Here is a 449432-nt window from a genome sequence, read left to right on the forward strand (position 1 = left end):
GATTGGCTTCAACAATGCGGCGGTTTTCGCTGTCTAGGATCAGCACTGGTTCGCCGGACATTTCGAACAATAGACGGTAACGGGTTTCGAGCTGGCGGAGCCGCAAATAATCACGTTCCAGCGACTGTTGGGCTTGTAACAATCGGAGCTGCAATGCGGCAGCATCCCGCATGTCGCGCCCTAGCGCCAGTCGCAGTGCCCCCCCGCTCAGCCTGAGTAAGCGGTAACTTACTGGAATATCGCCGCTTGAACCCTTGTGATTGACTTGTCGTGCCGCAGGTGCTTCGCCATTGGTCTTCTTGACTGCGAGTAAGGCTTCGATCTTGGGCCAGCTCTCGGAAGTGGTGGTGTCCTGCCATTTCTCGCCGATCCATTGCGGCAGATCGGGAAAGCCAGTCAAATCAGCAGAACCGTCAACAATGGTTCCAGCCTCATCGATCACGAGCACAATATCGCCTGCGCTCATAGCCAGATGAACCGCGTCTTCCGGCGCGATCTCATCTTTCAATAAGGCAGTATCATCGAAACTTCGATGGTCTGCGATGCTGCGCTTTGGAGGCATGCGCTGCTCCGGTTACAGTTACGGCACGGGTGAAGTGACAGGCAATGATCCTGCTACAATTCTCTCCGCCAGTGCCAAGGCTGAACGTGCATCTTCAGCAGTCCCATCTGCTCCTGCCCTCAGCGCTAGGGAAGGATCAGCATTAATCAGTGGTCCACCAATGATGACACGCACGTTGGAATTTTTGGACACGCTTCGAATTGCAGTAATCAGATCTGAGATCGAAGCGGTAAGGCAATCGCAGCTGACGGTCAATCCGACCAAGTCGAATGGACGTTCAGCTAAAATATGAATGAGCTCGTGCCGTTGCGGCTCAAGCAAAACTTCTGTTTGCCAACCTGCATTGGCAAAAATCTCTTCGACAACCAGTGAACCGAAATTGTGTCGTTCGTCCGGGAACGGAGAGAATAGCGCGCTATGATGCGCATCCAGCGAATCAAACTGTTTGCTGATGGTCATTGCACATTCGCGCAAGACCCCTCGGAGTGTCCAAAGTCCAAGGGTGACATCTACAAAGTCGCATTGATCTTCTTCCCAGAGCTTGCCGAGCAGTCGTGCAGATTCTGGCAAGACATCCACAAGGATCGACTCGGTGCTGACCCCGGCTTGGCGCAGCTTGTCTACTTCGCTGTGCAGATCGTCTGCTTCGCGTTCAAGAGCAAGTGGAGCGAATCGCTTGATCTCCGCTTGCTTCGCCCGCCGGCCTTCGAAGAATTCCGAGCGCTTGCTTCCAGCAGAATGAACGACCAGTAGACGGGGGATAATTTCACTTTGAATCAATCCGTTAATGGATCTTATCTGATCCGGATCAGAATTGCTTCCGTTGGCCGGGCGAGGGTCATTCGCCGGGCTGTTATCGCTTAAGTCGTTTTCCATGCGTGAGGCCGAAGAGCCAGAGCGATTCACCAACTCCATCAAAGGCCCTCCCTAAATTATAGCGGCGCGGATTGCGACAGCTCGGTCAGGTCGATTGATGTAATTCGACTCGACACTTGCCCGCTTTTCTTACGCTTAAATGTCAAGCCCTGCAATGCAGATGTGTCAATTTCGCTTGGCGTCAAGATATCTTGACACTTGGGGGTGTCCAAGCTTAGTTTCACTTTAGTTCAGCAGAGGCAGAAAACTTTGCAATCTAGAGGGGATAGTTTCGGGTCCCATACCGCGCGAGATAGCGGCGGAATTGGGCAAACGGCATTGGCGCTCTACACACCAGAAGAGCGCCGGCGGCGGGACGAATCTGGCTGGACTCTGGTTCAGGGAATACTCGCACCGATCCAGTTCCTTGTTTTTCTTCTCAGTCTTGTATTGGTCGCGCGCACGCTTTTGACAGGCGACGGCGCATATGCGGCAGACATGTCAATCGTTGCTAAAACCCTGATTCTCTACACCATCATGGTGACAGGCTCGATCTGGGAGAAAGTCGTGTTTGGCAAATGGCTGTTTGCCGAGCCGTTCTTCTGGGAGGATGTGTTCTCAATGCTCGTGCTCGCGCTGCACACGGCTTATCTCGTGATGCTGTTCGGAGGGATCGGGGGCTTGCAGGAGCGGATGCTGGTCGCGCTTGTAGCTTATGCAGCCTACGTCATCAATGCCGGTCAATTCCTGCTGAAGCTGCGCGCGGCCCGCTTACAAGCGAGTGAGACTTTGGCGGTGACCGGGTGAGCGGCCTCGCGCCTGCGGGGCTTGATCGTGCGGATTACGCGCCGATCCTACGTGAACGCGGCCAGCGCGAGGTTTTTTGCGGGCTCACAGGAATTATCTGGCTTCACCGCAAAATGCAGGATGCGTTCTTCCTTGTCGTGGGCTCACGCACCTGTGCGCATTTGCTACAATCGGCTGCGGGCGTGATGATCTTTGCTGAGCCGCGCTTTGCGACAGCGATTATCGAAGAACGCGATCTGGCGGGCATGGCGGATTGCCATGAAGAGCTGGAGCGCGTGGTAGAACGGCTGCTCGCGCGTCGCCCTGAGATCAAGACGCTGTTCCTAGTCGGCTCGTGCCCGTCCGAAGTGATCAAGCTTGACCTAGCTAAGGCAGCCGAGAAGCTTGGTGCACGCCATGCGGGGGAGGTTCGCATCCTCAATTATTCCGGCAGCGGTATCGAAACGACATTCACGCAAGGCGAAGACGCGTGCCTCGCTTCGCTGGTGCCGGAAATGCCTGCCTCGGTTCCTGATGCGGCCCTCGAACTGCTGCTGGTTGGATCGCTGCCAGATATCGTCGAGGACCAGTTCCTACGTCTTTTTGCAGAGCTCGGCATCGCGCGGGTCGGTGTGCTGCCAGCGCGCAGGTCTGGTGAGCTACCGCCGGTTGGTATAAACACACGCTTTCTGCTGGCGCAGCCTTTCCTGGGAGAAACCGGTTTGGCCTTGGAGCGCCGCGGTGCGGTGCATCTGCCGGCGCTATTCCCTTTTGGCGCCGAAGGCACGACCGCCTGGCTCAAGGCAGCGGCCGAAGTGTTCGGCGTGGACGAAATGCATTTTAACCGTGTGATCGCGCCGGGCCGTGAACGCTCCAAGCGGGCGCTCGCGCCGATGCGCGAAAGGCTCGACGGAAAGCGCATCTTCTTCATGCCCGATTCTCAGCTAGAAGTGCCACTGGCACGTTTCCTTGCAAATGAATGCGGGATGGAGCCGCTTGAAGTTGGCACACCGTACCTCCACCGGGCACATCTGGCAGATGAGCTGATCGCATTGCCTGAAACCGCCCGGCTGAGCGAGGGCCAAGACGTCGATAAGCAGCTCGACCGTGTACGTGCCGAGAAGCCTGATCTTACTGTATGCGGGTTAGGCCTTGCCAACCCGCTTGAGAGCGAAGGCCTGACCACTAAATGGGCGATCGAACTCGTTTTCTCGCCGATTCACGGTTTTGAACAGGCCGGCGATCTTGCTGAACTCTTTGCGCGCCCGCTCCGGCGGCGCGATGTGCTGGAGGTTTAGCGATGCAGCTGGCTGTCTGGACATATGAAGGTCCGCCGCATGTCGGCGCAATGCGCGTGGCGACAGCGATGACTGGCATGCATTACCTGTTGCATGCGCCGCAGGGTGACACCTATGCCGATCTTCTGTTTACGATGATCGAACGGCGCGGCAAGCGCCCACCGGTCACTTATACAACCTTCCAGGCGCGCGACTTGGGCAAGGATACAGCCGAACTGTTCCAGCAGGCTGCGCGCGATGCATTGGAACGGTACAAGCCGCAAGCGCTGATGGTCGGTGCCTCATGCACGGCAGAACTAATTCAGGACGATCCGGCAGGTCTTGCCGATGCCATGCGGCTTGATTGCCCGGTGATCCCGCTCGAGCTTCCAAGTTATCAGCGCAAGGAAAACTGGGGGGCGGCAGAAAGCTTCTACCAGATTGTCCGCAAGTTGGCTGATCCGGAGGTATCCGCAGGGCCAACCGAAGGGCGCTGTGCCAAAGTAAACCTGCTCGGTCCGACCGCGCTAGGCTTCCGTCATCGCGACGACGTGGCGGAGGTTCGCAAGCTGCTTGATCAACTGGGATGCGAAGTAAACCTTGTCGCTCCGCTCGGCGCGTCGCCGCAAGACATTACCCGCATTGGTGCGGCAGACTTCAACATCGTGCTGTACCCTGAGATTGGGGATGAAGCCGCGCGCTGGCTGGAGCGGGAGTTCGGCCAGAAGGCCGTGCGAACTGTTCCAATCGGTGTCGGCGCAACGCGCGATTTTATCCGCGAAGTGGCAGAGCTTGCCGGGGTTGATCCGGAGCCTGCGCTGGCAGACACAAACTCGCGTATGCCGTGGTGGAGCCGCTCTGTCGACTCGACCTATCTCACTGGCAAGCGCGTCTTCATTTTTGGCGATGCGACGCACGTTGTGGCGGCTGCTCGCGTTGCAAGCGAGGAACTGGGCTTCGAAATCTGCGGACTTGGCTGCTATAATCGCGAATTCGCGCGCGATGTGCGCGCAGCTGCCGCAAAATACGGCATCGAACCGCTAATCTCGGACGATCACTTGGAGGTCGAGGAGGCCATTTCTGCCGCTTCCCCCGAGCTGGTGCTTGGCACGCAGATGGAGCGCCATATTGCCAAGCGGCTGGGGCTCGCTTGTGCTGTGATCAGCGCGCCGGTGCATGTGCAGGATTTCCCCGCACGTCATAGCCCACAAATGGGTTTCGAGGGTGCAAATGTGATCTTTGACACGTGGGTTCATCCGTTGGTGATGGGCCTGGAAGAGCATTTGCTGACCATGTTCCGCGAAGACTTCGAATTTTCCGATGAAGCTGGTCCATCGCATCATGCCGCGCACGCATCAAAAGCGCACGTTGAGACCTCAGCGCCCGAGGAAACGCCGATCGCCGCCAATGAAGCGCAATGGACGGAAGAAGCCGAGCGCGAACTCAAGAAGATTCCATTTTTCGTGCGTGGAAAGGCCCGCCGGAACACAGAAGCATTCGCCGTTGAACAGGGGCGCGCGGCGATCGACCTCGAAACGCTCTATGACGCGAAGGCGCATTATGCACGGTAGAGGCCACCCTCCTGTGCGCGTCGCGATTGTGACGCTGGACAACCACTTGAAAGGGGCGGTAGATCGCGCCGGTGCTGAGCTGGCGGCAGACAATGTCTTGCTAAGCTTGCATGCAGCATCCGATTGGGAGCGCGAGGACGGCGCTTACAAACGTACGCTCGATGCGATCGAGCACGCGGACATCATCATTGCGACCATGTTGTTTCTGGATGATCATATCCGCATGGTTCTGCCTGCGCTGGAGGCGCGGCGCGACAATTGCGATGCGATGCTGGGCCTGATGTCAGCCGGCGAAGTGGTCAAACTCACTCGCATGGGCGGCTATGACATGAACAAGCCCGCCAAGGGCATGCTTGCCATGCTGAAAAAGCTGCGCGGTTCGAAAAAGGCGGGTGCAAGCTCTGGCGCGGGGCAAATGAAGATGCTGCGCCGACTCCCTATGATCCTGCGCTTCATCCCAGGCACCGCGCAAGACGTGCGTGCCTATTTCCTGACGTTGCAGTATTGGCTTGCCGGGTCAGATGAGAACGTCGTTGCGATGGTGCGCTGCCTGATCGACCGCTACGCTTCAGGCGACCGGCTGACGCGGCGCGGCATGACGCCAGCGGATGCGCCGGTCGAATACCCTGAAGTCGGGGTTTACCACCCGCACACACGACAGCGCATTTCGGAAAGCCTGCGCTTGCTACCGCGCAAACAGGGCAAACATGGTACAGTCGGGCTGCTGCTGCTGCGTTCGTACCTTCTTGGCCGCGACACCGGGCATTACGACGCAGCTATTGAAGCTCTCCAAAATGCCGGAATGAAAGTTGTTCCGGTCTTCGCGAGCGGGCTCGACGCACGAGCAGCGATCGAGAAATTTTTTGTCGACCGTGACGGATGCCCATCTGTCGATGCCATCGTGAATCTGACCGGGTTTTCGCTCGTCGGAGGGCCGGCTTACAATGATGCTGATGCCGCGGTCGAAACACTTTCCGAGCTCGATATCCCTTACATAGCCGCCCATGCGCTCGAGTTTCAGAGTGTCGAAGAATGGCGCGGCCGGCACCAAGGCTTGTTGCCGCTCGAAGCGACGATGATGGTCGCGATTCCAGAACTGGACGGAGCGATCTTGCCGAGCATCTACGGCGGCCGCTCGGGCAAGGGGACAGACGTCTGCGAAGGTTGCGAGCGCAAGTGCCAACTGCCGGACAATAACGGCCTTCGCGCCATGCAGGGCTGCCCCGAGCGCGCAGAAGCTTTGGCGGCCAAAGTTGTCAAATTGATAGCGTTGCGCAAGTCAAAGCGCGCACAGCGCAAACTTGCCATGGTGCTGTTCAACTTCCCGCCAAATGCAGGCGCAACCGGCACTGCCGCGTTCCTAGCGGTGTTTGAATCGCTGCATGCAACGTTGAAACGGCTCGGTGATGAGGGGTACTCGGTAGAGGTGCCTGAGACTGTCGAGGCCTTGCGCGAAGCGATCCTCAAGGGAAATTCGGAACGGTTTGGCAGCGATGCCAATGTTGCAGCGCGCATCGCGACTGACGATTATGTGCGCAGCGAACCGCATTTGGCAGAGATCGAAGCGCAATGGGGACCCGCGCCTGGTCGCCAGCAATCGGACGGGACCGGCATCCATGTGCTTGGCGCACATTTCGGCAATGTGTTTGTTGGAGTGCAACCCGCGTTTGGTTATGAAGGCGATCCTGTACGGTTGCTGTTCGACGGAACATTCACGCCGACTCACGCCTTCAATGCTTTTTATCGCTGGCTGCGCGAAGATTATGGCGCGCATGCAGTGCTTCATTTCGGTACACACGGAGCGCTGGAATTCATGCCGGGTAAGCAATCAGGCATGTCTGGCGAATGCTGGCCTGAGCGGTTGATAGGCGATCTGCCGAATTTTTATCTCTATGCTGCCAACAATCCTTCCGAAGGTATTCTGGCCAAGCGACGCTCTGGCGCGACTTTGGTTAGCTATCTCACCCCTCCACTTGCGCAGGCGGGGCTGTACAAAGGGCTGAGCGAGCTCAAAGCGAGCCATGACCGCTGGCGCACGATGGAAGAAGGTGAAGAGCGGAAGCAGCTCACAGCCTTGCTGACAGAGCAAGCGACGGATCTTGGATTTGAGAATATTGCGCTAGAAGACCTCGCCCAACAGCTCTATGAGCTTGAAAATGCACTTATTCCCAATGGCTTGCATGTGCTGGGCAAGAAACCAATCGATGCCGAGCGAGCCGACTGGCAAGCCGCGTTCGTCGAATTTGATCCTGAAGCTGACACAGAACAACTAAGCGCGCGTATTGACGCTTGTGACGAATTGGGCGGACTCATCCACGCTCTCGACGCAGGTTACGTTGCGCCTGCGCCCGGCGGCGATATCCTCGTCAACCCCGAGGTATTGCCGACCGGGCGCAACATACACGGATTTGACCCTTTCCGCATCCCCAGCCGCTTTGCGTGCGAGCAGGGTGCAGCGCAGGCAGAAGAATTGCTCTCACGGCACAGCGAAGCGGGCGAAGCTTTCCCGGAGAGCTTGGCAATGGTTCTTTGGGGCACGGACAATTTGAAGAGCGAGGGCGTGCAAGTCGCGCAAGCGCTGCGACTGATCGGTGCCCGGCCGCGGCTGGATGGCTATGGCAAGCTGGCCGGAGCTGAGCTGATCCCGCTGGAAGAACTTGGTCGCCCGCGCATCGATGTGGTGATGACGTTGTCGGGCATCTTCCGCGATCTGCTGCCGCTGCAAACGCGTATGCTGGCTGAAGGTGCGTTGTTGGCCTCGCAGGCGGATGAGCCGCTGGAAATGAACTTTGTGCGTAAGCACAGCCTAGCCCACCAAAGCACCCATCAATGCGATTTCGAGACAGCTAGCTTGCGGGTCTTCTCCAATGCCGAAGGTGCATATGGTGCGAATGTAAATCAGTTGGTCGATGGCGGCGTCTGGACCGATCCGGACGAGTTGGCGAATGCTTTCGAGACGCAAAAGGGCTTTGCCTACGGGGTAAAGGGCACGCCGGTGCAGCAGCGCGAACTCTTGCGCAGCGCTCTTGCGGAAGTGGAATTTTCGTATCAAAATCTAGAAAGCGTCGAAGTCGGCATCACTGACCTGGATCAGTATTTCGATGGGCTTGGCGGGATCAACCGATCGATCGCCCGCGCGCGCGGCAAGGAAGCGCCGATTTATATCGTCGATTCGACGCAAGGCCGCACCAAGGTGCGCACACTCGCCGAACAGATCGGCCATGAAACACAGACTCGTACGCTTAACCCCAAATGGTTCGAAGGTATGCTCAAGCATGGCTACGAAGGCGTGCGTAGTATCGAAGGCCATGTGACCAACACGATGGGTTGGTCTGCCACCACGGGCCAGGTCGAACCTTGGGTCTACCAGAAGATCAGTGAGACTTTCGTGCTCGACAGGGAGATGCGCGAGCGTCTCTCGAAGCTGAACCCCAAAAGCTCTGCAAGAGTTGCGAACCGGCTGATCGAAGCCTGCGAGCGACATCTGTGGGAGCCTGACGAAGCAACGCTCGAGGCGTTGCGCGAAGCCAATAACGACCTCGAGGATCGTCTCGAAGGCGTGATTGCGGAATGAGGATGAGACTATGAACCTGCTAGACCCCAAATCACGCTTTACCCCGCCGGATGGCGAAGGATCAATGCAGGTCCAACTCGACCCGCGAGACGAAATCAAGGGCGCGAAGGTATTTGCGGTCTATGGCAAGGGGGGGATCGGCAAATCGACTACTTCGTCCAACCTTTCAGCCGCTTTTTCAAAGCTCGGTCACCGTGTGCTGCAGATCGGCTGTGATCCCAAGCATGACAGCACATTCACGCTCACGAAGAAGCTCATGCCGACTGTGATCGATGTTCTGGAAACGGTCGAATTCCATGCAGAGGAGTTGAGGCCGGAAGACTATATGTTCGAAGGTTACAACGGTGTGATGTGTGTTGAAGCGGGCGGGCCGCCAGCTGGTACGGGCTGCGGCGGCTACGTTGTGGGGCAGACCGTGAAATTGCTGAAGCAGCACCACTTGCTTGAAGATACCGATGTGGTGATCTTCGATGTACTGGGCGACGTGGTCTGCGGCGGTTTTGCAGCGCCATTGCAACACGCCGAGCGGGCGCTGGTTGTCGCTGCCAACGATTTCGACAGCATTTTCGCGATGAACCGCATCGCCGCTGCCATCAAAGCGAAGTCCAAGAATTACGAAGTGCGGCTGGCAGGCGTTATTGCCAATCGCTCGCGTGAGACTGATGAGATTGACCGGTTCGCGGCAGCCACAGGGCTCGAGCGTCTAGCGCACTTTCGCGATGTTGATGCGATCCGTCGTTCCCGTCTCAAAAAATGCACGCTGTTCGAAATGGATGAGGCGGAGGAAGGCGTTCTGGAAGCGCAGGCCGAATACTTGCGGCTCGCGAGGATGCTGTGGGACGGCGTTGAACCGCTGGAAGCCAATCCGATGAAGGATCGCGAAATCTTTGACTTTCTGGGGTTTGAGTGATGGCAACGCATGCTCCCACTAACTACGACGCGCAGCGCGAGAAGCTGGCTGAGTATTTCGATCGTACTGCGCGCAAGGCGTGGATCGATCTGACCAGTGATGCAAAGGTTAGCGGTATCCGCGCGACTGTGCGCGCTGGGCGCGAGCGGATGCGTGATACTCTCCTTGGCTGGCTGCCTCAAGATCTGCGCAGGACGCGAATTCTTGACGCCGGCTGCGGGACAGGTGCTCTGAGCGTCGCTGCCGCATGTCGCGGCGCTGAAGTCACCGGAGTCGATGTTGCTTCAGGCCTTGTCGACATTGCCCGCGAACGTACGCCCAGCTTTATAGGGCACGGCCGAATTGATTGGCATGCGGGCGATATGCTGAATCCAGCTTTTGGCGAATTCGATCATATCGTCTTGATGGACTCGCTGATCCACTACCTAGCGGGAGATATTGTTTCGACACTTGCGCAGCTTTCCAAGCGGTGTCACGGGTCTATTGTTTTCACCTTTGCGCCGCATACAGCTGCGCTTGGCGCGATGCACAAGATCGGCAAGATTTTCCCGCGCTCGGACCGTTCGCCAGCTATCATTCCAGTTGCCGAAAGTGATCTGCGCCAGCGGCTCGCTAGCCTTTCTGGTTGGCAGATTGGACGGACGCAGCGGATTTCGAGCGGCTTTTACACTTCGCAAGCGATGGAACTGGTGAAGCTCTGATGGCGGCAAGCGATCCTCTTTTTCTGAGATGGAGCCGGGTAGCGATGACCTGGCTGCCCTTTGCGGATGCTGCGAGTATTGACTTGCCATTGTCACGTCTATTGCGGCTGTCACTGTTCCAGGTCAGTGTCGGTATGGCGACAGTGCTGCTCAACGGCACACTCAACCGCGTCATGATCGTCGAGCTGAGCGTTCCGACATGGCTGGTCGCGTTGCTTATCGCGCTGCCGCTGCTGATTGCACCACTGCGTGTGCTGATGGGTCACAAGTCAGATACTCACCGTTCGGCGATCGGATGGAAACGTGTGCCCTATATCTGGATTGGGACCACACTGCAGTTTGGCGGGCTGTCGATCATGCCCTTCGCGCTTCTGCTCTTGAGCCGTCCAGAGAATTTTACGCTCGGCATTACCGCGAGCATCGCAGCTTTCCTGCTGACAGGGGCAGGTATTCATATGACGCAAACGGCGGGCCTGGCGCTGGCAACCGATATGGCAGAGCCGGACAAGCGGCCCCGCGCAGTCGCGCTGCTTTATGTGATGCTGCTAATCGGCATGATGTTCGCAGCGCTTGTGATGGGTGCCATGCTGCGTGACTTTACTCCCACGCGATTGGTTCAGGTCATCCAAAGCGCGGCCATGTTGACGGCGATACTCAATCTGATTGCGCTGTGGAAGCAAGAGGGACGCAGCCCAGCGGTTATCTCCAAGGAAACTCCGCGACCACCGTTCAAGCAGATGTGGCGCGAGTATCTTGATCGTCCGGATACGGGCCGTCTTCTGCTTGCGATCGGGCTGGGTACCGCTGGCTTCTCGATGCAGGATGCACTGCTTGAACCCTTTGGCGGCGAGATTCTCGGCATGTCAGTGGGTGCAACCACCAGCCTGACCGGCGCGTGGGCATTTGGAGCATTGGTTGGCTTCGCGCTGGCGGCCCGTGCCCTTGGTAAGGGCCGCAACCCGCTTCGTATGGCCGGTTTCGGTGCAGTCGCCGGAATTTCCGCCTTTGCGATGGTCTTGTTTGCAGCGCCTCTGGATGCGCCTGCGCTCATTTACACCGGTGCATTGACCATAGGATTGGGTGTTGGCCTGTTTTCGGTCGGCACTCTGGTTGCCTCGATGGCGCTTGCAAAAGATGGCGGCGCTGGCTTGGCATTGGGGGCCTGGGGCGCTGTCCAGGCCAGTTGTGCGGGCTTGGGCATCGCTGCGGGCGGCCTGATCCGTGATTTTACCACAGCGTATGTGATGGCAGACGGACTGGGCGAAACACTTGCGGTTCGCTCGACCGGCTACGGCACCGTCTACGTTCTCGAAATTCTCCTCCTGCTGGGCACACTAATCGTGCTTGGTCCTTTGGTCGGGCGCGGCCGTTCGGAGGAGCTTCTGGGCCAATCGGGCCCGTTCGGACTGCAAGAGTTTCCGACATGACAGCGCGCGAAAGGATGTTGTGATGACTGACGGCAATATTGTGGGCACGATAGATGTCGCTGAATTGGCGCTTTATCTGTTTTTCCTATTTTTCCTGGCTCTGGTTTTCTGGCTAAGGCGCGAGGATCGGCGCGAAGGCTATCCGCTGGAGGATGAGATGACCGGCCTGGTCCACGGCGAAGGTGGCCCCCTGCACACGGCAAGCACGAAGACCTTCAAGCTACCGTTCGGCAAAGGCAGCGTGACTGCGCCGACCAAGGGCCGCGAGCCTGTCGATATTGCGGCGAAGCGGTTTGAAAACCATGCTGGTTCGCCAATCATCCCGACCGGGAATCCACTGAAAGACGGCATTGGCCCGGCTGCCTATGCCCAGCGCTCAGACTTCCCGGACCAATATGCCGATGGGGCATTACGGATCGTACCGATGCGAAGCGACGATCATTTCTCAGTCGCAAGCTTCATGTTCAGCCGTAATCCCGTTGGGATGAAAGTAAATGGGGCTGACGGCAAGGAAGCTGGCACCGTGACTGACCTGTGGGTTGACCGTGCAGAGAGTGTGGTGCGCTATCTGGAAATCCAGACGGGCGGTGGCAGCGTACTCGCGCCGATCACCATGGCGATGGTGCACAAGGACTCGGTTGAGATTGATGCGATCAACGCAGCCGATTTTGCAGATGCGCCTAAGCTTGCAACGCCAGGTCAGGTCACCCGGCTCGAGGAGGACAAGATCTGCGGCTACTTTGGTGGCGGCTATCTTTACGCCAATGAGGCAAGGCAGGAGCCGATCATATGATGGAATACGACGCAGAGCCGATCCGTGGACTGCCAGGCAATTTGCCTGAAGGCGAGCGGATCCTGTGGCAAGGCACGCCGGACTGGCGTGTCTTCACGCGCAGCGCGCTCTTCGGGCGATGGATCGCAGGCTACTTCGCGCTGTTGGCGTTGTGGTCCATCGCCAGCGGCGGATTTGGAGGAGCATTGGCAAGCGTGGTTGCAGGGTTCGCAACCTGCGGTCTCCTCATAGGCTTTGCGATGCTGGTCGAGAAAACGACTGTCTACACCATAACCAATCGCCGGGTTGTGCTGCGAATTGGGGTTGCGCTGAACAAATGCATCAATCTGCCATTGAAGCTGATTGGCTCTGCCGATTTGCGGCCGCTGGGCGGTGATCACGGCGATATCGCTTTGACAACGACAGAGCGGCACGGACTTGGCTATCTCATGCTGTGGCCGCATGCGCGTCCGCTGCGTTTCAGCAAACCTCAACCGATGCTTCGCGCTTTACCCAATGCTCAGGAAGTAGCGCAAATCCTCGCAGATGCTTGCGCAATGGTTACCCGCACCCAGCCAAACGAAGAATTGGCCGTACCGGGCGGCATTGAGGGGGCCGTCGCATAATGAATCAAACACTCACACCTTCGCCGCACCACTCGCATAGTCATGAAAACACTGTGCCGCGCCCAGCGCTGATCATGGCAGGCGCGCTGGTTGCGCTGTCGATTGTGCTGACCGCTACCGTATCGTTTGGCTATGTCGATCGCGAAGCGGTGCCGCAGGTCGAGCGTGCGAAAGCTGCAGTGGCTCCGGCGCAAATGCGTCAACTGCGGTTTGAAGATGTGGCAAATGGCAATGTGCGTGTCTCTGATGCGGAAACTGGTAAACTGGTCTTGCTCGTCGAGCAGGATACTCAAAGCGGAGGCTTTATTCGCGGTGTCATGCGCGGATTGGCGCGCGAGCGACGCATGTACGGGATCGGATCAGTGCCGCCTTTCGAACTGACGTTATGGCAGGATGGATCGCTGTCGCTGCACGACACGGCAACCGGACGCGATGTTGAACTGGGTGGATTTGGCAATGACAACCGTGTGGTCTTCATGGAGCTGCTCGACGGGGCAGGCGCATAATGGCGCGCAGGAGATTCAATGTCCCGTGTGAGATCGCGGTGGAGCAGAGTGAAGATCATTTTCATGCACATGTGGAACTTGCCCATGGCATCGAAATGCAGCCAGGTGACCAAGTGCTGGTCCACGGCGATCCTATCTCCATCCCTTTTGGCCGGCGCGAGGTATTTCACCGCACTGCGACCGTTACCAGAGCCGGGCCGGTTGAACGCGCGCTGACGCGCTTCGCGGCCTATTTCGATCTCAAGGAACTTTACGAAGTCAGCTTCAACCCAGGGAGGATCAAATGAACGCGCCCGCAAAGATCGACACTGCCCAGAACAATGGCATGATGACGAGCGAGGAAGCGATGGCCCTTGCGACGCAGGACACAGTGCTGACGCCGCGTTTCTATACCACCGATTTCGATGCACTTGATGCGATAGACGTTTCGTTGGTGAGAGATGAATGGGACCAGCTGATCGCGGAAATGGTCGGCGATCCCAACAAGACACACTTTCGCCACAAGAACGATTTTGCCGGGATCATTGAAGGCCTTGAGCCAAAACTACGAGCGGAATTTACCGATTTCCTCGTCAGCTCGATGACGTCTGAATTTTCCGGTTGTGTGCTCTATGCCGAGATTGCCCGGCGGACGAAGAACCCGGACGTAAAGCAGCTTTTCAAACTGCTCGCGCGCGATGAAAGTCGCCATGCCGGTTTTATCAATGAGAGCCTCAAGGATGCGGGGATCGGGGTCGATCTGAGCTTTCTGACCAAGACCAAGAAGTACACCTATTTCAAGCCCAAGTTCATCTGGTACGCGGTCTATCTGTCAGAGAAAATCGGCTATGCGCGCTATATTGCGATCTACCGGCACTTGGCAGCAAACCCTCAAAACAAGTTTCACCCGATCTTCGACTGGTTCGAGGAATGGTGCAATGACGAGTTTCGCCATGGTGAAGCCTTTGCGATGCTGATGCGAGCGGATCCCAAGCTGCTGAAAGGCCACAACAAGCTTTGGATCCGGTTCTTCCTGCTGTCGGTCTACGCCACCATGTATGTGCGTGATCACAACCGCCCGGTGTTCCACAAGGCATTGGGTATCGATCCAACCGAGTATGATTACAAGGTCTTCTCGATCTGCAATCAGATATGCCGCCAGGTCTATCCGGTCGAACTCGACATCGACAGCCCGAAATTCCGAGCTTGCATGGAAGCGCTGCGTCAGGCTGCGTTGCGGATCGAAGAAGGTAAGGCACAAGGTGGTATGGGCGGCTTTGCCAAACGCATCAGCGGTATGGCTGGTGCGGGCTTCAACTTTGCGCGCATGTATTTCCATCGAGCCAAGCGCAACACGCTGCCAGCAACAATCCGGCTGCAACCAGCATGGTAAGTTGGCAAGGCCATATCCTGCCGGTGATTGTCACTGTAGCGGTCTGGTTTCTGGCAACAGGAATGATCGCGTGGCTCGATAATCGCCAACGCGCGACTTTTCCGCGCAGCCTGCTGCTGTCAGGCGGGGTCGGTTTGGCTGGCTTGGTCGCGATCCTGTTCGCCATGCAATATGCGCAAGTCTGGGCTGTCTATCTGGCGTTCATGGGAGCGTTGATGGTCTGGTCCTGGCAAGAAATCGCTTTTCTGACAGGCGCTGCCACCGGTCCGCGGCGCGAAGAGATTTCGCCTGGCAGTACCGGCTGGCAGCGTTTTTCCGAAGCGAGTGCAACGGTGATCCATCATGAGATTGCTTTGGTCTTGTCCGCCTTGATGCTCATCACGCTGACGTGGACTGCACCAAATCAGATCGGGGCGATGACTTTTGTGTTGCTCTATACACTCCGGCTGTCAGCCAAGCTCAATATCTTTGCCGGAGTACCAAATTCGGCGACGGATATTCTGCCTGCGCATTTGTCTTATCTCAAATCATATTACGGGCCCAAGCGGTTAAGGTTAGAGTTGGTGATTTCGATCGCGGCGGTCTGCGCCTTTGCCTATTGGACCGGTTTGCGCGCGATGGAAGCGGCAGCTGGCAGTGCCGAAGCAGTGGGGGCAAGCCTGCTGTTCGCGCTCGCTGCACTTGGTGCACTCGAACATCTGTTTTTGGCGTTGCCATTTCGCGATGGCGCGCTGTGGGGCTGGGCACTGCCCAAGAGGATCACGCTGGAAGAGGAAAGTTAAGCCATGGATTTCGATGCCTTTTTCAAGGAGCAGCTTGACGAAATTCGCGAAGACGGGCGTTACCGCGTCTTCACCGATATCAAGCGGCACCGTGGGTCTTTCCCGCATGCCACACGGTTTGTCGACGATGAAACTCAGGCAGTGACTGTATGGTGTTCGAACGACTATCTCGGCATGGGGCAGCACCCGGTGGTACTGGAGGCAATGCACAATGTGCTCGACGAATGCGGTGCAGGCGCTGGCGGCACGCGCAACATTTCTGGCACCAATCATTATCACGTCGAGCTGGAACGCGAGTTGGCCGATCTGCACGGCAAGGAAGCCGCGCTGTTGTTCACCTCAGGTTACGTCTCTAACTGGGCCGGCCTGGGCACGCTCGCCTCCAAGATTCCCGGCTGCGTGGTCTTTTCAGATGCGCTTAATCATGCGTCCATGATTGAGGGCATTCGCCATAGCCGCGCACCCTATAAGATCTGGAACCACAGCGATGTTGATGATCTGGATTGTAAGCTGTCAGACTTTGGCCCGGATGTGCCAAAGCTGGTCGCGTTCGAAAGCGTCTATTCGATGGACGGCGATATCGCGCCCATCGCCGAAATTCTCGATGTGTGTGAGAAGCATGGCGCGATGACTTACATCGACGAAGTTCATGCAGTTGGCCTATACGGTCCGCGCGGTGGCGGCGTGGCCGAGCGTGAAGGTTTGATGGACCGCATCACCGTTATCGAAGGCACACTGGGTAAGGCGTTCGGCGTCATGGGCGGCTACATCGCCGGATCAGCAGATCTGGTTGATTTCGTTCGCAGCTTCGCCAGCGGATTTATCTTCAGCACTGCTTTGCCGCCGGCAGTTGCTGCAGGTGCTGCTGCCAGCATTCGGCACTTGAAGAACAGCGATGCCGAGCGCGAGCAACAGCGCGAGCGGGTGGCTGAAGTGCGCCGCAAGCTTGATATGCTCGGTATTCCGCATTTGCCGAACCCCAGTCACATCATTCCGGTAATGGTGGGGGATGCCAAGAAGTGCAAGATGATCAGTGATTGGCTGATGGATAACCACGGTATCTATGTACAGCCGATAAACTATCCGACAGTTCCGGTTGGAACCGAACGTCTACGGCTTACCCCTTCGCCTGTACACGATGACGGGGACACGGACCGCTTGATCCACGCTCTCAGTGACATCTGGTCGCAATGCGAGTTGGCGCGGGGCTCGATCGCCGCCTGAGCCTCAATCCGGTCCCCACAAAGAAAAAGAGCGCGAAGCCTATGGGCCTTGCGCTCTTTCTAATTTGTTTGAGTGGTATGGTTTAACTGCCGGTCGTCTGCAGATATGCGATCACATTGGCGCGGTCCTGGCCATCTTTCAGGCCAGCGAATGCCATTTTGGTGCCCGGAATTACGCGGCGCGGATCTTCCAGATATTGGAACATCTTCTCAGGTGTCCAAGTAATGCCGCTGTTCGCGTTGGCTTCGGTATAGTTGTAGCCATCGATGCTGCCTGCTGCACGCCCAACAATCCCCGCCAGCGATGGACCGACACGGTTCACGCCCGGCTCGACCACATGGCAAGAGGCGCACTGCATGAAGGTCTTTTCGCCCGCCGCTGCCTCGCCGGTGAAATCAGCCAGTGTGGTGCCATCGAGTGTTGCGACATCGTCAGCCGCAGGCGCTGAAGGCTCTTCAACCGCGGCTTCTTCTGCGGGAGCCACTTCTTCAGTTGTCGTTTCTTCGGTCGCGGCCGGCTCGCTCTCGCCGCCACCGCAGGCCGCAAGCAACAATGCCGATGCGCTAGCCATTAGACCAAGTTGGAGCTTCTTCATCATCTACCCTTTCCATCGTTCCAATTTCAGCCGGAACACTTTTAAATAACGCACAGCCCAGCATTTGGTGCCAAGCCTGCACAAGAATTTCTATTCGAGACAAAGTGATCCAACCATCACTCATCGACGATCATAACGCAAGCAAGCGAGCAGCGCAATTAGCTGACTTTGCTCATGCATGCATGATTGCATATCGAGATAAACGTGCGGACGAACCGATGATCTGGTTTGAACTAAGCGCGCCTTCCCACTGGGCGAGTAACATGGTCAATTCTTTTGCATTAGTGCGAACCTGCCAGACGGAAGCGTCTTTTACCGTTCTTGTAAGCCAAAGTTCTTCCTCTGCTTGAGCGGCGCGGATGGGGCCTTCATCAACTTTGGTGGATACCGCATACGCCTCACAGCAACGCTTCCATTGTGTCAGAGCGTTACTCAGAGTAGTGTTCCTACCTACCCAAGCTTTCTATCAAGCCTTGGACCCCAAACATCCCAGTTCACAGCAGGAACGTCCATGACCGAGAAAGCCAAATTTGATCTTGTCGTCTATGGTGCCACCAGTTTTGTGGGGGCAATCACAGCGGAATACATCCTCTCGAAATACGGTATCGGTGGTGATGTGAGCTGGGCCATCGCTGCTCGCTCGCCAGCCAAGCTCGCCGCTCTGAAAGAGAAATTAGGCGAAGGCGCGGCAGATTTGCCAACGCTTATAGCTAATTCGGACGAGGAGGCATCGCTTGCCGATGTGTGCGCGCAAACGCGCCTCGTTATCTCCACCGTCGGTCCATACGCGCTTTATGGAGAAAAGCTGGTCAAGGTTTGCGCGACCAGTGGCACCCACTATTGCGACCTTACAGGCGAGGTTCAGTGGATTTCCGCGATGCTGGATAAGTATGGCGAGACTGCGCGCGAAAGCGGGGCGCTGATCGTCAATTGCTGCGGCTTTGACTCAATACCAAGCGACCTTGGTACGCATTTTCTGCAGAACTATGCGACGGAGACTACCGGTGGCCCCTGCGAGACAGTCGAATTCGGGGTCGAAGCGGCCAAAGGGGAGTTCAGCGGAGGCACCGTCGCCAGCCTGCTTAATGTACTGAAGGAAGCGGGAGCCGATCCGTCCTTGCGCAAGAAGCTCGCGGACCCTTACCTTATGTGTCCTGATGACTATCACAACACAGCCAAACAACGCACAGAGGCACGTTACTACAGCGATGCGCTAAAATCATGGTGTGCGCCCTTTGTCATGGCGGGGATCAACACGCGGATCGTGCAACGCACCAACGCGCTGCAAGGCAATCGCTATGGTGAGAATTTTCGTTATTCCGAATACACGATGACCGGTGATGGCTTTCGGGGCCGCTTGGGGTCAATCGCGATGACACTGGGCATGGGTGGTTTCATGGGCGTTCTGGCTCTGCCACCTACACGCTGGCTGGCTGAAAAGTTTCTGCCAAAGCCAGGCGAAGGACCTTCGAAAGAGGTTCAGGAGGCCGGCTTTTTCAAGATCAAGCTGGCCGGCACCACCTCAAGCGGTGAGGTCGTGAGAGTGCGGGTTACCGGCGACCGAGACCCCGGATACGGCTCCACTGCCAAGATGCTTGCAGAGGCGGGGCTGTGCATTCTCGACACTGCTGAAACTGGCAAGAATGCGGGAGGGTTTTGGACCCCCGCTTCCCTCATGGGAGATGCTTTGGTAGAGCGGCTTGAGGCAAATGCAGGACTGACTTTCGAAACATTGTAACTCGCGGACACGTTTTTCGACATATCCGGATAGCGCGGCTTGGCATAGCCGCTCGTTCGGTAAAGGCTGGGCAGTTCGGTAATTGAACCTAAAGGCGGGTTCACTTTTGACTGAGCGTACCACTTAAACGGTTGCATTTAGTGTTCATGCAACCGCAATCGGTAACCGAAGGATCTCGGTGACACCTCGGGACCTGGCGAAGATATTATCACCTATGTGAGAGGTAATTGGTGCGGTCGAGAAGACTCGAACTTCCACGGGCGTTAGCCCACAACGACCTCAACGTTGCGCGTCTACCAGTTCCGCCACGACCGCACCGAGTCGAACAAAGGTTGGTAAATCCCTTTGCGAACAGGAGCGCGCCACTAGCAACCACTGTGTCGCTTCGCAAGCGTTTTGGACTTATTAAATGGGCAGCGCTGCCCGGGGCGTTATTCTAGCGTGGCTTCCAGCCGATTTCGATCTCAGCGGCAGAGCGCGGCACGTCCAGCATCGCCTCGGTGATCGACATGGTTTCGCCGGGCAATAGCTCGCTCTTCGGTGGCACAACTTCCCAGGTGTAGACGATCCGCCGCTGCCCATCGCGCAGCACGATCAAGATCGTCGGCACATTCAGGCTTTCACGCGCGTCATTAGTCACAGTGCCTTGAACTTCGAGATATTTGGTCCCGTTGGGCAACGTCCGAACGCCTTGCTGCTCTGGCGGGAAGTCGAGCTGCAGCCCGTCTTGCTGCATTCCGAATACCGGCCGTTCGATCGGCACCCAGGCGGGGAGGCCCCAAATGTTCACCGCGACGATCGCAGCGCCGGCGCTCACAGCAAACAAAAGAGCTGCCGCAGTCCAGATCTTGATCGGATTGCGCCGTGGGCGAAAGGGCGGCTCGTGATCGAATTGCGAATAGTCGTCGTCGGAAGAGTACGTCTCAAACACTGTCTCGACTGCCGGCTTGACAAAACTTGGTTCTGGTTCGGGTCGAGATTCAGGCTCCGGTTCGGCGGAAACCTGTCCACTCTGCTCAGCTTTGGTTTCCGCTTCGGGCGTCTTCCAGAAATTCACCGACGGTTGCGATGGATCCTCGCTATCCCCGGGCCCGGCAACCGCGGTGTCTTCTTCCGGTTCGGGCGAAGCGCGGGTCTCTGCCTGATCAGACGGTTTCTCGCTGGGCGTCGGCTGCTCCGGTTCAGTGTCCGGGACATTTCCGTCCTGAAACCAGCTGCGTTTGCATTTGGCGCAGCGCACTGTGCGCCCTTCAATACCGATCGCCGCATCAGGCACCAAATATCGTGTGTGACACTCGGGACAGGCAATGATCATGGGGTAATCCTCTAGGCGGGCGGTGCAGGCGCAACAAGCCTGACACAAGGACTGGCATCCATTCTGACGTGTTTTTCCACATCGGAACTCCCCTGGGACCCCATTTGGCCATGATTATGCTTGCACGCTGATATGCTTGGGATAGACCCGCCGGATGAGCGAACGCGCGCACGAACTTGTCACTTTCGACAATGTTGGGCTGAGATACGGCACTGAGCCAGAGGTCTTGCGCGATCTCTCTTTCACGCTTTTCCCGGGCAGTTTTTACTTTTTGACTGGTGCCAGCGGAGCCGGGAAGACGAGCCTGCTCAAGATGCTTTACCTTGCGCAGCGCCCTTCGCGTGGAGCAATCCGGATGTTTGGCAAGGATCTGATCACACTGCCGCGCGAACAGATGCCGCAATTGCGCCGCAAGCTGGGGGTGGTGTTTCAGGACTTCCGGCTGATCTCGCATCTGACCGCTTTCGACAATGTGGCGCTGCCATTGCGCGTGGCGGGGGTGCGTGAAGCCGAACTGACCGATCCCGTCACAGAGATGCTGGAATGGGTCGGTCTGGGCCATCGGATTGAAGCTGTGCCGACCACTATGTCAGGCGGTGAACAACAGCGTGTCGCGATTGCGCGCGCTGTAATCGGCCGCCCGCAATTGCTGATCGCCGATGAACCAACGGGCAATGTCGATCCGGAAATGGCGCAGCGATTGCTGCAATTGTTCGAACGGATGAACAGCCTGGGCACGACGGTTATAGTAGCGACGCATGATATGAATTTGCTGCGAAGCATGCCGGATTCGCTCATCATGCGCTTGCAAAAGGGCAATCTGCTCGATCCAACCGGTGCGCTGCGGTATCCGCCACAGATTGGGCGCAGGGCATTGGACGAAGGGATCGGTAAATGAAGCGTCCGCCGCTCATCGGCCGCTCGCTCGCGCGTGATCTGGTACCGTTTGGCGGCAAGCGGGTTGATCGATTGGCGCCACGTTCGCGCAGCCGCGGGCCTATCCCCTGGGTCATTGCCATCATGATCGCGCTGACGGTCATGGCCGCCGCCGCAGGAATAGCGCTGGGTAATTTGATTGATCGGGCAGAATCCGATTTGTCAGGCGCGCTGACGGTACAGATAATCGAAGCCAATGCAGAAGTGCGCGATGCGCAAGCGCAGCGTGCAGCGGAGCTTTTGATTGCAGACAGCGCTGTGACTAGCGTTCGGGTCGTGCCTCAGGAGGAGCTGGCTCAATTGCTCGATCCATGGATTGGCGACACCGCGGCTTCGCAAGGCGGGATCCCGATCCCCGCGCTGGTTGATGCAGAATTGGCCGGTGTTGCCAGCACGGAAGAGACTGCGCGCTTGAATGCCATGTTGCTTGAAGAGATACCGACAGCCCGCGTCGATGCGCAGTCTGCATGGCTGCGCCCGGTTTATGACGCGCTTTCGTCGCTGCGTTACATGGCGCTCGGGCTGATCGTCTTGCTTGCACTGGGCAGCGCTGCGGCAGTCTGGCTCGCTGCCAGAAGTGCCTTCAGTACGCATAAGCAAACAATCGAAATCGTACACCTGCTTGGCGGGACAGACCGGCAGATCGCGCAGATTTTTCAACGGACAGTGGCCTTTGATGCGCTTCTTGGCGGGGCGGCGGGTCTTGCATTGGGTTCTGTGGCGATTTGGCTTGTAGGCGGACGGTTCGCTGCGATAGATTCGGGAATCGTAACGGGGGGCAATCTGCGCTTGACCGATTGGGCGCTATTGTTCGCTATTCCACTTGGCGGGATTGCTTTGGCGATGCTAACGGCCCGCGCAACTGTGCTTTCAGCCTTGAGGCGGATGCTGTGATTTTGCGATTTGTAGCAGGACTATTCCTGATCTGGATTTTCGGATTTGTCTGGTTTGCCGCCAGCACCCCCGGCCCCGCCGGTGACATCGAGACCGACGCAATCGTGGTCGCAACGGGCGAAGCAGGGCGGATTCAACGCGGCATCGAAGTGCTGGACAGGGGGCTAGCGAAAGAAATGCTGGTAAGCGGCGTGAATAATGATGTGACCCCTGCGGAATTTGCCGCCGAGTTTGGCGTGTCCCAGCGCCATATGAACTGCTGTGTCGATTTGGGATTTGATGCGACAGATACCCGCAGTAACGCGACGGAGATCACGCAATGGGCGATGGCTAGCAAGCATAAGACCCTGCGGCTGGTGACCAGCGATTGGCATATGCGCCGGGTAGAATCAGAGCTCAACCGGCTTCTGCCAGGCAGTATTGTAGTGGTGAGCGATGCTTTGCCGACGCGTTTTCGCATGAGCACGGTAGTTATTGAATATCACAAGCTTCTAGCGAGCGAGTTTACCGCGCTGACGGGGCTTTAGGCACTCGCCCATGTCGATACTTCGAAGTCTAGTCTATTACCCGGTCTTTTATGGCTGGAGCGCGATGCTGGTTATCGGGTCTGTCATCGCGCTGTTCCTGGGCAAGGCGCAATTGCGCGCCGTTGTAACCAGCTGGAGCCGGTGGCATCGCTGGTGCCTCAAAGCCATCGTCGGGATAGACGTGGTAGTCGAAGGAAAACTTGCCGATGGGCCGGCTCTCTATGCGATCAAACACGAAAGCTATTTCGAAGCGATCGACGCCCCGACCCTTCTCGATACGCCATCAGTATTTGCCAAGCGCGAGCTGTTCATGATTCCCGGCTGGGGGCGCTCAGCGGTAGTATACGGCCTGATCCCGGTCGCGCGTGACCAAGGCGCACGGACGCTTCGCCAGATGATCGTCAACGCGAAAGAGAAACTGAACGAAGGGCGGCCCTTGGTGATCTTTCCCGAGGGGACGCGGGTGGCGCCGGGCCAGTCGCCGCCCTTGCAATCGGGTTTTGCCGGTCTTTATAAATTACTCGGCCTGCAAGTGATCCCGGTCGCGGTAAACAGCGGGCGTCTCTATCACAGGCTCTGGAAACGTTCCGGTACGATCACCTACAAAATTGGCGAGCCTGTTCCGGCCAGCTTACCGCGTGCTGAGGCCGAAGCACGCGTGCATGCAGCGATGAATGCGCTGAACAAAGCAGCTTAGTGACCTCGCCCGAAATCGGGTGAAGGGTCATCCTGGCCTTCCTCGATAATTCCGCGGCGAATGGCGCGGGTGCGGCTAAACAGTTCGTGCAAGGTCTCGCCGTCGCCTGAACGGATTGCGCGCTGCAGCGCAGTCAGGTCTTCAGTGAAGCGGCCCAGCATTTCCAGCACAGCGGATCTGTTTTGCAGAAACACGTCGCGCCACATGGTCGGATCGGAGGCCGCAATGCGAGTGAAATCGCGGAAGCCGCCAGCCGAATATTTGATCACCTCGCTGCGGGTTACGTCTTCCAGATCGCTGGCCGTACCCACAATCGTATAGGCGATAAGGTGCGGAATATGGCTTGTGACGGCCAGAACCAGGTCGTGGTGTTCGGCATCCATGATCTCGATTTTCGAGCCGAGCGTGCGCCAGAAATCGGCCAGCGCTTCAACCGATGCCTCATCTGCACCATCAGGCGGGGTCAGAATGCACCAGCGGTTCTCGAACAGCGTGGCAAAGCCTGCCTCCGGGCCACTTTGCTCTGTACCGGCAACAGGGTGCGCGGGAATGACCGTCAGTCCCGGAAGCGCCGCGGACAGATCTTCGAGCACGCTCTGCTTTGATGAACCGACGTCGCTGATGATTGCGCCGGGCTTCAAATGGCCTGCAATTTCAGCCGCTGCCGACCCCATGGCGCCGACCGGAACGCACAGGATCACCAGATCCGCTTCGGCCACTGCATCGGAGACGCTGGTACAAACGGTTCCGACAAGACCGCGCTCGGCGGCCTTGCCGCGCACATCCGCGTCCGCGTCATAGCCGGTGGTTGTAATGTCACTTGCGCGATCTTGCACCGCAAGACCGATTGAGCCACCTAGGAGGCCTAGCCCGATAATCGCGACAGACTGAATACTCACGCTCTCTCTCCGCAAAGCGCGCGCAGTGTCGCCGCGATCTGGTCCATATCGGCACGATGTCCGATGGTGATACGCAAAGCGTTGGGCAGTCCCTGGCCGGGCAGATGACGAACGGCATAGCCGGCATCGCTGATCGCATTGAGCGCCTGCTCGGCAGTGACTGCGCCTTCAAACAGCACCAGCAGGAAATTTGCCTTGCTGGGGATGGGGCGCAGTCCGTGATTGCCCAATGCTTCGACTGCGGCGGTAAAGCGGGCCAGTTCCTGCGCATTGTGATCGCGGCTGCGGGAAACAAATTCCTGATCATCAAGCGCTGCTGCTGCGGCCGCTTGTCCGCTGCTGGTGACATTGAAAGGTCCTCGAATACGGTTGAGGACATCAATCAGATGCGGTGCGCCTGTGGCCCAGCCAATCCGTTCGCCGGCCAGCCCGTAAATCTTTGAAAAGGTACGGGTGACCAGCACGTTATCATGCGCCATGGCGAGTTCCATTCCGCCGTCATCTTCGTCTGCTTCCAGATACTCGGCATAGGCCTGATCCACCACCAACAGCACATCTGACGGCAATCCAGCATGCAAACGTTTGACCTCGCTGCGCGGCAGATAGGTGCCGGTGGGATTGTTGGGGTTGGCCAGGAAAACGACGCTTGTCTTGTCGCTTACAGCCGCCAGCAGAGCATCGACATTCGTGGCATAATCATTGTCGGGCGCTTCAACCGGCGTCGCGCCGCAACGCCGTGCGGCAATGTAATAGACCGAGAAGCTGAACTTGCTAAACAGAACTTCATCGCCTGGTCCGGCAAAACCTTGCGCGGCCAGATTGAGCAATTCGTCGGAACCAGTGCCGCAGACAATCCGCGCCGGATCGAGGCCGTGAACTTCACCGATCTTCAAGCGCAATTCGCGCGCGTCGGGATCGGGATACTCCGCGCTGTCGGCCACGGCTTTGCGCGCCGCATGTGCAGCTTCGCTTGTGCCCAAGGGGTTTTCGTTCGCGGACAGTTTGATCAGTTGCGTGCCATCGGCGCTAACGGCCTTGCCCGGTACATAGGCGTGAATGCCCATGATCCAGGGTTTGCCTTCGGGGCGACTTTGATCGGCGTCAGTCATAGGGCGAGGCGAATAACCGCTTTGTGCGCGGAAAGAAAATGGAAATGCGCCAATGCCCTTGAGCAATTGACTTGGAAGCCGCTCTCGCCCAATCGACACGCCCAATGGCACAAGAGATCGTCTCGAAGAGCATCAAGCTCAGCGCTGACTTGCCGCTTGACTGCGGGCAGGTGCTGTCAGGTGTCGAAATCGCCTATGAAACCTACGGCGAATTGGCTGCAGACAAGAGCAACGCAATCCTGATCTGTCACGCGCTGACAGGCGATCAATATGTCGCGTCGGATCATCCCATTACAGGAAAGCCCGGTTGGTGGCAGCGTATTGTTGGCCCTGGTAAAGTCATTGATACAGACCGCTACCACGTCATCTGCGCCAACGTGATCGGCAGCTGCATGGGTTCGACCGGCCCCGCCTCGCTGGCAGCGGACGGCCAGCCATACGGTATGCGTTTTCCGGTCATCACCATCCGTGACATGGTGCGCGGGCTGGTCGGCTTGCTCGACGAGCTCGGTATCGAGAAGCTACACACGGTTATCGGTGGATCGATGGGCGGGATGCAGGCGCTCAGCCTGGCTGCGAACTGGCCAGAGCGAGCCGAACGCATGCTGGTCATTGCGTCATCGGCGCGACATTCGGCGCAGAATATCGCATTTCACGAGGTTGGCAGGCAAGCCATCATGGCTGATCGCTATTGGAATGGAGGCGATTACTATGCATCAGATGCTTCGCCCGACAACGGCTTGGCGGTGGCACGCATGGCCGCGCATATCACATACCTTTCGGAAGAAGGCCTGACGGAGAAGTTCGGCCGCAATCTGCAGGACCGTGAGACCAAAAGCTTTGGTTTTGACGCGGATTTTCAGGTCGAGAGCTACCTTCGCTATCAAGGCAGCGGCTTTACGCAGCGCTTTGATGCCAATTCCTATCTCTACATCACCCGTGCGATGGATTATTTCGATCTGGCAGAGGAGCACGGCGGAACTCTTGCCAATGCCTTTGCAGGCGCATCTGCACGGTTTTGCCTGATCAGTTTTGACAGTGATTGGCTTTATCCCACTGCGGAAAGCCGCCATATCGTGCACGCGCTTAATGCGGCCGGTGCCAAGGTGAGCTTTGTTGAGCTTAGCGCGCCGCATGGACATGACAGCTTCTTGCTGGAGCACGAGCAGCTAGATCGAGTGATGAGGGGGTTCCTTGATGGGTAGCGCCTTGCGGCCGGACCTTTCTGCGATTGCCAGTCACGTGCGCCCGAATTCGCGCGTGCTGGATATCGGCTGTGGCAATGGCGATCTGATGTACGTGCTAGAGCATGAAGCATCATGCGATGCGCGCGGTATCGAGATCGACGCCACTTGCGTAGAGCGCTGTGTAGCGCGGGGACTATCAGTGGTTCAGGGCGATGCCGACAGCGATCTGGCTAACTACCCTGACAAGGCGTTTGACTACGCAATCCTTTCGCAGACCCTGCAAACCGCCGAACGGCCGGACAAGATGCTCGATGAGCTATTGCGGGTCGGCAATCAGGTTTTCGTCAGCTTTCCCAACTTCGCCCATTGGCGCACGCGCGCTTCACTGATGTTTGGCGGGCGTATGCCTGTAACCCGCGCTTTGCCGGTGAGTTGGTACGAGACGCAGAATATCCACCATGTGACGATTGACGATTTCCGCGAACTAGCCCGCGCAAAGGATGCCAGAATCGAGAACGCATGGTTCTTCGCCGGCGAAAAGAAAATCGGCGCGACAGCAGCTAACTGGCGCGCCGAATTCGCAGTGTTCCAGCTAAGTCGTTAGCCTGCGCGGTGCAGACCGCAAATCTTGTTGCCTGACGGATCGCGGAAATAGCACAGGTTCAATGTGCCGATATTGCTGGTCCGTGGCCCAGGTGGATCTTCGATGGTTGTCCCGCCGTTAGCCACCGCGGCATCATGCAAGGCTTGTATCTGCTCCAGACTGTCGCAAGCGAAGCCGACAGTCGACCCGTTACCGGCGGTTGCGGGCTGCCCGTCGATCGGGGTCGAAACCGAAAAAATACTGTCATTGTGAAAATAGAACAGGCGAACTGTGCCGTCTTCCTTTTCGTCGCGCATCGGCTCGCCCGCACCAAGTACGCCGAGCACAGCATCATAGAATTTCTTTGAAGCTTCGATGTCGTTCGATCCGACCATCACATGGCTGAACATTTGGTAACCTCTCCTTCTCTGGTTGGATTTGCCTAGGTTACTCTGGGCGTCACAACAAGCATATTGGAAGAGCTGCGTTCAGATTGAGTGATATAGGCACCGGCAATGATGACTTTTTTCAATGCGGCGGCCCTTTTGGCTGCAAGTTTACAGCCCGCTCCGGTGGATGGCGGGCGAGCCCAATTGCCGCAGGAGCACGCGGCCATGCTGCGGTGCTCGGCTGCTTTTGCATTGGTTTCCTATGGGCAGGCGAATGGTGACGAAGCCGTGCGGGCATGGCCCAGAATCGATCCGCGCGGGCGCGAATTCTTCGTGCGATCGCTGGCCAAAATCATCGATGATACCGGCATGACGCGCGAACAGGTCTCGCAAATGGCGAAGGCCGAGGCTCAACGCCTGATCGACAACAATTTGCTCGATAATGTAATGCCGGGCTGCCTGTTGATGTTGGACGCATCCGGGGTCTGATAACGCGTCGAATCGAGCAATGTGTCAGTAGATTTAGCCAGCAAATTGCTGCATGAGTTCGCCCAGCATGTGGCGCCTCTATCAATTCCCCCTTTGTCCTTTTTCGCGCAAGATCCGGCTATTGCTGGCGGAAAAGAACGTTGCCTATGAAATGCTGCGCGAGGATCCTTGGTCTGCGAGCGACTATTTCTGGAATTTGAACCCGGCTGGGCGCACCCCGGTTCTGGCGCACCAGGAACGCGACATTGTCTTGTGTGACAGTCGGGCGATCGCAGAATATTTCGAGGAGACGGTCGACAAGTCGCCAATGATTAACGGGACTTCGACCAATCGCGCAGAAATCCGGCGTCTGGTCGCGCTGTTCGACGAGAATTTCTATAACGATGTGACGGCGCCGTTGCTCAATGAGCGGATGAAAAAGCGGATCGTGCTCAATCAGCCACCGGACTCGCGCGTCTTGCGCGAAGCGATGAAGTTGGCACACGGGCATCTGGATTACATGGATTGGCTGATCGACAATCGCCCCTGGTTGGCAGGATCGACCATGAGCCTTGCCGATCTGGCGGCGGCTGCCCAGATATCTGTTGCCGATTACCTGGGGGGGATAGACTGGGCAGGTCATGAACAGACCCGCGGCTGGTATGCGGTGTTCAAGAGCCGCCCCAGTTTCCGCCCGTTATTGACCGAACGTATGGGCGTGATCCAGCCGCCTTTGCATTATGCGAAGGTTGATGATTGAGGAGCCGACGATGAGCGACAAGACCGAACTGACTGACGCGGAATGGCGGGCGAAACTTACGCCGGAGCAATACCACATCCTTCGTGAAGCAGGCACGGAACGCGCGTTTACAGGCAAGTATGACAAGCACTACGACGCCGGTGAATATATGTGCGCTGGATGCGGCACCCGGCTGTTCGATAGCGATGCCAAATACAATTCGGGCTGCGGTTGGCCGGCCTTCACCAGGCCGTCCGAAAGCGACATGGTCGAAGAGCGGCGCGACATCTCGCATGGTATGATCCGTACAGAAGTTCTTTGCGCCAAATGCGGCGGACACCTGGGCCATGTATTCCCCGATGGTCCGCCTGAAGAGGGCGGAATGCGTTATTGCATCAATTCGGCCTCGCTCGACTTTGACCCCGAAGGCTGATTGCGGCGGAGGAAATCCCCCGGATACCCGTTCACGCAAGGTTACAACTCGCCTATGCAACGACTTTGTCTACCAGCAATCAGGGCAATAGAGCGATAAAGTGACGTCCAAACGAGGCGCCAAGATGCGGATGAAGCGCGGCAGTAGACGCGCAGCAGCAGAACGCAGCGAGCCGGGTTCGCGCCGCAAGCTCACGCGCAAATCTCGCGGCGGAGGCGGATCTGACAGCCGTCTTAGGTTGTGGGCCAAGCGGATTGCCCTTTGGGGTGGGGGACTGGCCGTTCTGGGCGCGGTGTTCCTGGCGGTGGCCGTTAGTTTCGCGGTCCAAACAATGCCAAGCTATTATCAGCTGAAAGCGACGCAGAACGATCAGACCATTCTGGTGCGCGCGCGCGACGGCACTCCGATTGTGGAACTGGGCCCCAGTTTCGGCAACTGGATGGACTACGACGAGATTCCGCAAGTCATGAAGGATGCGATGGTCGCCGTGGAAGACCGCCGTTTCTATTCGCACTTCGGCGTCGATCCGATCCGCCTGACAGGTGCGGTTGTGGAAGGAACCATCGGTGATCGCAGCCGGATTGGCGGCACGTCCACCATTTCCCAACAGTTGGCCCGCAACCTGTTCCTCAACAACAACCGTTCGGTCGACCGCAAAGCGCGTGAAGCCGTGCTGGCAGCGGCGCTCGAATGGAAATTTTCCAAAGAGCAAATCCTCGAGCTTTATCTCAACAAGGTCTATTTTGGCGGCGGGGCGTATGGCATCGACAGCGCCAGCCGAAACTTCTTCAGCCACCCGGCGACCGAGCTTTCAGTCGCGGAAGCCGCTATCATCGCCGGGCTGGTTAAGGCGCCTTCGCGTTATTCACCAACTGCTGATGTCGACGCAGCTGTAGCGCGTGCGCAAACCGTGCTGCGATTGATGCGAGAGCAGGGCTACATTACGCCTCAGCAGGCCTCGGTAGATGTGGATGCCGTCAACCTGAAAACGCGCTTGGGCGGAAATTCGGTCCGCTATTTTACGGACTATGTTCTGCCGCAGCTTGATCTGTTGCTGCCAGAAACGTTCGAGGCGATCGAAGTATGGACAACACTCGACACCGAATTGCAGGAACAGGCGACTGCTTCCATCAGGGCGAATGCCCCTGATGGCGCACAAGGCGCCTTGGTCAGTCTCGACCGTGATGGTGCTATTCTCGCGCTGGTTGGCGGTACAGACTACGTTGAAAGCAGCTACAACCGCGCGACCGCGGCGCAGCGCCAGCCAGGTTCCGCTTGGAAGCTATTCGTCTATCTGGCCGCGCTGGAAGCGGGCTGGACCCCCGATGATGGCGTGCAGGATGCACCGGTAGAGATAGATGGCTGGCGTCCACGCAATTCAAACGGCCGCTTCAGCGGCGAGATAGATGTGCGAACCGCCTTTGCCTATTCCGTCAACACCGTGGCGGCCAATCTGGGGCAGGATGTTGGTTCCGGCACGATTGCGTCGATGGCGCGGCGTTTTGGCATATCGTCACCCATTTCAACCTATCCCTCCATGGTGCTGGGCACCAGCGATGTGCGGCTGATCGAGATGACCCGCGCGTTTGCTTCAATCTCGGCAAAAGGCCAATCGGTTGAGCCATACGGCGTGCTCCGCGTAACTGCGGCCAGCGGTGAAGAGATTTACAAACATCAACGCGGCCGCTCACGCCAGTTGGTGGCTGATTATGTCGCCGCCGGGATCACCGATTTGCTGCAGACAGCGGTTAGCACAGGCACCGGTCGCGCGGCACAGATCGGACGGCCGGTGGCAGGCAAAACCGGCACTACCAGCTCCAACAAGGACGGCTGGTTTGTCGGCTTTTCATCCGGGATCACTACCGGCGTGTGGATGGGGCGCGACGATGCCAAGGCAGTGCGCGGGCTTCAGGGCGGGCGTGCGCCGGCCCTCGCGTTTTCATCCTTCATGCGCGAAGCTGTAAAGGGGCGTCCGGTCGAAGAATTCGATACAGAAGTGCAGCTTCCTGGTTGGATGTTGGAGCCTGACGAAGAATATCTCTACGGCGATCCAGACGACTATTACTTCATCGATGAGGACGGCAATCTCGTCGACCCGCAAAGACGCGAAGTTGATCGCTATGGCTACCCCTTGCCGGTAGAGGGCGAGCAAGTCCCGGGATCTGGCGAACGCCCGCAACTCACCTTGCCACCTAACGAAGCCGGGCAGGCCGCAAGCGATGACTTTCTGGATCGGGCAACCGGAGAGAATCTGCCACCACCGGCTCCGCCGCGAATGCCTCGCACTATTCGATCAAGCGAGACAAGTCGCGAAAGCGTGAACTGATCAAATTAAAAGGGCGCGGGAAGCAATGCTCCCAACGCCCTTCGATCTTGGTCTACGTGAATTCTAGCGCAGTCGAACCGCGATGTAGCTGGGTGAGCCGCCACGGCGCTGGATGCGCAGAAGCACAGCCTCCCGTCCGGTGCTTTCAGCTTCAGCCACAACCGCTTCCAAGTCGGTTACGTTCGCTGTCTCTTGGTAGTTTGCAGAGAGAATGATGTCGCCGCGGCGCAGCCCCTTTCGCGCAGCGTCTGCGTTTTGATCAACCGCACCAATGACTAGGCCGGTCACATCTTCGCCTGCACCCAACTGCCGCGCGATTTGCGGGGTCAGGGTTATAACCTGCAGGCCAAGCTTTTCCTCGATTGTGCCGTCTGATTCGTCAGGGGTTTCGTCTGGCTCTGCATCGGGATCGAACATTTGTTGGCGACGAAGCTCGTCTTCGCTCGGACGTTTCGCAACCGTTGCCGTCACGCGCAACTCTTCGCCATCGCGGATGAGATCGATTGGAATACGCGTGCCCGGCTTGATGTTGGCAACGAGGAATGACAGCGTCTGTTCGGTTGTTACCGGCTGATTGTTAATCGCGGTCACGACATCACCCGGTTTGATACCAGCGCGCTCAGCCGCGCCATCGGGCTGAACAACTTGCACAAATTCGCCGCGGTTCTTCGGCAGGCCGAGAGAGTCGGCCAAATCGTCGTTCACCGGCACGATATTTACGCCCAGGAAGCCGCGCTCGATCTCTTCACCATCGCGCAACTGCGCGACAATCGGTGCTGCAATCTCTGCAGGGATGGCAAAACCGATCCCTACGCTGCCGCCATTTGGCGAGATGATCGCATTATTGACGCCGATCACATTGCCACGCATGTCGAACAGAGGACCACCCGAATTGCCTCGGTTGATGCTGGCATCGGTCTGGATATAGCGGTCATACGCGCCGCCGCCAGTATTACGCAGCACCGACGACACGATACCGCTCGTCACTGTTCCACCCAGTCCGAAAGGGTTACCGATAGCGATCACCCAGTCACCGACGCGCGCGCCTTGAGAATCGCCGAATTGCACGAACGGGAAGTCGCGGCCGCTGGAAATCTTGAGCACTGCCAGGTCTGACGCGGGATCTGCGCCCACCAGTTCGGCTTCGTACTCCGTGCCATCCGGCATTGTGACTGTGATTTCTTCCAGCGTAGCGCGATTGTCCGGCGCAACAACATGGTTGTTGGTCACGACATAGCCATCGGCCGAGATAATGAAGCCCGAACCCAGCGATTGTCCTTCGCGGAACTGCGGCTGTTGCTGTTGGTTGTTTCCGTCACCGCGGCGGTTGAAGAAATTCTCGAAAGGTGTGCCCGCGAAAGGGTTGCCTTGTTGGCGCACTTCAATGCGCTGACGTGTCGAGATATTCACCACCGCTGGCTGTAGCTGCGCGGTCAGATCGGCAAAGCTGGCCGGTGCGCCCTGACGCGGCACAATCTGCTGCATCGCGGCATCATCATTCTGGGCAACTTGCGCACCAGCGGGATAGCCGGTCGCGAGGGAAAGGCTTGCTCCGCCAATCAGAAGGGCAGTGGTCAGTCCATATACGTAACGCACAGGCTTATTGTCCTTTCAATCTCACTTCGTTCCCATTGCAGCTTAGTTAGGATTCGCTGCTGGGCAGGTTTCAATTACGATGCATTTATGCGCTTGGATGCACTTAACCGTATTTGAACGACAGATGTAATCGGTAGGTGTGCATCAACCGTTCGTCGGTCGGGGCAGCACGGGCTGCCCCGTCCACATTCATCGACGACCGCGGAACTGGCGGAAATACTCGCTATCCTGATCCAGAACCATGGAGCTTTCGCCTGTGCCTTGTTCAAAGGTACGGCGATAGCTTTCCATGGCGCGGTAGAAGTCATAAAATTCCGGGTCCTTGCCATAGGCATCCGCATAGGTCGAAGCGGCTGCCGCTTCGGCTTCTGCGCGAATGATCTGCGCGTTCTTGCGACCTTGAGCCCGGATGGTTTCTGCCTCTTCCTGACGGTCAGACTGCATCCGTGTGAAGGCTGCGGTCAATGGCGTGCCTTCGGGCAAGTCAGCACGTTTGATCTGCACATCGATCACCTGCGCACCGTACTGACGCGCTTGGGTGTCGAGCGTGTCACGAATGCGCTGCATTGCCGTGCCGCGCTCTGCGGTTAGCAACGATGCAAAGGTCCGGCGGCCCAATTCCTGACGAAGAACCGAGGTCAGGATCGGCGCAAGCTGCAGTGCGACGTTCTCTTCCGTGCCTGCGTTCTCGATCATCTGGACCGGATCGATAATGCGGAAACGCGCATAAGCGTCGACTTGGAGACGCTGTTGGTCGCTGGTCAGAACTTCCTGCTGTTCCATGTCGAGATCGAGCACTCGGCGATCGACCATCTGTACATTATCCACGATCGGAATCCGCCACCAGATGCCAGCTTTAGTCTCGCCAAACGGAACATCCGGACGATAAATATTGACGACGCTGTGAGGCTCACCCGTCCGGATGATCACAGCCTGCTCGTCTTCGGAGACAACGAACAATGAGGAGAACGCCAATGCGATTAGCATGAAGATGCTGATCACTGAGGCCTTATAGTTTTCCCAGATATGTTCCATGGCTTACTGACCTCCTGCAGGTGGAGTTACCACTTGCGGTTGTGCTTCGCGCGAACGGCGCTGAACTTCCGGCAGCGGCAGATAAGGCGTCACGCCATCGGCCTCGATAATGGTCTTGTCGGTCTTCGCCAGAACGCTTTCCATGGTTTCATAGTACAGGCGTCTCCGCGTGACTTCCGGTGCCAAACGGTACTCACCGTAGATCTGGTTAAACGCTTCTGCATCACCTTCAGCGCGTGCAAGCAACTGTTGCGCATAACGCTGCGCCTGGTTGATATCACGTTCTGCATCCTGCTGCGCGGCAAGCACGTCATTGAAAGCTTCAATCACTTGCTGGGGCGGGTCGGTCTTGTCGATTTCGATACCCTGTACCGCGATGCCTGCACGATAACCGTCAAGCATCGCCTGCATTCTGGTCATCACGGCCAACTCGATATCAGCTCGCCCTGCACCGGACAGAACACGGTCAAGCGGCTGCTCGGCAACCGACGCTCGCATGGCGGCTTCGGCGGCTTCCAAAATGGTTTCTTCCGGTCCTTCCAACTGGAATTGGTAATCTGACAGATTCTTGATGTTCCAACGCACCAGATAACTCAGATCAACCAAGTTCTGGTCGCCTGTCAGGATCAGTTTTTCCTGATTGCCTTCCGGAATTTTTGCTGAACGGATCTGGCTCACATTCTCGACCGTCACTTGCTGGACTGGCCACGGTAGCGTCCAGTTGGTGCCAGGATTGAGTGTGGCGGCATATTTACCGCCCAGCCAGGTTACTACGCCTTGCTGGCGCGGCTGGACAAAATGAACAGACGAAAGGCCGAGCCACAGCACAGCTGCGCCGCCCAAAATCAACGGCAGCCAGCTCTTGCCGCCTGACCTTTGGGGCATCCGGAAGTTCGGACCGCGTGGTCCGCCGCCACCTCTGCGCGGACCTTCAGGGCCGCGATTCTTGAAGATATCTTCGATATTGGCAGAGCGGCGCTTGCCGCTTCCTCCGCCCGGAAGCCAGGGATTGCGCGGGCCGCCGCCCTTGTCATCGCCGTTGTCGCCGCCACCAGAAGGGCCGTCATCCCCTCCATCGCCGCCGTCATTGTTGCCCCCACTGCCCCACGGGCTTTTTCCAGCCATTGCGAGCACGATCGAATTTCGAAAGTCGATAAACTTGGTCATAGTTCTTTTATAGGAGCGCTTCCGGCGAAAAACAGGGGTTGTCTTACGGAAATTGGTGCTAGGGGCTTGGCCCATGAATTCGAAGGATCTGATTTCCCACCTTCCTGAAGCAATTGCCGCACGGGTAAAGAGCGCCACCAGGGTTGGCGAACGGGCAATTGTCGTGCTCGATGCAAGCGGCCTGCCGCCTCAAGATCGGACGCATGTCGAACAGCAGATCATTGATGCGTTGAGTTCGGTAGAAGGTTTGAGTGACGTGCGCGTGGCGATGATGGCTGACAAGGTCAAGCGCCGCATCATTGCGATTGGATCGGGCAAGGGCGGTGTGGGCAAGTCAACGCTGACCACGAATCTCGCGGTTGCTTTGCGAAGACTGGGTGTGAAAGTTGGGGTGGTTGATGCCGATATCTACGGCCCCTCTCAGCCCAAATTGCTCAAGACCGAAGGGATGAAGCCGGAAGCGGCGGGCGAAAAGCTGATCCCGGTTGAAAGCGAATATGGTGTGCCCGTCCTGTCGATGGGATTTTTGGTAAAGCCTGCGCAAGCGCTTGCATGGCGTGGGCCGATGGCGGGCAATGCGTTAAATCAGCTGATCGATGCTGAATGGGGCGAGACCGAATTGTTGTTGATCGATCTACCGCCCGGCACAGGCGATGTGCAGCTCTCTATGCTGCAAAAGCAAAAACCCGACGGCGCCGTGTTGGTATCCACTCCACAGGATCTTGCGCTGATCGATGCCGCACGTGCAGGCCAGTTGTTTGAACAAGCCCATGTCCCGATCATCGGACTGGTCGAAAATATGGCGGGTTATACCTGCCCGCATTGCGGCGAAGTGTCTCACCCTTTTGGCAGGGGGGGATTCGAAGAGATGGCAGGCAAGGTCGATATTCCCTTCCTTGGCCGCATTCCGCTTGCGTTGCCGATCCGCGAAGCCGGCGATAGCGGCAACCCTCCGGCAGCGCGCGATTTGCCGGAAGGCGAGGCATTTATTCAAGTTGCGCAGAAAGTCGCTGATTGGCTGGCAAGGGAGAGCGCCTGACTATGGCGATTACGCGGCGCGGATTGCTGGTAGGAGCGGCAGCGGGCGGCGGTCTGCTGATCGCGTGGACGCTGTATCCGCGCAGCTTCCCAAATCCGCTGCAAGCGCGCGATGGCGAGCAGATCTTCGATGCCTGGCTCAAGATTGCCAGCGACGGTGTTATTACGGTTGCTGTGCCGCAGTTGGAAATGGGGCAAGGCATTACCACGCTGATCCCGCAGCTGGTTGCAGCCGAACTGGGCGCTGACTGGCGCCAGATTGCGGTCGAACCTGCGCCAGTAAGCGGCGAATATGCCAATGTCCCGCTGGCTGCGAAATGGGCACCCATGTGGGCAAACTTTCCGGCCCTGGCCGACGACCCAGATGGAACGTTGGCGACGCGTTTTGCGCAAACCGAGCGGCTCAACATCACCGGTGATGGGACATCGCTCGATGCGTTCGAGGAGCCATGCCGTTTAGCTGCGGCTTCGGCGCGGGCCATGCTGGCACAGGCTGCTGCTGCGCGCTGGAATGTCGAGTGGGAGGAATGCCGCGCGAGTGCGGGCTTTATCGTCTATGAGGATCGCAGCTTGAGCTTTGGCGAGCTGGCGATGGAGGCGGCTGAATTCGATCCGCCAGACCCGCCTCCATTAATGCCGGAGCCCTATAGCGAGGATGCCTTGCCCGGCGAAGCGGGGGGCGAAGGCGCCTTTCCGCGCTTGGACTTGCCATCAAAAGTCGATGGTTCGTTCCTGTTCGCAGGTGATGTGCGTCTGCCCGGCATGGTCTACGCAGCGATCCGCCACGGTCCGCTCGACAAGGCTGAGTTGACAGAGTTCAACCCGTTCAACGCGCGCAATATCAGCGGTATTGTCGGAGCGGTAAAAGGCAAACGCTGGCTGTCCGTTGTGGCGACAAGCTGGTGGGCGGCTGAGCAGGCGCTCGACACGATGGGGGCACGCTTCAGGGTGGAGCATCTCGTTGATAGCGACATGATCGAGGAGCAGCTTGACCGCGCAGTCACCACTGGCGAAGCTGAGCGAATTGCGGAGCGCGGTGATCCCGATGCCCGCCTGGAAACGCCCGATTTGGAGCTGCGCTACGATATCGAGCCTGGACTGCATGCCACGAACGAGACCAGCACGGCGACCGCGCGATTTGTTGATGGCAAGCTGGAGCTTTGGATCGCTTCCCAAGCGCCCGAGCGCGCCCGGATCGCAGCCGCGCGCGCAATCGGTATCGACGTCGAAGATGTCGTTCTGTTCCCGATGCCCGCCGGTGGTAGCTTTGACCGGCGCTATGAGCATGATCACGCCATCGAAGTTGCGCTGATCGCGCGAGAGATCGCGCGGCCGGTGCAACTGGTCTGGTCTCGTTGGCAGGAAATTTTGGCTTCGCGTCCACGTTCGCCCGCTGCGATCTCGATAGCCGCAAAGATTGATCGAGGTGCGGATGCGCGGATCGAAGCCATGCGCACGCGGATCGCCATGCCGCCAGCCAACCTGGAGTTCGGGCAACGTCTGTTTGAAAACTCCGCCACGTGGTCTGCCATTCGTGACACAGAGGGAAAAGCGGATAGCTTGGCGGGCGAAGGCGCGATGCCGCCTTACGCAATTCCAGACGCGGCGGTGGATCATGTGCCGGTGGAGATCGGCTTGCCCGTATCTCGTCTGCGCGGCAACGCCAATACATACACGGCTTTTGCGATTGAAAGCTTCATCGATGAAGTGGCGAGCGAGAGAGGGCGCGAACCGCTGTCATTCCGTATGGCCATGCTAGGCAGCGACACACGGCTCGCCGCATGTTTGCAGCGCGCAGCCAGCCTGGCTGAGTGGGGCGGCGGCGTTGATCAAAGTGGTCAGGGTATTGCATGCCACCGGATCGGCGATGCGGAGAGTGGTGGACGCATTGCCTGCGTCGCAACGGCGCGGGCTGGCGAGGGCGGCGTTCGCGTGGATCAGATAGTGGCGGCAGTCGATATTGGGCGGATCGTCAATCTAGACATTGCGCGTCAACAGATCGAAGGAGGTCTTGTGTTCGGCCTCGCAACTGCGATGGGCGCGAGCACGCGATATTCTGGCGGACTGCTGCAATCCCAACAATTGAGCGCGCTCAACTTACCGGCTCTGGCCGATTGTCCGGAGATTATCGTCGATTTCATCGCGAGCGATGCGCGGGCGTTTGATCCGGGCGAATTGGGCGCTGTGGTGGCCGCGCCAGCCATTGCAAACGCACTTTATTCAGCCACCGGCTTGAGAATGCGCCGCTTGCCCCTACTTTCAGACGGCTTATGACGTATCTGCTTTCAGTCCCGAGGACCCTAGAGAACCCTGCGCTCTGTCGCTCCTCCGCTAGCGGCAGCTTCCGGGTTGGGATGCTCCCCGCGTGACCTGGCAGCAGCAACAACTCCCGTCAGATCACCCGCCAGTCAATAGCGGCCGTGTTGGCTTGCTCGTGGTCAATCTGGGCACGCCCGACTCACCTGAGCCGCGTGATGTGAAGCGTTATCTGAAGGAGTTCCTGTCCGACCCGCGTGTGATCGAGATACCGGCTGTGATCTGGCAGGTGATCCTGCGCGGGATCATTCTCAACACGCGCCCGAAAAAGAGCGCCAAGGCATATGCAAAAGTGTGGACCGATGAAGGTTCGCCCTTGCTGGTCATCACACGCGATCAAGCACGCGGTCTTCAGAATCGTTTGGGCGATAAAGTGATTGTGCGCCACGCCATGCGTTATGGACAGCCATCGATCCCGCAGGAACTGAAAGCGCTGCAAGAGGCCGGGTGCGATCGCATTTTGCTTGCACCGCTTTACCCGCAATATTCGGGTGCGACCACTGCCACCGTGGTCGACAAGGCAGCCGAATATCTTGGCGATACGCGATGGCAAGCGGCGTTGCGAACACTCCCCGCCTATCATGACGATCCAGCTTATATCGAGGCATTGGAAGCGGACATCACCTGTCAGCTTTCCGCACTCGATTTCAAGCCTGAAGTTCTGCTGCTCAGCTTCCACGGAATGCCGCTGCGCACGTTGGAACTGGGCGATCCCTATCATTGCCATTGTCGTAAGACCGCGCGATTGCTCGCTGAACGGCTGGTAAAAGTCGAAGGCCTGGAAGACTTGCGCATTGAAACAAGTTTCCAGTCACGGTTTGGCAAGGCGAAATGGCTGGAGCCGGCAACCGATCACACGCTTGTGGCGGAAGCGGAAAAGGGAACCAGGCGCATCGCGGTCGTTGCACCCGGATTTTCCGCTGATTGCGTCGAAACTCTGGAAGAGCTCGCGCTAGAAGGTCGCGACGAGTTTTTGGAAGCTGGCGGTAAGGATTGCGCCGTCTTGTCATGCCTCAATACGTCCGAAGCAGGCATGCAAATGCTCGAAACTATCATGCGCCGCGAACTTTCAGGCTGGATTTAGGCGCCTTTTCTATTAACATTGGGGTAAATAGCGAAACCGCTCGAAACTAGGACCACCCCCATGGCAAGCATCGCTCAACCAACACCGAAATCATCCGAGCCTGTGGACACCGCTCCTCGGCATTGGACCGAAGGCAATCCTGATCCATCCGATCTAGATCACATTCCCGGCGAAGGCGGCTGGCCGATTGTCGGCAACACTTTCAAAATGCTGGCTGATCCGCATGCCTTTACCAAGCGCATGGTTGAAACATATGGCCGCGTCTACAAGACACGTGCATTCGGCGGCTGGAATGTCGCCCTGGTCGGACCCGAAGCGAATGAGCTGGTGTTGTTCAACAAGGACAAGATGTTCTCCAGCGAGCAAGGTTGGGGGCCGGTGCTGGATCAGCTGTTCCCGCGCGGCTTGATGTTGATGGATTTTGACCATCACCGGATTGACCGGCGCGCGCTGTCGATTGCCTTCAAGCCTGAACCAATGCGGCATTATTCGGGCGCGCTCAATCGCGGGATCGCAAAGGAGATTGCCGGCTGGGAAGGTGATATGGCCTTCTATACGGCGATCAAGAAGCTTACGCTTGATCTGGCGGCAGACAGTTTCATCGGTATCCCCTGGGGGCCAGAGGCCGATAGGATCAACGCGGCCTTTGTCGACATGGTGCAGGCTTCGGTTGCGCCGGTGCGCCGCCCCTTGCCTTTCACCAAAATGCGCAAGGGTGTGAAGGGCCGTGAGTTCCTGGTCGATTACTTCACCAAGGAAACGCATCGCCGCCGCGAAGAAGGCGGCGGGCAGGATATGTTCAGCCAGTTTGCCACGGCAACCCGCGAGGATGGCACATTGCTGCCGGTCGACGAAGTGGTCGATCACATGAACTTCCTGATGATGGCTGCGCATGATACGATCACATCTTCAGCGACATCGCTAATCTTTCTGCTCGCCAAATATCCGCAGTGGCAGGACAATATCCGCGACGAGATCATCGCTGTCACCGGCGGCCCGGATGCAGAAGGCAATCCGCGCCCGTTGAGTTATGACGATCTGGGCAAGCTTGAATTGACCGAGATGGCGTTCAAGGAGGCGTTGCGGCTTATTCCGCCGGTCCCATCCATGCCGCGCCGGGCGCTCAAGGCGTTTGAATTCGGGGGGTGTTCCATTCCCGCTGGAACTCCGGTTGGAATCAATATTCACCACACGCACCATGATGAAACGCTGTGGCCAGATCCCTCCACATTCGATCCGATGCGGTTTACGCCGGAGAAAGTGAAGGCGCGGCACAAATATGCGTGGGTGCCGTTTGGTGGCGGCGCGCATATGTGTCTGGGCCTGCACTTTGCATATATGCAAGTGAAGATCCTACTCGCGCAATTGCTACAACAATATTCGATTGAAGTGGCGCCGGGATATGAACCGGAGTGGCAGGCGTGGCCGATCCCTCAGCCGAAAGATGGGCTGAAGGTGAGTTTCAGGAAGTTGTGATCTAGCCATCTGCCTCTGAGTTCCTGCGGAGGCAGAAACCTGAAACGGCTGGCAAGTCAACCGTGGCCCTTGGCTCCTGCTTTCGCGGGAGCGCGCGATCTAGAAATCAATCGCGATCCCATCTTTCTCCCAGTCACCGTAGCGCGTGGGAGAGAGCTTCTCGTCGATCTTGCCCGCTTTGGGCTTGGGCGGCGGATCATTGCTCCAATGGGCAGGCTTTTCGAAGTCCCTGGCAGCCCTGGATTTCTTGGCGGATTTCTTGATTGTCATACAAACTAAATGCGCAGACTGGCGCTTGGTTTCAAGCGCGAGTAGGAGCCGCGCATGGTTCAACCTTCCGGAATTCATTCGCGCCGCGCCGCATTAAAGATGCTTGATGCAGTGCTTCGCCGTGGCGAAACGCTGGAACAGGCAGAACATTCAGCGCTTCGTTCGGTCCGCAAGCCAGCCGATAGGGGCCTGGCGCTGGCGATCGCGAATGAGAGTTTGCGTTGGCAGACTGACTTCGATGCAATGATCGACAGCGCGACGAAGCAGCGCCTGCCGGATGATGCAAGGCAGCGGATGGTTTTGCGGATGATGTTGGCGCAGACGCTGCGACTGGAAACTCCGTCACACGCAGTGATTGCCACTGCCTTGCCATTGCTTGCTGGCGGCCCGCGCCGTCTTGCGCATGGCGTCTTCTCGACACTGATCAAGCGCGAGGCAGCATTGCCAGAGGCGCCGAGCCTGCCCGGGCCGGTCATGGAACGCTGGGGAGCGCGCGCTGAGGCCATTGCACCGGGACTGGTCGATCCGCCGCCTTTGGACCTCACTCTGCGCGATGCCAGCGAGACGCAAGCAATGGCTGTGCAATTGGCGGCTGATAGTCTTGCACCCGGCCATTTGCGACTGGCCCGGGGTGAAGCAATTGAAAAAATTGCCGGTTTTTCCGAAGGGAAATGGTGGGTGCAGGATCTGGCAGCATCTCTGCCGGCGCGCCTCTTGGGCAAAGGCACCCATGAATCAGGGTCAAAGCATGTGCTGGATCTGTGCGCCGCGCCGGGCGGCAAAACTCTGCAGCTTGCGGCCAATGGCTGGAATGTAACGGCGCTCGATCTTAGCAAGCGGCGGCTGGGGCTGCTAAAGGAAAACCTAGAGCGCACCGGCCTGAAAGCATCACCATTGCGTGCTAATGCGCTGATTTGGGAGCCGAAGCACCTGTATGACGCGATATTGCTTGATGCGCCATGCACAGCAACGGGCACATGTCGCCGCCACCCCGATGTGCTCCACCGGATCGGTCCAGATCAGATAGAGGAGATGGTGAAGCTTCAGCGCGGTTTGGTGGAACGAGCTGCCACATGGCTCAAACCCGGCGGAGTGCTGATTTACGCGGTCTGCTCGCTCGAACATGAAGAAGGCGAGAACCAAGCCGAGTGGATCAATGCGAATTGCGATCTTGCTCCGCTTGCCATCACAGCCGGAGAGCTGCCTGCGGGGCTGCAGCCAACTGCGGAAGGCTGGTTGCGTACCCATCCTGGTCTGCTGGCGGACGAAGGCGGACTGGATAGCTTCTTCGTCGCGCGTTGGCAGAAGGCTTGACCGCTACGGTCGCTCGCGCAAAGGCTGGCATCATGCACTTGGGCGTTTGCTATTACCCGGAACATTGGCCGCAAGAGCGCTGGAAAACCGATGCGCGCATGATGCGCGAGGCAGGGCTAGCCCGCGTTAGGATTGGCGAATTTGCATGGAGCCGTATAGAGTCGGAGCCGGGTCGTTATGACTGGCAATGGCTCGATGATGCGGTAGATGTTCTCCATGAGGCAGGCTTGGGCATCATCATGGGTACGCCCACGGCCACCCCGCCCAAATGGCTGGTCGACTCCATGCCAGATATGGTCGCGCTCGACCGGCAAGGGCGCCTGCGGGGGTTCGGCTCGCGGCGGCATTATTGCTTCAGCCATGCGGGATATCGCGAGCAAGCGGCGCGGATCACGCGCGCGGTCGCGGAGCGTTACGGCGAGCATCCGGGCATCGTCAGCTGGCAGACCGACAATGAGTATGGCTGCCACGATACGGTTCAGAGCTTCTCGCCTGCTGCGCGCGATGCGTTCCGGCTCTGGTTGAACGAGCGCTACGGCGACATAACGGCACTCAACGAGGCCTGGGGCAATGTTTTCTGGAGTATGGAGTATCGCGGCTTCGATGAAGTCGAGCTGCCCAATTTGACCGCCACGGAAGCGAACCCAGCACATTGGCTTGCGTTCCGGCGATTTTCTTCAGATCAGGTAATCGCCTTCAACCAAATGCAGGTTGAAATCTTGCGGGAGTTTTCGCCGGGCCGCGACATTACCCACAACGCGATGGGCTTTTACACCGGCTATGACCATCATGATCTGGCGAGTGACCTCGATGTGCTGGGGTGGGATAGTTATCCGCTCGGTTTCCTCGAGATGTTCCGCTTTTCGGATCAGGAGAAGTTGCATTTCGCGCGGCAGGGCCAGCCCGACATCGCCGCGTTCCATCACGATCTGTATCGTGGCTGCGCCAAAGATGAGCGCTGGTCGGTGTTGGAGCAGCAACCGGGGCCAGTAAACTGGGCGCGGCACAATCCCGCACCGCTTGATGGCATGGTTGCGCTCTGGACGCTTGAAGCCATGGCGCATGGCGCGGAATTGGTCAGCTATTTCCGTTGGCGGCAGGCACCTTTCGCGCAGGAGCAAATGCATGCCGGATTGCTACGGCCTGATGGAGAGCCAGCGCCTGCTCTTGGAGAAGCGCAGCACGCGGCTGACATTGTCGCGCAGCTGGGCAATGTGGGCCAGCCTGTTCGGCAAGCCGCAGTCGTGTTTTCTTATGATTCGGAATGGATCACGCAGATCCAGCCGCAAGGGGAGGGATTGTCTGCACTTTGGGCGGTATTCGACAGCTACCGCGCGCTGCGCAAGCTGGGTTTGAATGTCGATATCGTTCCACCCCATGCGGACATATCGCCGTACGCGCTCGTAGTGATCCCCTGCCTGCCGATCGTGCCGGAAACGCTGGCGGCATCGCTCGAGAGCTTCGAAGGGCAGGTGATTGTCGGCCCTCGAACGGGTAGCCGGACAATCGATTTCCGCATTCCGGACGAATTGCCGCCTGGACCGTTGCAATCCACCATGCCGGTGAAGGTGACACGCAGCGAAAGCTTGCGCCCCGGGCTGGAGCACGCTGGCGACGGATGGGCGATTGCGCGCTGGCTGGACCATGTCGAAGGCACAATGGAGGCAGAGCTGGTGGCCAAAGACGGTGCTGTGGCTTCTTGGCGCGCTGGCAGCCGGCGCTATCTCGCGACCTGGCCGCTAGGTGCCGTGCTTGACGAAGTGACATCGCGCGCGGTCAGTGAAGCGGAACTTCGAGCGATTGAATTGCCCGATGGTTTGCGCGTTCGGCGGACTGCGAAATACACTTTCGTCTTCAATTATTCGTCGCACAAGGTTGCGATACCTGAAGCGATTGCGGGCGCTCCGATCACCGGTTTACGCGAACTCGCGCCTGCTCGATATGCAGTATTCGCCGCTGACTAATCCTTGCTGTCGAGCCACTTCGCCAGCGCGACACCGCCGGTTATCAGGAACGGCACCAGCACAAAGCTGAGCGTGACCTTTGCGATAACCTGTCCGATCATCAGATCGGTAATGTCGAACTCACCATAAAAAGCGAGCGTGATGAAAATCACCGAATCAATCGCTTGGCTTAGCGCTGAGGCAATCGCGCCGCGCACCATCAGGCTGATCGCGCCGCCTTCGCCATTTCCGCGCAGTTTAGAAAAGATCCATACGTTAAGCAGCAGCGAAGTGATGTAGGCCGCAGGGCCAGCCATCAAGATGCGAGGTGTTTGTCCAAGTACGCGCTCGAAAGCGGCAAGGTCTTCGCGGCGATATTCGATCATCTCCAAAGACGGTGGCAAGCTTAAGGCCAGGAAGATCAGCGCCGCCGAAGCAGCCAAGGGGATGAAGCCGATCCACACCATCTTATTGGCCATTTTTTGCCCGTAGAGCTGCGCAATAGTGCTGGTGATCACAACCAGCATCAGGAACGGGAAGATTCCAGCCTCGACTGCCAATTGGCTGGGCCAAAGCTGCACTTGCTTGAAGGCGACCACACCCGCCAGCACAGTCATCCCGCCATAGAGGATGGCGTAAATGAAGAAGGCGCGCGGTATGCGCAGGTCGGTCGATGAAGCTGCGGTATCTGTCATGCGCGGTTTCTAAGCGGCGCAGGGCGTAAAAGGAAAGCCTTTCCACGCAAATCCTTGTGGGAGTCTTCAGGCGAGCCAACGCGCAGGGTTTGACTAAGCGAAGAGAAACGGCAACACCCAGCGCCAATCTCGATCTTCACGGCAACATAGGGGTCTTATGCCGCAATTCGTCATCAGCCTGTTCGGCATACTCACTATTCTTGGCATCGCATTCCTGCTGTCGAATGGAAAAAAGCGTATCAGATTGCGTGTGGTGGGTGCGGCCTTTGCTCTGCAAATCGTCATGGCCCTGCTCGTGCTACGGACACCCTTCGGAGTGGCAGCCATCGGCGGCCTTTCTAACGGAGTGATCGCGCTTCTGGACTATTCGAAAGTCGGTATCGAAGCTGTGTTCGGCCCTATGGACGCAAACCCTTTCACCAACACATTCCTGATCGCAGCATTGCCGGTGATCGTCTTCTTCGCGGCGCTTGTCGCAATCCTATATCACTTGGGTATCATGCAGCGTCTGGTGCGCTGGGTCGGCGGCGCGCTTGGCTGGATCACAGGGATCAGCCGGGTCGAGGCCCTTGGCAGCGCGGCAAACATCTTCGTTGGCCAATCGGAAAGCCCGCTGGTCGTGCGCCCCTATTTGGCGGCATTGCCTCCCGCGCGGCTTTTCACTTTGATGAGCGTGGGCATGGCAGGCGTCGCGGGCACAATCCTTGCAGCCTATGCGAGCTTCATCGGCTCTGACGCCGTGCCATTCCTGCTTGCAGCGGCATTCATGTCTGCGCCGGGCGGTATCTTGATGGCGAAGATCATCTACCCCGATGAGGAGGGCGATGACGCGCATGACAATGATCCGGTCGAAGTGTCGGAAACTTTTGAAGAAGGGCACCATCCCGCCAACATCATCGAAGCCGCTGCGCAAGGCACGCAGACGGGCGTAAAGCTCGCAGTCGCTGTGGGAGCCATGGTGCTGGTGTTTGTCGCGCTGGTTGCGCTCGCCAATGGCATCTTGGGCGGGGTTGGCGGTCTATTCGGCTATCCTGAGCTGAGCTTCCAGCAAATCATCGGCTACATCTTTGCACCGGTCATGTTCCTGATCGGTATTCCTTGGGAAGAGGCCGGGCTTGCCGGCGGATTGTTCGGGACGAAAGTGGTGATCAATGAATTCGTCGCTTTCATCCAACTGGGTGCGATGGACGCAAGCATGCTGTCCGACCGAAGCCGTGCGATTGTTACCTTTGCACTGTGCGGTTTTGCCAATTTCAGCTCGATCGCGATCCAGATGGCAGTAACGGGCGGACTTGCGCCAAATCAAAGACCTGTGATCGCGCGTCTGGGATTAAAAGCGCTCGCCGCCGGTAGCTTAGCGAACTTGATGAGCGCAGCACTGGCAAGTGTGTTCCTTCCATATTAAGTTAGAGCCATGACAGATATCGCAATCGTTTCGCTCGAGCAGCCGCTCGAAACCATCGCCGACGAGCTGGGCCGCAGTTTTGCCGAATATGGCTTTGCGGTGATCCGTGATCACGGAATTCCGCAAGATCTCATCGATCGCGCCGAGCAAAAGTCGAAGGAATTCTTCGCCCTGCCGGAAGATGTGAAGCGCGATTATCAGCTGCCGGGTGGCGGCGGTGCGCGCGGCTACACGCCGTTTGGCACGGAGAAAGCCAAGGATGCGGAGGTGCAGGACTTGAAAGAGTTTTGGCACGTCGGGCGCAGCTTGCCTGAAGGGCACGCACTGGCCGAATTCATGGCGCCCAATATCTGGCCGTCAGAGATTGAGAGTTTCAAGGATACTTTCAGTCAGCTCTATTCTGCGTTTGAGACAGCTGGCGGCCGAGTGCTGGAAGCGATCGCTATGCATCTGGGGCTTGATCGCGGCTATTTTGCGCCGACCGTCGAAGATGGCAACTCGGTTATGCGTTTGCTGCACTACCCTCCATTGGGCGACGAGGCCCCCGAAGGCGCGATCCGTGCAGCAGCACACGGTGATATCAATACGATCACACTTTTACTTGGCGCAGAAGAGGCAGGGCTCGAACTGCTCACCAAGCAAGGTGAGTGGAAAGCTGTCGATACTCCTGACGGCGCGTTGGTGATCAATGTTGGCGATATGTTGGACCGGCTGACAAACAGCAAGCTTCGCTCGACCACGCACCGGGTTGTGAACCCGCGCGGTGAAGCGGCGAAACGTTCGCGTTTTTCGATGCCGTTTTTCCTACATTTTCGCCCGGACTATGAAATCAGAACGCTGGAAAGCTGCATTGAACCGGGCAAAGAATCGGAAGCGCCCGAGCCGATCTCAAGCCATGAATTCCTGCAACAGCGCTTGCGAGAGATAAATCTCGCCTGACCCGCGCCGGCTCCGTGTGGAAAAAACTGAAATAAACCAATTCTGTTGCGGAGTCGCAACACGGGCGGGAATCCTAGGGATTCTGCGGGTTTGCAAGTTTTTTGCAGTTGCGAAAGGATGAAGCGCGGGTGCGAACGCGCCCCGTTTCATAAATCTGTCACAAAACTGACTTTTGGGCTTCGCTATTCGTCTTTATCGAACGGCATCGAGAATCACTCACCCAACCTCATATTCTCACCAGGGGCTTAATTGTCATGAAACTAAAGTATCTTTTGGCAGCGAGCGTTGTCAGCCTTTCGGCTGCTGCGACGATTGCGACACCAGCTGCCGCGCAAACCATTACATCAGGTGTTGAGGGTCAGGTTGCTGACGAAACCGGTGCAGCCATTCCCGGCGCGACTATTACTGTAACTGACACACGCACCGGCCAGACCCGCACATTGACTGCTGGTTCAGACGGCAACTTCCGTGTCGGTTCGCTTGTACCGGGCGGTCCTTACACAGTGACTGCAACCGCACCTGGTTATGAAGGCCAGACTGTTGAGAACCAGTTCATCAACCTTTCGGGTAACACGTCTTACTCATTCAACCTGACATCGACCGCTGCTGGTGCATCGGACAATGTGATCATCGTGACCGGTGCACGTGCAGGCGCGGTACAGCTGGCGGTTGGCCCGGGCGTAGCGTTCGACACTGCCACTCTGGAAGCTTTCCCGTCGCTTACACGCGACGTTCGTGACATCATCCGCATCGACCCGCGCGTCAGCCTTGAGCAGAACAACGATGTTGATCGTATCTCTTGCTTGGGTGGCAATGACCGCACCAACACCTTTACCGTTGACGGCATCGTCCAGTCGGACGTCTTCGGTCTGAATGGCACACCTTTCGCAGCGCGTAACTCGCTGCCGCTTCCCTACGATGTGATCGACCAGATTTCGGTCGAATTCGCACCGTTCGATGTTGAATATTCTGACTTCACAGGCTGCCTTATCAACGTTGTCACTGAAAGCGGTGGCAATGAATTCAGCGGTTCGGCGTTCTTTACCTACTTTGACGGTGGGCTGTTTGCGAACAGCATCGATGGTCGTCCGCTGACCGCCAACGAAGAGAAGCGCTGGGGTGCAACCATCAACGGTCCGATCATCAAGGATCGCGTCTTCTTTGCATTCGGTTACGAAGAAGCTGATCTTGCTGGCGGTAACAACTTTGGCCCGGCAGGTGGCGGCTTCACTAACGAAGCTGACTTCGTAAGCCAGGCTCAGTTTGACGAGTTCGCGCGTATCGCGCGCGACGTTTATGGCCAGGATGTAGGCGGCTACCCGCGTTCGCTGGCTGAAGGCAACGTACGTTACTTCGGTCGTCTTGACGCGATCATCACCGACGATCACCGCCTTGAGGCGACCTATCAGCGTCTGGAAGAAACCAACATCGAAAGCGACTTCGGTGGCTCGAACCTGACTGGTTTAAACAGCTTCGAAGACGAAGGCACGATCTCGGACTATTACTCGGTTCGTTTGTACTCGGACTGGAGCGATTCAATCTCGACCGAACTGCGCGTTAGCCGTGCAGAAGTTGGCGACGTTCAGGGCCCGGTTGGCTTTGGAGAAGCGCAGTCAGACAATCCAACACCGCGTCTTGTCGTTGGCGTAATGCCCGATGGCACCGCAGTGTCAGGCGGCGGTGTTACCGACAACAACGGTATCCTTTCAACCGGCCCTGGCATCTTCCGTTCGGCCAACCAGCTCGACACGAAGATCGATCAGGCCCGCTTCCAGCTCAACTACGATGCTGACAACGGTCACTTCCTGAAGTTCGGTGCTGAACTTAGTGATCTGGAAGTGTTCAACCTGTTCGCTATTAACGCAACCGGTTCGCTTTACTTCCAGAACTTCGCTGACTTTGAAGCTGGCCTCCTGTCACCAGGGACCGAGCTGTTCCCCAACGCAGACGAAGTTGCCAATGGCGAAGCACTGGGTGGTGACATCAACGCCGGTATCGATGGAGACATCAACAACGCAGCGGCAAGATTCAGCCGACAGATCTATTCGTTCTATGCTCAGGACGAATGGCAAGCGACCGATCAGCTGACTGTTAATGCAGGCATGCGGGTTCAGATCTATGATGGCGATGCGCCAGCGGCGAACCCGAACTTCTTGGACCGATTCGGCTTCACCAATGCCAATTCGTTCGCGAAGATCGATCCGGTATGGTTGCCGCGCCTTTCAGCCACCTATGAGTTCGACAATGAGGGCTTCTTCTCCAACAGTCGCGTGACAGGTGGTGTAGGTGTCTTCTCGGGCGGTGACCCGGTCGTGTATTTCTCGAACGCATTCTCGAACAACGGATTCTCGAGCGCGCTCGGAACGACACGTTTCGATTGCGGTGCGGGCGATATCGCTGTTGATCCGGTAACCGGCCAGTATGACGTTGTGACTGGTGGCGGATTCACCGGCTTCCCTCAGTGTGCGATTGATGGCGGTGCTGCTGATGCGGCGGCTGGACGAGCTGATGTTCAGTCGACCAACCCGAACTTCAAGGTGCCGACCGTTACGCGTGCAAGCCTGGCGTTCCAGACAGACATCGGTGCGGAAACCGGCTTCTTCAGCAACTGGAACCTGCAGCTCGACTACATCTATTCGCGTTACAACAATGCGTTGAACTTCGTCGACCTGTCGCAGACCCCTGATATCCGTCAGGGCCTCAATGGTTTCACCGTAGACGGCCGCCCGATTTATGCAGCGATCGATACCACCGTTGCTGGCTGTGACGCTGTGCTTCAGGGCGATGGCGGAACTCCGCCGGTCTACACCAACGTATCGGCGGCTTGCTTTAACACCGGTCGTGACGACGAGATCCAGCTGACCAATGACGGTAGCTCTGAGTCGCACTCGATCTCGGCAGTTCTGCGCAAGCGGTTCGAAAGCGGCCTGTTCACCGATGGTGGCAGCACCAATGTAACGTTCGGTTACGCGTTCACAGACTCGAACAACGCACGTAACAACCAGTCTTCGACGGCAACCTCGTCGTTTGACGTTACCGCGGCGTTCGACCGTCAGGATCCGGCTGTCTCGACTGCGACCACGGAAACCCGCCACAACTTCACTGCGGCGGTTAACTTCAAGGAGCAGTTCATTGATGGTTACGACACCAGCATTGGCTTCTTCTTCCGCGCACGCGAAGGCCGTCCGTACAGCTTGACCTTCGATGGTGGCGGTGTGTTTGCTGACAGCTCGTCGGGTAACGACAACGCGCTGCTCTATGTCCCGTCAGGCGTGAGCGATCCGAACGTATCGCCTCTGTCTGATCCGGATGCAGTTCAGGCCGTGGTCGATTATGTGAATGCGTCGGGTTGTAAGTTCACCCCAGGCGCCACAATCAAGCGCAACACCTGCCGCAACGATTGGCATGTTGATATGGACCTGCGCTTCAGCCAGGAACTGCCGTTCCTCGGAAGCCTGACCGGCATCAAGGAAGATCGCATTGAGCTCTTCGCGGATGTCGCCAACTTCCTCAACCTGCTTGATAGTGGATGGAACATCCTGAAGTCGCGTGGTGGCTTTGACGGTCTCGTCTCTGTCGCTGATGCGGATGTAGACGATGAAGGTCGTTACATCATCGATGACTTCAATCCAGACGATCAGAACTTCATCGCGATCAACCCGTCAGCATGGCGTATCCAGGTTGGCGTTCGCTACGAGTTCTAATCCTCGCGAACAATTGCTAATCTAACGAGCGGCGGGGCCTTCGGGCTCCGCCGTTTGCTTTTGTGCGCCCACTTGGCCTAGCATTTGCCATCTCACGCCAGGCAAAAGGCAAATCGCGATGCCACAAACAGGATTTCTGAAGCGCGAGCGGAAACTGCGTCTGGGCATTGTCATCGCGTTGGTGCTGTTCCACCTGCTTGGCCTTTACGGATTGACGCGCGCGCTCGCCCCCGATTTCACACAGGCGATAGAGCGCAACGTGGTCGAGGCTTTTACCGTTACGATTACCGCGCCGCCCGAAAAGCCGGAACAGCCGGACGAAGGGATGCAAGGTGATCCCGGCAAAGAAGCTGTGCCGCAACCTGGCAGCGCGCCAAGCCCGCGTATCCCGCCAGAGCGGCGGCGTGAATTGCCTCAGGCCGCGTCTACGGGGCAGGCCAACACTTCGGGCGCAACTGCAAACGGTGATGGCACCGGTGCGAGTGGTGTGGGTGATGGCACAGGCAGTGGAGATGAGGGTAGCGGTCAGGGCTCTACGCTGGCGAGCAAGCCGGTGCTGATCCGCTCGATCACCGATGCCAGCGCGTTTCCGATACCGCCCGGTGGCCGCAAAGCGCGCATCGGCAAGTCTGTGATTGTACGGCTGAGGGTGTCACCACAGGGGCGGGTGACCAACTGTAGCGTCTACCGCGCCAGCCCATTTCCCGAAACCGACGCGGCGGTCTGCGAGTTGGCCTACGAACAAATCCGGTTTGAACCCGCGCGAGACAGCAATGGCAATCCGGTTGCCACGGTGTTTTATTACCAGCAGCGTTTTTTCAACTAAGTGATCAGATTTGGGCTTACTTGGGTGCTGCGAGCATCTTCTGCCCATTGTTACGGATCGCCTTCTCGATTGCAGGCTCGACAAATGAAAGCATGCCGGGAAGCTGCACTTCGAAAACGACCTGCTCTTCGTAAACATCGATATGACCGGTAACTGTCTGATTCATGGCGGTTATGTGCAGCGCCATGCGATCTTCCTCGACCCAATCCATTTCGACATCTGCCATGCCGCCGGGAATGTAGTCCACGATCTCGTGGCTGCGATCATTCAAGCGGCGGCGCACTTCCTCGCGGCCCAGATCGTGGGGAAGGGCTACTCTCACTTGCTATTGTCCTCCAACACTTCGGGCCCGCCATAGCGGTATTCGAGATATCGATCCTTGATCGCCAGATCGTCAAGTGCGCCCTCCGCCAACCGACGGGTCACCCGGTCAACTTCGCCTGAAAGCTTGGTCAGGCTGTCAACCAACCGCTCGTCCGCGGTCTTGCCTGCATGCGTTTCCTGTCGCAGATGCGCGGGTATCTTGCAGTAGTTGTCGATCGTTTCGGGGATGTAATCGCCAACCAGTTCGCGGACTTCGTTGATGTTCGGATCGTTCTGATCGACGGTGGCAAGCTGCATGCCCAGCGCATCAAGCTGTACACCCATGGTGTCGATCAATTGCACTGCTGGTGCCGGCAGCGCAGGGCGTTGTGCCTCCAGCCAAAGCTCGGTGCTGGCAACCATTCGCTTGGCGTCGCCTTTCTTGAGGTCCTGGCGCTGCGGAACCTTGATCTTGCGACCGCGTGTGATGACGCCCACCGCAACCACAGCCGCCAACAATGTCAGCATGATGCCTGTAAAACCGATCCCGTCGATGATCAGGCCGATCGCAACGGCCGCTGCCCAGATGCCGGCAAAGGCGATCAGGATGCGCTTGAGCATTTTCCTCCAATGCTTCGACTTCGCTTCAGCGGAGAAACGCCCGATCGATTCCGCCGACCGGTGCGTGCCGCCGTAATCGCGATTGGTGACCAAGCTTTGGCCTGCCGCGCTCAAGATCTGGTCGGATTCGCGAGTTGTATCTGGCATCAATAGCCGCCCTTAGCTTTCAAGCGTCAGCAGAGAAGGCTCGGATGATGCGACCTTTTGCTGTGCCTGAGCCTGGCCTTCGGCGCGCGCGATATAGCCCTTGGACTTCTCGACTTCGGCTGACAGCGTATCCACAGTCTGCTTCATGCTGGACAAGGCGCGAACCTTGAAGTCGTCGACCTCGTCCATCGTGTCATAGATATTCTGGAATGCGCGTTGCAGCGTCTCCATCGGGATGGTGGATGATGCGGCTTGCTCGTGAATTTGCCCGGTCTGTTCGCGCAGCAGCGTGCTGGTCGAATCAATAATTCCCGCCGTCGTGTTATTAAGGGCAGTGATCTGGCCCAGTACAAGACGCTGGTTGGTCATCGCCTGCGCAACAGTCACCGCAGTGCGTAGCGCGCCCACCGTCGTGGTACTGGCGCGATCAACGCCTTTCACCAGCTCGATATTGTTCTTCTTGACCAGGTCGAGCGAGAGATAACCCTGCACGCTGACGGCCATTTGGGTAAGCAAGTCCTGTGTGCGTTGACGAACGTAAAACAGCGCACTTTCACGCAAGGCCTTTGCTTTCGCCGGATCGGTAGCATCAAGCTCGTTGGCTTTTGCTTCCAACCGTTCATCGAGTGTCTTGGCGATATGGATCATCTGTTCCAGCTCGCCCATGGCTTCCCACAGCTTCTGCCGCTCTACATCGATCGCAGCATTGTCTTCGTGCAGCTCTTTCTTGCCCGACGCGAGCCGTTCCAGGATTGCCTGAATGTGCCCTTGTGCAGAGGTATAGCTGTCAAAATACCGGTTCAGCTTATTCCCGAACGGAATGATGCCGAACAGCTTGCGCCCGCGCAGTTTGCCCTTGCGGCCCGGATCAAGGTCTTCAACTGTTTTGCGCAGATCCATCAGATCGTTGCCTACGCCGGTCTCCTGATCCATCGCGCGGACGGGACGATCAAGGAAACGGTTGGACATGGCCGCTGCAGCGCGGATTTGTTCCTGACCCATGCGGGTGATCTGATCGACTTTCTCACCAAAGGCTGGCGAGTTGGCATCTTCTGCCACCAGATCATCGACAAAACTGTCAACCTTCTCGTCCAGCTTGGACTTTTTCTCTTCCGCAACAGGGACGAGACCAGCGGCTTTCTCCGGTGCAACGGTCGGCACAGGATCAGGCGGCGTCAGATCAAAATCGGTGGCCGTCTTTGTGGCCGTTTCCTGCGTGCTCATGATCGGTATTCAGCTCCTTCAAGCGAAAAAACGCCGCCTCTTTGATACTGTATTAGTACCCTAAGACACAAACTTCAAGGATTCTGCCTGAAACCAATCAGTTCGTCTATGCTTTCGTTTGGTTTCGCAAACGGGTAAGTGGAGGCGGGATTTTCCATGGGGGACGGATTAGTAACTTGAACGGTACACCTGAGCCAAAGCCGGTTTCGCCTGAAATCAAGGCCAGCGAAGCAACTTCCAGTGTCTCGAATTTTGGCCGCGTCATATTCAGCTGGCGCCGGTGGTGGCTGCAAGATGTGGTCGGGACCGTCGATCAGGCATCAGTGATCGAAAAGCGCCGCGACGATTGCGGACTGACAGAGCGTTACCTGTTCATGACAGCGATGTCGGGGGGGATCGCGATCCTAGGCCTGCTGCTTTCATCGCCAGCGGTTGTGATCGGCGCAATGCTTCTCTCTCCGCTGATGGGGCCGATCATGGGGTTGGGGTTTGCGTTGGCGATCTGGGACTATGACTGGATCAAGCAATCCGCACGCTCGCTGGCTTGGGGCACAGTAATGGCCGTATTGCTGTGCGCGCTGCTTGTTTTTGCCTCGCCGATCCAGACGATTACGACAGAAATCGCGGCGCGAACCAAGCCCAATATCTTCGATCTCTTCGTGGCATTCTTCTCCGCTCTGGCGGGTGCATATGCGATGATTCGCGGCCGCGAAGGCACGATTGTAGGCGTGGCGATTGCTACCGCCTTGATGCCGCCGCTTGCAGTGGTTGGCTTCGGCCTGGCTACCTGGAACGGAACGGTCTTTTGGGGCGCTTTGCTGCTGTACATCACCAACCTGATTACGATAGCGCTCACAGCCTTGGTGATGGCAAGGCTTTACGGCTTTCGTACCGCTTTGAGCGGCAAACAGACTGTCTTCCAGAACTTCGCCGTCGTCGGTGTCTTTGTGGTTCTCGCAATCCCGCTTATTCTTTCGCTTCAATCGATCGCATTTGAAACCAATGCGCAAAGGCAAGTGCGCGCTGAACTGCTTGATAATTTCGATCCGCGGTCGCGGCTGGGGCAAGTGGATATCAATTTCGACACCGAACCCGTTCAGGTTGATGCGACTGTCTTTACGCCGCAGCTAGAGGCGGATGCCGAGGTTGATTCTGAGCGTGCGTTGACGCGAATCCTTGGTCGCCCGGTCGACCTGTCCCTCAACCAAGTCCAGTCGGGCCGGAGTGCCGCCGCTGCGCAGCAGGCTGAACTGTCCGCGACCCGTGCGCGCGAAGAGGAAGCGGCCCAGCTGCGAGCCGAGCAATTGGCCGAGCGCTTGTCCTTGGTCGCTGGCGTTTCCGAAGAAGAATTGACCATTGACCGTCAGCGGCGCCGGGCGATTGTACGCGCCCGCCCGCTAGATGGTGCAACCCTTGCAACCTATCGCGAGCTCGAGTTGCGTATCGCTGCGACCGAGCCCAATTGGACAATCGAATTGACCCCGCCACGGCTGCCATTGCCTGCGGTCACATTTGTTGATGGAGCTCCCGATCAGGCGGGCGTTCAGTCTGTCCAATTGATTGTATGGGCGGCGCGCCGGCTGAATATGCCGGTTTCGATTACAGGTCAGGCAGACGAAGTCGAAGCGATCGAAGCGATGCTGACCGCCGCCGGATTGACCGTGGAAAGCAATGTTCGGCGACGCGCCGGGACGCTGCAAGCCAGTTGGGGTGGGATTGCCGAATAGCGGGCCAAAGGCGCTTAGGCAGCAATCTCCAGCGGCACAATCTCGCCCGCCAGATACAACTTCTTAGCCTTCGCGCGACTCAATTTGCCTGAGCTGGTGCGAGGAAGCGTGCGTGGCGGCACCAGTTCCACAACGCAGCTCATGCCGGTTACGCCGCGAACCTTGTCTGCGATCTCATTGCGCAGTTTGACCCGTTCTTCAGGGTCAGACACGCGGCAATGGACCAGCACCGCCGGTGCTTCTTCGCCATTCTCTTTCTCGACGGAAAAGGCCGCGATATCGCCATGGTTGAATCCGGGCAATTGCTCGACCGCCCATTCGATATCCTGCGGCCAATGGTTTTTACCATTGATGATGATCATGTCCTTGGCGCGCCCGACAATGAACAGATAACCCTTGTCGGTATAACCCATGTCACCTGTGTCGAGCCAACAATCGACCAGGCATTCCTCAGTCGCTTCCGGATTCCGGAAATAGGAATGCATGACGCTGGGGCCTTCGCACCAGACCTTGCCGATCTGGTGATCTCCTTTAACCGCACCATTCTCGCCGCGGATCTCGACTTTCATGTCAGGCACCGGTTTGCCGCAATTGACGATGGCACGGTATCGGGCCGGGCGTGACAGATCGCGCGGAGTGCCGGACAGGCGTTCTTCCTCGACCAGTTCGACGCGTATTCCTTCACCTGGGGGCATGACAGTGACCGCGAGCACGCTTTCAGCCAAACCATAGCTGGGCGTAAAGGCGCTGGCCTTGAAGCCTGCGTCGCTGAACGCATTCACGAAGCTTTGCATGACATCCGGGCGGATCATGTCCGCGCCATTGCCGGCCACGCGCCAGCGCGACAGATCAAACCGGTCGGCGACATGGCTCTGGCTGGAGATGCGGCGCGCGCAGATATCGTATCCGAATGTTGGCGAGTAAGAGAGCGTTGTGCCCTTATTGCGGCTGATCAGATCGAGCCATGCCAGTGGACGCCGCGCGAAGGCATCAGGTTTCAGATAGTCGCAGCTGACCTGGTTGGCGATCAGCGAGAGGAAACAGCCGACCAGACCCATGTCATGATACCACGGCAACCAGCTGACGCAGCGGTCACCTTCCCCAACATGCATGCTGGTGGAGTGGCCGTACAGATTGTGCAGCAGTGCGCGGTGCGTCACTGCTACGCCGGTCGGGAAACGGGTCGAGCCGGATGAATATTGCAGATAGCAAATGTCCTCCGGATCAGCCTTCGGCAGTTCGCATTCGGGCGCTTCGCGTGTCTTGAATTGCTCGTAGGCTTCGCCTGCACAACCCTGACGCTCAGCCGCGGCGGCTGCCATCTCGCCGATCTCTTCCGGGTAAAGCAGAAGCTTTGGGTCCGAGCTGTTCAGTTGGACGGTCAGCTGATCGATATAGCTTTCCTTGCCACCAAATGATGTAGGCAAGGGTAGCGGCACAGGCCACGCGCCAACATAAACGCAGGCGCAGAACATGGCTGCGAAATCCGGGCCGGTTTCCGCGATCAGGGCAACGCGGTCTTCCTTGCCAATTCCGTAGGCGATCAGCTGGCGCGCCATGACCAATGCGTCGTCGCGCATTTCGGAAAAAGGATAGGGGCGCTCCAAAGTGCCCCGCATATCGTGGAAATTGAGCCCCTTTTGGCTCCGTGCGGCGTAATCGATCGCTTCATTAAAGGTCGAAAAGTCCGATTTGCGCCGTGGCAAAGGACAATCATTCGGCGTCGGCTGCAATGCGGCGTCGGTCATAATTATCTAGCGGAACCCGTTACTTGTGGCATCTGAAACAATACCATTTTTGTCACCAATGCGGAAAAAACCCTCATTCCGCAACCAATCCATCTTTCCCATTTGATAAGGAGTGTGGCACGAATAAGGCGAAATGGCCGTAAAGCAAACCCGCTCATCGCGCAAAACGCGCGCCGCAACGCCGTTGGATCAGGCCAAACTGCGCGATTTGGCGCTTACATATGTCGCGCGATTTTCCACCACTCGAGCCAAACTGGTAACGTATCTGCATCGCAAGATTCGCGAACGCGGAGTGGAAGAGGGGGCTGACACTCTTGATGTCGACGCGGTTGCAGATCGGATCGTCGAGTTGGGCTATATTGACGATGCAGCTTACGCGCAGGCCAAGTCTGCCGGTTTGCTGCGCAAAGGTTATGGGAGCAGGCGCGTGGAACAGGCCCTGCGCTCAGCGGGTGTGGATGAAACTATCCGAAGCGATGTTGCCCCCGATGAAAGCCATCGCCGTCATGCTGCAATGGCCTTGGCCAGCAAACGCGGGTTCGGGCCGTTTGGGCGTGATTTCGATGCGTCTCGTGGAATTGACCTCGCCAAGCGTGAGAAACAGATTGCAGCGATGGTGCGCGCAGGCCATGATTTCGCTGCGGCCAAAGCCATAGTGGATGCATCCAGTATGGACGAAGCAGAGCAATGGGTTTCTGAAGCAGAGGACGATTGGACATGACTTTCAAATGGGCAATGCTGGCGTTGAGTGCGTGCATGCTGATCGGGTGCTCGCCAGCGTCCGAAGTCAATGTTGTGGCCAGCCCCAGCGAAGCCGCTGTTGCAGAAGGCGAGGTCGAGCGTCACCCCTTGTCGGGGCTGCAAGTCATGGATCTGACCGTGCAGTCGGGTGAGACAGTCCATACATTTCGGGTTGAACTGGCCGATACCGATGAAGCGCAAAGCCGGGGTCTGATGTTTCGTACCGAGCTGGGCGATTTTGAAGGGATGCTGTTCCCGTCTGACGGGCCGGAGCCGCGCAGCTTCTGGATGAAGAACACTCCGCTTTCGCTCGACATCATCTTCGTGGGCACCGACGGTCGGATCTTGAATATCGCCGCCAATACGGAGCCCTATTCGCTCCTGTCGGTGTCGTCAGGCGGATTGACGAGCGCGGTATTTGAGCTGCGCGCAGGGCGCTCGGCCGCGCTTGGCATCAAGCCGGGCGATAAAGTGGAATATTCGCTGCCGGAATGACGTTCCTGCTTGGCCATAAACGCGCATTGGGCTAAGCGCAGCCTCGCTATGGGAATCTTCGACAAAATATTCACCTGGTGGGATGGCGCGACCATTGGCACCATGCTCTACACCGCTCGCAAGGGCGAGCATGTCGGCACGGATGCGCAAGGTAACAAATATTACCGCTCCAAATCCCAGCAGGGTCAGCAAGAGCGCCGCTGGGTGATCTATGATGGCAATAATGATGCAAGCCGCGTGCCGGCTGAATGGCACGGCTGGCTTCACGGTGCGTTTGGCGATGTCCCTGAAAGCTATTTGCCGCCGCCCAAGATTTGGGAAGCTGATTACACGCCCAATGCGACGGGAACGGCCGCTGCCTATCGCCCGCAAGGGGCGCTGGAGCGCGGCGGAAAACGCGCCAAGGCTACAGGCGATTATGAGGCATGGAGCCCGGAAGGCTGATCATGCGCGTTATGCGCCTTGGATCGGTTGCGCTTGCGGCTTTGTTGATCGCGGCCTGTTCGCAAGGCGACGTCGCTCCTGAAGATTCGGTCACCACTCAGATGCCGGCGCGAAGTGTTCAGGAATTTGCGGCTGGGGACGCGATGGACGTGGCCGACGGGGCGGAAATCGGCACGCCGATGCAAGAACGCGTCGCCACGCTGGGCTTGCTCAATAAACGCAACAATTCGAGCCAGGATATCCAGATCGCGCCAGGCGAAACCCAGACATTTGGCGCTATCCGCATCACTCTGAGCGCGTGCGAGCGTACCGCGCCATGGGAAATGCAGCGCGAAACCGGTGCTTTCGTTCAAGTGGCAGTGCAACCACGCGGTTCGGACAATTTCGAGCGGATTTTCTCAGGCTGGCTATTCAAGGAATCGCCCAGCCTCAACGTCGTCGAACACCCGGTCTATGACGTTTGGGTCAAAGATTGTGCAATGAGCTTTCCAGGCGAAGAGTGACCGCGCTCAGCATCGCTGAGCAGCGTTTCGTGCGCTTTCGGCAATGTTGTAAAGGGTGAACCGCCGCAATGCGCCAGCGCTTCCAGATATTGCTTCTGCGTGATCTCAACCGCGCCCATCGAACGCAAATGATCGGTCATAAACTGGCAGTCGAGTAGCCTGTATCCCGCTGCATTCATCAGCGATACGAGCCAACCGAGCGCGACCTTGCTGGCATTGCTGCGCTGGCTGAACATGCTTTCGCCGCAGAATACCTGATCGAAGCTGACGCCGTACAGCCCACCGACCAGCTTCTCTGTTCCATCTTCCATTGCCCAGCACTCAACCGAATGCGCATGCCCCGCGCGGTGAAGCTGACGATAGCTGGCGATGATCCGCTCGCTGATCCAGCTTTCAGGATGATCCTCGCGCGGCTGCGCGCATGCGTTCATAACTTCGTCAAATGCTTCATCGACTGAGACGCGGAACACATCTTTCGAGATCAGTTTACGCAGGCTTTTCGACGCACGAAACCTGTCCAATGGTATGATCGCGCGCTCTTTGGGCTCGACCCAGAAGACTTCAGGGTCATCGCGCCTGTCGGCCATGGGGAAAATGCCGCTGCGATAGGCAAGCAGCAACATCTCGGCTGGTATGGGTGGAGGAAACGGTGAATGCATGGGGATAGCAGCATAGCAGGCTTTGGAGCGAGGAATCCAAGCGCAAATGCATCCGGTGCGGATTTGGCGCGCTATTGATGTTGCCATGTGCCTTGCTTGGCGATAGAGGGCTTTCCCTCGTGCAGGGGCGTAGCTCAGTTGGTAGAGCATCGGTCTCCAAAACCGAGGGCCACGGGTTCGAATCCTGTCGCCCCTGCCATTTTTTCTCTTTTGTGGACCTGCACGCCTTCCGGCGTACGAAATTCTAGCTCACGCGATCTGAAGATCGCGTCGCTGCGGGCGGGTAGTCGCCCTTTGGGTCGCTTCGCGAAAAACTCTAATCAAAGCAAAAGGCCGGCCCATCGCTGGGCCGGCCTTTATGGTTTCCGGTTTGGAGAGCCTAATATTCTTCAGGCTCTTCCGGCGTTTAGGCATGGAAATCTGTGCCGGCGGTCTTATCACCCTGTGCCAGCTTGAAGACCACGCCTGATAGCAGCGCGAGAGCGAGCAAGTTCGGCAGAGCCATCGCCGCGTTGGAGATGTCGCCCAAGCGCCAGACAAGCGTCAGATCCTGCGTCGAACCCACATAGATCACCACGCACCACAGCACCCGCCAGATGATGTGCAGGATCTTCTCACCACCGCGGGTCGATCCCGGGACACGGTCATAAATGAAGGTGATCGCACGCTCGCCGTAGTAACTCCAGGTCAGCAAAGTCGTGAACACGAACAGGATCAGTGCGGTTGATGCGATCAGCGTTCCGATCGGAATGCTGAAAATCTCGACCGGGAATGCCGCTGCAAACGCGCCGCTCGTCATCGCAAAACCTTGTAAGTCCGAATTCCACGCATGGGCAACCGCTTCGCCATTGCCGGTGAAGTCACCCTGCACAGTCAGGATCACCAGAGCCGTCATGGTGCAGATCACGATCGTATCGATAAACGTGCCCAGCATAGCCATGCGGCCCTGTTGCTGCGGATCATTGGTTTGCGCGACTGCGTGCGCGATTGGTGTCGAACCTTGACCTGCCTCGTTCGAGAACAGTCCGCGTGCCACACCGGCCCGGATTGCCAGCGCAATCGCTGCACCGACAAAGCCGCCGGTCGCTGCTTGCGGATTGAACGCCCCGTGGAAGATCAGGCCGAAAGTGGCCGGAATATCTGACGCGTTCAGGATCAGCGCGATCACCGCCATCACAATATACGCACCAGCCATGAACGGGATCACTTTCTCCGCCACATTGCCGATCGACTTGATGCCGCCGATAATCACGACAAAGACGGCAATCGCGACGATCAGACCGCCTAGCCATTCTTCGATGCCGAACAGCTCGTTGAGACCGTCAGCGACCGCGTTTGCCTGAATCGAATTGCCCGTCACCATCGCACTGAACAGCGTGCCGAGGCAGAACAGGATCGCGAGCCACGTCCATTTCGGCCCCAAGCCCATCATGATATAGCTCATCGGGCCGCCGCGTTTCACACCATCCGACGTGGTTTCACGATAGCGAATGGCCAGCGAACCCTCTGCAAAGGCGAGCGCCATGCCAACCAGTGCCGTCACCCACATCCAGAAGATCGCGCCGGGTCCGCCCAGAGCAATCGCAGTGGCAACACCGGCCAGGTTGCCTGTGCCCACTTGGCCGGAAAGCGCGGTCGAAAGCGCTGCGAACGGTGAAATTTCACCATCACCTTCGCCTTTACGGCCAGCAAACAAGCCCTTGAAAGCGCTGCCTAACTGGCGGATCGGATAGAATTTCAGTCCGATCATGATGTACAGGCCAATGCCCAGCAAGATGATTGTCATCGGCGGGATTGGTTGTCCGCCAACGGATAGCCATGGAACCAGCTCTCCGTTCCATGTCCCGCCCCAGATGAAATCGGAAACGTTGGTCACGCGGTCGATCATGCTGACCCCCGCTGTATCTGCTACTGCCATTTGTGGCTTCCCCAAAAGCAACCCGTAAAGAAGCGCTGCACGCTAGAGTGCTGTCCAGCACTTCACAAGTCGCAATGCTGCCTTTCTTGTGCTTGCAATTGCTCCGTCCCCCGCCTATCTGCATCCCCGTCTTCCGACATTGGAATCAGTTCTTAGCCCCTCCCGGACCTTGTTCGGGGCGGCGAGAAACCCTACCTGAAACCCGCTAGCGGAAGTGCAACGATTTGTTTCGAGGATGAAGGCTGACATCATGGCCGAAGAGAAAAAGAGCAAGACATCACCGGCTGAATTTGTGAACCAGGTTCGCAGCGAAACTAGCAAGGTAGTGTGGCCGACCCGTGAGGAGACGATCCGCACGGCGATTTTCGTGTTCATTATGATGGTGATTTTGTCGCTGTTTTTCCTCGGTGTCGACACGGTTTTCAACGCAGTCGTGCAATGGCTGCTCTCGCTCGCTTAAGTTTGAAGGACTGACTCACCGATGGCCCGCTGGTATATCATTCACGCCTATTCCGGTTTCGAGAACAAGGTTCGCGACGCGATTCTGCATGAAGCAGAGCGTCTCGGCTTGGCCGAAGCGGTTGAGGACGTCCAGGTTCCGACTGAAACGGTGACAGAGGTCAAGCGGGGCAAGAAAGTACAGGTCGAACGCAAGTTCATGCCTGGATACGTTCTTGCGAAGCTGAAGATGACCGATGATGTCTATCACCTGGTCAAGAACACGCCCAAGGTAACCGGCTTCCTGGGTTCGGGTGCAAAGCCGCAGCCGATCAGCGAGAAAGAGGCTGCGCGTTACTTCGGCGGCGTCGAAGAAGCGAAAGCTGCTCCGAAACAACAGATCAGCGTCGATTATGAGATTGGCGATCAGGTCAAAGTGCTCGACGGTCCGTTTGCAAGCTTCAACGGCACAGTCGAGGAACTCGATTTCGACAAGCAGAAGGTCAAGGTTTCGGTTTCGATCTTTGGTCGCGCAACCCCGGTTGAGCTGGAGTTCGAACAGGTCGAACTGGTCAAGTAACCTCGACAGTTATCGATAATCTAGAAGGGCGCCCGCTGCGGCGCCCTTTTTCATGTCAGCGTTTCGTGTGATCCGCGTCGGTTAGATTGTGTCCGCAATCGACCCAATTGCGGACGATCCGCCCCGCTTTCCTACTCGCTGAAAAACTGTGTTAAGATCGGCCATGAAAATCGCAGAATCCCAGTTGCAAATCGTTCTTGACAAGGCGCCTTTCCCCACGCGGAATTTCTGCCCCAGTACAGTGTTCCATGTGTTCCATCCTGTAGGGATTGAAGGTGCGATATTGCTTGCAAATCGCCGCGAAATCGCTAACTGCGCGCCTTCCCGAAGGGGATTCGTGTGGGAGGCGAGGAAACTCGCTGTTTGACCACTTAACATGAAGATGCGTTCGCGGGATCTCCGCTGCTTGCATCTGACAGTGTGAAAGGAGGCCACAAGTGGCCAAGAAGATTGAAGGCTATATCAAGCTGCAAGTGCCCGCGGGCATTGCAAACCCGTCACCCCCGATCGGCCCGGCACTGGGTCAGCGCGGCGTGAACATCATGGAATTCTGCAAGGCGTTCAACGCCGCGACGGACAGCCTCGAAAAAGGCGCGCCGATCCCAACGACGATCACCGTTTATGCAGACCGTTCGTTCAGCTTCGTTACCAAGACACCGCCGGCATCTTTCCTGCTCAAGAAAGCAGCGAAGATCAAATCGGGTTCGGGCGAGCCAAACAAGAACAAGGTTGGCAAGATCACCCGTTCGCAACTGAAGGAAATCGCTGAAGTCAAAATGGCCGACCTCAACGCGAATGACATCGACCAGGCAATCAAGATCATCGAAGGCTCTGCTCATTCGATGGGCCTCGACGTGGTGGAGGGCTAAGAACATGGCAAAGCTGACAAAGAAGCAAAAGACGTTCGCTACGCTCGATAGCGAGAAGCTGTACACCTTTGACGAAGCAATCAAGACGCTGCGTGAGCACAAGGCGAAGTTCGACGAAACCGTTGAAGTTGCGATGAACCTGGGCGTTGACCCGCGTCACGCTGACCAGATGGTTCGCGGCATGGTGTCACTGCCATCGGGCACAGGCAAGGACGTGAAGGTCGCTGTTTTCGCCAAGGGTGAGAATGCGGACAAGGCAATGGCTGCTGGCGCTGACAAGGTTGGCGCAGAAGACCTGATGGAAGACATGCAGGCCGGCAACCTTGATTATGACCGCGTGATTGCGTCACCTGACATGATGGGCGTTGTGGGCCGCTTGGGCAAGGTTCTGGGTCCAAAGGGCCTGATGCCAAACCCGAAGCTGGGCACGGTTACACCGAACGTCGAGCAGGCCGTTAAGGACGCCAAGGGCGGCCAGGTCGAGTTTCGTGTTGAGAAGATGGGTATCATTCATTCGGGCATCGGCAAGCTGTCTTTCAAGGATGAAGACCTCAAAGCCAACTTCGAAGCTCTGACACAGGCTGTGGTCAAGGCAAAGCCGTCGGGCTCGAAGGGCAAATACGTCCGGAAGATCTCGCTGACCTCGACTATGGGCCCAGGCCTGAAGATCGACGCAGCAGAGGTTGAGGGCGCCTGATCTGGCTGGCCATTGGCTAATGTGATCAGGAATGGTCCGTATCAAGTCTTTCTTACAGCGATGTGGGTTATGTAGGGGCCGGAGGAGTAATCCTTCGGCCCCTTCTCGTTCTTTCCTTGTTTCTCGCAGCAACCCCTAATCCAGCACCAATAATCCAGATGCGCCTGGTCGCTTCGGCGCGAACCGCCAATGATCGGTTCCTGACCCCCGCCATCGCGCGCGTCACCAATAACTCTGATTAACGCTCATGCACCCATTTGGCGCACAGGCACTTTCAGGGCTGAAAGCCATGCTAACCGAGACAGCGGGCTAGGCTCGAGAATCCGTTACTTGTCGCGCGGCCTGCGCGGGGCAAGATGCCAGAATTTCTCGATGTAGAGATATGTCAATGAAGCGGTCCAGCCAACCATGACAAGGCCATTCAAGGCTTCGATCCCGCTGATAATCCTCAGCGCGCCAGTGGGATAAAGATCGCCAATCCCAAGCGTGGTATAGCTGGTTATGGAGAAATAGAACGCGTCATCGAAACCGTGTCCCGGGGGGCGTCAATAGATCCGAACCCGCCAATCTCCTCAAGACCGATGAACGCAAGTGCATAGAGCATAACCTGCGCGATGTGGGACAGAAGGGCTGCAGTCAGCATCAACACCAGCCGCATTTGCGGTGTAATCTTGAGATGGGTCAGCCGCGAGGATGTGAAACGGAGCGTTTCATAATGTATCAGTATCGTTGCTGCGACGAGCACGAATGAAATCAGGGCGGTTTGCAACGTCTGGTCTCCGGCAAGCATGGTGCGACCCAGGCTCCAGTTGTCTAAGCGGCATGTACGAAGCTAGCAAGCAAGGCGTTGCCAAAGCAGCGCATCTTGTTCAGGAACTGACCGGGCATGACAACGAACTCCACTTCAGAGCCGGACCTAAAGTGGCAATTCTGGATCGACAGAGGCGGGACGTTCACTGATGTGATTGCGCGCGCGCCAGATGGCGCATTGCATACGCGCAAACTCCTCTCCGAAAATCCGGAGAATCACGAGGATGCTGCACTGCATGCCGTTCGTGAGTTTCTAGGGCTGGATGCAGATGCCGAGATTCCTCTTGGGCAGGTTCAGGCGATCAAAATGGGGACGACCGTCGCCACCAACGCCCTGCTTGAGCGCAAAGGCGAGCGCACACTGCTCGCGATCACGCGCGGCCTGGGTGACGCGATAGAGATTGGGTACCAAGCGCGACCCGACACTTTTGCGCTCAATATTGTGAAGCCGGCGCCTCTATACTCGGCATCGCTAGAAATAGACGAGCGCATTCTGGCGGACGGAACTGTCGAGATGCCGCTGGATCGGGCGCAGGCAACTGCAGTCTTGCAGACCGCCTTTGACGATGGCTATCGCGCCATCGCTATCGCGCTGATGCATGGGTGCAAATATACGCAGCACGAGCAAGCGCTGGCGCAGATCGCGCATGACATCGGCTTCACTCAAGTGTCTGTCAGCCATCAGGTAAGCCCGCTGACCAAGATCGTGTCGCGCGGCGAGACGACGATCGTCGATGCGTATCTCACGCCGATCCTGAGACGCTACGTTGACCGTGTTTCTGCGGCCTTTGGCGATTCTCCCGCGCCTGGTCAGCTGTCCTTTATGCAGTCCTCAGGCGGCCTCACCGATGCTGCGCAGTTCCGTGGGCGCGATGCAATACTATCCGGGCCTGCCGGCGGCATCGTAGGATGCGTCGAAACTGCGCGACTGGCCGGCTTTGACAAGGTCATCGGGTTTGACATGGGTGGGACCTCGACCGACGTTTCGCATTACGCCGGTGAGTTCGAAAAGGTCTACGAAACCGAAGTCGCTGGTGTGCGGATGCGCGTCCCGATGCTGCATATTCACACGGTGGCAGCAGGCGGCGGCTCGATTGTGTCCTACCAAGACGGTCGGATGCGTGTCGGGCCGGAGTCCGCGGGCGCCAATCCCGGACCGCGCTGTTATCGGCGTGGCGGCCCTCTGACTGTAACGGACATAAATGCCTGCCTCGGCAAGCTGCAGCCGGATTTGTTTCCGGCGATCTTCGGGCCTGTACAGGATGAGCCGCTCGATACGCGGGCTTCGCATGCGGGCTTTGCGGAAATCGCGGAGGAAATTGGCGACGGGCGCAGCGCGGAAGATGTTGCCGAAGGCTTTCTAGGGATCGCGGTTGAGCACATGGCGCAAGCGATCAAGAAGATCTCGATTTCGCGCGGCTATGATGTGTCCAATTACGTGCTTAACTGCTTCGGCGGCGCCGGCGGCCAACACGCTTGCCTTGTCGCCGAGCGGCTGGGCATCAAAACGATAATGCTGCACCCGATGGCGGGTGTCCTATCAGCATTGGGGATGGGTCTGGCGAAGACACAGTGCGAGACGCAGCGCGTGATCGATACGGCGCTTAGTGGAGATGCGATCAATGCACTGCGTTCTCCAACTGCCGAATTAGAGGCGGCGAACGTCGCCAGTTTCGCCTTGCAAGGTGTAGCAGCGAGCGCGGTTAGCCATACTGCATCGGCTCTGCTCCGCTATCGCGGAACTGAGACAGCGATCAGTGTGCCTGTGGTTGACCTGGGGCAAATGGCCCGTGAGTTTGAAAGTGCACATAATCGCCAGTTCGGCTTCGTCGCGCCTGACAAAGAGCTATTGCTCGACACCCTGGTAGTTGTGTCTGAATGTGGCGGGGAAGCCTATACCGAACGGCAGGCACAGCGACCCCTGCCAGAACCGCTCACCCCAATCTCACAACGCGAAATCTTCGCTGGCGGCGAATGGCATTCGGCTTCTGTCTATCAGGCAAGCCAGCTTGATTTTGGTCACGAGCTTTTCGGCCCTGCCATCATCATCAGCGACACCGATACGATCATTGTCGAGCGCGGCTGGCGTGCCTTGGTCAATAGCTTTGGGCATTTAATCCTGACACAGGTCGGTGTCCCACAGGACAAGTTGCCGGACACTACTCAACCGGACCCGGTCATACTTGAGATCTTCAATAGCCAATTCATGTCGATTGCCGAGCAGATGGGGATCGTGCTGCGCAACACCTCCCAGTCGGTGAACGTAAAGGAGCGGCTCGATTTTTCCTGCGCGATCTTTGACCCATCAGGCAATCTGGTCGCCAATGCGCCGCATGTGCCGGTCCATCTGGGATCGATGGATGCGAGTGTCAAAGTGATCATCGAATCCGGTGGGGAGATCAATGCCGGTGATGTCTTTGTCTCCAACAATCCATATAATGGCGGCTCTCACCTCCCTGATATAACTGTGATTTCTCCGGTTTTTGACGAAGCGGGTGAGGAGATTATGTTCTTCGTTGCGAGCCGCGCGCATCACGAGGATATCGGCGGGATTTCACCCGGATCCATGTCCCCCTTTGCAACCACAATCCATGAAGAGGGTGTGTTGCTCAACAATCTCAAGCTGGTCGAGCGCGGCGAGTTCATGACCAAGCGGATTGAACAGGCGCTGACCGAGTGCGAATTTCCCGCTCGTAATCCGTCTCAGAATATCGCTGATCTAATGGCTCAGGTTGCCGCGAATGCTGCCGGCGCTGCCGAGCTTCGCAAACTGGTCGCAAATTATGGCCGCCGCATTGTCCACGCATATATGGGACACATTCAGGACGCCGCCGAAGATGCAGTTCGCAGGGTTATACGCGAGCTGGATGATGGCGGTTTTCGGCTTGAGCTCGATTGCGGCGCGGTGATCGAAGTTACGATTTCAGCCGACAAGGAAGCGGGCAGCGCGCGCATCGATTTCAGCGGTACGAGCGCACAAATGCCAAATGCCTTCAACGCACCGCCAGCGATCACCCGCGCCGCGGTACTCTATGTCTTCCGCTGCCTGGTCGATAGCGAGATCCCCCTCAATGCAGGTTGCATGAAGCCCCTGGAAATCGAGGTGCCGGAAGGGTCATTGCTGAATCCGCATTTTCCGGCAGCAGTAGTGGCAGGAAATGTCGAGACGAGCCAGGCGGTCACCGATGCCCTGTTCGGGGCACTTGGGCGACTTGGGTCCAGCCAGGGTACGATGAACAATCTCACCTTCGGCAATGCGCGTTATCAATATTACGAGACGATTTGTTCGGGCGCGCCTGCCGGGCCGGGTTTCGATGGCGCGTCGGCGGTCCACACGCATATGACCAATACGCGCATGACCGATCCTGAAATCCTGGAGCATCGATATCCGGTGATACTGGATGAATTCCGCATTGATCGCGGCTCAGGTGGCAAGGGAACGTGGAATGCCGGAGACGGGATCACCCGCCGGATCCGCTTTCGTGAAGCCATGCAATGCTCGATCCTATCCGAACATCGGAAAGTCGCGCCTGCTGGCGTGTTGGGCGGCGAGGTGGGTCGCCTGGGCCGGAACTGGATCGAGCGCGGTGATGGACGCAAGGATGACCTCGGTGGGTGCGGACGGGCCGAAGTCGAAGAGGGCGATTGCATTGTTATCCGGTCGCCAACCGGGGGCGGGTTTGGCGACCCGCACGATCGCGAGCCAGAGGGAAGCATATGATTGGTAAGCTGCGAGAAATCGGGCAAAATTTGGGCCCGGGCGCGATAGTCACTGCGGCCTTTATCGGCCCGGGGACCGTTACCACGTCGACGCTTGCGGGTGCGAACTTTGGTTATGTGCTGCTCTGGGCACTGCTGTTTGCGACGTTTGCCACGATCATTCTGCAGGAAATGGCTGCAAGGCTTGGTGTGGTGACGCGCAAAGGGCTTGGCGATGCACTGGCAGAGCTATTCCATGCGTCCGTTTGGCGGTGGCCATTGATCGTACTGGTCGGCGCGGCGCTCTATATGGGCAATGCCGCATATGAAGGTGGCAATCTGGCTGGTGCTGCGCTGGGCCTCTCCGCCATTGTCGGGGAGAGTGCATGGGCATTTCGCGGTTCGATTGGCGCCATTTCGCTGCTGGCGGCAGCGCTGCTTGCATCGGGCAATTATCGCCATATCGAACGTGTGCTGATAGCGCTTGTGATGGTCATGGCGCTTGCTTTCGTGGCGACATTTCTGATCGTGCAACCAGACTTGGGCGCGATGCTTCGCGGCACGTTCTTGCCGACTATTCCAGACGGCGCATTGATGACCGTCGTTGCGCTGATCGGCACAACTGTGGTCCCTTACAACCTGTTTCTCCACGCGAGTGCTGTGCGAAACCGGTTCAGCGGGCCGGAAGATCTACCGGCCGCACGCACGGACACGGTCGTGACTATCGGGATCGGTGGTTTGATAGCCATGCTGGTTGTCGCGACTGCATCTGCCAGCCTGTTTGCAGCCGGAATTGCTGTTACCAGCGCGGCTGACATGGCAGCGCAGTTTGAACCCTTGTTCGGTTCGAACGCGAAATATCTGATGGGGGTGGGGCTGTTCGCAGCCGGGTTGACCAGCGCGATCACAGCGCCGCTGGCGACGGGTTATGCGATGTCCGAAATTCTTGGCGTCAGCGAAGAGACGAAGCCGAATGTCATGCGCTGGGTGGCGCTAAGTGTGATCCTGATCGGAGCGGCACTTTCGCTGACTGGTATTCGTCCAGTGACCATTATTCTCTCCGCGCAATTCGCCAATGGCATCTTGCTGCCGGTCATCGCGGGCTTCCTGCTTTACGCCATGAATCAGGAAAAACTGCTGGGTAAGCACGTAAACAAGATAGCAGCCAATGTAGCGGGCGTGGCTGTTTTGGTGATCGCGGCGGGGCTTGGTGCGCGCTCGGTGCTAGGCGCGCTGGGGGCGATTTAAGCGCCGCGAATGGTATCATTCAGCGTTGCTTGCGGATGTGAAGCCAACAGCTTGGCCAACCAATTGTCCAGCGCATCGTTTTCAACGCAAGCGACGATGCACCCGCCAAATCCGCCGCCTGTTAGCCGTGCTCCAAGCGCGCCAAACTCCTGTGCATCGCTGACCAAGGCGTCAATCTCCGGCAACGACATATCGAAATCGTCGCGCATCGATATGTGGCTCTCGTTCATCGCTTGACCCAGCGCGGCAATGTTATCGGCCTTGAGCGCTTGTATCGCTGCCAGCACGCGGCGATGCTCGGTTGCGCAATGGAGCGCGCGTTTCCGCGGGATTTCAGCGAGCGAGGACTGCGTCACCTTCTCGGGGTCGAGCAGGCAAAGATCCTCGGTCCCGAAAAAGGCCTTGGCCTCGTCGCATTCCTGCTTGCGCTCGGCATAGCGACCTTCGGTCAGCTTGCGGAACACACCGGAATGAATGACCGCGATCTTGTGGGTCTTCGGCAGAGCCAACAGTTCGTATTCAAGAGTCTTCGTATCAAGCGCCATTGCAGTGCCGGGCGTCGCGAGTGCGACCGCCATCTGGTCCATGATACCGCAAGGCACACCCATATATTCGTTCTCGACCCGGCGTGCGGCGATAGCGATCTCAGCGTCCGACTGCGCTCCATCGCCAGCTTCTCGCGCGGCTTTCAGTATCGCGACGATCAGCGCGGCGGAGGAAGATAAGCCTGAGCCTGCCGGTATTGTCGAAGTGATTGAAACATCTGCGCCCTGCGCGATGAGCCCCATGTTACGGGCTTCCCGTAGCGCGCCGACGACTGGATCAGACCATTCTCCGCTCGCGCTATCTGAAAGATCACGCACTGCTTTGTCATAGCTGATAGACCGCGCGATGACCTGATCATCGCTGCTTGCTCTAAGTGTCAGTTCAAGCCCAACCGACAGTGCCGCGGGAAGCACCATTCCGCCATTGTAATCGGTATGCTCGCCAATCAGATTGACGCGACCTGGAACCCGAATATGGACTTCAGACATCGCGCAGCGCCTTCGCTGCATCCTCGGGCATCACATCCACAGTAAACACGCCGGTATGCTGCTCGACCGAAGCGAGATATTTGATCCTGCCTGGCGCGCGCAGTAGCGGATAGAACTGCACGGTGAAGTGATAACCAGCCGAACCGCCTGCCGGCGCGGCGTGGAATGCAATCATCGTCGCTGCAGGTCCTTCGAACAGCGCATCATAGCGGCGGGTAACTTCGCCCAGCATATGCGCCAGCGCATCCAATTCCTCGTCAGAGCAATCCCACGGCCCCTCGCGGCGGACGCGCGGAGCAAGCCAGACTTCATGGGGGAACCGGGCATAGCGCGGCACGAGAGCGGCGATCCCGCCTTGCTCTTCAATTCCGTATTCGGGCATGGCCGTCGAGATCTCGCTCTCCAGATCATAGCCCCCCGCAAAGGCATCCGCCGCGCGTTGCTGCACCATTGGCACTCGTTCAAATCCGTAGATCTGCCCATGCGGGTGATGCAGCGTCACGCCCACCTCGTCGCCGCGATTCTCGAACGGCAAAACATACTTGCACCCGCTCGCAAACAAGCTTTCATATCGATCGAGGAGCGCCGCCAGGAATACGCGCCGTCGGTCCTGACCAATCGTTGAAAGGCTCCCTTCAGCTTCCGGCCCATAAACGACGACTTCGCATTTGCCGCGTGCCGGCTCAGTCGCGATCCCTTCGAGCGAAGCGGCTTCGTTGGCCCGCGGATGGAAGGCGGCAAACTTGTTGTCGAACACCGCCAGCTCGAAATCTGCGAAGGGAATCTCGGTCGCAGGTCCGCCCGGTCTGCTTGGCGCGAGCGGATCGTCAGCTGCGGACGGTTTGAACGTACGGTTCTGCCGATGTGCTGCGTAAACGTTCCATTCGTCGCGCAGTGGATGGTGGCGAATTTCGCCGCCATGCGGCAGGTCCTCGGCAGCTTCAGGTATGGGCTCGAGTCCATGCGGCGCATGCCCATAAAGACGCAGCATCCGCCCGTCCGCCTTGATGTGTTCGCGGCAGTAAACCGGTTCGCCGCCGACGCTTCGCGCAAGCTCAAATGGCCTGCTCATGCTGGCACCACGGCATTTGAGAACCATACTGCAACCCGCTCTTGCGCAGCCTTATCCAGATGCAGGCCCAGCTTGCTGCGCCGCCACAGCGCGTCTTCGGCATCGCGTGCGAATTCATTCTCGACAAGATAGCGTAGCTCTGCCTCATAAAGATCGCCGCCCATATGCATGCCAAGATCTTCGAGCCCCTTGGCCTTCCCGAGTATCGCATCGATGTTGGTGCCATAGGCTCGGCAAAGCCGCCGTACGCCCTCGGGGCCAAACCATGGATACTTGGCCATGCTTTCGGCAAAGAAAGTATCGAAACGTGCGGGATCGATATCTCCGCCGGGCAAAGCGGTGCTGCCGGTCCAGCTTTCACCTTCGGCCAACCCCAGCTTTTGCAACGCATGCTCGGCCAGCTTGCGATAGGTGGTGATCTTGCCCCCGAAGATCGACAGGATCGGCGCGCCGCCACTCTCATCCAGATCGAACACGTAATCGCGCGTTACCGTGGAGTTGTCGGATTGGTGATCATCATAAAGCGGGCGAACACCGGCATAATCCCATACCGCATCGTCAGGGGTCACATCATGCCGCAGATATTCGTTAATCGCATCGCAGATGTAGTTCTTCTCTTCGCCGGAAATAGCAACAGTGTTGGGGTCATCCTTGAACAGCACGTCGGTTGTGCCAACCAAGGTGAACTCGCGCTCATAGGGGATCGCAAACACGATACGATTGTCGCGGTTCTGGAAGATATAGGCGTGCCTGCCTTCGTATAGTTTGGGGAACACCAGATGGCTTCCCTTCACCAGCCGCAGATTGGTGTGATTGCGGCCCGGCTGCGCGGTGTCGAGCACATCGTCGACCCAGGGGCCGGCCGCGTTGATCACGATCTTGGCGGACACGGTTTCTTCGCCTTGCTGGCCGCGCAACTTCGCGTTCCAAACATCGTAGCCGCGCCCCAACTCCACGCATTCGGTACGGGTTCGGATGTCCGCACCGCGCTCTTTTGCGTCCTGGCAATTGAGCGCAACCAACCGCGCGTCTTCCACCCAGCAGTCCGAATATTCCCACCCGCGAGAGAGGCGGTCCTCTAGGATCTCGCCATGCGGATGATCGCGTAGATTGACCGATCTGGTGGGTGGAAGCAGTTTTCGACCGCCAAGATTGTCATACAGGAACAGACCCAGGCGGAGCAGCCACTTGGGCCGTAGCCCCTTGTCATGCGGCAGAACGAAGCGCAGCGGCCAGATTATATGCGGCGCAATCCTGAGCAAACGCTCCCGCTCTATCAAGCTTTCGCGCACCAGCCTGAACTCGAAATGCTCCAGGTAACGCAACCCGCCATGAACCAACTTTGTAGACGCGCTGGACGTGTGCGAACCCAGGTCATCCTTTTCTACCAGCAGTACCTTCAGCCCGCGCCCGGCGGCATCGCGAGCGATCCCCGCGCCATTGATCCCGCCGCCAATGATCAACAAATCATAGGTGTTGTCGTCGCTCAAGTCTCTGCTTCCAAGTGGTAAATCATGCAGGTGTCTGGATGAGTTTGCGGAAGCTGAAGTCCGTAGCCCATCAATGCCGATCCGGCAAAGCTACCTGCGCCCTGCGCCACAAATTCGGGCCACAAGAGTGCAACCTGATATCGCTTCGCTGGATCAAGGCCAACGAAATTGAGCCGCGGCGGATGCGGGGCAGGGTGCTGATCGAGAACGGCCAGCTGGGCGATCGCGCTGTGTCCGTCGGCCGAAACGACAGCAATCCCCGCAATATGATCGCTAGTCTCCAGCCGGTGGTAATTGCCTTCATGGATCAGATCGCGATGCTGTTTATGCAGCGCGATGGCACGCTTCAGAACCTCGCGATCGGCCTCGCTTTCCCTGGCGAGATCGAGCTCCATACCCATGTGCCCGAACATGGCTGTGCCCGCGCGGAAATGCATATCGAACCGCCGCCCGGTAATGTGGCATTTCTTTGGTCCCACATGATTGCCCAGCACGCCAAGTGGCAGAAAGTATGCCGCGCCGCGCATGATCGAATGGCGCGCACGGGCGTCGTTATTGTCGCTCGTCCACACACGCCCTGTTCGCTCAACCATATTGTAATCAGCCCGCGCGCCTCCGCTTGAGCAGGTCTCGATGGCGAGTTCAGGACATGCGCCGCGAATTCGGTTGATCAGTGTCGACACCGCTGCGGTCTGCGCATGCATCACCGGGCGACCATCCGCACCACCGGGGTGCTGGATATCGCGGTTCATGTCCCATTTGATATAGGCAATGTCGAGCTCTTGCACGAGCGTGGTTATCCGCTCGAACAGGTAATCGCTGACCTCTGGCCGGGTCAGGTCAAGCGGCAGCTGATGGCGAGAGACGATGGGCTCGGCATCTTCGACCTGCAGTACCCAATCGGGATGCGCACGGTAGAGATCGCTGTCGGGATTGACCATTTCCGGTTCGAACCATAGGCCGAATTCCATGCCGAGCGAACGGACGTGATCGGCCAGAGGTCTTAACCCATCGGGATGGACATCCCTGGAGACGTACCAGTCACCCAGTCCGGCACGGTCATTGCGCCGCGCGCCGAACCAGCCATCGTCGAGCACGAAGCGCTCTGCGCCCACTTCGGCGGCTTGCTCTGCCAATGAGAACAGCTTCTCCGGCGAATGATCGAAATACACCGCTTCCCATGTGTTGAAATGGACCGGGCGCGACTTTGGGCCTTTGACGAGGTCATCGCGCACGAAGCTGTGCAGCTTGCGGGTGACATCGCCATAACCTGCGTCCGACCAGGCCGCGAAGATTGGCGCGCAGATGTGCTGCTCGCCTGCTTTCAGTGTAATCTCGCCCGGTAGCAGCAGGTCGCCCGCCTGCAGTGACACGGTATCATCGGCCAGTCGGTCAACACGCATACGGTGGTTGCCGCTGGCAGCCAGATGCACAGCGCATGCAAGACCGTGGGTTTCGCTTGTGTGCGCAGTGCCAAGGTAAAATCCCGGATAGCTGTCATGGCTGGTTCGTCCGGCGCGGTTTTCCCGCACAAAAGATCCGCGCACCAGATTGTGTTGTTCGGTTTGGAATTCGCGGGCCCATTTGCCGGTAAAGCTGGTGACGCGAGTGAGACGCGGATCGAGCGGCAGGCATATCGCGCTGAGCCACTCGAGCGAGATCGGCGTATCGCCGTTATTGCTGAGAATTGTTGCAAACTGCGCTCCGCCGCTGTCACCGACCAGATTGATCAAGTGGTGCAGCGCTACTCCGCTCGACCGGTCGATTGCAGTAATGCAGCAATACCCTATTCCGTCGGTTTGAACATCTGTCACTCGCGGATCGGGCGCCCAATGCTTTCCCGCCAAATGCGCGAGCAGGCCCGGAGGCGAAGGATGCCCGGTGCCGATGCAATTAAGCCAGGAGGGTGCAATGGGCTGCTGCGGTCCGCCCGGCGCATGCTGACGCTTTGCCAAGTCTTCCAGCTCTTCCGGAGTGGCATCGGGCAAGTCTGGTCCAGCATACAGGATACGCGGGCGTTCACCTGTTCGCGCATCGACAGCGATCATCGTTCCGCTTGCGCGAAGAACAATGAAACCTGTGCCCGAATCTACTGTCATGCTCTCACTATCCGATACCTTTTCGCTGATGGCTCTATCGGATTTCGATTGAGGCCGCTATCGCGCGAGAAGAGGGAAGGGGAGAAAAATCAATGGCCAATCCGATCCAGGTCGCGGTATTCCTTGGCATCACAGCTCTAATTGCCTTTGCTACATTCGTTCATTGCAGGGGCAAACGCGGCACCGGCACCGGTGATGAACGTGATTACTTCCTCGCGAATGGCGGGTTGGCCTGGTACTTCGTTGCTGGTTCTATCACGCTGACGAACCTGTCTACGGATCAGCTTGTCAGCATGAATGGCAATCAGATGTTGTTGATCGTCTGGTGGGAATTGGCCGCAGTCGTCGGCCTGTTCATTCTCGCCTTCGTATTCCTGCCAGTTTACTACAAAAACAACTGCACGACGACGACCGAGCTGCTGCAGAAGAAATATGGCGACAAGCACATTCGCGCGCTGATCAGTCTGCTGTTCCTTGCCGGCAATCTTTTCATATTCTTGCCTGCCATACTCTATGGCGGCTCGCGATTTTTCCTTTCGCTGTTGGGCTATGATGGCGGAATAGAGAACATCATGCTGGTCTCGGTGGTTCTCGCGATAGTAGGCGCAGCCTATGCGGTCTTCGGCGGATTGCGCGCTGTCGCGGTCTCAGACACTTATTCAGGGGTTCTGATACTTAGCTTGGCGTTGGTTGTGGTCTATCTCGCTCTTCAAGCGATCAATTTCGATTTCAGCGGCATTCCGGCTGATCGTTTGACGCTGATCGGAGATAGCGATTCCGATATACCCTGGACCACGTTGCTGACAGGCATGATCTTCATCCAGACATTTTACTGGTCAACGAACCAGACGATCACTCAGCGCGCGATGGCTTCACCGACCGTGAAGGAAGCCCAGAAGGGCGTGCTCGCGGCGGCTGCTATCCGACTGCTGATCGTTCCATTGATTGTGGTCGTACCAGGTATCGTGGCTTACAAGCTGTTCGGCGATGTGCCGTCCGATGGGGCGTACGGCATGATAGTCGCGGAAGTTCTCCCGACATGGCTGTCTGGCGCGTTTGCTGCGGCTTTGTTTGCAGCCGCACTCACCACATTCAATTCGATCCTGAACGCTTCTGCCGCGCTATATGTCTGCGATATGCATGAAGCCTATATCGACAAGCCGAGGAAAGTCGGCCGTCTGGGTGCGATTGTCTCGATCATCATGAGCCTGCTCGCGCTGACACTGGTGCCGTTCTTCGCCAGCCAGGAGAGCCTGATCAACACTGTACAGCAGCTCTACGGCCTGCTTTCCATGCCGATACTTTCGGCCTTCATTGTGGGGCTGCTTTTTACCAATGTGCAAGCTGCTGCGGCCATGATAGGCGTGGTGTCAGGCGTGGTCTTCTACGGCTTCTGGAGCATGGTCTGGGAACCAGCGCACTACATCCACGGCATGGCGGTGACCCTGCTGTTATCGGTGTTCGTGTCGCTGTTAGTGAACCGGGTACTGTTCGGACAAAGCGCTCAGCCGGTTTGGTCCTCCGCCAAGGCCTGAGTTACTGCGCTTGCAGATAAGCGATCAGGTCAGCCCTTTTTTGCCCGTCTTTCAGTCCGGCATAAGCCATGCGCGTGCCAGGAATGACGCGGCGTGGGTCTTCCAGATATTGAAACATTTTTTCGGGAGTCCATACGATCCCGCTGTTTGCATTGGCTTCGGTATAGCTGAAGCCATCAACGGTGCCTGCTGTGCGACCAATTATACCAGCAAGTGAGGGGCCAACCCGGTTCACACCTTCATCGACTACGTGACAGGCTTTGCATTGGAGAAACGCATTCTCACCATTCGCCGCGTCGCCCGTGAAATCAGCCAAAGTTGTGCCATCGAATGTTGCAACATCATCTGCCGCCGGAACAGACGGCGCGGCTTCTTCTACTGTCGCATCCGTGGTGGTTTGGGTTGGGGCTTCGATTTCAGCTGATTGCGCTGATCCGTCATCACCAGCTTCGCCACCACAAGCGGCAAGAAGAAGCGCGGACGCGCTAACAGCAAGACCCTGGTAAAAATTCTTCATCAAGAATGCCCTTGGACAAATTTGCCGACCATGCTCCCGACGTAGCGCGCGATCTTGGTATAGCTCAATCGAGCCGATGGGAAGGATATTTCCCGAACTCGATATTCGGCGCTTGCCGGCAGGGCGGCACAACCCTTGAAGATAGGCTGAAACCTCGCGGAGGTCGCAAATCGATCCGATTGCTATGCGGTTTCCTTTGGGTAATTCTTTCCAAAGATGACCTTGGGAAAGCCGCATACCGCTCGTGATGCTTCCATGCCAGACATGGTCGCAGCTTCCACGCAGCGGTAATTGAGCCCGGTATAGGTCCAGTCTCCGGCGCAAAAGAGATTGTCATAGCCGGTATCGCTCGCTCTGATCCGGCGATGGCGAGCGCCGATGAACCGAAGGTGCTAGATGCCACCCGGCGTAAAATCGAAGCCTTCTTCGCCCAGCGCTTCGCAAAGCGTGTCGACCGCGCTTCTCAGATTATCTTCGCTCGTCGAACGAACAACGAAATTCGCGCCCACTCGGCCTTCGCGGAAGAACGGGTAGCTGCCGATCTGGCAATTCTGATGGGCTTTCTCGACCTCGCGCAGCACATCGGCCACTTCGCTTTCAGCTGTCCAGCATCCCACTGTTTCAGTCAGAAGCGGTGCGCCACCTTCCAGCGTGCCGGTTAAAGCGTCCAACATGCCCGCCGTGATATGCGGGACGCCCGCCATCAGATGGACTTTGCCATACTTGATGCCGGGGGCGCCGGACATGCGATTCGGGATAAGCTCTGCCCCTTCCGGTACACGCGCCATGCGCAGTCGGGCTTCAGTCAGCTCCATATCCCGGCTGCTATAATAATTCTCAAGCATCTCGCGTGCTTCAGGGTGAACAATGACATTGACGCCCAGCGCTTGCGCCACGGCATCAACTGTAATGTCATCATGCGTGGGCCCGATGCCGCCAGTCGTGAAGAGGTAATCATAGCCTTCACGCAATGCGTTCACGGCTTCGACGATGCGTTCCATAACGTCTGGCACGACGCGAACCTCGGACAGTCGAATGCCTTGCACTTGCAGCCAGCTTGCAACCTGGGCGATGTTCTTGTCATGCGTGCGACCGGACAGGATTTCGTCGCCAATCACGACCAGTCCTGCGGTCCAAATCTTTTCCGATGCGGTCATGGCCTAAGCGTTAGTCAACTGCGCCACACGAGGGAAGAGCGTTTATTCCGCTGCTTCCAATTGTTCATCGGGTGATTGTGCATTCGCGCCTGCTTTTGTGAATGTCAGCACGCCATCCAGGATATCACCCTTACGCATGACCTTGCGATCGTAGAGATATTCCTGATTGAGCCGCCACGGATACGCAGTGGCACTTTTCGGCATGATATGCTTCCCGCGCTGAATATAACCGGAAGAAAAATCGAACAAATCGTCTTCTTCCAGCTGTGCTTCGGCTTCAGGCGTCAACACTGGCGTTGCCAGATCGCTGCCGTTGGCCTCCATCTGGTTCAAAACTCGGCAGACAAATTCGGAATTGATATCTGCCCGCAGAGTCCAGCTGGCATTCAAATATCCGAACACCACGGCAAGGTTAGGCAGGTTGGAGAACATCACGCCTTTATAGTAAAAGCGTTCATCGAACTTGACCGGTTCTCCAGCCATCCGAAGATCAATCTTGCCTGCAATTGCCAAGCTAAGGCCGGTGGCGGTTACAATAATATTCGCTTCGAGCAACTCGCCTGATTTCAAGCGGACACCACCAGCTTCGAACTTGTCGATATGGCCAGTGACGACAGACGCCTTCTTCGCTTTGATCGATTCAAACAGATCGTCATCAGGGACCAGGCAAAGCCGCTGTTCCCACGGATTATAGGGCGGGGTGAAATCCTTCAGATCGAAGTCGTTACCCATTGTCTTCGAGATGCGCTTATGCAGCGCGTCCTTCACCTTTTGCGGCTTGTCGCGCGCAGTCTTGAAGGTGAAATCCTGCATCCGGATATTCTTGAACCGCGTGATCGCATAAGCGACCTTTTCAGGCAGGATTTTGCGCAGGAAGTTAGCGATTGCGTCTCTCGCGGGGCGCGAGAACATCCATGTTGGCGTACGCTGAAGCATCGTCACATGCGCCGCTTTCTCCGCCATAGAAGGAACGATGGTCACTGCCGTCGCACCCGATCCCACAACGACAACTTTCTTACCGGTATAGTCCAGATCTTCGGGCCAGAATTGCGGGTGGATGACTTGTCCTTCGAACTCGCTGAAATCGAAGCCGGCATCATAGGGGTCGTCGTAATCGTAGTAACCAGAGCCGAGATATAGGAAGTTGGCTGTGAGTAATTTGCGCTCACCGTCTTCCAGTTCCACAGTCACATGCCAGCGCGCTTCATCAGGACGGAAATCAGCCAAGACCACCTTGTGCCCGAAGCGGATGTGATCGCGAATGCCGCGCTCGTCTGCAATGCGGTTGAGATAGTCCAGGATCGCAGGGCCATCTGCGATGGATTTCTCATGCTTCCATGGTTCAAAAACAAAGCCCAGCGTGTGCATGTCGCTGTCAGAACGAATGCCGGGATATTTAAACAGATCCCATGTGCCGCCGATATCGGCGCGCCGCTCAACAATGCCGTAGCTTCGGTTCGGACACATCATTTCAAGATGCGCGGCCATCCCGATGCCGGAAATACCGGCGCCGACGATCAGAACGTCAAAATCAGGCGGTGTTGCGAGCATCGATTTCTCTCCCTTGCTTACACAGATGTAAGCACATCCTGAAGCATCATGCGATCGCAAATGGCATTTTGCAACTGACTGCATTGAGAGGATCGTTTAGAGCGCGGCCTCATGCGTATCTTAACTCCCATTGCTTCGATCCTTCTCACCTTTGCACTTGCTGCGCCGTTGGCTGCACAAGAAACTGAAAACGTGGCAGAAGAGGGCGTAATCGTTGTCCTTGGTGAAGGCCTTAAGGACACGCCATCGGTTGTCGCATATTCGTCAAGCGAGATAGAGCTCGAGACGATCATCTCAGCCCCATCCGGGCGAATCGAAGACGTTTTATCCAATGTCGCCGGCTTCCAGCAATTTCGCCGTTCAGACAGCCGGTCTTCGAACCCCAGTGCGCAAGGCGTAACTTTGCGGGCACTGGGCGGGAATGCCACCAGTCGCGCGCTTGTGCTGTTGGATGGAGTGCCGATTACCGATCCGTTCTTCGGCTATGTCCCGTTGAATTCGATCAATCCGGAGCAGCTTAGTAGCATCCGCGTGACCCGCGGCGGCGGCTCGGGCCCGTTCGGTGCGGGCGCCTTAGCCGGTACAATCGAGCTGCAAAGCGCGGACGCAGCAACACTTGGACCCTTCGATGCGAGTCTGCTCGCAAACAATCGCGGCGCGACCGAAGCGACGGCGAGTCTTTCGCAGGAGCTGGGTGCGGGCTTTGGCGTGATCACCGGACGTTGGGATCGCGGCCAGGGATTCTTTACAACACCCGATGATCAGCGTGTGCCTGCCAGTGCGCGCGCGCGCTTCGATAGTTGGTCCGTCGGCATTCGTGGTGCCGCGCCATTGTCCGACACGGTCGAGTTGCAGATGCGCGCCGCCGCTTTTCGCGATGATCGGACCTTGCGCTTTGATGGCGCGGATTCATCAAGCGAAGGACAGGACGCAAGCCTGAGAATTGTCGGCCATGGTGATTGGGAATTCGATGCGCTTGCCTACATGCAAGCGCGCAACTTCTCGAACATTGTCATCAGTTCGACCCGCTTTGTGCGTGTGCTCGATCAACGCAATACGCCTTCAACCGGACTTGGTGGAAAATTCGAATTGCGCCCTCCGGTCGGGAATGACCGTACTTTGCGCCTTGGTGGTGATTATCGCCACGCCGACGGTGAATTGCAGGAAGATGCCTATTCCGCATTCACAGGTGCATTGACCCAGCGCCGCAGAGCAGGCGGTGTAAACACTAATCTGGGCTTGTTTGCGGAGAATGACTGGAACCTGGGCGCGCTGACTCTGACTGGTGGACTGCGGGCAGATCGCACGCGGATCAGCGAAGGTTTCTATCGCGCGCTCGACGCCTCTGGCGCACTGGTAACAGAAACAATTGCTTCAACGCGCAGCGATTGGGCAGTGTCCTGGCGGGCCGGTGCAGCATTCGAAACCAGTGACGCGCTCACGCTGCGTGCGGCTGCCTATACCGGTATGCGCTTGCCGACGCTCAACGAATTGTACCGGCCATTCGTGGTCTTCCCGGTTGTCACTCAGGCGAACGCAGAGCTGAAGAATGAGCGTCTTGAAGGGTTCGAGGTTGGCTTTGATCTTATGCCGACAGAGGCTGTCTCTTTCTCTTTGACCGCATTCGACAATCTCGTGAAGAACGCCATTGCCAATGTTACGCTGCAACCAAATTTGCGGCAGCGGCAGAATCTTCCGGCTATCGACGCGCAAGGTGTTGAAGCTGTAATGCGCGTGCGAACTGGCTCAATTAGCTTGGATGGCTCGCTCGCGTTCACCGATGCCACTATTGACGGTCGAGATGCGTCATTAGCGCTGGATGGCAATCGTCCGCCACAAACGCCCCGTTGGGCGGCTTCAGCTACGTTGGGCTGGTCACCAAAACCGGATTGGTACATCGCTTTGACGCTGCGCCATGTCGGTGCTCAATTTGAAGATGATCAGGAAACTGACCGGCTTGAGCCGGCGACCACTCTGGGTCTGTTTGCCGAAGTTCCGGTCACCGAGAAGCTAAGATTCGTGCTGCGCGGAGAGAACCTTACTGACGAACGCATCGTCACACGCAATTCGCGTGGTGCGATCGACTTGGGCACGCCGCTTACGATCTGGGCAGGATTACGTTACGGCTTCTAGAATGTTCACGTAAAATTCGCGGTGCATCAAATGCGACAAGATGTTGCATTTTTGCATCGTTACGTTTGCAGTATTGCTGGCTGGTGCCGCCTGCTCTTGTTATATTATTCAAGCAATTGGTAATCTCTCCGCACTTAAATACGGTTTTTTGGAGAGGGAACCAATGTCACGTAAACTTACCCAGCTAGCGGCTGGTCTTTTGGCCAGCACATTTATGGTCGCGCCAGCATATGCGCAGGACGCCGATGGCGCTCCGCAAGCTGATGAGGCGCTTAATGACAATGTGATCATCGTTACCGCGACCCGCCGCGCCGAGAATGTTCAAGACATTCCGATCGCGGTCACTGCGGTCAGCCCGGCGCAGTTGGAAAAGCAGGGCGTTGTCAACGTCCAGGAAATCACTCAGGTTTCGCCTAGCTTCTCGACTTCGCAAGCGCAGAACTCGTCCGGTACAGTGGTGCTTCGTATTCGCGGCGTGGGCACGACATCGAACAATATCGGCTTTGAAAGCGCGGTTGGCGTGTTTGTGGATGGTGCCTACCAGTCGCGAGCCGGTATCGCCTTGAGTGAATTCGTTGATGTGGAGCGCGTTGAAGTTCTGCGTGGTCCGCAAGGCACGCTGTTTGGCCGCAACACCTCTGCAGGCGCGCTGAATATCACCAACAAGCGTCCGGAGTTGGGCGAGTTCGGCGGCTTTGTGAATGCCACCTACGGCAATTATGATCACATGAATTTGCAGGGTGCAGTGAACATTCCATTGACCGAAGACACCGTCGCACTTCGCTTGACCGGTGCATGGCGCGAACGTGACGGGTTCATTGATTGGGTCGATGCCGGCGGTAACAAATTTGGCGAAGGAAATACCACTGATCAGTTCCTGGTCCGCGGGCAGATTGGCTGGGAAACCGATAGTGGTCTTAGGGGTCGCATTATTGGCGACTATTCCAAGTCTGAGGGTGTTTGTTGTTCAGCAGTAGAAGTGCTGCAATCTTCAGTTGAGACCGCAGGCAATTTTGCTTTGGTTGGACTTGGTGCAAGAGGGGGGATGGCCGGTCCGGACGTCGCGATCGACCCATTTGATACCAATGCCGCCCAAAGGGCGACCGACAATCAGATCGCGTCAATCAATACGCCGCATCTCAACAATACCGATCAATGGGGCATTACCGCGGAGGTTGAATATCCGCTGAGCGATGCAATCGATATGATCTACATCGGCTCATACAGAAAGTATGAATCTGCTGAGAGCTATGACTCAGACTTCTCTGCCCTGGACATTTTTGATGTTGCACCGGGCGGTGGAACCGAAATCAAGACCATGACGCACGAGCTGCGTTTGCAAGGCGATGCAGGTCGCCTGCAATGGATGATCGGTGGTTACTATTCTGACGAGTCTATCGATCAGGAAGTCAATTTCCGTTTGGGCGATGATTATGACGGGTTGGTTGGTGCGCTATTCGGCGGCGCATTTGGGCCAGCACCGCTGCAATTGCTGACCAATAGCAACGTGTTTCCTGGACCATTGAACGTTCCAGGTGGCTACAGTCCAGCTACTGTGACGGCGACAAATGCGTATTCGCAGGACAGCAAGAGCTGGTCGATCTTTACGCACAACACGTTCGAGATCACCGATGATCTAACCCTTACGCTTGGCGCTCGTTGGTCGGATGAAAGCAAGGACGGCAGCTTTACGCAGCCGGCAATCAACAACCCACTCTGCCCCGCAATTCAAGGTTCGATTGGAGCGGGTAACGTCCCGGCCTCATTGGCCACTACCGTATTTGTCGTTGGGTGTTTCCCGTTTGTGGCACCTGCGGTTGGATCGGATGCCAACCCATTCCCGTTGCCGCGCCTATTTAGTGGCAAATTCAAGGATGACGAACTGATCTACACCGCCAAAGTCGGGTATGATTTCGGCGATCTGAATGCATATGCCAGCTTTACGCATGGCTATAAGGCCGGCGGGTTTAACCTGGACTCGACGGCTGCGGCTGGTGGTGCCGATCCACGCTTCAATTCAGAGGAAGTGGACGCATGGGAAATCGGCATGAAGGGCCGTTTTATGGACGGCGCCGTGACCGCGAACTTGGCATTGTTCCATCAGGAATTCTCGGACTTCCAGGTTCTCGAATTCACCGGTGCACAGTTCCAGACGTTCAACGTTCCTACCGCCGTGTCGCAAGGGTTCGAGCTTGAAACTCAGATCCGACCAACCGATGGCCTCTCGATCAATGCCGGCCTGACCTACGTTGATGCCGAATATCCGAGCGATTGCGCGGACTCGAGCGATGCACTGCGCGTGCAGAACCTGTGTGGGAACTCCTTGACTAACGCACCTAAGATCGTTGCGATCTTGGGGGCGACTTATGAAGGGGAGATCGGCGATAGTTTGGGGTACTTCCTGAACGGTCAAATTCGCACTGAGGGTGACCGTCGCACTACCACGCAAGCGCGTGCGGTTCCAACTACAGCAGCACAGCTTGGCAATACTCCGCTCAGTCCGTTCGATGTTCAGGACAGCAATGTGAAGATCAACCTGCGCGCAGGGATCGGTGACATTGACGAAGCTTGGGGCATTGAGGCGTGGGTGACAAACCTCACCGATGAAGTCACCCGCGGTGTTACCTTCAACACGGTGCTTCGTGGCACCTCGCGCTCTGCCTTTACACAGCAGCCGCGGATGTATGGTGTGACGCTCCGCACGAAGTTCTAAGACTTCTGCGTTCAAGCCAAAAGAAAAGGGCGGTGGGGAAACCCGCCGCCCTTTCGCTTTGTCAGAAAGAAATGGCCGATCACATACTGCGCGCGATCACCATCTTCATGACTTCGTTCGAGCCACCGAAGATCCGTGTGATGCGGCTGTCGCGGTACATCCGCGCAATCGGGTAGTCATTGATGAAGCCCGCCCCGCCATGGAACTGCAGGCATTTGTCGACCACTTCGCCTTGAAGCTCGGTGACCCAGTATTTCGCCATACACGCGGTATCAACGCTCAGCTCTTTCTTGAGGTGTTTCGCGATGCAGTCATTGACGAACACCCGCGCTGCAGTCGCGCGAGCCTTTAGATCCGCCATCACGAACTGCGTGTTCTGGAAATCCCAGATCGTTTGTCCAAAGGCTTTGCGGTTCTTTACAAAGTCCATGGTTGTCTCAAGCGCTTTCTCAATGCCGGTCATCGCGCCCATCGCAATGATCAGGCGTTCCTGCGGCAATTCACCCATCAACTGGTAGAAGCCTTTGCCTTCCACGCCGCCAAGTACGTTTTCGGCCGGAACAAACACATCATCAAAAAACAGCTCTGATGTGTCAGCCGCGTCCAGCCCGATTTTGTCGAGCTTCTTGCCGCGTTGGAAACCCTCGGCCCCTTCGGTTTCAAGCAGCATCAAGGAGATACCCTTGGCACGCTCATCGGGATCGGTCTTCGCGACGACAATGATGAAGTCGGCAGTCTGACCGTTCGAGATATAGGTCTTCGCGCCGTTGATCTTGTACCCGTTACCATCTTTCAGGGCCGTCGTAGTGATGCTCTGAAGGTCCGAACCAACACCAGGTTCAGTCATTGCGATCGCGCTGACCAGCTCGCCAGTGACGAGTTTGGGCAAATACTTCTTCTTCTGCTCTTCAGTGCCGTGGCGCACTAGGTATGGCAGGATGACCGTGTTATGCAGCGACGCAGCAAAGCCTTCAACACCGTGCTTTGCCTGCTGATCGATCACGACCATATCGTGGCGGAAGTCTCCGCCGTGACCGCCATACTCTTCAGGCACAGATACGCCGAGAAGCCCGGCTTCGCCTGCTTCGTTCCAGAAACCGCGTTCGACTTGACCGTTTTCGCGCCATTGCAGCACACGCTTTTCCGGCGCGTGTTGTTGGTAGAACTTGCCCACGGCGTCTGCGAAGATCGAGATTTCCTCGTCCTCCATAAATTCGGGCTGGGGAACGTTTAAGACTGACATATTATTTCCCCTTCCAGTTAGGCTTGCGCTTCTCAGCAAAGGCAGCGGCGCCTTCGCGTGCGTCCTCGCTCATGAATACCGGGCCGAGAGCCTCGCCTTGGCGCTTGTAGCGCTCATCCATTGGCCATCCGCGCGATTCCTTCATGATCTTCTTTGAGATGCGCACTGCCAGTGGGCCATTTTCGGCAATCTTGGCAGCCAGTGCTTTCGCGCCGTCCAGTGCAGAACCATCAACGACCTGATTGATCAGGCCCAGGCTCGCCGCGCGTTCGGTGCCGATAAAGTCGCCTGTCAGAGCCAGTTCCATCGCCACGCGTTGCGGGATCTGATCGGGCAGCATCATCACGCCGCCAGCAGCCGCCACCAGCCCGCGCTTCACTTCAGGAATGCCGAACTTTGCGTCCTTGTTGGCAACGACAAGGTCACAAGCGATCATCAGCTCTAGGCCGCCCGCGAGCGCATAGCCTTCGACAGCGGCTATCAGCGGTTTTTGCGGTGGTGCTTCGACCACGCCGCCAAACCCGCGCCCTTCAACAGTCGGGCGTTCACCGCGCAGGAAACCTTTCAGGTCCATGCCAGAGCAGAACGTACCGCCTGCACCGGTCAGGATGCCGACTCGCAGCGAGTCATCAGAATCGAGCCGGTCCATCGCGGCCGCAATTCCTTCGGCTGCGGCCTTTGTCATGGCATTTTTGGCTTCTGGACGGTTGATCGTGACGATCAGGACACCGTCTTCTTCCTGCGTCAGAACTTCTTCGCTCATCAAGCGCTCTCCTATCACTTTTTGGCATTTCAGAATGCAACTGAAATCTTGTGTGAGTGGTGCAGGGGGTTTACGGAAACGTCAACCGCATTTTCGATAAGCGAGAGGATTCCCCATGGGCGAAGCATATATCATCGACGCAGTCCGCACCCCGCGCGGCATTGGCAAGCAAGGCAAGGGCGCGCTGGCAGCTGAACATCCGCAGCATCTGGCAGCGACCGTTTTGAAAGCAATTGCCGAGCGCAATCACCTCGACACTTCGACCGTAGATGATGTGATCTGGTCTGTTTCGACCCAAGACGGGATGCAAGCTGGAGACATGGGCCGCATGGCGGCGCTTGATGCAGGCTATGACATCACTTCCAGCGGGACCACGCTTGATCGCTTCTGTGGGGGCGGGATTACTTCGGTGAACCTCGCAGCTGCGCAGGTTATGAGCGGTATGGAAGACTGCATCGTTGCCGGCGGTACGGAAATGATGAGCCTGACGGCACAAATGTCCAAGGAGAAGATGCAGGCCGGGATCAAGCCGCCAATGATGGGCAGCTATAACGAACGGCTTCAGCGCGTTCACCCGCAAAGCCATCAGGGCATTTGCGGTGATGCCATCGCCAGCATGGAAGGTTTCACCCGCGAAGAGCTGGACGAAGTTGGTTATCGTAGTCAGCAACGCGCAGCCGCAGCAATTGAAGAGGGGCGTTTCGCGAAGTCAGTGATCCCGGTGGTGGACGATGACGGGAATGTTATTCTCGACCATGACGAATATCCGCGTCCCCAAACAACGCTGGAAGGGCTGGCACAGCTGGAGCCTGCCTTCACCAAGATCGCTGATGTGCCGCTGGATGCCAATGGTACCACTTTTCGCGGACTGGTAAACCAGAAGTATCCCGATCTTGAGATTCAGAATTTCCACCATGCGGGCAATAGCTCAGGCGTGGTTGATGGCGCGGCAGCTGTGCTGGTCACCAGCAAGGAATACGCGCAGAAGAACGGTCTCAAACCGCGCGCACGGATCGTTGCGACCGCGAATATGGGCGATGATCCTACGCTGATGCTCAACGCGCCTGTGCCAGCGGCCAAGAAGGTTCTCGAAAAGGCCGGAATGACGAAGGACGACATTGATCTTTACGAGATCAACGAGGCTTTCGCCGTGGTCGCCGCCAAGTTCGTGCGCGATCTTGATCTCGATTGGGACAAGGTCAACGTCAATGGAGGCTCCATCGCATTGGGTCACCCGATCGGGGCAACCGGCTCGATCTTGATCGGCACGATCGTTGACGAACTGGAGCGTCAGGACAAGCGCTATGGCCTAGTCACCATGTGCGCTGCGGGCGGAATGGCTCCCGCCATCATCGTGGAGCGCGTAGACGACTTCGTCGACTGAGTCTCACGCTATGATCGCTGACAACACGCCTATCATCATCGGGGTAGGACAAGCTTCGGAGCGCGTTGGCGAGCCGAACTATGAGGCTCTGTCCTACATGGATTTGGGCGGCCGAGCACTTGCAGCAGCCATTGGCAATGCGGGCGCAACTGGCGATCTGGCGAGTGAGATTGATACGCTGGCCGCGATCCGGGCGTTTGAAATGTCGCGTCCCGGTAAAGAGCCGCCCTTTGGCGGGCCAGACAATATTCCGGGTGCGTTGGCGAAGCGTGTGAATGCCCAGCCTGCGCGCTTAATCCTGTCCCCGACAGGTGGTCAGACGAACCAGCAGTATGTCGGTGAATTTGCAACCGACATTGCGGCGGGTGACAGCCAGTGCGCAGTCATTGTCGGTTCGGAAGTGATTTCAACGGCGTTGGCGCTCGCTGCCAAGGGCGAGAAGCCCGACTGGTCGGAACAAATCGGCGGCGAGTTCGAAGATCGCGGCTTTGGCTTGGACGGTATGATGGAGATGCAGCTTTTCGCGCATGGCGCGACCGGGGCGATCCCGCTTTATGCCATCGCCGAAAATGCGCGGCGCGCCAAACTGGGCAAGAGCCTGAATGAATATCGTCACGACATTGGCGAACTGTTCGAGCCTTTCACCAAAGTTGCAGCGGCCAACCCGCATTCTGCCGCGCCCGTTGAACGCAGTGCTGAAGAGCTTGCGACAGTTACCGATCGCAACCGCATCGTGGCAGAGCCATACACACGAATGACCGTCGCGCGCGATCAGGTAAACCAGGCCGCGGCGATCATCATCGCAAGTGCCGGCCTCGCTCGAAAGCTTGGTGTGCCGGAAGAGAGGTGGGTACACATTCACTCTGTCACTGCCGCTACTGAACTGATGCTATCTGCGCGGCCCGATCTGTCCGCAAACCCAGCCTCAATTGCTTCGGTCGAAGCTGCACTGGATCGGTCGGGCAAAGGCATAGACGACATGCAATTCCTGGATTTCTATTCCTGCTTTGCAATTCCAGTGTTCAATCAATGCGATCACTTTGGATTGGCCGTGGATGACCCTCGCGGATTGACGTTGACAGGCGGCCTGCCGTTCTTCGGCGGGGCAGGGAACAATTATTCCGCGCATGCAATCTGCGAAGCGGTGGAGCGGGTGCGCGGCAATCGTGGCTCATATGCTCTGGTTGGAGCCAATGGCGGCTGGATGAGCAAATACGCCACGGGCATTTACTCGACTGAACCTGCCGACTGGTCTGCGAACGATCGGTTTGAGAAACTGCCGATGGCGGACAATGGCGTGCCGTGCAGCGACGCGCCATTCGATAGCGCCACGGTTGAGAGCTACACTATAAACTACAGCAAGACCGGCAGCGACGCCGTGTTCATCGGGCGCAATTCTGCGGGTGTGCGCGTATGCGGCAACGCCGACCTTGCCGACGAAGCTACTCGCATAGCATTCGAAGGCGGTGAACCTTTTGGTGCAAAGCTGACCGTCACACAGGACGAACGCGGGCGTAATATGGGCAAGCTTGCCTAATCGTTCTTGCGTTCACCCCCGAGGAAATCGAGCGCGTCAAAGCCTTCAGGCGCAGGAACTTCCGTGACCGGATCTTCCCGATCATCGAATTCGGTGCGTAAGGCCCGGCTCATGATCGCATGCATGTGATACATCGCGGTGGTGTACGTCAGCTCGAGGATTTCCTCGTCTGAGAACTGCTCTTTCAATTCAACGAATAACGCGTCGGGCACGCGGCCTTGATGTGTGACAAGCCTGTCTGCATAGGCCAGTACGAGGCGTTCTTTCGCATCAAAGTACGGCGCCGTTTGCCACACCGGGATCGCTTCAATTTTGGCGTCGGGATAGGCGAGCCCGCGCAGGCTCTTGCAGTGCTGAGAGAATACGAACTGGCTGCCCGTGGCCCATCCGGCCCAAGTCTGGCCCAGCTCGCGCAATACCGGATCCAGCTTGCGCGAAGGATCGCGATAATAGGCAAAGCCTTGCGCGGCGTGCTTCAATGTTGCGGGCGAATTGGCAAAGATAGTCCACCAATCGCCCGGCGTGCCGGTTGGCGTACCTGGCTCTGCGACTGGATCGCGATCTCCGAACAACAGCTTATATAGCGGTAATGCGACCTTTTCGTCAGCTTCCGCCTTGGGAACCTCTCTCAATCGGGGCATGGCTCAGGCCTCCACTCTATCGGCCGCTGTCGCGGGTTCATGTGCGACATCTTCGGGCCCGAAGCTTTTTGTCGTGGCGGCAAACTCCAGCATGATGCTATTGGGGTCAGTAAAATAGACGGAGCGGACGAACACGCCTTCGTGTTTTTCGCGCGCGACGCCCATCGGGCTGTCGTCATGGTTTACGACAGCATGGGTATGAGGGACACCGGCTTGCTCAAGTCGGTCGAGCGCTGTTTCAAGCTCATCTTCGTCCATGTCGAATGCTAAGTGGTTCATGGATCCGACGGCGGTCTTCGCGTCGCCAGGAAAGCTTTTGACTGAGGCGATGCCGGGGGCAGCGGGCGGAGCATCTGCCCACCAGAAGAAAGCGACACTCGCACCGCCGCCGCAGTCGAAGAAGAAGTGCTGTCCACCGCCCGGCAGTTCAACCGTCTTGAACAGCGGCATATTGAGCACTTCGGTGTAGAAACGAACCGTTTCCTTCATGTCGCGGCACACCAGTGCGATATGGTTGATACCTTTGGTCTTGATCATCTCGCCTTCTCCCGCCACCTTCGTGCACGCATCGCTGCACGCTGGCAAATAGGCAGATCAGATAGGTGGGGCGGCGTGCCGCCTGCCAGTCTCACCGCCGCTTTGACAAAATGACGGGCTTCGCGTATTTAGTTACAAAAGAAACTATATTGATTCTCACTGGACTAAGCTCATGAACACGCACGAAACCCTTCACTCTGGCGACCTCTTCGAAAATCCCGCTGGCCTTGATGGATTTGAATTCGTTGAATTCTGCGCGCCCGAGAAGGGGCAGCTTGAAACGGTTTTTGAAGCAATGGGGTTCACTCATGTGGCTTCGCACCGTTCCAAGGACGTGCATCTGTGGCGTCAAGGCGGCATCAATTTGATCGCCAACTACGAGCCGCGCAGCGCGGCATGGTATTTCGCGCGCGAGCATGGACCGTCGGCATGCGGCATGGCGTTTCGTGTGCGCAACGCTGCCGCGGCCTGGGACCATCTGATGGAGCTGGGCGCAGAGCCGGTCGCAGTTGAAACGGGACCAATGGAACTTGCGATCCCTGCAATCCGCGGCATCGGCGGCGCGATCCTATATCTGGTTGATCGTTACGAAGACGAGAATGGAGAGGGTCTGTCGATCTATGACATCGATTTCGAATATTTGCCCGGCGTTGAAAAACACCCTGAAGGCGCAGGCTTCAAGCTGATCGATCACCTGACGCACAACGTCTACACCGGCCGGATGAAGTACTGGGCCGACTATTACGAGAGCCTGTTCAATTTTCGCGAAATCCGCTTCTTCGACATTAAAGGCGAGTATACCGGCCTGACGTCCAAGGCGCTGACCGCGCCTGACGGCAAGATCCGCATCCCGCTCAATGAAGAGGGCGAGGGCGGCAAGGGCCAGATCGAGGAATTCCTGCGCGAATTCAATGGTGAAGGCATCCAGCATATCGCGCTGATCTGCGACGATCTCGTCACCTGCTGGGACCGGCTGCAGAAGCTTGGCGTCCCGTTCATGACCGCCCCGCCCGCAACCTATTACGCCATGCTCGACGAGCGCCTGCCCGGCCATGGCGAGGATGCCGAGGCACTGCAGATGCGCGGCATCCTGCTTGACGGCACCACAGAAGGCGGCCAGCCCCGCCTTCTACTGCAGATTTTCGCGCAGGCGCAGGTCGGGCCGGTGTTCTTCGAATTCATCCAGCGCAAGGGCGACGAAGGCTTCGGAGAAGGCAATTTCAAGGCGCTGTTCGAAAGCATGGAGCGCGACCAGATCGAACGCGGCGCACTCAAGGTCGAGGAGCCCGCAGAATGAGCGTCATCAAGCCCTCAGGCATCCACCACGCCGCCTATCGCTGCAAGGACGCCAAAGAGACCGTTGAATGGTACGGCCGCGTGCTGGGGATGGACTACACCACCGCTTTTGCGGAGGATCATGTACCGTCGACCGGCGAATACGATCCCTACATGCATGTGTTCCTGGATGCGGGGAACGGCAACATCCTCGCGTTCTTCGAACTGCCTAATCAGCCGACCATGGGCCGCGATGAAAACACCCCGGCATGGGTCCAGCATCTCGCCTTTCGGGTCGCATCGGAAGACGAATTGCTCGCTGCCAAGGCGCATATAGAAGCGCAAGGCATCGATGTGCTTGGCCCGACTCATCACGGCATCTTCAAGTCGATCTACTTCTTCGATCCCAACGGCCACCGGGTCGAGCTCGCCGCCGATATCGGCACGGACGAGCAATACGCCGAGCTCAAACGCGTAGCGCCGCCGATGCTCGACGAATGGAGCCAAACCAAGAAGGCCCCGCGCCACGCCGACTGGCTGCATGAGATTGCGCGCGCAGAGCACGGTCTGGAATCGCGCGACTAAACTGAAGTCAAATCGGCTTCGCGATAAGACGAATCTTGTTACGATGCCATTCATATGTTAACGTTCCCAAAAACCGGGTTTTGGGAGCTCATGCACAATGTGGAAACCGATAATCGCTGTGGCGGCATTGGCACTTATTGGCCTAAGCGCTGCCCCGCTATCTGCCGACCAAAATGTTATTGCAGAACTTGATGCGCAACTTCCAGGAACACTGGTCAACGACCCTACAAGGCTTGATTGGGAAAGTTATGGCAGTGATTTAGAGCGTAGTGTCGTCCAAGACGAGGCGATACCTGGCGGCGGCGTTGCTGTCCGCTTCGATATCAAGCGGGCGGACGAGTTTATCTACACTGCGGGGACCAACGTGCCTCTGACCAAACCGGTTCGCCGTGGCGATACCATTACTATCGGGTTCTATGCCCGAGCGATTGGAGCACAGACGGACGATGGTAGAGGCGTTCTGCGGGTTCGTTTCCAGCAAAATGCGCCACCCTATCCCGGTTTTGGAGAAAAGACGCTTTCTATTGGCAACGAATGGGAATGGTACGAAGTAACCGCTGATGCCGAGCAGGGCTTGCGAAGGCAAGATGGAATCGTGGCTCTTCAATTTGGACGCACACGCCAAGTGCTCGAAATTGGACAGACCATCGTGGTATCCGGATCAGGTCGGATAGCTTCGGACGTCCCCGCAGCGCCAACTCAGCCCACAGCTATAGCTGAACCCAAGCCTAAGCCGACGCCTATCCCTGTGGTTCGTGAAGAACCCTTGATCCCTGACGCCTTGCAGGGTGCAGGCGAACTGCTCAATGATCCGCGGGGCAGCGATTGGCGGGTGATAGGCGATATGGCGGCTGCGGAGCAGCGTGAAGAGCCAGCAATATGGCTCAATAGAGCAACGCGTTTCACTGTGGGCACCCCTTCCGATGATCCGGATTCGTTGTCGCTAGCGATCCCTCTCGACGCCTCGATCGAAGCTGGCGATAGTCTGCTAATTGCAGTGGCCGGAAGGACCGAACAGGCCATAACACCTGATCGCCGTGCGCGTGTAGAAGCCAAGATCGACGATCTGGAGCCAGGCCGTGGGAATTTTGCGCAGGCGCTTTTCCCATTGGGCGAAGACTGGCAACTGATCCGCCTGCGGGCCCAGTCGCCGCGTGCTTATGCTCCGAGAGCCGCGGAACTGGTGCTTAGTTTTGCTGGATATGCGCAGATCGTCGATATTGGGCCGGTCTACGTATTTCGAACAGAGCCGACGGAATAGTGCCAAGGTAATAGATAACAAAAGCGCAGGGTGTGTCGGTTGCATTTTGCGCTATGAAAGCGGGATCTAAAGGAGATTCAGCTCTATGACCGGCTTTGTTGCCCGCCCAGTACCTAGCTACCCAACGCATTGTGCGACCGAACAATATGACGCGATGTATGCGCGTTCGCTCCAAGATCCGGACGGTTTCTGGCTAGAGCAGGCTCAGCTGCTGGACTGGGTGCAGGCTCCAGACAAAGGCGGTGAATGGTCGTATGACCCTGTCGTTATCAAGTGGTTCGCGGACGGATCCCTTAACCTTTGCTACAATGCGGTGGACCGTCATGTTGATGCCGGGCGGGGCGATACGACTGCGCTGATTTTCGAGCCAGATGATCCAGCATCGCCGGGCCGCAGTCTGACCTATCGCGAGTTGCATGCCGAAGTGGTTCAGATGGCCAATGCGCTGAAATCGCTGGGTGTGACCAAAGGTGAACGCGTCACGATTTATATGCCGATGGTAATCGAAGGCGTACTGGCCATGCTCGCCTGCGCACGGATCGGTGCGATCCATTCAGTGGTATTCGGCGGGTTTTCTCCTGAAGCGCTTGCGGGGCGCATTGTCGATTGCGGCAGCCGGTTCGTGATTACGGCTGATAGTGGGCTCCGAGGATCAAAACCGATACCGCTGAAAGATAATGTCGATGCCGCGCTGAAGATCGACGGCGTCGATGTATCGGGCGTCTTGGTGGTCAAGCATACCGGCGCAGATGTTGCGATGAGTGAGTGCCGCGATAACTGGTATCATGAATTGAAATCTGACGCGGATTGCCCTTGCGAGGAAATGAATGCCGAGGATCCGCTATTCATTCTCTACACATCAGGATCGACCGGAAAGCCCAAGGGCGTGCTGCACACCACCGGCGGATACGGCGTCTGGACCGCGACCACCTTCAACTACATATTCGATTATCAGCCCGGCGAGGTCTTCTGGTGCTCGGCCGATATTGGCTGGGTCACGGGCCACAGCTATATCGTGTACGGCCCGCTGATGAACGGCGCCACGCAGATCGTGTTTGAAGGCGTACCGAATTATCCGGACCATGGGCGTTTCTGGGACGTTATCGCCAAGCACAAGGTCAATATTTTCTACACTGCACCTACCGCTATTCGCGCACTGATGCGCGAGGGCGATAGCTTCGTGGAGGTGCATGACCGGTCATCGCTGCGGCTGCTCGGCACAGTGGGCGAGCCGATCAATCCAGAGGCTTGGCGCTGGTACCACGAAGTGGTGGGCGAGGGGCGCTGCCCGATCATCGACACTTGGTGGCAGACTGAAACCGGCGGCTGCATGATCACAACACTACCAGCGGCGCATCACATGAAGCCCGGCAGCGCGGGCAGGCCGTTCTTCGGTGTGCGGCCACAACTGGTGGGCAATGAAGGCGAAGTTCTGGACGGGGCAACCAGCGGCAATCTGTGCATCACGCACAGCTGGCCAGGCCAAGCGCGCACCGTTTACGGTGATCACGAGCGGTTCGTGCAGACCTATTTCAGCACCTATCATGGCAAGTATTTCACCGGCGATGGATGTCGCCGCGATGAAGACGGATATTACTGGATCACGGGCCGCGTAGACGATGTGATCAACGTTTCCGGACACCGGATGGGCACTGCAGAGGTGGAAAGTGCGCTGGTATTACATCCGCTTGTTTGCGAGGCGGCGGTCGTGGGATATCCGCACGACATCAAGGGGCAAGGTATCTATTGCTATGTTACACTGAATGCCGATGCTGAAGTTACGGACGATTTGGTCGCTGAGCTGCGCCAGCATGTGCGCAAGGAAATCGGCCCCATCGCCACGCCCGATCACATCCACTTAACGCCCGCGTTGCCAAAGACTCGCAGCGGCAAGATCATGCGGCGTATCCTCCGCAAGATTGCAGAGAATGACTACGGCTCGCTGGGCGACACCTCTACGCTGGCTGATCCGAGCGTGGTCGAAAGCCTGATTGAGGGGCGACAGAATCGGTAGAGACTAATGCACCCGTGCGGCCCCAGAACCGCGCGGTACACGGATATTCTCGACCAAGGCATCGATTTCTGCGGGCGGTTTGGCGGTCATCCGTGCGACCCCGATCGCAACGGCGAAGTTCAATACCATTCCGACCACGCCGATTCCTTCAGGCGAAATGCCGAACAGCCAATTTTCGGCTGTGTTTGCGGCTGGCTCCCACAGCTTAAAGTAAGCGATGTAGAGGAATGTCGAAGTCAGGCCCGCTACCATCCCTGCAATCGCGCCTTCGCGATTCATACGCTTGCTAAAAATACCCATAAAGATCGCCGGGAACAGGCTTGCGGCAGCGAGGCCAAAGGCGAAAGCGACCACTTGCGCCACCCATCCCGGCGGATAGATCCCGAGATATCCCGCAACCACAATAGCTGCAGTTGCAGCGATGCGCGCCGCCAACAGTTCACCCTTCTCGGATATGTCGGGCTTGAGAGTGGACTTTAGCAGATCGTGGCTGACCGAACTTGAAATGACCAGCAGCAGTCCGGCAGCTGTGGACAGCGCGGCGGCTAAGCCGCCAGCGGCCACCAGCGCGATTACCCATCCGGGCAGGTTGCCAATCTCGGGGTTCGCCAGAACCATTATGTCGCGGTCGACATAAACTTCGTTTTCATTGACCGTCGCCATGTTGTCGAGCAGCCGCTCTCCCGAATTGCCAACGCCACTCTCGCTAAATTCGGGGCTGCCTGCGAATGCGTCGCCGGCCCGGTATTGCATGACGCCATCACCATTCTTGTCGCGCCAGGCAATCAGGTCATTGGCTTCCCAATTGGTGAACCACTCGGGCGCTTCGGCATATTGTGTCTCATTGACGGTATCGACAAAGTTGAGCCGTGCGAATGCGCCTACTGGCCCTGCTGTGGTGTAAAGCAGCGCGATAAAGATCAGCGCCCACCCGGCCGAGCGGCGCGCATCCGATGCCTTGGGTACGGTGAAAAAGCGCACGATCACATGGGGTAGGCCTGCAGTGCCAACCATAAGCGCCAGCGTAATGCAGAACACATCAATCATCGACTTGCTGCCTTTAGTATATTGCCCGAACCCTAGGTCCATCAGGACAAGATTGAGCTTTTCCAGCACGTACAGACTGCTGCCATCGCTGACCTGTGAGCCCAGCCCAAACTGCGGGATCGGATTGCCGGTGATCATGAAGCTCAGGAAGAAGGCTGGCACCATATAGGCGAAGATCAGTACGCAATATTGCGCGACCTGAGTGTAGGTGATGCCCTTCATCCCGCCCAGGACCGCATAGACAAACACTATGCCCATGCCGATGATCACGCCCCACAGGATTGGCACATCCAGAAAGCGGCTAAACACGATGCCCACGCCGCGCATCTGGCCTGCGATATAGGTGAAGCTGATAAAGATCAGGCAAATCACCGCGACCACACGTGCAGCCTTGGAATAATACCGCGTGCCAATGAAATCCGGAACTGTGAACTGGCCAAATTTGCGCAGGTACGGCGCAAGCAGTAGCGCGAGCAGCACATAGCCGCCGGTCCAACCCATCAAGTAAACCGAGCCATCATAGCCTGCGAAAGCGATGATGCCCGCCATCGAAATGAAGCTTGCCGCGCTCATCCAGTCGGCTGCGGTTGCCATGCCGTTGACAACCGGATTTACACCTCCGCCGGCGACGTAGAATTCCTTTGTCGAGCTTGCGCGGCTCCAGATGGCAATGCCGATGTAGAGCGCAAAACTCGCACCGACGAAGAGATAGATCAGTGTTTGCGTCTCCATTAACCGGCCCCACCTTCCATAGAGGCAGCGACTTCGTCGTCATCATCAAGGTTAAAACTTTGTTCGATCTTGTGAATTCGCCAATTGTAGAAGAATATCAGAGCGATGAAGGTGTAAATTGACCCTTGCTGCGCAAACCAGAAGCCAAGCGGATAGCCCCCCAGCATGAACTGATCGAGCCAGTCTCGAAACAGGATACCTGCACCGAAAGAGACGGCGAACCAGATCGCCATGAGCGTGAGCAACAGTCGAATATTCGCTGTCCAATAGCGGCTATTTGATTCGCCCGCTGCGGATTCGTGCTCGTGTTCGCTCATACTGTCCCCTCCAAGGCAATGCATGGCAGCTTTCCTTTGAATTTGTCCAGTCACAGTCATTTGGTCGCACCTTGGCGATGGACCTTGATACACAGGCTGGTAAGACCTTCGCCCGACCCCAAGGAGACCCAAGTGACTGATTATCCCCAACTCGAACTTCTTATTGGCGGCGAAGCAATTGGCGCTGCTGGTCGCGAGACGATCGACGTGCTTGATCCGGCCAGTGGCGATGTCATCGCAGCATTGCCTGCAGCGACCGCGGCGGATCTTGATGCGGCGCTGGATTCAGTTTCAAAAGGATTCAAAAGCTGGCGCAAGACATCTGCTGACGAACGCGAAGCAGTGCTGCGCAAAGGTGCTGCACTGATCCGCGAACGCGCCAAGGAAATCGGTGCGGCAATCACCCTAGAGCAGGGCAAGCCGTTCAAGGAAGCTGTAGGCGAGACGATTTACTGCGCCATGCTGCTGGAATTCTATGCGGGTGAATGCAAACGGCTATATGGTCGCACACTGGTTCGTCCCGATGGTCAGCGCGCAGAAGTAAGGTATGAGCCTGTCGGTCCGGTGGCGGGTTTTTCAGCATGGAATTTCCCGGCATTGAACGTGATGCGCAAGGTGGGCGGTCCTCTGGCGGCAGGTTGCTCAGTCATCGTCAAACCGTCCGAGGAAACACCCGCAGGCGGTCTCGGCATCGTCAAGGCGCTGCACGACGCAGGTGTTCCAGGAGAGGTGCTGCAATGCGTTTTCGGCGTTCCATCGGACATCAGCGAACACTTGCTGGCCAGCCCGGTGATCCGCAAAGTGACCTTCACCGGATCAACAGCGGTCGGCAAGCATCTGGCCAAATTGGCTGCCGAGGATTTGAAGCGCACTACGATGGAACTGGGCGGCCACGGCCCAGTCCTGATTTTCAACGATGCCGACATTGACAAGGCGCTCGACACCATGTCCGCCAACAAGTTCCGCAATGCGGGGCAGGTATGTGTCAGCCCAACGCGCTTTCTGGTCGAAGAAGATGTCTTCGAACGCTTCCGTGACGGGTTCGTTGAACGAGCAAAAGCGATCAAGGTTGGCAATGGCATGGATGGGGATACGCAGATGGGCCCGATGGCAAGTCAGCGTGGCCCGGATGGTATTCAGGCGAAGGTTGCGGACGCGCTGGACAAAGGCGCGAAGCTTGAAGCCGGCGGCAACCGGATCGGCAATCAGGGCTTCTTCCATGAGCCGACAGTGCTCTCCGAAGTCCCGCTGGATGCCGAGATCATGAACGAAGAGCCGTTCGGTCCGGTTGCGTTGATCAACCCGATGAAGGGCGAAGCTGCGATGGTCGAGGAGGCGAACCGGCTGCCATACGGCTTGGCGGCATATGCCTGGACACAAGATGCCGGGCGCCGGATGCGCATGGCTAGTGATATCGAAGCGGGTATGGTCGCAATCAACAACGGTTCGGTCAGTGCCGCCGATGCGCCCTTCGGCGGAGTCAAATGGTCCGGTTCCGGCTTGGAAGATGGCGCAGAGGGCGTGACCGCCTGTCTCGTTTCAAAGACCGTGCATGAAAGCGCCTAGGGGAGACAAGGTATGAAAACACGCGCCGCCGTGGCTTTCGAAGCGAAGCAGCCGCTTGAGATTGTCGAGCTGGATCTGGAAGGCCCCAAGGCGGGTGAAGTGCTGGTCGAGATCATGGCGACCGGTATTTGCCACACCGATGCCTATACGCTTGATGGCTTCGACAGCGAAGGCATCTTCCCCAGCGTGCTGGGCCACGAAGGGGCGGGCATCGTGCGCGAAGTCGGCCCCGGTGTCACCAGCGTGAAGCCAGATGATCACGTGATCCCGCTTTACACACCCGAATGCCGCCAGTGTAAATCCTGCCTTTCCGGCAAGACGAACCTGTGCACCGCGATCCGCGCGACACAGGGGCAGGGGTTGATGCCGGACGGTACCAGTCGCTTCAGTTACAAGGGGCAGACGATCTTCTACTACATGGGCTGTTCGACCTTTTCGAACTTCACTGTCCTGCCCGAGATCGCTGTGGCCAAGATTCGCGAGGACGCCCCGTTCCAGACCAGCTGCTACATCGGCTGCGGAGTGACGACAGGTGTCGGCGCCGTGACCAATACCGCCAAAGTGCAGGTGGGCGACAATGTGGTGGTGTTCGGCCTCGGCGGCATCGGCCTCAATGTGATCCAGGGCGCGCGGCTGGCTGGCGCGAACAAGATCATCGGCATCGACATCAATGAGACCCGCGAGGAATGGGGCCGCAAGTTCGGCATGACCGATTTCCTCAACACGCGTGGCATGAGCCGCGACGACATCGTTGCCAAGGTGGTGGCCATGACCGATGGCGGCGCGGATTACACCTTTGACTGCACCGGAAACACCGAAGTGATGCGCACCGCTCTGGAATGCTGTCACCGTGGTTGGGGAACCAGCGTGATCATCGGCGTGGCCGAAGCGGGCAAGGAAATCGCTACCCGCCCGTTTCAGCTGGTGACAGGACGCAACTGGCGCGGTACCGCATTTGGCGGGGCCAAGGGTCGCACCGACGTTCCGAAAATCGTTGACTGGTACATGGACGGGAAGATCCAGATCGACCCCATGATTACTCATGTGCTGAGCCTCGAAGAGATCAACAAGGGCTTCGACCTGATGCATGCAGGCGAGAGCATCCGGAGCGTGGTGGTGTACTGATGGCTACAAAAGTAAATTTTTCCGAGAAATTCGCCTTTTTTTCAGAGCATTGGGTACCCCCTTGCTTCACGGTACAATGGCAACGAGGTGCCCTTGTGCAAAGTCGAGGGCGAATATCACTGGCACCAGCATCCTGACACCGATGAGCTGTTCCTGGTTATCGAAGGCGAGCTCGATATGGAGTTGCGCGACCGGACCGAGAATCTTGTACAAGGGGACCTGATTGTCGTCCCGCGCGGGACTGAACACCGCCCCTGTGCGCGCAAGGGTGAGGTCAAGCTGTTCGTGATGGATGCAGATGGCACACCGAACACCGGCGATGGGGAAACGGCATTCAAACCCATCGAAGTCTAAGCCTGCGCTAGTTCAGGCCTGCACAACCTTCTGTTCGATAGCGCCAAAGATTGAGTGATTGTCACGATCGCGCATTTCCACGCGCACCTGATCACCCGGCTTCATGAATGGCGTCTTGGGTGCGCCATCATAGATCGTTTCGATCATGCGGATTTCCGCGATGCAGCTGTAGCCTAGCCCGCCTTCGCTGACCGGCTTGCCCGGGCCACCATCCGCGCCTTTGTTCGAAATCGTGCCTGAGCCGATGATCGCGCCGGCACCTAGATTGCGCGTTTTTGCCGCGTGAGCGACCAATTGCGCCATGTTGAAGGTGGCATCCACGCCCACTTCGGCACGGCCAAAGGCTTCGCCATTGTAATCGACCATCAGCGGCAAGTGGATCAGCGTATCCTTCCACGCATCGCCCAGCTCATCTGGCGTCACACAGACTGGCGAGAATGCGCTGGAAGGCTTGGACTGGAAGAAGCCGAAACCCTTGGCGAGTTCGCCCGGGATCAGCCCGCGCAAGCTCACGTCATTGACCAGCATCACCAGCTTGATGTGTTTTGCTGCGTCCTCTGCCGATACGCCCATGGGCACATCGTCGGTGATCACCGCCACTTCGCCTTCCATGTCGCATCCCCAGGCAGTGTCGCCCAGCGGAATGTCTTCGCGCGGGGCCAGGAAACTGTCGCTGCCCCCCTGATACATCAGCGGATCGTGATAGAAGCTTTCCGGTACTTTGGCATCGCGCGCTTTGCGCACCAGCTCGACGTGGTTGATGTATGCACTGCCATCGGCCCATTGGTACGCGCGCGGCAGCGGCGAATGGGCTTCGCGTTCGTGGAAGCGTTCGCACGGCACCGCCTCATGCTCGACATCCATGGCCAGCACTTCGAGCTTGGGAGCGATTTCCTCCCAATTATCAAGCGCTGCCTGCAATGTCGGCGCGATATTGTCCGCCGCGCAGTAGCGGGTGAGGTCTTTCGATACGACGACGAGCTTACCGTCGCGGGTTCCGTCATTAAGTGAGGCGAGTTTCATGAGGACATCTCGGGATTATCTGGTTGATTGTCTGGGTGCGCGCGCTGGAACTCAGGCAGGGCGAGGCATGCTTGCGCAATGCGCGCGATATGTGGTTTGTCGCTGCAATCGAATTGGAAGCGTTCCGCATTGTAGAACTGCGGCAACAGCACGACCTCGAAGAAGCCGGGCCTGTCGAACAGGAAATCGCCCGTTCCGAGCTGCGCCAGCCGCGCTTCCAGTGGCGCGAATGTACGCGCCAGCCAGTGGCGATACCAAATGTCGATCTCTTCCTGCGAATGGCCGAGCGGATCCTTGAGATACTTCAGCACCGGCAGGTTGTTCACGGCGTGCGTCTCGGTTGCGATCGCATAGGCAAGCTCGCGCGCGGTGTAGCGGTCTTCCAGATCGGCTGGCAGCAGAGAGTTTTCAGGATAGGCTTCATCCAGCCATTCGATCTGCGCCATGGATTGGGCACGGTCGCACCCGTCAGCCTCTAGCATCGGCACGCTACCAAACGGGTTGCGGCTGGTGAAGGCTTCACCCTTCTGCTCGGACGTCAGCAGGTTCACCGGGATATACTCGTAGTCGATCCCTTTCAGCTCCAGCGCGATGCGCAAGCGATAGGTCGTCGAACTGCGGAAGTAGCCATACAGTTTCATCACGCAGAACTCCTACAGGATGGAACACTTGGAACACTGTTCAGGGGTGGAAAAGTCATCCGTTTTTCAAGGACTTGCAAAATGCGCCTGTTGGAGCATGTAGGGCGCAATGTTGGATTGGCACGTATGCCTGTCCTATGCCAGTTCTTGGCAGCGTAGGACAGCAACTCGCGCGTTTCCTTCATCAAAACGCCGCGATCCCCGTAATCCCGCGACCCAGGATCAGAGCGTGGACATCATGTGTACCTTCATAGGTGTTGACCGTTTCAAGGTTCACCATGTGGCGGATCACCTGATATTCCCCGCTGATGCCATTGCCGCCATGCATGTCGCGCGCCTGACGCGCGATATCGAGCGCTTTACCGACATTGTTGCGCTTGACCACGCTGATCATGTCCGGCGCAAAGCGGCCTTCGTCCATCAGGCGACCGACGCGAAGCGAGCCTTGCAGGCCCAGCGCGATGTCGGTCAGCATATCTGCCAGCTTCTTTTGGTAAAGCTGCGTTCCGGCCAGCGGGCGGCCAAACTGTTTGCGATCCAGCCCGTATTGCCGCGCAGCGTGCATGCAGAATTCGGCTGCGCCCATCGCGCCCCAGCTAATCCCATAGCGTGCGCGGTTGAGACACCCGAAGGGACCTTTCAGGCCTTGCACATTGGGCAGCAGCGCATCCGCACCTACCTTCACATCATCCATCATGATCATGCCAGTGGTGCTGGCGCGCAGTGAAATCTTGCCTTCGATCTTGGGCGCGGAAAGCCCCTTCATGCCCTTTTCCAGCACAAAGCCGCTAATGCCGCCGCCATGCTCTTCGCTTTTTGCCCAGACCACGAACACATCGGCGAAAGGCGCGTTCGAAATCCAGGTCTTGGAACCATTGAGGACATATCCATCGCCGTCCTTCTTCGCGACGGTCTTCATGCCAGCAGGGTCAGAACCTGCGTCGGGCTCGGTCAGGCCAAAGCAGCCGATCAGCTGGCCCGAGGCGAGGCCGGGCAAGTATTTGCGGCGCTGTTCTTCCGATCCGTATTCATAGATCGGGAACATCACGAGCGATGATTGGACCGAAGCCATCGAGCGATACCCGCTGTCGACGCGTTCGATCTCGCGCGCAATCAATCCGTACGCAACATAGCCAGCGCCTGCGCCGCCGTATTCCTCCGGAATGGTTGCGCCCAGCAGGCCCGCCTGGCCAAACATCGGGAAAAGTTCGGGTGCGTCGATTTCGTCAGCGAAAGCTTTTATTACGCGCGGCTGCAACTCGCTTTGTGCAAAGCCATGCGCGGCATCACGGATCATCCGCTCGTCTTCGGTCAGCTGGGTTTCCAGATCAAAGGGATCTTCCCAGTTAAACGGCACCATTCCGGCCATTAGTTACTCCTGAAACTATTTTACGGCTCCATTCGCAGGAATGGCGTGCGGCGACAAGTCTTGTCTAGCGATTTAAGAGTGTGCGTGAAAGGGGCGATGCGGAAGGCGCGAATGAGCACATTCCCTATCGAGGTTTCTCCCTTGAACCGGTGTCGCGACTGGTTCAGCCGTTCTGGCCAAACTTGCTTGTAAAGCCGGCCTCGTCGCCTGCACTCAACAGTTTGGCTTGCTCCACCCATGCATCGCGGCGGATGCGCCCCTGGAAGCGCCCGAGGTGGGCATCGATGCGCTCGATATCCGCATCATTCCATGCGGCAATATCTGCGAAACGCGTCACGCCTTGTTCGCGCAGCAATGTCGCGATCTTGGGTCCAAGGCCTTTAATCCGGGTCAGGTCATCGGCGCCGGCTGGAGTTGGCGCGGTAACCGAAGCTGGTGCGGGGCCAGCGTCAAGAGGCGGCGCAGGTGTGCCTGCATCAATCAGCGCCTGATTACGGCTCGCGCGCTCTGCGCCTTCATCGAGCACGTCCCTGGTCGAGCTCTCTCGCACAACCTTGGCCTTGCGGTTGGCGCGGCCAATCAGCCAGACAATTGCGATCGCGACCACAAATCCGATCGCGATATAGACTCCATAGGCTTCCAGAATTTCAGCAGCAGTCATCAATCAACATCTTCCTCAGCTCGGCGTGTCACCGCCAACATTCTTGCGAAACAGCAGCCGGTCTTCTTCGCCGAATCCCTTGCGCCAGATCACAAAGCCATAAGTTGCCAGAATCGCCGGAATGCCGAAGATCAACTCCATCCATTCGGGCAATTGCGTGAACGCGAAGCCCACAATTACCGCAGGCGCGGTTGCCCATACAAGGCCCCAGCGCCAATTGCTGACCGGCGCTTTAAGCAGATTCTTGAGCAGCAATGCCTTTATCAGGCTGGAGGCGCCGAGCGCCAGGAACAGTGCGCCAGCGGCGCCAGCGGCTTTGAAGCCTTCGTCCAGCTGCAGATACTCTGCCAGCATGATGAGGCCAATAGTCAGCGCGGCTTGAAGCGCGATGATCCCGATTGAAATCGCGAGGTTACGTTTGCGCGCAATATAGACCAGCACGCTTTCGGAAACGACCGCCATCGACGCAACGACTTCGGCGGCAAGCAGGATTGCGAGCGCGCCTGTACCGCCGACAATTGCCGGGCCGCCAAGCCCCATCACCGCTTCGCCTGGTATGGCCAGCGCAAGCGCAATCGCAGCCTGAACCGCAATGATCCAGAACCCGACCTGGCGCACTTGCGCCGCGATCGCGTCCATATTGCCGATCTTCAGGTTCTTGGTCACAACTGGAGACAGAATGGGTTCAAAGCTGGACTTCAGCTTTTGCGGCAGAGTGGCGATTTCTTTCGCGAAGAAGTAGATGCCCACTGCGCGCTCTGACGTGAATTGACCAAGCAAGAACACATCGAGCAATCGCGTACTGCGCTCGATCACGTCGGCGCCGGAAAGCGGTAAGGCCCGCAGGACCATCGAACCAAGATAGCGCGGGCGGGGGCGCCATCCATCAGGCAAGCCGTAAGTGCGGATGAATGACCACAAGGCTGTCAGAAGCGCGGCATAAATCGCAACGACAAAGGCGAGTGCCAGCCCGCTCTCGCGTGCGCCGGGTATGTAAAAGAACGCGAGCACAGCGATTGACTTGACCCATGGCTCGACAAGCGCGCGTGCGCGTACGGTTGTGGTAATATCATATCGATAGGCCTGCGCGGCGAGCAAGATCTCGGTCAGCGCAAAGGCAGGGATCGCTGCCACCATCAGGATGTCAAGCGGGCCGTTGACGCCGTTCGGGAACATGATTGCTGGAAAGATCAGTACAATCACTGCCGCCAAAGCGGACACGATGAGTGCGGCCAGCATCCCGTCGAACACGAGATTAACGGGTTTCTGAGCGTCTTGATCGGCCCCTTCGGTCAATCGTTGTGCAAGCCCGCGCTTCTCGCCCAGAGCGCAGAACAGCGCGAATATCTCGATAATGACGAAGGCCGATGCGAAGCGGCCCATGTCTTCGACGCCATACAAGCGGTAGCCAATGAACAGGAACGGGATGCCGCCGATCAAGCGGATCAGGAAGCCAAGCGTGTTGGTTCGCCCGCCCTTGGCGAGAGTTGCCATGTCGTCTTTGTGTGCAGAATCAGCGCTGCTCACACAGGCTCGCCCTGTTCGGTGGTCAATGGCCGTGCGAGCAGTTGCGCAACAACTTTGGCAGGGGTTGCGCCGCCCAGGATGGCATTGACCGCTTCAACGATAGGCATATCGATTTCGCGTCCTTGCGCCAGTTCATGCAGGACGGGGGCCGTGTGCGCCCCTTCGGCAACTGTCTTGCGATCCGCCATCAATTCGGCCGCGCTTTTGCCTTCGCCCAGCGCTTTGCCCAGCGAGAAGTTACGGCTCGACGTACTGCTGCAAGTCAAAACCAGATCGCCCAGACCGCACAGACCCGACAGCGTGTCACGCTGCCCGCCCAGCGCCTGCCCGAAACGCAGCATTTCGGCATAGCCACGCGCGATCAGCGCCGCACGTGCGTTCTGGCCCAGGCCAAGCCCGTCCACCACGCCGCACGCGATTGCGAGCACATTCTTGATCGACCCGCCGATCTCGGCTCCGGTCACATCCTCTGTGAAATAGGGGCGGAAAGTCGGCCGCGCGATAGCAGTGATCAGCCGATCCCATTGTGCTTCACCGCCAGTGCAGGCGAGTGTGACTGCCGTCGGCAGGCCGGCGGCAACTTCATGTGCAAATGTCGGGCCGGACAGAACGGCAATTTCACTGTCAGGCAGCGCGTCCTTCGCGACATTGTTCATCAAGCGGCCGGTGCCCGCTTCGATACCCTTGCTGCACAGCACAAGATCGCCCGGCGCCTTGGGCATCTGCCTTAGCACGCTGCCGAGATGCTGAGCGGGCGTGACGGCGAGAACAATTTCAAGCTCGGCAAACTCGCTCAGATCGCTTGTCGCGCGGATGGTTTCAGCAAGTTTGGCCGACGCCAGATAGGTTGTGTTGCGGTGCGTGCTGTTGATCTCTTCGACTACGTCAGGCTCCAGCGCCCAAAGCACCACATCACGGCCATCACTGGCCAGCATTTGCGCCAAGGCCGTACCCCATGCGCCTGCGCCAAGGACACCCACCGGTCGGTGAGAGGTCATGCTTTCACTCCTGCGCCGCGTACCGGCTCGGCTTGAGGGTCGAGCGGCCAGCGCGGACGCGCGGCGACATCCAGCGGATCGAAAACGCCAAGCGGCAAGCGTTCGCAGCCAGCCCAAGCGATCATCGCGGCATTATCGGTGCAAAGCGCCATTGGCGGCGCAGTGAAGCGCATGCCGTGCCGTTGAGCAAGCTTTTCCAGTGCAGTGCGGATGGTCTGGTTCGCGGCAACACCGCCTGCGACGACCAGATTGCCCGGCGTCTCGATACGTTCCAAGGCATATTCAAGCCGGTCAATCAGGCAATCGACGGCGGCTTGCTGGAAACTGGCCGCGATGTCTGCGTCGGTATGTTCGCCGCTGTCCTTAGCTCTCAAGACTGCGCTCTTGAGGCCGGCAAAAGAGAAATGCGGTTCTTTCGATCCCTTGAGTGGACGCGGCAATGGCACCGCTTGCGGATCGCCTTGCATGGCAAGCTTTTCCAATGCAGGCCCACCCGGATAGCCAAGGCCGAGCACCTTGGCGCTCTTGTCGAAGGCCTCGCCCAACGCGTCATCGATTGTTGTGGCTAATCGGCGATATTCACCGACGCCTTCGACCAGCAGGATCTGGCAATGTCCGCCGGAAACCAGCAGCAAAAGATAGGGGAATTCGAGGTCCGGATTCGCAAGGCGCGGGCTGAGCGCATGCCCTTCCAGATGATTGATCGCGAGCAGCGGTGTGTCAGACGCCATTGCAAGCGCCTTGGCCGTTACGAGGCCAACCATCACCCCGCCGATCAGACCGGGCCCCGCAGTCGCCGCAATCGCATCACAATCCGCCAGCGAAAGGCCCGCTTCGTCCATCACGGCTTTGAGCATCGGCGCGAGTTTTTCGGCGTGCGCGCGCGCGGCAATTTCGGGCACGACCCCGCCATAGGGTGCATGCTCTTCGATCTGTGAGGCGATTTTTTCGGCAATAATCGTCCGATCACTCGTAACCAGCGCCACGGCGGTTTCGTCGCAACTCGACTCAATGCCCAGAACTATTTTTGGCTTCGCGTTCATCGCGCTTTCCCTTAGAGGTTTGCGAGGTTAGAGCAAGCTCAGCGATGAACGACGAAACACCAATTATCCGCCTGGGAACGCGCAATTCCCCGCTGGCGATGGCGCAGGCCTATGAGACGCGGCGGCGACTATGCGGCGCGCATGGCTGGGATGAATCAAAGGTCGAATTGGTGCCGGTTGTGGCGAGCGGGGATAAAGTACTCGATCGTCCGCTGGCGGAAATCGGCGGCAAGGCGCTGTGGACCAAGGAGCTCGATCATTGGCTGCACGATGGCACAATCGATGCCTCGGTTCATTCGATGAAAGATGTGGAGACGCTACGGCCCGGTACGCTGACAATCGCGGCGGTCATGCCGCGCGCGGACACCGCGGATAGTTTGGTTGGCGCAAAGTCGGTTGCGGACATCCCTGAAGGCGCGACAGTGGGAACCAGCGCGCCGCGCCGCGCGGCGCAGCTGCTGCATGCGCGGCCGGACTGCAAGGTTGTGTCGTTTCGCGGCAATGTCGCAACGCGGCTCGCCAAGCTGGAAAAAGGCGAGGCGGATTGCACTCTGCTGGCCTCTGCTGGACTTGATCGATTGGGAGAGGATTCGGTCGGCGCGCGGCTTGATCCTGAGATATGGTTGCCCGCGCCCGCGCAAGGCGCGATCGGGATCGAATGCCGCACCGATGATGCACAGACGCAAGAATTCTTGGCGGCAATAGACCACGCGCCGAGTCACCGCGCAGTCATGGCCGAACGCACTCTGCTAAAGGCACTGGGCGGAAACTGCCATAGCCCGATCGCGATGCTGACCACAGCGCAGGATGATGTATTGGCGCTGCGCTGCGCCCTGTTCAGCCCGGATGGTCGTGAACGGATCGAAGCGACGCATAGCGGCTCAGCGGAGGACCTCGCATGGGTCGCGGCCATGGGGAGAGAACTGATCGCGCGCCTTACGCCCGGCATGGCACCACATTTCGGGCAACACGAGGTGTGACAAAGGCCTTCGCCATCCGGCCCGAGCCGGGGCTTTCCAAGACCATCGCAGCGGGTGCGGCGCGCGCGCTACCCATCGCTGGGGTAGCGCTTTTCAAAGTGATACCGAGTGGTTGGACTTTGCCGGATCTGGAGGCATTTGATGCACTTCTGGTGGGAAGCGCCAATGCCTTCCGCCATGGCGGGGACAAGCTTTCCGCTCTCACTCATCTACCGGTCCTCGCCGTAGGGCAAACGACCGCGGATGCCGCGCGTGACGCTGGCTTTACGGTCGCACGGGTCGGTTCTGGCGGATTGCAGCAAGTACTCGACGGGATCGGCGGCGATTTTCAGCATCTCTTGCGCCTTTCAGGCGAAGATCATGTGACGCTTTCCTCTCCCGCCGATGTGCAGATCACCGAACGCATCGTCTATCGGATTGGCAAGGTCGACTTGCCAGAAGAGGTCGCGGCGCAACTATCCAAGGGGGCGCTTGTCCTGTTGCACTCAGCCGAGGCGGCGCAGCACTTCGTGAATGAATGCAATCGTTTGGGCGTTGATCGGACGCATGTTTCGCTTTGTGCGCTGGGCCCGCGCATTCTCGAACCGGTCGGAGAGGGTTGGCAAGCGGCGCGCGCGGCTGCTAGTCCCAACGAGAACGATCTCTTGGCCTTGGCAATTGCAATGTGCCAAGAATAAGACCGGGACAGAGTGATGGTGGTTAAAGGCTGGCGAAAGCCTGTGGGTCGTAGAACGGAAAAATATGGAATCTAGGTTTGGTAGCCGACGCACAAAGCCTTCAAAGGGCCCGATTTTCGGGGCGGTTGCGGCTGCGTTTCTACTGGGTGCGTCGATTGTAGGGATTTTCTACTGGCAAGATACGAAAGAAGAAGAGCCGGTCGCGCTGTCCAATGAAGCGGGCCAGGCGCAGGCCAATCTCCCCGCCATCGCCGATAGCGCCGAAGACGCGCCAGCACCCAGTCCCACGCCAGCTGAAGAGGCGGCCGTGGTAGTAGCCGCGGTAGAAGCAACCGAAGCGGTTGAACGCGTTGCTGAGCAACAAGGCGGACTTGATCAGCGATTGGCAGCGGCGGAACAGCGACTTGCGCGTCTGGACCTGCAAGCACAGGCTGCAGCGGGTAATGCCGCGCGTGCCGAAGGTCTGTTGATCGCATTTGCCACGCGCCGTTATATCGAGCGCGGCGAAGAGCTGGGTTATCTGGCAGACCAGCTAAGGCTGCGCTTCGGCGACAGCTGGCCCAATGCGGTGCGAACCGTGATCAGTTTCTCGCGTGATCCGATAACGCTGGATTCCCTCCTGGCGCGGCTGGATGGCCTCGCTCCAGAGCTTCAGAAAAGCGAAGGGATCAACAGTTGGGCTGATTTCCGGCGCGAATTGAGTGAATTGTTCGTTGTGCGGCGTGAAAGCACACCATCGCCTCAGCCCGCGCGGCGTTTGGAACGCGCGCGGCAGTTCCTGGAGAGCGGGCGGATCGATTCCGCTATCGGAGAGATCAAGAATATGCCCGGGGCGGCAACCGCAGAAGACTGGATTGCCGATGCGGAACGCTATGCCGCTGCAATGAGTGCGCTGGAAACCATCGAGATGGCAGCCGTGCTTGATCCGGGCCGCTTGCGCGATGGCACAGGTACGCCTGTTGAACAGCGTAGCCCGGTTGAAGCACCCGGTGGCGAATAAAGCGTTGAGTTAGCCGCGCAGCAAAGCGGGTGCATCGCCAGAAACGCCGCGGGCTTCGTCCATAAACCAATGCTTAAGGCCCGGCATTCGTTGGACGCCAGCCATGCCCAGGCGCCGAACGGCCGATGCTGCCTTGCCGGGCACGCCGAACAACCGGGTCAGCCCGTCTGTCGCGCCCATTACCATCAGCGAGTCGAGCGCACGCCAATTCTCGTATTTCTTGAGCATCTGCTCATTGCCGAGATCGAGGCCCAGCCGCTGCGCTTCTTCCAGTACTTCGACCAGTGCGCCTACATCGCGCAAGCCCAGATTAAGGCCCTGGCCCGCAATCGGGTGCATGCCATGCGCGCTGTCACCCACCAAGACAAGCCGTTCTCCGATAATCTTGGCAGTGTGCTGCAGGCTCAAAGGATATGAAGATCGTTGGCTGTTGAGCGATACTTCGCCCAGCAGATCACCCATGCGTTTTGTAACCTCGGCCAGAAACGCGCGGTCTGACAGCTTCAGAATGCCTGCTGCGTCCTTTTCGTCGACGGTCCAGACCAGCGAGCTGCGATGCGTGCCATCTTCGCCATCAAGCATGGGCAACAGGGCAAATGGGCCAGCCGGATAGAAGATTTCCCACGCCACATTGTCATGCGGTTTTGTATGAGTCAGACCTACGATGATCGCGCGGTGGCCATAGTCCCACTTCGCCATCTTGAGGCCTTCTTCCTCGCGGCTAGGCGAAAAGCGACCTTCCGCGCCGACCATCAGGTCGGCCTCCAGCTTTCGTCCGTCTTCCAGTGTGACCGAGACACCGAATTCGCCGCGCTCACGCGATGCGACATTCACCGGCGCATGCCAGCTGATCAGCGGTTCCTGCGCCGCCGCTTCGAACAGCGCCAAGCGCAACTGGCGGTTGGCAAACATACGGCCCAGCGTGCCGTCATGCGGTTCCGGCGTGAAGTCGAGCCGCCCGGGCTTCATCTGATCGCTCACCGCGATACTGTCGATCGGGCTGCCATATGGCTCCAGCGCGTCCGCAATTCCGATATTGGTGAACAGGTTCCAGCTGGCTGTCGAGATGGCTGATGCCCGCCCGTCGAAGCCTTCGGCTGTCAGACTGTCAGGATCGGCGCGGTCCACCACATGGCTGGAAAATCCCTTGCGCGCCGCCGCAATCGCCAGGGTCATACCAACTAGGCCGCCACCGATGATCAGGAGATCGTGTTTTTGAGGCTGTGGATCGGACATAGGGAACTGTAACTCTCAGTATGGATTTGCGAACTGTATGTGAGACCCCTAGAGGGACAGGTGTGACCCAAGCAAGAATGTTCAAGTCTTTTGGTGCCTTTTGGCTGCTGTTGTCGCTGCTCGGCATGCTGGCGCTGGACACTGCCGCGCGCGCGCAGGATAACAATCTTGTCGGCAGCTTGCATGCAGAGGGACCAGCCGTTGCAGGCGAAACGTTGACGCTGGCGATCCATTTTGAACCGGTATCGGAAGAATGGCACGGCTATTGGTCTAATCCCGGCGATGCCGGGCTGGGCATGGCGCTGGACTGGGAACTGCCCGAAGGCTGGCAAGCGGGCGAGCCGCTGTACCCTGTCCCTCAGAAACTCTCGATCTCCGGTCTGATGAACCACGTCTACAAAGGCGCATATGCAGTCCTGGTGCCGATCAGCGTTTCTGCTGATTACGTTCCAACAGGACCTTTGCCCATTGCGGCAAAAGGCGAATGGCTTGCCTGCACCGATGCGATCTGTGTCCCTGAACAGGGGCGGATGACCACCATCATTCCGGCCGAAGACAGCTCGTTCACGCCCGACCAGCGCTTTGCCATGTGGCGCGCAGCGATTGCACCTCCGCTTGATCGTGAGGGCACATACGAACTTACAGCGGGCACTTTGCGCATAGCGATCCCGATCCCGGCGACGATGAGTCTCAGCGCGCCGCATGTCTTTGTAAGCAACACCCGCGTGGTCGATTATGCTGCGTCGCAGACTTTCCGGCGCAATGGCGATGTGTTGGTCGCTGAAATCCCGCGCAAAGGCCGCGGCGATTTCGAGACACTCGAAGGCATTCTGGCGCTTGGCGATGGCAATGGGATTCGCTTTGCCGCGCAGGCGGGCGAAGTACCGGCAGGCGGCGAATTGATCGCCGGACAGCCAGCCAGCACGCCGCCGATGTGGACGCTGATCCTGGGTGCGTTGGTAGGCGGATTGATCCTCAACATTATGCCATGTGTGTTCCCGATCTTGAGCTTGAAAGCGATCAGCCTGGCGCGCGCCGGTGAAAGCGAAGCACAAGCGCGCAGTGAAGGCATCGCCTACACGGCTGGCGTGGTGCTGGCCTGTGTGGCTCTGGGCGGCGTGATGCTGGCGCTACGCTCGGCGGGCGAGCAGGTAGGCTGGGCATTCCAGTTACAAAGCCCGAGTGTTGTCGTCGTCCTGCTGATACTGGCGGCAGTCATAACAGCAAACTTTGCAGGTGTGTTCGTGCTGCCCTCGCTTTCATTCACGCGTAGCGGCGAGCCGGCAAGCGCCTTTGCAACCGGCTTGCTGGCAGCCTTCGCGGCAACGCCTTGCACCGGACCATTTATGGCGGTGGCATTGGGCGCGGCACTGCTATTGCCCCCCTTGCAGGCCTTGCTGCTGTTTGCGGCCTTGGGGCTGGGGCTTGCCCTGCCATTCCTGCTGATCGGTTTTGTCCCGGCGCTGCGCCGGATGTTGCCCAAACCCGGCGGATGGATGAACACATTTCGCCGCGTGATGGCGATCCCGATGGGGTTGACCGCGCTCGCGCTGGTGTGGCTGACACAGCAGCTGGGCGGACGCGGCTTTGCGATGTTTGCTCTGATCGTCGTGTTCGGCGTGATCATGGCGCTGTGGGTGATCGGCAAGCTTCAGCAGCGAGGCAAGATGGCATGGCCCGCATTTGGGCTTATCTCAGCACCATTTCTTGTGTTTGGAGCCTTTGCGCTTCCGTCTGCCTATGCCGAGCAAAGCTCGAGCACTGCTGAGTCAATCCTCAGCCCGCGGCCGTTCAGTGAAGCCGCATTGGCCGAAGCGCGCGCGAGCGGGAAGCCGGTTTTCGTATGGTTCACCGCCGATTGGTGCGTTACCTGCAAAGTCAATGAAGGCGTCGCTATCGAACGTGAGACCACCAAGGCCGCATTCGAAGAAGCGGGCGTGATCGCGATGGTGGGCGACTGGACCCGGCGCGATGCTGAAATCAGCATGTTCCTCAACAAACAAGGCGCGGCAGGGGTGCCGCTTTACCTATGGTATGAGCCAGGACAGGAAGCCGAACAGCTACCGCAGGTGCTGACGCCGGACATGCTCATACAGAGGGCGATGCGCGACAATCCTCAATGAATTGAGCGGGGCGTTGGCTCGGGTTGAGCACCAGTCGCCCTGCGCCCGGGATCGTCACGGCCACTTGGCGCGTGCCAGTCAACACTTCCAGATCCTCGCTGAAAGCGGACAACTCTGTCCGCCAGAACGATCCATTGTCGATCTCGGTTGCGTCGACGGGGATACGGGCAATGTGCCCATTGCCGATGAACGCCGCCATCGCTTCTGCGCCTTCGTCTGCCAGCGCATAGCGTGTGATCAGAATGCTGGGATGGTCGCCCATATCGCCGCAGCCCAGCGCAAGCAGCGGTGGTTGCCCGGGGATGCCGTAAATGATGCGGCCTGTAGTTATCGGGCTGTCAGACCAGACCGCGCCTTCGGTATCCGGGCTGTCGATAGGCGCGGATGGACCGCTCTGGTTGCTTGTCACATCGCGCGCCGCAATATCCGCATCCGTTGGCGGCGGTTTGCAGGCGGATAGTGCTAAAACGAGCGCTAGGCTGGCACAGCGCCACATCATTTGCCGAACTTCCTTTGCGTTTTGCCATAGCGCATTTTGCGCGTCCCCGGCCTTCCTTCAGTGCTCTTGCCCTTGGGTGCGGCGCGCTTGTCTGTGTCGAGCAAGCCTAGCTCGTCATTCTCCAGCCGCCGGATTTCATCACGCAGGCGCCCGGCTTCTTCAAATTCCAGATCGGCGGCGGCTGCACGCATCCGCTTCTCAAGGTCTTCGATATAGCTGCGCAGATTGTGGCCAACCAGATTGTTGACCTCGTCATCGCCGGTATCGACCACCACGCCATCCCTGCTGGCCGTGTGCGCCACAATATCGGCAATATCGCGCTTGATCGTCTGCGGCGTGATACCGTGCTCTTCATTGTAGGCGCGCTGCTTCTCGCGCCGGCGATCGGTCTCTGCCATTGCGCGTTCCATGCTTTCGGTCACGCGATCAGCATAGAGAATGACGCGGCCATCGACATTGCGCGCCGCCCGACCAATCGTCTGGATCAGCGATGTCTCGCTGCGCAGGAAACCTTCCTTGTCAGCATCAAGGATTGCCACAAGACCGCATTCGGGAATATCCAAGCCTTCGCGCAGCAGGTTGATACCAATCAGCACATCATAGACGCCCAGTCGCAGGTCTCGGATCAGCTCGATCCGCTCCAGAGTCTCGACATCGGAGTGCATGTAGCGCACGCGCACGCCCGCTTCGTGCATGAATTCGGTCAGGTCTTCCGCCATCCGCTTGGTCAGCGTGGTGACCAGCGTTCGGTAGCCCTTTTGGGCGGTTGCAAGGCATTCCTGGATGCAATCCTGCACCTGATCTTCGACCGGGCGGATTTCAACCGGTGGATCGATAAGGCCGGTCGGGCGGATTACCTGTTCAGCGAATACGCCGCCGGTCTGCTCCATCTCCCAGCCACCGGGCGTTGCAGACACGCACACGGTCTGCGGGCGCATCGCGTCCCACTCGTTAAACCGCAGCGGACGGTTGTCGATACAGCTCGGCAAGCGGAATCCATATTCGGCCAGCGTGATCTTGCGGCGGTGGTCCCCCCGCGCCATCGCGCCGATCTGCGGCACTGTCTGGTGGCTTTCGTCAACGAACAGCAGCGCGTTCTCGGGCAAATACTCAAACAGCGTTGGTGGTGGCTCGCCCGGCAAGCGCCCGGTGAGAAAGCGCGAATAGTTTTCAATCCCTGCGCAAGAGCCGGTTGCCGCGATCATCTCCAGATCGAAATTGGTGCGCTGCTCTAGCCGCTGATGCTCCAGTAGCTTACCTTCGGCCTCCAGCTCCTTCAGCCGATGCTCAAGTTCAAATTTGATCGCTTCGGTGGCCTGTTTCATGGTCGGGCCAGGGGTGACATAGTGTGAGTTCGCGAAGACGCGAACCTTATCGAGGCTCGCGCCCTTCCTGCCTGTCAGGGGATCGAATTCGCTGATTTCCTCGATTTCATCGCCGAAGAAGCTGAACCGCCATGCCATATCTTCATAATGGCTGGGATAAAGTTCCAGGCTGTCCCCGCGCACGCGAAAGCAACCGCGCGCGAAAGCGGTATCGTTGCGCTTGTATTGCAGGCTTACGAGCTTGCGGATCAATTCGCGCTGGTCGACCACTTCGTCTTTCTTGATGTCGAACACCATCGCTGAATAAGTCTCGACCGAGCCGATGCCGTAAAGGCATGAAACCGACGCGACGATGATCACGTCATCACGTTCAAGCAGCGCACGCGTGGCTGAATGGCGCATCCGGTCGATCGCTTCGTTTACGCTCGACTCTTTCTCGATATAGGTGTCGCTGCGCGGGACGTAGGCCTCTGGCTGGTAGTAGTCGTAATAACTGACGAAATATTCGACAGCGTTGTTGGGGAAGAAGCTTTTGAATTCGCCATAGAGCTGCGCGGCGAGGATCTTGTTCGGCGCAAGCACCAGTGCGGGGCGCTGCAATTCCTCGATCATCTTTGCCATGGTGAAAGTCTTGCCGCTACCGGTCACGCCGAGCAGGGTTTGCGTCTGCTCGCCATCATTGGCCGCGCCAACCAGCTCTGCAATGGCAGTCGGCTGGTCACCCGCGGGTTGATACTCGCTGACCAGCTCGAACTTCTTGCCAGGCATGGATTTTTCCGGGCGGGCAGGGCGGTGCGGGACAAATTCCTCGCCGGTCTCCGGCTCGTTCAGCCCGCGTCTGATCACCAATTCAGCCATAGCGGAACATATGGGGGACATCGCGCAGATTCGCAACGATGCTTTCTGACCTTAGTCAGAGAATTTCGCACAATTTGATATGACAATTTTCTTACTTGCGCAGAATATCGTTGCTGCGATCAAGGCTGGCGCATTGGACTATCTGGCATTGCCCATAAAGCCTGATCAGTTCCTGCGTACACTCTCGAAACTTGAGCCCGAAGCAGAAGAGTTCCCTTTGGCGCGCAGGCGGGTGATCGAGGCGCGAAACCGGATTGAGAGCCTTTCAGGCCGCGAACGCCAAGTGCTGGAATGGTTGAGCGCGGGTAGCAGCAACAAGGTGATAGCGCGCGAACTCGAGATCGGCCCCCGCACTGTCGAAATCCACCGTGCGAATATGATGGCGAAGTTAGGCGCGCAACACGCGGCCTAGGCAGTGCGGCTCAAGCTGGAAGCAAAGCTTTAAGACGCGTCAAATTGGGCAGTTATCGGCAAAATCCGCCACCGCTGATCTCGACATGCAAATGGTCGCGATGCGCCGCGTTATAGTCTGGCCCCAGCACCGTGCCAAAGCGCCTGCAAGCGCTGTTATGCACCACGCGCAGGAATTCGCGCTCTTCACGGCTTCCACCGGACCAGGCACTTTTTACGTCAATGCGACGGCCATCCTCCAGCACAAATGCGCCCACATCAATCGCTTGCGCCGTGGCGTGGGCGGATCTGCGCGAAGTGCCGGCGACATTGCGGCATGAGTAGCTGCCCATGGTCTCGATCCGATCGATGGGCGAACCCAGGATCTTCCGTGCTGCGCGATCGACTCCAAACCGGGCCCAGGCGATGAAAATCTTCGCCGTCTCGCATTGAACCGGGCCGATATTGCTGATGCCCAGATCGGATGCATCTCCGCGCACAGCGGATAGCTGGACAGCGCGAGTGATGGCGCACCCGTTTCCATTGTACTCATCAGGTAGGGGCGAGTAGCGCGAGCCTGTCTCGGTGATCGCAGCCAGGCACATTTGAGCATCCGGGCTAACAGCAACGGGCCGAGGCGCGGATTGCGGGTTTCGCGTGGATGACGATCCGCCAGGCACGGTGCCGCAAGCTGCCAAGGTCAATGTGGCGAGTAACAGGATTGATGAGCGAGCGAACATGGCCGGGATTTTGAGAATATATGATTAACTAAAAGTAAACGTGGGAACAGCTGTTTTAGCTAGGCAGCTCTTCTGCGACCTGCTCCCAAAGTTCGATTTTCACGCCATTGGGGTCCAGTATCCATGCAAACTTGCCATAGCCTTCGTCCACCGTGTCGAGCACTTTCACGCCCTTCTTCTTGATCTGTTTGACGAAGGCATCAAGGTCATCGATCCGCAGATTGATCATGAAACCGCGCGTGCCGGGCTTCATATAGGTGTCATCCTTGAAATGGCTGATCAGCGAATAGGGGTTGCGCTTGGTTTCCTAGCTCCACGCCAACTGCGGGCCATATTCGCCATCCAGCCCCAGCTTCTCGCGATACCATGCACGTGTCGCTTCGGGGTCTTCCACCATATAAAACACGGCGCCAAGCCCGGTAATCTTAGCCATTTTCGCTCTCCTTGCGGCGAGTCTAAACACACTCGCGAAAAGAAGAAATAGTGCGTTAGAAGCCTTGTGCTTGCCCGTCTTTCCGCTTCTCTGTCGCGCCGGTGAGCACGCCGGTGTCCGGATCGCGTGCAATCGCCTGATAACCGCCGAACATGATGCCGTTGGTCACCACACGGACATTGTGACCCATCGCTTCTAGTGCTGCGATGGTCTCTGCCGGAATACCAGGTTCAACATTCAACGTCCCCAGCGGATCCTTCGCCGGGCCGGTTAACGGTTCGGTCGGTTGGCGACCGCCGTCATGATTGATACGCGCAGCATCGCCCGCTTCTTGCAGGTTCATGCCATAGTCGACGATATTGATCAGCACCTGGACGTGGCCTTGCGGCTGCATACCGCCGCCCATTAGACCCAGTGTCATGAACGGCTTCCCGTTCTTCTTCACGAAGGCCGGAATAATGGTCTGAAACGGGCGTTTGTTCGGCTCATATGCATTGGGGTGCGCGGGATCGAGGCTGAACAACTCTCCGCGATCCTGAAACATGAAGCCGAGGCCGTCGGGCGTCAGCCCGCCGCCCATACCGCGATAGTTTGACTGGATCAGGCTGACCATCAACCCGTCCCCGTCAACCACGGTTAGGTAGGTCGTGTCGCCGGGACCTTCCAGCTTGGGCTCTGGCTTTGGCTCGCCCGGTGCGAACTCCGGCGTGGCGCGTGCCGGATCGATCAAGTCAAAACGAGCTTTGCCATATGCGTCGCTCAATAGATCCATCGGAAAAGCCCCGAAGTCGGGATCGGCATAGAAACGCGCGACATCGGCATAGGCGAGCCGCTTGGTTTCGGTGATATAGTGGATCACCTCAGGGCTGCCGCGTTCCCACTGGGCAAGGTCCACATTCTTCAGGATGTTGACCATTTGCAGCGCTGCGAAGCCTTGCCCGTTGGGTGGCAATTCGCACAGTTCGAACCCGTTGCGGTATCCTACGCAGGCTGGCTCTACCCACTCCGACCGGTGGCTGGCGAAGTCATCCAGCGTGTAGGCGCTGCCTTGCCGCTGAAGGTAATCGACCATCACTCGTGCGCTCTCGCCCTTGTAGAACTCATCGCGGCCATTCTGGGCGATCCGCTCCAGCGTGTTGGCCAGATCAGGGTTCTTGAAGATTTCGCCAGCTTTCGGCGCGCCGTCTGCGAACCAGGTGGCGCGCGCGTTGGCAAAGTCGAACAGGTTTGAGCGAGCTTCAAAGGCGCGCAGATTCCGTTCGAAATAGTGGCCGATGATGGGCGCAACCGGATGGCCTTCGCGGGCGTATTTGATGGTTGGGGCAAGCACGTCTGCCATCGGCAATTGGCCAAAGCGATTGTGCATTTCGAACCAGCCATCAACCGTGCCGGGAATAGTGACAGGCAGTGGTCCAACCGGCGGCAAGCTGTCTCCGCCATCCAGTTTTTCCAGAAGTTGGTCCAATGTTTGTCCAGCCGGGCTGCGGCCGGAGCCATTGATGCCGTAAAGCTGGTCAGACTTGGGGTCATAGATAATCGCAAAGAGATCGCCCCCGATGCCGTTGCCGGTCGGCTCCATCAGGCCAAGCGCCGCATTAGCCGCAATCGCCGCATCAACCGCGTTGCCGCCGTCCTTCAGAATATCGAGTGCGATCTGGGTCGCGAGCGGGTGCGCAGTAGCTGCCATGCCATGCTGTGCATGGACCGGACTGCGTGACCACGGCGCGCCGACCGGACGTCCGCCTGCACCGATCTGTTCGTGCACCGGTCGGGCCTTCTGCTCTTCAGCGGAATGGTCGTCTGCAAGTGTCGGTGCGGTCAGTGCCATCGAGGCCAGTGCAGCAAAGGTGAGTTTGGTCGGTTTCATGTCTCTCTTCGATATCGTGTGCAATCAACCTCGGGCAGGCCGAGCGGTTCCTGTCGCCTTGCTGACAATCACAATTGCCAGCCACGCAGCAATGAATCCCGGCACAATTTCATACAGATATTGGCCGCCCATAAAGCTGGCATTGAGGCCGCCTGCGATCCAGATCGCAACAACTGCAGCGCCTGTGACAAGGCCAGCCACCGCGCCCGCGCCGGTCATCTTGTCCCACGTCAAAGCTAGGATGATCAGCGGGCCGAACGCTGCCCCAAATCCGGCCCAGGCATTTGAGACTAGCCCCAGAACCTGACTGTCAGGATCAGCTGCGATTGCAATTGCAGCCAGCGCGACGATTGCTACACAAATCCGCCCGACATTCACCCGCTCGCGCTCGCTTGCTTGCTGGCGCAGGAAAAGGCGGTAGAAATCTTCTGTCAGAGAACTGGAGGATACGAGCAATTGCGAGCTTATCGTGCTCATGATCGCTGCCAGCAAGGCGGCTAACAGGAAGCCTGTGATCAGCGGGTGAAACAGCAGCTCGGAAAGAACAATGAAGATCGTTTCAGGATCTTCAAAAAGGATACCCTTGCGCTCTGCATAGGCGCGTCCGGTTATACCGATCCCGATTGCTCCGATCAGCGCTACTCCCATCCATGTAAGGCCGATATTGCGTGCGGTTTTGACCTGTTCGATGGTGCTGATCGCCATAAAGCGAACGATGATGTGCGGTTGACCAAAATAGCCCAAGCCCCAGGTAACTGCGCTGATAAAGCCGAGCAGTGTCAACCCTTCGGTCAGGCTCAGAAATCCGGGCTGCGATGCCGCCACATCGGCGATCGAACCGCCTGCCTCGCCGCCGCTGCCGAACATGACCACGAGCGGCATCAGGACAAGCGCGACAACCATGATGCAGCCTTGCACGAAGTCCGTCAGGCTGACTGCAAGGAACCCGCCCACCATTGTGTATGCCAGCACCACCAGAGCTGTGATCCATATGCCGAGCATATAGTCGCTCAATGCGATATTTGGCAGCAATCCGGCAAAAGCCGTCTCGAACAGCTTGCCGCCGCCGACCAGCCCTGCAGCTGTATAGACCGTAAAGAACGCGACGATCACAATCGCTGAGACCACCCGCAGCGCAAAAGCCTTGTCTGGAAAGCGGTTGGCGAGGAATTCCGGGATGGTCAGCGCGTTGCCGAGTTCCTCTGTCTGCTGGCGCAGACGCGGCGCGACGACAATCCAATTGACTACAGCGCCCGCGAACAAGCCGATGCCGATCCAGGCTTCAACCAATCCGCTGGCATAAAGCGCGCCGGGTAGCCCGAGCAGCAGCCAGCCCGACATGTCTGACGCACCCGCGCTAAGCGCGGCAACGGCTGGCGGCAGATTGCGGCCGGCCAGCAGATAGCCTTCGGACGTGTCGGTGGATTTGCGCCAGGCGAATAACCCGACGCCGATCATCAAGACAAAATAGAGCGCGAGTGTTATCAGGGTACCTGTCTGCATGAAGCAGGCGGGTAACAGGCTGCAGCCGTAATGGCTACCGCTCTCGTCTCAGTCTGGGAAGAGCTTACGCTGCGTCCTTCTTGCGCTTGGCTTTCTTGCGCTCGTGCGGGCACAGCAGCGCTTTACGCAAGCGGATTGAATGCGGCGTCACTTCGACCATTTCATCATCATCGATATAAGCGATCGATTGCTCGAGGCTCATCCGGCGCGGCGGTGTCAAGCGGATGGCATCGTCCTTGCCTGACGAACGCACGTTGGAAAGCTGCTTCGCCTTCATCGGATTTACTTCCAGATCGTCCGGCTTGGCGTTCTCTCCGATCACCATGCCTTCGTAGACTTTCATCTGTGCGCCAATGAACATTTCGCCGCGATCTTCGAGCATATTGAGCGCGTAAGCGTTGGATTCGCCATCTCCGTTGGAGATCAGAACGCCATTGTTACGGCCGCCGACAGCGCCTTTGTAAGGGCCGTATTTTTCGAACAGGCGGTTCATAATGCCGGTCCCGCGGGTGTCGGACAAGAATTCACCGTGATAACCGATAAGGCCGCGCGAAGGCGCAGAGAAAGTTATGCGGGTCTTGCCCATGCCCGATGGGCGCATCTCAGTCAGATCAGCTTTGCGCAATTGCATCTTCTCGACAACGGTGCCGGAATGCTCGTCATCAACGTCGATAACCACAGTTTCGTAAGGCTCCATGCGTTTGCCGTCTTCTTCGCGGAACAGGACTCGCGGGCGGGAAATGCCCAACTCAAAGCCTTCGCGGCGCATGGTTTCGATCAGCACGCCAAGCTGCAATTCGCCGCGGCCGGCAACTTCGAATGCATCTTTGTCTTCTGACTCGGTCACGCGGATTGCGACATTGGTCTCCGCCTCACGAAGAAGGCGGTCCCTGATCATGCGGCTGGTCACCTTGGTGCCTTCGCGCCCCGCCAGCGGGCTGTCATTGACGGCAAATCGCATTGCCAGCGTTGGCGGATCGATCGGTTGCGCGGCAATCGGCTCTTTGACAGCCGGATCAGCGATGGTGTTTGCAACGGTAGCTTTCTCAAGCCCGGCCAAGGCGATGATGTCACCTGCCACGGCGCTTTCCACCGGAACCCGCTCAAGCCCGTCAAAACTCATCAGCTTGGTCGCACGGCCCACTTCAACTACATTGCCGTCCATGTCGATGGCGTGGATCGGATCATTCACCTTGAGCGAGCCTGACTGCACGCGGCCGGTCAGAACCCGGCCCATGAAATTGTCGCGGTCCAACAAGGTGGCAAGGAAACTGAACGGCCCGTCTTCATCCAGACCAGGGGATGGGACGTGGCTAACAATCCGTTTGAACAGCGGAGCAAGCGTGCCTTCACGCGCCTCCTGATCTTCGCTGGCATAGCCATCGCGGCCAGAGGCGTATAGCACCGGAAAATCGAGCTGCTCGTCATTTGCATCAAGGCTTACGAACAGGTCAAAAACTTCGTCCAGAACTTCTTGAGGGCGGCCATCAGGGCGGTCGATCTTGTTGACGACCACAATCGGCCTGAGCCCTAGCGCCAGCGCCTTGCCGGTAACGAACTTCGTTTGCGGCATTGCACCTTCAGCCGCATCGACCAGCAGGATCACACCGTCGACCATGCTCAAGATACGCTCAACTTCAGCGCCAAAGTCAGCGTGGCCAGGTGTATCAACGATGTTGATGCGCGTGGTTTCGCCATCGGCACCATGCCATTCAACACTGGTGCATTTAGCCAGAATAGTGATGCCGCGCTCTTTCTCCAGATCGCCTGAATCCATCGCGCGTTCTTCTACGCGCTGGTTTTCACGGAAGGTACCGGACTGGCGGAACAATTGGTCAACCAAAGTGGTCTTGCCATGGTCAACGTGAGCGATGATCGCGATATTGCGAAGCGAGCGAGACATAACGAACTTTCGAATATAAAGAGGGGGACGGCATGTTGCGCCGCACAATTTAGCGCGCCCCTAGCCTAAGCTGCATCACTTAACAAGCAGGTGACGTAACGGAAGGTGTGTCTAGCACGCAACATAGGATGATTGCGTCGTCTATATGCCGCTGATTTACTTGTGCCTTGTTAATCACTCCCGTATTAAACAGTTCGAGGTCGGTATAAAGCGTTCAAAATAAATGTCGCGCACCCCACCGGTCGCTTTTGAGAGGAGAACTCAATGAACTTTGATAAGACCGGCTTTGCCGGATCAACTCGCTTTGCCCTGATGAGCGGTGCAGCGGCCCTTGCGTTTGCCATGCCCGCCGCGGCCCACGCGCAAGACACAGCTGACGACGACACGAGTGTTGAAGATGAATTCAGCGGTGCACCCGTTATCGTAGTTACCGCGACAAAGCGTGAGCAGACACTTCAGGAAACCCCGATTTCGGTTTCTGTGACCACAGGCGAAACGCTTGAAAATGCACAGATTCGTGACGTTCTCGATCTCCAGACGGTTACTCCATCGCTGCGCGTCAGCCAGCTTCAAACTTCGTCTGCATCAACTTTCATAATTCGCGGTTTCGGCAACGGCGATAACAACTTCGGCATTGAGCCATCGGTTGGCGTATTCATCGACGGTGTTTTCCGTTCGCGTTCAGCAGCCGCGCTGTCTGACCTTTCAAACGTTCAACGCATCGAAGTCCTGAACGGCCCGCAATCGACATTGTTCGGCAAAAACGCGTCGGCCGGTGTAATCTCGGTCATCACACGCGAACCGCAGTTTACATTCGGCGGCAGCGTTGAAGCCAGCTACGGCAATTTCAATGCAATCGTTCTGAAGGGCGATGTAACCGGTCCATTGACTGACAACATCGCATTTTCGATTGATGGCAGCTACAACAAGCGCGACGGCTATGCGACGATCGTCAACCTCGACGAAGAGCAGAACAATCGTGATCGCTGGGCGACTCGTGCACAGCTTTTGTTTGAGCCAACTCCTGACCTGCGCATTCGCGCAATCGCTGACTACTCGGAAATCGATGAAATTTGTTGCCAGGTGGCAACGCTCGTTTCGGGCCCTGTGACCGGTGCGATCAACGCGGTTGGTGGACAATTGAGCACGGACTTCTTCGGTTACGAAGCATTCCTGAACTTCGTGCCCACCAACGAAGTGAAGAACTACGGCGGCTCAATCCAGGCAGACTGGAACACTGGCCCCATCAGCGTCACGTCGATCACGTCTTATCGTGAGCTGGAAAATTTCTTCCTGTCAGACATCGACTACACAAGCGCCGACATCGCGACTGAAACGCGCGATCAGGCAGTTGAGACCTTTACGCAAGAACTCCGCATCGCGTCGGATTTCGACGGTCCGATCAACTTCCTGCTTGGCGGTTTCTACTTTGATGAGAAGATTAACCAAGACAGTGCGATCCCGAATGGCAGCCAGATCCGCAACGTATTTGAATTGCTCGCTGGCGGCAATCCAGTCGATGTTTTGACGGGTGCACCCAGCGTGTTTAACGGAGTAGAGGCTGCTCTCGGCCTGCCGCAGGAAAGCATTTTCCTCACGCCGTTGCTGACATCTGAAACGTTCAGCATGGATAACACGTCATGGTCGATTTTTGGTACGGTCGACTTTGAGCCTGTTGATGGCCTCGTGTTCACCGCGGGCTTCAACTACACAGACGATAAGAAAGACTTCGCGCTAAGCCAGACGTCTTTCGATCCGCTTGGTCAGGTTAATCTGGTTGACGCATTTATCGTTGGCGGAATTGCGCAAGCACTTATGGTTGCGCCAGGCAGTGTCGATGCGGCAACTATTGCCGGATTTGCTTCGAATCCGGCGACAGCGCCGATTTTCCAGGCGATTACTGCTGCAGCGATTGATCCAGCTCAGAACCCGCTTCTCGCGCTTCAAGCGTTTCAGTTCCAACCGCCATTCCTTGCCATCCCGAATGCTGTCGAAGACGGCAAGACCCGCGATGACAAGCTGACGTATCTCTTCCGCGCTTCTTACGAGGTTACGCCGGAAGTCAATGTCTACGCCAGCTACGCAACCGGCTTCAAGGCAAGCTCGGTCAACCTGTCGCGTGACAGTCGCCCGCTCAATACAGACTTTACGGCTGGTCCGGGCGGCTCGACAATCCTTGCGCCATCTTCGCCAATCTTGAATGCAGGTCTGGCTGTTCCAAACCTGGTTTCAGGCTCGCGTTTCGCAGGTCCGGAAGAGGCGGAAGTCTACGAAATCGGTCTGAAGGCTTCAATCGAAGGCGTGAACTTCAACCTCGCGCTGTTTGACCAGAGTATCGAAGGGTTCCAAAGCTTTGCCTTCACCGGCACGGGCTTTGCGCTTCGGAACGCTGGTAAGCAGTCGGTTCGCGGTTTCGAGATGGACGTCAATATCCGTCCGACAGATGGCTTGGTCCTGACGTTTGCGGCAACGCACCTTGATCCGCTGTTTGACGATTTCCCCGGCAGCGTTCTGGGTGATCTGACAGGTGTACGTCCGGCCGGTATTCCTGCCTGGGCAATTGCCACTTCGGCAACTTACACGCATGAGTTTGGTCTGTCGGGCAACCGTCTGGTTACCCGCGTGGATTACAACCACGAGAGCGACACACCGATCAACAACGGTCTGCCAACATTCGGCCCGAACAACTTCACGCGTGAAGTCAATCTGGTGAATGCGTCAATGACCTTTGCTATGGAGAACGGTATCGAAGTCGGCATCTGGGGCCGCAACCTGTTTGATGATCAGTACATTCTGACCATCTTCGATGGTGTGGCTCAGGCTGGTACTGTATCTGGCTACCCAAGTGCACCGCGCACCTATGGCGGCGTAGTACGCTTTAAGTTCTGATCACACGGACTTGGTTTGAGTTTAAGGGGGTCGGTGAAAACCGGCCCCTTTTTATTGATTTTGCAAGAATTGCCGGCACACTGGGCAAGATCGCAGTGGGCATCATCGTAACTGATACGAACGGCAACCGTATTACCTGGCTGCGTGCGCTTGGCCGTTACTTTGCCAAGATTCTGTCCGGAATAGTCTTGCTCATCGGCCACATCATGGTTGCCTTCACAGAGCGCAAGCAAGGCCTGCATGACATGATCTGCAGCACATTGGTGGTAAAGGGGCGCCCGGGCGAAGGCTCCGTCGACCCGACAGTATTTGACTGATTGATTGTTAGGAGCGGGCTCTGGCCCGCTCCTAGAGCTCTCTAAGCGCTTGGGCGGGTTTTGCTCTTAACAAGGGGAGCGACCCGCCTATTGCGAATGCCAGCACGAGGACCAATCCGATGCCGAGCACGCTGAGCACTTGCGTCCAGTCCGGCAGCCAGTCGAACTCAAACAGTTGGGTGATGACAAACCACGCGAGTGTTGACCCAAGCGCTAACGCCACTGCAGCCAGCAGTAGCGCCAGCAATCCATACTCCACGAGCTGCAGACCCAAAACTTGACGCCGGCTGGCGCCCATAACGCGCAGAACGACGGTGTCATAGGTACGCGAAGCACGCGCAGCCGCTATGGCGCCCATCAGCACAGCAAGACCAGCCAACACCGCCACAGAAGCCGCCGCAAGCGTCGCTGCGCCGACCTGTTCAAGAATTGTGCGAGCTTCGATCAGCACCTGACCGATTTCGATCACGGAACTTGAAGGGAAAGTTGCAACCATCTGGCGCAGCAGGGCGCCCGATTGACTGTCATCGGTCAGCTCGATTGTGGCTGCCAGATTGTGCGGAGCATCGGCAATGGCATTGCTGCTGAAGACCAGCGCATAGTTGAAGCCCATGCTCTCCCAATCGATTACGCGCAGGTTTGCAATGCGGACATCGCGCTCGATGCCCAACACGCCGATCGTGATGTAATCGCCTATTTCAAGCCCAGCCGCGCGCGCCGCGTCAGCCTCGATAGAGACGAGCGGTTCGCCGTCATAGCTTTCGTCCCACCACTCACCTTCAGCCAGTGAATTTCCTGGTGGTAGCGTGTCTGTATAGGTGAGGCCCCGCTCACCACGCAGGAACCAAGCGCCATCGGGTATTTTCTCGAGGTCTGCAACGCGGACCATGTCATCCTGTGGGCCAAATGCCAGCACAGAGCCGCGCAAGGCAGGTACTGTGCGGATCGTGGCTTCGCTGTCGAGATTGGTCACTAGATTGCGGAAATCGGCTTCGCCATCGCGCGGGATGTCGAGTACGAAATAGTCGGGCGCTTCTTGCGGCACGCGGCTTTCGATATTGCCGTTAATCGCGCTCTGGATGGCTGCAAGCAGGACAAAGGACGCCAGGCCAAAGCCCAGAGCCGTCACAAGCGCCCCTGTCGGCGCGCCCGGACGGTGCAGATTGGCGACTGCTGAACGCAGCAAAGGGTTGCTCGTGCGCGGTGCACGCCTAGCTGCCAATCGGATCGCAAATCCGATCAGGGCCAGCGCGATCAACGCGCCACCAGCACCGATCAGGAAGCCACCTGAAAGCATGGGTTGATTGGTTGTCAGCAAAGCCAGCGCGCAAATGGCGACGATGCCAAGGCCAGTCCAGACGAGAGCACGCAGATCGCGGGCGAGGGGGGAAACGCGTGCCCGCATCAGCGCCATCGCCGGAAACGTTTTTGCGCGCAGCAGCGGCGTTGCAGCAAAGGAGAACGCGACCAATAGGCCGTAAGCGCCGGCGAGCAAGAGAGGAGCGGGCTCGATCACAAACCCGCCTTCAACCGGCAGTAGGCCTTGGAGTGCCGTACCAAGCAGCGGGGTGACCAGAACGCCGGTGGCGATGCCTGCCAAGCTGCCGACAAGCGCCGCCGCGCCGATTTGCAGTGCGTAGATCTTTACAATGCCTCGGCTGGAAGCGCCCAGCACCTTGAATGTCGCGATGGAGTTGCGCCGAGCGTCAAGATAGCTCGAAACGCCGCCACCTATGCCGATTCCGGCGATTACCAGTGCGGCCAATCCGACCAGCGTCAGGAAATCGCTCATATTGCTAACAAACCGGTCTGCGCCGGGAGATGCGCGGTCACGATCACGGAAATCGAAGCCTGAATTGGGGAAACGCTCTTCCAGCTGTTCGCGCACTGCATCGGGTTCTTGCCCGCTGTCGAAGGCGATGCGGTATTTGCTTTCATAAAGCGCGCCGGGCGCGATCAGGCCCGCACGCAGTGGATAATCCGCAGCGACAATGATAGGCGGCCCTAGCTGGAAGCCTTCCGATAAACGGTCCGGCTCGTTCGCGATCACACCGGCAGCGGTCAAAGTACCTGTGCCAACGCGGAATGATTCGCCCAATTTGATGTCGAGCCGGTCCAGCGCGCCTTGGCCAAGCCATGCTTCGCCAGCGGCGGGGGCGCCCGCTTCGCGCCCATCTGCCAAAGTAAGTACACCATACAGCGGCCAGCGTTCATCGACGGCTTTCAGTTGCACTGGCGCTGCTGCGTCATCGGTACTCGCCATGGCTTGCATTCGCGTGCCGCCCGATAGCGTGCCGTACTGACCCAGCCCCGTCTTCTCTTCGTCGGTCAGATCGCGCTGCCAGACTTCGACTTCCAGATCGCCGCCGAGCAGCTCCTGCCCGCGATTGGCCAGTTCCCGCTCGATCGCAGCTGTCAGCGTTCCTATCGCAGCAAGCGCCGCCGTACCCAGAAATATGCACACCAGCAGCAGGCGTAGGCCCTTGAAGCGCGCATTGAGATCGCGCTTGGCTATGCGCCAGGCCATCGCCCAGCTCATCGGAGTGGCAGATGCGGCGGTCATGCTGCTGTGCTGGCAGAGGCGGTGTCAGAAACGATCACGCCGTCTGCCATCGTGACCACGCGCTCACACCGCTCAGCCAGTGCGCGATCATGCGTGATCATTAACAGTGTCGCGCCGGTCTCTGCGCGGCGTGCGAACAGCAATTCGATGATGTCTTGCCCGGTTGTCGCGTCCAGATTGCCGGTCGGCTCGTCGGCAAAGATCAGCTGCGGGCGTGGCGCGATCGCGCGCGCAATCGCTACGCGCTGCTGCTCTCCGCCGGAAAGCTGGGTTGGATAGTGGTGCAGCCGGTGGCCCAGACCGACAGAGGTAAGCTCCGCTTCGGCGCGAGCCGTTGCGCCTTCGGTGCCAGCCAATTCCATCGGCGTGGCAACATTTTCAGCGGCTGTCATGGTTGGCAGCAAGTGAAACGCCTGAAGTACAATGCCGATGCGGCCACGGCGGGCCTGCGCCAGCGCATCTTCATCCATGCTGGTGAAGTCTTCACCTGCCACGATCAGGTTGCCGCCACTGGCGCGCTCCAGTCCGGAAAGCACCGCCATCAGCGAGCTTTTGCCAGAACCGGATGCGCCGAGCAGCGCGACGATCTCTCCTTGCGCAACGTCAAGGTCGATCCCGCGCAGGATTTCAACCGGCGCGGCACTGCTGCCCAGCGTTAGAGTGAGATTTCGGGCGGAAATTGCGAGAGGGGGCTTGGTCACAGGGGTCGCATTCGCATAGGGGTTGCATCCGCACAAGGAGACTCGCAGATGCAAAAAGGCGTTTGGTCGATCATACTGGCCCTTTCACTGGCGGCCTGCAGCAGCGAAGTGCCTGCTGAGGGGGCAGCAAGCACGGGTTCGGACTCCAAACTTGCAGAGGCGCCTCCGGTTCCCGTCATGGGCCCTGAAATGGATATTGTCGCGTTCGGCAACAGCCTGTTCGCTGGCTACAATGTCGACAAGGAAGATAGCTATCCCTCGAAATTGCAGAATGCATTGCGGGCGAGGGGCGTAAATGCGCGCGTGTCCAACGCCGGCATTTCGGGCGATACGAGCGCGGCTGGATTGCAGCGCTTTGCTTTTACACTGGACGCGCAGGACTATGAGCCCGAGCTAGTGATCATTGAGCTGGGCGGCAACGACTTGCTGCGCGGACTTTCGCCGGATCAAACGCGAGCTAACATTGCCGCGATGATCGAGAAAGCTCAGCGACGCGGCATTCAGGTGCTGCTGATGGGAATGCGTGCGCCGCCAAACTATGGCCCTGAATATCAGGCTGAATTCGATGCACTTTATAGCGATCTTGCGCGCGAATATGGCACTGCGCTGATCCCGTTCTGGCTGGAATCGATCTATCAGGACCCGACGTTGTTTCAGTCTGACCGCATTCATCCGACTGAAATCGGGATTGAGCGGCTTGTGGGGGCGACAGTCGAGCAAGTGCAGGGCGCCTTGCCTGACGATGAAGGCTAGACTCGCTCCACTGTTCCGCCGCTAACCAGCCACACAGCGGCTTCTTCGAGAATATCCTCAAACGGGCCGGCCTCCGTCCCGGTCAGCCAGACTTGCGCTTTGCCCATCCGCAGACGCTCGAACAGCGCGGCCCGCCGGACAGGGTCCAGATGTGCGGCGACCTCATCGAGCAACAGGACGCCGGGGCGCCCCTCCGCTGCCAGCACGGCATGCGCCAGTGTCAGCGCGATCAGCATCGCTTTCTGCTCGCCAGTTGAGCAGGACGCGGCGGCTTGACCGCTGCCAGCCATCACCACGTCCAATTCGTCGCGATGCGGACCGGTGAGGGTGCGTCCCGCCGCACGGTCTCGCCCTCGGGTGCGGGCCAGCTCTGCGCGCAGTTCCTCGCGCCCGGCCGGGCCGCCGGGCAGATAGGTCAGGTTTGGTTTGGCAAAAGGAGCGTCGGGCAGGGCGGTAAGTTCGTCCGTCAGCGTTGCCACCAGTTCCGCGCGATTGGCGCTGATGGCTGCACCATGCTCGGCGACCTGCGCTTCGATTGCGTCGAGCCAAGTTGCCTCGCGGTTCTCCTCCAACAGCTTGTTCCGCTCGCGCAGAGCGGTTTCATAGCGTGAGACATGGCGAGCGTGATCAGGCCGCAATGCAAGCGCCAACCGGTCCAGATAACGCCGCCGTGCGCCCGCGCTGTCCATGAACAACCCGTCCATCGCCGGGGTCAGCCATCCGATTGCGAGCCATTCGCTTAAGGACTGCGCGCTTGTCTCTGCGCCGTTGACACGGACCAGGCGGCGTCCGGGACGATCTGCTTCAACATAGGTGCCGAGCCGCGCGCTTTCGTGCCCTTGCTCGATCAGGCTGGAGCCGATCTGGAAACCGCCTTCCCCTTGCTGCCCGGGCAAGTCTGACAGTGGCGCACGCCGCAATCCGCGGCCGGGGGCAAGCAGAGAGATCGCCTCAAGGATATTGGTTTTGCCCGCGCCGTTTTCTCCCCACAACAGGTTGAGTTGCGCTGTCCCGCGCAGCTCGGTCTGGCGGTGGTTGCGAAAATGGGAAAGGGCGATGCGATCAAGCGCCATATTACATTGCATCGCTTAGCATTTCGCCGCGAATTGACCATCGTGCAGCACTAAGAAATCACCAATCCCGAATGTTGGGAAAAAGCACTAACCTTTCGGATTGATGAACGAAGCATTCATGAGCGAATATTCGGAAAACCGCAAAATTCCGCCATTTTTCGAAACTGGCACGGTCCCTGCCGCGTGTTGGGCATTCGGCGAAATGGTTCGCCAGAGCAAATTGAAAAAGGAATAGCCCCCATGTTCTTCAACGCAGAAACCACAAACAAGGTCTTCGCAGCCGCATTTTCGCTGGTTCTTTCAGCTTCAGTAATGGCTGCAACCATCATCCCCGGTAGCCCAAGGATGTTTGCTTGATCGCTGGCCGATCCAACACAAGTTTCACAGGGAGTTTAATCATGTTTTCCGGTTCTGATATTGGCAACCGCCTGATCGCAGCCACCACGTCACTCGCGCTTTGCGCTGTCATGATGCTGACAATCGTTGACTACGCTACTCCGTTCACCGGAGGTGTCGCATGAGCCAGATCGACCATAACACCGCCGGTGGTCCGCCCAGCAACGCTGGCTTCCACCTCGACAAGTACAATGGCAAGCTGATGGGCGTATGTTCGGGCATCGGTAATTACTTCGGGATTGACCCGCTGATCGTTCGCCTTGGCTTCGTGCTCGGCACGTTGGTAGGCTTCGGCAGCTTCATCCTGATCTACCTCGCGATCGGACTGATCGCTGACTAAGAGGCGTGGCAACCATGAGCTGACCCGGTTTTAAGGGCAGCCACGCCTTCACAATCTGAATAAACCTGGAGGGGCCACTTGGCCCCCTCTTTTGATTCCAGAGCGTGGCCAGAAAAAGTGGGAACCGGTTTTTCGGTTCGGACACGCGACCAAGGAAAAATTACATCGCGGAGATACCGCCATCCAGCTTTATCTCAGCGCCTGTCATGAAGCGGCTTTCATCGCTTGCCAGATAGACCACTGCGTTGGCGATATCGTTGGGTTCGCCGACGAACTTCAACGGGATCTGACGCGCCAGTTTTTCCAGCAAAACATCCTTGTCGAGGCTATGTGCCTTTGCTGTCCCGTCCAGGATCGGCGTGTCGACAAAAGTCGGGTGGATGGAATTGCTGCGGATCTGCATATTGTTCTTGGCGCAATGCAGCGCGATCGATTTGGACAGCATCCAAACGGCCGCTTTTGACGCGTTGTAGGCCGGCATCGTGTCGCTGGCGATCAAGCCGGCAATCGAGCTGATGTTGATGATAGAGCCGGGCGCATGTTCGCGCATGAGCGGCAAGGCCTTCTGGCAGCCGTGAAAAATCGAATCGACATTGACGGAAAAGCAGCGCTGCCAGTCTTCGAACTTGCAGGTCTCGATATTGCCGGCAACGCCGATGCCGGCATTGTTGACGAGGACATTCAATCCGCCAAGTTCTGCATCTGCCGTTTCGATCGCGCGCTCCCAATCATCGGGATTGGTTACGTCATGCTGGATGCCATATGCGTGGCCGGCACCCATTTCTTCGACAATTGAAGCAGCGGTCGCCTGCGCACCGTCACCATTGATATCGGTACAAAGAACGCGCGCGCCTTCTTCTGCTAGCCGCCTCGCATGCCCAGCGCCAAGGCCTTGCGCCGCGCCAGTCACCAAAGCGAGCTTGCCCGCACATCTTCCAGCCATTTGTTTCAATCCTCTCTGATAAGTCCGGTCGCAGCCATCAACATGGCGATACGTACATCCACACCGTGGCCCTTTGCGCGCCAATCTGCAACGAATTGCGGCAGGTCACGCAAGTTTACGCGGTGCACCGTGATGTCTTCACTGGCGGTTCCGCCACCCTCGCTCACTTTCGTAAGACCATGCGCGCGCAACAGAGTGAAACTTTCAGAGACCATGCCGGGGCTGGAGTAAAACTCGCCCAGATTCTCCATGCGTTCCGCGCGATAACCGGTTTCCTCTTCCAACTCGCGCTTGGCAGCGTCTTCGGCCAATTCGCCTGCTTTGCCTTCGTCGTCTCCGATCAGGCCAGCTGGGATTTCCAGGCATATCTTGCCTAGCGGTACGCGATACTGCTCGACCAAGATCACGTGGCCGTCATCTATCGCGATGATCGCAGCGGCACGAATGCCTCGGGTGCGGGCAACATATTCCCAGCGGCCGCGGGTCTTGGTGGTGATGAATTTGCCCTGCCACTCGATGTTTTCGGGCTTGCTCGCGTCTGTATCGCTCATGGAGCGGGGTCTTAAACTTCAATCAATCGATCAGGCAACTCGTTCTGGTCATCTTCATCGCGCTTTTTGAGCTGATCACTTCCCATTAAGCTGAATGCGCCTATATAGGGCGCGTCGGTTTCGGCCGACTATGACGATAAATTGCGGCGTGCAATAGGCACAACGGACCCGGGGGCAGTACCCGGCGGCTCCACCATAAAGCCCTGAAATCAGGGTGTTCTGACGGGGCCGAACTAGGATCGACGTGTGTTGAAAAGCGTTGTTTTCGTCCGGGTTGAGAAACCCCGTTAAAGGCTCATTACACACAAGTGCCAATGATAATGAAGCACTCGCAGTTGCAGCGTAATTTTAAGGCCTAACGGTCTGAATTTACAAAGCTAAAGCGCGGTTGGACCCACCGGGCAACAGAAGCGGATTCCGGGGGCCCGGGGGGGCCTAGCAACAGAACCCCCCACCTGTTCCCATTACCATTCCAACTCTCGGCCTCTTCATGGCCTTGCCAAGTTTTGCAAACTGCTCCAGTTTCATTTCGGGATTGATGGCGCTGAGCTGTGTTCAAGCGCCGGGAGAGGATCACAATGAAGAAGCTATTTGCCGTCACGGCGTTGTCATTCGCGCTTGCTGCATGTTCTGCTCAGGAATCTGCCGATGAAATGCCGCTGGGCGACCCGGGCTATGAAGAAGTGCTTATGGCGCAACTGCTTGATGCGCAGCCGGGCGATGTCATCACGATCCCCGAAGGCAAATTTCCGATAACGCGCAGCCTCAGCCTGACGGTCGACGGCGTGACCATTCGCGGTGCCGGCATGGATAAGTCGATCCTGTCATTCAAAGGGCAGGTATCTGGCGCGGAAGGGCTGCTCGTTACCGCGTCCGACTTTAAAATCGAAGGGCTGGCGATCGAAGACACCATCGGAGATGCGCTGAAAATCAGTGAAGGCAACAACATTACGATCCGCGGTGTGCGCACTGAATGGACTGATGGCTACAAGACCGAAAACGGCGCTTACGGCATTTATCCCGTGCAGACGACCAATGTGCTGATGGAAGACAATGTCGCAATCGGCGCGTCAGACGCAGGCATCTATGTCGGACAGTCCGCCAATGTCATCGTGCGCCGCAACCGCGCGGAATGGAACGTCGCCGGGATTGAGATCGAAAATACTGTCGATGCCGATGTCTACGAAAATGTCGCGACTAATAACACCGGCGGTATCCTGGTGTTCAACATGCCCAACCTGCCCCAGCTGGGAGAGCGCACCCGCGTGTTCAACAATCGGGTGGTGGACAACAACACAGAGAACTTCGGCCATGAAGGCACCCCAGTGGCCAGTGTGCCTGCTGGCTCTGGCATCGTCATCACCTCCAACGACAAGGTTGAAGTGTTCGATAACGAAATCAGGAATAACCAGACCGCCAATATCATCATCTCAAGTGTCTTTTCGACCAATTATTCCGGCCTCAGCGCTCAGCCGAACTACGATCCATATCCTGAAGGCATCTACATCTACGGCAACACGCTGGAAGGCGGGGGCGATTCGCCTGACGGGCTCGATCTCAAGGCTCTAAAGACCATGATGTTCGGCATTAACGGCAGCTTCCCTGACGTGCTGTGGGATGGCTTCGTCAATCCGGACAAGGTGGTGAATGGCAAACTGCCGGTGGATCAGCGGATCTGCATTGAGGATAGCAGCGTGGGAATCATCAATGTCGATGGCCCGAATGAATTCGCCAATCCCAATACCGAAGATGCCGATCACCGGTGCACACTGCCCAAGCTTCCTGCTGTCAAGTTAGAGAACGCTGACGCATGATCGAGACAATGCGTGCTGGATTGCTGGCAGCGGCGGCTGGCGCGGCTCTGGCGCTGTCTGCGTGCGGAGAGACCACGCAGGGCGGGCCGGAAGTAATTGCGTCGACTGTGCCGGTTTTCCACGCCGAGGGGCGACCTGAGAAGCTGAGCGAGTGGAACCTGTTGCGGGTTGCGGATGGCGGATTGGTACTGAACGACCGCGTGACCGCTTATGATCTTAATTCCTCACTCTTCACCGACTACACACACAAGTTGCGCACGGTGTGGCTGCCCGCTGGCGAGGCGGCGAAATACGATGGCGAAGAGACATTCGACTTCCCGGTTGGCACGGTCATCTCGAAGACGTTCTATTACCCGCGCGAAGGCGACGCGGTTCTGCTGGCGGATGACACGACTGCCAAGCGTTTGAACAGCGGCTTTGCGCTGGCCGATGTGCGGCTGATCGAAACGCGTTTGCTCGTCCGGCGAGAGGCAGGGTGGGAAGCGCTGCCCTATGTCTGGAATGCGGAGCAAACAGACGCGGTGCTCAAGCGCACCGGCGACGCGCAGACGTTGACGCTAACCAGCGGAGACGGTTCTTCGAGCGAGTTTACATACATCGTGCCCAACGCGAACCAGTGTGCCGGTTGTCATGCGACCAATGCGACGACGCGCGAAGTGATGCCGATTGGCCCCAAGGCTCGGCATCTCAACCGCGATTTTTCTTATGCGGAAGGTGCGGAAAACCAGCTGGCTGAATGGAGCAGGCTAGGCCTGCTGTCCGGCGCGCCGGAACCGGGCGAAGCGCCGCGAAACGCGGTTTGGAGCGATGCGAGTCTGTCATTGGAGAGCCGCGCGCGCGCCTATCTCGATATCAATTGCGCACATTGCCATAATCGCGTGGGTCCGGCGGACACATCAGGCCTGCTGCTGGAGCATGATGCGCCGGTCGGCCCTTCGTTGGGCCTGTGCAAACTGCCGATTGCAGCAGGGAAGGGCACAGGCGGGCGTCTGTTCGGGATTGTGCCGGGCAAGGCCGATCAATCGATCTTCACTTACCGGATGGAATCGACCGACCCTTCGATCATGATGCCCGAACTGGGGCGTTCCCTATCGCATGCAGAGGGCACGCAACTGATTGCAGAGTGGATCGCGGCGATGGATGGCAGCTGCGCTTAGGCGCTATTCGTGTACAGAGGTTTCTGCCGCTTCGGCTGCGCGCTTTTCCTGCTCGTATGTGATCGCATCGAGGATCTTCGCGCCGCCCAGGAACACCGCGCCGGCAGTGGCTGCCCACAACAGATAACCGCCAAAACCGGGATATTCGAGCGTGTAATGCACGCCGCGAGTCATTGCGCCAAGGGCCAACGCATAGATGATCAGATACGCTTCCCAGCGCGTCTTGATCACAAACAGCCGGCCAATCTTGCGCAGCATGCGGTTCCTTTCGCCTTCCAACCGCAGACAGCGACTGGTGAATGAAAGGTTATCCTATGCGAAGCGTCTCTGGTGTAAAGTGCGTTAACCCAGTTCGGTAAGGTTAAGCGCTTCCAGAAGTGCATAACGTGCCGATCTGACACTGTTTTTCAGGGCTTCATTGCCCAGATCGGCGGGATCGATCTGTTCCGGCCAATTCGCCGCGATCACCGACTCGATCAAATCGGCCTTGGCCTCGTTGATCAGAAAGCGCGGGTCGACCGTCGCTGGATCGCATACAACGCGCAGGCGCAAACACGCGGGTCCGCCGCCATTGGCCATTGATTGGCGGACATCGACAGGGATCACTTCACGGATCGGGCCATTGCCGGCCATCATCTGCTCGCACCAGCGCCAGACGCTCGCGCTTTCGCGGCATTCCTCCGGCACGATCAGCGCCATCCCGCCGTCTGGCAGCGTCAGCAATTGCGCGTTGAAGAGGTAAGTCTTGATCGCATCTGCCAGGCTCACCGCGCTATCAGGCACTTCCACCACTTGTAGTGCGGGAAAGGCCGCGCGCATGGCGTCATAGGCGCCTTGACGATCTGCAAAGGCGAGTTCATGTGCGAAAACCACGGTCTCATTGGCGACCGCCACCACATCATTGTGGAATGCACCTGCTTCCATGGCTGCCGGGTTCTGTTCGATGAAAACGGCGCGCGTGGGATCTAGTCCATGCAAGCGCGCAACCGCGCGGCTGGCCTGTTCATGCTGGCGCGCCGGGAATTTGCCGCCTTGCTTGCCATACACGAACACTTCGACACCCGCTTCGCCATGTTTCTCGCACAAGCGCATATGGTTGGCAGCGCCTTCATCACCGAACGTCGGCGGCACGGCATCGTGCACTGTGAAATGGTCTGCATTGCCAAATGCAATGTCTAGCATAGCCTTGGTGTCCGGCCATTCCTGGCCGCGATGGAGCATTGTCACAAGGTTTGCCGGGGTGAGGTGGCATTTGCCATCAGCGGTGTCGGCAGCCGGACTGACGGTGGCCGCATTGGCGGTCCACATGCTGCTTGCGGACCACGCAGCAGCGAGCAGAGCGCGCTCGGCGGTCTCGTCAACAGCCAGCGAATGCAGCAGACTGTCATTGGGGCGGGGCAGGGGCAGCAGGAAACCCTGCACGCCAAGGCGGGCCAGATTGCCGCGCATTTTCTCCACGCCTTGCAGCGCCGCCGCGCGCGGATAGGACGGGTCGCCCTTGTGGCTCGCGCTGGCGATATTGCCTAGACTTAGTCCGGCATAATTGTGTGAAGGGCCAACAATCCCGTCAAAATTGATCTCGGTTACGCTCACCGCGCCACGCTCCAGACCTGATCACCAGCCTTAACGTCCAATACATCTGCGGCTTGCGCGTCGATAGAGATCGTTCCGTCTTGGTTTAGCGCCCGCGCGCCATAACAGGCACGGAAAGTGCTGAGCCTGCCGGTGGCCAGAATCGCGCGTTCGCCTTGCTCGAGGTTGATGCCTGCGATCTGTCGCTGCACGCTTTCCTTGACACTCTTGATGTCGTCAGTGCGGGCAATCATGCTTGGTCCGCCGTCAAAAATGTCGACGTAGTTTTCGTAGCGAAAGCCTTCATTCTCCAGCATCCGCATGGCGGCGCGTCCGGTGGGATGCGGCACGCCGATCACGCTGCGCGCGTCATCGTTCAGCATGGCAATATAGACCGGATGCTTGGGCATCAGATCGGCGATAAACTGATTGCCATTGATCGCATTGAAATAGTCTGCGTCCTGAAAGCTCATGCCGAAGAAGCGGCCTGCCACGCCATCCCAGAAGGGCGAGCCGCCGCGTTCATCAATAATCCCGCGCAGTTCCGCCAGAGTACGGTCGCCAAACCGGCTGCGATGCATTGCAATGAACAGATAGCGGCTGCGCGCGAGCAGCAGGCCCAGCCCACCGGCGCGCTCATTCGGATGCAGGAACAGCCCGCCGACTTCGCTAGAGCCTTCAAGGTCTGTTACCAAGCTCAGCAATTCAGCGCGAACCGTGCGGTCCAACTCCTGCGAATATTGAGTCAGGGTATTCAGGCGATAGGAATAGAACGGCCATTGTTGGCCCACTTGTGTCATCAATTGGCACGTGCCGCGGATTGCACCTGTTTGGGCGTTCTCCAATACCAGCACAAACTGTTCATCAGCGATTTCATCACCATCATTCGCGAAGGCTTCGCTCGCGCGTTCCAGTTTTGCGCCCAGTGCTGCCCGATCAGGCGGCAGGTTGGTGAACCCGCCCCCGGTCAGCTTTGCCATCTCGTAAAGCGGCTCCAGGTCGGCGGCGCGCGCGGCGCGCAGGCGGAAAGTCAATGCAGCTCTCCGTTCGCAATGCGAGTGATGACCAGAGCAGAGAGCGCTGCACGCTCTGCCAAGCTTGGCACTATCAGAAATTCTTCCGGGCTGTGGATTGCCCCTCCGCGCACACCCATAGTATCGACCACTGGCACGCCGCAAGCCGCGATATTGTTGCCATCGCACACCCCGCCGGTGGATTGCCACTTGATGTCTTGGCCCAGCTCTGCGCCGCATGCCTTGACGAGATCGAAAAGAGCTTGCGCGCGGTCATCAACCGGCTTGGGCGGTCTGGTGACGCCACCATGGCGATGGATGCCCACTTCGTGCTCTGCTTCGACCTGCCTCAGGACATCGGCCAGATTGTGGTCAAAGCCCTCCATCGCTTCGGTTGACTTTGGGCGAATATTGAAGCGCAGCACTGCGTGGTCCGGCACCACATTGTTCGCCGCGCCGCCTTCCAGTTTTGCAGGATTGATCGTGATATCATCGCGCTCCATTGCTTTAAGGCGCAGGATCAGGTCAGCTGCGGCGACGACAGCATTGCGGCCTTCATGCGGATTGCGGCCTGCATGCGCGCTTTTGCCGGTGAAAGTGATCGAATAATTGCCTGTGCCGCCACGCGCATGGGCCAGTGTGCCATCGGGCAATGCGGCTGGCTCATAGGTAAGCGCCGCGAGTTTGCCTTGCGCCAATTCTGCGATAAGATCGCGTGACGCAAGCGAGCCGGTTTCCTCGTCTGAATTGATCAACACATCATAACCCAACGATCCGATCGCGCCGCTGGCCTCCGCCGCTATAAGGGCATGCAGCATGACGGCGATCCCGCCCTTCATGTCCGCCACGCCTGGCCCGTTCAAAGTATCATCATCAAGCCAGGTCTGGTTCTGGAATGAATGATCGGCCGGAAAGACTGTGTCCATGTGGCCAGTGAAGAGAATGCGGCGATTGGCCTTAGCGCGCACGCGCAACACCAGATGTTTGCCATGTGGCTTTTCAAACTCGCGTCCAGCAGAATCGATAGCTGTGACCTGTGCAGGCTCAACCAGCTCGACATCACCGGGCAGCGCTGAAAAGGCTTCCGCCAGAACGCTTGCCTGCTGCGCCAGCCCTTCCAGATTGGCAGTGCCGGTGTTGATCGCGCACCAGCTTTGCACCTGTTTCAGCATGGCAGCTGAATCGATCCGCTCCATCACAGCGGCGGCATTGGATGATAGATTTTCTTGCATTGCCCGCTGTTCTAGCCGTGTCGTAACGTCAGACCAAGTCGTGTGTTGATTGCGCGTGAAAGTACGGTTGCAAAGGCACAAGGCTTTGGCCATAGCGGCCCTCGCTCCTCCCCGGGTACAATTCAAATGACTGCCTGCCGCGCAAAGCGGTGGCTCTATCTGTACGAGGGCGTGAAGTGAGCGAATTTGTGAACCGTGCCGGGATTAGGATCGATTCCCGTCTGGCGACTTTCCTTGAAACCGAAGTGCTGACGCCGCTTGAGCGCGATGCTGGCGCGTTTTGGCAGGGATTTGCGGATTTGCTGGGCGTATTTGCCCCGCGCAATGCAGCACTGCTTGCCAAGCGCGAAGATCTGCAAGCCAAGATCGATGCATGGCATTCTGAACGCCGCGGCAAGCCACTTGATCAAGACGAATATCAAGCCTTTCTGCGCGAGATCGGATACCTCGTTCCGGAACCAGACGATTTCACTATTGGCAGCCAGAACGTTGATGCGGAGATCGCAACTATGGCCGGGCCGCAGCTGGTGGTTCCGATCCTCAATGCGCGCTTCTTGCTAAACGCTGCCAATGCGCGCTGGGGCAGCCTGTATGATGCATTCTATGGCACAGACGCGCTGGACGCAACTCCTGCGCAACCTGGGGGGTATGATCAGGCACGCGGTGACGCAGTGATTGCACGCGGTCGCGAATTTCTCGATTCCGCATTGCCGCTCGTGGACCAGAGTTGGGCAGATCTGGCGGACGAAAATGACGGAAAATTGCAGGATGAAAGTCAGTATGTCGGCAAGACAGAACGTGGCTTGCTCTTCCAGAACAATGGTTTGCACATCGAAATTGTGTTCGATCCTATACATCCGGTCGGCCAGACGGATAAAGCTGGCATTGCGGACATCATCATCGAAAGCGCGCTCACAGCAATTGCCGATTGCGAGGATTCTGTCGCGGCGGTCGATGCTGAGGACAAGCTGCTCGCCTACACCAATTGGCTGGGCGTGATCCGCGGCGATCTGCAGGAAAGCTTTGACAAGGGCGGCCGCACGCTGACCCGCCAACTGTCTGATGACAAGTCATACACAGACCGGGGTGGGAAAAGCCAAAGCCTGCACGGGCGCAGCTTGCTGTTTGTGCGCAATGTCGGCCATTTGATGACGAATCCGGCGATCCTGTTGGCCGATGGCGGCGAAGTGCCCGAAGGCATTATGGATGCGGTCTTCACGAGTGCGATCAGCACACTGGATGTTGAAGGTCACGCGAAATACGGCAACTCGAAACACGGCAGCATCTACATTGTGAAGCCCAAGATGCACGGGCCGGAAGAATGCGCCTTCACCAATGACCTGTTCAATGCGGTCGAGGATCTGCTCGGCCTGCCGCGTCACACGGTGAAGGTTGGCGTCATGGACGAAGAGCGCCGCACCAGCGCGAATCTTGGCGCCTGTATCCACGCAGTGAAAGACCGCGTGGTATTCATCAACACCGGCTTCCTTGATCGCACAGGCGATGAAATCCAAACCTCGATGCAAGCGGGCCCGATGATGCGCAAGGGGGAGATCAAGGGCTCCAAATGGCTCGCCGCTTATGAAAAGCGCAATGTTGCGATCGGCCTCAAACATGGCCTTTCCGGGCGCGCGCAGATCGGCAAAGGCATGTGGCCTGCGCCTGATTTGATGAAGCAGATGATGACGGAGAAGATCGGTCATCTGAAAGCAGGCGCGAACACCGCCTGGGTTCCATCGCCCACCGCCGCCACCCTGCATGCGCTGCACTATCACGCCTGTGATGTGTTTGCAGAGCAAGCGCATGTCACAGATGTTCCGCCTCTCGATGATTTGCTCACTATTCCGCTGGCCGAGGGCACCAACTGGTCTGAAGACGAGCTCCGCGAGGAACTGGATAACAATGCCCAAGGGCTATTGGGTTATGTCGTGCGCTGGGTGGATGCAGGCGTTGGCTGCTCGAAAGTGCCGGACATCAATGATGTTGGCCTGATGGAAGATCGCGCAACCTTGCGCATCAGCTCTCAGCATATGGCGAACTGGCTGTTGCACGGTGTGGTGACAAAGGATCAGGTGATGGACAGTCTGCGCCGTATGGCGGCCAAGGTCGACGCGCAGAACGCAGGCGATCCATTCTACGAGCCGATGGTAGGCAATGAAGATGCCCCAGCGTTTCGCGCGGCCTGCGATCTGGTGTTCAAAGGGGTGGAGCAGCCGTCTGGCTATACCGAACCGCTCTTGCATCAGTGGCGGCTGGTCAAGAAGGCTAGCTGAGTTCGCGGGCGAGTTCGACGAATTCGTCGACACTCAATGTCTCCGCGCGGCGAGTTGGATCGATCCCGATTTTTTCCAAGGCTTCTAGCGCGCCCGGCACACCCTTCAAACTCTGACGCAGCATCTTGCGGCGTTGGCCAAAGGCGGCCTCGGTCAAACGTTCCAGCGTGCGGGAACTCACACCCTCTGGTGCGTTGACCGGCGTCACATGAACAATTGCGCTCATCACTTTGGGTGGCGGTGTGAAGGCGCTGCGGTGCACTTTCATCGCCAGTTTGGCCTTACTGCGCCATTGTGCCAGCACAGCAAGTCGCCCGTAAGCACCTCCGCCTTCCTTGGCGACAATCCGCTGCGCGACCTCTTGCTGGAACATCAGTGTGAGCGAAACCCATTGCGGCGGCCAAGTTTCTCCACCGAGCCACCTTACGCATAACGCCGTACCCACATTGTAGGGCAGGTTTGCCACCACGTGGAAAGGCTCTCCGCCCATCAAATGGCCATGGTCGATCTTCATGGCATCGCCTTCAATCACGGAAAGCTGATCGGGAAATGCGTCGCTGAGTTCGGCCAGCGCAGGCAAGCATCGGCTGTCCATCTCGATCGCGGTCACGCGCGCGCCAGCCTTCAGCAAGGCGCGGGTCAGACCGCCAGGGCCGGGACCAATTTCCAGCACAGGCTGGCCGTGCAAATCCCCCGGAATGGCGGCTATCCGGTCCAGCAATTGCGCATCGAACAGAAAATTCTGCCCCAGCGCCTTGGATGCGCTGAGCCCGTGCCGGGCGATAACTTCACGAAGGGGAGGAAGCTCAGCCATGGGCGTAGCGCCGCGCAGCCATTTCGCCGGCCATGCGGATCGCGGCGATCATTGCACCCGGATCAGCGATGCCTTTGCCAGCGATGTCAAAAGCGGTTCCGTGATCGGGCGATGTGCGGATAATCGGCAGGCCCAGCGTGACGTTCACGCCTTCGTCAAATTCCAACGCTTTCAAAGGGATCAGCGCTTGATCGTGATACATACACAGCGCGGCATCATATCCTGACCGGGCGCGCGGTGTGAACATCGCATCGGCGGAATGCGGCCCGGTTACATTGAGCCCTTCGCTCTGCAACGCAGCGATGGCTGGTGCGATCGTCCCAATCTCTTCGCGGCCAAATTTTCCACCTTCACCAGCATGCGGGTTTAGCCCGGTGACGGCGATGCGGGGGTTTTCGATGCCAAAGTCGAGCTTCAATGCGGCGGCGACAATGCGGCCGCGTGTGGCGATTAGGTCGGTCGAGATCAGGCTCGGAACATCAGCCAGCGGGCAGTGGACTGTCAGCGGGACTGTACGCAGGTTTGGCCCGGCCATCATCATAACGGAGGTATTCTCTGGCAATCCGCAAGCTGCCGCGAGAAACTCGGTCTGCCCGGGATGTTGGAAGCCCACTTCTTCGAGCAGCTTCTTGGCGATCGGAGCGGTCACAACAGCGCTTGCCATGCCGCTCACGGCCAGCTGCGTGGCTTGCTCCAGTGAAGTGAGCGCGAGCTTTGCGCCTGCAGTGTTGGGGACGCCGGGGTGATAGGCGACATCCTTGTCACCAAGCACCGGCAGCGCGGTATCAAAGACGTTACTAGCCTGTGAAAGCGAGCTGATTTGAGTGATCGGACAATCGACACCAAGCGTTTCTGCAGCAGCGCGCAATACTCCGCTACCGCCAACAACGGCGAATGGCTTCAAACCCATTTCTGCCCGTTGGCGCCACGCATGCACGATGATTTCAGGCCCAATGCCCGATGGATCACCGAGTGATATCGCTAGAGGAAGATGTTCGCCTGTGCTGCTCAATTGTAGTCGATGTACGCGTCATTGCGCAGATCGCGCAGGTAACGCTGTGCGCGTTTGTTAACCCGTTCATCTTCGAGCTGGTTCATCATGTCGTCAAAGCTTGGCCCGCCAACCACTTCGGGATCGTCACGACCGCACAGCATCAGAACCCGCACGCCTTCCTCGATAGAACCGAATGGAGGTGTGGGCTGACCAACTTGAAGATTGAGCACGATGTTCTGCAGCTGCTCCGGCAGCGAACGCGCCCGGATCTGGTCATTGGTTACAACACTTGCTCCTAGCGAACCTGCAACCGCATCCGCATCACCGCATCCGCGCATGTTCTGAACACCGGTCGAGAATGCCTGGACTTGCTGTGCTGCCAGTTCCTCAGTGATTCCCGGCTCGAAACTGATCGAAATTTGCTTCAGGCTCAGCACCGCATCGCGCGGATCAGCCATCAGCACCTGACGCTTGTCGACCAGATATACAATCCAGAAGCCGCCCGGAATTTCGACGGGGCCGACCAATTGGCCCGGCTGCATTTCGTTTACGATCGCTTCGAGTTGGGTCGAGCGCAACTGCGCAAGGCGAAGCCAGCCGAGATCGCCGCCAGTGGCCGCTGTCGATGCCTGCGAGAACTGACGCGCGTAGCCTTGGAAACTACCGCCCTGGCGGAGTTGCTGCATGATCTGCTGACCATTTTCGAGCACTGCGTTGCGATTTTCAGGCGTTGCAGCAAGGAAGATCTCAGCAAGGCGAAATTCTTCGGTTCCGCGCGATTCTTCCATCCGTTTGAGAAGCTCGTTCACTTCCTCCTCGGACACGTTCACAAACGGTGCAATGTTGCGGCGAAGCAGGTTCGACCAAGCCAATTCGCCTTCGATCTGGCGTTTGAGCGAAGCTGGTGACGAACCAATCGAAATCAGATATTCGTCCATCGCGCCGGCTTCCTGGCCGAAGTTTTGTACCGCCAAGGTATTGTAGCGGTCGGTGACTTCCGCCTGTGTCACTTCGATCTCTTGCGATCGTGCTGCTTGAATCTGCAGCGTTTCATCGATCAGATTACGCAAGACCTGCATGCGCAGACGCGCGAGGTCTTCCTCGGACAACTGGTTGTTGGAAGCGGAAATCACCAAAGCAACACGTTGATCGATGTCCGTACCGGTAATGACATGGCCATTTACAATCGCAGTTGCGGTTCGGACATTGGGGTTAGCTTCGCCGAGCAGCGAAATATCAGCTGGAATGCCCAATGGGTCGTCCAAGGTTTGGGCAGATGCAGAAGCCGGCAAAAATGCCAAGGCTGCAAGTGAAACAAGACAGTTTTTCAATATATTACGTGTCACTTAGTCAATCCATTTGCGGGCGACATCTTCACCCCGTCTATTCACGCCAATTGGCAAAAACTGGCTGAACCCTAGCTGAGCCGGATTGGCCCCGCTCTGTTCATGCGGCAGATAACCGCTTTCAGCGCGCCTGCCAACGGTTGAAGCTGGGCTATCGGGACTTATCGCAAGCCAAAATTGCGCAATGCAAACGTCAGCTGAAATGTGTCGCCGCGTTCCGCGTCGCCCGCAGTCACGTAATCGCGCCGCCATGTGAAGCCGAATTCCAGGCATTCATCGCGGTAGGCGATGCCCAACCTTGAGCGGATCGGTTCGAAACCATCGCTTGAGAAAGTTGGATCTTCATTGCGGTCTGTCAGGTTGACGATGCCCGATCCAAAGATGGACCAATGCCGCGCGAACGCGACCCGGGCCGCGGCACGTAATTCTTCGCGGTCCTGCAAATCCTCAAAGTCCTCGATATCGCGGTTCAATCGCAGATAGCCCACTTCGACATAAGTGCGTGAGTTGCCCACAGTCGCGTCGAATTCATTGCGGCGCACCTGGAAATTGTCTTTGTCGATGCGGAAACGGTGGGTCAGCTTGACTGTGTCTTTGAAGCGTAGCTCTGTACGCCCGACGAAGTCCGAGACGCGTTCCGACAATCCCGTACCATCGGGCAGAATCGCGCGCTGCGTGTCGAAGCGATAGGATTGACCGACTGTGGTTTTGATGCGCCAGCCGGGGCGCTGCAATTCCCAATCGAGACCATAAGTTAAGCGAACGCCATCTTCGACGCGGTCATAACCCGGGAAACGGTTGAGCGCGAAGAGATTGGAATCCTCCAGATCGATCGCGCGCGAGTCCTCATTGGGAATTTCAAGATTACGGATAGCAGGGCTTACGACCAGCTGAAGCCGGGGCTTGAATACTTGCGTTCCGCCAAAGGCTTCGCCGACGAATGGCCATTCAACGTCCACAGCACCGATCGCGATCGCGCGGCCTTCCCAGCCTTCATTGCCGCGATAGATTTCCGTGGTGGTGAAACCGTTCTCATCGCTGTGATAGACATCGCCACGCGCAAGTGCGCTGAATGTCACAACCTGACCAGGTCCTGTGAGTCGCCGCAGATCCCATCTCGCACCGGCGAACGCGCGCTGCGTGTCCTGGCCTTCGTCGCGCACGAGGCTCAGAGTATTGGCTTGAAGCTCAACTGTGCCGCCAAGCACCGGGTCGGCCATGCGATGACGGAAATCGATCGCGGGCAGCGCCATCGGCACCTGACCCTGGCGCGCATCCAAGCGCAATGTCTGAGTGTCCCATCCCGCTATCGAGAAATAGGTCTGATCATTCGTCCGCTCGATATTGAAAGTCGAACGCAATCGGTCATCCCGGCTGATGTCATAGCGGCGCAGGAATGTGCGGTCGCTCGCGAGGCGGATTGATCCGGTCAGGCTCCACTCTGGATCGAACTGGAATCTTCCGTTCGCAAACAGATAACCGCGCAAATCGCGCTCTGTCGTTGGATTGCCGGTAAAGGTTGAGATACGCCGACTATGCGTTCCATATCCGCTGATCTGATAGGCACCCTTCTTAGTCAGATGGCGCCATTCCGCTGACACCAGCGGGGTTGCCTGCGTGAAGAATCGCGTGCCGAGCGTCAGGTCCTTGTTGTCGGCAAGCCGCAGATAATATTCGCCGCTCACCTCCACGCCGTTCGATTCCGATATCCTTAGATCGGGAACCAGAAAACCGGAGATCGCGCTGCCGTCGGTCCGGAACGCCAAGCCCGGCATGGGTAGAATGCGTGCGCCGAACAATTCCAAAACGGCGCTGTCAAAGCTGACCGTGCTGTCTTCAGGATTGTAGATTATCCGTTTGGCCGTGATCCGCCAGCTGGGCGTTTTGTCGCAACCTTCCAGAGTGGTGACTGGACATGCCGTATATGCAGCATCGTTCAAGATGACATCGCCATCAGCTGCACGCTGTCCGCCACGCGCGGCCAATCTTCCGCCCGCCCTTAGAGAAACCAGCAATTCGTTGATCGCGCCAGCTTCGAAACGTTCGGTCAGCTCGAGCGAATCCGTAAACAGCTGATTGCCGCTTTCATCGACCAGGCGCACATTGCCCGAGGCGTAGATTGTGCCGCTCTGACGGTCCCAGCGGATATTGTTGGCACGAACAGATTGGTCTTCGCTCGAAAGCAGCACATTGCCACTGGCAGTTATGACCTCGCCGTCATTCTCGTTGTCGTAATCGAGATTGTCCGCTTCAAATGCGATGATCCGACCGTCTGTAACCGGCGGCAATGCCTCTGGATCAAGCTCGGTGACTTGTTCTTCGAGCGGCTTCAGCGCGTCGGGAGCGATGCCCGCTTCATCCTGCGCGAGCGCCGGCTGTACGCCCATGAACAAAGCCAGCGCGGCGGGCACCGCACTAAGCGAGAATTTGAGACGTGAGTGGGCAGGCAGGTAATGCTGCAAAGGCAGGGACATGGCTTGCCTATCGCACCGCTCGCGCCTAATCGCAATCGCGATTGGCCATACCGTTCCACAACGGTGTTTAACTGGCCGTAGACTAACATGCATTCAATCGTTCCGGAGCCTTCATGCAGATCAAATTCTCAGACACTTCACCCGCTAATCCCGGCCTTATTGCTTACGTCGTCAATCAAGGCAGCATGCCGGCGGCAGTTGAACCTGTGCTGTCTAACGGAGCGAAAGCGGCGCGTTTCAAGGGGCGCGGCGGCCAGTTTTTCGAAGGCTTCGTTGAACGTTGCGATCACACGGTTCGCGTGGCAATCGCGGGGGCAGGGGATACAGGCGCAGACGCGACCAAACGCGAAGAGGCGTTGGAAAAAGCAGGTGCAGCTCTGGCGGCCAAATATCTGACCTCGGGTGAGAGCGAGATTGTGCTGGACCTGAGCGAAGCGGGCCTGAACGCAGCGGAAACCGCATCTGTCTTGCTTGGCTTGCGTCTGCGCAGCTGGCGGCATGATGCGTATCGCACGAAGCTGAAGGATGAGCAGAAAGTCTCCCTGAAGAGCGCGATTGTGGTGGGTGCAAGTGAAGGCACCGAAGCTGCTTGGGATGTAGCAGCGGCCGTGGCCGAGGGTGTCGAATTCACTCGAGACTTGATAGCAGAACCTGCCAACAAGCTATATCCGGTCAGCTTCGTGGAGATGTGCCAGAAGCGTTTTGAAGGCACAGGCGCTGAGCTGACAGTGCTTGACGAAGACCAGATGGCAGAGCTCGGCATGGGTGCACTGCTCGGAGTAGGGCAGGGCAGCACTCAGCCTTCACGTATGCTTGCGATCAAATGGAATGGCGGCAAGGACGGCGATGCGCCGATCGCATTTGTCGGCAAAGGCGTAACATTCGACACCGGCGGCATTTCGTTGAAGCCGCCTGTCGGCATGTGGGATATGAAATGGGACATGGGCGGATCTGGGGCAGTGGCGGGCGCGATGCTCGCTCTGGTAAAGCGCAAAGCCAAAGCCAACATCGTCGGCGTGGTCGGGCTGGTCGAGAATATGCCGGATGGCAATGCGCAGCGCCCCGGGGACATTGTGACCTCGATGAGCGGACAGACGATCGAAGTGCTCAATACCGACGCTGAAGGGCGGCTTGTGTTGTGCGACGCGCTGACTTGGACGCAGCGCACCTTCAAGCCTTCGCGGATTGTCGACCTGGCGACCCTTACTGGCGCGATGATCATCGCACTGGGCAAGGAATATGGGGGTATGTTTGCCAACGATGATGATCTGGCCGGTGAACTGGCTACGGCGGGCAAGCAGGTTGGTGACAAATTGTGGCGCCTCCCGCTGGGCCCAGAATATGACAAGCTGATCAATTCGCCGATCTGCGACATGAAGAATATCGGCCCGCGCGAAGGCGGATCGATCACGGCGGCGCAATTCCTGCAGCGTTTCATCGAAAACGACACGCCTTGGGCGCACTTGGACATCGCCGGCATGGTTTTCTCTGACAAGGCGGGCCGCACGTGGGACAAGGGGGCAACCGGTTATGGCACGCGCTTGCTTGATGCGTTTATTCGCAACACGGCTGAGGGGTAAGCCAGCTTCTGATGGCCCGTATGCGCAAAAAGTCCGAGCTGCCCAGCAAGACTTGTGCGCATTGCGGGCTACCGTTCACCTGGCGCAAGAAGTGGGAACGTGACTGGGACAATGTGCTCTATTGTTCGGAGCGTTGCCGCAGGAGCAAGGGATCGACGGGATGAGCGCGAGAGTTGATTTCTACCAGCTCAGCCGTGACCCGGTAGAACAGGTCGCGGTCATGTTGGCCCGCAAGGTCTTGCAAGCGGGCAAGCGGCTGCTGATTGTCAGTGACAATCCCGGTCAGCGCGCAGCGATCGGCAAGGAATTGTGGCGCGGCGGGGGCGCAGAAGAATTCCTCGCCAATGGTCAGGCCGATGCAGCTCATGCAAACAATCAGCCAATCTTGCTATCGGACAGCATGGATGCGGCGAATGGCGCTAGCATGGTGATGTTCGTTGATGGGAAATGGCGCTCTGAAGCCCTGAAATTTGAGCGCGCGCTGCTGCTTTTTGATTCCGAAGCAACGGAGGCTGCACGCGGGTTGTGGCGAGAACTGGACGACGCCGAAAATGTTGAGCGCGAGATCCACAAGCAGGATGAGAACGGGCGTTGGCAGGCAGGGGCCGGAGCAGGGCGCTAGGCTCGCTAGGGCTTGCAGTTGACGCAACTCGGCGCTAGTGGCGCGCGCAATCAAAATTACCCCCAAATATTCGCAAGGAACACATGCCATGGCGGTTACCCGCACATTCTCGATCATCAAGCCGGACGCGACCAAGCGTAACCTGACCGGTGCGATCACAAAAATGCTCGAAGACGCGGGCCTGCGCGTTGTCGCATCGAAGCGCATTCACATGACCCGCGAGCAGGCCGAAGGCTTTTACGCGGTTCATAGCGAGCGTCCTTTCTTCGGTGAGCTGGTTGATTTCATGATGAGTGAGCCGGTTGTTGTTCAGGTCCTCGAAGGTGAAGACGCTGTGAAACGCAATCGCGACATCATGGGTGCGACTAATCCTGCTGAAGCCGCTGAAGGCACCATCCGCAAGGAACACGCACTGTCGATCGGCGAAAACTCGGTCCACGGTTCGGACAGCGAAGAGAATGCGAAGATCGAAATCGACTTCTTCTTCAAACCCGAAGAAATCGTCGGTTAAGCGCGCTTACAAGGCGTATTTGAAAAGGCCTCGCAGCAGAAATGCTGCGGGGCCTTTTCGATTCAGGGGCTTGAGCGCTGGATTCGCGCTGCAAGACACAATCAGCTATCCTGATTTGGGTCACCTGAATGATTCTGGGGGAGGGAATCATGGGCAGATTGCTGTTGATGTTGGTTTCACTGACATTTTATACCGCCGCCGTTGCGGCTCTACTTTTTCTGATCGGCTGGGTCGGCGCGTTCGATTTCATGCCGCTAACAGTCGACAAGGGACGCGAAGGTCCATTGGCTACTGCTCTGTTGGTCAATGTCGGCCTGATTGCACTTTTTGGCGTTCAACACACCGTAATGGCTCGCCCCACTTTCAAGGAAGCGTGGACAAAGGTAATTCCTGCGCCGGTCGAGCGCAGCTTTTACCTGCTTGCTACTGTTTTGGTATTGGGCGCACTATTTCATTACTGGCACCCGATCGAAGGAACCATCTGGTCGATCCAGAACGAAGCAGCGCGCACGGCAATCTGGGCTGTGTTCTGGCTTGGTTGGGCGATCCTGCTGCTGTCGACTTTCCTGCTCAATCATTTCGAATTGTTCGGATTGCAGCAGGCTTGGCACAATCTCACGGGAAAGAATGCATCGCCGCCGCAGATGCGTACGCCGCTGTTCTACAAGCTGGTGCGTCACCCTCTTTACACCGGCTTCTTCCTGGGGCTTTGGGCGACGCCTGACATGACATACAGTCATGCCTTCATGGCCGCCGGGTTCACGATCTACATCGTGATCGGGATTGCCTATGAGGAGCGAGATTTGCTGGATGTCTTTGGCCAGGAATATGCCGAGTATCGCAAGCGGGTCGGTGCGTTCCTGCCGGGGATCGGCAAAGTCCCCTAAACCGGTTTTCCTGATTTGAACCTTTGCAACTGGGCGGCGTGCGCTCTGTGCGCGCCGCTTTTGCTGCTCGTCATTTCCTTGAGCATTTTAGCGCTCGCCTGCGGCGTCAGCTCGATATCGAGTTCGCGATAGATGCGCGCAATCTCGTTTTCCCAATCGGCACCCAGCTCATCGAAATGGACATGCGCGACTGTGCCATTGAAATCTGCAAGCGCTGCCTGGACGCGCGAATGGCGCAGCTCCAGCTTGCGACGCCATTCGGCTTCGATCCACTCAAGGTCTACTTCGTCCGACTGGATCGCCATCTGATTGGCTACTACTGACATCGAACTGTGCAAGACATCCTCGTCATGACGGTTCGCCACCACCAACCGGGCATTGGGGAATTGTGCAAGCAGAGCCGGCAGTTCTTCGGCGATCTGTGGAACCTTCAACACGCGGGGCTTGTCGGCATTGCCGTGATGCGCGGCGTCGATGCGCAAAATTCTGGCAAATTCGCGATAAAGCGGTGAAGGGTCGCGTTCTTCGCAAAAACGCGTGAAGCTCGGCACATGCCATTGCGTGTCATAGGTACTGTGACCAAATGCGCTTGCAAGCCAGCCGAGTTCCTCTTCAGCGCGCCGTGAACCCATCGGGTGGAGCGCATCAATCCAAGGGTCGAGCTTTCGCGCTATGGCGAGCATCATCGCGCCCGATAGCGGACGCATATCAGGCCTTCGTGGCACCGGGTTCCAGCTGTCGCAAAACCGCGTGGCGCTGTGTGCCGGGTCAGCCGCCAGCAAGCGGTGAATACGCGTTGTCCCGCTGCGCATTTGGCCAATCACTATGATCGGCGGCGCCAGTTCAGTTTTCAGCAATTCAGGCTTGTTCGACCAAAGTTGCCCCAGACCCAGCCGCTGTTTGATTACCCGTACGATCTGACCATGCGCCATGGTTTTGCCAAGCGCATTGAGTTTGGATTCAGCAGATACGGCGCTGCACAAAGCAATCAACCGTTCGCGAAAATCGATCACGTCCTCTTGGCTTCGTCCGCCATGTTCAGCAGCGATTCTGGTGCCCTTGGCGGCGCGGCGCCACAGATCATTGGGATCAATAGAAGGTGGGGCCACACCCTTAGCCCATCCTAATTCCAGCGCGGCGCAGGCTTTGTCGACCAAGGGCGTCCGCGCCAATGGGTGCGGGCGCTCTGGAGGCAGCACACCCACGCTCAGGCGGTGACCCGGGCTGCCCGGGCTACATAGCTTGCCAGTGCGCGGGGGTAGAGCTGATACTCAGCCAGCTTGACCCGCTCGGCGAGCGTGTCAGGCGTGTCTTCGGGCAGAATGGTGACTTTTACCTGCTCAAGGATTGCGCCTGAATCGAGTTCCGGCGTCACCAGATGAACGGTCGCGCCGCCATGCCTGTCGCCAGCCTCAATCGCACGTGCATGCGTGTTTAGCCCTTTGTATTTGGGCAGCAGCGAAGGGTGGATATTGATTATGTTGCCCGTCCAGCGCGAGACAAACTCTTCGGACAGGATGCGCATGTATCCGGCCAGAACGATATAGTCCGCGTCCGCATCCTGCGCCGCGCGCTCCATCACCGCGTCGTGATCGGCGCGCTCCAAGCCTTTGTGCGAATGGGCAAAGGTCGCAATGCCTTCGGCTCTAGCCAACGAAAGCCCGTCTGCGCCTGGCCGGTTACTGGCGACCAGAACGACTTCATAGGGGCAATCTGGCAGCCTGCTGGCGTAAAGCAGCGCGGCCATATTAGTGCCGCTGCCGGAAATAAAAATGGCGACCTTTGCCTTAGGCAAGGTGCTTTGCTTCCCAGTCGGTCGTGGCCGACCATGTCCCTTGGCTGCCCTTGACGGTGCAGCCCCGATCGCCCGCTTCGATTGTGCCGATGGTGAAGGCATTCTCGCCTGCATCTGCCAGCCGGGTAAGGACAGCATCCTGATGATCCGGCGCAACCGCAAGCACCATTCCGGTGCCGCCATTGAAGGTACGCGCCATTTCCGCCGGTTCGATATTCCCCTGCGCTTGCAGGAAGGCCATCAGCCGGGGCTGCTCCCAGCTATCGGCATCGACCATCGCATGCGCGCCTTCGGGCAGAACGCGCGGGATGTTTTCAAGCAATCCGCCGCCGGTGATATGCGCCATTCCGTCGATCAACCCTTCGCGAACCAGCGGCAGCAGCGATGTGACATAGATTCGCGTTGGCTCGATCAGCGTATCAATCAGCAGTCGATCTGAATCGAACAGGGCAGGGCGATCCAGTTTCCATCCCTTGTCGGCAGCAAGGCGCCGCACCAGCGAATACCCGTTCGAATGCACGCCCGAGGAAGCAAGCCCGATCAACATATGGCCCGGCGCAACTTTCTCTCCGGTCAGCTGTTCGCCGCGTTCAACCGCGCCAACACAGAATCCAGCCAGATCATAATCACCTGCGGCATACATGCCGGGCATCTCAGCAGTTTCCCCGCCAATCAACGCGCATCCCGCTTGTTTGCAGCCTTCGGCGATGCCCGCAATCACGCGTTCCGCAACCCCATTTTCCAGCTTGCCGGTGGCAAAATAGTCCAGGAAGAACAGCGGTTCTGCGCCTTGCACGATCAGATCGTTGACGCACATGGCGACCAGATCGATCCCGACTGTGTCATGCCGGTCGTGATCGATCGCCAGCTTCAGCTTGGTGCCGACGCCATCGTTGCCCGCAACCAGTAGAGGGTCTTTATAGCCAGCCGCCTTGGGGTCGAAAAAGCCGCCAAATCCGCCGATTTCGCCATCCGCACCAGGGCGCATTGTCGCTTTCACCAGGGAACCGATCGCCTTGACCAAGCGGTTGCCGGCATCAATCGAGACGCCTGCGTCTTCGTAAGTATAGCTTTCGGGCGGTGTGTTATTGGCCATAATGTCCACCTCTTTAGCCTTTCGAGCTTGGAATTCCACTCGCCTTTGGGCAAAAGGCATCAGCTTTTCCCCTATGACTGTATCATCTGCCTTCATGCGCCTTACGCAACCGCTTCCAAGCCGCACAATTGTGGTTGCGATTCTCGGCGTAATCGCGCTTGTCGCGGGCCTTGCTGCGCTGACAGCACAGATCACCGGGGATCGCGGAATTGCGCCGGTCGCGTCGAGCAGTGACATCGATGTGACAGGAATTGAGGTCGACGTGCGCGGTGACACCGCTGAAGAGGCGCGCGCAGCCGGCTGGCGCAAGGCTCAGCGCGATGCTTGGGCGAAGATTGGTGGGCCGAACCTACCGGATTCGCAGATTGACGGTATGGTCTCGGCCATCGTGATCGAGCGGGAACTCATCGGGCCGCGCCGCTACCGTGCCAGCCTCGGCGTTATTTTTGATCGCAATCGCGCAGGCCAGTACCTTGGCGGTGGTTCACGTGGTCGGTCGTCTGCACCGATGCTCTTGCTGCCGGTGACTGCGAGTGCGGGCACCTACACCATGTATGAAGTTCGCAATCCGTGGCAGCGGGCCTGGGCGGAATTCAATCCGGGCACCAGCCGCATCAACTATGTTCGCCCTGCTGGCGCCGGTGGAGACTTGCTGCTGCTCAACCATGGGCAGAGCATGCGCCGCAGCCGAACCTGGTGGCGCGTGATCCTCGATCAATTTGCAGCCGCCGATGTGCTCGTGCCGGTCGCGCGGCTTGAGTATTCTTACCCGGGCGGGCCCGTAGAGGGGACGTTCACTGCGCGCTACGGCCCGGATAACCGCTATCTCGACAGTTTTACCATGGACGCGGGATCGCCGGCGGAACTGCCCGAAATGCTATCTGAAGCAGTGTCACGTATGGACAGCATTTTCGAAGCGGCTTTGGCCGCAGGTGTATTGCGGCCAGACCCGACTTTGAACATCAGTACGACGGCTGAGATGGATCCCGCTTTGGCACGGCTGATCGAAATCGGGCGAGCGATCCAAAGCCGAGAAGCGGCCATTACAGCCGGAGAGCTGGATCCGACAGCTCCCGCAGTCGCGCCGAACGCGACCGAACCCGCAATCGTCAGTTCCTATGTCGTCCAATTTGCCAGCCCCGATGCGGCCTCGATCGACGCGACATTGGCTGCGGTGCGCAGTGTGCCCGGCGTTCGCGGAGCGGCAACAACCAGCCTCGCGTTTGGAGGCACTTCGGTCATGCGTGTCAGCTTTGGCGGATCGCTTGATGCATTGGCGCAGGGCCTGCGAGAGCGCGGCTATAATGTGACGCAAGGCGCAGACGCGCTCGCAATCAGTCGATAGGTTCGAAAGAGCCCCACCATGCCGTCACAGATTGCGCTTCCATTATCACTTTCCGGTTCAGGCGACCCTTCTCGCATAGTGATTGGGAACGCCAATAAGGCGGCCTATGAAGCGCTATTGAAGCCCGAGCGCTGGCCCTTCAACACGGCGGTCCTCACCGGACCTGAACGTTCCGGAAAAAGCCTGTTCGGCAAATGGGCGCTGGGGCAGGGCATAGCGGTAGTCGATGGTGCTGACGCCTGGGATGAAGCGGAACTTTTCCACCGTTGGAACCGCGCGCAGGAATCGGGTGAGCCGCTTCTATTGATTTCAAATCGCCAGCCGTGGGACATCACATTGCCCGATTTGAAATCCCGCCTGAGTGGTTCGTTGCAGCTTGAGATTGGTGTGCCGGATGACGATATGGCGGCGCATCTGATCGAAGCGATCGCTGTTCAGCGCGGGCTTGCACTGGCTGATGGAGCTGTCGATTATCTGGTTCCACGGGCGGAGCGCAGCTTCGCGGGAATTGAGCGACTCGTGGTTGCAATTGATCGTTTGAGCCTTGAACGCAAAGCCCCTGCCACCATGTCGCTGTGGCGGGACGCATTAGAAGCCACACGGGGCCCAGAGCAGGCACGCTTGCTTTAAAGGCTGTTTGGTGGGAGTATTTGAATATGTTCGACCGGCTCAAAGGCTATCTGGACTCAGTCAAGGCGCGCGATCCGTCACCGCGTTCGCGTTGGGAAATCCTTTTTTATCCAGGTGTTTGGGCGCTGGGGCTCCACCGCGTCGCGCATTGGTTGTACGAAGCCAAGCTTTATTTTCTAGCGCGGTTCGTGAACCATTTTTCGCGATTTCTGACAGCAATCGATATTCACCCCGGGGCGGAAATCGGGAAGAATTTCTTTATCGATCACGGTTTCACGGTGGTTGGAGAAACAGCGCAAATCGGTGACAATGTCACGATCTACCAGAATGTGACATTAGGTGGGACAAACCCGACCAACGGCGTGGGGGGCAAGCGCCATCCCACCATCGGGGACAATGTCATCATCGGTTCGGGCGCGCAAATCATCGGTCCGATCACCTTGGGTGAGCGTGCACGCGTCGGTGCAAATGCAGTTGTTGTGGAAGATGTCCCTGCGGGAGCAACCATGGTGGGGTTCAAGGCACGCTCGACCCTGATCCCGGCCGAGGAATGGATGCGCGAGTTTATTCCTTATGGCATTACGCCGGAATGCGAAGATGCTGAAGGCAATCGCATCGATTGCATCGAAAAGCTGGAAGTTGAATTGAAAGTCCTGAAAGCAGAGATCGAAGCATTGAAGGCCGAACACGAGCTCAATGTGCCCCCACAACGCAGCGGGACTGACGATTGATGAATTCTCGTATGCGTTCGGGGATTCCTGGATCAGTCGTCGCGTTTCCCGGACGTGCTCCAAACCAGATTGCATTTGACCGCGAAGAATTACAGCGCATTCTCGATCTCTATGGCCGAATGGTCGCGGCCGGTGAATGGCGTGACTATGCGATGGATTTCACCAAGGACGTAGCGGTGTTTGCGGCCTTTCGGCGCACAGCCGAGCAACCTCAAACACGGATCGAGAAACGCCCTGCCTTGCGCGGCAAACAAGGCATGTGGGCGCTGTTTGGCGAACAAGGCCAGGTATTAAAGCGCGGGCACGAGCTGGCCGGCGTGCTGGCGCCGATCGAACGGCGGCTGGTGAAGGCAATCGATATCTAAGCCTTAAGGAAAAAGGGCCCGCGCCTAGGCACGAGCCCTTTCCGGTCCAACTCGAAGTTATGGAGTATTACGTTGCCGCTGCTGTTATCGGCAGACGGGCCTGAAGATCCTGCGGCAGAGGCTGGACAACGGCCCAGCGGATCGGAGTCCAGAACGCCGACAGTGTGAGCAGGGCAGAGCCGATTACCAGCGCAGTCAGCGCAACATTCAGCTCTACAGCGAGAATTATCCGCGTGCGCTGGACGGTGCGGCGTCTGCGCCAAGCACTTTCTGCATCGCTTTCAGGATATTACCGCTCTGTTCGCTGCCCGATTGCGGGGCAGTGAGGTTCGAGAATTCGCTGATCTTGTCCCAGTTCGCGGCAAAGCCTTCGACTGTGCGGTCTTCTTCCTTGAGCCAAACCGCATCATTCATAACGGTCCAGCTGCTGTGATAGCCGCCTGCGCCCGCGCCAACGATTGCGTTGGTGGGCGAATCTTCGCTGACCAGGAACAGCGCAGCAGGAACAACGTTGACCGGATCGAACAGCTTGAATGCTTCTTCCGGGAAAAGGTCTTCCGTCATGCGTGTACCCGCAACCGGCGACAGCGTGTTCACGCGAATGTTGTACTTCGCGCCTTCAAGCTGAAGCGTCTTGGTGAGGCCAGCCAGACCCAGTTTCGCTGCGCCATAGTTAGCCTGGCCAAAGTTGCCGAACAGGCCGGTCGACGATGCTGTCATCAAGATACGGCCATAGGCTTGCTCACGGAAGGTTTCCCAGCATGCCTTGGTGACGAACGCTGAGCCGGTCAGGTGTACCTTCAACACAAACTCAAAATCTTCCGGGCTCATCTTTGCGAAGGTCTTATCGCGAAGCACACCGGCATTGTTGATCAAGACATGCACGCCGCCCCATTTCTGTTTGGCGTCGGCGACCATCTTTTCCATCTGTTCGTATTCAGTGACAGAACCGCCGTTCGACATGGCTTCGCCGCCCATGGCCTCGATTTCCTCGACCACTTTCAGCGCCATGTCCGAATGGCCTGTGCCATCCCGCGAACCGCCAAGGTCATTCACCACGACCTTCGCACCGCGACGTGCCAGTTCCAGCGCATACTCACGGCCCAGACCGCCGCCAGCGCCGGTTACAATGGCTACTTTGTCCTTGAAGTTGATGCTCATGGGGGATCCTCTCCTGCTTATCCGGCCGCCTCAGGCCTTCCGTTTACGTAATATGCGGCCTGCGTGGCACTTTCTTTGCTGCGTTGCAACAGGCGGTTGCAGCGAGGCTGTATTCCGTAGCGGCAATCGTGCGTCTCAGAGCGCTTCCAGAGCCGGAATCAGCGCTTTGAGCGAATCAATAACCGCATCCGCGCCCAGATCCTGTGCCGGCAGATCGCAATAGCCGTAGGCTGCAGCGACAACCGGTACACCCGCTCCTTGCGCGGCTTTTACATCATAGGTCGAGTCGCCGACAAATACGAAACGTTGCGCTTCGCATCTTTTCCGGGCTTCAATCACCGGATCAGGTGCAGGTTTGGCGAGAAACTTGCCGTCCTCACCGCGCCCCATCGAATCCCCGCCAATGATCCCTACGAAGTGGTGAGCCAGACCAAGCTCTGTCAGCACCTTGGTCGCAAACTCTTCAAACTTGTTGGTCACCACCGCCATTTTGACACCGCGCATCGTGAGTTCATCAAGCACGCTTTCGGCATGTGGGTATGGAGCTGTATAGACCGCGTTGTGCTCCGCATAATATCGCAGCATCTCCTTATAGAGCGCGCGGAAATCGTCTTCGGGCATACCGCCCTGTCCCTCGACCGCCTTTGCCAGCATGATCTTTGCCCCACCGCCGATCAGGTCTTTCGAACTGTCCACGGGCACGGGTTTCATGCCGCCTAGCTTGAGCGCATGGTTCACCGCTGCGCCCAAATCACGAAACGTGTCGAGCAAGGTCCCGTCGAGATCGAACCCGACACCATCAAAGGGAAAATCAGTCATGCACCGCGCCGTGGAGGATGGTTCTTCAAACCGCAAGCGTTTGGTGCCATATCGCTTATATGAGTGATTTAGCTGCGATCGTTCTTGCTGCGGGCAAGGGCACACGAATGAAGAGCGACCTGCACAAGGTGCTGCACCCGATTGCTGGACGGGCGATGCTTGACCATCTGCTTGCATCGCTGGACGAGCTGGCACCGAAACAGACCGTTGTCGTGGTCGGCGACAAGGCAGATCAGATTGCGCGGGCGGTTGGAGGTCGGGCTGAAACCGTCCCGCAGGAGCCACAACTGGGCACAGGCCATGCTGTGCAGCATGCGCAGGATACGCTCACCGGCTTTAGCGGTGATGTGCTGGTGCTTTACGGAGATGTCCCATTCGTTCGCGCAGAAACAATGCGCTCGATGCTGGAGCGTCTGCATGGCGCAGATGAGCCCGCTTGTGTGGTTTTGGGCTTCGAGCCCGCCGATCCAGGGCATTATGGCCGCGTCATTGCCAACAATGCTGGCAGCATATCCAAAATGATCGAATTCAAGGATGCTAGCGAAGAAGAGCGTGCGTGCAGTCTGTGTAATTCTGGCCTGCTCGCCGCCCGGAGCGAAGATCTGTTCGCGCTGCTCGCGCGGGTCAGCAATGACAATGCGCAGAGTGAATATTACCTGCCCGACATCGTCAATATCGCGATCGGAGACGGCCGGGCTTGCGCGGTGGTGGTATGCGATGATCCGGGCGAAGTAACCGGGATCAACAGCCGCGGCGAATTGGCTGCTGCCGAAGCTGCGTGGCAAGCTGCGCGCCGTGAAGCCGCGCTGGCCGATGGCGCAACGCTGGTCGCGCCTGAAACCGTCTTCTTCAGCCATGACACCCGGCTGGGTCGCGACGTTATGGTTGAGCCTAATGTCGTATTCGGTCCGGGCGTTACAGTTGCCGATGGGGCATGGATCAAGGGCTTCAGCCATATCGAAGGCGCGAGCATCGGTGCGGGCGCGCAAGTCGGCCCCTTTGCCCGGCTGCGCCCGGGGGCAGTGCTGGAAGAGAATGCCTTTGTCGGCAATTTCGTGGAAATGAAGAAAGCGACGCTCGGCCCCGGGGCAAAGGCCAGCCACCTCACCTATCTGGGTGATGCAATAGTGGGCGAAAACGCCAATATCGGTGCGGGTACTATTACCTGCAATTACGACGGCTATTTCAAATACAAAACCGAGATTGGCCCGCGCGCCTTCATTGGATCGAACAGTTCGCTTATCGCGCCGGTAAAGATCGGTGCGGATGCCATTGTGGCTGCGGGCAGCGAGGTCAGCCGTGACGTTGGCGACGGGGACCTGCGCATGGTGCGTGGAGAGCAGATCGTGAAGCCCGGCTGGGCGGACCGGTTTCACGACGCGATGAAGAAGAAAGCGGCGAAGAAAGATTGAGGCGCGTGTGAGCGAAGCCGCTTGCCTCACCTGCTGGTTGTGCGAACGTCCGTTCGAAACGCTTATGCAGTGGCACCACACGGTTCCGAAGGCGAAGAAGGGCCGCGAAACTGTGGCTATCCATCCGATCTGCCACAAGGCGATCCACGCGAACTTTACCAATGCCGAACTTGCAAGAATGGGCGCAGATCAGGGGGCGATCCGCGCCCATCCGGAGATTGCCAAATTCGTGAATTGGGTCAGCTCCAAGTCGCCTGACTTTCACGCACCGACCAGGAAATAGTGCGTTCGATCAGGCGGCTAGCGTGACGATACGGGTTGCGACCCTTGGTAGCTGCGACCCTGTCGGACTAAACCTCAGGCTTCTTCCAACTCTCCGCCTCTGGCCAGCTCGCGATTGCGCAGCTCCAGCGGTTGTTTTGGAGTGACCTTCTGTGCGTGGCGGGCATCCACCTGCTGTTCCCACTGGCGGAACTCGCTGTGACTCAGCAGATAGCGCCACCGCGCTTCGTCGAAGCTTATCAGCTTCTCTCGTACGGCTTGCACAACCTCTTCCTTGCGCGCTTTGGACCAGTGAATGTCGTGATTCCGAGGCAGACCGGCACGCTTGATCGCGTCAGTCACATTCTCATTTGGGGCGTATACCATCGACTTTCTCCAACAAAACCATAACCCCCGCGGAAACAAATCGTGGATTTTCTGAGTTAATTCGGACTTTCGAAAGATAGTTCTTTTTGAGTTAAACACTCGATCGGTGCTGCTTATGCGACGAACCGCGCAAGGTTATCCGGGTTAGCTGACGGGTCAGTGCAAAGATGGAACCAATACGCTTCTCATTCGCTTGAAATCTCAAGACGAAGGGGATTCGTATGGCATTCGGGAAAGTGTTCTTGGCATTGGCTGGAGCTGCAGCCGCGGGGCTCGTCTTTGCGCCCGCCCACGCTCAGGAGGATGATGAGCAGCCAGCGTATCAAGCGCTGGTTGAAGAGGATCGATTTGAGGTTCGTCAGTATGAGCCCATGCTGGTCGCTGAAGTCACCCATCGCGGCGAACGGGGCAGAGCGCTGAATGCGGGTTTCCGCCGTCTTGCCGCTTACATATTCGCTCAAGAACGGCCTCGCCGCGACGAGGGCGATGATCAGAGCGAAGCTATCGCCATGACTTCTCCGGTTATCGTCGATCAAACCGAAGAGATCGCGATGACATCACCTGTGATGCAGGATCCCGGCCAAGAGGGGGCATGGCGCACGCGGTTCGTGATGCCCCGCAAATACACCTTGGAGACACTGCCAGAAGCGGCAGAGGACATCACGTTGTCCGAAGTTCCTGCGCGCAGGATGGCTGTGGTTCGGTTTGCCGGCGCCTCGAGCAGCCGCAATTTGGAACGGGCCGAGGTCATTCTGCGCGAATGGATGAATGAGAAGGATATCGAAGCGATCGGCGCGCCTGAATATGCCTTTTATGACAGCCCGATGGTGCCGCCCCAATATCGCCGTAACGAGGTGCTGATTCCGGTTGCCGAGTAACCCCCAAATGAAAAGGGCGACCCGAACAGGCCGCCCTTATGCATTTTTTTCAGTAACTTACTCGCCGTCACCACTGTCCATCAGCTGTTGCATGAGATAGACATATTGCAGCGCCTGTAGCTTCGCGCGTTGTTCATTATCGACGCCGCCCGAGTGCCCGCCAGTCATGTCTTCGAAGTAGAAGTAAGGCTGGCCCAATTCCTTCAGCTTGGCTGCACCCTTGCGCGCGTGCGCAGGATGGGTGCGGTCATCTGCCGTCGATGCCCATAGGAACGGAGTGGGGTAGTCCACGCCTTCGACGATCTTCTGATAGGGAGAGTACCCCTCGATCCATGCGCGTTGCTCTGGAATGCGTGGATCGCCATATTCGCCGATCCACGAGGCGCCGCGCCCGATCAGGTGATAGCGCAGCATATCGAACAATGGGATCTGCACGATTGCGCCGCCGAACAGGTCAGGGCGCTGTGTGAAGGCGGTTCCGACCAGCAATCCGCCTTGGCTGCCACCCTGAATGCCGAGGTGCTGAGGCGAGGTGAAGCCCTTGTCGACCAGATCCTGACCGACAGCGATAAAGTCATCCCAGGTGCGTTGCTTGTTCTCGCGGATCGCGGTCTGGTGCCAGCCGGGGCCGAATTCACCGCCCCCGCGCAGGTTTGCCAGCACATAGGCCCCGCCATTTTCAAGCCACAGCTTGCCTGTCGTGCCAAGGTAGCCGGGCAGGCGCGGAACCTGGAAGCCTCCATAACCGGTCATCAGCGTTGCTGTGGTGCCGTTCATCTCCATACCTTCTGGCTTGACGATGAAATAAGAAATCTTGGTCCCGTCAGCGCTCGTGGCCTCGTGCTGCTCGACTTCCATACCCGCCTTGTCAAATCGGCTGGGTGACTGCTTGAGCGCCAGTGGAGTGCCGCCGTCCGAATAATACAGCGTGGTAGGATTGAGGAAATCCGTAACCGTGAACATGATCTGGTCGGTTTCAGAAGACGATGCCGCAATGCCTACGGTTGCATTGTCTGGCAGATCAACCTGCTTGCTGACCCACGCGCCATCTTCGAAATCGAATTGGACGACCTTGCCAACGACATTGTCGAGCATGCCCACGAATAGCGAATTGCCCGTGATAGCGCCGCCGCGTTTCGTCTGGCGTTCAGCGGGAGCCCATACCAGCGTTTTCTTCGCGCCGTTTGGATCGGCTTTCCATTCTTCCAGATCGACCGCGATCAAGCTGTCCGCCGGGAAGGTTTGGCCATCAACCTCCCAATCGACATCGGTCGAATAGAGAATGTGGCCGTCCACAATGCCGTAGGGCGATGTTTTGAGTGGAATATCAAGGCGTAGCCACTCGCCATCTTTCTCGACGTAGTATTCGACCTCATGGAAGCTGACTGATCTATACGCGATCCGGGCATGCACCGTCGCGTCATTGTCGCGAAGCAGATAGGCGCCCGAAGATACATCGGTCTTCTCTCCGCGGAAGATTTCCGGCGCATCCTCAATTGATGCGCCACGTGTCCAGATGCGGGTTGTGTAGGGATATTCGCTCTCGGTCTGCAGTTCTTCGCTGAAGTTGCGTGAAACGAGCATGGTGTCTTCATCGACCCATTGGATGCCGCCCTGGCTCTTTTGATCCAGCACAAATCCATCTTCGACAAACTCCTTCGACGAGGTGTCAAATTCGCGCAGTATAGTCGCGTCTTCGCCACCATCCGAAAGTGCAATCATGCATCTGTTGAGTGCCGGGGGCAGGCAGGATGAGCCTTTGTAGACCCATTCCATGCCTTCAGCCGTTGCGAGGGCATCAACGTCAAGGATGATCTCCCATTCGGGATCATCGGTTTGATAGCTTTCCAGAGTTGTCCGGCGAAGTAGACCCTTCGGGTTTTCCTTGTCCTGCCAGAAATTGTACAGGCCATCCGGGCGGAAGGAGACGAAAGGAATGCGGTCCTCGCTATCGAGGATTTCCAAAGCATCGTTCTTAAGCTGTTCGAAGCGCGGATCGGCTTCCATATGCGCCAAGGTGCGTTCGTTCTCTGCCCGTACCCAGGCAAGCGCCTCTTCGCTGCGGGCTTCTTCCAGCCAGATATAGGGATCCTGTTCAGGGCCAGGCACACCGTCTTCGGCGGCTTCAGCCTCATGCTCGTGGTGGCCGTGGCCATCTGCAAATGCCGGGGATGTGGTCATGGCAAGTGCACCTGCCAGGGCAATTGTCGAAACAATTTTCAAATATCCTCTCCTTTGGGGGAATTCCGTCGATAGTTATGTGGCGGTTGCAACGTCGAATGTGAAGGAGATTCCAACGAAAAAGGGCGACCAAATGGCCGCCCTTTCCAATTTCATCTGTGTCGAGGAGGGTTACTCTTCGATCTTTTCTGCCAAGACTGTCAGCCCGTTTTCGCCCACTTCGGCGAAACCGCCGCGCACTTCGATCAACTCAGGTTCTACGCCTTCCTTGGCGTAAACCTGAACCGCACCGTCGCGGATGGTCGACATGAAAGGCGCATGGCCTTCCAGTACACCGAATTCACCTTCGGTGCCGGGGACGACGACCATATGGACGTCTTCCGAGCGGACCAGCTTGGCCGGAGTAACGAGTTCAAAGTGCAGTGCCATTGTCTTTTCCTTGGCCCGGCTTAGGCTTCCTCAGCCATTTTCTTGGCTTTTTCGACCGCCATGTCGATGCCGCCAACCATGTAGAAGGCCGCTTCAGGCAGGTGGTCATATTCGCCATCAACAACAGCCTTGAACGATTTGATCGTATCTTCGAGCTGTACGAACAGACCCGGAATGTTGGTGAAGACTTCCGCCACGTGGAACGGCTGAGACAGGAAGCGCTGGATCTTGCGCGCGCGCGCAACGGTCAGCTTATCTTCTTCCGAAAGCTCGTCCATGCCGAGAATGGCGATGATGTCTTGCAGCGATTTGTACTTCTGCAGCGTTTCCTGAACGCGGCGAGCAGTCTCGTAGTGCTCGGTGCCGACAACGCGCGGCTCAAGAACGCGGCTGGTTGAGTCCAGCGGGTCAACCGCCGGATAAATGCCGAGTTCGGAGATCGCACGCGACAGCGTGGTGGTCGCATCCAAGTGCGCAAACGAAGTTGCTGGCGCAGGGTCGGTCAAGTCATCGGCAGGAACGTAAATTGCCTGAACCGAGGTAATCGAGCCCTTGGTTGTCGAAGTAATACGCTCTTGCAGGTTACCCATGTCAGTCGACAGGGTCGGCTGATAGCCCACAGCCGACGGGATACGGCCGAGAAGTGCGGACACTTCTGAACCAGCCTGCGTAAAGCGGAAGATGTTGTCGACGAAGAACAGAACGTCCTGGCCTTCCTCATCGCGGAAGTATTCCGCCATGGTCAGACCCGAAAGAGCAACACGTGCGCGCGCACCAGGAGGTTCGTTCATCTGGCCGAACACCAGCGCCACTTTAGAGCCTTCGCTGATGGCTTCGCCAGCATCATTCTTGGCAATAACGCCTGCGTCGAGGAACTCGTGATAAAGGTCGTTACCTTCGCGGGTACGCTCACCCACGCCAGCAAACACGGACACGCCGCCGTGACCCTTTGCGATGTTGTTGATCAGCTCTTGAATCAGAACTGTCTTGCCCACGCCGGCACCACCGAACAGGCCGATCTTGCCGCCCTTTGCATAAGGAGCGAGAAGGTCGATAACCTTGATGCCGGTCACGAGGATGGCGGCCTCTGTTGACTGGTCGACGAACAGTGGCGCTTCAGCGTGAATTGGCGAGGTCTTTTCAGCGCCAATCGGGCCGCGCTCGTCAATCGGCTCGCCCACCACATTCATGATGCGGCCGAGTGTTTTCGGGCCAACCGGCACAGAAATCTGCGCGCCAGTACTGGATACATCCTGACCGCGAGTAAGACCTTCGGTCGAGTCCATCGCGATTGTGCGAACGGTGTTCTCACCCAGGTGCTGGGCAACTTCTAGAACCAGCTTCTTGTCGCCGTTCATCGTCTCCAGCGCGGAGAGAATCGCGGGCAGTTCGCCTTCGAAGGTCACGTCGACAACAGCGCCGATGACCTGGGTAATTCTGCCAGTGGTTGTCTTGTTCATTACAGGTGCGGTGGCCATTTTCTATGTCCTGCCTTGGTCAAATACTTACGCGCCGGTGGCGCAAACTGTTTCAGTGTCGGTCAACACCCACTCGCCATCGCCTGCGGTTAAGGTTGCCTTATTGCGGAGGTATTCGTCTTCACCCAAACCGTACTCGCAAATCACGTCGTCACTGCCCATGCCTGCACGACGGCAGGCAGCGGTGTTAACCGGCTTTGCGCTCGGGCATGACGCCGCGAAAACGGTTGAGAAAATTTCCTGATTTGGAGCTGGAAGTGCGGGTTCAACCGGCGCTTCGACAACTGCTTCTGCGGCTTCTGCTTCTGGCGCAGGTGCGGGTTCTTCACCGCAAGCCGCGAGAGCGAACACGGAGAGAAGCGGGAGGATGATCTTCTTCACTGTTTCGTCCTATTGTTAAAGCGCTTCCGCGCCAGCGATAATTTCGATCAGTTCAGTGGTAATCGCGGCCTGACGGCTGCGGTTGTACTGAATGGTCAGCTTGTTGATGAGGTCGCCTGCGTTACGCGTGGCGTTGTCCATAGCAGTCATCGAAGCGCCTTGCTCGGATGCTTCACGTTCCAGCAGTGCGCCGAAGATTTGCGTCTTCACGTATCGTGGCAGCAATTCCTCGAGGATTTCCTCTTCGCCTGGCTCATATTCAACAACTGCATCGCCGCCGCTTGCTTCCTCTGGAGAAGGAACCGGGATCAATTGTGCTGTCGTCGGAGTCTGAACCAGCGCAGACTGGAAGGTAGGGGCGACAAGATGGGCAACATCGAACGCGCCATCTTCGAACATCGCGATGAGTTCGTCTGCGACCGCGTCTGCTTCTTCGAATCCTGGCGTCTTCACGTTCGAGGTGTCGAAATGCTTCGCGATCTTGTTCGCATAATCACGCTTGATCGGTGCGCGGCCTTTCTTGCCAACAAGATAGAACTGAACGTCCTTGCCTTCAGCAATCAGCTTCTTCGCCTGAAGCTTGGCTTCCTTGACGATGTTCGAGTTCAATCCGCCGCACAGGCCCTTGTCCGTGTTGACCACGACCAGCAGGTGTTTCTGGTTCGAACCAGTGCCAGCCAGCAGTTTCGGCGCGCTATCGCCGCTAACCTTGGTCGCGAGCGATGCCATCACCGCCGCCAGACGCTCTGCGTATGGGCGTGCAGCTTCGGCAGCTGACTGCGCACGGCGCAATTTCGCCGCTGCGACCATCTGTTTGGCCTTGGTGATCTTCTGAGTCGATTTTACCGACCCGATCCGATCCTTGAGTTCTTTAAGCGAGGCCATGGTGGCTCCCTAGTCAGTCTCTCTCAGGCTTAAGCGAACTGCTTAGCGAAGGCTTCGAGCGCCTTGACCGTGCGGTCCTTCACATCATCTTCGAACTTCGTGCTTTCGCGAATGTCCTTAAGAATGTCTGCGTGCTCGCTGCGGAAGTAAGCCAACATTTGCTCTTCGTAGTCGGTCACGCGATCAACATCGACAGGATCGATGAATCCGTTGGTACCAGCGAAGATCGACACGGTTTGCTCTTCAAACGGCAGCGGGCTGAACTGCGGCTGCTTCAGCAGTTCGGTCAGGCGTGCACCGCGGTTAAGCAGCTTCTGTGTCGACGCATCAAGGTCAGAACCGAACTGCGCAAAAGCCGCCATTTCGCGGTACTGCGCCAGGTCCAGTTTCATTGAACCGGAAACCTTCTTCATAGCCTTTGTCTGGGCGGCGCCGCCAACACGGCTAACCGACAGACCCACGTTAATCGCCGGGCGGATACCCTGGAAGAACAGGTCGGTTTCAAGGAAGATCTGGCCGTCCGTGATCGAGATCACGTTGGTCGGAATGTAGGCCGACACGTCGCCTGCCTGCGTTTCAATGATTGGCAGCGCTGTCAGTGAACCGCCACCATTATCCTTGTTCATCTTCGCCGCGCGCTCAAGCAGGCGGCTGTGGAGATAGAAAACGTCACCTGGATAGGCTTCACGGCCCGGAGGACGACGAAGCAGAAGCGACATCTGACGATAGGCAACAGCCTGCTTCGAAAGATCGTCATACACGATCACAGCGTGCATGCCGTTGTCGCGGAAGAATTCGCCCATCGCGCAGCCGGTGTACGGTGCGAGATATTGCAGTGGTGCAGGCTCTGAAGCGGTTGCAGCGACCACGATGGAGTATTCCATCGCGCCGTTTTCTTCGAGCTGCTTCACAATCTGCGCAACAGTCGAACGCTTCTGACCGACAGCTACATAGACGCAATAGAGCTTCTTGCTTTCGTCGTCGCTCTGGTTCGGGCCCTTCTGGTTGATGAAGGTGTCGATTGCGACAGCGGTCTTGCCGGTCTGGCGGTCACCAATGATCAGCTCGCGCTGGCCGCGGCCAACTGGAACAAGTGCGTCGATGGCTTTCAGGCCCGACTGCACCGGCTCGGAAACCGATTCGCGCGGGATGATGCCCGGCGCTTTCACTTCGACACGGCTACGCTCGGTTGTTTCGATCGGGCCCTTGCCGTCAATCGGGTTGCCCAGAGCGTCAACAACGCGGCCCAGCAGAGCTTTGCCAACCGGAACGTCCACGATGGTTTCGGTGCGCTTGACGCTGTCACCTTCTTTGATCTCTGCGTCAGAGCCGAAGATAACTACACCGACGTTGTCTGCTTCAAGGTTCAGAGCCATGCCCTGAACGCCATTGGCGAACTCAACCATCTCACCGGCCTGGACATTGTCGAGGCCGTGGATGCGGGCGATACCGTCGCCCACAGAGAGAACGGAGCCAACTTCGCTGACTTCTGCTTCAGTGCCGAAATTGGCGATCTGGTCTTTGATGACCTTGGAGATTTCTGCGGCGCGGATTTCCATGTCTTTAGTCCTTTAGGCCTTCATTGCCTGCGCTAGGGAATTCAAACGGGTACGAATCGAGCCATCAATGCGCTGCGATCCAATGGTGACGACGAGTCCGCCCAGAAGATCCGGATCGACACGCGGGTTGATTTTGACTGTGCGACCCTGGCGGGCCGTCAACTTGTCGTTCAGAGCTGAGAGCTGCCCATCTGTCAGAGCATGCGCAGTGGTGACTTCTGCAGTCACTTCCCCGCGCTGAGCCGCTGCAATCATCTGGAAAGCGCGGATCATGTTGCCCAGCGCCGACAGCCGGCGATTGCTAGCCAGAACACCAAGAAAATTCTTTGTCAGTCCGCTCACGCCAAGGTGATCGGCAACCGCTGCAATCGCGCTGCCTTGCGCGGCGCGGCTCAATTCAGGGTTGGTTGTGACTGCCTGAAGGTCGCTCGATTCGGAAAGCGCAGCAGACAGTTTTTCAAGGTCCGTCTCAACGGCCGTGACTGTCCCGCTTTCAGAAGCGAGGTCGAACAATGCTGAGGCGTAACGCCCTGCAAGGCTAGCCTGAATACCGGCGGAAATATCCACGCGCTGAAGGTCCTCGATTGGATCTGCGAAAATAACGATGCAACGCTTAAACCGTTCCGGATGCGTTGGAGCACCCCGGCAAAGCTGGCGCGCGCCTAGCATCGCATATGCTGCGATGCAACCCGATTGAGCGGGAATCTATGGACTCATTTGGCGTAACGCTGCAGAAGCCGGTGAAACAGCGGAATTCGCAGGGGAGAGAGACGATGAAACTGACGCCGATGGCGCCCAAATGTGGGGTCGAGATTTCAGGTGTTACGCTGGCGACATGCAGCGATTCTGAAATGGATGAGATCAAGCAGGTCATCTATGAGCATGGCGTGGCGGTGTTTCGCGATCAGGAGTTCTCACCCGAAGATCACATTCGCTTTGGCAAGCGTTGGGGCGGGATCGATGTGAACAATTATTTTCCGCTGCAGGAAGAGTATAACGAGATCGCTATCGTCAAGAAGGAAGCCGACGAGCAGACCAATATTGGCGGCGCCTGGCATACCGATCATTCCTATGACCAGATCCCGGCGATGGGTTCCGTATTGGTGGCGCGCGAGCTGCCTCCTCAGGGCGGGGACACGCTGTGGGCGCACATGGGCGCGGCCTATGATGCTCTGCCCGACGATATCAAAGAGGAGATTGACGGGTTGGAAGCGTTCCATACCGCTGATCATGTATATAAGGCCGACGGCATCTATGCGCAGACCGACATGGGCAAAAATTTGCGCGGGCAGGATCTGAAGACCGGCGCAGTGCATCCGGTGGTGATCCGCCATCCGCATACCGGCCGCAAAATGCTTTATGTCAACGGCGGTTTCACGATCAACTTTGTCGGTCAGTCCCGAGAAGAGAGTCTGCCGCTGCTGCAAAAGCTGCTCGATGCAGCGCTAACTGACGACAATCAGTGTCGCCTGCAATGGAAGCCCGGCACGATTGCGATCTGGGACAACCGCACCACGTGGCACAATGCGATGAATGACTATCAGGGCCACCGCCGCGAGATGCACCGCATCACGCTAAGCGGGGAAGCGCTGGCAGCTTAAGCAGTCATTCCTCGCTGGCCGCCAGGTCGCTACCACCCGCTGTAGCACGCGGCTCGCAGGAATATACCAACCGCTCGTTCGGGCGTGCAGGAAGCAACGAGATCACGCTTTGCTGTCGCTCACCAAGGCTCTTCGCCGCCTCGCTGACGCTGCAACTGGGCGCTTCATAGTTGGCGCGTATGTCGCGCACTTGTGCCATATCATTCCGGCCCAGAAGATAGCGCTCGCTGAGGAAGGTGCGTGTTGCCGGATCGTAGCGATTGACCGAGACGACTTCCTCATCGTCCGGAACAAGCACGCGGGTCCATTCGCCCGAGTTGAGCCCATATTGCGTGCGTGTGTTGACGCAGCCATCCGCAGCCCAGTCAAACTCGACATCATCTGTACGCGCGCCGGTAACACGGCTGCGTTCGGGCACCAGAGTGCAGATCATCGTGCCTTCGCTTGCATTTGAGGCGATGGGCGGCGCTTCGCCATTCTCGCCCTTGTTGAGTGCGGCCTCGACGCGGCGGTCAATCTCGTCAATGCCTGGCCGGCTGATCCACAGGATCAATGCGCCAATGAAAGCCACGCCTGCGATACCGGCTGCAATCATAAAGCGCCGTTCAGCGCCTTCCTTTCCGCGCGCATTGGCCGCGACATAGCCCGCGCCAATTGCGATCATCAACAGGATCAGCGCAGCAGCCATCGCATTCTCGCGCTCGCTTTGCACAGACAGCTGAGCTTCCAGTTGGGCGCGGTCGCGGCGTTCGCGCAGTTCGGCTTTGCGCGCTTCGATCCGTTCGCGGGCTTCCTCGCGTTGCTGCTCGATCCGCGTGCGCTCCGACGCTTCAATCTCGTCGATGCTGCGGCAAGGCAATGCATTGACGCTCGGTTCGACGTCGTTCTCGCGCAGGAAAGGCAGCAGTTCGCGGATCGATACAGCGAAGTAGAACTCGGCATCCGACCCATCCGAATCCGCGCCAAAGCTGTTAACGCCTAACACCCGGCCGCAACTGTCGAGCAGCGGCCCGCCCGAGTTGCCGCGCGCGATCGGCGCGGTGTGCAGTATCGTGTCAAATTGGCGGCTGGGCCGCGCGCCAGACAGGAAGCCGCGGCTTTTCACCGGCGGTTGCGCAAGGAAAATGTCACTAATCTCCAGTCCCTGGGCACGATCGACATTCATCGGATAACCAACGGCTGAAACTTCACCCATGTCGCCGACAAGACTGCCGGAGATGGTAAGCGGCGGCAGGCGCATGGCATTGTCGATAATCTCGATCAGTGCCAGATCGTTGCGCGGGCTGACGGATATGGCGCGGGCATAGGCTGCGTCGTCACCCTCGGATGGGACTACGCCAATTCGCAATGTGTCATCCTGCAATACTTCGCGAATGACATGCGCATTGGTGACGATCCGCGTCGGGGAGACCGCAAAGCCAGAGCCATGGCTGACCGGATAGACTTCGCGTCCGTCGCTGCCGACGATGACCACGCGCACCACACCGCGTGCGGCGGCGTCAATATCTGCACCATCGGCCAGCGCGATATGTGGCGTGAGCAGCGCAATCAAAGCGGCAAAGAGAGTGATTATCCGACCCATAGACGCCATATTTGACGCGGGCGGGCTTTGATCGCAAGCTTCGGGATGCAGTGAATGGCGCATTACCCTATTAATCTGAACATGACCGATGAATTGATCCCTAACGAAACCGCATGGTCCGCTGTTATGCGGCGGGACCGCGCATTTGATGGCCGCTTTGTAACCGGCGTGCTGACCACCGGCATCTATTGCCGGCCCAGCTGCGCTGTGCGGCATCCGGACCGCAAGAACGTGCGCTTTTATGCCACTGGTGAAGAAGCACGGGCGGCGGGGCTTCGCGCTTGCAAGCGATGCCTGCCTGACGATGTCGGCCGCGATGAAGCAGCGGTGCTGGCCGCGATTGAAGAGATCAAAGCGTCGGAGGGCGCGCCGACGCTGGACGAGCTTGCGACCATCACCGGCTATTCGCCCACACATTTCCAACGGGTGTTCAAGCGGGCGACCGGACTGTCGCCGGCAGCCTATGCAAGGGCATTGCGCGAAGAACGAGCCAAGGATGCCTTGATCGGCGCAAACCGGGTCAGCGATGCGATTTACGATGCCGGATACGAAGCGCCGAGCCGATTTTATGAAGGAGTGGAAGGCAAGATGGGCATGACCGCCAGCGACTGGAAAAACGGCGGTGCGGGCCGTGTGATCCATTGGACAGTGGTCACAACGTCGATTGCGCCCATGCTTGTCGCTGCAACCGACAAGGGTGTGTGCTGTCTCAGCTTCAACAAAGGTGAAGAGGAGTTGCGCGCCCGCTTCCCAAACGCGGAACTGATCGGCGGTGGTGATGCATTTCGCGAACTTTTTGAGCAGGTTATCGCTGCCGTAGAAGACCCTACGCTCGACAATTCGCACATCCCCCTGGATGTGAAGGGCACCGCGTTCCAGCAGCGCTGCTGGCAGGCTTTGCGGCAGATCCCGGCTGGTGAAACGCGCAGTTATGGCGATCAAGCGGCGATGCTGGGCAATCCCAAGGCGAGCCGTGCCGTCGGTAGCGCGAATGGCGCAAACAACATTGCGGTGCTGATCCCTTGCCACCGCGTTGTGCCGGCGAGCGGAGGCGTGGGCGGCTATGCCTATGGACCCGAGATCAAGGCCGAACTTCTGAAGCGCGAGCGCAATGATTGAAACCTTTTGCTGGTTTTCTCCGTTGGCAATGTAAGAGAGTTTCTCGAACAGCGGAGCCAGAGTTATGTGCGATGAAGAAAAGATCACCCGTTGGGCTCGCGAAGGGCTGACACGGCGCGAATTTGGTATGCTTGGCGCCACTGCGGCGGTCGCGGCCTGCGCTCCTGGCAATGGCATGGCCCAAGATCAGGTAGAGACTGTGTCTTCGCCAGGATTCCCCGCGTGGACCGAGCAGGCGGTCAGTTTCGTCACCGACGATGGTACGATGGATGGCTGGCTTGTCTCCCCCACATCGGGCCCTGCACCTGCCGTAATAATCTGGCCCGATATCGCTGGTTTGAGAGAGAGCAAGAAAGCCATGGCCCGGCGGTTGGCTGACCGCGGATACACAGCGCTCGTGGTGAACCAGTATTACCGCGATACGCCAGCCCCCATTTGGAAGGATTTCGCCGACTTTGCGGGAAATGGCGGCTGGGGACTCGCCCGTGAAATGCGCGGGAAGTTGGATGCGGATGCAATCATGCGCGACGCAAACGCTACCGTTGCCTTCCTTGACAACAGTGCGGAAGTCGACAGCGAACGCGGCATCGGAACGCAGGGCTATTGCATGGGCGGCCCCTTCACAATGTGGAGCGCCGCCGCTGTCCCATCTCGCGTAAAGGCCGCAGCCAGCTTCCACGGGGGCGGGCTGGTGCGTGAAGGCAACCCAAATAGCCCGCACAGACTGTTTGGCCAGATGGACGCCAGCCTGCTTATCGCGATTGCGCAGGATGACGATGCTGAAGCACCGGAAGAGAAAGACACACTGCGCGAGGCCGCTGCGGCTGCCGGACGCGATGCGACGGTTGAAGTCTTTGCCGGTGACCACGGTTGGTGCGTGCCCGATAGCCCCGCCTATACCGAAGCGGAAGCGGAACGAGCCTGGGCCGAGTTGCTTAACCTCTATGAGCGTGCACTCTAGGGAGAACTGGAGCAAACCGCTCCACTATTCCAACAGCACGGAACACATGGAATACAGTTCAGGCGCGAAACCTGTTCGGTCCTGCGAAAGGCGACTTGACTGTATTATCAACACTTTGAAAGAGTCTTCGCCCTTATCGCCAGTTCGCGCTGTGTAGGAGAGAGTTCCCTCGAAATCCGGACCTCATGTCGGAGCAGTCTCCGAAGCCGAAGCCTATTTTTGTTTAGGCCCGGCGCGCTTGCCTTTGGGCTTGCCCGCACCCTTGCCTTTGAAACCTGATTTGGGTTTTCCCGAAGATGGCTTGCCGGTGAATGGGTCGCTTCTGCCTTCGCCGCCAGAGCGCGGCGTATCCTTCCTGTCGCGCTTGTCTTTGAAGCGAGGCTTGCCGCCATCACCCTTACCACCGGACCCCTTACCACCGGGGGCCTTGCCACCGGGCCCCTTGCCACCGGGCCCCTTGCGGAAAGGCTTGGCTCGCACATTCGGCGCGCCATGCTTGCGGTTATTGCGCGCTTCCACCCGCGGCCCTTCAGCGGATTCCTCGATCAGGATCGCATCCTGCTCGTCTTCGCTCGCTTCGGTACGTTTCAAGGTGTCCGCAAACTTTGGTGCGATTGCGCGAGGGATCTGGAACCAGCTCTCGTTCGGGCCAACCCGGATCGCGCCGATTTCATTGCGCGTAACATGTCCACGGCGGCAGATCAGCGGCATCAACCAACGCGGCTCTGCATTCTGACGGCGGCCTATGCCCATTTTGAACCAGACCACATCCTCGAAACCGGGGCGGTGACGTTCGGCCTTGGCCTTTTCGCGTGCTTCGGGTGTGTTGGCGAGCAGCTCTTCAGGTTGCGGCATCTTCGCGCGGTGCGCTTGCACAAGTGCTGCGGCGATGTCCTCTGCCGGAAGCCGTTCCATCAATTCAGCTGCGATCGCACGGTCATCATCTTCATATTCAGCCGGTGCAGTCAGCTTTTCCATCAGCCGCGCGTGATCTTTCTTGCGGATCGCCTCCGGGGTCGGCGCATCCATCCACTTCGCTTCGATCTTTGCACCGCGCAGCATGTTCTCCACGCGCTTGCGGCGATTATAAGGCACGATGATTGCAGCGGTGCCTTTTTTGCCTGCCCGGCCTGTCCGGCCAGAGCGGTGCTGAAGCGTTTCGGCATCGCGCGGTGTCTCGACATGGATCACTAGGCTAAGCGTCGGCAAATCGAGGCCGCGTGCGGCAACGTCTGTTGCTACGCAAACGCGGGCGCGGCGGTCGCGCATGGCTTGTAATGCCTGATTGCGCTCTTGCTGGGAGTGTTCGCCTGACAGCGCCACCACACCGAAACCGCGGTTCTGCAAAGTCGCATGCAGCCGCCGCACGCTGTCGCGCGTTGCGCAGAAACAGATCGCTGATTCCGCTTCATGAAAACGCAGCAGGTTGACGACGGCGTTTTCGATTTCAGACGGACCAACGGTGATCGCCTGATAGCTGATGTCACCGTGTCCGCGATCTTCGCCCGCCAAAGAAAGGCGCAGCGCATTGGACTGATAACGTTCTGCCAGCCGCACAATCGCGCGCGGCATAGTGGCCGAAAACAGCAGCGTGCGGCGCGTATCCGGCGTTGCATCGAGAATTTCTTCCAAGTCGTCGCGGAAGCCCATGTCGAGCATCTCGTCCGCTTCATCGAGCACAACCCCGACCAGGGCAGAGAGGTCTAGCGCGCCGCGCTCCAGATGGTCGCGCAAGCGGCCCGGCGTACCAACAACAATGGCTGGGCCGGAACGAAGCGCGCGGCGTTCTTTGCTCGCATCCATTCCGCCCACACAGTTTGCAATGCGCAGGCCGGCCTTTTCATAGAGCCAGCCGAGTTCGCGGCTGACTTGCAGGGCCAGTTCGCGTGTCGGCGCGATGACGAGCGCCAATGGGCGTTCGGTCAACGGTGTCCCGCGAATCTCTCCGAGCAGTTCGGGCGCAAGTGCCAGTCCAAACGCGACCGTTTTGCCAGAGCCGGTCTGCGCAGAAACGATCAAGTCGCGTCCCGCGGCATCGGGTGCGATGGTAGCGGCCTGAACAGGGGTGGGTGCAGAATAGCCGCGCTCGGCCAGAGCCTCGCCCAGGATCGGTGGTAGGGATTCAAAAGACATGGTATTTCACTTGGGTAACGGCGCAGGAGTTCGCGCGGAGGGAGAGAGGCATGAGAATAACGCGCTCTTTGCACTCATCTCAAACGGGCGACGGCCAATGCCGCAAACGCCCGTGCCGCGCCCTATAGCGACAATTGCTCCACTTGGCTTGCGTTATTTTGCAAGTGCGAAGAGTCAGTCCAGCTTGGGCGGGAAACCCGGCTCGCATTTCGCCATCGCACGCTGGTAGGCATCGCGCGCGCCGATACGCTTAAGATAAGCCTTCAGGTTCGGCATGTGATTGATGCTCATGTCGTTGAACGCGCGCGCGGTCGTGAGTGAGAATCCCAGCATGATGTCGGCTGTCGTGAAATTTGATCCGCCGAAATAGTCCGCTTCACCAAGCGCGGCTTCCAGATGGGCCCAGGCATTGGTAACGCGCTTCATCAGCGGCGGGGGCATTTCAGCTTGAACTGCATTCACCGCGATCATCATCATGCCATTGGTCATCAGCGTCGCATTGGCGAAGTGATACCAATAGAGGTGGCGCGCAAAATCGGGGTCGGTGGGGCCGGGCACCAGCTGTGTATCAGGCGCATATTTGCCGACGATGTAATCCATGATCGCCCCGCTTTCTCCCAGCACGAGATCGCCATCCTCAATTACAGGCGCAATTTCCATTGGATGGAGCGCTTTGAGTTCGGGTGGGGCAAGCCGTGTTTCGGGATCGCGGTTATAGAGCTTCAGATCATATTCGAGCCCCAGCTCCTCGCAAAGCCAGACGATACGTTCGGATTGCGAAATGCGCAGGTGGTGGACGGTCAGCATGTCTGGTTCTCCCTAGGTGTAGCGCGCCCAGCCTTTGCTGGCCGGCTGCAGAGAGTCGAGGAAATTCTCCGCACTATCAAGATATTCGCGCCGTTTCTCTTCGCCCATCCGGTCCCAGGTCGAATAGATTCGCCCGATGCGGTGATTGCTTTCCAGCTGGTCGCGATTTCGGTCCATGAAATGCCAATAGAGCGGGTTGAAGGGGCAGGCACCTTCGCCGGTTTTCTTCGACACGGAATAGCGGCATTGCTTGCAGTAATCGGACATCTTGTTGATGTAATTTCCGCTCGCCGCATAAGGCTTTGTCGCGAGCTTCCCGCCATCGGCATACAGGATCATGCCAACCACATTGGGCAGCTCAACCCAGTCATAGGCATCGGCATAGACCGCCAGAAACCAGTCCTGCACATCGCGTGGATTGATGCCGGCAAGCAGAGCGAAATTCCCGAGCACCATCAGCCTCTGGATATGGTGTGCGTGCGCGTTTTCGCGCGTAGAGCGAATGCTGTCTGCCATGCACCGCATGTCGGTTTCGCCGGTCCAGTAAAATTGGGGAAGGGCGCGCTGGGCGTTCAGTGCGTTGCGGCTCTCCAGTTCTGGCATGAAGTGCCAGTAGAAGCCGCGGACATACTCGCGCCAACCAATGATCTGGCGGATGAAGCCTTCAACCGAATTGAGCGGCGCATTGTCTTCTTCATAGGCTTGCTGCGCACGCTCGCACAGTTCCAGCAGGTCGAGCAGGCCCAGGTTGATGCTCGTTGACAGCATGGAGTGGTAGAGATCGTCAGACCCGTGCACCATCGCGTCCTGATAAGGGCCGAATTTCTCGATCCGTTCTGCGAAGAAGGCATCGGCGGCTTCCTCTGCCTGCGCGCGCGTAACGGGCCATTCGAAGTGCTCCAGCGATCCAAAGTGATTGCCAAACTGGCCTTCGACCAATTCGATCACTTCGCGTGTAATTTCGTCCGGTTCGAATTTCGGCCGTGCGGGCGGGTCCATGCTGTCTTTGGGAGGCTGGCGGTTTTCCTTGTCGAGATTCCATTCACCGCCGACAGGCTTGCCGTCGCCGCGCATGAGAAAACCGGTTTTCTTGCGCATTTCGCGATAGAAATACTCCATCGTCAGATGCTTGCGACCCTCGGCCCATGCCTCGAATTCGGCATGCGAGCAAAGGAAACGGTCATCCGGCAGAATCTCGACGTCACAGACGAACTTGTCTGGCCATTCGTCCTGCATCTGGTGCACGCGCCACTCGCTTGCTTCCACCACATGGACTGCGCGGGGATCATAGCGCCCGATTGCGCGCGCGACTTCGCCGGTGAAGCTGCCCGAATTGTCCGCATCGGTCAGCTTTATGTAATCGACCGTCCATCCGGCTTCCCGAAGTTCGGCCGCAAAATGCCGCATAGCGGAGAATATCAGCGCGATCTTTTGCTTGTGATGTTTGACGTAGGTCGCCTCGTCCCAAACCTCCATCATCAGGATGACGGTATCGTCCTGCGTGCGTCCGCGAAGGCTGGCCAGATTGCGGGTCAGCTGATCGCCGAGGATGGGGACAAGGATCGGTTGAGGCATAGCTACTCAATGAGCGAGCACGAGATTGGTGCCTCAAACAAAGCTGTAGGGGTCAATGTCGATCCCGATGCGCACGCCGGGCGGGAATTCCTGCGTTGCGATCCACTCCGTTATGACCTTTTGCAGGTTTGCGCTGCGCCGCGCGTTGACGAGGAAGCGGTGGCGGTATCGCCCGCGCAGCATGGCGAGCGGAGCCGGGGCAGGGCCCAGGATTGCGACATCGTCCACATGCGGGCGAATATCGCCCAGCCGGTTTGCCGCTTGCCGGGCTTCCGCATCGTCCTCAGACGAGATGATAATCGCCGCCCAGCGCCCGAATGGCGGCGCGCCGACATATCGCCGGGCTTCGGTTTCGGCTTCATAGAAAGCATCCCGGTTGCCTTCAGCCAATGCGGCGATAACCGGCGCGTCAACATGGCGCGTCTGGATTAGGACTTCGCCCGGCTTTGCTCCGCGTCCCGCGCGTCCGGCGGCTTGGGAAACTTGCTGATAGGTGCGCTCGCCCGCGCGTAAGTCGCCGCCCTCCAGGCCCAGATCCGCATCGACCACGCCCACCAGCGTCAGTTCGGGGAAGTGAAAGCCCTTGGTGACCAGCTGCGTACCGATGATGATATCGATCGCACCAGCCTCTGCCGCGGCGATGAACTCGGCGGCTTTCTCAGGTGAGTTGAGCGTATCCGAAGTTGCGACCGCGATGCGCGCTTCGGGAAACAGTTCGCGCACTTCATCGGCAATCCGTTCAACCCCGGGCCCGCAAGCGACCAGACAATCGGGCTCGCCGCATTCGGGGCAAGTCGCGGGCGGCGTTTCCTCATGTCCGCAATGATGGCACGCCAGCCGCTGAGACAGGCGATGCTCGACCAGCCACGCGCTGCAATTTGTGCATTGAAACCGGAACCCGCAATTGCGGCATAGCGTTAGCGGGGCATAGCCACGCCGGTTGAGGAACAGCAGCGATTGCTCTTTCTTCGCAAGCCGATCTTCCAGCGCTTCGACCAATCGCGGCGCGAGCCAGCGCTGCCGGTCGGGCGGTTCCTCAGTCAGGTCAATCGTGTCGATATGCGGAAGCTGTGCCCCGCCAAAGCGGCTGGGCAGATCGAGTTTTTCGTAGATGCCGCTTTCGGCCATTTGCAGGCTTTCCAAGGCAGGCGTTGCGCTGGCGAGCACCACGGGAAAGCCTTCAAACCGCGCGCGCATTACAGAGACATCGCGCGCATTGTAGCGCACGCCGTCATCCTGTTTGAAGCTGACTTCGTGCGCCTCGTCGACCACAATCAGGCCGAGATTGGCATAGGGCAGGAACAACGCCGATCGCGCGCCGACCACGACTTGCGCCGAACCCTCCGAAATCGCGCGCCATGCGCGACGTCGTTCAGTGGACTTTAGCGATGAATGCCATTGCACCGGCGCTGCGCCAAAGCGTCCTTCGAAACGATTGAGAAAATTCTCTGTCAGCGCGATCTCAGGCAGCAGGACCAGCACTTGCTTGCCCTTGCGAATGGCCGCGGCGACCGGTTCGAAATAGGTTTCGGTCTTGCCCGATCCGGTCACCCCGTCGAGCAGGAAAGGCGCAAATTCCTCGGCCTCCACAGCTTGAACCAGCCGGTCTGCCACTTCGCGTTGGTCGGGTGACAGATCAGGCACATCGTGATCCGGGTCGGCGGGCGGGAATGGACGGTCGATTGCGACAGAGATCGGCTCGATAACCCCTTGCCCAACCAGCCCGCGCAGAACAGCTTCGGATACGCCTGCGATGCCTGCAAGCTCGCGAATTGTAGCTTGCTCGCCTTGCAACGCTTCGATCGCTTGCTCGCGTTGCGGCGTCATCCTTTCGGGTATCCCGCCTGACAGCCGATATTCGGTCATAGTGGCCGGGCCATTGAGTGCGCCGCCGGAGGAAATCACCATCCGCGCGACCGAGCTCATCGGGGCACAGTAATAGTCCGCTGTCCACTCAATCAAGCGGCGCAATGCGCTTGAGAGAGGCGGGACCGGAAGGACTTCAATAATTGGGCGAAGCTTGTGATCTGGAACCTCGTCGGTAACAAGCCGATCTGGTTCCCAAACTATGCCGGTCAATTGCCGCGGGCCAAGCGGAGCGATAACGACATTGCCGGGCACAACCTCAACCCCTTCGGGCACACGGTAATCCAGCACACCCAAAGCACGGTTGAAAACAAGAAGGCGGATACGTCGCATAAGAGCCTGCCAATATGGGCCTCTCATGCCATCAACTACAAGCGGGGATGCCCGCGATATGAACGGCTAAGCGTACCGCCGCGCGTATCAGAACGTGTAGGACACCCCGGTCAGCGGTGCATGGCCGACCCGATCTGGCGCATTGTCGCGGAAGTCCTGCTGACGCAGATTAGGTCAGGCTGAGCGACAGTTTGTCATTCACATCATGCGCCACACCGAACTGCGTTCGCAGGCCGGTCAGGCCGTCCTGTCCGCCCTTGCTGGTGCTGCGCACGGTAAGAAACAGTTCTGCATCTGTCCTAAAGCTCCAGTCGCCGCTATCGTTGATGGGCACCACAACGCCCAAGCGCGGACGGATGCGAAAGCCCATGCGGCTTTGATCTTCGACCCAGCGTTCTTCCAATCGAACCCGTGTTCGAATGTAGCCATGTTTGCCCGAAAGCTGCTGGGTCATGCGAACTTCGTCAAAGCCACCATCATTCTCGCGTTGGTCCAGCGCCCCGGAGAGGGTGAAGGTTTCGTTCAAATCATGGTGCAGCCATGCCCTCACGAAGTAAGTATCGGCTCTGCCGTCGCTTGCGCTGCGAAATCGTTGCGCCGTTTCCAGTTCGATCGAGTCATGTTTCGACAGATCATACTCGATCGAAGGGTTGAGCCACACTTCGAAGGCATCATCGGCAGCATGCGCAGCAGTGGTCATCGCTGCGAGCGACAGGCCAAGCATCAGTTTTGGCAGAATTGCGGGTTTCATCGCACTTTTCCTCAACGGTCATTTGTTCATCGCCCGTCGTCTAGGTGATTATGCCTAACACCGGGTTGACCATCCTGAATTCACCCCAACTGTGGCTTTCGCGGTGCGCGCACTGTCCGCGGGGCACCAGCATGCGCTAGAGCGTAAGCGATTCGAATCCATGATGCGGAGCCAAGCCATGAAGTTCTTTGCCGACACAGCCGAAATTGACGACATCAAGGAACTGGCAGCGACCGGCCTGCTCGATGGTGTCACCACCAATCCCTCGCTGATCGCCAAGTCGGGCCGCGATTTCATGGAGGTGACGAAGGAAATCTGTGGGATCACCGATGGGCCCGTTTCTGCAGAAGTCGTCGCGCTGGATCATGAAACCATGATGAAAGAGGCAGAAGTCCTCCGTAAGATCGCGGACAATGTCTGTATCAAGGTGCCGCTGACGATTGATGGCCTAAAGACCTGCAAGGCGCTGACCAGCGATGGCACGATGGTCAATGTCACGCTGTGCTTCAGCGCCAATCAGGCTCTGCTCGCGGCGAAGGCCGGTGCGACATTCATCAGCCCCTTTGTCGGTCGCCACGATGACAACGGCTTTGATGGAATGGAGCTGATCGAAGATATCCGCCTGATTTACGACAATTACGAATTCGGCACGGAAATCCTGGTCGCAAGTGTGCGCCATGTCACCCATGTGCTGCAAAGTGCGAAGATTGGAGCCGACGTTATGACTGCGCCGCCCAAGGTGATCAAAGCGCTGTTTAATCACGTCCTGACAGATAAAGGGATTGAAGGCTTCCTGAAGGACTGGCAAGCGACCGGGCAATCAATAGTTTAATGTTCGGAGCCGTCTTTGGCGGAAGAAACACCTCTCGATAAGTTCAAGCAGGCGCTGACCGGCGCCAGCCGCGCGATTGCACGTGAAGCGGAGGTGGAAGTTGCCTGGAGTGCGGATTCCCCGTCTGCCAGCGGCAAGAATTTCCGCGTGCCTTTGCCGGGGCGCGATTTGCCGCCGGAACAGGTCGCTGAAGCGCGCGGATTTGCAGACAGTTTTGCTCTGAAGTTGCGCCATCACGATGCCGACCTACACAGCAAGAATGCGCCGCCCGAAGCGACTGCGCGGGCTTGCTATGACGAGTTTGAGCGTGTTCGCTACGAAGCGCTGGGCGCGAACAATTTCGGCGGGATCAAAGCGAACCTCGAAAGCGCGACCGAGATGCGCGTACTGTCCGATCCGATTGCGCGTGCGCAAACTCGCGAAGATGTGCCACTGCAGACCGCGCTTTCACTGATGCTGCGTGAAAAACTGACCGGCGAGGCCGTGCCAGAGGCTGCGCAGCACGGAGTCGAGCTAGTGCGCGAGTTTATCGAAGAGCGGGTCGGTGATGACTTTGAAAACCTGCTGACTTCGCTGGACGATCAGGAAGCCTTCCAGTCGCTCAGCCTCGACATGCTGCAGCACCTTGATCTGACCCAGCCGAGCGATTCCCCTGACGAAGCCGATAACGATCAAGGCGACGACGAAGAGGGGCAGGAAGAGCAAGAGGAGGGCGATCAGGATCAGGGCGAAGGCGACGCGCAGTCCTCCGAAATGGCCGGCGAGATGAGCGAAGGCGATTCCGACGGCGAAGGCGACACGGAAATGTCGTCCGATTCCGAAATGCAGGATGGCGAGCCGGGCGAAGAAGGTGACGACGGCATGATGCCGGTGCGTCCCAATCGGCCGCAAGGCGAGATTCCGATGGATCTCGACTACACATCCTACACCGAGGCTTATGACGAGGAAATTCCGGCCGAGGAGCTATGCGATGCAGAGGAGCTCGACCGTCTGCGCGCCTATCTCGACAGCCAGCTGACCGGGCTGCAAGGGATTGTGACGCGGCTTGCCAATCGGCTTCAGCGCCGGTTGATGGCGCAGCAGAACCGCAGCTGGGATTTTGACCAGGAAGACGGTGTGATCGACGCTGCGCGGTTGGCGCGCGTGGTTGTCTCGCCCGGAACGTCGATGGCGTACAAGATCGAGAAGGATGTCGAGTTCAAGGACACCATCGTGACCTTGCTGATCGACAATTCCGGTTCGATGCGCGGGCGCCCGATCAGCATCGCCGCGATCAGCGCGGATATCCTGGCTCGCACGCTTGAGCGTTCGGGCGTGAAGACAGAAATCCTCGGATTCACCACCCGCGCCTGGAAAGGCGGGCAAAGCCGTGAACAATGGCTCGCCGATGGCAAGCCACCAAACCCTGGTCGCCTCAATGATCTGCGGCACATCATTTACAAGAAAGCCGACGAGCCTTGGCGCCGCGCGCGCCGCAACCTCGGCCTGATGATGCGCGAGGGCTTGCTCAAAGAGAATATCGACGGCGAAGCGCTGATGTGGGCGCATAACCGGCTGATGGCGCGGCGAGAGGATCGCCGCATCCTGATGGTGATTTCGGATGGTGCGCCGGTCGATGATTCGACGCTCAGCGTGAACAGCGCGGGCTATCTTGAGGCGCATTTGCGCAAAGTGATCGACTGGATCGAGCGCGTTTCGCCGGTGCAACTCGTCGCGATCGGTATCGGCCACGATGTGACGCGTTACTATCGCCGCGCGGTGACCATCATGGATGTCGAACAGTTGGGCGGCACGATTATCGAGCAGCTGGCGGAATTGTTTGAGGAAGAGAAGGGACGCAGATGAACGTTACCGAAGCCGTTAAATCCCGCCGCAGCGTGCGAGAATTTTTAGACAAGCCGGTTGATCTCGAAACGATCCGCCGGGTGATGGATACCGCGCGCTGGGCCGCCTCGGGCTGCAATTATCAGCCGTGGGAAGCGAGCATCCTCACCGGAGAGTCGCTTAAGGAACTGCAGGCCAAGTTGGCGGCTGATGGCCCGCAAAAGCCCGAATATGATTGGACCGCACCGGGTCAGGAAGAGGCGTACAAGAAGCGGCTGGATGCCGTGTCTTCCGGAATGTTTGGCGCGATGGGCATTGCACGCGAAGACAAGGCGGGGCGCATGGCGGCGATGGGCCGCAACGTCACCAGTTTTGACGCGCCCGTGCTGCTGCTGTGCTATTTCCCGCGCCTGATGAAAGAAGCGCAATGGTCTGACACCGGCATGTGGTTGCAGACGGTGGCACTGCTATTGCGCGAGGAAGGGCTCGACAGCTGTTTTCAGGAATTCATGGGGCTTTACCCCAAGACGATCCGCGATTTCCTGGGCCTTGATCATGACCGCTATATGGTCTTCTGCGGCATGGCGATCGGCTATCGCGATCCGGACGCGCCGGTGAACAATTTCGAGCGTGAACGTGTGCCGCTAGACGATCAGGTCAAGTTCCTCGGCTTCTGATCGGTTGACCGCTGCGGCGCGCCTCGGCAAAGGCCTCCACATGACTGAAACGCCGCCGCTACAACTATTCAACAGCCTGACCCGCCAGTTGGAGACCTTCCAGCCCGTCCATCCGGGTGAGGCGCGCGTGTACACTTGCGGCCCCACGGTCTACAACTATCCGCATATCGGCAATATGCGCGCCTATGTCTTTGCCGACGTGCTGGGCCGTACGCTGAGCTGGAAGGGTTACAAGCTCACCCACATCATCAACATCACCGATGTCGGCCACCTCACCGATGATGCCGATGCGGGTGAGGACAAGATGGAAAAGATGGCGGCTGAAAAGGCGCAATCCATCTGGGATATCGCGCAGCATTATACGCAAGCATATTGGGCGGACGTGAAGGCGCTCAATATCCGTCAGCCAGCGAAATGGTCGATCGCGACGGACTACATCGACGAGATGATCGATTTCGCGAAAAGCATCGCGGACAAGCACTGCTACGAGCTAGAGAGCGGCCTCTATTTCGATGTCTCGACCATCGAAGATTACGGGCGGCTTGCACGGGCTGTTACCGAGGATGGAGAGGGCCGGATCGATACAGTCGACGGCAAGCGCAACCCTCAGGACTTCGCGATCTGGCGCAAGACGCCTGTCGGCGAAAAGCGCCAGATGGAATGGGATTCCCCATGGGGCAAAGGCGCGCCGGGCTGGCATCTCGAATGCTCGGTGATGGGGGAAAAGCTGCTCGGCTTTCCGTTCGACATTCACACCGGCGGGATCGACCACCGCGAAATCCACCATCCCAATGAGATTGCGCAGAACCAGGCGTTTTGCGGGTGCGGCGGGCTATCCGAAGCGACCAATTCGGGCGCGAAGATCTGGATGCACAACAACTTCCTGGTCGAGCGCAGTGGCAAGATGTCCAAAAGCGCGGGCGAGTTCCTGCGCCTGCAATTGCTGATCGATAAGGGCTATCACCCGCTTGCCTACCGCATGATGTGTCTGCAGGCGCATTACCGCAGCGAGCTGGAGTTCAGCTGGGAAGGTTTGCAAGCGGCACTGACCCGGCTGAAGCGGATTGTGATGGCGGTTGAGCGGCTGGCGGATGCGCCCGCGCAACCCATGGCGGAGCATCCCAAATTCGCCCCATCTCTTGCGAAATTCGAAGAGGCCATGTCTGATGATCTCAACACCCCGATCGCGTTGACGGCGCTTGAAGAGGCGCTGGCGGTCAAGAAGGTTGATGCCGGGATCAAGCGCGCGGTTGTGGAGCACATGGACACGGTTCTTGGCCTGGACCTCTTCAAGATCACCCGCACCGATCTACGCATCCGGCCCAAGGATGCGCAGATCACAGAGGCCGAGATCGAAGACGCGCTCGCCCGCCGCAAGGTTGCGCGTGCTGAGAAAGACTTCGCCACCAGCGACGCCATCCGCGATGAACTCGCGGCCAAGGGCGTCGAAGTGATGGATGGCGATCCGCTGGGTTGGGAGTGGAAGCTCGATTGATGCTGCCATCCATTGTGGGGGTAGCGTTCCCGCAACTGCCGATTTAACAAGCGCGGCATGACAATTCTCGCACTATCCGGCCTGATCCGCCCGCTGCTCGAACCGCGTTTGCCCGAAGGGCTCGATGTCCGCTGGTTCATGACCAAGGAAGAGGCTCTCAAGGCCGTGCCCGAGGCCGAAATCGGCTGGTTCGACATGTATGAGCAGGACGCGATGGCCGAAACGCTGCGCGCCGCGACCAATCTCAAATGGCTCAACTCGATCTACGCAGGGCTCGATTTCCTGCCGATGGATGTGCTGATCGAGCGCGGGATCACCGTTACGAATGGCGCAGGCATCAATGCGCTGACCATCGCCGAATATGTCGTGATGGGCATGCTCAATATCGCCAAGGGATATCGCGATGTCGTGCGTGCGCAGGAACGCCGCGAATGGTTGCTCGACAGCCCCGGCAAGCGCGAGCTGGCGGGATCGAAGGCGCTGCTGCTGGGTTATGGCGCGATCGGGAAGCTGATCAAGCCGCGGCTTGAGGGTTTCGATGTCGATGTGACCGTGGTGCGGCGCACTCCAGCTGAAGGCGTGCTGACACCAGACCAATGGCGCGACAAGCTTGGCGAGTTTGACTGGGTGATCCTTGCCGTGCCCGCCACGCCGGAAACCGATGGCATGATCGGTGCTGCAGAGCTGGCGGCAATGAAATTGGACGCAGTGTTGGTGAACATCGCGCGCGGCGCGGTGATCGATCAGCCCGCGTTGGTGGACGCGCTCACGGCCAAGACAATCGGCGGAGCGTTTCTGGACGTCACGACACCAGAACCACTGCCCGCCGATCATCCGCTATGGGCGCTCGACAATGCGCATATCACCATGCACCTGTCTGGCCGCGCGCAGGACAAGATGTTTCAGCGCTCCGCTGATCGCTTCCTCGACAATCTGGATAAGTATCTGAAGGGTGAGCCGATCGGCCCGATCTTCGATCCCGCGCTCGGCTACTGATCAAGCATCTTCGAGCAGCAGCAACACACAGGTCACCACCATGCGCGGGTAGGGCAGCGTGCTGCTTGTCACTTCACTGACTGTCGCATTCGCTACCAATTGCCCGGGGATCGAGAACTCGTGTTCGGGCAGGGCGGCTGGCGCTACTCAGCCAGAACCTCGCCTACCCACCGGTTGAAGTTGCGGCGGATGAGGTCGAGATTATCGGCCGCGTGGTTTGGAAAGGCGGGCGGGTTTGAATGTCTGTTTTTGGGGTGGGGAGCAGACCCACGGATCAGCTCGCAGGACCTTCCTATCCGTGCATTTGAACGGTGTGCTAAGGTGTGCGAAAGACGTGTCGGGGGGATTAGATGAACCAAGCAAAAGCGCTAATTTCTGCAATGTTGTCGAGCGTGCTTGCGCTCGTAACCTGTCCCACAAGTGCGGTCGCCCAGGCATCGGAATACGAGCTGCACAGTAATGTCGTTTATGGCACCGGACTGATAAATGCATCTAGTCAGCCCACAACACGCGACCTCCTTCTCGACGCCTACATTCCCGTCCAAGGTGACGGCGGGGCAACCCCGAAACCGGCAATCATTCTTGCTTTTGGCGGCGCATTCCATCGGGGTGGGAAGGGTGATTTTCAGTTCAGCGAAGACGGCGCGAGCGACTCTTCAATGGCGGATTATTGCATGGCGCTTGTGCGGCGTGGCTTCGCCTGCTTCTCTATCGAATACAGATTGACGCCAGAGGACCCAGCGCAACCGGAAGATTTGGATCGAAGCGCCTTGATGCCTGAAAGCCTCCTGCAAAGCCCAATCGTGACCGGTCGCGTGGAGTTCGTCCGGCAAAGAATGAGCCTGCCACCCTTGGACGATAATTCTCGCGCTCAGCTCTGGAATGCCACGTTCGCTGCGGTTGAGGATATGGAAACCGCGCTCAACTTCATCCGGGCAAACGCGAGTGATTACAATGTCGATCCCGACCGCATCGCCGTTGGTGGATTTTCGGCGGGCGCGATGACTGCAATTAACCTTGCATATGGCAAACAAGCCAACGTTCGCGCTGTGGTTGCTTTGTCTGGCACCAGCTGGGGCTACGATCTCAACAAAACAGTTTCAGAAGATGCACCTCCATTGCTGATGTTTGCAGGGCAATGGGACCTGCCAGGGATCAGACTGGGCAGCGCCGACATCGCAAGCCTGTTTGACGAGCGCAAGCTCCCAATTTCACAGGCGTGGGTGCCGGGTTTTGGGCATTTCTACCCAATGGAGGCTCCAAGCCTGTCCACCCAGTTCGACCAGGTTTCCATCATTGATCGACTGACAAGGTTCTTGAACGCCGAGCTAGCCGCTCGATCTGACTGAACATCTGATCTGGCGATTGGGGCAGAGCCAACCGAGCGTCCACTTTTGGGTCGTTTGCGGACGTTGAAGATTTCTTGCATTCCTCTCCTCCTCCCGCCACATCGTATCCCATGACTGACACATCCAAGCCTACACCCCCAATGCGCGCCGCGATCCTGCCGGTTACGCCGCTGCAGCAGAATTGCTCGCTGATCTGGTGCACCAAGACGATGAAGGCTGCGCTGGTCGATCCAGGCGGGGATTTGGACAAGCTCAAGGCGGGTGTCGAGAAGGCCGGCGTGACGCTGGAGAAAATCCTCATCACGCATGGGCATCTGGATCACTGCGGGCAGGCGGGCATGCTGGCAGACGAGTTGAGCCTGCCCATCGAAGGCCCGCATAAGGATGACCTGTTCTGGATCGAGCAGCTCGACAATGACGGTGCGCGCTATGGCATGGAAGCCAAAAGCTTCACGCCCACGCGCTGGCTGGAAAATGGCGATACGGTAACCGTGGGTGAGCTGACGCTGGACGTGATCCATTGCCCCGGCCACACGCCCGGCCATGTCGTGTTCTACCACGGGCCGAGCCGCTTTGCGATTGTCGGCGACGTGCTGTTCCAGGGGTCAATTGGACGGACCGATTTCCCGCGTGGCAATCATCAGGATCTGATCGATGCCATCACCCAGCGCCTATGGCCGCTGGGCGATGACGTGATGTTCATCCCCGGCCACGGCCCGACCAGCACATTTGGCCAGGAACGCAAGACCAACGCGTTTGTGAGCGACTACGCGCTTTCCTAGTTCCGCACGACATCCGGCGTGCGATTTCCTCGCTCACGCGACCTGAAGGCCGCATCGCTGCGGGCGGGCGGTCGCCCTTGCGGCTCGCTGGTCGCTCGCCGTTGGGAGCGAACCAGTTGGCGCTTTCTCTACATAACCCCCATCAGGATCAGAAGCGCAACCACAGCCAGGCCGAGCAGTGTCAGCATGGTAATCAGCACGCCGATCATGCGTGGCTTGGTCGGGCCTTCGCCATCCATCCCGATGCCATGCGCAACACGCCCCAGCATGTAGATGCCAGCCACATAGGCCAGCCATGGTTCGCCGCGCCCGGTCAATTCTATCGCTGCAATCAGCGCGAGCACAAAGGGAGTATTCTCGACAAAATTGAGCTGCGCGCGCATCCGGCGCGTGAGCGGTCCACCGCCATCATCGCCGTGGACCACCTTCAGTTTGCCACGCATTTGCCCGACGCGAATCGACAGCCAGATATTGATGATCGCCGCTGCAGCGACTGCGGACAGTGTAACCGGTAGAATAATTGCCATGAGAGCTCCCCTCAAACTTCGTTCCCTGGTGTGCTATGCGGTGCTGCTACGGGTTGCAACCTTGGATTTTTGCGTTATAGCGCGCCGCTTACCGCCAAAGCCGGGATCGATTCTGGTGTGCATGACTTGTGCGCCTTCGGTTCCTGCACTAGAGCGGCTCACGATTTGACCGATTTATTAAGGAACAGGTGCCGAGATGGCTGTCCCTAAGAGAAAAGTATCGCCACACCGCCGTGGCATTCGTCGTTCGCATGATGCGTTGAAGGTTGAAGCCTTCCACGAGTGCAACAATTGTGGCGAACTGAAGCGTCCGCACAATCTGTGCCCGCATTGCGGCTTCTACAACGGTCGCGAGGTCGTTGCGGTCGGTTTGTAATCACCGCTGATTAGGAGATTGTGGAATGAGCCTGCCGCGTATCGCGATTGATGCGATGGGCGGCGATGAAGGCGTGCGCGTAATGGTCGAAGGTGCGGCCTTGGCTCGCCGCCGCCATGACAAGTTCCAATTCCTGTTGGTTGGCGATGAGACGCAGATCAAAGCTGCGCTCGATACACACCCGCAAATGCGCGGGGCATCGGAAATTCTGCATTGTGAAGATGTGGTGGGCGGCGACGAGCTGCCCAGCCGCGCTTTACGTCGTGCGAAAACCACCAGCATGGGGCTGGCCGTCAATGCGGTGAAGCAAGGCGATGCAGGTGCCGCGGTGAGCGGCGGCAACACAGGCGCGCTGATGGCAATGAGTAAGCTTGCGCTGCGCACTATGCCAGGAATTGATCGTCCGGCATTGGCCGCAGTTTTGCCAACGCTTGAAGAAGATGACGTGGTCATGCTCGATCTGGGCGCGAACACCGATGCCAATGCGCGCAACCTGGTTCAGTTCGCGATCATGGGTGCGGCATATTCCCGCATCATTACCGGGCGGGAAGAGCCGCGCGTCAGGCTGCTTAATATCGGTACCGAAGAGATTAAGGGTACAGAGGCGCTGCGCGATGCAGCGTCTGTTCTTCAGGACGCGGCTGGCACTTTGGCGATGCAGTTCGATGGTTTTGTCGAGAGCGACAAGATCAATCGCGGTCAGGTGGATGTGGTGGTTACCGACGGATTCTCCGGAAATATCGCATTGAAGGCGATCGAAGGCACAGCGCGCTTCGTCACCGATTTGCTGCGCAGCGCGTTCACAAGCTCGCTGCGTTCGAAGATCGGGTTTCTGGTATCACGCCCGGCGACAGAGCTGCTCAAGCATCATCTGGATCCGAACAATCACAATGGCGCCGTTTTCCTGGGCCTGAATGGCGTGGTGGTCAAAAGCCATGGCAGTGCGAGTGCGGCCGGCGTTGCCAATGCTGTCGCTGTCACAGCGCGCTTGCTTGAAAACAAGCTGACCGAGCGTATTGCGCATGATCTGGCCGAATTGGGCGAAGACAGATTGCGCACCCAGCCCGCCAATGGGTCAGAGGGTGCGAAGTGATCCGTTCTGTCATCCTCGGCAGCGGCTCTGCGCTACCAGCGAAGGTCGTCACCAATGCGGAGCTTGCACAGCGGGTTGATACGACCGACGAATGGATCGTAGAACGCACCGGTATTCGCCAACGCTATATCGCCGGAGAGGGCGAAACGACATCGAGCCTCGCGACCGAAGCTGCGCGCGCGGCGCTTGAAGATGCGGGAATAGATGCGAAGAGCATCGACCTGATCGTGCTGGCAACCGCGACACCGGACAACACATTTCCAGCAACCGCCACCAAAGTGCAGAACGCGCTTGGTTGCAATGGCGGGATCGCTTTCGATGTCGCTGCGGTTTGCTCAGGCTTTCTATACGCGCTGACCACAGCCGATTCGCTGATTCGCACCGGCACGGCAAAGCGCGCTTTGGTCATTGGCGCAGAGACATTTAGCCGCATTCTCGATTGGGAAGACCGGACGACCTGCGTTCTGTTCGGTGATGGCGCGGGCGCGGTGGTTTTGGAAGCTTCTGAAGCTGAAGGCTCGAAACGCGCCGGGCTGCTCGGTAGCCGGCTACACGCAGATGGCGCGCAGCATGATCTGCTCTATGTCGATGGCGGGCCGTCGACCACGCAAACGGTGGGCCATTTGCGCATGAGAGGCCGCGAAGTGTTCCGCCATGCCGTCGTGAATCTGGCTGAGGTATTAGGCGAAGTCCTTGAAGATTCAGGTGTTTCAGTTGATGAGATCGACTGGGTGGTTCCGCATCAAGCCAACAAGCGCATTCTGGATGCAACCGCGAAGAAGCTCGGCATTGCGAGTGAGAAAGTGATCGTGACAGTCGATCAGCACGCCAATACTTCGGCCGCATCTGTGCCACTTGCGTTCGATGTTGCGCGCAGGGATGGCCGCATCAAATCTGGTGATCTGGTGATGTTCGAGGCGATGGGCGGCGGCTTCACCTGGGGGGCGTGCCTCGCGCGCATGTGAACAAGTTAGTTGGTCAATGTCCTGAAATTTGCCAAAATTCTGGCAAAATCATACGGTAGGTTGATCGATAGGGGATATAGATTGGGGAGAATGCGTATGATGCGTTCGGTGGGCACGCTAACACGCGCGGATCTGGCAGAGACGATTAATCGCAAGATGGGGCTGTCGCGCGCAGAGTCGCTCGATATGGTCGAAGCAATTCTTGAAGAGATGTCGAAAGCTTTGGAAGCGGGTGAGAACGTAAAGATCTCGGGCTTTGGTACATTCGTTCTGCGCGATAAACGCCAGCGGATCGGCCGTAACCCTAAAACCGGCGTTGAAGTTCCGATTACGCAGCGCCGCGTCATGACATTTCGCGCGAGCCAGCTGCTCAAAGAGAAGATTGCGAAAGCGAGCTAAGCGATGAGTGACTTCGCAGATGGCAAGGACGAAGGAGCTCTCCGAACCATCGGCGAAGTCAGCGACGCGCTCGGGATCAAGCAGCACGTTTTACGGTATTGGGAGCAACAGTTCCCGATGCTCAAACCTTTGAAGCGCAGCGGCGGGCGGCGGTACTATCGGCCTGCTGATGTGGAGCTGGTTGAAACGATCGACCGGCTTGTGAACCGCGAAGGTTACACTCTCAAAGGCGCCAAATCGGCGATTCGAGAAGGCAAAGGTGCGGCTGCAAGGCCGTCACTTGCCGAGCAAACCAGTTCGGTTATTTCAGTCGCAACGAATAACGATGTTGGCGATGTGCTTGCGCAACTGAAATCGATCCGTTCCCGTCTGGAGGCTGCGCTAGAGGCCTAGCGCGCTCAGCGAAACGCGAAGTCGACTGCGACGCGGCACTGCGCATTGGAGCCGAACTGGCGCCATACATCCGCGCAGATTGCTTGATCTGGCCCGCCTGCATTGCGGTACTTGACCCACAGACCGTTCAACGTGTGCGTTCGTCCAGATGAAGCAGCACGTGTGTTGTGTTCGCGCAGTATGGAAATCACTTCCGACACACGATCATAGCCCTGACCGGGCTTGACCACGAAGAGGAAGAAATTCTCATTCCTTGAATCGGCGCATTCGAACGCAAAGCCCCGCTCAGTGTAGTGAAGCACGGTGCGGCTGCATTGCACCTGTTGCTCGGTTCGGTTGGCTTACGCCTGCGTTGCGGAAGGAATGGATAGAGATGCCGCGGCGGCAAACCCCATTCCTAGAGTTCCTGCCATCATTCGCATCATATCATCCCCTCCTTCGATTATTCTGCGGCCATCAACTCCGCTTCGCCCAGATCGACGCTGACCAGTCGCGAGATGCCCTTCTCGGCCATCGTCACGCCGAAAAGGCGGTGCATCCGGCTCATTGTGACGGCATTGTGGGTCACAATCAAATATCGCGTCGCAGTGTCGCGCACCATGGAATCGAGCAAGTCGCAGAACCGCTCGATATTGGCATCATCAAGCGGTGCATCGACTTCGTCCAACACGCAGATTGGCGCTGGATTGGTCAGGAACAAGGCAAAGATCAGCGCTGTCGCGGTCAGGGCCTGTTCGCCGCCTGATAACAGGCTGAGGCTCTGTAATCGCTTGCCCGGCGGTTGTGCGTAGATCTCCAGCCCAGCTTCCAGCGGATCATCGCTGTCGACCAGCGCGAGATGCGCCTGTCCGCCTTCGAACAGCCGCGTAAACAGCTTACGGAAGTGGCCATCGACTTCTTCGAACGCCGCGCGCAGACGCTCGCGTCCCTCGCGGTTGAGATTACCGATCGAACCGCGCAGACGGTTTACCGCTTCAGCAAGCTCGGCCTGTTCAGTCGCGCTGGCGCCATGCTCTTCCTCGATCCGCTTCAGTTCTTCAGCCGCGACGAGATTGACCGGTCCGATACGCTCACGGCTGGCGGTCAGACGTTCCATCTCGTCCGATTCCGCACTGGCATCCTTGATCTGTTCGGGTTCAAATTCGAACCGATCAGCCAGCATCGGGGGTGGGCATTGGAATCGCTCGCCTGAAATACGTGCCATTTCGCCGCGCCGCGCTTCTTCGTTTTCAGCGCGTGCGGCGAGGCCAGCGCGGGCTTCGCGCTGGGTTGCGAGCGTTTCGTTGACTTCGGCAAAGGCGCGATCGGCGGCGTCGAGCTTGGCTTGTGTTTCAGCGACCACGTCTTCTGCCTGTGCAAGCTCTTTGCCGAGCTTTTCGCGCATGACATCGCCTTGCTCGATTTCTTCGATCAGGCCGGCTGGCTTGGCCGCGACAACGTTGCGCTCTTCTTCAATCTCTTCGAGCCGCCGTGCGACTTCGGCCAAGCGGCGTTCGGCTTCGCCTGAGCGCGCTTCCCAATTGGCCTTGTCAGAGGATTGCGCGGCCAAGCGCTCTAGTGCAACCGCCAGTCCTTGGTCATGCGCGGCCATTTCCGCTGCTGTGCCCTGTACTCCGCTCCGAGCCGCTTCATTGCGTGCCTGGGCTGCTTCCAGAGACGCACGGCCTGCGTCGGGAGAGGGCAGATCCGCCCGCTTCGCCTCTGCGGCCTCCAACTCCTTGGTGGCTGCACTCAGATCGTCCGCAAGACCTGCCTTGGCTTCGCTTAGCTCTTTACTGCGCAGCGCATGACGTTCGCGCACTGCTTCGGCCTGGTCGAGCGCGCGCAAGGCCTGCCGTTCTTCATTTGCCGCTTCGGACAATTCGCGTTCACGTGCCACCAGGCTGGTCTGTAGCGCGGTCAACTCATCGCGAATGGTTCGCTCGGATGCTTCTGCGGTTTCGGCTGCCGAGCGCAGCGCTGGCAATTGCTTCTCCAGCTCTTCCAGCCGGTTCGCCGCTTCAAGGCGTGCGGCCTCCGCTGCGCCTTCGCCGCGCGCGATAAACCCGTCCCAACGGCGCAAATGCCCACCGCGCGTGACCAGCCATTCGCCCGGCTGCAAATCGCGACCGTCATCGCTTTCGGCAAAATGGACCAGCGCAAGCCGTGCTTTCAGCTCGGCAGGGCAATTGGTAATGTGCGTAAGCATGCTGTCAGGCACGTTTGACGGAGCGTTGCCGCCGGTCCAGAAACGTCCGTCGCTGCCGTCTTCCGGCCTGCCCAATGGTGATTTACCGTCGCGGCCCAGAACGGCAGCCAATGCCCGCTCATAGCCCCTTTTGACGGCGATATTGTCGAGCGCGGCGGGAAGGCCAGCACGGTTCTTCGCCTGGCGTTCACGCGCCTCGCGATCACGCACCAGCGCATTGTATTCGCGCTCGATCCCGGCCAGTTCAGCCTTGGCAGAGGCTGTCGCTGATCCTGCTTCATCGCGCTGCTCCTGCAGTTCCGCCTTGCGCGCCTGCGCGGTTTCCAGTTCGCTGCGCAAGTCAGCCAGTGCTTTCGCAGCACGCTCGGCATCTTTGCGCGCTTGCTCAACCGCGGCGATTGGATCACCGTTTCCGGTCAGCTCTTCCAGCTGCCGTTCGATGCGCGCTTGATCTTCCTGCAGCCGAGAAAGGCGAGACTTGGCTTGCGCAATTTCGGCCTCGGCAACACGCCATTCAGCCTCGACACCCGCATGATCGGCGGTCGCCTTGGCCAGTGCCAGCTCTGCGGCGCGTGACACGCGCTCGGCTTCTTCGGCCTTGCGCGCGATTTCCGGGCGGCGTGCCTCGTCTTCCTCCAGCGCAGCCTTGCTTGCAGCAATGTCGCGCTCCAGCCGTTTCAGCGCTTCGGTCGCATCAGTCGTAATGCGGCCTGCGTCGCCGCGGTCTTCTTCCAACCGGGTCCTTTGCCGATCAAGGTCCGCTAACCGTTGTTCGGCTGCTTCCAGCTGGCTGGTGAGCGCCGCCATGCGGTGTCCATGCGCGCTGGCATCATCGCGCCGGTCCGCCAGCTCGTCGCGCGCTTCAGCTACGGTGTGTGCTGCAGCGGCCTGGGCCTTTTGCGCCTCGTCCGCAGCTTGCTTTGCGGCGACCACGCGATCATCAGCCTTTTTAGCAGCCTCACGCGCTTCTTCAGCCATCCGCGCTGCATCGCGCCAGCGGGCATAGAGCAAGCGGGCCTCGGCCACTTTGATCTGTTCGGATAGTTTGGTGTAGCGCTCTGCCTGCTTTGCCTGTCGCCGCAAGGACGACATTTGCGAATCCAGCCCGGCCATCAAATCTTCAAGCCGCTCCAGGTTCTTTTCCGTCGAGCGTAGCTTGCTCTCTGCGTCCTTTCGGCGCACGTGAAGTCCGGCAATGCCGGCTGCTTCTTCCAGCATTTGCCGGCGTTCGGTCGGCTTGGCAGAGATGACTTGTGCGATCTTGCCCTGGCTCACGAGCGCGGGACTGTGTGCGCCGGTCGCGGCATCGGCAAAGGTCAGCGCCACGTCTTTCGCACGCACGTCCCGCCCGTTTACGCGATAGGCGCTGCCCGCCCCGCGTTCGATCCGGCGGGTGACCTCCAGTTCTTCATTGTCATCGTCGCGACCTTGAAGAATGACTTCGGCGAAGTCGCGCTGTGGCCGTGTCTCTGTGCCTGCAAAGATAACATCATCCATCCCGCCCGAGCGCATGGATTTGGGCGAGTTTTCGCCCATGACCCAGCGGATCGCTTCGAGCAGGTTGGATTTTCCGCAACCGTTGGGGCCGACAACGCCGGTTAGGCCCGGCTCCACACGCAATTCAGCCGGCTCTACAAAGCTCTTGAAACCACTGAGCTTTAGCCGGTGAATCTCCATGCGTGTCTATTGCCCCTCCCTAGTGCGGTTTATCGCGCGCCAGCGCGTTGTAGGATCGGCTCAAGGGCTTCCCACTGGTTTACGTTCAATTTTTGTCCGTTGAGGATGAAGGTTGGCGTACCAGTCAGCCCCAACTCGTTGACCTGATCCTGAGAGCGGGTCGCGATAGCTTGCACGGCGTCCGCATCGGCGAGACAGGTTCGCGCCTGATCAGCGCTCAAACCGCGCGCGCTGAAGAAGTCGATCAAACCAGCAGCCTCTGCGATTGCCACAAAACGTTGGTCTTCCGGGAGGCTCGAAGCGGCCTCAAATGCAGCACCGTTTTGGTTCACATTGGCGAAGATATCGTTGAGCGCGTTCCATGCTTGTGAAGATAGTGGTTCCATATTCTCCGGCTGGCCACAACGAACCAGCGAGGCAATTGTGAGGTCGATCGGATCACGCACCAAATTGCGCAACTCCAAGCTCACGACACCTGTCGAAACATAATTCTCTTTGAGCGGAGGGGCGCCGTTCTCAGAAAAATAGGCACAACCGCCGCAAGTGTGGCTGGCATATTCGATCAGTTTCAGCGGTGCATCGGGGTTGCCGATCAGATAGCCGTCAGCGTCGGTTACCGTAACAACATCGGTCCAGCTTTGGCCCTCAGGCGCTTCAATCGCCGCAATTGGCTCACCATCGAGAGCCGCGGTATCTGCATCTTCGGTTTCACCACAGGCTGCCAGCGAAAGAGCAAGGCTGCCAGCGAGGGTGGCGGAGAGAATTCGGCGCGAGAGTTTCATAAGCTTTGTGAGTCCTTTGTCTCGAACGGTGAAGGCTATACCAAGCCGTGTTGGGGGTGAAGCGTGGAAACCTGCTTTCCACAGGCGCTTCCACAGGAGTCTGTGGTTAACGACCCGGCATTATTGTCCGTCTGCGGGCGCAGGTTTGGTGCGTTCGTCCAGCGCGATCTGAAGTTCCTGCCAGCGATGGACACCGTCCAGTAGTCGATCATTGATGGTAAAACTGGGCGTTCCGCGAATGCCAAGGCGTTCTGAGTCGGCTCGTGAGGCCTGAATCAATTTGGTTTCCTTGGCGCTGTCTGCCAGGCATCGATCAACTTCTGACCTCTGATAGCCGCGTGTTTCCATAATTTCGTAGAAATCGAGGTCGCTGGCGATGGCGCGGTGGGCTGCGGCGCGATCGGGTACTGACCAGCGCTGTTGCTGGGCCGGCGTGGAATTGACGGCAATCGGGAACCACTCGTTCTGCTTCAGCATGAAAATCGAGTGGTTCTGCGCAAACTTATCAGGGGCGCCGCAATGGGTCAGCATGGCCGCGGTCAGATCAATCGGGTCGCGCAGCATATGGCGGATCTCGACCGATACCTTGCCAGAGCGAACATATACGAGTTTCAGCACAGGGTCGCCGCTGCGAGCAAACTCGGCGCAATGGCTGCAAGTATAGCTGACATATTCTGCCAGCTTGATTTCCGCATCGGGGTTACCGATCAAATGCCCTGCAGGGGTCTCAGTGACGGTTACGGCCCAATTGGTAGCAAACCCGGTGCTCAGCACCATCGCACCAGCCAAAAACGCTGTCTTTGCAGCCTTCATTCCGATCTTTCCTCTTTGTCTGTCATCGTTCGCGCGAGCGATTCCAGCACAGCGCGCATTTCAGGATCGCCAATATCGCGCAAACTGTCTCCCAATTCCATCGGGATCGGCTTGAGCGACGGCGGCGCTTTGGCGGGCGTTTCAGCAGATGGCGGCTTAACCGCGCCTTGCCGGATCTTTGCTCGTGACACCGCCTTATATCCGAAAAAGCGGTTCACCCGCTCGATAATTTCCGGGATCACATGCTGGATCAGCGGAGCATTCGCGGGCACGACCACCAATTGCAATATGCCTTCGGATTTCTCTCCAGGGGGGAAACGGATCGCCTCTGGCGCGCAAACTCTGGCATGCGTCGGGCCGACGATCTCGGGCCAGCGTGTCACGATGGAGCTTTGCACGAAGCCGAACCGGCGAAAGGCTGTTCGCCCGATTTGCGGCATCAGCTCGCCAATAGGTTTCGCCGTGCCACCGCGCCGCCGCTGAAACGGTTTCGCGGTCTTCGCTTTGTGCCCTTTTGTGGTTTTGGAGGTTTTGTCCCGTTCCATTGCAGCAAAGCCAATGCCATAGCGGGCACGTGACCGCCAGTACGAAGACAATCGAGCACGCTTTGCTCCACTGGTATGATGTGCATGCGCGCGATCTACCCTGGCGCAATCCGCCGCGACGGGCTGTGCCGAATGATCCCGCTTGGCCTTATCGCGTTTGGCTGTCTGAAGTGATGTTGCAGCAGACCACTGTGGCTGCGGTGAAGCCCTACTTTGCGAAGTTTATTGAGACTTGGCCGACGGTCGAGGCTCTCGCAGCGGCCGACGAAGCCGATGTTATGAGCGCCTGGGCAGGGCTGGGCTATTATTCGCGCGCCCGCAATCTGGTGAAATGTGCGCGCGAAGTGGCGACAAGCGGAGGGTTCCCGAAAACAGAGGCTGAACTGCGCGAATTGCCGGGCTTGGGCCCGTACACTGCCGCTGCGATTGCCGCGATCGCGTTTGATGAGCGCGCCGTGGTGGTTGATGCAAATGTCGAGCGGGTAGTATCGCGGCTATTCAATATCGAAGAGCCATTGCCCGGTGCCCGCAAGGCTATCCGAGCGCGAGCGGAGGAGATCACCCCCGCGAAACGCGCGGGCGATTTTGCCCAAGCGATGATGGACCTTGGCTCATCACTCTGTACCACGCGCGATCCCAAGTGCCTGCTGTGTCCGCTGGCCGGGATGTGCGAGGCCAAGGCGGGCGGCGATCCGGCAAGGCTACCCGTCAAGGCACCCAAGAAGCCCAAGCCCGAGCGCAAGGGCCGCGCATTCTGGATCGAGCGGGATGGCCCCGATGGCACAGAGATCTGGCTGGTCACACGCCCCGGCACTGGCATGTTGGGCGGGATGCGCGCCTTGCCCGATGACGGCTGGAGCGCGCAGGCAGACGGATCAGGCATGGCTCCTTTCGCGGGAGCTGCCCAAACGCTTGGTGCGGTGCGGCACGTCTTCACTCATGCGTCACTCACGCTTGAAGTGGTGCGGCTCGACGCGGCGCCGGGGGGTGAGGGCGAGTGGTGGCCGCTCCAGAAAATAGAGGATGTGGGGCTACCGACACTCTTCGCCAAGGCTGCGCGACTGGCGCTGGCGCAGCGTTAGAAAATTCCACCGCCAAGGGTCAGACGGACAGCCGCGATCAAGAGAATAACGAGGCAGAAATTCCGCCCGCCGTCACTCGAAGATATCTGGCCTATAATCAGGCCGATCACGATCAACGGAAGCGCGATCCAGTTGGCCCAGCCCAGAAAAGGGATAGTTGCGGGGATGACAATCACCAGAGAGATGATGCCGATGATGTATGAGAGCACGTTGAACATGTGTGTTATATGACCACAACACCGAACAGTTTCAAGACTCAATCTATCGATCAATTGACCAAGCGTGCCCAATCGCTCAAACACCCTCGGAAATAGATTTCGAAAGAGGACGCATAAATGGCATTCCGCGAGTTTGACTCCCCCCAGATTTCCCGCCGTTCACTTCTAAGAGGCGGCGGTTATCTCGCCGCTGGCGGCGCGCTTACGACGCTGCCACTTTCGGGCAGCATTCTGAGAGCCCACGATGTCGGCGCGATGTGGCCCAATGTCGCGGCGATGACAAAAAGCTATCTTAGTTCCAACAAGGTGCCGAACCTGCTTGTCGCATTCGGCCGCGGGCAAGACGATATCGCGCATACGGTTGGCGGCGGAACGCTATCATTTCGAAGCTCGCAGCAAGTTGATCTGGATTCGCTATATCGCATCTATTCGATGAGCAAGCCGGTCACAGGCATGGCGACCATGATGCTGGTCGACGAAGGCAAGATCGGCCTGGATCAGCCGGTTGCGGAAATCCTGCCTGAATTCAGCAATATGCAAGTGATGGTCGATCCCGAGGGTTCACTCGACAACACTGTACCGGCAGAGCGGCCCATCACAATTCGCCAGTTGCTGACCCATACCGCAGGGTTGGGATACATCATTGGCGTGAAGGGGCCTCTACTCGCAGCCTATGCGCAGAACGGGCTGGTTGGCGGGCGGGTTAGCCGCATGCCTATTCCCGGTCTGCCCGAGTTTACACCTGCGCCCGATCTGGCAACCTGGTCAGAGCGGCTGGCGAGCCTGCCCCTTGTCGCACAGCCGGGCAAGAAATGGATTTACTCAGCCAGCATCGACTTGCTGGGCCGGGTTATCGAAGTTGCATCAGGGCAGGATTTTGAAAGCTTCCTGCAACAGCGGATTTTTGAACCGTGCGGTATGGGCAGTACATATTTCACTGTCCCGCAAAGCGAGGTTGGCCGACTGACCACCAATTATGGTGTGAATGAAATGCTGCCCGTTCCGCTGCCAATCGATCCTGGGGCCACTTCTATTTACCTCGACAAGCCAAGCGTGCCGTCCGGTGGCGGCGGCTTGGTCAGCTCCGCGCGCGACTATGACCGGTTCCTGCGCATGCTGCTGGGCTATGGCAAGATCGATGGGCGCCGCGTTATGGGCGAACTTGCGGTGCGCGTCGGCACATCCAACCTTTTGCCAAAATCGGTGGACACAGCGGGCTCCTGGATCGAAGGCGAAGGCCATGGTGCAGGCGGTCGTTCGACTGGCACCAGCTTTGGCTGGGGCGGGGCAGCCGGCACACTCGCCAGCGTAGATTTCGGGTTAGACATGCGTGTTGGTCTGTTCACGCAATACATGCCGGCTGAAGCCTATTCGATCCGGGCAGATTTCCTTTCGGCCATCGAGCAAGACCTTACTGTAATGCGGGGTGCAGCTTAAATGGGGCAACGCGCACCGATCGCCTTTTCCGGCTCGCCAATTGACCGTGCGGACAATTTGCGTGCGGATCCCGATGCGTTGGCCGGGATGATGAACTGGAAAGCGCGGCTGCTCGCTCTTGATCAGCTGATGCCGTCGCTGGATGATAACAACCGGCTTGTCTGGGGCACGCTGGCTGATGCGCCCGAAGATGCCGAGTTGGTGTTCCTGGGCATTGACCGCACCGACGGCGGGGAGAAGCCATGCTTTGCGGCTGTCCCGGCAAAAGGCGACGCGAGTCCGCGCATGGCGAACCCGCAGCTATGGGCACTGATGGCAACGCTCGATGCCGGTGACCTTGCGCTCTATGGCGGGGCACGCAGCCTGATAGACTGGCACGCGCGCCATCGCTTTTGCGCGGAGTGCGGCGGCAACACCAAGGTCGCCAAGGGCGGCTGGCAACGCGGCTGTGAAAGCTGCACCGCGCAGCATTTCCCGCGAACCGATCCGGTCACAATCATGTTGGCCGAGTATGAAGGGCGGCTGATGCTTGGTCGAGGCAAGGGATGGCCGGAGGGCGCGTTCTCTGCCTTGGCGGGCTTTGTCGAGCCCGGCGAAACCATCGAGGAAGCTGTGCAACGCGAAGTGTTCGAGGAATCGGGGGTGCGCGTGCGCGATGTCTCTTACATTGCCAGCCAACCGTGGCCGTTTCCCAGCCAGTTGATGATCGGATGCCATAGCTATGCCGATGACGACGCATTGGTCATTGATGAAACCGAAATGGCGGAGATCATCTGGTTCACGCGCGAACAGGTCGAATCCTCGCTTGCAGGCAACGGGCCATTTCGTGCTCCGCCGCTGCATGCTATTGCTTACAACCTTATGAAATGGTGGCTTGAAAAATGACCGATCCCGCACCGCACCGCATGACCATCGACATTTATTCGGATGTCATGTGCCCGTGGTGCCTGATCGGTTATGGCCAGCTGACCAAAGCGCTTGGTGAACTTGACGGAGAGATCGAAGCGCAACTGCGCTGGCGCCCTTTTGAGCTCAATCCTGATATGCCGGAACAAGGCGAGGAACAAGAAGCGCATCTGCAACGCAAATATGGCCGCAGCGCTGAAGAGGGCGCAGCAGTTCGTGGCCAGTTGAAGTCGATTGCAGACAGTGCGGGGGTTTCGCTGAGCTATGAGGGTTCCGGCGAAGCGCCGCCGGCAATGATGTGGAATACGCGCGCGGCGCACAAGCTGCTGACATGGGCGCTAGAAGAGGCAGGGCCCTCGGTGCAAACCGACCTGAAGCTCGCGCTGTTCAAGGCACATTTTAACGAGCGGCAAAACGTATCTGACGAGGGCGTATTGCTGGATGTCGCGGCAGGTATCGGCTTGCATCGCGAAGCGGCGAAGGCCGCGCTGACGGACGACGAATTGGAGGCGCGCGTAATCGCTGAAGAGCGTCAGGCGTGGGATCTCAACATATCTGGCGTCCCGGCGATGATTGTGAACGGGAAGTTCATGATCCCGGGCGCGCAATCGCCCGAAACCTACGTCAACACACTGCGGCGAGTTGCCGAGAAGACTGTGGCGTGAGTGGATTCACCCCTCGCACTGCGGTGATAACCGGCGGGGCGAGCGGGATAGGCTTTGCGATCGCTCAGGACCTTACCGCGCGCGGCGTTCAGGTCATGCTGGCAGACTTACCTGGAGACAAGCTCGAGAAGGCCGCTTCGTCACTTGACGGGGCCATCGCGCAGCCTTGCGATGTGAGTGATCTGGAACAGGTTGAAGCACTTGCAGAGGTGGCATTTGACCAGCTCGGCGAAGTGCATCTGGTGCTGAACAACGCGGGGCAGGGCGGCGTTCGCGGCAAGATGTGGGAAGTCGATCCAGAGGCGGCGCGCAAGCACTTCGACGTCAATTTCTGGGGCGTTTGGCACGGCTGCAAAGCATTCGCGCCGCGCTTGATCGAACAAGAAGCCCAGTCAGCGATCTATAACACGGGCAGCGAAAACAGCTGGTTCTGTGCGGTCAAGCAATCCGCAGCCTATATTGCCGCGAAACATGCTGTGCTGGGCATGACGGAAAGCTTGCGGGAGGATTTGCCGGATCACGTCCATGCCGGCTTGATTGTGCCCGGCTGGGTCTTCACCCCGCTTGGTCCCGAGCAGTTTATGAAGCTGGGTATGCCGGTCGATGAATATGCCAGAATCGTTGTGCCGCAATTGCTTGCGCGACGACGTTTTGTGGTCAGCCATGGCTACAACATGGTGCGCATCGCCGAACGGATGGACCAACTTGCCGAGAGCTACGCCGAATATGCGCTGCCGCCGGAACAAGACGCGAAGCACGATGTGCAATTGGTGATGGCGCAGTTGATGAAAGCGCGCGAGGGTTAGATCAATTCCAGCCGTGCCACTTTCGGTACCCGACAATCAGATACATCCCAAAAAAGACGGCCGCTCCGCCGGTCCACAACCAATCACCAAGGCTCTTTGGACCTGCAAGGAGCTTGCTTCCAAATATGGTGCCGCTCAAGATAAAGACAAAAGAGATCAGTCTCTAGGGAATTGCTTCATGCGCCAATTGCCGGTTGAGTTCTTTTGAGCGCGGCGGCCCGAAGTCGGGGCGACCTTTCACAAGTCGGCGTGGGGCAAATGATGCTCAGAAAAGCCAGCCCACTACAGCCAATACGACTGTGGCCAGAAATACTCCAGAACCCCACTCTGGCAGGGCCAGCGTTCGTTCAACTGCAACGAATACAAAAATGGCACCCATGATTGCGCCAAGCATCAACCAGAATCGCTTTCCTTTGCTCGCATCCGTCCAGTCTCGCAGGAGACCTTCATACTCCTCGTGGCTAACGAGCTTCCCGCCACTATTGGGGGAGGGGTAATAGAGATATCCGTCATCGACTGGATCGAACTGGCGTTTGAATGCTTCTACAGGGTCAACCATCGCGCAGTGCCGTCCTAAATCAGCCCCAGTTTCTGCAACTTGACCGCCATCTTTCCGGGCAGCGCATCGCCGATGTCTTCGTCGTCTTCCAAGTCACGCGGTGGCTCGCCTTTGAGATAGCGCCAACCCTGATGCGCGCGCTTGGGTTGGGGGTGCACCCGGATCAGCTTCGGCTCCAACTCGATCAGCCAACGGCCGCTGTCGGTTTGTGAAAATCCTGTGATCTTCGATCTCGCGACCAGATTGTGCTGATGAATCCAGTAAAGTGATCCGCCAATGCATTGCTCCCACTTGGTGGGCCGATACTTTGTCGTCAGATGCGGGCTGCGCCGTCCGGCATACCAGCTCTCGATATCGTCGAAGCTTTGAGCTCCAAATGCAATCTTGGTCAAATTGAGCGGCATGGGTATGATCTGGCACATGAGGCCGCAGATTCAAGCCCGCTGGGGCAGTTTTGCGAGGGGAGAGTTTCAATGAATACGAAGAATTTCCAAGGCGGCGTGCTTGCCGGAGTACTTTTGGCGGTGGCTGCTTGCTCGCAAGCTCCAACGCAGGATGCTCCCGTCGCTGTTGGCGAACCTGATCCTCAGCTGGGCATGGTGACCACGATCACGCCGGGAATGACCGCGCGCGCTGCGCGATTGGTCACTGAAGGCAAAACCTATGCGCTGGGGGTGATCACCGGCCCTGACACAGTTCCTTATCCGGGGCGGAGCTATTCAATCAGTGTTGTAGGCATCAATGAGCCGATGGGTTCGAACAAAGCCACCGCGCATGATGACCGGCTCGAAACGCATGTCGGGATCGGCAGCCAGATCGACGGGTTCGGGCATATCGGGCGTGACGGAGTGCACTATGGAGGGGTCCGGCGTGAGGATATCTTTTCTGAAGATGGATTGAAGGCTCTAGGAATAGAGCACATTCCGCCCATCGCCACGCGCGGGATCATGCTCGATATGGCAAAGCATTTCGGCGTGGACCGGCTTGCTCCCATGCAGGGTTTCGGGCGCGAGGAGATTTCCGCCGCTGCCGAAGCGCAGGGTGTAACCATCGAAGCGGGCGATATTGTGCTGTTCCATACCGGATGGCTCTCGATGGCGGACGAAGACCCAAAAGCCTATATCGAGCAGCAGCCGGGCATAAATATGGACGGAGCGGAGTATCTTGCCGAACTGGGCGTTGTGGCCATCGGTGCGGATAGCTCAGGGCTTGAAACGCAGGACTTCGGCGAGGGCCGTGTCTTTCCTGTCCACCAATTCCTGTTGGTGGATGCCGGTGTCTACATTCTGGAGACCATGAATACGAACGATCTTGCAGCAGACGGTGTGCACGAGTTCTTCTTTGTACTGGGTCAGCCGCGATTTGCGGGATCAGTGCAAGCGGTGATCAATCCGGTGGCGATTAGGTAGATAGCGAGGCAGCCGCGCCCGCTAGAAAAACTGCCGTTAGGCAAGGCCAGCAAGGACAGCCAGGCCAAGGAAGGCGAAAAAGCCCATGCTGTCAGTGATCATCGTCACGAAAACTGATGATGCCACAGCCGGGTCCTGATCCAGACGTTCAAACATCACCGGCACCAGAACGCCGGCCATGCCGGAAACGATGATATTGATCACCATCGCAACCGCGATCACCGTACCTAGCTGAGGCGTGAATAGTATTGCGGTTGCGATTCCGATCAGCACAGCGATGGTTACACCGTTCAGCAACGCAACGCGCAATTCGCGGCTCACGATTTTCCAAGTGTTGGCCCGCGTCAGCTGATTGGTCGCGATTGCGCGCACAGCGACAGCCATGGTCTGTGTACCGGCATTGCCGCCGATACTGGCAACGATCGGCATCAACACCGCGAGTGCGACCAGTTTCTCGATCGCGGCACCAAAGAAGGCGATGATGGCAGAGGCAACCACGGCTGTGCCAAGGTTCGCGATCAGCCAGCGCACGCGGCTGGAAAAAGCTTCGCGGATCGGCTCGTTAATATCGCCATCGCCCGCGCCCGACAGCAGCAGCACATCTTCACCGGCTTCTTCGGAGATAATGTGGACGATGTCGTCCACTGTCATCTGCCCGACCAGGCGCCCGCTCTCGTCGACCACAGCGGCTGATATCAGATTGTATTTCTGGAACATCAGCGCGACTTCTTCCTGATCGGTATCGACCGGGATCAGAGTCTGATCGCGTTTCATTACATCGGTCAGCTTGATGTGACGCGGCGTGGTCAGCACCCAGCTTAGCGCGCAAGTGCCAACCGGATGGTGCCGTTCATCCACGACGAATACTTCGTAGAATTCCTGAGCCAGATCGCCTTCGTGACGCATATAGTCGATCAGACCGCCGACATTCATATGTTCCGGTACCGCCACAAAGTGCCGGCTCATCAAGCGGCCAGCGGTTTCTTCCGGATAAGCGAGCGCGCTTTCAATCGCCGCGCGGTCTTCGGAATCGACCTCGGCAAGGATTGCTTGCTGATCGTCTTCGTCCAGATCCTCGATCAGCTGAACCGCATCATCGGTTTCGAGCTGCTCGACAATGGTCGCAACCGCTTCAGGCGCGAGCGCTTCCATCATGTCTTCGCGCACGTGGTCGTTCAGCTCGGCGACCACTTCAGAACTCATCAAGTCTGTTATCGCAGCGGCGAGCTGTCCGCGCTCATCCTTGTCAAACAGCTCCAGCAAGTCGGCGACGTCAGCTGGGTGAAGCGGCTCCACCAGATCATACACGGCATTGTTGTCACCCGACTCAAATGCGTCACGTACGCTGCGGATATATTTGGGTTTTAGCCGGTTTTCTTCATCGTGCCGCTCGTCATCGATGCGGTCGTCAGGATGCGGGCCGTCTTCTTCCGGCATTTCAGCCGTCAGCAGGTCTTCCTCTTCAAGGCGCGCATCATCGGACATGGCGCTTGGTCTAGGCAGGCAGGGGGAAAAGGCAAGGTGCAGGGTGACTCACGCTCACAACTCTTTATACCGCTGCGCCAACAAAGGAGATTCTACCCATGGCTGAGAAGCTGACATTTACCCTCGAATCCGGCGATGTTGTGATTAAATTGCGCCCCGATCTGGCACCGGGCCATGTTGAACGCATTACCGATCTGGCACAGGAAGGCTTTTACGATGGCGTGGTGTTCCACCGCGTGATTCCCGGCTTCATGGCGCAGGGCGGCGATCCGACCGGGACCGGCATGGGCGGCAGCGACCGTCCTGACCTGAAGGCGGAATTCAATGCAGAGCCGCACGTGCGCGGCACATGCTCTATGGCCCGCACGCAAGTTCCGGACAGCGCGAACAGCCAGTTCTTCATCTGTTTCGATGATGCGCATTTCCTTGATGGCCAATACACCGTTTGGGGCCAGGTCGAGAGCGGCATGGAATTGATCGATGGTTTGGCAGTGGGTGAACCACCAGCCAATCCGAGCAAAATCGTGAAAGCCACGGTTTCCTGATCCAACTATCATGACGCACCGCAGAGCAGCACTGGTCCTGCTGGCATCGCTGCTCAGCGGTTGCGTCACATATCCTGACATCACCCGGTCGCGCAGCCCCTGCCGGATGGAGCCGGGCGGGTGGTGCGACTTTGGCCGCGAGAAGGACGTGCGCCGCGCCGCCTCTATAGCAGAATGATTGAACCCGCGCGGTCTTCCCGCTAAAGCGCGCGCCATCATGAGACCGACAGAGACCCCCAAGACGTACCGCGTCAAAAGCTTCGGCTGCCAGATGAATGTCTATGATGGCGAACGCATGGCGGAACTGCTTACTGAAAAAGGCATTACTGAGGCACCCGAAGGCAAGGACGCCGATCTGGTGGTTCTTAACACTTGCCATATTCGCGAGAAAGCAGCGGAGAAGATCTATTCGGACATTGGCCGCCTGACCAAAGGCAAGACGCAGAAAAAAGCGCCGATGATTGCGGTCGCTGGCTGCGTGGCGCAGGCCGAAGGCGAAGAGATCATGAAGCGCGCGCCGGCAGTTTCCATGGTGGTTGGGCCGCAAGCCTATCATCGACTGCCTGAAATGCTGGACCGGGCAGTGAAGGGCGAACGCGCGACCGATACCGACATGCCTGCGATTGCGAAGTTTGACAGCTTGCCTCAGCGCAAGCGTCGCTCCCCCACCGCATTCCTCACGGTCCAGGAAGGCTGCGACAAGTTCTGTACCTATTGCGTGGTACCCTACACACGCGGTGCGGAAATCTCGCGTCCATTCAATGATCTGATCACTGAAGCGCAGAAACTGGTTGAAGCCGGCGCGCGCGAAATCACGTTGCTGGGGCAGAATGTGAATGCCTGGTCCGCAGAGGACACAAAGGGACACACAGTAGGTCTGGCGGGCCTTATCCATGCGCTAGCCAGGATCGATGGGCTCGAACGCATTCGTTATACAACAAGCCACCCCAATGACATGGATGATGCGCTGATCGCGGCGCATGGCGAAGTCGACAAGCTGATGCCCTATCTTCATCTGCCGGTGCAGTCGGGCAATGATCGCGTGCTGAAAGCGATGAACCGCAGCCACACCGCGGAAAGCTATTTGCGGCTGCTTGAGCGGTTCCGTGAAGTGCGCCCTGATATCGCGCTGTCAGGCGATTTCATCGTCGGATTCCCAGGGGAGACCGAGGCCGAGTTTGAAGACACGCTGAAGATCGTGGACGAGGTCCGCTATTCTCAGGCGTTCAGTTTTAAATACTCGCCGCGTCCCGGCACGCCCGCAGCTACGATGGAGAATCAGCTCGCCAAAGAGGTGATGGATGACCGGCTTAAGCGCTTGCAGGCGCGGCTTAATCGCGACCAGCATGCATTCAACCAAGCGCTGGTCGGCAAAACTTGCGACGTGCTGGTGGAGCGCAAGGGCAAGCTGGACGGCCAATGGCTGGGCAAGTCGCCCTGGCTTACCTCGGTCTGGTTCGAGGATGACGCCCAGATAGGGGATATGGTAACGGTTGAGATCGTTGAAGGCGGCCCCAATTCGTTGATGGGCAAGCTCAAGCAGCCGGTATTCGCCTGAGGGAATTGCGTGACAGCTGAGTGACTTTCCACCGCTTCGTGAAGGGCGCGCGCTTGCCAGCGGCGAAAACCCGCTTACATTTTCGACTCAGAAACACAGCTGGCGTTAACGCCAAAGGAGCGCATGGCACGTAAACCCGCCAATCAATCGCCCCGCGAAACCGGATCGAAGGTTTCGCCCTTTCCAGCAGCAGCCAGGCCGCGCCGCGCGCGGATCGAAATGAGCTTTGAGGATCAGTCGTTGCTGGTCCCATTGTTCGGCGAGTTCGATGCCAATCTGGTGCAGGTCGAAAACCGACTGGGCGTGTTTATCTCTGCCCGCGGGGACCAGCTACAGATCGAGGGGCCGCAAGACAGCGTGGCGCGCGCCCGCGATACGTTGCAAGCAATGTATGACCGGCTCGCCCAAGCGCAGGATCTGGATGCTGGCGCGATTGAATCGCTGATCGCAATGTCGAATGAGCCGACGTTGGAGGGGATCATCTCGGGCGATGAGGACAATGGCCCGCCGGTGATGATCCGGACCCGGCGCAAGACGATCGTGCCGCGCAGTGCCGGGCAGATCCCTTACATGCGGCAACTGGCGAAGGATGATATCATCTTTGCATTGGGCCCAGCGGGGACCGGAAAAACCTATCTCGCGGTGGCACAGGCCGTCAGTCAGTTGATAACGGGCAGCGTACAACGCCTGATCCTGTCGCGCCCGGCGGTGGAAGCTGGCGAAAAGCTGGGCTTTCTGCCCGGCGATATGAAGGACAAAGTCGATCCCTATCTTCGTCCGCTTTATGACGCGCTGTTCGATTGCATGCCGCCAGAACAGGTGGAAAGACGGATCGAAAGTGGAGAGATCGAGATCGCGCCGATTGCATTCATGCGCGGGCGGACACTGGCCGATGCATTTGTAATCCTGGATGAGGCCCAGAACACCACGCGCGAGCAGATGAAAATGTTTCTAACCCGTTTTGGCCAGAACAGCCGGATGGTGATCTGCGGCGACCCCAAACAGATCGACATTCCGGGTGGTGACCGGATGAGCGGCCTCGCGGATGCAGTAACCAAGCTGGAGAATGTTGAAGGGATTGCGGTGTCGCGCTTCACCAGCGCAGACGTGGTGCGCCACCCGATCGTGGGCCGTATTGTTGAGGCCTATGAGGGCCCGTCCGAGTAGGTGGAACTAGACACCGACATTGATGGTTGGCCTTCGGGCGATTGGGAGGCGTTGGCCGCGAGCGCTGCGCAGGCTTGTGGAGACAACGCGCCCGAGCTTGCCAATGTGCGCCTGAGCGCAAGCCTGCTGTTCACCTCGGACGAAGAGGTTCGCACGCTCAACCGCGAGTGGCGGGGTCGTGACAAACCCACCAATGTTTTAAGCTTTCCCATGCTGACCCGCGAAGAATTGCTCGATCTGGCGCCTGACGGCCCGCCTGTCATGCTGGGGGATCTGGCACTTGCGTATGAGACTTGCGCTCGCGAAGCAGGGGCGAAATCGATACCGCTGGACCATCACGCCGCGCATTTGATCGTCCACGGATTGCTGCATCTTGCGGGCTACGACCACGAGATTAGTGAAGAAGATGCGGACAATATGGAGGCTTTGGAGATCCCGATACTTGCAAAACTTGGTATCGCAGACCCATATATGGATCGTGACTGATAGGAGTAGCCACTAAGGGCCATGCCCGATTCCCCATCTACCGCGGGAGACGCGGACAGTAGCAGCGGTCTGATGACCACTCTCAAGAACTTGCTAAAGATCGGCAATGGCGATCGCAGCCTTCGCGCGCAGCTCGAAGATGCGATTGATGAGCATGAAGACGGCAATTGTGATGCCGCTCCATCCGAAGATGCTGGTGGCGATCTGTCGCCGGTTGAACGGCAGATGATGCGCAATCTACTGCACTTCAGCGAACACGATGCCGATGACGTGGCGGTGCCGCGTAGCGAAATCATCGCTGTGGAAGCGTCGATCAGCTGGGATGAGCTGGTCGCCGCATTTAGCGAGCATGGCCATTCGCGCATGCCGGTTTACCGTGAAAAGCTGGATGATGTGATCGGAATGATCCACATCAAGGACGTCTTTGCTTTCCTTGCAAATGGCAAGCCGCCGCCGGCGGATTGGACCACGCTGATGCGGCAACCACTCTATGTGCCGCAGGTGCGCGGCGCATTGGATGTATTGGCCGACATGCGCGCACGGCGCGTTCATCTGGCAGTTGTCCTCGATGAATTCTCGGGAACAGATGGCCTCATTACGATTGAAGATCTGGTCGAAGAAATTGTCGGTGACATTGAAGACGAGCATGACGATGCGCCAGAAGCGCTGATCGTGCCGATTGGTGACGGCATGTGGGATTGTGATGCGCGTGCCGAGTTGGATGATGTCGCTGAAATCGTGGACCCGCGCTTGGCAGAAGTTGCTGAATCGGTTGATACCTTGGGCGGCCTGACGTTCGTTCTGGCCGAACAGGTTCCGCCGGTTGGCGCAGTGGTTGAACATTCCAGTGGGTGGCGCATCGAAGTGATAGACGGCGATGAAACCCACGTCACGCGGCTGCGTTTGCACGCGCCAAAGGATGCGGAAACAACAACAAAAGCCTAAAAAATTTGGGCTTTTCTTCGATTTTTTGCATCTTTTGACTGGCGTAAGCGTATCTTTCTTGGAAAGAGAGAAATTGAAATGCCAGCTCGTCGCCTACCCCCACTCCGCGCTCTTGAAGCGTTCATGCGAACAGTCCGCCTGGGCTCTGCTCGTGCCGCCGCTGAAGAGATCGGCCTGAGCCCTTCGGCGTTGTCGCGTCGGATCACCAATCTTGAGGAATTCGTCGGCAAGAAGCTGTTCACCCGGGCGCGCCAATCGATGCAGCTTACCGACGAAGGTCAGGCGTTCTACGAAGCGGTGAACCCGCACATGGAAGCGCTCGCTCGTGCGGTGGAAAGCCAATCGGACAATATCTCCTTGCTGCGATTGCGGTTGGGCGTGCTGCCACTGTTTGGTAGTCAGCGATTGTTTCCACGGCTGGGCGAGCTGCGTAAGCGGCACCCCTTGCTGCATATCGACATCGACACCGGGCCGCATCTGGAGGGCCGTGTTGGCGATACTCTCGATGCAGCCATCATCCTGTCCCAGGGGCCAGAGCAAGGCCTTCATGCGGTGCGGCTCGATCACAACATGGTGCACGCGATCTGCAGCAAGGAAATGGCGGGCACGCTGGGGGACGAGGTTGATATCGACAAGCTCGGCAAGCAAACCTTCCTAATCCACAACGAGCTGCCATTTAGTTTTGAAGCATGGAAGCGGGCACTTGGTTTGGAGAATCTGGAGCCTGCAGCGATCGACCATTACGACTCTGGCCAGTTGATGCTGGAAGCAGCGGCGCAGGGTCTTGGCATAGCAATCATGCATGATGACCATTTGCGCCGTGCGGCCGACAATCGCCTTACTGACCTATATGGGGCGGAAGTTGAAAGCCCGTACAGCTATTGGTTTGTGTGCAAGCCGACCGCGCTGGAAGAACGGCCTGTCCGCCTGTTCCACGATTGGCTGGTCAGTGCGGGGCTTTAAGCCCGCTATTCGATCGGGAAAATCTTTTCCGGCGCTTGATAACGCACCGGATCAACCGAAAACTCGAATTCGCGCAAAGGTTTGCCGAGCGCATTGACCAGTGCGGACTCGATTTCGTTTCGAGCCGTTGCGGCAATCGCCTTGCGTCCATGATGATCTTCCGGGCTGAACGGCTCCAGAAAATGCAGCTCAAGCGGGAATGTGCCCTTGCGCGCCATGACGCGTTTGAAATTGTTAAGCCCGGTCTCATCACCGACCCAGCCAACCCATTCTGCAATCTCGCCGTAGAATAGCATGACCGGTTGAACGAGCACTCCTGGCGGCGGCGGCTCGAGCACGCGCAACATGCTAGTCTTGAACGGCAGCAGAGACTGGCCATCGGTTACAGTGCCTTCGGGAAATACCGTGACGGACCAATTGTCCGAAAGCACTTCACGCAATGAGTTGATTTGCTCGGCTACGCCCATGCGGTTCTCACGCCTAACGAAAACCGTGCGGTTGAGCCTCGACAGCCATCCGACGATTGGCACCTCGTTGAGTTCTGCCTTGGCGACAAATGCGGTGCCGCTCGCGCCAGCCAGCGCCAGGATATCAAGCCATGATAGATGGTTCGATATGAAGAACACATCGCGGCGCAAGGGTGTGCCGATCACTTTGACTCGCGCCCCGGCGACCCATGCGGCGAAGCGCAGGAAGTACATCGGAAAAGGCGAGCCATAGGCGAGCGCTCGATACAGGTAATGCACTGGTACGAGCAGCAGCAATGCCAGGAACAGCAGGAATACCCGCCTGCCCAGACGCACCCAGCCCATTGGCGATATTGGAGTTGGCTCACCGCGCGCCGCGGCTGCCCGTAACTCGGCGTCAGTCTTCGCGCGCGATGCGGACGCCATACAGTTCCATTCGATGGTCGACCAAGCGATAGCCGAGCTTCTCTGCTATAACTTTTTGCAAGGCTTCCAGTTCAGGATCGACAAATTCGACGACCTTGCCCGTCTCGACGTCGATCAGATGGTCATGGTGAGCTTCCGGCGCGGCTTCATAGCGCGCGCGGCCATCGCCAAAGTCATGCCTGTCCAGGATTCCCGCCTCTTCGAACAGGCGGACTGTGCGATAAACGGTGGCGATCGAAATCTTCGGATCGATAGAAGAAGCACGTTGATGCAGAAGCTCGACGTCAGGGTGATCTTCGCTATCCGACAGCACGCGCGCGATCACGCGGCGCTGCTCTGTGATACGCAGCCCCTTGTCGGCGCAAAGCTGCTCAAGATCGATTTTCTGCGACAATCCTGCCTCCGCTAGTGTTGGAGTACGCCTTGTATAGCCACAAGCTGCGGCGAAACAAGGCGCTCTTCAACAGACCACGGCCTGCGTCTTTAGGTGGTCTTTTTACGGCGACCGCGCTTCTGGCCGGGCATGCGGCCAAGGCCGATTTCCTTGGCCAATTTGCGGCGCGTTTCTGCGTAGTTCGGCGCGACCAGAGGATATTCGGGTCCGAGCTCCCACCGGGCGCGGTATTCGTCAGGCGTCATGCCATGCTCTGTCGACAAGTGACGCTTGAGCATTTTCATGCGCTTGCCGCAATCCAGGCAAACGATGTGATCCTTCTTCACTGAAGCCCGGACGGTAACAGCAGGCTCTGGGCGCTCTTCCTTTACGCCGGCCACCCCACCAAGCGTCGAGAGAGCTGAATACACATTGCTGATCAGCGATGGTACGCTTTCGACATCGACATTATTGTTGCTGACATGTGCAGCGACAATATCCGAAGTTAGCGTGATCAGCGTTTCTTTCATGTCTACTTCGGTCATATCCATAGAGTTCCTCACTTTTATTATATTTTGCTCTTCGGAGTGTAGCCCCCCGATTTGTTTCGCATGCACCTAATCTGCGAGATTTTCAAGGCATGTGTGTGTGAAATTCTACATAAATGAGTACTAATTCACATCAAATAGATAATCCATAAGTAATGGCATCCATACGATTTCCGTCTGAAAGCAAGTAGTATGCCCTGCGTCTGCCGATGGGTTCAAAGCCTGCCCGAAGGTATAATACTTTGGCTGGGTTGTTCTCGCGCATCTCAAGAAAAATATGTGATGCCCCGCGAGTGCGTGCGTCAACCTTCAATTGCGATAGCATTTTCTTTGCTGTACCCTGTCTTCGATAATTTGGATCGACCGCGATCAGCAGAAGCTCTTCTTCCCCCGGAGCGTGGCGCGTTATAAGAAAGCCGGTTGCTGTTTCATCTTGGCTGTCGCTAGTATTGAGAATGGCAAAAGTATTGGGAAGAAGAAGCGCATCTTCGACTTGGCGCCTGTTCCATGCTTCGCCCCATTGCGGGTCAAAGGCGGTCTCCATAACCGCCATGATCTGATCGACTTGGCTGATCTTGTTCATCCGGTTGGCAACTTCGCATCAGGCCCGCGGCCATAGATCGGCGCAAGGTTGGTCGTTAGGTGGGCTTCGCGGAGCAGGTAGGTCTTGCGGGCATCGGGCAGTATATTGAGTGCCACGCTCTGACCTCCCAATTGATCAGCCATTTCCTGCGCCCGATTTCCTGCAATGACTTGGTAGTTGCAGACAGCGACAGCTTCATCCGGCGTAAGTGACTGCACTTCGCTTTCAGGATTGCTGCCATGCGAATAGTTCTGAACGAACCATTCGCCATGCCCGCCATTCATGCAGACCATAAGCGGCGCATCCGGTCGCTCGCTCTGAGCCATTGCTGCGAGCAGCGTGAGTGTTGGATAACCTTGCACATCAGCATCCCATGCAAAGCCCAATGCGCGCGCTGCCGCGATCCCGATCCTGACGCCGGTAAAGCTACCCGGGCCAAGCGAGACCAGGATACGGTCCGCTTTGCCATTGTCGGGCAGCGCTTGGATCATCGGCACGAGCCGTTCGGCATGGCCGCGGCCCAATACAACATGTTGGCCCGCCAGCAATTGGTCTCCCTCGAACACGGCGACCGAGCAGGCCTCAGTTGCTGTTTCGATTGCGAGTGTTCGTTTGGGCGTCCGCATGGAAGTTGCGATGCCTCAAGCGGCCAAACGCTTCAAGTCAGACGATTGTGTTGAACGTGTCAAAATCCGGCCTTGGGCTGCGATCAAAGATGCTTTCCGGATCGCCGTAGCCCACAGAGCAGATGAAATTGACGCGGTGGCGCGGTTCATCGGCGAAGAATGCGGCGTTGACTGCGTCTGCATCGAAGCCCGACATAGGCCCACAATCGAGCCCGACCGCGCGTGCCGCCAGCATCAGATAGGCGCCCTGAAGCGTGGAATTGCGGAACGCGCCTTCCTTGCGGCCTTCTTCGTCGCCTTCGAACCAGCTTTTCGCGTCGCTATGCGGAAACAACCAGGGCAGCTCTTCATGGAAATCGATATCGTAACCGATCACGGCAGTCACTGGCGCGGCAAGGATCTTTGCCTTGTTGCCTTCCATGGCGCAGTTTGCAAGCGCCTGTTTTTGTTCGTCAGATTTGACCCAGACAATCCGCACAGGCTGCATGTTCGCCGATGTTGGCGCCATTTTCAGCAGGTCCCAGATCGCATGCAATTGCGCGTCAGTCACCGGCTTGTCGAGCCAGTCATTATAGGTGCGCGCTTCGTTGAACAGTTGATCGAGCGCGTCGACAGACAACACGGTTCCGTGAAATTGCTTGGTCATCAATCGTCCTTGAGTGTTAGGCTGCGCGCACTTCCAGCACCTCGGGAACATAATGCTTTAACAGGCCTTCGATGCCGTGCTTGAGCGTCGCTGTGCTGGAAGGGCATCCCGAGCATGCCCCTTGCAGGGTTAGGTAGACCACGCCGTCCTTGAAACCGCGATAGGCGATATCGCCGCCGTCACCGGCAACCGCAGGGCGCACTCGCGTTTCCAGCAATTCGTTGATCTGAGCCACGACGTCCGCATTGGCCGGATCATCTTCGACAACCAGTGTGTCTGCTTCGTCTGCGGGGATTGATATCCCCGATGCGTCACCGCCAGCAAACAGCGGCGCTTCTGAAACGAAATGGTCGAGCAGGATCGCGACCACTTGCGGCTTCAAATCGCTCCAACTGACGCCGGGCGCTGATGTGACGCTGATGAAGTCTGCTCCAAAAAAGACATTGGTGACTTCGCCGGTGTCGAAGATGGCCTGCGCCAAGGGGCTCGCTTCGGCGGCCTCGGGTGTCGCAAATTCGTGCGTTCCTGCGCTCATAACCTGCCGGCCAGGCAGGAATTTGAGGCTGGATGGGTTGGGTGTCGTTTCGGTTTCAATGAACATAGGTGTTAATGTAGGCGCGACGCAGCCTGCCGACAAGGCAGCAAAGCTTGGCGATCATTCACTATCCCTTCACTTGTTGCGCCCCTATAGTGAATTTCATGAAATCAATTGCCGGCGCATTTGGCGCAATCATTCTTCTTTCAACTCCGGTTGTGTTCGCCTCTGAGCTCTTGGCTCAGGATATTGCGGCAAAGCAGCAATCCGCGCCTGATCCGCAATTCCTTCAGGCGGAAGACGAAACACCGTGGCTGTATGAAGGCAGCAATGTTCCGGTGGACCGCGAATGGCAGTTCGGCGAGATCGACAATGGCTTGCGCTATGCAGTGCGCAACAATGGCGTTCCGCCGGGTCAGGTTTCGATCCGCGTTCGCATCGATGCTGGCTCCTTGCATGAAGAAGATAGCGAGCAGGGATTTGCGCATTTGCTAGAGCATATGCTGTTCCGTGAAAGCAAATACCTTGGTGAGGGCGAAGCGATCCCTCGCTGGCAGCGGCTGGGCGCGACGCTGGGGCATGACACCAATGCGAGCACCAGCCCCACTGCTACGGTCTACAACATCAATTTGCCCGCATTTACCCCAGCGAATCTTGAAGAGAGCTTCAAATTGCTGTCGGGCATGATCCGCGAACCTGTGTTGAGCGATGCCAATGTTGCAGCAGAGGTGCCGATCGTGCTCGCCGAAATGCGCGAGCAGGGCGGGGCGCAGCAAAGGGTCAGTGAGAAAACGCTGGAAACGCTGTTTGCAGGACAACGCCTGGCCAACCGTCGACCGATTGGCACGCCGGAAACGCTGGGCGCAGCAACGGGCGAGACTGTTCAGGCCTTCCATGCGCGCTGGTATCGGCCCGAGAACGCCGTGGTAGTTGCGGTGGGCGATGTTGATCCGCTGCTCCTGGCTAAACTGATCGAAACCTATTTCGGAGATTGGCAGGGGGAGGGGCCGTTGACCCCTGCTCCCGACTTTGGCGATCCGATCCCGCTGGCTGGGTCAAGCGGCGGTACGACGGTGGGCGAGCTTGCCGTCATTACAGAGCCGGACATGCCGCGCAGCCTGACTTATGCAGTGATGCGCCCGTGGCGCCCGGTGCAAGACACCGTGGTCTACAACGAAGGCCTGATGATCGAAGCCATTGCGCAGGCGATCATCAATCGCCGACTTGAGACCCGCGCACGCAGCGGGGGAAGCTTCCTCTATGCGCAAGTCCAGCAAGACGACATTTCCCGCTCTGCCGATGCGACGATTATCAGCTTCGCGCCTTTGGGTGGGGACTGGAACGCAGCCCTGGCCGATGTTCGCGGCGTGGTCGCGGATGCATTGGCTACACCGCCCAGCCAGGAAGAGATCGACCGCGAGGTCGCTGAATTCGACATCGCCTTTGCCAGCGAGGTCGAGCAATCCCGCGTGACTGCAGGCGGGCGGCTGGCTGACAATATCGTGCGCGCGGTTGATATTCGCGAGACGGTTGCTTCGGCGCAGGTTGCGCTCGACATCTTTCGCGGGACCAATCCGCGTTTCAACCCCGCTGAAGTTTTCGCTGCAACGCAAAAGCTGTTCGAGGGCGACGTTGTTCGCGGCGTCTATGTAACACCTGTTAGTGGCGAAGCCGAAGAGGCAGCTTTGCGTTTGGCTTTGGCCCGCGACACATCGCCCGATGAGAATGCGCGTTTGGCCAACAGGACAATCTCATTCGACGAATTGCCTGCGATTGGGCCGATCGGGACGATTCTCGAGCGCAAGGACATTGGCCTGCTGGACATTGAGCAGCTGACATTTGCCAATGGTGTGAATGTCATCTTGTGGTCGAACAATGACGAGCCCGGCCGCGTGTCGGCCAAGGTTCGGTTTGGCGCGGGCTATCGCGCATTCGAGGCCGAAGACGCACCTTATGTTTCGCTCGGCGAAATCGCGCTTGTATCCTCGGGTCTGGGCGAGATTGACGAAAATGATCTCGATCGTCTCGCAAACGGTCGCAAAATGGGCTTCGATTTCTCGATCGAAGACGCAGTCTTCACATTCACGGCGCAAACCCGTTCCGAAGATGTGCAAGATCAACTTTATCTGTTCGCGGCCAAACTGGGCATGCCGCGCTGGGATCCCAACCCGGTCTTGCGCGCCAAGGCTGCAGCAGAGATCGGTTATGCGTCCTACTCATCCAGCCCGGCTTCCATGATCTCGCGCGATTTGGATTACCTCTTGCGTGACAAGGATGAACGGTGGGCCACATCGACACCGGAAATGATGGCAAAGGTAACACCGGAGGGCTTCCGCGAGGTGTGGGAGCCTCGCCTTAAAGAAGGGGCGGTTGAAGTTTTGGTATTCGGCGAATTTGACCGCGAAGCTGTGGTCCAGACATTGCGCGAAACCTTTGGTGCCTTGCCAGCGCGCATGCCGTTGACGCCGGAAATCGCCAATCGATTGCCAGCATTCCCCGCACCTGACGCGCCGACCGAGGTGTTGGCTCATCGCGGCGATGCCAACCAGGCCGCAGCGGTCATCGCTTGGCCCACTGGAGGCGGCACTATTCGTCTGCGCGAATCTCGCCAGCTCGAAATCCTGACAGAGATATTCAACAATCGCCTGATGGATGCGCTGCGAGAGAAGTTGGGCGCTAGCTATGCGCCGCAAGCTATCTCTCGCTGGCCGGCCGACATCCCGCAAGGCGGGACAATCATGGCTCTGGCTCAGCTGGAGCCGCAAGATGTTCCAGTGTTCTTCGCTGAGGCTAACCAGATCGCAAAGGATCTGGCCGAAACAACACTGACAGAAGAGGAAATCGCGCGCGCCACGCAGCCATTGGGGCAACTCTACAGCAGGGCGGCGACCAGCAACTTTTTCTGGCTGCTGCAATTGGAAGGTGCCAGCACTGATCCAAAGCGGGTAAAGCTGGTACCAACCTTGATCCGAGACTATTCCAGCACGCGGCCTGAAATAATGCAATTGCTAGCGCGACGTTATCTGGCGGCGCGTCCCGGATGGCAATTGGCGGTGATTCCGCACGGGCAGGAATTGGCGGAAACTACGCCTACAATCCGGCCAGCGGCGCCTGCTGTAATGGGCCGATAGACAAGCAAAGCTTGGGTCATGACGTGAAATTTTGTTACCTTTTGTCCATATTGTGCTTTGTGCTTCTTAGTCCGGGCGTGTTAACGCTCTGACTGAATTTTAATGGAATGAGAATGTGACAGTGGCGCACAACTGGAAACCCGACGGCTGGAAAGCCCATGAAGCGCGGCATTTGCCGCATTACGAAGACGCAGCTGAACTAGCCGAGGCGGAAGCGACGCTGTCCGTCTATCCGCCGCTAGTCTTTGCCGGCGAAGCACGTGCGCTGAAGGCGGATCTGGCAGACGTGGCCAACGGCCATGCATTCCTGTTGCAGGGCGGTGACTGCGCGGAAAGCTTTGCCGAATTCCACCCGAACAATATCCGCGACACTTTCCGCGTGCTTTTGCAGATGGCGGTTGTGATGACTTTCGCCAGCAAGCGGCCAGTGGTGAAGGTCGGCCGCATGGCTGGTCAGTTTGCCAAGCCGCGCAGTTCCGCAACGGAAACGCAAGGCGACCTGACATTGCCGAGTTATTTCGGTGACAACATCAACGGGATCGATTTCGATCCGGTGCAGCGCCGCAATGACCCGGCGCGGATGGTAAAGGCCTATTCACAAGCGGCCGCGACGCTCAATCTGCTGCGCGCGTTTGCCGGTGGCGGCTATGCCAACCTGCGTCAGGTGCACCAGTGGACGCTCGATTTCATGGGGCGCACGCCCTGGGCGGAAAAGTTCGCGGAAACCGCTGACAAGATTGGCGACGCGCTCGATTTCATGGAAGCTTGCGGCGTTGATCCGGCAACTGTCCCGCAATTGCAGGGCACAAGCTTTTATACCAGCCACGAAGCGCTGCTGCTGCCATACGAGCAAGCTCTGACGCGCCAAGATTCTCTGACTGGAGATTGGTACGCCACCAGCGCGCATATGGTCTGGATCGGCGATCGAACACGCTTCCCGGGCAGCGCGCACATTGAATTTGCGCGCGGCATCGGCAATCCGTTGGGTATGAAGTGCGGACCGTCGCTCGAACCGGACGCTCTGCTTGAACTGCTCGACGTGCTCAATCCATCGCGAGAAGCGGGCCGGATCACGCTGATCAGCCGCTTTGGCCATGACAAGGTCGAAGAGGGGCTGCCCAAACTCGTGCGCGCGGTGAAACGCGAAGGGCATCCGGTGGTTTGGAGCTGTGATCCGATGCACGGCAATGTGATCAAGTCGGACAGCGGCTACAAAACCCGTCCGTTTGATCGCATCCTCTCGGAAGTGAAGGGCTTCTTCAATGTGCATCATTCGGAAGGGACTCATCCGGGCGGCATCCATATCGAGATGACCGGGCAGGATGTAACCGAATGTGTCGGTGGGGCAGTGGCGATTACAGATGAGGCGCTAGGCGATCGCTATCACACCCATTGCGATCCGCGTTTGAATGCGGCGCAGTCGCTAGAGCTGGCATTCCTGATCGCGGAGATGCTCAACCAGCAAGTGAACGAGCAACAGGCCAACGCGGCCTGACCAGCGTTTGCCACCTTCAGTCGCTGGGCATGCCTTTCAATTGTAACGCCTTTCGGGCATGATCTTGCCAGCACAAGCTGACGCGGGAGAAGTAACGTGCCTGAATCGCTTGCCAGCGCTGTTGTTGATCGGGCGGCTGGGCTAGCCGATAGATTTCGCGCAACACGGCGTTTGAGCAAAGCGTTGGTTGCGCCGCTCAGCGATGCCGACGCCACGATCCAGTCGATGGAAGATGCTTCGCCAGCGAAGTGGCATCTGGCCCACACGACATGGTTCTGGGAAACATTCCTGCTGCGCGGTCATGCGCGCGGGTATCAGCTGTTCAACGAGCAGTATCCATTCCTGTTCAACTCCTACTACGAAGCAGAGGGCGAACGGATTGCCCGTTTCTCGCGCGGGATGCTGTCGCGCCCGACTTTGGAGCAAATCCTCGAATGGCGATCACATGTTGACGCTGCGATGGAGCGTTTGCTTGATGATCCGGCGCACAGCGATCTGATTGAACTGGGTATCGCGCATGAACAGCAGCACCAGGAATTGCTGCTGACAGATATCAAGCATGCGCTGTTCCAGAACCCGCTCGGCCCAGCGATGTTTGACGGCGCTTTACCAGAATCGGGATCAGCGAAAGAAGGCTGGCACGAACATCCTGGCGGTATCGCAATGATTGGGTACGAAGGCAGTGGCTTTGCGTTCGACAATGAAGGGCCATGCCATCGGGTCTTGCTGGAACCCTTTGCACTGTCAAAACGGCTTGTGATCAATCGCGAATGGGCGGAGTTCATTTCGGATGGCGGTTACACCAATCCTTCGCTTTGGCTGTCTGATGGTTGGGCCTGGGTTCGAGGCGATCGCATCTCTGCGCCGCTTTATTGGCGCGAAGGCGAGCAATTCACTCTGAACGGATGGCAGGATCGCGATCCCGACGCGCCGGTCACGCATATCTCCTATTTCGAAGCTGATGCCTTTGCCAGCTGGGCTGGTAACCGATTGCCGACCGAGTTCGAATGGGAAGCTATGGGACAGGCACAAGACTCTGCGGCAGGTAACCAGCTGGATGATGCAAGCGGGGTGCAACCCACTGGCGGCGACAGTCTGTTCGGCGATTGCTGGCAATTCACCCGCTCGGCCTACTTGCCGTACCCCCGCTTCAAGCCCGCGCCGGGCGCAGTGGGCGAATACAACGGCAAATTCATGAGCGGCCAGTTTGTGTTGAAAGGTGCCAGCTGCGCTACGGTGCGCGGGCACTCGCGTTCCTCTTATCGCAATTTCTTCTACCCGCATCAGCGTTGGCAATTCACTGGCCTGCGCTTGGCAAAGGACTTTTGATGAACGCGTCTGAAGGCATGAGGCTGATCAATCTTGACGAAGATGGCGTGGACCGCGCGTTCAGGCAGGACGTTTTGGCAGGGCTGAAGCAAGTCCCCAAGGCGATCCCGGCACGCTGGCTATATGACGATGCCGGTTCACAATTGTTTGAGGAAATCACGCAGCTGCCCGAATATTATCCGACACGCGCGGAGACCGATATTCTGAAAACGCGCGGCGGTGAATTCGCGGAATTGATCGGTCCGGGCAGGGCAGTGGTCGAATTCGGCTCTGGCAGTTCCGTTAAAACTCCGGTGTTGCTGTCTGCTATTGCGCCTGCGGCCTATGTACCGCTTGATATCTCTGGTGACTTCCTGCGCGCTTCGTCCGCTGAGCTCGCAGCCAAGTTTCCCGGCCTTCCAGTCTATCCGGTCGAGGCGGATTTCATGCGCAAGGTCGCACTGCCTGATGCAGTTTCGGACATGCCCAAACTTGGTTTTTTCCCGGGTTCCACCATCGGCAATATGGTCGCGCGTACTGCAGTGGATCTGCTGCGGACAGTGCGCGAAACGCTGGGCGAGGGCTCAAAGCTCTTGATCGGTATGGACCTGATCAAGGATCCCGATGTCCTGATTGCCGCCTATGATGATGCGGCGGGTGTAACCGCTGAATTCAATTACAACCTTGTCCGTCGGATTAATCGTGAGCTCGATGGCGACATTCCGCTTGAATTCTTGCGGCATGAAGCGCGCTGGAATGATGACTTTGCGCGGATCGAGATGCACTTGGTCGCGCAGAAAGACATTAGCTTCAGCGTGTCAGGCCAGCCATTTGCACTGGCTCAAGGCGAGAGTTTGCACACTGAAAACAGCCACAAATTCAGCCGACGTACGGGGAACACATTGCTGTTGGCAGGTGGGTGGACACCAACTCATCGATGGCTTGATAGCAAGGAACGCTTCTCGCTCGTGTTGGCCGACGCGTCGATCCCGCGCAGCGCACCCTAGTTGGCAGCAGATGGACCTGCGCCCATTAGCTTCCTATATTCCGGTGATGTCGATCAAGGCCCTCTGGGAATATCTGGCGATGACCATTTCCGCGATCCCGCGTTCGGGATTGCTGTTGATGGTGGTCGCGGCAATCGCCGTAAGCGCGATCGGATCGCTAATGGTTCGCCGGAAAGTGCCACTGGGGCTGATGGTTCGGCGCGCCAGCACGGTTGTATTGGGCGGCGTTCTGCTGGTCGTTGTGTTGCAATTGTCGCGCTTCGATTCACGTCTGGAGATAGCTGTTCCGCAGTTTGGCTTGCCCGAACAGATCGTTGAAGGCGGCGAAACCCGCATCCCCATGGCACCTGACGGGCATTTCTGGCTGCGCGCACAGATTAACGGTGTGCCGGCAAATTTCCTCGTCGATACGGGCGCTACGCTAACGGCCATTTCTCAGGATCTGGCGGATCGCGCAGCGATCAAACCACGACCTGGCGGATTGCCCGTTACCATCAACACCGCCAACGGCCCAGTCTCAGCTGAACTGTCTACCATTGACGAAATGCGCTTTGGCAGTGTGGCCGCCCGCGGGCTCGACGTAGTAATCGCGCCGTCTCTTGGTCAGACTAATGTTGTCGGGATGAATTTGCTATCGCGGCTCGCGTCATGGCGCGTTGAGGGCAACAATATGATTTTGGTGCCTAATAATCCGCAGCCCGAATCTGATCAGCGCTAGCCAGGCAAGGGAGGCAGAGGCTGTGGCAGGGCGGAAATCCGTTCTGCAAGGAAGTCGAATACCAGTCGGATGCGGCGGCTTGTCTTCAGTTCGCGGTGCGAGACAAGCCAGAGCTGGTAAGCAAATCCAGGCATAAACGGGGCGGCGCGTTCAACGCCGGGTTCACCATCGCCGCGGGACTCGGAGTTTACGCCAATGCCCATGCACGCCACGTTTCCCACGTCACGGCAGTCGATGTTTCAGAGAAGATGCTGGAATTCGCGAAGATAAATGCGGCGGAAGCTAACGTCGACAATGTGACATTCAGGGCTACCTCAATCGAAAGTTTTGAGGCCGCTGATGGCAGCTATGATGCTGTATTGATGCTAAGCCTACTGCATTTGCTGGAGAATCCCCGCGCTGCGCTGGACAAGGCGCACCGGCTTCTCAAACCTGGCGGCTTGCTGATCACCAGCACAGCGTGCCTTGGTGATAGTATGCGCTGGTTCGGCATGATTGCTCCGGTCGGCGCAGCATTGGGCCTGATACCCAAAGTCCAGTTCCTGTTCGTGGAAGAATTGCGCAGCGAGATCGCAGACCGTGGATTTGCCAGTCTGGAAGAATTCAATCAGGGCGACAATCGCACCTACTTTCAAATCGCGCGCAAGCTTGCGTAGCGATCCGGGCGGCTGGTCAGCCCCCCAAGTACCTCGCTTTTGGCCAGCCGCCCACCCTCACTGATCGACCGACATTTCACTAGTGGATCGTATCTCTATGCCCAGCTAGCCCTTACCGCGATGATCGTAGGAGAGCGCGCATGAAAGAACTGTTTGATCTTACTGGAAAGGTTGCCGTTGTTACGGGAGCAGGCCGCGGCATTGGAGAAGGTATCGCCACGCTGCTGGCAGATGCTGGCGCTGATGTGGTTTGCGCGGCGCGCTCTACCGACCAGATCGAACATACCGCCAAGCTGATCAATGAAAGCAATTCCGGCGGGCGTGCGGTCGCGCAAAAGACCGATGTATCGAGCGCGGAAGATATGGAAGCGCTGGCTCAGCGCGCGGTCGATGAATTCGGGCGGCTAGATATCTGGATTAACAATGCCGGTGGATCGCTGGTTTCCGCACCTCTGACTGAGCTTGATCCGGCAGAATGGGACAAGACACTGGCCGTCAATCTGACGTCGGTTTTCTGGGGCGTACGTGCGGCGGCCAAACACATGAAAGACGGCGGCTCGATTGTGAACACGTCATCGATGGCGGGGCGCGATCCGTTTCCCGGAAGCGGGCATTATAGCGCGGCCAAGGCCGGCGTGAATATGCTCACCAAAACACTTGCTCTGGAGTTGGGGCCACAAAAGATTCGTATCAACGCGATCTTGCCCGGGTTTGTGCCGACAGATACAGTGAAGAAGGCACTCGACATGACAGACGCAGATTTCGGGCCTCTGCTTGAACAGCTTAATCTTCCGGCTGGAAGGCTTGGGACACCGCGTGATATTGCAGCTTGTGTGCTATACCTTGTCGGGGGATCAGGAGAGTGGGTCACGGGTCAATGCCTTTGTGTTGCTGGAACGGTATAGCACTCGGTCTACTGACCCTTGGTCGGCGTTAAAAGCCTACTGAATGTTATCAATCAGGGCCAAATGTTTTCTAAATTTTCATATCTATTCAATACGCTATTAATATTTCGTTCAATTTAATGAGGATTTTGGGAAGGGTAAATTAACCGTAGTAAATTCAATCATCAGTATGAAAATTCTTACAAACATCATTACAATTGTCTTGGTCTCGACTTTAGTTTCTTGTGGAGACGAAGGGCAACAAATGCCACCAAATACGGTTGGAGGAGGGGGTGTTCTGCCACCATCGCCACCCGTGTCTTCTCCTGCTTCCTTTGATACCTTGGTTTTTGAAGATCAGTTTGCGAATGGCTCACTGGATAGAAGTATATGGAATGTTGTCGGGCCGGATTTTTGGGTAAATAACGAACAGCAAGCCTATATAGACTCTTCGGACACAATATTCTTTGAAGCTGCAACAGGTTCTGAAGATGATGCAGTGTTGGTTCTCAAACCTGAATGGCGCGAGGGTTATCCAACACCAACTGGTCGTATAGTGGATTTTGTTTCTGGCCGTATTAACTCTCGCAACAAACTTGATGTTACGTATGCAAAGGTTTCAGCTCGAATTCGGATGCCTGATGCCCAAGGAGTTTGGCCCGCGTTTTGGCTTCTCGGATATGGTAGTTGGCCTAATTCTGGCGAAACCGATATCATGGAATATGTTGGTGAAAAGGCGTGGACGAGTTCGGCTTTGCATGGCCCTGGATATTCTGGCGGAGAGAGCATTGGGGCGCGAAATAATTTTGAAGACGGTGCAGAAGTATCTGATTGGCATATATATACGGTCGAGCGGCGTACTGAAGATGTAAGATTTTTTGTAGACGAAGAAGAATTTTTTAGAGTTACAAGAGCGGAGGTTGAGGAGCGAGGTGAATGGAGATTTGATAGAGCTCAACATTTAATTTTGAATTTTGCTCTGGGAGGAAATTATCCTCAAGGCGTTAATGGAGTGAATTCACCTTATCCTGGCTTGCCTGCGGCCACAGTAGAGGCAATTAAGGCTAATGAAATCAGTATGGAAGTAGACTGGGTCCGCATTTGGGAATGATCAAAAATATTTTTGATTAGGTTGGCTGGGGTGGCAGGATTCGAACCTGCGCATGCCGGTACCAAAAACCAGTGCCTTACCACTTGGCTACACCCCAGCAGAGGGGCGGTCTATAACGGCTTGTGCGCGGATGTGAAGTGCAAACGCGCTGTTTTATGCAGGCCTTTGTCTGAGTGTCTATGCAGGCCTCGCGCGGCGCTGAGCCAATTCGCTTTCTATTGCCGCCAAAGTGCGTCGATCGATGTTGTAAAACAGCATCGCGATCCCGCCAGGAACCAGAACAATCGCCGGGATAATCGCGAAAGCGAGGTTGATTCCCATTATGGCGCTTTCGGATTGCTGCTCCCCCGCGACAAAGCCGGTCATACTGATGATTAGACCGGGTAGAGCGAGACCAAATGCAACGCCGGTCTTCACAGCGAAGATTGATGCGGCGACCACCAGAGCTGTCATCTGCTTACGCGAACGCCAGTCGACATATTCCGCGATATCCGTGAACATCGCGTAGGCCAGAACCATCAGCATGCCGAAGCCGATCCCAACTCCAAATTGTGCAAATGTTTGCAGCCATACAGCGTCCAGCGGCATGGAGTGGAACAGCATGATCGTCGAAGCTTTTAGTGCCCCGGCAAAGATCACGAGATGCGATTTTTCAAACCGCCGCTGCAGGAAATTGGCGAAGATCACGCCTGTAATCTGACCTATCGCCAAAGCAGTCAGGAAAAGCGCGGGGCGATCAAGAAACGCGAGGACCGGCGAGCCATCGTCGCCTGCAACATACTCGAAAAAGAACAGCGCGCTGGCTTGTCGGGCGGCAATTGCTGTGACGCCCAAGATCGCGGCTATTGCCACCGCGATCCACGGGCCGGTCACGACCAGTTCCTTGCAATCACCCAGAATAGATCCGTTTTCCTGGTTCGGCTCGATCCGTTCTTTGGTGGTGAAGAACGTTGCCAAGAGGCAAAAGAATGAAACGCCTGCAATGCACGCCATTGTCCACATAATGCCGCTTGCCTCGTCTCCGCCACCCAGTTCGCGCACCAGCGTAGTTCCAAGAACACCAATCAAGATCCCCGACATTGCCGAGAAGAACATACGGTATGCGGTAACGCTGCCACGTTGTTCGGCGCTGGGAGATATCACACCCAGCAGACCGCCGTAGGGCACGTTCACGAAGGTGTAGACCAGCATCGCGAGCGTGTAGGTGACATAGGCCCAGATCAGCAGGCCGGTTGGGCTCAAATCTGGCGCTGCAAACACCAATACGCCAAAAAAGCCAAACGGCACCGCTCCAAACAGCATGTATGGCCGGTATCGGCCCCAGCGGCTGCGCGTGCGGTCGGAAATTGCGCCCATCATCGGGTCAGTCACCGCGTCGACCAGCTTGGTCAGGAGCAACATCAAGCTGATCGCGGCAGGCGCCAGACCGTTCAGATCGACCAGAAAATAGAACAGGAAAAAGCCGAAAAAATTGAGATAGAGCCCGGAGGCAAGGTCTCCCACGCCGTAGCCCAGCTTCTCTTTCAGCTTGATGCGCTCAGGCGGGACGTGGTCCAATCAGCACTCCAATAACGGCTTGGCGGCCCAGGCAAAAACCCTGTGCCACGAAACCCTAACGCACTGACTACGTCAAATATCCCGGATCAAATATCCTTGCCTTCAAAATCCGCTGCCGAGTGGCGTTCACGAAGTTGCTGGTTCTCTTCGCCCCAGGTTTTGTTGACGATGCGGCCACGCTTCACTGCGGGGCGTGCAGAAATTTCCTTCACCCAGCGGCCAACGTTTTTATACTCGTCGATCGAGAGGAAGGTCTTGGCATCGTTGTAGATATCGCCCGTGGTGAAAGGCGCGAGCCAAGGGAGGTTGGCCATGTCTGCGATGGTGTATTCGTCACCTGCCAGGAAGCGGCTTTCCGCCAGGCGCTTGTCCGCGACATCAAAGATGCGCTTTGTCTCCATCGCATAGCGATTGATCGGGTACTCATATTTCTCCGGCGCATAAGCATAGAAGTGTCCGAAGCCGCCGCCGATGAACGGGCCTGTGCCGACTTGCCATGCCACCCAACTCAGCGTTTCAGCGCGAGCGGCGGGATCGGTTGGCAGGAATTCGCCGAATTTCTCGGCCAGATGGATCAGGATTGCGGCCGATTCAAAAACGCGAAATGGCTTGTCACCGCTGCGATCTTCCATTGTTGGGATTTTCGAGTTGGGGTTGAGAGCCACGAACCCGCTCGTGAATTGTTCGCCCTGGCTGATGTTGACCGTGTAGGCATCGTATTCCGCGCCTTTGTGGCCCAACTCGAGCAATTCTTCCAGCATGATGGTGACTTTCACGCCGTTCGGCGTAGCGAGCGAGTAGAGCTGGAAGGGGTTATCGCCGACCGGCAAGTCCTTCTCTTCGCGCGCGCCGGAAGTGGGGCGGTTGATGCTGGCAAAGCGGCCGCCGCTTTCGGTATCTGCTGACCATACTTTGGGTGGGGTGTAGGTGGGATCGGCCATATTTCTTGGTGTCCTGTCTCTTGAAGCTCTCTCTGAACTCGAGAGTTGGGGCATCGACGCTACGAGTGCAAGGCGCATGTCCCCAAGCGTCCGTCGCCAATTGCTTTCCAGAGCAGTAGCGAAACTTGCCAAATGTATCACAAAAGGATACTAAATTCGATATGCATTTGGCTGGATACAAGATTCGCACCTGGCGTGACGCGTACAAGCCGCCGCTGTCAGCGGAGGAATTTGGCATTCGGTTTGGCGATCCCTGGCCAAGCAGGACTGTTTATGGCTGGGAATCCAAGGGGAAAGTTGCCCGTCCACCGGTCCAAAGACGCTTGGCCGATCTGGGCATATGTTCACCCGAAGACTGGCTTGAGCCAGCTCCCGAGCAGGATACTGACAATTCCCTAATGGTATCAAGAAATGATCAATCAGATCGGGATACTGGCGATCACCCCTTCTTCGACCTGCACCAGCACGGGATGGTTCGTGTCGCGACGAGTACGCCGAAAACGCGCACTGCGGACATTGATTACAACGTAGATGGAATTCTGGCCGAGGCCGAACGCGCGCACGAGGCGAGGGTCGATCTTGTCGTTTACCCAGAGCTTTGCGTGTCATCCTATGCAATCGATGATCTGCATTTGCAGTCCGCTTTGCTGGATGCAGCGGAAGCTGGTGTTGCTCGCATTGTCGCCGCGAGTGCCGACATTGATCCTGTGCTGCTGATCGGCGCGCCGCTGCGGCACAATGGACGTGTCTATAACTGTGCAGCGGTTGTCGCGCGCGGGCAATTGCTGGGCGTTGTGCCGAAAAGCTTCCTGCCCAACTATCGCGAATATTACGAGAAGCGGTGGTTTGCGCATGGGCGAGAGATCAGGGGGATGGAGATCGCCGTGGCGGGGCAGGCCGTGCCTTTCGGTGTTGACCTGATTTTTGCGGCATCGAACTTGTCCGGGTTCATGCTGCATGTCGAAATTTGCGAGGATTACTGGGCGCCAACGCCGCCATCGACGCAAGGGGCGCTGGCAGGTGCAACCGTGCTCGCTAACCTCTCTGCCAGCAACATCACCATCGGCAAGTCGGATGAGCGCCATCTGTTGGCAAGGGCGCAAAGTTCGCGCGCGGTCGCGGCCTATCTCTATTGCGCCAGCGGGTATGGCGAAAGCACCACGGATCTCGCGTGGGACGGGCAGGGGATGATCTACGAATTGGGCGACCTGTTGGCAGAAAGCGAACGTTTCAGCCTCAATGCAGAGCTGTGCATCGCGGATGTGGATTGCGAACGTATTCTTGCAGAGCGTGCACGGATGCAGACGTTCAACGACGCCGCTGAGGCGGCAGGGCGCCCAGAGGACAGTTTTCGCACAATCAGTTTCGCATTCGCGCCCAGCGATGGTGATCGCGGTCTGGTGCGCCCGGTCCGGCGGTTCCCCTTTGTGCCCAATCGCCAGCACAAACTTGATGAAGATTGCTACGAAGCTTTCAACATTCAGGTCGATGGCCTTATGCGGCGGTTGGAGGCGACCCATGCCAAGAGCATGGTGATCGGCATATCGGGTGGTCTTGATTCCACCCACGCGCTGATTGTTGCCGCTAAATGTTGTGATCGGCTGGGTCTGCCGCGCAGCTTTATCCGTGGCTACACCATGCCCGGATTTGCAACCTCTGATCACACCAAGTCGAACGCATGGAAGCTGATGAAGGCGCTGGGGATCACAGCGGAAGAGATCGATATCCGGCCGGCAGCGACGCGGATGCTCGAAGACATGCAGCACCCCTTCGCTGACGGGGAGCCGGTCCACGACGTGACGTTCGAGAATGTCCAAGCCGGGCTGCGCACCGATTACCTGTTCCGGTTGGCGGGGCACCATTCGGGCTTTGTGATCGGGACGGGCGATCTGTCAGAGCTCGCGCTTGGCTGGTGCACCTATGGCGTTGGCGACCAGATGAGCCATTACGCCGTCAATTCGGGCGTGCCGAAGACCTTGATCCAGTATCTGATACGATGGGCTGTCAGCACCGAGCAGTTCGATCCGACAACCGATGAAGTTTTGCTGTCTATCCTCGATACGGAGATTTCGCCTGAACTAGTGCCGCCGGGCGAGGGCGGTGAGATCCAGAGCACGGAAAGCATCATTGGCCCCTATGAACTGAATGACTTTTTCCTGCATCACACCATCCGCTGGGGGCAGCGGCCCAGCAAGATTGCCTTCCTTGCCTGGCATGCGTGGAAGGATGCCAAGGCTGGGCTGTGGCCGGCTGAATTTCCTGAAGCAAAGAAGAACGAATATGATCTGGCGACCATTCGCGAGTGGCTTGAGAAATTCATCAAGCGTTTCTTTGCGTTCAGCCAGTTCAAACGCAGCGCCATTCCCAACGGCCCCAAGGTGAGCGCGGGTGGCGCTCTTTCACCGCGTGGTGATTGGCGCGCGCCAAGCGATGCGGTGGCCGATGTCTGGCTGAAGGAATTGCGCGATAAAGTGCCGGAGAGCGAGAAGCTCCCCGACGCCCGATAACCCTAGTATGCGAGCCGAAGGGCCTTGGTCCTTTATCCGCGATCCAGACTGAAACGGCCCGGTCCAAACGCGGCGACCATGAACATGCCGCGTCATCAGGTTGCCGAAGATTTGCGTGAGGGCACGCTGGTCGAACTCGACCTGCCGGAGAAACCCGGTGCGCACTATACGCTGAGCGCGACCTGGCGGCGAGATGCGCGTCCAGGCCCGGCGACCAGCTGGGTGATCGATGCCATGCGCGATGCCTTGGCACAGTGTCCGGACTAGTTATGTGGCTTGATCGGGCCCGAAAAGGATCCGGTCGTCACCGGCCTTCCAGGGCACGAATTTCGGCATGATCGACTTGAACAGGTCCGAGGCGAGGTGCTGTTCCAGCCATTGCTGCAAATGCGGCAGGCCTTGTAAGTCAAACCAGTCGCGGTCGGTGTTGGCGAATTGCCGGACAAAGGGAAACAGCGCGATATCGGCTAGCGTACGCGTGTCGCCGCAGAGGTATTTCTGACCACCCAATCGTGTGTCGAGATCGGTCAGAATGGCCAAGCCGCCTGAACGGTGATCGTAACGGAAGGTTTCTTCATCGCCGTTCGCTTCATCGGGATAGCGCGTGGGATATTTGTAGCGGTCCAGGTGACGCTTGAACGGGCCGTCATTGCGCTCGATCAGCTCGCGATCATCTCCGGCAAGCCATCCTTCCGGGTCATTCTTGCCGAGTGCCCAGCGCATGATATCGATACTCTCTTCGAGCAGCGGGCCATCGGCTGATATCAGCACCGGCACTGTCGCTTTGGGCGAAATTTCACGCAGCGCTTGCGGTTTGGCGGAAAGCTTCACTTCGCGCAGGATCACGCTGATTCTGGCGCTCCACAGGGACATCCTTGCGCGCATCGCATAAGGGCACCGGCGAAAGGAATAGAGGACCGGGGGATGCTCAGTCATCGGCGGTTTCTTTTGCGTCTCGCTCCAGCCGCTTGCCGATATGTTCTTCACCCCGCTTGCGCGCCAGTTTCTGCTGCTTTTGCCGCTCGGCATAACGCGCGCGCTGTTCTTCATTGCGCGCGTCGATGCAATGCGGGCAGCTGACCCCCTCCGCATAAGCGGGTGAAGCCATTTCTTCGTCAGAAAGCGGCATGCGGCAGGCAAAGCATTGCCCGTAAGAGCCGAGCTCTAGCCCATGCTTTACCGACACACGTTGATCGAACACGAAGCATTCACCGTGCCATAGGCTTTCGTCCTGCGGCACGGTTTCGAGATATTTCAGGATGCCGCCTTTCAGGTGAAAGACATCGTCGATGCCTTCGCTGCGCAGGAAACTGGTCGATTTCTCGCAGCGGATCCCGCCGGTGCAGAACATCGCGACCTTCTTCTTGGCTTCCAGCAGCTCGTCGCGGTGTTCGCGAAACCATTGCGGAAAGTCGCGGAAGCTCGCGGTTTCCGGATCAACCGCACCTTCGAATGTGCCAATCGCGACTTCATAGTCATTGCGCGTATCGATCACGATAGTGTCGGGATCGCTGATCAGTTCGTTCCAGTCTTCGGGCGCGACATAGCGGCCAACGCTTTGGCGCGGGTCGATGTCGGGCTCTCCCATGGCCACGATCTCGCGCTTTAGACGCACTTTCATGCGGTTGAACGGCATGCTCTCGGCATGCGAAAACTTGACGTCCAGCTCTGCGCATCCGGGCATGGCGCGGATATGGCCAAGCACTTGTGCGATAGCGTTCTCGCTGCCAGCGATGGTACCGTTGATGCCTTCCTTGGCCAGCAACAGCGTGCCCATCGTGCCCACTTTCTCGCATTTGGCGAGCAGCGGCTCGCGCAAGGACGCGGTCTCCTCAAAACGCGTGAACTGGTATAGCGCGGCAACGGTGATGGGGGCATTCGCCACTGTGGTCAATCCAGCTTCATCACCCAGCCATGGGTGTCTTCCATTGCGCCGCGTTGAATCGCGACCAGCTTCTCGCGGAGCTTCATGGTCAGCTGACCGGGGCCGCCGCTGCCGATTGTGAACTCGCCATCATGGCTGGCAACCGTGCCGACAGGCGTCACCACAGCCGCGGTGCCGCAAGCCATAGTCTCCAGCAGTTTGCCGCTTTCCGCATCCGCGCGCCATTGATCGATGCTGTAGGGCTCTTCGCGCAGTTCCAGTCCCTCTTCGCGGATCAATTGGATCAGGCTGTCACGCGTTATACCGGGCAGGATTGTTCCCGTTAGCGGCGGTGTCACCACGCTGCCATCATCGAACACGTAGAACAGGTTCATGCCGCCCAGTTCTTCGATCCATTTGCGCTCGACCGCATCGAGAAACACAACCTGATCGCAGCCTTGCTCGATCGCTTCGGCTTGGGGCACGAGTGATGCAGCGTAATTGCCGCCGGTCTTGGCCGCGCCAGTGCCGCCGGGGGCCGCGCGAACATAATCCTGGCTGACCCAGATTTTCACCGGGGCAGGGCCGCGTTTAAAGTAACTGCCGGACGGGCTGATAATCACAACGAATTTGTATTGTTTGGCCGGGCGCACACCAAGGAAAGCTTCGGATGCGAACATGAAGGGGCGCAGATAAAACGAGCCGCCTTCGACTGGCGGGAACCAGCTCTTGTCCTGCTCCACCAGCTTGCGGATGCTCTCAAGGAACAGTTTCTCTGGCAGTTCGGGCATCGCCATACGCCGCGCTGAGGCATTAAAACGCCGCGCGTTTTCTTCGGGCCGGAACAGGGCCATGGTGCCGCCGTCCAGTTTATAGGCCTTCATGCCTTCGAAGATTTCCTGCGCGTAGTGCAGCACGCTGGCCGCCGGATCGAGCGGGATCGGCTTGCGGGGCCCGAGCGCCGCGGAAAACCAGCCGCCTTTCGCTTCGTCATAATCGATCACTACCATGTGGTCGGAAAAACACTTTCCAAAGCCAGGGTCAGCGATTGCCGCGAGGCGTTCTGCTTCGGGCGTTGGCGAAGGGTGGGTGATGTAGTCGAACAACATGGGAGTTGCGAATAGTGAGATGGAGGAACGAGGGCAAGATATGAAAAGGGCGGTCACCGCCGGTCGGGGTGAACCGCCCTTTCATGGTCAGCGGCGGCAAGCGCCGCTCACGAAGTCTCTATAGGTTCCGAACTTACCTATAGTACCTCATGCGGAAACTTGCCGACCTCTCTACTGAACCATGAGACATCGGATCACCTCCTTTCGCGCTTGTAAGCCAAGACCCAGACCGCATCACCGGGGGCCGAGAGCCGCGTTCGCCGCTGGCCTCAGGTGTCAATCTGATTCATGTGAATCACGAAAACAAGACTTGAATTTTAGTTTTCCCACGTCAGAATAGTTCGCCTTCGCCAAGAGCGCTCTGCTTAAGAGTATTTACCTACAATCCTCGATTACGCGGGTCACTTCGGCCCATGCCGGAAGATAGAGCGGCTCCATGCCCTCGACTTCGACGGCGAAGCGCCCTTTGGTAATGGCCATTGCATCAAGGAGGCGGTTGTTTGCTGCCAGCTCAACCGCGATCAGGCCGGTCATTGGAACCGGCTGTGCGGTAAACAGCTGGTCTTGTGTCTCTGTTCTTACACGCATCAAGACATCGCCCACCTGTTCCGAGGAACGAGCGAGCCAAACTTGGCGCGTTGGTCTATCGCAGCGGATCATGAAATGTCGGTTATCCGGCATGGCGCGATCACCAAAATAGGCAAAGGCCTCACCCGGTTCGGAAACATAGACCCAAGTGCCGGGCGTTTGTGGCTGGTCGTTCCAGCTGCCATCATCTGCCATCTCGATTTGAACCAGAGGCGTTTCATTTTCCTGCTGCTGAGCGCAGGCGGTGCTTGATCCGATCGTAAAGGTCGCCGCTAGCCCTGCGGCCATTTGCAAATAGATGTGTTTCATGTGCGCATATTGCGCGCTAGTGGCTGTTTCGTCCATGACCAAGATAACGCTATGAGCAAAAAACAACGGATCGATCAAATGCTTGTCGAGCGCGGGCTCGCGGAGAGCCGCGCGCGCGCTCAAGCACTGGTGATGGCGGGGCTTGTCTTCAGCGGGGACACCAAAATCGTCAAGCCCGGTCAGCAGTTGGCCCAAGACGTGCCGCTTGAGGTGCGCGGACGCGATCACCCATGGGTCAGTCGGGGCGGGATCAAGCTTGCCCACGCGATCGAACACTTCGGGCTTGATCCATCGGGCGCGGTCGCAATGGATATCGGCAGTTCAACCGGCGGCTTCACCGACGTGCTGCTGCAGGGCGGGGCAGCGCATGTCTTTGCAGTCGATAGCGGCACTAACCAGCTCGCATGGAAGCTGCGCCAGGATGAGCGCGTGACCGTGCTGGAGCAGACCAGCGCGCGCATTCTGACACCAGACATGATCGACCGTCCAAGCAATTGGGTGGTGTGCGATGCGAGTTTTATCGGACTTGCCAAAGTGCTTGAGCGGCCTTTGGAGCTGGCGGCACCGAAATGTCAGCTGGTTGCGCTAATCAAGCCGCAGTTTGAAGTCGGTCGCGAGGAAGTAGGCAAGAAAGGCGTGGTCAGCGATCCCGCCTTGCACGCGCGCGTATGCGATGAAGTGCGCGATTGGCTGGAAAGCGGTGGTTGGAATGTCGAAGGTATTGTTGAAAGCCCGATCACTGGCCCGCAAGGCAATGTGGAGTTCCTAGTTTCCGCGACGCGCACTTAGCGGTCTATTCCAAATCCAGACTGCTGATTTTCGCATCCAGATCGATCGGGATCTGTGAGAGCACTTCGACGCCGCTTTGTTTCTCATAAGCCTTATCGCCATGCTCGACGACAAGTTCGGCATGGCGGAGATCGCGCTGGCGCAGAAGCTCCGCAATTTCTTCGCGGTAAAGCGCGACCATGGCCGTCACGAAGCGATTGACGAGATCGTCCTCCTTCGTCTGGTCGACATTGAAGTCGGGCAGATGCTCGATCATCACATCGGCCGGAAAGAGAAACTCGTTCGTGACAAAGCGGTTTACGGTGAACCAGGCACGCGGGATGCCTATGGTATCGATCGACAGCCCTACCAAATGCGTAACATGCGCTTTGCAATCTTCGCCCTGCGGCGGCCAGACCGTGGGCTCAAAACCCTTTGGCAGCTGAGTGCGGTGCAGGAACAGGTGAAAATGTCCGTGTTCGCCTTCATCTCGCGATCCCGGCGCGTGTACATGGTAGTACCAGCGCGACTTGGTTTTGGCATCGCGCGCATCGCCTTTCGGGTAATGTGTCCAGAAGTTGCTCTCGCCACCCTCTGGTAGCACGCGCAGCATCAGCGGGCGCTGTTCTTGCGCCATCTGCGTAACGGTTTCGATGACGGTGTAGGCGGCGTCTGTGGCGTTCATACTCGCTTGCCTAGAAAACGAAACGGCCGACGGCAACACAGTCACCGTCGGCCGAATTGTCTGTTTTGAACAGCTAGAGCTTATTCAGCTGCTGCTTCTTCTTCAGCAGCGGCACAGCAACCTTCAGCTGCACAGCAGCCTTCTTCAGCAGCTGCACAGCAACCTTCAGCTGCAGCTTCTTCAACAGCTGCTTCTTCAGCAGGAGCTTCTTCAGCTGGAGCCGAACATGCAGCAGTAGCTACAGCGAGGCCGCCTGCAACTGCCAGCATCGATGCCAGATTCTTTCTCATTACCAAATTCCCCTTGTGGGTTGGGCGCCCCAAATGACGACCCCACGCCGCTATGCGCCCAATCGCACGACGCGGAAACAGGGAGCTTAGCAGAAGATTTCCTTTTCGCTCAAATTCTTTTTCCACTTCTTTTATGAGACACGCCGTTGAGGTTTTTTTGACCTTTTCTCTGTTTGAGACAGCATTTGGCGTGCAATTGCCCAAAGTGTATCGCGTGGCAGGACGCAAGATGGGCGATTCGCCCTACCTTTTGCCGGGAGATCACATGAACGTCATTGCCTCACGCAGCCAATTGCGCGCCAGCTTCTTTCGCTGGGCGCTTTTCACTGTGCCATTGATTGTTCTGTTGGGCTTTGTCGCTGGCCAGTTAGGCAGTCCGAATACCTTGTGGTTTCAAAGCCTGGTCAAGCCAGACATTTTTCCGCCACCCGCGGCTTTCGGTATCGTCTGGTCGATCCTTTATGTGATGATCGGTATCGCATTGGCGCTGGTTTGCAGCTCTTGGGGAGCACGCGGGCGCGGGGTCGCGATTGGAATTTTCGCAGTGCATTTCCTGTTCAATCTCGCGTGGACGCCGGTTTTCTTCGGAAATCAGAACATCGAAGGCGGGCTTATAGTCATCGCAATCGTGCTGCTGACGCTGCTGGCTGTCATTGTTGCATTCTGGAAGGTGCGCAAATTGGCGGCCTTGCTGCTGCTGCCCTATCTCGCATGGGTTGGCTTTGCGACCTTGCTCAACTACGAATTCCTCGAAGCAAATCCTGACGGTGGGCAATCGATCCCGAGCAACGCAACCCAGCGCATCCAGTTGTAGGAATTTCTTGCCTTTTGCGGCCTCCGACCCCATTTCCCGGACGATGCAAAGCAAGAATCCGATGATCGCCGATTTTGTAAAGATGGCAAACAGTGCTGCGGGCACATTTGCCGGCATGACCCGTGAAGCGCGCGAGAGCGCACGCGAACGCTTGAAAGAAAGCATGGCGGGCATGGATTTCGTCTCTCGTGAAGAGTTCGAAACGGTCAAGATGATGACTCAGAAGGCGCGCGAAGAGAATGAAGCGCTGAGAGCGCGGTTGGAAGAGCTGGAAGCGAAGCTCGCTTCCAAGTAATGACTGCGCGCGATGAACCTGCGCGCGCCAGCCATTCTTGTAGCCTCCCGTAGCCACGGCGAAACCGCCAGTATTGCGCGGCTTCTCACAGAAGATTTCGGCCTGGTCGCCGCCTATATCGCGGGCGGACGAGGCCGGCATTTGCGACCTGTTATGATCCCGGGCAATCGGGTCGAGATCGACCTGCGCGCCAAATCGGACAGCCAGCTACCTTTTGCAAAGATTGAACTAACGGAAAGTCGCGGGCCATGGATGACCGAGCCGTTGCCCGCTGCTGCAATCACATGGGCTTGTGCTTTGACAGCAACTGCGTTGCCTGAACGAAATGCCTATTCCGCTCTGTTCGGCGCGCTTGATGCGTTGTTGAGTGCGGTGTGTCAGGCCCCTTCGGCGCGGGGCTGGCTGCCCGCGATGATCGGATATGAAACGCTGCTATTGCGCGAGCTAGGTTATGGCGGCGCGCGTCCGGATGTGGACACTGATCTGTCAGCATTGGTAGCTGCGTTTGACCGGCTCGAACAACCTCTTGCGCGCTACCTGCTTGCAGACAAGCGCGGCGATGTTATGGCATCGCGAAAGCTATTGAGGGAGCGGCTTGGCCGCATGCTGACACAATGAAGATTGCAGTTCTGCCAGGTGACGGGATCGGCCCCGAAGTAACGCACGAAGCCTTGCGGGTGCTGGATGCGTTGAGACTGCCTGGGCTCACACTGTTCGAAGGCGATGTGGGCGCGGCGGGATACCGCGACCATGGCCATCCTTTGCCGCCCGAGACACTACAAATGGCCCGCGAGGCGGATGCCATCCTGTTCGGTGCGGTGGGTGATCCGTCATGCGACGATCTAGAGCGGCATTTGCGCCCCGAGCAAGCGGTGCTGGGTCTACGTAAGGAATTGCAACTGTTCGCGAATCTGCGCCCTGCGACAATGTTTTCCGGGCTGGAAGAACTGAGCGGACTAAGGCCCGAGATTGCGCGGCAAATCGACTTGTTGATCGTGCGTGAACTGACGGGTGATGTCTATTTTGGCGACAAAGGAACGCGCACGACTGATAGTGGCGAGCGAGAGGGGTGGGACATGATGTCCTATTCCGAAAGTGAAGTGCGCCGCATTGCCCACACCGCTTTTCGCGCGGCGCAAACACGCCAAAATCGCTTAACCAGCGTGGACAAGGCGAATGTGCTCGAGACGAGCCAGCTTTGGCGTGATGTCGTGATCGAAGTCGCCGTCGAGTATCCGGACGTTGCGCTTGAGCACATGTATGTCGACAACGCCGCGATGCAATTGGTGAAGGCGCCAGGCGCGTTCGACGTGGTTCTGACCGGTAATCTGTTCGGCGATATTCTGTCCGATCTGGCGAGCATGTGCGTTGGCTCGATTGGTCTGCTGGCGAGTGCTTCACTGGGTGACCGGCAAACCGCGCATGGCACATTTGGCCTTTATGAGCCGATCCACGGCAGTGCGCCCGATATCGCGGGGCAGGGCAAGGCCAACCCCATGGCCACAATCCTGTCCGCGGCCATGATGCTGCGCCATTCATTTGGTTTGGAAGATGAGGCGAAACGTATCGAGGACGCCGTCGCGCGCGCCTTGAAGAACGGCATTCGCGGCGGCGATCTGGGTGGAGACATGGGCTGCGAAGCGATTGGAAAGGCGGTCTGCGAACGGCTGTGATATGGCGGGCGAGGGGCGATCACTCGAACTGGCGATCATTCTGCCGACGCTCAATGAACGGGGCAATCTGGGGCCGCTGGCAAAAGCTGCCGGCACAAGCGATCGGATGCTCATCTGCCACTTCGGAAATAAAGAGCGGCTGATCAGTGAGTTGCTGAAATTCATCGCAGATGCATATTCACAAGCGCTTGACCGGGCGCTGTCCGGCACCTGGCCGAAATCACGGCAGGAACTGCTTGATCGAATCACCTCCTTTACCGGTGGGTCGGAGATGGAGCCATTCCTGGCGCTCTGGTGGGACATCGTGGCCGGCTCCGCTCGCAATGTGCCGGGCTATAGGCACGCTGCGCAAAGTGTGATGTCCCACTTGCTTGAATGGTTGATCAGGCAGATGCCGGAAGGGTATCCGGATCCAGAAGGCGGAGGGCAATTCTTGCTGACATTGATCGAAGGCGCTCAGATGCTTTCGACAGCTGGCCATGCCAAGGTGGGGCGAGACGGGATTGCGGCGGCTCGCTTGTGATATCTCCGCAACAAGAGCTTGAAATAACGCTTTATCGCTGAATTGGGGCAGTTTGCCCGTACCCGTTAAGATTGACATTCAAGCAGTTTTCGCCGATTACTACTGAGAATTTACAGTAATTTGGAAGTCCAAGGGGAATAACTTTATGTTGAAGAAAATTGGTCTTGCTGCTGGTGCCGTTGCACTGGTTGGCGCGCCTATCGCTCTGCAAGCTAGCGAGCGCGTGATTGCTCCTGTTGAAGGTGAGCAAGAGCTTGGCGGCGGTTCAAACGGTTTGATAGCAGCTATTGCAGGTGCAATTCTGGTCGGTTTCATCGTTATCACTGCTTCTGATGATGATGAGCCAGTCAGCCCATAAGCTGCTTGCACAAAAATCGAATTTGAAGAGCGGGGCCCGGTGCCCCGCTTTTTTATTGCCTGATGGTGACGTGAGCGACTAACCCCGCAAGGCAATGAAGAAAACAACAGGCATGGACCGCGCGACTACGCGCAATTGGCGCGCCGCGACACAGGCTGTGCGTGGTGGAACCTGGCGCAGCGAGCACGGAGAGACCAGCGAAGCGCTGTTCCTCACATCCGGTTACACCTATGATGACGCGCAGACCGTGGCAGACCGGTTTGCAGGTGATGCGCAAGGCATGACCTATTCGCGTTTGCAGAACCCGACCGTTGCGATGCTGGAAGAACGCATTGCTCTGCTCGAAAGTGCTGAAGCCTGCCGCGCGCAGGCGAGCGGTATGGCTGCGATGACTGCGGCGCTCTTGTGTCAACTCTCTGCTGGCGATCACTGCGTTGCCGCGCGGGCTGCATTCGGATCGTGTCGCTGGCTCGTCGATCACCTGCTCCCACGATTCGGGATCGAAACAACAGTGATCGACAGCGCAGATGATGCGCAATGGGAAGCGGCGATCCGCCCCAACACAAAGGTCTTCTTCTTCGAAACGCCGGCCAATCCGACGCTTGACGTTGTGAACCTGCAGCATGTTTGCGATGTCGCTCGTGCGCACAACATCATTACGGTTGTAGACAACGCTTTCGCCACCAGCGCGCTGCAACGCCCAATGGATTTCGGTGCGGATGTTGTGGCCTATTCGGCAACAAAGCTGATGGACGGACAAGGCCGTGTATTGGCTGGCGCGATCTGCGGTAGTGAGCAGTGGATCAATGAAGTCTTGCTTCCCTTCCAGCGCAACACGGGGCCAAACATCTCGCCCTTCAATGCATGGGTTGTTCTGAAAGGACTCGAGACGCTGGAACTGCGCGCCATGCGGCAGAGCCAAAATGCGGTGGAGCTCGGCGGATTCCTGGAACCGCGCATCGATACAGCTGGTGGACGCATGCTGCATCCCGGTCTCGCGAGTCATCCTCGCTATGAGCTTGCCAGGCGCCAGATGCGATCAACCGGACCGATTTTTGCATTCGATGTTGGCACGCGTGAGCGGGCATTCGCGATCCTCGATGCGCTACAACTGATTGATATCTCAAATAATATTGGTGATGCTCGATCGCTGATGTGCCATCCGGCTTCAACCACTCATGCAGGCATGGAAGCCGATGACCGCGCTGCAATGGGCGTGACCGAAGGGTTGTTGCGTATCAATGTCGGGCTGGAGGATATCGATGATCTGAAAGAGGATCTCGACCAAGCTCTTCAGGCAGCAGGCATCTAGGAGAAAGTTGCATGTCCAAACGCGTTGAACTGGTTTTCGATTTCGTCAGCCCCAATGCCTATTTGATCTGGTGGCCGCTGCGCGATCTGGTGCGGCGAACAGGGGCAGAGCTGGATGTGATCCCGGTGTTTCTTGGCGGCATGCACAAACTGACCGGCAATGCACCTCCGATGATCCGTGACGCTGATGTGAAAGGCAAAGTCGAGTATTCCATGCTGGAGATGCATCGCTTCATCGCCAAGCACAATTTGACCAAATACAAGCTGCATCCGCAATTTCCGTTCAACTCGATCACGCTTCAACGCATGCTGTTCGCCGCTGACCAAGATGGGCGCGGGGTTCAGTTCGCAGAGGCAATGCTGCCTGCGATCTGGGAAGAAGGCGTGGATGTGCTTGATCCCGCGAGCCTGGGTGCGGCGGTGACTGCGGCCGGGTTTGATGCGAAGGACCTTTACGAGCGCAGCCAAACAGACGAGGTCAAGCAGGGGCTTGCCGCCAATACCGATAATGTGGTGGCGCGCGGCGCATTTGGCATCCCGACTATGTTCGTTGGACCCAAGGGCGCAGGCGAAATGTTCTTCGGTAAAGAGCGGCTCGATCAAATCGAAGACGAATTGAATAAGTAAGCCTGACCATAGCCAACATCAGGGCTGTGCTGGCAAGCCATTGATCCATGTGGCCAGATTTTCGCCAATTGTGTGCGGATGGTCTTCCTGCAAATAGTGCGTGCCGCCATCCAAATCGACCGTGGTAAGGTTTGGAGCACGTGCCACCACGGCTGGCTTTGCTGCAGGAGGCATCAAGGCACCCGGATCGGCGAATAAGAAAGGCTTTCGGAATACGCGAGAACCGAAGGCCAGACTTTGGCTCTGGAAGCAATCGATGTCATTTAGATTATGTTGATCATCTATAGTGTCAATCCACGCATCTGCGACGCCGAGTTTCACTCAGCTCCAGGCGCAATCGGAAATTTTGCGGATTTTGGTAGATCAGCGTGGAATAATCGTGGATCGGCTCTTGAGGCCTTCGCCTTAATCGCTACCTTCAGTTTGTCATGAAAGAGCTGTTCCAACATGCTGCAATCACCGACGGGATTACCGTGCGGGTGGCGGTCAACTTTCTTCCCGAGCAATCACAGCCCGATGCGGGCAAGTGGTTCTGGGTTTATCATATCCGCTTGGAGAATGGCTCTCACGAGGCGGTTCAATTGCGCACCCGCCATTGGCGCATTACCGACTCGCGCGGCATGGTGAACCATGTCGATGGTGAGGGTGTGGTAGGGGAGCAGCCCTTACTTAAACCCGGCGAAAGTCACGATTATGTGTCGGGCTGCCCGCTGACAACGCCGCATGGCTCAATGGAGGGCTTTTATGTCTTCCATCGCGAAGATGGAACGCCGCTAGAAGTACTTATTCCGTTCTTCCCGCTTGCGGCGCCCGAAACCGCCGAACGCTAAGCGGTGCTTGCGGTCCTGCTTGGACCACCCTAAATCGCCCACACTATGAAGCGGACTCACCTGCCTTTAAATGCCTTGCGCGTGTATGACGCGGCTGCACGGCATCTGTCGTTCACACGCGCAGCAGACGAGCTCGCGGTAACCCCTGCTGCCGTGGGGCAGCAAATCCGGGCGTTGGAAGATCATTTGGGCGTGGTCCTTTTTCGCCGCACCAGCAAGGGGCTAGAGTTGACGGGCGAGGGTTCTGCTGGGCTCGACGCGTTGCGCGAAGGTTTTCTGAAGTTTGAAGAAAGCGTGCAGGCAATGCAGGCCGGACAAGCGTCCGATCGCTACACTATTGCTGTACCTAGAGAGTTCTATGCGCAATGGCTTGGCGTGAAGTTGGCCGAGTTCAAAGCCGAGAATCCCCATATTCAGTTTCATATCGTCGCTGACGAGAACGCGGATTTCACCGAAGCGAATCTGGACCTTGCGGTGCGTCTTGTAGACGGACCTGGAGATCTGGAGGGCGCACAATTGGCAGAGGCGCGGCGTGTTGTTGTGGCTGCGCCCAATTCTCAAGATAGCTGGATCAGCTGGCCAGGTGCCCCTTTGCCGGATGGCGCCAAGCCCTGCGTTACCACCGGGAATCCCGGCCAAGCGCTAAGCTCAGCTATCTCAGGCCTTGGCAAGGCCATATTGCCTTACCCTCTCGTGGAAGAAGCAGTAGCTGCCGGGAAGCTTGAGATTCTCGAAGGTCCTGACGAGGGCCGCCGCGCCTATTGGCTGGTCGCACCGCTGCCGCAATGGCGCCAAAAGAAAGTGAAGGCGCTGGTCGCGCATCTGACCGCAAAGTGACCGCTTCACTGCCAACACCCACATTGGAAACCACGCGATTCACAATGCGCAAGCTTGTGCGCAACGACACTCAGGCTCTCTTCCCGACCCTATCTGATCCCGAACAATGCAAATTCATGCTGAGCGCTGCGTTCGAGACGGAGGAGAAGCTTGGCGATTGGCTATGTGATCCCGATTGGAATGGCCGCAGTTGGAGCGCGATCGAGCGTTCGACAGGAGAGCTGGTGGCGCGGATTGTCGCTGTGCCGTGTGAGCATGAAACAGCCGAGCTGGGCTACATCACCGTTAAGCACCGCCAAGGGGAAGGCATAGCATTTGAGTGCACGCAGCGCTTGCTGAAGCAGCTGTACGAAGTGGAAAATCACCATCGAGTTTTCGCTGTTACGGATCCGCGTAATTTGAGCTCAAACCGGTTGATCGAGAAGCTCGGCTTCCGTCGCGAAGCGCATTTTGTTGAAAATATCAAAACGCATATCGGGTGGTGCGACGAATACTATTGGGGCATGCTCAAAAGCGAATGGCTCAAGCGCAATCGATAGCGCTAGGAAGGCATTGATAGCGAAACGCGGTCAGTAACCGGGTCATATTCTACCGCAACACCCGCTCCGCGAAGCTCATGATACGGTATGAATCCGCTTCCGATTTCAAGCGCGCTGACGATCCGTCTTGGAAGGGCTTGCGCGCGCGGCGCTGTTCGGGCTTGACGACCTGGCCGACGAGGCTGATGCCTTGCGCAGGCGTTTGAACTCACGGCTGGAGCTGGATGTTTCGGGCATGCATGAGGGTGATTGGCTCGACAGTTTCCGGCTGGACCCGCGAGCGTTGAACGAGGGTGTTTACGCCCTGGAGTTATCAGTCGAGTAGGCCATTCTTTTCCTACAGGATGGAACAATGTCCTGAGAGGAGAAGGAATTTGCATATTGAGTCTAAAGGATCCAACTCCCCTTGACCCCCACACTCTCCCCCGCTAAAAGCGCACGGTCTATCGGTGAGGTGACTCGTCGACAAACATAATTATTGAGCTGAACATTGGCGGTCTCGCTGCTCCTCATATGGAGTGACAACCGGCAAAGTAATCCGGCGGCTTTGGCCAAAGGGTGGAGCGTTTTCAGTCTCGTGGTACTCGCCAACCCGCTGAACCAGCGGCGCTTGCGACTTTCCACGGCACTGCATCCCCTTCATCTTCTGATCGAACTGTCAAATTGTTTCGACCTCGCGCCTGGGCTTGTGGCTATATGCCGCGCTCCCATCAGCAAAAGTGGGAACCGGTTGGAACCTCATCATGTAAAAGTGGTCACCACTTTTACGCCCGGATGAGGTGACAGAAACAATCCGCCCGCCCGGATGGGGCGCGCAACGAGTAACGAAGGGTACATATGCCTACTATCAACCAGCTGGTCCGCAAGGGCCGCACCCCGCAGAAGGCCAAGTCAAAGGTCCCTGCGATGGAGCAGAACCCGCAGAAGCGCGGTGTTTGCACCCGCGTCTATACCACGACGCCGAAGAAGCCGAACTCCGCTCTGCGTAAGGTTGCCAAGGTGCGCCTGACCAACCAGCGTGAAGTCATCAGCTACATCCCGGGCGAAGGCCACAACCTGCAAGAGCACAGTGTTGTCCTGATCCGTGGTGGCCGTGTGCGCGACCTTCCCGGTGTGCGTTACCACGTGCTGCGCGGCGTGCTCGACACGCAGGGTGTTAAGGACCGTAAGCAGAGCCGTTCGAAATACGGCGCGAAGCGGCCGAAGTAATTTAGGCGCGGCGACGGTCTTCTCCCGCGACGGTCCACCCCCAGGGATATTTCCCGGGTGGAAGGGCGGGGGAGAGGGCCGGTGCCGCAAGGGGCGGGCGGATGCCTGACCCGCACTCCGAAGGAGTTTAGAGAAAATGTCACGTCGTCGTAGACCCGAAAAGCGGGTTATCCTTCCAGATCCCAAGTTTGGTGATCAGGTTTTGTCGAAGTTCATGAACAACCTCATGCTGGACGGTAAGAAGTCCACTGCAGAGCGTATCGTTTATGGCGCACTGGAAACCGTTGAAACCAAGGCGAAAGCCGATCCGGTTCAGCTATTCCACGAAGCGCTCAACAACGTCGCTCCGCAGGTCGAAGTGCGTAGCCGCCGTGTTGGTGGTGCAACGTATCAGGTTCCGGTTGAAGTGCGCCCCGAGCGCGCTCAGGCTCTCGCGATCCGCTGGTTGATCGGTGCGGCTCGCGGCCGTGCGGAAACCACTATGGCAGCGCGCCTGTCGGGTGAGCTGATGGATGCTGCGAACAACCGCGGCAATGCTGTCAAAAAACGTGAAGATACGCACCGTATGGCTGATGCCAACCGCGCGTTCTCGCATTACCGCTGGTAACACTAGTTCAAGGGGTTGAGCCCCTGATGGAGAATTGAAAATGGCACGCGAGTATCCGCTAGAGCGTTACCGCAATATCGGCATCATGGCCCACATCGATGCTGGTAAAACCACGACTACCGAACGTATCCTTTACTACACCGGCAAGTCTTACAAGATCGGCGAAGTGCATGATGGCGCTGCGACGATGGACTGGATGGAGCAGGAGCAGGAGCGCGGCATCACGATCACGTCTGCTGCGACGACTACGTTCTGGACCGCCGAAGATGCGACCATGGATCCGATGTCGGACCCGGAAGCGCTGCGCGCAAACATGCCGAAGCACCGCATCAACATCATCGACACACCAGGCCACGTTGACTTCACGATTGAAGTTGAACGTTCGCTGCGGGTGCTCGACGGTGCAGTGGCTGTGTTTGACGGTGTTGCCGGCGTTGAGCCGCAATCCGAAACCGTATGGCGTCAGGCTGACAAATACGGCGTTCCGCGGATGTGTTTCATCAACAAGCTCGACCGTACCGGCGCAGACTTTTATTACTGCGTACAGTCGATCATCGATCGTCTGGGTGCGAACCCGCTGGTGCTTTACCTGCCGATCGGCGCGGAAAGCGATCTCAAGGGTGTCGTAGACCTCGTCAACATGCGCGGCATCGTATGGCAGGCCGAAGATCTGGGCGCGAAGTACGAATTCGTCGAAATTCCTGCCGATCTTGCTGACAAGGCTGCTGAGTATCGCGAAAAGCTCGTTGAAACTGCGGTCGAGCAGGACGATGACGTGATGGAAGCTTACCTTGAGGGTAACGAGCCTGACGCGGCAACGCTGAAGCGCCTTATCCGCAAGGGCACTATGGACCGTGCATTCGTTCCGGTTCTGTGTGGTTCGGCGTTCAAGAACAAGGGCGTACAGCCGCTGCTCGACGCAGTGGTTGACTACATGCCTTCGCCGCTCGATGTTCCTGCGATCAAGGGCGTTCTGCCTGACAGCGATGTCGAAGAATCACGTCCGTCGGATGACAACGCGCCATTCTCGGCACTGGCGTTCAAGATCATGAACGATCCATTCGTTGGCTCGCTGACCTTCACCCGCATCTATTCCGGCAAGCTCTCCAAGGGCACAGTCCTCAACAGTGTTAAGGACAAGAAGGAAAAGATCGGCCGTATGCTGCTGATGCACTCCAACAATCGCGAAGATATCGAGGAAGCGTTTGCAGGCGACATCGTGGCGCTTGCCGGCATGAAGGACACCACAACCGGTGACACGCTGTGCGATTCATCCAAGCCGATCATTCTTGAGCGGATGGAGTTCCCGGAACCGGTGATCGAACTGTCGGTGGAACCGAAGACGAAGGCTGACCAGGAAAAGATGGGCGTAGCGCTCAACCGTCTGGCTGCTGAAGATCCAAGCTTCCGCGTGACGACTGACCACGAAAGCGGTCAGACGATCATCAAGGGCATGGGCGAACTTCACCTCGACATTCTTGTTGACCGCATGAAGCGCGAATTCAAGGTTGAGGCCAACGTTGGTGCACCGCAGGTGGCCTATCGTGAATCGCTCGGCCGTGAAGTCGAAGTTGACTACACTCACAAGAAACAGTCGGGTGGTTCCGGTCAGTTCGGTCGTGCCAAGGTTGTCGTCACCCCGGGTGAACGCGGCCAGGGCATCCTGTTCGAAGACGAGATCAAGGGCGGTAACATCCCGCGCGAATATATCCCGGCTCTTGAGAAGGGTATGCGCGAGCAAGCTGAAAGTGGTCACCTGGTCGGCTTCCCGATCATCGACTTCACGATCCGCCTGACCGATGGTGCTTACCACGATGTCGACTCTTCGGCGATCGCGTTCGAAATCTGCGGACGCGGTGCAATGCGCGAAGTGGCCAGCAAGGCCGGTATCAAGCTGCTTGAGCCGGTCATGAAGGTTGAAGTCGTGACACCGGAAGACTACCTCGGGGATGTAATCGGCGACTTGAACAGCCGCCGTGGTCAGATCCAGGGAACCGACACTCGCGGCAACGCGCAGGCGGTTGAAGCATTCGTTCCGCTGGCCAACATGTTCGGTTACGTCAACGAGCTGCGTTCGTTCACACAGGGCCGCGCCCAGTACACGATGCAGTTCAGCCACTATGACGAAGTTCCGGCAAGTGTTGCACAGGAAGTCAAGGAGAAGCTTGCGTAAGCGAGCGACACAGTCTAGGGGCGGCGCCTGATTCAGCGGGTGCCGCCTTCTCCCGCAGAAATTCAATTTTAGCAGAGGTTATTTGAGAAATGGCTAAGGAAAAATTTGAGCGCAATAAGCCGCACTGCAACATCGGCACCATCGGCCACGTTGACCACGGCAAAACCACGCTGACAGCGGCAATCACCAAGGTGATGGCTGAATCTTACGGCGGTGCAGCAGTCGATTTCGCAAACATCGACAAAGCCCCCGAAGAGCGCGAGCGCGGCATCACTATCTCGACCGCACACGTCGAATACGAAACCGAAGCTCGTCACTACGCACACGTCGACTGCCCAGGTCACGCTGACTATGTTAAGAACATGATCACCGGTGCTGCGCAGATGGACGGCGCGATCCTGGTTGTGAACGCAGCTGACGGCCCGATGCCGCAAACGCGTGAGCACATCCTGCTTGCTCGTCAGGTCGGCGTGCCAGCTCTGGTTGTATACATGAACAAGGTTGACCAGGTTGACGACGAGGAAATCCTCGAACTCGTCGAATTGGAGATTCGCGAATTGCTGAGCGCGTACGACTTTGACGGCGACAATATCGCAATCGTCAAGGGTTCGGCTCTGGCGGCTCTCGAAGGTCGTGACGACGAAATCGGCAAGAACTCGATCCTCGAGCTGATGAAGGCCGTTGACGAGCACATCCCGCAGCCCGACCGTCCGGTTGATCAGGACTTCCTGATGCCGATCGAAGACGTGTTCTCGATCTCTGGTCGTGGTACGGTTGTTACCGGCCGCGTTGAGACCGGCGTTGTGAACGTTGGCGACGAAGTTGAAATCGTTGGTATCAAGGACACCACGAAGACGACTGTTACCGGCGTTGAAATGTTCCGTAAGCTGCTTGATCGCGGTGAAGCTGGCGACAACATCGGTGCGCTGATCCGCGGCGTTGGCCGTGAAGAAGTTGAGCGTGGCCAGGTTCTGGCGAAGCCAGGTTCTGTGAACCCGCACACCGAGTTCTCTGCAGAAGTTTACGTTCTGTCGAAAGACGAGGGTGGCCGTCACACGCCGTTCTTCGCGAACTACCGTCCGCAGTTCTACTTCCGTACAACTGACGTGACCGGCGAAGTGATCCTTCCTGAAGGCACTGAAATGGTCATGCCTGGCGATAACGTATCGATCAACGTCAAGCTGATCGCACCGATCGCTATGGACGAAGGTCTGCGTTTCGCTATCCGCGAAGGTGGCCGCACTGTTGGTTCAGGCGTTGTAGCCAAGATCACCAAGTAAGCCGCTGCTCCATTAAAGGAGCTTAGCAAATTCGGGGGCTGGATCGCGAAAGTGATCCGGCCCCTAATTTATGAAAGGCCCTTTTCACCGCACCTGCGGGGAACAGGGTTGATCGGCAGGCATATTTTTAGGGCATTCGGGGTTGCCAGAATCCTGTGCTCCCGATATAGGCCCGCCAACTCCAACGGAGATTCGTTTCCGTTGTAACGAAAATTGTAGAGGTCGCCTGCGGAAGGAAGCGGAAGCAGGGCGGGCCTTTTTTGTTTTGAGAGGTGGAAACACCTCTTTGGCTCTTTCGCATTGGTATAGGTAATGGAAGCACAAAATATCCGTATTCGCCTTAAGGCGTTCGACCACCGCGTTCTTGACCAGGCAACTGGCGAGATTGCAGAAACAGCACGTCGTACGGGTGCTCTTATTCGTGGCCCCATTCCCATGCCGACGCGTATCGAGAAGTTCACCGTGAACCGTGGCCCGCACGTCGACAAGAAGTCGCGCGAGCAGTTCGAGGTGCGCACTTACAAGCGGTTGCTCGACATCGTGCAGCCGAACGCACAGACGGTCGACGCGCTGATGAAGCTCGATCTGGCCGCTGGCGTAAACGTAGAGATCAAACTGGCTTAAGCCATCTGATCCGGGTCCGTCGGTAGGGACCTTAAACCCACCGAGAAATTCGGGGCTCCAACGGCCCCGCTGATCTGCCCAGACTGATGGGCGTATCAGCAAGACATTGGGATACCGCCGGACATGTCCGGGTCTGCGTCCCCCGTCTAGCTTCCCGAGCCAACCGGCATGGGTGGCACTCAGCCCGGACGGGGCGATGCACAACAATTTGGGCTGACAAGCACCTCGGGATGGGCCCGTTGTGCCTCTGTGTTAGGAGTTTTGACGATGCGCACAGGCGTGATCGCAAAGAAAGTCGGGATGACCCGCCTGTTCCAGGAGGACGGACGTCACGTACCTGTGACTGTTCTGTCTTTGGAAGACTGTCAGGTTGTCTCACACCGCACCGCAGAAACGGACGGCTATTTTGCTGTTCAGCTGGGTGCAGGTGAAGCGAAACAGAAAAATGTAGCCAAGCCGCAGCGCGAGCACTTCGCGAAGGCCCAAGTCGGTCTGAAGAAGCGCGTTGCCGAGTTCCGCGTTGAGAGCGAAGACGGTCTTGTACCGGTCGGCGCCACAATCAGCGCAGAGCATTTTGTGGCTGGCCAAAAGGTCGACATCACCGGGCATACCCAGGGTAAGGGTTTTGCTGGCGCCATGAAGCGCTGGGGCTTCGGTGGTCTTCGTGCAACGCACGGTGTCTCGCTCTCTCACCGTTCGCACGGTTCGACGGGTAACCGTCAGGATCCGGGCCGCGTGTTCAAGGGCAAGAAGATGGCTGGTCACATGGGTGACCGTCAGCGGACGCAGCAGAACCTCGAAGTGGTTCGCACCGACGCTGATCGTGGTCTCATCTTCGTGAAGGGTTCGGTCCCTGGTTCGAAGAATGGCTGGTTGCTGGTCCGTGACGCTGTGAAGCTGGCTCTGCCAGACGATCTTCCGTTCCCGGGCGCTATCATCGACACGAATGCACCGGCTCCGGAAGCAGAAGCTCCGGCAGTTGAAGAGCAACAGGTTGATGCAGTGGCAGCAGAAGAAGCAGCGGCTCCGGCTGAGGCTCCAGCGGTAGCACCTGCTGAAACTCCGGCAGCTGTAGGCGATGCGCCTTCCAGCGACGAAAATAAGGAGGGCTAAGCCATGAAGGTGAAGGTCCAGAAAATCGACGGCAAGGCAGCTGGCGACGTAGAACTGAATAAGGATGTGTTCGGTGTAGAGCCGCGCGCAGACATTCTGCACCGCGTGGTCACCTGGCAGCTGGAAAACCGCCGTGCCACCGCACGTCCGACGCGTGAGCGTTCAGACATTGCACGCACTGGCAAGAAGTTTGGCCCGCAAAAAGGTTCAGGTGGTGCACGTCACGGTGACCGCGGCGCGCCTATCTTCATCGGTGGTGGTAAAGCGCACGGTGCTCGCAAGCGTGATTTCGATCAGTCGCTGAACAAGAAGATCCGTTCGCTTGGCCTGAAAATGGCTCTGTCGAGCAAGGCGAAAGACGGCCTGGTGGTTGTTGACAGCCTTTCGCTCAAGGATGCCAAGACCAAGGTGCTTAAAGGTCACTTCGACAAGGCTGGCTGGAACGGCAAGGTCCTCGTGATCGACGGCGAAAGCGTAGACGAAGGCTTCAAGAAAGCCGCAGGCAACCTGCCGGGTGTCAACGTGATGCCGGCGATGGGTGCGAACGTCTATGACATTCTCAACCACGACACGCTTGTCCTGACCAAGGAAGCGGTCGAAAAGCTGGAGGCGCGCTTCAATGGCTAAAAAGCAAGAAATCGATGCGCGTCACTATGACGTGATCCTGGCTCCGCACATCACCGAGAAGTCCACGATGGCTTCCGAGAACAACGCTGTTGTTTTCAAGGTTTCGGGCGATGCGACGAAGCCACAGATCAAAGAGGCGGTTGAAGCGATCTACGACAAGAAAGTCGTGAACGTGAACACCATCAACGTCAAAGGCAAGACCAAGCGCTGGAAGGGTAAACCTTACAAGCGCAATGACGTGAAAAAAGCGATCGTCACCCTCGCCGAGGGTGAAATGATCGATATCACTAGCGGTATCTGAGGCGGATCATGGCACTCAAGAACTACAAACCGACAAGCCCCGCGCGCCGCGGCCTGATTCTTGTCGACAAGTCCGGCCTGTACAAAGGCAAGCCGGTCAAGTCGCTGACAGAAGGCAAGCGCAAGACCGGTGGCCGTAACAACAAAGGTCATGTCACGTCGCGTGGCATCGGCGGTGGTCACAAGCAGAAGTACCGCTTTATCGACTTCAAGCGTCGTAAGTGGGATGTTCCTGCGACTGTCGAGCGGATCGAGTATGACCCGAACCGTACGGCTTTCATCGCGCTTCTCAAATATGAAGACGGTGAGCAGGCATACATCATCTGTCCGCAGCGTGTTGCTGTTGGTGACACCATCATTGCTGGCGAAAAGACCGACACGAAGCCAGGCAATGCCATGCTTCTGGGTCAGATGCCGGTTGGCACGATCTGCCACAACGTAGAGATGAAGCCGGGCAAGGGCGGTCAGATCGCTCGCTCTGCTGGCGCTTACGTTCAGCTGGTTGGCCGTGACCGCGGCATGGTGATCGTTCGTTTGAACTCTGGCGAACAGCGTTACCTTCGCAGCGATTGCATGGGCACGGTTGGCGCGGTGTCTAACCCCGACAACCAGAACCAGAACTTTGCGAAAGCCGGCCGCACACGCTGGAAGGGCAAGCGCCCTCTCACACGTGGTGTTGCGAAGAACCCGGTCGATCACCCACACGGCGGTGGTGAAGGCCGTACCTCAGGTGGCCGTCACCCGGTTACCCCTTGGGGCAAGCCGACCAAGGGTGCTCGCACTCGTAACAACAAGCAGACGGACAAGATGATCATCCGTTCGCGCCACGCCAAGAAGAAGAGGTAAGGACACATGGCACGTTCCGTCTGGAAAGGTCCGTTTGTCGAACTCAGCCTTCTGAAGAAGGCGGAGGACGCACAAGAGGCGAGCAACAGCAAGCCGATCAAGACCTGGTCGCGTCGCTCGACCATTCTCCCGCAGTTCGTTGGTCTGACATTCAATGTCTACAACGGGCACAAGTTCATTCCCGTCTCTGTTTCGGAAGAGATGGTTGGCCACAAGCTTGGTGAATTCGCGCCGACGCGCACATTCCCCGGCCATGCTGCCGACAAGAAGGGTAAGCGCTAATGGGCAAGGCAAAATCACCGCGCCGTGTTGGCGATAACGAGGCATTGGCTGTCGGCACCACGATCCGTGGTTCGGCGCAGAAGCTGAACCTCGTTGCACAGCTGATCCGCGGCAAAAAGGCCGAAGAGGCTTTGAACATCCTCTCCTTCTCCAAGAAGGCGATGGCGCGTGACGCCAGCAAGGTGCTCGCTTCGGCGATTGCCAATGCGGAAAACAACCATAATCTCGACGTCGACGCGTTGGTCGTTGCCGAGGCTTCAGTGGGCAAGTCGATTACGATGAAGCGTTTCCACACACGTGGCCGCGGCAAGTCGACCCGTATCCTGAAGCCGTTCAGCAAGCTGCGCATCGTGGTTCGCGAGCACGACGAGGAAGAGGCGTAAGATGGGCCAGAAGAGCAATCCGATCGGTCTGCGCCTGCAGATCAACCGCACCTGGGACAGTCGCTGGTACGCTGAAGGGCGTGACTATGCGAAGCTTCTCAAGGAAGACATCGAGATCCGCAAATACATCTTCGAAACCGTGCCACAGGCTGCGATTTCGAAGGTTGTGATCGAGCGTCCGGCGAAACTTTGCCGCGTTTCTATCTATGCTGCACGCCCAGGCGTGATCATCGGCAAGAAAGGCGCAGACATCGAGAAGCTTCGTTCGAAGCTTGCATCGATGACTGATAGCGAAGTGAAGCTGAACATCGTTGAAATCCGCAAGCCGGAAATCGACGCGAAGCTTGTTGCACAAGGTATCGCTGACCAGCTGATCCGCCGTGTCGCTTTCCGTCGCGCTATGAAGCGTGCGGTTCAGTCGGCTCTGCGTCTTGGTGCAGAAGGCATCAAGATCACCTGTGGTGGTCGTTTGGGCGGTGCGGAAATCGCCCGCGTTGAATGGTACCGCGAAGGCCGCGTTCCGCTGCACACGCTGCGTGCCAACATCGACTACGCCGAAACCGAAGCGCTGACTGCTTATGGCATCATCGGTATCAAGGTCTGGATCTTCAAAGGCGAGATCCTGGCACATGATCCGACTGCGCAAGACCGTTTGATGATGGAAGCTCAGACTTCCGGCGTGCGCCCCGCTCGTTGATGGCGCCGCGCTGATTGGAAGATAGAGACAGACAATGTTGCAACCGAAGAAATCCAAATACCGCAAGGCTTTCAAGGGCCGGATCAAGGGCGACGCAAAGGGTGGCACTACGCTGAACTTCGGCTCTTATGGTCTCAAGGCACTTGAGCCAGAGCGTATCACTGCACGCCAGATCGAAGCTGCGCGTCGTGCGATTACCCGTGCGATGAAGCGTCAGGGCCGTCTCTGGATCCGTGTATTCCCGGACGTGCCGGTTTCGAAGAAGCCTGCCGAGGTCCGTCAGGGTAAAGGTAAGGGTTCAGTTGAATACTGGGCTGCGCGCGTAAAGCCGGGCCGCATCCTGTTCGAACTCGACGGTGTACCTGGCCCGCTGGCTGCGCTCGCATTTGAACGCGCTGCGATGAAACTGCCGATCAAAACCAAGGTTGTTGCCCGTCTGGGTGATACCTCTCACCTGGGAGGCGACAAATGAGCAAGGTAGAAGATCTGCGCACTAAGACTGATGATCAGCTTTCCGCTGAACTGACCGAGCTGAAGCGCGAACAGTTTAACCTGCGTTTTCAGGCTGCCACCAACCAACTCGAGCGTCCTGCTCGGGTTCGGGAAGTGCGCCGTTCGATCGCTCAGATCAAAACGCTGCAAAACGAGCGCGCAGCTGCGGCTGTGAAGGCTTAAGGAGTAGACCATGCCGAAACGTATCCTGATCGGATCTGTCACCTCCGACAAGACCGACAAAACCGTGACCGTACTGGTCGAACGCAAGGTGAAGCACCCGCTTTACGGGAAGATCATCCGTCGTTCGAAGAAGTATCACGCTCACGACGAAAACAACGAATACGCGATTGGTGACGTGGTCCGCATTGAAGAGACCAAGCCGATTTCGAAAACCAAGACCTGGACCGTGAAGGATCGGGTTGTGGCTGGTGGAACTCAGGCAGTGGAAGCTGACCTCGAAGTCGAAGCCGCCGGTAACTGAGTTAGACGAAGGAACTGTTGAGCCCCGGTTGGTATCGGGCGTCCCAACAAGCCAAGAGAAGGAACCGGATCAATGATCCAGATGCAGTCCAATCTCGACGTCGCAGACAATAGCGGCGCAAAGCGCGTCCAGTGCATTAAAGTACTGGGTGGCTCAAAGCGTCGCACTGCGAGTGTCGGAGACGTGATCGTGGTTTCCGTTAAGGAAGCCCAACCACGTGCCAAAGTTAAGAAGGGCGACGTGCACCGCGCAGTGATCGTGCGAACAAAGAAGGAAGTGCGCCGCAAAGACGGCAGCGTGATCCGCTTTGACAGCAACGCTGCAGTGCTCGTGAACAAGAGCGAAGAGCCAATCGGCACCCGTATCTTTGGCCCAGTTGTTCGTGAACTGCGTGGCCGCGGCTTCATGAAGATCATCTCGCTTGCGCCGGAGGTGCTGTGATGGGTGCTGCAAAGATCAAGAAGGGTGACAGCGTTGTCGTTCTGTCTGGCAAGGACAAGGGTAAGACCGGTACGGTCACTCAAGTCATGCCAAAGGAAGGCAAAGTCGTGGTTGAAGGCATGAATGTCGCAACCCGTCACCGCAAACCGAGCCAGGCCAACCCGCAAGGTGGCATTGAGCGCCGTGAGGCTCCGATGCACATCAGCAAGGTTGCCGTGGCTGATCCGAAGGATGGCAAGCCCACCCGCGTCCGCTTCGATGTGAAGAAGGACGGTTCCAAAGTGCGCGTTGCCGTAAAGAGTGGGGAGACCATCGATGGCTGATTACACTCCTCGTCTAAAGCAGAAGTTCGAAGACCAGATCGTCAAGGCGATGACCGAGAAGTTCGGTTACAGGAATCGTCTTGAAGTTCCGAAGCTTGAGAAAGTCACACTCAACATGGGTGTGGGCGAAGCAAGCCAGGACAAGAAGAAGGTAACGATCGCTGCTGAGGAAATGGCGCTGATCGCCGGCCAGAAGCCGGTCATCACTAAAGCCAAGAAGTCGATCGCTCAGTTCAAGCTGCGCGAAGGCATGCCGATCGGTTGCAAGGTAACCCTGCGCCGTGACCGTATGTACGAATTCATGGATCGTCTGGTGACTGTTGCAATGCCTCGCATTCGTGACTTTCGTGGTCTGAACCCGAAGTCATTCGATGGCCGTGGCAACTATGCAATGGGCCTCAAGGAACAGATCGTGTTCCCTGAGATCAGCTATGATCAAATCGAAAAGGTGCGTGGCATGGATATCATCGTCACCACTACCGCAAAAACCGATGACGAAGCACGTGAATTGCTGAAGCTGTTTGGCTTCCCTTTCCCCGCCGAAGCATCAGATGAAGATAAGGAAGCGGCGTAAGCCGCTTAGGAGAGCTTAAGTCCAATGGCGAAACTGAGTTCCATCAACAAGAACGAGAAGCGCAAGAAGCTCGTTCAGAAGTACGCAAACAAGTACGCCAAGCTTAAGGCGATTGCTGCGGACGAGTCTCTCGATGAGAGCGAACGTCTGATTGCACGTCTGAAGATGGCGGAAATCCCGCGCAATGCGAACCCGACCCGGGTCCGCAACCGCTGCGCCACCACCGGCCGCCCACGCGGCTATTACCGTAAGTTCGGCATCAACCGTATCGAACTGCGTCAACTCGGCAACCGGGGCATGATCCCTGGTCTGACCAAGTCGAGCTGGTGAGGAATTAGACAATGGCAATGACCGATCCATTGGGTGATATGCTCACCCGTATCCGCAACGGCCAGCAGGCGAAGAAGGACTCTGTCCTGTCACCTGCGTCAAAGCTGCGTGCGAATGTGCTCGAAGTGCTTCAGCGTGAAGGCTACATCCGTGGCTACAGCGAAGACGCATCTGGCAAACACCCTGCGCTGCGGATCGAACTGAAATATTTCGAGGGTGAACCGGCTATCAAGCATGTCGCTCGTGTCTCCAAGCCTGGCCGCCGCGTTTATTCGGGTTCGAAAGAGCTTCCGACTGTGCGCAACGGCCTTGGTATCACCATCGTTTCGACCCCTCGCGGAGTGCTTTCGGACAGCGAAGCTCGCAACGAGAACGTCGGTGGCGAAGTGCTGGCGGAGGTGTTCTAATGAGCCGTATTGGTAAGAAAGCGGTTGCGATCCCTAGCGGCGTAACGGCTACCATCGAAAACGGTACGATGACCGTGAAGGGCCCGAAAGGCACCCTTTCCATGGGTCTCAGTGACCTGATCGACTACAAGGTCGAAGGTGAAGAGATCCAGGTCAACCCGGCCAACGACACCAAGCAGGCGCGCTCTTTCTGGGGCATGCATCGCACGCTGGTATCGAACCTGGTTGAAGGTGTGACCGACGGTTTCACCAAGACACTTGAAATTTCAGGTGTCGGTTATCGTGCTCAGGCGCAGGGCAACAAGCTCAAGCTGCAGCTCGGTTTCAGCCACGATGTCGACATCGACGTGCCAGAAGGCATCGACGTGAAGACACCTGATCAGACAACTGTGATTGTAAGCGGAATGGACAAGCAGGCCGTTGGCCAGCTCGCCGCTGAAATCCGCCGCTGGCGCAAGCCCGAGCCTTACAAGGGCAAGGGTATCAAGTACCAGGGCGAGTATGTCTTCCGTAAGGAAGGGAAGAAGAAGTAAGATGGCAAAGCTTTCTCTCTTTGAACGCCGCCGCCGCCGCGTGCGCACCGCGCTTCGCAGCCGTGCTGGTGGTAAGCCGCGCCTGTCCGTGCACCGCACCGGCAAGCATATCTACGCGCAGATCATCGATGATGCAGACGGCAAGACGCTTGCTGCCGCTTCGACGCTCGGTGCGAAGGCTTCAGGTGCCAATGTCGATGCCGCCACAAAGGTTGGCAAGGACATTGCAGCTGCTGCCAAGAAGGCTGGCGTAACGACTGTCGTGTTCGATCGCGGCGGTTTCCTTTTCCACGGCCGCGTGAAAGCGTTGGCTGATGCCGCTCGCGAAGGCGGGCTGGAGTTCTGATGATGGCTGACGAAAAGAAAACACCAGAAGCCGAATCTGAAGCACCGAAGGTTGAAGAAACCGCGGCTGCTGAAGAAACCAAGGTAGAAGCAGCGACGGAAGAAGCTGCTCCTGCTGAAGAAGCGGCTCCTGCTGAAGAAGCGGCTCCTGTTGCTGATGACCAGCGTCAAGGGCGCGGTCGCGGTCGTGGCGGCAACCGTGATGGCGGAAATCGTGGCCGTGGCGGCCGTGACAACCGTCGTGGTGGACGCCGCGAAGAAGAAGATGACGGCATCATTGAGAAGCTGGTTCACATCAACCGCGTGTCGAAAACAGTGAAGGGCGGTAAGCGCTTCGGTTTCGCAGCATTGGTTGTTGTGGGTGACGGATCGGGCCGCGTCGGCTTCGGCCACGGCAAGGCTCGCGAAGTTCCAGAGGCAATTTCGAAAGCTTCGGCTGCTGCGCGCAAGAAGATGGTTCGCGTTCCTTTGAAAGAAGGCCGCACGCTGCACCACGACGGCAAGGGCCGTTTCGGTGCCGGCAAGGTAACCGTTCGTACGGCGCCTCCGGGTACTGGCATCATCGCCGGTGGTCCGATGCGTGCTGTGTTCGAAAGCCTGGGCGTTGCAGACGTTGTGACCAAATCCGTCGGTACGTCGAACCCGTACAACATGATTCGCGCTACATTCGATGCGCTGACCAACCAGTCTTCGCCGAAGTCTGTGGCTCAGCGTCGTGGCAAGAAGGTTGCAGACCTGCTTGGCCGTGGTGGCGCTACCGAAGCGGAAGCAGAAGCTGACGCTGCTGCAGTTGTGGAGTAAGGTCAATGGCTGCCAAGAAAACCGTAAAAATCAAGCAGATCGGTTCGCCGATCCGTCGTCCGGAAAGCCAGCGCAAGATCCTGATCGGTCTTGGGCTTAACAAGATGCACAAGGTCGTAGAGCGTCAGGATACCCCTGAAGTTCGCGGCGCGATCGCCAAGATCCCGCATCTGGTTGAAGTGGTCGACTAAACCAATCACGTGACCCTGCTTCGGCGGGGGTCACTTTTTTAGCGCGAACCCCGGATCGGGGCATAGAAAGCGAAAGCGAGTGCAACAATGAAACTCAACGACATCCGTGACAACGAAGGCGCCCGCAAGGGCCGCATGCGTGTTGGCCGTGGCATCGGCTCTGGCAAAGGCAAGACCTCTGGTCGTGGCCAAAAGGGTCAGAAGAGCCGTTCTGGCGTAGCGATCAAGGGCTTTGAAGGCGGCCAGATGCCGCTGCACATGCGTTTGCCAAAGCGCGGGTTCAACAACCCGTTTGGCAAGGACTTTGCTGAAGTGAATATCGGCATGGTTCAGAAGTTCATCGACGCGAAGAAGCTCGACGGCAAAAAAGACATTACTGAAGAAGCGCTTCGTGCTGCTGGCCTCGTGCGTGGTGGCAAGGACGGTGTTCGTCTGCTCGGCAAAGGCGAGATCAAGGCCAAGGCGAAATTCATCGTTGCTGGTGCCACCAAAGGTGCGATTGCAGCGGTTGAAAAGGCTGGTGGCAGCGTCGAAGTGATCGCTGCGGCTCAGCCCGAGCACGAGAAAAAGGCTGCCCGCCACGAAGCCAACAAGGCGGCGAAGGCCAAGTAATCAAATAAATTGGGGCGCGGGGGTTCGACATTGGGCCATCCGCTCCCTATCTAACCGTTCTGAGCTATCTGAGCCGGACACGGGCCGGCGCAAGACCAGGATTGATCTGATACAATGGCATCACGCGCCGACAGCATTGCGAGCAATCTAAACCTCGCCAATTTCTCCAAAGCCACCGAGTTGCGTCAGCGCATCTGGTTCACGCTCGGCGCGCTCATCGTGTTCCGCTTTTTGAGCTTCGTGCCGCTGCCGGGTATCAACCCGTTGGCGCTGTCACAGCTTGCAGAGCAGACCCAGGGCGGCATTCTGGACATGTTCAACATGTTCACAGGCGGCAGCCTGGAGCGGATGAGCCTGATCGCGCTTGGAGTCATGCCTTACATTACCGCTTCGATTGTGGTGCAGATGGCATCTGCGCTCCACCCGACGCTCGCAGCCCTCAAGAAAGAGGGTACGACTGGTCGCCAGAAGCTGAACCAATACACGCGCTATGGCACAGTGTTCCTGTGTTCGATCCAGGGCTGGTTCCTGGCTGCGGGCCTGGAAAGCTTTGCTAACTCTGCTGGTCTGCAGGCTGTGGTCGATCCGGGCTATATGTTCCGTGTTGGCGCTGTGATCAGCCTTGTCGGCGGCACGATGTTCCTGCTGTGGCTGGGTGAACAGATCACCAGTCGCGGTATCGGCAATGGCGTTTCGCTGATCATTATGGCTGGCATCGTGGCGCAGTTCCCGATGTTTACCTCGAACCTGTTCGAAGGCGGCCGCACCGGTTCCATTGCACCAGGCGTCATCATCGGCTTTATCGTGATGGTCGTTGTGCTTATCCTCATGATCAGCTTCGTTGAGCGCGCACAGCGCCGCCTGCTGATCCAGTATCCGAAACGTGCGACGCAGCGCGGCATGATGCAAGCGGACAGCTCTCACTTGCCGCTCAAGCTCAACACAGCCGGCGTTATCCCGCCGATTTTCGCTAGCTCGCTGCTCTTGCTGCCGCTGACGATTACTCAGTTCGCGGGCAATTCGCTTGACCCTACAAGCACCGGTGGCCAGACAATCCAGTCGATCGTGCAGTATCTGCAGCATGGCCAGCCGCTCTACATGACGCTCTATGCTATTCTGATCATGTTCTTCGCGTTCTTCTACACAGCGGTTGTGTTCAACCCGGAAGAGACGGCAGACAATCTGAAGAAAAACGGCGGCTTCATTCCGGGTATCCGCCCGGGCAAACGCACCGCGGATTATCTCGACTATGTGCTGACCCGTATCACTGTGGTGGGCGCAATCTATCTCACCGCGGTCTGTGTGGTTCCGGAATATATGATCGCGCAGACAGGCATTCCGCTGTTCCTTGGCGGCACCAGTCTGTTGATTGTGGTCAATGTGACAGTGGATACGATCAGCCAGGTGCAATCCCACCTGTTGGCACACCAGTATGGTGATCTTATCAAGAAGGCCAAGTTGAAGGGCCGTAAGCGCTAAGCTTTTCATTCGGGGGTAGGCGACCAGTGAACATTATTCTTCTTGGCCCTCCGGGCGCTGGTAAAGGCACCCAAAGCGGCCGCCTTGTCGCCAATCGCGGGATGAAGCAGCTCTCCACCGGAGATATGCTGCGCGAAGCGGTCAAGGCGCAGACCCCGGTGGGCATCAAGGCCAAGGCGGTTATGGATGCAGGCGAGCTGGTCTCGGACGAGATCGTCTCTGACCTGATCGATGCCGAATTGGCTGAGCTGGACGATGCAACCGGCGCAATCTTTGACGGATATCCGCGCACTGAAGCGCAGGCGGAAAGCCTGGATGAGCTGCTGACCAAGCATGGCCGCACGCTGGACTATGTGATCGAGCTCGAGGTCGATGTGGATGCTCTGGTAGAGCGTATCACGGGCCGTTTCAGCTGCGCCAATTGCGGCGCGCTGTATCACGACACAGCAAATCCACCCTCGAAAGAAGGCGTGTGCGACACTTGCGGTTCCACCGAGTTCAAGCGCCGACCGGATGACAATGAGGAAACCGTGCGTACGCGGATGCAGGAATATCGGGCCAAGACCGCGCCGATCCTGCCCGGCTATGAAGCGCGCGGCATTGTGCGGCGGGTTGATGGCATGGCGTCCATCGACGAATTAACTGCAAAGATCGACGCGATCCTTGGCTAAAGCCCCGCGCGGCGAATAGTCCTTTCCCTTGAGGCCGTGGTTGCTTAGACCAAAGTCCAAGAGGAGAGGGCCACCATGAGATTCCTGACTGTTTTCGCCGGTGCGGCATGGCTTGCAGTGTCTGGCGCTGCGCAAGCGGAAGTTGTCGCGAGCAGCGACGACGGATTTGTCACGCGAGACAGTGCGGTGGTTGATGCCACCCCGATGGAAGTCTGGCTCGCCCTGATCTCTCCAGGCAAATGGTGGAACGATGCGCATACCTGGTCGGGCGATGCAGCGAATATGACGCTCAAGCCGCAAGCGGGCGGGTGCTTTTGCGAACGGATTCCTGAAGATGTCGATGCAGACCGTGTGACGCTGGAAGGCAGCGTCGAGCATATGCGCGTGGTACAGGCCTTTCCCGAAAGGGCGCTGCGCATGCGCGGCGGACTGGGCCCGCTCCAGAGCGAGCCGGCTGGCGGCGTTTTGACGGTAGTGATCAGCGAGGCCGAGAATGGCACGCAGATCGTCTGGGAATACATCGTGGGCGGTTTCATGCGCTATGAAGTGCCGGTGATCTCGATCGCGGTGGACGGTGTCATGACGCAGCAGCTGAATGGTCTCGCCGATTTGCTGGGCCGTCTTGATGTGCCGGACGCTCCGTCGGAAGATGTCGAACCTGAAGCTGAAGGGGCTCCGGTTGAAGAATCCGCCCCTGAAGTTGACGGCGGGGAGCCCCGTCCGTCGGTCGATGAAGCCTTCAGCGATCTCAGCGACAACTAGTTTTCACCAAGCTAGCGGATTGCCGATTTTGGATATCGGGTGCTAGCTGGTATGAGGTTGAAATTTAGCGATGAGGGCCCATATAAGGCTGCGTTGTCGTTTGCGCGTGCTTGCCTGTTGACGACTCAACAGAATCACATTAAGCGCGCTCATCATTCGACATGTTCGAAATAAGTCCGGCAGGCGGCAGACGAATGCGCCCCTATCGGGCTTTTTGCCGTTTAAGCGTCAGCCTGCTCGGGTTTGCGCATGTCGATTTGTAGCGATGAGATAGGGAGGCGGACTGTTCTGTCTTGGCCCTGTGGAGCATGGAGAAGTAAGTGGCTCGTATTGCCGGGGTGAACATCCCCACAAACAAGCGCGTGATTATCGCGCTGACATATATTCACGGAATTGGCCGCACAACGGCCGTCCAGATTACTGACAAGCTGGGCATCGATCACACCAAACGTGTGCAGGATCTTTCTGATGAAGAAGTACTGCGTATTCGTGAGACGATCGACGCTGATTACACCGTGGAAGGCGACCTACGTCGCAATACCGCGATGAACATCAAGCGCCTGATGGACCTGCGTTCATATCGCGGTCTTCGTCACCGTAACCAGCTGCCCGTTCGCGGCCAGCGTACCCACACCAACGCCCGCACTCGCAAGGGTAAGGCGAAGCCGATAGCCGGCAAGAAGAAGTAAGCGGATCGCGGTCTTCGGACCCGAGATGCTTTTCCCTTCTTTGGACGAATAAAGAGGAATACGAACCATGGCACGCGAACCCGTCAAAATCAGGCGCCGTGACAAAAAGAATATCAGCAGCGGCGTTGCGCATATCAACGCCAGCTTCAACAACACCATGATCACCATCACCGACGCACAGGGCAATGCTATCAGCTGGTCCAGCGCAGGCATGATGGGCTTCAAGGGTAGCCGTAAGTCGACACCATATGCTGCACAGGTTGCTGCGGACGATGCCGGCAAGAAAGCTGCCGAGCACGGTGTGCGTACGTTGGAAGTCGAAGTGAAGGGCCCGGGCTCGGGTCGTGAGAGCGCGCTGCGCGGTCTCGCCGCTGTCGGTTTCAACATCACATCGATCAGGGACGTGACGCCGATCCCGCACAATGGTGTGCGGCCGTCGAAGCGTCGCCGCGTCTGATCCGTTGCTGATTGGCGGCTTTCGGGCCGCCCAAACAGAGTTTCGGACCGGACGCGCTCTAACCAGCGCTCCGGTCCAGTCCGCATTTGAAAACGCTGCTTAGCGAATTAGGGGAAATCCATGTCCGTCAATATGAAGAACTGGCAGGAACTTAAGAAGCCCAACACTCTCGAGATCAAAGAAGGCGGAGACAAAGGTCGCAAGGCGACTTTCGTTGCAGAACCGCTGGAGCGTGGTTTCGGTCTTACACTCGGTAACGCGCTGCGTCGCGTCCTTCTGAGCTCGCTTCAAGGTGCCGCGATCACATCGATCAAGATCGAGAACGTTCTGCACGAGTTCAGCTCGCTTGCGGGTGTTCGCGAAGACGTGACCGACATCGTTCTGAACGTGAAGCAGATCGCATTGAAGATGGAAGGCGAAGGCGCCAAGCGTCTGCAACTTTCTGCAACCGGCCCGGCTGAAGTGAAAGCCGGCGATATCGCTGTTTCCGGCGACATTGAAGTCATGAACAAAGATCTAGTGATCTGTCACCTGGACGAAGGCGCAACGCTCAACATGGAGCTGACCGCTGACGTAGGTAAGGGCTATTCGCCCGCAATTGCCAATCGCCCGGCAGATGCGCCGATCGGCCTGATCCCGGTCGACAGCCTGTATTCACCGGTTCGCCAGGTGAGCTACAAGGTTGAGAACGCACGTGTTGGCCAAGAGCTGGACTATGACAAGCTCAGCCTCACCATCGAAACCGACGGCACAGTCACCCCTGAAGATGCGATCGCTTACGCGGCGCGCATCCTGCAGGATCAGCTGACGCTGTTCGTACACTTCGAAGACGGCATTCCGCAGCCACAGGCCGCAATGATCGGTCAGGCAGCGACTCCGCAAGAAGACGATGCGAACCAGCTTAACCGCTACCTTCTCAAGAAGGTTGACGAGCTTGAACTGTCGGTTCGTTCGGCTAACTGCCTCAAGAACGACAACATCATCTACATTGGCGATCTGGTCCAGAAGACCGAAGCCGAGATGCTGCGTACGCCGAACTTCGGCCGCAAGTCGCTCAATGAGATCAAGGAAGTGCTCTCCAGCATGGGTCTGCGCCTCGGCATGGATATCCCGGGCTGGCCACCAGAGAACATCGAAGAAATGGCCAAGAAGCTCGAACAGGAACTTCTCGGCTAAGATTGGCGAAGGTGGCGGCCACAACTTGCCACCAGGAACGGGCTACCTTGCACGGGCCCATTACGAACGAAGCGCTGATCCCCTCAGGAAAAGTCGGAACCGGTTTTCCGCCCGGAGGGGTCAGCCAGAAAGAGATAAACAATGCGTCACGGAATTTCACAGCGTAAGCTGAGCCGTAAATCGGGCCACCGTACGGCCCTGTTCCGCAACATGGCAGCGGCTCTGATCAAGCACGAGCAGATCCACACCACATTGCCAAAGGCGAAGGAACTGCGTCCTTACGTCGAGAAGCTGATCACGCTGGCAAAGCGTGGCGGCCTGTCGAACCGTCGCCTGGCGATGAGCCGTCTGCAGGACGAAACCCAGCTGAAGAAGCTGTTTGACACTCTGGCAGAGCGCTACAGCGACCGTGAAGGCGGTTACACGCGCATCATCAAGGCCGGCTATCGCGGCAGCGACGCTGCGCAAATGGCGATCATCGAGTTTGTCGAGCGTGACGAAGACGCGAAGGGCCAGGACTCTGGTCCGGTCCAGAACGAAGAAGACATGGAAGAAGCGTAAGCGACTTCATATCCGAACAAGCAAGGGCTGGAAGGGTAACCTTCCGGCCCTTTTTTGATGTGTTTGACACACTTCAACCTTTCCCATAACAGGCGCCCAAGGCTGAGAGCGGCCTGCCGTCCGCGGGCGCAAGCCAGGGTGAACACTCTCACGATATCACAAATCATCTTCAGGCTAGCCGGGATGGCAATGCGGACTCCATCGTAATCGGCTTGAGAGCAGGAGATTGATATGATTTCGCAACACCTTCCCAATCTGGCGAATATGAAGGTGCTGGCGCGGCGATACCGCTCCATCAAACAAACGCAGGGGCGCCATGTCTCGCATTCGCGTGCGCTGGCATTGATCGCGCGTCGTTATGGTTTCTTCGATTGGAACACTGCGGCTGCACAGGCCAGAAACCTGCATACACCCGATCGTTTTCAGGCCGGACAACATGTTGCTGGCCGGTACATGGGGCACGAGTTTCAGGCGCGCGTTGTCGCATCGACACGGCTGTCGCAAGAAGAGGTGCTGATCTCCCTCGAGTTCTGGGAGCCCGTTGACGTAGTGACGTCCAAGTATTTCTCGAACAATCGCAAGCGAGTTTCGGGCAGGATCGGGATTGATGGCCGGTCTCGGGAATGCTTGTCCGGCGGCATTCCCCACCTCGAGGTGATGGAAGAAGCAAGTATGGCGCGACCTTAGTTTAACCGCAGCAAGCGATCGGGCCGGTGGAGCGATCCATCGGCCCTTTTCTTTTATCCGCGCCGGGCTAGGGTGGCGCGCATGATCCGCACATCTCTCGGCGCTCTCGCGCTACTCGCTGCCATTCCCCTCGCAACCCCAGCCGTTGCGCAAGGCGCGCAGGAACAACTCGACGCTCGCTATGACCGGGCGCTGGCTGCTGGTTACAAAGCTCTGTTCCTGTGCAGCGCGATCGCGAATGCAGAGGCCAACGGCACCATGCGAACACCCGAAAGCGTCCACGAGTGGGAGCTGACAGGCATACAGGCGCCGCTGAATGATATCGTGCGCGATTTGCCCTATGAGATCATCCGCACGCCCGAATCCGGAACGGTTGATCAAGTGCGCGTCACTTGGGCCGATGACATGGGTCCGCGTACCGCGCGCTATCAGCCGCGCTTCGGCTGCGACCTGATGCCCATTGACTCCCCCGAGTTGGAGACACGAGAGCCGCTTCGCATGCGCAATTCCAGCTCAGAATCGGGCTGGTCCTTTCCTGACAGTGTGTCCGTCAACGGATTGCCAGGCGAACTCGGCGCAAAGGCGTTCGACGGGACCTATGGCGAGGGCAGCCGCACTACATCGGTCCTGGTCGTACAGAATGGCGACATTGCGCTTGAGCGTTACGCAGAGGGTTTCAACGCTGCGACCCCGCAGCGCACCTGGTCGGTGGCCAAGTCTATCGCTGCGACGCTAGTCGGTTGGGCGGTGCAAGCCGATGACGTAACGGTCGATCAACCGGTCGGGCTGGCTTATTGGCGCACGCAAGACGATCCTCGGCGGACGATAACGATCGACCATATGCTGCGCATGGCCTCGGGGCGTTATTCAGACACGCCCGGTAACAGGACTGATCCGCTTTACTGGGGCGGAGCCACTGTGGATGAAAGTGCGACCCATTGGCCGCTCGTGCATAAACCAGGCACTGTCTATCGCTATGCCAACAATGACACGTTGATGGCTGTGAAGGCGATCCAGTCATATCTGTCTTACTATCGGCCAATGGACTTCTTCGAGAGGGTCGGGATGCACCACACGGTTGCTGAGACCGACCATCGGGGCAATTATGTGCTTTCCAGCCAGGTCTGGTCGACCGCTCGCGATCTGGCGAAGCTCGGCCAGCTATACCTAAACAACGGCGCTCTGCCTGATGGTGAGCGCCTGTTGCCTGAAAACTGGCGGCAGTATGTATCCGATCCCAGCGGCCCCCAGCCGGATGGCCCGCTTGGCTATGGCGCCGGTTGGTGGCTGCTAAACAAGCAGGATGGCATTCCGGATGATGCATTTGCAGCGCTCGGCAATCGCGGTCAGTATGTCGTGATCGTGCCCAGCCGCAACGTCGTGATCGTTCGCCGAGGCGAAGATCCGGCCGGCTATCGTTTCGATATTGCAGCCTTTACGCGCGATGTGCTGGCGACGCTTGATTAGCGGCGCAACCTAGCTAGATTTTCCTGACACCCCTGGTCGCACCCACCGGAGTAAACCGAAAATGATCCGCCCGATACTGCTGGCAGCTACAGCCGGCCTTATTGCTGCACCGCTTGCCGCAGGCACACCTACTGTTCCCGAATATCCCGAAACCTATGCGCAGGATCTGACCGAGACGTTCTTCGGCGAGGAAGTTGCAGACCCCTATCGCTGGCTCGAAGATGATGTTCGCAACAACCCTGAAGTCGCGCTGTGGGTTGAACGTCAGAACGAAGTTACCGATGCGTTCCTGAACCGGCTCGACAACCGTGACTGGTTTGCGCAGCGGATTGCCGGGCTGATGGACTTCGAACGGTTTGGAATTCCGGAAAAGGCGGGCGATAACTACTTCTACACACGCAATTCCGGGCTGCAGAACCAGTCTCAGCTTTACGTGCAGACCGGCATCGATGGCGAGCGGCGCCTGCTGATCGATCCTAATGCATGGGCGGATGATGGCGCGACAGCGCTGGCCGGGTGGGAGCCTTCGCCAGATGGCTCGCTGCTCGCTTACAGCGTGCAGGACGGCGGAACCGACTGGCGCATTATTCGCGTGATCGATGTCGCGACCGGCAAGCAACTGGGCGATGAAATCCGCTGGGCCAAATTCACCGGCATCGCCTGGGTTGGCAACGAAGGCTTTCTCTATTCGCGTTTTCCCGAACCGGAAAAGGGGCAGGATTTCCAGGCGCTCAATTACAATCAGGCGGTCTATTTCCACGCCATTGGCACCGAGCAAAGCGATGACAGGCAGGTGTTTGCAACGCCCGATCATCCGGAGCGCGGGCATTCAGCGCGCACCACGCATGACGGGCGCTGGGCCACGATGACCAGTTCGCTAGGCACGGATGATGTCTATGAAGTACATCTGATCGATCTGAAAAGGCGCGGGCGCGATCGCTGGACTGCATTGCCATTGGTAACCGGCTTCGAAAATAGCTGGTCACTGATCGCCTCGCTTGATGGGACGTTGTACTTCACCACTAATCACGATGCGCCCAAGTTCCGCATCGTTTCGATCGATCCGGATGCTCGCGCGCCTGAATGGCGGCTGGTTGTGCCGGAAACGGATGAGCCGATCTCTGGCGCTTCCATTGTCGGTACCAAACTGGTGGTCGAATATCTGCGCGACGCCGCGAGCCGTGCGGTTGTGCTCGATCTGAAGGGGGAGGGCGCCAGTTCGATCGAATTGGCGGGGCTCGGCACCGCAAGCGGATTTGGCGGATCCCCCGGTGATCCCGAAACATTTTACAGCTTTGAAAGCTTCAACCGTCCGGACTCGATCTATCGCTTGAATTTGGAAACCGGTGAGACCGAGGCTTTTGCCAGCCCCGATTTGACCTTCGTGCCTGAAGATTATGCCATCGAGCAGAAATTCTATGCTTCAAAAGACGGCACGCGCATTCCGATGTTCATCGTGCGCAAGAAGCAGCTGGCCGAGAGCGGAGAGGCCGCGCCAACCCTGCTTTATGGCTATGGCGGATTCGATATCTCGATCACGCCGGGATTCAATGCCACCCGCATGGCATGGTTGGAAGCGGGCGGCGTGTTCGTGCTCGCCAACATTCGCGGCGGGGGCGAATATGGCAAGGAATGGCACGATGCCGGTCGCCGTGCGAACAAACAGAATGTATTCGATGATTTTATCGCGGCTGGCGAATTCCTGAAATCCAATGGATACACCACGCCGAACGGCCTGGCGATCGAAGGGCGCTCCAATGGCGGCTTGCTGGTGGCCGCCGTGACTAATCAGCGTCCTGATCTGTTCGATGCCGCACACGCAGCTGTGGGGGTGATGGACATGCTGCGTTTCGATCGGTTTACCGCGGGCCGATACTGGGTCGATGACTATGGCTATCCCGACCGCGAAGAGGATTGGCGTATCCTGCGCAGCTATTCACCTTATCACAACGTGCGTGATGGAGTGGACTATCCGGCGGTCCTTGTGACTACGGCTGATACCGACGATCGCGTGGTTCCGGGGCACAGCTTCAAATACGCCGCAGCGCTGCAAGCAGCTGAACTGGGCGACAAGCCGCAGCTGATCCGGATCGAGACGCGCGCGGGGCATGGGGCGGGTAAACCGACCGATAAGGTGATTGCTGAAGGCGCAGATGTGCTTGCTTTCCTTGCGCATTTCACTGGATTGGCGATTGTTCAGGAAAAATAGGACTTTTCTGAACAATCGCTGACACGCCAGTTCAGCGAGCCATCACCCCGAAGCATTTAGTTCTCTCATCACAGCCGAGGCAATCCCGCCACGGCCCAGATGAGGAGAACCTCAAATGAGCAAGACAACACAAGCATTCGCGAAGGGTGGGATCGCAACTGCAGCCGTGGGCGCACTGGCATTGGCCGGCGCGGCTCCAGCGCAAGCGAAAAACCGCGACGACAAGATTGATGCAGGCGATGTGATCGCCGGTGCGCTGATCGTTGGTGGCCTTGCAGCCATCCTCGGGGGCTCGAACAACAATAACCGCTATCGCGACAAATATCGCTATCATGACCGCGATTACCGCCCGCAGGGCAACCCAGAGCGTGCGATCCAAAAATGTATCAATGCCGTAGAGCGCGATGCACGCCGGGCGGGTTACCGGTTCGCCGATGTAACCGAGATCCGCGATGTCGATCGTGAGCGTCGCGGTTGGGAAATTCGTGGGCGCCTGGTGGTTGATGAGGGACGCGGCGGTTATCGCGGCGACCGGTACCGGGATCGCAACCGCTATAATGATCGCGGATATGCCTACAACCATCGCGGCCAGAATCTTGATCAGGGACGTTTCAAATGTGAGATTCAGCGCGGTCGGGTAGTCGGCATCAATTACCGCGGTCTACGCTACCTCGATTGATCGGGAATGACTCCAACCTCCACCAGACTGGGCGGTTCAGGCTTTGCTAAGCCTGGGCCGCCTAGCTCTTCGTCATAGATTCGACGCGTTTGGTGGGCGCATACAGCAGGAGGGACCATAATGGCCCAATTTGTAAAGCTTGCGGTCGCTTCCGGCACGCTTGCCGCAGTATCTTTAATGACAGCACCAGTCGCGGCCGCAGACATTCCCGCTATTGCACCAGCGGTGCATTCTGAATTGCCGCAGTTCGATGTTTTCAGCGCGGACGCGATGACTGCCGAGCATCACCGCCGCTACCGTTATCGTGGCTACCGCCATCGCCACCGCGTTGATGCGGGTGATGTGCTGGCAGGCGTGCTGATCATCGGTGGTATCGCGGCCATTGCCAATGCTGCATCGAATTCAGAGCGCCGCGAACGCAACGAGCGCTATCGTGACTATCGCGAGGACCGCAATGACTATCGCCGTGATCGTGATGATCGCCGCGATACGCGCCGTTCGTCTGGCAGCGGGCGCGGCATCGATGGCGCGGTTGATCAATGCCTGGCGGAAATCGAGCGCGACGTCCGCGTAGACGAAGTTGAAAGCGTGGATCGGACTGGTGAAGGTTGGCGTGTAACCGGTACTATTTTCAACGGTGACCGCTTCACTTGCACGATCGGCGCGGACGGCAGGATCGAGAACGTGAACTATGGCGACAGCTTTGCGGCGCAAGATCGCTCTGGCTCTGCTCGACCACGTCAGGTGCGCGACAACCAGTATAGCGATGATCGCTATCGCACGGCCTGGGCGCAAGTAGAACGCGAAGAACAGGTCGATCCCGATGCAGAGCTTCGCTCTCAGCAGGTTCCGGCCTATCCCGGTGGCCCGGTGGATGGCGATCTAGAGGAAAGCCCCTCGGACGATCGCTATGCAATGGCACAAGTGCCCGCGACCTAAGCCAACCTAATCTGTCGTGCTTTCCGTCTCGTCATAGGATGGAAGCGCGATTTGCCATCGGATCGCCGCGCTGCGCAGCGCGAAGCCTGCTATCCATGCCGTGCCCCATACGATGGGGTTGTCGATACCCGTGGCCATGCCGCCAACGGTTAGAGCTGCGGTGGCTGCGGCTGCAGTCACATATAGCTCTGGCCGCATGATGATTGACGGCCTGCCTGCAACAACATCGCGAATAATTCCGCCCACGCAGCCGGTGATGATCCCCATAAGTGCAGCCGGTACGGGCGGGATGCCGTATGACAGCGCCTTTGCGCTGCCGAGCACTGCATAGGCCGTAAGACCCGCGCCATCGGCATAATCGAGTAATTTGCCTTCCCACCAGCGCGTGGGTGTAAACCACGCGATCAAAGCAGTGCCGAGGCATATCGGCGCGACCCACGGGTCAGTCATCCAGAACACCGGCGCGCCGATCAACAGATCACGTACGGTGCCGCCGCCTACTCCTGTCACCAACGCAAAGAAGGCCAGCGTAACGAATGTCTGCTTGAGCTTGGCGGCAAGCAACGCGCCGGTCAGCGCAAAAATGGCAAGGCCGAGAATATCGAGCACATCGAGTACCGGGGTGAGGACTTCAGCGCCGTTCACGCGGCTGAGACCTTCGCTTTGCGGCGGCGGAACATCAGAATGCAGCCAAGCAGCGCACCGATCACACCCAGAGCGGCAAACAGGATCAGGATCGGATGGCTGGTATCTTCGCGAGTCCTCAAATCCATGATGTGCAGGCCCCACATGAAATCGAACCCGCGCCACCAACGCGTGCGTACGGCCTCGATCTGGCCGGTATCGCGCCCGATATAGATATGCGCGCCATCTTCCAGTGCGACCTGCCAAACGGGCATTTCGCGACGGAAATCGAACGGGACATTGTCGGCATCGAACGCAGTCACGCTGCGTATCTGGTCGCCTCCCTTGATCTGTTCGGCCACAATCAATCGGGCATCATTGGCGGACAGCGCGGGCAAGGCCGCCCCGCTTTGAATATCGACCCGGCGTGTGCTGCCATCCATGCCGGTAAGGATCGCCACGGCGCGGCCATCCTGCATCACGGCGCGCATTTCGCGGATCGGAAATTCTGCACTCGCCAGCGCGCTTCCTGGCAGTACCAGCGGCTGGACCGCTTGCTCTACACGCAAGTGATTGCCGCGCACTTCCTCGATCGGCTTGGCCGCCATGTAGAGGCCTGTCACCATCCACATCAGCGTGGGAAAACCCACCAGCCAGCCAAGCCAGATATGCCACCTGGCAAATTTAAGCATCGTCAGTTTAGGCACTGCTTATCCGTTCAAAAGTGTGTCGATTTCACGCGCGGCGGCGACGCAATCCAGATCGCCCCAACGCCGCCCCATGACTTGCATCCCGCATGGCAGCTCTGCACCGAGATATGAGCCTGAACCAATGGGTAGCACGGTAGCGGGCAGATTGGGGAAGGTCGCGAGACCCGCCCAGGCTAGCCCGCCAGAGGCCGGATGAGCTTCGCCATTGATGTCAATGTCGCCGCGAAAAACTGCTTCGTCGCGATGCGGGACTGCCAATACAGGGGCAGGGGGCGCGAGCACAAAGTCATAGCTTTCAAACAGATGCGCCCATGCCAATTCGTTGCGCGCTTGCAGATCTAGCAGGTCGAACCAGTCGGTTGCTGTCGCGCGTTTACCATCGGGCGAGGGGGCTCCGCGCGCCATCGCGACATTGAGCATGCGCAGATAATCCGCTTGCTGTGCTGCGAGGTCGGGGATGAGATCGCTCGTCCGGTCGATCTGCACGCCCGCCGCTTCGAGAGCGCTCAAAGCCGCTTCCATCGGTCCGCGTACGCTGTCATCCAAGGGGCTGTCAGGGTGATCAAGGATCGCAAGAATGCGGCATGACTTGAGCGGCTTCTGGCGTTCAAACAGCGGGAATTCTGCTGTCAGGCGCAAGATAATCTCGATGTCATCGGGATTGCGCGCCAGCGGCCCTGCAATCGAAAGCGCGCCATCATGCGCGTCTTTGCCTGCCATCAGCGGGTGATCATGGCCATGCTTGCTGACCAGACCCCAGCTGGTCTTGTGGCCCCAGACGCCGCAAAAATGCGCTGGCACCCGCACAGAGCCGCCAATGTCTGTGCCGTACTCGATCGGTACCATTCCGCTTGCGACCGCTGCGGCTGAACCGCCCGATGATCCACCAGGGGAACGATCGTGATTGTGCGGGTTATTGGTGCGGCCGTAGACTTCGTTGAAGCTTTGCCAGTCACTCAGGTCGATCGGCACATTGGTTTTGCCCAGAAAGACCACGCCTGCCGCCTTGAGTTGGCGTACGATCTTGGCATCTCGTCGCGCAACATAATCCTCGTGCGACTTGTGCCCCCACGTGGTGGGAAGGCCAGCGATATCAAAACTTTCCTTAATCGTCATAGGCACGCCGAACAGCGGCTGATGCTCGCTGGGGTCATCGCGATCCATAGCCTTGGCGGTCGCAATCGCGCGCTCGAAATCGCATACGGCAATGGCATTGATATGAGCGTCGAGATGTTCAATCCGCGCAATCGCATCTTCGACGGCTTCATGCGGTGAAATCTCGCCTTTGCGGATGCGTGCCGCAGTCTCCAGCGCGCCCGGCTTGTCGGTCAATTTCGGATAGGCCACACAATTCTCCCTCTCCCAGCTCGCTTCTTAGGGAGAGGAAAGGGGCTGATCAAACGCGAATTGCTAGTTGTGACGAGGCACAAAGGCACAATTACCATGATTTCCGGGTCGATGAACCTTGGGGTGGGGCAAACGATGCGTTCAATGGCTTTGGTAGTCGCAATATTTGGATTGGCGACTTGCGGTGGCTGGATTTCTTCCCTGCCGGCGGCTAGAAAACGTCTGTCGCAGCGAAATTTGTCGGAGGTATCCATCACATGTCCCAAGGCACGACGGGCTATTTTGCACTCGAGCTTGAGCAAGGCGAATGTGGCATCACCGCAGAAATACCCGACGCCAATGGTAAGGATTTCTTCCAGCGGTTCGGCGTCGAATAGTCGAAGCCGATCAAATGTGGATCGGCTTGCCTTGCACCGCCATCGCCGCTTCCTTCATCGCCTCAGCATGGGTTGGGTGCGCATGGCAGGTATAGGCGATGTCTTCTGATGTTGCGCCAAACTCCATCGCGATGCCAGCTTCGGCAATCATTGTGCCGGCAACGCTGGCGATAGACCACACGCCTAGAACGCGGTCGGTTTCTGCATCGGCGATGACCTTTACGAAGCCGTCAGGCTCGTGATTGGTTTTCGCGCGGCTGTTTGCCATCATTGGGAACTTGCCGACTTTGACTTTGGCCTTGTCGCCACATGCCTTTTCGATGGCTTGCTCGGTTGTCAGTCCAACACCGGCGATCTCGGGCCAGGTGTAGACTACGCTCGGGATCACATCGTGGTTCACGATGCCGGTCTCACCCGCGATGTTCTCAGCTACTGCGATGCCTTCATCTTCGGCCTTATGCGCCAGCATCGGGCCGGGAATCACGTCACCAATCGCCCACACGCCCTCGATTGATGTCCGGAAGGAGTGATCGGTTTCGATTTGACCGCGCTGGTTGGTTTCCAGACCGATGTTCTCAAGACCCAAACTATCGGTATTGGGCTTGCGACCGATCGACACCAGCACGCAATCAGCCTCCAGCTTCTCTTCATCGCCGCCTGCAGCTGGCTCAAGCGTCAGTGTCGCTTTCTTGCCTTTCACGGATACGCCAGTGACCTTGGTCGAAAGCTTGAACTCGATCCCTTGCTTCTTGAAGATCTTGTTTGCTTCCTTGCGAATATCGCCGTCCATTCCGGGCAGGATCTGGTCGAGGAATTCCACACAAGTCACTTCTGCACCCAAACGGCGCCACACAGAGCCAAGCTCTAGCCCGATCACACCGCCACCGATGACGACCATTTTCTTCGGAACTTTAGCGAGCTCGAGCGCACCAGTGGAATCGACCACGACTTGCTTGTCATTGTCGACCTCTACACCCGGCAGTGGAGTGACCGAAGAACCGGTGGCAATCACGATGTCTTTGGCGGTTACGGTTTCGTCGCCGACTTTTACCGTGTGCGCGTCCTGGAACGTGGCGTAGCCCTTTTTCCAGTCGACCTTGTTCTTCTTGAACAGGAACTCGATGCCCTTGGTCAGACCATCGACCGCATCGATCCGCTGTTCGTGCATTTTTCCAAGGTTGAGTTTCGGGGTCACGTCTACGCCCATGCTGGCCATAGTGCCATTGGCGGCCGCATCATAGAACTCGGACGCATGCAGCATCGCTTTTGATGGGATGCAACCCACGTTCAGGCATGTTCCGCCCAGTGTGGCGCGGCCTTCCGCACAAGCCACTTTCAGGCCCAGCTGCGCCGCGCGAATTGCTGCGACATAGCCACTTGGGCCAGCGCCGATAATCAGGACATCGTAATCGTAAGAATGGTCAGCCATTGGGGGTATTCCTTAAAGGTCGATCAGCATCCGTGTCGGATCTTCGATCGCTTCCTTGATGATCTTGAGTGCGGTCACCGCTTCGCGGCCGTCGATCAGGCGGTGGTCATAGCTCAGCGCGATATACATCATCGGCTTGATCACGACCTGGCCGTTGACCGCGACGGGGCGGTCTTCGATCCGGTGCAGGCCCAGCACAGCGCTCTGCGGCGGATTGATGATCGGGGTCGACATCAGCGATCCGAACACGCCGCCGTTAGAGATAGTGAAGGTACCGCCCGACATGTCTTCCATCGTCAGCGTGCCATCTTTGGCGCGCTTGCCGAAGTCTGCGATGTCTTTCTCGATCTGAGCAAAGCCCTTGGCATCGCAATCGCGCACCACCGGAACGACCAGCCCGTTTGGCGCGGACACTGCGACAGAGATGTCGACATAGTCGTGATAGACGATCTCATCGCCTTCGATATAGGCGTTGACCGAGGGCACATCCTTCAGCGCCAGACATGCGGCTTTCGCGAAAAAGCCCATGAATCCCAGACGGATATCGTGCTTTTTTGCGAACATGTCTTTGTACTTGCTGCGCGCTTCGATCACCGCCGACATGTCGACATCATTGAACGTAGTCAGCAGCGCGGCATTGTCTTGCGCGCCTTTCAAACGCTTGGCGATGGTCTGGCGCATCCGTGTCATCTTGACGCGCTCAGTTTTGCGATCACCTGCTGCTACAGCAGCGGCAGGCGCCGGTGCCGCGGCCGGTGCAGATGCGCTCTCGCCATCGCGCTTGTTGCGCGCTGCGGCCAGAACATCTTCCTTGGTCAAGCGACCGTCCTTGCCGGTACCCTTGATCGTCGTCGGATCGACCCCGTGTTCCAGTACGGCGCGGCGCACCGCCGGCGACATGGTGATGGAATCGCTGCTACCAGAGGTATCTTCTTTCGCTGCAGCCGGGGCAGGGGCGCTTTCCTTGCTTTCAGCCTTCTTGGCCGGTGCGCCGGAGCCTTCTTCGATGATCGCGATCACTGCGCCGACTTCAACGGTGTCGCCAACCGCAACCTTGTGCTCGCCGATCACACCCGCGACAGGCGAAGGTACGTCAACCGCGACCTTATCTGTCTCTAGCGAAACAATCGGCTCATCGGCCTCTACCGTGTCGCCCGGCTGCTTCAGCCATTCGCCAACGCTCGCTTCGGTGACTGATTCACCCAGAGTTGGTACTGTAACTTCTGTGGCCATGATGTGGTCCTTAGCCCTTAGACTTACTGGAATTGGTTTTGCTGTTCAGGCCCAGTGCTTCCGCGATTAGCGCTTCCTGCTGTTCCTGATGCCGTTTTGCGAGACCTGTCGCTGGCGAAGCGGATGCATCGCGCCCGGCATAGATCGGTCGCAAGCCGGGATGACCAGCATCGCTCAACGATTGCTCGATCAGCCGATCAACGAAGAACCATGAACCATTGTTCTTTGGCTCTTCCTGACACCAGACAACGTCCTCAAGCTTTTTCATACGCTTGAGGCGCACCGCAAGCGCATCGCCGGGGAAGGGGTACAATTGTTCGATCCGGATGATCGAGACATCGTCGAGCCTTTCCTCGTCCCGCTTCTGCATTAGATCGTAAGCGACTTTGCCGCTGCACAGTACCAGACGCTTTACCTTCGTGTCTGCAATATCTGTCATGTCAGACTTGATCCGCATGAAGTGATGGTCTCCCATGAACTCGTCTGCGCTGCTCTTGGCGAGGGGATGGCGCAGCAAGCTCTTGGGCGTCATGATGATCAGCGGTTTGCGGAAATCGCGATGCATCTGGCGGCGAAGCACATGGAAGTAATTCGCCGGCGTTGTGATGTTGCAGACCTGGATATTGTCATTCGCACATAGCTGAAGGAAACGCTCAAGCCGCGCAGAACTGTGCTCTGGCCCTTGACCTTCATATCCATGCGGCAACAGCATCACGAGCCCGTTTGCGCGCAACCATTTGGCTTCGCCGCTCGCGATGAACTGGTCGATCATGATCTGTGCACCATTGGCGAAATCGCCAAACTGCGCTTCCCAAAGGACCAGTGTTTTCGGGTCTGCCATGGCAAAGCCATATTCAAAACCGAGCACGCCATATTCGGACAGCGGGCTGTCATAGACTTCGAACTTGCCATGCGGCAGCTGACACAGCGGCAGGTATTTGTCCTCGGTCTTCTGGTCGACCCAGACTGCGTGGCGCTGGCTGAAGGTGCCGCGGCCCGAATCCTGTCCGGACAGGCGCACGCCGTATCCTTCGGTTACGAGGCTGCCGAATGCGAGCGCTTCCGCAGTCGCCCAGTCGAAACCGTCACCGCTCTCGAACATGTCTGCGCGGCCCTTGATCACGCGCTGCAGCGTGCGGTGCGCGTTCAGATCATCCGGGATCGTCGTCAATGTTCGGCCCAAACTGTCGAACAGCTTCTTTTCGATCGCCGTTTCAATGTTGCGCCGCGAACCTTCGGGGTCGGCCGGTTTGTTCAGGCCCGCCCAGCGTCCGCCGAACCAGTCGGCTTCATTGGCCTTGTAGCTTTTGGCTGCTTCAAACTCTTCGTCGAGCAATGCGGTGAAGTCGTCGCGCAATTTAGGCGTATAGCCTTTTTCGATCACGCCTTCTTCAATCAAGCGCTCTGCATAGAGATAGCTGACCTTTTTGTGCTTGCCGATCGCGTCATACATCAACGGCTGCGTAAATTTCGGCTCGTCCCCCTCGTTATGGCCGAAGCGGCGATAGCACCACATGTCGATCACGATATCGCGCTTGAAGCGATGACGATAATCGACCGCGAGCTTGCACGCGAAGGTCACGGCCTCTGGATCATCGCCATTGACGTGCAGGATGGGTGCCTGAACGCCCTTGGCAACGTCAGACGGGTAAGGTGATCCGCGCGAGAATTTGGGCGCGGTCGTAAAACCGATCTGGTTGTTGATGATAAAGTGCAGGCAACCGCCAGTGTTGTAACCGTTGATGCCCGTAAGGCTCAGGCTTTCCCACACCACGCCTTGCCCTGCGAATGCTGCGTCACCGTGGATCAGCACTGGCAAGACTTGCTCGTGCTTGTCCAGATCGCCGCGGATCGCTTGCTGCGCGCGGGCTTTGCCCAGGACCACCGGATTAACCGCTTCAAGGTGAGACGGGTTGGGGACCAGGCTCATATGTACTTCGATCCCGTCAAATTCACGATCGGTGCTGGTGCCCAGGTGATATTTCACGTCGCCAGAGCCGCCTACGTCTTCCGGGCTGGCAGAACCGCCGGAAAATTCGTGGAAGATCACCTTGTAAGGCTTGGCCATCACATTGGCGAGCACGTTCAATCGGCCGCGGTGCGCCATGCCATAGATGATTTCGCGCACGCCGGCTTGGCCGCCATGCTTGATCACCGCCTCCAGGGCAGGGATCATCGCTTCGCCGCCATCCAGGCCGAAACGCTTGGTGCCAACGTATTTCTTGCCGAGGAAATTTTCATATTCCTCGCCGCGAACCACAGCGGCCAGGATCGCGCGTTTGCCTTCGTCGGTGAACTGGATCGTTTCACCCGGGCTTTCGAACTTGTCCTGCAGGAAACGCCGCTCTTCTGTGTCGGCAATGTGCATGTATTCAAGGCCAACCTTGCCGCAATAGGCCGCGCGCAAAGTGTCATAGAGTTCGCGAACGGTCGTCCATTCCAGACCCAATACGCCGCCAACATAGACTTCCTGATCTTCATTGCCGGCAAGCCCGTGAAAATCGAGTGTTAGGTCGTTTGGTGTCTCATGGCTGTGCAGACCAAGTGGATCCAGATCCGCCGCCATATGGCCGCGCACACGATATAGCCGCACCAGAGTCATCGCCGCTATCGATAGGCTCGCCGCCTTTTCGACCGCTTTGGGGTCAGTTGGCTTGCCAGCCGCCGCGGCAGCTTGTTTGACCTCTGCCTTGAGCGTCGTGGGATCAAGCGCAGCTGTCAGGTCTGCGCCTGAATCCGCAACGGTTTCCAGCCAGCGCGGATTGCCCCAGCTGGGCCCCTGTTGAGGGACTTCCTGGTCGCCCATTTCAGGCAGAAACTCGTGGTTTTCGTTACCCATTTCGGTCTCCGGGGAGGAGGAAAAGTTAAGCCAGTTCTTTCAGCAGCGCGTCGAGCGTTGTGCCAAGTTCGCTGGGGCTTGGCGATACGCGGATACCCGCAGCTTCCATCGCTGCGATCTTGGCATCCGCGCCGCCCTGGCCGCCCGATACGATTGCGCCAGCATGGCCCATCCGGCGGCCCGGAGGCGCTGTGCGGCCAGCAATAAAGCCAACCATCGGCTTTTTGCGGCCTTTCTTTGCTTCATTGGCGATGAATTCAGCGGCTTCTTCTTCCGCGCTGCCGCCGATCTCGCCGATCATGATGATCGACTTGGTTTCATCATCGTCCAGGAACATGTCGAGCACGTCTATGAAGTTGGTGCCGTTCACGGGGTCACCGCCGATGCCCACCGCGGTGGTCTGGCCAAGACCAACCATAGTTGTCTGGTGGACGGCTTCGTAAGTGAGCGTGCCGGAACGTGAGACAACGCCGACGCTGCCCTTTTTGAAGATGCTGCCCGGCATAATGCCGATCTTGCATTCGCTCGGTGTCAGAACACCCGGGCAGTTCGGGCCGATCAGGCGCGATTTGGAACCTTGCAGCGCGCGCTTCACGCGAACCATGTCGAGCACCGGAATGCCTTCGGTGATGGCAACGATCAGCTCGATCTCTGCATCGATCGCTTCAAGGATCGCGTCCGCCGCGAACGGAGGCGGCACGTAAATGCACGAAGCGGTCGCGCCGGTTGCCGCCTTCGCATCGCCAACCGTGTTGAACTGCGGAATGCCGATATGCTCGGTGCCGCCTTTGCCAGGCGTAACACCTGCCACCATCTGCGTGCCGTAAGCGACAGCTTGCTCTGTGTGGAACGTACCTGTGTTACCGGTCATCCCTTGCGTGATGACCTTGGTGTCCTTGTTGACGAGGATAGACATTCACAAAACTCCGTCTTTCTAATTCGGTTCAGCCAAGCCACACGCCACGTTCGTAGACGCGCAGAGAGTATTCATTGGTGCGCATCATCGCGCGGGTTTTGGCGCTGAGGGAAAAATGCGCCCGCGCACCATCGACAAAAGTGTTGACATCGAATGCTGTTCGATAGGGATCGTTCTGACTGGCAACAGCCAGATCGAAACACGCGCGTGCGATTTCAACATTGGCATCCGTATCGCCATCTGGCCCTTCGAGTGCGGCATAGGTGCGGATCAGGCGCGACTTGCTTTGTGCGCGCCAATTGACGCAAGCGCGGTACTCGGTTCCGTCAGCCAGCGTTACCACTTGCGTGTCAGAACAATAGACACGCCGCTCGGGCGCGACATTGGGAGCAAAATCCTCGCCAATTTCCGCACGATGAACCTCACGTGCGGCTGCGGGGAATGCGGACAGCGCAAGGAGGCAAAGAAGGGAAACCTGCTTAAGCAAGGCTGCTATCAAGCCCCTTGCACACCTCGAGCAGTTCCTCGACCGCGTCGGTGCTGACCTTGAGATTCGCTTTCTCTTCGTCGCTGAGTTCGATCTCGATCACTTCTTCGGTGCCGCCTGCGCCGATCACTGTCGGAACGCCGACATAGAGCCCGTCGAGGCCGTATTTGCCTTCGACATAGCTCGCACACGGCAGGATGCGCTTCTGATCGCCGAGGTATGCTTCGGCCATCGCGATCGCGCTGGTGGCAGGCGCGTAATAGGCCGAGCCATTGCCGAGCAGCTGGACGATTTCGCCGCCGCCTGCGCGCGTGCGCTTTACGATTTCATCAATGCGGTCTGCGGGCACGCCCTTGATCTTAGCATAGTCATTCACCGGAATGCCGTTGATCGTGGTGTAGCTGGTGACCGGGACCATAGTGTCGCCGTGGCCGCCGAGCACGAATGCGTTGACGTCCTTGACCGAGCATCCGAATTCCCATGCGAGGAAGGTCGCAAAGCGCGCGCTGTCGAGCACGCCTGCCATGCCGACGACCTTGTTGTGCGGCAGGCCGCTGAATTCGCGCAGCGCCCAGACCATCGCATCAAGCGGGTTGGTGATGCAGATCACAAATGCGTCAGGGCAGTTGTTCTTGATGCCTTCGCCGACCGACTTCATCACCTTGAGGTTGATGCCTAGCAGATCGTCACGGCTCATGCCCGGCTTGCGCGGCACACCAGCGGTCACGATCACTACATCTGCATCCGCGATGTCGGCATAGTCGTTCGAACCCTTGATATTCGCGTCAAAGCCTTCGATCGGGCCGCATTGCGACAGATCCAGTGCCTTGCCCTGCGGCATGCCTTCCGCGATGTCGAAGAGGACGATATCGCCCATTTCCTTCTTCGCCGCGAGGTGGGCGAGCGTGCCGCCGATCATGCCGGCGCCGATGAGCGCGATCTTTTTACGAGCCATGGTGAGGGAAAATCCTTTCCGCGATTAATGCATCAGACGCATAAAAACTGCCTAGCCACATTGGCACGTTTCCCCTGCGTCCGGGGGGATTTCGCACCGGGACACTTGCCAGAGGCCTAGGCGGCTACGCGCGCGAAAGCAACCGCGAAAAGCATGCAGCTCGATTGAATATTTGATAACTATTCGCAATAGCAATAAGCGCTATCAAAATTGCTGAATTTGCGCTGTTTTGCAAGAAGTGCCCGCAAAGGCGAAGTGTGTCAGGCCTGCGCGCGCGCAGGCTTATCGTCATCGCTTTCCTGCGTAAGCAGCATAGCCGCAAGATAATCTGGGACAGCGCGGCTGAAGTAATAACCTTGCCCCAGCGTACATCCGGCTTCGCGAACGGATTGGACCTGATCGATCGTCTCGATGCCTTCGGCGACAATATCCATGTCGAGTTGCGAGCCAAGCTTGGCCACTGCGCGAATAATAGCATCGGTCTTCTTGCCAACATTGGGGCCAGACACAAAGCTGCGGTCGACCTTGATCTTCGAGAATGGGAAGCTGTTGATATAGCCCAGCGAAGAATACCCCGTGCCGAAGTCATCAAGCGCGAAACGGACGCCGCGGCTCGAGAGCTCTTCCATAAATACCGCAGTGGCATGATTGTCATCCACGAACAGGCTCTCTGTGACTTCAAGTTCGAGCCGGTGCGGGTCAAGATTTGCTTCGCGCAAGGCGTTGATGATGCCCAGAGCTGCCCCCGGAGCGCGGATCTGCATAGGCGAAAGGTTTACCGCAACGCTGACATGCTCCGGCCATTGCGCGCAAGCTTTGGCGGCTTGCGCGGTAATCCAATTACCCAGTGTAACAATAACGCCGGTTTCTTCAGCTACGGGAATGAACTCGTCCGGGCGCAGCTCACCTTTTTCAGGATGGAACCAGCGTACCAGCGCTTCGAAGGTGTGGATCTTGCCTGTATCCAGATGAATGATCGGCTGGAAGTAGATCGACAGTTCGTCCCGCATGATTGCACTGCGCAACTCGTCTTCGATCTCACGGCGGCGCACCAGATCGCGCGTCATCTTCGGGTTGAAGAAGCTGGTCTGCGAACGGCCGGCGACCTTGGCATGATAGAGTGCGAGGTCGGAACGCTGCATCAACGTTTCGATGTCTTTTGCATCATCGGGCATCATCGCAACGCCGAGCGAGACCCGCACATCCAGCGATCTTCCGTCAACCCTTAGTGGGCGCATGACTTCAATATGAATTTCGCTGGCCAGCCGCTCGGCTTCCCTCCGGTCTTCGACCGGGCCGTAGAGGACGAATTCATCGCCGCCGAAGCGCGCTACGGTTGCACCTTCAGGCACGACTTCGCGCAGGCGATTGGCCACTTCTGCCAACACTTTGTCGCCGATCGGGTGGCCCAGCAAATCATTCACTTCCTTGAATCGATCCAGGTCGATCCAGATCAATGCCATCTGCTGGTCGCCCTTCAGGCCCCTCATGCTTTCGACCATCACATGGTTGAGGCCCGCACGATTCGCGAGTCCTGTAACAACATCGGTACGAGCAAGGATCTGCATCTTGTCGGCCATGCGTGCACTGGTTTCCGCTGAAGCGATGGAATCGCGCAGAACCTTGAACACATTCAAAGTGATTGAAGCCATCGCCGGGATCAGCAGCAACATGTTCACGAAAAGTGCGAGCAGGGCGAGCGAGCCGATGTAAAGCGCCGCGGCCATGATGGGAAAACAGACCAGACAAAGCTGGCCCATCGCGATTGTTGGACGGCCTGCATTGCGTGCGCAAATGCCAACACCGTAGCAGGTGGCGTTGGCGATCATCAGCACTTCGACCGAAGCGGTGGTTTGCAGCGCAATGGTCAAGGCGGCAATTCCGCCAAGCACAAAGGCGTAGCTGAACGCACCGACTTCGTACACCAGCTCGAGCTTCTGCGTGCTGGTATGCGTTTGATCAGGGGAAAGACCAAGCGAGGCAACCACGCGTGCCATCGCGATCACCGTCAGCAGGATACATCCGATGTACAGGATATGCTCACCGGAGACCCACGCTGCAATCGCGGTAGAGGCCACCCCATTGAACGCGCCGATCGCAAGGCTGGCTGGTTGGGTATAAAGGGTCGATACGAGGGTTCGCCGCACGCGCGCAGACAATGTGTCCTGGCTCGAACGGACAGATAGGCGCCTTTTGATGGCGTTGATTGTCGCTGACATTCCCATTACCGCTCGGGATTAACCCAAACTTGTCAATGACAGGTTAACGAGGTGCTTACCAAAAAGACGGAGGGTTTCTGCGGATTGGCGGGCGCATTCTATGTTGCAGGGAGATTAGGGGATCAGGCCTGAAGTTCGCGCGCCGCAATTACTGCCATGCGCCGGTCCAGCTGACGGCAAATCTCCAGCCACCAGCGATATTCCGGCTGCTTGTCCGCAAAGAAGGCTTGTTCCGCACGGTGGCGCGCCGCGCGGGCAGCACCAAGCCCATGCTCTGCGAAATGGCGCAAAGCCGCTTCGACAATCGCAGGGTCGGTAGATTTTACTGCGCCATTATCATTTGCGGCGACCACGCGCGCCGGCACGAACAGCAATCGCGACATTGCGCCGCGATTGGTAGAATACGCAATATTTGAATGACTTGGCATTGTGCGACCCCGACCTGTGTGTTAAGCCGTCCCGTCTAGTGCATGGGTGCTAACGTCGCGTTCAGGGACAGGGTTAACGCCGGATTGACAACGATATTTCGCCTAAAGCTTTCCGGTGCTTGCAGGCAAAGGGGCACGTCCCTATCGCGTGAATGATGGGGAGTTTTCGCACATCAATGGCTATCGGTAGCCGGCTTGCCTTAACCGCGGCACTAACGGCCGGCTTGGCCACCTGCGCGCCTGCGGAGGTTGGCGAAAAGGCCGGCGATGACGGCGCGCCGCGCGTCGTCAGTCTCAACCCTTGCCTTGATGCGATAGTGGTCGAAGTAGCCCATCCCGATCAAATTCTCGCACTGTCACACTATAACGCCAACCCGCAATCCAGCTCTATCCCGCAAGAAATCGCGCGGCGTTATGACGTCACGGGCGGAACGGTGGAGGAAATTGTCGCGTTGCAACCTGACATTGTACTGGCGAGCACATTTATGGCGCCCGCCACCCGCGCTGCCTTCGATAAGCTGGGCGTGCGAGTGGAGGCTTTTGACAGCCCGATGTCGGTCGAAGAAAGCATTGATCAGGTGGGCAGACTTGCACAGCTGATAGACCGCAAGACTTCCGGCGAAGCGCTAGCTGCAGACATTCGCAATTCCGTCTCAATCGTTGGAGCTGGAGAACAGAGGTCCGCGGTTTTGTGGCAACCGGGCGGGATTGTCCCGGGCGAACAGCAATTGATCAGCGAATTGTTGCGAGCATCCGGATTTGCCAGCCATTCTGCCCGATTGGGGCTAGGGCAAGCAGACTATCTTTCGCTTGAGCAAGTTGTCGCGTCACCGCCAGATGTGCTGATAGTGGCCGGGCAAAGTCGTGCACAGCAGCATCCTGCGTTAGCCCGAACCGATACATTGATCGCCCAATTCGATCCTACGCTGCTTTATTGCGGCGGTCCGACGATACCGCGCGCGATGCAGCGGCTGCGCCAGATACGTGAGCAGATATCATGAACCGAGCCGCGCTCTTGTTTGCTGCTCTTCTTGTGATCTTGCTCCCGCTGTCATTGCTTGCCGGGCGCGTGTGGCTCGATCCCTTTACCGATCCGCGTGCGTCTCTGATCCTTATGGAGCTGCGCTTGCCGCGTGCGTTGCTGGCGATTGTGATCGGTGCGGGGTTGGGCGCGGCAGGCGCTGCGATGCAAGGCTATTTGCGCAATCCGCTGGCGGATCCCGGCCTGTTCGGTATCGCGCCGATGGCGGCGTTGGGCGCTGTGGCCAGCCTGTGGCTGGGTGTTTCAGCCAGCCAATGGACATTGCCGGTGATGGCTTTGGCCGGAGCGGCACTGGGCATGGCGCTGCTCGCGATTATTGCGGGTCGCACTGGCGGAATTGCGCTATTCACACTGGCGGGCCTGATGATCGCGAGCCTAGCGGGCGCGCTGACCGCGCTCGCCATCACCTTGGCGCCCAGCGCCTTTGCCATGAGCGAGATTGTGATGTGGCTGAATGGCGCGCTGACCGACCGCAGCTGGCGCGATGTCTATCTGGCTGCACCGCTGGTGCTTGCGGGAATTGCATTGCTTGGCATTAAGGCGCGCTCGCTTGATGCTTTGACACTGGGCGAAGTGGCGGCCCGGTCCATGGGCGCCCGCGCGGATCTGTTGCTCGCATTGCTGGTCGGCGGAGTGGGGCTGACTGTAGGTGCGAGCGTAGCTGTCGCGGGAATTATCGGATTTGTCGGCTTGATTGTGCCGCATCTGGTGCGTCCATTGACTGACCGCTTGCCCTCCAGCCTGATCCTGCCAAGCGCACTTGCGGGCGCGTGCCTGGTCCTGGCAGCCGACAGCGTGGTGCGCATCTTGCCGCTGGTCACAGAGCTGAGACTTGGCATCGCTTTGAGCCTGCTCGGCGCGCCGTTCTTCCTCTGGTTGTTGCTCAAGATGCGGCGAGGGCGGCTATGATCCTCTGCGCAGACAATATTTCGCTTTCTCGCGGGGCAAGGCTCGTTTTGGACCAGGTTTCGATCAGGCTGGAACCCGGCAAGATCACAGCCATTTGTGGCGCTAATGGCGCGGGTAAGTCCTCGCTCTTGATGGCGCTGGCCGGACTCCTCGAAACGAAGGCAGGGTGCGTTTTGCTAGCTGAGAACGAGCTGTCTGGGTTGCATCCTCAAATACGCGCGCAACGCATTGGATATCTTCCGCAAGAGGCCGAAATTGCGTGGGATGTCGCGGTTGAGAACCTCGTACGGCTGGGGCGTATGCCCTATCGCGATCGCGGTGATGCGGCGGTAGAAGCGGCCATCGCTGCGCTCGATCTCGAAGGATTGCGGCACCGGCCAGCCTCTCAACTTTCCGGCGGTGAGAAAGCGCGCGCGTTGCTTGCCCGCGTGCTGGCGGGCGAACCACAATGGATCCTGGCGGACGAGCCGCTTGCCGCGCTTGATCTGGCGCATCAGCAGACCTTGCTGAGCCACTTGCGAAAGGCTGCGAATGCTGGTGCCGGCGTGGTAATCGTGATGCACGATCTTGCCGCTGCGATGAATCATGCGGACAGAGTAATCGTTCTGAGTGAAGACGAATTTGCGGGACACGTTGCTGCCGATGGCGCGCCAGAGGAAGCGCTATCGGCCCATAACATCAAGCGTGTGTGGGGCGTGGATGCGCGGTGGATTGGCGAGCCGGGCGCACGCGCGCTTATCACATATTAAAAGGGCGACCCGAAGGCCGCCCTCTCATACCTGCATTCCCCGAAGAGCTTACTCTTCAAGCAGCCCGCGGCTGATCAGCATCGGCTGCACGTCCGGCTGGCGACCGGCAAAGTTTTCGAACATCTGGAAATAATCCATCGTTCCGCCACGGCTGAGCACGGTCTGGCGATAGTGATCTCCATTCTCGCGGCTCAAACCGCCGTTGTCGAGGAACCACTTGCGGCTGTCCTTGTCGAGCATCTCGGTCCATAGATAGCTGTAATAGCCAGCCGAATATCCCGCAGGGTCCGAGAAGATGTGGTTGAAGTAGTTCGACCGGTAGCGTGGCGGCACCAGATCGATTTCCAGACCCAGGGCCAACAGCGAGTTACGTTCAAACGCATCAACCTTTTCCGGTGTATCGATCGCTGCGGCTTCTTCCGGTGAAAGCGCGTGCCATTTCATGTCGAGCAGCGCGGCTGTCACCACTTCACCAAAGTCGTAACCCTGGTTGAATTTGGACGCGGCCTGGACCTTCTCCACCAGTTCCATCGGAATGGTTTCGCCCGTTTCATAGTGCTTGGTGTAATTCTGCAGCACTTCCGGGTAGGTCACCCACATCTCGTGAACCTGGCTGGGGTATTCGACAAAGTCGCGCGCGGTAGCGGTGCCTGATAATGTCTCGTACTTCTGATCCGCGAAGAAGCCGTGCAGCGCATGTCCAAACTCGTGGAAAGTGGTTTCTACCCAGTCAAAGCTGACCAGCTGCGGCTCGCCATCGGCGGCCTTCGGGATGTTGAGCACGTTGTAGATCACCGGCTTGTTGCCTGTCTCATAGCTTTGATCGACGAAGTTGCTCATCCACGCGCCACCCCGTTTTGACGGGCGCTGGAACGGGTCAAAATAGAACAGGCCCAGTTCGCTGCCGTCAGCGTCGAACACTGTGTAGACCCACACATCCGGATGGTAGACGGGGATATCGTCACGCTTTTCGAAAGTAAGGCCGTAAAGCTTTTCGGCCATGAAGAACACGCCGTCCTCAAGCACCCGCTCGAGTTCGAAATACTTCATCACTTCGCTTTCGTCATACGCGAATTGTTCAGCTTTCACCTTCTCGGCAAAGCGATACCAATCCCACGGCTGGACTTCGAAATCGAGCCCGGCGGCGGCGATCCGCTTGTTAAGCATTGCGGCATCGCTGCGCTGTGTGGCGGCAAGGGCCGGTACCATATCTTCCATGAAGCCCAATGCGGTGGCCGGTTCCTTCGCCATGCGATCATACATGGTGTAGGTCGCCCAGTCGGGTTTGCCGAAAATCTCGGCTTTCTCGGCGCGCAATGTAGCGATTTTCGCCAGCAGAAGCCGTGTATCCTTATCGCCGCCTTGATCCGCGCGGTATGCGCTGGCCTTGAACAGACGCTCACGCACTTCGCGGTTTTCCAGCGCGGGCAGCAACGGCTGCTGCGTGGTGTTCTGCAAAGCGAGTGCAAACTTGCCTTCCATGCCCTTTTCCGCTGCCAGCGTTGCGGCCGCATCAATGTCGGAATCTGACAGACCGGCCAGTTCGTCGCGCGTGTCAACGATCACTGCGCCGTCCACGGTCGCCTCGCGCACCTTCTGGCCGAACTCGGTCGTCAGTTTGGATAACTGGCTGTTGATTGCCTTCACTTGCTCGCGCTGGTCTTCGTCCAGCAGCGCGCCAGCCTGCACCATGTCTGCATAGGTTTTTTCCAGCAGCACCGCATCTTCGGGTTCCATCGTCATTGCTGCGCGATTGTCATAGATGGTTTTCACGCGCGCAAAGAGGTCCGGATCCAGGTTGATCGCGTCATAATGCGCGGTCAGCAGCGGGCTGACTTCGGTATCAATCTCGTCAAGGCGGTCCGTTGTGTTCGCGCCCGTCAGAGCGGAGAAAACATAGCTGACCCGGCCCAGCATCAGGCCCGATTTTTCCAGCGCGACGATGGTATTCTCGAAAGTCGGCGCTTCAGGATTGTTCACAATTGAAGCGACTTCGGCCTTCTGGATCGCCATGCCCTGTTCAAAGGCGGGCATGTAATCGTCTTCACTGATTGCGTTGAAATCGGGTGCATGGAACGGCAGCGTGCTTTCTGAAGCGAAGTATCCGGTGCCTTGCGGGATGGATTCAATGCCAGCGAAAATCTCGTCACTGCTGTAGATCTCAGCAGGGGTCATGTTGCAACCGCCCAATACGGCAGCGGCCAATGCGATAGGTGCAACGCGGGCCAAAATTCGGGCCTTCATTCGTAATTCTCCAGTCCAATAGATTTGCCGGGCTGCGCGTGCGCGATTCCGGTGATGCGACCAAACGGCATCTCTAATGCCGTTCGGCGCTTGAACCTCAGATTGATAACATTTGCAACCAGTCTGCCGTCGCATGTCGGGAGACATATGTCGCTGGTCGAATATTGGCGCAAATGAACCGGGCAAGCGGGGAGCCCTCTTGCCCGGTTCGCCGTGCGACCCTTTGAGTAGAAATCGCCGCATAATCCCCTTGGTGCGACCCGAAGGGCTTGGGGTTTGACTCCGCAAAGAGAGGTATTGTTTCGGCTACTGGCGGCACGTTTTCGACCTGACGTTTCCTGTAGGTCGCACCGCGCGTGTAGTCTCAACCAAAACATAAAGTGACGTATAGGTATAACATAAGGGGCGGCAGTTGATTGCGAAAGCCTTGCGAGCACGCAATTATCGCCCAAGCTGTTCTCGGGTCGCCGCTTCGGGCTGAAAGCATTGGATTTTTGCGCTCGGACGCCTGCGGGGTTGCAATGGCCGAATACACTTACAAGGCTTTCATCAGTTACAGCTGGGCCGATACCAAATGGGGCAAATGGTTTCAGCAAGCCGTTGAGACCTATCGCACGCCCAAGGCACTGATCGAAAAGCACGCCGGGATGCGCGGAACCTTCTTCGCCGTCTTGCCCTCACTCCATTCACAACCAATATCCACCGCCAGCGAGCCGCAGCTTGACAGCGTGAACATTACCGGAACATAGAGTCTGCATGTCCCTGACCAAAATTTCTGTACGCGGTGCGCGTGAGCACAACCTCAAAGGTATCGATATCGATCTGCCGCGCGATGCGCTGATCGTGGTGACGGGCCTTTCGGGCAGCGGGAAAAGCTCGCTCGCATTCGATACGATCTATGCCGAGGGTCAGCGGCGCTATGTGGAATCGCTCAGCGCCTATGCTCGGCAATTCCTCGAAATGATGCAGAAGCCCGATGTCGAGCATATCGACGGGCTTTCTCCCGCAATCTCGATCGAGCAAAAGACGACGAGCCGCAATCCGCGCTCCACCGTGGCGACGGTGACCGAGATCTACGACTATATGCGGTTGTTGTGGGCGAGGGTGGGCGTGCCTTATTCACCCGCCACGGGAAAACCGATCAGCGCGCAGACCGTCAGCCAGATGGTCGACCGGGTGATAGAATTACCCGCAGGCACGCGGCTCTATCTGCTTGCGCCGGTGGTGCGCGGGCGCAAGGGCGAATACCGCAAGGAGCTAGCCGAATGGCAGAAGGCGGGCTTCACCCGCGTTCGAATCGATGGCGAGATTTACGCGATCGAGGAAGCGCCCGCGCTCGACAAGAAATACAAGCATGATATCGAAGTGGTGGTTGACCGGCTGGCGGTGAAGGCCGGCCTGGAAACCCGCCTCGCGGACAGTTTTGAAACCGCGCTGAAGCTGACCGAAGGGTTGGCCTATGTCGATCTGGCGGATGGCGTTGTGCCGGGGCGCGAGGATGAAGGCGAGACTGGCGGCGCGATGAAGGGTGTGGGCATCCCTGCCAACCGCATCGTGTTTAGCGAGAAATTCGCCTGCCCGGTCAGCGGCTTCACCATCGAGGAGATCGAACCACGCCTGTTCTCATTCAACGCGCCGCAGGGGGCCTGCGCGACGTGCGACGGGATCGGCGAAAAACTGTTATTCGATCCGCAGCTGGTCGTGCCGAACGAAAGCCTGACGTTGAAACAAGGCGCGGTGGTGCCCTGGGCGAAGAGCAATCCCCCGTCACCTTATTACATGCAAGTGCTGACCAGCCTTGCGAAGGCGTATGACTTTGACATCACCACGCCTTGGAACCAGCTGGAGCCGGATCAGCGGATGATCATCCTGCACGGCACGGGCGGCATGCCGGTCGAGCTGACCTTTAAGGACGGGCGCAAGGAATATACCGTGCGCAAGCCGTTCGAAGGCGTGATCGGCAATCTCAACCGCCGATTGCTTCAGACCGAAAGCGCGTGGATGCGCGAGGAGCTGAGCAAGTTCCAGACCGCGCAGCCGTGCGAAAGCTGCCATGGCAAGCGCCTGAATGAGAAAGCGCTGGCGGTGCGCGTCGCGGGCACCGATATTGCCGATCCGGTCAGGATGAGCGTTTCCGATGCCAAGGAATGGTTCCTTGGCCTTGAAGCCAAGCTCAATGAAACGCAGCAACAGATTGCGCGCGCCATCCTGAAGGAAATCAACGAGCGGCTGGGCTTCCTCGACAATGTCGGCCTAGACTACCTCAACCTCGACCGTACATCCGGCACGCTGTCAGGTGGGGAGAGCCAACGTATCCGGCTCGCCAGCCAGATCGGCAGCGGGCTTTCCGGCGTGCTCTACGTACTCGACGAGCCCAGCATCGGCCTGCACCAGCGCGACAATGATCGCCTGCTGGAGACATTGAAGCGGCTGCGCGATCTCGGCAATACCGTGATCGTGGTAGAGCATGACGAAGACGCGATCCGTCAGGCGGATCATATCGTCGATCTGGGCCCCGGCGCGGGTGTGCGCGGCGGCGAAGTGGTGGCGCAAGGCACGCTGAAACAGATCATGAAGGCCAAGAATTCGATGACCGCCGATTATCTGACCGGGCGGCGCGAGATCGCGGTTCCGGCCACGCGGCGCAAGGGCAATGGCCACAAGCTGACGGTGAAGGGCGCGCGGGCGAACAATCTGAAAGACGTCACTGCCAGCATCCCGCTCGGCATATTCACTTGCATCACCGGCGTATCGGGCAGCGGCAAGTCCAGCTTCACGATCGACACGCTCTATGCCGCCGCCGCGCGCACATTGAACGGCGCGCGCGTGATTGCGGGCGCGCATGACAAGGTTACGGGGCTGGAGTTTTGCGACAAGGTGATCGAGATTGACCAGTCGCCGATCGGTCGTACCCCACGGAGCAACCCTGCCACCTACACCGGCGCCTTCACAAATATCCGGGACTGGTTCGCCGGCCTGCCAGAGGCGCAGGCGCGCGGCTACAAACCCGGGCGCTTTTCGTTCAACGTCAAGGGTGGCCGATGCGAGGCCTGCACCGGCGACGGGTTGATCAAGATCGAAATGCACTTCCTTCCCGATGTCTATGTGACGTGCGAGGAATGCGGCGGGCGTCGCTACAATCGTGAAACGCTGGAGGTGAAGTTCAAGGGGCTTTCCATCGCCGACGTGCTCGACATGACGATCGAGGATGCGGAGGAGTTCTTCAAGGCCGTGCCCCCCATCCGCGACAAGATGCATATGCTGAATGAAGTGGGGCTGGGCTACGTCAAAGTGGGCCAGCAAGCGACCACGCTGTCAGGCGGCGAGGCGCAGCGGGTGAAACTGGCGAAGGAACTCAGCAAACGCAGCACCGGGCAAACACTCTACATTCTGGACGAGCCGACCACGGGCCTGCATTTCGAGGATGTGCGCAAGCTCTTGGAAGTGCTGCACAGGCTGGTCGACCAGGGCAATTCGGTGGTGGTGATCGAGCACAATCTGGATGTGATCAAAACCGCGGACCATATCCTCGACCTTGGCCCTGATGGCGGCGTGCGTGGGGGGGAGATCGTGGCGGAGGGGACGCCCGAAGAAGTGGCTCACGAACCGCGCTCTTTCACGGGGCAGTATCTTGCGAACATGCTGGACAAATCGAGGCAGGCGGCGAAATAAACCCCTCTACCAAGGGAGGTGACACATGGAATTGGAAGCGTTCTTTCTGACGGCGGCGGAGATTTCCGTCGTGTTGATCGGGTTTGTTACGATCTTCCTGACCTTCGTGATGAGCGGGCGAGAGATCGGCAAGGCAAACCGGATGCACAGCCGTGCGTTGCTGACCGGGGCCTACCCCTTGCTATTCGTAACCTTCGTGTCGGTCGCGGCCAATGCCTATGGCGCGAGCGAGGCGACCGCACTGCTCAGTTTCCACCTTGCCGGAGGGCTCCAAGCGTCATGATCGGTATCGTGATGACGGGCTTCTATTCGCGGCTGAGCCAGGCCGAAGTCAGGGAAGTCGGCTGGATATACACCTTGGTGTCATTCACACTGGGCTGGGGTGCCGGGGGTTTTTTCTGGGCAGACGCGCTCGGCTATGCGCCCGCGGGCAATGCGGTGGTGGCGGTGATTTTGAGCTTCCTGCTGACGGGAACCGTGCTGTTCAGCTTTGCCGCGCAGTAGATGAAGCTGTTCGACTGGAAGAACTCGCGGGGTGCGGGCGGGGGCGGTTAGCGCCCCGTAGCGGCCATCAGCGCGGCCAGGCCTTCGCTCTCTTCGCTGGTGAGCTCGAGCGGGGCGCCACAGCGCGGATCGGTCTTCTGAAGTGCGCGGATCATCGCGTCATTGATCGGGATCGGGTCACAGCCATTGTCCGTGCTGCAGATCATGTCGAACTCGGGCCGCGCCTTCTCATGGCATTCCAGGCAATTGCCGTCGAACCGGTTGACGACGTCGACATGTCCCCGCTTGCGGATCGCGGTGCCTTCAGGAGAAACTTCGAATTCGAAGAACTCCCAATCCTTGGTGTCCGCATTGAAACCTTTTGCGCGTTTGACCATCGCTTCGCCTGGAACAAGCTGGACGACCGAACCAACCGGAAAGACGCCGCCGTCCTCGGACGACGCAACTGCAACGGTCGCTTCCAGGTCGCCATCAAGGTTGCCGACGAAGAAACGGTCAACCTGGGTCAGATCGCGGATGCAGCCGAAGCTGGCCGCTGTCATGTTCTCGGTCGCTGACGCCGCAGTGTCCGGCGCTTGCTCGGCCGGCTCTGCACAAGCCGAGAGTGTCAGCGCGATGGCGGATACGAAAGCGATGTTTGCGAAGTTGCGTGTCATGGAAACCACCCCCGGTTTGCGAGCCGGAGACTGGGGTGCTGGGGCGCTCAAGTCAAATGCGAAATTGGTGCAAGATCAACTCGCCAACAGTTCTATACGTACTTCGCCCACTCCACGTCGGACCAGGCCGATTTCCTCTGCGGCGGCGCGGCTTAGGTCAATCACGCGATTAGGCGTGAAGGGACCGCGATCATTGATCCTGACGATAATGGATCGGCCGTTGCCGGTATTAGTGACAAGCACCATGCTGCCAAAGGGAAGCGTCTTGTGCGCCGCAGTCATCGCCCGCATGTCAAATCGCTCTCCATTGGCAGTTCTTCGGCCGTGAAAGCGGCGCCCGTAGTAGGAAGCGTGACCGGTGCCGAGATCGCGTACGACATCACCGACGGCTGGCTCTTGTGGCGGTTCGATCTCAGAAATGTCGACGGCGTCGTAAGGATGGTCGTGCGGAGGGAGGGGGATGTCGAACTCGGAAAAGCCATCTTGGAAGCTCTGGTCTTCTTGCTGGGCTTCTGAATATCCGTCCTCGCCCGCATCCTGTCCTACAACCGGCGGCGAAGCTATAGCGAGCAAGCTCACTATGAGGGCGCAGCAAATCCGCGCATGAAGATGGAAAGCCCTCTCCATTCCGGAAGAATAGCCAAGCAGGGTAGCAATATGCAAATTTCCGCTGCGCAAGCCGGCGCTTGGGCGGCTGCATCGAGCGAAAGTTGTGCGAAATCTGCTTCCAGCTGCGTGCCCGGTACGGGAAGAAGTCTGTACTCCAAGAACCAAAAGCAAATGGGGCCGACATTGCTGCCGACCCCACTCTTACCGTCGCGTGGTCTTCTTGTCCGGCGAACCTTTCAAGAAGCGCTTGGCACTCGGTTTCTATCCCCTCCAACGGGTTGGAGGTTCTTTTCACCGACGCTCGCGTCGGCATCCGGTCTCGCCTTTCAACTCAGTCCTACCTGTCCGTGCCGAAGCCTTTTCAAGCGGTGCTGTGTCTTCCAACGCTACCGAGACCATTCCCCCTTCGCGATCACTTCCCTCAAACGGCTGGTTTCTGCCTCAGCTTCCACCTTCCTCGGTCCACAACCAGGTTCCTGGCCTATCCAGTGAATGTGCTTCGCGTTCTTCTCAGGCAACTGCACTTGCTTCCAGTTTGCACCTTCTGCATATCCAGTCTCGAAGTCCGCGTGGAAAAAATCCACTGCGTCGGTTTTTTGAGAAACTCTCGTGAAATCAACTCGTTGGAGCCAAATTTCCGGTTGGGTTTCTCTCCCTTCCGATGTTTCAAGACTGCGCCCTCGCAGTGAGTCGCGCAAGCTTTGCAACCCCGACTTATCCACTTTTCCTCAGATCACCTGTGGACGCGCGTGGATAACTCAACCATTCGTCGAAAATGTGTGTTAGCCTCAGGCGTGATCGCGTTTCGCAAGCAACTTGAGCCGTAAAGCGTTCAGCTTGATGAAGCCTTCAGCGTCTTTTTGATCGTAAGCGCCGGCATCGTCTTCGAAAGTGACGTGCGATTCGGAGTAGAGCGAGTTCGCGCTCTTACGTCCAACTACGCCTGCAACACCTTTGTAGAGCTTCAGGCGAACCCTACCGCTGACTTTCTCCTGACTGTGGTCAATCGCCGCCTGCAGCATTTCGCGTTCAGGGGCGAACCAGAACCCGTTGTAGATCAGCTCTGCATATTTGGGCATCAGCTCATCCTTGAGATGGGCTGCCCCGCGATCAAGCGTGATCTGCTCGATCCCGCGATGTGCGCGGGCATAAATCTCGCCGCCCGGAGTTTCATACATGCCGCGCGACTTCATCCCGACGAAACGGTTCTCGACCAGATCGAGCCGGCCAATGCCGTGCTTGCGACCTAGATCATTCAGCGCGGTCAGCAGCTCGGCAGGCGACATCGCTTCACCGTTTAGCGCCACTCCATCGCCGCGTTCGAAATCGATGGTGATATATTCGGGTGTATCCGGCGCGCCCTCAGGGTTGTCGGTGCGCGAATAGACATAATCCGGCGTCTCTTCCCACGGGTCTTCCAGGACTTTGCCCTCAGACGAGGTGTGGAGCAGGTTCGCATCGGTCGAGAACGGGCTCTCACCGCGCTTGTCTTTAGGCACGACGATCTGGTGCTTCTCCGCCCATTCGATCAGCGCGGTCCGGCTGGTCAGGTCCCACTCGCGCCAAGGCGCAATGACTTTGATGTCGGGGTCAAGCGCATATGCGCTCAGCTCGAAACGAACCTGATCATTGCCTTTGCCGGTTGCACCATGCGCTATCGCATCAGCGCCTGTCTCATGCGCAATTTCGACCAATCGTTTAGAGATCAGAGGTCGCGCAATGGAGGTGCCCAGCAGATAGTCGCCTTCATAGCGTGCATTGGCGCGCATCATCGGGAATACGAAATCGCGAACGAATTCCTCGCGCAGATCTTCGATATAGATGTGCTTGTCCGGAATGCCCATCGCACGCGCCTTGGTACGGGCAGGCTCGATCTCTTCACCTTGGCCGAGGTCGGCGGTGAATGTCACCACTTCGCAGCCGCGCTCTACCTCTAGCCATTTCGCGATGACCGAGGTGTCGAGACCTCCGGAATAGGCGAGAACAACACGTTTGATATCTGGCATTCTTGGAAACCTCTTTTCAATCGCCGCGCGGCTAGCAGGAGCAAGGGGAAGGGGCAATGAAGAAGCGTGTTGCAAGGGTGTAGTCGAGCTTCGTGCGCTGCGAAAAATCATGGGAAATGAGTTAGAAGGTACTATCTAACGACTTCAGAGGCGGGAGAAGCAGTGATGGCTAGTATGTGGGTAAACGCGCGCGAAATGGCGCAAATGGCGCCGCCAGAGCGCAATCGCTGGGTCGACTTCCTGCGCGCGCTGTCAATCCTGGCGGTGGTTTTCGGGCACTGGCTGGTTGCCGCTCCCTACATCGATTCTAGCGGAGCGGTGCAGGGTGGGCATTTGTTGGGAATCTTGTCGTGGAGCCAATGGCTGACATGAGGCTTTCAGGTCATGCCGATTTTCTTCCTCGAGGGTGGCTATTCCAACGGGGTCAGCTGGCGCGCGCAATTGCGCAAGGCGGAGGCTGGGCAAACGGGTGTTTATCGAGACTGGTTCGCGAGCCGCGTGCAGCGGTTGATTACCCCGGTCTTTCCGGTGCTGTTGCTGTGGGCAGTGCTCGCCTTCGGGATGACCATAGCGGGGATGGACCGAGCCAATGTGGCAATGGCAACCCAGCTCGCGCTGGTGCCAGTGTGGTTTCTGGCGGTCTATCTGCTGGTGGCAGCTATTACGCCGCTAAGCCTGAAATTGTTCCTCGGGTCTTTCCGCAATCACAATGGATTCCACGAGGATGTGACGGTGGGCATTGGCCAGTGGCTGGCCGCCGAAATGAAACCGAAATGGCTGCGTATCGGCGGCTATCGGTATCCGCGCGGAGGCATTTAGCCGGATGTGCGGCTATCGGCAGTGGCGCTGGTACCTCGCGAGGTCTTCGTAAAGATCAACGGAGAGAGACATTTTGAGACATCGGTGTTTAATTACCAGGCTGGACTTAAAAATCTAGTAACAATAAATATTTCTGCCAGACTGAAATAGCTTGGAAAACACTGTCAGTATTCAAATTGGCCAGCGGGACAGCGGTACATGGTCCACTGATCTTCACCATAAGTATTGTCGTAATAGGTCAGTTTATTGGGATCGTCACTCAATTCAACTATAAGGTCCAAATAGAGGTCCTCTCCTTCGGCTCCGCATTCCAAGGTTCCATCAAAACCCAGCTCTGTAACTTTATCGTCAGGGACAGCGCAGCCCCACTCGTACCCACTCCAGTACCAGTTGCCTTCTCCAGAGTATTCTTCGTATTTGAAAAATATGGATGTGTCAGATTGCATTTGATTTTTAGAGCATTGCTCTAGATTGCTATTCCACTCACCGGTCAGACGCTGCCGAATATCGTTAGGTGAGGCTTCTGTAGAACCTTGTGGGGCTTTTTGTTCCTGCTGGGCAGTCTTGGGATTACCAGTCTTTTTCTCAATAACTGTTTTGAGCCTATCGAAAATGCTGGTCTGTGCCTGAAGTGCTCCAAGGCCACCAAAAGCCGATAGTGCGGCCAAGATTACGAAAGATTTGCGCATAAATTCTCACCAAAGGTTCTCTGCAAATAACTAGCTTCTCCAGAAAGCGACACCTTGAAAGTTTCAGCAATGATATCAAGGGCGGTTGAGAGAGTTAGTGTCCGCCGCAGAGTAGCGCGGAAAGGGTGAATGGCAACCGGTTTTGTTTCCCGTCGTTTGTTACCCCATTTGTTACCCCGCGGGGAAAAATCAGCTGAGACGCGGACCAAAAAGACCGTTAAGTTATTGAAAGGTATGGTGCCGGCTGCAAGATTCGAACTCGCGGCCTGATGATTACAAATCAACTGCTCTACCAACTGAGCTAAGCCGGCACTTTTCTGTTCGCCGTTTGCCTGCCAACACCTGGCAATCCGAAACGGAAGCGGTCCCCTAGGCGAAAGTTATTCGGGCCTCAAGTGGGAACTGACATAGCATAGAAAAATTCTAAAGAGCACCAAAGGTCCACCCTTCGGTGCGCGCAATTTCCGGTGTTAAGCCCTTTGGGGCCCAATAGGCTGGATCCGGGCCGATCTTGCGGAGCCACGCCGCGGTCACCAGAGCGTCCGAAGAATGGTCGTCGATAGGGCCGGTTCCGGCCACAGGAGGCGAGCCCAATTGCGCGAGTGCCACGTTCAAATCTTCGAAACTGCGAAGTTTGGTCCTGGCGCCGCCGATACCTCCGCCCCGCGCAGCGATAGATGTGTACATCTCGACAACAACAGGGCCGCTATCGGGCAGCGGATCGATCGGCCAGACCGCGACGGCATCGCGCAATTGGTGCAGCATTCGCATGCCGGTCAGAGATGATTTGCCGACCTGCGCGGCGCCAACAAGGTTGAAATTGCTGACCGGGCGCACACCTTGCTCGCGCTGAGCCAGTTCGGCGCATCGAAAGCGACCTTGCCTAGTGGGAGCGTCGGCCAAGTGAAAATGCTGTCCGAGATGTTCTTTGGAATGGCGGAAATATTCGCTTAGTTGAGGATGCGAGACAAAACTGCCGCACTCCAAATTCGGGTCATCAGAGCAAACCTGGTCGATCAGCGCCCAAAGCGATTTTGCATCCTTGGGGCTGTCATTCCAATGCGGAAAGAATGCGCCTGCGTCCTGAAACGGAAGCGAAATGCCTAAATCCATCCCTACCAGTGTGTCGCGCGGAATATCATCGCGCAGGATGGCGAGCACTTCTTTGCGCGCCCAGCCTCCTCTTGGTGGCTCAACCAGCACCGGCGCACTGCCCGTGCCTTCTGCCAGTGACAGGGCAATACCCTTCTGTCGCGCGCCTTTCGCGCCCGACCAGTCAATCGCGAGATAATGTGTGAAGTCACGCATCTTTGCGTTCGGCTCGCAGCTTTTCCCAATAGGCGATCCGCTCTTTCACCTTGCGCTCAAAGCCGCGCTCTACCGGCGTGTAATAAGTCTGAGGCTCCATCTCTTTCGGCCAGTAATTGTCGCCAGAGAAGCCTTCTTCGGTATCGTGATCATAGGCATAGCCTTTGCCATAGCCGACATCCTTCATCAGCTTTGTCGGAGCATTCAGGATGTTCTGGGGCGGCAGCAGACTGCCGGTTTCCCTCGCGCTCTTCCAAGCTGATTTCTGGGCAGCATAGGCAGTATTCGATTTGGGGGCGGTCGCCAGATAGAGGCAGGCCTGCACAATCGCGAGCTCGCCTTCGGGTGAGCCAAGAAATTCATACGCATCCTTGGCAGCGAGGCACTGAATGAGGGCTTGAGGGTCGGCCAGCCCGACATCTTCGCTCGCAAAGCGTACCAGTCGGCGCAATACGTAGAGCGGCTCTTCACCGGCCACTAACATTCGCGCCATGTAATATAGTGCGGCCTGTGGATCGCTGCCCCGAAGCGACTTATGCAGCGCCGAGATCAGATTGTAGTGTCCGTCGCGATCCTTGTCATAGACAGACACTCGCCGCTGCAGGAAGGTGCCAAGCCCGGCGGGATCGAGCGGGGTATTGATCTGCGCATTATAAAGCGTTTCGGCCTGATTGAGCAGAAACCGCCCGTCACCGTCGGCGCTGCCAATCAGGGCGTCACGCGCGGCATCATCAAGGGGGAGGGGGCCTTCCAGCTCTTCCGCGCGCGCAAGCAGTTTTTCCAGAGCAGCCGCGTCCAGGCGATTGAGGATCAGAACCTGCGCACGGCTAAGCAGAGCTGCGTTGAGTTCAAAGCTCGGATTTTCGGTTGTTGCGCCGACCAGCGTCACCGTTCCGCGCTCGACAAAGGGAAGGAAACCGTCCTGCTGCGCGCGGTTGAAGCGATGGATCTCGTCCACGAACAACAGTGTTTTTTGGCCAACGCCCGCCATCTTGTCCGCTTCGGCAAAGGCTTTCTTGAGGTCCGCCACCCCTGAAAAAACCGCGCTTACAGAGATAAACCGCATGCCCACTGCATCCGCCAGCAGACGCGCAGTGCTGGTCTTGCCCGTGCCAGGCGGCCCCCACAACACCATGCTCGACAGCTTGCCTGCCGCGACCATGCGGCCGATTGCCCCTTGCGGTCCGGTCAGATGTTCCTGCCCGATGACTTCGTCCAATGTCCGTGGGCGCAAGCGGTCGGCCAGCGGTGCGTCCTCACGCGGAGCGGCGCTGGCTTTTGCTTGCTGTGAAGGGTCATTGCCAAACAGATCTGCCATTGGTCGAGTGCCATAAGCCGTTCATCGCTCAAAGCCAAAGTCCTCTTGCAAAACGGCCTCTAAGATACATCTTTGAGCTATCAAAGATACTCAGGAGTTAAATGAATGACTTGGAATAGATCTGGGCGCGGTGGTTGGAGCAATCTGGGGCCGATGATCGCAATGGCAATGGCTTCCGCCGCAAATGAGTGGGAAGACGAGTTCAAAAGCTCACGTCACCGCCGCAAGTCGCGCGATTGGCAAGACGGTGCGCGCCGCAACAAACGTCGAGGGCGGATGTTCGGCACAGGAGAGCTACGCTTGGCCTTGCTGGCGCTCATCAACGAAGAGCCGCGTCACGGCTATGAGCTGATCAAAGCGATCGAAGAGATGACCGGAGGTGCTTATGCGCCAAGTCCTGGCGCAGTCTACCCGACGCTGCAAATGCTGGAAGAAGAAGGCCAGATCAAACAGTCCAAGCCCAAGAAGAAGGGCAAGCCTGCTGATGAGGAAACGAGCGGCAAGAAGCCTTTCGAAGTTACAACATCGGGTGCGGCTGAACTCGAAGACCGTGCAGATGAAGTCGAGGAATTGATGGGCCGCATCAATGAACACGGCGATCGCGCAGAGAAGGTGAAAGAAAAATCACCTGACCTGTTTCGCGCAATGGGGAATCTTGCCTCTGTACTGAAAAATCGCGCAAGGGCCGGCAAGCTCGACAAGGATACGGTTGATCAGATCGTTGATATTATTGATGAAGTTGCCAAGCGCATCGAGCGGATGTGATCGGCTTGCGTAGGCAATGGCTTAACGCATTTGCCATCGCGCCAAGCGCGCAATAATCTTTCCTTCATCGATCCGGCACCAGACCGGACTGGAGGGGAGAATTTTCATGAGTGAAGCAACGAAAGCGCCGTGGCACCTATGGGCTGTCGGGATTGTGGCTCTGCTTTGGAATGCTGTTGGCATTTTCAGTTACATGATGACGCATCTGGGAAAGCTGGAAGACCTTGGCATGACGCCAGATCAGATAGCTTTCTTTGATTCATTCGCGGCCTGGTCCAATGCGCTTTGGGCTATGGGAGTCTGGGGCGCATTTTTCGGATCAATCCTGTTGCTCTTGCGCTCGCGTTGGGCAGTGACATCAATCGCCATTTCTGTGGTCGGCCTGGTTGGTACAACGATCTATCAGAACTTCATGATCGAGGTGCCGGCGGAGTTGCAAAGTCTGCCGCTAAACCTGACTATTTGGGCCACCACACTGTTTATGCTTTGGTATGCCCGCAAGATGCAGTCCGAAGGCATATTGGACTGACCTGAACTAGGCTGAATCCAACGCCGCCTTGATCTTCGCCTCGTCTTCGGCGCGCAATTCCTCGCGCGCGGTGACGAGGCGGATATAGGTGTCGGCCACCACCTGATTGATGGCATCCCAGCTATATTCGCGCGATTTGCGTTCACCGGCTGCACCATGCGCGTGGCGGTGCGCATCATCAGTGCAATAAGGCGCGATAGCTTCTGCAAAAGCGGCGGCATCACCGGGCGGTACAAGCTGCCCGGTCTCTTCTGGCGTAACGAGCGAAGACGCACCAGTCGCGCCAGCGGCAACCACCGGCAGTCCGCTAGCCATGGCTTCCAGCGTCACATTGCCGAATGTCTCGGTTATTGACGGGTTGAAGAAAATGTCACCGCTTGCGAGCGCGCGGCCCAGGTCAGCGCCGGTCTGGAATCCGGCGAAAATGCCCCCGGGCAGGGCTTGCTTGAACCAATCCTTCGCCGGGCCATCGCCAATGACGAGAACCTTGTGTGGGACCTGCCTTTTGCGCAGCTCGATGATTGTGTCCGCGAACACATCAAGCCCTTTTTCCATGACCAAGCGGCCCAGAAAAACGATGGCAACGTCATCATCTTCCAGCCCGAGCGAACGACGCCACTCCATGTCGCGTTTGCTGGGGTCAAAGATCGTTCGATCTACCCCGCGCGACCAGATCGTGATGTCATCATGCATGTCTTGCTCAATCAGCGTGTCGACCATGCTTTGCGATGGAGCCACCAGCGCGTCACAACGATTGTAGAACCGGCGCAAAATCCACTCGATGGTGGGCTCAAGAAATGCGAGTCCATAATAGCGCGGATAGGTTTCGAAGCGCGTGTGAACCGATGAAAGCACGGGCAAATCGTATTCTTGTGCCCATCGTAACGCGGCATGACCCGTTGGATCAGGAGACGAAATATGGGCGACATTTGGCTCAAATTTCACCAGATCGTCTTTAGCCTTCCGGCTTAGTCCGGTGGGTAAGCGGTATTCACCGCGCCCCTTCACCGGCATCCGGACATTGGGCACGCCAACCAGATCACCTGTAGGCTCAAAATCCGGGTTTGCCACCTTAGGCGCGTAGACACGCACAGACGCTCCCTGACGGAGCAAATACTCCACCAAACGGTTCAAAGCCTGGTTCGCGCCGTCACGCGTGTAGTTGTAATTGCCACTGAAAAGGGCAATGCGAAGTTCGCTGGTGTGCATATTCTAAGTCGGCATATAGCACAGCATTGCGAATGAAAAGCGGCGCGCAATCAACTTGCGCGCCGCCTCCACCGATCTCATGATCGGAAGTAGGGTTTTGCTTTAGCTGTCAGAGCCTGACGAAAGGCCTTTCAGCGCACCCATCACCATATCGTACAAGCGACGTGTGATTAGCGATGCGGACATACCAGCGGCGGCAACAGCAAGGTTGCTGAAGATTGCGGTCAAATATTCCCCAATTGCCGGAATCGCGCCAAGCACTGCACCAACCGCAGGCAGAACAAGAACTGCCAAATACATACGAATGGCACCGTCCTGATCAGCGGCAATGCCGCCAATGATTCCCAGAACGAGTATGATCAATCCGACTTCCAGGCCCGGAATGGATACAAACCCACCAACAATTGCTAGCACCACTGCCAAACCAGCTGCCAGTCCCCCAACTTTTTCCATATATTCTCTCCCAATCTCTCCCCCATGGAGAGCAGACAAGATAGCCGAAGTTTCGTTTCCAGTGAAACTTTCATGCTGCGCGGTAAAATATTGATAAAAAAATTGAAAATGAAGATTTCCACGAGTTTTTTAACAGGCTGCGACGCTCTATGCTGCGGCAAGAGGCGCTTTTCCAGCGACGAGTCGTGACGTGAATAGCTTTGCACAGCCCGCCAGCATCGCTTGACATGTTGCGGCGCAAAACTAATGCGATCCGTGGGCCACGCGGTCCCAACGCCGCGCGAGCTCTCTGTAAGGAGAGAATACATGACTAGCATACCCAGCGAACCGGCACTGAAGCCGGCGCGCCCACAATTTTCTTCCGGTCCCACGGTTAAGTTCCCGGGCTGGTCCCTAGATAAGCTGAAGACAGAATCGCTCGGTCGCTCGCACCGCTCGGCGACAGGCAAGGCGCGTCTCAAATACGCGATCGATCTGTCCAAAGAGATGCTGGGCGTGCCAGAGGACTATCTCGTTGGCATCATGCCGGCTTCTGATACTGGCGCGCTGGAATGCGCGATGTGGACGATGCTGGGGCAGGGCCCCGCAACCGTCGCGGCATGGGAAAGCTTCGGCAATGTCTGGATTCAGGATGCGGTCAAACAGCTCAAGCTAAAGGACTTGCAAGTCCTTGATGCCGACTATGGCGAAATTCCCGATCTGAACCAGATTCCGCAAGATAATGACGTTGTCTTCACCTGGAACGGTACGACTTCGGGCGCGAAGATACCGAACACGGATTGGCTCGCTCCAGGCCGTGCTGGTGTGACCATCAATGACGCCACCAGCGCAGTGTTTGCGCAGGAAATGGATTGGGCAAAGCTCGATGCCACGACCTATAGCTGGCAAAAAGTGATGGGTTCAGAGGCGCAACACGGCATGCTGATCCTTTCACCCAAGGCGGTCGAGCGGATCGAAAGCTATGATCCCGAGTGGCCGCTTCCCAAGTTGTTTCGCCTTAAGAAGGGTGACAAGATCAATCGCGGCATCTTTGAAGGTGCAACGATCAACACGCCATCTTTGCTCGCGACTGAAGACTATATCGCGGCGCTGGAATGGGCGCAGTCGATCGGCGGTCGCAAGGCTATGTTCGAACGGGCCGATGCAAACGCAAAGATCGTCACCGATTGGATCGAGGCGACGCCTTGGTTGCGCAATATGGTCAGCGATCCGGCGCAGCGCACCAATACCGGTGTGTGCTTTGTTTTTCAGGGCGAATGGTACGAAGGCCGTTCTGCAGAAGATCAGGCTGCCGTGCCAAAGACAATCGCAAAGATGCTGGAAGAGCGCAACGTGGGCTATGACTTTAACGGTTATCGAGATGCCCCGCCAAGCTTGCGCATCTGGTGTGGTGGCACGGTTGAGCAGGAAGACCTGAAGCGTCTGCTGCCCTGGATCGAATGGGCATACGAGACCGTTAAGTCTGGCATCTGATGTGAGTTCCTGCGGAAGCAGGAACCCTGCGCCAACTCGAACAAACCGAAATTCTGGGCTCCTGTTTTCGCAAGAGCACGTAAAGGATCAGTAACATGACCAAACCTAAAGTACTCATCTCTGACAAGATGGACCCGAATGCCGCGCGTATATTCGAAGAACGTGGCTGCGAAGTGGATGTGATCACCGATCACACGCCTGAACAATTGGCCGAGATCATCGGCCAGTACGATGGGCTCGCGATCCGTTCGTCGACCACTGTGACAAAAGAAATCCTGGATGCGGCCACTAATCTGAAGGTGATTGGCCGTGCAGGTATCGGTGTCGACAATGTCGATATCCCCTACGCCTCTGGCAAAGGTGTAGTCGTCATGAACACACCGTTCGGCAACTCGATCACCACTGCTGAACACGCGATTGCGATGATCATGGCGCTGGCGCGCCAGATCCCGGCGGCGAACACCCGTACGCAAGCCGGCGAATGGCCCAAGAAAGACTTCATGGGCATCGAGGTGACCGGCAAGACGCTCGGCCTGATTGGTGCGGGCAATATCGGTTCGATCGTGGCGAGCCGCGCACAAGGCCTCAAGATGAAAGTGATCGCTTACGACCCATTTCTGACCGAAGAGCGCGCGATCGAGCTCGGTATCGAGAAGGTCGATCTGGACACGCTGCTTGGCCGCGCTGATTTTGTCAGCCTGCACACCCCGTTGACCGACCAGACGCGCAATATCTTGAGCCGCGAACGGCTCGAGAATGCAAAGCCCGGCATCCGCATCGTCAATTGCGCACGTGGAGGGTTGATCGATGAAGCAGCGCTGAAGGATTGCCTGGAAAGCGGCCAGGTTGCAGCAGCTGCGCTAGACGTGTTTGAATCCGAGCCCGCAACGGACAACCCGCTGTTCGGTGCGCCGAACTTTATCTGCACGCCGCATCTGGGCGCGTCGACGACAGAGGCACAGGTGAACGTAGCGCTACAGGTTGCTGAACAGATCAGCGATTATCTGGTCAATGGCGGCGTTACCAATGCGCTCAACATGCCTTCGCTTAGTGCCGAAGAGGCGCCGAAACTAAAGCCGTACATGGGCCTTGCGGAGGCGCTTGGTTCGCTTGTTGGACAACTCGCGCACGGCAATCTCGAAAAGGTCAGTATCGAGCGCGAAGGCGCGGCTGCCGAGCTTAACGGCAAACCCATCACGGGTGCGGTCCTGGCGGGCTTTATGCGCCGCTATTCAGACACGGTGAACATGGTCAACGCGCCATATCTCGCGAAGGAACGCGGGCTCGAGGTCAGCGAAGTGCGCCAGTCGCGCGAAGGGGCGTTTAACACGCTGATCCGTGTGACGGTTCAGACTGCCGAGGGACCACGTTCCGTGGCCGGAACACTGTTTGGAAACGACGCCCCACGGCTGGTGGAAATCTTCGGAATCGGTATCGAAGCCGAGCTGAGCGGTCACATGCTTTATGTTGTCAATGATGACAAACCGGGCTTCATCGGCCGTATCGGCACATTGCTTGGTTCGCATGATATCAATATCGGAACCTTCAACCTCGGGCGTCGCGAAGCCGGCGGCGAAGCCGTGCTGCTTCTCAGTCTCGATCAGAAGATCCCTGACGATGTGATCGCTCAGGCAACTGAGATCGAAGGTGTGAAACTGGTCAAAGCGCTGGAATTCTGATCGCGGATAGGGCAAGCGCCCGCGTGTAATGACCGAACCAGACGACCTGTTGCCTGAAGGGCTTGAAGACAAGCTGCCGCGCGAGGCGGAGGCGATCACGCGCGCCATGCGGTCATCGCTCGATGTGCTGTGGAGCCATGGCTATGATCGCGTACGCCCGCCGCTGATCGAATTCGAGAAGTCGCTTGCAGGCCGTATGGACGGTGTGCAGCCGCGCCGAATGTTTCGGTTCGTAGATCCGGTCAGTCTGCGTACGCTCGCTTTGCGCAGCGATATCACACCGCAGATCGGCCGAATCGCAGCGACCAGTATGGCAGGCACGCCGCGGCCTTTGCGGCTGGCCTATTGCGGTGAGACGGCGCAGATCAAAGCGGATCAGCTTGCACCCGCGCGTGAACGAACGCAGCTGGGGGCGGAGCTGATCGGTGCAGATTCCGTTGCTGCGGCAAGCGAAGTGGTTGCACTCGCAATTGAGGCATTATCTGCAGCAGGTCTGACGGGTATCTCGGTTGATTTTACGCTGCCAGACCTTGTCGACACTTTGTCTGAAAGCGCTTTGCCCTTGGCACCGGAATTGATCGGCAATGTTCGTCGAGAGCTGGATATGAAGGATGCAGGCGGACTGCGCGCGGCAGGTGGCGAAGCCTATCTACCGCTGCTCTATGCGACAGGCCCGTTCGAAGAAGCACTTGAGAAATTGTGTGCAATTGATGCCGGCGGGGCGCTCGCTTCCAGGATCGCGGGGCTGAAAGCAATTGTGAAGCGGATCGGAGACGCGGCGCGCGTTACATTGGATCCGACCGAACGCCATGGCTTCGAATACCAAAGCTGGTTTGGCTTCACGCTTTATGCCGAAGGTGTTCGCGGTGCAGTGGGGCGGGGTGGAACCTATTTGATTGGCGGCGCCAATGAGCCAGCAACCGGCTTCACGCTATATGTCGATCAGATGATCGAAGGCTCGCGGGGCAGCGAAACAGTCGATCTGGTGTACCTCGCAAATGGGCATGACAGAGAAAAAGCGGCGGAGCTTCGTGCCAAAGGCTATCGTACTCTTGCCCAGATCGAAGACGGCGAAGATCTCCTTGCGCTTGGCTGCACGCACAAGCTTTCCGGCAAGGATATGGTTGCGCTCTAGTTCCGCGAGCGCACGTGTTCGCTGATCCAGACGCCCGCTTGCATCACCTTTTCCATGCCCAGTTGAGCAGCAACACTGCGGCTGAGTGTTACCAGGTCGATTTCCGACAGGCTTTGGCGGTAGGCCTCCTGCGCGCGCCAGAATCCTGCTGCAATATTACATGGCGCTTGGCAGTCAGCCGGTTTGCTCGCTCAAGGCCCCTTCTGACGAATTTCCGTCCAGCGAAACATCGGCTTATCGCCATCCACCGCGAGCAATATGTCGAGCAAGGTGATTTCATCTGGAGCGCGGGCGAGGGTGTGAAAACCGCTTCTTCCACGCCCCCCTGTGATTATGCCTTCACGTGCAAGGGCTCGCATCTGTTTGGCCATATAGGGCTCCGGGAGGTCATGAAATTCAGCCATAGCTGAGAGTGCCAGCCCGCGATCTGGCCAAAGCGGTGCCATCACGGCACAGGCATGCGCAGCCCATTCTACACCCTTGTTGATCCACATAGCGAACAATCCCGTTGCTTGCCTCCAAAGTAGATGCAGATAGCGTTGGCTCGAGCGCTTGACTTTGCAGTGCTCGGCATTTTATCGGCCCGAGCGCAATCGGGGCGCATATCGCCCCACGTTTCCGTCCCTTGGTCGAGTCCTGTCGAAGGACCATGAGGATCCCCCTGGCAGGGGGTAAGGTGTAAGCATGGCTAATGTTACAGTGATCGGCGCTCAATGGGGCGATGAAGGCAAAGGCAAGATTGTTGACTGGCTTGCGAGCCGTGCCGATGCCGTTGTGCGCTTTCAAGGCGGGCACAATGCGGGTCACACATTGGTGGTGGATGGCACAACCTACAAGCTGAGCTTGTTGCCGAGCGGCATCGTGTCCGGCACCCTGAGCATGATCGGGAATGGCGTGGTGCTGGACCCATGGGCATTGCGGGATGAAGTGCAAAAGCTTGAAGGTCAGGGGGTCACGATCAGCGATGATAATCTGGCGATCGCAGACAATTGCCCGCTGATCCTGCCGATCCACCGCGATCTCGATGGCTTGAGGGAAACTGCGGCGGGTTCTGGCAAGATCGGCACCACAGGCCGCGGTATTGGCCCAGCGTATGAAGATAAGGTCGGGCGCCGCGCGATCCGCGTTTGCGACTTGGCGCATCTGGACAGTCTGGATACACAGCTCGATCGACTTTGTGCGCATCATGACGCACTACGCGCCGGTTTTGACCAGCCGCCGGTCGACCGTAAGCGTCTGCTGGATGATCTGAAAGAGATCGCGCCCTTCGTATTGCAGTTCGCTCAACCTGTTTGGAAGCGTTTGAAGAAAGTGCGCAAGGCTGGCGCGAAAATACTGTTCGAAGGTGCGCAGGGCGTGCTGCTTGATGTCGATCACGGCACCTATCCGTTTGTCACCAGCTCCAACACCGTAAGCGGAACAGCGGCATCGGGCTCAGGGCTTGGGCCGGGCGCCGCGGGCTTCGTACTCGGTATTGTGAAGGCCTATACTACCCGCGTGGGTAGCGGTCCGTTCCCGACCGAACTGGACGATGAAGTTGGACAATTGCTGGGCGAACGTGGTCACGAGTTCGGCACAGTAACTGGGCGGCAACGCCGGGTCGGCTGGTTCGATGCGGTGATCGTGCGCCAAAGCTGCGCGATCAGCGGTGTGACTGGAATTGCGCTGACCAAGATTGACGTGTTGGACGGTTTGGAAACTGTTAAGATTTGCACGGGATACCGCCTGCGCAACAATGTGATGGATTATCTGCCAAGCCATGCCGGCGATCAGGCAGCGGTTGAGCCGATCTACGAAGAGCTGGACGGCTGGAGTGAGAGCACAGCCGGCGCGCGCAGTTGGGCGGATCTGCCAGCCAATGCGATCAAGTATATTCAACGGATTCAGGAGCTAATCGAAACACCGGTCGCGCTGGTATCGACCAGCCCTGAACGTGATGACACCATTCTTGTGCGCGATCCATTTCTCGATTGATGGCTTCGCCGCAAGGCAAAACCTGACAGGCTACCTATTCAACCGGATTACGGCCCGCCGACTGGCCGCGTAGCTCACATTCATCGACGTAAGTATTTTGGGCAGGGGCTCCTCCCCCGGCTGGCATTTCTCACCAGTTTCTTGCGCTACTAGGCTTGGCCTTTGTACTCGTTCGGCAGGGCAATCTGGCGTTGCCTCAAGCAGCTTGAATGGGCGCGACAAGTCGAACTACGGTTTGACCTGGGTAGTCTGCCTTGGCGTGTTCTGATGGCACGCGCTGTGCGTCGGCTCTTGCTCGCGCCAGAACTGTGCCGGGGACGTCCCCTTCCATCAGAATGATGTCCGCTACACCCAACCAACGCATTTGCCTTATCGTCAGGTCCTCGGGATCTTCGCTGGTGAGCTGAATGATCTGGTTCTTCCCATCGTTGATGCTTTGCTCGTTTGCCAGCCAGTTCTCGACCTTGTCGGCGCTTGCGGCGTCAAATGGATCCAATTCGCCGCCTTCACGCAAAGCCGCATCGATTACGCGCCGTCGATCAGCACCATCGGGGTGTTTGGCTCGCAGTTTTTCCCGAGCGCTGAGTAGAGCACTCGCAAGCTTTCCCAGAGATTGCGGCAGGATAGCATCAAGGCGCAACCGTACATGCTTGGCAAGCCCTGCCGAGGCCCCGCCAGTACCAATGGCGATCAGCACCGGGTCTCTGTCCAAAATGCTCGGCGTAGTGAAGTCGCACAAATCCGGCATGTCGACCACGTTCACCAGCATGCCGGCACAGCGTAAATTGATGGCCGCTACTTTACATGCCTCCGCATCGTCATAGGCTACAAAGGCCACCTTCACACCCTCATCAATCGCGCGTTGGATATCGTCTTCGATTATACCGCCGGCGCGTTCAATTAAACGTATCTTGGGCTCAGCCGTATCCCCGCTACCCAGCACCAGTACCTTCTGCCCGTTGATGCGATGGAATAGCGGGAGCGAATTGATCATGAGTGTTTCATCTATTCTAGCCAGTCGGGAACGCGCTCGGCATTAATGAAGGAATCGGCGCCAACCCGGTCGGCCACGACTGCAAACTTGTCACCATCAACCAGAGTTTCGGCCACGAACCCGCGCGAGTTGTATGAACTTGCCATTGTCGCGCCATAGGCGCCAGCCGTGCGAAAAACCGCCAGATCGCCGCTCTTCACGAGATCGCATTGGCGGTCCCGCGCAAAGGTGTCACCAGTTTCGCAGATCGGGCCGACGATGTTGGCGATCATGCTTTCACCGGTGGGCGTAACCGCTTCAAAATGGTGGTACGCTCCGTATAGGGCGGGGCGGGCAAGGTCGTTCATTGCCGCATCGACAATCACGAAGGGGTTGTTGAGCCCGCGCTTTACGCGCACCACTTCGGTCAACAGAACCCCGGCGTTGCCAGCGATAACACGGCCGGGCTCAAAGATCAGTTTGACCCCCCAGTCTTTAGTGACGCAGGCGACCATGGCTCCATACTCGGCTGGGCTGGGCAGAACTTCGCCCTTGCGATAAGGCACGCCAAGGCCGCCGCCCAGATCGACATGGGTGATCGTGTGGCCCGCGCCGCGCAACCCGGCAATAAGTTCACCGAGCTTTGCGAACGCGCTTTCGAGCGGAGTGATGTCGGCCAGCTGACTGCCGATGTGTACAGCTACGCCGCGCAGGTTCACGCCTTTCTGGCTGGCAAGCTTTCCGAAGATTTGCCCTGCCTGATCAATCGGTACGCCAAACTTGTTGTCTCCCTTGCCCGTCGAAATCTTGTCATGCGTTCCGGCATCGACGTCCGGATTGATTCGCAGCGCGCAATCTGCGGTCAGGCCCATTCCTTCCGCGATTTCGGCCAGCTCCAGGCCTTCTTCTTCGCTCTCGATGTTGAATTGACCGATCCCGGCTTCAAGCGCCTCGATCATTTCGCGGCGGGTCTTTCCCACACCAGAGAAGACGATCATTTCCGGAGCGATACCTGCGGCTAGCGCGCGGCGCATTTCGCCAACGGAAACGACATCGGCACCATACCCCTGGTTTTGCAGCACTTTCAGTACAGCCAGATTGGGATTGGATTTGACCGCAAACGCAATCAGCTTGTCAGGCACTTCGTCCAGTGCTTCTCGAAAAACGCGTGCATGCCGTTCCAGCGTTGCGCGCGAATAGACATAGACCGGCGTCCCCACCTCTCTGGCTATCTGCGGCAAAGGCACGTTTTCGGCGTGAAGCACACCGTCTTTGAGTGCAAAATGGTCCATAGACTTGCTAAAATTTCCCTATTCTGGGGGAAGATCGAACGGGTCGTCTTCGCGTTCTTCCGAACGACGCCTTAACTCAACACTACGTTGTGGCGCTGCCAAAGTTTCCAGTTCCAATAGCTGTTCCGCTTCTGGTTTGGCTTCGCTCCCATAGGGCGCTGGCGGCAAGCTGGAGTTTGCGAGCGGTTGAATGTCGGCGCGTTGCCCGCAAGCGCCAAGCGCTATCGCGGCAAGCGTGAGTGTGACGATCGACCGTTTTGTCATTGCTTCAATCCCATCCGCTCTTTCGCTGCGGCAATCTGCGCCTTTACCTGATCAGGCGCGGTGCCGCCATATGAGTTGCGCGAGGCGACGGAGGCGTCGACTGAGAGCGCTTTGAACACTCCATCATCAATCCGGCTGTCGATTTCCTGAAGCACGCTGAGCGGCAGCTGGTCCAGGGCAACACCGTCTGCCTCTGCGCGTTTAACCGCAGCGCCTGTGATGTGGTGCGCTTCTCGAAACGGAATGTCGGCCTCGCGCACTAACCAGTCCGCGAGGTCGGTCGCAGTTGCGTATCCAAGCTCGGCTGCTTCACGCATCCGTGCGGTGTTGAAAGTGCTGTCGGCAATCATTCCGCTCATGGCCGCGATGCAAAGCTCCAACAGCCCCGCGGCTTCGAACACGGGCGGTTTGTCGTCTTGCATATCCTTTGAATAGGCGAGCGGCAGCCCTTTCATGGTGATCATGAGCGAGGTCACGCAGCCAATGATGCGACCCGTGTGCCCGCGCACTAGTTCGGCGGCATCGGGATTCTTCTTCTGTGGCATTATGGAGGAACCCGTCGATAGGCTGTCCGCTATGCGCACAAAACCGAAGGGTTGGCTGGCCCAGATAATGAATTCCTCTGCAAGCCGCGAAAGGTGCAATGCGCACTGGCTTGCAGCCATCAAGAAATCGAGGGCGAAATCGCGGTCTGAAACAGCATCAAGACTGTTGCGAGTGGGAGCAGCAAACCCAAGCGCCATGGCTGTTGCTTCGCGGTCTATCGGAAAACCGGTACCGGCGAGTGCTGCGCTGCCCAAAGGGCACATGCTGAGCCGGGTACGAGCGTCGTTAAAACGGTCGCGGTCGCGGTCGATCATCTCGAAATAGGCCATCAGGTGATGGCCCAATGTTACTGGCTGAGCAGTCTGCAAATGCGTGAAACCAGGCATGATGCTGTCAGCATGCGCTTCTGCCTGATTGAGCAGCGCCAGTTGCAGCTGGCCCAGCGTGGAATCCAATTCATCAATTGTGTCGCGCACCCAGAGTCGGAAATCGGTTGCAACCTGGTCATTTCGGCTGCGCGCTGTGTGCAGGCGGCCAGCGGCTGGCCCGATCAATTCGGTCAAACGTGCTTCGACTGTCATGTGAATATCCTCGAGGTCCCAATCCTCGGGCACGCCATTGCGCGCGTATCCTTCAGCAATCTGATCCAGTCCGCCCAGAATGGCATCGCAATCTGCCTTGCTGACGATGCCTTGCGCACCCAGCATACTTGCATGCGCCTTGGATGCGCGGATATCTTGGCGCCACAGGGCTTTGTCGAACGGGATCGAAGCATTGATTTCGCGCATGATCGCGCTAGGCCCTTCAGCGAACCTTCCGCCCCACATCTGATTGGAGCCTGCCTCTATGTCTTTTCGCCCGGTATCGTTGTCTTGGTCGCTCATCTGCGCCTCGGCCTTGTTTCTTTCCGGTTGCGATAGTGGCGCTGGCCATGGCGCGCAACCGCAAGAGGAATTGGGCGTAGACAAGCAGGAGTTGACCGGCGAGATCGATTACAGCTTTGCAGGCGAATTGATGCCAGCAGTCAGTGTGACCAATCCGGATGGAGCGCAGCTCAATCTGGGTGCTCTGCAAGGTCAGCCGGTTCTGATTAACCTATGGGCCACCTGGTGCGCGCCATGCGTTGTCGAAATGCCGATGCTGGATGAACTCGCTGCGCTGAAAGAGGACGAGCTGCGCGTGCTGACCGTAAGCCAGGATATGCGCGGCGCAGAAGCTGTCGTGCCGCTCTTCGAAGATCGCGATTTTACGCATCTCGAGCCTTGGCTTGATCCCGCGAATGATCTGGGTGTGAGCTTCGGAGGTAGCGGGGCGATGCCGCTCACCGTGCTGTATGATGCCGAGTCGAAGGAACTTTTTCGTGTCGCGGGCGGCTATCACTGGAACTCGGAAGAAGCGATCGCGGCCATTGAAGCGGTAATCGCAGACTAGTCCGGCAGTTCCAACCCCAATGGCTGTAGCGGAAACCCGAACAAGCTTGACATCAGGTGTGCCTGAATTCGCGCTTCCACGCGTCCAGTCCGGCATCTTTCCATGCAGCGTATTGGCCACCTCTTAGCGACAAGAAGGACGCTGCTTCTTCAGGCCCGCTTTTGCTGCGACGGCCGATTAGTAACACGCCTACGATCTGGTCAGCATGCCGATATCGCTGGTCGAGCAGGTTTCCAGCAAGCGGATCACTGACTTAAAGCGGAACCGTTGCCCACAAGGCACCATAAGGCAGAAAAGAAGGGGTCTATCCTGTGAGCGATGATCGCCATCCCATTGCATCGACCATAAGATCTTACGAATCGCTGCTTGAACCGCTTGCAAAGATAAGGCTTCGACGATGCCCCTTGAGCATCGATCCGGTAACCTGATCGCCTGGTTCGATGCGGATGCCCGCTGATGGAGCGGCCTAATGCAGGCAATCGAACAGACTGGTACGGTGGATACGAAACCCGACCACCTCTGTTTAACCGGATCTTGCGTAAGGCGCTTTAAGAGCGATGCGGCTGTCTTGCTGCATGCCTTTCAACCCATCAATTCGCCATAATTAATGCAATACATCCTCCGACCTCGAAATCAGCAAGCAGAGAAATTGCCGTGAATAGCCCCGTCTGTTTGATGACCAAGCCGGTCTCCTACAAGGCTTAAGAGCTTTTCGGATCGTTCGTAAACATCGGAAATATTCGAGGGGATCTTCAGCCCACTAGCGCACAGAATCAGTGATCCCGTGTGCATAGTGACTGAATGGTGGGCGATGACAGGCTCGAACTGCCGACCCTCTCGGTGTAAACGAGATGCTCTACCAACTGAGCTAATCGCCCATTCCGTCCTGCGGAGACGCGCTATCTAGCGCCGATTCATGGAAAATCAATCATAGAGTTTAAAGTGATGGGTGATCTGACGACATTCTGGTTCAGACAGCTATCAGGCCCATTGTGATCAAGTGGCCTTGGATACCGTGGATCGCTGCATCTTCCGCTTGGTTATCCGGTCGCCCAGAAACACCTTGCCCAGCCAGAATACCAAAAGAATCAGAACCAGTGTATACGGAAATTCAAGATAGATTGTCTCGTGCAGCGCTTCAGGGAAAACCTGCTGTTGCCCGCTGAATAGAGAACTGGTGGCGACACATCGGAAAGAACATGCGCCATAGGCGGCGCAGCAGGCGATGCTTGTCCTTGAGGTGACAGGAAATTGCCTGACGTGGTGCGGCGCGAGCTGGCCCGTTTTGCTAAAGATGGGCTGATTATTGTCCGAGCCAGCCGCACGGATGAGGGGTTGGTTGATCGCGAGCCGGAGGACGATGCCAATGGGTTCGTCGCTGTGCGTGCACTCAATCTGCAAAAGGCACGAATTCTGCTGCAGCTGCTGATCGCGAACGGGATCAGTGATCCCGGCGCGATCCAGTCAGCATTTGATAACCGCTGAAAATTCAGCCCCAGGGCGTGACGAGATATTTTTCGCCGGTCTTCATCTGGCGATAATCGCTGATCGCTTCCTTGGTCAGCATCTCTTCCAGATTGACCTTCGCCTTGTAGCTCGACGCAAAAGTGGTGGTGAGGTTTTGCTGTACGCGGGTGCGCATCTTCACGACAGTTTCCATCCCCGCATTGGCCAGGAATGGAGTCAGCAGCCAGCCTGACAGCGTCCAGCCAAAGCCATAGCTTGGCGTCAGGATCGTCGGGCCGAAGTCAAGGCGGCCGTAGATGAACATGCGCTTTGCCTGGTTAGAGCCATAGCGCGAATATTCGGTCATCTTGCTGACCGCGACCTGCTCCATCGCCTTGAACACATTGTCGACCGCTTGCCCACCGCCGATCGGGTCAAACCCATAGAAAGCATCGCTTTCGTCAATTGCTGTGCGCAGCTGTTCCATGAAATCATCGTCAGAGGAGTTGACGACATATTTCGCGCCAATACCTCTCAGCATCTCGACATGTTCGGCTTTGCGCACGATGTTGACCAGCTCGATACCGTCTTCCTGGCAAATCTTGATCAACATCTGTCCAAGGTTTGATGCCGCGGCTGTATGGACGATTGCCTTCTGCCCATCCATCTTTGCATTCTCGACAAATCCCAGCGCAGTCATCGGATTAACGAAGCTGGACGCACCCACTTCGCTGGAATGGTCACCCAGCGGCAGACACATCATCGCATCGGCGATAGCGTATTGCGAAAAGGCATTGCCGGGAACGCAGGCCACGCGCTGGCCCATCAGCGCTTTGGCCATGTCGCTGTCGCCGGTCGCAACCACGGTGCCTGCACCTTCATTGCCGGCTGGCAAACGTTGGCCGTAGCGGCTTTTCTGGCCTGAGAGGAAAGGTTCAGGCATTTGCGCGACAACTTTGCCCGGCGAATATTCGGCTTTGTCGAAATCGGCTGCACTGGTCAGGATCGCGAGGTCTGACGGATTGATTGGCGCAGCCTCCATCTTGACCAGCACTTGATTTCCCGTTGGTTCAGGAAAGCTCTCTTCGCTCACTTCCAGCGTCAGCTTGCCGTCGGCGGTAAGCGTGGTGAAAAGCTGTTGGCCAGTGGTGGTCATGATTATTCCTCTCAAGAATCGGCGTAAGTAGCTTCTACGAAGTAGAGACCATGTGGCGGGGCGTTAAGCCCTAATTCCTGCCGGTCGCGTGCGGCGAGTGCTTTTGCAACCTGATCTTCGCGCCAAACGCCTTGTCCGACAAGCTTCAAACAGCCGACCATGCTGCGCACCTGATGGTGCAGGAAACTGCGCGCAGCGGCGTGAATGCGGATTTCGTTTCCGTCTCGCTCAACATCCAAGCGATCGAGTGATTTGACCGGACTGTCTGACTGGCAATGCGCAGATCTGAAGGTGGTAAAGTCGTGCTTGCCAACCAGCGCCTGCGCAGCGCCGTGCATCGCCTTTTCATCAAGCTCCTGCGGGACTTGCCAGGCGCGCTTATGATCGATCGTCAGCGGTGCACGGCGGTTGATGATGCGATAGACATAGCTTCGCCCGATACACGAAAACCGGGCATGCCAATCGTCAGGCGCAATCTCGCAATGTGTCACGGCGATGGGGTTAGGGCGCAGATGGGCGTTCAATGCCTCCATCAGGCGGAATGGTGCCAGTTCTTTTCCGATGTCGATGTGGCTGCGCATGGCCAGAGCATGCACGCCGGTATCAGTTCTGCCAGCGCTGAACAGGCGAACATCTTCACCTGTCACGGCATTGGCCGCCTCCTCGACGGCTTGCTGCACGGTTGGACCATGCTTCTGACGCTGCAGGCCCTGAAACGGTGTGCCGTCAAATTCCAGTGTCAGCGCGAAACGAGTCACGACAGAATGGTGCCTTTCGCAATGGGATTGCCGCGCAGGAAGTCCTCACGATCCATCGCCGGTTTGCCCGCGCGTTGCAGGCGGAGCGGGCGGATCGCGCCGGACCCGCAAGCGATGGTGAAATCTTCATTGAGAACCTCACCGGGATTACCTGAACCTTCGGCCAATTCTGCCCGCAGCAATTTTACGCGCTCTCCGTCGCTTTCAGACCATGCGCCCGGGAAGGGGGCGAGGCCACGCGCCAGCCGTTCAATTTCCTCTGCCGGTTTTGACCAGTCGATCCGCGCTTCGGCTTTATCTATTTTGGGCGCATAGGTTGCCGCACCATCATCCTGCGGGATCGCGGCCAGATGCTCCAGATCGTTGAGCACGCCCACCATTGCATTGGCGCCCAGTTCGGCCAGTTCCTCTGTCAGTTCGCCCGTGGTCTTGGCATCTATCGGTGTTATCACCTTGGCGAGCATGGGCCCTGTATCCAGCCCGGCTTCCATTTGCATGATCGTGACACCCGTTTCCGCATCTCCGGCCAGAATTGCGCGGTGGATGGGGGCCGCTCCGCGCCAGCGCGGCAGGATTGAAGCGTGGATATTGAGACAGCCGTAGCTGGGCGCGTCGAGCACCGCTTGCGGCAGGATCAGGCCATAGGCAGATACCACCGCCACATCTGCTTGCAATGCCGCGAACTCCGCCTGCGCATCTTGGTTCTTGAGAGAGGTCGGATGCCGAACCTCGATCCCCAGTTCTTTCGCCTTGCGATGCACCGGGGATGGCTGAAGCTTTTTCCCTCTCCCTGCGGGGCTCGGCGGCTGGGTATAGACGCACACCAACTCGTGCCCTGCTTCGTGCAACGCAACCAGCGCCGGAACGGCGAAGTCAGGGGTTCCCATGAACGCGATTGTCATTTTGGGGCGCATAACAGTGCAGGCGGGCCTTTCTCGAATTCGCTCAAGCCCCTATCTGTCACGACATGGCATCGCAAGAGATCGAAGCATTGGCAGGTGCATTGTCGCGTCTGCCCGGATTGGGCCCGCGCAGCGCGCGGCGCGCGGTTTTGTGGTTGGTCAAGAACCGTGAGCAGGCGCTGCCAACGCTGCTAGAGGCATTGGGCGCGGTTCGCGATACGCTGGTTGAATGCGAAATTTGCGGCAATGTCGATACGAAGAACCCTTGCGGGATTTGTGCCGACCACCGCCGCGATCTAAAATCGCTCTGCGTGGTCGAAGATGTGGCAGACCTTTGGGCGCTTGACCGCGCGCGACTGTTCACCGGCAGGTATCACGTGCTGGGCGGAAAGCTGTCCGCGCTCGACGGCATCGGGCCGGAGGATCTGAATATCGCTTCGCTTTTGTCTCGCATTGAAGAAGGCGGGATCGACGAGGTGGTTCTGGCAATGAACGCGACGCTGGAGGGGCAAACCACGGCGCATTACCTCGCTGAGCGGCTAGAGGCGTTTCCGCTGCGCATCACGCAGCTGGCGCATGGCCTGCCTGTGGGCGGCGAGCTCGATTATCTGGATGAAGGCACGCTGGCGCAGGCGCTTAGGGCGCGGAGGCCTGTTGACTAAAGTCACGGCAGTCAACGGGCGACCGCCCGTCGGCCTGTAGGCCGCCCCCGCGGAGGTGTTCGCGTAAGCGAACTGCCGCGCGGGATAACAGTTTCGTTGAAATATAGCTCTCAACCGCCTATTTCCGCTTTATGGCTATACGTGAAATTCTGGAAGTGCCGGACCCCCGGCTCAAGGTCGTTTCTGAACCCGTTGCGGAAGACGAGTTCAATGACGAGCTGAAACAGCTGGTCGAGGACATGTTCGAAACGATGTATGACGCGCCCGGAATTGGCCTCGCCGCCATTCAGGTTGGCGTGCCCAAACGCGTGCTGGTGATCGATCTGCAACCGGAAGACCCGGATGCGGATCCGATCGAATGCGAGCATGACGGGCACAAGCACACCCATCCGGCTACAAAGAAAGAGCCGCGCACGTTCATCAATCCGGTTATCGTTGATCCCGCGGAAGAGCAGTCGACCTATCAGGAAGGCTGCCTGTCCGTGCCGGAAATTTACGCCGATGTAGATCGTCCGGCGACCTGTACGGTCCGATATCAGGATCTGGACGGCAACCACCATGAAGAGAGTATGGAAGGCCTGCTCGCGACCTGCATCCAGCACGAGATGGACCACCTGGAGGGCATTCTCTTCATCGACCACCTGTCGCGCCTGAAACGTCAGATGGCGCTCAAGAAGCTGAAGAAGCTAAGGCAGGCGGCGTAAGCTGCGGGTAAACCTTACTCAGCACTGGCGTTCCGGTTCCGTTCCGCCTAAGTTGACGGGATGGACCCTACACTTCTTACTATCATCGCGCTTGTTCTTGGTCTCGCAATTGGTGCGGGGTCAGGGTGGTTTATCGGCTCTCGCCAAGCGGCGGATACAAGGGCCAAATTGGCCGAAGTGGAGGCTGTTGCTGCAGAACGCGAAGCCGAATTCAAAACCGCGATCAAGGAACTGGGTGAGGCGCAGATTGAGCTTGCCACGCTGAAAGCGAACGCTGCCAATTTCGACAAGCAGATGGCGCAGATGAAAGAAGCGCGTGAGGAGATGCTCACACAGTTCAAGGCGCTCGGCAGCGAAGTGCTGTCGCGCAGTCAGGAAGAATTCCTCAAGCGTGCTGATGAGCGCTTCAAGCAGTCCGAAGAAGCGGGTGAAGCCAAGATCAAGACCTTGCTGCAACCCGTGGGTGAGCGGCTGGCCAAGTATGAGCTACAAGTTGAAACGCTGGAGAAACAGCGGGTCGATGCCTTTGGTCAGCTGACCGGCCTGATCCAGTCAATGCGTGAAGGGCAGGAAGAGGTGCGCCGCGAGGCGCAGCGGCTGGGCAATTCGCTCACCAATGCGCCCAAGGCACGTGGGCGCTGGGGCGAGAGGGCGCTGCAAAACCTGCTCGAACAATGCGGCCTTGCTGAACACACCGATTTTCTGATGGAGCAGTCGGTCGACACTGAAGACGGGCGCCTGCGCCCTGATGCCATTATCAACGTACCGGGCCAGAAAAAGCTCGTAATCGATTCCAAAGTTTCGCTCAACGCCTATCAGGCCGCGTTCGAGGCTGATGATGACGATGCGCGCAAGACGCATTTGGAAATGCATGCGAAGTCCATGCGCAACCACGTCCAGACGCTTGGCGCAAAAAGCTATCAAAGCCAGTTTGAAGAAGCACCCGACTACGTCATCATGTTTATTCCGGGCGAACATTTTGTGACAGCTGCCCTGGATGCGGATCCAACATTGTGGGACTTTGCCTTCGAACGGCGTGTCTTGCTGGCTACCCCGACCAACTTGGTCGCCATCGCGCGGACGGTCGCGCAAGTCTGGCGGCAGGATGGCCTTGCTAAAGAGGCGCAGGAAATCGGACGCATGGGGGCAGAGTTGTACGAGCGACTTTCAACCGCTGCACAGCATCTGAAACGGGTGGGGGGTGGCCTCGAAAGCGCGGTCAAGAATTACAACAGCTTCGTTGGCAGCTTTGAACGCAATGTGCTGTCATCCGGCAAGAGGTTGGCGGAAAAAGGCATCGAGATCGGCAAGCGCGAAATCGAGGAGGTCCCGCTCGTTGAAGGCGCGCCGCGATATACGTCGGACGACTTGCTCATCGATGGCGGCAAGGACGGGGCTGAATAGCGGTTAACTGTCCAGCCCGGCCAGCACTTCGTAAGCCAACACCGCCCCAGCTACCGCCGCGTTGAGGCTGTCCGCGCGGCCTTTCATCGGCATCGTGACGCGCAAATCGCATGCGGTTTCGTATTCCTCGGGCAGGCCTTGCGACTCATTGCCGACCAGAATGAAGCAGGGGCTTTCATAAGGTGCGCCACGATAAGGCACTGCGTCGCGCAAGCTTGCGGCAACCAATTGGCCCGAACCACTGCGTAGCCAGGGCAGGAATTCTTCCCAGCTTGCACGCGCCACGGCCTGCGTGAAAATCGCGCCCATGCTGGCGCGTGCGGCTTCGACGCTGAAAGGGTCAGCGCAATCGTCAATCAGGATCAGCCCGCCTGCGCCCACAGCATCTCCTGTGCGCAGCATGGTGCCCAGATTGCCCGGATCGCGCAGCGCTTGTGCCACCAGCCAGATGTTTGCGGTTTCGCGTTTGATAACGTCCAGTGAACTATCAAATTCAGCAAACACGCCTGCTACCGCTTGCGGGTTCGATTTACCGGTGATCTTGCTGAGGATATCGGGCGAAGTCTCGATGACCTCGCCACCCGCGGCTAGGACGTCTGCTTCAAGCGCGCTGAGCAGAGGATGCGGATCGCGCCCGCTGGCCATCACCAGCACTTCCGGAACATGCCCGCATTCCCGCGCATCGGTAAGCAGGCGCAATCCTTCGGCCAGAAATTGGCCAGCTGCCTTCCGGTGCTTCTTTTCGCGCAGACTGCGCAGATATTTGACCGTCGGGTTGGAAAAGCCGGTGATCTCTCGGCGATCAGACACAAAGGTTACTCTTCGCCAAAGCCGTCTTCGATCAGAGCGGCCAGTTCGCCGCCCACACTTTCGGCATTCACTCCGCCAACGATCAGCTCAACATCGTCGCCTTTGGCGGCGCCAAGCATCATCAGGCCCAGGATCGAACCGCCAGCCGCTTCATTGCCGTCCTTCGCAACACGTACATGCGTGCCTTCGGGCAGGACAGAAACTGCACCTACGAATTTTGCGCTGGCGCGTGCATGCAGCCCGCGCTTGTTGACGATAGTAATTGTCTTGCGAAACTCGCTCACGCGCGAGCCTCTTCCGGCGCAGCCTCGTCGCCGAGAAACTCGCTGGCAACAGTGATGTAGTTGCGGCCAGCCTTCTTCGCTGCGGCAACGGCATCGATCACACTCATCTTCTTGCGCGCTCCAGCCAGACGAATCAGCATCGGTAGGTTGATGCCGGCAATCACTTCAACATGGCCGCGATCAAGCAGCGAAATCGCCAGATTAGATGGCGTGCCGCCGAACAGATCGGTCAACACTATTACACCCTCGCCATATTGGACCGACGAGATTGCGTCGGCAATTTCCTGGCGCCGGTTTTCCATATCGTCATTGGGGCCGATGCACACGGTGGCCACGTCTTGCTGCGGGCCGACAACATGCTCCATCGCGTCCACAAAGTGGTCGGCCAGATCGCCATGCGTGACGAGGATCAATCCGATCATGAGAGTGTGCGAAGTCCGTTCATTCCTGCGGCGCGACGCCGTATGGTGTTTCTATTGGTGCTCAACGCCTTGCCCCTTCGATCTCGTCGCTGGTGCGTGAACCCAGATTGCGGTGGCGGACAGTGGGCGAAAATCCTGCCTCGCGCAAGCCTTCTGCGATGTGTTCGGCGGTGAAGACAGAACGATGGCGTCCGCCGGTGCAGCCAAAGGCAATGTGAACATACGATTTGCCCTGCGCCTGATATCTTGGCAGCAAATCCGTGATCAGCGGGAGAATTTGAGAGGTGGCGGATTTGAAGCCCGGATCATTCCTGATGTGATCACCCACGGCTTTGTCGAGCCCGGTCAGTTCACGTAATCCGTCTACCCAATGCGGGTTATCAAGGAATCGCATGTCAAACACGAGATCGGCGAGCGGAGGGTAGCCTTTGGCAAACCCAAAGCTTGAGACCGTTACCGTCATCGGAGTGCTGGGGGACTGTGAATAGAGTTCGCGCAGTTTCTGCTGCAACTCGTTCGGATTGAAACTGGTGGTGTCGATAACGACTTCGGCCCAGTTCCTGAGCGGTGCCAACAGATCGCGTTCCGCGCGTATTCCCTCTGTTAGTGGACGCCCGCTTGCGAGTGCATGGCGGCGGCGCGTTTCATTGTAGCGTCGCTCCAATTCTTCGGTCGAGCAGTCAATGAACATAGTCGAGATTGAGGCGTTCTGATGAGATAACCTATCGACTAATCCGATTATCTCGTCCGGTACAAACCCGCGTGTGCGTGAATCAAATCCGATAGCAATGGGCGTGCCTGACAAGCCAGGAGCAGCTGCCATTGTCTTGAGAAATCGCACCGGGAGATTGTCGATTGCTTCCCAACCCAAATCCTCCAGCACATCGAGTGCAGTGGACTTTCCGGCACCCAACATGCCTGTGACCAGCAGGATGTGCTGTGGCGCCGAGTCGAGGTGATCGGTGGAGCTCATGGTGATCGACGCTAGAAGCTAAGCCCATGTTTGCGCAATGCCCATTCGGCGCGGGTCGCTTGAATTGCATCGCCTCTACGGAAGGGCAGAACCGGGACAATGCAGTCGAATATTTCGCGCTGCTCAAGGATTTCGGGAAGTCTTGAACCTTCGGCCTCGAGCAAAAGAATCAAGGCAAGCGGCGCGGATGTGGTTTCCAGGTTCACAATACCGACGCCGCGGATCTCCATTTTTCCCTCAATGTTTGGCGGAGGTCTGGCTATCACTTGGTCGCTGCCGTTTGCGAGACACACGCCGTCATCTCCGATCAGCACTGCACCGCGATCGACCAATGCGAGCGCCAGGCTGCTCTTGCCACTTCCCGGAGGGCCTTCAATCAGGACGGCACGACCGTCGATCGCAACCGCGCTAACGCCTATCAGAGTTTTGCCATCGCTCATCGCGCCGCTGGCATCTCGAAACGCATGAAGGCGCCGTCTGCGCCGTCGGGCCGGCTTTCTGCGATTAACCGCCCGTCATGAGCTTCTGCAATGGCGCGTGCGATAGCAAGGCCGAGGCCAGAGTGGTTGCCAAAGCTTTCCGCCTCGGGCCGAACCGAGTGAAATCGTTCGAACACTTTCTCTCTCTCATCTTCCGGAATGCCTGGCCCAGCATCACAGACCGTAATTGCCACACAGTCTCCATCATTGCTGATATCGACAAGGATGGGCGCGTCGACTGGCGAGAATGATACGGCATTGTCGAGCAGGTTTTCGATCACGCGTTCCAGGCGCGGTGCAACTCCGGTTACGATTGCCGCATGACCGCGGCTAGTGATCTCGATCTGGTGGTCCGCGTTCTCGGCGCGGGTTTCGCGTGAGCCGACGATTGCCTTTATCAATTGCGTCATATCGATGCGTTCACGCTTCGCCCGCGACATTTCTGCATCGATCCGGCTGGCGTCAGAAATCTCGGAAACCAGGCGATCAATCCGTCGCACGTCATGGGTGGCGACAGCGAGCAATTGGTTGCGCAGTTCCGGGTCTTCCACGCGAGGAAGAGATTCCATTGCGCTGCGCAGGCTCGCCAGTGGGTTCTTGATCTCGTGCGCGACGTCGGCGGCAAAACTGTCGACGGCATCGATGCGATGCCTCAATGCGCTCGTCATATCAGAGACGGAGCGTGCGAGTGTGCCGATCTCATCGCGGCGATTCGGTAGACGTGGCACCTCTACTTCGCGGTCGCGGCCTTGGCGTACCTTTGCCGCCGCTGATGATAGCAACCTTATCGGCGCGACGATAGTCCGCGCAAGAAAGAGCGAAAGCAGGATCGAAGCTACCAGAACGAGCAGCACAGCCAGGCCAAGCGTTGAACGGGCCGCGCGAACAGACTCAGTGATGTCTACCGCATTGCGGGTGGTCAACAGCGTGGCGCCATTCAAGCCCACCGGCGCTGCAGCAGTGATAACTGGTGTTCCGTCGAGCCAGTCATACAACGTGATCTGGCTCACCCCTTCGTCGCGTGCGCGAACAACCTCTGGCCAAGCATCCGCACGCTGCGATTCGGGTTCGATATAGTCAGTCACCGGTTCAGCGCTGACAATCGTATCTAGGGCTCGATCAAGCCAGCGGGCGAAGCGCTCACCGGGCGGTTCATCGCCGGGCTGATCGAGTTGGAAAGAGGGTTCATCGAGCGCGAAACTATCCGCCCACAGCAAGCCTTCCGCATCGAACATGCGGAGCCGCATGCGCTGTTCTTTACCGATCTGCACGAGCAAGGCTTCCTGACGTGTCCGCGAAGCACCAGCGAGCGCTTCAGCGGTGATCTGCGCTTCGATCCGCGCCAGCTTGTAGCGCTCGTTGAGGAGCTGGGTACGGTAGGTGTCGAGGTAAAAGATGCCGCCGCCCAAAAAGAGCAGAGGAAGAATGTTCACAGCCAGGATCCGCGAAGTCAGCGACAGGCGGGAACTCCAGCCCAGCCGGTCAATTGCCGGGGCCAAGGCTGATGGACGCGCGGGATCAGCCATCTGTGAAACTATACCCTGCACCGTAAAGCGTTTCGATTGCGCTGAAATCGTCGTCGACCTGGCGGAACTTGCGGCGCATCCGCTTGATATGGCTGTCGATTGTTCGGTCATCGACGAAGACATCATCCGGGTATGCCGCATCCATGAGTTGGTTTCGGCTCTTGATGACCCCGGGACGGCCCGCAAGCGCTTCAAGGATCAGAAACTCCGTGACAGTCAGCGAAACGGGCTGCTCGTTCCATATTACATGATGCCGTGACGGGTCCATATAGAGACGTCCGCGTGCAATGACTGTTTGCCGCTGATCGGAATTGCCTGGGTCGCTTTGTTCGCCCGCATTGATATGATCAGCGCGTCGCAAAATTGCGCGGATGCGAGCCAGCAAAAGACGCAAGCTGAATGGCTTGGCGATGTAGTCATCGGCGCCCAACTCTAGCCCGATCTCCTCGTCGCGCTCGTCATCCTTGCTGGTCAGGAATATGACAGGCAGGGCAGACTCGCGCCGAACGCGGCGCAGCAACTCTAGCCCGTCCATCTTTGGCATCTTGATATCGAACACGGCCAGATCTGGCGGATTGTCCAGCAAGGCCTTCAAGGCCGTTTCGCCATCCGAATAAACGCGAGTGGTGAACCCTTCCGCTTGAAGCGCAATCGAAACCGACGTCAGGATGTTGCGGTCGTCGTCGACCAGCGCGATCACAGATTTCTCGCTTGTTTGGCCAGATTCGGCCGCAGAATTGTCCATTTCTGGCCCTTTCATCGCGCTATCCATACGCAATTAGCGTGTCCGGCGAAATGAAACAACGAATGGTCGCAAGAATCGGACAGATTGTGGCTATATGGCGCTCGTGGTTTGACCTCATCTAAGCTCCAGACTAGAGAACAACTCAATTCCGCGCATTCGTATGCATAGCTCATCTATGGGCCCGTGCATGCAACGGCGCATTGAAGCAAAACACAGGCCTGATTGCAGCTCAGGTCAGTTCCGGAAGCATCCAGGAGAATCGCGTGTCCATTTCGCTTGCCGTTCCCTTGTCCGCCCAGGGCATTGAAACCGCCTCTCGCATTCACTCAAACCTCGGCACACCGCAACTGGTCGAGCAAGCATTAGCCAGGGGCGAAGGCGAACTGTCGCACCATGGCGCGCTGGTTGTGCAAACCGGCCCGCACACAGGTCGCAGCGCGAAAGACAAATTCATCGTTCGCGATGCAGAGACTGAAGACAGCGTCTGGTGGGGAAAAGTCAACGCCAGCATGACGCCTGAGCATTTCGCCGCGCTGAAGGAAGACTTTCTGGCTGCGCTCAAAGAGAAGGACGAGCTTTTCGTTGCGGACCTTTTCGGTGGTTCACAGCCGGAATACCGCGTAAATGTGCGTGTGATCAACGAGCTTGCTTGGCACAATCTGTTCATCCGCACGATGCTGGTTCGCCCGACTGCGGGTCAACTGGCTGACTTCGCGCCTGAATACACGATCATTGATCTGCCAAGCTTCCGCGCCGATCCGGAACGCCACGGCACTCGCAGCGAAACTGTGATTGCTGTGAACCTTAGTGAGAAACTGATCCTTATCGGCGGCACACGCTACGCCGGAGAGATGAAGAAGAGTGTCTTCGGCATTCTCAATTATCTGCTGCCGACCAAGGGTGTGATGCCGATGCACTGTTCGGCCAATGTCGGCGCAGACGGCAAGACTGCCGTCTTCTTCGGATTGTCCGGAACTGGCAAAACAACGCTTTCTGCAGACGCAAGCCGCACGCTGATCGGTGATGACGAGCATGGCTGGTCAGACACCGCGGTCTTCAATTTTGAAGGGGGCTGCTATGCCAAGATGATCCGCCTGTCTGAAGAGGCTGAACCGGAGATCTACGCAACAACACGACGGTTTGGCACAGTGCTCGAAAATGTCGTGATGGATCCGCAGACCCGCGAACTCGATTTCGATGACAATACGCTCGCCGAAAATACACGCGGTGCTTACCCGATCGAATTTATTCCGAACACTTCGGAACACAATCTCGGACCGGTGCCCAGCAATGTTATCATGCTGACCGCTGATGCATTTGGCGTTTTGCCTCCGATCGCCCGGCTTACACCCGATCAGGCCATGTATCACTTCCTGTCGGGCTATACCGCAAAGGTAGCGGGTACAGAAATCGGCGTGACCGAGCCTGAAGCCACCTTCAGCACATGTTTCGGGGCACCGTTCATGCCGCGCCACCCGAGCGTTTACGGCAATCTTCTGAAAGAACGCATCGCCAAGGGCGGCGTTGCGTGCTGGCTGGTCAACACCGGCTGGACCGGCGGCAAATATGGCGTGGGCAATCGTATGCCGATCAAAGCGACGCGCGCACTGCTTAATGCAGCGCTCGATGGAAGCTTGAATGATGTCGAGTTCCGCAGGGACGTGAATTTCGGCTTCGATGTGCCGGTTGCCGTTCCGGGAGTGGACACCGCGATCCTCGATCCGCGCGGCACATGGACGGACAAGGAAGAGTATGACCGCACCGCTGAGAAGCTGGTCAAGCTGTTCGTTGAGAATTTTGCGCAGTTTGCAGATCACGTTGATCAAGGTGTTCGCGAAGCTGCTCCGCGCAGCATTGTTGCCGCCTGACAAGATTAACGTAGAGGAGAGGAAGGCCTCGTTCCCATTCGGGAGCGGGGCCTTTTCATTTGTTTATTTGGCCGCAGGCGTCACAGACCTTCGGTTGTCACTCAAACTTTACCCCAATGTGGTGATAAGTCATGAGCATGTCCAACGGTGTAGTTACCGCCAGTGTTGTCTAATTCCTGCATCATTGCCCTGTGTGGCTAGAGCGATAATCTGGGCTATTGTGAGGCGCTGGCAATATACCGCTCTACATTCGCTTCCAGCACGTTGAGCGGGGCGTTGCCGCCCATCACCACAGCATCGTTGAATGCCTTGAAGTCATACGCTGCGCCCAGCTCAGCCTCGGCGCGGCTGCGCAGGTCGACAATCCGGCTATGGCCAAGCTTGTATCCCGTCGCCTGGCCCGGCCAGCTGCAATAGCGGTCAACCTCGCCGCGCACTTCGATCGGTTTGGAGCCATTGCGTTCGACAAAGAAATTGACTGCACGTTCGCGGCTCCAGCCCTTGGCGTGCAGCCCTGTGTCGACCACCATACGGCAAGCGCGGAACGCGAGCGATTGCAGATAGCCCAAACGCCCAACCTTGAAATCGTCATAAGCGCCGAGCTCGTCGGCCAATTGCTCGCCGTACAATGCCCAACCTTCGCTGAACGGGTTGAAGGCGAGGATCGAGCGGATCAAGGGCAAGCGGTTGGAATATTCGCCTTCCCATACGTGGCCGGGAATGGCCTCGTGATAGGTCAGGTCAGCCAGATCATATTTGCGGTGCAGGTCTGTGCTGCGCAGATTGATCCAGAAGCGTCCGGGAATGGTGCCATCCTTGCTGCCAGCGCCGCCGTAGGCGCCCGGTGCACCGGCTTCTTCCGCGATGGGAATTCGGGTGACCTCCAGATTGGGATCGACCAGCGTGTTGAAGGCGCGCGGCATTTGGCTCTTGATCCAGTTGATCCGGTCCCAGATGAATTCGAAGATTTCCTCGCGCCCCGCATCCCCCTCTGCAAACATATAGCGCGGGTCAGAACCAAGCGCCTGCATACGCTCGCCTACAGTGCCATCAGTATAACCGATCTCGCGCAAGATGGGGTCCATCCGCGAATGAAGCGCTTCGAGTTCTTCCAGACCTTGCTGGTGGATTTCATCGGGCGTCATACGTGTTGTGGTGCTTGAACGAAGCGCCCAGGCGTAAAATTCATCACCACGTGGACGGGCGGAAATCCCGGGTTCGGAAGTCGCAACACCGCGCTCTACGCGCAATTCTTCCAGCTGACGGGTTAGCGCTTCAGCGATCGGGCCGGTTTCCAGCCTGCTCGCCAGGTTCGCATGACTTTCCGGCATACCGGCCTCACGCAATCTTGCGCGCAGAGGTTCTGCGAACAGTTCGCCTTTGCCGGCGCTGGCGATGCTCTGCTCCATCTGATTGATGGCCTTGTCGAGCAGGAAATCGGGCGGAACAACGCCCATCGCGCGCGCCGCTTTGATCCGCGCCAGTTCCCCGTCGAACGCAAATGGAAGCTGCTGCATCCGTTCGATGTAAGCGTCGGCATCGTCGCCATCGCGCATCGGCGTGTCTGACTGCATGAAACGCGGCGCGCCGATGTAAGAACCGACATTCTGGATCACGACATAGGGTGCGGTGCGCCAGCTGCCGACGGGCGTATCGCCATAGGGCAGGGCAAAGCCGTCGAGCGCCAGCTCATATGCACTTTCGACCACTTCCAGATTGGTGCGGTTGGTGCTGTCGAGGCCATCCTTCGGAAAGGCCCGCACCCGCGCCAGATCTTCACGCAAAGTACTGGCATAGGCTTGCTGGCCTTCGGGCGATTGATCCTCAAGCTTTCCGCGTAGGTAGGCATAGCGACCGGTATCAACGCCGAGCGTCGTTGCGCGGCTAGGCTCGTGATGGAGCAGATTATACGCCACGACCTCGAGCAAGCGCTCAGCACCGATCGTTTGAGCCTGCGCAATCCCCTCTGGACGCGGGATCGCGGCGCAGCCAGACAGTGTAAGCGCGGTCGTCGCGCCAAGCCCGGCGAGGGTCTGGCGACGTGTGAGCGAAATGGAGTTTTTGATCATGCGGTCGGTGTTAGCGAGGCGAAAGCCCGAGTCAATCTTGCCCCGTTTGCTACCGGCCGCAAATCGTCTAACGGACCATACAAGGAGTTTCACGCCATGAATGCGGTATTGTCGATCATCATGTTGGCTGCGGGCGCGCTGGTCGTTGGTGCGTCTCTGCTTTGGCGTAGAGGCGCACCGCTCAAGCAGCCGCTGTTGATGCTTCTGCTTGCGGTGATTGCAGTGGTGAATGTGTTGATCTGGACGCTGCCCGGATCAAGCGGAGAGGCTCCGCTTGATCAGGTGCAGCAGATCACCGGTGAGTGATCGAAGCTAGTCGGGTAGCTCCCAAGAGATTGCATTGGAATAAGTGCTGGCGACGGCTTGGCCATTCGCGTCAGTTGCCGCATTGAACCGCGCTCGCTTGGCGATTAGCTCGCATGTCGCATTGTCCAGCGCATTATGCCCGGTTGAGCGCGTGATCTCACAGCCTGTGACGCGCCCGCTTGCATTGATCTTAAGCGAGAAACGCGCAGTGCCGGTCCACTCGCGATTGATCCAGACGGTCCGATAGTCGCTCTCCGTCACCCAACGGCCCGGATCATTGCGCGGCGTGGCGACCGCCGGCTTGATCGAGCCGAAGCCGGGGCCGGTGTCAATCGGCGGCAAAGCGAAGGGGATTACCTCGCCGCCAATCGGGGGCAATTGTTCAATTGGCTTCACTGTCCAGTCCGAAGTCGGGATTTCAATCGGGCGTTCCGGTGCCACCACTTGAGTGGAAGCCGTGTCCGGCTTCGGTTTGGGTTCGATGATTTCCTCTGGCGGTGGTGGGGGCGGGAGTTTGACCGTTACGCCTTCAAAGGGCTTCTGCTCTGGCGGCAGGATGATGTCTTTTACCGCCAATCCCGAGATGAAGATCGCGCCCAGTGCTGCGGGCAGGATTATCGCGCCTGCCATGCCAGCGCTGCGCTCCTTCAGGCTCTTCTGATCTGCAAATGCCATGCTTTCGGCTCCTCTCTTTCCAAAGCGGGGCCGCATCGGGGCTTTTCTGCCATTTATGGACCTGCAAGCGGCGCCACAAATAAAATGTTACAACATAACATAAATTGATGCAAGGCATGTTCATTTACGCGCGCGTTCGCACGATTAAGTGTCTGATTAACAGATGAATTGTGCGCGTCGGCGCAGAGCTTCTGCGCCGCTCACGTCATCACTTGATCGGACAGTCCGGATCGAGTCGGAAGTCGAGATAATTATCGACTGAGCCCATCAGATCTTCGATTTCGTTTTCGAAGAAGTGGTTGGCGCGCGGGATCTCTTCATGATGGATCGTGATGTGCTTTTGCGTGCGCAGCTTGTCGACCAGCTTCTGCACGGCGGTCGGTTGCACTACCGTGTCCGCGGCACCCTGAATGAAGATGCCCGAAGCCGGGCAGGGCGCAAGGAAGCTGAAGTCATACATGTTAGCGGGCGGTGCGACCGAGATAAATCCGCGCACTTCGGGGCGGCGCATCAGCAACTGCATACCGATCAAAGCACCGAAGCTGTAACCGGCAACCCAAGTGGTTTGCGCCTCTGGGTGGATCGACTGAACCCAATCGAGCGCAGATGCTGCATCGCTGAGTTCGCCAATACCGTTGTCAAAGCTGCCCTGACTGCGGCCAACACCGCGGAAGTTGAAGCGCAGCGTTGCAAAGCCGCGATCGCTGAAGGTTTTGTACATCCGTTGCACAATGCGATCATTCATGGTGCCGCCACCTTCGGGGTGCGGATGCAAAATCATTGCGACCGGTGCACGCGGGCGCGGTGGAGGAGAGAAACGACCTTCAAGACGGCCTTCGGGGCCGGGAAAGATGACTGAGGGCATCGGGAAACCTGCCAGAAAAGAGTTGGCGCATTGGCCGGGTGGCACATGCGAAGTCGCGCGCTATATAGGGTTTATTGCGCAAATCGCAATGAAATTGGCCAGCAAGAAAGCACTCGTCCCATTCCCGAACGCATCTATCTCGATCACGCCGCGACCAGCCCGCTGCGCCCCGAAGCAAAAGCGGCGATGGAAGAGGGCTTTCGCATCTGGGCAAACCCGTCTTCTCCGCATGCCGAAGGGCGCAAGGCCAAGGCCGCGCTGGAGGATGCGCGCGAACGGATCAAGCGCGCGCTCGGTTGGGATGGCGAGCTGATCTTCACCAGCGGCGCAAGCGAGGCGTTGTGGATCGCGCTCAACCGCGCGAAGGGAACGCGCCGTGTAGTCAGCGCAGTTGAGCATGATGCGGTGTACCGGGCTGCGCCCGATGCGGAACAAATCTCAGACAACACAACTTTGGATGAGAATTGCATTCTCGCGATACAGCATGTGAACTCTGAAACCGGAGTGATTAATCCCGTCGATCAAATGGTTGAGACGGTGCGAAAAACGGGCGCGATCGTGCTGTCCGATTGCGCGCAGAGCGCGGGCAAGCTCGCGCTTCCAGATGCTGACATGATTGTCGTTTCTGCGCATAAGTTTGGCGGACCGATTGGTATCGGTGCTCTGCTGGTCCGGGATTACAATTTGTTGGAGCCCGTTGGCGGACATGAACGTGGATATCGGCAAGGTACAGAAAACATGCCTGCGGCATTGGGAATGGCCGCGGCGCTAGAGGCGGGTGATTGGCAAACGACGGCGGCAGATCGCGTGAAGTTTGCCGAGCAGCTGGGCAAGGAAGTGCTCCGCTTTGGTGAACAGAATGATTATATTTTCGCGGTGACGCATCCCTCAATATCTGCCCAAGCGCTTCTGATCCGTCTCGATGCGATGGGGTATGCGGTGTCGGCGGGAAGCGCGTGTTCATCCGGAACGCTCAAAAAAAGCCGCGTGCTTGATGCCTTTGGCGTATCCGATGAGGTTGCGGCGCGGACAATCCGGGTCAGCATCGGCTGGAACACGACACCGGACGACTTGGCCAAGTTTGCCAAAGCTTGGAAGTCGCTCATATGATCTACCTCGATTACCAAGCCACGACCCCGCTCGCGCCCGAAGCGCGCGACGCGATGCTGCGCTGGCTCGACGGGCCGGATGGCACCGGTTTCGGCAATCCGCACAGCGCGCACCGCATGGGCCGGATGGCGGCTGCGGCGATCGAAGCCGCGCGGGACAGGATTTCGGCGCTCTTCCCACCCGGCGGCAAAGTGATCTTCACCGGCGGCGCCACCGAAGCGCTTAACCTGGCGATCCGAGGCTCTGGTAATGGTGGCAGCGTATCCTATTCCGCGATCGAGCACTCGGCCGTCGGCGATACAGCGCAAGCTGCGGGCAAGTCGCACATCCTCAATGTCGACCATGACGGCCAGTGCGACGCGAAACAGGACATGCCCGATGACACCCGCCTGATCGCGGTGATGCAGGTCAATAATGAGATTGGCGTGATCCAGCCAACACTCGAATGGCATCGCAGGGCCAAAGAAGCGAACGCGCTATATCTGTGCGACGCGGTGCAGGCGTACGGCAAAGTGGAAGTCACCGGCGCGGACATGATCGCGGTTAGCGCGCACAAGCTTCACGGGCCCAAGGGCATCGGCGCGCTGTGGGTGCGTGACGGGGTCGAACTGACTGAGATGCAAACGGGCGGGGGGCAGGAGCATGATTTGCGCTCTGGCACCTTGTCACCCGCGCTGATCGCGGGGTTCGGCGCGGCTGCCGAGCTCGCAAATGAACGCATGGCAGTGGACGCGGCACATGTGGAAGCACTGTGGGAACGTGCGCGAGAGTTGTTTGCGGACTGGACGCTCAATGGCAGTGCGGAGGCGCGCTGGCACGGCAATCTCAATATTCGCAGAGACGGGCTTGATGTTGTCCGGCTTATGTCTGACGTGCGCGATGTTATGTTCAGCGCGGGCTCTGCCTGTGCGAGCGGATCGGGCCGCCCCAGCCATGTATTGAAAGCGATCGGACTGTCAGACGCTGAAGCGAAATCCTCTATCCGGCTGGGTTTCGGGCGCTATACCACGCTGGAAGAGATTGAAATCGCGGCGAATAAGATCAACGTTGCGGCGAAGGAGCAAGGGCTGTGAGTATCAAAGTCCGTTTTTCGGACACACAGGGCAATGTCACCGAAGGCGAGGGTGAAGTGGGCCAATCACTGCTCGAAGTGGGGCAGGCGCTGGGCCTGCCGCTGGAGGGCACATGCGAAGGCCAGATGGCTTGCTCGACCTGCCATGTCATTGTTGATGCGGAATGGTTCGATAAGCTTGCCGAAGCGAGCGAAGAAGAGGAAGACATGCTCGATTTCGCCGCCGGAGTGCGCCGCACGAGCCGCCTTTCCTGCCAGATCGATTTGACCCAAGAGCTCGACGGGCTCAGCGTCACTGTACCCGCCGAAGCGCATGATATGCGACGGATGTAGTTACGTCCGCTAACGACCCCATCTCCTGACATTCAGTTCATTCCTGTGGAAACGCCTCTCCCCCTATCCGGCGCGCGTTGCTAAGCGCGTGTGTGATGGCTGACGTTACCGAAATTCCCGATTCCGATCCGTTTGACGCGATTGTCGATGCGCCGTTCGATTCCGCGCTGGAAGAGCGCTATCTCGTTTATGCGCTCTCGACGATTACCGCGCGCTCGCTGCCCGACCTGCGCGACGGGTTAAAGCCCGTCCACCGCCGCTTGCTGTGGGCGATGCGGCAGTTGAAGCTTGATCCCAATTCCGCATTCAAGAAGTCCGCCCGCGTTGTGGGTGACGTGATCGGTAAATACCACCCGCATGGCGATGCCAGTGTCTATGACGCGATGGTTCGCTTGGCTCAGGATTTTGCGCTGCGCTATCCGCTGGTCGAGGGGCAGGGGAACTTCGGCAATATCGACGGCGATAATGCCGCCGCTTATCGCTACACCGAAGCGCGCCTGACCAAGACCGCGCTGCAATTGATGGCTGGCCTCGACGAAGGCACAGTCGATTTCATCCCGACCTATAATGGTGAAGAGCAGGAGCCGGAGATTTTCCCCGGCCTGTTCCCCAATCTGCTCGCGAACGGTTCGAGCGGCATTGCGGTTGGCATGGCGACTAACATCCCGTCGCACAATGTCGCAGAAGTGATCGACGCCACTTTGGAGCTCATTGATAATCCGCATGTTGAGCATGCGCGATTGATGGAGCTGTTTCAGGGGCCGGATTTTGCCACTGGCGGCCAGATCATCGACAGCCACGAAGCGATTGCGCATGCCTATGAAACAGGGCGTGGTAGCTTTCGCGTGCGCGGCGTGTTCCATGCGGCCGAGGCGGACAAGGCCGAAGATCGCGAAGCGGGGATTGAACGCCTGGGCGGCGGGCAATGGCAGCTGGTTATCTCTCAAATCCCGTATCAGGTGCAGAAGGGCAAGCTGATCGAGCAGATCGCGCAAGCGATTGCTGACAAGAAGCTGCCGATCCTAGACGATGTGCGCGACGAATCTGACGAGCAGATCCGGATTGTACTGGTTCCGCGCAGCCGCAATGTTGACCCCGAACTGCTCAAGGAATCGGTCTTCAAGCTGACCGATCTCGAAACCCGTTTTGGCCTCAACCTCAACGTGCTCGATGCCAATCGCACGCCGATGGTCATGGGACTGAAAGAGCTGTTGCAGAACTGGGTTGCGAGCCAGATCGACATCCTGCAGCGCCGCAGCCAGCACCGGCTGGATCAGATCGCGCGGCGGCTGGAGCTGGTCGAAGGCTATATCATCGCTTTCCTCAACCTCGACCGGGTGATCGAGATCATCCGTTACGAAGATGATCCGAAATCCGTGATGATGGCGGAATTCAAGCTGACGGATCGCCAGGCGGAAGCCATCCTCAACATGCGGCTGCGCAGTTTGCGCAAGCTGGAAGAAATGCAGCTGCGCAATGAGAAGGACGAATTGCTGGCAGAGCAGGAAGAGCTGGAAACTCTGCTTGGCTCGCCCGCGCGCCAACGCACCAGGCTGAAACGCGATCTGAAGGCTTTGCTCAAAGAATACGGGCCTGAAACCAAGCTGGGCGCGCGCCGGACCAAGATCGAAGAGGCGGAACCGGCGGTGGAATTCAGCATGGATGCGATGATCGAGAAGGAACCGGTCACTATCATCCTGTCAAAGAAGGGCTGGATCCGCGCGGCCAAGGGACACGTGCCGCTCGATCAGGAATTCAAATACAAGGAAGGCGATGAGCTGGCCTTCATCGTCCATGCGCAAACGACCGACAAAATTCTGATCGCGGCGGAAAACGGGCGTTTCTACACTCTGGGCGCAGACAAATTGCCGGGTGCGCGCGGCTTTGGCGAACCTGTCCAGTCGATGGTTGATCTCGAGGCCGATACAGGCATTTCAGGCATGTTGGTGCATAATCCCAAGGGTCGGCTGCTTCTGGCCTCCAGCATCGGCAAGGGCTTTGTCGCGGAAGAAGCTGAACTGCTGGCCGAGACCCGTAAGGGCCGTCAGGTGGTCAATTTGAAAGGCGGTGCGCAGCTACAGGTGATGCGCGCGATCCCGGAGGGGCATGATCATGTCGCCTGCGTGGGCGACAACCGCAAGCTGGTGGTTTTCAATCTGGAGGAAATGCCGGTCATGGCGCGCGGGCAAGGCGTAATGCTGCAACGCTATCGCGATGGCGGATTGTCCGATGCGACAACGTTCGTATTGGCGGATGGATTGAGCTGGCAGATGGGCGGGAAGGGTGATCGCACCCGGACCGAAACCGACATTTGGCAATGGAAGGTTGCGCGCGGTGCGGCCGGGCGCTTGCCGCCGCAGGGCTTCCCGAAAGACGACCGCTTCGGCATTTTGCCGGATAGGCTCGAGAGGGCTGAGAAAGAAACCTGATCCGGATATGCAAAGGGCCGCGAGTGCGATTGCACCCACGACCCCCTATTCACTTAAGCGGCGAGTAACTCGCTAGTGCTTAGCCACCGACAGCCTGGACCGCAGCCATGATGTCGTCGAAGTTCGCCAGCGCGAACAAGCCGCCTTCCGGATTCGCAGCCAGCAGGTTCAGCGGCAAAGTGATCAGCGAATCTTCCTCAGACTTGATGATCACGTTTTCGCCTGCAATCTCTTCAACCATGCCAAGCGCCTGTTGGTCAGCGGTGATGACAGGCGCGCCAACCACGAGTGCTGCTGCCAGTGCGGCTGCGGCTTCTGCCTCGGCTGCCGCCTGTGCTTCTGCCATGGCTGCTTCCTGTTGCGCCTGAGCGGCTGCGAGCTGCTCTTCAATCTGTGCCTTGGTGATGTTCAGCGTCGGGCCATTCTCGCTGGTGCCAAAAGCTGACACCGGCAGCGCTGCAGTGTATTTGCCAGTGTTTACAACAGCGTTGGTGCCGTCATTGCTATCGATCGTGCCGATAGGATTTCCGTCATTTCCGTAAACGGTCGCGCCAACATCCTGCGCGCTTGCTGCAATCGGGGTCGCCGCCAGTGCGGTGGCCAGGATGGCGAGCTTTGCAAACTTCATGAATTTTCTCCGTTTAATTTGTTTCCAGCGACGCGGCGCAATTGCGCCACACGCAGCGAGTGCGACTGTGCAAGCCAATTCAAGGAAGACCGGAAAACCAGTGTCCCAAGCGGCAGCCTCAAGAAATGAGGAAAAAAAGCCGCTGCGGGCGCGCCCTATAGCCATAAGGTAAAGGGCAATGCAACCGGAGCCCGGATACAACCGCAAGAATGAAGCTGTGCTGAAGGAATGTAGAACTAGCGGGCAAGTTCCCGATCAAGCAGCTCCAGCACACGTTCGCGCGGCGGAAATCCCTCTGCTACCCATGCAGTTTCGACCGCGCGCAAAGTGGCCGCAACGCGTGGGCCGGCGGTGATACCGCGTTCCACAATCTCGCCGCCCTTCAACGGCAATTGCGGCACATCCCAGTCGATCAGCGGCGATGCGTCGCCAGCTTGCAGAAGCACGCGGTCGATCGCGATGTCGATGCTCTCGCGATAAGCGAGCGCGCGCGGATCAACCAGATCATCCGGCTTGCGATCAGCGACAGCAACCAAGTGCGCGCGTTGCGCACGCGACAAGCGCAAACGCGAAGCCACAGCATTGGCCACGTCGCTAATTGGCGGCAAGAGCGCGGCCATTCGCCGCATGGCAGCAGGCGCAACGGCTTGCGCCTGCTCTGCCTTGATAACAGCGCACAGCAACTCGATGTGTTGCGGACAAGCTTCGGGTAGCACTTCCTGCAAGACACCAAGTTTTCGCATCCGCGCGACAGTTGGATGCGGTTTAGGCAAAGAGAGGAACGCAGTCAGCTCAGCAGCGATCCGTTCACGGCTGAGCCCCTTGAGCGTAGAGGCAAGTTCAGCGCATGCGGCTTCTGCCTCGTCATCTAGCTCCGCGCCAAACCGCGCCTGAAAGCGGAAATAACGCAGGATCCGCAAATGGTCCTCGCGAATGCGCTGCCTTGCATCACCGATGAACCGCACTGTTCGCGCTTCGAGATCTTCCAGTCCGCCAAAGTAGTCCGAAATTTCGAGAGTATCAGGGTGAGCGTATAGGGCGTTGATGGTGAAATCACGCCGCGCGGCATCTTCCGGCCAATCCTGTGCAAAAGCTACAGTGGCACGTCGCCCGTCCGTAGAGACATCGCGCCGCAACGTTGTAACCTCGACCGGGCCGTCTGGCAGAATTGCTGTGACGGTGCCGTGCTCAATCCCTGTGGGAACGGTGCGGATGCCGACGTCCTTGCAACGATCTATGACAACGTCGGGCGAGAGCTTGGTGGCACAATCAACGTCATTTACATCAGTGCCCAACAAACTGTCGCGAATAGCGCCGCCCACCCAGCGGATATTCTCTGCACCGAGTGCATTGGTCAGCGCGCGCAACCCTTCGCGTTTGGTCCACGCAGCATCGGACAGCTCAGCGAACATTGTCGAGCTCCTGCAAATCCAGCCGGCGTGCGAGATTGGCAATGATCGCCGCTGTCACACCCCAGATTCTGAAACCTTCGTAATGCATTTCTAGATAGTTGCGCATCGCCCCGCGCCAAAACACTTCATGTTCTGCCCAGGCATTCTGATCGAGCAGCAATGTCAGCGGAGCTTCGAACCAGGCTTCGACTTCGGTCGGGCTGGGGGTGAATTCGAGACCGGGCGGGACCACCGCTAGCACGGGCGTCACGTCAAAACCGGTGCCGGTCTGATAGCGATCGGTTGTGCCGATCACCCGAACATGCTTGCGATCCAGCGCCAGCTCCTCCTCTGCTTCCCTTAGCGCAGCGGTGACAGCATCCTCGCCCGGATCAATCTTTCCGCCCGGAAACGCAACCTGACCAGGATGATCGCGCATATCCTGTGGCCGCTGCGTCAGGATCACGCCCGGCTCGGGGCGATCAGTCACCGCGATCAAAACGGCTGCCTTGGCCGTGCGCCCGGCTTGCGCGAAACGCTCGTCGCTCAAAAGGTCTGGAATATCGCGCGCGTGCCCCCGCTCAAGCGCGGCGCTCAATCGGTCGAACAGCACGCTCATCGCGGCAATAGCGAGAATGTCTCGCCCATGCTTGTGATCGTCCAGTCATCGCTTTCTGCAAGCGCGATGTCCGCCAATTGCTGATAGGTGCTGCGGTTGAGCCGCGCTTCGCAACCGCGCCGGACGTGCAGATAAAGCGCGGGCGTCTCTGCGTCCCCTGCTGCACGCAAGCGGTTGTCCGGCCCCGCTATTACCAACTCATCCGTATTGAGACGGAAGGCCAAGGCATCATCGCGGCGCGCCACATCGACCGCAATGAATGCTGCGTCTTCGACGTCGATGGAGGATTTTTCGAAGGGTGTGACCAGCCAGTGGTTTCCGGCCTCATCGCGCGTCAATAGTCCTGCAAACGCCCTAACCATGGCTTCGCGTTTGATCGGATCACCCTGGTGAAACCAGGTTCCGTCAGCAGCAATCCGCATGAAGCTGTCTGTGATCGCTTGCGGGTTCCAGCTTTCCACTGGCGGCAATTTTCGCGCGGCGACTTGCTCGGCGATCTGCGCCAAGGACAATTCAGCAAGGTGCGGTGGTGGTTCGTAAGGCATTGCTATTCGAAGCGTTGCCAGAATGAGTGTCGGTGTTCAATGGCGAGTAGTAGGCTGCGATCACCCATTCCAAGGGCCGAGCATGCCTTCGCGGGGAAGGACTATCGGATTTGCGCATCGGACAAGCAGGCGTTCTGGCGCCCATGGGCCGGGGCAACGCCATGCAGCTGTCGAACCGGCGCTGAAGTCCCAACGCCCGTAATAAGGTTCATCACCGATCAAGACTTGCGGCAAGGATGCATTCGGATCGAGCGATCCAAGCGATGCTGCAATCAAGGCCTGCCCATATCCTTCGCCTTGATGCTCTGGCAAAACCGCCACCGGCCCAACCATCAGCATGGGATGCGCGTGGCCATCGGGGTCGGTGAGCGCAATCGGCCAAAGCTGAATTGTACCGACCAGCATGTCATCGTCATCAAGCGCGGCAAAGCTCAGCGCTTCGAGCCAATCCATGCCCGTCCTGATGCGATAGGCGGTGCGCGCATGTCGCTCAGGCCCGAAGGCTCGGTCGAGCACTTGCTCGATCATGTCGGGTTCGACATTTGCTAAGGGAATGACGCTCGCCATGGGGCAGCGCGAATAGTGGTAGCGCTACGCCATGTCGATGCAATTTGTCGTTGGCCTTGCGAAAGTTACTCTGCGGTAAGGTGCAAGAGCCGCCCGCCTTCGCCGTCTTCGAACACCCAAAGAGAACCGTCGGGCGCTTCATCAACAGAGCGTATCCGACCTTCCAGGTCATAGCGCGCCGCTTCTGTAGCCGTATCGCCGTCAATCTCGACACGTACGAGGCCCAATGCGCCCAAGCCTGCAATAAGAGCATCGCCTTTCCATGCGCCAAACATGTCGCCGCGATAGAAGATCATGTCACCCGGTGCGATCACGGGTGTCCACCAGACTGCAGGCTTGTTGAAGCCGTCATCCGCGGTGTGATCGGGAATGTCATCGCCATTGTAATGATCGCCGTTCGATCGGGTTGGCCAGCCGTAGTTGGCACCCGCTTCGACCAGATTGAATTCATCACCGCCGGCCGGGCCGTGTTCCACGTCCCACAGACGCCCCTCGGCATCAAAGTCGAAGCCGAGCAGGTTGCGGTGGCCATAAGACCAGATTTGCGCTGTCACGCCACCTTGATCTGCAAATGGATTGCCCTGCGCTGGAGTACCATCGAGATTCAGACGCACGATCGTACCCAGGTTATTGCTGGTGTCTTGCGCGGGTTCGAGCTCCTGACGGTCGCCGCTGGTCACGAACAAGTGCTTTTCGTCAGGAGAGAAGCGAATACGGTGCGAGTAGTGGCCTTTCCGACTGGTCTTGGGGGCTTGGCGCCAGATCACTGCAAGACCTTCGATGGCACAGTCGCTGTCGGCCACACAATCAAGCGTTCCCTTGCCGACAACCGCACCACGCGTATCGCCTTCGCCAGCTTCGGCCCAGCTCAAATAGATCGTGCGCGGGGCGAGAGTGTCAGTCGCCTCGCTGTTAAGGAATGCAACGTCGCCCAGGCCACCTTGGCCACCATAGTCGATCTCCGGTGCGCCATTGACGGTGAACTGCCGCCCTGTCGCTGTGTCATAACCCAGAATCTCGCCGGTCTTCTGCGTGATGATCAGCGTTTCCGTGCCCGGCACAAAGGCCGCAGCCCATGGCTCGTTATAGGTGCCGATTTCCGCAATCTTGAGCGTCGGCTCAGTCTGGGAAGCTTCGGTGTCCACATTTGCAGTGGCGCCGCAGCTTGCGAGCAGAATGGTGGCGGGGAATAGTGCGGATGAGAATTTCGAGATCATGGTCATGTCCTCTGCAATGCACGAAAACAAACTTGGTGCCCGTAAATCTATCGTCGGTGTTGACGAAGCCGGACGAGGGCCATTGGCTGGGCCGGTGGTAGCTGCAGCAGTAGTGCTTGGCGAGGGCTATCCGCAAGGTCTGGACGATTCCAAGAAACTTTCGGCTAAACGGCGTGCTACTCTCGACGAACAGATCCGCGCCAGCTGCATATGGGGGCTGGGTGTGGTCGACTCGCACGAAATCGACCAGATCAACATCCTTCAGGCAACCATGCGAGCCATGACGCTGGCCGTGTGCGAACTGGTCGAGAAGCTTGGCCAGGAACCCGAAGCCGTGTTGATCGACGGTAACCTCTCGCCCCATGGGCGCTGTGATGAATGGCGCTGGCCCGATGCCAAGCCGATCATCGGGGGCGACGCGCTGGAGCCCGCGATCTCGGCGGCTTCGATCATCGCCAAGGAGTGGCGTGACCGGTTGATGTGCGAAGCGGCCGAGGCGCATCCGCACTACGGGTGGGAGCGAAACAAAGGCTATGGAACCATTGAGCATATGCAAGCGTTGCGCACGCATGGACCAACACCGCTTCATCGTCAGTCTTTTGCGCCGGTTGCGCAATTGACGCTTCTTTAATCCGGCAAATAGTCTAAGCGCGCAATCGTGATTGAAGCGATCCTCTATAGCGCGGTTGGCCTGGTCGGCCTGGCGTTTGGCGGCGAACTGCTGGTGCGCGGTGCGGTCAGCATTGCACAGCGGCTTGGCATATCCAATCTCGTCACAGGATTGGTCATTGTCGGATTTGCCACCTCGATGCCGGAAATGGTTGCAAGCATTCAGGCTGCGTTGGCTGGTTCACCGGGAATTGCCTGGGGCAATGTGGTCGGATCCAATCTGGCAAATACACTGTTGATCCTGGGTGCGACGGCAATGATCATGCCGATTGCACTGATTGGAACCGGGCGGCGTGATGCTGTTGTAGCTTTGATTGCGACGCTGATAATCTGGTTAGTGACGTGGCTTCAAACCGGCTCGATCTGGATCGGTATCGTGCTGCTCGCTGGTATCGCCGCGTATATCTATTGGCGCTATAATCATCCGCATTCGGACGCGGGCGATGATGACGAGCCTGAACCAACGACCACTTTGACCTGGGCGATCATGTTGTTCCTGGGCGGGTTGGGATTGCTGGTTGTCGGCGGTTCGATGCTGGTGTCCGGTGCGATCGATCTGGCGCGTATTTTCGAGGTCAGCGAGACCGCGATCGGGCTGACAGTAGTGGCAATCGGTACATCGTTGCCTGAACTGGCGGCATCCGTTGCAGCGGCATTGCGCGGGAAGCCGGGCCTGGCGATCGGCAATGTTGTGGGCTCGAACATTTACAACATCCTGCTGATCGGCGGGGCGACCATGAGCATTGCGCCTTTCGCGATCCCCGCGGATTTGTTGACCTATGAGCTTGTCGTGCTCGCGGGCAGTGCGGTGCTGTTCTTGCTGATCGTGTCTTATGCGAAGCAGATCGGCCGCGCATTGGGCGCATTCTTGCTAGCGCTTTATGCCGGCACGATCGTGATCGCCTTTGCCTGACAAACTAATGCCGCGTTGAGTCCTCGGCGCAACACACCACTATGTTGAGTCCCGCAAACCGCAAGAGTCTCAACATCTTGTGCGGGACTCTTTTTGTTCTGTCATAGCTAACGCGGAATTAACCATATCCCCCTATCGCTTTGTGCTTGACCCGGAGTCCAAAGGGACTCACCCTGTGGATAACTGTTACTGAGGGGTGAATTATGGCGGTCCTGGAGACCACGAAGGCGCGCGTCGCGCGCGCGACAACTTTTGCTGTTGCCAAAGCGGATTTGCCTTTGGGGCGGATCCTTGACGGTGACTGTGTCGAAGCGATGCGCAGCCTGCCTGACAATTCGGTTGACTGTGTGTTTGCAGATCCGCCGTACAACCTTCAGCTGGGGGGCGACCTCAATCGCCCTGACGGGAGCCAGGTGGATGCGGTTACCGATCACTGGGACCAGTTTGACAGCTTCAAGATTTATGACGACTTCACTCGCGACTGGCTGACCGAGGCGCGCCGCGTCCTGAAGCCCGATGGTTCGCTATGGGTGATCGGCAGCTATCACAATATCTACCGCGTCGGTGCCATCCTGCAGGATCTGGGCTTCTGGATCCTCAATGACATCGTATGGCGCAAGACTAACCCGATGCCCAATTTCAAGGGCACGCGCTTCACCAATGCGCATGAGACGCTGTTGTGGTGCAGCCAAGGCGAAAAGGCGAAGTATCACTTCAACTATCGCGCGATGAAGACGCTGAATGACGAGTTGCAGATGCGCAGCGACTGGGTTCTGCCGATCTGCTCTGGCGGCGAACGTTTGAAAGAGGGCGGAACCAAGGTTCACCCGACGCAAAAGCCCGAAGCGCTGCTCTACCGCGTGCTGCTGGCCACGACAGAGAAGGGCGACGTTGTGCTTGACCCGTTCTTCGGCACAGGCACTACCGGCGCAGTAGCCAAGCGTCTGGGCCGCGAATGGATCGGCTGCGAGCGCGAGAATGTGTATCGCGACGCCGCCTATAAACGCATTGCCAAGGAATTGCCGCTCGATGAAAGCGCGATCGAGACGATGCAGAGCAAGAAATCGGCCCCACGCGTTGCCTTCGGCGCGCTTGTCGAGAACGGTTACATCATGCCGGGCACAAAGGTGTTCGACAAGAAGCGCAAATGGATCGCCACTGTGCGGGCAGACGGCTCGCTTGCGTATGATAAGCAGGTGGGATCGATCCACGGTCTTGGCAAAGAGCTGCAAGGCGCACCCAGCTGCAACGGCTGGAGCTTCTGGCACTATGAAGTGGACGGGGACGTGAAGCCGATCGACGCCGCGCGGCAGCTATATTTGCTGGCGATGGAGGATTGAGGCCATAAGGGCGGTAGCCAGCGTCTCGCATCAAATATTCGCGATTACTTTGCGGTCTGGGTCCCTGATTCTATCAGGCGACCGTACTTCCGCAACGCAGCCTGGAGGCGGTCATGCGGCAAGGCATGGGCCGTGTTGCCGTTGATGCCGGTCATCGTGCGTGCAGCAACCAACGCGTTGATCACCGCTTCCTCAGTCGCTTCGACAGTGGCACGGAATAGCGGGCTCATTAAATCATTTGGAAGGATATCGAGCCGGGCCGACTCCTCGCGGCTCCACGCGCCCGGATTGCCTGTCGAGAACGCAATGAAAATATCTCCGGACCCGTTCGAAGCGTAAGACCCGTTTCGCGCGATTCCCATTGCTGCCCGTCTCGCCAGACGCTTCAATTGATGAGGAAGCAAGGGCGCATCAGTCGCGACAACAATGATGATGGATCCGTTCTCCTGATTGTGGTCACCATAGGTTGTTTGCAAATCACTGATCTCGCGCCCGACAGGGGTCCCCGCCACTGCAAACGTTTCACGGATTCCATAGTTGGACTGAACCAATACCCCTACAGTGTAGTCCGTCTCGCCAATTGTGACGAGGCGCGAGGACGTGCCAATACCGCCTTTGAAACCGTGGGTAATCATGCCGGTGCCGCCGCCCACATTTCCTTCTGCGACCGGTCCGTCCGAGGCGCTATCGAGAGCCGCGAAAACGTGCTCCTTCTTTACATGGAAGCCGTTGATATCGTTCAGGTCACCGTCGTAAGTTTCAGCGACCACCGGTAACATCCAGAATGTGTCTTCCTCTCCCGCGAGCGGTTTGAAAAACCTTCGCTCGAAAGCCCACTCGATCGTCGCGTCGCGTACGGTGCCGACACTGTGCGTGTTAGTGATCATGACTGGTCCCTCGAGCCAGCCCGATTCCTCAACCCAGGTTGTGCCGGTCATTTCGCCGTTACCGTTCAAGGAGAACCAGCCTGCAAAAACCGGATCATATGTTTTTCCGCGGGGTAGGATCGCGGTAACGCCCGTTCGAACCGGTCCTTGGCCAACAACCAGTTTGCCATCGCCAGAGATTAAGGTTGTGTGTCCGACCTCTATTCCCGGCACGTCAGTGATTGCGTTGTTCGGACCAGTGCGACCGTCGAAAGGCACGCCAAGGTCACGTGCGCGTGCTATGTTGAGTTTTTTCCCGTCGTCATCCGCCAAGCCTAGTGTACCGAAACCGGCCACCCCCAGTAGCAGCAATGCGCCGATTGTTTTTGAAAAAGCTCGCATTGCTGTTCTCCCCCTCAGATATTCACCTGCCTATTTGGCCCTGAGGTTCGTGCTTCGTCGGTCTGGCAAACAAGTTCAATTAAAATCACTCTTAGCCGGCCGATAAGGACGTTTAGGCCTGTCCCGGAGTGCAGCGCTTCGCGTGTATCATCCGCAAATTCGCTATCAGACACTCACCTAGCGCGATACATAGGGGCAATGCGCGCGCTTGGCCCTTTCCAATTGTCTTTGAAAACCCAATTGAAGGCCTTGAGTTTTTCTTGTCTGTGGACAGTGTTCCATGTGCTCCATCCTATAAGACTTCCCAAGGGGAATCAGCGTAAATGACCGACCAAATCTACATCCGCCCGGTGGGCTTTGTGCCAGGGCCGCAACATGAGGAAGGCAAGGTTATCCGGTTGGCGGGCGGGATGGTCTACGCGCAACGATTTGCGGTGGTCTTGCGACAGGATGGCAAGTTCACCAGGCGCTGGGTGTGCGATACCGATACAATCGGAGAGGTGCTGGCCGGGCTGCCCGCAAGCGTCTCAGACGAAGCGCAGGCGCAACTCACCAATCTGACGCTGAAACACCCGCCGCTCAATTTGGGCGCGCGCGCCATCCGGCTCGATCAGCCGCAAGTGATGGGCATCCTTAACGTCACGCCTGATAGCTTCAGCGATGGCGGCGAGTTCTTCGAGAAGCCAGAAGTCGGCAGCGCACATGCCTCTGCCATGCTGGAAGCGGGTGCGACAATCATTGATATTGGTGGTGAGAGCACGCGTCCGGGCGCCGCCGCGACCTGGGAAGGCGACGAGAAAGAACGCGTGCTTCCTGCGATTGAATACTGCGCTGCGATGGGCGCAGCGATAAGTATCGACACGCGACGCGCGGGCGTTTTGGAGGCTGCGTTGGAAGCAGGCGCGCATATTGCCAATGATGTGTCCGCCATGCGACACGATCCGCGCAGCATGTCACTGGCTGCGAAAGCCGGTTGCCCCGTCATCCTGATGCATGCGCCCGGCGATGGCGAAGACCTGCACAGCAAGGGCAATTATGAAAACGTTGCTTTCGATGTGTTCGACGTGTTGAAAGAACGGCGCGATGCCGCGGTGGCGGCGGGCATATCGCGCGCGAATATCGTGCTGGATCCCGGCATCGGTTTCGGCAAGTCGCTACCGGACAATCTGGCGATCATCAACGCGCTGCCGATGTATCACGCGCTTGGACAGCCCTTGTTGCTGGGTGCTAGCCGCAAGCGCATGATCGGCGCCCTGTCGAATGAGGCAGACTCGCATAAGCGGCTTGGTGGCTCGCTCGCGCTGGCCGTCGCAGGCATGAATGCCGGCGTGCAATTGCTGCGTGTGCATGATGTGGCCGAGACGGTGCAGGCGCGCAATGTGTGGCGCGGCCTGCGCGATGCGGCGCTGACCGATTTCGCGGAACTTCCAGATAGCTGATGCAGTTTCTTGAATCGGTCACGGTTCGCGGGCAAGAAGTCGGCAACAATTGAAAGTGTAGGATACCTCTGATGCGCAAACCCTCCCTTGCTCTCGCCGCTGTTACGATGCTTGCAGCTCCATTGGCCGCTGACCAAGGTGTTGAGCTGACGCCAGAGGATTTGCTCGCGCCATACTACGCGAAGCTGAGCCAAGAGGTGGAGCTGCCGGTTGCGCCCGCCAATGTCTCGCTCGCGCATGAGCACACGCTGACTCGGATCGCCTTCGGCAGCTGTAACCACCAGTTGCGTAGCCAACACATGTGGGGCCAGATTGCAGCGACCGACCCTGACCTTTTCCTGTTCATCGGCGACAACAATTACGGTGATCAGATGTGGGATGGTGACGCAGCACTGACGACATTGCGCGAAGCCTATGGCGTTATGGCTGAAACACCCGAGCTGGCTGCCTTCCGCGCGCAGGTGCCGATGATGATCACTTGGGACGATCACGATTATGGTTTCAACGACGGCGGAGCGAGCTTCGCCTATCGTGGATGGTCGGAGACGATCTTCGAGACATTCTGGGGTTCGTCTGATGAAGTAAAGTCGCGGCCCGGCATCTACGAAAGCCGGATGTTCGGCGAAGATGGCAAGGTCACGCAGATCATCACGCTCGACACGCGCTTCTTCCGCTCCGATCTGGAGGCCATGCCCTATCAAAACGAGCGCCCGCCTTTGGGCCCCTATCAGCCGAGCAGTGATCCATCCAAGACCATGCTAGGCGATGCGCAGTGGCAATGGCTTGAGCAGGAACTGGCGAAACCGGCTGATCTGCGGATTGTGGTTTCCTCGATTCAGGTTCTGACGGACGCGCATGATTACGAGGCTTGGGAGAATCTGCCGCTGGAGCGTGAGAAGCTCTATGCCATGCTGGCGGCACGCGAAGACAGCGGTTTGGTGTTGCTGTCTGGCGATCGCCATGCGGGTGGGATCTACACTGATACGCCGCAGGCCGCTGGTGAGCAGTTTTGGGAACTGACCAGCTCTTCTATGAATTACTCCTTCTCTTCGACAGAGCGGAACACCGCGCGCGAGCCCGATCCCAAGCGTCTGACTGACTTCATATCGGAAGAGAATTTCGGACTGGTCGAAATCGATTGGGAGGCGAAGACATTCACCATGGACATGCGCGGCAGCCAGGGTGAAACGCGGGTTTCACGTACGGTCGAGTGGTGATCGGTTAGCCTGGAGAAGCGGCGCTGCCTGCCAGCAAGCCGCCATGCAGTGTCAACTCGCTGCCGGTCATATAACCGCTTTCATCGCTGGCGAGAAAAACGCAGAGCTGAGCGACTTCTTCGATCGTCCCAAAACGTTTCAATGGCGTATCAGCGACCAGCGCAGCCATCTTCTCTTCGCGGTTTGGACCATCGCCGATCATCGGTTCCCAGATCGGGGTCAGGATCGCGGCGGGGTGGATCGAGTTACAACGGATCTTTCATCCTTGCTGGGCGGCATAAAGCGCAACGGATTTGCTGTGATTGCGGATCGCAGCTTTGCTGGCGGCGTATGCGGCCGCGCCAGGAATGCCGACCAGGCCAGAGCGTGAAGACATTTTGATGATAGATCTGCTGCATTTCGCTTTCATGGCCTTGAACGCGTATCGACAGCCAAGAAACACACCATCGGTGTTGACCGCGTGGACCGCGTGCCAGTCATCGAGCGAGCAGTTTTCGGGATCGTGCGGACCGGCGCTGCTCTCAAAGCCGGTTACCCCGGCATTGTTGAACAGAACATCGATCTGCGGATAAGCATAGGCCAGCCGAGCCCATTGCGCTTTGTCACGCACGTCGAGCGCAAAGAATTCGCAGCCGATTTCTGCGGCAGCTTTTATGCCTTCTTCTTCATCGATATCAGTCAGGATCGCGCGCGCACCTTCGCGCGCAAATGCGTCACAGGTGCCACGGTCAATGCCGCTTGCTCCGCCGGTGACTACACAGATTTTGTCTTTGAGTTTTGCCATGCCGCACGGGCTAGGCAATTCACGCTGCGTTGTCGATGCCCAGATCTGAAAGCTTGCGATAGAGCGTCGAACGGCCAATGCCCAAGCGGCGTGCGACTTCGGTCATGCGACCGCGATAATGGCCGATTGCCAAGCGGATAACGTCTGCCTCGATCTCTTCCAGCGCGCGAAGGTTGCCGTCCTCGGTGTAAAGCATCACTCCTGCGCCGTCCTGAATATTGCTGTCGGTGTCGACCGGTTCGCCTAGCAATTCGCTGAGCTGCGGGAAGCTCTCTGCGGTCAACGTTTGCTTGTCGCAGAACACTGCTGCGCGGAACAGCACTGCCTGCAGTTGCCGCACATTGCCCGGCCAATCATAGGCTTTGAGCAGTGATAGCGCGCCATCCGAAATAGACAGGTGTCTCAGGCCTGGCTGCTCGCCAATGCGCGACAGGAAGTGGCGGGTGAGGGCGGGAATATCGCCTGCCCGCTCCCGCAATGCAGGCAATTTGATTGTCGTTTGCGCCAGTCTCTCGACGAGGTCCGTATCAAACTGGCCATTCTGTGCGAGCTGCTTCAACGGCAGATTGCCGGCGCTCAGCAAACGCACGTCGACGCGGAAACCGTGTGTCGCGCCTAGCGGGCGCACAATGCCGCTGGTCAATACTTCCAGAAGCTTGCTTTGCACTGCCTCAATGATCCGATCGATCTCGTCCAGAACCAGCGTGCCGCCATCGCATTGTTGCAGAGCGCCAATCTGACGATCGAACGCGCCGGCAAAGGCTCCTGGCTCATGTCCGAACAGGACGGACTCGACAGAAGTTGCCGGAACTCCGCCGAGGTTGATGATGCGGAATGGCGCTTTGCTACGCGGACTTGCTGCATGCATCGCGCGCATCAGCATTTCCTTGCCAGTGCCTGCCTCGCCTTCGATCAAGACATGGTTGTGACCTCGCGCAGCTTTGGCTGCCTGAGCCAGCGCAGTGCGAAATTTTGGGGCGGTTCCGACCATGGCATCGAAATCGAGCGAGGCATTGAGCTTTTCTGCCAGCGGCTGAAGCTCGTCCTGTGCCTTTTCGCCTTCGGTTGCGCTGCGCAGCGCCTCTAGCAAGCGATCGGGCGCGACCGGCTTGATCAGATAGTCGGTTGCGCCTGCGCGCATGGCTTCGACTGCAAGCAGCGGTGAGGTGCTGGTCGTCAGCATCAGAATTGGCAGAGCGGGGCGTCTACGCTTTAATTCTTCGATCAATTGACAGGCATCGTCGCCCGGCACCCATTGGTCAAGGATGATGGCGGCAGTTTGCATCCCGTCACGGGTGCCAAGTAATGCGATGGCAGTGTCTGAATTAGGCGCAACAATGGTGCGCCAGCCTTCGCGTGCGGCAAGCGCGCTGATCAACCGGCATTGCGCAGGCTCATCGTCGATCAGCATCAGAATGCGGCTATCGCCCGTGTCCATTGTTCAATTTCGTCCCGCCGTGAAACAAAACGCGAGAATAAGAGCTAGGGGTAAAGACCTTATTAATGCTATCGTATCTCAAATTGGATAAAGCCCGGCTTTATAGGTCGTTGACCTAATAAGTGATCGAGTTTAGCGTTGCTGTATTTTGAGGGCTGAGAGTAGTGATGGGCTTGAGCTTGGTTCGATGCTTCGATACGGAACGGATCATTCAACAAACGGGGCAAATCCCCGCATTGTAAGCAAACCTCTGAAAAAGGATCAAACTTGATGGCTTCGCATGACATGAAATCAGTCAATAAGACCTACGGCGGGTTCATTTCCTTGCTTAAATGGTCGATTCCGATCATTGCAGTGATCACTTTGTTCGTAATCATGCTGATTGCCGAATAAGCTTGTGGCATTGCGCATCGCGGTATTGAAGGAACGCGCAGCCGGAGAGCGGCGCGTGGCGATCACGCCTGAGACAGTCAAGAAATTCGCCGGTTTTGGCGCAGAGCTCGCTGTCGAAAGCGGCGCAGGCGACACCGCCTCTATCAGTGACGCAGACTATGCCGAGGCTGGCGCGAGTGTGGGCTCGGCTGCGGACACGGTCAAAGGCGCGGATATCGTGCTGGGCGTGCAGGCTCCGGATCTAGAACTGCTCAATGGCGCCAAGCCAGGCGCATGGGTGGCGGCGACTTTCGATCCATTTGGTGCAAGAGACCGTGTCGAGGCCTATGCGAAGGCTGGGCTCGAAGCGCTTTCCATGGAATTCATGCCGCGCATTACGCGTGCGCAGAGCATGGATGTGCTTTCCAGCCAATCGAACCTTTCCGGCTACAAAGCTGTGATCGCTGCGGCCAACCAATATGGCCGCGCATTCCCGATGATGATGACTGCTGCAGGTACGGTGCAGGCTGCACGCGTCTTTATCATGGGCGTGGGCGTTGCCGGGCTTCAGGCGATTGCTACGGCCAAGCGCTTGGGTGCGCAAGTCTCTGCTACTGACGTACGTAGCGCTACCAAGGAACAGATCCAGTCGCTGGGCGCGAAGCCGATTTTCGTTGAAAGCGTCGAGGGGATCGAAGGTGAAGGTGCGGGCGGTTATGCGTCCGAGATGAGCGAGGAATACCAGAAGGCGCAAGCCGAACTGGTGTCCGGCCATATCGCCAAACAGGATATTGTGATCACAACGGCGCTGATCCCGGGTCGCGCAGCGCCGCGACTGATCAGAGACGAGCAGATCAAGAGCATGAAGCCGGGCAGTGTGATCTTCGACTTGGCTGTCGCTCAAGGTGGCAATGTCGAAGGCTCCAAGCCCGACAAACTGGTGGTGCGCCACGGTGTCACTATCATGGGCTATTCGAATACGCCCGCACATCTCGCGCCCGACACCTCGGCGCTGTTTGCACGCAATCTGTTCAATTTCCTCAGCGCGTTCTGGGATAAGGAAGCGGGCAAACCGGTGCTTGACGAGGAAATCGGCGATGCCGTGCGCCTGACGCAAGGCGGCGAGGTTGTGAATAAGAGACTGAAGGAGAACGGATAATGGACTTTATCTCAATCCTCTCGATCTTCGTGCTGGCGTGCTTCGTCGGCTATTACGTGGTCTGGTCGGTTACGCCAGCACTGCACACGCCGCTTATGGCAGTGACCAATGCGATTTCCAGTGTGATTATCGTTGGCGCGTTAATCGCCTCGGCTGAAGCGGGTAGCGTGACGGCCAAATATCTTGGCTTGTTTGGCGTGGTACTTGCGAGCGTGAACATCTTTGGCGGCTTTGCTGTCACGGAGCGCATGCTGGCAATGTACAAGAAGAAGGAGAAGAAGTGATGAGCTTCTCCATTCTCGCGAGTGCTGCTGATGGCGCAGGAACCCCTGCGTGGGCGATGCTGGCCTATCTGATTGCAGGCGTGTTCTTCATCCTTGCGTTGCGCGGACTATCCAGCCCGGCGTCTAGCCGCGCGGGCAACCGCTATGGCATGCTCGGCATGCTGATCGCAGTTGTCACCACACTGGCAACGCATGAGATCGCCAATATCGCCGAAATCGGGATAGCCATGTCCCTTGGCGGGGTCATCGGCGTGACTGTCGCGCGCAAAATCGCCATGACGGCCATGCCGGAACTGGTCGCGGGCTTCCACTCACTGGTCGGTCTGGCAGCTGTCGTGGTGGGCCTTGCGGCCTGGCTTGATCCGGCATCATTCGGGATAACCGATGCAGCAGGACAGATCTTGATGGTCAGCCGGGTTGAATTGGGGCTGGGGATCGCGATCGGTGCGATCACATTCTCCGGCTCTGTCATTGCGTTCCTGAAGCTCTCTGGCCGGATGAGCGGCAATCCGATCCTGCTGCCCATGCGCCATGTGATCAATCTGGGCACGCTTGTTGCGATCCTTGGAATGATCGCCGCCTATGCGATGTCCGGAGCAGGCGGAGGTGGTGAAGGCCAGATGATCATTTACATCACAATCGCGGCTTTCCTGATCGGCTTTCTACTGATTATCCCGATCGGCGGGGCGGATATGCCAGTGGTGGTGTCGATGCTGAACAGCTATTCGGGCTGGGCCGCGGCGGCGATGGGTTTCACGCTGGGCAATACGGCGATGATCATCACCGGCGCGCTGGTTGGCTCTTCAGGCGCGATCCTGAGCTACATCATGTGCCGCGCGATGAACCGCAGCTTCATCAGCGTAATCGCAGGCGGATTTGGCGCGGATGACTCGAGCGGCGGCGGCGAAGCCCGCGAAGCGCGCCCATACAAACAAGGAAGCGCGGAAGATGCCGCCTTTATGCTGGAGCAGGCAGAGAAGGTTATCATCATACCGGGTTATGGCATGGCAGTGGCGCAGGCGCAGCACGCATTGCGCGAAATGTGCGACATGCTCGAAGAAAAGGGTGTGGAAGTTAAATTCGCGATCCACCCTGTGGCGGGACGTATGCCGGGGCACATGAACGTGTTGCTCGCGGAGGCCAGCGTCGACTATGACAAGGTTTTTGAGCTCGAAGACATCAACAGCGAATTTGCGCAGGCCGATGTCGCCTTCATCATTGGCGCGAATGATGTGGTGAACCCGGCAGCGAAAACGGACAAGAGCAGCCCGATTTACGGCATGCCGGTGTTCGACGTGGACAAGGCCAAGCAGGTATTCTTCATCAAGCGCAGCATGGGCGGCGTGGGCTATGCCGGCGTGGACAATGACGTGTTCTACATGAACCAGACAGTGATGCTGCTGTCCGATGCAAAGAAGATGGTCGAAGAGATCGTGAAGGCGCTGGATTAGGTTGCGAACCGCTTGCGAAAACTCCTGATCTTTCTTCTATTGATCGCGGCTGGTGTCGGTGCGGCGTATTACCTCGGCGCGTTCGACCGTGTGACTGAGCGGCGCGTAGAGCGAGCTCTGACAGACGCCGGTGTCAGCCCGGAAATGGCCGAATGCATGGCACCCAAGATGGTCGACCGACTGACACTGCCTCAACTAAGAAAACTTGAACGGTTGGGGCCTGAAGAGGGCGAGGATGTCGTTCCGTTAAGCGGGCGGGAGGCGTTGACACGGCTTGAACGCGTTGAAGATCGTGAAGCGCTGGAAGTGCTCGTTCGCGCTGGCGGTAGCTGCGCCTTTGAGACGTTTCTGGACTAGGCCGGTGGGTCGGAGCCTTCCGGCTCAAAGTATCTTTGGTTGCGGATTTCCCCTAGGCAGCTGTTCGCCCAAGGGATGAAAATCGCCGCCAAAAAGAATTGGCAGGCGAGCCAGACAAGAACCGCCAACCCGTAGGATAGTTCGTCGAGATCGATCACTCCATTGGCACTGGAATAGATCAAAAGAAAGGTCACAGGAAACAGGGCAAACGGAAGTAGCGCGTAGCCCAAGATGGCTTGCTGAGGAGGTGTGACGTATCATGGAATTCTATCGGCTCCGAGAGGCCGATCATCCTTGGCAGTTACCACATGTTTGAAGCTGGAAATCGCATTGCCATTGGGCAGGACTTTGGGTCGAAAAATCGCGCGGAAGGTTAACCGCCCAAGTGCCGGGAAAATGTCCAAGATACCAGCCAAGTGGAAGACCTCCCGTGATTGTATACGCATTCCAAGCTACGCGTGCACACATCTGGCAGGCGATTGTTAACAAGGTCAAAAGTGTAGATGCGACGTATTGTCGTGTTTTCTTCTCGTCGAATTCGTCGTTTACCCACGCTTCAAGCGGCTTCGTATGGTCGCTGATATTTCCCTATGCTTGCATTTCCATGGGTTTAGCTGTCACACCAAGCGCTGAGTTGTTTGTGGAGAGTTTCGGATGAAGTGGGTGCTGCGAATTCTTGGCGTACTGGTCGCTTTGTTGGTGATCGCTTTCCTGTTCTTCCGAACGCCAGACACAGATGCCACGGAGATGCGTGCCAAGTACGGAGGCGAGCCCTCGCAATTTGTCGAGCTTTCCAATGGTCTTACCGTTCATCTGCGCGACGAAGGCGCGCGTGATGGTATGCCGATCATCTTGCTGCACGGTTCGAATGCGGATCTGCACACATGGGAACCGTGGGTAGAGGCGCTCAAGGCTGACTATCGCGTGATCCGGTATGACCAGCGCGGGCATGGGCTGACAGGTGCTGCTCCCGATGAAGACTATACCCTGGCGAGTTTCACCAAGGACGTAGGCCTTGTTGCGGATGCACTTGGCGTGGAGGAATTCATTCTTGGCGGTAATTCCATGGGCGGATGGATTTCAGCTGGTTACGCGCTTGAGCATTCGGATCGGTTGGCCGGGCTGGTTCTGGTCGATGCCAGCGGCGCGCCAATCGAGCGTGATGGGCCGCCGCCGCTCGGTTTCCGCATCGCGCAAACGCCGGTACTGCGGGACGTGGCGCGCCACTTCATGCCGCGCTCGATCTTCGAACGAAGCCTTTCACAATCAGTCTCGAACCAGGACATTGTGACCGATGCTGAGATTGACCGCTATTGGGAGCTCGCACGTTTGCCCGGCAACCGGCAGGCAACGATGCAGCGTTTCGCTACGCCGCGAGTGGTCTATTCGGAGGAGCAGATTGAGGCATTGGAGGTTCCAACATTGGTCATGTGGGGGGAAGAAGATGCGTTGATACCCCTCGCCGCGGGTGAATGGTACGCGCAGCATCTTCCGAACAATATTTTTGTCGCTTATCCAGAAATCGGTCACATTCCGCAGCAGGAACATGCCGCGCAAAGCTTCGATGACTTGCGCCAATGGATTGAACAGCTGATGCCTGCGGAGCCCGAGGGGTGATATTGGCGACGCTTCGTCGCGATAATCCACACAGCTAAACGGTGTTGCCTTATTGTTCCTGTTGTCGCGGGCGCGCGGTTAACTTAGTCGCTGCGGGCAATGAGAGCGCCATACGCAGCCAATCCTGAAATCAGTCGGGGTCGCGAATTTCCGCAAGAGCGCGCCGGCGCGCGTGGTCCGCGAAGCGAATTCCAGCGCGACCGGGATCGGATCATCCATTCGATGAGTTTCCGGCGGCTTCGATCGAAGACGCAGGTATTTATCTCACCAGAGGGCGATCATTATCGCACGCGGCTGACGCATAGTCTTGAGGTCGCGCAAATCGGGCGGGTGATCGCGCGCAGTCTTGGACTTGATGAAGACCTGACTGAAGCACTGTGTTTGGCGCATGATCTGGGCCACCCGCCGTTTGGACATGCAGGCGAAGATGCTTTGTGCGAAGCGATGGAGCGCCACGGCGGATTTGACCACAATGCGCAATCGTTGCGCACGATCATGCGGATTGAAAGCCCGTATCCCGGCCATGACGGTCTCAATCTGACCTGGGATCTGCTTGAAGGACTGGCCAAGCATAACGGGCCGATCGAAGCCCCAAACTGGGCTCTGGCGGAGCTGGACGAGGCTTTCCCGCTTAAGTTCGAGCAGTGGCCTTCGCTGGAAGCGCAGGTTGCTGCAGTGGCGGATGACATCGCTTACGACAATCATGACATTGATGATGGGCTGCGCGCGGGTTTCCTGGCGCTTGAAGATCTACTCGAACTTGATCTGTTGAAGGACCAATGGCGCGCGGTTGAAAGGCGTTACCCCAATGCGCCGCGTGACCGGTTGCAGCGCGAGCTGGTGCGCGATCAGATCGGGCTGATGGTCAATGATGTCATCACCCATACCAAGGCGCAGGTTGCCGGAATTGGTTCGGTTGAAGAAGTGCGTGGGGCAGGGCGCCAGCTCGGTGGATTCTCGCCATCCTTCGCAGAGCAAGAGCGCGGCCTCAAAGAGTTCATGTACGCCAAGCTTTACTACCATTCGGATCAGGTGGCAGCCGCTAAGCGCGCGCACGAGGTGGTGGCAAAACTGTTTGAAGCTTATGCTCAGGACGCCAGCCTTATGCCTGAAGAATGGAAAGCGAATCTTCCTGCTGAAAACCCTCAACGTGCGCGGATGATTGCTGACTTCATTGCCGGGATGAGCGACCGTTTCGCGATTGAGCGCTGTGCCGCAATCTATGGGGAACGACCGAACGGATTGACCAATGTTTGAGCCACTTCGTGTAGCGCTAGTGGGTGCAACGGGCCTTGTCGGTCGGCGTGTGATCGAAGAATGCATCGGCAGGCCTGACGTACGACTGGTGGCGATTGCACGTCGCGAAGTTAAGCTGCCGCATGGCGCGCGGATGGAATTGTTCGTTGCCGAACTTGAGAAATGGGGCGACGTGTTCGAGGCATTGCGACCCACAGCATTGATCTGCGCGCTCGGTACGACAATGAAAAAGGTGGGTGGTGACGAGGAGGCATTTCGCGCGATTGATCATGATCTTGTCATCAAAACAGCTCGCGCCGCCAAAGATGCGGGAGTGACCCGGATGGTTGCGGTCAGCTCCATCAGCGCCAATGCACGCGCCAAGAACTTCTACCTGCGGGTCAAGGGTGAGACTGAAGCAGAGCTGTCCAGGATCGGCTTCAAGCGTCTGGACCTTTTGCAACCGGGATTGTTGCGCGGTCCCAGAGAGAATGACCAGCGAACCGGCGAAGGTATCGGGCAATTGATTGCGCCCCTGATCGATCCATTTCTGGGTGGGAAATATCGCGACTACCGATCTATCGATGCCCGAGTGGTGGCGCAGGCAGCGCTGGGTTTTGCGGGCCGAAAGGCATCGGGCAGGTTTACGCATACGCATGACCAGATTGTGCGATGCGCGCGCGAGTGGGTAAAATCGGGAGAGAGTGAATGAACTGGGACGCAATTTTCGGTGCTGCCAATATGGTCGCGCTCATCGCTTGGGTCGCGCTAGTGTTTCTGCCGCGATGGCCGGCCTTGCTCAGCGCTCTTCTTTACCTGATCGTGGGCGGTCTGAGCCTCACCTACGCTTTTGGCCTGATCGGGATCATGACAGGCACATTTGACGCGGTTGGTGGCGATGGTTCAGCCAATTTCAGCAGCATCGAAGGTGTCCGCGCGGTCTTTGCCAGCGATGGCGGTATTACGGTTGGCTGGATCCACTATCTGGCGTTTGATCTGTTCGTAGGTATCTGGATCGCACGCGATGCCGATGCAAAGGACTTTTCGCGCTTCCTGCAAGCGCCGATCCTGTTCTTCACGCTAATGGCTGGCCCGCTTGGGTTGTTCCTGTGGTTGGTGATCCGGGAGGGCAGGGCACGCGCGCAGGGCCGCTGGAGCTAGAGCAGATCAAAGGAACAGTTTGCCCACCGAGCGTTTTCTCTTAGAGTCCTTGAAAAGAGGATCACGGGGAGAGATCACGCCATGGGCCAGAATGCCTATCACGCCTTCATCAATTTTGACGACATCCTGAATTTCTGGGCCCGCGCACGCCCTGATGACACAGCACTTGAGCAGGAAGGTCGAACGACAAGCTATTCTCAGCTTGAGGAGAATACGCGCCGTATCATAGCGCTTATGGCGGCAAATGGTGTGACCAAGGGAGATCGGGTTGCTTGGCTTGGCAAGAACTCTGACCTTTATTGCCAGCTTTATCTTGCTTCTGCGCGCGTAGGTGTTGTGATGGTACCGGTTGGCTGGCGGTTGGCCCCACCGGAGATCGCCTATATCCTGAAGGATACAGGCGCGAAGATCGTCTTTACCGGTGAGGATTTTACAGAGACTGCCGCGAAGATCGCTTCTGAATTGCCAGCCAATCCAATCGTCATGGGCGAAGCGCAAACGCGCAGGGCAATTGCAGCCACCGAACCGGGCGAGCACGAGCGGGTCGGCGACGACGAGCCCGTACTGCAGCTCTATACCTCGGGAACCACCGGCAATCCCAAAGGTGTGATGTTGTCCAACGCCAATTTGCTGGGTCTGCGTAACCCGGGCAATGAAGCGGGGCTGGAATGGAATTTCTATGAAGGTGGCGAGTGTATGCTGGTCGCCATGCCGTGTTCGCATATTGGCGGGACGGGCCTCGTCAACATTGCGATCGTCAACGGCATTCGCACGCTCATACAAGCAGAATTCACGCCTGTGGGCGTACTCGAAGCGATCGAGAATGGCGCCACGCATATGTTTATCGTACCGGCAGCCCTGCAAATGGTGGTACAACATCCGCGCGCGGTAGAAACCGATTTCAGCGCGCTGAAATATCTGATGTATGGCGCTGCGCCGATGCCGTTGGAACTTTTGAAAGAAGCCGTGCGAACCATGCCAAATGCCGGGTTCCTGCAGGCCTACGGCATGACTGAGACATCGGGCACGATCTCGATCCTGCCACCCGCAGATCACACGCTCGAAGGCAACCAGCGGATGCGCTCTGCGGGCAAGGCCGTGCCGGGTGCAGAGATTCAAGTGCGCGGCCCTGACAACAAGGAGGTGCCGCTGGGCGAGATCGGCGAGGTTTGCGTCAAGTCACCTTCGAACACGGCGGGATACTGGCAACTTCCCGATGCGACGCGCGAAACGATTGATGCGGATGGCTGGCTGCACACGGGTGACGCGGCGATCATGGACGAAGACGGCTACATCTATATTCAAGACCGTATCAAGGACATGATCATATCTGGCGGAGAAAACGTCTATCCGGCCGAGGTCGAGAACGCGATCTTCGGCCACCCGGCAGTCGCCGAAGTTGCTGTGATCGGCGTGCCAAGCGAGCAATGGGGTGAAGAGGTCAAGGCATGCGTGGTTTGCAAGCCTGGCCACAATGTCGAGGCAGGTGACATCATCGCCTATGCGCGCGAACGCGTGGCCGCATTCAAAGCGCCCAAAAGTGTTGATGTGATCGCTGAAATGCCGCGAAACCCGTCCGGAAAGATCCTGCGCCGGCAGCTGCGCGAGCCTTATTGGGCTGGGCAGGAGCGGCAGGTCAGCTAGCGCCGCTTGTGAAGAAGTATGCGCCCGCCACTTTGCGCAACCGTGATGCGATCGCAGCAGTTCTGACAAAGGAATTGCCTGCGTCCGGCACTGTGCTCGAAGTGGCGAGTGGAACCGGTGAACATGCTGTTTATTTTGCGTCGCGATTTCCCGATCTGATCTGGCAACCCAGCGACCCCAGCGAGGAGGCGCGCGCATCAATCGAGGCGTGGCGGGACGATGAAGGGAGCGCCAACCTTCGCCCGCCTTTGCAACTCGATGCGCTATCCGATCAGTGGCCGACTGATCAGGCTGATGCGATATTATGCATCAATATGGTGCACATCAGCCCATGGGAAGCGAGCGAGGGATTGTTTGCGGGCGCCGCGCGATTGCTGACGGGTACTGCGCCACTGATCCTATACGGACCTTATGTTGAACCGGATGTGGAGACTGCGCAGTCGAATCTGGGATTCGATGCAAGTCTGAAGGCACGCGATCCGCGATGGGGGCTGCGCTCGACAATCGACGTCGACAGACTTGCTTCGCAAACGGGTTTCAGGCGAGCAAACCGCTACGAAATGCCCGCCAATAACTTGATTCTGGTGTATCGCCGGATAGACGAAGCTTAAGTTTCTTCGTCAACCGCGTCGGCGACCGACTTGAGGTCGTCACTCACGCCGCGCACAGTGTTGCATGCGGCGGTGGCCAAAGTCATTGCTGCCAGCGCAGCTACAATCAGCGTCTTGCGCATAGTTTGCGTATCCTTTGCTTACGGGTGCGCCAAGTCGCCACCCGAACGCCACGGCAACAGCAGCAATCATTCGTGACGCAAACCACCTGCGATCTGTGGATCATCGCTCCGCTGCCTCACTCCATCGATATGCTGCATTCGCAGCGCGAGCGGCTAGGATGGCTCGATCGTGTGAGATCGATTTCTGGCGATATTCAACTGCTGTTCCCGCCATGCGATCAGCAAGCCGGCTCCGACGATCAAAGGTGCGCCGAGCCAGGTCGTTGCCGGAGGCAAGCGATCAAACAGCGACCAGCCTAGCAGTGCGGCCCAGATCAGCGCGGAGTAATCCATCACGATCACGCTCGACACACTTCCATATCGAAGGGCACTGGTCAGCAAATATTGCCCCAGCAGGCCGCTGACGCCCAAAGCGATGAGGTAAAACCACTGCTCGGCAGACTTGGTCTGCCAGAAAAATGGCAAGAGGATCGCCAGTGCTAGCAGTGAAAACAATGCAAAATAGAATACGATCGTCAGCGAGCCCTCGGTCTTGGTCAGGTCGCGGATATAGATAGAGATTAGCGCGATCATGAACGCGGCACCCAATGCAACGCTGGCACCGAACACAGGGACCTGACCGCTGCCGGGCTGTGCAATCACCAGGACACCGGCAAAGCCAAGCGCGACCGCGCCCCACCGCCAAAGCCCGACTTTCTCATGCAGGATCAGTGCGGACAGGATGACTGCCCAGATGGCTGAAGTGAAGTTGAAACTGGTAGCTTCTGCCAGAGGCAGCAATGTGACTGCACCGAAATTCAGGAACATGCCACCGATCCCGAGTGCAGCGCGCATGCCATGCTGTCCAAGGCGCTTCGATCGCAGTTGCGACAGTTTACCTGTGCTCCATAAGAGCAAGAGAATGATCGGGATTGTTGGCAATTGTCGCCAAAACAATATCTCTGGCAGTGACAGGCCGCTTTCGCTCGCCAGTTTGACCAGTGCTACCATCACCGACAGTGTTGCAGCCGCGGCAAGCCTGATCAGCAAGGCAAACATGGGGCGTTGGGCAGGGGCTTCGCTGGTCACGCTCCCGCTGTAAGGCGGTTGAAAGGTGACGCAAGCGCGGAAAGCATTGCTCTTCGTCTTCAGTGCCTCCAAATGCGCCCTATGAAAAATTCAAACCCGTTTCTATTCGCCAGCGAAGCCCATCAAGTCGCTCTTTTAGGAGGAGTTTTCATTGCCGTGGCGATTTTTGCACTGATTATGGACCGTCTGCGTTCGCGGCGCGAGCGGCTAGCGCGGCTCGATCGTGTGGGATGGGTGCCGTGGACTCTCGTGTTTCTGGCATGCGCGATCATCGGAGGGGGCCTGTTGGCGCTCTCGTTGCCGACAGCTCTATTCTCGCAATAGACCGCTATCCTTACAGGCAAGCCTCAAGATACGCCTGATCAAAGCCGTACTGACGCGCCTTTTCCAGCGTGTAAGGGCGTAAGCCGCTTGAGCGGAACTCGCCAAGGATCTTGCCGTCGTCGCTCTCTTCCAGATACTCGAACTTGAACAGTTCCTGGGTCACGATCACGTCGCCTTCCATCCCTATAACTTCGGTGATGTTGGTCGTGCGGCGTGAACCGTCGCGCAGACGTTTCACCTGAACAATCAGGTCAACCGATTCCGCGATCTGGCGCGAGATAGCTTCCTTCGGGATCTTGATGTCGCCCATCAGGATCATGTTTTCCATACGGCCCAGGCACTCGCGCGGACTGTTGGCGTGGAGCGTACACATGGAGCCGTCGTGGCCGGTGTTCATGGCGGCGAGAAGGTCGAAACATTCCGCGCCACGAATCTCACCCAGAATGATACGGTCCGGGCGCATACGGAGGGCGTTCTTCACCAGGTCGCCGATGGTGATCGCGCCTTGGCCTTCGAGGTTGGGTGGACGGGTTTCCAACGGAAGCCAGTGGGGCTGCTGCAAGCGAAGCTCCGCCGCGTCCTCAATGGTCAGAACACGCTCGCCCGGGTCGATCATTTTCGACAAGGCGTTGAGCATGGTTGTTTTACCCGAACCCGTACCACCTGAGATGACAATATTCATCCGGCTAGCTCCAGCGATCTTCAGCGCGGTACACATCTTATCGCTCATCGAGCCGAATTCCTTGAGCATGTCCAAGGTGATCGGCTTCTCGGAAAACTTACGTATCGAGATGGCTGTGCCTTTGAGCGACAGTGGCGGCACAATCACGTTGACACGCGAGCCGTCTTTCAAGCGGGCATCGGCGAGTGGGGTGGTCTGGTCAACGCGGCGACCAACCTGGTTCACGATACGCTGCGCGATCTGGAACAGGTGGCTTTCATCGCGGAACTGGATAGGGGCCAGCTTCAGCTTACCGTTTTTCTCGATGTAGGTCTGCTGCGGGCCATTGACCATGATGTCCGAAACATCGGGGTCGTTGAGCAATTCTTCGAGCGGGCCAAAGCCCAGCAATTCGTCAATCAGTACTTTCTCAAGTGCGAATTGCTCGCGGCGGTTCAGAGTGACCTTAAGCTCTGCGAGCAATTCCATGATGATCGGGCGAAATTCTTCCGACAGTTCATCCTTGGTCAGCGTGGCCGCGGCTTCGGGGTCGACACGTTCAAGCAAACGTGGCAGCACTTGCTCTTTGATCTTGTGAATGCTGGCTTCGAAGCCACCGACTTCCGAATCAGTCGCATGTGTTGCATTCATGCGCTCAGACAGGCGCGCCATCGCGTCGTAATTGGGATTGCCAGATGATGGCGCTGGTTTAGGCGCGGCGGGCGCCGGCTCAGCCGAGCCACCACCGTTCGGAAGCGGCGGGAACTGATTGCCTCCCCTTTCTTCGGACCCTTCGGCATCAGCTTTCTCGCCCGACTTCATTGGTCGTGCAACGCCAAAAGATGGACGTGCCCCGGGCTTCATTCCCCCAGGTCCGGTCTTTTTGCCGAATGCGCTCATTCCTTGGCCCCCAAGCGGCTGATTCAATTCCAATTCGGCATGTCCACAATTCGCGAACAGTGCCTCTCGATGAATGGTGAATAAATGGGAAACCTTATTATTTTCCTAAGATTGCCGCCTATGGCAGCGTGGCTTTGAGCGAGGCTTGCCCAAGACGAAATCGGCTTGCCCAGGCATGAATTATGTCTATCAACCACGACTGGCCTGAACACACAAACTGATTGGCGAAGATTGCAAGATACGCGTTCCGGGATTCTGCTTGCAGTTATTGGCTTTGCCACACTTTCGGTGGGTGATGCGGTGCTAAAAAGCATGGCAGGCGATTGGCCAGTGACAGCCGTCGCAGCCCTGCGCTTCACAATCGGTGCCATTGCGCTCAGTGCATTGCTTGGGCTGAGCGAAGGCAAAGCCGGCTTTCGTCCGAACAAGCCTTGGCTGCAAGTCGCACGTGGCCTCTGTCTCGCGGGCGCATCTTTGGCATTTTTCTCCGCGATCTTCGTAATGCCCCTGGCGGAAACAATGGCGATCACCTTCCTCTCGCCCGTGCTGACAGCAGTGTTGAGCGGGCCTTTGTTGGGCGAAAAAGTGAACAGAGCGGTTTGGGCGGCATGCATTGCCGCATTGGTCGGTGTGACGTTTATTCTCAGACCCAATCTGGCTGAGATTGGTTGGCTTGCAATCCTGCCGTTGATTTCCGCTGTGTTTTTCTCATTGATGATTATTGCAAACCGGGCATCTGCGGGCACGGGCAGCGCTTTGGCGATGCAGGCCTATATGGCTGTTATCGCTGCCCCAATCCTGATCATGGCGACCATCGCTGGCGAGTATTCTGCGATTGATGAACTGTCGATCTCGTGGCCCCAGTTCGATGTCGTGTTGCGTTGTGCCTTCGTGGCTCTGACTGCAACGACGGCGCATTGGCTCGTCTATCTCGGGACTATGCGCGCCGGCGCATCCCAGGTGGCGCCGGCATCCTACATTCAGATGTTGGTTGCGACTATTCTTGGCTGGTGGTTTTTTGGCGATGTGCCTGATGTAATCACTTTGATCGGTGCATGTATAATCATTGGCGCTGGCATTTTTCTTTGGCATCAAAGCACTGGCGACAAGGAGATGGCTTGAAGCAGGGGCCAATACAAGTAAGGGCAATCTCTAGTTAAGGGCGCGGTCGCTAGCGCCGCCATATCCGAAACAGCAATTCAGGGTCAGAACAATGTGCGGTATTATTGGAATAGTCGGATCGGATCCGGTCGCTGATCGACTGGTCGAAGGTCTGCGCCGAATGGAATATCGTGGTTATGACAGCGCGGGCCTGTGCACAATCAGTGATGGTGAGCTGGTGCGCCGCCGGGCATCGGGTAAACTTGCCAATCTGGTCGAGGTACTAGGCGCAGAACCGGCCGCCGGATCCGTCGGGATCGCCCACACGCGTTGGGCAACGCATGGTGCCCCGACGACAAGTAACGCCCACCCGCACATGACCGATGAACTGGCATTGGTTCACAATGGCATTATAGAGAATTACAAGTCTCTGCGGGATGAGCTGAAAGGTGAAAATCGCACATACAAGAGCGAAACGGATACGGAGATAGTCGCCCATCTCATTTCGGTGCGGATAGAAAACGGGCTCACACCTCAGGAGGCTGTAGCAGAGGTTTTGCCAAAGCTTCGGGGTGCTTTTTCGCTTGCAATTACGTTTCGCCGATTCCCTGATATTCTGATCGGCGCGCGATTGGGTTCACCGCTTGTTGTCGGGTACGGCGATGGTGAAATGTACCTTGGTTCTGATGCGCTGGCGCTGGCCCATCTGACTCAGCAGATTTCATACCTGGAGGAAGGTGACTGGGCAGTCATTTCGCAAGAGGGTGCAGAAATCTTCGATGCAGAAAACAATCCCGTTGAGCGCGAAACGCGCCATTCGGGTGCATCCGCTGCTGCGGTCGAGAAGGGCAATTTTCACCATTTCATGCAGAAAGAGATTTTCGAACAACCAACAGCCGTCGCGCAAACACTCACATCCTATTTGCGCCGATCAGACAATTCAGTCGCTTTGCCGCAGTTCGATTTCGATCTTTCAGCCATCAAGCGGCTGACCATAGTTGCCTGCGGCACCTCCTATTACGCGGGTTTGGTGGCCAAATACTGGTTTGAGCATTTTGCGAAGCTCCCGGTCGACGTGGATGTTGCGAGTGAGTTCCGCTATCGCGATCCGGTGCTGGAGGATGGCGGATTGGCACTCTTCATCTCTCAAAGCGGCGAAACGGCAGACACGCTTGCGGCGCTGCGCCATTGCAAGCAGGCAAGGCAAACCATCGGCGTTGTTGTTAATGTGCCGACCAGCACGATGGCGCGTGAAGCGGACCTGCTGCTTCCGACGCATGCGGGTCCAGAAATCGGTGTGGCCTCTACTAAGGCATTCACGTGCCAATTGGCGGTGCTTGCAGCGCTTGCGGCGCATATGGCGGTGACCAAAGGTCGGATGAGCCGAGAGGAAGAGAAGGAGGTGGTTCAGCACCTGCTCGAAGTACCGGCTTCGCTCAATGCAGCCCTTGATCACGACGAGGATATTGCTGCGATGGCGCACCTAATTGCACCAGCGCGCGATGTGCTCTATCTCGGCCGTGGTCAGGACTTCCCCCTCGCAATGGAGGGGGCGCTCAAGCTGAAAGAAATCAGCTATATCCATGCCGAGGGCTATGCTTCGGGCGAGATGAAGCACGGCCCGATTGCTCTGATCGATGAAAAGGTGCCGGTCATCGTTATCGCGCCGTCAGGACCGTTGTTTGAGAAGACAGTCTCCAACATGGAAGAGGTTCGTGCGCGCGGCGGAAAGATCGTGCTGATTTCTGATGCCAAAGGCCTGGCCGAGGCTGGTGAGGGCTGCATGGCCACCATTGAAATGCCCAGGGTGCACCCGCTAATCGCACCTATGGTCTATGCAATTCCGGTTCAGCTGCTGGCTTATCACGTTGCCTGTGTGAAGGGTACGGATATCGATCAGCCCCGCAACCTTGCCAAGTCAGTCACTGTTGAATGAGCGAAAAGGTCTCGGTTTCAGGCGGTTGTCATTGTGGCGCAGTGCGCTTCACGGCTGTTTCAGACCCGAACCCCGAAGTGTGGGATTGCAATTGTTCGATCTGCAGCAAGACTGCCTATGTTCACTTGTTCATCCCGCACGATGACTTCGTATTAATCGCCGCGCCTGACGCGCAAGCGCGCTATCGTTTCGGGAAGAAAGAGGCAGAACATCTCTTTTGCAGGACTTGCGGTATCAAATGCTTCTACCAGCCGCGTTCGCACCCGGATGACTGGAGCGTAAACTTGCGTTGTCTCGATGATGCAGAGGTGCTTGCTCCCAAAATCGTGCCTTTTGACGGCAAGAATTGGGAAAAGGCGGCCGAGGGTCGAATCTGAAGCAATTTTGATCGTTTGGCTGACGGGCTATTCGATTATTAGGCCTGCATTTACCGCGATATAACCTTTCCGCGTTAACTGCGATGGCGTGAGCGAGCACGAATCTGCCTTTGTTGACGAACCAATGCGTTTTTCCACTGCCGCAGTTCTGGGTCTGAATGATCCGGCGGACGAGCAGTGGGCACACCTGCGCGGCATGAGGTTCGACAACGGTTTGGCCGACACTAACAAGCGCAGGATCACCAAAGAGGAATTCCGGTACCAATTGGTTACGCCCGTTGCGTCCGGTCTGCTGTGGTCGGTCGCATTGCTGGTCTTTGCCCCACAGGCGGGTGGCGTGGAAAGCGCCGTGGTCTGGACCATCGTGGCAGTTCTGATCACTGCTTCAACCCTGTTCTACACGGCTGCTCCGGTCGGGATATTGGTCTTCGCCCACAAAGGCTGGAGATCGAAGTGACCGAAAGCATCTTTGTCCGCGATGCCAGTGTTGCGCGAAATGCGCTTGAGCAAGTCATGGCTCTGGGTTGCAGCGTGGCCTTGGACGACTTTGGGACAGGCTATTCTTCGCTGGGTTACATCCGCAAGCTGCGTTTCTCGACCATCAAGATTGACCGAACATTTGTGATCGGCGCTGCACAACAAAGCGCAGAAAGCCTCGCGATTATCCGTGCGGTTGTGGCGATGGCGCAAAGTCTTGAAATGACCACCACCGCTGAAGGTGTTGAAACCCCCGAGCAAGCGAAGCTTATCCGTGAGCTAGGTTGCGACAAGATCCAGGGATACTACTTCGGCAGGCCCATGTCCGCCGAAGATGCCGGCAAGATCTTTGCCGTGCGGCACAATCAACAACGCGCCTAAGCGCTGACCAGGCTTCCAATCACGCTTTCAAACAAGCGGCGGCCATTGCTGCTGCCCAGCACGTCTTCAATCGCACGTTCGGGGTGCGGCATCATGCCCAGAACATTGCCTGATGCATTGAGGATGCCCGCAATGTCACGGCGAGAGCCATTGCACGGTTCGGCGTAGCGAAACGCCACGCGACCTTCGCCCTCGATCCGGTCCAGCGTATCGTCATCCGCGAAGAAATTACCGTCGTGATGTGCCACCGGAATGCGGACAGTTTCACCAGCTTCATAGGCGCTTGTGAACAGGGTCTGGTTGTTTTCAACCGTCAAAGGCATCGTTCGGCAGATGAAGTTCTGGCCTGCGTTGCGCATCAATGCGCCGGGCAAGAGACCGGCCTCAGTCAACACCTGGAAGCCATTGCAGACGCCGAGGACCGGCACGCCTGCTTCGGCAGCTTTCACCACCGCTTTCATGATCGGGCTCCGCGAGGCCATGGCACCAGAGCGCAAATAGTCGCCGTAGGAAAAACCGCCGGGCAGCGCGATAAAGTCGAGGCCTTGTGGCAGGGCATCGTCTCCATGCCAGACCTGCAAGGGAGCGGTACCCGAGACTTGCTCGATCGCCACTGCCATGTCCCGATCGCAATTGGACCCCGGGAATGTGATCACAGCTGCGCGGAAAGACATCAGGCGGGCTCCGTCTGACCGAGCTTTTCGATCGAGTAATCCTCGATCACCATGTTGGCGAGCAGCTTCTGACACATATCATCGATGGCTGCTTCACTTGTACCATCGGCCAGATCCATTTCGATAACACGCCCGATGCGCACGTTTTCAACACCTTCGAAACCGAGCCCTTCAAGAGAATGGTGGACTGCGCGGCCTTGGGGGTCGAGAACTCCGGGCTTCAATCGAACCAGGACACGGACTTTCATGAGCAGCTCCTCTGGTGGGGCATGGCGGCTTTGCGCGTGCCCGCAATATGCGCAGCCCTATAGCGCGATGGGTGCATGTTGCAATCGTGATGCACGTGGTTGCCCACCGGCAAATGCGAATATTCAGCCTGAACGTTCTTTGGAACAACGATGATCTGCACTGCTTCATCCGGAGAGAGATAGGTTTGTGCTGCACCACGAATATCGTCCGGTGTCACTGCGCGGATCATGTCTGGTGCGTTGAAATACCGTTCCAACCGCTCCGCTTCACTCTGTGCATTGTCTGCCAGCGACATCCAGCCACCCAGCGTCTTGAGCAAATTGTCATACTGTTCGAGCAGCGGTGCGCGCGCCCTGTCAACCGTGTCTGAAACCACACTTTCGCGCAGCCCCGCGATCATTCCCATGATCGCGCTGCTCGCTGCATCAACTTGCTCATAATCAACCGCGACATTGATATCGAATGTGCCGTAATCGCGCCATGTTCGCGACAGTGAACTGTTCGCGCCAGGTGAATAGGCCTGGCCAAGCTCTTCGCGGAGCACTTCTTGCAAGCGGATTTGGACAACGCGGGCAAGCAGGCTCAGACGAATGTTTTCTGCATAGTCGGTATCGTCGGTGGTGGGCCAGACAATCCGGATAAGCGCCTGATCTGGCTCGCCAGAATGCGTGATGATGCGCGTTTCACGATCTGCGGTGAAAGTACGTTCACGAGCTTCTTCGCGGGGCTGGAACTCGGCTTCGCGTTCTGGCAGCGCGCCGAATGTTGCTGCGACAGCATCGATCGCTGCTTGCTGATCAAATTCTCCGACCATGGCGATCTCGATCGCCCCATTGGCCAAACGATCACTGATGTCTTCGCGCAACCGATCGAATGACAGCGCGTTATAAGCTTCTTCAGACTGAAGCGAGAAACGCGGATCGCCATCAGACAGGATTGCGCCGATATTGTTGCCCAGCGCCTGTCCCGGCGTCGCATCCATGCTTGCGAAGAATTGCGCGACACCTCTGCGGAAACGTTCGATCGCTTCCGGGCGATAGCCCGGGTCGGTAATCCCTGCGGTGAGCAGCTGCATCTGAAGCAAAAGATCGCGCGGGGTCGTGGTTCCGGACATCTGGAAACCCTTGTCGGCGGAAGACAACGCCAGGCGAACGCTGCGGCCCGCCAGAATGCTGACCAGTTCGTCTTGTGAATGCTTTCCCAGACCTCCGCCTGCCAGCGAACTTACCAATGCCGTGGTCAGCGGTGCGTCCTTGGTATTCAGCAGGTCGCCGCCATCGAGCTGCACACGGAACTGAATGCGATCCTCGTTGATATCGGTCTGTTTCAAATTGAGCATTACGCCATTGGCGAAGCGGATCATGCGGATGCCGAGCCGTTCCTCTGTCTCGTCGGAAACGATGTCACCCGGAGTGCCAAAATACTGATAGGCGAATTCTGCCATTTCAGCGAATTCAGGCGCGGTAATCACTGCCGCTTCAACCTCTGCCCATGCGGAGGTTAGCCCTTCCGCGCCACCTTCTGGCTCTGTCCGGCCTTGATACCGTATCAACGGGTCAGTCAGCTCAGCCGTATCCGCCAGCACGGCTGCGAATGCGACCTCCGGCGTAATCTCATCAGCGAAAGCTTCAAAGCGATCCAGTGAGCTTTCCGGTGTGGAGGGGACATTCTCCTCTTGCACCAGACCAAGTGCGGCAGAGACCAATGCACCATTGCTGCGCGTATTCGCAGAACGAGCGCTGTTCTCAATGCTTGTGCGCAGACGTGCGACTTGCTCGGCGACCTCGGCTTCGCTGAAACCGTACTGCAACGCCTTGCGCAGCTCTGTTCCGGCAGCAATCATTCCGCTGCGCCATTCGTTATCTGAAGTGGTGACAGTCAGGCTCGTAGAGCGTGCTTCCTCGAACAGATCGCTCGTGCCAAAACTTGCCGCTCTGAAAGGTGCGTTTTCTGCCCGCGCGAGTGTCGCGAGACGCCGGTTGATTATGCCGTAACCAACCTCTCGCAGCAGGTTCTGTTGGCGATTTGCGACCGTGTCTTTACGCTCTTCCCAAGGTGCGTAACGCGTGACGGAGACGGTTTCGTTGAGCGCCTGGTCAACATAGATGTCGGTTTCATTGGTACGGGTGATGTCGACTGGCCCGGTGATTGGATCGGTTCGCTCTGCGCCACCCTGCCAGTCAGCAAACCAGTGCTTCACGCGGTCTTCGAGCAGTTCCTCTGGGTAATCGCCAACGATCACCAGCACTGCGTTTTTAGGCACATAAGTGCGTTCGTAAAAGCCGCGCAAATGCTCTGCGTCGGCATTCTCGAGCACCTCCAACGTTCCGATCGGTACGCGCTGGACAAACCGCGCGTCCGGCGCAGCAAATTCAAACTCGTCAACAGCTGCCTTGAATGCGAAATTGTTGCGATCACGCCGTTCTGCCAAGATGATGCCGCGCTCGCGATCAACCGCTTCCTGCTCGATCAGCAATTCACTCGCGGTCTCCCGCATCAACATCAGCGCGGTTTCCAGCAAGTCCTCGTCATTGCGCGGCAGATTGAGCATATAGAGCGTACGATCAAAGCCAGTGCTGGCATTGGTGTCTGCCCCGAACGCAAGTCCTTCACGTTCGAGCAGAGGGATCATTTCGCCTTCGGGAATCCGTTTTGAACCGTTGAACGCCATGTGTTCCACGAAGTGCGCAAGGCCGCGCTCGCTATCAGTTTCATCGAGCGAACCGGAGCCGATATACAGCCGTACCAGCGCAGTGTCTTCGGGCGTAGAGTTTTGCCGCAGTATGTAGCGCATGCCATTGTCTAGCTCGCCAAACCGGAATGCCGGGTCGACCGGAATGTCGCTGTCCTCGAATGCCCAAGCGGGCTCATCCGGCGCGCTTTCCTGCGCAAGCAACAGCGTGGGCGATAAGGCGACTGCGACAAAGGTCGCTAACGAGGCAAACAAACGCATGATGCATGCTTACCTGCCTCGCACAGGCTGACAAATTACTGAATCGAATAGGCTGTGGGCGGCCTATTTCTTGGGAAGAGGTGGCGTCCCGCGTAGGCGGCTGCGATGGCTCGACATATCGAACACTTCGCCGGGGCCGTTGTCGTCATTCTGCAGCAGGCCAAGGCGTCGCGCGACCTCTTGATAAGCTTCGCTTTCGCCGCCCAGATCGCGCCGGAAACGGTCCTTGTCGAGCTTCTCGCCTGTCATCATATCCCAAAGACGGCAGCCGTCGGGGCTGATCTCGTCAGCCAGGATCACGCGGCTGAAATCGCCATCGAATATGCGGCCGAATTCCAGTTTGAAGTCGATCAGGCGAATATCGATCGCTGCGAACATGCCGCTCATGAAGTCATTGATGCGGATCGCCATGCTGGCGATGTCCTGCATTTCCTCCGGGCCGGCCCAGTTGAAACACGCAATGTGCTCTTCGGAAACCAGCGGATCGCCCAGAGCATCGTCTTTATAATAATATTCGATCAGAGTGTGGGGCAGGGGATCGCCTTCTTCCATACCCAACCGTTTACAGATTGAGCCTGCCGCGACATTGCGCACCACCACCTCGATCGGGATGATTTCGGCCTGCCGGACAAGTTGCTCGCGCATGTTCAAGCGGCGGATAAAGTGGGTCGGGATCCCGATATGCGCAAGGCGGGTGAACACATGTTCGCTGATGCGATTATTGATCACACCCTTGCCATTGATTGTGCCCTTTTTCTCCGCGTTGAACGCGGTCGCATCATCCTTGAAATACTGGATGATCGTGCCCGGCTCCGGGCCTTCATAAAGGATCTTGGCCTTGCCTTCGTAGATCTGGCGGCGACGCGACATGGGCTTTGCTTTCTTGCTGCAAAAATACATGCGCCCCGGCTGGCCTTGCAAATGCGCAAAAGGGCGACCGGGGCGAGAGTGGTTACCATAGTCGGAAGCGGGCGAATTGGCAATCTTGCCGTATCGGTCTGCGCACAGAGAAAGGGAGTGGTGCCTCGGGGCGGGATCGAACCACCGACACTACGATTTTCAGTCGTATGCTCTACCAACTGAGCTACCGAGGCATCGCTGCGGCGCGGGTGCGTTGAAACACCGGCGAGCGAGTGAGAGCGCGCCTATGGCGAAGGTGCGCGGGCTTGGCAAGGGGTATTTGGGAAGGAAATGGCGGATTTTCCCGGAGCGCGGCTTCAGTCGCGTTCTTCGCGGATGATCTCTCCCGCGATTTCTTCCGGAGCTGCTGGTCGGCCGGGCAAGGCATAGCCGTCGCCGAACCACTTCGCCAGATCACGGTCTTTGCACCGGCTGGAACAAAAGGGCGTGAATTCCTCGGTTCGTGGTCGCTTGCAGATGGGGCAGGGTTTGGAAGATTTGCTCATGACCCGATTACTTGCGCACTTGGCGCTTCAAGCGCAAGGCCGGGATCGGCTTCTACGCGCAATTCACGACCCGTGCGCCTGCGCAATTCATCTAGCCATTCGGGTTTGAGCTTGGCTTTGATCGCCGGGTGGACGGTGAGCAGGGTTACGCCTGCGCCTTCGGCCCGCTCGGCAACGCGCAGGGCATAGCGGGCGCACATGCCGGTGCGTGAAGAAGCGAATCGGTGAACCAATGATGGCCCCACTAGCCGTGCGACGATCTGTACAAAGCCAAATCCGTTCATTGCGGTGCGCTCATGCGGCCAGTGATCGAGTGCTTTCGCCAGAGCGCTATCGACTGCCTTGCGATCTGATTTTGCTTCGATGGTAGGGAAGTCTATCCCGATATTCCCGCCAAGATCAAACCACGCCATGCCCTGTGCAATCGCTGGGATAGCCGCGAGCGAGAGTTCTTTGGGCGACCCTTCGCCATCAATGTCGATCAATGTCATCGCCGGGGTCGCACTGAAGATCGCTGATCCGCCTGCGAAATCGACCTGACCAGAGGACGCTGTGTGCCAGATATCTTCCCACAATCCGGAAGGGAACCCCGGCATGGCGCGAGCATCGAGCCCGTCAAATGACGAATTCTTGCCGTGCTGGAGGCCGTCAGTCACGCGCCCTTGGGCAAGTTTCGTGCGACCGATCTCTGCAATGGGCGGGCGAGTGATCGCCACTTCGACCATGCTGCCTTCGGTTACCTCTTTAGGGATGCGATCAAGCAGGATTTGCGAGCCAGTTTGTGTTACCGCAGTGCCGCGGCTCGATCCGGCGGCGCGCGACACCAGCTTCGCTTCAACTATCTGTCCCGCGAATATCTCGCCGGGCCAGTGAAGCTTTGCTGCGAGCACCCTTTCGCCTTCGACCAGCATCGCGCGATCTTCACCGATGCCATACTCGATCAGCCACTCAGCCAATGTTGAATCCAGCGGTTTTGAGCAGCGCGCGGGTCTCGAACAGGGGAAGGCCGACTACGCCAGAGTGACTGCCCTGAATCCATGCGATCAGCCCTTCAGCTATGCCCTGGATCGCATAGCCACCAGCCTTGCCCTCCCACTCACCGCTGGCGAGATAGGCGGCGATTTCGGCTTCGCTCAACCGTTTGAAGCGTACGATGGTCTCGCTTAGCTTCTCGTGCAGGGCACCATCGGAAGATTTCAGCGCAATCGCGGACAGTACGCGGTGCCTCCGCCCCGACAACAGCTCAAGGCACTGGCGTGCGGTTGCTTCATCTTCGGCTTTCGGCAGAATGCGGCGCCCGGCCGCGACGACGGTGTCTCCTGCCAGAATGTGCCCGTTGCCAGACACTGCCATCGCTTTCTCGCGCGCCATGCGCTTGGCATAGTCGCGCGGAAGCTCGCTCCTTAACGGAGTCTCGTCGATCTCTGCAGGAGAGACTGCATCAGGGACCACGCCCAGACGCGCGAGCAACTCGCGGCGACGTGGACTGGCAGATCCAAGTATCAGGATGGGCGCGCTCATATCCGAGCAGCGCGCTTAGGCTGGGCCGGGGCCTTGGCCCGGGCCGCCGCGACCTGGCATGAAGCGATAGGTGATACGCGCCTTGGTCAGGTCATAAGGTGTGAGTTCACACAACACTTCGTCACCCACCAAAACGCGAATGCGGTTCTTGCGCATTTTGCCGGCAGTGTGGCCAAGGACTTCGTGGCCATTCTCGAGCTCGACCCGGAACATCGCATTAGGCAGCAGTTCGACCACCTTGCCGCGCATTTCGAGGAGTTCTTCTTTAGCCATGAAATTCCTTAGCTTTACCTAGTGAGTGTCGAATTTGGCGCGCTTTAGCCGCGCCGGGAGCAAAAGGGAAGCCTCGTGCGTTGTAGCCGCAATCATCCATGCGTCTGAAATGCGCCACGTTTCGTAACCATTAATGCAAACCGATACAATTCAGCGGCTTGTCAGTCCGCTTCGATTGAGAGAAATGCGCCTCTATGTCACCCCGATATCTTCTTTTGAGCGCAACCTGCCTTAGCGTTGGTTTTGGAACTGTCGCGCATGCGCAACAAGAAAATCCAGACGCGGCCCAGCCGGTAGAGGTCAATACGTCCCCAGCAGCTCCGGGCACAATCGTCGTGCAGGCGGAGCGGCTGCGTGGTCAGCTCGATGTAGAGCAACCGCCGCTGCTCGAGTTGAACGAAGCTGATATTGCCTCGCTTGGCGCCAATTCGATCGAAGAGTTGATCGAAGCGATCGGACCGCAAACGGGATCTTCCCAAGGACGGGGCGGTGGTCGACCTGTCTTCCTGGTCAACGGCATCCGCATTGGCAGCTTTCGCGAGTTGCGAAGCTACCCACCTGAATCGGTGGCTAAAGTCGAAGTGATGCCAGAGGAGGTGGCCCAGCGTTTTGGCTTTGCCCCGGATCGGCGTGTGGTGAACATCATCCTGAAAGAGAATTTCTCCAGCCGCGAAGTCGAGTTGGAGTTCGAGGCGCCGGACCGTGGCGGATACTGGCGCAATGGGCAGGAATTCGCTCTGCTGACGATCAATGATGGCGCGCGGATGAACTTCAACCTTGAGGCCAGTGATCGCAATCAACTGACCGAGGCTGAAAGGGACATAGTCCAGACAGATGGTTCGGTTTCAGATCTCGCCAGCGATCCTGATCCCGCGCAGTTTCGCAGCCTGGTCAACGACACGCGCGAGCTGCAAGCGTCGATTAACTGGGCGAAAGCTTTTCTGGACAGCGGAGCATCGGTCAGTCTGAACCTGCAATATGATCGCTTTGATGGAACTGGCTTGTCGGGGCTCAATGGCGTGCTGCTAACCGCGCCTGATGGCAGTAGCGCCTTTCGCACCTTCGGGGCGGACGATCCGTTGGAGATACGAAATGCGCGCGATACGCTGTCCAGTTCAGCGAGCTATTCGCGCCAGCTTGGCGGCTATCAACTCACTGCAACCGCAGACGCCAGTCTGATCGAAAACGAGACCGAGATCGACAGGCGCGTCGATACACAGGCACTGATCGACGCGGCGGCTTCAGGAACGCTGGCGATCGACGGGCTGATTCCCGTACAAGCTGACGCCGGCTTCGACGTGGCGCGCAGTCAGACCATCACTACCGTCAACAAGGCGACCCTGCGCGGCAGCCCGCTGCTGCTTCCTTCCGGAGAGGTTTCGACAACATTCGATCTTGGCCTCAACTGGCAGCGCATCAATAGCGAAGACACCCGAACCGCTGGCGAGACGCAGCTTTCGCGTCGCCAATTCGAAGGCGGCGTCAGTATCGTTGTTCCACTCACCAGCCGCAGAGAGGGCTTTCTCGATACGCTGGGCAGCTTCTCGCTCAATGGTAGCATCGGCTTTGAGGATTTGTCAGACTTCGGCTCGCTGATGGATTGGACGGCGGGGCTGAACTGGGCGCCCACAAATCGGCTCAACCTGGCCGCTACCTACGTATGGCGCGAAGCTGCGCCGGGATTGAGCGATCTGGGCAGCCCGACCGTCACGACCTTTAATGTGCCGGTGTTCGATCTGGTCAATGGAGAGACAGTCCTGGCAACGGTGACCAGCGGCGGGAACCCTGACTTGCTGGCTGAGACTCAGCGTGATTGGCGCTTCAGTGCGAATTGGCAAATCCCGTTTTGGGATAATACGACGTTCTTCGGCGAGTATATTAGCAACCGATCAAGCGATGTGACGCGCGGCTTTCCGGCTTTGACGGCAGAAACCGAAGCCGCTTTTCCCGATCGGGTGGTGCGCGATGCAGGCGGAAATCTGGTCTCGCTCGACCGACGCTCTGTAACCTTCGACAGCGCGCGCAGCGAGCGGCTTGTGTTCGGCCTGTTCACGCGCGGATCGTGGGGCGGTTCGGCTTCAGGAGAGGCTGATGGTGGACGGCGCGGCCCTTCCGCCGGAATGCGGCGTGAAGGGCGGCCAGGTCCGCCGCCCGGCGCTGAAGGCCGCGGCCCGCCTACGCCTGAACAGCGTGAGCGCTTCATGGCTTTCCGCGAAAAGCTGTGCGCCGATGATGGTATGGCGTTTCTGGAACAGATCGCCGGAGCGGTCGAGCGTGGCGAAGATTTATCCGAGCAGTTTCCTGACCTTGATTTGACGCGCGCGCAGCGCATGCTCGAACGGTTCAAGGGCGAAGACGGCTCGATTGATCGTGAACGCCTTGGCCAATTCCGCGAGCGGATCTGCTCGATGGATCCGGAACAAATGCGCGGTGGGCCCTCCGGCGGCGATAGCTCCGAACAACGCCCCGCGGGCACTATACCCAACCCGATCTCGGGCGGCTTCGGACGCGACGGGCGAGGGCGCTACTTTGCTAGCCTTAACCACACGATTGAATTGGAAAACCAGATCCTTATTGCAGAGGGCGGAGACGCGCTGGATCTGCTCGATGGTGATACGCAAAGCGATTTCGGCCAGCCGCGACATTCGACCCAGCTCCAGGCCGGTTTCTTCCGCGATGGGAAAGGTATCCGTTTGTCAGGCTTTTACACTGGCAAAGCCCGTATCAACGGAAATGCCGTAACCGGCGCAAGCCCGCTGTTCTTTGAAGATCTGGCCACATTCAATCTGCGCGTTTTTGCCAATCTGGGCACGCTCACCGGGGCAGAGAATGGTCCGCTGAAGGGGCTTACAGTGTCGCTATTGGCGAACAATGTGTTCGATGCGCAGCGCCGGATTGTCGATGACAACGGCGATACGCCGCTCCGCTATCAACCGTTCTTGATCGATCCGAACGGGCGCTACCTCGGGATCGATATCCGCAAGGTCTTCTGACAATAAGCGAGTTTTCGGTGCTTAATTGAAGCCGGTGTGCGGATACATCCACTGTTGCGCGAGCGAAGGCTCGAATGGCGCCCATTCGCTTTCGTCCTGTGCCAGCTTGTCAGCGATTGCGATTATCACGCAACGGTTCTCTCCCGTTTCGATGCCTTGAGACACCTTTCTGTTGCAGACGCTAACAGAAGCGCGTGCCTGGTCAACTTACCGCCTGCGTCAGGAGGTTCCGCAAGGGAAGGGCCCCCAACTGCTATGACGCCAAAGGTGTCTAAAGCGCGTCTGCGGCTGCAACAGCGCTGGCCCAGGCCCATTGGAAGTTGTAGCCGCCCAGCCAACCGGTCACGTCTACAGCTTCGCCAATGGCATAAAGGCCAGGAATTTTCTGTGATTCCATAGTCTTGGAGGATAGTTCAGCGGTCGAGATGCCGCCGATCGTGACTTCCGCCTTGGCAAATCCTTCGCTGCCGTTGGGCTGGAATATCCAGCGTGACAGACGGGCCTCTGCCTCGCGCAGTTTAGCGTCCGGCGCATTGCCTAGCTCGGTGGATAGAGCGATTTTGTCCGCAAGAATGTCTGCCAACCGGTCGGAAAGGACTTCGCGAAACACAGACCTCAGCGTTGCGCGCGGTTTGAGCCGCTTGGCTTCCAGCAGCCAGCCTTCGCTGTGATCAGGCAGGAAATTGATGCTGACCGCATCGCCGGGCTTCCAATATGAACTGACTTGCAAGATAGCCGGGCCAGACAGGCCGCGGTGCGTGAACAAGGCCGCTTCTGCAAAGCTTGCTTTGTTGGCTGTGGCCACAACCGGCGCGGACACGCCGGATATCTCCCGGAAGAGCACTTGCTCACCGCCCAAAGTCAGCGGCACGAGGGCAGGGCGCGGCTCGACCACTTTGAGGCCAAACTGCCGCGCAAGATCATAGGCAAAGCCTGTCGCGCCCATCTTGGGGATCGAAGGCCCGCCAGTCGCAATCACCAAGGCAGGCGCCGAATAGGTGCCGTTCTGGGTTATGACTGTGAAGGCTTGATCAGAGTGTGAGACCTTTTCGATATCTTCTTCACATCGGATTTCGACATTTCCCTTTGCGCACTCCGCCAGCAGAAGATCGACGATCTGCTGGGCGGGTCCGTCACAGAACAGCTGACCCAATGTCTTTTCGTGATGCGCGATGCCGTAGCTATCGACCAGTTCGATGAAGTCCTTCGGAGAGTAGCGGGCGAGGGCACTCTTGGCGAAATGCGGGTTTGAGGAAAGATAGTTTGCCGGGCCCGCATTCACATTAGTGAAATTGCAGCGTCCACCGCCTGAAATCAGGATTTTCTTGCCGACCTTTGCCGCGCGTTCAAGCACCAGCACGCGTTTGCCGCGATGGCCAGCGCGCGCAGCGCAGAACAGGCCGGCGGCCCCTCCGCCCAGGATAATGGTATCGTAGTTTTTAAACACGGGTCATACCGCCTCTGGCTAATCGCCGCTTTGCCTCCGTGCGATCAGGAACAAAATTGTTCCAACAACGAAAAGACCGCCGAAGGTTGTCCATGATTGCATCCCGGCATGCGAGGCAATCCAGACACACGATGCAAGCGCCAGAACCGCCATCAGGCCATGCAGCGGCTTGATGCGGCCTTCACGATGTTCAATCATGGGCAATGCAGCAGCCGTAATCACATAGGTCAGGATGCGTGTAAGAGTGCTAGCGGCGGCAAGTGCTGCAAAGCCGCCGGTCAGGCTGAACAGCGCACCGGTGAAACCGTAAAACATGATCGCATTTGCTGGCGTAAGAAAGCGCGGATGGATCCGCTCGAACCAGCCCGGCAGCATGCCTTGCTCGGCCATTCCATAGACAATTCGTGGTACAACAACCATTCCGCCAAATGTGTTGGCCATGATCGAGAAACCGGCTGCGAGCGCAATCATCGCCGCGCCAACCTGCCCCAGAGCGATTTGAGCTGCTCCGGCTAAGGCGTTGGCATCGCCGGAAGGCTCTGTAACTATCGTCAGATAGGCCCAGATGATCAGCACATAGGCAAGCGTTACGCCGGCAAGAGTTACAATGATTACACGCGGCAGATCCCGTTTCGGGTTCTTCATTTCACCGGCGGGTACAACAACGCCTTCGAAGCCGGTAAAAGCGTAGAATGTGAGTAGAATGACTGTTTCTGCATCGCTGAATTCCGGCAGAATAATGGACGGTGAGGTGAAGTTTCCGAATACCGCTGCCAAGACCAATATCCCCAACGGCACAAGCTTGAGCACGGTCAATACGCCCAGTGCGTTGACCGAGCTGCGCATGCCCAGGATGTTGTAGAGCGTCGCCAGAATCAGCGTAAGAAACACTGCGGCAGAATTAATGGTCTCGTTCTCCAGAACGGGAAAAATCGCTGCGAAATAGCTGAACATCACATGCGTATTCGCTGCGAGTGCGACTATGCCCGAAGCAGCACGACCCCAGCCGGCCTGAAATCCTGCGAAGCTGCCAAAGGCTACCTTACCATAGAGAACGGGGCCACCCGTTCTGTCAAAGCGCGTCGCAAGCCATGCAAAGCTAAGGCACAACGGCAAGATCAGTATGCCACCCATGATGATCATGACCGGCGCAAAGCTGCCTACCGCCGCGACCAGAACCGCAGGCAGGGCGAAGATCCCAGCACCGATCATCCCGTTGATCTGGATCAGTGAGGTCCCCCAGACACCAACGGTACGCGGCGGCTTTACTTGATCATTCATGCAATTCCCCCTGAGACCGTGTCATCGTTCGCATGTGCGGGCAGAGCGTGCAAGCGGCCCCATGCTCTTTGTGCATAGCTGTGTGCGTTTGCGGAATTGAGTTGGCGCGTCTTGCCCCCTATCTCTCATCCCATGTCACGCGCCAAAGCAGGATCTCCGCACGACCCGAGAGGGGCCGAACGCTTCAATGAGGAGCGCGCGGCCTATACGGTATCGAGTGCGCAGCCCGACCTTGAAGCCGGAGTGAAAGCGATCCGCGACACGGTGGACACGCTCAAGCCGGTGCCGGGCGTGTATCGTATGTGTGATGCGCGCGGAGACGTTCTTTACGTCGGCAAGGCACGCAGTCTGAAAGCTCGGGTGGCGAATTACACGCAAGTGCCGCAACTGACCAATCGGTTGCAGCGCATGGTCAGCCAATGCCGCAGCATGGAAATCGTCACCACCAATAGCGAGGCAGAAGCGCTGCTATTGGAAGCACAGCTGATCAAGCGCTATCGCCCGCCATTCAACGTGTTGTTGCGCGATGACAAAAGCTTTCCCTTTATCCTGCTGCGCGAAGGGCATGATTTCCCGCGCATCATGAAACATCGCGGTGCGCGCAAGGCGAAAGGCAATTACTATGGGCCGTTTGCCAGCGCGGGCAGCGTCAACACCACGATCAATGCGCTTCAGAAACTGTTTCTTCTCAGATCCTGCACCGACAGTTTTTTTAGCCGCCGTGACCGGCCTTGCCTGCTTTACCAGATCAAACGGTGCAGTGCGCCGTGCGTGGGGCGGATCAACGAAACGGATTACGCCGATCTGACGCGCCAAGCGAAGGATTTCCTGTCTGGCAAATCCTCTGCCGTGCAGGCTGATCTGGAACAACAGATGAAGAAGGCTGCGGAAGACCTGGATTTTGAAACCGCCGCAATTCTGCGTGACCGATTGCGTGCAGCGACCTTCATTCAGGGTAGCCAGGCTATCAATGCCCAGGGCGTAGGCGATGCAGACGTGTTCGCGCTAGCTACGAAGGGCGGACAGGTCGGCCTGCAGGCATTCTTTATTCGCGGCGGGCAGAATTGGGGCCATCGGGCCTTCTTCCCGACCCATACCAAGGATGTGGCGGAAGATCAGGTTCTCTCCAACGTGATCCTGCAGTTTTATGAGGAAGTGCCCCCGCCGGCGACTGTGCTGGTCGATCGTCCGCTTCCTGAAACCGAGCTGGTAGAAGCCGCGCTGTCAGAACTGGCGGGCAGGAAGGTCAGCGTATCTGTTCCGCAGCGCGGCGAGCGGCGCAAGCTGATGCAACAGGCAAGCCGGAATGCTGAAGAAGCGCTTGACCGGCGGCTGGCCGAACGCGGCACAAAGGCCAGGACCTTGCGCGAAATGACGGAATTCCTCGAGCTGGAAAGCCCGCCGCAGCGGATCGAGATTTACGACAACAGTCATATCCAAGGCGCCAAGGCGGTTGGCGCGATGGTGGTTGCGGGACCGGATGGCTTCGTCAAAAACCAGTATCGCAAGTTCAATATCAAGGAAGCGCAGACCAACGATGATTTCGGCATGATGCGCGAAGTGATGCGGCGGCGGTTTGAACGCGCGATCAAGGACGATCCAGATCGCGAGACTTCCGGTGAAGGGGCAGTCTGGCCTGACCTTGTCCTGATCGATGGCGGCAAAGGCCAGATGTCTTCGGTGCGTGATACGCTGGAAGAATTGGGTATCGAAGATGTGCCGCTGATCGCAATTGCCAAGGGGCCGCACCACGGGCGTGAGGGACGGGAGGTGTTCCACTTCCCCGACGGGCGCGAAAAAACCCTGCCAACCAATTCGCCGGTGTTGTTCCATCTGCAAAATCTGCGCGACGAAGTGCACCGCTATGTCATTGGCGCGCACCGTGCCAAACGCAGCCGCGCGATCACTGCTTCGCCGCTTGATGAGATCCCGGGCATCGGGCCGGCTCGCAAGCGCGCACTGCTCTTGCATTTCGGGACGGCAAGCAAGGTTCGCGCGGCGGCATTGGATGATTTACAGCGAGCGCCGGGCGTCTCTGATGCGGTAGCACGCAAGATCTACGATTTTTACCACGCAGGTGGGTGAAGGGATGTGACTATAGGCACCTCAACGAAAGCTGGGCTCTCATGCTTGAGGTTGCAATCATGACGGGTGGATGTCCGTCAAGCTGCCATTCATTGATGCACACACATGCTTAAACTGAGCTGGTCGAAGGCCAGGAGAGTATCCGTTAGATACTTTTTCATCCCCGCGTTCGCTTGAATGACGAAACTGGAATGTCTGAAAACGACCCAGTTGCTGCCATTAGAAAAAATCGAGATAAGCCCCTATGGACACCTTTGGGGGCATCGAACGGCTGACCGAGAGGCAAAAGGAGATCCTCCGTCTCTTGTCGTCTGGTCATGACGCAAAATCAGCGGCGGTAGAGCTCGGTATCTCAGTCCACACCGTGAACGACCACCTCAGCGAAGCGCGAAAGCACCTAGGCGCTTCGAACAGTCGAGCCGCAGCCAGACTGTTTGCTGACTTCGAAGGTGCCCTCCCAAAAAATGAGGGGCCCCACAGATTGGGGATGTCCAATCCGAATGATGACAGAGCAACCTTCGCTTTATCCGATGCGTGGAAGCGCTGGACGTTGGCAGGAGGTTTGATCGTGATCCTTTTCTCTGTGGCACTGATTGGTTTTTTGTTTGGCAAGGGAGGTGAATCATCCGAAGCGGCAATGGCCGCTCCAAATGTGGTTTCAACCAGCCCTGCGGATGGAAGCACGATTTCACCTGGACCTTTCGATCTCACCGTGAGGTTCGACAGGCCCTTGCTGGAGGGCAGCTACTCGTTCGTGCAAATCTCTCCGGAAACCTTCCCGGATTGCCGACCGGGGGACAAGATGTCGCCGGATAGAAGGAGCTACACAATGCGTTGCACCGCGGCAGCCGGGCGCGATTATGAAGTTTGGTTCAATCGCCCACCCTACATGAATTTCAGATCTACAAATGGGGTCTCTGCACAGCCTCACCGAATTCGGTTCAAGGCAAGGTGATGCGCGGCGATTGGACATTTCGCGTGAGTCTTAAATCCACCCCATTTGCGGACGTTCGGCGTCAGATGGAAATCAAGCCTGTCACGACAATCGCGGCAGCTACCGCCAGAATTATGCCAAGTGTCAGCCAACGCTTGCTGCGCGATGGAATGTGAGAAGATCTCACGATTCCAATATTGAGAAGTGCGCCAATCAACCCGCCTAGCACTCCCGCTAAGCCAGCGTAAAAGTTGGAACGGTACCATGTTTCGGTAGACTCCAAAGTCGCTGTTGTTCTCACTCCATAAAACGAATTTGGACCGATCATCTCCAACGTGAGTGGTAAGCAAACCACAGCCAGCAAGAGAGGAACCCATACAGCATATGAAATGCTACCTGCTCCGTTCTGTCGCTTCATCACTTCCTCCCAGCTGGTTTGGGCCTAATTATAGCGGCTAATGGATCGCTGCAATGTCCGCTAACCACCCCAATAGCGGACATTGAAGAGTTACCCTAGCATCGCCCGCTCCACCCAGGTCGAATGAACGCCGCTGCTGATCTTGTGCGGCAAAGCCAGTCGACAGATGGGGCCCTTGCTCACGTCGCGTGCATCCAGGATTGCGAATTCGGACGTGCCGCTATTCTCGTCGATCAGGAAGGTGACCAGATAGGCGTCATCTTCGCGTCCTGCCGGTTCAGCCTTCGGCTGTGCTTCGCAACCGCTACTTGAGGGCGATCGCGCCCCTTTCCGCGGCACAATCGGGCTCTCGCTCGCATAGACACCTTCGGGAAGCTCAAGCACTTGCTCCTCACCAGTCTCGGTATCGTGCTTCACAAATCCGTTGAACAGGAACCAGCCTGGCTTGCTGGTCGTGTGCCAGACATAGCGTGATTTCTTCATCGAATACGCCGGATTGATCATGCCAAATTCAACGATGCGGTCGGACAAGCGCTCTTCCGATGTCTCGCCGGTGCTCAAATTGAAACGCCAGCGATGCATGCGCGGCTGGAAGCTGTGCTCGTCCACATACGCCATCATATGCGCGTAACGCCCGAATTCTTCGAGAGGATCGGGCATCGGTTTGTCCTGGAAATAGCCTTCCAGCACAACCTCATCCTCGCCGTTCTCATTCTTGGCCTCATAGGCGTTGGTCCAATGGAGCACATAGGTCGGTGAGGCTTCGAACCAGCGGATATCTTCCGGCTGGCCGTGGCGCGGTATCAGTGCGAACCGTGTCGGCACGCCGTCGTGCATGCGCGCGGCGTGAATGTCCTTCTTCAGCGCTTCCTGGTCCCAGAACAGCGGCATGTCGTTCAGGATCGACCAATTCTTCGTGATCGCCATGTCATGCGGCAGGCGAGGGCCGGGCAAGGGGATCGGGACATAATGCACCAGCTTGCCCGAGCGATCGACAACGCCATAGTGCATGTATGGCGCATGGACCGAATAGTTGAAGAACATCATCTCGCCGGTCTCTTCATCCACCTTGGGATGTGCAGAGACGCCATCGAGCGGCCCCCATGGTGCCTTGCCGAGGTTTTCCAGCGAAACCGGGTCCACCATCCATGCTTCACCGCATTGGTAGAACGTGGCGTAAGCTACACCCGCATGCACAATGATATCAGTACTGCCAGTGTCCTTCAGCCCGCCATGCGCGCCGAAACCGGGCCGTTTCGATGTGCCTTTTGGGTCCATCAAGCCACCCCAGAGCGATTGGCCGGCAATCTGTTCTGCCTCGAAGCAATGCGTGCGGATAAAGCGGTTGCGATAGCTGACCTTGCCGCCCCGAATGTCGACCTGATGGATCATCGCATCACCATCGAAGGGGTGATGGCGGCCAAGTGGCTGGTGGATGGGGTTTTCCGTGTTGCGGAGGTAGATCCCGTCGATGTCGGCGGGCACTTCACCTTCGATCACTTCGAGTTCGTCGACTGACACTTCTTCATGCACGGGTGTCCACGGACCAGATAAATAGGGGTGGTTGCTGGGCTCGAGCGAGTATTGCAACGGTGCTTCGCGGGTAATTTGCATGACGTTCCTCTCGGCGCGGAGAGTAGCGCGTCCCGGCCGCTACGCAAGTTTCCTACTTCACACGAGGTGACTACACGGATGCCATTCTTTGAAATCGTAGTGATCGGGGATTTCTTGCCGGAAACAGGCTGATGGATTTTCGCGCTCTGGACAGTGTTCCAAGTGTTCCATGCTGCAGGGTTTCGGGCGGACCGCAGGCGAATGATCAGCTCTTGTTCCTCCGACGGATCATGCCTTCCTGAGCTACGCTGGCGATCAGTTTGCCGTCGCGGTTGAAGATACGTCCGCGATTGAAGCCGCGCCCGGCGCCGCTCCAGGGTGCATCGGTGGCGTACAGCAGCCATTCGTCCGCGCGGGCTGGACGGTGGAACCAGATGGCGTGATCCAGGCTCGCCCCGGTCAACTCGCCGCGCATCCATGACAGGCCATGCGGCAATGCGCTGGTGCCAAGTAATGTAAAGTCACTGGCATAGGCGATCACCGCGCGGTGCAGCGCGGGATCATCGGGCAGAGGCGCAGCTGCGCGGAACCAGCTATGCGCGCTGGGCTGGCGGGGTTCTGAATTCATCCAGTGCAGCTTGTCGGTCGTGCGCATATCGATGGGGCGCGGGCGGAGCATGACATCGCGCGCTGTGCCTTCGATCCCGGCCTGGTCCGCATATTCGCGGCGGAGCTCCATATCGGGGCGCAAATCCTCGGGCTGCGGGACATCGGGCATCTGATAGTCGTCATGCTCAAGCCCCGGCTCGGGCTTCTGGAAGCTGGCCACCAGATTAAGGATTGGGCGGTTGCTGCCATCCTCTTCCAATTGGCTGGCGACGACGCGGCGGTTGGAGAAGCTGCGCCCGTCGAAATCGGCCGCGACATCCAACGTGGTTTCCGGGCCTTCTTTGCCCCCGCGCAGAAAGTACGCGTGCATGGAATGCGCTTCCTTGCCATCGCCGACCGTTGCTTGCGCGGCCTGGAGCGCTTGTGCGATCACTTGTCCGCCAAACATCCGGCCGACGCCATTCTTCTGCGCTTTGCCAGTGAATTGCATTGCGCCAGCGGGCTCCACTGTGAGCAACTTTACAAGGCCGGCGACCATGCGTTCGGGGGAGGCTGTGTCGGTCATGGAGGAAGCATTGCTTCGCGCTGACGCGAACGTCAACGCGCCAAATTCCTCAGACCAAAGAAAAACCCCGCCCGGATCGCTCCGAGCGGGGTCCCAGTCCCTCAAGGGGAACTCTTGTCTTAGTGAGCACCAGCCAGCGCAGCAAGCAGAAGCAATGCGACGATGTTGGTGATCTTGATCATCGGGTTCACGGCCGGGCCTGCGGTATCCTTGTACGGGTCACCCACAGTGTCACCAGTTACAGCAGCCTTGTGAGCTTCAGAGCCCTTGCCGCCGTGGTTACCGTCTTCGATGTACTTCTTGGCGTTATCCCAGGCGCCACCACCAGCTGTCATCGACAGGGCAACGAATAGACCGCCTACGATCACGCCGAGGAGCAGAGCGCCTACGGCCGCGAACGCTTCGTTCTGGCCCGCCAGGAAGTAGATCACGTAGTAGGTCGCGATCGGCGCAAGCACCGGAAGCAGCGACGGGATGATCATTTCCTTGATTGCGGCCTTGGTCACCAGGTCAACGGTACGGGCATAGTCTGGACGGCTGGTGCCCTCCATGATGCCCGGGTCGTTCGCGAACTGGTCACGCACGTCTACAACCACGTCACCCGCAGCGCGGCCAACAGCGGTCATGCCCATCGCACCGAACAGGTACGGCAGCAATGCGCCGAGCAGCAAACCGACGATCACGTAAGGATTCTCGAGGCTGAAGTTGACTTCAGCGTTCGGGAAATACTCGCGAAGGTCAGCGGTGTATGCAGCGAACAGCACGAGCGCTGCGAGACCGGCGGAGCCGATTGCATAGCCCTTGGTCACAGCCTTGGTGGTGTTGCCAACCGCGTCGAGTAGGTCGGTCTTTTCGCGGACGCTTTCGTCCAGACCGGCCATTTCAGCGATACCGCCAGCATTGTCTGTAACCGGGCCGTAAGCATCAAGCGCGACAACCATGCCAGCAAGTGCGAGCATTGCCGTAGCACCGAATGCGAGGCCGAGAAGACCAGCAAGCTGGTACGCGCCGATGATCGCAGCGATGATCACGATGGTAGGCAGAGCGGTTGATTCAAGGCTGATTGCCAGACCCTGGATCACGTTGGTGCCGTGGCCCGTTTCCGAAGCCTTGGCGATCGAGCGTACCGGACGGTAGTTGGTGCCGGTGTAGTACTCTGTGATCCAGATGATGACGCCGGTCAGAACCAGACCGATCAGCGAGCAATAGAACAGGTCACGGCCGGTAAATTCGACCATACCCAGGCCCGGATTGAGCACTGTGTTCATGTCCATGCCTACGGTGCCCAGTGCGTATGATGTCGCATACCAGATCAGCGGGATCGCTAGAACGGCGGTAACGATGAAGCCCTTGTACATCGCGCCCATGACGTTGGTGCCATTGCCGAGACGGACAAAGTAAGTGCCGATGATTGATGTCACGATACACGCGCCGCCAATCAGCAGCGGAAGAGCCATCAATGGCAGCAACAGATCGCCAATACCGGTCAGAAGCAGCGCCATCAGAACCATGGTTGCGCCAACGGTCACAACATAGGTTTCGAACAGGTCGGCAGCCATGCCGGCACAGTCGCCAACATTGTCGCCCACGTTATCAGCGATGGTCGCCGGATTGCGGGGGTCGTCTTCAGGAATGCCTGCTTCGACTTTGCCGACCAGGTCAGCGCCAACGTCTGCAGCCTTGGTGAAGATACCGCCGCCGAGACGTGCGAAGATCGAGATCAGCGATGCACCGAATGCCAGCCCAACCAGACCGTCAATGACCGCACGGCTGTTCTCTTCGAGCTGCATCGGACCGATCAGAACGTAGAAGAACACAGCGATAGCCAGAAGAGCCAAGCCTGCCACCAGCATGCCGGTGATCGCGCCAGCGCGGAATGCGATGGTGAGGCCTTGCTGCAAACCAGCGCTTGCTGCCTGTGCTGTGCGTACGTTGGAGCGAACCGAGATGTTCATCCCGATATAGCCCGCAACGCCTGACAGGACTGCCCCGATAACGAAACCTACAGCCGGGATCGCGCCGAGGAACACCCCGACCAAGATCGCGACAACCAGACCGACGCCGCCGATGGTAGTGTATTGGCGATTGAGATATGCCTGCGCGCCTTCTTGAATGGCACCGGCGATTTCTTGCATTTTTGCGTTCCCGGGATCTGCCCCGAGAACCTGGCGGCTGGTGAAAATGCCATACACGATGGCAAGCAGTCCCAGCCCGATTGAAATAAGAATTAGGTCCACGAACTTTTCCCCTTAAACCCACGTGGAAATACGCCCCTGCGGACGCAGAGGCGATTAGTGTCGGTGCTATAAGGTATGCGACGCGGGTGACAAGGGTGGAATCGGCGGTTTGCGGCCAATTTCCGTGCGTTTCACCAGTTTCGCTAGTGTTGGTAGCCTAAACCTTCGGGGTTCACGACCGGATTGCTGTCAAAGATAAGCGGCGCAAAACCTTGCGGTTCGACTGTGCCAATGCGCATGCAGTCGACGGGTGGTTCGGTTTCGAGCGGTAGCGTGAACAATAACTCGTAATCTTCGCCCCAACGCATGCATTCATTGCGTCTTTTATTAGATGCCACGGGTACAAGTGCACTGTCGATTGCAATCGAGACTTCGCTTGCGCTTGCCATGCGGAAAGTATCAAGCATCAACCCGTCCGAGATATCCATCATTGCGCTTACATGCGGTGCGAGAGCTTGGCCTTCAATAAGGCGGGGGGTAGGGCGGTTGTAGGCGGCCAGATGTTCTGGATCGCCTTCAAAACCCAACATCGCGCAACCCAGCAGACCTGTGACGTATAGCTGATCGCCAATCTGCGCACCGCAGCGCGACGGAACCGGTGTATGCGAGGCTCGGCCGATTGCGGTTAAGCCGAAAGCGCGTTTACCAGTCGTCTTGATCGTATCCCCGCCAAGCAAAGGAACATCATGGGCGGAGAGCGCTTCATACAGGCCTTCAAGAAACCGTTCGTCGCCACTGCCAAGGCTATGGCCCAATAGCAGACCTATCGGCTCTGCACCTTTGGACGCGAGATCGGACAGATTCACCGCGACCAGCTTCCAAGCGGCATCCGCCAAGTCGCCGCCTTCCTGGAAATGCGTACCCTCGGCCATCATGTCATGCGTCAGAATCAGCGTTTCATTGCCAATCTCAAGTATCGCGCAATCATCATCAAGCCCGCGCGCGCCCGGATGCAGCGGGAGTTTGCGCAAGGCTTCGATGAAAGCGCGTTCGTCTATGACCGCACATCCTTGCCAACCGCATCAAGAAGGCCGTTCACGAATTTGGCTTCGCGGTCGTCGAAGAAAGCTTTTGCGACATCGACATACTCATTGATCGCGGTTGCGGTTGGCACATCGGCGCGGGCCATCAATTCGTAGGCCCCGGCGCGCAGGATTTGCAGCATGGTCTTGTCGAGCCGCGCTATTGTCCATCCGTCGGCCAACTTGCCGACCAGCAGTTCATCAATCTCCTCGCGGCGGGCATCTACTCCGCTGACGATATCGTCAAAGAAATCGGCTTCAGCATCGGCAAAGACCTCGCCTTCATGATCTTCGTCATCGACTTCGCGACCTAGCCGGTGCTGGTGAAATTCGTTGAGCAGTCTGGCAAGGGCAGTGCCTTCCATTTGCATCTGGTAAAGCGCCTGAACCGCAGCAAGACGTGCAGCAGACCGGGCCTGAGAGCGAGCGGGGGTATTCATTTGAGCCTCAATTCAACCGATTTGGCGTGCGCGGGCAAGCCCTCTGCATGTGCCAGCGATACCGCAGCAGGACCGATCCTGCCGAGCGAAGCATCGTCCAATGCAATAAAGCTGGTGCGTTTCATAAAATCGAGCACGGAAAGCCCGCTGGCAAAACGCGCACGTCGCCCGGTGGGCAAAACATGGTTTGGCCCTGCCACATAGTCACCGATGGCCTCCGGCGTCATCCGGCCAAGGAAAACGCTGCCAGCGTGACGGATCGCTTTGAGTAAGGGTTCCGGGTCAGCTACTGCAAGTTCGACATGCTCAGCGGCCAACTGATCAGCGAGCGGTGCTGCATCGGCCACATTGTCGACGATGATGATAGCACCATTTGCGTTCCAGCTCGCAGTGGCCGTTTCACAGGTAGCAAGCTCGACCAGTTGTGCTTCAACCTGCGCCGACACCGCATCGGCAAAACCGGCGTCGTCAGTGATCAGGATTGATTGCGAAGTCGGGTCATGTTCCGCCTGACTGAGCAAGTCTGCTGCGATCCAGTCTGCGCGATTGTGCTTGTCCGCAATCACTAGGATTTCGCTTGGGCCAGCGACCATGTCGATCCCGACGACGCCGAACAACTGGCGTTTCGCCTCTGCCACCCAGGCATTGCCCGGGCCAGTAATGACATCCACTTTGGCGATGCGATCGGTTCCATAGGCTAGCGCTGCGACTGCTTGTGCGCCGCCGACACGCCAGATCTCGTCGACGCCTGCCATGTGCGCAGCCGCGAGAACCAATGGGTTGGTCTTTCCTTGCGGGGTAGGGGTGACCACCACCAACCGCTCTACCCCTGCTACCTTAGCTGGAATGGCATTCATCAGCAGCGAGGATGGATAGGCTGCACGTCCGCCCGGAACATACAGACCAGCCGCATCAACCGCGCGCCAGATCGCACCTTGGCGCACGCCCGCATCATCGGTGAAATCGCGGTTCGCGGGAAGCTGGTCGGCATGATAGGCGCGGATCCGCTCTGCTGCGAGTTCCAGCGCGTCGCGTAATTCGCCGTCCAGAGCCTCGTATGCTTCTTTGCATTCATCCGCGGTGATGATCCAATCGCAATCGCTGGCCAGTTCGTGACTATCGAAACGCTGCGAATATTCCGCCAGCGCCGCATCGCCGCGCGCCTTTACGTCAGCCAATATGCGGGCAACGTCTGCGCTGACATCAGCATCGCTTTCGCGCCGAGCATTGACCAAGGCATCGAATGCGGCAGCAAAGCCGGGATCAGAGGAAACCAGTCTTTGCATCAAGCCGCAGCTTTCTTGCTGGCAAACTCGCGGAAGGCAGACACAAGTTCAGCGACGCGTGGATCGGTTTTCAGCGCCGCGCGATTGACGATCAGCCGCGCAGAAATGTCCAAGATGCGATCAGTCTCGACCAAGCCGTTCTGCTTCAGCGTCGCGCCGGTTGAAACCAGATCCACGATCTGCCGCGCCAAGCCTAGCGAAGGTGCCAATTCCATAGCCCCATTCAGCTTGACGCACTCAGCCTGAATGCCTTGCGCCTCGAAATGTCGGCGCGTGAGATTGGGGTATTTGGTTGCAACGCGCAGATGGCTGACTGTGCCGCTTGGTGCTTCGTCCCCGGCTACGCGTGCAACCGACAGTCGGCAGTGGCCGATGTCCAGATCAACCGGTGCATAAAGGTCAGCGTAATCGAACTCCTCGATCACGTCAGAGCCGACGATACCGATCTGCGCTGCGCCATGCGCGACGAAGGTGGCTACGTCGAAAGCGCGCACGCGGATCAGCCGCATATCTGGACGCGTTGTTGCAAAACTTAGCGCGCGGTTGCCTTTGTCGTGAAAGGCATCTTCTGGCACCACGCCTGCATGCGCCATCAAGGGCAGCGATTCATCGAGAATGCGGCCTTTGGGAATTGCGAAAGTCAGCAGTTTGTTCACGATGTCAGTCATTGCGTGGCGGCACTTAGTGACTGGCGGCAGAAAGGGCAATGAAAAGGAGGCGCAGTGGCGGATAGTGCGTTGATGGACATGACATCCGTGTCAGAGAGGGCATCGAATGGCAGGCTGAGCATGCTGAAAAGGGTGGGGCGCCTGGCACGGGGCGCTTTATTCGCGCTACTCTGAAGTTGCTTGATGGAGACACTGCGACCGGCCGGAGCATGGCCAATTGGCAAGAGCTGGCGGTGAAAGACGCCATGCTGCTGCGGATCGCGGGCGCGGGTCGAATGGTTGGCGGGCTAGCCGTTGGCTGCCAAGAAATATTCCATCGCGGCGATCACCTTGTCCGGCGCCTCCCAAGGAACGAAATGCCCGCAATCGGGCACTTGAACGATGGTTAGTGGATCGATCACTTCGTCCAGCCCTTCGAGATTTTCCGGCGGCAATGCCAAATCATCCAGCGCCCAGATCACCAGCGTCGGGATCGTCAGCTTGGGAATTGGCGGAGGCGTGTAACCCGCGGGAACTTCGAACGGCTCGTCCATCGTTGGGACAGTCATCTGGCTGGCGCGATAGTAATTGAGCATGCCGAAACACGCGTCGCGATCTTCCCAATCCCTTAGCAATTGTGCGCGTTCTTCAGCGGGCATTGTGTCGGGCCGGTCCCAATTCACTTCCTGTTTCAGGATGCCGGTGATCCCCTTCTCGCGGATCAGGCCATCATTGGCAGGGTCACGAAACGCGCGAATATATTGGCTCGCCTCACGCTGGCCGCGATTGGTGTAGAGCAGCTTCTGAAACACGGCCGGATGCGGAGCATTGGCAATAATCGCACTCTCCACGCGGGTATGCTGTCCACCCAGTGCCACACCCCAGGCAATCGCGCCGCCCCAATCGTGTCCCACGATAGTGAACTTGGCGATTCTCAGTGCGTCGGAGAGAAGAAAGACATCACCGATCAGCTTGTCGGGCGTATAGGCGTCGACTTCTTGCGGTTTTGAAGAACCGCGATAGCCGCGCTGATCGGGGGCAATGCACCGAAAACGGTCACTGAAATGTGCGATTTGGTGTCGCCATGTGCGATGGCTTTCGGGAAAACCATGCAGGAAAATTAGGGCAGGGGCGTCGACCGGGCCTTCATCGACCACGTCAAGTTCGATACCGTTCGCGAGCGATACGCGCTTTTGCTCCATTGTCAGCCTTCCGATTCCATCTTCTCGATATATCCAGCGGCGACCATGGCCGCGACCTGATCGAACAGCTGATCCGGTGTGCGCCGCATTTCGCCCATGGCCTGTTCCATACCTTCAGCCACAATGATTTCGCGCTCGCCCGCGGCAACTGCATCGATCATGGTTTTGGCTGCGTCATTGGGCCGAATCCCTTCGTCGATCACTTTGTCGCTGCGCCCGCGCTTGCTGCCGTCAGATGTCAGCGCGTTGCGGCTGACATCGGTGGCTATTGAACCGGGATAAATGACATGGACGGAGACACCCTTCTGGCTCAATTCCGCTCGAAGCGCATCGGCATAGCCGGCAAGGCCGAACTTCGCCGCGCAATAGGCAGTGCGCATTGGCACGCCGACCTTGCCTGCGATTGACGAAATGAAGAGCAGGTTGCCAGAGCCGCGTTCAGCCATGTGTCCGATCAACCCTTGCGTGAAGGCAATCTGCGCGGTCAGGTCGATATCGATAATGTCGCGATAGACGCTCATCTCGGTCTTGAGTGCCTGGCTGCGTTGGGAGACGCCGGCATTGGCGACGGCTGCGTCTACGCCACCTTTCCAAGCGATGGCTTTGGCCGTGGCATCTGCAAGCGCGGCATCGTCGCGCACGTCGAACGGCAGGATCAATGTTTCGCCGCAATCCGCAGCGACCTTTGCAAGCCGCGCTTCATCGCGGCCAGACAGCACCAGATGAGCGCCGCGGCTGGCCCATTTGCGCGCCAGCGCAGCGCCAATCCCGGATGATGCGCCAGTGATCCAAACCACCTTGCCGGTGAAATCCATTTATCTCTCTCCCTGCGCGGATCACCCGCGTCTGTTTTAGTCAGTGACGGTTTTTGGCCTTCCTTCGGGTAGCGGGATATACTCCTCTGCGTCTCCCGGCACTTTTGGGAAGCGACCTGCTTTCCAGTCCTCGCTGGCTTGGCGAATACGCTCTTTGTCAGAGCTGACGAAGTTCCACCAGGCGTGGCGCGGAGTCGAGAAGGCTTCACCCCCTAGCAGCATAATTCGCCCGCCCCGATCGCTTGAAAGCATCATATTCCTGCCCGGTGCGAGCACGCTCAATTCATAGAGCCCAAGCGCTTGCCCATCGACGCTGGCTTCGCCGCCCACAAGCATGACCGCGCGTTCGTCCGCGCTCACCTCAATAGGTAGGGACCCCGTGGGCGCGAGCACAATCTCTGCGTATATTGTGTCAGCATAGGTGGTTGTAGTTGCGCGCTTGCCCCAAAGCTCGCCCATGATGATCGTGGCCTTGGCGCATTGGTCCTCGATAACCGGAAGGTCATTAACTGCTTCGAACGCAGGATCGATTTCTTCGCGTCCATCCGGCAGGGCGAGCCAGGTTTGTATACCGTAGAGTTTCGGCCCGATAGCGCGTTCTTCAGCAGGTGAGCGTTCCGAATGGACGATCCCTTTTCCCGCCGTCATCAAATTTACTGTTCCGGGGCGAATGGTGGAAAACGTGCCGAGACTGTCGCGGTGTTCGATCGCGCCTTCAAACAGCCAAGTTACAGTCGCAAGATTGATATGTGGGTGCGGGCGCACATCCATCGCGCTGCCGACGTCAAGCTGTGCGGGGCCAAACTCGTCAACAAAGATAAAGGGTCCAACCATCGTGCGCTCGCGCTTTGGCAACACGCGGCGGACCTCGAACTGGCCAAGATCATGCGTAGTTGGTGTGACGGTTTGCTCAATCATAGTGCTATCCGCCCTTATGTTCACCTGGAGCGCGCGCCTTGATCGCCAATGCGTGGACCCGTTCTCCGGGAATATTGTGCAGCGCCGCGTTGACCATGCGTTGCCTCTGAAGTCGTGAGACACCGTCAAAAGCTTTGCTTTCGATCACAATGGTAAAGTGCGATTCGCCGCTGCCATCGTCACCGGAATGCCCGTGGTGCAATGTGCTGTCATTGATAATATCGAGGTGGGTGGGATGAAGCGCTGCGCGCAGCAGTTCTTCCATTTCTTGAGCTATAGAACCTGTCATGAAAGTGAATTTGGGGGTTCCAATCGCGCTTGTCCATGACCATCTTGCCGTGCGTGGCTCAGACTAGGTTTCATGGACGTTTCGAAGACACCGGGCAGGTGTGCCAGCACCCTACGTGCCAGCAGGATGGCGAGTTCCGCGCTCCGGGCTATCGCGCAAACGGTTTTGATGGGCCGGGCGAATATCGCTGGTTCTGCTTGGATCACGTTCGCGAGTTCAATGCCGGATATGACTGGTTTGAGGGGATGAGCGCAGAAGAAATTCTGGAAGCGCAATCGCCCGCGTTGGGATGGAAGACGGAGAACCCCAGTTTCAGGCCAACGGCTGGCGTCGATGGTATGCCACGCTGGGCCGATTTCGACGATCCGCTGGACGCGATCAGCGCGCGCATGGCAGGAATAAAGAGCCGCGCAGAGCGGGAAGCCAGGATGGCGATGGATGGCAGGTTCTCATCCGATGAGGCGCGTGCGCTCGACACTATGGGGCTGGGGCTGGACACCGATCGGCGGCGATTGCGGCGACGCTATTCAGAGCTGGTACGGCGCTATCACCCTGATCGAAATGGCGGCGATCGGAAGTTTGAAGACCGGCTCAATAACGTAGTGGAAGCCTATCAATTACTTAGGAAAAGCCGCGCTTTCGTTTAGCTGCTCTCTGCCGCATCATTGATCAATTTCTGGTCGACTGCGACCGCTTCGACACATTTCGGTCGTGATGTGATCCGCTCGACATAGGCTTTGAACGCCGGCCGTTCTTCAATCGAACCAAACCGCAAGCCCCAGATGAACTGGCTGCCGAAATAGACGTCTGCCATTGTGAAACGACTGCCTGCTGCGAAATCGTTTTGGCTTAGCCAATCGTGGCACGCACCCAATGTAAGGTCGAGCGAGCCGAACCCAGCCATGCCGCTGCGCTCGGGGGGCACCTCCCAGTTCATTGCCTTTGCGATTACCGCTTGTTCAAGCGGGCCAGCAGCAAAGAACAGCCAGCGAAAATAGGCGGCGCGCTCATGCTCGTCAGGAAGCAATCCGGCTTGCGGGTGCGTTTCGGCGAGATAATGACAGATTGCCGCCGCTTCGGTCACAATGTGATCATGCCCGCCATGATGGTGAACCAAAGTGGGCACTTTGTTCATCGGATTTATGCCTTTGAAGTTCTCTGGTCGCGTCGCCCAGTCAAACACCACGTGCTCGTAGTCCGCGCCCGCCTCATGTAGCGCCCAGCGCGCAATCTGGCCTCGGCTCATCGCGACAGTGTAAAATGTGAACTCGGCCATAGGCTCTCTCCCTCAGCTGAAGCTAACTCAATTCTGCTTGAACGCCCAGCGCAGTGTTTTGCCCATTCCCCATGTTGCGGCGCGCGCAGGCAGGGCGGCGATGCCAGGGCGTTGCAGGCGCAGCATGGTGCGGGCAAACGGCGGCAGCATTTCGACTGCGTCGCCGCCGAGAACGCTCTGCATTCCTGGCGGGGTACCGGGCGGACGCTGCGTCAGCACCAACTGTGCAATTTCGCGTGCCTCAGGTGATGTCCGCAATTCATCGCGAAGCTCGCGGAGCACCTCTTCGGCCTCATTGCGATTGATCGGGACAGGATCTGCGCCCAATGCTTTCGCAATCACTGCAAACTGGCGATAGTACTCGTCTTGCTCATAGCCAGGCATATCGGGGCGCACATGGCGCAGATATCCAGCGAGAAAGCTCGAAGCTTCGGTCACATGCACCCAGGCCAGCGTACGCGGATTGGTCGCCGAATACGGTGTTCCATCCGGCAGTGTGCCTGAAACCTTGGAATGGATGCGGTTGACCCGTTCGATAGCTTTCATCGCTTCGTCGCGATGAGCAAAGGTGGTCACTGCGATAAACTTCGCTGTGCGGCGCAGTCGCCCGTGCATGTCCTCGCGGAAATTCGAATGGTCTATCACGCCTTGCAATGCGTCAGGATGCAACATTTGCAGCAGCAGCGCGCGAATCCCGCCCACCATCATGCCCACCAGATCGGCGTGCACCATGCGAATCGGCGAATCCCTTTCAAACAAGGCTTCGTCCGATGGTGGCGTTGGCTGCTCGCCTTGCGCTGTGTCATTGAACACACCGCGCACGCGCTCGACCAAGCCTAGGCGTAACTGTTCTATCGGATCGGTTCCTGCCATTGGCGAACAATACAGCTTGTTATGGACTAATGAAAATGTTGACTTCGCAACGCTTGCAGCGGCGCGTGCACGTGTATAGGCGTTCGATGCATGGCTAGCTTGATGGAAACCGATTACGATGGAACAGGCAAGACCCTGTTTCCAGAGCCTGACACAGTACTCGACGTGCGTGACGCGTTCGGGATCGATGTTGATTGGCAAGTCCCCGCCTTCAGCCTAGCCGATGAGCGTGTGCCGGAGAAAGACGACAGCTATGTGTTCGATCCGGACACAACGCTAGCGATCCTTGCGGGCTTTGCACATAACCGCCGGGTGATGGTGCAGGGCTATCACGGTACGGGTAAATCGACCCACATCGAGCAGGTTGCAGCGCGCCTGAAGTGGCCCAGCGTTCGCGTGAACCTGGATGCGCATATCAGCCGAATCGATCTTGTTGGCCGCGACGCCATTGTTCTGAAAGACGGCCTGCAGGTAACTGAATTCAAGGAAGGCATTCTTCCGTGGGCATTGCAGCATGCCGTCGCATTGACCTTTGACGAGTATGATGCCGGTCGCCCAGACGTGATGTTCGTTATCCAGCGCGTGTTGGAAGCGTCAGGTGCATTGACGCTGCTCGATCAGAACAAGGTGATCACGCCGAACAAATTCTTCCGTCTGTTCGCGACGACAAACACGGTCGGGCTGGGCGACACCAGCGGGCTGTATCACGGCACGCAAGCGATTAACCAGGCGCAGATGGACCGCTGGAATGTCGTTGTTGCGCTCAACTATCTCAAGCCGGAGGTGGAACAGAAGATCGTCAAGTCAAAGAGCCCGGAAACGGATGACAAGACGATTGCCGACATGGTCAAGGTGGCTGATCTGACGCGTCAGGGTTTCATGAATGGTGACATCTCGACCGTCATGAGCCCGCGTACCGTTATGACCTGGGCGCAGAATGCGGAGATATTCAAATCGATTGGCTTCGCATTCCGGCTTTCGTTCCTGAACAAATGCGACGAATCCGAACGGGTGATCGTGAGCGAATACTACCAACGCGTGTTTGACGAAGATCTGCCGAGCGGTGCCGGAAAAATGTCCTAAGGGACTGGCAATCACTGTGTTAATTGGATAACACAGTCCGATGTTTGCCTGGCTTCGATCATCCCGACGGAGGAATCGCTCAACGGATCGCTATGAAGATGGTCGGCCGAAGGCTGGCTATTATGCGCTCCAAGATCCCTACGGCAGTGCGCTTGAGGATTTCGACGACGCATTCGATTTTCGGCCGGATGCACCGCGCCGGAAGCGCCGCTTCTGGCACCGTAAGCCCAAGCTGAATTCCGGCATCGAGCAGCCCCGTTTTGGCGAGCAATGGAAAGAGCCTGAAACCCGCTGGTATCAACCGAGCCATTATCGCGGCCGGCGTAAACGCTGGTGGCTGGTCAGGTTGATCGCGGCATTGCTGGCGATCTTCATCGCTATTGTTGCTTGGCTTGCGATAACTGCTCCGCTTGGAAAATCGCTAGAACCGATTGCACCTCCGCAGATAACTTTGCTCGCAAGCGACGGAACGCCGATCGCTCGAAGTGGGGCGTCGGTGGATGCGCCGGTTTTGGCGAGCGAATTGCCTGATCATGTTGTTGGTGCATTCCTTGCGATTGAGGACCGGCGTTTCTATTCGCATTGGGGCATCGATCCACGCGGGATCGCACGGGCAGCTTGGACAGGTGTGGGCGGTGGCAGCACAATCACCCAGCAGCTGGCCAAATTCACATTTCTTACCCCGGAACAGACACTTTCGCGCAAGGCCCGTGAGGCATTGATCGCGTTCTGGTTGGAAACCTGGCTGACCAAGGATGAAATCCTGTCGCGCTATCTTTCCAATGCCTATTTCGGAGATAATCAATACGGGCTGCGCGCTGCCAGCCTCCACTATTTCTACCGTCAACCGGAAAACCTGAGGCCGGAGCAGGCAGCAATGCTTGCCGGACTACTGAAGGCACCTTCGCGGCTTGCGCCCACTCGCAACTACGATCTGGCTGAAGAGCGCATGCGATTGGTGATCGGCGCGATGGCGGAAGAACGCTATTTGACCGATGCCCGCGCGAGAAATCTGCCGTCACCCAGGCTTGATGTGCGCAATCGCAATCGGTTGCCGACGGGCACCTACTTCGCGGATTGGGCACTTCCTATCGCCCGCCAGAGTGCCGAAGCGAGCTATGCCAAGCAAACGCTGACAACCACCCTTGATGCGCGCCTCCAAGGGGTGGCGAGCCGGGCAGTCGCGAATGCTGCATTGGGGAATGCTCAGGTTGCTTTGGTCGCAATGCGGCCGAGCGGCGAAGTGGTCGCGATGATCGGCGGCAAGGATTATGCGAATTCGCCATTCAACCGTGCAACACAGGCAAAGCGGCAGCCGGGATCGACCTTCAAGCTGTTCGTTTATCTGGCCGCGCTTGGATCGGGAATGCGACCAACGGACCGCATCGATAATACGCCGATTGAGACAGGTTCCTACCGTCCAAAGAATGCCGCAGAACGCTATTCAGACAGCCTGACGCTTGAACAGGCATTTGCTTCGTCCAGCAACGTTGCAGCGGTTCGGCTTTTTAATCAGCTTGGGAGCAAACGGGTGATCGAAACCGCGCGGAATCTGGGCATCACGTCCCCTCTGCCAGAGGGTGATCCCAGCCTGGCGCTAGGCACTTCGACGATGAGCCTGCTGGAACTCACCAGTGCCTATGCGGCGGTCGCTGCCGATGCCTATCCGGTTGAACCTCATGCTTTCCTGCAAGAGGAAGAAGGGTGGATTGAATGGCTCTTTGATGGACAGTCACATTTCCCGGGGCGTGTGCAAAGCGACATGGAACGTTTGCTGCGCGCGGCAATCAATGATGGTACAGGCAAAGCTGCGATGCTCGCTGGGCCGAATTTCGGCAAGACAGGGACAACACAGGATTATCGGGATGCTGTGTTCGTAGGTTATGCTGGCGATCTTGTGGTCGGCGTTTGGGTTGGCAATGATGACAACACCTCGCTCAATGGTGTGACCGGCGGCGGATTGCCCGCGCGTATCTGGCGCAATTTCATGCGCGGTGCGCGGGCCGGAAGTGACATCGTAGAACCGGCAGAGCGACCCGATCCGGAAGGGCCGATCCGCCCGCTCGACATCGAGGAACTGCGAGACATCCCGATTGATGACAACGGTCCAACCCTGTCAGTCGAACAGGAAGGGCTGACGGTGGTGACTGAGATTGACGGTCTGCCTGTGGAGTTTCGACTGACCGAAGACGGACTCGAAATTGAATCTGGCAGGCGTTAGCGGTCTGCCATCAGTATATTCATCACTGCTGTTGCGATTGGCCGATTGCGATCATCCTGCCATGCTTCCACAGTAATATTGGCATTGCGCCGCCCAAGTCGCGTGATCCGCCCCTGAGCGAAAGTTTTCTTGCGCTTGCCAGCGCTTAAGAACTGGACAGTGATGTTGATCGGCTTGAGTTGCGGGTCGCGATCTTCGCGCTGCAAGATTGCGCGCAATGCAGCGTAGCCGGCTGTTTCAAGCAATCCGCTTGTGGCCCCGCCGTGGAACGCACCAGGTCTGCCCTCGATGATCGAGCTGAACTCGACTGTGAGAACAGGTAAGCCGTCATCGCCCAGACTGTGGACGGATATGCCAAGCGAGCGCGCGTAAGCGGTCAGGAACCGGTCAAGATCCGCGTTACCGGTCACTGCGCGGGTCCTTATCAATGGTCATGAACACACCTGCCATCGTAGCGACCGGATCGCTGCGGTTCCCATCATGGGCAATGCCGCGCACGAAGGCGGCAGAACGGGTAATGCGATAACATTCAACTCGTCCCAGGACTGAACTGCGCTCTTTCGCGGGCCGTTGATAGTCCACGCGCAGGTCCAGCGTTGCAATGGGCGTGAAGACTTTCTTTGTGTGCCAGATGCTCATGCCTGACGCCATGTCGAGCAGGCTGACAATAGGCCCTGATGCAAGCACATGACGGTCTTCCTCGCCCAGCAAATCTTCTCGCCAGGGCAGTTCCAATTCCACCCAGTCTTCACCATGGTCTGAGTATTGCAAGCCCAGCCAACCCGAATGGCCATGCTGGCAGAAGAACTGCAACGCCTGTTTGGGATCGAAAGGAGGCAAGTCTTTAGCCATTGTCCTAACCATTGCCTGCAAGGCTCTGTCCTTACAATGTTTTAATTTTTCAGAGCGCGTTCTGAGCGCCATTCCTTTGCTGGTCCGCTGGCCAATCAAGCTGCACGCGATATGTTGTGGCGTGAAGCGGAACTGTCCGGCAGCCTAATGCTCCCAGCTATTGCTAGAGGCAAGCGATCAGCGGTGGCTGAAGCCTAAAATGCGTTCCCGGCCAGCGCATCAATCGCACCTTGCAGAATGATTGCCGCTGCATGACTGTCGATTTTTTCCGCGCGTTTGGCACGGCTCATGTCCTGCCCGATCATCGCGGCCTCTGCACTTTGCGTGGACCAGCGCTCGTCCCATAGCAGCACGGGCAAATCAAATGCCTCGTTCAAATTGCGCGCATATGCGCGAGCTGACTGCGCCCGCGGACCTTCACTGGCGTCCATGTTGCGTGGCAGGCCGATCACTATGCCCTTAATGCTGCGCTCCTTGATCAGCGCAGCCAGAGCTTCGCGATCACGCCCGAATTTGCCGCGCGCCAGTGTCTTGCCCGCTGTTGCAAATCGCCAACCCGCGTCGCTGGTTGCGATGCCGATGGTCTTGGTTCCTAGGTCCAGCCCGAGCAAAGCGCCTCCGTCAGGCAGCGCATCGCGCAAATCAGCCGCGCTGTCGGTGATCAGCGGTTTTGTGCCCATATTTCCACCCGGCGTTTGACGTCGGCCTGCAAATTCGCCCAGAACAGCGGGATGTCATAGACGTGATAGTCATTGCCCGGCAGAACATAGCGACCCAGATCAGGAGGATCGCCAATCAGCAATATTCCGCGCGGATCGCAGCGAGCGGGGACAGCGTCAGCCACAAGTGCGCCGTCGGTCAGATCGGTTTCAGGTACCAATGTGCCCAGATTTGCGCTGGCTGGCGCAGTTCCGCCGCGCGTTCCCGTCAGCGGATTCGTGCAAAGCACCGGGCTGCTCCCGCGTGACCCTCCATTGAAGCCGACTGATCGGCTGTAATAGGCTTTGACCTGCGATGGATCGGCTGGCTCGGCATAGCTCGCCCAGCTAAGGATACAGCCGGCCTGATCAGACGCGGTGCAAGCCGGCAGCCCCATAAGCGGCAAATCATGGGTTTCAGAAATCGGCCAGCCGACAACATATGCGGCGGCGATCCGATCGGCGAGTGGGGACCCGGCGACCCGCTCGCTGAGCAGGCTCATCATGTGGAGTGAGCCTTGACTGTGGCCGGCGAGCACAATCGGTAGGTCAGGATCTATGGTATCAACAAAATACGCAAATGCCTGTGCAACATCGCGGTAAGCGGTGTCGAAAGCCATTTGACCCTCGGGCTTGTCGGTCATGAACGCACCGATTGTCGCTTGGCGATAGCGCGGCGCCCAGATCTCGCTCGCTTTGCTAAAAGGGCTGGCCATTCCGCGCAAATATACGCGTGCGACGCGTTCCGCATCTTCATCACCCAGTTCGGCATTCCAGCTCGACCGACTGAGGTAACTGGTCGGATGGACGAAAAAGACTGCAAAATCGGGTGGTGAGGGGTCAGCCGGAGTAGGCAGCAAGCCGCGATTATTGGCGTAATCTGGCTGCCAGCGAACCAACTCGTCGCCCTTTCCCGGACGAACAAACCACATATCCGTTTCTGCATAGGCATTTTCGGCAAGCGCCTCTTGCTCAACGAATTGCTCGGTCGGAACAAAGGCAAGCGCGGTCAATTCCGCCGCCCAAACGCGCAGGACCATGAGGCCCGCAATCACCAAGACGATGATCACGGCTACGAGATAAAGGAACTTCTTAGCCATTGCCTGCGCGCGCTATTCCGCGCTGGAATATTCGGCCTTGGGCGCGCGCAGTGTCGACCAAGAACGGTTATCACGCAGCGCAGACCACCAGGTAAACGGGTTCCAGCTGGCTGAGCCGTTTAGCGAAAAGGTTATGAACTCTGCGCGCCCACCGATGTTTTCGAGCGGCACGGCGCCCATCAGTCCGCGATCGCTATTTAGCTCGCGGCTATCGGCAGAGTGGTCCCGGTTGTCGCCCATCACGAAGACTTCGCCTTCCGGAATGGTGATTTGTTCGAAATTGTCGAGCAATTGGTCTTCAAGATGGTCAATCACCAGAAACGAAGCGCCGTTGGGCATTGTCTCGCGATAGGCGGGCACTTCGTAATATTGTGTGCCGTCGGCATCCCGCACGAGGTAGGCTGAAAAGGCACTAAGGCAGGGCGATCCCTCGCATAGCAGCTCCGGCTCGAACGGGATTTTGACGTTGGGCACTATCTCGCGCTTCACTGGCTCACCGTTCAGGATAATGATGCCATTTTCGACTGCAATCGTATCGCCGGGAAGGCCAACAACGCGCTTGATATAATCCTCGTCGCGAACCGGATGAACCGGGATGACAACGTCACCATATTCCGGCGTATCGCCTAAAATCCGCCAATCGCCGCGCGGTAGAAGGTGGAAGCTCGCCGAAGCCCAGCTCCAGCCATAGGGATACTTGCTGACCACCAGGCGATCGCCCACCCAAAGGCTCGGCATCATTGACGTCGACGGGATGTAGAATGGTTTTGCCACCAGGCTGTGAAAAACGAGCACGGCGAGAAGCATCAGGCTGAGCCCGCGCAATTCCGCGAGCCAGTTTACCTTTTCTTCGGTGTCCTTGGATTTGATCTTGTCGTTTGTCACAGTGTCAGAGCCGGTAGCCATATCTTTGTGTCGCGTTCAGCCTAGGATTGGATGCGATTCGATGATCACGAATGCCTGCGCCCATGGATGATCGTCGGTGAGAGTGAGATGAATGAAGGCCTCATGGCCATCCGGCGTCAATTCCGCAAGCCGTTTCGCAGCGCCACCCGCGAGCGCTAGGGTTGGCGCACCCGATGGCGCATTAACAACGCCGATATCTTTCATATAGACACCGCGTTTGAAACCAGTGCCTACAGCTTTGCTGAAAGCTTCCTTTGCAGCGAAGCGCTTGGCGTAGGTTCCCGCGATAGTGAATGGCCGACGGCGTGCCTTGGCGCGCTCTATCTCTGTGAAGACCCGGTATTCAAACCGCTCGCCATAACGCTCGAGCGAATTTTGGATCCGCTCGATACTGCATAGGTCAGAGCCGAGCCCGATGATCATGATCCACCTCGTAAAATCATAGCTGCCAGCAGGAACACGATCATCCAGTGCAAAATGACCTGAGTCTTCACGAGATAATGCGCGGGGTCACCTTTCGCCATCTTAAGGGTCATGCCGTAGCCAAAGATTTGAAGGAGCGGCCATAAAATCGCAAATGAAAGAGCGATTCCGGTCCACAGGGAATAGCCGAGCAATGCAATGCTCAGGACGAACGACAGGGCTCCGGCCAAAAACCAGCCGAACTGAGCGCTGGTAACCTGAGCCTGTTCGCTGCTCACCGCGCCTCGTCCATCAGATTGCGCATGCGACGCACGGCAGGCTCCAATCCTAAAAACACCGCTTCGCCAATCAGGTAGTGGCCTATATTGAGTTCGGCCAATTGCGGGATGGCTGCAATGGGCTGGACATTCTCATAGGTCAGACCGTGGCCAGCGTGTGGCTCGATCCCGTTCTTTGCCGCGAGTGCCGACATATCTGAGATACGCTTCAGCTCCGCTGCAAGACGTTCATTGTCCCCATCCAGAAAAGCGTGCGCATATTCACCAGTGTGAAATTCGACGACGGGCGCGCCCAGCCGCAGTGCTGCGTCCAGTTGGCGTTCCTGCGCTTCGATGAACAAGCTTACTCGAATTCCTGCATCGGTAAGGCGCGTGACAATCGGTGCGAGCTGGTTGTCCATGCCGGCCGCATCCAGCCCGCCTTCAGTCGTACGCTCTTCGCGCTTTTCCGGGACAATGCAGGCGGCATGCGGTTTATGACGCAACGCAATTTCCAGCATTTCCTCGGTCGCAGCCATTTCCAGATTGAGTGGCAGGTCGGTTGCTGCCTGAATCCGTGCGATGTCGGCATCGCGGATGTGGCGGCGGTCTTCGCGCAGGTGAGCGGTAATGCCGTCACCCCCTACGCTGGCGACAATCTCTGCTGCGCGAACCGGGTCGGGGTGGTTGCCCCCGCGGGCATTGCGGATTGTCGCGACGTGATCAATGTTGACGCCCAGCCGCAACCGCTCAGGATTGTGAACATTGACCATCAGGCACGGCTACCCGGCTTCGTGATCGGCACGGCAGCTAGTTCGGCGGGAACTTCCTCGTCTGCATAGGTCGGGAAATTGAGTGCGACCAGCGGGAAGAACGGCACGCCAAGATCTGCTGTGCCGCCAGAGCGGTCGACCACAGACACTTCGGCTATGACCTCGCCGCCCTCTTCGCCGACGGCTGCAATCGCTTCGCGGCTGGAAAGGCCGGTGGTGACGACATCTTCCACCATCAGGACCTTGGCCCCCGGCTTGATCGCGAATCCGCGCCGCAGATGGAATGTCCCTTCTGGCCGTTCGAGAAACATAGCGTCTTTCCCGAGCGCGCGGCCCATTTCGTGACCAATGATTAGTCCACCCATCGCTGGGGAGATTACCACATCAACGCTGGAACGAATCTCTCGCGGGAGGTTTTTTGCCATAGCAACCGCAATGCGCGATGCTCGGTCAGGATTCATGAGGACTCGTGCACATTGCAGATAATATGCGCTGTGCCGCCCGGACGAGAGCAGAAAGTGCCCTTCCAATAGCGCGCCGCAGCTACGGAATTCGGACAGCACTTCTTCTTCAGTCATTCGTGAAACACCTACTAAAAAGATCAAATTGCGTCGGACTCATCCCGACTTGCATAAATTTCTCCCTAGAAGCGCTTGAGGCGCTGGGCAAGCGCGCCTATAGGCGCATCAATCTCGGGGGTAGTTCCGGGACTTTGGGTTGGCTAATGCGGTTTCTGTGATTAGAGGCCGCGCAGCTTATACATACGATTGAATCGGGAAACGTCACAAAGATGGTTTTGGGTCAAACAGGCCGCTACGCCTATTCACTTATCGTCACTGCCATGGTGGCCCTGATGCTATTGTTTGCATCGAGCGCTCATGCTCAGGTCGATGCAGCTCCTGCAGACGCAGCGGCAACAGAAACCACCGCCGGTTACACGCCAATGACACCAACCGAAGGCAAGGGAATGCCGGTTGACGGTCGGCTGAGCTTCCAGGACCAATTTACGCAGGACGGCCGCGACGCGCTGTGGATGCATGACGCAATCCTGATGCCGATCATTACAGTGATCAGTCTGTTTGTGCTTGGCCTGCTTATGTGGGTGATTGTTCGCTACAACCGCCGGGCGAACCCGGTTCCATCGAAAACAACGCACAACACTTTGATCGAAGTGATCTGGACTGTGGTGCCAGCGCTGATCCTGGTTGTAATCGCGGTTCCTTCGATCAATCTGTTGCTGAGCCAATACGAAACCCCGCCTGAAGAGGCGATCACAATCAAAGCGACCGGATACCAGTGGTATTGGGGTTATACCTATCCCGACAATGGTGGCTTTGAAGTCATTTCGAATATGCTTCCGCCGGAAGAAGCGCTGGATCGCGGTGAGCCCAATCAGCTTGCTGTCGACAACCGTATGGTTGTGCCAGCGAACACACCATTACGCCTCCAGACAACAGCAGTGGACGTGATCCACTCATTCGGTGTGGCATCGCTGTGGTTCAAGCTGGACGCGGTTCCGGGCCGTTTGAACGAGCGCCTGCTCACGATCGAAGAGCCAGGCGTCTATTACGGCCAGTGCTACGAACTTTGTGGTGCACGCCACGGCTTTATGCCGGTGGTGGTCGAAGCGCTTCCGCGCGAGGAGTGGGAAGCTTGGGTGCTTGAGCAAGGCGGCACTGTTGGCGAACCAGAAGTGGTTGAGGCCGAAGTGGAAGCTGAAGCAGCGCCTGCCGCATAACGAATAGATTTAGAGCAGAGAGTATCTGAACGATGGCAACTACCGCAGAAGGCATCACCGCTCCCCATACAGATCATGGGCATGATGCGGACCACAAGCCGGGCTTTTTCGCCCGCTGGTTCATGTCGACCAACCACAAGGATATCGGCACACTCTACCTGATCTTCGCAATTTGTGCGGGCATCATCGGTGGTGCGATTTCCGGCATCATGCGGATGGAACTGGCAGAGCCGGGCATCCAGCATCTGGGCATGTGGGTTGATATGCTGGGTGGTGACGGCACCTCGATGGATGCGAACTACCACATGTGGAACGTGTTCATCACTGCGCACGGCCTGATCATGGTCTTTTTCATGGTCATGCCGGCGATGATCGGTGGCTTCGGTAACTGGTTCGTTCCACTGATGATCGGCGCGCCAGACATGGCTTTCCCGCGCATGAACAATATCAGCTTCTGGCTGACCGTTGTCGGTTTCTTCAGCCTGCTGTTCTCCATGTTCGTCCCGGGCGGTACCGGAATGGGCGCTGGCGTGGGCTGGACAGTCTATGCACCACTTTCGACGACGGGTTCGCAAGGGCCGGCAGTAGATTTCGCGATCTTCTCGCTCCACTTGGCGGGCGCTGGCTCGATCCTGGGGGCAACCAACTTCATCACGACCATCTTCAATATGCGTGCGCCGGGTATGACCCTGCATAAAATGCCGCTGTTTGTATGGTCAGTACTTGTCACGGCATTCCTGCTGCTGCTCGCACTTCCTGTGCTGGCGGCTGCGATTACGATGCTGCTGACAGACCGCAACTTCGGCACGACATTCTTTGATCCGGCCGGCGGTGGTGACCCTATCCTTTACCAGCACCTGTTCTGGTTCTTCGGTCACCCTGAAGTCTACATCATGATCCTGCCGGGCTTTGGTATGATCTCGCAGATCGTTGCTACCTTCAGCCGCAAGCCCGTTTTCGGCTATCTCGGCATGGCGTATGCAATGGTTGCGATTGGCGTGGTTGGCTTCATTGTTTGGGCGCACCACATGTATACCGTTGGCCTCGACGTGAACACGAAGATGTACTTCACAGCAGCGACCATGGTTATCGCGGTCCCGACCGGTGTGAAAATCTTCAGCTGGGTCGCCACGATGTGGGGCGGCAGCCTTGAGTTCAAATCGCCGATGGTTTGGGCGATGGGCTTCATCTTCCTGTTTACCGTCGGCGGTGTAACCGGCGTTGTTCTCGCCAATGGCGGGATCGACGACAACCTGCATGACACATATTACGTTGTGGCCCACTTCCACTACGTGCTGTCGATGGGTGCGGTATTCTCGCTCTTCGCGGGCTTCTACTACTGGTTCCCGAAGATGAGCGGCCGCATGCATTCAGAGCTGCTGAGCCACCTTCACTTCTGGGGCTTCTTCATCGGTGTGAACGTGATTTTCTTCCCGCAGCATTTCCTGGGCATGCAGGGGATGGCGCGTCGCTATCCTGACTTCACCGCTGCTTACAGTTACTGGAATGAAATCTCGTCCTACGGCTACTGGATTATGGCCGGTTCGATGTTGCTGTTCTTTGCCAACCTTGCCTATGCATTCCTTGCCGGCAAGAAAGCAGAAACAAACCCATGGGGCGAAGGTGCAACTACGCTTGAGTGGACGCTTTCGAGCCCACCGCCGTTCCACCAGTTCGAAACGCTGCCAGTGATCGAGGATTACCACGATTACCACGATCACCGTCCCGCAGGGGCTTAAATTGCTGCGGCGTTAGATCGAGCGATTGCAGACAAGGGGGAGGGGCGTGCTGAGAAGTGCGCCCCGCCTCGCAAAAGAAGCGCACAACAGGCGCATATATTGAACGAGTAGACAGGTAATGACTGCGACGACCGCTACAGCAATGCCGGCCGATTGGCGCGATTTCTTCGCGCTAACCAAGCCGCGCGTGATGTCGCTGGTGATCTTCACCGGAATTTGCGGCTTGCTGGCCGCGCCGGGCAGCATTCATCCTGTGATCGGCTTCACCGCGATCCTGTGCATTGCCATGGCCGCAGGCGGTTCAGCGGTGCTAAACCAGTGGTGGGAAGCAGAGATCGATGCCGGCATGAAACGGACGGCCAACCGTCCGCTTCCCGCAGGTCGTATGCGCCCCGATGATGCGCGCGACTTCGGCATTATGCTATCTGCGGCCTCGCTGGTCATCATGGGTGTTGCGGTAGGATGGCTCGCAGCTGCGATCCTTGCGGTTGCAATTGTCTATTATGCAGCAATCTACACCATGTGGCTGAAGCCTCGCACGCCGCAGAATATCGTGATTGGCGGCGGTGCCGGAGCGTTCCCGCCGATGATAGGCTGGGTTGCTGTGACCGGCGAGGTTACCGCCATGCCGATCCTGCTGTTTGCGATTATCTTCTTCTGGACCCCGCCGCATTTCTGGGCGCTCGCTCTGTTTGTGAAGTCGGACTACGCCAAGGTCGGTATTCCGATGCTGCCCGTGGTTGCCGGAGAGAAAGCGACGCGCCGGCAGATTCTGGCTTATTCAATTCTGCTGGTGCCGGTGGCGATCGCCCCGTGGTTAATTGGCGGGACCGGCGCGATTTACGGATTTACAGCGCTTGCGCTCACTCTGGCGTTTCTGGGCATGTCGCTGCCGGTGGCATTCCGTACCTCTGTAGAGGGCGACACAATGAAGCCGGAGAAAAGCCTGTTTGCCTACAGCATCCTGTACCTGTTCGCGCTGTTCGCAGCGCTGGTAGTTGATGCTCTGGCGCGTGGGCAAGGGTGGATAATCTGATGACGCCTGAAGAAGAATCCGAAATCAAGCGCCGTCAGAAAAGCCGCAATCTCGTGCTCGGCGGATTGTTGCTGTTCATGGTTGTGTTGTTCTATTTCATCACCATCGTTCGTATCGGAGGCCAGTAAAGTGACCGCTGTTGCTGCAACATCGCTTGAGCAGAAGAACCTAAAGACCGGCATTTACGCATTCATGGGCGCGCTCGCGATGCTGGGTTTGGGCTACGCAGCGGTGCCTTTGTACGACCTGTTCTGCCGCGTGACCGGTTTTGGCGGTACGACGCAGGTGGCGAGTGAGTCTGAGGCGGCCAATGCGGAGCGTATTGGCCTTGCTGCCGGCAAAACGATGTCGATCCGATTCGATGCATCAACCGCGCGTGATGTGCCGTGGACATTTCGACCAACGCAACCGACTGACACAGTTCAAATCGGCGTGCGCGACATGGCGATCTATACCGCCAAGAACAACTCAAACGTTCCGATCACCGGTACAGCGACTTTCAATGTCGAACCGGAACATGCGGGCGCTTACTTTAACAAGATTCAATGCTTCTGCTTCACCGAGCAGACTTTGCAGCCGGGGCAGGAAGTGAGCATGCCGGTGCTGTATTTTGTCGATCCGGCGATGCTGGAAGACGAAGCAATGGAGGGGGTGGAGCAGATCACCTTGAGCTACACCTTCCACAAGTCACTCAATACTAACAGCGAACCAAGTTCGTAACACTCTGGACCCGTCCCGCGAGGGCATCTAAGGACGGGTTGAATCTAAGATACGGGCCAAAAGACGGGAACTTTCCATGGCTGGAACAAAGAACCACGACTATCACATCCTCGAGCCAGACATCTGGCCGCTGATCGGTGCGTTTGCTGCGCTGACATTCACCACTGGCATGGTTTTCTTCATGCATGAGATGAACGGCTGGCAGATCATCCTCGGTCTCGGCATCGCGGGGCTGATCGCGACTTTCTTCAGCTGGTTCAGCAATGTTGTTAAGGAAGCCGAAGGCGGCGATCACACACCGGTTGTGCAGCTGCACATGCGCTATGGCATGATCTTGTTCATCGCATCCGAAGTGATGTTCTTTGTCGGCTGGTTCTGGGCGTTTTTCGATTTCGCTCTGTTCCCGGACGCACTGCAAGTCACTGCGGCGGGCACTGCTGAGCAAGCAACCGAGAATCTGTTCGTCACGCAGGGCGTAACGGATGGCACGCTCGTGCCTGCTGGGATGGAAGTGCTCAACGCATTCCAGCTTCCCCTTTTGAACACCCTCATCCTGTTGTGTTCGGGCACTACGGTTACCTGGGCGCACCATGCGTTGATCCACGGTGATCGCGATGGTTTGAAGCAGGGCCTTTGGGCGACGATCGCCCTGGGTGCAGTCTTCACCGCTATTCAGGCGTATGAGTATTCGATCGCTCCGTTCAACTTCGGTCAGAACACCTACAGCTCGGCCTTCTTCATGGCGACCGGTTTCCACGGTTTCCACGTTCTGGTTGGCACGATCTTCCTGATCGTCTGTTTGGTGCGCGCCTATGCGGGTCACTTCACCCCGCGTCAGCATTTCGGCTTCGAAGCGGCAGCATGGTACTGGCACTTCGTTGACGTAGTGTGGCTGTTCTTGTTTGTAGCCATCTACATCTGGGGTGGTTGGGGCGCGCCGGTTCACTAATGGCGAAGAGCGTAAGCTCTGAAGAAATGAAGGGGCTGCCGGGGGTAACTCAGGCAGCCCTTTTCGGTTTGTGCCCCCGCTGTCATAAGCGCACGTTGTTCGACACGCCTGCAAGCGTTGCCTATCGCTGCAAAGCTTGCGGGCTGGAGTTCGGCCAATTCGAGCGGGGTAGCCGCGCGGCAAGCATTGTGACATTTGCGGTTGCGGCGATGCTGATGGGCGCAGTGCTGCTAATCGACGAGTGGTTGCGCTTTCCAATGTGGCTGATGGGGCTGATTGTGGTTCCGATGACCATTGCAACCACTTTAGCCGCGCTGCGTTTCTTCAAGACAGTGCTGCTGATGGCACGCTATCAGCGCAGCCTGGAAACGAAAGACATGGATCAATGAACCTCCGCCAGCTTCCGATTGTTCCGACTATCATTGTGTTCGTGGCCGCAAGCATCATGGTGTGGCTTGGGTTCTGGCAATGGGGTAAAATCGGGGAGCAGGAAGCGCGCCTGCAACAATATGAAGCAAACGCAGGCAATCCCGAATTGGTGCCGTTTCCGCTGACCGCTGAAGAGGTGGATCGCTATGCCTATCGACGATCTTCTATCTTGTGCGTGGAGATTGTGGGTGAACCAAGGGTTGTTGCAGGCCGAAACGCCAATGATCAGTCGGGGTATGTGCAGGTCGCAACGTGCAGGCTTGGCAACGGTGGACAGGCAGATGTCCAGTTGGGCTGGGCGAGGGGACCATCTGCTGTCAGCTGGGAAGGTGGCGAGGTAACCGGCTCTATAGAACCCCTGCGGACTGGTTTTGCAAAGCTTGTTGCTGACCCGCCGGTTGAAGGTCTTTCTGCAAGCGCTCCGCCAAAGAAGAAAGTCATCGACCACATGGCTTATGCGGGACAGTGGTTCTTCTTCGCGCTGACGGCGCTGGTAATCTACTTCCTTGCAATCCGCAGCAAGTTGGCTGGGCGTCGGGAAGGTGGGGATTGACGAGCATGAAGCGTCTCTTTCTTGCCCTTGGGGCCGCCCGCGTCTAACCGCCCCAAGTAATGGAATATATCTCGACCAGAGGTAGCGCATCCGCGCTCGATTTCGAAGGTGTCACGCTGGCGGGGCTCGCCAGCGATGGCGGGCTGTACCTGCCGGCTGAATGGCCGCGCTTCAGCGAAGCGCAGATCGCGGACATGGTTGGGCTGCCCTATGCAGAGCTAGCTACGCGGGTGATGTGGCCCTTTGTCGAAGGCAGCCTGACCGAAGAGGAATTGCGCAGCCTTTGCCAGCAGGCCTATGGCCGCTTTGCGCACAAGGCGGTGACGCCGCTGGTGCAGCTGGATGAGCGGCAATGGCTGCTCGAGCTGTTTCATGGACCGACGCTGGCATTCAAGGATGTCGCGCTACAGCTGCTTGGCTTGCTGTTTGAGACCTTCCTCAGTCGCCGCCAATCGAACCTGACCATCATTGGCGCGACCAGTGGCGATACAGGATCAGCCGCGATCGATGCGGTGGCCGGGCGCGAAGGTGTAGATATCTTCATGCTTCACCCTAAGGGCCGCGTCAGCGATGTGCAGCGCCGCCAGATGACGACAGCGCGTGCGCCCAACGTTCACAACATCGCGATCGAAGGCAGCTTTGATGATGCGCAAGCGATGGTGAAGCGTATGTTCGGCGATGCCGATATGACGGGCCGTTTCAACATTGGCGCGGTCAATTCGATCAACTGGGCGCGGCTAATGGCGCAAGTGGTCTATTATTTCGCCAGTGCACTGCAGTTGGGTGCACTCCATCGTCCGGTCGCTTACTCTGTGCCGACGGGTAATTTCGGTGACGTGTTTGCAGGCTATGTTGCCGCGCAAATGGGCCTGCCAATTGCACAATTGGTGGTGGCGACCAACGTCAATGACATATTGCATCGCGCGCTGTCAGATGGGGACTATTCGACTGGCACAGTCACGCCGACCGACACACCCTCGATGGATATTCAGGTCAGCTCAAACTTCGAGCGGCTGCTATTCGATTGCGGCGGGCGCGACGGTGCCGCGATGGCGGAACAAATACGCAGCTTCGAAGCGGATAAAGCCATGCAGCTGACCAATAGTCAGCGCGAAGGCGCGTCGGCCCTGTTCACCAGCGTTCGCGCGGATCAGCAGCAAGTGTTGCAAGCGCTGCGTTGGGCGCACGAAAATGCTGGCGAAGTGATCGATCCGCATACTGCCGTCGGCCTGCATGCAGCGCTTGCAAGCGAACTCGATCCTTCAATCCCGATGGTAACGCTGGCGACTGCCCACCCGGCAAAGTTCCCCGATGTGGTCGAGCGCGCAACGGGATTGCGTCCGAACCTGCCTTCACGCGTGGGTGATCTGTTCGCGCGCGAGGAAGCCTATAGCGAGCTGCCCGGCAAATATGACGCTGTGCGCGACTTTGTGACGCAGCACGCGAGCCCAGCCGCCTGATGGTCGAGCTTCGCCGCGATCCTGTGTTGATGGTGGGCGAGGGCTGGGAAGGCGGCTATCGCCTGCTCGACAGCGGGAATGGTCGCAAGCTTGAACAATTTGGTCCGCGCGCATTCATCCGCCCCGAGCCGCAGGCGATGTGGAGCCCGCGCATGGCGGATTGGCAAGCCGCTGGCGAATTTATCCCTGGATCCGATGAGGATGGCGGCGGGCGCTGGCAGCTTGACCAGTCATTGCCAGAGGATCGCTGGCCGGTGAGCTGGAACGAAGTGACCTTCTCTGCGCAGCCGACGCCGTTCCGGCATCTGCAGTTTTTCCCGGATATGGCCCCGGTGTGGGATTGGATGCGGGAACAGTTGAGCGAGGCGACTGAGGCCGAGACGATGAACCTGTTCGGCTATACCGGTGTTGGATCGCTGGCGTTGAGCCAACATGGCCGCGTGACACATGTCGATGCGAGCAAGAAATCGGTTGCGCAGGCTCGCGAAAATGCGGCGCTGTCAGGGATGGAAGACCGCCCCATCCGCTGGCTGGTCGATGATGCGGCCAAGTTCACTGCGCGAGAGGTTCGCCGCGGTAATCGCTATGACGGGATTATCCTTGATCCACCCAAGTTTGGGCGCGGGCCGAAGAATGAAACATGGCGTTTGGAAGAGAACCTGCCCGCGCTGCTTGCCGATTGCCGCAAGCTGCTGGATCGCGATAGCAAGTTCCTGTTCCTTACAGTTTACGCGGTGCGAATGAGCAGTCTGGCGCTTGCGGGTTTGGTCGATGAATTGTTCGCAGATATGCCCGGCACAATCGAGCACGGCGATCTCGCGGTGCAGGAGACCGGCGAGAGTGGCAGGCTGCTGCCCACAGCGATCTTCGCACGTTGGGGTAATTCCGGCTAAAGGGCGCGCATGAAAGATTCGCTGATCCTTGAAGTGGCTGATTTCGAACACGATGTCCTGACTGGCATATATTCGGAGGAGACCGGTAAGCCTCAACCACTGCGTTTCACCATTCAGGTGCGCATGGCGGTCGCTGAAAAATATGAAGCTGACACTCCCCTTGAGGGCAGCAAGAACTACATGGACCTGAAATTCGCAGCTTCCGATGCGCTGCCTGAAGGGGTCCATTTCAAGTTGATCGAGGCTGTGGCAGACCACATCTGTGAAACATTGTTCGTGCAGGATGCGCGGGTGGAAGCGGTAACTGTCAAGATCGTGAAACTGGCGATTGCCGAGGCTAATGAAAAGATCGGCATCACCCTCCACCGCGAGCGGAAGTAGGATGGAGCAGGCCGAGTTGAAGGTGGAACACCTGCCGGCTGAACCACTCGATGCGGCTGCCGCATTCCACCGCGCGCATCTGAATCCAGCGATAGCGGCTCTAGAGGGCGCGGTAGCTGATCTGACCATTATCTTGCCGCTTGCCCCAAGCAATCACGATGACTGGCGGCGGACAGTTGCGCGCGATCTGGCCCGAAAATTCGCGCCCAAAAGGGTAAATGTGGTGGGTGGAGGCAGCGAAGCGGCTGTCCAATCAATGCTCGCATATTTGAGGGGCGCGCCCGGCGTCACTGGGCAGTACCTTCCATTGCATGACTAGGGTCCGAGACGTTTTGCTTCCCAGCGCCAAGCCTGCGCCATTGATCGATGGCTTCCAGCGCCAGATCAAGTATCTGCGCTTGTCCGTTACTGATCGCTGTGATTTGCGCTGCACCTATTGCATGCCGGAGCGGATGACGTTCCTGCCGCGCAAGGAAGTCTTGAGCCTTGAGGAACTATATCAACTATCGCTCGGCTTTATTGCCCGCGGGGTTACCAAGATCCGCATTACTGGCGGGGAACCGCTGGTCCGGCGCGACATCATCGACCTGTTTCGCGCGTTGGGGCGCAAGCTTGGTGAGGGGCTGGAAGAGCTTACGCTGACAACCAATGCAACTCAGCTTGCCCAGCATGCTGACGAATTGGCGAGCGTGGGTGTGAAGCGGGTAAACGTTTCGCTCGACACACGTGACCGAGACCAGTTTGCCAAGCTGTCACGGCGCGATGTGCTGCGACGTGTCCTGGAGGGGCTTGCTGCGGCAAATGAGGCCGGACTCAGGGTCAAGATCAACACTGTCGCGCTTAAAGGCGTGAACGAGCATGAACTTCCCGACCTAATCGCATGGGCGCATGGTGAAGGCTTCGATCACACATTGATCGAAGTCATGCCGCTGGGTGATGTCGATGAGGACCGGGTCGATCACTTTCTGCCGCTATCGGCTGTGCGCGAACAGCTGGAGCAGCGCTGGACGCTCACTCCGCTGAGTGAAAGCTCTGGCGGTCCTGCGCGCTACGACCGGATTGAAGAGACCGGAGGAAAGCTCGGCATGATTACGCCGTTGACCAACAATTTTTGCGCAGGCTGTAACCGCTTGCGTGTGACGGCGACGGGGCAGCTTTATCCGTGCCTGGGTGGTGGAGAGCGAGTGGATCTGCGCGCGGCGCTGCGTTCGGACGATCCGGAGGCAAATCTGCAAGCTGCGCTGAATGAAGCCATGCGGATCAAGCCTGAACGGCATCATTTCGATATCTCTGAACGCGGCGCTGAACCGGCGCAGCCACGCCATATGTCGATGACGGGTGGCTGACATGGCCGTGACGGTGCTCTTCCTTGGTCCGTTGCGCGATCTGGCGGGTGTAGAAAGCCGCGAATTTTCCGCGCCACTCGACTGGGAAGGGCTGATATCATCTGTCGCGCCTGAAGTTGCCGAACAGCTCCGGCAGGCACGCGTCAATGTCGCCTGCGCCGGAAAAGTTCTGGCGGACAAGGCGTCGCTTAATGCGCAAGAGGGTGATGAAGTTGCGTTGCTTCCGCCCGTAAGTGGTGGCTGATAATGCGCGTTGTTCGCTTGTTAGCAGACGCATTTGATCCGGGCGCGCTAGTCGAACAGTTCAAGGCCACCAACCCGGGATTGGGCGGGATATGCACCTTCGTTGGCGAAGTGCGAAACGATACGGGTGTCGAAGCTTTGGAGCTATCTCACTACGAACCGCTGACGCTACCAAACATGAAAGAGCTTGCTGACAAAGCCTTCGCGCGGTTTGATCTGATGGGACTATTGATGGTTCACCGGGTTGGGCGAATGTTTCCCGGCGAGCCCATCGTTTGCGTGTCTGCAGCAGCCAAACATCGACGCGGCGCGATCGATGCCGTCGATTACTGCATGGATCATCTGAAAGCCGCTGCCTGGTTCTGGAAACGCGAAAAACGCGATGGCGAATGGAGTTGGATCGAGCCGCGCAGTCATGATTACGCCGATCTTGCGCGTTGGAAATAAGATAATTCGCGCGATTTGATCTTGATCAAGGAGCTACCTTCGCGGGGGTGGCAAGAGATGTCTCAACGGAAGGAGACATCGTCATGTCAAAATTGCTTACACCAGAAATCGTCCAGCAGAAGGCGCGGATCGTTGATGCGCCCGAAGCCGAAGCGCAAGTGCAGACCAATGTCGACCGTAATTTTGAGCTTCCCAAGGCACTCTATGGTGCGACGCTTGCTTGCTACCTTGGATTTGTAGCCATCACAGCGATGGCATTCGGCAATCCTGCCTTGATCATTCCTATGGTGATCATTGCGCTCATCGTTACCGCAGGTTTCGTGGTTCCAGGTATCTGGACACAGCTCAAACCGGAAACCAAAAAGGTACGCTCCATGGGCCTTGATCACTTCGCAGGCAAAGGCATCATGACCAATACCAGCCCGCTCAAAGCCAGAGATGCCGCCACACAAGTTTTGATCCTGCCAGTTCTCGTACTGCTCTGGGGCGTCGCGGTGGTGACGATAGCCGCGCTGGCGGGCTGAGAGGGCCCCGCCTACTCCCGAGACCTTCCCGAGAGAGCTTGCAGGTGCGCGGGGTCGATCAATTCGATCCCGCGCTTGCCTATGCGGCGAATTGCGCCGGTAGCTTCCAAATCGCCCAGTTTCCGGCTTACAGTTTCAATCGTTAGTCCAAGCATATTGGCGATCTCGCCGCGCGACAGCGGCAAATCGAACTGCGCCACAGGGTGGCAAGGCGACTGGCTGGCCGCGTGTGCGAAATCATAGATCAAGGCCGCGAGGCGTGTTTCCGCATTGGCATTGCCAGTCAGCTCCAAAATACAGCGTGTCGCATGCAAATCTTACTGACTGCGCCGCAGGAGTGCTTTGGTGAGCGCAGGATAGGCATCCACGGCGCGGTTGAGATCTGCTTTGGCAAAGGTGCAAAGCTGGCTTTCGGTCAAAGCAACGACATCATGCTGGGTAAACGGAGCAAACAAATCGCCGATGACGCCGGCTGGGTGAACCAATGCCAGGATTTGTTCATTGCCATCCATATCGGTTGCAGAAACTTTCAAGGCACCGCTTACCAACGTGGCACACGCGGCATTGTCGTCTCCGGCCGTAAACAAGGTTTACCCGCGTTTGAGGGTGCGTGTTCGCCCGGCAGCGGCCATGACTGCACGCTCGGCCTCGTCTAGAACTGAGCACGCTGCGCTGCCACGGACTGGGCATGTGGCACAGGCGAGGTTCATGGGTTGCTGCCGTTGGGGGTTGAATCTAGCAAGGTAATCAACTCTGTAATCAATTGGCGTTCAACGGTATGATAATCGGAAACTTGCTGTCTGGCCAAGTCGATTTGCGTTCGCTCTGCGAAGGAAAGGGAAGCGTCTGCATAAAGCGAATCAAGGTCAGCCAACAGCGATACAGTCTGACCATTGTGCGATTCGAGCGAACCGATCGCGATTTGCGCGATTGGCCAGCGATTGTCTTCAATGCCGGTGCCGGAAGCCGAAGCGATAAGTGGCCTTGCCCTGTTTGCTTCTGAAAGGAAGCGCGCGTGCTGATCACCCGCAGCTAGCAAAGCATTTCCGACTTCGGCCATTTCCTTAGCGCCGAGGGAGGCCGGAGCAGCTGCCTGTGCCGGGGCAGCAGCGCTTGTGAACGTACCTTGCACACGTTCAAAATTGCGTAGATTTAAGTCGGGATAACGGCTTCCGCCGCCGGCGCAGCCACTGAGTGATGCGACAGCGAAAACCATTACAAGAGTACGAGGAAGGAGAGGATAGTCCATTTGAGCCAGTGAATAGCACGAACACCGCTCCTTGCCACCCACTCGTGGCGCGCCGTGTCCACATTCGCGCATTTTCTTGTGCGGTGCGCAAAAATGCGATGATCCGGCGTTGACTTGAGCCCGCCTATCCCTTAACGGCACGCTTCTTTCCGGCGCCACCTTCTGGTGGAGAGTCGGGTTCGCCCTTTCGAAGAGTGAAAGGGCACAGCTTTAGATTGAGAGATTACCACCATGTTCGCAGTCGTGCGCACAGGCGGCAAACAATACCGGGTTGCCGCTGGAGACAAAATTGCAGTCGAAAAACTCGCTGGCGACGCCGGCGACACGGTGACGCTGGGCGATGTCCTGCTCGCGGGTGAAGGTGACAAGCTTGCTGATGCTTCGAAGGTTTCTGTTTCGGCAGAGATCATCGCTCAAGCGAAGAGCGAGAAGGTTGTCGTTTTCAAGAAGCGTCGTCGCCATAACTATCGTCGCAAGGCCGGTCACCGCCAGCAGATGACTCTGCTGCGTATCACCGATGTAGGCGAAGTCGCAAAGAAGGCACCGGCCAAGAAGGCCGCTGCCAAGACTGAAGACGCACCGAAGAAGGCTCCAGCCAACAAGGCCGCTCCTAAGAAGGAAGCAGCTGAGAAGAAGGCACCGGCCAAAAAGGCTCCAGCCAAGAAGGCTGCTGCCAAGAAGCCGGCCGCGAAGAAGTAAGGATCAGGGCCCATGGCACATAAAAAAGCAGGTGGTTCATCACGTAACGGTCGCGATTCAGTCGGCCGTCGCCTTGGTGTGAAGAAGTTCGGCAGCGAAGGCGTTGTCGCAGGCAACATCATCGTGCGTCAGCGCGGCACCAAATTCTATCCAGGCAGCAATGTAGGTATGGGCAAAGACCATACCCTATTTGCGCTCGAGAACGGCGTGGTGCGATTCCACAAAGGCAAACTCGGCCGCAAATACGTGTCAGTGGACGCGATTATGGAAGCAGCCGAATAACCGGACGTTCCGATAAAGGGATCGTCCACCGGGACGGTCCCAGCCGGATTTAACCACCGGCACTCGAAGAGGGAGATGGGGCTGACCCGTCTCCCTCTTGTCGTTTCTCCCTCTTAGACCGGCGAAATCCACTTCGCCGCAATGAATGTGTCACGCATTGCTCCTAAGCGGGCGGCAGCGGGGCATTGAGGAGAAGGAAGATGTTCCACTGCACCGAAAGGTTGCTCTTGAGACCGGCTTGGCCAGAGGATTGGCAGGCCGTCTATTCCGGGATCGCCGATGAAGGCGTGGTGCGGAACCTTGCGCGTGCGCCATGGCCATACAGCCAGGATGATGCACGCAGTTTTGTGGAGCTGCCGGTTGATCCCAGGTTTCCGCGCTTTCTCATCACACGTTCGCGAGATGCTGCCCTGATCGGTTGCATCGGGATCGATATGACGGTCGGTCAGGTTGAACTGGGCTATTGGATTGCGCGCCAGCACTGGGGGCGGGGCTATGCCACCGAGGCTGGCCGCGGCGTAATCGAGATTGCTTCAACCCTTGGTTATAAGACATTGTTTTCAAGCCATTTTCTAGACAACCCTGCTTCGAGCAAGGTGTTGTCAAAACTTGGCTTCAAGCCCACTGGTCGGATCGTAAATCGCCATAGCTGTGGCCGTGGAGCAGAGGCGCTGATCGCTGAATATTCGCTCGATCTGTCTGAGCAATCGGCAGATTGGCAAACTGCCGCCTGATCCTCTCTCCTCTCCTAATTCAGGCGGCACAAAAAGAAGCCCCGGTTCCATTGCGGAGCCGGGGCTTTTTGATATTTAGGGAAGACGCAAAGGCTATTCTGCAGGTTAAAGAAGAGCGTCTTCGAAGTCACCTTCATACAGACCAATCAATGCGCGATCATCGTGATCCCACGGGTGGAAGCCCGGCTTGAAGTAAGCCAGCCACGCCGGGAAAATGCGGCGCACAACGCCTGGTGACCATGCCAGATACTTGAATAGGCCCCAGCGCGCCTTCCAGCCGGTAATGCCGTCCTGCGCCAGCAGGTTCATCGTGTCTTCCCAGCGGTTCTTGAAGAAGCGGCCCGTGACGATCAGCATCATCAGGCTGCGCACTTTCCAGCGGCGGAACGGCGTCCAGTCGCGAGTGGCGTGGTTCCAGGTGTCATAGGCGACGCCCTTGTGCTCGATTTCCTCGGCCGCATGCCAGCGCCACATATTGCGAACTTCGGGGTCAGCTTTGTCGAAATGCTTTAGATTCTTCAGGAATTCGCTCGCCATCATAGCGGTGTAGTGTTCCAGAGCCATGGTCGCGGCGAGATTGAGGATCTCTGGCCGGCCTTTGGTCAGGTTGAGCATTTCCTCAACGCGCTTGTCGATTGCTTTGATGTCGTAACCATGATCTTCGGCGAGGCGGTTGAACGCGATGTGTTCGCGGGTGTGGTTGATTTCCTGCTTCACGAAAGCGCGGATCTCCGCCGCGAGCTTGGGCGGGGCGCCATCGCGATGCGCCTTGACCGCTTCGATGAAGAAAGCCTCACCGCGCGGGAAAGTGGCTGACAGGGCATTGTGCCAGGCTGTGCCGAACGGTTCGCCCGCCCACCACCGATTGGGTGTGGTGTTGCGATTAAAGTGTTCGTCACGAACCGTGATTTCGAGATCGGCCGGTGTTGGATCTTTAGCGCTGCGGCGGTTTGCGGCTGCTGCGGTTTCAAGATCAATCTTGGCAGGGGCGTTCACTGGGCACTCCATGATTTGGGTTACTGACATGATTGTAAGTAGACCGTACTGACATCTGTGTCAATAGCGAGCAGGGTGCGTTGGTGTGTTGTCGAAACAATGCTGCCTTGTGAAGTGATACGCTCTACAGCCCCCGCAACACGACCAATCGAAGGGTATAGAATCGTGCTTGTTGCCATTGTCATTGCTTCTGCTGCACTCATGCTGTTTTTCGTGGTCGTCGCGATTGCGGGGAATCGGGCGCATGACCGACAACAAGTCGATCTGGAAAGGCGTCGTTCGGAGCAGGCGCAATCTGCCCGCGGCAACACGACACGAGCGAGCGACGACTGAGGCGAAAGCACGTTCCAATCCAACAGGATGGAACACTTGGAACACTGTCCTAAGAGAGAAACTCTCCTTGGGGAGAGGGGCGCTATTGCGAGCGGCTTGCAAGATGGATTGAGCCAAGATCATGCGCGCTTTTGAGCCAGATTTTCAGTGAGTAGGAAAGGGAGTTTTTTGTCCGCTACTGGAAAGCGCTTTCAGCCTCGCCTAGGTCATGAATTGGGGTGGAAAGCGGACATCTTTGCGAGCAGTAACACAAAAATGGGCCGCCAAGCGGCGGCCCAAGGATTGGTCTCGAGAGCGTTGAGACCCCATTCTAGAGAAGTTTAGAATTCGAAACCCAGGGCTACACCGTATTGGCGCGGTGGAATGCCAGTGCCGAAGGTAAACAGACCCGCGACAGGCAGCGCTGAAGACAGCCCGGTATCGTCTGTAAGGTTGCGACCAAAGACGCGCGCATAGATGCGTGAATCTTCACCCGTATAAAACGTGTAGGTGATCGCTGCCGACAGATCCGATGTCGCAGGGTGCAGACCCCTCGGATCGTTTGCGCCGAAATTGCCCGGAGCCGCCACGATTGTCGTCTGATAGGAACTCAATGTGCGGAAGCTGACATTGAAGTCGAGTTCGCTGTTGTCCGAGACAGGCACTTCATAGTTGGCGGCAACCGAGAATGTGACATCAGGCGCGCGGCGAAGCTGGCGTGTCGATGCATCTTCGCCCGGGTCCTGATTGCCGTCTAGATTGAGATCTATGAAGAAGTTCTCGTAATCCGCATCGAGCAAGCCCAGCGACGCGGTCAGCGAGAAACCTTCGAACAGGTTCGCGCGCATGTCGACCTCGAGACCCTTGATCTCGGCGCTCGCGGCGTTGAGCGTCACCGTCTCCTGCGGGTTAGCCGATCCCGGCGGGGTCGCCTGGACCACATCCTCCTGTTTGTCGTCATACTTCGAAAGGAACGCTGCGAAGTTTAGGATAAGATCGCCGCCGAGGAAGGAATTCTTCAGACCAACTTCGAAGGAATCGACCGTTTCGGGTCCGAAGGCAGTCGCCACCGCCGAAGGGCTGTTCGCACGGCCATTCAGGCCGCCGGCGCGGTATCCTCTCGCATAGGACCCGTAGACGAGCGTGTCGTCGGAGATGTCGAAATCGAGACTGACGCGCGGGGTGAACTCCTCAAAGCTGACTGCGTTGCTGAATTGCACACCCGGAGCGAGAATGCGGGTGAACTCCTTATCGTCCCAAGAATAGCGCGCGCCCGCGCTAAGCCGCAGGCGATCGGTCAGGTCCAGATCGAAGTCGGCAAACAGCGCGAAAGATTCCACTTCGTGATCGGTGAAGGGATTGACCTGCGCACCGCCGGGAAGGGTCGTCGTCTGGTCAAGCTGGTATTCGTTCTCGAAGTAGAACAGTCCGACCACACCGCTTAAGCCTTCGTTGAACTCGCCGCTGAGGCGCAGTTCCTGGCTGAATTGGCGATAGTCTTGAACGCGATCAGTCTGAAAGAACGGGATCGATGTCCCGTCGAAGTCCTGCACCACGCGCTCGTCCGAGTCCCGCAAGGCAGTGATCGAAGTCACCCTGAGATCACCGATGTCCCAATTGATCTGAGCCGACAGCGCCGTCTCTTCAAAATCGATCGAGCCGAGCTCATTAGCAAAGACGGTGTACAGGTCTTCGTCGAGATTGCGATTGCACTGTTCGGGGATAAGGTTGAACGTGTTGGGCGGCACAGGGTTCGGATTTGCGAAAAGCACGCACAGCACATCGGTGCTCGCCGACAGCGACGACACTGCCGGATCCCCGCCGATCTCGGAATACTCCGCCGTGAGCAGCAGTTCCAAGGCCGGTGTAGGTTCTATGAGGACGGTGGCGCCGATATTGGTGTTGGAGTTTGCTCCGGCGTCGACGCCCAGCGTGACGTTGTCATAGAAACCGTCAAACTCGCGATCATAACCAAAGAGCTTGAGGCCGAAGACGTCGCCGTCGCCGACATTAAGCACGCCGTTAAGCTCGCGCCTGCCAAAATTGCCGAATGTCACTTCGCCGCGTGCACCGAATTCCTTGGTAGGGCGCGATCGCTGGACATTGATGACGCCGCCGATCGTATTTCTGCCGAAAAGGGTTCCCTGCGGCCCGCGCAGGACTTCGACCTGCTCGAAATCGAATGCATTGGTCAGTTGCGCCGTGTTGGTCCCGATGAAGACACCGTCAATGACCACGCCGACCGTGGGCTCGAAGGATTTTTCAATGTCCTCAAAACTCACACCACGCAGCGAAATTGCGCCGCCGCCGGGGCCTGCGCCGACGGGGTCGATCACTAGGTTGGGCGAGAGGCCCTCAACATCCTCGATCGTGAGCGCCCCTTGCGCTGCAAGCTGTTCCGGGCTGACGACCGTGACGGCAAGCGGCACGTCCTGCACCGCCTCGTCCCCGCGAAGACGCCCGGTGACGATAATCACGTTGTCGTCTTCGTCCGCCGAAGCTTCTTCGTTTTGCTGGGCAAAAGCTGCTTGGCTTCCAAGAACGCCGGTCAACAGCGTTCCGGTAAGCAGACCAATCCTGAATGTATTCATGTTCCCTCCCCTTACCTCACCAATTTAGCCGATTGGCCTATTGGCGGTATTATGTTTATGAACCTGAGATTATATTCGCAGAGGAACGTGCACTATCGTCAAAAGTGTGAGCGCTCGGGACTCTTCGTAGGGGGTAGGGAATGCAGGCAAGCAGAAAAAAGGGTGTCATGTGGCGACAGGCGGCATCTTCTTGCGTGCTTGCTCCAGTGATCCTTGCTGGATGCTCGGCAATGCGCGAAGCGCCGGTGGCAGAATCCAATGAAACTCCCACGACTGTTGTCTTGAGCGAGTATCCCGAGCAGGTGCTTTGGGGAGACCTGCACGTCCACACGAACCTCTCGTTCGACAGCAACAGTCTGGGCAACGAGCGGCTTGGCCCCGAAGACGCATACAGGTTCGCCATGGGCGAAACGGTGATGGCCTCCAGCGGGCATCCTGCAGCACTGGCCAGACCACTCGATTTTCTCATGGTCGCCGATCATGCCGAATATCTCGGAGTCCTCTCCTCCGTTCGCGAAGGCGATCCCGCGCTATTGGAAACCCCGCTGGGCGAACGTTGGAGTGGTTTTCTCTCAGGCGAGAGCGGCATTGGCGCTGTCCTGAGCGATTACGTTGCCATGGTCACTCGCGAAAAACCCATGGATCTTCCCGGTGATGACCATCAACGAACGATCTGGTCTGACCTCATCGACACAGCAGAGCGATACAATCGTCCAGGCGAGTTCACCACGCTTGCGGGATATGAGTGGACCTCGATGCCGGGCGGTCGCAATCTCCACCGGGTGGTCGTCTTTCGTGAAGGACCGGACAAGACCAGACAGATTCTTCCCTTCTCTGCTCTCCAGAGTGATGATCCCGAGGATTTGTGGGACTACATGGGCAATTTCGAACGCCGAACGGGCGGGCAGGTGCTCGCCATTGCCCATAACGGCAATCTTTCCGGCGGTCTGATGTTCGATGATACGACGCTGGATGGTGGCTCTTTGACCGCGGACTATGCTCAGCGTCGGCAAAGATGGGAGCCGGTCTACGAAGTCACGCAGGTAAAGGGCGATGGAGAAGCACACCCCTTGCTTTCGCCCGACGATCGCTTTGCCGATTTCGAGACCTGGTACGAAACCGACATCTCCATGCGCCCACGAAGCGACAACCCGGAAGATGCGCGCCGCAGCCTTGCGGGCGAATATGCCCGGAGCGGTCTGAAGAAGGGGCTGCGATATGGAGCGAGACTAGGCGTTAACCCATATGAATTCGGTTTCATCGGATCGACCGATTCCCACACCGCCCTTGCCACGGCAGACGATGACAATTTCTGGGGGAAGTTCCTCGATTCCGAGCCGACCGAAGAGCGTCTCGGCAGCCAGATGGGTGGGAATCTTTGGGCCAATGCGGGCCTGTCTGCCTCGGGCTATACGGCGGTATGGGCGCGGGCCAATACGCGCGAGGAGATCTTCGACGCGCTCAAACGGCGCGAGGTTTACGCGACGACTGGACCCCGCATACGCTTGAGACTCTTTGCAGGGTGGGACTTTGAGGAAACCGACCTGTCGCGCGACGATTTCGCGCCCTTCGGATATTTTGCAGGCGTGCCGATGGGCGGGGTCCTCGAAGCGGCCAAACTCCGACAGACTCCACGTCTCTTGGTGCGCGTACTGAAGGATCCCGACGGTGCGATGCTCGAACGTGTGCAGGTCATCAAGGGGTGGCTGGATGCAAGCGGAGTGCTGCATGAAAAGGTGTTCGATCTGGACGAACCCAGCATCAACGGACTCCCCTATTTCAACGTTTTCTGGCGTGATCGGAATTTTGAACCGGATCAACATTCCTTCTACTATATCCGCGTGCTTCAGGTGCCGACCAAGAGGTGGAGCACTTACGATGCCGAGCGCTACGGATTGGAGCTGCCTGACGGGATTCCCCGGATGATCCAGGAGCGGGCCTACAGCTCCCCCATATGGTATCGACCATGATCGTCAGCTTGTCCTGGAGAAGGAACTGAGACTTGCAGGATACGCTGCCAAAATCTCGACACGTCGGAAGCAAAGTGAAGCGCGGCCGCCCACCCGGTTCAAGCGCGGAGGCGACCCGTCAAAGACTCTTGCTTGCAGCAGCGAGGTACTTCAGCTCAGCCGAGTATTCGGAAGTCAGCTTGCAAGACATCGCGGCGGAATGCGGGATTACCGGTGCCGCAATCTACAACCACTTTTCCTCAAAGGAAGAATTGTTCGCGTCAGTCGCCGAACACATGATGAAGGTGAACGGAAAGGCGATTCAACAGGCGATTGCTGACCACACCGAATGGCGATCCATGTTGCGAGCCGTCCTGAGGCTCATTTGCAAGGACACCACGGGATGGTTCCGTTTCACTTTGCTGGTTCCGGCAGTCCAGCTAAAGATGATGCAGAAGCCCGAGAAGTTCGCTTCGCTTCTCACGCTGAGAGCGGTCTATGTCGATTGCTTCAGGCAAATCGTTGATTGCGCAGTAGCTGCCGGGGATTTGCCGCAAGCCACCTCGAAAGCCGCCGCCGCTGAGCTCCTGCTCGCCTTCACTTTCAATGGGCTGGGGGCTGTCATTGCACATCGGACGAGTGATGAGGAAGTCGCCGAACTTGTCCATCATGCGGCCATTCTCTTGGGCTTTGCGAAGCAGGCCTGAAGATTGCTTGCTGCGGATCGAAGTGGAACGCTGACATAGGAATAGCCTCAGCCTCAAGTTTCGTTAGCGTACGGCCCGTGCTTCTACCGTGTCCGTGAAGTTAAACGAGCCTCAAGAGAAAAAGACCAATGTCCGCTATCGAGTCATTTGAAATGATGCCCAAACGGCCGAAGTTGGGGCGCAAACCTGCCGAAGAGGCGAACGGCAGGTATTGGGTCGTTAGCGGAAGTGCAGCTTTCGGCTCACTCTGCCGGCATCACCGCATCGGCATAGGGGCTTTCCGTTTTGCCGATCAGCGTGCGGTCATCATGGTCCCATGGGTGGAAGCGCGGCGTCAGGATTGCTGCCCATTCGACGAACATCCGGCGCATCATGCCCGGCTTCCACCACAGGAAGGCATAGAGCTTGCGCTTCGCCTGTTTGTGGGTGAAGCCGTCCTGCTCCAGCAGGCCGATGGCATCGCGGATGCGGTTGCCGAAGTACTTCTTCGTGATCAACGCTGCAACCAGTGCGCGGGTCTTGTAGCGTTTCCACGCGCTCCAATCGCGGGTCGCGTGCAACCATACGTCGTAGACCAGGCCCTTATGCTCGATCTCTTCGGTTGCGTGCCAGCGCCAGATATCGGCAGCGACCGGGTCGGCGCCCTCAAGATAGCGCGGATCGGAAAGCAGATGCCGGCTGATGATCGCCGCGAAATGTTCCAGCGTGATAGTGATCGCGAGGTTGAATTCCTTGGGGCGACCCTCGGTCAGTTCCAGCATCGCACGGATGCCCTGCTCGATGCTTTCGACATTATAGCCGTGATCTGAAACCAACCGGTTGAATGCGACATGCTCGCGTGTGTGATTGATTTCCTGTGTAGTAAATGCCTTGATCTCGCGCGCCAGCTTGGGCGGCAGATCTTCGCGGAAATCGCGCAAGGTTTCGATGAAGAAGGCCTCGCCGCGCGGCAGGCTGGCTGAAACAGAGTTGTACCAGGCCGTCGCCACCGGATCATTCGAATGCCAATGGCGCGGGACCATTGCCTTGCGGTCAAACCGCCGGTCACGCACGATCAACTCATGCTCAGACGGGGTCGCGCTTCCGCGGGCGGTGATGGGTTCATCGCTGCTCTTGCTGGTTACATCAGAGCGCTCTAGATCGTTGATTTGGTCGGTCATGGTTTTAAGAATCTATTAGGCTTAACAAATAATGACAAGTCGCAAACGGTTAACACCCGAAGAATCAAGATGTTCCGCTCTCGAGGCAGCGCGGGCTTTACTTATTGAAACAGGGCCTCAGTCAGTCACTCTGAAGGCGGTTTCGGCACGTATTGGGCGGACGCATGCAAACTTGCTGCACCATTTTGGGTCAGCTTCTGGACTGCAAAAGGAGCTTGCGCGCCACCTGGCAGAGACTGTTTGCGAGACGATCAAGGAAGCGGTCACTGCGCATCGAGCTGGGCTTGGTAGCCCGCGCGAGGTGGTCGACCTGGCTTTCGATGCTTTCGATAAAGAGGGAGCCGGGGCGCTGGCCAGTTGGATGATCCTGACCGGCGATGAGGATGCATTGAGTCCGATTGTAGAGACGATCCACCAGCTGGTGGACGAGATCGCGCCAGAAGAGGTGGATCATGACGGCAATGCGACCAGTTTTCATGTCGAAACGCTTGCGTTGGTGCTGATGGCCATGGGGGATGCACTGATCGGGTCGGCACTCGCGAAATCGCTTGGCCTTCCAGAAACAGCGGCGCGTGATCGCGCTCAATTAATGCTTGAACGCTCACTTGGACCGATCAACCAACAGGCTTGATGGCCTTCCGCAGCCAGTCGGGCGTATTCGCGGGGTTGATATCGCTGACGCGTAGATGGTCGATGGCCAGGCCGAGGTCGGGATAGGCCACCTTCCGGCGCTTTTCATCTGATGTGTCGAGCGGAACTGCAACCAAACGACGATTCACCTTTTGCCGCCAGTTCATGCGGGCGGTGTTTTCCTGACCGATGTAGCAGCCCTTGTCGAAGCTAACACCATTCAGTTCGACCGCATTCGTTTCCAGCCACAGGATATCGCCAAGTTCAGCCTGACCCTCGGCCACGCCTAGCGAAAGGCGATGTGCGAGCCATGCCGTGTCAGCTGGCTCCTCGCCATCGATTGCAGGCGCGAGCCAGCGATACCCTAGCTCTGGCAGGCGGGGGTCTGGCACCGCTCCTTCGCGCGCTTCATTGCTCCAATGGACCGCCAGACTGTGATCGCGCGCAATGTCGATCTTGCGGCGTAGGCGATAGAGCGAGAGGCGTTTGGCGAGATCTTCAGCCACAGCCGCTTCACAATCGAGCAGGATGTCGTCGCCGTCCGCCCAGACCAGAAAGTCGAACATCGCCTTGCCTTGCGCGGACAGCAGCGCAGCATATACGGGCAAATCCGCGCTAACATCATTGGTTACGAGCCATTGCAGGAATGCGCGCACGTTCTCGCTCTCATCCTGTGCAGCCATGCGAATGACGGCGCGGCTTGAAAGTCGGGTTGCGGTCACTTGGTCTCTATCTTCTTGGAAATCGCTTTCGCGAGTCGGAGACCCAGTTTGGGCCCTTGTTCGGGATAGAGATAGGGTTCGATCAGCTCCGCTTCCATAAGCAGCAGTTCATTTCCGATGCCGCGCACCATGTCGATCCGGGCATAAAGCGGGGTTTCGAACGGGATCGCATCGACCACAGCCTGCGCCGCCGCGAGATCGGCCCCGTCAGGTGAAACCGCCTCCTCCGTTCCGCCATAAAGCGACTGTACGCGGTAATCGCCTTCCGCCGGGCGCTTGCACAAGGCGTGGCTGAATTGCCCGTCGACGAACAGGAAGCTGTACTCGCCTTCACTGGCGATTTGCGGCAGGTACGGCTGCAGCATCGCAGGATGAAGCATATGCCAATCTGGCTGGGTCTGACCCATATGGTGGATCGTTTGTCCTTCTGCGCCTGCGCCCACCTGCCGCTTGGCGACAACCGTGTTGCAATGGAAAGCACGCATCGCCGCATCAATGTCGGCAGCACTGGTTTTTTCTATCCAGAGGGTGGGGATTGTCGCAATCCCGCGCGCTTCCAGATCGCGCAGATAGGTCTTGCGGGCGTTCCAGCGCAAGGTCGCGGCTGAATTGCAGACTATGATACCGGCCGCTTCAAGCGCGTCCAGCTTGGTAAGGAATGCCGCCTCGTCATCCTGATAGTCCCACGGCGTTCCGACGAGCACCAGATCATGGCTGTCAAAGGCCTCGATTGGATCGCGCCAATCCACCTCTGTCAGTGTCCCGCCCAGTTTCTCGATCTCCGGACGGATAGCGTCGACCTGCAGATCGTGCTCATAGGCGTCTTCGCGACGGCGGGGTGATCCGGGCATTGTGCCGGGGCAAACAAGAAATCCGATTTTCATACTGGCTCACTTAGGGATGAAGATAGCGGCTGGAAAGATACCGCGCACAGCATTAGAGGCTAAAGTCGATGACTGACACGCTGACGATCCGCCGCCCCGATGACTGGCACCTGCATTTCCGCGATGGCGTTATGATGCGTGATGTCCTGCCCTATACTGCGCGCCGGTTTGCGCGCGCGATCGTGATGCCGAATCTCACGCCGCCTGTGACGACCGCTGAACTGGGCGCGGCCTATCGTGAGCGGATTATGTCCGCTGTGCCGGACGGAGTAACTTTCGCACCGTTGATGACGTGTTACCTCACCGACAATACCAATCCTGATGACCTGGCACGCGGGCACGCAGAAGGGGTGTTCACGGCGGCCAAGCTTTACCCGGCCGGTGCAACCACCAATTCGGACAATGGCGTGACGGACGTGCGCAAGCTCGATCCCGTGCTTGCCCGGATGGAAACCCATGGCATTGTCCTGTGCGTGCATGGCGAAGTGACCGATCACGATATCGACGTTTTCGATCGCGAAGCGGAATTCATCGAGCGGCATTTGCGCCGGATCACGAGCGAGTTTCCCAAGTTGAAGATAGTGTTCGAGCACATCACCACCAGCGATGCAGTGAACTTTGTGCTTGATTGCGGCCCCAATGTAGGCGCCACGATTACGCCGCAGCATTTGCACATCAACCGCAATGCCATGCTGGTGGGCGGGATTCAGCCACATAATTACTGTCTGCCGGTGGCCAAGCGTGAAACACACCGGCTGGCGCTGCGCAAAGCGGCAACCAGCGGGAATGCGAAGTTCTTCCTTGGCACCGATAGCGCCCCGCACGAACGCCATACCAAGGAATCTGCCTGTGGCTGTGCGGGCATTTTCAATGCACCGTTCGCGCTGGAAAGTTATCTTCAGGTGTTTGAAGAGGAAGGCGCACTCGACAAATTCGAAGCCTTTGCCTCGCTCAATGGACCGGCGTTTTACGGCCTGCCAGCGAATGAAGATACCATAACGCTGGAACGCGTGGACGTGTCCGTTCCTGATGAATTGAAGGCGGGTGGCAGCGTGATCGTGCCGTTTCACGCCGGACAAAGGCTTGGCTGGCGGATTGTCGATTAAGCAGGTTTGGCTTTGCGGCCGCGCTGGACAAGGTCCCACACAAAGATTGCGATTGCGGTCCAGATAAAGGCAAAGCTCGCCAGCTGTGCCGGCAGCAGGGGGCGGTCGAATACCGTCAGCCCCAGGATGAACACGATTGATGGCGCCAGAAACTGGATGAAGCCGAGCGTGGAATAATCCATCCGCTTTGCCGCCACCGCGAACATCAACAACGGAACTGCGGTAAATACGCCGCCCAGCACAATCGCAAGGCTCAGATAAATGTCTTGCCCGAATGATGATCCACCCGGTCCAGCGGCATACCACATGGCAATTCCGGCAGATAGGGGCAGCAACAGGGCGCTTTCGATTGTCAGCCCCGGCAGCGACCCCACGGCAACCTGTTTGCGCAGCAAGCCATAGGTGCCAAAGCTCAGGGCCAGCGTTAAGCTGATCCAAAGGGTAGTGAGCGCACCTGCCAGCAAGACTGCAACGCCGGCGCCGGCCAGCGCCACTGCGATCCATTGTCGCCTGGAGAGCTTTTCTCCCAACAGCATCGTTCCCAACAGCACATTAACCAGCGGGTTGATGTAATATCCAAGGCTCGCTGCAAAGATTTCTCCGGTCTGGACCGCCCACACATAGACGAACCAATTAGTGGCAATCAGGATAGAGCTGGCAAGCAATATCAACATGGCGCGCCGGTTAAACAGCGCGGTCTTCAGCTCCGGAATCTGTTTGCGAAACAATACAATCAGCAAACAGAAGGGCAGGGTCCAGATTATCCGCCATCCAACGAATTCGATTGGCGGCACGCTTTGAACCAAAATCAGATACAGCGGCAAGAAGCCCCAGATCAGATAGGCGCCCAGCGCCGCAGGAAGGCCCGATGGCTTGCTGCCAGCCTGACTGTCTGCTTGAGGTACTGGAGTGCGCACCAGCGGCCCCTAGGCCTGCCGTGCCACACCTGCAAGCAACGATTTATCCGATGATTTCGCACGGCCTGTCGCTGTTTTCCAATTCTGACACCTCTGTTGCAAATTGTTCAGGTTAACAGACCTAAACCTGAACACATCGAATCGCGGTGTTTTCATCAGCCCCCGCAACAGCAAGCACTCGATGAGAGCAGGAGTTGGAAGAATGACTGTTAAGACTGGAAAGAAATTCACCCCTATCGCCGCGGCCGGAATGGCGTTTGCTGTCTCGGCACCAACGCAAGCGGCTGATGTTCCTTCTGCTGCCCCACTCGCGTCATCGCAATACGCCCATGTCGAAGTGCTGGGTGAGACGACGGCCGAGCATAAGCGCAAGCGCCACCCGCATCATGCGCGCGGCCATGCCTATGGCCATCGCAATCACTACGATGATCGCGGCTATTATGGCGAGCTTGTCTATCGCGATACGCGCATCTGGCGTGGCCGTGACGGCAGTTACTACTGCCGCAAGGAAAATGGCACGACAGGACTGCTGATCGGTGCCGGCGTTGGCGCACTGGCTGTCAACGAGCTGGCGGGCCGCGGTGACCGGACTTTTGGGACGTTGCTTGGTGCGGTAGGCGGCGCGTTGCTTGGCCGTGAAATCGATCGCAGCAATTCGCGTTGTCGCTAATTCGATGACGTAATCACAAGCTTGGGCCGCTTCCACCAAGTGGCTCCGGGGCGGCAACCACCATGCCGCGGAAAACGCTCTCTCGCTTCGGCATGGGGGCGTTTTCTATATTTGTAACAAAGAGTTATTTCTCGATCAGACCAATGCTGATGGTTGCACGCGGTTGCTTCATTTCAGTGCTGGCAACCGGATATGCGCAATAATCTGCTGCGTAATAGGCAGCGGGGCGGTGATTACCCGACAGGCCGATTCCGCCAAAGGGAGCAGCCGATGAAGCGCCATTGGTCGGGCGGTTCCAGTTGATGATGCCAGCCCGGACGTTTGCCCAGAAACGGTCATAATCTTGCGGCCTACCGCCGACCAGCGAAGCAGACAGGCCAAAGCGCGTGTTGTTCGCCTCTGCAATGGCCGCATCGAAATCCTTCACCCGGATAACTTGCAAAATCGGACCGAACAGTTCGACATCGGGCCGATCTTCGATCTCTGTTGTGTCGATAATGCTTGGCGTCAGGAACGGCTTGGTTTCGTCCGGACGACGCAAATGCTGGATAGGTTTTCCGCCCAGGCCAATCAGATGGACATAGCTTTGCATCAGCTTGTCAGCGGTGTCATTGTCGATCACCGGGCCGAAATAAGGCGACGGCTCAGCGAAAGGCTCATCGACAATCAGCCGTTTGGTCAGCTTGAGCAGATCTTCCATCAGCGGCTCGTACATGCTTTCCAGCACGACCAGGCGCCGCGCGGCCGTGCAGCGTTGGCCGGCGGTTGTAAACGCGGATTGTGCAATCAGAACGGCTGCGTCCTCGAGCAGCGGCGTATCGATTGCCACAATCGGATTATTCCCGCCCATTTCCAGCGCAACTATCTTGCCGGGATTTGTCGCGAGGGTCCGGTTGATCGCGATCCCGGCTTGCACAGACCCGGTGAACAGCACGCCGTCGACGCCAGGGTGGCTGACCATGGCTTTGCCTTCTTCGACCCCACCGATCACGATTTGGATGGCATCTTCGGGAATACCGGCTTGGTGGAAGCAATCGACCAGAAATACGCCCACAGCGGGGGTTTTCTCGCTTGGCTTGAACACGATCGTGTTGCCCGCGATCAAAGCTGGCACAATATGTCCGTTCGGCAGGTGCGCCGGGAAATTGTAGGGCCCGAGAACAACCATCACCCCGTGCGGCTTGTGGCGCACGGCAGCGGTGCCCTGAAGTGCGCTATCGAGCTTTTTCTTGCCCGTCCGCTCAGCATAGGCGTTGACGGAGATTTCGACCTTGTTGATCACCGCATCGACTTCTGTCCGGGCTTCCCACAAGGGCTTGCCCGTTTCGCGCGCGATCAGTTCGGCAAATTCGTCGGCACGCTTGCGCACCTGATTGGCAAACCGGCGTACCAGCTCGATACGTTTGGTTAGCGATTGGCCAGCCCATGCAGGCCAGGCGCCGCGCGCGGCGGCAACCGCTGCGTCAACGTCAGTCGCTTCGCCGCGCCACAGTTCTTCACCAGTGGCCGGCTCATAGGAAATGAATGTGTTGTCGCTCACGTTGTAGCCCGCGGCCTCCCTCCTTCAATCCGGTTAGTCGGGACAGGCAAAAATGGGAAAGGGATATTGCGCAAGATCACAAGCTTTTACGAGTTCTGCTCAGGCCCGAACATGACCAGCTGGCACCGGTGCGGCGCCGTGGGCATCGCCCATCCTGCGGATTGCCTCGACCTTGTCATGCAGTGGTTGCCAGTCATCGCGTGCATCAATGGCCGACCAGATGGCTTCAACCTCGTCGATCAGCATCGATTGCGGCTGATCATCGCTCCAATAATCATGGCTATCGTCGACGGGCTCATATGGCTCTAGAATGTCCGCCAGCTCGCCTGACGCGCCGCGCCCACCACGATGCGCGTGGAAGAAAGCGTCCGGCTGCTTGCCGGTTTCCCGCAGCGCCTTTTCGCAGGCAGCGACAAGGGCGCCATCCTCTTCTGCGCCGCGCCGATTGATGCCCAAACGCCAGCACCAGCGCCGCGCGACCGCGTCCATATAGAGCGGCCCGAACCGGTTCATTGCAGCAATCAGCGGCTCCGCATCGCTCAACAGCCGCAATGCGACCGCGAGTTGCCCGCAATTCCAATGCAGCGCCTCTGGCTGGCGGCCGAAGGCATAGAGCCCCTGCTGGTCGAAATAGGCGGCGGTGAAGCCGGGATCCCAATTGGGCAGCCAGCGCCATGGGCCATAGTCGAAGCTTTCGCCCGAAATATTCATATTGTCGGTGTTGAGGACGCCGTGAACAAAGCCCGCGACCATCCAGCTGGCGGCAAGATCTGCGAGCCGCTCGACCACATTGTGAAGCAGTCGCACAGATGGTTCATCGCGGCCCGGCGCGTCCTCGGGTGGAGGCGGACCGGGAAAATGCTTCAGGCAATAGGCAACCAGCGCTTCCATATGATCGCGCTCTTCATACGCCAAGAGACGCTGAAATGAGCCGATCCGGATGTGACCATGGCTCAGCCGCACCATCACAGCCGAGCGGGTCGGCGAGGGCTCATCATTGCGCATCAGCTCTTCACCGGTCTCGATGATCGAGAAAGTTTTGGATGTGTCTACGCCCAGCGCTTCGAGCATTTCGGTTGCCAGGATCTCGCGCACGCCGCCCTTCAGGGTCAGCCGTCCGTCTCCAGCTCGGCTAAAGGGGGTCTGGCCGGAACCCTTGGTTCCCAGATCGAGCAACCGGCCCCCATTTTCCTTGGTGCCATCGCGCAATTGCGCAAACAGGAACCCGCGCCCATCGCCGATCTCTGGATTGTACACACGGAACTGATGCCCGTGATAGGCGAGCGCCAAAGGCTGTGGCAGATTGTCTGGCAGTGGTTCGAACCGGCCGAAATGCTGAGCCCATTGATCGTCGCTCAACCCTGCCAAGCCGACGGCATTGGCCCAGCGATCATTGCGAAAGCGCACGCGTGTTTCGGGAAAGTTTGCCGTTTCAACAGGCGATCCGAGCCAATCGAGGGTATCTGTGAGCGCAACATCGGGCGTATAGGGCGAGGCATTCGGGGCGCTGGGCATACACCCTTAGTGGGGTCTAGTGCCGGGGACTGCAAGCTAGGCGCGCTGCGGGCATACGTATCATCTCTTGATTTCCGCCGCGATTTCGCCAAGGCATCCGTCCCATGAGCGCATCCTACACAGACGAATACTGGATCAGCCCGGACGGGCTGAAACTCTATTACCGCGATTACGCGGGGCCGAACGACAAGCCACCGGTGCTTTGCTTGCATGGCCTGACCCGTAATTCGCGGGATTTCGCACCGCTTGCAGAGACGCTGGCAGGTGACTGGCGCGTGATCGTGCCGGAAATGCGCGGGCGCGGAAACAGCGAGTATGCGAAAGACACCAGCACCTACACCCCACCGACCTATATCAAGGATGTCGAGGCTCTGCTGGCCGAGCTTGGAATCGAGAAGTTTGTAGCCATCGGCACTTCGATGGGCGGGCTTATGACGATGCTGATGGCGGCCAAGGATGCCTCGCGCATTGTCGCCGCCGTGCTCAACGATATCGGGCCGGAAATCGATCCCACGGGCCTCGCGCATATTGCTGGCTATGTCGGGCAAGGGCGCAGTTTTGACACATGGATGCACGCTGCAAACTCACTGCGCGAAACGCATGGCGCAAGCTTTCCTGATTACTCGATTGATACCTGGCTTGAGATGGCAAAGCGCACCATGGTGCTGGGCCAGAATGGGCGTCTCGTACTCGACTATGATATGGGGATCGCTGATCCCTTTAAATCCGCCAATGATGCGCCCCAGCCTGATTTGTGGCCAGCATTCAAGGCTTTGAGCGATACACCGACACTGTTGGTTCGCGGCGAGTTGTCCAATCTTTTGACCGAGCAGACTCAATCGCGAATGGCGCGGGTGCATGGTAATCTACGCACTGTCACTGTGCCACGGGTCGGCCATGCACCGATGCTTGATGAGCCTGAATCGCTTGCAGCGATCCAGGCACTGCTCGCGGATATAGTCTAGGCGACCAACTGTGGCCGCCGACAATCTCCGAATTCTGCATTGCTTGCGCGATGGGGCCTTGATCGCGGAGGTCGCAGCAGGATTCGGTGCGTTTGGCTTTGAAGCCGCGCACACTATCGCGCTTGCCAATCCCGATGTGAGCTATGACAAATCGGTTCTCCGCGCGAATAATCTGACTGTGGCCCGGGACTTTCCCGTTTTTGGGGGCAGCGCGGGGCCGGGCAAGCTGATCGCGATTGGCAATGCTCTGGCGAGTTATGATCTTGTCGTCACCTATGGCTGGGATGCGATCAATGTCGCGATGGCGCATAAGGTTTTCGGGCAACATCTGAAGCTTCCGCCACTGGTGCATCACGAGCAAGGCTCCGCCGGCTTTCTTGGCAAAGAGAAGGGCTTCAAACGCAAGCTTCTGCGGCGAATAGCGTTAAGTTCAGCACATTCGCTGGTCACGGGTGCTCCCGCGATCGGCGATTTCGCGCGAAGGCATTGGAGCGTTGCAGCACCCCGGATCGCGCATATTCAACCGGGCATCGATCTGAAGCGCTTCCGGCCAAGCACAAAGCCTGACGCACTGCACGGCCTGGTCAAGCGTTCGGCCGAACATTGGATCGGCGCGAATCTGTCGGTCGATACAGCTGCGTCCGCAAGCAAGCTCGTGCAATCCTTGCAGGATCTGCCAGGCGATTGGCATCTGGTCCTCACAACAGAGCAAACATCAACAGAAGAGATCCGAAGCTTGGCCGAAGGTCTGGAAGTTAGCCACCGTGTCCATGTGCTGGATCGTTTGGCCGATGAAGCAAAGGCGATGGCGCTGTTTGACATCTATGTCGAGCTTGCCGGTCCCTTCGAGGCAGCGCCCAGAACCCTGCAAGCCATGGCCGCGGCGACCGCGGTTATCCGGCGCGGGAAGGCTGACCTGACTTCTGCGCTTGATGATCTGATCGAAGATAAGGCGGCCCGCAGGGCATTGGCTGCAAGCAATCGCCAGCAAGCATTGGCACAATTTGACAAGGCGGTATCTGCCAGGGCGCTTGGGTCGCTCTATCAAGCGGCAATTGCCGGATAATCCGGCGCAATACGCTTAACCTAGCGTTCAACTCGTCGGGGACACATGTAAAGCGCCATTGCGGTTGGCGCTTCGCCCCACTAGAAGCCCACCCCAAGACGTTAATCAGTTTGAGGAAGAGCCAGATTGTGGCGCTAGTACCCGGAAAAAAGAAAAACCCCGAAGAAGAGAAAGCGGCTCAGGACGATGTCCTGATGCGCGAGATCGACGATGCTGTGCGTGAAGACCAGTATAGGGAGTTCGGCGAAAAGTACGGCAAGCCGCTGATTGCGGCGGTGGTTCTCTGGCTGGCTGGTTTCGGTGGCTATCTGTATTGGGATGGCCAGCGCGAAGCCGATATGGAAGCTGATAGCGAAGCGTTGACAGCTGTTCTCGATCAAGCCGAAGCAGGAAATTTTGACAGCGCCAACTCAAGCGCAGCGGCGCTTGCCGGCCAAAGCGAAGGCGCGGCGAAAGCTGCGGCGATGCTGACGCAAGCAGGTATCGCGATGGATCAAGAACGGGTTTCGGACGCAGTCGCGCTATATGCGCAAGTTGCAGCCGATGAAAGTGCCCCACCGGTCTTGCGCGATCTGGCATTGATCCGTGAAATGGCAGCCAGCTTCGATACGCGTGATCCGGCAGAAGTGGTCGCGAATCTCACCCCACTGGCGGTGCCGGGTAATCCCTGGTTCGGCAGTGCAGGCGAACTGGTTGCAATGGCGCATGCAGAACAGGGTAACAGCGAGCAGGCCGGGACTTTGTTTGGCGAGATCGCTCGCAATGAAGATGTGCCTGAAACACTTCGTGCGCGTGCGCGGCAAATGGCGGGTCTGATGGGGGTTGATGCCATCGAGGACGCAGATGAATTCATGGCCGAGCGGGAGCTGCCAAACGGTGGCGCTGCTGCGGCGCAGTAAATCGAATACAATTTCGACCGGGATCGAACACACTTATGACACGCAAAATTACACGTTCAGCACTCGCAGTCGCACTGATTGGCACGGTCTTGTCGGGCTGCGCGGGTGACGGCGGCAGCAAGCGCACAACACCGACAGTCGGTGAACGCGTGCCGGTGCTGACGCGGATCGAAAGCGGGGCAAAGGTCGATCCAAGCCTGGCCGCCGTTGATGTCGTTTTGCCAGCTGCGCAAACCAATGCCGATTGGGCGCAGGTCAGCAACACGGCCAGCAAAGCTTATGGCCATTTGAGCCTGGCCGAGAACCCTACCCGCATCTGGACCTCAACCATCGCCGGTTCATCCAATCGCGTTCGCCTTGCCGCTGCACCTGTCGTCGGTGGTGGCAAACTGATCGCGGTTGATACATCCGGCGTGGTGCATGCCATGGATGCCGCCACAGGTGCATCGGTCTGGATGCACCGGATGGACATCCCGAGCGAGTTGTCGGGCTCTGCCTTCGGAGGCGGCGCCAGCATCGAAGGAGACCGCGTTTTCGCTACCAATGGCGTTGGCGAAGTGATCGTCCTTGACGCCAATACCGGGGCGGAAATCTGGAAAGTGCAACCGGCAGGTCCCCTGCGCGGATCACCAACGGTTGCCTTTGGTCAGATATTCGTGATGACGCAGGACAACCAGATTTTCGCGCTTAACGCGAGTGATGGCGAGCAGATTTGGCAAGAGTCGGGCTCCGCCACACAGGCGGGCGTGTTTGGCGTGGCTGCACCGGCTGCAGGCCAAGGTTCGGTGATTGCTGGTTATTCGTCAGGTGAACTCAGCGCCTATCGTTATGAGAACGGCCGCGTGCTGTGGGCGGATGCCCTGGCACGGACATCGATCTCTACCGAAGTGGGCGCGATCAGCGATATCGATGCCGATCCGATCATTTCCGACGGCCGCGTATACGCCTTGGGGCAGGGCGGCCGGATGGCGGCTTACGAATTGCTCACAGGTCAGCGCATCTGGGAATTGAGCCTTGCGGGTATCTCTACCCCTGCGATTGCAGGCGAATGGATCTTTACGCTGACCGATGATGCGCGATTGCTGGCAATTGCGCGTTCTAGCGGGCGTGTGCGTTGGATGACCCAGCTGCAACAGTATCGTAAAGAGAAGAACCGCACTGGTCCGATATTCTGGACTGGTCCGGTACTTGCGGGCGGCAATCTGTGGGTCGCAAGCTCGGAAGGGCTGCTGTACAAAGTGAGTACTGGCGAGGGGTCAGCGCAGCAATATGCGGATTTGAAACAGCCGATTACCGTGCCGCCTATCGTAGCCGGAAATACGCTTTATATTCTGGATGACAGCGGGCGGATTTCCGCGTTCCGCTGATCGATTGAAGCCCGCTTAAAGCGGGTTGCCTTCGTCAGTGTTAT

457 protein-coding genes, 6 tRNA genes, 1 other RNA gene and 3 pseudogenes (2 of these 467 only partly in view) are annotated in these 449432 nt (G+C 57.8%); 259 read left to right on the top strand and 208 right to left on the bottom strand.

Features of this window, described 5'->3' with window-relative positions; genetic code table 11:
* Together ppsR and QQX03_RS04280 are read right to left on the bottom strand one after the other, a co-directional pair.
* On the bottom strand, positions 1-562 hold the start of the coding sequence (ppsR, locus tag QQX03_RS04275; protein WP_285976635.1) for a transcriptional regulator PpsR. 860 nt of this gene lie to the left of the window's left edge; 562 of the gene's 1422 nt are visible here — the first part of the coding sequence; its start codon is at positions 560-562; the stop codon falls past the left edge of the window.
* Between the two features lie 18 nt (positions 563-580).
* The gene (locus QQX03_RS04280; protein ID WP_285976636.1) at positions 581-1438 is read right to left on the bottom strand and encodes a cobalamin B12-binding domain-containing protein; all 858 of its coding nucleotides are present in this window, start codon (positions 1436-1438) and stop codon (positions 581-583) included.
* 318 nt (positions 1439-1756) lie between these two features.
* Between QQX03_RS04280 and bchF the strand changes: the two genes are divergently transcribed.
* Genes bchF through hemA form a run of 14 tightly spaced genes read left to right on the top strand, consistent with a single transcriptional unit; the run spans position 1757 to position 16945 of the window.
* Positions 1757-2224, top strand: coding sequence for a 2-vinyl bacteriochlorophyllide hydratase (gene bchF, locus QQX03_RS04285; RefSeq protein WP_285976637.1), 468 nt, complete (start codon positions 1757-1759; stop codon positions 2222-2224).
* Positions 2221-3501, top strand: coding sequence for a ferredoxin:protochlorophyllide reductase (ATP-dependent) subunit N (locus QQX03_RS04290; protein ID WP_285976638.1), 1281 nt, complete (start codon positions 2221-2223; stop codon positions 3499-3501). Before bchF ends, QQX03_RS04290 begins: the two co-directional genes overlap by 4 nt.
* Before the next feature lie 2 nt (positions 3502-3503).
* Positions 3504-5051 carry a ferredoxin:protochlorophyllide reductase (ATP-dependent) subunit B gene (gene bchB / locus QQX03_RS04295; protein WP_285976639.1) on the top strand — a complete coding sequence of 516 codons (1548 nt, stop codon included), beginning with the start codon at positions 3504-3506 and terminating at the stop codon, positions 5049-5051.
* Positions 5041-8625: a magnesium chelatase subunit H gene (locus QQX03_RS04300; RefSeq protein ID WP_285976640.1), complete on the top strand. Its 3585-nt coding sequence runs from the start codon at positions 5041-5043 to the stop codon at positions 8623-8625. Before bchB ends, QQX03_RS04300 begins: the two co-directional genes overlap by 11 nt.
* Before the next feature lie 10 nt (positions 8626-8635).
* Positions 8636-9535: a ferredoxin:protochlorophyllide reductase (ATP-dependent) iron-sulfur ATP-binding protein gene (bchL, locus tag QQX03_RS04305; protein WP_285976641.1), complete on the top strand. Its 900-nt coding sequence runs from the start codon at positions 8636-8638 to the stop codon at positions 9533-9535.
* Positions 9535-10236, top strand: a complete 702-nt coding sequence (bchM, locus tag QQX03_RS04310) for a magnesium protoporphyrin IX methyltransferase (RefSeq protein WP_285976642.1) — start codon at positions 9535-9537, stop codon at positions 10234-10236. The genes bchL and bchM overlap by 1 nt, the downstream gene beginning before the upstream one ends.
* Positions 10237-10280: 44 nt before the next feature.
* The gene (locus QQX03_RS04315; RefSeq protein WP_349665849.1) at positions 10281-11663 is read left to right on the top strand and encodes a BCD family MFS transporter; all 1383 of its coding nucleotides are present in this window, start codon (positions 10281-10283) and stop codon (positions 11661-11663) included.
* Between the two features lie 22 nt (positions 11664-11685).
* Positions 11686-12456 carry a photosynthetic reaction center subunit H gene (puhA, locus tag QQX03_RS04320; RefSeq protein WP_285976644.1) on the top strand — a complete coding sequence of 257 codons (771 nt, stop codon included), beginning with the start codon at positions 11686-11688 and terminating at the stop codon, positions 12454-12456.
* On the top strand, positions 12453-13061 hold the full coding sequence (gene puhB / locus QQX03_RS04325; RefSeq protein ID WP_285976645.1) for a photosynthetic complex putative assembly protein PuhB: 609 nt from the start codon (positions 12453-12455) through the stop codon (positions 13059-13061). Before puhA ends, puhB begins: the two co-directional genes overlap by 4 nt.
* Positions 13061-13567, top strand: coding sequence for a photosynthetic complex assembly protein PuhC (gene puhC, locus QQX03_RS04330; RefSeq protein ID WP_285976646.1), 507 nt, complete (start codon positions 13061-13063; stop codon positions 13565-13567). The genes puhB and puhC overlap by 1 nt, the downstream gene beginning before the upstream one ends.
* On the top strand, positions 13567-13854 hold the full coding sequence (locus QQX03_RS04335; protein WP_285976647.1) for a hypothetical protein: 288 nt from the start codon (positions 13567-13569) through the stop codon (positions 13852-13854). Before puhC ends, QQX03_RS04335 begins: the two co-directional genes overlap by 1 nt.
* Positions 13851-14939, top strand: a complete 1089-nt coding sequence (acsF, locus tag QQX03_RS04340; RefSeq protein ID WP_285976648.1) for a magnesium-protoporphyrin IX monomethyl ester (oxidative) cyclase — start codon at positions 13851-13853, stop codon at positions 14937-14939. Before QQX03_RS04335 ends, acsF begins: the two co-directional genes overlap by 4 nt.
* Positions 14933-15721 carry a putative photosynthetic complex assembly protein PuhE gene (puhE, locus tag QQX03_RS04345; RefSeq protein WP_285976649.1) on the top strand — a complete coding sequence of 263 codons (789 nt, stop codon included), beginning with the start codon at positions 14933-14935 and terminating at the stop codon, positions 15719-15721. The genes acsF and puhE overlap by 7 nt, the downstream gene beginning before the upstream one ends.
* Before the next feature lie 3 nt (positions 15722-15724).
* The gene (gene hemA, locus QQX03_RS04350) at positions 15725-16945 is read left to right on the top strand and encodes a 5-aminolevulinate synthase (protein ID WP_285976650.1); all 1221 of its coding nucleotides are present in this window, start codon (positions 15725-15727) and stop codon (positions 16943-16945) included.
* Between the two features lie 82 nt (positions 16946-17027).
* On the opposite strand, the gene QQX03_RS04355 is transcribed toward hemA, so the two are convergent.
* Positions 17028-17543 carry a c-type cytochrome gene (locus QQX03_RS04355; protein ID WP_349665850.1) on the bottom strand — a complete coding sequence of 172 codons (516 nt, stop codon included), beginning with the start codon at positions 17541-17543 and terminating at the stop codon, positions 17028-17030.
* Positions 17544-18051: 508 nt separating this feature from the next.
* On the opposite strand from QQX03_RS04355, the gene QQX03_RS04360 reads away from it, so the two are divergent.
* On the top strand, positions 18052-19278 hold the full coding sequence (locus tag QQX03_RS04360) for a saccharopine dehydrogenase family protein (protein ID WP_285976651.1): 1227 nt from the start codon (positions 18052-18054) through the stop codon (positions 19276-19278).
* Between the two features lie 228 nt (positions 19279-19506).
* Here the strand turns inward: QQX03_RS04360 and QQX03_RS04365 are convergent.
* Together QQX03_RS04365 and QQX03_RS04370 are read right to left on the bottom strand one after the other, a co-directional pair.
* A tRNA-Leu gene (locus tag QQX03_RS04365) sits at positions 19507-19593 on the bottom strand.
* A 121-nt stretch (positions 19594-19714) separates the two neighbouring features.
* On the bottom strand, positions 19715-20593 hold the full coding sequence (locus tag QQX03_RS04370) for an MJ0042-type zinc finger domain-containing protein (protein WP_285976652.1): 879 nt from the start codon (positions 20591-20593) through the stop codon (positions 19715-19717).
* 154 nt (positions 20594-20747) lie between these two features.
* Between QQX03_RS04370 and ftsE the strand changes: the two genes are divergently transcribed.
* The 4 genes from ftsE to QQX03_RS04390 are packed head-to-tail and all read left to right on the top strand — an operon-like array spanning position 20748 to position 23647.
* Positions 20748-21491 (top strand): cell division ATP-binding protein FtsE, encoded by a 744-nt coding sequence (gene ftsE / locus QQX03_RS04375; protein ID WP_285976653.1) that lies wholly within the window; start codon positions 20748-20750, stop codon positions 21489-21491.
* Entirely contained in the window at positions 21488-22423 is a 936-nt protein-coding gene (locus tag QQX03_RS04380; protein ID WP_285976654.1) for a cell division protein FtsX, read from the top strand. The genes ftsE and QQX03_RS04380 overlap by 4 nt, the downstream gene beginning before the upstream one ends.
* Positions 22420-22950 carry a YdcF family protein gene (locus tag QQX03_RS04385; protein ID WP_285976655.1) on the top strand — a complete coding sequence of 177 codons (531 nt, stop codon included), beginning with the start codon at positions 22420-22422 and terminating at the stop codon, positions 22948-22950. The genes QQX03_RS04380 and QQX03_RS04385 overlap by 4 nt, the downstream gene beginning before the upstream one ends.
* Positions 22951-22960: 10 nt before the next feature.
* Entirely contained in the window at positions 22961-23647 is a 687-nt protein-coding gene (locus QQX03_RS04390) for a lysophospholipid acyltransferase family protein (protein WP_285976656.1), read from the top strand.
* Here the strand turns inward: QQX03_RS04390 and QQX03_RS04395 are convergent.
* Both QQX03_RS04395 and hisC read right to left on the bottom strand, forming a co-directional pair.
* Positions 23644-24546, bottom strand: a complete 903-nt coding sequence (locus QQX03_RS04395) for a prephenate/arogenate dehydrogenase family protein (protein WP_285976657.1) — start codon at positions 24544-24546, stop codon at positions 23644-23646. The two genes, QQX03_RS04390 and QQX03_RS04395, sit on opposite strands and share 4 nt — an antisense overlap.
* Positions 24543-25655 carry a histidinol-phosphate transaminase gene (gene hisC, locus QQX03_RS04400; protein ID WP_285976658.1) on the bottom strand — a complete coding sequence of 371 codons (1113 nt, stop codon included), beginning with the start codon at positions 25653-25655 and terminating at the stop codon, positions 24543-24545. Before hisC ends, QQX03_RS04395 begins: the two co-directional genes overlap by 4 nt.
* Positions 25656-25759: 104 nt before the next feature.
* On the opposite strand from hisC, the gene metX reads away from it, so the two are divergent.
* Entirely contained in the window at positions 25760-26860 is a 1101-nt protein-coding gene (gene metX / locus QQX03_RS04405; RefSeq protein WP_285976659.1) for a homoserine O-acetyltransferase MetX, read from the top strand.
* The gene (gene metW, locus QQX03_RS04410) at positions 26853-27446 is read left to right on the top strand and encodes a methionine biosynthesis protein MetW (RefSeq protein ID WP_285976660.1); all 594 of its coding nucleotides are present in this window, start codon (positions 26853-26855) and stop codon (positions 27444-27446) included. The genes metX and metW overlap by 8 nt, the downstream gene beginning before the upstream one ends.
* On the opposite strand, the gene QQX03_RS04415 is transcribed toward metW, so the two are convergent.
* Complete coding sequence (locus QQX03_RS04415) at positions 27443-27835, bottom strand: VOC family protein (protein ID WP_285976661.1); 393 nt, start codon at positions 27833-27835, stop codon at positions 27443-27445. The genes metW and QQX03_RS04415 overlap by 4 nt on opposite strands.
* Before the next feature lie 105 nt (positions 27836-27940).
* Here QQX03_RS04415 and QQX03_RS04420 point away from each other — a divergent pair, with 105 nt between their 5' ends.
* The 4 genes from QQX03_RS04420 (at position 27941) to QQX03_RS04435 (ending at position 31780) form a co-directional block, all read left to right on the top strand.
* Positions 27941-28303 (top strand): hypothetical protein, encoded by a 363-nt coding sequence (locus QQX03_RS04420; protein WP_285976662.1) that lies wholly within the window; start codon positions 27941-27943, stop codon positions 28301-28303.
* A 67-nt stretch (positions 28304-28370) separates the two neighbouring features.
* A complete protein-coding gene (locus tag QQX03_RS04425) occupies positions 28371-29042 on the top strand; it encodes a glutathione S-transferase family protein (RefSeq protein WP_285976954.1) in 672 nt (223 codons plus the stop codon).
* A 10-nt stretch (positions 29043-29052) separates the two neighbouring features.
* Entirely contained in the window at positions 29053-29454 is a 402-nt protein-coding gene (gene msrB / locus QQX03_RS04430; RefSeq protein WP_285976663.1) for a peptide-methionine (R)-S-oxide reductase MsrB, read from the top strand.
* A gap of 130 nt (positions 29455-29584) precedes the next feature.
* The gene (locus QQX03_RS04435; RefSeq protein WP_285976955.1) at positions 29585-31780 is read left to right on the top strand and encodes a transglycosylase domain-containing protein; all 2196 of its coding nucleotides are present in this window, start codon (positions 29585-29587) and stop codon (positions 31778-31780) included.
* Between the two features lie 63 nt (positions 31781-31843).
* Here the strand turns inward: QQX03_RS04435 and QQX03_RS04440 are convergent, their stop codons facing one another.
* The 3 genes from QQX03_RS04440 to hflK all read right to left on the bottom strand — a co-directional run bounded on the left by QQX03_RS04440 (position 31844) and on the right by hflK (position 35536).
* Entirely contained in the window at positions 31844-33376 is a 1533-nt protein-coding gene (locus QQX03_RS04440; RefSeq protein ID WP_285976664.1) for a Do family serine endopeptidase, read from the bottom strand.
* Positions 33377-33565: 189 nt separating this feature from the next.
* Entirely contained in the window at positions 33566-34411 is an 846-nt protein-coding gene (hflC, locus tag QQX03_RS04445; RefSeq protein ID WP_285976665.1) for a protease modulator HflC, read from the bottom strand.
* Positions 34412-34414: 3 nt separating this feature from the next.
* Positions 34415-35536 (bottom strand): protease modulator HflK, encoded by a 1122-nt coding sequence (gene hflK / locus QQX03_RS04450; RefSeq protein WP_285976956.1) that lies wholly within the window; start codon positions 35534-35536, stop codon positions 34415-34417.
* A 115-nt stretch (positions 35537-35651) separates the two neighbouring features.
* Here hflK and QQX03_RS04455 point away from each other — a divergent pair, with 115 nt between their 5' ends.
* The 4 genes from QQX03_RS04455 to QQX03_RS04470 all read left to right on the top strand — a co-directional run bounded on the left by QQX03_RS04455 (position 35652) and on the right by QQX03_RS04470 (position 41492).
* Positions 35652-36617 (top strand): Mrp/NBP35 family ATP-binding protein, encoded by a 966-nt coding sequence (locus QQX03_RS04455; protein ID WP_285976666.1) that lies wholly within the window; start codon positions 35652-35654, stop codon positions 36615-36617.
* Positions 36618-36619: 2 nt separating this feature from the next.
* A complete protein-coding gene (locus QQX03_RS04460; RefSeq protein WP_285976667.1) occupies positions 36620-38890 on the top strand; it encodes a xanthine dehydrogenase family protein molybdopterin-binding subunit in 2271 nt (756 codons plus the stop codon).
* 91 nt (positions 38891-38981) lie between these two features.
* Positions 38982-40016, top strand: a complete 1035-nt coding sequence (gene hemH / locus QQX03_RS04465; RefSeq protein ID WP_285976668.1) for a ferrochelatase — start codon at positions 38982-38984, stop codon at positions 40014-40016.
* 60 nt (positions 40017-40076) lie between these two features.
* Complete coding sequence (locus tag QQX03_RS04470) at positions 40077-41492, top strand: cytochrome P450 (RefSeq protein ID WP_285976669.1); 1416 nt, start codon at positions 40077-40079, stop codon at positions 41490-41492.
* 99 nt (positions 41493-41591) lie between these two features.
* On the opposite strand, the gene QQX03_RS04475 is transcribed toward QQX03_RS04470, so the two are convergent.
* Positions 41592-41762 (bottom strand): DUF1674 domain-containing protein, encoded by a 171-nt coding sequence (locus QQX03_RS04475; RefSeq protein WP_285976670.1) that lies wholly within the window; start codon positions 41760-41762, stop codon positions 41592-41594.
* 54 nt (positions 41763-41816) lie between these two features.
* Between QQX03_RS04475 and QQX03_RS04480 the strand changes: the two genes are divergently transcribed.
* Entirely contained in the window at positions 41817-43076 is a 1260-nt protein-coding gene (locus QQX03_RS04480) for an RsmB/NOP family class I SAM-dependent RNA methyltransferase (RefSeq protein ID WP_285976671.1), read from the top strand.
* 32 nt (positions 43077-43108) lie between these two features.
* On the top strand, positions 43109-45040 hold the full coding sequence (locus QQX03_RS04485) for a beta-galactosidase (protein WP_285976672.1): 1932 nt from the start codon (positions 43109-43111) through the stop codon (positions 45038-45040).
* Here QQX03_RS04485 and QQX03_RS04490 read toward each other — a convergent pair.
* A complete protein-coding gene (locus QQX03_RS04490; protein ID WP_285976673.1) occupies positions 45037-45714 on the bottom strand; it encodes a queuosine precursor transporter in 678 nt (225 codons plus the stop codon). The genes QQX03_RS04485 and QQX03_RS04490 overlap by 4 nt on opposite strands.
* A 157-nt stretch (positions 45715-45871) precedes the next feature.
* Between QQX03_RS04490 and QQX03_RS04495 the strand changes: the two genes are divergently transcribed.
* The 4 genes from QQX03_RS04495 to QQX03_RS04510 all read left to right on the top strand — a co-directional run bounded on the left by QQX03_RS04495 (position 45872) and on the right by QQX03_RS04510 (position 52588).
* Positions 45872-47119, top strand: a complete 1248-nt coding sequence (locus QQX03_RS04495; RefSeq protein ID WP_285976674.1) for a NupC/NupG family nucleoside CNT transporter — start codon at positions 45872-45874, stop codon at positions 47117-47119.
* Between the two features lie 9 nt (positions 47120-47128).
* Entirely contained in the window at positions 47129-48058 is a 930-nt protein-coding gene (locus tag QQX03_RS04500; protein ID WP_285976675.1) for an isopenicillin N synthase family dioxygenase, read from the top strand.
* A gap of 254 nt (positions 48059-48312) precedes the next feature.
* A complete protein-coding gene (locus tag QQX03_RS04505) occupies positions 48313-51762 on the top strand; it encodes a TonB-dependent receptor (protein WP_285976676.1) in 3450 nt (1149 codons plus the stop codon).
* 118 nt (positions 51763-51880) lie between these two features.
* Entirely contained in the window at positions 51881-52588 is a 708-nt protein-coding gene (locus tag QQX03_RS04510) for a TonB family protein (RefSeq protein WP_285976677.1), read from the top strand.
* A 16-nt stretch (positions 52589-52604) separates the two neighbouring features.
* Here the strand turns inward: QQX03_RS04510 and QQX03_RS04515 are convergent, their stop codons facing one another.
* Genes QQX03_RS04515 through QQX03_RS04525 form a run of 3 tightly spaced genes read right to left on the bottom strand, consistent with a single transcriptional unit; the run spans position 52605 to position 54886 of the window.
* Positions 52605-52910: a polyhydroxyalkanoic acid system family protein gene (locus QQX03_RS04515; RefSeq protein ID WP_285976678.1), complete on the bottom strand. Its 306-nt coding sequence runs from the start codon at positions 52908-52910 to the stop codon at positions 52605-52607.
* Positions 52907-53659, bottom strand: coding sequence for a hypothetical protein (locus QQX03_RS04520; RefSeq protein WP_285976679.1), 753 nt, complete (start codon positions 53657-53659; stop codon positions 52907-52909). The genes QQX03_RS04515 and QQX03_RS04520 overlap by 4 nt, the downstream gene beginning before the upstream one ends.
* A gap of 12 nt (positions 53660-53671) precedes the next feature.
* On the bottom strand, positions 53672-54886 hold the full coding sequence (locus tag QQX03_RS04525; protein WP_432762844.1) for a toxic anion resistance protein: 1215 nt from the start codon (positions 54884-54886) through the stop codon (positions 53672-53674).
* A gap of 173 nt (positions 54887-55059) precedes the next feature.
* Here QQX03_RS04525 and QQX03_RS04530 point away from each other — a divergent pair, with 173 nt between their 5' ends.
* The gene (locus tag QQX03_RS04530; RefSeq protein ID WP_285976681.1) at positions 55060-56610 is read left to right on the top strand and encodes a TIGR00341 family protein; all 1551 of its coding nucleotides are present in this window, start codon (positions 55060-55062) and stop codon (positions 56608-56610) included.
* 14 nt (positions 56611-56624) lie between these two features.
* Here QQX03_RS04530 and QQX03_RS04535 read toward each other — a convergent pair whose 3' ends face one another.
* A complete protein-coding gene (locus tag QQX03_RS04535) occupies positions 56625-58358 on the bottom strand; it encodes a fatty acyl-AMP ligase (protein ID WP_285976682.1) in 1734 nt (577 codons plus the stop codon).
* A 133-nt stretch (positions 58359-58491) separates the two neighbouring features.
* On the opposite strand from QQX03_RS04535, the gene QQX03_RS04540 reads away from it, so the two are divergent.
* Genes QQX03_RS04540 through QQX03_RS04555 form a run of 4 tightly spaced genes read left to right on the top strand, consistent with a single transcriptional unit; the run spans position 58492 to position 60541 of the window.
* Positions 58492-59079 (top strand): regulatory protein RecX, encoded by a 588-nt coding sequence (locus QQX03_RS04540; protein ID WP_285976683.1) that lies wholly within the window; start codon positions 58492-58494, stop codon positions 59077-59079.
* Positions 59076-59594: a DUF192 domain-containing protein gene (locus tag QQX03_RS04545; RefSeq protein ID WP_285976684.1), complete on the top strand. Its 519-nt coding sequence runs from the start codon at positions 59076-59078 to the stop codon at positions 59592-59594. The genes QQX03_RS04540 and QQX03_RS04545 overlap by 4 nt, the downstream gene beginning before the upstream one ends.
* A gap of 48 nt (positions 59595-59642) precedes the next feature.
* Positions 59643-60038, top strand: a complete 396-nt coding sequence (locus QQX03_RS04550) for an NADH:ubiquinone oxidoreductase subunit NDUFA12 (protein ID WP_285976685.1) — start codon at positions 59643-59645, stop codon at positions 60036-60038.
* Positions 60020-60541, top strand: a complete 522-nt coding sequence (locus QQX03_RS04555; protein WP_285976686.1) for a DUF2155 domain-containing protein — start codon at positions 60020-60022, stop codon at positions 60539-60541. Before QQX03_RS04550 ends, QQX03_RS04555 begins: the two co-directional genes overlap by 19 nt.
* Here the strand turns inward: QQX03_RS04555 and aat are convergent.
* Positions 60490-61200 (bottom strand): leucyl/phenylalanyl-tRNA--protein transferase, encoded by a 711-nt coding sequence (aat, locus tag QQX03_RS04560; RefSeq protein WP_285976687.1) that lies wholly within the window; start codon positions 61198-61200, stop codon positions 60490-60492. The two genes, QQX03_RS04555 and aat, sit on opposite strands and share 52 nt — an antisense overlap.
* A 123-nt stretch (positions 61201-61323) precedes the next feature.
* Between aat and QQX03_RS04565 the strand changes: the two genes are divergently transcribed.
* Positions 61324-61399: transfer RNA gene (locus tag QQX03_RS04565), tRNA-Trp, on the top strand.
* A 207-nt stretch (positions 61400-61606) separates the two neighbouring features.
* On the opposite strand, the gene QQX03_RS04570 is transcribed toward QQX03_RS04565, so the two are convergent.
* Positions 61607-63118, bottom strand: coding sequence for an alanine/glycine:cation symporter family protein (locus QQX03_RS04570; RefSeq protein WP_285976688.1), 1512 nt, complete (start codon positions 63116-63118; stop codon positions 61607-61609).
* A 250-nt stretch (positions 63119-63368) separates the two neighbouring features.
* On the opposite strand from QQX03_RS04570, the gene secE reads away from it, so the two are divergent.
* The 4 genes from secE (at position 63369) to rplA (ending at position 65702) form a co-directional block, all read left to right on the top strand.
* Complete coding sequence (secE, locus tag QQX03_RS04575; RefSeq protein ID WP_285976689.1) at positions 63369-63578, top strand: preprotein translocase subunit SecE; 210 nt, start codon at positions 63369-63371, stop codon at positions 63576-63578.
* Between the two features lie 21 nt (positions 63579-63599).
* Complete coding sequence (gene nusG, locus QQX03_RS04580) at positions 63600-64136, top strand: transcription termination/antitermination protein NusG (protein WP_285976690.1); 537 nt, start codon at positions 63600-63602, stop codon at positions 64134-64136.
* Between the two features lie 437 nt (positions 64137-64573).
* Entirely contained in the window at positions 64574-65005 is a 432-nt protein-coding gene (rplK, locus tag QQX03_RS04585; RefSeq protein WP_285976691.1) for a 50S ribosomal protein L11, read from the top strand.
* Between the two features lie 4 nt (positions 65006-65009).
* Positions 65010-65702 carry a 50S ribosomal protein L1 gene (gene rplA, locus QQX03_RS04590; protein ID WP_285976692.1) on the top strand — a complete coding sequence of 231 codons (693 nt, stop codon included), beginning with the start codon at positions 65010-65012 and terminating at the stop codon, positions 65700-65702.
* A gap of 326 nt (positions 65703-66028) precedes the next feature.
* Here the strand turns inward: rplA and QQX03_RS04595 are convergent, their stop codons facing one another.
* The gene (locus QQX03_RS04595) at positions 66029-66205 is read right to left on the bottom strand and encodes an ion channel (RefSeq protein ID WP_349665860.1); all 177 of its coding nucleotides are present in this window, start codon (positions 66203-66205) and stop codon (positions 66029-66031) included.
* Entirely contained in the window at positions 66202-66492 is a 291-nt protein-coding gene (locus tag QQX03_RS04600; RefSeq protein WP_285976693.1) for a hypothetical protein, read from the bottom strand. The genes QQX03_RS04595 and QQX03_RS04600 overlap by 4 nt, the downstream gene beginning before the upstream one ends.
* Positions 66493-66588: 96 nt before the next feature.
* Here QQX03_RS04600 and QQX03_RS04605 point away from each other — a divergent pair, with 96 nt between their 5' ends.
* Together QQX03_RS04605 and QQX03_RS04610 are read left to right on the top strand one after the other, a co-directional pair.
* Positions 66589-70233 (top strand): hydantoinase B/oxoprolinase family protein, encoded by a 3645-nt coding sequence (locus QQX03_RS04605; protein ID WP_285976694.1) that lies wholly within the window; start codon positions 66589-66591, stop codon positions 70231-70233.
* Positions 70230-71459 (top strand): Nramp family divalent metal transporter, encoded by a 1230-nt coding sequence (locus tag QQX03_RS04610; RefSeq protein ID WP_285976695.1) that lies wholly within the window; start codon positions 70230-70232, stop codon positions 71457-71459. Before QQX03_RS04605 ends, QQX03_RS04610 begins: the two co-directional genes overlap by 4 nt.
* Here QQX03_RS04610 and galK read toward each other — a convergent pair.
* Genes galK through QQX03_RS04630 form a run of 4 tightly spaced genes read right to left on the bottom strand, consistent with a single transcriptional unit; the run spans position 71456 to position 77154 of the window.
* Positions 71456-72493, bottom strand: coding sequence for a galactokinase (gene galK, locus QQX03_RS04615; RefSeq protein WP_285976696.1), 1038 nt, complete (start codon positions 72491-72493; stop codon positions 71456-71458). The two genes, QQX03_RS04610 and galK, sit on opposite strands and share 4 nt — an antisense overlap.
* On the bottom strand, positions 72486-73565 hold the full coding sequence (locus QQX03_RS04620; RefSeq protein ID WP_285976697.1) for a galactose-1-phosphate uridylyltransferase: 1080 nt from the start codon (positions 73563-73565) through the stop codon (positions 72486-72488). Before QQX03_RS04620 ends, galK begins: the two co-directional genes overlap by 8 nt.
* Positions 73562-75055, bottom strand: a complete 1494-nt coding sequence (glpD, locus tag QQX03_RS04625; RefSeq protein WP_285976698.1) for a glycerol-3-phosphate dehydrogenase — start codon at positions 75053-75055, stop codon at positions 73562-73564. Before glpD ends, QQX03_RS04620 begins: the two co-directional genes overlap by 4 nt.
* Positions 75052-77154: an alpha-galactosidase gene (locus QQX03_RS04630; protein ID WP_285976699.1), complete on the bottom strand. Its 2103-nt coding sequence runs from the start codon at positions 77152-77154 to the stop codon at positions 75052-75054. Before QQX03_RS04630 ends, glpD begins: the two co-directional genes overlap by 4 nt.
* 92 nt (positions 77155-77246) lie before the next feature.
* Between QQX03_RS04630 and QQX03_RS04635 the strand changes: the two genes are divergently transcribed.
* The gene (locus QQX03_RS04635) at positions 77247-78689 is read left to right on the top strand and encodes an SLC5 family protein (RefSeq protein WP_285976700.1); all 1443 of its coding nucleotides are present in this window, start codon (positions 77247-77249) and stop codon (positions 78687-78689) included.
* Position 78690: 1 nt separating this feature from the next.
* On the opposite strand, the gene QQX03_RS04640 is transcribed toward QQX03_RS04635, so the two are convergent.
* From QQX03_RS04640 to QQX03_RS04650, 3 genes are all read right to left on the bottom strand, one after another.
* A complete protein-coding gene (locus QQX03_RS04640) occupies positions 78691-79206 on the bottom strand; it encodes a c-type cytochrome (protein ID WP_285976701.1) in 516 nt (171 codons plus the stop codon).
* Positions 79207-79598: 392 nt separating this feature from the next.
* The gene (locus tag QQX03_RS04645; RefSeq protein ID WP_285976702.1) at positions 79599-80363 is read right to left on the bottom strand and encodes a competence/damage-inducible protein A; all 765 of its coding nucleotides are present in this window, start codon (positions 80361-80363) and stop codon (positions 79599-79601) included.
* Positions 80364-80405: 42 nt separating this feature from the next.
* Complete coding sequence (locus QQX03_RS04650) at positions 80406-81914, bottom strand: flavin-containing monooxygenase (RefSeq protein ID WP_285976703.1); 1509 nt, start codon at positions 81912-81914, stop codon at positions 80406-80408.
* A 111-nt stretch (positions 81915-82025) separates the two neighbouring features.
* Between QQX03_RS04650 and QQX03_RS04655 the strand changes: the two genes are divergently transcribed.
* A complete protein-coding gene (locus QQX03_RS04655) occupies positions 82026-84047 on the top strand; it encodes a TonB-dependent receptor (RefSeq protein WP_285976704.1) in 2022 nt (673 codons plus the stop codon).
* 163 nt (positions 84048-84210) lie between these two features.
* Positions 84211-86760, top strand: a complete 2550-nt coding sequence (locus QQX03_RS04660) for a TonB-dependent receptor (protein ID WP_285976705.1) — start codon at positions 84211-84213, stop codon at positions 86758-86760.
* 79 nt (positions 86761-86839) lie between these two features.
* On the opposite strand, the gene QQX03_RS04665 is transcribed toward QQX03_RS04660, so the two are convergent.
* Both QQX03_RS04665 and QQX03_RS04670 read right to left on the bottom strand, forming a co-directional pair.
* Positions 86840-88003 (bottom strand): acyl-CoA dehydrogenase family protein, encoded by a 1164-nt coding sequence (locus QQX03_RS04665; protein ID WP_285976706.1) that lies wholly within the window; start codon positions 88001-88003, stop codon positions 86840-86842.
* A gap of 1 nt (position 88004) precedes the next feature.
* On the bottom strand, positions 88005-88766 hold the full coding sequence (locus tag QQX03_RS04670) for a crotonase/enoyl-CoA hydratase family protein (RefSeq protein WP_285976707.1): 762 nt from the start codon (positions 88764-88766) through the stop codon (positions 88005-88007).
* Positions 88767-88881: 115 nt separating this feature from the next.
* Here QQX03_RS04670 and QQX03_RS04675 point away from each other — a divergent pair, with 115 nt between their 5' ends.
* Both QQX03_RS04675 and QQX03_RS04680 read left to right on the top strand, forming a co-directional pair.
* On the top strand, positions 88882-90150 hold the full coding sequence (locus QQX03_RS04675) for an acetyl-CoA C-acetyltransferase (protein WP_285976708.1): 1269 nt from the start codon (positions 88882-88884) through the stop codon (positions 90148-90150).
* Positions 90151-90160: 10 nt separating this feature from the next.
* On the top strand, positions 90161-91687 hold the full coding sequence (locus QQX03_RS04680; protein WP_285976709.1) for an acetyl-CoA acetyltransferase: 1527 nt from the start codon (positions 90161-90163) through the stop codon (positions 91685-91687).
* On the opposite strand, the gene QQX03_RS04685 is transcribed toward QQX03_RS04680, so the two are convergent.
* Complete coding sequence (locus QQX03_RS04685; protein ID WP_285976710.1) at positions 91684-92328, bottom strand: carboxymuconolactone decarboxylase family protein; 645 nt, start codon at positions 92326-92328, stop codon at positions 91684-91686. The two genes, QQX03_RS04680 and QQX03_RS04685, sit on opposite strands and share 4 nt — an antisense overlap.
* A gap of 3 nt (positions 92329-92331) precedes the next feature.
* Positions 92332-92865 (bottom strand): VOC family protein, encoded by a 534-nt coding sequence (locus QQX03_RS04690; RefSeq protein WP_285976711.1) that lies wholly within the window; start codon positions 92863-92865, stop codon positions 92332-92334.
* A gap of 172 nt (positions 92866-93037) precedes the next feature.
* Here QQX03_RS04690 and hppD point away from each other — a divergent pair, with 172 nt between their 5' ends.
* The 4 genes from hppD (at position 93038) to acs (ending at position 98000) form a co-directional block, all read left to right on the top strand.
* Positions 93038-94162 (top strand): 4-hydroxyphenylpyruvate dioxygenase, encoded by a 1125-nt coding sequence (gene hppD / locus QQX03_RS04695; RefSeq protein WP_285976712.1) that lies wholly within the window; start codon positions 93038-93040, stop codon positions 94160-94162.
* Positions 94159-94725 carry a VOC family protein gene (locus QQX03_RS04700; RefSeq protein ID WP_285976713.1) on the top strand — a complete coding sequence of 189 codons (567 nt, stop codon included), beginning with the start codon at positions 94159-94161 and terminating at the stop codon, positions 94723-94725. The genes hppD and QQX03_RS04700 overlap by 4 nt, the downstream gene beginning before the upstream one ends.
* A 97-nt stretch (positions 94726-94822) precedes the next feature.
* Positions 94823-95986 (top strand): hypothetical protein, encoded by a 1164-nt coding sequence (locus QQX03_RS04705; protein ID WP_285976714.1) that lies wholly within the window; start codon positions 94823-94825, stop codon positions 95984-95986.
* An 85-nt stretch (positions 95987-96071) separates the two neighbouring features.
* Positions 96072-98000: an acetate--CoA ligase gene (gene acs / locus QQX03_RS04710; RefSeq protein WP_285976715.1), complete on the top strand. Its 1929-nt coding sequence runs from the start codon at positions 96072-96074 to the stop codon at positions 97998-98000.
* Positions 98001-98003: 3 nt separating this feature from the next.
* On the opposite strand, the gene QQX03_RS04715 is transcribed toward acs, so the two are convergent.
* On the bottom strand, positions 98004-99779 hold the full coding sequence (locus QQX03_RS04715; RefSeq protein WP_285976716.1) for a sodium:solute symporter family protein: 1776 nt from the start codon (positions 99777-99779) through the stop codon (positions 98004-98006).
* The gene (locus QQX03_RS04720; protein ID WP_285976717.1) at positions 99779-100096 is read right to left on the bottom strand and encodes a DUF4212 domain-containing protein; all 318 of its coding nucleotides are present in this window, start codon (positions 100094-100096) and stop codon (positions 99779-99781) included. The genes QQX03_RS04715 and QQX03_RS04720 overlap by 1 nt, the downstream gene beginning before the upstream one ends.
* 132 nt (positions 100097-100228) lie before the next feature.
* On the opposite strand from QQX03_RS04720, the gene QQX03_RS04725 reads away from it, so the two are divergent.
* The 3 genes from QQX03_RS04725 to QQX03_RS04735 all read left to right on the top strand — a co-directional run bounded on the left by QQX03_RS04725 (position 100229) and on the right by QQX03_RS04735 (position 103141).
* Positions 100229-101662, top strand: a complete 1434-nt coding sequence (locus QQX03_RS04725) for an NAD-dependent succinate-semialdehyde dehydrogenase (protein WP_285976718.1) — start codon at positions 100229-100231, stop codon at positions 101660-101662.
* A 12-nt stretch (positions 101663-101674) separates the two neighbouring features.
* Positions 101675-102787 (top strand): S-(hydroxymethyl)glutathione dehydrogenase/class III alcohol dehydrogenase, encoded by a 1113-nt coding sequence (locus QQX03_RS04730; protein WP_285976719.1) that lies wholly within the window; start codon positions 101675-101677, stop codon positions 102785-102787.
* Positions 102788-102874: 87 nt separating this feature from the next.
* Positions 102875-103141: a cupin domain-containing protein gene (locus tag QQX03_RS04735; RefSeq protein ID WP_285976720.1), complete on the top strand. Its 267-nt coding sequence runs from the start codon at positions 102875-102877 to the stop codon at positions 103139-103141.
* Positions 103142-103153: 12 nt separating this feature from the next.
* Here the strand turns inward: QQX03_RS04735 and QQX03_RS04740 are convergent, their stop codons facing one another.
* The 7 genes from QQX03_RS04740 to tsaD all read right to left on the bottom strand — a co-directional run bounded on the left by QQX03_RS04740 (position 103154) and on the right by tsaD (position 110403).
* Positions 103154-104164: a fumarylacetoacetate hydrolase family protein gene (locus tag QQX03_RS04740; RefSeq protein ID WP_285976721.1), complete on the bottom strand. Its 1011-nt coding sequence runs from the start codon at positions 104162-104164 to the stop codon at positions 103154-103156.
* The gene (maiA, locus tag QQX03_RS04745; RefSeq protein ID WP_285976722.1) at positions 104161-104805 is read right to left on the bottom strand and encodes a maleylacetoacetate isomerase; all 645 of its coding nucleotides are present in this window, start codon (positions 104803-104805) and stop codon (positions 104161-104163) included. Before maiA ends, QQX03_RS04740 begins: the two co-directional genes overlap by 4 nt.
* A 184-nt stretch (positions 104806-104989) precedes the next feature.
* Positions 104990-106165 carry an acyl-CoA dehydrogenase gene (locus QQX03_RS04750; protein WP_285976958.1) on the bottom strand — a complete coding sequence of 392 codons (1176 nt, stop codon included), beginning with the start codon at positions 106163-106165 and terminating at the stop codon, positions 104990-104992.
* Between the two features lie 172 nt (positions 106166-106337).
* On the bottom strand, positions 106338-106835 hold the full coding sequence (locus QQX03_RS04755; protein ID WP_285976723.1) for a helix-hairpin-helix domain-containing protein: 498 nt from the start codon (positions 106833-106835) through the stop codon (positions 106338-106340).
* 15 nt (positions 106836-106850) lie between these two features.
* Complete coding sequence (locus tag QQX03_RS04760) at positions 106851-108329, bottom strand: lipopolysaccharide biosynthesis protein (RefSeq protein WP_285976959.1); 1479 nt, start codon at positions 108327-108329, stop codon at positions 106851-106853.
* A gap of 29 nt (positions 108330-108358) precedes the next feature.
* Positions 108359-109360 carry an NAD(P)H-dependent glycerol-3-phosphate dehydrogenase gene (locus tag QQX03_RS04765; protein ID WP_285976724.1) on the bottom strand — a complete coding sequence of 334 codons (1002 nt, stop codon included), beginning with the start codon at positions 109358-109360 and terminating at the stop codon, positions 108359-108361.
* Positions 109357-110403: a tRNA (adenosine(37)-N6)-threonylcarbamoyltransferase complex transferase subunit TsaD gene (gene tsaD, locus QQX03_RS04770; RefSeq protein WP_285976725.1), complete on the bottom strand. Its 1047-nt coding sequence runs from the start codon at positions 110401-110403 to the stop codon at positions 109357-109359. Before tsaD ends, QQX03_RS04765 begins: the two co-directional genes overlap by 4 nt.
* A 44-nt stretch (positions 110404-110447) precedes the next feature.
* Here tsaD and hemC point away from each other — a divergent pair, with 44 nt between their 5' ends.
* The 3 genes from hemC (at position 110448) to QQX03_RS04785 (ending at position 113060) form a co-directional block, all read left to right on the top strand.
* On the top strand, positions 110448-111383 hold the full coding sequence (hemC, locus tag QQX03_RS04775; RefSeq protein WP_285976726.1) for a hydroxymethylbilane synthase: 936 nt from the start codon (positions 110448-110450) through the stop codon (positions 111381-111383).
* Entirely contained in the window at positions 111380-112060 is a 681-nt protein-coding gene (locus QQX03_RS04780) for a uroporphyrinogen-III synthase (protein WP_285976727.1), read from the top strand. The genes hemC and QQX03_RS04780 overlap by 4 nt, the downstream gene beginning before the upstream one ends.
* Before the next feature lie 64 nt (positions 112061-112124).
* Positions 112125-113060, top strand: coding sequence for an MICOS complex subunit MIC60 (locus QQX03_RS04785; RefSeq protein ID WP_285976728.1), 936 nt, complete (start codon positions 112125-112127; stop codon positions 113058-113060).
* Between the two features lie 9 nt (positions 113061-113069).
* On the opposite strand, the gene QQX03_RS04790 is transcribed toward QQX03_RS04785, so the two are convergent.
* Complete coding sequence (locus QQX03_RS04790) at positions 113070-114296, bottom strand: UbiH/UbiF/VisC/COQ6 family ubiquinone biosynthesis hydroxylase (protein ID WP_285976729.1); 1227 nt, start codon at positions 114294-114296, stop codon at positions 113070-113072.
* 77 nt (positions 114297-114373) lie between these two features.
* Between QQX03_RS04790 and QQX03_RS04795 the strand changes: the two genes are divergently transcribed.
* Positions 114374-116419, top strand: coding sequence for a protein-disulfide reductase DsbD family protein (locus QQX03_RS04795; RefSeq protein ID WP_285976730.1), 2046 nt, complete (start codon positions 114374-114376; stop codon positions 116417-116419).
* On the opposite strand, the gene QQX03_RS04800 is transcribed toward QQX03_RS04795, so the two are convergent.
* Positions 116385-116918: a hypothetical protein gene (locus QQX03_RS04800; RefSeq protein WP_285976731.1), complete on the bottom strand. Its 534-nt coding sequence runs from the start codon at positions 116916-116918 to the stop codon at positions 116385-116387. The genes QQX03_RS04795 and QQX03_RS04800 overlap by 35 nt on opposite strands.
* Positions 116915-119101, bottom strand: a complete 2187-nt coding sequence (gene uvrB, locus QQX03_RS04805) for an excinuclease ABC subunit UvrB (RefSeq protein WP_285976732.1) — start codon at positions 119099-119101, stop codon at positions 116915-116917. The genes QQX03_RS04800 and uvrB overlap by 4 nt, the downstream gene beginning before the upstream one ends.
* Before the next feature lie 79 nt (positions 119102-119180).
* Between uvrB and QQX03_RS04810 the strand changes: the two genes are divergently transcribed.
* Positions 119181-119513 carry a response regulator transcription factor gene (locus tag QQX03_RS04810; RefSeq protein WP_285976733.1) on the top strand — a complete coding sequence of 111 codons (333 nt, stop codon included), beginning with the start codon at positions 119181-119183 and terminating at the stop codon, positions 119511-119513.
* 52 nt (positions 119514-119565) lie between these two features.
* On the opposite strand, the gene QQX03_RS04815 is transcribed toward QQX03_RS04810, so the two are convergent.
* The 6 genes from QQX03_RS04815 to typA form a co-directional block, all read right to left on the bottom strand.
* Positions 119566-120231 (bottom strand): extensin family protein, encoded by a 666-nt coding sequence (locus QQX03_RS04815; RefSeq protein WP_285976734.1) that lies wholly within the window; start codon positions 120229-120231, stop codon positions 119566-119568.
* A gap of 55 nt (positions 120232-120286) precedes the next feature.
* Positions 120287-120484, bottom strand: coding sequence for a VOC family protein (locus QQX03_RS11495; RefSeq protein ID WP_349665851.1), 198 nt, complete (start codon positions 120482-120484; stop codon positions 120287-120289).
* Positions 120485-120538: 54 nt separating this feature from the next.
* Positions 120539-120664: a VOC family protein gene (locus QQX03_RS11500; protein ID WP_349665852.1), complete on the bottom strand. Its 126-nt coding sequence runs from the start codon at positions 120662-120664 to the stop codon at positions 120539-120541.
* Positions 120665-120719: 55 nt separating this feature from the next.
* Complete coding sequence (ggt, locus tag QQX03_RS04825) at positions 120720-122531, bottom strand: gamma-glutamyltransferase (protein ID WP_285976735.1); 1812 nt, start codon at positions 122529-122531, stop codon at positions 120720-120722.
* A 24-nt stretch (positions 122532-122555) separates the two neighbouring features.
* On the bottom strand, positions 122556-124034 hold the full coding sequence (putP, locus tag QQX03_RS04830) for a sodium/proline symporter PutP (protein ID WP_285976736.1): 1479 nt from the start codon (positions 124032-124034) through the stop codon (positions 122556-122558).
* Positions 124035-124098: 64 nt separating this feature from the next.
* On the bottom strand, positions 124099-125937 hold the full coding sequence (gene typA, locus QQX03_RS04835; RefSeq protein ID WP_285976737.1) for a translational GTPase TypA: 1839 nt from the start codon (positions 125935-125937) through the stop codon (positions 124099-124101).
* A gap of 264 nt (positions 125938-126201) precedes the next feature.
* Here typA and QQX03_RS04840 point away from each other — a divergent pair, with 264 nt between their 5' ends.
* Together QQX03_RS04840 and QQX03_RS04845 are read left to right on the top strand one after the other, a co-directional pair.
* Positions 126202-128826, top strand: a complete 2625-nt coding sequence (locus tag QQX03_RS04840; RefSeq protein WP_285976738.1) for a TonB-dependent receptor — start codon at positions 126202-126204, stop codon at positions 128824-128826.
* Positions 128827-128906: 80 nt separating this feature from the next.
* Positions 128907-129143: an RDD family protein gene (locus QQX03_RS04845; protein WP_285976960.1), complete on the top strand. Its 237-nt coding sequence runs from the start codon at positions 128907-128909 to the stop codon at positions 129141-129143.
* A 31-nt stretch (positions 129144-129174) separates the two neighbouring features.
* Here the strand turns inward: QQX03_RS04845 and QQX03_RS04850 are convergent, their stop codons facing one another.
* Both QQX03_RS04850 and QQX03_RS04855 read right to left on the bottom strand, forming a co-directional pair.
* Complete coding sequence (locus tag QQX03_RS04850; protein WP_285976739.1) at positions 129175-131706, bottom strand: ABC transporter permease; 2532 nt, start codon at positions 131704-131706, stop codon at positions 129175-129177.
* On the bottom strand, positions 131703-132407 hold the full coding sequence (locus QQX03_RS04855) for an ABC transporter ATP-binding protein (protein ID WP_285976740.1): 705 nt from the start codon (positions 132405-132407) through the stop codon (positions 131703-131705). The genes QQX03_RS04850 and QQX03_RS04855 overlap by 4 nt, the downstream gene beginning before the upstream one ends.
* 48 nt (positions 132408-132455) lie before the next feature.
* Between QQX03_RS04855 and QQX03_RS04860 the strand changes: the two genes are divergently transcribed.
* Positions 132456-133160, top strand: a complete 705-nt coding sequence (locus tag QQX03_RS04860; protein ID WP_285976741.1) for an arylesterase — start codon at positions 132456-132458, stop codon at positions 133158-133160.
* Here the strand turns inward: QQX03_RS04860 and recF are convergent.
* Together recF and QQX03_RS04870 are read right to left on the bottom strand one after the other, a co-directional pair.
* Positions 133157-134233, bottom strand: coding sequence for a DNA replication/repair protein RecF (gene recF / locus QQX03_RS04865; RefSeq protein ID WP_285976742.1), 1077 nt, complete (start codon positions 134231-134233; stop codon positions 133157-133159). The genes QQX03_RS04860 and recF overlap by 4 nt on opposite strands.
* Positions 134234-134349: 116 nt before the next feature.
* Positions 134350-134562: a hypothetical protein gene (locus QQX03_RS04870; RefSeq protein ID WP_285976743.1), complete on the bottom strand. Its 213-nt coding sequence runs from the start codon at positions 134560-134562 to the stop codon at positions 134350-134352.
* Between the two features lie 69 nt (positions 134563-134631).
* Between QQX03_RS04870 and QQX03_RS04875 the strand changes: the two genes are divergently transcribed.
* Together QQX03_RS04875 and QQX03_RS04880 are read left to right on the top strand one after the other, a co-directional pair.
* Positions 134632-134754 (top strand): hypothetical protein, encoded by a 123-nt coding sequence (locus QQX03_RS04875; protein ID WP_285976744.1) that lies wholly within the window; start codon positions 134632-134634, stop codon positions 134752-134754.
* The gene (locus QQX03_RS04880) at positions 134751-134969 is read left to right on the top strand and encodes a PspC domain-containing protein (protein ID WP_285976745.1); all 219 of its coding nucleotides are present in this window, start codon (positions 134751-134753) and stop codon (positions 134967-134969) included. The genes QQX03_RS04875 and QQX03_RS04880 overlap by 4 nt, the downstream gene beginning before the upstream one ends.
* Before the next feature lie 160 nt (positions 134970-135129).
* Here QQX03_RS04880 and QQX03_RS04885 read toward each other — a convergent pair whose 3' ends face one another.
* Positions 135130-135912, bottom strand: coding sequence for an SDR family oxidoreductase (locus QQX03_RS04885; protein WP_285976746.1), 783 nt, complete (start codon positions 135910-135912; stop codon positions 135130-135132).
* A gap of 5 nt (positions 135913-135917) precedes the next feature.
* Positions 135918-136463, bottom strand: a complete 546-nt coding sequence (locus QQX03_RS04890; RefSeq protein WP_285976747.1) for an NUDIX hydrolase — start codon at positions 136461-136463, stop codon at positions 135918-135920.
* A 75-nt stretch (positions 136464-136538) separates the two neighbouring features.
* Between QQX03_RS04890 and ssrA the strand changes: the two genes are divergently transcribed.
* The 3 genes from ssrA (at position 136539) to QQX03_RS04905 (ending at position 139434) form a co-directional block, all read left to right on the top strand.
* Positions 136539-136882, top strand: a transfer-messenger RNA (tmRNA) gene (ssrA, locus tag QQX03_RS04895).
* Positions 136883-137041: 159 nt separating this feature from the next.
* Positions 137042-138277, top strand: coding sequence for a parallel beta-helix domain-containing protein (locus QQX03_RS04900; RefSeq protein ID WP_285976748.1), 1236 nt, complete (start codon positions 137042-137044; stop codon positions 138275-138277).
* Positions 138274-139434, top strand: a complete 1161-nt coding sequence (locus QQX03_RS04905; RefSeq protein WP_285976749.1) for an SO2930 family diheme c-type cytochrome — start codon at positions 138274-138276, stop codon at positions 139432-139434. Before QQX03_RS04900 ends, QQX03_RS04905 begins: the two co-directional genes overlap by 4 nt.
* Before the next feature lie 3 nt (positions 139435-139437).
* Here the strand turns inward: QQX03_RS04905 and QQX03_RS04910 are convergent, their stop codons facing one another.
* The 4 genes from QQX03_RS04910 to QQX03_RS04925 form a co-directional block, all read right to left on the bottom strand.
* Positions 139438-139692, bottom strand: coding sequence for a hypothetical protein (locus tag QQX03_RS04910; protein WP_285976750.1), 255 nt, complete (start codon positions 139690-139692; stop codon positions 139438-139440).
* 84 nt (positions 139693-139776) lie between these two features.
* Entirely contained in the window at positions 139777-141027 is a 1251-nt protein-coding gene (locus QQX03_RS04915; protein WP_285976751.1) for an N-succinylarginine dihydrolase, read from the bottom strand.
* Positions 141024-142040, bottom strand: a complete 1017-nt coding sequence (locus QQX03_RS04920) for an arginine N-succinyltransferase (protein WP_285976752.1) — start codon at positions 142038-142040, stop codon at positions 141024-141026. Before QQX03_RS04920 ends, QQX03_RS04915 begins: the two co-directional genes overlap by 4 nt.
* Complete coding sequence (locus QQX03_RS04925; protein WP_432762845.1) at positions 142037-143191, bottom strand: hydrolase; 1155 nt, start codon at positions 143189-143191, stop codon at positions 142037-142039. Before QQX03_RS04925 ends, QQX03_RS04920 begins: the two co-directional genes overlap by 4 nt.
* A 236-nt stretch (positions 143192-143427) precedes the next feature.
* Between QQX03_RS04925 and QQX03_RS04930 the strand changes: the two genes are divergently transcribed.
* On the top strand, positions 143428-145524 hold the full coding sequence (locus QQX03_RS04930; protein WP_285976753.1) for a malate synthase G: 2097 nt from the start codon (positions 143428-143430) through the stop codon (positions 145522-145524).
* Here the strand turns inward: QQX03_RS04930 and rsmA are convergent.
* From rsmA to QQX03_RS04950, 4 genes are all read right to left on the bottom strand, one after another.
* The gene (rsmA, locus tag QQX03_RS04935; protein WP_285976754.1) at positions 145517-146338 is read right to left on the bottom strand and encodes a 16S rRNA (adenine(1518)-N(6)/adenine(1519)-N(6))-dimethyltransferase RsmA; all 822 of its coding nucleotides are present in this window, start codon (positions 146336-146338) and stop codon (positions 145517-145519) included. The two genes, QQX03_RS04930 and rsmA, sit on opposite strands and share 8 nt — an antisense overlap.
* Positions 146331-147350, bottom strand: a complete 1020-nt coding sequence (gene pdxA, locus QQX03_RS04940; RefSeq protein WP_285976755.1) for a 4-hydroxythreonine-4-phosphate dehydrogenase PdxA — start codon at positions 147348-147350, stop codon at positions 146331-146333. The genes rsmA and pdxA overlap by 8 nt, the downstream gene beginning before the upstream one ends.
* Positions 147347-148597: a peptidylprolyl isomerase gene (locus QQX03_RS04945; RefSeq protein WP_432762834.1), complete on the bottom strand. Its 1251-nt coding sequence runs from the start codon at positions 148595-148597 to the stop codon at positions 147347-147349. The genes pdxA and QQX03_RS04945 overlap by 4 nt, the downstream gene beginning before the upstream one ends.
* Before the next feature lie 242 nt (positions 148598-148839).
* Positions 148840-151152, bottom strand: coding sequence for an LPS-assembly protein LptD (locus QQX03_RS04950; protein WP_285976757.1), 2313 nt, complete (start codon positions 151150-151152; stop codon positions 148840-148842).
* Between the two features lie 113 nt (positions 151153-151265).
* Between QQX03_RS04950 and QQX03_RS04955 the strand changes: the two genes are divergently transcribed.
* The 5 genes from QQX03_RS04955 to mddA all read left to right on the top strand — a co-directional run bounded on the left by QQX03_RS04955 (position 151266) and on the right by mddA (position 154752).
* Positions 151266-152732 carry a leucyl aminopeptidase gene (locus tag QQX03_RS04955; protein WP_285976758.1) on the top strand — a complete coding sequence of 489 codons (1467 nt, stop codon included), beginning with the start codon at positions 151266-151268 and terminating at the stop codon, positions 152730-152732.
* An 11-nt stretch (positions 152733-152743) separates the two neighbouring features.
* Positions 152744-152896: a DUF2256 domain-containing protein gene (locus QQX03_RS04960; protein WP_285976759.1), complete on the top strand. Its 153-nt coding sequence runs from the start codon at positions 152744-152746 to the stop codon at positions 152894-152896.
* Positions 152893-153354, top strand: coding sequence for a DNA polymerase III subunit chi (locus QQX03_RS04965; RefSeq protein ID WP_285976760.1), 462 nt, complete (start codon positions 152893-152895; stop codon positions 153352-153354). Before QQX03_RS04960 ends, QQX03_RS04965 begins: the two co-directional genes overlap by 4 nt.
* 88 nt (positions 153355-153442) lie before the next feature.
* On the top strand, positions 153443-153865 hold the full coding sequence (ndk, locus tag QQX03_RS04970; RefSeq protein ID WP_285976761.1) for a nucleoside-diphosphate kinase: 423 nt from the start codon (positions 153443-153445) through the stop codon (positions 153863-153865).
* Between the two features lie 149 nt (positions 153866-154014).
* Positions 154015-154752: a methanethiol S-methyltransferase gene (gene mddA, locus QQX03_RS04975; protein ID WP_285976762.1), complete on the top strand. Its 738-nt coding sequence runs from the start codon at positions 154015-154017 to the stop codon at positions 154750-154752.
* Here mddA and QQX03_RS04980 read toward each other — a convergent pair.
* From QQX03_RS04980 to purM, 3 genes are all read right to left on the bottom strand, one after another.
* A complete protein-coding gene (locus QQX03_RS04980) occupies positions 154749-155861 on the bottom strand; it encodes a sulfotransferase family protein (protein ID WP_285976763.1) in 1113 nt (370 codons plus the stop codon). The two genes, mddA and QQX03_RS04980, sit on opposite strands and share 4 nt — an antisense overlap.
* 98 nt (positions 155862-155959) lie before the next feature.
* Positions 155960-156547, bottom strand: a complete 588-nt coding sequence (purN, locus tag QQX03_RS04985; protein ID WP_349665853.1) for a phosphoribosylglycinamide formyltransferase — start codon at positions 156545-156547, stop codon at positions 155960-155962.
* Entirely contained in the window at positions 156540-157643 is a 1104-nt protein-coding gene (gene purM / locus QQX03_RS04990) for a phosphoribosylformylglycinamidine cyclo-ligase (RefSeq protein ID WP_285976764.1), read from the bottom strand. The genes purN and purM overlap by 8 nt, the downstream gene beginning before the upstream one ends.
* Before the next feature lie 73 nt (positions 157644-157716).
* On the opposite strand from purM, the gene QQX03_RS04995 reads away from it, so the two are divergent.
* The 4 genes from QQX03_RS04995 to QQX03_RS05010 are packed head-to-tail and all read left to right on the top strand — an operon-like array spanning position 157717 to position 160714.
* Entirely contained in the window at positions 157717-158988 is a 1272-nt protein-coding gene (locus QQX03_RS04995) for a heavy-metal-associated domain-containing protein (RefSeq protein WP_285976765.1), read from the top strand.
* 18 nt (positions 158989-159006) lie between these two features.
* Positions 159007-159618 carry a P-loop NTPase family protein gene (locus tag QQX03_RS05000; protein ID WP_285976766.1) on the top strand — a complete coding sequence of 204 codons (612 nt, stop codon included), beginning with the start codon at positions 159007-159009 and terminating at the stop codon, positions 159616-159618.
* Positions 159619-159644: 26 nt separating this feature from the next.
* Positions 159645-160349 carry a serine O-acetyltransferase EpsC gene (gene epsC / locus QQX03_RS05005; RefSeq protein WP_285976767.1) on the top strand — a complete coding sequence of 235 codons (705 nt, stop codon included), beginning with the start codon at positions 159645-159647 and terminating at the stop codon, positions 160347-160349.
* Positions 160349-160714 carry a DUF2794 domain-containing protein gene (locus tag QQX03_RS05010; protein ID WP_285976768.1) on the top strand — a complete coding sequence of 122 codons (366 nt, stop codon included), beginning with the start codon at positions 160349-160351 and terminating at the stop codon, positions 160712-160714. The genes epsC and QQX03_RS05010 overlap by 1 nt, the downstream gene beginning before the upstream one ends.
* A 225-nt stretch (positions 160715-160939) precedes the next feature.
* Here the strand turns inward: QQX03_RS05010 and QQX03_RS05015 are convergent, their stop codons facing one another.
* Both QQX03_RS05015 and QQX03_RS05020 read right to left on the bottom strand, forming a co-directional pair.
* Positions 160940-161875 carry an SDR family NAD(P)-dependent oxidoreductase gene (locus QQX03_RS05015; RefSeq protein WP_285976769.1) on the bottom strand — a complete coding sequence of 312 codons (936 nt, stop codon included), beginning with the start codon at positions 161873-161875 and terminating at the stop codon, positions 160940-160942.
* 135 nt (positions 161876-162010) lie between these two features.
* The gene (locus tag QQX03_RS05020; protein ID WP_285976770.1) at positions 162011-162694 is read right to left on the bottom strand and encodes an HAD-IA family hydrolase; all 684 of its coding nucleotides are present in this window, start codon (positions 162692-162694) and stop codon (positions 162011-162013) included.
* Positions 162695-162753: 59 nt separating this feature from the next.
* Between QQX03_RS05020 and glmU the strand changes: the two genes are divergently transcribed.
* A complete protein-coding gene (gene glmU / locus QQX03_RS05025; RefSeq protein ID WP_285976771.1) occupies positions 162754-164106 on the top strand; it encodes a bifunctional UDP-N-acetylglucosamine diphosphorylase/glucosamine-1-phosphate N-acetyltransferase GlmU in 1353 nt (450 codons plus the stop codon).
* Positions 164107-164113: 7 nt separating this feature from the next.
* Positions 164114-164389 carry an HNH endonuclease gene (locus tag QQX03_RS05030; protein ID WP_432762835.1) on the top strand — a complete coding sequence of 92 codons (276 nt, stop codon included), beginning with the start codon at positions 164114-164116 and terminating at the stop codon, positions 164387-164389.
* Between the two features lie 74 nt (positions 164390-164463).
* On the opposite strand, the gene QQX03_RS05035 is transcribed toward QQX03_RS05030, so the two are convergent.
* Positions 164464-164754 (bottom strand): DUF1153 domain-containing protein, encoded by a 291-nt coding sequence (locus QQX03_RS05035; RefSeq protein WP_285976772.1) that lies wholly within the window; start codon positions 164752-164754, stop codon positions 164464-164466.
* 221 nt (positions 164755-164975) lie between these two features.
* Here QQX03_RS05035 and QQX03_RS05040 point away from each other — a divergent pair, with 221 nt between their 5' ends.
* Positions 164976-165632 (top strand): SOUL family heme-binding protein, encoded by a 657-nt coding sequence (locus tag QQX03_RS05040; protein WP_285976773.1) that lies wholly within the window; start codon positions 164976-164978, stop codon positions 165630-165632.
* 57 nt (positions 165633-165689) lie between these two features.
* Here QQX03_RS05040 and QQX03_RS05045 read toward each other — a convergent pair whose 3' ends face one another.
* The 7 genes from QQX03_RS05045 to QQX03_RS05075 form a co-directional block, all read right to left on the bottom strand.
* On the bottom strand, positions 165690-167813 hold the full coding sequence (locus QQX03_RS05045; protein ID WP_285976774.1) for a prolyl oligopeptidase family serine peptidase: 2124 nt from the start codon (positions 167811-167813) through the stop codon (positions 165690-165692).
* A 171-nt stretch (positions 167814-167984) separates the two neighbouring features.
* The gene (locus QQX03_RS05050) at positions 167985-168242 is read right to left on the bottom strand and encodes an ATP synthase F1 subunit epsilon (RefSeq protein WP_285976775.1); all 258 of its coding nucleotides are present in this window, start codon (positions 168240-168242) and stop codon (positions 167985-167987) included.
* A gap of 20 nt (positions 168243-168262) precedes the next feature.
* A complete protein-coding gene (atpD, locus tag QQX03_RS05055) occupies positions 168263-169720 on the bottom strand; it encodes a F0F1 ATP synthase subunit beta (RefSeq protein WP_285976776.1) in 1458 nt (485 codons plus the stop codon).
* 27 nt (positions 169721-169747) lie between these two features.
* Positions 169748-170101 (bottom strand): lipoprotein, encoded by a 354-nt coding sequence (locus tag QQX03_RS05060; protein WP_285976777.1) that lies wholly within the window; start codon positions 170099-170101, stop codon positions 169748-169750.
* Positions 170102-170116: 15 nt separating this feature from the next.
* Complete coding sequence (locus QQX03_RS05065; RefSeq protein WP_285976778.1) at positions 170117-170986, bottom strand: F0F1 ATP synthase subunit gamma; 870 nt, start codon at positions 170984-170986, stop codon at positions 170117-170119.
* Positions 170987-171015: 29 nt separating this feature from the next.
* A complete protein-coding gene (gene atpA / locus QQX03_RS05070) occupies positions 171016-172545 on the bottom strand; it encodes a F0F1 ATP synthase subunit alpha (RefSeq protein ID WP_285976779.1) in 1530 nt (509 codons plus the stop codon).
* Between the two features lie 12 nt (positions 172546-172557).
* A complete protein-coding gene (locus tag QQX03_RS05075) occupies positions 172558-173112 on the bottom strand; it encodes a F0F1 ATP synthase subunit delta (RefSeq protein ID WP_285976780.1) in 555 nt (184 codons plus the stop codon).
* A 206-nt stretch (positions 173113-173318) separates the two neighbouring features.
* Here QQX03_RS05075 and QQX03_RS05080 point away from each other — a divergent pair, with 206 nt between their 5' ends.
* The gene (locus QQX03_RS05080; RefSeq protein ID WP_285976781.1) at positions 173319-174146 is read left to right on the top strand and encodes a TauD/TfdA dioxygenase family protein; all 828 of its coding nucleotides are present in this window, start codon (positions 173319-173321) and stop codon (positions 174144-174146) included.
* A gap of 4 nt (positions 174147-174150) precedes the next feature.
* Here QQX03_RS05080 and QQX03_RS05085 read toward each other — a convergent pair whose 3' ends face one another.
* Complete coding sequence (locus QQX03_RS05085) at positions 174151-175728, bottom strand: S1 family peptidase (RefSeq protein WP_285976782.1); 1578 nt, start codon at positions 175726-175728, stop codon at positions 174151-174153.
* 54 nt (positions 175729-175782) lie between these two features.
* Here QQX03_RS05085 and QQX03_RS05090 point away from each other — a divergent pair, with 54 nt between their 5' ends.
* Together QQX03_RS05090 and QQX03_RS05095 are read left to right on the top strand one after the other, a co-directional pair.
* Positions 175783-176847 (top strand): bifunctional transcriptional activator/DNA repair enzyme AdaA, encoded by a 1065-nt coding sequence (locus QQX03_RS05090; RefSeq protein ID WP_432762836.1) that lies wholly within the window; start codon positions 175783-175785, stop codon positions 176845-176847.
* A gap of 64 nt (positions 176848-176911) precedes the next feature.
* A complete protein-coding gene (locus QQX03_RS05095; RefSeq protein WP_285976783.1) occupies positions 176912-177808 on the top strand; it encodes a dienelactone hydrolase family protein in 897 nt (298 codons plus the stop codon).
* Between the two features lie 213 nt (positions 177809-178021).
* Here the strand turns inward: QQX03_RS05095 and QQX03_RS05100 are convergent, their stop codons facing one another.
* The 5 genes from QQX03_RS05100 to QQX03_RS05120 form a co-directional block, all read right to left on the bottom strand.
* Positions 178022-179941, bottom strand: coding sequence for a DEAD/DEAH box helicase (locus QQX03_RS05100; protein ID WP_285976784.1), 1920 nt, complete (start codon positions 179939-179941; stop codon positions 178022-178024).
* A 174-nt stretch (positions 179942-180115) separates the two neighbouring features.
* A complete protein-coding gene (locus QQX03_RS05105) occupies positions 180116-180748 on the bottom strand; it encodes a glutathione S-transferase family protein (protein WP_285976785.1) in 633 nt (210 codons plus the stop codon).
* A gap of 12 nt (positions 180749-180760) precedes the next feature.
* Entirely contained in the window at positions 180761-182323 is a 1563-nt protein-coding gene (locus tag QQX03_RS05110; RefSeq protein ID WP_285976786.1) for a cryptochrome/photolyase family protein, read from the bottom strand.
* 33 nt (positions 182324-182356) lie between these two features.
* Positions 182357-184522 (bottom strand): primosomal protein N', encoded by a 2166-nt coding sequence (locus QQX03_RS05115; RefSeq protein WP_285976787.1) that lies wholly within the window; start codon positions 184520-184522, stop codon positions 182357-182359.
* A gap of 169 nt (positions 184523-184691) precedes the next feature.
* Positions 184692-185273 carry a DUF2490 domain-containing protein gene (locus tag QQX03_RS05120; RefSeq protein WP_285976788.1) on the bottom strand — a complete coding sequence of 194 codons (582 nt, stop codon included), beginning with the start codon at positions 185271-185273 and terminating at the stop codon, positions 184692-184694.
* Positions 185274-185451: 178 nt separating this feature from the next.
* Here QQX03_RS05120 and fsa point away from each other — a divergent pair, with 178 nt between their 5' ends.
* The 8 genes and pseudogenes from fsa to QQX03_RS05160 all read left to right on the top strand — a co-directional run bounded on the left by fsa (position 185452) and on the right by QQX03_RS05160 (position 193228).
* Entirely contained in the window at positions 185452-186105 is a 654-nt protein-coding gene (gene fsa / locus QQX03_RS05125) for a fructose-6-phosphate aldolase (RefSeq protein WP_285976789.1), read from the top strand.
* Between the two features lie 15 nt (positions 186106-186120).
* Positions 186121-187950, top strand: coding sequence for a cobaltochelatase subunit CobT (cobT, locus tag QQX03_RS05130; RefSeq protein ID WP_285976790.1), 1830 nt, complete (start codon positions 186121-186123; stop codon positions 187948-187950).
* Positions 187947-188606, top strand: a complete 660-nt coding sequence (locus QQX03_RS05135) for a nitroreductase (protein ID WP_285976791.1) — start codon at positions 187947-187949, stop codon at positions 188604-188606. Before cobT ends, QQX03_RS05135 begins: the two co-directional genes overlap by 4 nt.
* 40 nt (positions 188607-188646) lie before the next feature.
* Positions 188647-190101, top strand: coding sequence for a cysteine--tRNA ligase (gene cysS / locus QQX03_RS05140; protein ID WP_285976792.1), 1455 nt, complete (start codon positions 188647-188649; stop codon positions 190099-190101).
* 57 nt (positions 190102-190158) lie between these two features.
* The gene (locus QQX03_RS05145; RefSeq protein WP_285976793.1) at positions 190159-191097 is read left to right on the top strand and encodes a D-2-hydroxyacid dehydrogenase; all 939 of its coding nucleotides are present in this window, start codon (positions 190159-190161) and stop codon (positions 191095-191097) included.
* A gap of 128 nt (positions 191098-191225) precedes the next feature.
* Positions 191226-191336 (top strand): annotated as a pseudogene (locus QQX03_RS05150) (transcriptional regulator); the annotation flags it as partial.
* Between the two features lie 111 nt (positions 191337-191447).
* Positions 191448-192446: an alpha/beta hydrolase gene (locus tag QQX03_RS05155; RefSeq protein ID WP_285976794.1), complete on the top strand. Its 999-nt coding sequence runs from the start codon at positions 191448-191450 to the stop codon at positions 192444-192446.
* Positions 192447-192586: 140 nt separating this feature from the next.
* Entirely contained in the window at positions 192587-193228 is a 642-nt protein-coding gene (locus QQX03_RS05160; protein WP_432762846.1) for an MBL fold metallo-hydrolase, read from the top strand.
* A gap of 128 nt (positions 193229-193356) precedes the next feature.
* On the opposite strand, the gene QQX03_RS05165 is transcribed toward QQX03_RS05160, so the two are convergent.
* Positions 193357-193755, bottom strand: a complete 399-nt coding sequence (locus tag QQX03_RS05165; protein WP_285976796.1) for an MAPEG family protein — start codon at positions 193753-193755, stop codon at positions 193357-193359.
* A 196-nt stretch (positions 193756-193951) separates the two neighbouring features.
* Here QQX03_RS05165 and rpmF point away from each other — a divergent pair, with 196 nt between their 5' ends.
* The 5 genes from rpmF (at position 193952) to QQX03_RS05190 (ending at position 196981) form a co-directional block, all read left to right on the top strand.
* Positions 193952-194131, top strand: coding sequence for a 50S ribosomal protein L32 (rpmF, locus tag QQX03_RS05170; protein ID WP_285976797.1), 180 nt, complete (start codon positions 193952-193954; stop codon positions 194129-194131).
* A gap of 25 nt (positions 194132-194156) precedes the next feature.
* Positions 194157-195224: a phosphate acyltransferase PlsX gene (gene plsX, locus QQX03_RS05175; protein ID WP_285976798.1), complete on the top strand. Its 1068-nt coding sequence runs from the start codon at positions 194157-194159 to the stop codon at positions 195222-195224.
* On the top strand, positions 195221-196189 hold the full coding sequence (locus QQX03_RS05180; RefSeq protein ID WP_285976799.1) for a beta-ketoacyl-ACP synthase III: 969 nt from the start codon (positions 195221-195223) through the stop codon (positions 196187-196189). Before plsX ends, QQX03_RS05180 begins: the two co-directional genes overlap by 4 nt.
* Before the next feature lie 96 nt (positions 196190-196285).
* Positions 196286-196588: an integration host factor subunit alpha gene (locus QQX03_RS05185; RefSeq protein ID WP_285976800.1), complete on the top strand. Its 303-nt coding sequence runs from the start codon at positions 196286-196288 to the stop codon at positions 196586-196588.
* A 3-nt stretch (positions 196589-196591) separates the two neighbouring features.
* Positions 196592-196981, top strand: a complete 390-nt coding sequence (locus QQX03_RS05190) for a MerR family transcriptional regulator (RefSeq protein ID WP_285976801.1) — start codon at positions 196592-196594, stop codon at positions 196979-196981.
* A gap of 5 nt (positions 196982-196986) precedes the next feature.
* On the opposite strand, the gene QQX03_RS05195 is transcribed toward QQX03_RS05190, so the two are convergent.
* The 5 genes from QQX03_RS05195 to QQX03_RS05215 form a co-directional block, all read right to left on the bottom strand.
* Positions 196987-197283: a hypothetical protein gene (locus QQX03_RS05195; protein ID WP_285976802.1), complete on the bottom strand. Its 297-nt coding sequence runs from the start codon at positions 197281-197283 to the stop codon at positions 196987-196989.
* Between the two features lie 140 nt (positions 197284-197423).
* On the bottom strand, positions 197424-200846 hold the full coding sequence (locus QQX03_RS05200) for a chromosome segregation SMC family protein (RefSeq protein ID WP_285976803.1): 3423 nt from the start codon (positions 200844-200846) through the stop codon (positions 197424-197426).
* Positions 200847-200875: 29 nt separating this feature from the next.
* Positions 200876-201628, bottom strand: coding sequence for a thioredoxin domain-containing protein (locus QQX03_RS05205; RefSeq protein WP_285976804.1), 753 nt, complete (start codon positions 201626-201628; stop codon positions 200876-200878).
* 120 nt (positions 201629-201748) lie between these two features.
* Positions 201749-202441 (bottom strand): thioredoxin domain-containing protein, encoded by a 693-nt coding sequence (locus QQX03_RS05210; RefSeq protein WP_285976805.1) that lies wholly within the window; start codon positions 202439-202441, stop codon positions 201749-201751.
* The gene (locus QQX03_RS05215; protein WP_285976806.1) at positions 202438-202986 is read right to left on the bottom strand and encodes a DUF721 domain-containing protein; all 549 of its coding nucleotides are present in this window, start codon (positions 202984-202986) and stop codon (positions 202438-202440) included. The genes QQX03_RS05210 and QQX03_RS05215 overlap by 4 nt, the downstream gene beginning before the upstream one ends.
* 29 nt (positions 202987-203015) lie before the next feature.
* Between QQX03_RS05215 and QQX03_RS05220 the strand changes: the two genes are divergently transcribed.
* On the top strand, positions 203016-204068 hold the full coding sequence (locus QQX03_RS05220) for an A/G-specific adenine glycosylase (protein WP_285976807.1): 1053 nt from the start codon (positions 203016-203018) through the stop codon (positions 204066-204068).
* Here the strand turns inward: QQX03_RS05220 and QQX03_RS05225 are convergent.
* Positions 204065-204286, bottom strand: a complete 222-nt coding sequence (locus QQX03_RS05225; protein WP_285976808.1) for a hypothetical protein — start codon at positions 204284-204286, stop codon at positions 204065-204067. The genes QQX03_RS05220 and QQX03_RS05225 overlap by 4 nt on opposite strands.
* Positions 204287-204403: 117 nt before the next feature.
* Between QQX03_RS05225 and QQX03_RS05230 the strand changes: the two genes are divergently transcribed.
* The 4 genes from QQX03_RS05230 to QQX03_RS05245 are packed head-to-tail and all read left to right on the top strand — an operon-like array spanning position 204404 to position 208100.
* Positions 204404-205723 (top strand): serine hydrolase domain-containing protein, encoded by a 1320-nt coding sequence (locus QQX03_RS05230; RefSeq protein ID WP_285976809.1) that lies wholly within the window; start codon positions 204404-204406, stop codon positions 205721-205723.
* The gene (gene nudC / locus QQX03_RS05235) at positions 205724-206608 is read left to right on the top strand and encodes an NAD(+) diphosphatase (protein WP_285976810.1); all 885 of its coding nucleotides are present in this window, start codon (positions 205724-205726) and stop codon (positions 206606-206608) included.
* A complete protein-coding gene (locus tag QQX03_RS05240) occupies positions 206605-207294 on the top strand; it encodes a DsbA family oxidoreductase (RefSeq protein ID WP_285976811.1) in 690 nt (229 codons plus the stop codon). The genes nudC and QQX03_RS05240 overlap by 4 nt, the downstream gene beginning before the upstream one ends.
* Positions 207291-208100 (top strand): SDR family NAD(P)-dependent oxidoreductase, encoded by an 810-nt coding sequence (locus QQX03_RS05245; RefSeq protein ID WP_285976812.1) that lies wholly within the window; start codon positions 207291-207293, stop codon positions 208098-208100. The genes QQX03_RS05240 and QQX03_RS05245 overlap by 4 nt, the downstream gene beginning before the upstream one ends.
* Before the next feature lie 265 nt (positions 208101-208365).
* On the opposite strand, the gene QQX03_RS05250 is transcribed toward QQX03_RS05245, so the two are convergent.
* Positions 208366-208659 (bottom strand): hypothetical protein, encoded by a 294-nt coding sequence (locus QQX03_RS05250; protein ID WP_285976813.1) that lies wholly within the window; start codon positions 208657-208659, stop codon positions 208366-208368.
* Positions 208660-208673: 14 nt separating this feature from the next.
* Positions 208674-209063: a DUF1489 family protein gene (locus tag QQX03_RS05255; protein WP_285976814.1), complete on the bottom strand. Its 390-nt coding sequence runs from the start codon at positions 209061-209063 to the stop codon at positions 208674-208676.
* A gap of 69 nt (positions 209064-209132) precedes the next feature.
* Between QQX03_RS05255 and QQX03_RS05260 the strand changes: the two genes are divergently transcribed.
* Complete coding sequence (locus QQX03_RS05260) at positions 209133-210068, top strand: cyclase family protein (protein WP_285976815.1); 936 nt, start codon at positions 209133-209135, stop codon at positions 210066-210068.
* A 36-nt stretch (positions 210069-210104) separates the two neighbouring features.
* Here QQX03_RS05260 and mgtE read toward each other — a convergent pair whose 3' ends face one another.
* Positions 210105-211553 (bottom strand): magnesium transporter, encoded by a 1449-nt coding sequence (gene mgtE / locus QQX03_RS05265; RefSeq protein ID WP_285976816.1) that lies wholly within the window; start codon positions 211551-211553, stop codon positions 210105-210107.
* A 98-nt stretch (positions 211554-211651) separates the two neighbouring features.
* Between mgtE and QQX03_RS05270 the strand changes: the two genes are divergently transcribed.
* The 7 genes from QQX03_RS05270 to QQX03_RS05300 all read left to right on the top strand — a co-directional run bounded on the left by QQX03_RS05270 (position 211652) and on the right by QQX03_RS05300 (position 217217).
* On the top strand, positions 211652-212098 hold the full coding sequence (locus tag QQX03_RS05270) for a peptidylprolyl isomerase (RefSeq protein ID WP_285976817.1): 447 nt from the start codon (positions 211652-211654) through the stop codon (positions 212096-212098).
* A gap of 10 nt (positions 212099-212108) precedes the next feature.
* Positions 212109-212276, top strand: a complete 168-nt coding sequence (locus tag QQX03_RS05275; RefSeq protein ID WP_285976818.1) for a hypothetical protein — start codon at positions 212109-212111, stop codon at positions 212274-212276.
* 39 nt (positions 212277-212315) lie between these two features.
* On the top strand, positions 212316-213656 hold the full coding sequence (gene miaB, locus QQX03_RS05280; RefSeq protein ID WP_285976819.1) for a tRNA (N6-isopentenyl adenosine(37)-C2)-methylthiotransferase MiaB: 1341 nt from the start codon (positions 212316-212318) through the stop codon (positions 213654-213656).
* A gap of 123 nt (positions 213657-213779) precedes the next feature.
* The gene (locus tag QQX03_RS05285) at positions 213780-214823 is read left to right on the top strand and encodes a PhoH family protein (RefSeq protein WP_432762837.1); all 1044 of its coding nucleotides are present in this window, start codon (positions 213780-213782) and stop codon (positions 214821-214823) included.
* The gene (gene ybeY, locus QQX03_RS05290; protein WP_285976820.1) at positions 214824-215309 is read left to right on the top strand and encodes an rRNA maturation RNase YbeY; all 486 of its coding nucleotides are present in this window, start codon (positions 214824-214826) and stop codon (positions 215307-215309) included.
* A gap of 72 nt (positions 215310-215381) precedes the next feature.
* Positions 215382-216254, top strand: coding sequence for a hemolysin family protein (locus QQX03_RS05295; RefSeq protein WP_285976821.1), 873 nt, complete (start codon positions 215382-215384; stop codon positions 216252-216254).
* A gap of 78 nt (positions 216255-216332) precedes the next feature.
* Positions 216333-217217 (top strand): LysR family transcriptional regulator, encoded by an 885-nt coding sequence (locus tag QQX03_RS05300; protein ID WP_285976822.1) that lies wholly within the window; start codon positions 216333-216335, stop codon positions 217215-217217.
* 5 nt (positions 217218-217222) lie between these two features.
* On the opposite strand, the gene QQX03_RS05305 is transcribed toward QQX03_RS05300, so the two are convergent.
* The 7 genes from QQX03_RS05305 to QQX03_RS05335 form a co-directional block, all read right to left on the bottom strand.
* On the bottom strand, positions 217223-218110 hold the full coding sequence (locus tag QQX03_RS05305) for a lysophospholipid acyltransferase family protein (RefSeq protein ID WP_285976823.1): 888 nt from the start codon (positions 218108-218110) through the stop codon (positions 217223-217225).
* Positions 218082-218504: a Fur family transcriptional regulator gene (locus QQX03_RS05310; protein WP_285976824.1), complete on the bottom strand. Its 423-nt coding sequence runs from the start codon at positions 218502-218504 to the stop codon at positions 218082-218084. Before QQX03_RS05310 ends, QQX03_RS05305 begins: the two co-directional genes overlap by 29 nt.
* 89 nt (positions 218505-218593) lie before the next feature.
* Positions 218594-219034 (bottom strand): Ros/MucR family transcriptional regulator, encoded by a 441-nt coding sequence (locus tag QQX03_RS05315; RefSeq protein ID WP_285976825.1) that lies wholly within the window; start codon positions 219032-219034, stop codon positions 218594-218596.
* A 130-nt stretch (positions 219035-219164) separates the two neighbouring features.
* On the bottom strand, positions 219165-219614 hold the full coding sequence (locus QQX03_RS05320) for a GNAT family N-acetyltransferase (protein ID WP_285976826.1): 450 nt from the start codon (positions 219612-219614) through the stop codon (positions 219165-219167).
* Positions 219611-220240, bottom strand: coding sequence for a tRNA (adenosine(37)-N6)-threonylcarbamoyltransferase complex dimerization subunit type 1 TsaB (gene tsaB / locus QQX03_RS05325; protein WP_285976827.1), 630 nt, complete (start codon positions 220238-220240; stop codon positions 219611-219613). Before tsaB ends, QQX03_RS05320 begins: the two co-directional genes overlap by 4 nt.
* 37 nt (positions 220241-220277) lie before the next feature.
* A complete protein-coding gene (locus QQX03_RS05330) occupies positions 220278-220886 on the bottom strand; it encodes a malonic semialdehyde reductase (protein ID WP_285976828.1) in 609 nt (202 codons plus the stop codon).
* A gap of 16 nt (positions 220887-220902) precedes the next feature.
* The gene (locus QQX03_RS05335) at positions 220903-221487 is read right to left on the bottom strand and encodes a NifU family protein (protein ID WP_285976829.1); all 585 of its coding nucleotides are present in this window, start codon (positions 221485-221487) and stop codon (positions 220903-220905) included.
* Positions 221488-221585: 98 nt separating this feature from the next.
* On the opposite strand from QQX03_RS05335, the gene QQX03_RS05340 reads away from it, so the two are divergent.
* The 8 genes from QQX03_RS05340 to QQX03_RS05375 all read left to right on the top strand — a co-directional run bounded on the left by QQX03_RS05340 (position 221586) and on the right by QQX03_RS05375 (position 231731).
* Positions 221586-224552 (top strand): M16 family metallopeptidase, encoded by a 2967-nt coding sequence (locus tag QQX03_RS05340; protein WP_285976830.1) that lies wholly within the window; start codon positions 221586-221588, stop codon positions 224550-224552.
* A 121-nt stretch (positions 224553-224673) separates the two neighbouring features.
* Complete coding sequence (locus tag QQX03_RS05345; RefSeq protein ID WP_285976831.1) at positions 224674-226047, top strand: class II 3-deoxy-7-phosphoheptulonate synthase; 1374 nt, start codon at positions 224674-224676, stop codon at positions 226045-226047.
* A 96-nt stretch (positions 226048-226143) separates the two neighbouring features.
* Entirely contained in the window at positions 226144-227376 is a 1233-nt protein-coding gene (egtB, locus tag QQX03_RS05350) for an ergothioneine biosynthesis protein EgtB (protein ID WP_285976832.1), read from the top strand.
* Positions 227376-228362, top strand: coding sequence for an L-histidine N(alpha)-methyltransferase (egtD, locus tag QQX03_RS05355; protein ID WP_285976833.1), 987 nt, complete (start codon positions 227376-227378; stop codon positions 228360-228362). The genes egtB and egtD overlap by 1 nt, the downstream gene beginning before the upstream one ends.
* A gap of 46 nt (positions 228363-228408) precedes the next feature.
* The gene (locus tag QQX03_RS05360) at positions 228409-229080 is read left to right on the top strand and encodes a retropepsin-like aspartic protease family protein (RefSeq protein WP_285976834.1); all 672 of its coding nucleotides are present in this window, start codon (positions 228409-228411) and stop codon (positions 229078-229080) included.
* A gap of 95 nt (positions 229081-229175) precedes the next feature.
* Entirely contained in the window at positions 229176-229736 is a 561-nt protein-coding gene (locus QQX03_RS05365) for a class I SAM-dependent methyltransferase (RefSeq protein ID WP_285976835.1), read from the top strand.
* A 140-nt stretch (positions 229737-229876) separates the two neighbouring features.
* Positions 229877-230641 carry an SDR family NAD(P)-dependent oxidoreductase gene (locus QQX03_RS05370; RefSeq protein ID WP_285976836.1) on the top strand — a complete coding sequence of 255 codons (765 nt, stop codon included), beginning with the start codon at positions 229877-229879 and terminating at the stop codon, positions 230639-230641.
* A 169-nt stretch (positions 230642-230810) separates the two neighbouring features.
* A complete protein-coding gene (locus QQX03_RS05375; RefSeq protein WP_285976837.1) occupies positions 230811-231731 on the top strand; it encodes a glycoside hydrolase family 16 protein in 921 nt (306 codons plus the stop codon).
* Positions 231732-231753: 22 nt separating this feature from the next.
* Here the strand turns inward: QQX03_RS05375 and QQX03_RS05380 are convergent.
* The 3 genes from QQX03_RS05380 to yghU form a co-directional block, all read right to left on the bottom strand.
* Positions 231754-231828: transfer RNA gene (locus tag QQX03_RS05380), tRNA-Gln, on the bottom strand.
* An 80-nt stretch (positions 231829-231908) separates the two neighbouring features.
* Positions 231909-233288 carry an MFS transporter gene (locus tag QQX03_RS05385; protein WP_285976838.1) on the bottom strand — a complete coding sequence of 460 codons (1380 nt, stop codon included), beginning with the start codon at positions 233286-233288 and terminating at the stop codon, positions 231909-231911.
* Between the two features lie 86 nt (positions 233289-233374).
* The gene (yghU, locus tag QQX03_RS05390) at positions 233375-234229 is read right to left on the bottom strand and encodes a glutathione-dependent disulfide-bond oxidoreductase (protein WP_285976839.1); all 855 of its coding nucleotides are present in this window, start codon (positions 234227-234229) and stop codon (positions 233375-233377) included.
* Positions 234230-234627: 398 nt separating this feature from the next.
* On the opposite strand from yghU, the gene QQX03_RS05395 reads away from it, so the two are divergent.
* Positions 234628-236736 carry an NAD(+) synthase gene (locus QQX03_RS05395; RefSeq protein ID WP_285976965.1) on the top strand — a complete coding sequence of 703 codons (2109 nt, stop codon included), beginning with the start codon at positions 234628-234630 and terminating at the stop codon, positions 236734-236736.
* Positions 236737-236820: 84 nt separating this feature from the next.
* The gene (locus tag QQX03_RS05400; RefSeq protein WP_349665854.1) at positions 236821-237003 is read left to right on the top strand and encodes a LysR substrate-binding domain-containing protein; all 183 of its coding nucleotides are present in this window, start codon (positions 236821-236823) and stop codon (positions 237001-237003) included.
* On the opposite strand, the gene QQX03_RS05405 is transcribed toward QQX03_RS05400, so the two are convergent.
* The 4 genes from QQX03_RS05405 to QQX03_RS05420 form a co-directional block, all read right to left on the bottom strand.
* Positions 237004-237672: a glutathione S-transferase gene (locus QQX03_RS05405; RefSeq protein WP_285976840.1), complete on the bottom strand. Its 669-nt coding sequence runs from the start codon at positions 237670-237672 to the stop codon at positions 237004-237006.
* Positions 237665-238621 carry an oxygen-dependent tRNA uridine(34) hydroxylase TrhO gene (trhO, locus tag QQX03_RS05410; protein ID WP_432762838.1) on the bottom strand — a complete coding sequence of 319 codons (957 nt, stop codon included), beginning with the start codon at positions 238619-238621 and terminating at the stop codon, positions 237665-237667. The genes QQX03_RS05405 and trhO overlap by 8 nt, the downstream gene beginning before the upstream one ends.
* Before the next feature lie 5 nt (positions 238622-238626).
* Positions 238627-239709: a branched-chain amino acid aminotransferase gene (locus QQX03_RS05415; protein ID WP_285976842.1), complete on the bottom strand. Its 1083-nt coding sequence runs from the start codon at positions 239707-239709 to the stop codon at positions 238627-238629.
* Between the two features lie 375 nt (positions 239710-240084).
* Positions 240085-240642, bottom strand: coding sequence for a hypothetical protein (locus tag QQX03_RS05420; RefSeq protein WP_285976843.1), 558 nt, complete (start codon positions 240640-240642; stop codon positions 240085-240087).
* 15 nt (positions 240643-240657) lie between these two features.
* Between QQX03_RS05420 and QQX03_RS05425 the strand changes: the two genes are divergently transcribed.
* Positions 240658-241395 carry a TlyA family RNA methyltransferase gene (locus QQX03_RS05425; RefSeq protein ID WP_285976844.1) on the top strand — a complete coding sequence of 246 codons (738 nt, stop codon included), beginning with the start codon at positions 240658-240660 and terminating at the stop codon, positions 241393-241395.
* Positions 241396-241399: 4 nt separating this feature from the next.
* Here the strand turns inward: QQX03_RS05425 and QQX03_RS05430 are convergent, their stop codons facing one another.
* Positions 241400-242059, bottom strand: a complete 660-nt coding sequence (locus tag QQX03_RS05430; protein ID WP_285976845.1) for a DUF6969 family protein — start codon at positions 242057-242059, stop codon at positions 241400-241402.
* Between the two features lie 80 nt (positions 242060-242139).
* Positions 242140-242349 carry a hypothetical protein gene (locus tag QQX03_RS05435; RefSeq protein ID WP_285976846.1) on the bottom strand — a complete coding sequence of 70 codons (210 nt, stop codon included), beginning with the start codon at positions 242347-242349 and terminating at the stop codon, positions 242140-242142.
* 133 nt (positions 242350-242482) lie between these two features.
* Between QQX03_RS05435 and QQX03_RS05440 the strand changes: the two genes are divergently transcribed.
* The 8 genes from QQX03_RS05440 (at position 242483) to QQX03_RS05475 (ending at position 247950) form a co-directional block, all read left to right on the top strand.
* The gene (locus QQX03_RS05440) at positions 242483-243163 is read left to right on the top strand and encodes a TspO/MBR family protein (protein ID WP_349665855.1); all 681 of its coding nucleotides are present in this window, start codon (positions 242483-242485) and stop codon (positions 243161-243163) included.
* Between the two features lie 43 nt (positions 243164-243206).
* Positions 243207-243458 (top strand): accessory factor UbiK family protein, encoded by a 252-nt coding sequence (locus QQX03_RS05445; protein ID WP_285976847.1) that lies wholly within the window; start codon positions 243207-243209, stop codon positions 243456-243458.
* A 12-nt stretch (positions 243459-243470) separates the two neighbouring features.
* The gene (gene recO / locus QQX03_RS05450; protein WP_285976848.1) at positions 243471-244076 is read left to right on the top strand and encodes a DNA repair protein RecO; all 606 of its coding nucleotides are present in this window, start codon (positions 243471-243473) and stop codon (positions 244074-244076) included.
* On the top strand, positions 244073-245131 hold the full coding sequence (gene leuB / locus QQX03_RS05455) for a 3-isopropylmalate dehydrogenase (protein WP_285976849.1): 1059 nt from the start codon (positions 244073-244075) through the stop codon (positions 245129-245131). The genes recO and leuB overlap by 4 nt, the downstream gene beginning before the upstream one ends.
* Position 245132: 1 nt before the next feature.
* The gene (locus QQX03_RS05460; RefSeq protein WP_285976850.1) at positions 245133-245654 is read left to right on the top strand and encodes a TetR/AcrR family transcriptional regulator; all 522 of its coding nucleotides are present in this window, start codon (positions 245133-245135) and stop codon (positions 245652-245654) included.
* 145 nt (positions 245655-245799) lie between these two features.
* On the top strand, positions 245800-246012 hold the full coding sequence (locus tag QQX03_RS05465) for a hypothetical protein (protein ID WP_285976851.1): 213 nt from the start codon (positions 245800-245802) through the stop codon (positions 246010-246012).
* Between the two features lie 94 nt (positions 246013-246106).
* Positions 246107-247324: a trans-sulfuration enzyme family protein gene (locus QQX03_RS05470; RefSeq protein ID WP_285976852.1), complete on the top strand. Its 1218-nt coding sequence runs from the start codon at positions 246107-246109 to the stop codon at positions 247322-247324.
* Positions 247325-247335: 11 nt separating this feature from the next.
* The gene (locus QQX03_RS05475) at positions 247336-247950 is read left to right on the top strand and encodes a 2-hydroxychromene-2-carboxylate isomerase (RefSeq protein ID WP_285976853.1); all 615 of its coding nucleotides are present in this window, start codon (positions 247336-247338) and stop codon (positions 247948-247950) included.
* A gap of 18 nt (positions 247951-247968) precedes the next feature.
* Here QQX03_RS05475 and QQX03_RS05480 read toward each other — a convergent pair whose 3' ends face one another.
* Positions 247969-248124 (bottom strand): hypothetical protein, encoded by a 156-nt coding sequence (locus QQX03_RS05480; protein ID WP_285976854.1) that lies wholly within the window; start codon positions 248122-248124, stop codon positions 247969-247971.
* A gap of 254 nt (positions 248125-248378) precedes the next feature.
* Between QQX03_RS05480 and apaG the strand changes: the two genes are divergently transcribed.
* From apaG to QQX03_RS05685, 41 genes are all read left to right on the top strand, one after another.
* Positions 248379-248780, top strand: coding sequence for a Co2+/Mg2+ efflux protein ApaG (gene apaG / locus QQX03_RS05485; protein ID WP_285976855.1), 402 nt, complete (start codon positions 248379-248381; stop codon positions 248778-248780).
* Positions 248781-248825: 45 nt separating this feature from the next.
* The gene (locus tag QQX03_RS05490) at positions 248826-249617 is read left to right on the top strand and encodes a LysR family transcriptional regulator (protein WP_285976856.1); all 792 of its coding nucleotides are present in this window, start codon (positions 248826-248828) and stop codon (positions 249615-249617) included.
* A gap of 44 nt (positions 249618-249661) precedes the next feature.
* Positions 249662-250156 (top strand): GNAT family N-acetyltransferase, encoded by a 495-nt coding sequence (locus QQX03_RS05495; protein WP_285976857.1) that lies wholly within the window; start codon positions 249662-249664, stop codon positions 250154-250156.
* 127 nt (positions 250157-250283) lie between these two features.
* The gene (locus QQX03_RS05500; RefSeq protein ID WP_285976858.1) at positions 250284-250481 is read left to right on the top strand and encodes a hypothetical protein; all 198 of its coding nucleotides are present in this window, start codon (positions 250284-250286) and stop codon (positions 250479-250481) included.
* A 512-nt stretch (positions 250482-250993) separates the two neighbouring features.
* Complete coding sequence (gene rpsL, locus QQX03_RS05505) at positions 250994-251365, top strand: 30S ribosomal protein S12 (protein ID WP_007164630.1); 372 nt, start codon at positions 250994-250996, stop codon at positions 251363-251365.
* 136 nt (positions 251366-251501) lie between these two features.
* On the top strand, positions 251502-251972 hold the full coding sequence (gene rpsG / locus QQX03_RS05510; protein ID WP_285976859.1) for a 30S ribosomal protein S7: 471 nt from the start codon (positions 251502-251504) through the stop codon (positions 251970-251972).
* 40 nt (positions 251973-252012) lie between these two features.
* Positions 252013-254145 carry an elongation factor G gene (gene fusA / locus QQX03_RS05515; protein ID WP_285976860.1) on the top strand — a complete coding sequence of 711 codons (2133 nt, stop codon included), beginning with the start codon at positions 252013-252015 and terminating at the stop codon, positions 254143-254145.
* A gap of 89 nt (positions 254146-254234) precedes the next feature.
* The gene (tuf, locus tag QQX03_RS05520; RefSeq protein ID WP_285976861.1) at positions 254235-255425 is read left to right on the top strand and encodes an elongation factor Tu; all 1191 of its coding nucleotides are present in this window, start codon (positions 254235-254237) and stop codon (positions 255423-255425) included.
* 312 nt (positions 255426-255737) lie between these two features.
* Positions 255738-256049, top strand: coding sequence for a 30S ribosomal protein S10 (gene rpsJ, locus QQX03_RS05525; protein ID WP_285976862.1), 312 nt, complete (start codon positions 255738-255740; stop codon positions 256047-256049).
* 267 nt (positions 256050-256316) lie between these two features.
* Complete coding sequence (gene rplC, locus QQX03_RS05530; protein ID WP_285976863.1) at positions 256317-257162, top strand: 50S ribosomal protein L3; 846 nt, start codon at positions 256317-256319, stop codon at positions 257160-257162.
* A gap of 3 nt (positions 257163-257165) precedes the next feature.
* Entirely contained in the window at positions 257166-257789 is a 624-nt protein-coding gene (gene rplD, locus QQX03_RS05535; RefSeq protein WP_285976864.1) for a 50S ribosomal protein L4, read from the top strand.
* Positions 257782-258090 (top strand): 50S ribosomal protein L23, encoded by a 309-nt coding sequence (locus tag QQX03_RS05540; RefSeq protein WP_285976865.1) that lies wholly within the window; start codon positions 257782-257784, stop codon positions 258088-258090. The genes rplD and QQX03_RS05540 overlap by 8 nt, the downstream gene beginning before the upstream one ends.
* An 8-nt stretch (positions 258091-258098) precedes the next feature.
* The gene (gene rplB, locus QQX03_RS05545) at positions 258099-258935 is read left to right on the top strand and encodes a 50S ribosomal protein L2 (protein ID WP_285976866.1); all 837 of its coding nucleotides are present in this window, start codon (positions 258099-258101) and stop codon (positions 258933-258935) included.
* 6 nt (positions 258936-258941) lie between these two features.
* Positions 258942-259217 carry a 30S ribosomal protein S19 gene (gene rpsS / locus QQX03_RS05550; protein ID WP_285976867.1) on the top strand — a complete coding sequence of 92 codons (276 nt, stop codon included), beginning with the start codon at positions 258942-258944 and terminating at the stop codon, positions 259215-259217.
* Positions 259217-259600 (top strand): 50S ribosomal protein L22, encoded by a 384-nt coding sequence (gene rplV / locus QQX03_RS05555; RefSeq protein ID WP_285976868.1) that lies wholly within the window; start codon positions 259217-259219, stop codon positions 259598-259600. Before rpsS ends, rplV begins: the two co-directional genes overlap by 1 nt.
* A gap of 1 nt (position 259601) precedes the next feature.
* Entirely contained in the window at positions 259602-260297 is a 696-nt protein-coding gene (gene rpsC / locus QQX03_RS05560) for a 30S ribosomal protein S3 (RefSeq protein WP_285976869.1), read from the top strand.
* Between the two features lie 34 nt (positions 260298-260331).
* A complete protein-coding gene (gene rplP / locus QQX03_RS05565; RefSeq protein ID WP_285976870.1) occupies positions 260332-260769 on the top strand; it encodes a 50S ribosomal protein L16 in 438 nt (145 codons plus the stop codon).
* Positions 260766-260972, top strand: a complete 207-nt coding sequence (gene rpmC, locus QQX03_RS05570) for a 50S ribosomal protein L29 (protein WP_285976871.1) — start codon at positions 260766-260768, stop codon at positions 260970-260972. The genes rplP and rpmC overlap by 4 nt, the downstream gene beginning before the upstream one ends.
* A 10-nt stretch (positions 260973-260982) precedes the next feature.
* Complete coding sequence (gene rpsQ, locus QQX03_RS05575; protein WP_285976872.1) at positions 260983-261273, top strand: 30S ribosomal protein S17; 291 nt, start codon at positions 260983-260985, stop codon at positions 261271-261273.
* Positions 261274-261345: 72 nt separating this feature from the next.
* The gene (rplN, locus tag QQX03_RS05580) at positions 261346-261714 is read left to right on the top strand and encodes a 50S ribosomal protein L14 (protein ID WP_067598881.1); all 369 of its coding nucleotides are present in this window, start codon (positions 261346-261348) and stop codon (positions 261712-261714) included.
* A complete protein-coding gene (gene rplX, locus QQX03_RS05585) occupies positions 261714-262037 on the top strand; it encodes a 50S ribosomal protein L24 (RefSeq protein WP_285976873.1) in 324 nt (107 codons plus the stop codon). The genes rplN and rplX overlap by 1 nt, the downstream gene beginning before the upstream one ends.
* Entirely contained in the window at positions 262030-262611 is a 582-nt protein-coding gene (gene rplE / locus QQX03_RS05590; protein ID WP_285976874.1) for a 50S ribosomal protein L5, read from the top strand. Before rplX ends, rplE begins: the two co-directional genes overlap by 8 nt.
* 24 nt (positions 262612-262635) lie before the next feature.
* Positions 262636-262941, top strand: coding sequence for a 30S ribosomal protein S14 (gene rpsN / locus QQX03_RS05595; protein ID WP_285976875.1), 306 nt, complete (start codon positions 262636-262638; stop codon positions 262939-262941).
* A gap of 11 nt (positions 262942-262952) precedes the next feature.
* Entirely contained in the window at positions 262953-263348 is a 396-nt protein-coding gene (gene rpsH / locus QQX03_RS05600) for a 30S ribosomal protein S8 (RefSeq protein ID WP_285976876.1), read from the top strand.
* On the top strand, positions 263348-263881 hold the full coding sequence (gene rplF / locus QQX03_RS05605) for a 50S ribosomal protein L6 (protein WP_285976877.1): 534 nt from the start codon (positions 263348-263350) through the stop codon (positions 263879-263881). The genes rpsH and rplF overlap by 1 nt, the downstream gene beginning before the upstream one ends.
* 1 nt (position 263882) lies before the next feature.
* Complete coding sequence (rplR, locus tag QQX03_RS05610) at positions 263883-264227, top strand: 50S ribosomal protein L18 (protein ID WP_285976878.1); 345 nt, start codon at positions 263883-263885, stop codon at positions 264225-264227.
* Positions 264227-265027, top strand: a complete 801-nt coding sequence (gene rpsE, locus QQX03_RS05615; RefSeq protein WP_285976879.1) for a 30S ribosomal protein S5 — start codon at positions 264227-264229, stop codon at positions 265025-265027. Before rplR ends, rpsE begins: the two co-directional genes overlap by 1 nt.
* Positions 265028-265032: 5 nt before the next feature.
* Positions 265033-265218, top strand: a complete 186-nt coding sequence (gene rpmD, locus QQX03_RS05620; protein WP_152434960.1) for a 50S ribosomal protein L30 — start codon at positions 265033-265035, stop codon at positions 265216-265218.
* Positions 265219-265305: 87 nt separating this feature from the next.
* Positions 265306-265830 carry a 50S ribosomal protein L15 gene (gene rplO, locus QQX03_RS05625; RefSeq protein WP_285976880.1) on the top strand — a complete coding sequence of 175 codons (525 nt, stop codon included), beginning with the start codon at positions 265306-265308 and terminating at the stop codon, positions 265828-265830.
* Between the two features lie 114 nt (positions 265831-265944).
* On the top strand, positions 265945-267309 hold the full coding sequence (secY, locus tag QQX03_RS05630) for a preprotein translocase subunit SecY (protein WP_285976881.1): 1365 nt from the start codon (positions 265945-265947) through the stop codon (positions 267307-267309).
* Positions 267310-267335: 26 nt separating this feature from the next.
* Complete coding sequence (locus tag QQX03_RS05635) at positions 267336-267980, top strand: adenylate kinase (RefSeq protein WP_285976882.1); 645 nt, start codon at positions 267336-267338, stop codon at positions 267978-267980.
* A gap of 75 nt (positions 267981-268055) precedes the next feature.
* The gene (locus QQX03_RS05640; RefSeq protein ID WP_285976883.1) at positions 268056-268742 is read left to right on the top strand and encodes an SRPBCC family protein; all 687 of its coding nucleotides are present in this window, start codon (positions 268056-268058) and stop codon (positions 268740-268742) included.
* 320 nt (positions 268743-269062) lie between these two features.
* Positions 269063-269431, top strand: coding sequence for a 30S ribosomal protein S13 (rpsM, locus tag QQX03_RS05645; RefSeq protein ID WP_285976884.1), 369 nt, complete (start codon positions 269063-269065; stop codon positions 269429-269431).
* Positions 269432-269498: 67 nt separating this feature from the next.
* On the top strand, positions 269499-269888 hold the full coding sequence (rpsK, locus tag QQX03_RS05650; protein WP_285976885.1) for a 30S ribosomal protein S11: 390 nt from the start codon (positions 269499-269501) through the stop codon (positions 269886-269888).
* A 120-nt stretch (positions 269889-270008) separates the two neighbouring features.
* Positions 270009-271064 (top strand): DNA-directed RNA polymerase subunit alpha, encoded by a 1056-nt coding sequence (locus QQX03_RS05655; protein WP_285976886.1) that lies wholly within the window; start codon positions 270009-270011, stop codon positions 271062-271064.
* Between the two features lie 141 nt (positions 271065-271205).
* Entirely contained in the window at positions 271206-271625 is a 420-nt protein-coding gene (gene rplQ, locus QQX03_RS05660; RefSeq protein WP_285976887.1) for a 50S ribosomal protein L17, read from the top strand.
* Positions 271626-271856: 231 nt separating this feature from the next.
* Entirely contained in the window at positions 271857-272312 is a 456-nt protein-coding gene (locus tag QQX03_RS05665; protein WP_285976888.1) for a glyoxalase superfamily protein, read from the top strand.
* Between the two features lie 81 nt (positions 272313-272393).
* The gene (locus QQX03_RS05670) at positions 272394-273779 is read left to right on the top strand and encodes a serine hydrolase domain-containing protein (RefSeq protein ID WP_285976889.1); all 1386 of its coding nucleotides are present in this window, start codon (positions 272394-272396) and stop codon (positions 273777-273779) included.
* A 61-nt stretch (positions 273780-273840) separates the two neighbouring features.
* Complete coding sequence (locus QQX03_RS05675; RefSeq protein ID WP_285976890.1) at positions 273841-275988, top strand: prolyl oligopeptidase family serine peptidase; 2148 nt, start codon at positions 273841-273843, stop codon at positions 275986-275988.
* A gap of 115 nt (positions 275989-276103) precedes the next feature.
* Entirely contained in the window at positions 276104-276667 is a 564-nt protein-coding gene (locus QQX03_RS05680; RefSeq protein ID WP_285976891.1) for a hypothetical protein, read from the top strand.
* 120 nt (positions 276668-276787) lie between these two features.
* Positions 276788-277606, top strand: a complete 819-nt coding sequence (locus QQX03_RS05685; RefSeq protein ID WP_285976892.1) for a hypothetical protein — start codon at positions 276788-276790, stop codon at positions 277604-277606.
* A gap of 6 nt (positions 277607-277612) precedes the next feature.
* On the opposite strand, the gene QQX03_RS05690 is transcribed toward QQX03_RS05685, so the two are convergent.
* The 11 genes from QQX03_RS05690 to QQX03_RS05740 all read right to left on the bottom strand — a co-directional run bounded on the left by QQX03_RS05690 (position 277613) and on the right by QQX03_RS05740 (position 291170).
* Entirely contained in the window at positions 277613-278251 is a 639-nt protein-coding gene (locus QQX03_RS05690) for a trimeric intracellular cation channel family protein (RefSeq protein WP_285976893.1), read from the bottom strand.
* Positions 278248-278937: a PepSY domain-containing protein gene (locus tag QQX03_RS05695; RefSeq protein ID WP_285976894.1), complete on the bottom strand. Its 690-nt coding sequence runs from the start codon at positions 278935-278937 to the stop codon at positions 278248-278250. The genes QQX03_RS05690 and QQX03_RS05695 overlap by 4 nt, the downstream gene beginning before the upstream one ends.
* 3 nt (positions 278938-278940) lie before the next feature.
* On the bottom strand, positions 278941-280287 hold the full coding sequence (locus tag QQX03_RS05700; RefSeq protein ID WP_285976895.1) for an amidase family protein: 1347 nt from the start codon (positions 280285-280287) through the stop codon (positions 278941-278943).
* Positions 280288-280674: 387 nt separating this feature from the next.
* The gene (gene lpdA, locus QQX03_RS05705) at positions 280675-282093 is read right to left on the bottom strand and encodes a dihydrolipoyl dehydrogenase (RefSeq protein ID WP_285976896.1); all 1419 of its coding nucleotides are present in this window, start codon (positions 282091-282093) and stop codon (positions 280675-280677) included.
* Positions 282094-282105: 12 nt separating this feature from the next.
* Positions 282106-283326 carry a 2-oxoglutarate dehydrogenase complex dihydrolipoyllysine-residue succinyltransferase gene (odhB, locus tag QQX03_RS05710; RefSeq protein ID WP_285976897.1) on the bottom strand — a complete coding sequence of 407 codons (1221 nt, stop codon included), beginning with the start codon at positions 283324-283326 and terminating at the stop codon, positions 282106-282108.
* A 10-nt stretch (positions 283327-283336) separates the two neighbouring features.
* Positions 283337-286165: a 2-oxoglutarate dehydrogenase E1 component gene (locus QQX03_RS05715; RefSeq protein ID WP_285976898.1), complete on the bottom strand. Its 2829-nt coding sequence runs from the start codon at positions 286163-286165 to the stop codon at positions 283337-283339.
* Between the two features lie 25 nt (positions 286166-286190).
* A complete protein-coding gene (gene sucD, locus QQX03_RS05720; RefSeq protein WP_285976899.1) occupies positions 286191-287081 on the bottom strand; it encodes a succinate--CoA ligase subunit alpha in 891 nt (296 codons plus the stop codon).
* 28 nt (positions 287082-287109) lie between these two features.
* Positions 287110-287568: a hypothetical protein gene (locus QQX03_RS05725; RefSeq protein ID WP_285976900.1), complete on the bottom strand. Its 459-nt coding sequence runs from the start codon at positions 287566-287568 to the stop codon at positions 287110-287112.
* A complete protein-coding gene (gene mdh, locus QQX03_RS05730; RefSeq protein ID WP_285976901.1) occupies positions 287561-288523 on the bottom strand; it encodes a malate dehydrogenase in 963 nt (320 codons plus the stop codon). Before mdh ends, QQX03_RS05725 begins: the two co-directional genes overlap by 8 nt.
* A 260-nt stretch (positions 288524-288783) precedes the next feature.
* Positions 288784-290742: a putative bifunctional diguanylate cyclase/phosphodiesterase gene (locus tag QQX03_RS05735; RefSeq protein WP_285976902.1), complete on the bottom strand. Its 1959-nt coding sequence runs from the start codon at positions 290740-290742 to the stop codon at positions 288784-288786.
* Between the two features lie 122 nt (positions 290743-290864).
* Positions 290865-291170 carry a hypothetical protein gene (locus tag QQX03_RS05740; RefSeq protein ID WP_285976903.1) on the bottom strand — a complete coding sequence of 102 codons (306 nt, stop codon included), beginning with the start codon at positions 291168-291170 and terminating at the stop codon, positions 290865-290867.
* A 176-nt stretch (positions 291171-291346) separates the two neighbouring features.
* On the opposite strand from QQX03_RS05740, the gene QQX03_RS05745 reads away from it, so the two are divergent.
* From QQX03_RS05745 to QQX03_RS05755, 3 genes are read left to right on the top strand one after another with little or no spacing between them, the layout of a single operon-like run.
* The gene (locus QQX03_RS05745; protein WP_285976904.1) at positions 291347-292171 is read left to right on the top strand and encodes an ABC transporter substrate-binding protein; all 825 of its coding nucleotides are present in this window, start codon (positions 291347-291349) and stop codon (positions 292169-292171) included.
* The gene (locus tag QQX03_RS05750) at positions 292168-293121 is read left to right on the top strand and encodes a FecCD family ABC transporter permease (protein ID WP_285976905.1); all 954 of its coding nucleotides are present in this window, start codon (positions 292168-292170) and stop codon (positions 293119-293121) included. Before QQX03_RS05745 ends, QQX03_RS05750 begins: the two co-directional genes overlap by 4 nt.
* The gene (locus QQX03_RS05755) at positions 293118-293870 is read left to right on the top strand and encodes an ABC transporter ATP-binding protein (protein WP_285976906.1); all 753 of its coding nucleotides are present in this window, start codon (positions 293118-293120) and stop codon (positions 293868-293870) included. Before QQX03_RS05750 ends, QQX03_RS05755 begins: the two co-directional genes overlap by 4 nt.
* Before the next feature lie 48 nt (positions 293871-293918).
* Here QQX03_RS05755 and QQX03_RS05760 read toward each other — a convergent pair whose 3' ends face one another.
* Entirely contained in the window at positions 293919-296114 is a 2196-nt protein-coding gene (locus QQX03_RS05760; protein ID WP_285976907.1) for a M3 family metallopeptidase, read from the bottom strand.
* Positions 296115-296635: 521 nt separating this feature from the next.
* Between QQX03_RS05760 and QQX03_RS05765 the strand changes: the two genes are divergently transcribed.
* The 4 genes from QQX03_RS05765 to QQX03_RS05780 are packed head-to-tail and all read left to right on the top strand — an operon-like array spanning position 296636 to position 300290.
* Positions 296636-296863, top strand: coding sequence for a hypothetical protein (locus QQX03_RS05765; protein ID WP_285976908.1), 228 nt, complete (start codon positions 296636-296638; stop codon positions 296861-296863).
* Between the two features lie 7 nt (positions 296864-296870).
* Complete coding sequence (gene uvrA / locus QQX03_RS05770) at positions 296871-299786, top strand: excinuclease ABC subunit UvrA (protein ID WP_285976909.1); 2916 nt, start codon at positions 296871-296873, stop codon at positions 299784-299786.
* A gap of 25 nt (positions 299787-299811) precedes the next feature.
* Positions 299812-300069, top strand: a complete 258-nt coding sequence (locus tag QQX03_RS05775; protein ID WP_285976910.1) for a hypothetical protein — start codon at positions 299812-299814, stop codon at positions 300067-300069.
* A complete protein-coding gene (locus tag QQX03_RS05780; RefSeq protein ID WP_285976911.1) occupies positions 300066-300290 on the top strand; it encodes a hypothetical protein in 225 nt (74 codons plus the stop codon). Before QQX03_RS05775 ends, QQX03_RS05780 begins: the two co-directional genes overlap by 4 nt.
* A 47-nt stretch (positions 300291-300337) precedes the next feature.
* On the opposite strand, the gene QQX03_RS05785 is transcribed toward QQX03_RS05780, so the two are convergent.
* The 4 genes from QQX03_RS05785 to QQX03_RS05800 all read right to left on the bottom strand — a co-directional run bounded on the left by QQX03_RS05785 (position 300338) and on the right by QQX03_RS05800 (position 303561).
* The gene (locus tag QQX03_RS05785) at positions 300338-300946 is read right to left on the bottom strand and encodes a hypothetical protein (protein ID WP_285976912.1); all 609 of its coding nucleotides are present in this window, start codon (positions 300944-300946) and stop codon (positions 300338-300340) included.
* A 75-nt stretch (positions 300947-301021) separates the two neighbouring features.
* On the bottom strand, positions 301022-301525 hold the full coding sequence (locus QQX03_RS05790; protein ID WP_285976913.1) for a septal ring lytic transglycosylase RlpA family protein: 504 nt from the start codon (positions 301523-301525) through the stop codon (positions 301022-301024).
* Positions 301526-301941: 416 nt separating this feature from the next.
* A complete protein-coding gene (locus QQX03_RS05795; protein WP_285976914.1) occupies positions 301942-302139 on the bottom strand; it encodes a hypothetical protein in 198 nt (65 codons plus the stop codon).
* A gap of 204 nt (positions 302140-302343) precedes the next feature.
* Positions 302344-303561: an argininosuccinate synthase gene (locus QQX03_RS05800; RefSeq protein WP_285976915.1), complete on the bottom strand. Its 1218-nt coding sequence runs from the start codon at positions 303559-303561 to the stop codon at positions 302344-302346.
* 165 nt (positions 303562-303726) lie between these two features.
* On the opposite strand from QQX03_RS05800, the gene QQX03_RS05805 reads away from it, so the two are divergent.
* Both QQX03_RS05805 and QQX03_RS05810 read left to right on the top strand, forming a co-directional pair.
* Positions 303727-303933, top strand: coding sequence for a hypothetical protein (locus QQX03_RS05805; protein WP_285974829.1), 207 nt, complete (start codon positions 303727-303729; stop codon positions 303931-303933).
* 12 nt (positions 303934-303945) lie between these two features.
* Complete coding sequence (locus tag QQX03_RS05810; protein ID WP_285974830.1) at positions 303946-304380, top strand: tunnelling fold family protein; 435 nt, start codon at positions 303946-303948, stop codon at positions 304378-304380.
* 164 nt (positions 304381-304544) lie between these two features.
* Here QQX03_RS05810 and QQX03_RS05815 read toward each other — a convergent pair whose 3' ends face one another.
* The 4 genes from QQX03_RS05815 to QQX03_RS05830 all read right to left on the bottom strand — a co-directional run bounded on the left by QQX03_RS05815 (position 304545) and on the right by QQX03_RS05830 (position 307695).
* Complete coding sequence (locus QQX03_RS05815; protein WP_285974831.1) at positions 304545-305069, bottom strand: hypothetical protein; 525 nt, start codon at positions 305067-305069, stop codon at positions 304545-304547.
* A gap of 235 nt (positions 305070-305304) precedes the next feature.
* Positions 305305-305380, bottom strand: a tRNA-Thr gene (locus QQX03_RS05820).
* A gap of 112 nt (positions 305381-305492) precedes the next feature.
* Positions 305493-306377 (bottom strand): hypothetical protein, encoded by an 885-nt coding sequence (locus QQX03_RS05825; protein ID WP_285974832.1) that lies wholly within the window; start codon positions 306375-306377, stop codon positions 305493-305495.
* Positions 306370-307695 carry a replication-associated recombination protein A gene (locus tag QQX03_RS05830; protein WP_285974833.1) on the bottom strand — a complete coding sequence of 442 codons (1326 nt, stop codon included), beginning with the start codon at positions 307693-307695 and terminating at the stop codon, positions 306370-306372. Before QQX03_RS05830 ends, QQX03_RS05825 begins: the two co-directional genes overlap by 8 nt.
* Before the next feature lie 105 nt (positions 307696-307800).
* Between QQX03_RS05830 and QQX03_RS05835 the strand changes: the two genes are divergently transcribed.
* Positions 307801-308460 carry a PadR family transcriptional regulator gene (locus QQX03_RS05835; RefSeq protein ID WP_285974834.1) on the top strand — a complete coding sequence of 220 codons (660 nt, stop codon included), beginning with the start codon at positions 307801-307803 and terminating at the stop codon, positions 308458-308460.
* Positions 308461-308566: 106 nt separating this feature from the next.
* Positions 308567-308989, top strand: coding sequence for a hypothetical protein (locus QQX03_RS05840; protein ID WP_285974835.1), 423 nt, complete (start codon positions 308567-308569; stop codon positions 308987-308989).
* Positions 308990-308995: 6 nt separating this feature from the next.
* Here QQX03_RS05840 and QQX03_RS05845 read toward each other — a convergent pair whose 3' ends face one another.
* Together QQX03_RS05845 and QQX03_RS05850 are read right to left on the bottom strand one after the other, a co-directional pair.
* On the bottom strand, positions 308996-310198 hold the full coding sequence (locus tag QQX03_RS05845; protein ID WP_285974836.1) for a glycosyltransferase family 4 protein: 1203 nt from the start codon (positions 310196-310198) through the stop codon (positions 308996-308998).
* A gap of 102 nt (positions 310199-310300) precedes the next feature.
* Positions 310301-310651 (bottom strand): hypothetical protein, encoded by a 351-nt coding sequence (locus tag QQX03_RS05850; protein WP_285974837.1) that lies wholly within the window; start codon positions 310649-310651, stop codon positions 310301-310303.
* Between the two features lie 306 nt (positions 310652-310957).
* Between QQX03_RS05850 and QQX03_RS05855 the strand changes: the two genes are divergently transcribed.
* From QQX03_RS05855 to QQX03_RS05865, 3 genes are all read left to right on the top strand, one after another.
* A complete protein-coding gene (locus QQX03_RS05855; RefSeq protein WP_285974838.1) occupies positions 310958-312124 on the top strand; it encodes a phosphoserine transaminase in 1167 nt (388 codons plus the stop codon).
* A 95-nt stretch (positions 312125-312219) separates the two neighbouring features.
* Positions 312220-313803: a phosphoglycerate dehydrogenase gene (serA, locus tag QQX03_RS05860; RefSeq protein ID WP_285974839.1), complete on the top strand. Its 1584-nt coding sequence runs from the start codon at positions 312220-312222 to the stop codon at positions 313801-313803.
* A gap of 28 nt (positions 313804-313831) precedes the next feature.
* Positions 313832-314938: an ATP phosphoribosyltransferase regulatory subunit gene (locus QQX03_RS05865; RefSeq protein WP_285974840.1), complete on the top strand. Its 1107-nt coding sequence runs from the start codon at positions 313832-313834 to the stop codon at positions 314936-314938.
* Positions 314939-315129: 191 nt separating this feature from the next.
* Here the strand turns inward: QQX03_RS05865 and QQX03_RS05870 are convergent, their stop codons facing one another.
* Positions 315130-315432, bottom strand: coding sequence for an RrF2 family transcriptional regulator (locus tag QQX03_RS05870; protein WP_285974841.1), 303 nt, complete (start codon positions 315430-315432; stop codon positions 315130-315132).
* 190 nt (positions 315433-315622) lie between these two features.
* Here QQX03_RS05870 and QQX03_RS05875 point away from each other — a divergent pair, with 190 nt between their 5' ends.
* On the top strand, positions 315623-316912 hold the full coding sequence (locus QQX03_RS05875; RefSeq protein WP_285974842.1) for an adenylosuccinate synthase: 1290 nt from the start codon (positions 315623-315625) through the stop codon (positions 316910-316912).
* Positions 316913-317108: 196 nt separating this feature from the next.
* Here the strand turns inward: QQX03_RS05875 and QQX03_RS05880 are convergent, their stop codons facing one another.
* The 4 genes from QQX03_RS05880 to argH are packed head-to-tail and all read right to left on the bottom strand — an operon-like array spanning position 317109 to position 320814.
* Positions 317109-317906: a siroheme synthase gene (locus QQX03_RS05880; protein WP_285974843.1), complete on the bottom strand. Its 798-nt coding sequence runs from the start codon at positions 317904-317906 to the stop codon at positions 317109-317111.
* An 11-nt stretch (positions 317907-317917) separates the two neighbouring features.
* The gene (lysA, locus tag QQX03_RS05885) at positions 317918-319177 is read right to left on the bottom strand and encodes a diaminopimelate decarboxylase (protein WP_285974844.1); all 1260 of its coding nucleotides are present in this window, start codon (positions 319175-319177) and stop codon (positions 317918-317920) included.
* Between the two features lie 18 nt (positions 319178-319195).
* A complete protein-coding gene (locus QQX03_RS05890; RefSeq protein ID WP_285974845.1) occupies positions 319196-319441 on the bottom strand; it encodes a hypothetical protein in 246 nt (81 codons plus the stop codon).
* Positions 319438-320814 carry an argininosuccinate lyase gene (gene argH, locus QQX03_RS05895; protein ID WP_285976967.1) on the bottom strand — a complete coding sequence of 459 codons (1377 nt, stop codon included), beginning with the start codon at positions 320812-320814 and terminating at the stop codon, positions 319438-319440. Before argH ends, QQX03_RS05890 begins: the two co-directional genes overlap by 4 nt.
* A gap of 40 nt (positions 320815-320854) precedes the next feature.
* On the opposite strand from argH, the gene QQX03_RS05900 reads away from it, so the two are divergent.
* The gene (locus QQX03_RS05900) at positions 320855-321418 is read left to right on the top strand and encodes a TlpA disulfide reductase family protein (RefSeq protein ID WP_285974846.1); all 564 of its coding nucleotides are present in this window, start codon (positions 320855-320857) and stop codon (positions 321416-321418) included.
* A gap of 802 nt (positions 321419-322220) precedes the next feature.
* On the opposite strand, the gene QQX03_RS05905 is transcribed toward QQX03_RS05900, so the two are convergent.
* Positions 322221-322296 (bottom strand) — tRNA-Val (locus QQX03_RS05905).
* Positions 322297-322678: 382 nt separating this feature from the next.
* Here QQX03_RS05905 and QQX03_RS05910 point away from each other — a divergent pair.
* Positions 322679-322903 (top strand): hypothetical protein, encoded by a 225-nt coding sequence (locus QQX03_RS05910; protein WP_285976968.1) that lies wholly within the window; start codon positions 322679-322681, stop codon positions 322901-322903.
* Positions 322904-322907: 4 nt separating this feature from the next.
* Here the strand turns inward: QQX03_RS05910 and QQX03_RS05915 are convergent, their stop codons facing one another.
* The 3 genes from QQX03_RS05915 to fmt are packed head-to-tail and all read right to left on the bottom strand — an operon-like array spanning position 322908 to position 325680.
* On the bottom strand, positions 322908-324020 hold the full coding sequence (locus QQX03_RS05915; RefSeq protein WP_285974847.1) for a zinc-binding dehydrogenase: 1113 nt from the start codon (positions 324018-324020) through the stop codon (positions 322908-322910).
* Between the two features lie 11 nt (positions 324021-324031).
* Positions 324032-324778: a tRNA pseudouridine(38-40) synthase TruA gene (truA, locus tag QQX03_RS05920; RefSeq protein ID WP_285974848.1), complete on the bottom strand. Its 747-nt coding sequence runs from the start codon at positions 324776-324778 to the stop codon at positions 324032-324034.
* Positions 324775-325680 (bottom strand): methionyl-tRNA formyltransferase, encoded by a 906-nt coding sequence (gene fmt, locus QQX03_RS05925; protein WP_285974849.1) that lies wholly within the window; start codon positions 325678-325680, stop codon positions 324775-324777. Before fmt ends, truA begins: the two co-directional genes overlap by 4 nt.
* 65 nt (positions 325681-325745) lie before the next feature.
* On the opposite strand from fmt, the gene recR reads away from it, so the two are divergent.
* The 3 genes from recR to QQX03_RS05940 all read left to right on the top strand — a co-directional run bounded on the left by recR (position 325746) and on the right by QQX03_RS05940 (position 328450).
* Positions 325746-326342, top strand: a complete 597-nt coding sequence (gene recR / locus QQX03_RS05930) for a recombination mediator RecR (RefSeq protein WP_285974850.1) — start codon at positions 325746-325748, stop codon at positions 326340-326342.
* A 131-nt stretch (positions 326343-326473) separates the two neighbouring features.
* Positions 326474-327046 (top strand): peptide deformylase, encoded by a 573-nt coding sequence (def, locus tag QQX03_RS05935; RefSeq protein WP_285974851.1) that lies wholly within the window; start codon positions 326474-326476, stop codon positions 327044-327046.
* Between the two features lie 60 nt (positions 327047-327106).
* Positions 327107-328450, top strand: a complete 1344-nt coding sequence (locus QQX03_RS05940) for a DNA recombination protein RmuC (protein ID WP_285974852.1) — start codon at positions 327107-327109, stop codon at positions 328448-328450.
* Between the two features lie 3 nt (positions 328451-328453).
* Here QQX03_RS05940 and QQX03_RS05945 read toward each other — a convergent pair whose 3' ends face one another.
* The 7 genes from QQX03_RS05945 to QQX03_RS05975 form a co-directional block, all read right to left on the bottom strand.
* A complete protein-coding gene (locus QQX03_RS05945; RefSeq protein ID WP_285974853.1) occupies positions 328454-329260 on the bottom strand; it encodes a TrmH family RNA methyltransferase in 807 nt (268 codons plus the stop codon).
* A 5-nt stretch (positions 329261-329265) separates the two neighbouring features.
* Complete coding sequence (locus QQX03_RS05950; protein ID WP_285974854.1) at positions 329266-329544, bottom strand: HPr family phosphocarrier protein; 279 nt, start codon at positions 329542-329544, stop codon at positions 329266-329268.
* The gene (locus tag QQX03_RS05955; protein WP_285974855.1) at positions 329541-329966 is read right to left on the bottom strand and encodes a PTS sugar transporter subunit IIA; all 426 of its coding nucleotides are present in this window, start codon (positions 329964-329966) and stop codon (positions 329541-329543) included. The genes QQX03_RS05950 and QQX03_RS05955 overlap by 4 nt, the downstream gene beginning before the upstream one ends.
* A 61-nt stretch (positions 329967-330027) precedes the next feature.
* Positions 330028-330939, bottom strand: coding sequence for an RNase adapter RapZ (gene rapZ / locus QQX03_RS05960; RefSeq protein WP_285974856.1), 912 nt, complete (start codon positions 330937-330939; stop codon positions 330028-330030).
* An 11-nt stretch (positions 330940-330950) separates the two neighbouring features.
* Entirely contained in the window at positions 330951-331379 is a 429-nt protein-coding gene (locus QQX03_RS05965; RefSeq protein WP_285974857.1) for an HPr kinase/phosphorylase, read from the bottom strand.
* Positions 331376-332944: an ATP-binding protein gene (locus QQX03_RS05970; protein WP_285974858.1), complete on the bottom strand. Its 1569-nt coding sequence runs from the start codon at positions 332942-332944 to the stop codon at positions 331376-331378. Before QQX03_RS05970 ends, QQX03_RS05965 begins: the two co-directional genes overlap by 4 nt.
* Complete coding sequence (locus QQX03_RS05975) at positions 332937-333704, bottom strand: response regulator transcription factor (RefSeq protein ID WP_432762807.1); 768 nt, start codon at positions 333702-333704, stop codon at positions 332937-332939. The genes QQX03_RS05970 and QQX03_RS05975 overlap by 8 nt, the downstream gene beginning before the upstream one ends.
* A gap of 254 nt (positions 333705-333958) precedes the next feature.
* Between QQX03_RS05975 and QQX03_RS05980 the strand changes: the two genes are divergently transcribed.
* Positions 333959-335557 carry a phosphoenolpyruvate carboxykinase gene (locus tag QQX03_RS05980; RefSeq protein ID WP_432762847.1) on the top strand — a complete coding sequence of 533 codons (1599 nt, stop codon included), beginning with the start codon at positions 333959-333961 and terminating at the stop codon, positions 335555-335557.
* Between the two features lie 215 nt (positions 335558-335772).
* Here the strand turns inward: QQX03_RS05980 and QQX03_RS05985 are convergent, their stop codons facing one another.
* Entirely contained in the window at positions 335773-337626 is a 1854-nt protein-coding gene (locus QQX03_RS05985) for a DUF885 domain-containing protein (protein ID WP_285974860.1), read from the bottom strand.
* A gap of 96 nt (positions 337627-337722) precedes the next feature.
* Between QQX03_RS05985 and QQX03_RS05990 the strand changes: the two genes are divergently transcribed.
* Positions 337723-337932, top strand: a complete 210-nt coding sequence (locus QQX03_RS05990) for a hypothetical protein (RefSeq protein WP_285974861.1) — start codon at positions 337723-337725, stop codon at positions 337930-337932.
* Between the two features lie 6 nt (positions 337933-337938).
* On the opposite strand, the gene QQX03_RS05995 is transcribed toward QQX03_RS05990, so the two are convergent.
* Both QQX03_RS05995 and QQX03_RS06000 read right to left on the bottom strand, forming a co-directional pair.
* On the bottom strand, positions 337939-338607 hold the full coding sequence (locus QQX03_RS05995) for an energy transducer TonB (protein WP_285974862.1): 669 nt from the start codon (positions 338605-338607) through the stop codon (positions 337939-337941).
* A gap of 208 nt (positions 338608-338815) precedes the next feature.
* Positions 338816-339472, bottom strand: coding sequence for an alpha/beta hydrolase (locus tag QQX03_RS06000; protein WP_285974863.1), 657 nt, complete (start codon positions 339470-339472; stop codon positions 338816-338818).
* Positions 339473-339517: 45 nt separating this feature from the next.
* Here QQX03_RS06000 and QQX03_RS06005 point away from each other — a divergent pair, with 45 nt between their 5' ends.
* The 4 genes from QQX03_RS06005 to parC all read left to right on the top strand — a co-directional run bounded on the left by QQX03_RS06005 (position 339518) and on the right by parC (position 344416).
* Positions 339518-340582 carry a cysteine desulfurase family protein gene (locus QQX03_RS06005; RefSeq protein WP_285974864.1) on the top strand — a complete coding sequence of 355 codons (1065 nt, stop codon included), beginning with the start codon at positions 339518-339520 and terminating at the stop codon, positions 340580-340582.
* Positions 340579-341655, top strand: coding sequence for a cysteine desulfurase family protein (locus tag QQX03_RS06010; RefSeq protein ID WP_285974865.1), 1077 nt, complete (start codon positions 340579-340581; stop codon positions 341653-341655). Before QQX03_RS06005 ends, QQX03_RS06010 begins: the two co-directional genes overlap by 4 nt.
* A complete protein-coding gene (locus tag QQX03_RS06015; RefSeq protein WP_432762808.1) occupies positions 341652-341987 on the top strand; it encodes a 2Fe-2S iron-sulfur cluster-binding protein in 336 nt (111 codons plus the stop codon). Before QQX03_RS06010 ends, QQX03_RS06015 begins: the two co-directional genes overlap by 4 nt.
* A gap of 95 nt (positions 341988-342082) precedes the next feature.
* Positions 342083-344416 carry a DNA topoisomerase IV subunit A gene (gene parC / locus QQX03_RS06020; protein ID WP_285974866.1) on the top strand — a complete coding sequence of 778 codons (2334 nt, stop codon included), beginning with the start codon at positions 342083-342085 and terminating at the stop codon, positions 344414-344416.
* A gap of 79 nt (positions 344417-344495) precedes the next feature.
* On the opposite strand, the gene QQX03_RS06025 is transcribed toward parC, so the two are convergent.
* From QQX03_RS06025 to QQX03_RS06050, 6 genes are all read right to left on the bottom strand, one after another.
* Positions 344496-345044 (bottom strand): hypothetical protein, encoded by a 549-nt coding sequence (locus QQX03_RS06025; protein WP_285974867.1) that lies wholly within the window; start codon positions 345042-345044, stop codon positions 344496-344498.
* A gap of 236 nt (positions 345045-345280) precedes the next feature.
* Entirely contained in the window at positions 345281-346456 is a 1176-nt protein-coding gene (locus tag QQX03_RS06030) for a CCA tRNA nucleotidyltransferase (RefSeq protein WP_285974868.1), read from the bottom strand.
* Positions 346446-347054 (bottom strand): CoA pyrophosphatase, encoded by a 609-nt coding sequence (locus tag QQX03_RS06035; RefSeq protein WP_285974869.1) that lies wholly within the window; start codon positions 347052-347054, stop codon positions 346446-346448. The genes QQX03_RS06030 and QQX03_RS06035 overlap by 11 nt, the downstream gene beginning before the upstream one ends.
* Positions 347051-347599 (bottom strand): DUF1285 domain-containing protein, encoded by a 549-nt coding sequence (locus tag QQX03_RS06040; protein ID WP_285974870.1) that lies wholly within the window; start codon positions 347597-347599, stop codon positions 347051-347053. Before QQX03_RS06040 ends, QQX03_RS06035 begins: the two co-directional genes overlap by 4 nt.
* Positions 347600-347659: 60 nt before the next feature.
* Positions 347660-348166 (bottom strand): GNAT family N-acetyltransferase, encoded by a 507-nt coding sequence (locus QQX03_RS06045; protein ID WP_285974871.1) that lies wholly within the window; start codon positions 348164-348166, stop codon positions 347660-347662.
* 65 nt (positions 348167-348231) lie between these two features.
* A complete protein-coding gene (locus QQX03_RS06050) occupies positions 348232-349383 on the bottom strand; it encodes a PQQ-dependent sugar dehydrogenase (RefSeq protein WP_432762809.1) in 1152 nt (383 codons plus the stop codon).
* A 16-nt stretch (positions 349384-349399) separates the two neighbouring features.
* Here QQX03_RS06050 and rnhB point away from each other — a divergent pair, with 16 nt between their 5' ends.
* From rnhB to QQX03_RS06065, 3 genes are all read left to right on the top strand, one after another.
* Complete coding sequence (gene rnhB, locus QQX03_RS06055) at positions 349400-350014, top strand: ribonuclease HII (RefSeq protein WP_285974873.1); 615 nt, start codon at positions 349400-349402, stop codon at positions 350012-350014.
* Positions 350015-350041: 27 nt separating this feature from the next.
* The gene (locus QQX03_RS06060; RefSeq protein WP_285974874.1) at positions 350042-350965 is read left to right on the top strand and encodes a calcium/sodium antiporter; all 924 of its coding nucleotides are present in this window, start codon (positions 350042-350044) and stop codon (positions 350963-350965) included.
* Between the two features lie 203 nt (positions 350966-351168).
* On the top strand, positions 351169-352305 hold the full coding sequence (locus QQX03_RS06065; protein ID WP_285974875.1) for a site-specific DNA-methyltransferase: 1137 nt from the start codon (positions 351169-351171) through the stop codon (positions 352303-352305).
* A 44-nt stretch (positions 352306-352349) separates the two neighbouring features.
* On the opposite strand, the gene QQX03_RS06070 is transcribed toward QQX03_RS06065, so the two are convergent.
* Positions 352350-353573, bottom strand: coding sequence for a DmpA family aminopeptidase (locus tag QQX03_RS06070; RefSeq protein WP_285974876.1), 1224 nt, complete (start codon positions 353571-353573; stop codon positions 352350-352352).
* 323 nt (positions 353574-353896) lie between these two features.
* On the opposite strand from QQX03_RS06070, the gene folP reads away from it, so the two are divergent.
* Complete coding sequence (folP, locus tag QQX03_RS06075) at positions 353897-355012, top strand: dihydropteroate synthase (protein WP_285974877.1); 1116 nt, start codon at positions 353897-353899, stop codon at positions 355010-355012.
* Between the two features lie 71 nt (positions 355013-355083).
* Entirely contained in the window at positions 355084-356229 is a 1146-nt protein-coding gene (locus QQX03_RS06080) for an alkaline phosphatase D family protein (RefSeq protein WP_285974878.1), read from the top strand.
* A gap of 4 nt (positions 356230-356233) precedes the next feature.
* Here QQX03_RS06080 and QQX03_RS06085 read toward each other — a convergent pair.
* A pseudogene (locus QQX03_RS06085) lies at positions 356234-357013 on the bottom strand (SDR family oxidoreductase).
* Positions 357014-357032: 19 nt separating this feature from the next.
* Positions 357033-358451 (bottom strand): sigma-54-dependent transcriptional regulator, encoded by a 1419-nt coding sequence (locus QQX03_RS06090; RefSeq protein WP_285974879.1) that lies wholly within the window; start codon positions 358449-358451, stop codon positions 357033-357035.
* Between the two features lie 270 nt (positions 358452-358721).
* Here QQX03_RS06090 and QQX03_RS06095 point away from each other — a divergent pair, with 270 nt between their 5' ends.
* From QQX03_RS06095 to QQX03_RS06145, 11 genes are all read left to right on the top strand, one after another.
* Positions 358722-358844: a hypothetical protein gene (locus QQX03_RS06095; protein WP_285974880.1), complete on the top strand. Its 123-nt coding sequence runs from the start codon at positions 358722-358724 to the stop codon at positions 358842-358844.
* Between the two features lie 10 nt (positions 358845-358854).
* Entirely contained in the window at positions 358855-359982 is a 1128-nt protein-coding gene (locus QQX03_RS06100) for an NAD(P) transhydrogenase subunit alpha (protein WP_285976971.1), read from the top strand.
* Positions 359982-360266: an NAD(P) transhydrogenase subunit alpha part 2 gene (locus QQX03_RS06105; protein ID WP_285974881.1), complete on the top strand. Its 285-nt coding sequence runs from the start codon at positions 359982-359984 to the stop codon at positions 360264-360266. The genes QQX03_RS06100 and QQX03_RS06105 overlap by 1 nt, the downstream gene beginning before the upstream one ends.
* On the top strand, positions 360266-361717 hold the full coding sequence (locus QQX03_RS06110; RefSeq protein ID WP_285974882.1) for an NAD(P)(+) transhydrogenase (Re/Si-specific) subunit beta: 1452 nt from the start codon (positions 360266-360268) through the stop codon (positions 361715-361717). Before QQX03_RS06105 ends, QQX03_RS06110 begins: the two co-directional genes overlap by 1 nt.
* Positions 361718-361729: 12 nt before the next feature.
* On the top strand, positions 361730-362074 hold the full coding sequence (locus QQX03_RS06115) for a hypothetical protein (protein ID WP_285974883.1): 345 nt from the start codon (positions 361730-361732) through the stop codon (positions 362072-362074).
* A 654-nt stretch (positions 362075-362728) separates the two neighbouring features.
* Complete coding sequence (locus tag QQX03_RS06120; protein WP_285974884.1) at positions 362729-363691, top strand: alpha/beta fold hydrolase; 963 nt, start codon at positions 362729-362731, stop codon at positions 363689-363691.
* A 99-nt stretch (positions 363692-363790) separates the two neighbouring features.
* Positions 363791-364948 (top strand): deoxyguanosinetriphosphate triphosphohydrolase, encoded by a 1158-nt coding sequence (locus tag QQX03_RS06125; protein ID WP_285974885.1) that lies wholly within the window; start codon positions 363791-363793, stop codon positions 364946-364948.
* Positions 364941-365639 carry an NAD(P)H-binding protein gene (locus QQX03_RS06130; protein ID WP_285974886.1) on the top strand — a complete coding sequence of 233 codons (699 nt, stop codon included), beginning with the start codon at positions 364941-364943 and terminating at the stop codon, positions 365637-365639. The genes QQX03_RS06125 and QQX03_RS06130 overlap by 8 nt, the downstream gene beginning before the upstream one ends.
* Positions 365636-366088, top strand: a complete 453-nt coding sequence (locus QQX03_RS06135) for an ABA4-like family protein (RefSeq protein ID WP_285974887.1) — start codon at positions 365636-365638, stop codon at positions 366086-366088. Before QQX03_RS06130 ends, QQX03_RS06135 begins: the two co-directional genes overlap by 4 nt.
* A gap of 81 nt (positions 366089-366169) precedes the next feature.
* Positions 366170-367732 (top strand): long-chain-fatty-acid--CoA ligase, encoded by a 1563-nt coding sequence (locus QQX03_RS06140; protein WP_285974888.1) that lies wholly within the window; start codon positions 366170-366172, stop codon positions 367730-367732.
* Positions 367733-367740: 8 nt separating this feature from the next.
* Complete coding sequence (locus tag QQX03_RS06145) at positions 367741-368343, top strand: DUF938 domain-containing protein (protein WP_285974889.1); 603 nt, start codon at positions 367741-367743, stop codon at positions 368341-368343.
* Here QQX03_RS06145 and QQX03_RS06150 read toward each other — a convergent pair.
* Positions 368340-368465 (bottom strand): hypothetical protein, encoded by a 126-nt coding sequence (locus tag QQX03_RS06150; protein WP_285974890.1) that lies wholly within the window; start codon positions 368463-368465, stop codon positions 368340-368342. The two genes, QQX03_RS06145 and QQX03_RS06150, sit on opposite strands and share 4 nt — an antisense overlap.
* Positions 368466-368618: 153 nt before the next feature.
* A complete protein-coding gene (locus tag QQX03_RS06155) occupies positions 368619-369446 on the bottom strand; it encodes a DMT family transporter (RefSeq protein ID WP_285976972.1) in 828 nt (275 codons plus the stop codon).
* On the opposite strand from QQX03_RS06155, the gene QQX03_RS06160 reads away from it, so the two are divergent.
* Positions 369367-369546 carry a hypothetical protein gene (locus QQX03_RS06160; protein WP_285977024.1) on the top strand — a complete coding sequence of 60 codons (180 nt, stop codon included), beginning with the start codon at positions 369367-369369 and terminating at the stop codon, positions 369544-369546. The genes QQX03_RS06155 and QQX03_RS06160 overlap by 80 nt on opposite strands.
* 143 nt (positions 369547-369689) lie before the next feature.
* A complete protein-coding gene (locus QQX03_RS06165; protein WP_285974891.1) occupies positions 369690-369857 on the top strand; it encodes a hypothetical protein in 168 nt (55 codons plus the stop codon).
* Positions 369858-369867: 10 nt separating this feature from the next.
* On the opposite strand, the gene QQX03_RS06170 is transcribed toward QQX03_RS06165, so the two are convergent.
* Positions 369868-371418, bottom strand: a complete 1551-nt coding sequence (locus QQX03_RS06170; RefSeq protein WP_285974892.1) for a TadA family conjugal transfer-associated ATPase — start codon at positions 371416-371418, stop codon at positions 369868-369870.
* 231 nt (positions 371419-371649) lie between these two features.
* On the opposite strand from QQX03_RS06170, the gene QQX03_RS06175 reads away from it, so the two are divergent.
* The 5 genes and pseudogenes from QQX03_RS06175 to QQX03_RS06195 form a co-directional block, all read left to right on the top strand.
* The gene (locus tag QQX03_RS06175; RefSeq protein ID WP_285974893.1) at positions 371650-372540 is read left to right on the top strand and encodes a DMT family transporter; all 891 of its coding nucleotides are present in this window, start codon (positions 371650-371652) and stop codon (positions 372538-372540) included.
* Positions 372541-372631: 91 nt separating this feature from the next.
* The gene (glmS, locus tag QQX03_RS06180) at positions 372632-374455 is read left to right on the top strand and encodes a glutamine--fructose-6-phosphate transaminase (isomerizing) (protein ID WP_285974894.1); all 1824 of its coding nucleotides are present in this window, start codon (positions 372632-372634) and stop codon (positions 374453-374455) included.
* Positions 374452-374832 carry a GFA family protein gene (locus QQX03_RS06185; RefSeq protein ID WP_285974895.1) on the top strand — a complete coding sequence of 127 codons (381 nt, stop codon included), beginning with the start codon at positions 374452-374454 and terminating at the stop codon, positions 374830-374832. Before glmS ends, QQX03_RS06185 begins: the two co-directional genes overlap by 4 nt.
* Before the next feature lie 88 nt (positions 374833-374920).
* Positions 374921-375289, top strand: a complete 369-nt coding sequence (locus tag QQX03_RS06190) for a hypothetical protein (RefSeq protein ID WP_285977025.1) — start codon at positions 374921-374923, stop codon at positions 375287-375289.
* Positions 375256-375690 (top strand): annotated as a pseudogene (locus QQX03_RS06195) (EAL domain-containing protein); the annotation flags it as partial. The gene QQX03_RS06190 and the pseudogene QQX03_RS06195, both read left to right, overlap by 34 nt.
* Here QQX03_RS06195 and purQ read toward each other — a convergent pair.
* The 9 genes from purQ to infA form a co-directional block, all read right to left on the bottom strand.
* Entirely contained in the window at positions 375687-376364 is a 678-nt protein-coding gene (purQ, locus tag QQX03_RS06200) for a phosphoribosylformylglycinamidine synthase subunit PurQ (protein ID WP_285974896.1), read from the bottom strand. The pseudogene QQX03_RS06195 and the gene purQ sit on opposite strands and share 4 nt — an antisense overlap.
* On the bottom strand, positions 376364-376612 hold the full coding sequence (gene purS, locus QQX03_RS06205; RefSeq protein ID WP_285974897.1) for a phosphoribosylformylglycinamidine synthase subunit PurS: 249 nt from the start codon (positions 376610-376612) through the stop codon (positions 376364-376366). Before purS ends, purQ begins: the two co-directional genes overlap by 1 nt.
* Positions 376609-379566, bottom strand: a complete 2958-nt coding sequence (locus QQX03_RS06210; protein ID WP_285974898.1) for a M16 family metallopeptidase — start codon at positions 379564-379566, stop codon at positions 376609-376611. The genes purS and QQX03_RS06210 overlap by 4 nt, the downstream gene beginning before the upstream one ends.
* 63 nt (positions 379567-379629) lie before the next feature.
* Positions 379630-380436, bottom strand: coding sequence for a phosphoribosylaminoimidazolesuccinocarboxamide synthase (gene purC / locus QQX03_RS06215; protein WP_285974899.1), 807 nt, complete (start codon positions 380434-380436; stop codon positions 379630-379632).
* Between the two features lie 148 nt (positions 380437-380584).
* Positions 380585-380660, bottom strand: a tRNA-Phe gene (locus QQX03_RS06220).
* Positions 380661-380783: 123 nt separating this feature from the next.
* On the bottom strand, positions 380784-380972 hold the full coding sequence (locus tag QQX03_RS06225; protein WP_285974900.1) for a DNA gyrase inhibitor YacG: 189 nt from the start codon (positions 380970-380972) through the stop codon (positions 380784-380786).
* Positions 380969-381928, bottom strand: coding sequence for an Rne/Rng family ribonuclease (locus QQX03_RS06230; RefSeq protein WP_285974901.1), 960 nt, complete (start codon positions 381926-381928; stop codon positions 380969-380971). Before QQX03_RS06230 ends, QQX03_RS06225 begins: the two co-directional genes overlap by 4 nt.
* Positions 381921-382493 (bottom strand): Maf family protein, encoded by a 573-nt coding sequence (locus tag QQX03_RS06235; protein ID WP_285974902.1) that lies wholly within the window; start codon positions 382491-382493, stop codon positions 381921-381923. The genes QQX03_RS06230 and QQX03_RS06235 overlap by 8 nt, the downstream gene beginning before the upstream one ends.
* Positions 382494-382508: 15 nt before the next feature.
* Positions 382509-382766, bottom strand: coding sequence for a translation initiation factor IF-1 (gene infA, locus QQX03_RS06240; protein ID WP_067600927.1), 258 nt, complete (start codon positions 382764-382766; stop codon positions 382509-382511).
* A gap of 194 nt (positions 382767-382960) precedes the next feature.
* On the opposite strand from infA, the gene QQX03_RS06245 reads away from it, so the two are divergent.
* Positions 382961-385759: a TonB-dependent receptor gene (locus tag QQX03_RS06245; RefSeq protein WP_285974903.1), complete on the top strand. Its 2799-nt coding sequence runs from the start codon at positions 382961-382963 to the stop codon at positions 385757-385759.
* Between the two features lie 271 nt (positions 385760-386030).
* Here the strand turns inward: QQX03_RS06245 and QQX03_RS06250 are convergent, their stop codons facing one another.
* Together QQX03_RS06250 and QQX03_RS06255 are read right to left on the bottom strand one after the other, a co-directional pair.
* On the bottom strand, positions 386031-387206 hold the full coding sequence (locus tag QQX03_RS06250) for a BaiN/RdsA family NAD(P)/FAD-dependent oxidoreductase (RefSeq protein ID WP_285974904.1): 1176 nt from the start codon (positions 387204-387206) through the stop codon (positions 386031-386033).
* A gap of 18 nt (positions 387207-387224) precedes the next feature.
* Positions 387225-388487, bottom strand: coding sequence for an APC family permease (locus QQX03_RS06255; protein WP_285974905.1), 1263 nt, complete (start codon positions 388485-388487; stop codon positions 387225-387227).
* Positions 388488-388619: 132 nt separating this feature from the next.
* Here QQX03_RS06255 and uvrC point away from each other — a divergent pair, with 132 nt between their 5' ends.
* Positions 388620-390572 (top strand): excinuclease ABC subunit UvrC, encoded by a 1953-nt coding sequence (uvrC, locus tag QQX03_RS06260; protein ID WP_285974906.1) that lies wholly within the window; start codon positions 388620-388622, stop codon positions 390570-390572.
* 244 nt (positions 390573-390816) lie between these two features.
* On the top strand, positions 390817-391527 hold the full coding sequence (locus QQX03_RS06265; protein WP_285974907.1) for a LuxR C-terminal-related transcriptional regulator: 711 nt from the start codon (positions 390817-390819) through the stop codon (positions 391525-391527).
* A gap of 61 nt (positions 391528-391588) precedes the next feature.
* Here the strand turns inward: QQX03_RS06265 and QQX03_RS11555 are convergent, their stop codons facing one another.
* From QQX03_RS11555 to QQX03_RS06320, 12 genes are all read right to left on the bottom strand, one after another.
* Entirely contained in the window at positions 391589-391924 is a 336-nt protein-coding gene (locus QQX03_RS11555) for an SdpI family protein (protein WP_432762810.1), read from the bottom strand.
* A gap of 90 nt (positions 391925-392014) precedes the next feature.
* Positions 392015-393538 carry a carotenoid oxygenase family protein gene (locus QQX03_RS06270; protein WP_285974908.1) on the bottom strand — a complete coding sequence of 508 codons (1524 nt, stop codon included), beginning with the start codon at positions 393536-393538 and terminating at the stop codon, positions 392015-392017.
* Between the two features lie 205 nt (positions 393539-393743).
* A complete protein-coding gene (locus tag QQX03_RS06275) occupies positions 393744-394652 on the bottom strand; it encodes an acyl-CoA thioesterase (protein ID WP_285974909.1) in 909 nt (302 codons plus the stop codon).
* 119 nt (positions 394653-394771) lie between these two features.
* The gene (locus QQX03_RS06280) at positions 394772-396889 is read right to left on the bottom strand and encodes a sodium-translocating pyrophosphatase (protein WP_285974910.1); all 2118 of its coding nucleotides are present in this window, start codon (positions 396887-396889) and stop codon (positions 394772-394774) included.
* Between the two features lie 143 nt (positions 396890-397032).
* Positions 397033-397860, bottom strand: a complete 828-nt coding sequence (gene thiL, locus QQX03_RS06285; protein WP_285974911.1) for a thiamine-phosphate kinase — start codon at positions 397858-397860, stop codon at positions 397033-397035.
* Between the two features lie 23 nt (positions 397861-397883).
* Positions 397884-398351 (bottom strand): transcription antitermination factor NusB, encoded by a 468-nt coding sequence (gene nusB / locus QQX03_RS06290; RefSeq protein ID WP_285974912.1) that lies wholly within the window; start codon positions 398349-398351, stop codon positions 397884-397886.
* Positions 398348-399637: a histidinol dehydrogenase gene (gene hisD / locus QQX03_RS06295; protein ID WP_285976973.1), complete on the bottom strand. Its 1290-nt coding sequence runs from the start codon at positions 399635-399637 to the stop codon at positions 398348-398350. The genes nusB and hisD overlap by 4 nt, the downstream gene beginning before the upstream one ends.
* The gene (gene hisG, locus QQX03_RS06300; RefSeq protein ID WP_285974913.1) at positions 399637-400305 is read right to left on the bottom strand and encodes an ATP phosphoribosyltransferase; all 669 of its coding nucleotides are present in this window, start codon (positions 400303-400305) and stop codon (positions 399637-399639) included. The genes hisD and hisG overlap by 1 nt, the downstream gene beginning before the upstream one ends.
* 287 nt (positions 400306-400592) lie before the next feature.
* Positions 400593-401486 (bottom strand): alpha/beta fold hydrolase, encoded by an 894-nt coding sequence (locus QQX03_RS06305; protein WP_285974914.1) that lies wholly within the window; start codon positions 401484-401486, stop codon positions 400593-400595.
* A 2-nt stretch (positions 401487-401488) separates the two neighbouring features.
* Positions 401489-402301, bottom strand: a complete 813-nt coding sequence (locus tag QQX03_RS06310) for an SDR family NAD(P)-dependent oxidoreductase (RefSeq protein ID WP_285974915.1) — start codon at positions 402299-402301, stop codon at positions 401489-401491.
* A gap of 36 nt (positions 402302-402337) precedes the next feature.
* Positions 402338-403219, bottom strand: a complete 882-nt coding sequence (locus QQX03_RS06315; RefSeq protein ID WP_285974916.1) for a pirin family protein — start codon at positions 403217-403219, stop codon at positions 402338-402340.
* 4 nt (positions 403220-403223) lie between these two features.
* On the bottom strand, positions 403224-403508 hold the full coding sequence (locus QQX03_RS06320) for a BolA family protein (RefSeq protein ID WP_285974917.1): 285 nt from the start codon (positions 403506-403508) through the stop codon (positions 403224-403226).
* 53 nt (positions 403509-403561) lie between these two features.
* Between QQX03_RS06320 and QQX03_RS06325 the strand changes: the two genes are divergently transcribed.
* Entirely contained in the window at positions 403562-404155 is a 594-nt protein-coding gene (locus QQX03_RS06325; protein WP_285974918.1) for a DnaJ domain-containing protein, read from the top strand.
* Here the strand turns inward: QQX03_RS06325 and QQX03_RS06330 are convergent.
* Entirely contained in the window at positions 404152-404784 is a 633-nt protein-coding gene (locus tag QQX03_RS06330) for a glutathione S-transferase family protein (RefSeq protein ID WP_285974919.1), read from the bottom strand. The two genes, QQX03_RS06325 and QQX03_RS06330, sit on opposite strands and share 4 nt — an antisense overlap.
* Positions 404785-404811: 27 nt before the next feature.
* Entirely contained in the window at positions 404812-405657 is an 846-nt protein-coding gene (locus QQX03_RS06335; protein WP_285974920.1) for an oxygenase MpaB family protein, read from the bottom strand.
* 90 nt (positions 405658-405747) lie between these two features.
* Here QQX03_RS06335 and QQX03_RS06340 point away from each other — a divergent pair, with 90 nt between their 5' ends.
* Together QQX03_RS06340 and QQX03_RS06345 are read left to right on the top strand one after the other, a co-directional pair.
* On the top strand, positions 405748-406740 hold the full coding sequence (locus QQX03_RS06340; RefSeq protein WP_285974921.1) for an AAA family ATPase: 993 nt from the start codon (positions 405748-405750) through the stop codon (positions 406738-406740).
* Between the two features lie 40 nt (positions 406741-406780).
* Positions 406781-408961 (top strand): transglycosylase domain-containing protein, encoded by a 2181-nt coding sequence (locus QQX03_RS06345; RefSeq protein WP_285974922.1) that lies wholly within the window; start codon positions 406781-406783, stop codon positions 408959-408961.
* Here QQX03_RS06345 and QQX03_RS06350 read toward each other — a convergent pair.
* The 9 genes from QQX03_RS06350 to pyrE all read right to left on the bottom strand — a co-directional run bounded on the left by QQX03_RS06350 (position 408958) and on the right by pyrE (position 414548).
* Positions 408958-409371: a PaaI family thioesterase gene (locus QQX03_RS06350; protein WP_285974923.1), complete on the bottom strand. Its 414-nt coding sequence runs from the start codon at positions 409369-409371 to the stop codon at positions 408958-408960. The genes QQX03_RS06345 and QQX03_RS06350 overlap by 4 nt on opposite strands.
* Positions 409361-409813, bottom strand: a complete 453-nt coding sequence (locus QQX03_RS06355; RefSeq protein ID WP_285974924.1) for a PaaI family thioesterase — start codon at positions 409811-409813, stop codon at positions 409361-409363. The genes QQX03_RS06350 and QQX03_RS06355 overlap by 11 nt, the downstream gene beginning before the upstream one ends.
* A gap of 194 nt (positions 409814-410007) precedes the next feature.
* Entirely contained in the window at positions 410008-410493 is a 486-nt protein-coding gene (gene ruvX / locus QQX03_RS06360) for a Holliday junction resolvase RuvX (protein ID WP_285974925.1), read from the bottom strand.
* The gene (locus QQX03_RS06365; RefSeq protein WP_285974926.1) at positions 410475-411611 is read right to left on the bottom strand and encodes a DUF3089 domain-containing protein; all 1137 of its coding nucleotides are present in this window, start codon (positions 411609-411611) and stop codon (positions 410475-410477) included. Before QQX03_RS06365 ends, ruvX begins: the two co-directional genes overlap by 19 nt.
* Positions 411612-411623: 12 nt before the next feature.
* Positions 411624-412517: a signal peptidase I gene (gene lepB / locus QQX03_RS06370; protein WP_285974927.1), complete on the bottom strand. Its 894-nt coding sequence runs from the start codon at positions 412515-412517 to the stop codon at positions 411624-411626.
* Between the two features lie 15 nt (positions 412518-412532).
* A complete protein-coding gene (gene acpS / locus QQX03_RS06375; RefSeq protein ID WP_285974928.1) occupies positions 412533-412940 on the bottom strand; it encodes a holo-ACP synthase in 408 nt (135 codons plus the stop codon).
* A complete protein-coding gene (locus tag QQX03_RS06380) occupies positions 412937-413218 on the bottom strand; it encodes a hypothetical protein (protein ID WP_285974929.1) in 282 nt (93 codons plus the stop codon). Before QQX03_RS06380 ends, acpS begins: the two co-directional genes overlap by 4 nt.
* Complete coding sequence (locus tag QQX03_RS06385) at positions 413215-413970, bottom strand: pyridoxine 5'-phosphate synthase (RefSeq protein ID WP_285974930.1); 756 nt, start codon at positions 413968-413970, stop codon at positions 413215-413217. The genes QQX03_RS06380 and QQX03_RS06385 overlap by 4 nt, the downstream gene beginning before the upstream one ends.
* The gene (gene pyrE / locus QQX03_RS06390) at positions 413970-414548 is read right to left on the bottom strand and encodes an orotate phosphoribosyltransferase (protein WP_285974931.1); all 579 of its coding nucleotides are present in this window, start codon (positions 414546-414548) and stop codon (positions 413970-413972) included. Before pyrE ends, QQX03_RS06385 begins: the two co-directional genes overlap by 1 nt.
* Before the next feature lie 263 nt (positions 414549-414811).
* Between pyrE and coxB the strand changes: the two genes are divergently transcribed.
* The 16 genes from coxB to QQX03_RS06470 all read left to right on the top strand — a co-directional run bounded on the left by coxB (position 414812) and on the right by QQX03_RS06470 (position 426428).
* On the top strand, positions 414812-415708 hold the full coding sequence (gene coxB / locus QQX03_RS06395) for a cytochrome c oxidase subunit II (RefSeq protein WP_432762848.1): 897 nt from the start codon (positions 414812-414814) through the stop codon (positions 415706-415708).
* 32 nt (positions 415709-415740) lie between these two features.
* Positions 415741-417447: a cytochrome c oxidase subunit I gene (gene ctaD, locus QQX03_RS06400; protein WP_285974932.1), complete on the top strand. Its 1707-nt coding sequence runs from the start codon at positions 415741-415743 to the stop codon at positions 417445-417447.
* A 118-nt stretch (positions 417448-417565) separates the two neighbouring features.
* Positions 417566-418483, top strand: a complete 918-nt coding sequence (locus QQX03_RS06405; RefSeq protein ID WP_285974933.1) for a heme o synthase — start codon at positions 417566-417568, stop codon at positions 418481-418483.
* Positions 418483-418611: a cytochrome c oxidase system small membrane protein gene (locus QQX03_RS06410; RefSeq protein ID WP_285974934.1), complete on the top strand. Its 129-nt coding sequence runs from the start codon at positions 418483-418485 to the stop codon at positions 418609-418611. The genes QQX03_RS06405 and QQX03_RS06410 overlap by 1 nt, the downstream gene beginning before the upstream one ends.
* 1 nt (position 418612) lies before the next feature.
* Positions 418613-419203 carry a cytochrome c oxidase assembly protein gene (locus QQX03_RS06415; protein ID WP_285974935.1) on the top strand — a complete coding sequence of 197 codons (591 nt, stop codon included), beginning with the start codon at positions 418613-418615 and terminating at the stop codon, positions 419201-419203.
* Positions 419204-419279: 76 nt separating this feature from the next.
* A complete protein-coding gene (locus QQX03_RS06420; RefSeq protein WP_285974936.1) occupies positions 419280-420152 on the top strand; it encodes a cytochrome c oxidase subunit 3 in 873 nt (290 codons plus the stop codon).
* The gene (locus QQX03_RS06425; RefSeq protein ID WP_285974937.1) at positions 420152-420541 is read left to right on the top strand and encodes a DUF983 domain-containing protein; all 390 of its coding nucleotides are present in this window, start codon (positions 420152-420154) and stop codon (positions 420539-420541) included. The genes QQX03_RS06420 and QQX03_RS06425 overlap by 1 nt, the downstream gene beginning before the upstream one ends.
* Positions 420538-421134: an SURF1 family cytochrome oxidase biogenesis protein gene (locus tag QQX03_RS06430; RefSeq protein WP_285974938.1), complete on the top strand. Its 597-nt coding sequence runs from the start codon at positions 420538-420540 to the stop codon at positions 421132-421134. The genes QQX03_RS06425 and QQX03_RS06430 overlap by 4 nt, the downstream gene beginning before the upstream one ends.
* 59 nt (positions 421135-421193) lie before the next feature.
* Entirely contained in the window at positions 421194-422594 is a 1401-nt protein-coding gene (gene thrC, locus QQX03_RS06435; protein ID WP_285974939.1) for a threonine synthase, read from the top strand.
* On the top strand, positions 422594-423487 hold the full coding sequence (locus tag QQX03_RS06440; RefSeq protein WP_285974940.1) for an RsmD family RNA methyltransferase: 894 nt from the start codon (positions 422594-422596) through the stop codon (positions 423485-423487). The genes thrC and QQX03_RS06440 overlap by 1 nt, the downstream gene beginning before the upstream one ends.
* Positions 423488-423496: 9 nt before the next feature.
* Positions 423497-423868 (top strand): dihydroneopterin aldolase, encoded by a 372-nt coding sequence (locus QQX03_RS06445; protein WP_285974941.1) that lies wholly within the window; start codon positions 423497-423499, stop codon positions 423866-423868.
* A gap of 1 nt (position 423869) precedes the next feature.
* Positions 423870-424187 carry a Rossmann fold domain-containing protein gene (locus QQX03_RS06450; RefSeq protein ID WP_285974942.1) on the top strand — a complete coding sequence of 106 codons (318 nt, stop codon included), beginning with the start codon at positions 423870-423872 and terminating at the stop codon, positions 424185-424187.
* Positions 424180-425214 carry a GTP 3',8-cyclase MoaA gene (gene moaA, locus QQX03_RS06455; RefSeq protein ID WP_285974943.1) on the top strand — a complete coding sequence of 345 codons (1035 nt, stop codon included), beginning with the start codon at positions 424180-424182 and terminating at the stop codon, positions 425212-425214. The genes QQX03_RS06450 and moaA overlap by 8 nt, the downstream gene beginning before the upstream one ends.
* A 1-nt stretch (position 425215) precedes the next feature.
* On the top strand, positions 425216-425458 hold the full coding sequence (locus QQX03_RS06460) for a MoaD/ThiS family protein (RefSeq protein WP_285976975.1): 243 nt from the start codon (positions 425216-425218) through the stop codon (positions 425456-425458).
* 2 nt (positions 425459-425460) lie between these two features.
* Positions 425461-425904 (top strand): molybdenum cofactor biosynthesis protein MoaE, encoded by a 444-nt coding sequence (locus QQX03_RS06465; RefSeq protein WP_285974944.1) that lies wholly within the window; start codon positions 425461-425463, stop codon positions 425902-425904.
* An 83-nt stretch (positions 425905-425987) separates the two neighbouring features.
* Positions 425988-426428, top strand: coding sequence for a hypothetical protein (locus QQX03_RS06470; RefSeq protein WP_285974945.1), 441 nt, complete (start codon positions 425988-425990; stop codon positions 426426-426428).
* A gap of 11 nt (positions 426429-426439) precedes the next feature.
* On the opposite strand, the gene QQX03_RS06475 is transcribed toward QQX03_RS06470, so the two are convergent.
* Complete coding sequence (locus QQX03_RS06475; protein ID WP_285974946.1) at positions 426440-426721, bottom strand: helix-turn-helix domain-containing protein; 282 nt, start codon at positions 426719-426721, stop codon at positions 426440-426442.
* Positions 426722-426736: 15 nt separating this feature from the next.
* Here QQX03_RS06475 and QQX03_RS11560 point away from each other — a divergent pair, with 15 nt between their 5' ends.
* Positions 426737-427084 (top strand): hypothetical protein, encoded by a 348-nt coding sequence (locus QQX03_RS11560; RefSeq protein ID WP_432762811.1) that lies wholly within the window; start codon positions 426737-426739, stop codon positions 427082-427084.
* Between the two features lie 50 nt (positions 427085-427134).
* Here QQX03_RS11560 and QQX03_RS06485 read toward each other — a convergent pair whose 3' ends face one another.
* On the bottom strand, positions 427135-427719 hold the full coding sequence (locus tag QQX03_RS06485) for a hypothetical protein (RefSeq protein WP_285974948.1): 585 nt from the start codon (positions 427717-427719) through the stop codon (positions 427135-427137).
* Positions 427720-427908: 189 nt separating this feature from the next.
* On the opposite strand from QQX03_RS06485, the gene rplU reads away from it, so the two are divergent.
* The 3 genes from rplU (at position 427909) to QQX03_RS06500 (ending at position 429392) form a co-directional block, all read left to right on the top strand.
* Positions 427909-428376 carry a 50S ribosomal protein L21 gene (gene rplU, locus QQX03_RS06490; RefSeq protein ID WP_285974949.1) on the top strand — a complete coding sequence of 156 codons (468 nt, stop codon included), beginning with the start codon at positions 427909-427911 and terminating at the stop codon, positions 428374-428376.
* A gap of 12 nt (positions 428377-428388) precedes the next feature.
* A complete protein-coding gene (gene rpmA / locus QQX03_RS06495) occupies positions 428389-428658 on the top strand; it encodes a 50S ribosomal protein L27 (protein ID WP_285974950.1) in 270 nt (89 codons plus the stop codon).
* Positions 428659-428858: 200 nt separating this feature from the next.
* Entirely contained in the window at positions 428859-429392 is a 534-nt protein-coding gene (locus QQX03_RS06500; protein ID WP_285974951.1) for a GNAT family N-acetyltransferase, read from the top strand.
* Between the two features lie 105 nt (positions 429393-429497).
* Here the strand turns inward: QQX03_RS06500 and QQX03_RS06505 are convergent, their stop codons facing one another.
* Positions 429498-430418, bottom strand: a complete 921-nt coding sequence (locus tag QQX03_RS06505; RefSeq protein WP_285974952.1) for a metal-dependent hydrolase — start codon at positions 430416-430418, stop codon at positions 429498-429500.
* 135 nt (positions 430419-430553) lie between these two features.
* On the opposite strand from QQX03_RS06505, the gene QQX03_RS06510 reads away from it, so the two are divergent.
* Positions 430554-430721, top strand: coding sequence for a hypothetical protein (locus QQX03_RS06510; protein ID WP_285974953.1), 168 nt, complete (start codon positions 430554-430556; stop codon positions 430719-430721).
* Positions 430722-431041: 320 nt separating this feature from the next.
* Here QQX03_RS06510 and QQX03_RS06515 read toward each other — a convergent pair whose 3' ends face one another.
* The gene (locus QQX03_RS06515; RefSeq protein ID WP_285974954.1) at positions 431042-433291 is read right to left on the bottom strand and encodes a TonB-dependent receptor; all 2250 of its coding nucleotides are present in this window, start codon (positions 433289-433291) and stop codon (positions 431042-431044) included.
* Between the two features lie 140 nt (positions 433292-433431).
* Here QQX03_RS06515 and QQX03_RS06520 point away from each other — a divergent pair, with 140 nt between their 5' ends.
* On the top strand, positions 433432-435261 hold the full coding sequence (locus QQX03_RS06520; protein WP_285974955.1) for a DUF3604 domain-containing protein: 1830 nt from the start codon (positions 433432-433434) through the stop codon (positions 435259-435261).
* A 74-nt stretch (positions 435262-435335) separates the two neighbouring features.
* Positions 435336-435947, top strand: a complete 612-nt coding sequence (locus tag QQX03_RS06525; protein ID WP_285974956.1) for a TetR/AcrR family transcriptional regulator — start codon at positions 435336-435338, stop codon at positions 435945-435947.
* 242 nt (positions 435948-436189) lie between these two features.
* On the opposite strand, the gene QQX03_RS06530 is transcribed toward QQX03_RS06525, so the two are convergent.
* A complete protein-coding gene (locus tag QQX03_RS06530) occupies positions 436190-437107 on the bottom strand; it encodes a metal-dependent hydrolase (RefSeq protein WP_285974957.1) in 918 nt (305 codons plus the stop codon).
* Positions 437108-437138: 31 nt separating this feature from the next.
* On the opposite strand from QQX03_RS06530, the gene QQX03_RS06535 reads away from it, so the two are divergent.
* Positions 437139-437738, top strand: a complete 600-nt coding sequence (locus QQX03_RS06535; RefSeq protein ID WP_285974958.1) for a TetR/AcrR family transcriptional regulator — start codon at positions 437139-437141, stop codon at positions 437736-437738.
* On the opposite strand, the gene ygfZ is transcribed toward QQX03_RS06535, so the two are convergent.
* A complete protein-coding gene (ygfZ, locus tag QQX03_RS06540) occupies positions 437722-438459 on the bottom strand; it encodes a CAF17-like 4Fe-4S cluster assembly/insertion protein YgfZ (protein WP_285974959.1) in 738 nt (245 codons plus the stop codon). The two genes, QQX03_RS06535 and ygfZ, sit on opposite strands and share 17 nt — an antisense overlap.
* Positions 438456-439343, bottom strand: a complete 888-nt coding sequence (locus QQX03_RS06545; protein WP_285974960.1) for an ATP-grasp domain-containing protein — start codon at positions 439341-439343, stop codon at positions 438456-438458. Before QQX03_RS06545 ends, ygfZ begins: the two co-directional genes overlap by 4 nt.
* A gap of 68 nt (positions 439344-439411) precedes the next feature.
* On the opposite strand from QQX03_RS06545, the gene pyrC reads away from it, so the two are divergent.
* Positions 439412-440449 carry a dihydroorotase gene (pyrC, locus tag QQX03_RS06550; RefSeq protein WP_285974961.1) on the top strand — a complete coding sequence of 346 codons (1038 nt, stop codon included), beginning with the start codon at positions 439412-439414 and terminating at the stop codon, positions 440447-440449.
* On the opposite strand, the gene rarD is transcribed toward pyrC, so the two are convergent.
* Positions 440446-441366: an EamA family transporter RarD gene (gene rarD / locus QQX03_RS06555; RefSeq protein WP_285974962.1), complete on the bottom strand. Its 921-nt coding sequence runs from the start codon at positions 441364-441366 to the stop codon at positions 440446-440448. The two genes, pyrC and rarD, sit on opposite strands and share 4 nt — an antisense overlap.
* A 202-nt stretch (positions 441367-441568) precedes the next feature.
* Here rarD and QQX03_RS06560 point away from each other — a divergent pair, with 202 nt between their 5' ends.
* On the top strand, positions 441569-442036 hold the full coding sequence (locus tag QQX03_RS06560) for a glycine zipper 2TM domain-containing protein (protein ID WP_285974963.1): 468 nt from the start codon (positions 441569-441571) through the stop codon (positions 442034-442036).
* A gap of 124 nt (positions 442037-442160) precedes the next feature.
* Here the strand turns inward: QQX03_RS06560 and astD are convergent, their stop codons facing one another.
* Both astD and QQX03_RS06570 read right to left on the bottom strand, forming a co-directional pair.
* Positions 442161-443576: a succinylglutamate-semialdehyde dehydrogenase gene (gene astD / locus QQX03_RS06565; protein ID WP_285974964.1), complete on the bottom strand. Its 1416-nt coding sequence runs from the start codon at positions 443574-443576 to the stop codon at positions 442161-442163.
* Between the two features lie 99 nt (positions 443577-443675).
* Positions 443676-445091, bottom strand: coding sequence for a protein adenylyltransferase SelO family protein (locus QQX03_RS06570; protein WP_285974965.1), 1416 nt, complete (start codon positions 445089-445091; stop codon positions 443676-443678).
* A 104-nt stretch (positions 445092-445195) separates the two neighbouring features.
* Between QQX03_RS06570 and QQX03_RS06575 the strand changes: the two genes are divergently transcribed.
* From QQX03_RS06575 to QQX03_RS06590, 4 genes are all read left to right on the top strand, one after another.
* Positions 445196-446056 (top strand): alpha/beta fold hydrolase, encoded by an 861-nt coding sequence (locus tag QQX03_RS06575; RefSeq protein WP_285974966.1) that lies wholly within the window; start codon positions 445196-445198, stop codon positions 446054-446056.
* 10 nt (positions 446057-446066) lie between these two features.
* Complete coding sequence (locus tag QQX03_RS06580) at positions 446067-447122, top strand: glycosyltransferase family protein (protein WP_285974967.1); 1056 nt, start codon at positions 446067-446069, stop codon at positions 447120-447122.
* A 128-nt stretch (positions 447123-447250) separates the two neighbouring features.
* Complete coding sequence (locus QQX03_RS06585) at positions 447251-448021, top strand: tetratricopeptide repeat protein (protein WP_285974968.1); 771 nt, start codon at positions 447251-447253, stop codon at positions 448019-448021.
* 35 nt (positions 448022-448056) lie between these two features.
* Positions 448057-449388: an outer membrane protein assembly factor BamB family protein gene (locus QQX03_RS06590; protein ID WP_285974969.1), complete on the top strand. Its 1332-nt coding sequence runs from the start codon at positions 448057-448059 to the stop codon at positions 449386-449388.
* A gap of 15 nt (positions 449389-449403) precedes the next feature.
* On the opposite strand, the gene QQX03_RS06595 is transcribed toward QQX03_RS06590, so the two are convergent.
* On the bottom strand, positions 449404-449432 hold the 3' portion of the coding sequence (locus QQX03_RS06595) for a putative quinol monooxygenase (RefSeq protein WP_285974970.1). Its footprint extends 280 nt past the window's final position; 29 of the gene's 309 nt are visible here — the last part of the coding sequence; its start codon lies beyond the right edge, outside the window; its stop codon occupies positions 449404-449406.

This window comes from Altererythrobacter rubellus (assembly GCF_030284385.1).
GTDB lineage: Bacteria > Pseudomonadota > Alphaproteobacteria > Sphingomonadales > Sphingomonadaceae > Erythrobacter > Erythrobacter rubellus.

Bases quoted from the DNA above. Each gene is read 5' to 3' on its own strand.
- rplU (WP_285974949.1), top strand. From the start codon at position 427,909: ATGTTCGCAGTCGTGCGCACAGGCGGCAAACAATACCGGGTTGCCGCT.
- QQX03_RS06070 (WP_285974876.1), bottom strand. From the start codon at position 353,573: ATGCGAGCTTTTTCAAAAACAATCGGCGCATTGCTGCTACTGGGGGTG.
- QQX03_RS04610 (WP_285976695.1), top strand. From the start codon at position 70,230: ATGATTGGTAAGCTGCGAGAAATCGGGCAAAATTTGGGCCCGGGCGCG.
- QQX03_RS06430 (WP_285974938.1), top strand. From the start codon at position 420,538: ATGAACCTCCGCCAGCTTCCGATTGTTCCGACTATCATTGTGTTCGTG.
- QQX03_RS05250 (WP_285976813.1), bottom strand. From the start codon at position 208,659: ATGGTTGACCCTGTAGAAGCATTCAAACGCCAGTTCGATCCAGTCGAT.
- nudC (WP_285976810.1), top strand. From the start codon at position 205,724: ATGGGGCAACGCGCACCGATCGCCTTTTCCGGCTCGCCAATTGACCGT.
- QQX03_RS06520 (WP_285974955.1), top strand. From the start codon at position 433,432: ATGCAGGCAAGCAGAAAAAAGGGTGTCATGTGGCGACAGGCGGCATCT.
- QQX03_RS05990 (WP_285974861.1), top strand. From the start codon at position 337,723: ATGAATGCGGTATTGTCGATCATCATGTTGGCTGCGGGCGCGCTGGTC.
- QQX03_RS04790 (WP_285976729.1), bottom strand. From the start codon at position 114,296: ATGTCCGATCCACAGCCTCAAAAACACGATCTCCTGATCATCGGTGGC.
- QQX03_RS05835 (WP_285974834.1), top strand. From the start codon at position 307,801: ATGACTTGGAATAGATCTGGGCGCGGTGGTTGGAGCAATCTGGGGCCG.
- QQX03_RS04315 (WP_349665849.1), top strand. From the start codon at position 10,281: ATGACCTGGCTGCCCTTTGCGGATGCTGCGAGTATTGACTTGCCATTG.
- QQX03_RS05000 (WP_285976766.1), top strand. From the start codon at position 159,007: ATGCCGTCACAGATTGCGCTTCCATTATCACTTTCCGGTTCAGGCGAC.
- rplN (WP_067598881.1), top strand. From the start codon at position 261,346: ATGATCCAGATGCAGTCCAATCTCGACGTCGCAGACAATAGCGGCGCA.
- QQX03_RS04500 (WP_285976675.1), top strand. From the start codon at position 47,129: ATGACAGATATCGCAATCGTTTCGCTCGAGCAGCCGCTCGAAACCATC.
- QQX03_RS04840 (WP_285976738.1), top strand. From the start codon at position 126,202: ATGAACTTTGATAAGACCGGCTTTGCCGGATCAACTCGCTTTGCCCTG.
- QQX03_RS05295 (WP_285976821.1), top strand. From the start codon at position 215,382: ATGACCACTCTCAAGAACTTGCTAAAGATCGGCAATGGCGATCGCAGC.
- QQX03_RS04795 (WP_285976730.1), top strand. From the start codon at position 114,374: ATGTTCAAGTCTTTTGGTGCCTTTTGGCTGCTGTTGTCGCTGCTCGGC.
- rpmA (WP_285974950.1), top strand. From the start codon at position 428,389: ATGGCACATAAAAAAGCAGGTGGTTCATCACGTAACGGTCGCGATTCA.
- QQX03_RS05035 (WP_285976772.1), bottom strand. From the start codon at position 164,754: ATGGTATACGCCCCAAATGAGAATGTGACTGACGCGATCAAGCGTGCC.
- atpD (WP_285976776.1), bottom strand. From the start codon at position 169,720: ATGGCCACCGCACCTGTAATGAACAAGACAACCACTGGCAGAATTACC.
- QQX03_RS06245 (WP_285974903.1), top strand. From the start codon at position 382,961: ATGTCACCCCGATATCTTCTTTTGAGCGCAACCTGCCTTAGCGTTGGT.
- QQX03_RS05785 (WP_285976912.1), bottom strand. From the start codon at position 300,946: ATGACACGCAACTTCGCAAACATCGCTTTCGTATCCGCCATCGCGCTG.
- QQX03_RS05360 (WP_285976834.1), top strand. From the start codon at position 228,409: ATGTCGATCAAGGCCCTCTGGGAATATCTGGCGATGACCATTTCCGCG.
- QQX03_RS05415 (WP_285976842.1), bottom strand. From the start codon at position 239,709: ATGTTGTTCGACTACATCACCCACCCTTCGCCAACGCCCGAAGCAGAA.
- QQX03_RS05090 (WP_432762836.1), top strand. From the start codon at position 175,783: ATGGCGCATTACCCTATTAATCTGAACATGACCGATGAATTGATCCCT.
- QQX03_RS06570 (WP_285974965.1), bottom strand. From the start codon at position 445,091: ATGCCCAGCGCCCCGAATGCCTCGCCCTATACGCCCGATGTTGCGCTC.
- cysS (WP_285976792.1), top strand. From the start codon at position 188,647: ATGACTGAAACGCCGCCGCTACAACTATTCAACAGCCTGACCCGCCAG.
- QQX03_RS04760 (WP_285976959.1), bottom strand. From the start codon at position 108,329: ATGGCAACTCTCGCCAAGGGCGGGCGAACCAACACGCTTGGCTTCCTG.
- QQX03_RS06310 (WP_285974915.1), bottom strand. From the start codon at position 402,301: ATGGATTTCACCGGCAAGGTGGTTTGGATCACTGGCGCATCATCCGGG.
- mddA (WP_285976762.1), top strand. From the start codon at position 154,015: ATGGGCAGATTGCTGTTGATGTTGGTTTCACTGACATTTTATACCGCC.
- QQX03_RS04720 (WP_285976717.1), bottom strand. From the start codon at position 100,096: ATGAGCGAACACGAGCACGAATCCGCAGCGGGCGAATCAAATAGCCGC.
- rpsH (WP_285976876.1), top strand. From the start codon at position 262,953: ATGGCAATGACCGATCCATTGGGTGATATGCTCACCCGTATCCGCAAC.
- recF (WP_285976742.1), bottom strand. From the start codon at position 134,233: ATGGCGCTTGATCGCATCGCCCTTTCCCATTTTCGCAACCACCGCCAG.
- QQX03_RS05985 (WP_285974860.1), bottom strand. From the start codon at position 337,626: ATGATCAAAAACTCCATTTCGCTCACACGTCGCCAGACCCTCGCCGGG.
- typA (WP_285976737.1), bottom strand. From the start codon at position 125,937: ATGTCTCGCTCGCTTCGCAATATCGCGATCATCGCTCACGTTGACCAT.
- secY (WP_285976881.1), top strand. From the start codon at position 265,945: ATGGCATCACGCGCCGACAGCATTGCGAGCAATCTAAACCTCGCCAAT.
- QQX03_RS05320 (WP_285976826.1), bottom strand. From the start codon at position 219,614: ATGAACAAGATCAGCCAAGTCGATCAGATCATGGCGGTTATGGAGACC.
- QQX03_RS04540 (WP_285976683.1), top strand. From the start codon at position 58,492: ATGGCCGTAAAGCAAACCCGCTCATCGCGCAAAACGCGCGCCGCAACG.
- QQX03_RS06235 (WP_285974902.1), bottom strand. From the start codon at position 382,493: ATGAGCGCGCCCATCCTGATACTTGGATCTGCCAGTCCACGTCGCCGC.
- QQX03_RS04660 (WP_285976705.1), top strand. From the start codon at position 84,211: ATGTCACGTAAACTTACCCAGCTAGCGGCTGGTCTTTTGGCCAGCACA.
- QQX03_RS06515 (WP_285974954.1), bottom strand. From the start codon at position 433,291: ATGAATACATTCAGGATTGGTCTGCTTACCGGAACGCTGTTGACCGGC.
- leuB (WP_285976849.1), top strand. From the start codon at position 244,073: ATGAAGATTGCAGTTCTGCCAGGTGACGGGATCGGCCCCGAAGTAACG.
- QQX03_RS06140 (WP_285974888.1), top strand. From the start codon at position 366,170: ATGGGCCAGAATGCCTATCACGCCTTCATCAATTTTGACGACATCCTG.
- QQX03_RS06090 (WP_285974879.1), bottom strand. From the start codon at position 358,451: ATGGACACGGGCGATAGCCGCATTCTGATGCTGATCGACGATGAGCCT.
- rpsS (WP_285976867.1), top strand. From the start codon at position 258,942: ATGGCACGTTCCGTCTGGAAAGGTCCGTTTGTCGAACTCAGCCTTCTG.
- metW (WP_285976660.1), top strand. From the start codon at position 26,853: ATGGGTAGCGCCTTGCGGCCGGACCTTTCTGCGATTGCCAGTCACGTG.
- serA (WP_285974839.1), top strand. From the start codon at position 312,220: ATGACCAAACCTAAAGTACTCATCTCTGACAAGATGGACCCGAATGCC.
- rpsC (WP_285976869.1), top strand. From the start codon at position 259,602: ATGGGCCAGAAGAGCAATCCGATCGGTCTGCGCCTGCAGATCAACCGC.
- QQX03_RS04680 (WP_285976709.1), top strand. From the start codon at position 90,161: ATGATCGCTGACAACACGCCTATCATCATCGGGGTAGGACAAGCTTCG.
- QQX03_RS05420 (WP_285976843.1), bottom strand. From the start codon at position 240,642: ATGGACGAAACAGCCACTAGCGCGCAATATGCGCACATGAAACACATC.
- uvrB (WP_285976732.1), bottom strand. From the start codon at position 119,101: ATGGCTGAATTGGTGATCAGACGCGGGCTGAACGAGCCGGAGACCGGC.
- QQX03_RS06025 (WP_285974867.1), bottom strand. From the start codon at position 345,044: ATGAAGTTTGCAAAGCTCGCCATCCTGGCCACCGCACTGGCGGCGACC.
- QQX03_RS04815 (WP_285976734.1), bottom strand. From the start codon at position 120,231: ATGTTCGCTCGCTCATCAATCCTGTTACTCGCCACATTGACCTTGGCA.
- QQX03_RS05430 (WP_285976845.1), bottom strand. From the start codon at position 242,059: ATGAACGCCACAGACGCCGCCTACACCGTCATCGAAACCGTTACGCAG.
- rpsL (WP_007164630.1), top strand. From the start codon at position 250,994: ATGCCTACTATCAACCAGCTGGTCCGCAAGGGCCGCACCCCGCAGAAG.
- QQX03_RS05970 (WP_285974858.1), bottom strand. From the start codon at position 332,944: ATGGCTGATCCCGCGCGTCCATCAGCCTTGGCCCCGGCAATTGACCGG.
- QQX03_RS04455 (WP_285976666.1), top strand. From the start codon at position 35,652: ATGAATTCGAAGGATCTGATTTCCCACCTTCCTGAAGCAATTGCCGCA.
- QQX03_RS06330 (WP_285974919.1), bottom strand. From the start codon at position 404,784: ATGGCCGAGTTCACATTTTACACTGTCGCGATGAGCCGAGGCCAGATT.
- pyrE (WP_285974931.1), bottom strand. From the start codon at position 414,548: ATGACTGAAGAAGAAGTGCTGTCCGAATTCCGTAGCTGCGGCGCGCTA.
- QQX03_RS05095 (WP_285976783.1), top strand. From the start codon at position 176,912: ATGTGCGATGAAGAAAAGATCACCCGTTGGGCTCGCGAAGGGCTGACA.
- QQX03_RS05240 (WP_285976811.1), top strand. From the start codon at position 206,605: ATGACCGATCCCGCACCGCACCGCATGACCATCGACATTTATTCGGAT.
- QQX03_RS05810 (WP_285974830.1), top strand. From the start codon at position 303,946: ATGCCGATTTTCTTCCTCGAGGGTGGCTATTCCAACGGGGTCAGCTGG.
- QQX03_RS05145 (WP_285976793.1), top strand. From the start codon at position 190,159: ATGACAATTCTCGCACTATCCGGCCTGATCCGCCCGCTGCTCGAACCG.
- fmt (WP_285974849.1), bottom strand. From the start codon at position 325,680: ATGACAATCGCGTTCATGGGAACCCCTGACTTCGCCGTTCCGGCGCTG.
- bchL (WP_285976641.1), top strand. From the start codon at position 8,636: ATGAACCTGCTAGACCCCAAATCACGCTTTACCCCGCCGGATGGCGAA.
- QQX03_RS05965 (WP_285974857.1), bottom strand. From the start codon at position 331,379: ATGAGCGATGGCAAAACTCTGATAGGCGTTAGCGCGGTTGCGATCGAC.
- QQX03_RS04520 (WP_285976679.1), bottom strand. From the start codon at position 53,659: ATGCCAGATACAACTCGCGAATCCGACCAGATCTTGAGCGCGGCAGGC.
- QQX03_RS04965 (WP_285976760.1), top strand. From the start codon at position 152,893: ATGAGCGCGAGAGTTGATTTCTACCAGCTCAGCCGTGACCCGGTAGAA.
- rplR (WP_285976878.1), top strand. From the start codon at position 263,883: ATGGCAAAGCTTTCTCTCTTTGAACGCCGCCGCCGCCGCGTGCGCACC.
- QQX03_RS05640 (WP_285976883.1), top strand. From the start codon at position 268,056: ATGAGATTCCTGACTGTTTTCGCCGGTGCGGCATGGCTTGCAGTGTCT.
- recR (WP_285974850.1), top strand. From the start codon at position 325,746: ATGGCATCGCAAGAGATCGAAGCATTGGCAGGTGCATTGTCGCGTCTG.
- ggt (WP_285976735.1), bottom strand. From the start codon at position 122,531: ATGAAACCGACCAAACTCACCTTTGCTGCACTGGCCTCGATGGCACTG.
- mdh (WP_285976901.1), bottom strand. From the start codon at position 288,523: ATGGCTCGTAAAAAGATCGCGCTCATCGGCGCCGGCATGATCGGCGGC.
- QQX03_RS04765 (WP_285976724.1), bottom strand. From the start codon at position 109,360: ATGACCTCTCACCGACCGGTGGGTGTCCTTGGCGCAGGCGCATGGGGT.
- QQX03_RS06535 (WP_285974958.1), top strand. From the start codon at position 437,139: ATGACAAGTCGCAAACGGTTAACACCCGAAGAATCAAGATGTTCCGCT.
- QQX03_RS04370 (WP_285976652.1), bottom strand. From the start codon at position 20,593: ATGATCATTGCCTGTCCCGAGTGTCACACACGATATTTGGTGCCTGAT.
- QQX03_RS06080 (WP_285974878.1), top strand. From the start codon at position 355,084: ATGCGCAAACCCTCCCTTGCTCTCGCCGCTGTTACGATGCTTGCAGCT.
- egtD (WP_285976833.1), top strand. From the start codon at position 227,376: ATGAACGCGTCTGAAGGCATGAGGCTGATCAATCTTGACGAAGATGGC.
- puhA (WP_285976644.1), top strand. From the start codon at position 11,686: ATGACTGACGGCAATATTGTGGGCACGATAGATGTCGCTGAATTGGCG.
- rplV (WP_285976868.1), top strand. From the start codon at position 259,217: ATGGGCAAGGCAAAATCACCGCGCCGTGTTGGCGATAACGAGGCATTG.
- hflK (WP_285976956.1), bottom strand. From the start codon at position 35,536: ATGGCTGGAAAAAGCCCGTGGGGCAGTGGGGGCAACAATGACGGCGGC.
- QQX03_RS05845 (WP_285974836.1), bottom strand. From the start codon at position 310,198: ATGCACACCAGCGAACTTCGCATTGCCCTTTTCAGTGGCAATTACAAC.
- tsaB (WP_285976827.1), bottom strand. From the start codon at position 220,240: ATGCGGACGCCCAAACGAACACTCGCAATCGAAACAGCAACTGAGGCC.
- QQX03_RS06365 (WP_285974926.1), bottom strand. From the start codon at position 411,611: ATGGCTAAGAAGTTCCTTTATCTCGTAGCCGTGATCATCGTCTTGGTG.
- putP (WP_285976736.1), bottom strand. From the start codon at position 124,034: ATGCAGACAGGTACCCTGATAACACTCGCGCTCTATTTTGTCTTGATG.
- QQX03_RS04600 (WP_285976693.1), bottom strand. From the start codon at position 66,492: ATGCTTGCCGGAGACCAGACGTTGCAAACCGCCCTGATTTCATTCGTG.
- tuf (WP_285976861.1), top strand. From the start codon at position 254,235: ATGGCTAAGGAAAAATTTGAGCGCAATAAGCCGCACTGCAACATCGGC.
- QQX03_RS05460 (WP_285976850.1), top strand. From the start codon at position 245,133: ATGGCGGGCGAGGGGCGATCACTCGAACTGGCGATCATTCTGCCGACG.
- glmU (WP_285976771.1), top strand. From the start codon at position 162,754: ATGAGTGATTTAGCTGCGATCGTTCTTGCTGCGGGCAAGGGCACACGA.
- bchB (WP_285976639.1), top strand. From the start codon at position 3,504: ATGCAGCTGGCTGTCTGGACATATGAAGGTCCGCCGCATGTCGGCGCA.
- QQX03_RS06255 (WP_285974905.1), bottom strand. From the start codon at position 388,487: ATGAATGATCAAGTAAAGCCGCCGCGTACCGTTGGTGTCTGGGGGACC.
- QQX03_RS05020 (WP_285976770.1), bottom strand. From the start codon at position 162,694: ATGACTGATTTTCCCTTTGATGGTGTCGGGTTCGATCTCGACGGGACC.
- QQX03_RS05375 (WP_285976837.1), top strand. From the start codon at position 230,811: ATGAAAATTCTTACAAACATCATTACAATTGTCTTGGTCTCGACTTTA.
- QQX03_RS04665 (WP_285976706.1), bottom strand. From the start codon at position 88,003: ATGTCAGTCTTAAACGTTCCCCAGCCCGAATTTATGGAGGACGAGGAA.
- rpmC (WP_285976871.1), top strand. From the start codon at position 260,766: ATGAGCAAGGTAGAAGATCTGCGCACTAAGACTGATGATCAGCTTTCC.
- QQX03_RS06120 (WP_285974884.1), top strand. From the start codon at position 362,729: ATGAAGTGGGTGCTGCGAATTCTTGGCGTACTGGTCGCTTTGTTGGTG.
- QQX03_RS05395 (WP_285976965.1), top strand. From the start codon at position 234,628: ATGGTATCAAGAAATGATCAATCAGATCGGGATACTGGCGATCACCCC.
- QQX03_RS05155 (WP_285976794.1), top strand. From the start codon at position 191,448: ATGAACCAAGCAAAAGCGCTAATTTCTGCAATGTTGTCGAGCGTGCTT.
- QQX03_RS04550 (WP_285976685.1), top strand. From the start codon at position 59,643: ATGGGAATCTTCGACAAAATATTCACCTGGTGGGATGGCGCGACCATT.
- acpS (WP_285974928.1), bottom strand. From the start codon at position 412,940: ATGATCATCGGGCTCGGCTCTGACCTATGCAGTATCGAGCGGATCCAA.
- QQX03_RS04645 (WP_285976702.1), bottom strand. From the start codon at position 80,363: ATGACCGCATCGGAAAAGATTTGGACCGCAGGACTGGTCGTGATTGGC.
- QQX03_RS11495 (WP_349665851.1), bottom strand. From the start codon at position 120,484: ATGAAGCCCGGCACGCGCGGTTTCATGATCAATCTGCGGATCGATGAC.
- QQX03_RS06275 (WP_285974909.1), bottom strand. From the start codon at position 394,652: ATGACCGACACAGCCTCCCCCGAACGCATGGTCGCCGGCCTTGTAAAG.
- QQX03_RS05225 (WP_285976808.1), bottom strand. From the start codon at position 204,286: ATGTTCAACGTGCTCTCATACATCATCGGCATCATCTCTCTGGTGATT.
- fsa (WP_285976789.1), top strand. From the start codon at position 185,452: ATGAAGTTCTTTGCCGACACAGCCGAAATTGACGACATCAAGGAACTG.
- QQX03_RS06045 (WP_285974871.1), bottom strand. From the start codon at position 348,166: ATGGCGAGCGTCATTCCCTTAGCAAATGTCGAACCCGACATGATCGAG.
- QQX03_RS06050 (WP_432762809.1), bottom strand. From the start codon at position 349,383: ATGATCTCGAAATTCTCATCCGCACTATTCCCCGCCACCATTCTGCTC.
- QQX03_RS05475 (WP_285976853.1), top strand. From the start codon at position 247,336: ATGTCCAAACGCGTTGAACTGGTTTTCGATTTCGTCAGCCCCAATGCC.
- QQX03_RS06425 (WP_285974937.1), top strand. From the start codon at position 420,152: ATGGCGAAGAGCGTAAGCTCTGAAGAAATGAAGGGGCTGCCGGGGGTA.
- QQX03_RS05675 (WP_285976890.1), top strand. From the start codon at position 273,841: ATGATCCGCCCGATACTGCTGGCAGCTACAGCCGGCCTTATTGCTGCA.
- QQX03_RS04950 (WP_285976757.1), bottom strand. From the start codon at position 151,152: ATGTCCCTGCCTTTGCAGCATTACCTGCCTGCCCACTCACGTCTCAAA.
- QQX03_RS04870 (WP_285976743.1), bottom strand. From the start codon at position 134,562: ATGATGGTTGCAGCCATTACTGAAGCTGAAAGAACCAGCGAAAATGCG.
- QQX03_RS06110 (WP_285974882.1), top strand. From the start codon at position 360,266: ATGAGCTTCTCCATTCTCGCGAGTGCTGCTGATGGCGCAGGAACCCCT.
- rplC (WP_285976863.1), top strand. From the start codon at position 256,317: ATGCGCACAGGCGTGATCGCAAAGAAAGTCGGGATGACCCGCCTGTTC.
- QQX03_RS04910 (WP_285976750.1), bottom strand. From the start codon at position 139,692: ATGCTGCGCAAGATTGGCCGGCTGTTTGTGATCAAGACGCGCTGGGAA.
- sucD (WP_285976899.1), bottom strand. From the start codon at position 287,081: ATGTCTATCCTCGTCAACAAGGACACCAAGGTCATCACGCAAGGGATG.
- rplX (WP_285976873.1), top strand. From the start codon at position 261,714: ATGGGTGCTGCAAAGATCAAGAAGGGTGACAGCGTTGTCGTTCTGTCT.
- QQX03_RS04730 (WP_285976719.1), top strand. From the start codon at position 101,675: ATGAAAACACGCGCCGCCGTGGCTTTCGAAGCGAAGCAGCCGCTTGAG.
- QQX03_RS04850 (WP_285976739.1), bottom strand. From the start codon at position 131,706: ATGACCGCCGCATCTGCCACTCCGATGAGCTGGGCGATGGCCTGGCGC.
- QQX03_RS05830 (WP_285974833.1), bottom strand. From the start codon at position 307,695: ATGGCAGATCTGTTTGGCAATGACCCTTCACAGCAAGCAAAAGCCAGC.
- QQX03_RS11555 (WP_432762810.1), bottom strand. From the start codon at position 391,924: ATGAAGCGACAGAACGGAGCAGGTAGCATTTCATATGCTGTATGGGTT.
- QQX03_RS04605 (WP_285976694.1), top strand. From the start codon at position 66,589: ATGACAACGAACTCCACTTCAGAGCCGGACCTAAAGTGGCAATTCTGG.
- QQX03_RS05740 (WP_285976903.1), bottom strand. From the start codon at position 291,170: ATGCCAAGTCATTCAAATATTGCGTATTCTACCAATCGCGGCGCAATG.
- miaB (WP_285976819.1), top strand. From the start codon at position 212,316: ATGAGACCGACAGAGACCCCCAAGACGTACCGCGTCAAAAGCTTCGGC.
- QQX03_RS05210 (WP_285976805.1), bottom strand. From the start codon at position 202,441: ATGAAGGCTGCAAAGACAGCGTTTTTGGCTGGTGCGATGGTGCTGAGC.
- QQX03_RS04280 (WP_285976636.1), bottom strand. From the start codon at position 1,438: ATGGAAAACGACTTAAGCGATAACAGCCCGGCGAATGACCCTCGCCCG.
- QQX03_RS05750 (WP_285976905.1), top strand. From the start codon at position 292,168: ATGAACCGAGCCGCGCTCTTGTTTGCTGCTCTTCTTGTGATCTTGCTC.
- QQX03_RS05105 (WP_285976785.1), bottom strand. From the start codon at position 180,748: ATGCTGACCGTCCACCACCTGCGCATTTCGCAATCCGAACGTATCGTC.
- QQX03_RS05715 (WP_285976898.1), bottom strand. From the start codon at position 286,165: ATGGGTAACGAAAACCACGAGTTTCTGCCTGAAATGGGCGACCAGGAA.
- puhB (WP_285976645.1), top strand. From the start codon at position 12,453: ATGATGGAATACGACGCAGAGCCGATCCGTGGACTGCCAGGCAATTTG.
- QQX03_RS04335 (WP_285976647.1), top strand. From the start codon at position 13,567: ATGGCGCGCAGGAGATTCAATGTCCCGTGTGAGATCGCGGTGGAGCAG.
- yghU (WP_285976839.1), bottom strand. From the start codon at position 234,229: ATGGCCGATCCCACCTACACCCCACCCAAAGTATGGTCAGCAGATACC.
- QQX03_RS05255 (WP_285976814.1), bottom strand. From the start codon at position 209,063: ATGCCGCTCAATTTGACCAAGATTGCATTTGGAGCTCAAAGCTTCGAC.
- QQX03_RS04485 (WP_285976672.1), top strand. From the start codon at position 43,109: ATGCACTTGGGCGTTTGCTATTACCCGGAACATTGGCCGCAAGAGCGC.
- parC (WP_285974866.1), top strand. From the start codon at position 342,083: ATGGCTGACGTTACCGAAATTCCCGATTCCGATCCGTTTGACGCGATT.
- QQX03_RS05275 (WP_285976818.1), top strand. From the start codon at position 212,109: ATGACGCACCGCAGAGCAGCACTGGTCCTGCTGGCATCGCTGCTCAGC.
- QQX03_RS04785 (WP_285976728.1), top strand. From the start codon at position 112,125: ATGGAATCTAGGTTTGGTAGCCGACGCACAAAGCCTTCAAAGGGCCCG.
- hemC (WP_285976726.1), top strand. From the start codon at position 110,448: ATGAACGACGAAACACCAATTATCCGCCTGGGAACGCGCAATTCCCCG.
- QQX03_RS05880 (WP_285974843.1), bottom strand. From the start codon at position 317,906: ATGATCAATTCGCTCCCGCTATTCCATCGCATCAACGGGCAGAAGGTA.
- QQX03_RS05685 (WP_285976892.1), top strand. From the start codon at position 276,788: ATGGCCCAATTTGTAAAGCTTGCGGTCGCTTCCGGCACGCTTGCCGCA.
- QQX03_RS05100 (WP_285976784.1), bottom strand. From the start codon at position 179,941: ATGTCTTTTGAATCCCTACCACCGATCCTGGGCGAGGCTCTGGCCGAG.
- QQX03_RS04640 (WP_285976701.1), bottom strand. From the start codon at position 79,206: ATGAAGAATTTTTACCAGGGTCTTGCTGTTAGCGCGTCCGCGCTTCTT.
- QQX03_RS04425 (WP_285976954.1), top strand. From the start codon at position 28,371: ATGTGGCGCCTCTATCAATTCCCCCTTTGTCCTTTTTCGCGCAAGATC.
- QQX03_RS04995 (WP_285976765.1), top strand. From the start codon at position 157,717: ATGACTGTATCATCTGCCTTCATGCGCCTTACGCAACCGCTTCCAAGC.
- glmS (WP_285974894.1), top strand. From the start codon at position 372,632: ATGTGCGGTATTATTGGAATAGTCGGATCGGATCCGGTCGCTGATCGA.
- QQX03_RS04355 (WP_349665850.1), bottom strand. From the start codon at position 17,543: ATGATGAAGAAGCTCCAACTTGGTCTAATGGCTAGCGCATCGGCATTG.
- QQX03_RS06135 (WP_285974887.1), top strand. From the start codon at position 365,636: ATGAACTGGGACGCAATTTTCGGTGCTGCCAATATGGTCGCGCTCATC.
- QQX03_RS06030 (WP_285974868.1), bottom strand. From the start codon at position 346,456: ATGTTCGCTGAGCTGTCCGATGCTGCGTGGACCAAACGCGAAGGGTTG.
- QQX03_RS06575 (WP_285974966.1), top strand. From the start codon at position 445,196: ATGAGCGCATCCTACACAGACGAATACTGGATCAGCCCGGACGGGCTG.
- QQX03_RS11500 (WP_349665852.1), bottom strand. From the start codon at position 120,664: ATGGCTAAGATTACCGGGCTTGGCGCCGTGTTTTATATGGTGGAAGAC.
- ftsE (WP_285976653.1), top strand. From the start codon at position 20,748: ATGAGCGAACGCGCGCACGAACTTGTCACTTTCGACAATGTTGGGCTG.
- QQX03_RS05015 (WP_285976769.1), bottom strand. From the start codon at position 161,875: ATGAGCATCAACTTCAAGGACAAAGTAGCCATTGTAACCGGCGCTGGC.
- QQX03_RS04555 (WP_285976686.1), top strand. From the start codon at position 60,020: ATGGAGCCCGGAAGGCTGATCATGCGCGTTATGCGCCTTGGATCGGTT.
- QQX03_RS06315 (WP_285974916.1), bottom strand. From the start codon at position 403,219: ATGATTGAGCAAACCGTCACACCAACTACGCATGATCTTGGCCAGTTC.
- QQX03_RS06125 (WP_285974885.1), top strand. From the start codon at position 363,791: ATGAGAGCGCCATACGCAGCCAATCCTGAAATCAGTCGGGGTCGCGAA.
- ruvX (WP_285974925.1), bottom strand. From the start codon at position 410,493: ATGGGCACAAAACCGCTGATCACCGACAGCGCGGCTGATTTGCGCGAT.
- QQX03_RS04750 (WP_285976958.1), bottom strand. From the start codon at position 106,165: ATGGTGCCGTTTAACTGGGAAGATCCCTTTGATCTGGAAACCCAGCTG.
- aat (WP_285976687.1), bottom strand. From the start codon at position 61,200: ATGCATTCACCGTTTCCTCCACCCATACCAGCCGAGATGTTGCTGCTT.
- QQX03_RS05285 (WP_432762837.1), top strand. From the start codon at position 213,780: ATGGCACGTAAACCCGCCAATCAATCGCCCCGCGAAACCGGATCGAAG.
- nusG (WP_285976690.1), top strand. From the start codon at position 63,600: ATGGCCCGCTGGTATATCATTCACGCCTATTCCGGTTTCGAGAACAAG.
- folP (WP_285974877.1), top strand. From the start codon at position 353,897: ATGACCGACCAAATCTACATCCGCCCGGTGGGCTTTGTGCCAGGGCCG.
- QQX03_RS05335 (WP_285976829.1), bottom strand. From the start codon at position 221,487: ATGTTCATTGAAACCGAAACGACACCCAACCCATCCAGCCTCAAATTC.
- QQX03_RS04755 (WP_285976723.1), bottom strand. From the start codon at position 106,835: ATGACTGCTGCTGAAATTCTGGAAGCCTATGGAGTCTATATCGCGATC.
- QQX03_RS04635 (WP_285976700.1), top strand. From the start codon at position 77,247: ATGGCCAATCCGATCCAGGTCGCGGTATTCCTTGGCATCACAGCTCTA.
- QQX03_RS06470 (WP_285974945.1), top strand. From the start codon at position 425,988: ATGTCAAAATTGCTTACACCAGAAATCGTCCAGCAGAAGGCGCGGATC.
- QQX03_RS05760 (WP_285976907.1), bottom strand. From the start codon at position 296,114: ATGAAGGCCCGAATTTTGGCCCGCGTTGCACCTATCGCATTGGCCGCT.
- QQX03_RS04810 (WP_285976733.1), top strand. From the start codon at position 119,181: ATGACAATTTTCTTACTTGCGCAGAATATCGTTGCTGCGATCAAGGCT.
- rapZ (WP_285974856.1), bottom strand. From the start codon at position 330,939: ATGAGCTCCACCGATCACCTCGACTCGGCGCCACAGCACATCCTGCTG.
- QQX03_RS04860 (WP_285976741.1), top strand. From the start codon at position 132,456: ATGCAAAAAGGCGTTTGGTCGATCATACTGGCCCTTTCACTGGCGGCC.
- hemA (WP_285976650.1), top strand. From the start codon at position 15,725: ATGGATTTCGATGCCTTTTTCAAGGAGCAGCTTGACGAAATTCGCGAA.
- rsmA (WP_285976754.1), bottom strand. From the start codon at position 146,338: ATGGCTGAGCTTCCTCCCCTTCGTGAAGTTATCGCCCGGCACGGGCTC.
- QQX03_RS06440 (WP_285974940.1), top strand. From the start codon at position 422,594: ATGGTCGAGCTTCGCCGCGATCCTGTGTTGATGGTGGGCGAGGGCTGG.
- QQX03_RS05955 (WP_285974855.1), bottom strand. From the start codon at position 329,966: ATGATCGGATTGATCCTCGTCACGCATGGCGATCTGGCCGACCACTTT.
- QQX03_RS06010 (WP_285974865.1), top strand. From the start codon at position 340,579: ATGATCTACCTCGATTACCAAGCCACGACCCCGCTCGCGCCCGAAGCG.
- QQX03_RS04800 (WP_285976731.1), bottom strand. From the start codon at position 116,918: ATGATGTGGCGCTGTGCCAGCCTAGCGCTCGTTTTAGCACTATCCGCC.
- QQX03_RS05805 (WP_285974829.1), top strand. From the start codon at position 303,727: ATGGCTAGTATGTGGGTAAACGCGCGCGAAATGGCGCAAATGGCGCCG.
- QQX03_RS05465 (WP_285976851.1), top strand. From the start codon at position 245,800: ATGTTGAAGAAAATTGGTCTTGCTGCTGGTGCCGTTGCACTGGTTGGC.
- QQX03_RS05495 (WP_285976857.1), top strand. From the start codon at position 249,662: ATGCGCAAGCTTGTGCGCAACGACACTCAGGCTCTCTTCCCGACCCTA.
- QQX03_RS05870 (WP_285974841.1), bottom strand. From the start codon at position 315,432: ATGTGGATCAACAAGGGTGTAGAATGGGCTGCGCATGCCTGTGCCGTG.
- QQX03_RS06040 (WP_285974870.1), bottom strand. From the start codon at position 347,599: ATGCCTTACGAACCACCACCGCACCTTGCTGAATTGTCCTTGGCGCAG.
- QQX03_RS05045 (WP_285976774.1), bottom strand. From the start codon at position 167,813: ATGACCACATCCCCGGCATTTGCAGATGGCCACGGCCACCACGAGCAT.
- QQX03_RS06005 (WP_285974864.1), top strand. From the start codon at position 339,518: ATGCGAAGTCGCGCGCTATATAGGGTTTATTGCGCAAATCGCAATGAA.
- hppD (WP_285976712.1), top strand. From the start codon at position 93,038: ATGAACACGCACGAAACCCTTCACTCTGGCGACCTCTTCGAAAATCCC.
- QQX03_RS05065 (WP_285976778.1), bottom strand. From the start codon at position 170,986: ATGGCCTCGCTTAAAGAACTCAAGGATCGGATCGGGTCGGTAAAATCG.
- rplF (WP_285976877.1), top strand. From the start codon at position 263,348: ATGAGCCGTATTGGTAAGAAAGCGGTTGCGATCCCTAGCGGCGTAACG.
- QQX03_RS05665 (WP_285976888.1), top strand. From the start codon at position 271,857: ATGATTTCGCAACACCTTCCCAATCTGGCGAATATGAAGGTGCTGGCG.
- tsaD (WP_285976725.1), bottom strand. From the start codon at position 110,403: ATGAACGCGAAGCCAAAAATAGTTCTGGGCATTGAGTCGAGTTGCGAC.
- QQX03_RS05735 (WP_285976902.1), bottom strand. From the start codon at position 290,742: ATGTCAGCGACAATCAACGCCATCAAAAGGCGCCTATCTGTCCGTTCG.
- hisD (WP_285976973.1), bottom strand. From the start codon at position 399,637: ATGCAAAGACTGGTTTCCTCTGATCCCGGCTTTGCTGCCGCATTCGAT.
- QQX03_RS05085 (WP_285976782.1), bottom strand. From the start codon at position 175,728: ATGGGTCGGATAATCACTCTCTTTGCCGCTTTGATTGCGCTGCTCACG.
- QQX03_RS04470 (WP_285976669.1), top strand. From the start codon at position 40,077: ATGGCAAGCATCGCTCAACCAACACCGAAATCATCCGAGCCTGTGGAC.
- QQX03_RS04620 (WP_285976697.1), bottom strand. From the start codon at position 73,565: ATGAGCAGGCCATTTGAGCTTGCGCGAAGCGTCGGCGGCGAACCGGTT.
- QQX03_RS06095 (WP_285974880.1), top strand. From the start codon at position 358,722: ATGGCTTCGCATGACATGAAATCAGTCAATAAGACCTACGGCGGGTTC.
- lysA (WP_285974844.1), bottom strand. From the start codon at position 319,177: ATGGACCATTTTGCACTCAAAGACGGTGTGCTTCACGCCGAAAACGTG.
- QQX03_RS05300 (WP_285976822.1), top strand. From the start codon at position 216,333: ATGCCAGCTCGTCGCCTACCCCCACTCCGCGCTCTTGAAGCGTTCATG.
- QQX03_RS05135 (WP_285976791.1), top strand. From the start codon at position 187,947: ATGAACGTTACCGAAGCCGTTAAATCCCGCCGCAGCGTGCGAGAATTT.
- QQX03_RS04960 (WP_285976759.1), top strand. From the start codon at position 152,744: ATGGCCCGTATGCGCAAAAAGTCCGAGCTGCCCAGCAAGACTTGTGCG.
- mgtE (WP_285976816.1), bottom strand. From the start codon at position 211,553: ATGTCCGATGATGCGCGCCTTGAAGAGGAAGACCTGCTGACGGCTGAA.
- QQX03_RS05260 (WP_285976815.1), top strand. From the start codon at position 209,133: ATGAATACGAAGAATTTCCAAGGCGGCGTGCTTGCCGGAGTACTTTTG.
- QQX03_RS05305 (WP_285976823.1), bottom strand. From the start codon at position 218,110: ATGGCGTCCGCATCGCGCGCGAAGACTGACGCCGAGTTACGGGCAGCC.
- QQX03_RS06000 (WP_285974863.1), bottom strand. From the start codon at position 339,472: ATGCCCTCAGTCATCTTTCCCGGCCCCGAAGGCCGTCTTGAAGGTCGT.
- rnhB (WP_285974873.1), top strand. From the start codon at position 349,400: ATGCACGAAAACAAACTTGGTGCCCGTAAATCTATCGTCGGTGTTGAC.
- acs (WP_285976715.1), top strand. From the start codon at position 96,072: ATGACCGGCTTTGTTGCCCGCCCAGTACCTAGCTACCCAACGCATTGT.
- QQX03_RS04740 (WP_285976721.1), bottom strand. From the start codon at position 104,164: ATGAAACTCGCCTCACTTAATGACGGAACCCGCGACGGTAAGCTCGTC.
- QQX03_RS05400 (WP_349665854.1), top strand. From the start codon at position 236,821: ATGCCGCGTCATCAGGTTGCCGAAGATTTGCGTGAGGGCACGCTGGTC.
- QQX03_RS04875 (WP_285976744.1), top strand. From the start codon at position 134,632: ATGTTTTCCGGTTCTGATATTGGCAACCGCCTGATCGCAGCCACCACG.
- recO (WP_285976848.1), top strand. From the start codon at position 243,471: ATGAACCTGCGCGCGCCAGCCATTCTTGTAGCCTCCCGTAGCCACGGC.
- QQX03_RS05670 (WP_285976889.1), top strand. From the start codon at position 272,394: ATGATCCGCACATCTCTCGGCGCTCTCGCGCTACTCGCTGCCATTCCC.
- purS (WP_285974897.1), bottom strand. From the start codon at position 376,612: ATGAAAGTCCGTGTCCTGGTTCGATTGAAGCCCGGAGTTCTCGACCCC.
- rpsG (WP_285976859.1), top strand. From the start codon at position 251,502: ATGTCACGTCGTCGTAGACCCGAAAAGCGGGTTATCCTTCCAGATCCC.
- QQX03_RS05755 (WP_285976906.1), top strand. From the start codon at position 293,118: ATGATCCTCTGCGCAGACAATATTTCGCTTTCTCGCGGGGCAAGGCTC.
- QQX03_RS05800 (WP_285976915.1), bottom strand. From the start codon at position 303,561: ATGCCAGATATCAAACGTGTTGTTCTCGCCTATTCCGGAGGTCTCGAC.
- QQX03_RS04380 (WP_285976654.1), top strand. From the start codon at position 21,488: ATGAAGCGTCCGCCGCTCATCGGCCGCTCGCTCGCGCGTGATCTGGTA.
- QQX03_RS06590 (WP_285974969.1), top strand. From the start codon at position 448,057: ATGACACGCAAAATTACACGTTCAGCACTCGCAGTCGCACTGATTGGC.
- QQX03_RS05080 (WP_285976781.1), top strand. From the start codon at position 173,319: ATGAAACTGACGCCGATGGCGCCCAAATGTGGGGTCGAGATTTCAGGT.
- QQX03_RS04505 (WP_285976676.1), top strand. From the start codon at position 48,313: ATGAAACTAAAGTATCTTTTGGCAGCGAGCGTTGTCAGCCTTTCGGCT.
- QQX03_RS05270 (WP_285976817.1), top strand. From the start codon at position 211,652: ATGGCTGAGAAGCTGACATTTACCCTCGAATCCGGCGATGTTGTGATT.
- QQX03_RS06355 (WP_285974924.1), bottom strand. From the start codon at position 409,813: ATGGCTAAAGACTTGCCTCCTTTCGATCCCAAACAGGCGTTGCAGTTC.
- QQX03_RS06065 (WP_285974875.1), top strand. From the start codon at position 351,169: ATGGCGGTCCTGGAGACCACGAAGGCGCGCGTCGCGCGCGCGACAACT.
- QQX03_RS05890 (WP_285974845.1), bottom strand. From the start codon at position 319,441: ATGACAAAACGGTCGATCGTCACACTCACGCTTGCCGCGATAGCGCTT.
- QQX03_RS05940 (WP_285974852.1), top strand. From the start codon at position 327,107: ATGGACCCTACACTTCTTACTATCATCGCGCTTGTTCTTGGTCTCGCA.
- QQX03_RS05040 (WP_285976773.1), top strand. From the start codon at position 164,976: ATGGCATTCGGGAAAGTGTTCTTGGCATTGGCTGGAGCTGCAGCCGCG.
- rplB (WP_285976866.1), top strand. From the start codon at position 258,099: ATGGCACTCAAGAACTACAAACCGACAAGCCCCGCGCGCCGCGGCCTG.
- apaG (WP_285976855.1), top strand. From the start codon at position 248,379: ATGAAAGAGCTGTTCCAACATGCTGCAATCACCGACGGGATTACCGTG.
- plsX (WP_285976798.1), top strand. From the start codon at position 194,157: ATGAGCCTGCCGCGTATCGCGATTGATGCGATGGGCGGCGATGAAGGC.
- metX (WP_285976659.1), top strand. From the start codon at position 25,760: ATGGCACAAGAGATCGTCTCGAAGAGCATCAAGCTCAGCGCTGACTTG.
- QQX03_RS04905 (WP_285976749.1), top strand. From the start codon at position 138,274: ATGATCGAGACAATGCGTGCTGGATTGCTGGCAGCGGCGGCTGGCGCG.
- rpsE (WP_285976879.1), top strand. From the start codon at position 264,227: ATGATGGCTGACGAAAAGAAAACACCAGAAGCCGAATCTGAAGCACCG.
- rpsK (WP_285976885.1), top strand. From the start codon at position 269,499: ATGGCACGCGAACCCGTCAAAATCAGGCGCCGTGACAAAAAGAATATC.
- rpmF (WP_285976797.1), top strand. From the start codon at position 193,952: ATGGCTGTCCCTAAGAGAAAAGTATCGCCACACCGCCGTGGCATTCGT.
- QQX03_RS11560 (WP_432762811.1), top strand. From the start codon at position 426,737: ATGCAAATCTTACTGACTGCGCCGCAGGAGTGCTTTGGTGAGCGCAGG.
- QQX03_RS05840 (WP_285974835.1), top strand. From the start codon at position 308,567: ATGAGTGAAGCAACGAAAGCGCCGTGGCACCTATGGGCTGTCGGGATT.
- QQX03_RS04415 (WP_285976661.1), bottom strand. From the start codon at position 27,835: ATGTTCAGCCATGTGATGGTCGGATCGAACGACATCGAAGCTTCAAAG.
- galK (WP_285976696.1), bottom strand. From the start codon at position 72,493: ATGTCTGAAGTCCATATTCGGGTTCCAGGTCGCGTCAATCTGATTGGC.
- epsC (WP_285976767.1), top strand. From the start codon at position 159,645: ATGTTCGACCGGCTCAAAGGCTATCTGGACTCAGTCAAGGCGCGCGAT.
- def (WP_285974851.1), top strand. From the start codon at position 326,474: ATGGCTATACGTGAAATTCTGGAAGTGCCGGACCCCCGGCTCAAGGTC.
- QQX03_RS04880 (WP_285976745.1), top strand. From the start codon at position 134,751: ATGAGCCAGATCGACCATAACACCGCCGGTGGTCCGCCCAGCAACGCT.
- QQX03_RS06150 (WP_285974890.1), bottom strand. From the start codon at position 368,465: ATGCGCAAGACGCTGATTGTAGCTGCGCTGGCAGCAATGACTTTGGCC.
- QQX03_RS06335 (WP_285974920.1), bottom strand. From the start codon at position 405,657: ATGGCAGGAACCGATCCGATAGAACAGTTACGCCTAGGCTTGGTCGAG.
- QQX03_RS05185 (WP_285976800.1), top strand. From the start codon at position 196,286: ATGATGCGTTCGGTGGGCACGCTAACACGCGCGGATCTGGCAGAGACG.
- QQX03_RS05480 (WP_285976854.1), bottom strand. From the start codon at position 248,124: ATGCCTCCTGCAGCAAAGCCAGCCGTGGTGGCACGTGCTCCAAACCTT.
- QQX03_RS05165 (WP_285976796.1), bottom strand. From the start codon at position 193,755: ATGGCAATTATTCTACCGGTTACACTGTCCGCAGTCGCTGCAGCGGCG.
- QQX03_RS06460 (WP_285976975.1), top strand. From the start codon at position 425,216: ATGGCCGTGACGGTGCTCTTCCTTGGTCCGTTGCGCGATCTGGCGGGT.
- QQX03_RS06035 (WP_285974869.1), bottom strand. From the start codon at position 347,054: ATGAGCGTGCTGTTCGACCGATTGAGCGCCGCGCTTGAGCGGGGGCAC.
- QQX03_RS06320 (WP_285974917.1), bottom strand. From the start codon at position 403,508: ATGACAGGTTCTATAGCTCAAGAAATGGAAGAACTGCTGCGCGCAGCG.
- QQX03_RS05865 (WP_285974840.1), top strand. From the start codon at position 313,832: ATGACCGAACCAGACGACCTGTTGCCTGAAGGGCTTGAAGACAAGCTG.
- QQX03_RS05875 (WP_285974842.1), top strand. From the start codon at position 315,623: ATGGCTAATGTTACAGTGATCGGCGCTCAATGGGGCGATGAAGGCAAA.
- QQX03_RS05825 (WP_285974832.1), bottom strand. From the start codon at position 306,377: ATGCGTGACTTCACACATTATCTCGCGATTGACTGGTCGGGCGCGAAA.
- argH (WP_285976967.1), bottom strand. From the start codon at position 320,814: ATGTGGGGCGGAAGGTTCGCTGAAGGGCCTAGCGCGATCATGCGCGAA.
- QQX03_RS05440 (WP_349665855.1), top strand. From the start codon at position 242,483: ATGAGACACGCCGTTGAGGTTTTTTTGACCTTTTCTCTGTTTGAGACA.
- coxB (WP_432762848.1), top strand. From the start codon at position 414,812: ATGGTGGCCCTGATGCTATTGTTTGCATCGAGCGCTCATGCTCAGGTC.
- QQX03_RS06160 (WP_285977024.1), top strand. From the start codon at position 369,367: ATGATCGGGATTGTTGGCAATTGTCGCCAAAACAATATCTCTGGCAGT.
- QQX03_RS04475 (WP_285976670.1), bottom strand. From the start codon at position 41,762: ATGACAATCAAGAAATCCGCCAAGAAATCCAGGGCTGCCAGGGACTTC.
- QQX03_RS05315 (WP_285976825.1), bottom strand. From the start codon at position 219,034: ATGGATATGACCGAAGTAGACATGAAAGAAACGCTGATCACGCTAACT.
- QQX03_RS05230 (WP_285976809.1), top strand. From the start codon at position 204,404: ATGGCATTCCGCGAGTTTGACTCCCCCCAGATTTCCCGCCGTTCACTT.
- secE (WP_285976689.1), top strand. From the start codon at position 63,369: ATGGCCGAAGAGAAAAAGAGCAAGACATCACCGGCTGAATTTGTGAAC.
- QQX03_RS06405 (WP_285974933.1), top strand. From the start codon at position 417,566: ATGACTGCGACGACCGCTACAGCAATGCCGGCCGATTGGCGCGATTTC.
- QQX03_RS06545 (WP_285974960.1), bottom strand. From the start codon at position 439,343: ATGAAAATCGGATTTCTTGTTTGCCCCGGCACAATGCCCGGATCACCC.
- QQX03_RS05445 (WP_285976847.1), top strand. From the start codon at position 243,207: ATGCAAAGCAAGAATCCGATGATCGCCGATTTTGTAAAGATGGCAAAC.
- QQX03_RS05160 (WP_432762846.1), top strand. From the start codon at position 192,587: ATGCGCGCCGCGATCCTGCCGGTTACGCCGCTGCAGCAGAATTGCTCG.
- ndk (WP_285976761.1), top strand. From the start codon at position 153,443: ATGGCGGTTACCCGCACATTCTCGATCATCAAGCCGGACGCGACCAAG.
- QQX03_RS05680 (WP_285976891.1), top strand. From the start codon at position 276,104: ATGAGCAAGACAACACAAGCATTCGCGAAGGGTGGGATCGCAACTGCA.
- rpmD (WP_152434960.1), top strand. From the start codon at position 265,033: ATGGCTGCCAAGAAAACCGTAAAAATCAAGCAGATCGGTTCGCCGATC.
- thrC (WP_285974939.1), top strand. From the start codon at position 421,194: ATGGAATATATCTCGACCAGAGGTAGCGCATCCGCGCTCGATTTCGAA.
- QQX03_RS06130 (WP_285974886.1), top strand. From the start codon at position 364,941: ATGTTTGAGCCACTTCGTGTAGCGCTAGTGGGTGCAACGGGCCTTGTC.
- QQX03_RS06340 (WP_285974921.1), top strand. From the start codon at position 405,748: ATGGCTAGCTTGATGGAAACCGATTACGATGGAACAGGCAAGACCCTG.
- QQX03_RS04650 (WP_285976703.1), bottom strand. From the start codon at position 81,914: ATGCTCGCAACACCGCCTGATTTTGACGTTCTGATCGTCGGCGCCGGT.
- hisC (WP_285976658.1), bottom strand. From the start codon at position 25,655: ATGACTGACGCCGATCAAAGTCGCCCCGAAGGCAAACCCTGGATCATG.
- QQX03_RS04885 (WP_285976746.1), bottom strand. From the start codon at position 135,912: ATGGCTGGAAGATGTGCGGGCAAGCTCGCTTTGGTGACTGGCGCGGCG.
- QQX03_RS04510 (WP_285976677.1), top strand. From the start codon at position 51,881: ATGCCACAAACAGGATTTCTGAAGCGCGAGCGGAAACTGCGTCTGGGC.
- QQX03_RS06385 (WP_285974930.1), bottom strand. From the start codon at position 413,970: ATGGTCAATGTTCACAATCCTGAGCGGTTGCGGCTGGGCGTCAACATT.
- QQX03_RS04675 (WP_285976708.1), top strand. From the start codon at position 88,882: ATGGGCGAAGCATATATCATCGACGCAGTCCGCACCCCGCGCGGCATT.
- purC (WP_285974899.1), bottom strand. From the start codon at position 380,436: ATGTCGCGTCGCCGCCAGATCTACGAAGGCAAGGCCAAGATCCTTTAT.
- QQX03_RS05490 (WP_285976856.1), top strand. From the start codon at position 248,826: ATGAAGCGGACTCACCTGCCTTTAAATGCCTTGCGCGTGTATGACGCG.
- QQX03_RS04705 (WP_285976714.1), top strand. From the start codon at position 94,823: ATGTGGAAACCGATAATCGCTGTGGCGGCATTGGCACTTATTGGCCTA.
- QQX03_RS05405 (WP_285976840.1), bottom strand. From the start codon at position 237,672: ATGACTGAGCATCCCCCGGTCCTCTATTCCTTTCGCCGGTGCCCTTAT.
- QQX03_RS05850 (WP_285974837.1), bottom strand. From the start codon at position 310,651: ATGGAAAAAGTTGGGGGACTGGCAGCTGGTTTGGCAGTGGTGCTAGCA.
- QQX03_RS05815 (WP_285974831.1), bottom strand. From the start codon at position 305,069: ATGCGCAAATCTTTCGTAATCTTGGCCGCACTATCGGCTTTTGGTGGC.
- QQX03_RS06450 (WP_285974942.1), top strand. From the start codon at position 423,870: ATGGAGCAGGCCGAGTTGAAGGTGGAACACCTGCCGGCTGAACCACTC.
- QQX03_RS06445 (WP_285974941.1), top strand. From the start codon at position 423,497: ATGAAAGATTCGCTGATCCTTGAAGTGGCTGATTTCGAACACGATGTC.
- QQX03_RS06530 (WP_285974957.1), bottom strand. From the start codon at position 437,107: ATGACCGACCAAATCAACGATCTAGAGCGCTCTGATGTAACCAGCAAG.
- bchM (WP_285976642.1), top strand. From the start codon at position 9,535: ATGGCAACGCATGCTCCCACTAACTACGACGCGCAGCGCGAGAAGCTG.
- QQX03_RS05190 (WP_285976801.1), top strand. From the start codon at position 196,592: ATGAGTGACTTCGCAGATGGCAAGGACGAAGGAGCTCTCCGAACCATC.
- QQX03_RS05340 (WP_285976830.1), top strand. From the start codon at position 221,586: ATGAAATCAATTGCCGGCGCATTTGGCGCAATCATTCTTCTTTCAACT.
- maiA (WP_285976722.1), bottom strand. From the start codon at position 104,805: ATGAAACTGTATGGCTACTTCCGCAGTTCGACGACCTATCGCTTGCGC.
- rplP (WP_285976870.1), top strand. From the start codon at position 260,332: ATGTTGCAACCGAAGAAATCCAAATACCGCAAGGCTTTCAAGGGCCGG.
- rplA (WP_285976692.1), top strand. From the start codon at position 65,010: ATGGCAAAGCTGACAAAGAAGCAAAAGACGTTCGCTACGCTCGATAGC.
- purM (WP_285976764.1), bottom strand. From the start codon at position 157,643: ATGGCCAATAACACACCGCCCGAAAGCTATACTTACGAAGACGCAGGC.
- QQX03_RS05745 (WP_285976904.1), top strand. From the start codon at position 291,347: ATGGCTATCGGTAGCCGGCTTGCCTTAACCGCGGCACTAACGGCCGGC.
- QQX03_RS05330 (WP_285976828.1), bottom strand. From the start codon at position 220,886: ATGACCAAGCAATTTCACGGAACCGTGTTGTCTGTCGACGCGCTCGAT.
- QQX03_RS06170 (WP_285974892.1), bottom strand. From the start codon at position 371,418: ATGAGCGCATTCGGCAAAAAGACCGGACCTGGGGGAATGAAGCCCGGG.
- rpsN (WP_285976875.1), top strand. From the start codon at position 262,636: ATGGCGAAACTGAGTTCCATCAACAAGAACGAGAAGCGCAAGAAGCTC.
- odhB (WP_285976897.1), bottom strand. From the start codon at position 283,326: ATGGCCACAGAAGTTACAGTACCAACTCTGGGTGAATCAGTCACCGAA.
- uvrA (WP_285976909.1), top strand. From the start codon at position 296,871: ATGTCCCTGACCAAAATTTCTGTACGCGGTGCGCGTGAGCACAACCTC.
- QQX03_RS05655 (WP_285976886.1), top strand. From the start codon at position 270,009: ATGTCCGTCAATATGAAGAACTGGCAGGAACTTAAGAAGCCCAACACT.
- QQX03_RS05215 (WP_285976806.1), bottom strand. From the start codon at position 202,986: ATGGAACGGGACAAAACCTCCAAAACCACAAAAGGGCACAAAGCGAAG.
- QQX03_RS04390 (WP_285976656.1), top strand. From the start codon at position 22,961: ATGTCGATACTTCGAAGTCTAGTCTATTACCCGGTCTTTTATGGCTGG.
- QQX03_RS06465 (WP_285974944.1), top strand. From the start codon at position 425,461: ATGCGCGTTGTTCGCTTGTTAGCAGACGCATTTGATCCGGGCGCGCTA.
- QQX03_RS04925 (WP_432762845.1), bottom strand. From the start codon at position 143,191: ATGCTGAAACAGGTGCAAAGCTGGTGCGCGATCAACACCGGCACTGCC.
- QQX03_RS04690 (WP_285976711.1), bottom strand. From the start codon at position 92,865: ATGATCAAGACCAAAGGTATCAACCATATCGCACTGGTGTGCCGCGAC.
- QQX03_RS05975 (WP_432762807.1), bottom strand. From the start codon at position 333,704: ATGAAAGGGCCAGAAATGGACAATTCTGCGGCCGAATCTGGCCAAACA.
- QQX03_RS05110 (WP_285976786.1), bottom strand. From the start codon at position 182,323: ATGCCTCAACCGATCCTTGTCCCCATCCTCGGCGATCAGCTGACCCGC.
- fusA (WP_285976860.1), top strand. From the start codon at position 252,013: ATGGCACGCGAGTATCCGCTAGAGCGTTACCGCAATATCGGCATCATG.
- QQX03_RS06185 (WP_285974895.1), top strand. From the start codon at position 374,452: ATGAGCGAAAAGGTCTCGGTTTCAGGCGGTTGTCATTGTGGCGCAGTG.
- QQX03_RS05205 (WP_285976804.1), bottom strand. From the start codon at position 201,628: ATGAAACTCTCGCGCCGAATTCTCTCCGCCACCCTCGCTGGCAGCCTT.
- QQX03_RS04570 (WP_285976688.1), bottom strand. From the start codon at position 63,118: ATGGCAGTAGCAGATACAGCGGGGGTCAGCATGATCGACCGCGTGACC.
- msrB (WP_285976663.1), top strand. From the start codon at position 29,053: ATGAGCGACAAGACCGAACTGACTGACGCGGAATGGCGGGCGAAACTT.
- QQX03_RS06505 (WP_285974952.1), bottom strand. From the start codon at position 430,418: ATGTCAGTAACCCAAATCATGGAGTGCCCAGTGAACGCCCCTGCCAAG.
- hisG (WP_285974913.1), bottom strand. From the start codon at position 400,305: ATGACTGACATCGTGAACAAACTGCTGACTTTCGCAATTCCCAAAGGC.
- QQX03_RS06265 (WP_285974907.1), top strand. From the start codon at position 390,817: ATGGACACCTTTGGGGGCATCGAACGGCTGACCGAGAGGCAAAAGGAG.
- acsF (WP_285976648.1), top strand. From the start codon at position 13,851: ATGAACGCGCCCGCAAAGATCGACACTGCCCAGAACAATGGCATGATG.
- QQX03_RS05855 (WP_285974838.1), top strand. From the start codon at position 310,958: ATGACTAGCATACCCAGCGAACCGGCACTGAAGCCGGCGCGCCCACAA.
- QQX03_RS04685 (WP_285976710.1), bottom strand. From the start codon at position 92,328: ATGCCCCGATTGAGAGAGGTTCCCAAGGCGGAAGCTGACGAAAAGGTC.
- QQX03_RS06270 (WP_285974908.1), bottom strand. From the start codon at position 393,538: ATGCAAATTACCCGCGAAGCACCGTTGCAATACTCGCTCGAGCCCAGC.
- QQX03_RS04460 (WP_285976667.1), top strand. From the start codon at position 36,620: ATGGCGATTACGCGGCGCGGATTGCTGGTAGGAGCGGCAGCGGGCGGC.
- QQX03_RS05010 (WP_285976768.1), top strand. From the start codon at position 160,349: ATGAATTCTCGTATGCGTTCGGGGATTCCTGGATCAGTCGTCGCGTTT.
- QQX03_RS05115 (WP_285976787.1), bottom strand. From the start codon at position 184,522: ATGCGACGTATCCGCCTTCTTGTTTTCAACCGTGCTTTGGGTGTGCTG.
- QQX03_RS04900 (WP_285976748.1), top strand. From the start codon at position 137,042: ATGAAGAAGCTATTTGCCGTCACGGCGTTGTCATTCGCGCTTGCTGCA.
- QQX03_RS06410 (WP_285974934.1), top strand. From the start codon at position 418,483: ATGACGCCTGAAGAAGAATCCGAAATCAAGCGCCGTCAGAAAAGCCGC.
- rpsQ (WP_285976872.1), top strand. From the start codon at position 260,983: ATGCCGAAACGTATCCTGATCGGATCTGTCACCTCCGACAAGACCGAC.
- QQX03_RS04955 (WP_285976758.1), top strand. From the start codon at position 151,266: ATGCAGATCAAATTCTCAGACACTTCACCCGCTAATCCCGGCCTTATT.
- QQX03_RS04890 (WP_285976747.1), bottom strand. From the start codon at position 136,463: ATGAGCGATACAGACGCGAGCAAGCCCGAAAACATCGAGTGGCAGGGC.
- QQX03_RS05780 (WP_285976911.1), top strand. From the start codon at position 300,066: ATGATCGGTATCGTGATGACGGGCTTCTATTCGCGGCTGAGCCAGGCC.
- QQX03_RS04360 (WP_285976651.1), top strand. From the start codon at position 18,052: ATGACCGAGAAAGCCAAATTTGATCTTGTCGTCTATGGTGCCACCAGT.
- QQX03_RS05200 (WP_285976803.1), bottom strand. From the start codon at position 200,846: ATGGAGATTCACCGGCTAAAGCTCAGTGGTTTCAAGAGCTTTGTAGAG.
- QQX03_RS06305 (WP_285974914.1), bottom strand. From the start codon at position 401,486: ATGGAGCAAAAGCGCGTATCGCTCGCGAACGGTATCGAACTTGACGTG.
- QQX03_RS05435 (WP_285976846.1), bottom strand. From the start codon at position 242,349: ATGAGAAAGAATCTGGCATCGATGCTGGCAGTTGCAGGCGGCCTCGCT.
- rpsJ (WP_285976862.1), top strand. From the start codon at position 255,738: ATGGAAGCACAAAATATCCGTATTCGCCTTAAGGCGTTCGACCACCGC.
- QQX03_RS04545 (WP_285976684.1), top strand. From the start codon at position 59,076: ATGACTTTCAAATGGGCAATGCTGGCGTTGAGTGCGTGCATGCTGATC.
- QQX03_RS04490 (WP_285976673.1), bottom strand. From the start codon at position 45,714: ATGACAGATACCGCAGCTTCATCGACCGACCTGCGCATACCGCGCGCC.
- QQX03_RS04535 (WP_285976682.1), bottom strand. From the start codon at position 58,358: ATGACCGACGCCGCATTGCAGCCGACGCCGAATGATTGTCCTTTGCCA.
- rplO (WP_285976880.1), top strand. From the start codon at position 265,306: ATGAAACTCAACGACATCCGTGACAACGAAGGCGCCCGCAAGGGCCGC.
- QQX03_RS04670 (WP_285976707.1), bottom strand. From the start codon at position 88,766: ATGAGCGAAGAAGTTCTGACGCAGGAAGAAGACGGTGTCCTGATCGTC.
- QQX03_RS06210 (WP_285974898.1), bottom strand. From the start codon at position 379,566: ATGCGTTTGTTTGCCTCGTTAGCGACCTTTGTCGCAGTCGCCTTATCG.
- puhC (WP_285976646.1), top strand. From the start codon at position 13,061: ATGAATCAAACACTCACACCTTCGCCGCACCACTCGCATAGTCATGAA.
- rplE (WP_285976874.1), top strand. From the start codon at position 262,030: ATGGCTGATTACACTCCTCGTCTAAAGCAGAAGTTCGAAGACCAGATC.
- rplD (WP_285976864.1), top strand. From the start codon at position 257,166: ATGAAGGTGAAGGTCCAGAAAATCGACGGCAAGGCAGCTGGCGACGTA.
- QQX03_RS04420 (WP_285976662.1), top strand. From the start codon at position 27,941: ATGATGACTTTTTTCAATGCGGCGGCCCTTTTGGCTGCAAGTTTACAG.
- QQX03_RS05370 (WP_285976836.1), top strand. From the start codon at position 229,877: ATGAAAGAACTGTTTGATCTTACTGGAAAGGTTGCCGTTGTTACGGGA.
- QQX03_RS05425 (WP_285976844.1), top strand. From the start codon at position 240,658: ATGAGCAAAAAACAACGGATCGATCAAATGCTTGTCGAGCGCGGGCTC.
- QQX03_RS05120 (WP_285976788.1), bottom strand. From the start codon at position 185,273: ATGAAACCCGCAATTCTGCCAAAACTGATGCTTGGCCTGTCGCTCGCA.
- QQX03_RS06500 (WP_285974951.1), top strand. From the start codon at position 428,859: ATGTTCCACTGCACCGAAAGGTTGCTCTTGAGACCGGCTTGGCCAGAG.
- pyrC (WP_285974961.1), top strand. From the start codon at position 439,412: ATGACTGACACGCTGACGATCCGCCGCCCCGATGACTGGCACCTGCAT.
- QQX03_RS05775 (WP_285976910.1), top strand. From the start codon at position 299,812: ATGGAATTGGAAGCGTTCTTTCTGACGGCGGCGGAGATTTCCGTCGTG.
- QQX03_RS04700 (WP_285976713.1), top strand. From the start codon at position 94,159: ATGAGCGTCATCAAGCCCTCAGGCATCCACCACGCCGCCTATCGCTGC.
- hflC (WP_285976665.1), bottom strand. From the start codon at position 34,411: ATGGAACATATCTGGGAAAACTATAAGGCCTCAGTGATCAGCATCTTC.
- moaA (WP_285974943.1), top strand. From the start codon at position 424,180: ATGACTAGGGTCCGAGACGTTTTGCTTCCCAGCGCCAAGCCTGCGCCA.
- QQX03_RS05540 (WP_285976865.1), top strand. From the start codon at position 257,782: ATGGCTAAAAAGCAAGAAATCGATGCGCGTCACTATGACGTGATCCTG.
- rplQ (WP_285976887.1), top strand. From the start codon at position 271,206: ATGCGTCACGGAATTTCACAGCGTAAGCTGAGCCGTAAATCGGGCCAC.
- atpA (WP_285976779.1), bottom strand. From the start codon at position 172,545: ATGGAAATCCGCGCCGCAGAAATCTCCAAGGTCATCAAAGACCAGATC.
- nusB (WP_285974912.1), bottom strand. From the start codon at position 398,351: ATGAATACCCCCGCTCGCTCTCAGGCCCGGTCTGCTGCACGTCTTGCT.
- QQX03_RS05470 (WP_285976852.1), top strand. From the start codon at position 246,107: ATGAAGAAAACAACAGGCATGGACCGCGCGACTACGCGCAATTGGCGC.
- QQX03_RS05915 (WP_285974847.1), bottom strand. From the start codon at position 324,020: ATGACCACCACTGGCCAACAGCTTTTCACCACGCTTACCGCCGACGGC.
- QQX03_RS04435 (WP_285976955.1), top strand. From the start codon at position 29,585: ATGAAGCGCGGCAGTAGACGCGCAGCAGCAGAACGCAGCGAGCCGGGT.
- lepB (WP_285974927.1), bottom strand. From the start codon at position 412,517: ATGGCTACCGGCTCTGACACTGTGACAAACGACAAGATCAAATCCAAG.
- QQX03_RS05995 (WP_285974862.1), bottom strand. From the start codon at position 338,607: ATGGCATTTGCAGATCAGAAGAGCCTGAAGGAGCGCAGCGCTGGCATG.
- uvrC (WP_285974906.1), top strand. From the start codon at position 388,620: ATGTCACGCGCCAAAGCAGGATCTCCGCACGACCCGAGAGGGGCCGAA.
- QQX03_RS04300 (WP_285976640.1), top strand. From the start codon at position 5,041: ATGCACGGTAGAGGCCACCCTCCTGTGCGCGTCGCGATTGTGACGCTG.
- QQX03_RS06225 (WP_285974900.1), bottom strand. From the start codon at position 380,972: ATGAGCAAATCTTCCAAACCCTGCCCCATCTGCAAGCGACCACGAACC.
- QQX03_RS04480 (WP_285976671.1), top strand. From the start codon at position 41,817: ATGGTTCAACCTTCCGGAATTCATTCGCGCCGCGCCGCATTAAAGATG.
- QQX03_RS04655 (WP_285976704.1), top strand. From the start codon at position 82,026: ATGCGTATCTTAACTCCCATTGCTTCGATCCTTCTCACCTTTGCACTT.
- QQX03_RS06560 (WP_285974963.1), top strand. From the start codon at position 441,569: ATGACTGTTAAGACTGGAAAGAAATTCACCCCTATCGCCGCGGCCGGA.
- QQX03_RS04495 (WP_285976674.1), top strand. From the start codon at position 45,872: ATGCCGCAATTCGTCATCAGCCTGTTCGGCATACTCACTATTCTTGGC.
- puhE (WP_285976649.1), top strand. From the start codon at position 14,933: ATGGTAAGTTGGCAAGGCCATATCCTGCCGGTGATTGTCACTGTAGCG.
- QQX03_RS06420 (WP_285974936.1), top strand. From the start codon at position 419,280: ATGGCTGGAACAAAGAACCACGACTATCACATCCTCGAGCCAGACATC.
- QQX03_RS05050 (WP_285976775.1), bottom strand. From the start codon at position 168,242: ATGGCACTGCACTTTGAACTCGTTACTCCGGCCAAGCTGGTCCGCTCG.
- QQX03_RS05765 (WP_285976908.1), top strand. From the start codon at position 296,636: ATGGCCGAATACACTTACAAGGCTTTCATCAGTTACAGCTGGGCCGAT.
- purQ (WP_285974896.1), bottom strand. From the start codon at position 376,364: ATGTCTTTCCGCGCAGCTGTGATCACATTCCCGGGGTCCAATTGCGAT.
- lpdA (WP_285976896.1), bottom strand. From the start codon at position 282,093: ATGGCTGACCATTCTTACGATTACGATGTCCTGATTATCGGCGCTGGC.
- QQX03_RS06345 (WP_285974922.1), top strand. From the start codon at position 406,781: ATGTTTGCCTGGCTTCGATCATCCCGACGGAGGAATCGCTCAACGGAT.
- QQX03_RS06105 (WP_285974881.1), top strand. From the start codon at position 359,982: ATGGACTTTATCTCAATCCTCTCGATCTTCGTGCTGGCGTGCTTCGTC.
- infA (WP_067600927.1), bottom strand. From the start codon at position 382,766: ATGGCTAAAGAAGAACTCCTCGAAATGCGCGGCAAGGTGGTCGAACTG.
- QQX03_RS04630 (WP_285976699.1), bottom strand. From the start codon at position 77,154: ATGACAGTAGATTCGGGCACAGGTTTCATTGTTCTTCGCGCAAGCGGA.
- QQX03_RS04715 (WP_285976716.1), bottom strand. From the start codon at position 99,779: ATGGAGACGCAAACACTGATCTATCTCTTCGTCGGTGCGAGTTTTGCG.
- ctaD (WP_285974932.1), top strand. From the start codon at position 415,741: ATGGCAACTACCGCAGAAGGCATCACCGCTCCCCATACAGATCATGGG.